General features: G+C 59.6%; 303 protein-coding genes, 6 tRNA genes and 11 pseudogenes. 120 read left to right on the top strand and 200 right to left on the bottom strand.

Features of this window, described 5'->3' with window-relative positions:
- Nucleotides 1-408 precede the first annotated feature (408 nt).
- The 6 genes from AC6CIA_RS10385 to AC6CIA_RS10410 form a co-directional block, all read right to left on the bottom strand.
- A complete protein-coding gene (locus tag AC6CIA_RS10385; protein ID WP_339528442.1) occupies nucleotides 409-2,151 on the bottom strand; it encodes an ABC transporter substrate-binding protein in 1,743 nt (580 codons plus the stop codon).
- Between the two features lie 169 nt (nucleotides 2,152-2,320).
- Nucleotides 2,321-2,593 (bottom strand): DUF2160 domain-containing protein, encoded by a 273-nt coding sequence (locus tag AC6CIA_RS10390; RefSeq protein WP_339528441.1) that lies wholly within the window; start codon nucleotides 2,591-2,593, stop codon nucleotides 2,321-2,323.
- A gap of 10 nt (nucleotides 2,594-2,603) precedes the next feature.
- Nucleotides 2,604-3,404 (bottom strand): carbohydrate ABC transporter permease, encoded by an 801-nt coding sequence (locus AC6CIA_RS10395; RefSeq protein ID WP_084379124.1) that lies wholly within the window; start codon nucleotides 3,402-3,404, stop codon nucleotides 2,604-2,606.
- Nucleotides 3,405-3,414: 10 nt separating this feature from the next.
- Nucleotides 3,415-4,281: a carbohydrate ABC transporter permease gene (locus tag AC6CIA_RS10400; protein ID WP_084379125.1), complete on the bottom strand. Its 867-nt coding sequence runs from the start codon at nucleotides 4,279-4,281 to the stop codon at nucleotides 3,415-3,417.
- Nucleotides 4,278-5,375, bottom strand: coding sequence for an ABC transporter ATP-binding protein (locus AC6CIA_RS10405; RefSeq protein ID WP_498311788.1), 1,098 nt, complete (start codon nucleotides 5,373-5,375; stop codon nucleotides 4,278-4,280). Before AC6CIA_RS10405 ends, AC6CIA_RS10400 begins: the two co-directional genes overlap by 4 nt.
- Nucleotides 5,375-6,469: an ABC transporter ATP-binding protein gene (locus tag AC6CIA_RS10410; protein WP_498311789.1), complete on the bottom strand. Its 1,095-nt coding sequence runs from the start codon at nucleotides 6,467-6,469 to the stop codon at nucleotides 5,375-5,377. Before AC6CIA_RS10410 ends, AC6CIA_RS10405 begins: the two co-directional genes overlap by 1 nt.
- Nucleotides 6,470-6,695: 226 nt before the next feature.
- On the opposite strand from AC6CIA_RS10410, the gene AC6CIA_RS10415 reads away from it, so the two are divergent.
- Together AC6CIA_RS10415 and AC6CIA_RS10420 are read left to right on the top strand one after the other, a co-directional pair.
- Nucleotides 6,696-8,525 carry a sigma-54-dependent Fis family transcriptional regulator gene (locus AC6CIA_RS10415; protein ID WP_498311790.1) on the top strand — a complete coding sequence of 610 codons (1,830 nt, stop codon included), beginning with the start codon at nucleotides 6,696-6,698 and terminating at the stop codon, nucleotides 8,523-8,525.
- Nucleotides 8,526-8,698: 173 nt separating this feature from the next.
- On the top strand, nucleotides 8,699-10,012 hold the full coding sequence (locus AC6CIA_RS10420; RefSeq protein ID WP_498311791.1) for a DUF6531 domain-containing protein: 1,314 nt from the start codon (nucleotides 8,699-8,701) through the stop codon (nucleotides 10,010-10,012).
- A 214-nt stretch (nucleotides 10,013-10,226) separates the two neighbouring features.
- On the opposite strand, the gene cysS is transcribed toward AC6CIA_RS10420, so the two are convergent.
- The gene (gene cysS, locus AC6CIA_RS10425; RefSeq protein ID WP_339528437.1) at nucleotides 10,227-11,609 is read right to left on the bottom strand and encodes a cysteine--tRNA ligase; all 1,383 of its coding nucleotides are present in this window, start codon (nucleotides 11,607-11,609) and stop codon (nucleotides 10,227-10,229) included.
- Between the two features lie 39 nt (nucleotides 11,610-11,648).
- On the bottom strand, nucleotides 11,649-13,346 hold the full coding sequence (locus AC6CIA_RS10430; protein WP_339528436.1) for a glutamine--tRNA ligase/YqeY domain fusion protein: 1,698 nt from the start codon (nucleotides 13,344-13,346) through the stop codon (nucleotides 11,649-11,651).
- Between the two features lie 248 nt (nucleotides 13,347-13,594).
- Between AC6CIA_RS10430 and AC6CIA_RS10435 the strand changes: the two genes are divergently transcribed.
- A complete protein-coding gene (locus AC6CIA_RS10435; protein WP_339528435.1) occupies nucleotides 13,595-14,098 on the top strand; it encodes a peptidylprolyl isomerase in 504 nt (167 codons plus the stop codon).
- The gene (gene lpxH / locus AC6CIA_RS10440) at nucleotides 14,095-14,844 is read left to right on the top strand and encodes a UDP-2,3-diacylglucosamine diphosphatase (RefSeq protein ID WP_498311792.1); all 750 of its coding nucleotides are present in this window, start codon (nucleotides 14,095-14,097) and stop codon (nucleotides 14,842-14,844) included. Before AC6CIA_RS10435 ends, lpxH begins: the two co-directional genes overlap by 4 nt.
- A gap of 157 nt (nucleotides 14,845-15,001) precedes the next feature.
- Here the strand turns inward: lpxH and AC6CIA_RS10445 are convergent, their stop codons facing one another.
- The 7 genes from AC6CIA_RS10445 to AC6CIA_RS10475 all read right to left on the bottom strand — a co-directional run bounded on the left by AC6CIA_RS10445 (nucleotide 15,002) and on the right by AC6CIA_RS10475 (nucleotide 25,924).
- A complete protein-coding gene (locus AC6CIA_RS10445; RefSeq protein WP_498311793.1) occupies nucleotides 15,002-16,531 on the bottom strand; it encodes a DHA2 family efflux MFS transporter permease subunit in 1,530 nt (509 codons plus the stop codon).
- Nucleotides 16,531-17,730 (bottom strand): HlyD family secretion protein, encoded by a 1,200-nt coding sequence (locus AC6CIA_RS10450; RefSeq protein WP_498311794.1) that lies wholly within the window; start codon nucleotides 17,728-17,730, stop codon nucleotides 16,531-16,533. The genes AC6CIA_RS10445 and AC6CIA_RS10450 overlap by 1 nt, the downstream gene beginning before the upstream one ends.
- 15 nt (nucleotides 17,731-17,745) lie before the next feature.
- A complete protein-coding gene (locus AC6CIA_RS10455; protein ID WP_498311795.1) occupies nucleotides 17,746-19,203 on the bottom strand; it encodes an efflux transporter outer membrane subunit in 1,458 nt (485 codons plus the stop codon).
- The gene (locus AC6CIA_RS10460; protein ID WP_339528430.1) at nucleotides 19,200-19,673 is read right to left on the bottom strand and encodes a MarR family winged helix-turn-helix transcriptional regulator; all 474 of its coding nucleotides are present in this window, start codon (nucleotides 19,671-19,673) and stop codon (nucleotides 19,200-19,202) included. The genes AC6CIA_RS10455 and AC6CIA_RS10460 overlap by 4 nt, the downstream gene beginning before the upstream one ends.
- 138 nt (nucleotides 19,674-19,811) lie before the next feature.
- Entirely contained in the window at nucleotides 19,812-23,486 is a 3,675-nt protein-coding gene (locus AC6CIA_RS10465; RefSeq protein ID WP_498311796.1) for a translocation/assembly module TamB domain-containing protein, read from the bottom strand.
- Complete coding sequence (locus AC6CIA_RS10470; RefSeq protein ID WP_498311797.1) at nucleotides 23,483-25,210, bottom strand: autotransporter assembly complex protein TamA; 1,728 nt, start codon at nucleotides 25,208-25,210, stop codon at nucleotides 23,483-23,485. The genes AC6CIA_RS10465 and AC6CIA_RS10470 overlap by 4 nt, the downstream gene beginning before the upstream one ends.
- Before the next feature lie 63 nt (nucleotides 25,211-25,273).
- A complete protein-coding gene (locus tag AC6CIA_RS10475; RefSeq protein WP_084379141.1) occupies nucleotides 25,274-25,924 on the bottom strand; it encodes a GNAT family N-acetyltransferase in 651 nt (216 codons plus the stop codon).
- A 189-nt stretch (nucleotides 25,925-26,113) separates the two neighbouring features.
- Here AC6CIA_RS10475 and xthA point away from each other — a divergent pair, with 189 nt between their 5' ends.
- The 3 genes and pseudogenes from xthA to AC6CIA_RS10490 all read left to right on the top strand — a co-directional run.
- The gene (gene xthA / locus AC6CIA_RS10480; protein WP_498311798.1) at nucleotides 26,114-26,926 is read left to right on the top strand and encodes an exodeoxyribonuclease III; all 813 of its coding nucleotides are present in this window, start codon (nucleotides 26,114-26,116) and stop codon (nucleotides 26,924-26,926) included.
- Nucleotides 26,927-27,024: 98 nt separating this feature from the next.
- Nucleotides 27,025-28,368, top strand: a complete 1,344-nt coding sequence (locus tag AC6CIA_RS10485; RefSeq protein WP_498311799.1) for a substrate-binding domain-containing protein — start codon at nucleotides 27,025-27,027, stop codon at nucleotides 28,366-28,368.
- A 31-nt stretch (nucleotides 28,369-28,399) separates the two neighbouring features.
- Nucleotides 28,400-28,525 (top strand): annotated as a pseudogene (locus tag AC6CIA_RS10490) (outer membrane lipoprotein carrier protein LolA); the annotation flags it as partial.
- A 57-nt stretch (nucleotides 28,526-28,582) separates the two neighbouring features.
- Here the strand turns inward: AC6CIA_RS10490 and AC6CIA_RS10495 are convergent.
- The gene (locus AC6CIA_RS10495; protein WP_498311800.1) at nucleotides 28,583-29,812 is read right to left on the bottom strand and encodes an acyl-CoA dehydrogenase; all 1,230 of its coding nucleotides are present in this window, start codon (nucleotides 29,810-29,812) and stop codon (nucleotides 28,583-28,585) included.
- A 150-nt stretch (nucleotides 29,813-29,962) separates the two neighbouring features.
- On the opposite strand from AC6CIA_RS10495, the gene AC6CIA_RS10500 reads away from it, so the two are divergent.
- From AC6CIA_RS10500 to AC6CIA_RS10510, 3 genes are all read left to right on the top strand, one after another.
- Nucleotides 29,963-30,910 carry a LysR family transcriptional regulator gene (locus AC6CIA_RS10500; protein WP_339528423.1) on the top strand — a complete coding sequence of 316 codons (948 nt, stop codon included), beginning with the start codon at nucleotides 29,963-29,965 and terminating at the stop codon, nucleotides 30,908-30,910.
- 274 nt (nucleotides 30,911-31,184) lie between these two features.
- Complete coding sequence (locus AC6CIA_RS10505) at nucleotides 31,185-31,583, top strand: MerR family transcriptional regulator (RefSeq protein ID WP_498311801.1); 399 nt, start codon at nucleotides 31,185-31,187, stop codon at nucleotides 31,581-31,583.
- Between the two features lie 12 nt (nucleotides 31,584-31,595).
- A complete protein-coding gene (locus tag AC6CIA_RS10510) occupies nucleotides 31,596-32,495 on the top strand; it encodes a hydroxymethylglutaryl-CoA lyase (protein ID WP_498311802.1) in 900 nt (299 codons plus the stop codon).
- A 611-nt stretch (nucleotides 32,496-33,106) separates the two neighbouring features.
- On the opposite strand, the gene AC6CIA_RS10515 is transcribed toward AC6CIA_RS10510, so the two are convergent.
- Complete coding sequence (locus AC6CIA_RS10515; protein WP_498311803.1) at nucleotides 33,107-34,792, bottom strand: AMP-binding protein; 1,686 nt, start codon at nucleotides 34,790-34,792, stop codon at nucleotides 33,107-33,109.
- A gap of 162 nt (nucleotides 34,793-34,954) precedes the next feature.
- Here AC6CIA_RS10515 and AC6CIA_RS10520 point away from each other — a divergent pair, with 162 nt between their 5' ends.
- The 4 genes from AC6CIA_RS10520 to AC6CIA_RS10535 all read left to right on the top strand — a co-directional run bounded on the left by AC6CIA_RS10520 (nucleotide 34,955) and on the right by AC6CIA_RS10535 (nucleotide 40,584).
- Nucleotides 34,955-36,118: an isovaleryl-CoA dehydrogenase gene (locus tag AC6CIA_RS10520; protein WP_339528419.1), complete on the top strand. Its 1,164-nt coding sequence runs from the start codon at nucleotides 34,955-34,957 to the stop codon at nucleotides 36,116-36,118.
- A 90-nt stretch (nucleotides 36,119-36,208) separates the two neighbouring features.
- Nucleotides 36,209-37,813 (top strand): carboxyl transferase domain-containing protein, encoded by a 1,605-nt coding sequence (locus AC6CIA_RS10525; protein WP_498311804.1) that lies wholly within the window; start codon nucleotides 36,209-36,211, stop codon nucleotides 37,811-37,813.
- 15 nt (nucleotides 37,814-37,828) lie between these two features.
- Nucleotides 37,829-38,635 (top strand): gamma-carboxygeranoyl-CoA hydratase, encoded by an 807-nt coding sequence (locus AC6CIA_RS10530; RefSeq protein ID WP_498311805.1) that lies wholly within the window; start codon nucleotides 37,829-37,831, stop codon nucleotides 38,633-38,635.
- Nucleotides 38,632-40,584, top strand: coding sequence for an acetyl/propionyl/methylcrotonyl-CoA carboxylase subunit alpha (locus AC6CIA_RS10535; protein ID WP_498311806.1), 1,953 nt, complete (start codon nucleotides 38,632-38,634; stop codon nucleotides 40,582-40,584). Before AC6CIA_RS10530 ends, AC6CIA_RS10535 begins: the two co-directional genes overlap by 4 nt.
- Here AC6CIA_RS10535 and AC6CIA_RS10540 read toward each other — a convergent pair.
- A complete protein-coding gene (locus AC6CIA_RS10540) occupies nucleotides 40,581-41,225 on the bottom strand; it encodes a LexA family protein (RefSeq protein WP_498311807.1) in 645 nt (214 codons plus the stop codon). The genes AC6CIA_RS10535 and AC6CIA_RS10540 overlap by 4 nt on opposite strands.
- A gap of 130 nt (nucleotides 41,226-41,355) precedes the next feature.
- On the opposite strand from AC6CIA_RS10540, the gene AC6CIA_RS10545 reads away from it, so the two are divergent.
- Both AC6CIA_RS10545 and AC6CIA_RS10550 read left to right on the top strand, forming a co-directional pair.
- Complete coding sequence (locus AC6CIA_RS10545) at nucleotides 41,356-41,703, top strand: DUF6124 family protein (protein ID WP_498311808.1); 348 nt, start codon at nucleotides 41,356-41,358, stop codon at nucleotides 41,701-41,703.
- A 479-nt stretch (nucleotides 41,704-42,182) separates the two neighbouring features.
- Nucleotides 42,183-43,340 carry a M14 family metallopeptidase gene (locus AC6CIA_RS10550; RefSeq protein ID WP_498311809.1) on the top strand — a complete coding sequence of 386 codons (1,158 nt, stop codon included), beginning with the start codon at nucleotides 42,183-42,185 and terminating at the stop codon, nucleotides 43,338-43,340.
- Here the strand turns inward: AC6CIA_RS10550 and AC6CIA_RS10555 are convergent, their stop codons facing one another.
- A complete protein-coding gene (locus AC6CIA_RS10555; RefSeq protein WP_498311810.1) occupies nucleotides 43,341-43,796 on the bottom strand; it encodes a winged helix-turn-helix transcriptional regulator in 456 nt (151 codons plus the stop codon). It lies immediately after the preceding gene.
- Nucleotides 43,797-43,895: 99 nt separating this feature from the next.
- Here AC6CIA_RS10555 and AC6CIA_RS10560 point away from each other — a divergent pair, with 99 nt between their 5' ends.
- Entirely contained in the window at nucleotides 43,896-45,095 is a 1,200-nt protein-coding gene (locus tag AC6CIA_RS10560) for an MFS transporter (RefSeq protein ID WP_498311811.1), read from the top strand.
- Nucleotides 45,096-45,098: 3 nt separating this feature from the next.
- Here AC6CIA_RS10560 and AC6CIA_RS10565 read toward each other — a convergent pair whose 3' ends face one another.
- Nucleotides 45,099-45,638: a cytochrome b gene (locus AC6CIA_RS10565; RefSeq protein ID WP_498311812.1), complete on the bottom strand. Its 540-nt coding sequence runs from the start codon at nucleotides 45,636-45,638 to the stop codon at nucleotides 45,099-45,101.
- The gene (locus tag AC6CIA_RS10570; RefSeq protein WP_498311813.1) at nucleotides 45,635-46,717 is read right to left on the bottom strand and encodes a catalase family peroxidase; all 1,083 of its coding nucleotides are present in this window, start codon (nucleotides 46,715-46,717) and stop codon (nucleotides 45,635-45,637) included. Before AC6CIA_RS10570 ends, AC6CIA_RS10565 begins: the two co-directional genes overlap by 4 nt.
- A 150-nt stretch (nucleotides 46,718-46,867) precedes the next feature.
- On the opposite strand from AC6CIA_RS10570, the gene AC6CIA_RS10575 reads away from it, so the two are divergent.
- The 4 genes from AC6CIA_RS10575 (at nucleotide 46,868) to AC6CIA_RS10590 (ending at nucleotide 50,680) form a co-directional block, all read left to right on the top strand.
- Nucleotides 46,868-47,374: a sigma-70 family RNA polymerase sigma factor gene (locus AC6CIA_RS10575; protein WP_498311814.1), complete on the top strand. Its 507-nt coding sequence runs from the start codon at nucleotides 46,868-46,870 to the stop codon at nucleotides 47,372-47,374.
- Entirely contained in the window at nucleotides 47,371-48,123 is a 753-nt protein-coding gene (locus AC6CIA_RS10580; protein WP_339528407.1) for an anti-sigma factor family protein, read from the top strand. The genes AC6CIA_RS10575 and AC6CIA_RS10580 overlap by 4 nt, the downstream gene beginning before the upstream one ends.
- An 84-nt stretch (nucleotides 48,124-48,207) precedes the next feature.
- Nucleotides 48,208-49,323 (top strand): cell division protein ZapE, encoded by a 1,116-nt coding sequence (gene zapE / locus AC6CIA_RS10585; RefSeq protein WP_498311815.1) that lies wholly within the window; start codon nucleotides 48,208-48,210, stop codon nucleotides 49,321-49,323.
- A gap of 40 nt (nucleotides 49,324-49,363) precedes the next feature.
- Nucleotides 49,364-50,680, top strand: a complete 1,317-nt coding sequence (locus AC6CIA_RS10590; RefSeq protein WP_498311816.1) for a leucine-rich repeat-containing protein kinase family protein — start codon at nucleotides 49,364-49,366, stop codon at nucleotides 50,678-50,680.
- A 74-nt stretch (nucleotides 50,681-50,754) separates the two neighbouring features.
- Here AC6CIA_RS10590 and AC6CIA_RS10595 read toward each other — a convergent pair whose 3' ends face one another.
- Entirely contained in the window at nucleotides 50,755-51,459 is a 705-nt protein-coding gene (locus tag AC6CIA_RS10595) for a YebC/PmpR family DNA-binding transcriptional regulator (protein WP_498311817.1), read from the bottom strand.
- A gap of 150 nt (nucleotides 51,460-51,609) precedes the next feature.
- Nucleotides 51,610-52,470: a LysR substrate-binding domain-containing protein gene (locus AC6CIA_RS10600; protein WP_498311818.1), complete on the bottom strand. Its 861-nt coding sequence runs from the start codon at nucleotides 52,468-52,470 to the stop codon at nucleotides 51,610-51,612.
- A 181-nt stretch (nucleotides 52,471-52,651) separates the two neighbouring features.
- Here AC6CIA_RS10600 and phnX point away from each other — a divergent pair, with 181 nt between their 5' ends.
- Both phnX and AC6CIA_RS10610 read left to right on the top strand, forming a co-directional pair.
- On the top strand, nucleotides 52,652-53,479 hold the full coding sequence (gene phnX / locus AC6CIA_RS10605) for a phosphonoacetaldehyde hydrolase (RefSeq protein ID WP_498311819.1): 828 nt from the start codon (nucleotides 52,652-52,654) through the stop codon (nucleotides 53,477-53,479).
- 114 nt (nucleotides 53,480-53,593) lie between these two features.
- Complete coding sequence (locus tag AC6CIA_RS10610; RefSeq protein WP_498311820.1) at nucleotides 53,594-54,139, top strand: cytochrome b; 546 nt, start codon at nucleotides 53,594-53,596, stop codon at nucleotides 54,137-54,139.
- On the opposite strand, the gene AC6CIA_RS10615 is transcribed toward AC6CIA_RS10610, so the two are convergent.
- Both AC6CIA_RS10615 and AC6CIA_RS10620 read right to left on the bottom strand, forming a co-directional pair.
- Nucleotides 54,136-55,032 carry a 1-aminocyclopropane-1-carboxylate deaminase/D-cysteine desulfhydrase gene (locus AC6CIA_RS10615; RefSeq protein ID WP_498311821.1) on the bottom strand — a complete coding sequence of 299 codons (897 nt, stop codon included), beginning with the start codon at nucleotides 55,030-55,032 and terminating at the stop codon, nucleotides 54,136-54,138. The two genes, AC6CIA_RS10610 and AC6CIA_RS10615, sit on opposite strands and share 4 nt — an antisense overlap.
- Before the next feature lie 72 nt (nucleotides 55,033-55,104).
- On the bottom strand, nucleotides 55,105-57,144 hold the full coding sequence (locus tag AC6CIA_RS10620) for an oxidoreductase (protein ID WP_339528400.1): 2,040 nt from the start codon (nucleotides 57,142-57,144) through the stop codon (nucleotides 55,105-55,107).
- A gap of 210 nt (nucleotides 57,145-57,354) precedes the next feature.
- On the opposite strand from AC6CIA_RS10620, the gene AC6CIA_RS10625 reads away from it, so the two are divergent.
- Entirely contained in the window at nucleotides 57,355-58,485 is a 1,131-nt protein-coding gene (locus AC6CIA_RS10625; RefSeq protein WP_498311822.1) for a carbon-nitrogen hydrolase family protein, read from the top strand.
- Nucleotides 58,486-58,504: 19 nt separating this feature from the next.
- Nucleotides 58,505-59,530: an AraC family transcriptional regulator gene (locus AC6CIA_RS10630; protein WP_498312206.1), complete on the top strand. Its 1,026-nt coding sequence runs from the start codon at nucleotides 58,505-58,507 to the stop codon at nucleotides 59,528-59,530.
- A 278-nt stretch (nucleotides 59,531-59,808) separates the two neighbouring features.
- Here the strand turns inward: AC6CIA_RS10630 and AC6CIA_RS10635 are convergent, their stop codons facing one another.
- On the bottom strand, nucleotides 59,809-60,648 hold the full coding sequence (locus tag AC6CIA_RS10635; RefSeq protein ID WP_498311823.1) for a DUF2242 domain-containing protein: 840 nt from the start codon (nucleotides 60,646-60,648) through the stop codon (nucleotides 59,809-59,811).
- An 89-nt stretch (nucleotides 60,649-60,737) separates the two neighbouring features.
- Nucleotides 60,738-61,637, bottom strand: a complete 900-nt coding sequence (locus tag AC6CIA_RS10640; RefSeq protein ID WP_498311824.1) for a LysR family transcriptional regulator — start codon at nucleotides 61,635-61,637, stop codon at nucleotides 60,738-60,740.
- Between the two features lie 128 nt (nucleotides 61,638-61,765).
- On the opposite strand from AC6CIA_RS10640, the gene AC6CIA_RS10645 reads away from it, so the two are divergent.
- The gene (locus AC6CIA_RS10645) at nucleotides 61,766-62,950 is read left to right on the top strand and encodes an MFS transporter (protein WP_498311825.1); all 1,185 of its coding nucleotides are present in this window, start codon (nucleotides 61,766-61,768) and stop codon (nucleotides 62,948-62,950) included.
- 63 nt (nucleotides 62,951-63,013) lie between these two features.
- Here AC6CIA_RS10645 and AC6CIA_RS10650 read toward each other — a convergent pair whose 3' ends face one another.
- From AC6CIA_RS10650 to AC6CIA_RS10695, 10 genes are all read right to left on the bottom strand, one after another.
- The gene (locus tag AC6CIA_RS10650) at nucleotides 63,014-64,885 is read right to left on the bottom strand and encodes a SurA N-terminal domain-containing protein (protein ID WP_498311826.1); all 1,872 of its coding nucleotides are present in this window, start codon (nucleotides 64,883-64,885) and stop codon (nucleotides 63,014-63,016) included.
- A gap of 232 nt (nucleotides 64,886-65,117) precedes the next feature.
- A complete protein-coding gene (locus AC6CIA_RS10655) occupies nucleotides 65,118-65,390 on the bottom strand; it encodes an HU family DNA-binding protein (protein WP_003174819.1) in 273 nt (90 codons plus the stop codon).
- A 147-nt stretch (nucleotides 65,391-65,537) separates the two neighbouring features.
- Entirely contained in the window at nucleotides 65,538-67,934 is a 2,397-nt protein-coding gene (gene lon, locus AC6CIA_RS10660) for an endopeptidase La (RefSeq protein ID WP_339528394.1), read from the bottom strand.
- Between the two features lie 144 nt (nucleotides 67,935-68,078).
- A complete protein-coding gene (gene clpX, locus AC6CIA_RS10665; RefSeq protein ID WP_339528393.1) occupies nucleotides 68,079-69,362 on the bottom strand; it encodes an ATP-dependent Clp protease ATP-binding subunit ClpX in 1,284 nt (427 codons plus the stop codon).
- Nucleotides 69,363-69,474: 112 nt separating this feature from the next.
- Nucleotides 69,475-70,110, bottom strand: coding sequence for an ATP-dependent Clp endopeptidase proteolytic subunit ClpP (clpP, locus tag AC6CIA_RS10670; RefSeq protein ID WP_005789297.1), 636 nt, complete (start codon nucleotides 70,108-70,110; stop codon nucleotides 69,475-69,477).
- A 91-nt stretch (nucleotides 70,111-70,201) separates the two neighbouring features.
- Nucleotides 70,202-71,512 carry a trigger factor gene (gene tig / locus AC6CIA_RS10675; protein WP_498311827.1) on the bottom strand — a complete coding sequence of 437 codons (1,311 nt, stop codon included), beginning with the start codon at nucleotides 71,510-71,512 and terminating at the stop codon, nucleotides 70,202-70,204.
- Between the two features lie 400 nt (nucleotides 71,513-71,912).
- Nucleotides 71,913-71,988: transfer RNA gene (locus AC6CIA_RS10680), tRNA-His, on the bottom strand.
- 79 nt (nucleotides 71,989-72,067) lie between these two features.
- Nucleotides 72,068-72,152, bottom strand: a tRNA-Leu gene (locus AC6CIA_RS10685).
- 58 nt (nucleotides 72,153-72,210) lie between these two features.
- A tRNA-His gene (locus AC6CIA_RS10690) sits at nucleotides 72,211-72,286 on the bottom strand.
- 32 nt (nucleotides 72,287-72,318) lie between these two features.
- A tRNA-Arg gene (locus AC6CIA_RS10695) sits at nucleotides 72,319-72,395 on the bottom strand.
- A gap of 280 nt (nucleotides 72,396-72,675) precedes the next feature.
- Here AC6CIA_RS10695 and folD point away from each other — a divergent pair.
- Both folD and pbpG read left to right on the top strand, forming a co-directional pair.
- Nucleotides 72,676-73,530: a bifunctional methylenetetrahydrofolate dehydrogenase/methenyltetrahydrofolate cyclohydrolase FolD gene (gene folD / locus AC6CIA_RS10700; RefSeq protein ID WP_339528391.1), complete on the top strand. Its 855-nt coding sequence runs from the start codon at nucleotides 72,676-72,678 to the stop codon at nucleotides 73,528-73,530.
- Nucleotides 73,531-73,737: 207 nt separating this feature from the next.
- Nucleotides 73,738-74,670, top strand: coding sequence for a D-alanyl-D-alanine endopeptidase (pbpG, locus tag AC6CIA_RS10705; protein ID WP_498311828.1), 933 nt, complete (start codon nucleotides 73,738-73,740; stop codon nucleotides 74,668-74,670).
- Nucleotides 74,671-74,715: 45 nt separating this feature from the next.
- On the opposite strand, the gene AC6CIA_RS10710 is transcribed toward pbpG, so the two are convergent.
- Nucleotides 74,716-75,399, bottom strand: coding sequence for a peptidase C39 family protein (locus tag AC6CIA_RS10710; RefSeq protein ID WP_498311829.1), 684 nt, complete (start codon nucleotides 75,397-75,399; stop codon nucleotides 74,716-74,718).
- A gap of 210 nt (nucleotides 75,400-75,609) precedes the next feature.
- Between AC6CIA_RS10710 and AC6CIA_RS10715 the strand changes: the two genes are divergently transcribed.
- The gene (locus tag AC6CIA_RS10715; RefSeq protein ID WP_165447420.1) at nucleotides 75,610-75,771 is read left to right on the top strand and encodes a hypothetical protein; all 162 of its coding nucleotides are present in this window, start codon (nucleotides 75,610-75,612) and stop codon (nucleotides 75,769-75,771) included.
- 92 nt (nucleotides 75,772-75,863) lie between these two features.
- Here the strand turns inward: AC6CIA_RS10715 and AC6CIA_RS10720 are convergent, their stop codons facing one another.
- Together AC6CIA_RS10720 and AC6CIA_RS10725 are read right to left on the bottom strand one after the other, a co-directional pair.
- A complete protein-coding gene (locus tag AC6CIA_RS10720) occupies nucleotides 75,864-77,147 on the bottom strand; it encodes a Zn-dependent hydrolase (protein ID WP_498311830.1) in 1,284 nt (427 codons plus the stop codon).
- Nucleotides 77,148-77,176: 29 nt separating this feature from the next.
- Nucleotides 77,177-78,664 (bottom strand): NCS1 family nucleobase:cation symporter-1, encoded by a 1,488-nt coding sequence (locus AC6CIA_RS10725; protein ID WP_498311831.1) that lies wholly within the window; start codon nucleotides 78,662-78,664, stop codon nucleotides 77,177-77,179.
- A 600-nt stretch (nucleotides 78,665-79,264) separates the two neighbouring features.
- Between AC6CIA_RS10725 and hydA the strand changes: the two genes are divergently transcribed.
- From hydA to preA, 3 genes are all read left to right on the top strand, one after another.
- Nucleotides 79,265-80,704, top strand: coding sequence for a dihydropyrimidinase (hydA, locus tag AC6CIA_RS10730; RefSeq protein WP_498311832.1), 1,440 nt, complete (start codon nucleotides 79,265-79,267; stop codon nucleotides 80,702-80,704).
- A gap of 162 nt (nucleotides 80,705-80,866) precedes the next feature.
- The gene (locus AC6CIA_RS10735; RefSeq protein ID WP_498311833.1) at nucleotides 80,867-82,234 is read left to right on the top strand and encodes an NAD(P)-dependent oxidoreductase; all 1,368 of its coding nucleotides are present in this window, start codon (nucleotides 80,867-80,869) and stop codon (nucleotides 82,232-82,234) included.
- Nucleotides 82,235-83,509, top strand: coding sequence for an NAD-dependent dihydropyrimidine dehydrogenase subunit PreA (gene preA, locus AC6CIA_RS10740; RefSeq protein WP_498311834.1), 1,275 nt, complete (start codon nucleotides 82,235-82,237; stop codon nucleotides 83,507-83,509).
- A gap of 256 nt (nucleotides 83,510-83,765) precedes the next feature.
- On the opposite strand, the gene AC6CIA_RS10745 is transcribed toward preA, so the two are convergent.
- On the bottom strand, nucleotides 83,766-84,386 hold the full coding sequence (locus tag AC6CIA_RS10745) for a TetR/AcrR family transcriptional regulator (RefSeq protein ID WP_339528383.1): 621 nt from the start codon (nucleotides 84,384-84,386) through the stop codon (nucleotides 83,766-83,768).
- A gap of 116 nt (nucleotides 84,387-84,502) precedes the next feature.
- Between AC6CIA_RS10745 and copC the strand changes: the two genes are divergently transcribed.
- The 8 genes from copC to AC6CIA_RS10785 all read left to right on the top strand — a co-directional run bounded on the left by copC (nucleotide 84,503) and on the right by AC6CIA_RS10785 (nucleotide 92,028).
- A complete protein-coding gene (copC, locus tag AC6CIA_RS10750; RefSeq protein ID WP_498311835.1) occupies nucleotides 84,503-84,868 on the top strand; it encodes a copper homeostasis periplasmic binding protein CopC in 366 nt (121 codons plus the stop codon).
- A 3-nt stretch (nucleotides 84,869-84,871) separates the two neighbouring features.
- Nucleotides 84,872-85,729, top strand: a complete 858-nt coding sequence (copD, locus tag AC6CIA_RS10755; RefSeq protein WP_498311836.1) for a copper homeostasis membrane protein CopD — start codon at nucleotides 84,872-84,874, stop codon at nucleotides 85,727-85,729.
- A gap of 161 nt (nucleotides 85,730-85,890) precedes the next feature.
- Complete coding sequence (locus AC6CIA_RS10760) at nucleotides 85,891-87,174, top strand: OprD family porin (protein ID WP_498311837.1); 1,284 nt, start codon at nucleotides 85,891-85,893, stop codon at nucleotides 87,172-87,174.
- A 221-nt stretch (nucleotides 87,175-87,395) separates the two neighbouring features.
- A complete protein-coding gene (locus tag AC6CIA_RS10765) occupies nucleotides 87,396-88,217 on the top strand; it encodes an NAD-dependent epimerase/dehydratase family protein (protein ID WP_498311838.1) in 822 nt (273 codons plus the stop codon).
- 30 nt (nucleotides 88,218-88,247) lie between these two features.
- Nucleotides 88,248-89,123 carry an SMP-30/gluconolactonase/LRE family protein gene (locus AC6CIA_RS10770; protein WP_498311840.1) on the top strand — a complete coding sequence of 292 codons (876 nt, stop codon included), beginning with the start codon at nucleotides 88,248-88,250 and terminating at the stop codon, nucleotides 89,121-89,123.
- A 49-nt stretch (nucleotides 89,124-89,172) separates the two neighbouring features.
- A complete protein-coding gene (locus tag AC6CIA_RS10775) occupies nucleotides 89,173-90,144 on the top strand; it encodes a TRAP transporter substrate-binding protein (RefSeq protein ID WP_498311841.1) in 972 nt (323 codons plus the stop codon).
- A gap of 74 nt (nucleotides 90,145-90,218) precedes the next feature.
- Nucleotides 90,219-90,746, top strand: a complete 528-nt coding sequence (locus AC6CIA_RS10780; protein ID WP_498311843.1) for a TRAP transporter small permease — start codon at nucleotides 90,219-90,221, stop codon at nucleotides 90,744-90,746.
- Between the two features lies 1 nt (nucleotide 90,747).
- Entirely contained in the window at nucleotides 90,748-92,028 is a 1,281-nt protein-coding gene (locus tag AC6CIA_RS10785; protein ID WP_498311845.1) for a TRAP transporter large permease, read from the top strand.
- Nucleotides 92,029-92,193: 165 nt separating this feature from the next.
- Here AC6CIA_RS10785 and AC6CIA_RS10790 read toward each other — a convergent pair whose 3' ends face one another.
- The 10 genes from AC6CIA_RS10790 to pedF all read right to left on the bottom strand — a co-directional run bounded on the left by AC6CIA_RS10790 (nucleotide 92,194) and on the right by pedF (nucleotide 103,543).
- A complete protein-coding gene (locus tag AC6CIA_RS10790) occupies nucleotides 92,194-93,339 on the bottom strand; it encodes an HlyD family secretion protein (protein ID WP_498311847.1) in 1,146 nt (381 codons plus the stop codon).
- A complete protein-coding gene (locus AC6CIA_RS10795; protein WP_498311848.1) occupies nucleotides 93,336-94,997 on the bottom strand; it encodes an MFS transporter in 1,662 nt (553 codons plus the stop codon). The genes AC6CIA_RS10790 and AC6CIA_RS10795 overlap by 4 nt, the downstream gene beginning before the upstream one ends.
- 267 nt (nucleotides 94,998-95,264) lie before the next feature.
- Nucleotides 95,265-96,743 carry a DASS family sodium-coupled anion symporter gene (locus AC6CIA_RS10800; RefSeq protein ID WP_498311850.1) on the bottom strand — a complete coding sequence of 493 codons (1,479 nt, stop codon included), beginning with the start codon at nucleotides 96,741-96,743 and terminating at the stop codon, nucleotides 95,265-95,267.
- Between the two features lie 87 nt (nucleotides 96,744-96,830).
- Complete coding sequence (locus tag AC6CIA_RS10805) at nucleotides 96,831-98,201, bottom strand: ATP-binding response regulator (protein WP_498311852.1); 1,371 nt, start codon at nucleotides 98,199-98,201, stop codon at nucleotides 96,831-96,833.
- On the bottom strand, nucleotides 98,185-99,348 hold the full coding sequence (ercA, locus tag AC6CIA_RS10810) for an alcohol dehydrogenase-like regulatory protein ErcA (RefSeq protein ID WP_498311854.1): 1,164 nt from the start codon (nucleotides 99,346-99,348) through the stop codon (nucleotides 98,185-98,187). Before ercA ends, AC6CIA_RS10805 begins: the two co-directional genes overlap by 17 nt.
- A gap of 198 nt (nucleotides 99,349-99,546) precedes the next feature.
- Nucleotides 99,547-99,618 (bottom strand): pyrroloquinoline quinone precursor peptide PqqA, encoded by a 72-nt coding sequence (gene pqqA, locus AC6CIA_RS10815; RefSeq protein WP_010209364.1) that lies wholly within the window; start codon nucleotides 99,616-99,618, stop codon nucleotides 99,547-99,549.
- A gap of 238 nt (nucleotides 99,619-99,856) precedes the next feature.
- Nucleotides 99,857-101,377 carry an acetaldehyde dehydrogenase ExaC gene (exaC, locus tag AC6CIA_RS10820; RefSeq protein ID WP_498311856.1) on the bottom strand — a complete coding sequence of 507 codons (1,521 nt, stop codon included), beginning with the start codon at nucleotides 101,375-101,377 and terminating at the stop codon, nucleotides 99,857-99,859.
- A 28-nt stretch (nucleotides 101,378-101,405) separates the two neighbouring features.
- The gene (locus tag AC6CIA_RS10825; protein WP_498312208.1) at nucleotides 101,406-102,332 is read right to left on the bottom strand and encodes a quinoprotein relay system zinc metallohydrolase 1; all 927 of its coding nucleotides are present in this window, start codon (nucleotides 102,330-102,332) and stop codon (nucleotides 101,406-101,408) included.
- 2 nt (nucleotides 102,333-102,334) lie between these two features.
- Nucleotides 102,335-103,078 (bottom strand): quinoprotein dehydrogenase-associated SoxYZ-like carrier, encoded by a 744-nt coding sequence (locus tag AC6CIA_RS10830; protein WP_498311857.1) that lies wholly within the window; start codon nucleotides 103,076-103,078, stop codon nucleotides 102,335-102,337.
- Nucleotides 103,079-103,081: 3 nt separating this feature from the next.
- Nucleotides 103,082-103,543: a cytochrome c-550 PedF gene (gene pedF / locus AC6CIA_RS10835; protein ID WP_498311859.1), complete on the bottom strand. Its 462-nt coding sequence runs from the start codon at nucleotides 103,541-103,543 to the stop codon at nucleotides 103,082-103,084.
- Nucleotides 103,544-103,797: 254 nt separating this feature from the next.
- Here pedF and exaA point away from each other — a divergent pair, with 254 nt between their 5' ends.
- Both exaA and AC6CIA_RS10845 read left to right on the top strand, forming a co-directional pair.
- Nucleotides 103,798-105,690 carry a quinoprotein ethanol dehydrogenase gene (gene exaA, locus AC6CIA_RS10840; protein ID WP_498311861.1) on the top strand — a complete coding sequence of 631 codons (1,893 nt, stop codon included), beginning with the start codon at nucleotides 103,798-103,800 and terminating at the stop codon, nucleotides 105,688-105,690.
- Nucleotides 105,691-105,776: 86 nt separating this feature from the next.
- Nucleotides 105,777-106,418 carry a pentapeptide repeat-containing protein gene (locus AC6CIA_RS10845; protein ID WP_339528365.1) on the top strand — a complete coding sequence of 214 codons (642 nt, stop codon included), beginning with the start codon at nucleotides 105,777-105,779 and terminating at the stop codon, nucleotides 106,416-106,418.
- Between the two features lie 104 nt (nucleotides 106,419-106,522).
- On the opposite strand, the gene AC6CIA_RS10850 is transcribed toward AC6CIA_RS10845, so the two are convergent.
- Nucleotides 106,523-107,152: a response regulator gene (locus AC6CIA_RS10850; protein WP_498311862.1), complete on the bottom strand. Its 630-nt coding sequence runs from the start codon at nucleotides 107,150-107,152 to the stop codon at nucleotides 106,523-106,525.
- 154 nt (nucleotides 107,153-107,306) lie between these two features.
- On the opposite strand from AC6CIA_RS10850, the gene AC6CIA_RS10855 reads away from it, so the two are divergent.
- Together AC6CIA_RS10855 and AC6CIA_RS10860 are read left to right on the top strand one after the other, a co-directional pair.
- Complete coding sequence (locus AC6CIA_RS10855) at nucleotides 107,307-107,846, top strand: PQQ-dependent catabolism-associated CXXCW motif protein (protein ID WP_498311864.1); 540 nt, start codon at nucleotides 107,307-107,309, stop codon at nucleotides 107,844-107,846.
- 27 nt (nucleotides 107,847-107,873) lie between these two features.
- Nucleotides 107,874-108,539, top strand: coding sequence for a response regulator transcription factor (locus AC6CIA_RS10860; RefSeq protein WP_084379206.1), 666 nt, complete (start codon nucleotides 107,874-107,876; stop codon nucleotides 108,537-108,539).
- Between the two features lie 1,213 nt (nucleotides 108,540-109,752).
- On the opposite strand, the gene nahK is transcribed toward AC6CIA_RS10860, so the two are convergent.
- From nahK to AC6CIA_RS10890, 6 genes are all read right to left on the bottom strand, one after another.
- On the bottom strand, nucleotides 109,753-112,371 hold the full coding sequence (gene nahK / locus AC6CIA_RS10865; RefSeq protein ID WP_498312210.1) for a hybrid sensor histidine kinase/response regulator NahK/ErcS': 2,619 nt from the start codon (nucleotides 112,369-112,371) through the stop codon (nucleotides 109,753-109,755).
- The gene (nosP, locus tag AC6CIA_RS10870) at nucleotides 112,340-113,503 is read right to left on the bottom strand and encodes a nitric oxide-sensing protein NosP (RefSeq protein ID WP_498311865.1); all 1,164 of its coding nucleotides are present in this window, start codon (nucleotides 113,501-113,503) and stop codon (nucleotides 112,340-112,342) included. The genes nahK and nosP overlap by 32 nt, the downstream gene beginning before the upstream one ends.
- Before the next feature lie 372 nt (nucleotides 113,504-113,875).
- Nucleotides 113,876-115,051 carry a porin gene (locus tag AC6CIA_RS10875; protein ID WP_498311867.1) on the bottom strand — a complete coding sequence of 392 codons (1,176 nt, stop codon included), beginning with the start codon at nucleotides 115,049-115,051 and terminating at the stop codon, nucleotides 113,876-113,878.
- Nucleotides 115,052-115,206: 155 nt separating this feature from the next.
- Nucleotides 115,207-116,019, bottom strand: a complete 813-nt coding sequence (locus AC6CIA_RS10880) for a sulfite exporter TauE/SafE family protein (RefSeq protein ID WP_498311869.1) — start codon at nucleotides 116,017-116,019, stop codon at nucleotides 115,207-115,209.
- Nucleotides 116,020-116,028: 9 nt separating this feature from the next.
- Entirely contained in the window at nucleotides 116,029-117,273 is a 1,245-nt protein-coding gene (locus AC6CIA_RS10885; protein WP_498311871.1) for an NAD(P)/FAD-dependent oxidoreductase, read from the bottom strand.
- A 65-nt stretch (nucleotides 117,274-117,338) separates the two neighbouring features.
- Nucleotides 117,339-117,674, bottom strand: coding sequence for an ArsR/SmtB family transcription factor (locus AC6CIA_RS10890; protein ID WP_339528358.1), 336 nt, complete (start codon nucleotides 117,672-117,674; stop codon nucleotides 117,339-117,341).
- A gap of 93 nt (nucleotides 117,675-117,767) precedes the next feature.
- Between AC6CIA_RS10890 and AC6CIA_RS10895 the strand changes: the two genes are divergently transcribed.
- On the top strand, nucleotides 117,768-118,631 hold the full coding sequence (locus tag AC6CIA_RS10895; RefSeq protein WP_498311873.1) for an MBL fold metallo-hydrolase: 864 nt from the start codon (nucleotides 117,768-117,770) through the stop codon (nucleotides 118,629-118,631).
- A 23-nt stretch (nucleotides 118,632-118,654) separates the two neighbouring features.
- Here the strand turns inward: AC6CIA_RS10895 and bkdR are convergent, their stop codons facing one another.
- A complete protein-coding gene (bkdR, locus tag AC6CIA_RS10900) occupies nucleotides 118,655-119,143 on the bottom strand; it encodes a Bkd operon transcriptional regulator BkdR (protein WP_339528356.1) in 489 nt (162 codons plus the stop codon).
- 196 nt (nucleotides 119,144-119,339) lie between these two features.
- Here bkdR and AC6CIA_RS10905 point away from each other — a divergent pair, with 196 nt between their 5' ends.
- The 5 genes from AC6CIA_RS10905 (at nucleotide 119,340) to AC6CIA_RS10925 (ending at nucleotide 125,520) form a co-directional block, all read left to right on the top strand.
- Nucleotides 119,340-120,575: a 3-methyl-2-oxobutanoate dehydrogenase (2-methylpropanoyl-transferring) subunit alpha gene (locus tag AC6CIA_RS10905; RefSeq protein ID WP_498311875.1), complete on the top strand. Its 1,236-nt coding sequence runs from the start codon at nucleotides 119,340-119,342 to the stop codon at nucleotides 120,573-120,575.
- A 1-nt stretch (nucleotide 120,576) separates the two neighbouring features.
- Entirely contained in the window at nucleotides 120,577-121,635 is a 1,059-nt protein-coding gene (locus tag AC6CIA_RS10910; protein ID WP_498311877.1) for an alpha-ketoacid dehydrogenase subunit beta, read from the top strand.
- A complete protein-coding gene (locus AC6CIA_RS10915) occupies nucleotides 121,636-122,904 on the top strand; it encodes a dihydrolipoamide acetyltransferase family protein (RefSeq protein ID WP_498311879.1) in 1,269 nt (422 codons plus the stop codon). It begins immediately after the preceding gene.
- A 3-nt stretch (nucleotides 122,905-122,907) separates the two neighbouring features.
- Nucleotides 122,908-124,287 carry a dihydrolipoyl dehydrogenase gene (lpdA, locus tag AC6CIA_RS10920; RefSeq protein WP_498311881.1) on the top strand — a complete coding sequence of 460 codons (1,380 nt, stop codon included), beginning with the start codon at nucleotides 122,908-122,910 and terminating at the stop codon, nucleotides 124,285-124,287.
- 213 nt (nucleotides 124,288-124,500) lie between these two features.
- A complete protein-coding gene (locus AC6CIA_RS10925; protein ID WP_498311883.1) occupies nucleotides 124,501-125,520 on the top strand; it encodes a branched-chain amino acid aminotransferase in 1,020 nt (339 codons plus the stop codon).
- A gap of 118 nt (nucleotides 125,521-125,638) precedes the next feature.
- Here AC6CIA_RS10925 and AC6CIA_RS10930 read toward each other — a convergent pair whose 3' ends face one another.
- The 4 genes from AC6CIA_RS10930 to AC6CIA_RS10945 all read right to left on the bottom strand — a co-directional run bounded on the left by AC6CIA_RS10930 (nucleotide 125,639) and on the right by AC6CIA_RS10945 (nucleotide 129,207).
- On the bottom strand, nucleotides 125,639-126,526 hold the full coding sequence (locus AC6CIA_RS10930) for a GNAT family acetyltransferase (protein WP_498311885.1): 888 nt from the start codon (nucleotides 126,524-126,526) through the stop codon (nucleotides 125,639-125,641).
- A gap of 127 nt (nucleotides 126,527-126,653) precedes the next feature.
- Nucleotides 126,654-127,499 (bottom strand): TIGR03915 family putative DNA repair protein, encoded by an 846-nt coding sequence (locus AC6CIA_RS10935; RefSeq protein ID WP_498311887.1) that lies wholly within the window; start codon nucleotides 127,497-127,499, stop codon nucleotides 126,654-126,656.
- Nucleotides 127,496-128,716, bottom strand: coding sequence for a putative DNA modification/repair radical SAM protein (locus tag AC6CIA_RS10940; protein ID WP_498311889.1), 1,221 nt, complete (start codon nucleotides 128,714-128,716; stop codon nucleotides 127,496-127,498). The genes AC6CIA_RS10935 and AC6CIA_RS10940 overlap by 4 nt, the downstream gene beginning before the upstream one ends.
- A 146-nt stretch (nucleotides 128,717-128,862) precedes the next feature.
- Entirely contained in the window at nucleotides 128,863-129,207 is a 345-nt protein-coding gene (locus AC6CIA_RS10945) for an FKBP-type peptidyl-prolyl cis-trans isomerase (protein ID WP_498311891.1), read from the bottom strand.
- A gap of 239 nt (nucleotides 129,208-129,446) precedes the next feature.
- On the opposite strand from AC6CIA_RS10945, the gene AC6CIA_RS10950 reads away from it, so the two are divergent.
- From AC6CIA_RS10950 to AC6CIA_RS10975, 6 genes are all read left to right on the top strand, one after another.
- A complete protein-coding gene (locus tag AC6CIA_RS10950) occupies nucleotides 129,447-131,393 on the top strand; it encodes a flavin monoamine oxidase family protein (RefSeq protein ID WP_498311893.1) in 1,947 nt (648 codons plus the stop codon).
- A gap of 142 nt (nucleotides 131,394-131,535) precedes the next feature.
- Nucleotides 131,536-132,423 carry a nitrilase family protein gene (locus tag AC6CIA_RS10955; RefSeq protein ID WP_498311895.1) on the top strand — a complete coding sequence of 296 codons (888 nt, stop codon included), beginning with the start codon at nucleotides 131,536-131,538 and terminating at the stop codon, nucleotides 132,421-132,423.
- 14 nt (nucleotides 132,424-132,437) lie between these two features.
- Entirely contained in the window at nucleotides 132,438-133,607 is a 1,170-nt protein-coding gene (locus AC6CIA_RS10960) for a hypothetical protein (RefSeq protein WP_498311897.1), read from the top strand.
- 177 nt (nucleotides 133,608-133,784) lie between these two features.
- Nucleotides 133,785-135,281, top strand: a complete 1,497-nt coding sequence (locus AC6CIA_RS10965; RefSeq protein ID WP_498311899.1) for a PAS domain S-box protein — start codon at nucleotides 133,785-133,787, stop codon at nucleotides 135,279-135,281.
- Between the two features lie 131 nt (nucleotides 135,282-135,412).
- Nucleotides 135,413-135,664 (top strand): CsbD family protein, encoded by a 252-nt coding sequence (locus AC6CIA_RS10970; RefSeq protein ID WP_498311901.1) that lies wholly within the window; start codon nucleotides 135,413-135,415, stop codon nucleotides 135,662-135,664.
- An 11-nt stretch (nucleotides 135,665-135,675) separates the two neighbouring features.
- Nucleotides 135,676-135,948: a DUF1652 domain-containing protein gene (locus AC6CIA_RS10975; RefSeq protein ID WP_498311903.1), complete on the top strand. Its 273-nt coding sequence runs from the start codon at nucleotides 135,676-135,678 to the stop codon at nucleotides 135,946-135,948.
- Here the strand turns inward: AC6CIA_RS10975 and AC6CIA_RS10980 are convergent.
- A complete protein-coding gene (locus AC6CIA_RS10980; RefSeq protein WP_498311905.1) occupies nucleotides 135,911-137,104 on the bottom strand; it encodes an MFS transporter in 1,194 nt (397 codons plus the stop codon). The two genes, AC6CIA_RS10975 and AC6CIA_RS10980, sit on opposite strands and share 38 nt — an antisense overlap.
- Nucleotides 137,105-137,281: 177 nt before the next feature.
- A complete protein-coding gene (locus AC6CIA_RS10985; RefSeq protein WP_498311907.1) occupies nucleotides 137,282-137,587 on the bottom strand; it encodes an RcnB family protein in 306 nt (101 codons plus the stop codon).
- 181 nt (nucleotides 137,588-137,768) lie between these two features.
- Here AC6CIA_RS10985 and AC6CIA_RS10990 point away from each other — a divergent pair, with 181 nt between their 5' ends.
- The 4 genes from AC6CIA_RS10990 to AC6CIA_RS11005 all read left to right on the top strand — a co-directional run bounded on the left by AC6CIA_RS10990 (nucleotide 137,769) and on the right by AC6CIA_RS11005 (nucleotide 142,848).
- Nucleotides 137,769-138,326 (top strand): helix-turn-helix domain-containing protein, encoded by a 558-nt coding sequence (locus AC6CIA_RS10990; protein WP_498311909.1) that lies wholly within the window; start codon nucleotides 137,769-137,771, stop codon nucleotides 138,324-138,326.
- 22 nt (nucleotides 138,327-138,348) lie between these two features.
- Nucleotides 138,349-139,695: a glutamine synthetase family protein gene (locus AC6CIA_RS10995; protein ID WP_498311911.1), complete on the top strand. Its 1,347-nt coding sequence runs from the start codon at nucleotides 138,349-138,351 to the stop codon at nucleotides 139,693-139,695.
- A gap of 44 nt (nucleotides 139,696-139,739) precedes the next feature.
- Nucleotides 139,740-140,837: a DNA alkylation repair protein gene (locus AC6CIA_RS11000; protein ID WP_498311913.1), complete on the top strand. Its 1,098-nt coding sequence runs from the start codon at nucleotides 139,740-139,742 to the stop codon at nucleotides 140,835-140,837.
- A 151-nt stretch (nucleotides 140,838-140,988) separates the two neighbouring features.
- Nucleotides 140,989-142,848: a DUF3857 domain-containing transglutaminase family protein gene (locus AC6CIA_RS11005; RefSeq protein ID WP_498311915.1), complete on the top strand. Its 1,860-nt coding sequence runs from the start codon at nucleotides 140,989-140,991 to the stop codon at nucleotides 142,846-142,848.
- Nucleotides 142,849-143,004: 156 nt separating this feature from the next.
- Here AC6CIA_RS11005 and AC6CIA_RS11010 read toward each other — a convergent pair.
- From AC6CIA_RS11010 to AC6CIA_RS11035, 6 genes and pseudogenes are all read right to left on the bottom strand, one after another.
- A pseudogene (locus AC6CIA_RS11010) lies at nucleotides 143,005-143,121 on the bottom strand (LysR family transcriptional regulator); the annotation flags it as partial.
- A gap of 206 nt (nucleotides 143,122-143,327) precedes the next feature.
- Nucleotides 143,328-143,444 (bottom strand): annotated as a pseudogene (locus AC6CIA_RS11015) (hypothetical protein); the annotation flags it as partial.
- Nucleotides 143,445-143,650: 206 nt separating this feature from the next.
- Nucleotides 143,651-143,767 (bottom strand): annotated as a pseudogene (locus AC6CIA_RS11020) (LysR family transcriptional regulator); the annotation flags it as partial.
- A gap of 204 nt (nucleotides 143,768-143,971) precedes the next feature.
- Nucleotides 143,972-144,088: pseudogene (locus AC6CIA_RS11025) on the bottom strand (hypothetical protein); the annotation flags it as partial.
- A gap of 207 nt (nucleotides 144,089-144,295) precedes the next feature.
- Nucleotides 144,296-144,406 (bottom strand): annotated as a pseudogene (locus tag AC6CIA_RS11030) (hypothetical protein); the annotation flags it as partial.
- 212 nt (nucleotides 144,407-144,618) lie between these two features.
- Nucleotides 144,619-145,524 carry a LysR family transcriptional regulator gene (locus tag AC6CIA_RS11035; RefSeq protein WP_498311917.1) on the bottom strand — a complete coding sequence of 302 codons (906 nt, stop codon included), beginning with the start codon at nucleotides 145,522-145,524 and terminating at the stop codon, nucleotides 144,619-144,621.
- 128 nt (nucleotides 145,525-145,652) lie between these two features.
- Between AC6CIA_RS11035 and AC6CIA_RS11040 the strand changes: the two genes are divergently transcribed.
- The 5 genes from AC6CIA_RS11040 (at nucleotide 145,653) to AC6CIA_RS11060 (ending at nucleotide 152,871) form a co-directional block, all read left to right on the top strand.
- On the top strand, nucleotides 145,653-147,299 hold the full coding sequence (locus tag AC6CIA_RS11040; protein WP_498311918.1) for a GMC family oxidoreductase: 1,647 nt from the start codon (nucleotides 145,653-145,655) through the stop codon (nucleotides 147,297-147,299).
- A gap of 94 nt (nucleotides 147,300-147,393) precedes the next feature.
- Nucleotides 147,394-149,019 carry an MFS transporter gene (locus AC6CIA_RS11045; RefSeq protein WP_498311920.1) on the top strand — a complete coding sequence of 542 codons (1,626 nt, stop codon included), beginning with the start codon at nucleotides 147,394-147,396 and terminating at the stop codon, nucleotides 149,017-149,019.
- A gap of 240 nt (nucleotides 149,020-149,259) precedes the next feature.
- Nucleotides 149,260-151,209 (top strand): DNA topoisomerase III, encoded by a 1,950-nt coding sequence (locus AC6CIA_RS11050; protein WP_498311922.1) that lies wholly within the window; start codon nucleotides 149,260-149,262, stop codon nucleotides 151,207-151,209.
- A gap of 107 nt (nucleotides 151,210-151,316) precedes the next feature.
- The gene (locus tag AC6CIA_RS11055; RefSeq protein ID WP_498311924.1) at nucleotides 151,317-151,757 is read left to right on the top strand and encodes a CBS domain-containing protein; all 441 of its coding nucleotides are present in this window, start codon (nucleotides 151,317-151,319) and stop codon (nucleotides 151,755-151,757) included.
- Between the two features lie 784 nt (nucleotides 151,758-152,541).
- Complete coding sequence (locus AC6CIA_RS11060; RefSeq protein WP_084377769.1) at nucleotides 152,542-152,871, top strand: hypothetical protein; 330 nt, start codon at nucleotides 152,542-152,544, stop codon at nucleotides 152,869-152,871.
- A gap of 69 nt (nucleotides 152,872-152,940) precedes the next feature.
- Here the strand turns inward: AC6CIA_RS11060 and AC6CIA_RS11065 are convergent, their stop codons facing one another.
- Nucleotides 152,941-153,846, bottom strand: coding sequence for a LysR family transcriptional regulator (locus AC6CIA_RS11065; protein ID WP_498311926.1), 906 nt, complete (start codon nucleotides 153,844-153,846; stop codon nucleotides 152,941-152,943).
- Nucleotides 153,847-153,979: 133 nt separating this feature from the next.
- On the opposite strand from AC6CIA_RS11065, the gene AC6CIA_RS11070 reads away from it, so the two are divergent.
- From AC6CIA_RS11070 to AC6CIA_RS11080, 3 genes are read left to right on the top strand one after another with little or no spacing between them, the layout of a single operon-like run.
- Entirely contained in the window at nucleotides 153,980-154,678 is a 699-nt protein-coding gene (locus AC6CIA_RS11070) for a CoA transferase subunit A (protein ID WP_084377765.1), read from the top strand.
- 31 nt (nucleotides 154,679-154,709) lie between these two features.
- Nucleotides 154,710-155,375 (top strand): CoA transferase subunit B, encoded by a 666-nt coding sequence (locus AC6CIA_RS11075; RefSeq protein ID WP_084377763.1) that lies wholly within the window; start codon nucleotides 154,710-154,712, stop codon nucleotides 155,373-155,375.
- A gap of 11 nt (nucleotides 155,376-155,386) precedes the next feature.
- Nucleotides 155,387-156,568, top strand: a complete 1,182-nt coding sequence (locus AC6CIA_RS11080; protein ID WP_498311928.1) for an acetyl-CoA C-acetyltransferase — start codon at nucleotides 155,387-155,389, stop codon at nucleotides 156,566-156,568.
- A gap of 101 nt (nucleotides 156,569-156,669) precedes the next feature.
- Here the strand turns inward: AC6CIA_RS11080 and AC6CIA_RS11085 are convergent, their stop codons facing one another.
- Entirely contained in the window at nucleotides 156,670-157,089 is a 420-nt protein-coding gene (locus tag AC6CIA_RS11085; protein WP_498311930.1) for a PaaI family thioesterase, read from the bottom strand.
- A 115-nt stretch (nucleotides 157,090-157,204) separates the two neighbouring features.
- Nucleotides 157,205-158,290, bottom strand: a complete 1,086-nt coding sequence (locus tag AC6CIA_RS11090) for a DUF1615 domain-containing protein (protein WP_498311932.1) — start codon at nucleotides 158,288-158,290, stop codon at nucleotides 157,205-157,207.
- Between the two features lie 137 nt (nucleotides 158,291-158,427).
- On the opposite strand from AC6CIA_RS11090, the gene AC6CIA_RS11095 reads away from it, so the two are divergent.
- Nucleotides 158,428-159,042, top strand: a complete 615-nt coding sequence (locus AC6CIA_RS11095; RefSeq protein ID WP_498311934.1) for a LysE family translocator — start codon at nucleotides 158,428-158,430, stop codon at nucleotides 159,040-159,042.
- 56 nt (nucleotides 159,043-159,098) lie between these two features.
- On the opposite strand, the gene hemB is transcribed toward AC6CIA_RS11095, so the two are convergent.
- Nucleotides 159,099-160,073 carry a porphobilinogen synthase gene (hemB, locus tag AC6CIA_RS11100; protein WP_498311935.1) on the bottom strand — a complete coding sequence of 325 codons (975 nt, stop codon included), beginning with the start codon at nucleotides 160,071-160,073 and terminating at the stop codon, nucleotides 159,099-159,101.
- A 158-nt stretch (nucleotides 160,074-160,231) separates the two neighbouring features.
- Nucleotides 160,232-161,074: a PhzF family phenazine biosynthesis protein gene (locus AC6CIA_RS11105; protein ID WP_498311937.1), complete on the bottom strand. Its 843-nt coding sequence runs from the start codon at nucleotides 161,072-161,074 to the stop codon at nucleotides 160,232-160,234.
- Between the two features lie 305 nt (nucleotides 161,075-161,379).
- Here AC6CIA_RS11105 and AC6CIA_RS11110 point away from each other — a divergent pair, with 305 nt between their 5' ends.
- Both AC6CIA_RS11110 and AC6CIA_RS11115 read left to right on the top strand, forming a co-directional pair.
- Nucleotides 161,380-162,081 carry a histidine phosphatase family protein gene (locus AC6CIA_RS11110; protein ID WP_339528321.1) on the top strand — a complete coding sequence of 234 codons (702 nt, stop codon included), beginning with the start codon at nucleotides 161,380-161,382 and terminating at the stop codon, nucleotides 162,079-162,081.
- A gap of 94 nt (nucleotides 162,082-162,175) precedes the next feature.
- Nucleotides 162,176-163,231 (top strand): permease, encoded by a 1,056-nt coding sequence (locus tag AC6CIA_RS11115; protein WP_498311940.1) that lies wholly within the window; start codon nucleotides 162,176-162,178, stop codon nucleotides 163,229-163,231.
- A gap of 61 nt (nucleotides 163,232-163,292) precedes the next feature.
- Here AC6CIA_RS11115 and mnmH read toward each other — a convergent pair whose 3' ends face one another.
- From mnmH to AC6CIA_RS11135, 4 genes are all read right to left on the bottom strand, one after another.
- Nucleotides 163,293-164,399, bottom strand: a complete 1,107-nt coding sequence (gene mnmH / locus AC6CIA_RS11120; protein ID WP_498311942.1) for a tRNA 2-selenouridine(34) synthase MnmH — start codon at nucleotides 164,397-164,399, stop codon at nucleotides 163,293-163,295.
- On the bottom strand, nucleotides 164,399-165,433 hold the full coding sequence (gene selD / locus AC6CIA_RS11125) for a selenide, water dikinase SelD (RefSeq protein ID WP_339528315.1): 1,035 nt from the start codon (nucleotides 165,431-165,433) through the stop codon (nucleotides 164,399-164,401). The genes mnmH and selD overlap by 1 nt, the downstream gene beginning before the upstream one ends.
- Nucleotides 165,434-165,525: 92 nt before the next feature.
- Complete coding sequence (locus tag AC6CIA_RS11130) at nucleotides 165,526-166,281, bottom strand: TerC family protein (protein WP_339528313.1); 756 nt, start codon at nucleotides 166,279-166,281, stop codon at nucleotides 165,526-165,528.
- A gap of 29 nt (nucleotides 166,282-166,310) precedes the next feature.
- A complete protein-coding gene (locus tag AC6CIA_RS11135; protein WP_498311945.1) occupies nucleotides 166,311-166,562 on the bottom strand; it encodes a hypothetical protein in 252 nt (83 codons plus the stop codon).
- Between the two features lie 148 nt (nucleotides 166,563-166,710).
- On the opposite strand from AC6CIA_RS11135, the gene nhaR reads away from it, so the two are divergent.
- On the top strand, nucleotides 166,711-167,616 hold the full coding sequence (gene nhaR / locus AC6CIA_RS11140; RefSeq protein ID WP_498311947.1) for a transcriptional activator NhaR: 906 nt from the start codon (nucleotides 166,711-166,713) through the stop codon (nucleotides 167,614-167,616).
- Nucleotides 167,617-167,619: 3 nt separating this feature from the next.
- On the opposite strand, the gene AC6CIA_RS11145 is transcribed toward nhaR, so the two are convergent.
- Nucleotides 167,620-168,774 carry an MFS transporter gene (locus tag AC6CIA_RS11145; protein ID WP_498311948.1) on the bottom strand — a complete coding sequence of 385 codons (1,155 nt, stop codon included), beginning with the start codon at nucleotides 168,772-168,774 and terminating at the stop codon, nucleotides 167,620-167,622.
- Nucleotides 168,775-168,987: 213 nt separating this feature from the next.
- Between AC6CIA_RS11145 and sstT the strand changes: the two genes are divergently transcribed.
- A complete protein-coding gene (sstT, locus tag AC6CIA_RS11150; RefSeq protein ID WP_498311950.1) occupies nucleotides 168,988-170,211 on the top strand; it encodes a serine/threonine transporter SstT in 1,224 nt (407 codons plus the stop codon).
- A 70-nt stretch (nucleotides 170,212-170,281) separates the two neighbouring features.
- Here the strand turns inward: sstT and AC6CIA_RS11155 are convergent, their stop codons facing one another.
- Nucleotides 170,282-170,791: a DUF1993 domain-containing protein gene (locus AC6CIA_RS11155; protein WP_498311951.1), complete on the bottom strand. Its 510-nt coding sequence runs from the start codon at nucleotides 170,789-170,791 to the stop codon at nucleotides 170,282-170,284.
- Nucleotides 170,792-170,916: 125 nt separating this feature from the next.
- Here AC6CIA_RS11155 and AC6CIA_RS11160 point away from each other — a divergent pair, with 125 nt between their 5' ends.
- Nucleotides 170,917-171,564, top strand: a complete 648-nt coding sequence (locus AC6CIA_RS11160; protein ID WP_498311953.1) for a YceH family protein — start codon at nucleotides 170,917-170,919, stop codon at nucleotides 171,562-171,564.
- A gap of 61 nt (nucleotides 171,565-171,625) precedes the next feature.
- Here AC6CIA_RS11160 and AC6CIA_RS11165 read toward each other — a convergent pair whose 3' ends face one another.
- On the bottom strand, nucleotides 171,626-172,444 hold the full coding sequence (locus tag AC6CIA_RS11165; RefSeq protein WP_498311955.1) for a shikimate 5-dehydrogenase: 819 nt from the start codon (nucleotides 172,442-172,444) through the stop codon (nucleotides 171,626-171,628).
- A 347-nt stretch (nucleotides 172,445-172,791) separates the two neighbouring features.
- Here AC6CIA_RS11165 and AC6CIA_RS11170 point away from each other — a divergent pair, with 347 nt between their 5' ends.
- Nucleotides 172,792-172,986 carry a hypothetical protein gene (locus tag AC6CIA_RS11170; RefSeq protein ID WP_498311957.1) on the top strand — a complete coding sequence of 65 codons (195 nt, stop codon included), beginning with the start codon at nucleotides 172,792-172,794 and terminating at the stop codon, nucleotides 172,984-172,986.
- 110 nt (nucleotides 172,987-173,096) lie between these two features.
- Entirely contained in the window at nucleotides 173,097-173,276 is a 180-nt protein-coding gene (locus AC6CIA_RS11175) for a hypothetical protein (protein WP_339528295.1), read from the top strand.
- Here the strand turns inward: AC6CIA_RS11175 and AC6CIA_RS11180 are convergent.
- A complete protein-coding gene (locus AC6CIA_RS11180; protein WP_498311959.1) occupies nucleotides 173,273-174,340 on the bottom strand; it encodes an AI-2E family transporter in 1,068 nt (355 codons plus the stop codon). The genes AC6CIA_RS11175 and AC6CIA_RS11180 overlap by 4 nt on opposite strands.
- A gap of 163 nt (nucleotides 174,341-174,503) precedes the next feature.
- Between AC6CIA_RS11180 and trhP the strand changes: the two genes are divergently transcribed.
- The gene (gene trhP / locus AC6CIA_RS11185) at nucleotides 174,504-175,823 is read left to right on the top strand and encodes a prephenate-dependent tRNA uridine(34) hydroxylase TrhP (protein ID WP_498311961.1); all 1,320 of its coding nucleotides are present in this window, start codon (nucleotides 174,504-174,506) and stop codon (nucleotides 175,821-175,823) included.
- Nucleotides 175,824-175,920: 97 nt separating this feature from the next.
- On the opposite strand, the gene ctpM is transcribed toward trhP, so the two are convergent.
- Together ctpM and AC6CIA_RS11195 are read right to left on the bottom strand one after the other, a co-directional pair.
- Nucleotides 175,921-177,600, bottom strand: coding sequence for a methyl-accepting chemotaxis protein CtpM (ctpM, locus tag AC6CIA_RS11190; RefSeq protein WP_498311962.1), 1,680 nt, complete (start codon nucleotides 177,598-177,600; stop codon nucleotides 175,921-175,923).
- A gap of 140 nt (nucleotides 177,601-177,740) precedes the next feature.
- Nucleotides 177,741-179,060 (bottom strand): Na+/H+ antiporter family protein, encoded by a 1,320-nt coding sequence (locus AC6CIA_RS11195; RefSeq protein ID WP_498312212.1) that lies wholly within the window; start codon nucleotides 179,058-179,060, stop codon nucleotides 177,741-177,743.
- Nucleotides 179,061-180,455: 1,395 nt separating this feature from the next.
- Here AC6CIA_RS11195 and AC6CIA_RS11200 point away from each other — a divergent pair.
- Nucleotides 180,456-180,602: pseudogene (locus AC6CIA_RS11200) on the top strand (HAMP domain-containing protein); the annotation flags it as partial.
- A 102-nt stretch (nucleotides 180,603-180,704) separates the two neighbouring features.
- Nucleotides 180,705-181,460, top strand: a complete 756-nt coding sequence (locus tag AC6CIA_RS11205) for a methyl-accepting chemotaxis protein (protein ID WP_498312214.1) — start codon at nucleotides 180,705-180,707, stop codon at nucleotides 181,458-181,460.
- A 48-nt stretch (nucleotides 181,461-181,508) separates the two neighbouring features.
- On the opposite strand, the gene AC6CIA_RS11210 is transcribed toward AC6CIA_RS11205, so the two are convergent.
- The 4 genes from AC6CIA_RS11210 to AC6CIA_RS11225 are packed head-to-tail and all read right to left on the bottom strand — an operon-like array spanning nucleotide 181,509 to nucleotide 184,115.
- Complete coding sequence (locus tag AC6CIA_RS11210; RefSeq protein WP_498311964.1) at nucleotides 181,509-182,828, bottom strand: sensor histidine kinase; 1,320 nt, start codon at nucleotides 182,826-182,828, stop codon at nucleotides 181,509-181,511.
- Complete coding sequence (locus AC6CIA_RS11215; RefSeq protein ID WP_498311966.1) at nucleotides 182,825-183,493, bottom strand: response regulator transcription factor; 669 nt, start codon at nucleotides 183,491-183,493, stop codon at nucleotides 182,825-182,827. Before AC6CIA_RS11215 ends, AC6CIA_RS11210 begins: the two co-directional genes overlap by 4 nt.
- Nucleotides 183,493-183,807, bottom strand: a complete 315-nt coding sequence (locus tag AC6CIA_RS11220; protein ID WP_084377712.1) for a PepSY domain-containing protein — start codon at nucleotides 183,805-183,807, stop codon at nucleotides 183,493-183,495. Before AC6CIA_RS11220 ends, AC6CIA_RS11215 begins: the two co-directional genes overlap by 1 nt.
- On the bottom strand, nucleotides 183,807-184,115 hold the full coding sequence (locus AC6CIA_RS11225; RefSeq protein ID WP_498311968.1) for a PepSY domain-containing protein: 309 nt from the start codon (nucleotides 184,113-184,115) through the stop codon (nucleotides 183,807-183,809). The genes AC6CIA_RS11220 and AC6CIA_RS11225 overlap by 1 nt, the downstream gene beginning before the upstream one ends.
- Nucleotides 184,116-184,273: 158 nt before the next feature.
- Here AC6CIA_RS11225 and AC6CIA_RS11230 point away from each other — a divergent pair, with 158 nt between their 5' ends.
- From AC6CIA_RS11230 to codA, 4 genes are all read left to right on the top strand, one after another.
- Complete coding sequence (locus AC6CIA_RS11230; RefSeq protein WP_498311970.1) at nucleotides 184,274-185,353, top strand: patatin-like phospholipase family protein; 1,080 nt, start codon at nucleotides 184,274-184,276, stop codon at nucleotides 185,351-185,353.
- Nucleotides 185,354-185,429: 76 nt separating this feature from the next.
- On the top strand, nucleotides 185,430-185,786 hold the full coding sequence (gene queD, locus AC6CIA_RS11235) for a 6-carboxytetrahydropterin synthase QueD (protein ID WP_003190259.1): 357 nt from the start codon (nucleotides 185,430-185,432) through the stop codon (nucleotides 185,784-185,786).
- A 386-nt stretch (nucleotides 185,787-186,172) separates the two neighbouring features.
- The gene (gene codB, locus AC6CIA_RS11240) at nucleotides 186,173-187,441 is read left to right on the top strand and encodes a cytosine permease (protein WP_498311972.1); all 1,269 of its coding nucleotides are present in this window, start codon (nucleotides 186,173-186,175) and stop codon (nucleotides 187,439-187,441) included.
- A gap of 175 nt (nucleotides 187,442-187,616) precedes the next feature.
- Entirely contained in the window at nucleotides 187,617-188,855 is a 1,239-nt protein-coding gene (gene codA, locus AC6CIA_RS11245; RefSeq protein ID WP_498311974.1) for a cytosine deaminase, read from the top strand.
- A 65-nt stretch (nucleotides 188,856-188,920) separates the two neighbouring features.
- Here the strand turns inward: codA and AC6CIA_RS11250 are convergent, their stop codons facing one another.
- The gene (locus tag AC6CIA_RS11250; protein WP_498311976.1) at nucleotides 188,921-189,961 is read right to left on the bottom strand and encodes a diaminopimelate epimerase; all 1,041 of its coding nucleotides are present in this window, start codon (nucleotides 189,959-189,961) and stop codon (nucleotides 188,921-188,923) included.
- A 174-nt stretch (nucleotides 189,962-190,135) separates the two neighbouring features.
- On the opposite strand from AC6CIA_RS11250, the gene AC6CIA_RS11255 reads away from it, so the two are divergent.
- Nucleotides 190,136-191,287 (top strand): MFS transporter, encoded by a 1,152-nt coding sequence (locus AC6CIA_RS11255; RefSeq protein WP_498311978.1) that lies wholly within the window; start codon nucleotides 190,136-190,138, stop codon nucleotides 191,285-191,287.
- Between the two features lie 151 nt (nucleotides 191,288-191,438).
- Here AC6CIA_RS11255 and AC6CIA_RS11260 read toward each other — a convergent pair whose 3' ends face one another.
- The 7 genes from AC6CIA_RS11260 to AC6CIA_RS11290 form a co-directional block, all read right to left on the bottom strand.
- The gene (locus AC6CIA_RS11260) at nucleotides 191,439-192,314 is read right to left on the bottom strand and encodes a hypothetical protein (RefSeq protein WP_498311980.1); all 876 of its coding nucleotides are present in this window, start codon (nucleotides 192,312-192,314) and stop codon (nucleotides 191,439-191,441) included.
- Between the two features lie 252 nt (nucleotides 192,315-192,566).
- Nucleotides 192,567-194,972 (bottom strand): TonB-dependent siderophore receptor, encoded by a 2,406-nt coding sequence (locus AC6CIA_RS11265; protein ID WP_498311981.1) that lies wholly within the window; start codon nucleotides 194,970-194,972, stop codon nucleotides 192,567-192,569.
- 96 nt (nucleotides 194,973-195,068) lie between these two features.
- Nucleotides 195,069-196,040 carry a FecR family protein gene (locus AC6CIA_RS11270; RefSeq protein ID WP_498312216.1) on the bottom strand — a complete coding sequence of 324 codons (972 nt, stop codon included), beginning with the start codon at nucleotides 196,038-196,040 and terminating at the stop codon, nucleotides 195,069-195,071.
- Between the two features lie 31 nt (nucleotides 196,041-196,071).
- Nucleotides 196,072-196,569: a sigma-70 family RNA polymerase sigma factor gene (locus AC6CIA_RS11275; RefSeq protein ID WP_498312218.1), complete on the bottom strand. Its 498-nt coding sequence runs from the start codon at nucleotides 196,567-196,569 to the stop codon at nucleotides 196,072-196,074.
- A 193-nt stretch (nucleotides 196,570-196,762) separates the two neighbouring features.
- Entirely contained in the window at nucleotides 196,763-198,058 is a 1,296-nt protein-coding gene (locus AC6CIA_RS11280) for an NAD(P)/FAD-dependent oxidoreductase (protein ID WP_498311983.1), read from the bottom strand.
- On the bottom strand, nucleotides 198,055-199,143 hold the full coding sequence (locus tag AC6CIA_RS11285; RefSeq protein ID WP_498311984.1) for a polyamine ABC transporter substrate-binding protein: 1,089 nt from the start codon (nucleotides 199,141-199,143) through the stop codon (nucleotides 198,055-198,057). The genes AC6CIA_RS11280 and AC6CIA_RS11285 overlap by 4 nt, the downstream gene beginning before the upstream one ends.
- A 34-nt stretch (nucleotides 199,144-199,177) precedes the next feature.
- A complete protein-coding gene (locus tag AC6CIA_RS11290; RefSeq protein WP_498311986.1) occupies nucleotides 199,178-200,536 on the bottom strand; it encodes a glutamine synthetase family protein in 1,359 nt (452 codons plus the stop codon).
- A 157-nt stretch (nucleotides 200,537-200,693) separates the two neighbouring features.
- Here AC6CIA_RS11290 and AC6CIA_RS11295 point away from each other — a divergent pair, with 157 nt between their 5' ends.
- Complete coding sequence (locus AC6CIA_RS11295) at nucleotides 200,694-201,581, top strand: helix-turn-helix domain-containing protein (RefSeq protein ID WP_498311988.1); 888 nt, start codon at nucleotides 200,694-200,696, stop codon at nucleotides 201,579-201,581.
- Between the two features lie 166 nt (nucleotides 201,582-201,747).
- Nucleotides 201,748-203,922, top strand: coding sequence for a TonB-dependent siderophore receptor (locus tag AC6CIA_RS11300; RefSeq protein ID WP_498311990.1), 2,175 nt, complete (start codon nucleotides 201,748-201,750; stop codon nucleotides 203,920-203,922).
- Here AC6CIA_RS11300 and AC6CIA_RS11305 read toward each other — a convergent pair.
- Nucleotides 203,912-205,051 (bottom strand): MFS transporter, encoded by a 1,140-nt coding sequence (locus AC6CIA_RS11305; RefSeq protein ID WP_498311992.1) that lies wholly within the window; start codon nucleotides 205,049-205,051, stop codon nucleotides 203,912-203,914. The two genes, AC6CIA_RS11300 and AC6CIA_RS11305, sit on opposite strands and share 11 nt — an antisense overlap.
- Before the next feature lie 328 nt (nucleotides 205,052-205,379).
- On the opposite strand from AC6CIA_RS11305, the gene AC6CIA_RS11310 reads away from it, so the two are divergent.
- Nucleotides 205,380-206,144 (top strand): AraC family transcriptional regulator, encoded by a 765-nt coding sequence (locus tag AC6CIA_RS11310; RefSeq protein ID WP_498311994.1) that lies wholly within the window; start codon nucleotides 205,380-205,382, stop codon nucleotides 206,142-206,144.
- 12 nt (nucleotides 206,145-206,156) lie between these two features.
- On the opposite strand, the gene AC6CIA_RS11315 is transcribed toward AC6CIA_RS11310, so the two are convergent.
- The 4 genes from AC6CIA_RS11315 to AC6CIA_RS11330 all read right to left on the bottom strand — a co-directional run bounded on the left by AC6CIA_RS11315 (nucleotide 206,157) and on the right by AC6CIA_RS11330 (nucleotide 209,879).
- Nucleotides 206,157-206,594, bottom strand: coding sequence for a carboxymuconolactone decarboxylase family protein (locus tag AC6CIA_RS11315; protein ID WP_498311996.1), 438 nt, complete (start codon nucleotides 206,592-206,594; stop codon nucleotides 206,157-206,159).
- Nucleotides 206,595-206,697: 103 nt separating this feature from the next.
- Nucleotides 206,698-208,140 carry a mechanosensitive ion channel domain-containing protein gene (locus tag AC6CIA_RS11320; RefSeq protein WP_498311998.1) on the bottom strand — a complete coding sequence of 481 codons (1,443 nt, stop codon included), beginning with the start codon at nucleotides 208,138-208,140 and terminating at the stop codon, nucleotides 206,698-206,700.
- Between the two features lie 63 nt (nucleotides 208,141-208,203).
- Nucleotides 208,204-209,076: a pirin family protein gene (locus AC6CIA_RS11325; protein ID WP_498312000.1), complete on the bottom strand. Its 873-nt coding sequence runs from the start codon at nucleotides 209,074-209,076 to the stop codon at nucleotides 208,204-208,206.
- Nucleotides 209,077-209,240: 164 nt separating this feature from the next.
- The gene (locus tag AC6CIA_RS11330; RefSeq protein WP_498312002.1) at nucleotides 209,241-209,879 is read right to left on the bottom strand and encodes a LysE family translocator; all 639 of its coding nucleotides are present in this window, start codon (nucleotides 209,877-209,879) and stop codon (nucleotides 209,241-209,243) included.
- A gap of 131 nt (nucleotides 209,880-210,010) precedes the next feature.
- Here AC6CIA_RS11330 and AC6CIA_RS11335 point away from each other — a divergent pair, with 131 nt between their 5' ends.
- From AC6CIA_RS11335 to AC6CIA_RS11350, 4 genes are all read left to right on the top strand, one after another.
- A complete protein-coding gene (locus AC6CIA_RS11335) occupies nucleotides 210,011-211,414 on the top strand; it encodes an aminotransferase-like domain-containing protein (protein WP_498312004.1) in 1,404 nt (467 codons plus the stop codon).
- 125 nt (nucleotides 211,415-211,539) lie between these two features.
- Nucleotides 211,540-212,316: an alpha/beta fold hydrolase gene (locus AC6CIA_RS11340; RefSeq protein WP_498312006.1), complete on the top strand. Its 777-nt coding sequence runs from the start codon at nucleotides 211,540-211,542 to the stop codon at nucleotides 212,314-212,316.
- Nucleotides 212,317-212,373: 57 nt separating this feature from the next.
- On the top strand, nucleotides 212,374-213,237 hold the full coding sequence (locus AC6CIA_RS11345; RefSeq protein WP_498312220.1) for a LysR family transcriptional regulator: 864 nt from the start codon (nucleotides 212,374-212,376) through the stop codon (nucleotides 213,235-213,237).
- Between the two features lie 50 nt (nucleotides 213,238-213,287).
- A complete protein-coding gene (locus AC6CIA_RS11350) occupies nucleotides 213,288-214,292 on the top strand; it encodes a LacI family DNA-binding transcriptional regulator (RefSeq protein ID WP_084377673.1) in 1,005 nt (334 codons plus the stop codon).
- Here the strand turns inward: AC6CIA_RS11350 and AC6CIA_RS11355 are convergent.
- The 6 genes from AC6CIA_RS11355 to AC6CIA_RS11380 form a co-directional block, all read right to left on the bottom strand.
- Nucleotides 214,289-215,017, bottom strand: coding sequence for an SDR family oxidoreductase (locus AC6CIA_RS11355; protein WP_498312008.1), 729 nt, complete (start codon nucleotides 215,015-215,017; stop codon nucleotides 214,289-214,291). The genes AC6CIA_RS11350 and AC6CIA_RS11355 overlap by 4 nt on opposite strands.
- Before the next feature lie 56 nt (nucleotides 215,018-215,073).
- Nucleotides 215,074-216,603, bottom strand: a complete 1,530-nt coding sequence (locus tag AC6CIA_RS11360; protein ID WP_498312010.1) for an FGGY-family carbohydrate kinase — start codon at nucleotides 216,601-216,603, stop codon at nucleotides 215,074-215,076.
- 4 nt (nucleotides 216,604-216,607) lie between these two features.
- Nucleotides 216,608-217,699 (bottom strand): alcohol dehydrogenase catalytic domain-containing protein, encoded by a 1,092-nt coding sequence (locus tag AC6CIA_RS11365; protein WP_498312012.1) that lies wholly within the window; start codon nucleotides 217,697-217,699, stop codon nucleotides 216,608-216,610.
- 69 nt (nucleotides 217,700-217,768) lie between these two features.
- Entirely contained in the window at nucleotides 217,769-218,761 is a 993-nt protein-coding gene (locus AC6CIA_RS11370) for an ABC transporter permease (RefSeq protein ID WP_339528227.1), read from the bottom strand.
- Nucleotides 218,727-220,235, bottom strand: a complete 1,509-nt coding sequence (locus tag AC6CIA_RS11375; RefSeq protein WP_498312015.1) for a sugar ABC transporter ATP-binding protein — start codon at nucleotides 220,233-220,235, stop codon at nucleotides 218,727-218,729. The genes AC6CIA_RS11370 and AC6CIA_RS11375 overlap by 35 nt, the downstream gene beginning before the upstream one ends.
- 63 nt (nucleotides 220,236-220,298) lie before the next feature.
- Nucleotides 220,299-221,225, bottom strand: coding sequence for a substrate-binding domain-containing protein (locus tag AC6CIA_RS11380; protein ID WP_498312017.1), 927 nt, complete (start codon nucleotides 221,223-221,225; stop codon nucleotides 220,299-220,301).
- Between the two features lie 252 nt (nucleotides 221,226-221,477).
- Here AC6CIA_RS11380 and AC6CIA_RS11385 point away from each other — a divergent pair, with 252 nt between their 5' ends.
- Both AC6CIA_RS11385 and AC6CIA_RS11390 read left to right on the top strand, forming a co-directional pair.
- Nucleotides 221,478-222,161, top strand: coding sequence for a sterol desaturase family protein (locus AC6CIA_RS11385; RefSeq protein ID WP_498312018.1), 684 nt, complete (start codon nucleotides 221,478-221,480; stop codon nucleotides 222,159-222,161).
- Nucleotides 222,158-223,246, top strand: a complete 1,089-nt coding sequence (locus tag AC6CIA_RS11390) for an SMP-30/gluconolactonase/LRE family protein (RefSeq protein ID WP_498312020.1) — start codon at nucleotides 222,158-222,160, stop codon at nucleotides 223,244-223,246. The genes AC6CIA_RS11385 and AC6CIA_RS11390 overlap by 4 nt, the downstream gene beginning before the upstream one ends.
- 51 nt (nucleotides 223,247-223,297) lie before the next feature.
- Here AC6CIA_RS11390 and AC6CIA_RS11395 read toward each other — a convergent pair whose 3' ends face one another.
- The gene (locus tag AC6CIA_RS11395) at nucleotides 223,298-224,761 is read right to left on the bottom strand and encodes a hypothetical protein (protein WP_498312022.1); all 1,464 of its coding nucleotides are present in this window, start codon (nucleotides 224,759-224,761) and stop codon (nucleotides 223,298-223,300) included.
- A gap of 397 nt (nucleotides 224,762-225,158) precedes the next feature.
- On the opposite strand from AC6CIA_RS11395, the gene pmrG reads away from it, so the two are divergent.
- Nucleotides 225,159-225,878 carry a lipopolysaccharide core heptose(II)-phosphate phosphatase PmrG gene (pmrG, locus tag AC6CIA_RS11400; protein WP_498312024.1) on the top strand — a complete coding sequence of 240 codons (720 nt, stop codon included), beginning with the start codon at nucleotides 225,159-225,161 and terminating at the stop codon, nucleotides 225,876-225,878.
- Here the strand turns inward: pmrG and AC6CIA_RS11405 are convergent.
- On the bottom strand, nucleotides 225,833-226,303 hold the full coding sequence (locus tag AC6CIA_RS11405; RefSeq protein WP_498312026.1) for an Lrp/AsnC family transcriptional regulator: 471 nt from the start codon (nucleotides 226,301-226,303) through the stop codon (nucleotides 225,833-225,835). The genes pmrG and AC6CIA_RS11405 overlap by 46 nt on opposite strands.
- 123 nt (nucleotides 226,304-226,426) lie before the next feature.
- Between AC6CIA_RS11405 and AC6CIA_RS11410 the strand changes: the two genes are divergently transcribed.
- A complete protein-coding gene (locus AC6CIA_RS11410) occupies nucleotides 226,427-227,671 on the top strand; it encodes a methionine gamma-lyase (protein ID WP_498312028.1) in 1,245 nt (414 codons plus the stop codon).
- A gap of 6 nt (nucleotides 227,672-227,677) precedes the next feature.
- On the opposite strand, the gene AC6CIA_RS11415 is transcribed toward AC6CIA_RS11410, so the two are convergent.
- The gene (locus tag AC6CIA_RS11415; protein WP_498312222.1) at nucleotides 227,678-228,661 is read right to left on the bottom strand and encodes a GlxA family transcriptional regulator; all 984 of its coding nucleotides are present in this window, start codon (nucleotides 228,659-228,661) and stop codon (nucleotides 227,678-227,680) included.
- A gap of 351 nt (nucleotides 228,662-229,012) precedes the next feature.
- Here AC6CIA_RS11415 and AC6CIA_RS11420 point away from each other — a divergent pair, with 351 nt between their 5' ends.
- The gene (locus AC6CIA_RS11420; protein ID WP_498312029.1) at nucleotides 229,013-230,248 is read left to right on the top strand and encodes a DUF1835 domain-containing protein; all 1,236 of its coding nucleotides are present in this window, start codon (nucleotides 229,013-229,015) and stop codon (nucleotides 230,246-230,248) included.
- 24 nt (nucleotides 230,249-230,272) lie between these two features.
- Here the strand turns inward: AC6CIA_RS11420 and AC6CIA_RS11425 are convergent, their stop codons facing one another.
- A complete protein-coding gene (locus tag AC6CIA_RS11425; RefSeq protein ID WP_498312030.1) occupies nucleotides 230,273-232,804 on the bottom strand; it encodes a heavy metal translocating P-type ATPase in 2,532 nt (843 codons plus the stop codon).
- Nucleotides 232,805-233,053: 249 nt separating this feature from the next.
- Here AC6CIA_RS11425 and AC6CIA_RS11430 point away from each other — a divergent pair.
- Nucleotides 233,054-234,136, top strand: a pseudogene (locus AC6CIA_RS11430) (HAMP domain-containing protein); the annotation flags it as partial.
- A gap of 351 nt (nucleotides 234,137-234,487) precedes the next feature.
- Nucleotides 234,488-234,997, top strand: a pseudogene (locus tag AC6CIA_RS11435) (methyl-accepting chemotaxis protein); the annotation flags it as partial.
- A gap of 674 nt (nucleotides 234,998-235,671) precedes the next feature.
- On the opposite strand, the gene AC6CIA_RS11440 reads toward AC6CIA_RS11435, so the two are convergent.
- The 12 genes from AC6CIA_RS11440 to AC6CIA_RS11495 form a co-directional block, all read right to left on the bottom strand.
- Nucleotides 235,672-236,682: a 3-hydroxybutyryl-CoA dehydrogenase gene (locus tag AC6CIA_RS11440; protein ID WP_498312031.1), complete on the bottom strand. Its 1,011-nt coding sequence runs from the start codon at nucleotides 236,680-236,682 to the stop codon at nucleotides 235,672-235,674.
- Nucleotides 236,679-237,785 (bottom strand): NAD/NADP-dependent octopine/nopaline dehydrogenase family protein, encoded by a 1,107-nt coding sequence (locus AC6CIA_RS11445; RefSeq protein WP_498312033.1) that lies wholly within the window; start codon nucleotides 237,783-237,785, stop codon nucleotides 236,679-236,681. Before AC6CIA_RS11445 ends, AC6CIA_RS11440 begins: the two co-directional genes overlap by 4 nt.
- 272 nt (nucleotides 237,786-238,057) lie before the next feature.
- Nucleotides 238,058-239,335 (bottom strand): OprD family porin, encoded by a 1,278-nt coding sequence (locus AC6CIA_RS11450; RefSeq protein ID WP_498312035.1) that lies wholly within the window; start codon nucleotides 239,333-239,335, stop codon nucleotides 238,058-238,060.
- Between the two features lie 225 nt (nucleotides 239,336-239,560).
- Entirely contained in the window at nucleotides 239,561-240,061 is a 501-nt protein-coding gene (locus tag AC6CIA_RS11455; protein WP_498312036.1) for a flavin reductase, read from the bottom strand.
- 19 nt (nucleotides 240,062-240,080) lie between these two features.
- On the bottom strand, nucleotides 240,081-241,040 hold the full coding sequence (locus AC6CIA_RS11460; protein WP_498312038.1) for a PDR/VanB family oxidoreductase: 960 nt from the start codon (nucleotides 241,038-241,040) through the stop codon (nucleotides 240,081-240,083).
- Nucleotides 241,041-241,118: 78 nt separating this feature from the next.
- A complete protein-coding gene (locus AC6CIA_RS11465; RefSeq protein ID WP_498312040.1) occupies nucleotides 241,119-241,859 on the bottom strand; it encodes an SDR family NAD(P)-dependent oxidoreductase in 741 nt (246 codons plus the stop codon).
- A 10-nt stretch (nucleotides 241,860-241,869) separates the two neighbouring features.
- Nucleotides 241,870-242,349: an aromatic-ring-hydroxylating dioxygenase subunit beta gene (locus tag AC6CIA_RS11470; RefSeq protein ID WP_498312042.1), complete on the bottom strand. Its 480-nt coding sequence runs from the start codon at nucleotides 242,347-242,349 to the stop codon at nucleotides 241,870-241,872.
- A 15-nt stretch (nucleotides 242,350-242,364) separates the two neighbouring features.
- On the bottom strand, nucleotides 242,365-243,639 hold the full coding sequence (locus tag AC6CIA_RS11475; protein WP_498312044.1) for an aromatic ring-hydroxylating oxygenase subunit alpha: 1,275 nt from the start codon (nucleotides 243,637-243,639) through the stop codon (nucleotides 242,365-242,367).
- Between the two features lie 53 nt (nucleotides 243,640-243,692).
- A complete protein-coding gene (locus AC6CIA_RS11480; protein ID WP_498312046.1) occupies nucleotides 243,693-244,226 on the bottom strand; it encodes a nuclear transport factor 2 family protein in 534 nt (177 codons plus the stop codon).
- A gap of 16 nt (nucleotides 244,227-244,242) precedes the next feature.
- Entirely contained in the window at nucleotides 244,243-244,602 is a 360-nt protein-coding gene (locus AC6CIA_RS11485; protein WP_084317862.1) for an IacB protein, read from the bottom strand.
- A 26-nt stretch (nucleotides 244,603-244,628) separates the two neighbouring features.
- Nucleotides 244,629-245,801 (bottom strand): acyl-CoA dehydrogenase family protein, encoded by a 1,173-nt coding sequence (locus AC6CIA_RS11490; protein ID WP_339532407.1) that lies wholly within the window; start codon nucleotides 245,799-245,801, stop codon nucleotides 244,629-244,631.
- Nucleotides 245,802-245,827: 26 nt separating this feature from the next.
- A complete protein-coding gene (locus AC6CIA_RS11495; RefSeq protein ID WP_498312049.1) occupies nucleotides 245,828-246,940 on the bottom strand; it encodes an amidase in 1,113 nt (370 codons plus the stop codon).
- A gap of 789 nt (nucleotides 246,941-247,729) precedes the next feature.
- On the opposite strand from AC6CIA_RS11495, the gene AC6CIA_RS11500 reads away from it, so the two are divergent.
- From AC6CIA_RS11500 to AC6CIA_RS11520, 5 genes are all read left to right on the top strand, one after another.
- Nucleotides 247,730-248,881, top strand: coding sequence for an ABC transporter substrate-binding protein (locus AC6CIA_RS11500; RefSeq protein WP_498312051.1), 1,152 nt, complete (start codon nucleotides 247,730-247,732; stop codon nucleotides 248,879-248,881).
- 108 nt (nucleotides 248,882-248,989) lie between these two features.
- Entirely contained in the window at nucleotides 248,990-250,027 is a 1,038-nt protein-coding gene (locus AC6CIA_RS11505; RefSeq protein WP_498312053.1) for a branched-chain amino acid ABC transporter permease, read from the top strand.
- Nucleotides 250,024-251,826 carry a branched-chain amino acid ABC transporter ATP-binding protein/permease gene (locus tag AC6CIA_RS11510; RefSeq protein WP_498312055.1) on the top strand — a complete coding sequence of 601 codons (1,803 nt, stop codon included), beginning with the start codon at nucleotides 250,024-250,026 and terminating at the stop codon, nucleotides 251,824-251,826. Before AC6CIA_RS11505 ends, AC6CIA_RS11510 begins: the two co-directional genes overlap by 4 nt.
- On the top strand, nucleotides 251,823-252,617 hold the full coding sequence (locus tag AC6CIA_RS11515; protein ID WP_422630802.1) for an ABC transporter ATP-binding protein: 795 nt from the start codon (nucleotides 251,823-251,825) through the stop codon (nucleotides 252,615-252,617). The genes AC6CIA_RS11510 and AC6CIA_RS11515 overlap by 4 nt, the downstream gene beginning before the upstream one ends.
- Before the next feature lie 105 nt (nucleotides 252,618-252,722).
- Nucleotides 252,723-253,487: a class II aldolase/adducin family protein gene (locus AC6CIA_RS11520; RefSeq protein WP_498312057.1), complete on the top strand. Its 765-nt coding sequence runs from the start codon at nucleotides 252,723-252,725 to the stop codon at nucleotides 253,485-253,487.
- 157 nt (nucleotides 253,488-253,644) lie between these two features.
- Here AC6CIA_RS11520 and AC6CIA_RS11525 read toward each other — a convergent pair whose 3' ends face one another.
- Nucleotides 253,645-254,625 (bottom strand): cupin domain-containing protein, encoded by a 981-nt coding sequence (locus tag AC6CIA_RS11525; RefSeq protein ID WP_498312059.1) that lies wholly within the window; start codon nucleotides 254,623-254,625, stop codon nucleotides 253,645-253,647.
- Between the two features lie 321 nt (nucleotides 254,626-254,946).
- Between AC6CIA_RS11525 and AC6CIA_RS11530 the strand changes: the two genes are divergently transcribed.
- Both AC6CIA_RS11530 and AC6CIA_RS11535 read left to right on the top strand, forming a co-directional pair.
- Nucleotides 254,947-256,290 (top strand): spinster family MFS transporter, encoded by a 1,344-nt coding sequence (locus AC6CIA_RS11530; RefSeq protein ID WP_498312061.1) that lies wholly within the window; start codon nucleotides 254,947-254,949, stop codon nucleotides 256,288-256,290.
- Nucleotides 256,291-256,388: 98 nt separating this feature from the next.
- Nucleotides 256,389-256,547 (top strand): annotated as a pseudogene (locus AC6CIA_RS11535) (MarR family transcriptional regulator); the annotation flags it as partial.
- 530 nt (nucleotides 256,548-257,077) lie between these two features.
- Here the strand turns inward: AC6CIA_RS11535 and AC6CIA_RS11540 are convergent.
- From AC6CIA_RS11540 to AC6CIA_RS11655, 24 genes are all read right to left on the bottom strand, one after another.
- The gene (locus AC6CIA_RS11540) at nucleotides 257,078-257,776 is read right to left on the bottom strand and encodes a YuaM family protein (RefSeq protein ID WP_498312063.1); all 699 of its coding nucleotides are present in this window, start codon (nucleotides 257,774-257,776) and stop codon (nucleotides 257,078-257,080) included.
- Nucleotides 257,777-257,869: 93 nt separating this feature from the next.
- Entirely contained in the window at nucleotides 257,870-259,003 is a 1,134-nt protein-coding gene (locus AC6CIA_RS11545) for an OmpA family protein (protein WP_498312065.1), read from the bottom strand.
- Nucleotides 259,004-259,025: 22 nt separating this feature from the next.
- Nucleotides 259,026-259,466: a type VI secretion system baseplate subunit TssE gene (gene tssE, locus AC6CIA_RS11550; RefSeq protein WP_498312067.1), complete on the bottom strand. Its 441-nt coding sequence runs from the start codon at nucleotides 259,464-259,466 to the stop codon at nucleotides 259,026-259,028.
- 3 nt (nucleotides 259,467-259,469) lie between these two features.
- Nucleotides 259,470-260,006, bottom strand: coding sequence for a type VI secretion system lipoprotein TssJ (tssJ, locus tag AC6CIA_RS11555; protein ID WP_498312069.1), 537 nt, complete (start codon nucleotides 260,004-260,006; stop codon nucleotides 259,470-259,472).
- A complete protein-coding gene (gene tssG / locus AC6CIA_RS11560; protein WP_498312071.1) occupies nucleotides 259,987-261,084 on the bottom strand; it encodes a type VI secretion system baseplate subunit TssG in 1,098 nt (365 codons plus the stop codon). The genes tssJ and tssG overlap by 20 nt, the downstream gene beginning before the upstream one ends.
- Nucleotides 261,048-262,817 carry a type VI secretion system baseplate subunit TssF gene (tssF, locus tag AC6CIA_RS11565; protein ID WP_498312073.1) on the bottom strand — a complete coding sequence of 590 codons (1,770 nt, stop codon included), beginning with the start codon at nucleotides 262,815-262,817 and terminating at the stop codon, nucleotides 261,048-261,050. The genes tssG and tssF overlap by 37 nt, the downstream gene beginning before the upstream one ends.
- A 24-nt stretch (nucleotides 262,818-262,841) precedes the next feature.
- Nucleotides 262,842-264,425: a type VI secretion system protein TssA gene (gene tssA, locus AC6CIA_RS11570; protein WP_498312075.1), complete on the bottom strand. Its 1,584-nt coding sequence runs from the start codon at nucleotides 264,423-264,425 to the stop codon at nucleotides 262,842-262,844.
- Nucleotides 264,422-267,520: an ImcF-related family protein gene (locus AC6CIA_RS11575; RefSeq protein WP_498312077.1), complete on the bottom strand. Its 3,099-nt coding sequence runs from the start codon at nucleotides 267,518-267,520 to the stop codon at nucleotides 264,422-264,424. The genes tssA and AC6CIA_RS11575 overlap by 4 nt, the downstream gene beginning before the upstream one ends.
- A 260-nt stretch (nucleotides 267,521-267,780) precedes the next feature.
- Nucleotides 267,781-268,941 carry a KPHS_23130 family T6SS system protein gene (locus AC6CIA_RS11580; protein WP_498312079.1) on the bottom strand — a complete coding sequence of 387 codons (1,161 nt, stop codon included), beginning with the start codon at nucleotides 268,939-268,941 and terminating at the stop codon, nucleotides 267,781-267,783.
- A gap of 2 nt (nucleotides 268,942-268,943) precedes the next feature.
- Nucleotides 268,944-269,210, bottom strand: a complete 267-nt coding sequence (locus tag AC6CIA_RS11585) for a PAAR domain-containing protein (protein WP_498312081.1) — start codon at nucleotides 269,208-269,210, stop codon at nucleotides 268,944-268,946.
- A gap of 198 nt (nucleotides 269,211-269,408) precedes the next feature.
- Entirely contained in the window at nucleotides 269,409-270,026 is a 618-nt protein-coding gene (locus tag AC6CIA_RS11590) for a hypothetical protein (RefSeq protein ID WP_498312083.1), read from the bottom strand.
- Between the two features lie 235 nt (nucleotides 270,027-270,261).
- Nucleotides 270,262-271,161, bottom strand: a complete 900-nt coding sequence (locus AC6CIA_RS11595) for a hypothetical protein (RefSeq protein WP_498312085.1) — start codon at nucleotides 271,159-271,161, stop codon at nucleotides 270,262-270,264.
- Nucleotides 271,158-273,302: a lipase family protein gene (locus tag AC6CIA_RS11600; protein ID WP_498312087.1), complete on the bottom strand. Its 2,145-nt coding sequence runs from the start codon at nucleotides 273,300-273,302 to the stop codon at nucleotides 271,158-271,160. The genes AC6CIA_RS11595 and AC6CIA_RS11600 overlap by 4 nt, the downstream gene beginning before the upstream one ends.
- Nucleotides 273,303-273,502: 200 nt before the next feature.
- Nucleotides 273,503-273,874 (bottom strand): DUF7079 family protein, encoded by a 372-nt coding sequence (locus tag AC6CIA_RS11605; RefSeq protein ID WP_498312089.1) that lies wholly within the window; start codon nucleotides 273,872-273,874, stop codon nucleotides 273,503-273,505.
- Between the two features lie 665 nt (nucleotides 273,875-274,539).
- Complete coding sequence (locus AC6CIA_RS11610; RefSeq protein ID WP_498312091.1) at nucleotides 274,540-275,193, bottom strand: hypothetical protein; 654 nt, start codon at nucleotides 275,191-275,193, stop codon at nucleotides 274,540-274,542.
- An 8-nt stretch (nucleotides 275,194-275,201) separates the two neighbouring features.
- On the bottom strand, nucleotides 275,202-278,555 hold the full coding sequence (locus tag AC6CIA_RS11615; protein WP_498312093.1) for a type VI secretion system Vgr family protein: 3,354 nt from the start codon (nucleotides 278,553-278,555) through the stop codon (nucleotides 275,202-275,204).
- Between the two features lie 2 nt (nucleotides 278,556-278,557).
- Complete coding sequence (gene tssH, locus AC6CIA_RS11620; protein ID WP_498312095.1) at nucleotides 278,558-281,215, bottom strand: type VI secretion system ATPase TssH; 2,658 nt, start codon at nucleotides 281,213-281,215, stop codon at nucleotides 278,558-278,560.
- 143 nt (nucleotides 281,216-281,358) lie between these two features.
- Nucleotides 281,359-281,850: an Hcp family type VI secretion system effector gene (locus AC6CIA_RS11625; RefSeq protein WP_124377347.1), complete on the bottom strand. Its 492-nt coding sequence runs from the start codon at nucleotides 281,848-281,850 to the stop codon at nucleotides 281,359-281,361.
- 15 nt (nucleotides 281,851-281,865) lie between these two features.
- Nucleotides 281,866-283,596: an OmpA family protein gene (locus AC6CIA_RS11630; RefSeq protein ID WP_498312097.1), complete on the bottom strand. Its 1,731-nt coding sequence runs from the start codon at nucleotides 283,594-283,596 to the stop codon at nucleotides 281,866-281,868.
- An 8-nt stretch (nucleotides 283,597-283,604) separates the two neighbouring features.
- On the bottom strand, nucleotides 283,605-284,285 hold the full coding sequence (gene tssL / locus AC6CIA_RS11635) for a type VI secretion system protein TssL, short form (RefSeq protein WP_498312099.1): 681 nt from the start codon (nucleotides 284,283-284,285) through the stop codon (nucleotides 283,605-283,607).
- Entirely contained in the window at nucleotides 284,282-285,637 is a 1,356-nt protein-coding gene (tssK, locus tag AC6CIA_RS11640; protein WP_498312101.1) for a type VI secretion system baseplate subunit TssK, read from the bottom strand. The genes tssL and tssK overlap by 4 nt, the downstream gene beginning before the upstream one ends.
- A gap of 24 nt (nucleotides 285,638-285,661) precedes the next feature.
- Nucleotides 285,662-287,203 carry a type VI secretion system contractile sheath large subunit gene (gene tssC / locus AC6CIA_RS11645; protein ID WP_498312103.1) on the bottom strand — a complete coding sequence of 514 codons (1,542 nt, stop codon included), beginning with the start codon at nucleotides 287,201-287,203 and terminating at the stop codon, nucleotides 285,662-285,664.
- A 44-nt stretch (nucleotides 287,204-287,247) separates the two neighbouring features.
- Nucleotides 287,248-287,751, bottom strand: coding sequence for a type VI secretion system contractile sheath small subunit (gene tssB / locus AC6CIA_RS11650; RefSeq protein ID WP_498312105.1), 504 nt, complete (start codon nucleotides 287,749-287,751; stop codon nucleotides 287,248-287,250).
- Nucleotides 287,752-288,742: 991 nt separating this feature from the next.
- On the bottom strand, nucleotides 288,743-289,168 hold the full coding sequence (locus AC6CIA_RS11655; protein ID WP_498312107.1) for a hypothetical protein: 426 nt from the start codon (nucleotides 289,166-289,168) through the stop codon (nucleotides 288,743-288,745).
- 236 nt (nucleotides 289,169-289,404) lie between these two features.
- Between AC6CIA_RS11655 and AC6CIA_RS11660 the strand changes: the two genes are divergently transcribed.
- Together AC6CIA_RS11660 and AC6CIA_RS11665 are read left to right on the top strand one after the other, a co-directional pair.
- Nucleotides 289,405-290,487 (top strand): type I restriction endonuclease, encoded by a 1,083-nt coding sequence (locus AC6CIA_RS11660; RefSeq protein ID WP_498312109.1) that lies wholly within the window; start codon nucleotides 289,405-289,407, stop codon nucleotides 290,485-290,487.
- A gap of 83 nt (nucleotides 290,488-290,570) precedes the next feature.
- On the top strand, nucleotides 290,571-290,783 hold the full coding sequence (locus AC6CIA_RS11665; protein WP_498312111.1) for a hypothetical protein: 213 nt from the start codon (nucleotides 290,571-290,573) through the stop codon (nucleotides 290,781-290,783).
- Nucleotides 290,784-292,746: 1,963 nt separating this feature from the next.
- On the opposite strand, the gene AC6CIA_RS11670 is transcribed toward AC6CIA_RS11665, so the two are convergent.
- The gene (locus AC6CIA_RS11670; RefSeq protein WP_498312113.1) at nucleotides 292,747-292,959 is read right to left on the bottom strand and encodes a hypothetical protein; all 213 of its coding nucleotides are present in this window, start codon (nucleotides 292,957-292,959) and stop codon (nucleotides 292,747-292,749) included.
- 183 nt (nucleotides 292,960-293,142) lie between these two features.
- Between AC6CIA_RS11670 and AC6CIA_RS11675 the strand changes: the two genes are divergently transcribed.
- From AC6CIA_RS11675 to AC6CIA_RS11685, 3 genes and pseudogenes are all read left to right on the top strand, one after another.
- The gene (locus AC6CIA_RS11675) at nucleotides 293,143-293,310 is read left to right on the top strand and encodes a hypothetical protein (RefSeq protein ID WP_498312115.1); all 168 of its coding nucleotides are present in this window, start codon (nucleotides 293,143-293,145) and stop codon (nucleotides 293,308-293,310) included.
- Nucleotides 293,303-293,635 carry a hypothetical protein gene (locus AC6CIA_RS11680; RefSeq protein WP_498312117.1) on the top strand — a complete coding sequence of 111 codons (333 nt, stop codon included), beginning with the start codon at nucleotides 293,303-293,305 and terminating at the stop codon, nucleotides 293,633-293,635. The genes AC6CIA_RS11675 and AC6CIA_RS11680 overlap by 8 nt, the downstream gene beginning before the upstream one ends.
- Before the next feature lie 4 nt (nucleotides 293,636-293,639).
- Nucleotides 293,640-294,080, top strand: a pseudogene (locus tag AC6CIA_RS11685) (tyrosine-type recombinase/integrase); the annotation flags it as partial.
- A gap of 69 nt (nucleotides 294,081-294,149) precedes the next feature.
- On the opposite strand, the gene AC6CIA_RS11690 reads toward AC6CIA_RS11685, so the two are convergent.
- From AC6CIA_RS11690 to thrS, 9 genes are all read right to left on the bottom strand, one after another.
- Nucleotides 294,150-294,226 (bottom strand) — tRNA-Pro (locus tag AC6CIA_RS11690).
- Between the two features lie 90 nt (nucleotides 294,227-294,316).
- Nucleotides 294,317-294,673: a MerR family transcriptional regulator gene (locus AC6CIA_RS11695; RefSeq protein WP_003174972.1), complete on the bottom strand. Its 357-nt coding sequence runs from the start codon at nucleotides 294,671-294,673 to the stop codon at nucleotides 294,317-294,319.
- Nucleotides 294,654-294,956 carry an integration host factor subunit alpha gene (gene ihfA / locus AC6CIA_RS11700; RefSeq protein WP_002553164.1) on the bottom strand — a complete coding sequence of 101 codons (303 nt, stop codon included), beginning with the start codon at nucleotides 294,954-294,956 and terminating at the stop codon, nucleotides 294,654-294,656. The genes AC6CIA_RS11695 and ihfA overlap by 20 nt, the downstream gene beginning before the upstream one ends.
- A gap of 3 nt (nucleotides 294,957-294,959) precedes the next feature.
- Nucleotides 294,960-297,338, bottom strand: coding sequence for a phenylalanine--tRNA ligase subunit beta (gene pheT / locus AC6CIA_RS11705; RefSeq protein WP_498312119.1), 2,379 nt, complete (start codon nucleotides 297,336-297,338; stop codon nucleotides 294,960-294,962).
- Nucleotides 297,339-297,364: 26 nt separating this feature from the next.
- Nucleotides 297,365-298,381 carry a phenylalanine--tRNA ligase subunit alpha gene (gene pheS / locus AC6CIA_RS11710; protein WP_003203624.1) on the bottom strand — a complete coding sequence of 339 codons (1,017 nt, stop codon included), beginning with the start codon at nucleotides 298,379-298,381 and terminating at the stop codon, nucleotides 297,365-297,367.
- A gap of 109 nt (nucleotides 298,382-298,490) precedes the next feature.
- Nucleotides 298,491-298,847, bottom strand: a complete 357-nt coding sequence (gene rplT / locus AC6CIA_RS11715) for a 50S ribosomal protein L20 (RefSeq protein WP_002553161.1) — start codon at nucleotides 298,845-298,847, stop codon at nucleotides 298,491-298,493.
- A gap of 30 nt (nucleotides 298,848-298,877) precedes the next feature.
- A complete protein-coding gene (rpmI, locus tag AC6CIA_RS11720) occupies nucleotides 298,878-299,072 on the bottom strand; it encodes a 50S ribosomal protein L35 (protein WP_002553160.1) in 195 nt (64 codons plus the stop codon).
- Between the two features lie 60 nt (nucleotides 299,073-299,132).
- Nucleotides 299,133-299,684, bottom strand: coding sequence for a translation initiation factor IF-3 (gene infC / locus AC6CIA_RS11725; RefSeq protein ID WP_169960276.1), 552 nt, complete (start codon nucleotides 299,682-299,684; stop codon nucleotides 299,133-299,135).
- A complete protein-coding gene (gene thrS, locus AC6CIA_RS11730) occupies nucleotides 299,684-301,606 on the bottom strand; it encodes a threonine--tRNA ligase (RefSeq protein WP_498312122.1) in 1,923 nt (640 codons plus the stop codon). Before thrS ends, infC begins: the two co-directional genes overlap by 1 nt.
- A gap of 367 nt (nucleotides 301,607-301,973) precedes the next feature.
- Here thrS and AC6CIA_RS11735 point away from each other — a divergent pair, with 367 nt between their 5' ends.
- Nucleotides 301,974-302,288 (top strand): hypothetical protein, encoded by a 315-nt coding sequence (locus AC6CIA_RS11735; protein ID WP_498312124.1) that lies wholly within the window; start codon nucleotides 301,974-301,976, stop codon nucleotides 302,286-302,288.
- 288 nt (nucleotides 302,289-302,576) lie between these two features.
- Nucleotides 302,577-302,789 (top strand): cold-shock protein, encoded by a 213-nt coding sequence (locus AC6CIA_RS11740; protein ID WP_003179963.1) that lies wholly within the window; start codon nucleotides 302,577-302,579, stop codon nucleotides 302,787-302,789.
- 72 nt (nucleotides 302,790-302,861) lie between these two features.
- Here AC6CIA_RS11740 and AC6CIA_RS11745 read toward each other — a convergent pair whose 3' ends face one another.
- Both AC6CIA_RS11745 and AC6CIA_RS11750 read right to left on the bottom strand, forming a co-directional pair.
- Entirely contained in the window at nucleotides 302,862-303,182 is a 321-nt protein-coding gene (locus tag AC6CIA_RS11745; protein ID WP_498312126.1) for an I78 family peptidase inhibitor, read from the bottom strand.
- A gap of 143 nt (nucleotides 303,183-303,325) precedes the next feature.
- Nucleotides 303,326-303,634, bottom strand: a complete 309-nt coding sequence (locus AC6CIA_RS11750) for a hypothetical protein (RefSeq protein ID WP_498312128.1) — start codon at nucleotides 303,632-303,634, stop codon at nucleotides 303,326-303,328.
- 156 nt (nucleotides 303,635-303,790) lie between these two features.
- Between AC6CIA_RS11750 and AC6CIA_RS11755 the strand changes: the two genes are divergently transcribed.
- Nucleotides 303,791-304,003: a hypothetical protein gene (locus AC6CIA_RS11755; protein WP_498312130.1), complete on the top strand. Its 213-nt coding sequence runs from the start codon at nucleotides 303,791-303,793 to the stop codon at nucleotides 304,001-304,003.
- A gap of 19 nt (nucleotides 304,004-304,022) precedes the next feature.
- Here the strand turns inward: AC6CIA_RS11755 and AC6CIA_RS11760 are convergent, their stop codons facing one another.
- The 7 genes from AC6CIA_RS11760 to AC6CIA_RS11790 are packed head-to-tail and all read right to left on the bottom strand — an operon-like array spanning nucleotide 304,023 to nucleotide 310,983.
- Nucleotides 304,023-305,051, bottom strand: a complete 1,029-nt coding sequence (locus tag AC6CIA_RS11760) for a nucleoside hydrolase (RefSeq protein WP_498312132.1) — start codon at nucleotides 305,049-305,051, stop codon at nucleotides 304,023-304,025.
- Nucleotides 305,052-305,077: 26 nt separating this feature from the next.
- Nucleotides 305,078-305,479: a D-ribose pyranase gene (gene rbsD / locus AC6CIA_RS11765; RefSeq protein ID WP_498312134.1), complete on the bottom strand. Its 402-nt coding sequence runs from the start codon at nucleotides 305,477-305,479 to the stop codon at nucleotides 305,078-305,080.
- Entirely contained in the window at nucleotides 305,476-306,393 is a 918-nt protein-coding gene (gene rbsK, locus AC6CIA_RS11770) for a ribokinase (protein ID WP_498312136.1), read from the bottom strand. The genes rbsD and rbsK overlap by 4 nt, the downstream gene beginning before the upstream one ends.
- A 22-nt stretch (nucleotides 306,394-306,415) precedes the next feature.
- Nucleotides 306,416-307,438 carry a LacI family DNA-binding transcriptional regulator gene (locus AC6CIA_RS11775; RefSeq protein WP_084377425.1) on the bottom strand — a complete coding sequence of 341 codons (1,023 nt, stop codon included), beginning with the start codon at nucleotides 307,436-307,438 and terminating at the stop codon, nucleotides 306,416-306,418.
- Between the two features lie 3 nt (nucleotides 307,439-307,441).
- Nucleotides 307,442-308,419 (bottom strand): ABC transporter permease, encoded by a 978-nt coding sequence (locus AC6CIA_RS11780; RefSeq protein WP_498312137.1) that lies wholly within the window; start codon nucleotides 308,417-308,419, stop codon nucleotides 307,442-307,444.
- Nucleotides 308,416-309,969 (bottom strand): sugar ABC transporter ATP-binding protein, encoded by a 1,554-nt coding sequence (locus tag AC6CIA_RS11785; protein ID WP_498312138.1) that lies wholly within the window; start codon nucleotides 309,967-309,969, stop codon nucleotides 308,416-308,418. Before AC6CIA_RS11785 ends, AC6CIA_RS11780 begins: the two co-directional genes overlap by 4 nt.
- A 57-nt stretch (nucleotides 309,970-310,026) precedes the next feature.
- Nucleotides 310,027-310,983, bottom strand: coding sequence for a sugar ABC transporter substrate-binding protein (locus tag AC6CIA_RS11790; protein ID WP_498312140.1), 957 nt, complete (start codon nucleotides 310,981-310,983; stop codon nucleotides 310,027-310,029).
- A 563-nt stretch (nucleotides 310,984-311,546) separates the two neighbouring features.
- On the opposite strand from AC6CIA_RS11790, the gene AC6CIA_RS11795 reads away from it, so the two are divergent.
- From AC6CIA_RS11795 to AC6CIA_RS11805, 3 genes are all read left to right on the top strand, one after another.
- Nucleotides 311,547-312,635, top strand: coding sequence for an asparaginase (locus AC6CIA_RS11795; RefSeq protein ID WP_339532388.1), 1,089 nt, complete (start codon nucleotides 311,547-311,549; stop codon nucleotides 312,633-312,635).
- A gap of 230 nt (nucleotides 312,636-312,865) precedes the next feature.
- A complete protein-coding gene (locus tag AC6CIA_RS11800) occupies nucleotides 312,866-313,117 on the top strand; it encodes a DUF1654 domain-containing protein (RefSeq protein ID WP_498312142.1) in 252 nt (83 codons plus the stop codon).
- Nucleotides 313,118-313,121: 4 nt separating this feature from the next.
- Nucleotides 313,122-313,811 carry an endonuclease gene (locus tag AC6CIA_RS11805; protein ID WP_498312144.1) on the top strand — a complete coding sequence of 230 codons (690 nt, stop codon included), beginning with the start codon at nucleotides 313,122-313,124 and terminating at the stop codon, nucleotides 313,809-313,811.
- A gap of 38 nt (nucleotides 313,812-313,849) precedes the next feature.
- On the opposite strand, the gene AC6CIA_RS11810 is transcribed toward AC6CIA_RS11805, so the two are convergent.
- Nucleotides 313,850-314,230: an SPOR domain-containing protein gene (locus AC6CIA_RS11810; protein ID WP_498312146.1), complete on the bottom strand. Its 381-nt coding sequence runs from the start codon at nucleotides 314,228-314,230 to the stop codon at nucleotides 313,850-313,852.
- A gap of 248 nt (nucleotides 314,231-314,478) precedes the next feature.
- Between AC6CIA_RS11810 and csrA the strand changes: the two genes are divergently transcribed.
- Nucleotides 314,479-314,673 (top strand): carbon storage regulator CsrA, encoded by a 195-nt coding sequence (gene csrA / locus AC6CIA_RS11815; protein ID WP_060838422.1) that lies wholly within the window; start codon nucleotides 314,479-314,481, stop codon nucleotides 314,671-314,673.
- Between the two features lie 98 nt (nucleotides 314,674-314,771).
- Here the strand turns inward: csrA and AC6CIA_RS11820 are convergent, their stop codons facing one another.
- Nucleotides 314,772-315,230 carry a DUF2214 family protein gene (locus tag AC6CIA_RS11820; protein WP_498312224.1) on the bottom strand — a complete coding sequence of 153 codons (459 nt, stop codon included), beginning with the start codon at nucleotides 315,228-315,230 and terminating at the stop codon, nucleotides 314,772-314,774.
- Between the two features lie 165 nt (nucleotides 315,231-315,395).
- Between AC6CIA_RS11820 and AC6CIA_RS11825 the strand changes: the two genes are divergently transcribed.
- Nucleotides 315,396-315,659: a hypothetical protein gene (locus AC6CIA_RS11825; RefSeq protein ID WP_498312148.1), complete on the top strand. Its 264-nt coding sequence runs from the start codon at nucleotides 315,396-315,398 to the stop codon at nucleotides 315,657-315,659.
- Nucleotides 315,660-315,738: 79 nt separating this feature from the next.
- On the opposite strand, the gene AC6CIA_RS11830 is transcribed toward AC6CIA_RS11825, so the two are convergent.
- From AC6CIA_RS11830 to AC6CIA_RS11850, 5 genes are all read right to left on the bottom strand, one after another.
- The gene (locus tag AC6CIA_RS11830) at nucleotides 315,739-316,410 is read right to left on the bottom strand and encodes an HAD family hydrolase (RefSeq protein WP_498312150.1); all 672 of its coding nucleotides are present in this window, start codon (nucleotides 316,408-316,410) and stop codon (nucleotides 315,739-315,741) included.
- 110 nt (nucleotides 316,411-316,520) lie between these two features.
- Nucleotides 316,521-317,168 (bottom strand): pyroglutamyl-peptidase I, encoded by a 648-nt coding sequence (gene pcp / locus AC6CIA_RS11835; RefSeq protein WP_498312152.1) that lies wholly within the window; start codon nucleotides 317,166-317,168, stop codon nucleotides 316,521-316,523.
- Nucleotides 317,169-317,175: 7 nt separating this feature from the next.
- Entirely contained in the window at nucleotides 317,176-318,126 is a 951-nt protein-coding gene (locus AC6CIA_RS11840) for a DUF979 domain-containing protein (RefSeq protein WP_498312154.1), read from the bottom strand.
- On the bottom strand, nucleotides 318,123-318,851 hold the full coding sequence (locus AC6CIA_RS11845; protein ID WP_339532379.1) for a DUF969 domain-containing protein: 729 nt from the start codon (nucleotides 318,849-318,851) through the stop codon (nucleotides 318,123-318,125). The genes AC6CIA_RS11840 and AC6CIA_RS11845 overlap by 4 nt, the downstream gene beginning before the upstream one ends.
- Nucleotides 318,852-319,158: 307 nt before the next feature.
- Nucleotides 319,159-319,266: transfer RNA gene (locus AC6CIA_RS11850), tRNA-Val, on the bottom strand.
- Between the two features lie 147 nt (nucleotides 319,267-319,413).
- On the opposite strand from AC6CIA_RS11850, the gene AC6CIA_RS11855 reads away from it, so the two are divergent.
- Nucleotides 319,414-319,623 carry a hypothetical protein gene (locus AC6CIA_RS11855; RefSeq protein WP_498312156.1) on the top strand — a complete coding sequence of 70 codons (210 nt, stop codon included), beginning with the start codon at nucleotides 319,414-319,416 and terminating at the stop codon, nucleotides 319,621-319,623.
- 16 nt (nucleotides 319,624-319,639) lie between these two features.
- Here AC6CIA_RS11855 and umuC read toward each other — a convergent pair whose 3' ends face one another.
- Nucleotides 319,640-320,917 (bottom strand): translesion error-prone DNA polymerase V subunit UmuC, encoded by a 1,278-nt coding sequence (umuC, locus tag AC6CIA_RS11860; RefSeq protein ID WP_498312158.1) that lies wholly within the window; start codon nucleotides 320,915-320,917, stop codon nucleotides 319,640-319,642.
- On the bottom strand, nucleotides 320,910-321,335 hold the full coding sequence (locus tag AC6CIA_RS11865; RefSeq protein ID WP_498312160.1) for a LexA family protein: 426 nt from the start codon (nucleotides 321,333-321,335) through the stop codon (nucleotides 320,910-320,912). Before AC6CIA_RS11865 ends, umuC begins: the two co-directional genes overlap by 8 nt.
- A 101-nt stretch (nucleotides 321,336-321,436) precedes the next feature.
- On the opposite strand from AC6CIA_RS11865, the gene AC6CIA_RS11870 reads away from it, so the two are divergent.
- Nucleotides 321,437-322,117, top strand: coding sequence for an SOS response-associated peptidase (locus AC6CIA_RS11870; protein ID WP_498312162.1), 681 nt, complete (start codon nucleotides 321,437-321,439; stop codon nucleotides 322,115-322,117).
- On the opposite strand, the gene AC6CIA_RS11875 is transcribed toward AC6CIA_RS11870, so the two are convergent.
- From AC6CIA_RS11875 to AC6CIA_RS11980, 22 genes are all read right to left on the bottom strand, one after another.
- On the bottom strand, nucleotides 322,114-322,908 hold the full coding sequence (locus tag AC6CIA_RS11875; RefSeq protein ID WP_498312164.1) for a DNA adenine methylase: 795 nt from the start codon (nucleotides 322,906-322,908) through the stop codon (nucleotides 322,114-322,116). The two genes, AC6CIA_RS11870 and AC6CIA_RS11875, sit on opposite strands and share 4 nt — an antisense overlap.
- Before the next feature lie 62 nt (nucleotides 322,909-322,970).
- Nucleotides 322,971-323,486, bottom strand: a complete 516-nt coding sequence (locus AC6CIA_RS11880; protein WP_498312166.1) for a lysis system spanin subunit — start codon at nucleotides 323,484-323,486, stop codon at nucleotides 322,971-322,973.
- Nucleotides 323,486-323,911 carry a cell wall hydrolase gene (locus tag AC6CIA_RS11885; RefSeq protein ID WP_498312168.1) on the bottom strand — a complete coding sequence of 142 codons (426 nt, stop codon included), beginning with the start codon at nucleotides 323,909-323,911 and terminating at the stop codon, nucleotides 323,486-323,488. The genes AC6CIA_RS11880 and AC6CIA_RS11885 overlap by 1 nt, the downstream gene beginning before the upstream one ends.
- Before the next feature lie 59 nt (nucleotides 323,912-323,970).
- Nucleotides 323,971-324,219, bottom strand: coding sequence for a hypothetical protein (locus AC6CIA_RS11890; RefSeq protein ID WP_498312170.1), 249 nt, complete (start codon nucleotides 324,217-324,219; stop codon nucleotides 323,971-323,973).
- The gene (locus AC6CIA_RS11895) at nucleotides 324,216-324,506 is read right to left on the bottom strand and encodes a hypothetical protein (protein ID WP_498312172.1); all 291 of its coding nucleotides are present in this window, start codon (nucleotides 324,504-324,506) and stop codon (nucleotides 324,216-324,218) included. Before AC6CIA_RS11895 ends, AC6CIA_RS11890 begins: the two co-directional genes overlap by 4 nt.
- On the bottom strand, nucleotides 324,506-325,273 hold the full coding sequence (locus AC6CIA_RS11900; protein ID WP_498312174.1) for a phage tail protein: 768 nt from the start codon (nucleotides 325,271-325,273) through the stop codon (nucleotides 324,506-324,508). The genes AC6CIA_RS11895 and AC6CIA_RS11900 overlap by 1 nt, the downstream gene beginning before the upstream one ends.
- Before the next feature lie 56 nt (nucleotides 325,274-325,329).
- Nucleotides 325,330-326,010 carry a hypothetical protein gene (locus AC6CIA_RS11905; RefSeq protein ID WP_498312176.1) on the bottom strand — a complete coding sequence of 227 codons (681 nt, stop codon included), beginning with the start codon at nucleotides 326,008-326,010 and terminating at the stop codon, nucleotides 325,330-325,332.
- Nucleotides 326,011-326,337: 327 nt separating this feature from the next.
- On the bottom strand, nucleotides 326,338-330,297 hold the full coding sequence (gpJ, locus tag AC6CIA_RS11910) for a TipJ family phage tail tip protein (protein ID WP_498312177.1): 3,960 nt from the start codon (nucleotides 330,295-330,297) through the stop codon (nucleotides 326,338-326,340).
- Between the two features lie 9 nt (nucleotides 330,298-330,306).
- Nucleotides 330,307-330,903, bottom strand: a complete 597-nt coding sequence (locus tag AC6CIA_RS11915) for a tail assembly protein (RefSeq protein WP_498312179.1) — start codon at nucleotides 330,901-330,903, stop codon at nucleotides 330,307-330,309.
- Nucleotides 330,903-331,655, bottom strand: coding sequence for a C40 family peptidase (locus tag AC6CIA_RS11920; protein ID WP_498312181.1), 753 nt, complete (start codon nucleotides 331,653-331,655; stop codon nucleotides 330,903-330,905). Before AC6CIA_RS11920 ends, AC6CIA_RS11915 begins: the two co-directional genes overlap by 1 nt.
- A gap of 7 nt (nucleotides 331,656-331,662) precedes the next feature.
- Nucleotides 331,663-332,349, bottom strand: coding sequence for a phage minor tail protein L (locus AC6CIA_RS11925; RefSeq protein ID WP_498312183.1), 687 nt, complete (start codon nucleotides 332,347-332,349; stop codon nucleotides 331,663-331,665).
- Nucleotides 332,346-332,684 carry a phage tail protein gene (locus AC6CIA_RS11930; RefSeq protein WP_498312185.1) on the bottom strand — a complete coding sequence of 113 codons (339 nt, stop codon included), beginning with the start codon at nucleotides 332,682-332,684 and terminating at the stop codon, nucleotides 332,346-332,348. The genes AC6CIA_RS11925 and AC6CIA_RS11930 overlap by 4 nt, the downstream gene beginning before the upstream one ends.
- A complete protein-coding gene (locus AC6CIA_RS11935; RefSeq protein WP_498312187.1) occupies nucleotides 332,684-336,061 on the bottom strand; it encodes a tape measure protein in 3,378 nt (1,125 codons plus the stop codon). Before AC6CIA_RS11935 ends, AC6CIA_RS11930 begins: the two co-directional genes overlap by 1 nt.
- Before the next feature lie 37 nt (nucleotides 336,062-336,098).
- Nucleotides 336,099-336,455 (bottom strand): hypothetical protein, encoded by a 357-nt coding sequence (locus AC6CIA_RS11940; RefSeq protein ID WP_498312189.1) that lies wholly within the window; start codon nucleotides 336,453-336,455, stop codon nucleotides 336,099-336,101.
- 67 nt (nucleotides 336,456-336,522) lie between these two features.
- On the bottom strand, nucleotides 336,523-336,825 hold the full coding sequence (locus AC6CIA_RS11945) for a phage tail assembly protein T (RefSeq protein ID WP_498312191.1): 303 nt from the start codon (nucleotides 336,823-336,825) through the stop codon (nucleotides 336,523-336,525).
- A gap of 23 nt (nucleotides 336,826-336,848) precedes the next feature.
- Nucleotides 336,849-337,319, bottom strand: a complete 471-nt coding sequence (locus AC6CIA_RS11950) for a phage tail assembly chaperone (RefSeq protein ID WP_498312193.1) — start codon at nucleotides 337,317-337,319, stop codon at nucleotides 336,849-336,851.
- Nucleotides 337,319-337,789 (bottom strand): phage tail tube protein, encoded by a 471-nt coding sequence (locus AC6CIA_RS11955; RefSeq protein WP_498312195.1) that lies wholly within the window; start codon nucleotides 337,787-337,789, stop codon nucleotides 337,319-337,321. Before AC6CIA_RS11955 ends, AC6CIA_RS11950 begins: the two co-directional genes overlap by 1 nt.
- 8 nt (nucleotides 337,790-337,797) lie before the next feature.
- Entirely contained in the window at nucleotides 337,798-338,145 is a 348-nt protein-coding gene (gene gp17 / locus AC6CIA_RS11960) for a tail completion protein gp17 (RefSeq protein WP_498312197.1), read from the bottom strand.
- A gap of 5 nt (nucleotides 338,146-338,150) precedes the next feature.
- Nucleotides 338,151-338,621 carry an HK97-gp10 family putative phage morphogenesis protein gene (locus tag AC6CIA_RS11965; protein ID WP_498312198.1) on the bottom strand — a complete coding sequence of 157 codons (471 nt, stop codon included), beginning with the start codon at nucleotides 338,619-338,621 and terminating at the stop codon, nucleotides 338,151-338,153.
- Nucleotides 338,618-338,938, bottom strand: coding sequence for a phage head closure protein (locus tag AC6CIA_RS11970; protein WP_498312200.1), 321 nt, complete (start codon nucleotides 338,936-338,938; stop codon nucleotides 338,618-338,620). Before AC6CIA_RS11970 ends, AC6CIA_RS11965 begins: the two co-directional genes overlap by 4 nt.
- Nucleotides 338,938-339,279 (bottom strand): head-tail connector protein, encoded by a 342-nt coding sequence (locus tag AC6CIA_RS11975; RefSeq protein ID WP_498312202.1) that lies wholly within the window; start codon nucleotides 339,277-339,279, stop codon nucleotides 338,938-338,940. Before AC6CIA_RS11975 ends, AC6CIA_RS11970 begins: the two co-directional genes overlap by 1 nt.
- A gap of 1 nt (nucleotide 339,280) precedes the next feature.
- Nucleotides 339,281-339,489: hypothetical protein (locus AC6CIA_RS11980; protein ID WP_498312204.1), on the bottom strand; the 209-nt coding region annotated here is incomplete at its 5' end.

A 339,489-nucleotide genomic window follows, 5' to 3' on the forward strand; every position in this document is an offset into this window, starting at 1 on the left:
GCGATAGCGGTAGCCGAAACACCACAAAAAACGGCACCTCACGGTGCCGTTCTACTCACCACCCTCACCTCACTTACGCGCCGCCTCCCACGACTTGAGCAAGTCGGCATAGTTCAACCCGCAACCCTTGCTCAGCCTGGTGCAGCATGCGGTGATGGCGGGTTGATCGCTTAGCGGCAAGCAGTAAGCAGAACGGCACCTTCGGGTGCCGTTTTGCGTTTTCAGGGGTTGATCCAAGAGGCGTGGCGCAGCGTCTACTGCTATCGCGAGCAAGCCCGCTCCCACATTGGATCGCATTCCAAAGGATGAACTCAGTCAAATGTGGGAGCGGGCTTGCTCGCGATAGCGGTAGCCGAAACACCACAAAAAACGGCACCTCACGGTGCCGTTCTACTCACCACCCTCACCTCACTTACGCGCCGCCTCCCACGACTTGAGCAAGTCGGCATAGTTCACGGTTTCACCCTTGGGCTTCTCGTTCGCCAGCTTCGGCTTCGGTGCGCCAGGCTGGTCGAACCAGTATTGCGCGTCGCGCTCGGGGTTCATCTTCGGCCCGCACACCGGTTGCACCTTGGCACGTTCCAGGCGCGTCATGATTGCGTCCTGCTCCTTGGCCAGATTGTCGAGTGCCTGTTGCGGGGTTTTCTCGCCGCTGGCAGCAGCCGCGATGTTGCTCCACCACAGTTGCGCCAGACGTGGGTAATCCGGCACGTTGGTACCGGTCGGCGTCCACTGCACCCGCGCCGGGCTGCGGTAGAACTCCACCAGGCCGCCCAGCTTCGGTGCCATCTCAGTCATGGCCTGGGAGTTGATGTCCGACTCACGAATCGGCGTCAGGCCGACAATGGTTTTCTTCAGCGATACGGTTTTCGAGGTCACGAACTGCGCATAGAGCCAGGCCGCGAGTTTTTGTTTTTCCGGGGTGGATTTGAGGAAGGTCCAGGCACCCACGTCCTGATAACCGAGCTTCATCCCCTCCTCCCAATACGGTCCGCGTGGCGATGGGGCCATGCGCCATTTCGGCGTGCCGTCGGCATTTACCACCGGCAGACCTGGTTTGGTCATGTCGGCGGTAAAGGCGGTGTACCAGAAGATCTGCTGGGCGATATTGCCCTGCGACGGCACGGGCCCGGATTCGGAGAACGTCATGCCCGCCGCTTCCGGTGGCGCGTAGGCTTTCATCCAATCCACGTATTTTTGCGTGGCAAACACCGCCGCCGGGCCGTTGGTGTCGCCACCACGGGTGACGCTGGAACCCACCGGATGGCAATCCTCGACACGAATCCCCCACTCGTCCACCGGCAAGCCGTTAGGCAAGCCCTTGTCGCCGCCACCGGCCATGGAGAACCAGGCATCGGTGAAGCGCCAGCCCAGGGACGGGTCTTTTTTGCCGTAGTCCATGTGCCCGTAGACGCGGTTGCCGTCGATTTCCTTGACGTCCTCGCTGAAGAATTTGGCGATGTCCTCGTAGGCCGACCAGTTCACCGGCACACCCAATTCGTAACCGTATTTTTCCTTGAACTTGGCTTTCAGGTCGGCACGCTCGAACCAGTCGGCACGGAACCAGTACAGGTTGGCGAACTGCTGGTCGGGCAACTGATAAATCTTGCCGTCCGGCGCGGTGGTGAAGGAAATGCCGATGAAATCCTTCAGGTCCAGGGTCGGCGAGGTGAAGTTTTTGCCTTCGTTGGCCATCATGTCGGTGATGGATTCGGTCTTGCCATAGCGAAAGTGCGTGCCGATCAAATCCGAGTCATTGACCCAGCCGTCATAGATATTCTTGTCGGATTGCATTTGAGTTTGCAGCTTCTCCACCACGTCGCCTTCCTGCAACAGGTCGTGGGTCAGCTTGATCCCGGTGATTTCGCTGAAGGCCTTGGCCAGCACCTTGGATTCGTACTCGTGGGTGGTGAGGGTTTCCGACACCACGTTGATACTCATCCCACGAAACGGCTCGGCGGCCTTGATAAACCATTTCAACTCTTCAAGCTGCTGGGCTTCGTCAAGGGTGGACGGCTTGAACTCACTGCCGATCCACTTTTTCGCGGCATCTTCGTATGCATCGGCCCACGCCGCGGCGCTCAGGCCGCTGAGCGCCAAGACGGCGGCCAATGAAATGCTATGTCGCAGCTTATTGTTTTTATCGAACATAGAGACCTCCTGGTTGATTTCAAACGGGACCTGCGAGACGCCAACCAATCCTGTAGGAGCGAGCGTGTTCGCGAAGGTCACGAACGATGACGCGGGAAACCTGACACCCCGAGGCGAACCCAGGTTTTTCGCGAGCAAGCTCGCGCCTACAAGGATCTGGGCGACCTCACTAGCCCCAGCGCATCACAGACAACAGCCACACCAGAGACAGCGCGGACGCCACCCAGATGCTCCAGCCGGTCACGCCGATTACCAGCAGATGCAGGTAAGCGCTTCCGAGAAGACCGATAAACAAGCGATCACCACGGGTGGTGCTGATCGGCAGAAAACCACGCCGAGGGATACTCGGCGAACGCAACTCCCAAGTGGTCATGCCCGCCAACAACAGAGCAATAGCCACGAAAAACAGCGCAGTCGGGGTGGTCCAGGCCATCCATTCCATCATCGACTCCTCAGACCCGGCCCAGGGCAAAGCCCTTGGCCACATGGTTGCGAACAAACCAGATCACCAGCATGCCCGGCAAAATGGTCAACACCCCGGCCGCCGCGAGCACGCCCCAGTCAATACCGGAAGCCGAAACCGTGCGGGTCATCACCGCCGCAATCGGCTTGGCGTTGACCGAGGTCAGCGTGCGCGCCAGCAGTAACTCCACCCAGGAAAACATAAAGCAGAAAAACGCCGTGACGCCGATCCCCGAACCAATCAACGGGACGAAAATCTTCGCGAAAAACTTCGGAAAGCTATAGCCGTCGATGTAGGCAGTCTCGTCGATTTCCTTGGGCACCCCGGACATGAAACCTTCAAGGATCCACACCGCCAATGGCACATTGAACAAGCAATGGGCCAAGGCCACGGCAATATGCGTGTCGAACAGGCCAATCGACGAATACAGCTGGAAAAACGGCAGCAGAAACACCGCCGGCGGGGCCATGCGATTGGTCAGCAGCCAGAAGAACAGGTGCTTGTCCCCGAGGAACCGATAGCGCGAAAACGCGTAGGCCGCCGGCAATGCCACCGCCAGGGAAATCAGCGTATTCAGGCTCACGTAATACAACGAGTTGAGGTAACCGGTGTACCAACTGGGGTCGGTGAAAATCACCTTATAGTTGGCCAAGGTGAAATCCTGGGGAAACAGCGTCAGGCTGCCGAGGATTTCGGTGTTGCTTTTGAAGGACATGTTCAGCAGCCAGTAGATCGGCACCAGCAGGAACAGGATATAGATCAGCAGGGGCACCAGTTTGCGTTTGCTCATGAAGGCGGCCTCAGCGATTGGCGTCGGAGTGGGTCATGGCGGTGTAGAACAGCCAGGACACCAACAGGATGATCAGGAAATACACCAGGGAAAACGCCGCGGCCGGGCCAAGGTCGAATTGCCCTACAGCCATCTGGGTCAAGGTCTGACTCAAGAAAGTGGTGGCATTACCCGGTCCACCGCCCGTCAGCACGAACGGCTCGGTATAAATCATGAAACTGTCCATGAAGCGCAGCATCACCGCGATCAGCAGCACGCTCTTCATCTTCGGCAACTGGATATGTCGGAACACCGCCCAACTGGACGCACGATCAATCCGCGCCGCCTGGTAGTACACATCCGGTATTGCCCGCAGCCCCGAGTAACACAGCAACGCCACCAGCGAGGTCCAGTGCCACACATCCATCACCAGCACCGTGACCCAGGCGTCCATGGTATTGGCAGCGTAGTTGTAGTTGATCCCCATCGCATTGAGGGTTGAACCCAGCAGGCCGATATCGGCGCGGCCGAATATCTGCCAGATGGTGCCAACCACGTTCCACGGAATCAGCAGCGGAATGGCCAAGACAATCAATACAAGCGAAGCCCAGCGGCCCTTGGTCGGCATGGTCAGGGCGATGGCGATACCCAGCGGAATCTCGATCAACAGCACACAGGCGGAATAAATGAACTGGCGCAGCAACGAGTCATGCAGACGCGAATCCAGCAGCACCTGTTTGTACCAATCGACCCCGACGAAATAGCGGCTGGACTGGTCGAAAATGTCCTGCACCGAATAATTGACCACGGTCATCATCGGGATCACCGCGCTGAAGGCCACCAGCAGGAATACCGGCAAGACCAGCCACCACGCCTTGTTGTTCTGCACCTTGTTCATGGCCGTGCCTCCAGCAGGTAATCATCGGCATAGACCATCAGCCATTGCGCCGGGAAGCTGATGGACGCCCTGCCCTCGGGCACCGGTTTGTCTTCTGCCAGGCGCACCTTCAGCGTCGCGCCATCAAGGTCCAAGGTCATGATCTTGTAGGTGCCGAGGTCTTCGACATGGATGACATCGGCTTGCAGCACGTCGGGGTTAGGCTCATCCCAGACATGAATAAATTCCGGGCGGATGCCGACCTCAAGCTTCTTGTAATCCATCTCTGAAATTTGCCGTTGCAGCGTCTCGGACAATGCCAGGTGCGTGCCGGCAAACCTCACGCCACCGGCCTCTGCCTGCACTTCGATCAGATTCATCCCCGGGCTGCCGATGAAATACCCGACGAAGGTATGGCTGGGCCGCTCGAACAATTCCCGGGGTGTGCCGAATTGCACGATCTGTCCGCCATACATCACCGCGATCTTGTCGGCAAAGGTCGAGGCTTCCAGTTGATCGTGGGTCACGTAGACCATGGTGATGTTGAACTGCTCGTGGATCTGCTTGAGCTTGCGCCGCAGCTTCCACTTCAAGTGCGGGTCGATGACCGTCAGCGGCTCGTCGAAGAGGATCGCCGACACATCATCACGCACCAGCCCCCGCCCCATGGAAACCTTCTGTTTTTCATCGGCGGTGAGGTTGCGGGCTTTTTTGTCCAACAGCGCCTGGAGGTCAAGCACCTCGGCAATTTCCTGCACCTTGCTGTGAATCTTCGCCTCGGCCATGCCTTGATTGCGCAGCGGAAAAGCCAGGTTGTCGAACACCGTCATGGTGTCGTAGACCACCGGGAACTGGAACACCTGGGCAATATTGCGTTTTTCCGGGGTCAGGTCATTCACCACCTTGCTGTCAAACAGCACCTGCCCCTCCGAAGGACTGAGCAGGCCGGAGATGATGTTGAGCAACGTCGACTTGCCGCACCCCGAAGGGCCGAGCAAGGCATAGGCACCGCCCTGCTCCCAAACGTGGTTCATTTCCCGGATGGCGTAGTCCGAAGGATCGAGCGGCGTAGGGCTGTAACTATGAGCCAGGTTCTGCAAATGGATCTCGGCCATCAGGCAACCCTCGCGATACGCCGTCCGGGGGCCTGGAGCAAACGTCCCTGGCCATCGAACACAAACAGTTTATGGGTGGGGATATAGATGCGGATGGGCGCGTCCACATCGTATTCATGGACCCCCGGCAGGTGCAGGACCAGCAGGAAATGTTCGCTGCGTACATGCAGGAAGGTTTCCGAACCGCTGATCTCCGCGACTTCGACCGTCACCGCCAATTCCAGATCGTCGTCGTTGCTAGGCACCAGGCTGATATGGCTGGGGCGCACGCCAAAACGGAACTCGCCTTCACCGATGGGCCGCAGGTCAACATTCAAGGGGAAGTGAACATCGTTGACGAAACTCACTTCATTGCCGCTGATGCGCCCCGGCATCAGGTTGATTGGCGGTTCGGAAAACAGCTCGGCCGCCAGCACCGTTTGCGGTTGGTGATAGACCTCGGCGGCCTTGCCGCTCTGGATCACTCGGCCTTCGTGAAGAATCGTGGTGGTCCCACCCAGCGCCAGGGCTTCGTTGGGCTCGGTGGTGGCATAGATGGCGATGGTGTGGCGCGCCTTGAACAGCTCACGCATTTCCTGACGCAGTTCTTCCCGCAGCTTGTAGTCCAGGTTCACCAACGGTTCGTCGAACAGAATCAGTTCGGCATCCTTGACCAGCGCGCGCGCCATGGCCGTACGCTGTTGCTGACCGCCGGACAGTTCCAAGGGATGGCGTTGCAGGAATTTCTCGATGCGCAGCATCTTCGCGGTTTCCAGCACCTTGTGCTGGATCTGCTCGGCGGACACGCCCGCCTGGCGCAAGGGCGAGGCAATGTTCTCGAACACGGTCATGGTCGGATAGTTGATGAACTGCTGGTAAACCATCGACACGTTGCGCAGGCGCACCGGCTTGTGGGTGACGTCGACACCGTTCATCAGGATGCGCCCGCTGTCGGGCTTGTCCAGGCCAGCCATCAAACGCATCAGGCTGGTCTTGCCGGACAGTGTGCGCCCCAGCAAAACGTTGAAGGATCCGGCTTCAAAGCTCAGATTGGCGTCATCGATCCAGGTCTGGCCTTCGACGACGCGGGAGACATGTTCCAGGGTCAATGACATGACACGCCCTTTTATTATTGGAATGGTTCTGTCCTGAGTTCAGAGCGAGTTTCGTGCCAGAAACAACAAATCCTTACTTATCAATGGATTGTTAAAAATCCACGTTCACCTGTGAACAGAAATGAACATTCGCAACTGAACAATTGAACAGCCAGGGGCTTGACAATGAACAGTTTTTAACAACACTGAATGAGCCATAAAAACAACAATAAAGAAGGTCCCTGCCATGGCCGCACCCGCTCCGCTGCTGGCGCACGACACCATCATCCAGGACTCCTGGCGCCGCTGCCGCGCCTTCGGCCTGGATCACCAGAGCACGCCCAGCTTCGATCAACTGCCCGCCGACGGCATCAGCCAACTGCTGGAACGCCAGCATTCCCTGGTGCAGACCACTCACCAGGAAGTCCTGCCCTATTACGAGAACATCCTCAGCAACTCCAATTGCCTGATCATGTTGGCCGATCATCAGGGCCAGGTCCTGACCTCCTGGGGCACCCAGCGGTTTATCGAGCCAAAGCTGGCCCGGGGTTTCAGCGCCGGGGCCAGTTGGCTGGAGCGCTCGACCGGCACCAACGCCATCGGCACCGCCCTGGCCTGCGCGCAGGCGGTGCATATCGAACACGATGAACACTTCCTCAAGGCCAACCGCTTCATGACCGGGTCGGCGGCACCGATCTTTGATGCCCACCGCGAAATCATCGCCGTGCTGGACGTGTCCAGCGACAGCTATCTGCCCCCCTCCCACACCTTGGGCATGGTCAAGATGATGAGCCAGACCGTGGAAAACCGGCTGATTCTCAACCTGTTTGGCGGCGAGCATTTCCAACTGACCTTCAATACCGGGCTGAACAACCTAGACAGCCAATGGGCTGGCCTGCTGATCTTCGATGAAAGCGGCCAGGTGCTGTCGGCCAACCGCCGCGCCGATAATTTGCTGGGCATCAGCCTGTCACGGGTGATGATCGACAGCTTGTTCAAAGTGTCGTTGCTGGAACTGCTCAATCAACCCGAAGGCTTGCCGTTCGCCCTGCAAGCCGCCGGGCGCAATCGCTTTCAATGTTTGCTGAAGCGGCCTAAACAAACGCCGATCCAGGCGCGGGTCTTTGCACAACCAACACCTGCCGCACCCGCAGCCATCAACCTCAATACCCTGCACTTTGGCGACGGCCGCGTGGAAAAGGCCGTGCGCCAGGCCGAGCGGCTGTTGGAAAAAGACATCCCGCTGCTGATCCACGGTGAAACCGGAGTGGGCAAGGAAGTTTTCGTCAAAGCCCTGCACCAGGCCAGTTCCCGCAGCCAACAAGCATTTATCGCCGTCAACTGCGCGGCCATTCCCGCCGAACTGGTGGAGTCGGAGTTGTTTGGCTACGAAAAAGGCGCCTTCACCGGCGCCAATCAGAAAGGCAGCATCGGCCTGATCCGCAAGGCCGACAAGGGCACGCTGTTTCTTGACGAAATCGGCGACATGCCTTTGCCCACCCAGGCTCGACTGTTGCGCGTATTGCAGGAGCGTTGCGTGCAACCGGTGGGCAGCAGCGAGTTGTTTGCAGTGGACCTGCGCATTATCTCGGCCACCAACCGTTCGTTGCGCGAACAGGTGCAGATCGGACGCTTCCGCGAGGATTTGTACTACCGCATCGGCGGCTTGACCCTGGAGCTGCCACCTTTGCGCGAGCGCAGCGATAAGCAGGCATTGTTCAAGCAACTCTGGCAACAGCATCGCGACCCTACGCAATGGGCCGGACTCAGCGCCGAAGTGCTGGCGTTATTTGAGCAGCATCCGTGGCCGGGCAACTTGCGGCAGGTCAGCAGCGTGATGCAAGTCGCCCTGGCCATGGCCGAAGAGCAGCCGATTCGTCCGGAGCATTTGCCGGATGATTTTTTCATCGACCTTGGACAACGCCCACCGCAACCCCGCGTGTACCGCGAGACGCCGCAAGCGCTGCAAGACCTGAATCAAAGACTGGAGGCGGTCGGCGGTAACATCTCGCATTTGGCGCGGGAGTTGGGCGTGAGTCGCAACACCCTGTACAAGCGATTACGCGCGACTACATAGCTGAACTAGGCGTTTTTTCCTTAGGCTTGATCGCCGTTCCATGTAGTTATGCACGGCGCTGCCGAACAAAAAAGCCCCCGTTCGCCGTAAGCTGCTTCTGATTTTCCGGCACACGGCTGCGGCCGGTCTTTTAGCGGTGCAGACTGCAATGCCCGTTTCTTGCAGAGAACGTCATGGATGACTTTGCGTTTATCGATTCGATTGATGATTCGCCGTGCGTGTCGAAAAACCCGAATGGCCAGGCCATTACCAGCGCCGAGCAGACCGTCACCGACGGTTGCCGGGTGTCGATGGTGACCGGCGAGGCACTGTTGATACTTACCGAGGGTGAGTTGCCCGGGGTCCTGCCGTTTGCCTGGAAACGGGTGTATCGCAGCAGTGCGGTTGATCTGGATTGCGGCGTGGGTTTCGGTTGGAGCCACGCCCTGGCCCATCGGCTGGCGGTGGTGGGGGATTCGGTGGTGTGGACCGATCACGAAAACCGCAGCAGCACCTTCGCGCTGCCCAGCGTTGCGCGGCCGACCATCAGTAACAGCCTGGCCGAAGCGGCGATCTGCCTGGGCGCTTCGCCGGATGAACTGATCGTGACTCAGGCTGCGCGCCGCTACCACTTTCGCGACACGCTACTGACATCGATCAGCGATGCGTATGACAACCGGCTGCATATCAGCCGCGATGCTTCGGGACGTATCCAGCGCCTGTCTAACCAGGCGGGTCGGGCCTTGCTGTTGCGCTACGAGCAAGCACACATCGTCGCCGTCGACTATCAGACATTCGACGCGCAAAGCCTGCTGAGCGACGCCTGGATTACTCGACAAACCCTCGTTTCCTACCGTTACGACACACACCAACGGCTGGTTGAAGCGACCAATGCCGCAGGCCAAAGCGAGCGCTATCGCTACGATGCGCAGCAGGTGATGCTGCAACGCTCGTCAGCCGCTGGCGCGAGTTTCTTCTGGGCGTGGCAACACTCGGGCAAGGCTGCGCGGTGTGTCCGCCATTGGGCGAACTGTTCGCGGATGGACACGCACTACGCCTGGGATGATTACGGCGGTGTCACGCTGTCCCGCGCCGATGGCAGTCGGCAAGTCTATGTGCATGACCCGCGGGCGCGGCTGGTACAACGGATCGATGCGCACGGTGCGCAGTATTTCATGTCATACGACAAACAGGGTCGGTTGACGGTCGAGCAAGATCCGCTGGGCGCGGTGACGGCCTATCAGTATGACCAGGCCGGGCGGCTGATATGGCTGTTTCCTGGCGAAGACAAGCCTATTTCCTACGAGTACGCCAACGGGTTCCTGCATCTCGTGCGTCGCGGCCACGCGGTCTGGACCTTCCAGCGCAACAAGCAGGGCGATATCACACGCAAGACCGATCCTGACGGCAACGTTACCGTTTACCGTTATGACACACGCGGCTTGCTGACCGAAGTCAGGTATCCCGACGGCCACCTCACCCGCCTCGACCTGGCCGACGGCGAATAAAAAACGCCCCGAACCAGCCGTAATGCCGTTCAGTTAAGCAAATGCCTGATACCGCTTGTGTGGCGAGGGGGCTGGTCCCCCGTTGGGCTGCGCAGCAGCCCCCAAACCTGTCACCCCAGTTTGGACTGAAGGACGGAGGAGGCTTTTTTTGGGGCTGCTGCGCAGCCCAACGGGGGACAAGCCCCCTCGCCACAGCCTTAGCAGCCATCAGCCGTCAGTCAGCCAACCGCCACGTCGTCCCGCCCTTGCCGTCTTCCAACACCACGCCCATGGCGGTGAGTTGGTCGCGGATGCGGTCGGATTCTGCCCAGTCCTTGTTGGCACGGGCATTCAGGCGGGCCTGGATCAGTGTATCGACCTCGGCTGCATCCACACGTCCTTCGGCGCCTGCTTGCAGGAAGTCATCGGCTTCCATTTGCAGGACGCCCAACACGCTTGCCAGCTCCTTGAGACGCGCAGCCAAACCCGCCGCCGCGTCGAGATCGCTCTCACGCAGGCGGTTGATCTCGCGCACCATTTCGAACAGGACCGCGCACGCTTCCGGGGTACCGAAGTCGTCGTTCATGACGTCGGTAAACCGTGCCACGAACCCTTCGCCACCGGCAGGCGCCACGGCAGGCAAGCCTTTCAACGCATGGTAGAAACGCTCCAGGGCGCCCTTGGCGTCCTTGAGGTTGTCTTCCGAGTAGTTGATGGCGCTGCGGTAATGGCTCGACACCAGCAAGTAACGCACGACTTCGGGGTGGTACTTTTCCAGCACGTCGCGGATGGTGAAGAAGTTGTTCAAGGACTTGGACATCTTCTCGCCATTGATGCGAATCATGCCGCAATGCATCCACGCGTTGGCGTAGGTCTTGCCGGTGGCGGCTTCGCTTTGCGCGATTTCGTTCTCGTGGTGCGGAAACTCAAGGTCGCTGCCGCCGCCATGAATGTCGAAGGTCTCGCCCAGGCAGCAGGTGGACATCACCGAGCATTCGATGTGCCAGCCCGGACGACCGGCGCCCCATGGCGATTCCCAGCTCGGTTCGCCAGGCTTGGTGCCTTTCCACAGCACGAAGTCCAGCGGATCCTGCTTGGCTTCGTCAACTTCAATGCGTGCGCCGATCCGCAGGTCTTCGATTTTCTTGCGCGACAATTTGCCGTAGCCCATGAACTTGGCGACGCGGTAGTACACGTCGCCATTGCCCGGGGCGTAGGCGTAACCCTTGTCGATCAGGGTCTGGATCATCGCATGCATGCCAGGGATATGATCCGTGGCCCGCGGTTCCATATCCGGCTTGAGGATGTTGAGGCGGGCCTCGTCCTCGTGCATCGCGGCGATCATGCGTTCGGTCAAAGCATCGAACGACTCGCCATTTTCATTGGCGCGGTTGATGATCTTGTCGTCGATGTCGGTGATGTTGCGCACATAGGTCAAGTCATAACCGCTGAAACGCAGCCAGCGGGTCACCAGGTCAAAGGCAACCATGCTGCGGCCGTGGCCGATGTGGCAGTAGTCGTACACGGTCATGCCGCACACGTACATGCGCACCTTGTTGCCATCCAGCGGCGTGAAGACTTCTTTGCTCTTGGTGAGCGTGTTGTAAATCGTTAACACGACGATTCCTTCTCTCTATGCGAGCCGGTCAGGCCTGCATCACTGGCCCCACGAATCACGCAAGGTCACGGTACGGTTGAATACCGGAGCGCCCGGTTTCGAGTCCTTGATATCCGCGCAGAAGTAGCCTTCGCGCTCGAACTGGAAACGGTCTTCCGGCTGTGCGTTGCCCAAAGATGGCTCGGCACGACAACCCGTGAGTACTTGCAGGGAGTCAGGGTTGATGTTGTCGAGGAAACTCGCACTGTCTTCGGCCTTCTCAGGGTTCGGCGAGCGGAACAGACGATCGTACAGACGCACTTCACACTCGACGCTGGCCGCGGCCGGCACCCAGTGGATCACGCCCTTGACCTTACGGCCTTCAGGGTTCTTGCCCAGGGTGTCCGGATCGTACGAGCAACGCAGTTCGACGATGTTGCCATCGGCGTCCTTGATCGCTTCGTCGGCGCGGATCACGTAGCTGCCGCGCAGGCGCACTTCGCCGGCGGGTTCCAGGCGCTTGTAGCCTTTTGGCGGCTCTTCCATGAAGTCTTCACGGTCGATATAGAGTTCACGGGCAAACGGCAGTACACGCACGCCCATGTCTTCTTTCGGGTGACGTGGCAGTTCGAGGTTCTCGACCTGGCCTTCCGGGTAGTTGGTGATCACGACTTTCAGCGGACGCAGCACGCACATGGCACGCGGGGCGCTGTGATCGAGGTCGTCACGGATGCTGAACTCGAGCATGCCGAAGTCAACCACGCCGTCGGAACGGTTGGTGCCGACCATTTCGCAGAAGTTGCGGATGGATTTCGGCGTGTAGCCACGACGACGGAAGCCCGACAGCGTCGACATGCGTGGGTCGTCCCAGCCGTTGACGTGCTTTTCATCGACCAGTTGCTTGAGTTTGCGCTTGCTGGTGATGGTGTAGTTCAGGTTCAGGCGGCTGAATTCATACTGGCGCGGCTGGGCCGGCACCGGCAGGTTGCTCAGGAACCATTCGTACAGCGGACGGTGGCTTTCGAACTCCAGGGTGCAGATGGAGTGGGTGATGCCTTCGATGGCGTCCGACTGACCGTGGGTGAAATCGTAGTTGGGGTAGATGCACCACTTGTCGCCGGTCTGGTGGTGATGGGCATGACGGATGCGGTACATGATCGGGTCGCGCAGGTTCATGTTCGGCGAGGCCATGTCGATCTTGGCCCGCAGTACCCGCTCGCCGTCCTTGAATTCGCCGGCTTTCATGCGGGCGAACCAGTCCAGGTTCTCTTCCACGGAGCGATCACGGAACGGGCTGTTCTTGCCGGGTTCGGTCAGGCTGCCACGGTATTCCTTGGCTTGCTCGGGGGTCAGGTCGTCGACGTAGGCTTTGCCGGCCTTGATCAACTCAACGGCCCAATCGTGCAACTGGTCGAAATACTGCGACGCATAGCGCACTTCACCGGACCATTCGAAGCCCAGCCACTTGACGTCGCTTTCGATCGCGTCGATGTATTCCTGGTCTTCCTTGGCCGGGTTGGTGTCGTCGAAACGCAGGTGGGTGACGCCACCGAACTCCTGGGCCAGACCGAAGTTCACACAGATCGACTTGGCGTGGCCGATGTGCAGATAGCCGTTGGGCTCTGGCGGGAAACGGGTGACGATCTGCGTGTGCTTGCCCGAATCCAGGTCCGCCTGGATGATCGGGCGCAGGAAATTGACCGGGACCGCAGGTCCGGTCTTGGAATTCGAGGTAGGGTCGACAGTGGGCTTGCTCATAGGATCCTTGAACAGACAGGTTCGTGGCCGGGTCAGGCCAGATAAAACAAAGGCGTTATCATAGCTGATGCTGTCAAGCCGCTGACAGAGCATGGCTAAAAACAGGTGCATTTAACGCACCGGCGGTGAAAAACCACCTCGAAATTCCTGCCGGGCACGCTAAACTGCGCGCCTTGGCTGCCGTTTTGCCAAATCGGTAAGGCGCCACGGCGCCCGAACCCACGAATTCCCTGAAAAGAGTAGTGAACATGACTCAAGTCAAACTGACCACCAACCACGGTGACATCGTCATCGAGCTGAACGCCGAGAAAGCGCCGATCACCGTCGCCAACTTCATCGAGTATGTGAAGGCCGGCCACTACGAAAACACCGTTTTTCACCGTGTCATCGGCAACTTCATGATCCAGGGCGGCGGTTTCGAGCCAGGCATGAAGGAAAAGAAAGACAAGCGCCCAAGCATCCAGAACGAAGCGGACAACGGTCTCTCCAACGACAAGTACACCGTCGCCATGGCCCGTACCATGGAGCCGCACTCGGCCTCCGCGCAGTTCTTCATCAACGTCGCCGACAACGCTTTCCTCAACCACAGTGGCAAGAACGTGCAGGGTTGGGGCTACGCCGTGTTCGGTAAAGTCACCGAAGGCACCGACGTCGTCGACAAGATCAAAGCGGTTTCCACCACCATGAAGTCCGGGCACCAAGACGTACCCGCTGACGACGTGATCATCGAGAAAGCCGAGATCGTTGGGTGATACTGCTGATTTCAGATTTGCATCTGGAAGAGGAGCGCCCGGATATCACCCGGGCGTTTCTGGATTTGCTCAACGGTCGTGCCCGTTGCGCCCAGGCGTTGTACATTCTCGGGGACTTCTTTGAAGCCTGGATTGGCGACGACGGGATGACGCCCTTCCAGCGTGACATTTGCACGGCGCTGCGTGCGCTGAGCGACAGTGGCACGCAGATTTTCATCATGCATGGCAACCGGGACTTCCTGATCGGCAAGGCGTTCTGCAAGGCGGCGGGCGCCACCTTGCTCAAGGACCCGAGTGTCGTGCAGTTTTATGGCGAGCCGGTGCTGTTGATGCACGGCGACAGCCTGTGTACCCGCGACCTCGGCTATATGAAGCTGCGGCGCATCCTGCGTAACCCGCTCGTGCTGTTTATCCTGCGTCACCTGCCCTTGCGCAGCCGCCACAAGCTGGCGCGCAAGCTGCGCAGCGAAAGCCGTGCGCAAACGCGGATGAAGGCCAACGATATTGTTGATGTCACGCCCGAGGAAGTACCGCGCGTGATGCAAGCGTTCGGCGTGCGTACGTTGGTCCATGGCCACACCCACCGCCCGGCGATCCATAAATTGCAGATTGGCGACCAGGCGGCCAAGCGGATTGTGCTGGGGGATTGGGACAAACAGGGCTGGGCGTTGCAGGTGGATGAGCACGGATTCCAGTTGGCGGCGTTTGACTTCGTCAATCCACAGTTGGCGTTGCCGGGGGCTTAACCCCCAAACACCCCCGTTCCCTTGTAAATTGATATCCAAATGTGGGAGCGGGCTTGCTCGCGATGACAGTGTGCCAGTCAACTCCTGTATCGACTGAACCAACGTCTTCGCGAGCAAGCCCGCTCCCACACTTTTTATTGCGTCCGGCTCTGGATATTTAGTGGCCGGAGGCCGCTGGCCCGGCCTTCGCGGCAAACGGCGGCTTGGCCAGCCACACCAGCAGGATCAAGCCGACGAACATCCACCCCAGCAACGTGAAGTAATCCACGGTGGACATCATGTACGCCTGGCTGGTGAGGATCTGATCCAACTGCATATAAGCCTTGTCCCCTGCCCCGCCCAGCGTATTCAGCGCATCGCGAGTGGCCGAGTCGTACACGCTCATGTTCTCGCTCATATAGGCATGATGCTGGTCCGCCCGGCGAATCCAGATCCAAGTGGTCAACGACGCCGCAAAGCTGCCACCCAAGGTGCGCAGGAACGTCGCCAGACCCGCACCGTCGGCAATCTGCTGCGGCGGCAGGTCCGACATCAGGATGCTCAAGGTCGGCATGAAGAACAGCGCCACGCCGATGCCCATGAACAGTTGCACCAGGGCGATGTGCTGGAAGCCCACCTCGTTGGTGAATCCGGCACGCATGAAGCAACTCAGGCCAATCGCCAGGAACGCCAGCCCGGCCAGCAGACGCAGGTCGAACTTGTGGGCGTACTTGCCGACAAACGGCGACATCAACACCGGCAGGATGCCGATCGGCGCCACGGCCAGCCCCGCCCAGGTAGCGGTGTAGCCCATCTGGGTCTGCAGCCATTGCGGCAGGATCAGGTTGATACCGAAGAAGCCCGCATAACCGAGGACCAACACGAGGGTGCCGATGCGAAAGTTGCGATAGGCAAACAGCCGCAGATTGACCACCGGATGCTTGTCGGTCATCTCCCAGATCACGAACACCGCCAGCGCAATCACCGAAATCAGCGCGCCGATGATGATGAAGTTCGACTCGAACCAATCCAGGTCATTGCCCTTGTCGAGAATGATCTGCAAGGCCCCCACGCCGACGATCAGGCTCAGCAGGCCGACGTAATCCATGGGTTGGTGACTGGTGACCACTGGGCGTTTTTTCAGTTGCGAGCGCACCACCATCACCGCAAAGATGCCGATGGGCACGTTGATGAAAAATATCCACGGCCAGCTGTAACTGTCGGTGATCCATCCCCCGAGAATCGGCCCGGCAATCGGCGCGACCACCGTGACCATCGCCAGCAACGCCAGGGCCATACCGCGTTTCGCCGGCGGATAAACCGCAATCAGCAAGGTTTGCGTCATCGGGTACAGCGGGCCGGCCACCAGGCCTTGCAGCACCCGAAAGCCGATCAGCTCGGGCATCGAAGTGGAGATACCACACAGAAACGACGCCAGCACAAACAGGATGGTGGCCCACAGAAACAGCTTCACCTCGCCAAAACGCCGACTCAGCCAGCCGGTCAGGGGTAAGGCAATCGCGTTGCTCACCGCAAACGAAGTGATGACCCAGGTGCCCTGCTCCGAGCTCACCCCGAGGTTGCCGGAAATGGTCGGCAAAGCCACGTTGGCGATGGTGGTGTCGAGCACCTGCATGAACGTCGCCAAAGACAGCCCGATAGTGGCCATCAGTAAGCTGGGTGGCGTGAAAGAGGCTTGGTTGCTCATCAGCGTTGCGCAGCCTTGGCGGTCGCGGCGCTATTGTCATGAATCAATTGGTCGATCATCGCGTCCGCCTCGGCCAATTGGCGATCGTAGACGTTGGTGGTAAACGAAGCCTGCTGCGGCGCCTGCTGGGCCAGGATCGGTCCGCTTTGATCGTGCAGGTCGACATCGACCAGGGTCGACAAGCCCACCCGCAGCGGATGTTCGGCCAACTGCTCGGCGTTGATGTGAATGCGCACCGGCACCCGTTGCACGATCTTGATCCAGTTACCGGTGGCATTCTGTGCCGGCAACAAGGCAAAGGCGCTGCCGGTACCAGCCCCCAGGCTGTCGACGGTGCCGTTGAATTTCACATCGCTGCCGTAGAGGTCAGATTCGATCTCTACCGACTGGCCAATGCGCATGTTACGCAGCTGGGTTTCCTTGAAGTTGGCGTCGATCCACAGTTGGTCCAAAGGAATCACCGCCATCAGCGCCGTGCCTGGCTGGACGCGCTGTCCCAGTTGCACGGTCCGCTTGGCCACATAACCGCTGACCGGAGCGATCAGGGTGCTGCGTGCGCGGGTCAGGTACGCTTGTCGCAATTGGGCGGCAGCGGCCTGCACGTCCGGATGGGACGAGATGACGGTGTCATCCACCAGCGCATTGGTGCTCTTCAATTGCTGCTGAAGGTTGGTCAGGGTGTTGTTGGCGGCGGTCAGGCTGTCCCGCGCATGGGACAGTTCTTCCAGGGAAATCGCCCCGCCCCGGGCCAGGTTCTTACGCCGGTTGTAGTTGTCCTGGGCCGTTTGCACTTCAGCTTTCTGTGCGTTGATCTGGGCTTTCATGCCATCGACATTGCTGTACAAACCCCGCACCTGGCGTACCGTGCGGGCCAGATTGGCCTGGGCACTTTGCAGGCCGACCGCAGCGTCGCTGGGGTCGAAGTTGATCAGCACCTGGCCGGCATGCACCAGGTCGCCATCGTCGGCGCCGATGCTCACCACGGTGCCGGTGACCAGCGGAGTGATTTCCACCACGTTGCCGTTCACATAGGCGTCATCGGTGCTTTCGCTCCAGCGGCCATACAGCTCGTACCAACCCCAGACGCCCACGGCGCCGAGGATGACGATCAGTGCCAGGCCCAGCAGCAATACTTTGCGTTTGCGCGGATTGTTGTCCTGGGGTTGCTCAGCGGTGTTGCTGGTTTCGGCAGTGGCCATGGCAAGTACCTCGAATTATTTCGTGCGGATGGCTGGAGGCGGTGTGACGCTCGCCACGTTGTCGGCGTTGAAACCGCCCCCCAGGGCCTGCATCAGTTGAATCGAAAGATCGATCTGCTCGGCATTCAGACTGGCCAATTGGCGCTGGGCCTGCAGCAGTTGCTGCTCGATGCTGAGCACATCCAGATAATTGCCGATGCCTGAGCCGTAGCGCTGGACGGCGGTGTCGTAGGACGCCTGGGCAATCTCGGTCGCATGTTGCTGGGCCTCGATCTGCCGACCGGTATCGCGCAGTTGCGAGAGGGTGTTGCCCACGTCGCCCAAGGCTTGCACCAGGATTTTGTTGTATTGGGCCACTGCGAGGTCGTAGTCGGCATCCCGCGCATCAAGGTCGGCCCGCAGGCGCCCGCCATCAAAGATCGGCAGGGAAATCGTCGGCGCGATGTTGAAGAAGCGGCTGGCGGAACCGAACATTGCGTCGCCCAGCAATGACTCGGCACCGGCACTCGCGCTCAAATTGAGATTGGGATAGAAGTTGGCCTTGCCAGCGAGAATATTCTTGCTGGCGGCCTCGACACGCCAACGGGCGGCGATCAAATCCGGGCGACGGCCAAGCAGCTCGGCGGGCAGCACCGACGGTACGGCGACCGCGCCGGGCTTGAGCACGTTCGGCCGGGCCAGTTGATTGCCACGATCCGGGCCTTTGCCCAGCAACACGGCCAAGGCAATTTTAGCGCTCTGCAGTTTTTTCTCGGCGTCGATCAACTGCGATTCGGCGCTGGCTTCCAGGCTTTCGGTCTGCTGGTACTGGTAGTGACTATCGATCCCGGAACTCAGGCGGCGCTGGCTCAACTCGAGCATTTGCCGGGTGCGCTTCAGGTCTTCATTGGCCAGGTCACGAATGATATGGGCCTGGCCCAGGTCGCTGTAGGCCTTGGCCACATCCGCGGCCAGGGTCAGGTGCGCGGCCTGCCGATCGACTTCGGCGGCACGCGCCTGGCCCAAGGCGGCTTCCCAGGCGGCGCGCTGACCGCCCCACAGGTCAAAGTTGTAGTTGAAGCCGGCACTGATGTTGCGCACGGTGGAGTAGGCATCGCCTTCGCCGCGTGGGTCCTGATCCTTGGCCAGGCGCGAACGGCTGACGCCGGCGCTGGCATCCAGGGTCGGCCTGCGAGCGGCGTTGGCCGCGTAGGCCACTGCCTCGGCCTGATGCGCGCGCGCGCTGGCGACTTGCATGTCGGGGCTGTTCTGCAGGGCTTCCTGGATCAGGCCGTCGAGTTGCGGGTCAGCGAGGTTTTTCCACCAGTCGGCTGTTGGCCAGGCCGCCGGTGACAGGGTCACACCACTCAGCGACTTACCGACCTGCAGGTTGTTCGCGTCGAGGCGCTGGCCTTGGGTGTCGAGGCCACTGTAGTTGGCGCAACCGGCCATGCTCATGGCCACCAGCACCAGGCAAAGAGCGCGTGTGTTCATTGAGTACCTACTCGCTGAATAGTGATGGGATCACCGGCAGCTATGAGCATTTTCTTGAGGATTTTTTCCAGGGTCTGCAACTCTCCCGGCTCCAGCGCACCGGCCAACTGGTTCAGGGCCTGGGCGCCGATGTGCGGCAGCATGTCCGCCAGGCGCTGGCCGTCGGTCGTGAGCACAAGCTGCACTTGCCGCCGATCCTGTTCGGAACGCTTGCGCGCCAACAGTGCTTTTTGCTCCAGGCGATCGAGCATGCGGGTCATCGAGCCACTGTCCAGGGACAGGTGCCGACACAGCTCCGCCGGGGTATCGACGCCGAACTGGGCCATGATGATCAACACCTTGAACTGCGCGGCGGTGACGCCGTGGGGCTCCATGTGGGTGTCGATGATGCGGTCCTTGAGAATCGCGGCGCGACCGAGCAAAAGCCCAAGGTGACAGGTGTGAAAGTTTTCCGGGGTGAAGTGGGTCATCTGCAAGTCACCTTATTACTGCCTAGGCAGCGAATGTGTGACGAGATATTACTGCCTAGGCAGCAAATGTCAAACAAATCGTTAGGTGACTCGGTAATACAGGAGCGAGCTGGCTCGCTCCTGCAAAAGGTCGGACGGTCAGAAATCCCGTTTGTAGAAAATATCCAGCGAACTGGCGACGCCGCTGGCCACCTCCAGGTACACCCGCTTGCTCAACAGGTAACGCAAGGCGATGGTGTTGGCCGGCTCAAACACGCCAACGCCGTAACGCAGGCTGAGTTTTTCAGTGATTTTGCCACTGGCCACCACCGCGGTTGCATTGCCGCTGCCCTGGGTGTCGAGCTCGAAGTCCTGGATCCCCAGGTTCCTGGCGATGTCCGAGGTGACGCCGGCGCTGCCCATCAACCCCAGGCCAAGCGCCGCTTGCGCGAGCATGTTGTTGTCCTCGCCGGTGGTACTCAACGGACGGCCCAGCACCAGATAGGACAGCGCCTGTTCCTGGCTCATCGCCGGTTCCGAGAAGATTTGCGTGGTGGGCTGCTCGGCACTCCCGCTCAAGCGAATGCCGGCGATCACGTCGTCGGTCTGGCGAATGGCCTCGATGTCCAGGTACGGCTGATCGAGGGGCCCGGCGAACAGTAACCGTGCGCGGCGTACGTTGAGACGCTGGCCGTAGGCGCGATAGCGTCCATCGTTGAGCCACAGTTCGCCACGCGTGTCCATATTGTCGCCAATATGCACACGGCCCTGGACCTTGGCGGTCAGGCCAAAACCGGCAAAGCTCAGTTTGTCTTCACCCACCACCACGTTGATATCCATGGCCATCGCCATTGGCGGCTGGCCTTCCTCGGTCTGGCTGCCGACGATCACCGTGTCATCGGAGACCTTGACCGTCGATGGCGGCAGCTCACGCACGGTGATTTCACCACGAGGAATATGCACGTCGCCGGCAATCGCCAGCTTGTCGTTTTTGAGCGTGATCTTCAGTTCCGGCGCCACTTCCAGCACCGCGTAGGGCTCCACCGTAACCGGCAGTTGCGTGCCTTGCAGGCTGATATCCACCGCCAGCGCCGGCCCCCACTCGATCAGTCCTTTTACACTGCCCTGCCCGGCCTTGCCGCTACGCCAGCCACCGTTGAGCCGTACGCTTTCGCCGGCGATCAGCGCCTGGACGTTCAGGCCTTCGAAGCTGACGGGCAGTTCCGGCCCGGAAATCTCGCCGCCCACCAGATTCACGCTGCCGTTGATCTGCGGCACCAACAGGCTGCCGGACAAACGACCGCTGCCGTTGAGCTTGCCGGTGAGTTTTTCGACCATCGGCACAAACGGTCGCGCCACGGCCAGATCAAGCCCGGTCAGGCTGAAATTACCGGACAACGGCTTGTTCTTCGCCAGTGGATCGATCTGTGCCTGCAACAACAGCTCACCGAGCTTGCCACCGCGGAAATTCAGTTGGGTATCGATGCGCTTCGGGTTCAGCGTGGTCTCCAGTTTCAATGTGTCGTAGGGAAAATCCAGCCACTGATCCTTGTCCTTGACCCGCAGCGTACCGCGACTCGCATCCACCGACACCAACCCCTTCGGACCGCTGGCCGGCAGGTCGAGTTGCACGTCGGCGTTGAGCTTGCCCTGCCAGGCAAAGTCCTTCGGCAGCCATTGCGCCAGGCTGTCGATGGGGAATTGTTTGAGGTGGTAACGCAACTTCGGTTCGGGCATCAGGCGCTGATCTTCACCGCACAGGCTGGCGGCACCGGACACCCAGCAATGGGCGGCAAAGGTCAGCTTGCCATCGGCCAAGCGCTCGATTTTCGCCGGGGCTTGCAGTTTCCAGTCCTGGCCCCCGGCGTGTACATCACCGCTGGCCAGGCGTCCGCGCCAGTTGCCCTGGTCGAGTTGGCCATCCAGGGCCAGGGCCAGTTTGACCAAAGGCCCCGTCAGGTCCACCTGGACCTTCTGTTTTTTGATATCGCCCTGGGCGCTGGCGGTGAGCGTGCCGACCTGAGTGTCGCCAGCCTGGATGCCGCTGCCCTTCAGATCGATTTTCGCCCGTTGATCAGCGTCGAGGTTGGCGTCCAGCGTCAGCCTGTGCAGGCGCTTGTCTTCAAACACCAACTGCTGGCCCAGCAGGTTGAGCTTGCCCTGGGGCGCCTGCAACGAACCGGCGACGTCCAGGCGACCGTTGACCTGCCCACGCAACTGCGGCCACAGCTGTGCCAGGCGCGCCAGCTTGATGTCGATCTGCCCGGCCAAACGCTGCTGCAAGCTGCCACTGCCGCTGATGCGGTTGTCGCCCAGGCGGATATCCAGAGTGCCCAGGGTCCATTGCTCGCCGCCGCCTTCGGCTTTCGCGACGAATGCCGCGGGCTGGCCGCGCAAGCGTCCCTTGAGGTCAAGGTCGGCGTTCAACTCCAGCTGTTGGTTTTTCATCTGGCCCTTGCTGCGCAACGGTCCCGCGAGCGTGCCCGGCAACTCTGCAACCCAATACGCCGGGTTGATCGCTGAAAGATCCAGCGCGGTGTCCCAGGCGATGCCATCGGCAAACTGCAGGTTCAAGTGGCCTTCGGCCTTGCCCTGGCCGGCGACCAGTTGCAGTTCCGGCAGGAAGACTTGAGTGAGGTCGCCACTGAACGGCGTCACCAGGCTGAACGTGCCGGCGGGGCCATCAAGCTCGGCCTTGAGATTGCCCAGGTAGTTGCCGTCCTTATAGGAAATTTCACCCTTGAAGCGGTGCATCACCACTTGGGGATCGTCGATCAACGGGTAGAGACGATGCCAGGGAAAGTCCAGCCAATCGATCTTCGCCTCGGCACTGAACCCTTGCTGCCAATCCAGTCCAGCACTGAGTCTGAGGCTTTGCTGGTCCCCGGCATTCAAGTCCAGGCCGGCAATCTGTGCGCCCTTGGCGTCGACCTTGCCTTTGAGCAGCAAGTCCACCGGGCCTTTTTCCGCCGGCAATTGCGCCTTGCCCAACAGCTGATAACCGTTGTGCAGGTCACCGCTGGCGGTGAGGTCCAGTTGATTGAGTTGCAACGTGTCGGGCAGATCGGCGCTGGCCTTGAAGCCATCGGCGGTAAGGTGCAATTGCGCGGGCAGGTTTTCCATCAGCGGTTGCAGTTCGCCGCGCAGTTTGGCCGGTAGATAGCCGCTGCTGTCCGCCTCAAGGTTGAGGGTCTTGAGCAAGTCGCCGTCGATCTTGAGGGCTACATTCCAGGGCGTGCCACCGGGCGCATACGGCAAACTGAGATTGCCCGACACGCTCAACGGCCAGTCACCGCCAGGTTGCAGCACGCCGGCCAGGTCCAGGACCAGACCCTCCCGCTGCAGATGCACCGCATCGATCTTCATCCCCTCAGCCGTCCAGCGCGCCGCCAGTTGCAAGCCCTTGAGTTCTTCGCTGCCGTTGAACAGCAAACTGCCGACGCGAACATCACCCAGTTCAATCGCCACCGGCAACTGCAAGTCCGGCAAGGTAATGGGGCCGCTGCTGTCCTCGGTGCTCGGCGCAAATTGCAGGCTGACCTGGTCCACATCCAGTTGATTGATGCACAAGGTCATGCGCAGCAGGCACCCGGGCGACCACTCGAACGTCGGCGCATTCAGCTCGACGCGGCTGTTGTCCTGCTGCCAAAGCAGATGCCCGGCGCTCCAGCGCCCGCCGAGCCGCCCCTGGAAATTCTCCACCGTCAGACCCGGCACCTGGCCCAGCGCCCATCGGCTGCCGGCCTGCGTGCCCAGCACAGTCCACAGCGCCAACACTACCAGCGCCAGCACCGCCACCAACGTCAGGCCGGCTATTTTCAAACCACGTCTCACAGCTCTGGCCCCATGGAAAAGTGCAAACGGATACCACCCGGATCGTCGAGGGCATGGGCCAGGTCGAGACGAATGGGGCCGACGGGCGACACCCAGCGCACGCCCACCCCGACGCCGCTTTTCAAGCTCGGAAATTCCAGGTCGTTAAAGGAGTTACCCTGATCGATAAAGGTCGCGATGCGCCATTTTTCGGCGATGGAATATTGATACTCGGCGCTCAAGGCCACCATGTAGCGCCCGCCAATGCGGTCACCCTGGGAGTTTTCCGGGGACAAGGTCTGGTACTCGTAGCCGCGCACGCTCTGATCGCCGCCAGCGAAAAAGCGCAGGGACGGCGGCACCGACTTGTAGCCGTTGGTGGCGCTGCCGCCGAACTGCGCACGACCGAGGAAGCGGTGCTTGTCCCACACGGTGGTCAAGCCCTTGATCATTGCCGTGCCATACAGCAGATTAGTGTCCGAACCCAATCCTTCCTTGGCGACCTTGGCATCAAATTGCAGTCGATAGCCGTTTTTCGGATCGATGCGGTTATCGCTGCGCAGGTACGAATAGCTGACGCCGGGCATCAGCAGATTGCTCAAGCCTGAATCGTCGCCCAAGCGATATTCTTCGCGTTGCCACTTGAGGGAAATCACTCGCGTCCAGCCGCTGGGCAATTTGCTGTGCCATTCAGGGCCGAGGGTGAGCAATTTACTCAAGGTGTCGGTGTTGGCCAGCTCTTCGTTCTGGTAACCGCCGGCAAAACGCAGCTTGTCGGTGAGCGGCGGATCCAGGGGAATGTCATACCACAGGCCGACGTTCTGCCGGGGCGCAGACAACTCGGCTTCCCAGCCGTAGCTGTGCCCCTGGGGATTGACCCAGTGGCGCGTCCAGTTGGCTTTACCTCGGGGGCCAACGTCGGTCGAGTAGCCCAGGCCCAGCCCCATGGTGCGCGGTTTGCGGGTTTCCAGCTGGACGGCAACCGGGATCACATCGCCGGTGGCCGCAGCCGGAGCGGCGTCCACCCGCACGCCCTCGAAAAAGCCGCTGGCTTGCAGGGCCTGGTTCAGTTCGGCAATTAATTCGGAATCGTAAGGGGTGCCGCTCTTGAACGGCACCATGCGTTGCAGCAGTTCTGCATCGAACGGCGTGTCGCCGGCGAAGTTGACCTGGCCAAGGGTGTAGCGCGGGCCGCTGTCGTAGACCAGATCGATATCAGCCACGCCCGCCTGGGGGTCGACGGACAAGGTCTGGCGCGTGAAGCGGCCACTGAAAAAGCCGAAGCGCGATGCCTGATTCTGGATCAGGCGCTTGGCGTCTTCGTAATGACCATGATTGAGCACGGCACCGGGCTTGAGGTCCTTGCTGTCAGGGACTCGAAACGACTTGAGTTGCGCCGCCTGGCCGTCGACGCGAATGGTCACGTCACGCAAATGCACGGGCTCGCCGGGGTCAATAGTGAGGATCAGCCGCGGGTTCTCGCCGCCTCGCACCTCACTGGCGATCCGCGGCTGATAAAAGCCCAACGCCTGCGCCGCTTTGCGAGCCTGCTCTTCGGCGCCACGACTGAAGCGCAACAAGGCTTCCTCATCACGCTCGCCAACCCCGCCGATATAGCCTTCGATGTTGGCCTTCAGCGCGTCGTTTGAAGGTTTGATGCGCACGTCCAGTTCGCTTTGCGCCAATGCGCCGCAGCTTGTGAACAGCAGAATCAAGCCGCTGGTAAATCTTCCTGGAAACTTCATAGGCGCGGATGCTACACGAGCGAAGGAGCATCTTAGAACCGGGATTTTTCTGAATAATTCTATTTAAGCCGTTGCAGTTTGTAACGCCTGGGGATTTGGGTGAAAAAATACGTGTTCAAGGATCGGGCCTACAGCAACCTCTCCTACTTCTTCATAACCTTGGCGCTTATAGAACTCCAGGTAGAGCGGATTGCCGGTGTCCAGTACCACGCCTTGGGAATGGGGATCCTCGGCGCACCAGTTATGCACGGCCTCAAGCAGTTGCTCGCCGTAATGCTTGCCCTGGAATTGCGGGTGAATCCCCAGCAACGGCAATACATGAACCGATTCGGACGGCAGGCACGCCAGCACCGCCTGTTGGTATTCCAGATAACGTCGGGTCGCCTTGACCCCAGCGCCCAACCACATACGCAACTGCCAGGCCCAGCTTTCGGTGATCCCCAGGCGCCGTTGTGGCGGCGCGATCAAGGCGATCCCGATCAAGCGGTCGTTGACCAACAGGCCAATGGCCGGCAACTCCTGGAAAAAGTGTTGCTTGACCAATTCTCGCACCGTCGTCCGTACTCTGTGTTCGTAACCGGCGCGTTCCGCCTCGAACAAGTAAGCGAACGTCGGTTCATGGCGATACGCCTGATACAACAGGGAGCGGGCTTCGCGGGAATAACCACGGTCGAGCAGGTGAATCTGGGCGATGGCGGTCGAGGTGTCCGGCATATCAGTGATATCTCCTGGGCGCGACTCAAAAAGGTTGCGCTCTTATAGGTACGAGCCCGGGGCGGCTGACGGGTTCCCCGCCGTTGGCTGTCAGAAGGACATTAGCAGCGCATCTGTCTTACCGCCACGCTGGCCCCCGCCCGACTTGTCGGCTAGCATCGGCCTTTTGCCAAGTCTGGACTGCCGACCATGAAAATCGTCTCTTTCAACATCAACGGGCTACGCGCGCGCCCTCATCAGCTGGCGGCACTGATCGAGAAACATCAGCCGGACGTGATCGGCCTGCAGGAAACCAAGGTTCACGACGACCAGTTTCCGCTCGCCGAAGTCCAGGCCCTGGGTTATCACGTGTATTATCACGGCCAGAAAGGCCACTACGGTGTCGCCCTTCTCTCTCGCCAGGAGCCGCTCGAGGTATACAAAGGCTTTGACGCGGACGACGAAGACGCCCAGCGGCGTTTTATCTGGGGCACCTTCGCCGATGCGAATGGCAATCCGATCACCATCATGAATGGCTATTTCCCCCAGGGCGAAAGCCGCGACCACCCCACCAAGTTCCCGGCCAAGCAACGCTTTTACGAAGACCTGCAACAACTGCTGGAAACCCGATTCAGCAATGACCAGGCCGTGGTGGTGATGGGTGACGTAAACATCTCCCCGCAAGATTGCGATATCGGCATCGGTGCCGACAATGCCAAGCGCTGGCTGAAAACCGGCAAGTGCAGCTTCCTGCCGGAAGAGCGTGAATGGATGGAGCGTCTGAAAAACTGGGGGCTGACGGACAGTTTCCGCCATCTGCATCCTGATGTGACAGACCGTTTCAGTTGGTTCGACTACCGCAGCCGGGGTTTTGAAGACGAGCCCAAGCGTGGCCTGCGCATTGATTTGATCATGGCGTCCAATGGCTTGTTGCCGCGGGTCAAGGATGCCGGCGTGGACTATGAACTGCGCGGCCTGGAAAAGCCCTCTGATCATGCGCCGATCTGGCTTGAGTTGAGCTGATCGAGCGTCGGCGGCGAAACGCCGCCACTGTCACATTTGTGCAATACCTCTGACTTAATCTGCCGGCACTCCCTTTGTCTAAAGAAGGTGCCGGCACGATGCCGCGTGTTCTCTCCCTGCTGATCCTGCTCGGCACACTTCCCTTTACCGCCTCCGCCACCCCGCTGCCGTTGCCGTTGCCCGATCACGGTCCGGCCTTGCGTATTCAGGGTTCCAACACGATTGGCGCGGCGCTGGGCCCGGCGCTCGTCAAAGGACTGATGGAGCAACAGGGATTGAAGACGATTCACAGCGCGGCGTCCGAGCATGCCAATGAACAGCTCATCATCGGCAAGACCCACCAAGGCCGAACGGTCAGCGTGGAGGTCGCCGCCCACGGTTCCAGCACCGGCTTTGCGGCGCTGGAAACCGCCAGCACCGATCTGGTCGCCTCGTCCCGCCCCATCAAGGACAGCGAACTGGTAGCACTGGAAAGTCTCGGCGACCTGAAAGCGCCTGAGGCGGAACAGGTGATCGCGATTGATGGCTTGGCGATCATTGTCCATCCGCGCAACCCGCTGGACACCTTGGACACCGAGCAGTTGGCGCGGATTTTCAGCGGTGAGGTGGACAGTTGGGAGCAACTGGGCGGTGCGGGTGGACGCATCAATCTGTACGCCAGGGATGATCAGTCCGGCACCTATGACACCTTTAAAGAACTGGTACTCAGCCAGCGTGGCAAAGTGCTGGTGCGTGGGGCCCAACGTTTCGAATCCAGCGAACAACTATCCGATGCGGTCAGCCGCGATCCTCGGGGCATCGGCTTTATCGGTTTGCCTTACGTACGCCAGGCCAAGGCCGTGGCGATCAGCGATGGCGACTCACAGCCCATGTTGCCCTTGAACAGCCTGATCGCTACCGAGGACTACCCGTTATCGCGCCGGTTGTTTTTCTACCTGCCGCCCATTGGCGAGAACCCGTGGGCCAAGGCGCTGGTGAATTTCGCCCAGAGCGACAAGGGGCAGGCGATCGTCGCCGCCAACGGCTTTATCGCGCAACAGGTGCAAGCCATTGCGGTAGAACCCCGGGCGCCGATGCCCGATGACTACCAGGCGATCGCCCGCGAAGCCCAGCGGCTAACCGTGAACTTTCGTTTCGAGGAAGGCAGCGCGAGCCTGGACAACAAGGCGCGCCAGGACTTGCTGCGAGTGGTGGCCTATATAAGGCGCCACGGCAAACAGGACAAACGGGTGACCCTCGTGGGTTTTGGCGATGCCAAGAGTGATTCCGAGCGTGCGGCCCTGCTGTCGAAGCTGCGCGCGATGGCGGTTCGCCGGGAACTGGTGAAAAATGGCGTGGTGATGCGTGACATACGCGGATTCGGTGCGCAGATGCCGGTGGCGGCGAATACCGCGGATGGCGGCCGGATCAAGAACCGGCGGGTGGAGGTTTGGGTATATTGAGGGGGCCCGTCGCGACTGCCTGATACCTGACCTGATTTTTTGTAACCATACCCCGTCTGTAGGAGCAAGCTTGCTCGCGAAGGTCGTTAACGATGACGCGGGAAATCTGGCACCCCGAGGCGATCTCAGGTTTTTCGCGAGCAAGCTCGCTCCTACAGAAGGCGGCTCTGTTGCACCCCGGCCATGGATGGCCGAGGTGCGCTTTACCTCAAGACTACTGCCCGCTACGCATCATCTCGCGAGGCACATATTTGCCGATCTCGAATTTGCCGATCGCCGCCCGGTGTACTTCGTCGGGGCCGTCGGCCAGGCGCAGGGTACGCTGCATCGCATACATGTAGGCCAACGGGAAGTCGTTGGAAACTCCGGCACCGCCATGGATCTGGATGGCCCGATCAATGACTTTCAACGCGATGTTCGGCGCCACCACCTTGATCTGGGCGATTTCGCTTTTCGCCACTTTGTTGCCCACGGTGTCCATCATGTACGCCGCTTTCAACGTCAGCAGGCGCGCCATGTCGATCTCCATCCGTGAATCGGCAATCTTGTCGATATTGCCCCCCAGCCGCGCCAATGGCTTGCCGAACGCCGTACGGCTGACCGACCGCTTGCACATCAACTCCAGCGCCCGCTCGGCCATCCCGATGGAGCGCATGCAATGGTGAATCCGCCCCGGACCCAGGCGGCCTTGGGCAATTTCGAAACCACGGCCCTCGCCTAACAGCACGTTTTCATAAGGCACCCGAACGTTCTCGAACAGTACCTCGGCGTGGCCATGGGGAGCATCGTCGTAACCGAAGACCGGCAGCGGACGCACGATCTTCACGCCTGGCGTATCCACTGGCACCAGGATCATCGAATGTTGTTGATGGCGCGGCGCGTCGGGGTTGCTCAAGCCCATGAAGATCAGGATCTTGCAGCGCGGATCACAGGCACCGGAGGTCCACCATTTTTTACCGTTGATCACCCACTCGTCGCCATTGCGTTCCGCCCGGGCCGCCATATTGGTAGCGTCGGAAGAAGCGACGTCCGGCTCGGTCATGGCGAACGCCGAGCGGATCTCGCCGCGCAGCAAAGGTTCGAGCCAGCGCTGTTTCTGCTCTTCGTTGGCGTAGCGCACCAGTACTTCCATATTGCCGGTGTCGGGCGCCGAACAGTTGAACGGTTCCGGCCCCAACAAAGAGCGGCCCATGATTTCCGCCAAGGGGGCGTATTCGAGGTTGGTCAGGCCGGCACCCAACTCGGATTCCGGCAGGAACAGGTTCCACAAACCCTCGGCTTTGGCCTTGGCTTTAAGCTCTTCCATGATGGCAGTGGGTTGCCAGCGGTTGCCTTCGCTGACCTGGCGTTCAAACACTGGCTCGGCAGGGTAAACGTAAGCATCCATGAATGCGGTGACGCGCTCACGCAGTTCCTGAACCTTGGGCGAATAAGCGAAATCCATGATCGGCTACCTTCTTGGCAGGTTGTTTAGGTCATGCAATCGATGCTAGAACAGCTACGAAAATTAACCTAGCCTATTCTCGGCGTGTATTAACATTCATCACCGATATATGATCGGCCTATGGCTACCCAACAATAAGAGCGCAGTGAAATGAATCTGAGCAAGGTCGACCTCAACCTCTTCATCGTCTTTGACGCGATCTATACCGAAGCCAACCTGACCCGCGCCGGGCAAATCGTCGGGATCACCCAACCCGCGGTGTCGAACGCTCTGGCACGCCTGCGCGAGACGTTCAACGACCCGTTGTTCGTGCGCACCGCCCAGGGCATGGTGCCTACGCCGATGGCGCAGAACATCATCGGTCCAGTGCGCAATGCCTTGTCATTGCTGCGGGTATCGGTGCAGGAAAGCCGCATTTTCAACCCGCAGCAGGCGGCCAAGACCTATCGCATCAGCATGACCGACCTCACCGAGGCGGTGATCCTGCCCCCGTTGTTCCAGCGCCTGCGCCGTCTGGCGCCCACCGTGGTGATCGAGAGTTTCCTGTCCAAGCGGCGGGAAACCACCAAGGAATTGGCCGCCGGCCGCCTGGACTTCGCCGTGGATGCGCCGCTTAACACCGACCCGCAGGTACGCCACGTCAAGCTGATGGAAGACCGCTACGTGTGTGCGATGCGCAAGGGGCATCCCATGGCGAGCAAGGAAAAGCTGAGCCTGGATGATTACCTCTCCCTGACCCACATTCATATCTCCAGCCGCCGCAATGGCCTCGGGCATGTCGATCTGGCCCTGGGAAAAATGGGCATTCAGCGCAAGATCGCCCTGCGTTCACAGCATTATTTGATGGCCTCGCAAGTGTTGCAGCAAACCGACATGGTGATGACCGTACCCGAGCGTTTTGCCCGACGTAACGAACTGCAATCGTTCAACCTGCCGGTCAATGACGTTCCGCCGGTGGAGACACACTTGTACTGGCACGAAAGCACCGACCAGGACCCGGCCAACCGCTGGATGCGTGAGCAAATGATTGAGTTGTGCCAGCAGGTCACCGCCCATGAGAAGAAGCTGGACAAACAACAGGCTGACACGCGACCGTAGCGAGGTTGCTTGTCCTGTGGCGAGAGGGCTTGTCCTGTGGCGAGAAGGCTTGTCCTGTGGCGAGGGGGCTTGTCCCCCGTTGGGCTGCGCAGCAGCCCTCAAACCAAAGGCCAAGCCCCCTCGCCACACAAGCGATATCAAGCGCTTCACTGGCTTAACTGAACGGCATTAGGGTTTGCCACAGGTAAACCATCGCGCTTCAAGACAGGTGATGCGCTTGACGTATACGTCAAGCAGCCATTAGCTTAGCGCCAGGACTTTCTTGAGCGCCCCCATGAGCACGACCTACAGCATTTCCGACCTCGCCCGCGAGCTCGATATCACCACCCGCGCCATTCGCTTCTATGAAGAACAAGGTCTCCTGGCCCCGGAACGACGGGGCCAGGAGCGCGTTTATTCGCCACGCGACAAGGTCAGCCTGAAGCTGATCCTGCGCGGCAAGCGCATCGGTTTTTCCCTGGCCGAATGCCGCGAGCTGATCGAACTCTACGACCCTTCCAGCGGCAATCAGAAACAGTTGCACAGCATGCTGGCAAAAATCACCGAGCGTCGCGAGCAACTGGAGCAACAACTGCTGGACATCGAACAGATGAAACTGGAACTGGACACCGCCGAAGAGCGTTGCACCCAGGCGCTGCAACAAACTCTGCAAAACCAGATCGACCACTCATAAGAGGTAGCTGACATGTCCCTCCCTTCACACGTGCGGCTGGTGGAGGTCGGTCCTCGCGACGGCCTGCAAAATGAAGCACAGCCCATCAGCGTCGCGGACAAGGTTAACCTGGTGGACGCGTTGACCGCCGCTGGCCTGAGCTATATCGAAGTGGGCAGTTTCGTGTCGCCCAAGTGGGTGCCGCAAATGGCCGGCTCCGCCGAGGTGTTCGCAAGGATTCAACGCAAGGCCGGGGTCAAGTACGGTGCACTGGCGCCGAACCTGCGGGGCTTCGAGGACGCAATGGTCGCAGGAGTCAAGGAAGTCGCGGTGTTTGCGGCCGCGTCCGAAGCCTTCTCCCAACGCAATATCAACTGCTCCATCAACGACAGCCTGGAGCGTTTCGCGCCGATCATGGCGGCGGCCAAACAGCATGGCGTGACCGTGCGCGGGTATGTGTCCTGCGTACTGGGCTGCCCGTACGAAGGCACGGTGGCACCGGAACAAGTCGCCGCCGTCGCTCGCGAATTGTATGCCATGGGCTGCTATGAAGTGTCCCTGGGCGACACCATCGGCACCGGCACGGCGGGCGCGACCCGGCGCCTGTTCGAGGAGGTCGGTAAAGACGTACCCCGGGACAAACTGGCCGGGCACTTCCATGACACCTACGGTCAGGCCATCGCCAATATCTACGCCAGTCTTCTGGAAGGTATCCAGGTATTCGACAGTTCCATCGCCGGACTCGGCGGCTGTCCGTATGCCAAGGGCGCCAGCGGTAACGTCGCCACCGAAGACGTGCTGTACCTGCTCGAAGGCCTGGGGATCGACACCGGGGTCGACCTGGAGCAATTGATCCTGGCTGGCCAACAGATCAGTGGCGTATTGGGCCGCCCTACCGGCTCGCGTGTGGTCAAGGCGCGTACCGCCCGATGAGTAACCTGCATGTGACAATGTGTTACCGCGCATAGACGCAACGGGTAACGCGGGAACATACCTTGTCGCATTCACGGAAATAAATTTCGATCAAAAATAACAAGTCATTGATTTAAAAGGATTTAAAAAAGTTGGCACGGCTTCTGCTATCTCTTTGGCATAACAAGAATAAAAAGCGCCAAACCTAATAAAAATAAGACGTACCGACTCTGACATAACAAAAACAACACGACAGAGACGCAGCTAACAGATTTTTTTGGAGAAGATAGGCTTTTCAGGGTACGGCGGATGTCGTTACTCGCAACCGGGAAGAGAACAATAAAACTACCCCAAGGTAGCTACCCACTGGTTGGATCGCGTGCGAAAAAGCAGATCAGCGTTCAAAAAAATACGTTTGCTCTTGATCCCGGATGGGGATCGCCAAAACAGCGGTAAGGGCCACGGTTGACAAAAACAACAACAGACCGCCCCTCAATAATAAAAAAGAGCACGGCAACGACAAATTAAAGGGGACCTTCGGGTCCCCTTTGTGCTGTCTGGATGAATGCACCGGAGGGGTCAAACCACACCCCATGTGAGCGCGAGCCCGCTCTCACATCTGATAGACCACCTTACAGACCCTTTGCACGCAACTCGTCAATCATGATCTCGCGCATCCGAAACTTCTGGATCTTGCCCGTCACCGTCATCGGAAATTCGTCCACGAACTTGAAATACCGGGGTGTCTTGAAGTGCGCGATCCGCCCCTTGCACCAGGTTTGCAATTCCAGTTCGCTGGCCACATGCCCCGCATGGAACTTGATCCAGGCCACGATTTCTTCGCCGTAACGTGCGTCCGGGATGCCGATGATCTGCACATCCGCGACTGCCGGATGGGTGAAAAAGAACTCCTCCAGTTCTCGCGGATATACGTTCTCGCCGCCCCGGATGATCATGTCCTTGTTACGCCCAGCGATGCATACGTAGCCCTGCTCGTCCATGCTCGCCAGGTCACCGGTGTGCATCCAGCCAGCGTCGTCGATAGCTTCGCGGGTGCCGACGGGGTTGTTCCAATAACCGAGCATCACGCTGTAGCCACGGGTGCACAACTCACCGACTTGACCACGAGGCAAAATGTTACCGGCCGCATCGATGATCTTGCTTTCCAGTTGCGGCTGGGTGCGCCCCACGGTGGTGACACGACGTTCCAGGTCATCATCCGCCCCGGTCTGCAGCGACACCGGGCTGGTTTCGGTCATGCCGTAGGCAATCTGCACCTCACCCATGTGCATCTCGCTGATCACCCGACGCATCACCTCGATCGGGCAAGTGGCGCCAGCCATGATCCCGGTGCGCAGGCTCGACACGTCGAACTCGCCGCGGCGTGGATGATCGAGCATCGCGATAAACATCGTCGGCACGCCGTAGAGCCCGGTGGCCTGTTCTTCGGCGACGGTGGTCAATGTCAACAAAGGATCGAACCCGTCATTGGGATAAATCATCGTGGTGCCATGGGTGATACACCCCAGGTTACCCATCACCATGCCGAAGCAGTGATAAAGCGGTACGGGAATCACCAGGCGGTCTTGTGCCGTCAGCCCCAGGCTTTCGCCGACCATGTAGCCGTTATTCAGAATGTTGTGATGACTGAGGGTCGCGCCCTTCGGAAAACCGGTGGTGCCGGAGGTGTACTGGATGTTGACGGCTTGAGCGAAGTGCAGGCTGGCCTGACGGGCATGCAACTGGGTCATCGGGACGTCCGCGCCGAGGGTCGAGAGGTGCGACCAGGGCAGGAATCCCGAAGGCGGTCGCGGATCAAGACTGATCACCCCCCGCAGGTCGGGAAGTGTCTCGCACTGCACCTGGCCGATGGGTTGCTCACCCAGTTCAGGCACCAGTTCCTGCAGCATGGCGTGGTAATCCGAGGATTTGAAAGACCCGGCACTGATCAGCCACTGGCAACCGGACTGCTTGAGCACGTATTCCAGTTCGCTGCTGCGATAGGCCGGATTGATGTTGACCAGAATCACCCCGAGCTTGGCGCTGGCCACCTGACTGATGCACCACTCGGCACAGTTCGGGGCCCAGATACCCAACCGATCACCCGCCTGCAAGCCCAACGCCAGCAACGCCCGGGCATGCAGGTCGACCGCCTCGCCCAGTTGCCGCCAGGTGTAATGCAGGTGCTGGTGGCGAACCACCAGGGCGTCGCCCTCCGCGTATCGCGCGACCGTCTGGTCGAACGCCTGGCCAATGGTCATGGCCAGCAAGGCCTGGTCCTGGGAGCCACGGCTGTAGCTCTGATTCGGTTGATCCATAACGGTCCCCATTGTCTTTTTTGTCGGTGGACGACGGCTTGCTTGACGTTAACGTAAACTACGATTGACAGCCCTGCAACGCAAGTTTACGTTAACGTAAAGGTGAGTGCGCCGAGGGCACGCTTCCACCCCACCACCACAACGCTTAAAAAGGTGCCTGTCATGAGTTACCCCTCCCTGAATTTCGCCCTCGGTGAAACCATCGACATGCTGCGTGACCAGGTGCAGTCATTCGTGGCCAAGGAGCTGGCGCCGCGCGCCGCGCAGATCGACATCGACAATCTGTTCCCCGCCGACATGTGGCGCAAGTTCGGCGACATGGGCCTGCTCGGCATCACTGTGCCGGAAGAATACGGCGGCGCCGGCCTGGGCTACCTGGCCCACGTGGTGGCCATGGAGGAGATCAGTCGCGGCTCGGCGTCAGTTGCCTTGTCCTACGGCGCGCACTCCAACCTCTGCGTCAACCAGATCAACCGCAACGGCACCCACGAACAGAAACTCAAGTATTTGCCCAAGCTGATCAGCGGCGAACACATCGGCGCCCTGGCCATGAGCGAACCGAACGCCGGATCCGACGTGGTCTCGATGAAACTGCGCGCCGACAAGCGCGGCGAGCACTATGTGCTCAACGGCAGCAAGACCTGGATTACCAACGGTCCTGACGCCAATACCTACGTAATCTACGCCAAGACCGACCTTGAGAAAGGCGCCCACGGCATCACCGCGTTTATCGTCGAACGTGACTGGAAAGGTTTCAGCCGCAGCAACAAGTTCGACAAGCTGGGCATGCGGGGCTCCAATACCTGCGAACTGTTCTTCGACGACGTTGAAGTGCCCGAGGAAAATATCCTCGGTGCACTCAATGGCGGTGTGAAAGTGCTGATGAGTGGCCTGGACTACGAACGCGTGGTGCTGTCCGGTGGCCCCACCGGGATCATGCAGGCCTGCATGGACCTGATCGTGCCCTACATCCACGACCGCAAGCAGTTCGGCCAGAGCATCGGCGAGTTCCAACTGATCCAGGGCAAAGTCGCCGACATGTACACCCAACTCAATGCCAGCCGCGCGTACCTGTATGCCGTGGCGCAGGCCTGCGAACGCGGCGAAACCACGCGCAAGGACGCCGCCGGGGTGATCCTCTACAGCGCCGAACGCGCCACCCAGATGGCGCTGGACGCGATCCAGATTCTCGGCGGTAACGGCTACATCAACGAATTCCCCGCCGGACGCCTGCTGCGTGACGCCAAGCTGTATGAAATCGGTGCGGGCACCAGTGAGATTCGGCGCATGTTGATTGGTCGCGAATTGTTTAACGAAACGAAATGAATTTCGTCAGCTTCAAGCGACAAGCGGCAAGAGACTGCGCCCTGGCTTGTAGCTTGCCGCTCGAAACTTGAAGCTGCTACGGAGTAGCCTATGATTTTGCACACCCAGCTCAACCCACGTTCGGCGGAGTTTGCCGCCAACAGCGCGGCGATGCTCAAACAGGTCGATGCCTTGCACTCCCTGCTTGCCAAAATCCAACAAGGCGGCGGCAGCAAAGCCCAGGAACGACATACTTCGCGTGGCAAGCTATTGCCTCGCGAACGCATCAACCGCTTGCTCGACCCTGGCTCGGCGTTTCTCGAACTCAGCCAATTGGCGGCCTATCAGGTCTACGGCGAGGACGTTCCCGCTGCGGGCGTAATTGCCGGGATCGGGCGAGTGGAAGGTGTCGAATGCATGATCGTCGCCAACGATGCGACGGTGAAAGGCGGTTCCTATTACCCGCTGACCGTTAAAAAACACCTGCGCGCGCAAACCATCGCCGAGCAGAACCGCCTGCCGTGCATCTATCTGGTGGACTCCGGCGGCGCCAACCTGCCGCGCCAGGATGAAGTGTTTCCCGACCGCGAGCATTTCGGGCGGATCTTCTTCAACCAGGCCAATATGAGCGCCCAGGGTATCCCGCAGATCGCCGTGGTCATGGGGTCCTGCACCGCCGGCGGCGCCTATGTACCGGCGATGGCCGACGAAGCGATCATGGTGCGCCAGCAAGCCACCATCTTCCTCGCCGGCCCGCCGCTGGTAAAAGCCGCGACCGGTGAGGTGGTCAGCGCCGAAGACCTGGGCGGCGCCGACGTGCACTGCAAGATCTCCGGGGTGGCCGACCACTATGCCGACAGTGACGAACATGCCCTGGCCCTGGCCCGGCGCAGCGTGGCCAATCTCAACTGGCGCAAACAGGGCCAATGGGTCCAGCGCACGCCAGCAGCACCGTTATATGCCGCCGACGAGCTGTACGGTGTGATCCCGGCCGATGCCAAGCAACCATTCGATGTGCGCGAAGTCATCGCGCGGCTGGTGGACGGTTCGGTCTTCGATGAATTCAAAGCGCTGTTCGGTACCACCCTGGTGTGCGGTTTCGCCCACTTGCACGGCTACCCGATCGCGCTCCTCGCCAACAACGGCATCCTCTTCGCAGAGGCCGCGCAGAAAGGCGCGCACTTTATCGAACTGGCCTGCCAGCGGGGGATTCCCCTGCTGTTTTTGCAGAACATCACCGGCTTTATGGTCGGGCAGAAATACGAGGCAGGCGGCATTGCCAAGCACGGCGCGAAGCTGGTGACGGCGGTGGCCTGTGCCAAGGTGCCGAAATTCACCGTGATCATCGGTGGCAGCTTCGGGGCCGGCAATTATGGAATGTGCGGTCGCGCCTATGACCCGCGCTTCCTGTGGATGTGGCCCAACGCGCGGATCGGCGTGATGGGTGCCGAACAGGCGGCCGGGGTGCTGGTGCAGGTCAAGCGCGAACAGGCCGAACGCGCTGGCCAGGCGTTCAGCACTCAGGAAGAGGCGGCCATCAAACAGCCGATCCTCGACCAGTACGAAACCCAGGGCCACCCTTATTACTCCAGCGCCCGCCTGTGGGATGACGGTGTCATCGACCCGCTGCAAACCCGTGACGTGCTGGCCCTGGCCTTGTCCGCGTCGCTGAACGCGCCTATCGAGCCGAGCCGCTTCGGCGTGTTCCGCATGTAAATGGAGCTGTATCCCATGAGCGACTTCAACACCCTCGAGCTGGTCACCGACCCGCGTGGTTTTGCCACCCTCTGGCTGAGCCGCGAAGAGAAGAACAACGCCTTCAATGCCGAAATGATCCGTGAACTGATCCTCGCCCTGGATCGGGTCCAGGGCGATTCGTCCCTGCGTTTCCTGGTGCTGCGGGGACGCGGCAAACACTTCAGTGCCGGCGCGGACCTGGCCTGGATGCAGCAATCGGCCGAGCTGGACTACCACACCAACCTGGACGATGCGCGAGAGCTGGCAGAGTTGATGTACAACCTGGCCAAGCTGAAGATCCCGACGCTGGCGGTGGTTCAGGGCGCGGCCTACGGCGGCGCGCTGGGCTTGATCAGTTGTTGCGACATGGCCATTGGTGCCGATGACGCGCAGTTCTGCCTGTCGGAGGTGCGCATCGGCCTCGCGCCAGCGGTTATCAGCCCGTTTGTCGTGCAGGCCATTGGCGAACGGGCGGCACGCCGCTACGCCCTGACGGCAGACCGCTTCGGCGGCCAGCGGGCGCGGGAGATCGGCCTGTTGGCCGAGAGTTATCCGCGCGACGAACTGGACCTGCAGGTAGAGCAATGGATCGCCAACCTGCTGCTCAACAGCCCAGCGGCCATGCGCGCCAGCAAGGACTTACTGCGCGAGGTCGGTAACGGCGCGCTCACGCCCGCCCTGCGGCGTTACTGCGAAAACGCAATCTCGCGCATCCGCGTCAGCGCCGAAGGCCAGGAAGGCTTGCGGGCTTTTCTGCAGAAACGTCCGCCGACCTGGCAATCGCAGGAGTCGCGTTCATGAGTGCTCCTGCTATCACCTGCGTCCTGGTGGCCAACCGTGGCGAAATCGCCTGCCGGGTCATGCGCACAGCCAAGGCATTGGGACTGACCACCGTGGCGGTCCACAGCGCCACCGACCGTGATGCTCGCCACAGCCGCGAGGCGGATATCCGCGTCGACCTGGGTGGCAGCAAAGCCGCCGACAGCTACCTGCAAATCGACAAACTGATCGCCGCCGCCAAGGCCAGTGGCGCCCAGGCGATTCATCCAGGGTATGGCTTTCTCTCGGAAAACCCGGGCTTTGCTCGCGCCATTGAAGCCGCCGGACTGATTTTTCTCGGACCGCCCGCCTCGGCCATTGATGCCATGGGCAGCAAGTCCGCCGCCAAGGCTCTGATGGAAACCGCCGGCGTGCCGCTGGTGCCGGGCTATCACGGCGTGGCCCAGGACCTGCAGACCTTCCGCCAGGCCGCCGAGCGCATCGGCTATCCGGTGCTGCTCAAGGCCACCGCCGGGGGGGGCGGCAAGGGTATGAAAGTGGTCGAGGATGTCAGCCAACTGGCCGAAGCCCTGGCCTCGGCGCAGCGCGAAGCCCTGTCGTCGTTCGGCAACGCACAGATGCTGGTGGAGAAATACCTGATCAAGCCGCGCCACGTCGAAATCCAGGTGTTTGCCGATCAACATGGCCATTGCCTCTACCTCAATGAACGCGACTGCTCGATTCAACGCCGCCACCAGAAAGTCGTCGAAGAGGCGCCAGCACCCGGCCTCAGCCCCGCGTTGCGCAAAGCCATGGGGGAAGCGGCGGTCCGCGCGGCGCAGGCCATCGGCTATGTCGGCGCCGGCACCGTGGAGTTCCTGTTGGACGCCCGGGGCGAGTTTTTCTTCATGGAAATGAACACACGGCTGCAAGTGGAACACCCGGTAACCGAAGCCATCACCGGCCTGGACCTGGTGGCCTGGCAGATTCGCGTGGCTCGGGGTGAACCGCTGCCGATGACCCAGGCGCAAGTGCCGCTGCTTGGACACGCGATTGAAGTACGCCTGTATGCCGAGGACCCAGCCAATGATTTCCTGCCGTCCACCGGGCAACTGGCGCTTTACCGCGAATCCACCCCAGGCCCGGGCCGGCGGGTCGACAGCGGTGTCGAACAGGGCGACAGCGTATCGCCTTTCTATGACCCGATGCTCGGCAAGCTGATTGCCTGGGGAGAGGACCGCGAACAGGCGCGCCTGCGGCTGTTGAGCATGCTTGATGAGTTTGCCGTCGGTGGCGTGAAGACCAACCTGGGCTTTTTACGCCGCATCATCGGCCATCCGGCGTTTGCCGCAGCCGAACTGGATACCGGATTTATCCCGCGTTATCAGGAACAATTGCTGCCCGCCGCCGGCGAATTGAGCGACGCGTTCTGGCAGGCCGCGGGCCACGCTTTCATGCAAAGCCAAGCGGCGAAGGTCCGAGCGGATGATCCATGTTCACCCTGGGCCACAACGCGGGGTTTTCGCGCCGGCCTGGACGCCGAGACCTCGCTGCATTTGAGCTGCGATGGCCAGGATCGACTGGTGACACTGCAGACCCTCGATGGCCCACGCCTGTTGGGCGAGCAATTATTGGTCGAAGAGCAAGGCGTACGCCGTTCGCACTTGGCGGTACGCAGCGAACAGGCGCTTTTCCTGCGCTGGGACGGTGAACTGCACCGCGTAACGCTGTTTGATCCGATTGCGGCGGTCGACGCCGATCAATCCCATCAAGGCGGCCTGATCGCCCCCATGAATGGCAGCATCGTGCGCGTGCTGGTGGAGGTCGGGCAGGCTGTGGAAGCCGGCGCCCAACTGGTGGTGCTCGAAGCCATGAAGATGGAACACAGCATCCGCGCGCCCCATGCCGGCGTGGTCAAGGCGCTGTATTGCCAGGAAGGTGAAATGGTTGGCGAGGGCAGCGCACTGGTGGAGCTGGATACGCAGGTTTAAAACTTCATCGTTGCCTGCACCACCACGCCGATGATCCGACACTCATCGTTGAACAGGGCTTTCGGGTAAGTCGGGTTGAGCGGCACCAGATAACGCTGGCCGCTCTCCTCCGACAGCTTGCGAAACGTCGCCTGCGGGCTATTGGTCCACTGGGCGACCACCAGGTTGCCGGGCTCGGCATCGATGGCCGGATCCACCAGAATCATCATGCCTTCGCTGATGCTCAGCCCGGTGGGAGCGGTCATGGCATCGCCCGTCACCTGCAGCCAGAAGGCTTCGCCACGCGCGTGATAGTCGGTCGACTCGTAACGCCTCGTGCCATACGCAAGACGCGCCTCGCGAACCTCGCACGCACCTTTCCAGTCGCTCACCGGGTAACGAAAATACGGGTTGGGGCGGGCGTACGAAGCCGCGTCGTCGTCAGCCGACTCCGGCTTTTCACGAATCACCAAGGCGACCTCAAGCTGCGCCAATCCCAACTCCGCAATAACCCGATTCATGTCGGCGAGACTCGGTACGCGGCGCTTGGTCAGCCAGTGACCGACGCCGCCCTGGGACATGCCCAGACGTTCGGCGAGCTGGTCCTGCGTGACCTTGCGCTCCTTCATGGTGCTTTTGACCAACGCTATCCATTTATCCATGGGCCGCGACAATACCCTGTGTATTTAAGTCGACAATAAACAGTTTGTATTAATCAATCAAATGACATGACTACACTTCGTATTATTATCAAGCCAGGACATACGAACCCTTCTTCAGAGCACCGACCTCATGACCACAGCCCCGGATCATCTACCTGAGACACCCGATGACGATGAAATGATGTTTTTGCGAGGCAGCACGGCCGCCCGGCGCGCGCTGGATTACTATTTGAAAGAAGATGTTAACGACCCGTCACCGAACGAAAGCCTGTTCGCGTTAAAACCTGGGATCAGCAGCGAAGATGCGCTGGTGCATGCATCAGACCTGCTACGCAGCGCCGCTGCCATCGCTTATGAACTGGCGAACGGCAAGCTCGGCGAGCCCCGGGACCTGGCGTTTTCAGTGGTGTACTTGATTGATATGGCCAAGGCCATGCTGGATTGCCCCCGGCGCCTACCCGACACGCAGACACGCTAATCCAGGAAGGATGCAGGAGCAGAAGAAAAAATATTTCTATCCGACAGATAAAAACATTTGACTTGCAAATGATAATGATTATTATTGCATGCAGCTGGTCGCGAGATCAGTCGATAGACCAAGAGACCTTAGGTCGGACTCTTGGAATATCTCCTCATCAGGCTAATCACGGTTTTTGACCCGGCTCTTTGGCCGGGTCTTTTTTTTGCCAGTTATTCTGGCGTTGCTTCAGGCTAATGAAGTCTGTGTGTTGCTGGATGGCCCCCATGGTAGCAAAAGACTATCGTCGAAAGAAGTCGATCGAGCGCTCTAGCCCGGATCTTTCCGAAATAGCACTTGAGAATCAATCTCATAGATTCTAAGCTGCTGCTGCGTCATGGATGACGCCCCCCTCCTCTATCGCAACAATTTGCGTCCGGATTTTGCTTCCTGCCTGTGTAAACTGCCCGCCACACCTTCACAATCAGGCAGACCAGACCATGAGCGCGGCCTTGACCTCCATCAAAATCAGCAGCGATTTCGACAGCGGCAATATTCAGGTACTCGATGCCAGCGATGCCCGAAAAGTACTGCTTGCCATCAAGCCGGACACTCGCAGCCAGCACTTCCAATGGTTCCACTTCAAGGCCGAAGGCATGCACATTGGCCACACGCATGGCTTCAGACTGAGCAATGCCGGTCAATCGTCCTACAAGCACGCCTGGAGTGGCTACAACGCGGTGGCGTCCTACGACCATATCAACTGGTTCCGAGTGCCCACGCGCTTTGATGGCGAAACCTTGCACATCAGCCTCGAGGCGCGAGAAAAACACGCCTGGATCGCTTACTTCGAACCCTACAGCCGCAAGCGCCACGACTGGCTGATCGACCAGGCGCTCAGTCGCGCCGGAACCCAGTTGTTGGCCATCGGCAAAAGTGTCGAAGGTCGTGATATTCCCTTGCTGCGTCGTGGGCAAGGCAACGCGGGACAACGCAAGGTCTGGATCATTGCCCAGCAGCATCCTGGCGAACACATGGCCGAATGGTTCATGGAAGGCATCATCGAACGCCTGCAGCAGGACGGTGACGATGAACTGAAAAGACTCCTCGCCGCTGCCGACCTGTATCTGGTGCCAAACATGAACCCGGACGGCGCGTTCCACGGTCACCTGCGCACCAACGCCAGGGGCCAGGATCTCAATCGCGCTTGGCAAAGTGCGAGCCAGGAGAACAGTCCCGAGGTGTGGTTCGTCCAGCAGCAAATGGAAAAATACGGCGTCGACCTGTTCCTGGACATCCATGGTGACGAGGAAATCCCCTACGTATTTACCGCCGGCTGTGAAGGCAATCCTGGCTACACGCCGCGCATCGAGCAGTTGGAAAAACATTTTCGCAGTCACTTGAGCGCCCTGACCCGCGACTTCCAGACCACTCACGGCTACACCCGCGACCTGCCCGGTGAAGCGAACATGACGTTGGCCTGCAACAGCGTGGGCGAGCAGTTCGATTGCCTGTCCTTGACCTTGGAAATGCCCTTCAAGGACAACGACGACGCACCTGATCACCGCACCGGCTGGTCCGGCAAACGCTCCATGCAACTGGGCAAGGATGTCCTGAGCACCGTGGCCGACATGGTTGGCATCTTGCGCCAGCCCTGATCAGCCAGCGGTTTGCGCCGCCACCCGCCGACAATCCTCGGGACCCAACAAGCGGCCATCTGCCGAGCGCACCTGCAACGCTCGCAATGGCTGCCCCTGATCACGATCCACTATCACCGAATGGGCCTCGCCCTCGGTATAGAAAAACGCCTCGCCCCATTGCCGTAATCCAATGATCACGGCAAACAAGCCCCTGCCCTTTTCCGTCAATACGTACTCCTGATAGGCGCTGCCGTCGGACGCCGGGGCGATCTCAAGAATCCCGTGAGTCACCAAACTGCGCAGCCGCGTGGCGAGAATGTTCTTGGCCATCCCCAAACTGCGCTGGAATTCGCCAAAGCGGCGAATGCCGTCGAACGCATCACGGATAATCAACAGCGCCCAGCCATCGCCGATGGCATCGAGCGAGCGCGCCACCGGGCATTCGGCACTTTCAAAACGGCTGAGTTTGACCATGCTCGACTCCTGCTTCCCGGAAAAATGTAGTTGCAATATAAAACCAGAATACCTACCGTACAACTGGTTTTAAATTGAAACCAACTCAGGAACCCCATCATGTCCCAATCCCCATTGAGCGGCGCCGTAATCCTGCTGTTCGCGATCGCCTGTGGCTTGTCGGTGGCAAATGTGTATTACGCCCAGCCCTTGCTGGACGCCATGGCGAAGACCTTCGGCATGGAACACGCCAGCGTTGGCATCATCATTACCCTGACCCAGGTCGGCTACGGCATTGGCCTGTTACTGTTGGTGCCGCTGGGGGATTTGCTGAACCGCCGACGCTTGATCGTCAGTCAATTGTTGCTGTCGACGTTCGCCGTCTTATGGGTGGCCTTTTCTACCAATGGCGCATGGTTGCTGGCCGGGATGCTGTTGACCGGCTTGCTGGCAGTGGTGACGCAAGTACTGGTGGCCTACGCCGCCCACCTCGCACCCCCGCGGCAACGGGGGCATGTGGTGGGCCTCGTCACCAGCGGCATTGTCGTCGGCCTGCTGTTGGCGCGCACGGTGTCCGGTCTAATGGCAGACCTGGCCGGGTGGCGCTCGGTGTACCTGCTCTCGGCCGGCTTGACGCTGCTGATGGCGCTGTTGCTGTGGCGGGTCCTGCCTAGCAACGAGGAACCCCGGGCTTCGACGGCGTACCGCCACTTGATTTATTCGGTGTTCAGCCTGTTTCGCCAGGAGAAGGTATTACGGGATCGCGCGGTATTGGCGCTGTTGATTTTCGCCGCCGGGACCGTGTTATGGACACCGCTGGTACTGCCCTTGAGTGCACCACCGCTGTCGCTGTCCCACACGCAAATAGGTTTGTTCGGACTTGCTGGCGCGGCCGGCGCCCTGGGTGCGGCGCGTGCCGGCCACTGGGCAGATCGAGGTCTGGCGCAATGGGTGAGTGGCGCCGCACTGAGCCTGATGCTGCTGTCCTGGCTGGCCATCGCCTTCATCCACTCTTCGCTGTGGGCATTGCTGCTCGGCGTGATTGCCTTCGACCTTGGCCTGCAAGCCGTGCACGTCACCAGCCAGAGCCTGATCTACAGCGTTCGGCCCGAAGCCCAGAGCCGTCTGGCCGCCGCTTACATGCTGTGCTATTCGGTGGGCAGCGCACTCGGCTCGGTGGGTGCCACGATGATGTATGCCTGGGGCGGCTGGATAGCCGTGTGCAGCCTGGGCGCCGCCATCAACCTGCTGGCGCTGCTCTACTGGGTGGGCACCCTGGGGCCGGCGACGGCGGTACAACCGCAGCCGTCCCGGGGTTAAGCGTCAGTTTTTGCTGCCGGTCATGCTTTGCAACACCCCGTCGCGGCGCACCCATGCATGAAACAGCGCCGCCGCCAGGTGCAGCAATACCGTCAAAAACAGTAGATAGGCGAGAAAACCGTGCGCCTTGCGCAACAGCGCAAACAGCGACGCGTTGGCCGGCAACAACGCCGGCAACTGCACGGAACTGCTGAGCATTACCGGATCACCCGCGGCAGAGATCATCGCCCACCCCAGCATCGGCAATATCAGCATCAACCCATACAGCAACACATGGGACGCCTTGGCCGCCAGCACTTGCCACCTCGGCAAGTCGGCTGGCAAGGGTGGTTGTCGGGTAGAAAAGCGCACCAGCAAACGTACGATCACCAGCGCCAGGATCGCAATGCCCAACGGTTTATGCAGGTTCAACAACCACTCGTGACGCTGGGAAACCGAGGCCGCCATGCCCGCACCGATAAACAGCATGGCGATGACCATCAGCGCCATCAACCAATGCAGCAAGCGCGCCAATGGCGCAAAAAACCGGGGTTGTGCATTCATGGCTTGGACTCCTGAGGGGCGCTGTGCAACTGGCTGACTTCACTGGTGCGACGCAGATAGGAACTGGCATACGCCGCCGAGCGTGCGGCCAGCAACGGGTCGTTGGACGCCTCGATACCGCTCGGCAGGATCAGCGGATCAAAGTTGATATCGCGGCAAGCGCCGTCGATCTGCGGCTGGCTGCTTTGCAGCACCAGTGTCCCGGCGTTCAAGACTGTATGCTCACCGCCCCAGACCTTGCTCGCGTCATCCACCGGATCCTCGGGATTGGCCAGGGTGATCATCAAGTGCCAGCGCACAGGCCCGGCCGCCAGGCGTTGCACCAGATCCTCCTGCAGAAAATCAGCGCCATTCGCCGGCGTGGCCGCGATTGCACCCTGACTCACCGGCACCACGCCCCAGCGCACGGCCTGGCGCTGCCCATTGGCATTCACCAAGTAAAAGGCGTTGATACCGTTGTAGGTCTCGGTGGCATAACTGGCCGAGGGCTTGGCGGTCTTGACCCAAGCCAGGAACGGCGCCGTCTCTGGATGAGCCGCAAAGAACGCGGGCATATTGGCCGGGTTCGGCTTACCGGTCGCAGGATCCGGCGCACCGGCCTTGAGCAGTTGATAAAACGCTTCGGGCGTGCCCACCGGAAACACTGGCATGCTGTTCATTCCGGTGCGCCATTGCTGGCCGTTGGCCTGGCTGAACTGCAGCGCCAGGCTGCGAATCGGCACGCTGCTGTCCGGGGCATACGGGTTGCCACTCGGCAAGGCAAAACGACCGATCACCGGCGTACGCGCCTCGCTGAAAACCTCGGCACTGGAGTACGCGCGCACGGAGGGATCGCTCTGGAAATAACCCGCCACACACACGCCCTTGGAATGGTTACGCCGGTAGCCAGGATGTACGCCGTTGTTGGTTTCCAGCGCGTTGACCAGGTTTTGGGGGCGCAAGCGTTGCGGGTCGAGCGTGCCATTGACGTAGGCGAAAGCCCCCGCCACAACAGCCACGATCCCACCGATACCGGCCAGCCGCGCGATCAGGCCAGCAGTGCTCAGCGGTGGGCGCGGCGGTGATACGTGATCTACCATGAAGTGCTCCAGGCCTGTGGCCACAGATGTGAAAGAAGCAGGACGACTGGCAACGAACTCTATTCCCGCGCCTAGGATTTATTTTTCACCCTCTGGAATATCCTTTGATCCCAGGCGTCTTCCTGTTCCCTGCACAACGACAACGAACCCATGCACGAACTCGACGAACAGTTGCGTGAACTCATTCCCAGGCTGCGACGCTTTGCCGTGTCCCTGACGCGCAATGCCGCCAGCGCCGATGACCTGGTGCAAGCCTGTCTTGAACGCGCACTGGTCAGTTGGGGCGATAAGCAGGCCGAAGGAGATCTTCGCGCCTGGTTGTTCTCGATCCTCTACCGGCAGTTTCTCGACGCCCACCGGCGCTCCCGGCGCTATGCGCGCATGCTGGATTTTTTCACCGGCCGCGACGATGTCCAGCCCTCGGTCGAACGCACCGTACTCGCCCAATCGACCCTGCAAGCCTTCGATCGCTTGAACACCGAGCAACGCGCCCTGCTGCTGTGGGTTTCGGTGGAGGGCTTGAGCTACAAGGAAGTCGCTCATATCCTCGATGTGCCCATCGGCACCGTGATGTCCCGCCTGTCGCGCGCACGGCAGGCCTTGCGCCAACTCAGCGACGGCGAAATCACCAGCCCTTCCCTGCGGATACTCAAATGATCAGCCTGCCTCCCAGCGAACGTGATTTACATGCGTATGTCGACCACCAACTCCCGGCGTCGGATCGACGTCAACTCGACCTATGGCTCGCCACCCACCCCGAGGTCGCGGCTCAGGTCCACGCCTGGCAAAAGGATGCCCAACAGTTGCGTGCGGCCTTGGGTGATGGGCTGCAACAGCCGGCCAATCCCGGACTGGACCCGGCGTTGCTGCGCCAGCGGCTCAAGCACCAGTCCCGGCGCCACCTCGCCACCGCCGCGGTGTTGCTGCTCGCCGTCAGCATCGGTGGTTTCGGTGGCTGGCAGGCGCGGCAAGCGACGATGGCCAGCACCCAGCTACCGATGGCTGACGCCCTGCAGGCTTACCGTCTGTTCGCGCAGAATCAGTTCATGCCCGCCGACTACCACGTGCAAGACAGCGGCGACATGCAAACCTGGCTCGACCGTTACTTCACCCGCGCGCATCGTCTGCCGGACCTGAGCCCGGCCGGTTTCAACCCGGTCAGCGCGCGCCTGCTCAGCACCGACCAGGGCGCAGCGGCCATGGTGCTCTACGAGAATCAACAAGGCCGGCGCATCAGCTTCTATATTCGTCCGCCCGGCCCGCGGAATTATCTGCTCCCCCATGGCAGCCGCAGCGCCGACGGGCTCCGGGCCGAATACTGGTCGAGTCCCGGCTACAACTATGCGATGGTCAGCCCGGTGGATGCGTCGACGACACAAATGCTCAAGCAGACGATGCGGTTCTAGACGCTCGAACCCGGCGGCAGATTATGGTCAAACCCGGTCGAGCGCTCTAAAGTGAGCGATCGCCAAACACCAGGGTAATTGCCATTGGCCGCCTTACCACCAGACCGTTCACAGCGCCGGCCCCTGCTCAACCGGTTATTGAGGAAGAAGCCCGGCGTTGATAACGCTCAGGTCATTCATTCGTTCTTCGACGACAAAGCCCGACAGCAGGGCTACACCCTCAGCCCCAGCCAAGTGCAGGCGATTCAGGCCATGTCCCGACAGGCCGCGCTGCTGTTGGCTGGACGGCCGACCCGGGGCGTGTATTTGCACGGGGCCGTTGGTCGCGGCAAAAGCTGGCTGCTGGACGGTTTTTTCCAGGCGCTGCCCGTGCCCGAGAAGCAGCGGTTGCACTTCCATGATTTTTTTGCCCGCTTGCATCAGGGCATGTTCGCCCATCGCCAACAGCCCGACGCGCTCGCCAGCACCCTCGATCAATTACTGGAGCGTTGTCGGGTCCTGTGTTTCGACGAATTCCATGTGCATGACATCGGCGATGCAATGCTCATTACGCGCCTGTTCAAGGCGCTGTTCCAGCGCGGGATCCTGGTGCTGGCAACCTCCAATCATGCACCCGAAGGCCTGCTGCCCAACCCGCTCTACCACCAGCGTTTCAAGCCGGTCATCGACCTGATCGGCACGCGAATGGACGTTCTCGAAGTCAGTGCGCCCCAGGACTACCGTGGCCTGGCGCAAAACCATCAGCAGCAGCGCTTTGCCCAAGGCCGGTTTGTCTGGCCCGGCACCGCCGCACAACGTGCCGCAATGGGCTTGCCCAATACCGATTGCCCGCCGCTGACGCTGAACGTCGGCTCGCGCAGACTGATCGCCCGCTGGCAACAGGCGCGCACCCTGGCGTTCACCTTCAATGACCTGTGCGAACAACCCACGGCGGTGATGGACTACCTGCAACTGTGCCAGGACTTCGACCGCTGGATCATCGACGATCTGCCCGCTCTGGGAGAATGTCCGATTGCCGTGCAACAACGCTTTATCAACCTGATCGACGTGCTGTATGACCAGGACAAACACTTGATCCTGATTGGTCGACAGCCGCTGGATGCGGCCCTCGGTGGCCAGGCTATCGACCTTGCCCGCACCCGCAGCCGCCTGGGACAATTGCAACAGCGAGAGCCACCGCCCGATACCTCGTTATCATGAAGCCTTTGCCCTTTACCCTTGCCGAGTGACGCTGCTGTCCATGGATACCCTTGCTCAACTCAAGACCGGCCAATTGGCTGGCACCAAGCGTCTGGATCTGTCTTGCGGACTCACGCAATTCCCCCGGGAAATCTTCGATCTGGCCGAGTCCCTGGAAATCCTCAACCTGAGCGGTAACGCGCTGCGCAGCCTGCCGGAAGACCTGCATCGGTTGAAGCATCTGCGCGTGTTGTTCTGCTCGGACAATGCGTTTACCGCGCTGCCGGAGTGCCTGGGCCAATGCGCGCAATTGAGCATGATCGGCTTCAAGGCCAACCAGATCGAACACCTGCCGGCGGCCGCGCTGCCGCCCCTGCTGCGCTGGTTGATCCTCACCGATAACCGCATCGGCCAGTTACCCGCTGAACTGGGTGAACGGCCACATTTGCAGAAACTCATGCTCGCCGGCAATCGCCTGGAGCAATTGCCGGCGAGCATGGCCCAGTGCGCCAACCTGGAACTGCTGCGCATCGCCTCCAACCGTTTGACCCACCTGCCGCCGTGGCTGTTACGCCTGCCGAAGCTGACGTGGCTGGCGTATGCCGGCAACCCGCTGGAAAGCGCCGCGGCAGTCGTCGGCGAGGACACCACGCCCGAGATTGCCTGGTCGCAACTGACCTTGGGCGACGTGCTCGGTGAAGGGGCGTCGGGCATCATTCGCCAGGCGCAACTGAGCGCCGCGGACGGCACCACCAAAGCCGTCGCGGTCAAGCTCTATAAGGGCAGCATCACCAGTGACGGCTCACCGCTGCACGAGATGCAGGCTTGCATTGCCGCTGGGCGGCATACGCAGTTGATCAGGGTCGAAGGGCGCATCGTCGACCATCCTGAGCAACAGGCCGCGCTAGTGATGCAACTGATTGACCCGAGTTATCGCAACCTCGCCGGCTTACCGAGCCTGGCTTCATGTACCCGTGACGTTTACCCAGCCGACATGCGCTTGAGCGCCACGGCAGCGCTGCGCATGGCGCGTGGCATTGCGTCGGTGGCCGCGCATCTGCACCGCCACGGGATCACCCACGGCGACCTGTACGCTCACAATATTCTGTGGAACGAGAGCGGTGATTGCCTGTTGGGGGACTTTGGGGCTGCATCCTTCCATGCCACCGCAGACACCCCCGAAACCCAGGCATTGCAACGCATCGAAGTACGGGCGTTCGGAATATTGCTGGGGGAGTTACTGGAGCGCACGGACAGCGGCTTGAGCGATGAACGTCACCGGCAACTGGCGGCATTGCGCGACCGTTGCTGTCAGCCGCAGGTGCTGGCGCGACCGGGTTTCGAGGCAATCATCCAGGCGCTGAGCGATATCCCGTAGAAACCGTCTTGACGCGCGCCGGACAGGCGCGGGATTCAAGACGGAATCGCGGGATCTGAGGTGAAGCTGGCGGATCAGCCCGCCAGGCCGACAAACATATCCTGCACATCATCATGGTTGTCCAGGCCTTCGAGGAAAGCTTCGACTTCAGCCATCTGCTCCTCGCTCAAACCGCTGACCGGGTTCTTCGCGATATAGCCCAACTTGGCTGACAACACGGTGAAACCCTGTTCCGGCAAGGCTTTCTGCACGGCGTCCAGATCAGTGGTTTCGGTGATGAACAGGGTCGCGCCCTCTTCGCCGGCTTCAAAATCCTGAGCGCCGGCTTCAATGGCGGCCATTTCCGGGTCGGCGTCCGGCGCGTCAGGCGCTGCTTCGATCAGGCCCACGTGGTTGAAGTCCCAGGCCACAGAGCCCGAGGCACCCAATTGGCCCTTGCGGAACGCCACGCGGATTTCCGCCACGGTACGGTTGATGTTGTCGGTCACGCACTCAACGATCAATGGCACCTGGTGCGGGGCAAAACCTTCGTAGGTCACACGATGGTATTGCACGGTCTCGCCCAACAGACCAGCGCCTTTCTTGATCGCGCGTTCCAGGGTTTCCTTGGGCATCGAGGCTTTCTTGGCCTGCTCCACCACCAGACGCAGGTGGGCGTTGGTCGCGGTGTCCGCGCCATTACGGGCAGCGATGGTGATTTCTTTGACCAGCTTGCCGAAGATCTTGCCCTTGGCATTCGATGCCGCTTCTTTATGTTTGACTTTCCACTGTGCGCCCATGACTCACTCTCTTATATCCATGGCGCCGAGACGTCTACTGGCCGGCGCTTTGGCGGCAGAGTTTATAGCGCAAGAACACTCTGTTCCACCAAAAACCGGCCAGCGTTGTTGGCGCCCCAGGTACGCAGGGTTTCAATGCCTGGGCGCGGGTCAGCCCGACGCCAGCTCGAAAAAGGCCTGAATCAGGCGCAACTCCCGGCGCCGCTCCATGCAACCAATCATGTGCTGGTTCAACAAGCCGTCGCCATGAAGGGGAATCGCATGCACCCGTGGATCACGGCTGACTTCCACCGATGACACCACGCCGACCCCCAACTCCGCCGCCACCGCTTCGGTCACCGCCTCGCGACTGTCCAGTTCCAACAACACCTTGGGTTGCACGCCGGCCAAAGCGCAGGCGTCGTCGAACGTGCGGCGCGTGATGGAACCGGGTTCGCGCAGCACCATGATCACCTGGTCCAGTTGCTCCAGGCGGATCCCCGCCGGTTCTGCCAGCCACGGATGGCCACTCGGCACCAGCGCGCAAATGCGCGACGCGCTCAAGGGTTGCAGGTGCAGGCCCTTGCGCGGTTCAACCTCGGTCAGCACCGCCACGTCGGCATGTTCCGACAACAGCGCGGCCAGGGTTTCCTGGGCATTGCCCAAACGCAGGTTGACGGTGATCCCCGGATAACGGGCGCGCAGGCTCGCCAGCATCGGCATGACCCTGTGCGGACCGTCGGCCGCCACTTCCAGGCGCCCGGTCAACAGTTGGCGGTTGGCCTCCAGCAAGGTCTGCGCCTCATCGACCAAGCCGAAAATAGTCCGGGTGATCGCCGCCAGCTTGGCGCCCTCCTCGGTCAGCGTCACCCGCCGTGCGGTACGCCGTAACAAGGTGACCTGATAATGCTCCTCCAGCGCCTTGATATGCCCGGTAACCGCCGGCTGGCTGATAAACAGGCGCGCTGCGGCGCGGGTAAAACTGCCATCACGGGCCACGGCGTCAAATGCACGGAGTTGAAAGAGATTCATAGTTATCGGCCTCACTGATGACTGGCATAACAACAAACAATTTGATTGATAACAAGGCAAACCGCAATTTATCTCCCGCGCCTGAGAGGCACGCGGCAGTGGCGGCCAGCGTCCGGACACTGCAAGAAATGAAAGTCCTCGATACCTGAGTGCCTCGCCTCTTACCCACAGGATCTGAACCATGAATTACCAGAATCCCACCACGCTTCAGGCCGCCATCCTCGATTGGGCCGGCACCGTTGTCGACTTCGGTTCCTTCGCGCCGACCCAGATTTTTGTCGAGGCCTTCGCCGAATTCGACGTTCAGGTCTCCATCGATGAAGCTCGAGGCCCAATGGGCATGGGCAAGTGGGACCACATTCGCACCTTGTGCGACCAACCCCAGGTGGCCGAGCGTTATCGCAAAACGTTTGGACGCACCCCTACCGACGCGGATGTGACGGCGATCTATCAGCGTTTCATGCCGCTGCAGATCGAGAAAATCGCCGAGCATTCGGCTTTGATTCCCGGTGCCCTGGAAACCATCGCCCGCTTGCGCGAGCAAGGCATCAAGATCGGTTCGTGCTCGGGCTATCCCAAGCAGGTCATGGACAAGGTTGTGGAACTGGCCGCTGCCAACGGCTATGTCGCCGACCATGTGGTGGCCACCGATGAAGTCCCGAATGGCCGCCCATGGCCGGCACAAGCGCTGGCCAACGTGATTGCGCTGGGCATTGATGATGTGGCGGCGTGCGTGAAGATCGACGACACCGTGCCGGGAATCCTCGAAGGGCGTCGCGCCGGCATGTGGACCGTGGCGCTGACCTGCTCCGGAAACGCCCTGGGCTTGAGCTACGAGCAGTTCAAGGCGCTGCACAGCGACACCCTGAACGCCGCGCGCCAGCGCATCCACGGGTTGTTCGAAAGCTCGCGTCCACATTACCTGATCGACACCATCACCGACCTGCCGGAGGTTATCGCAGACATCAACCGGCGCCTGGCACGTGGTGAAATGCCGCAAACCAGCTGATCGAGATCAATACATCCGTCCTCACTCGGGCAAACCTTCTAGAACAGAGTTAAATTGGCAGGACTCCGTCGCCAAAGAACGGAGGTTCGCCCCTGATGAGTGAGGAAATACCCAATGCCGTGGAAAAACAGCGAGTCCCGTTACAGTACGGTCTCCATCGCCCTGCACTGGCTGATGCTGGTATTGCTGGTCGTGGTCTACGCCACCATTGAATTTCGCGGGATTTTCCCTAAAGACAGTGACGGCCGCACGTTGATCAAGCAATTGCACTTCATGTTGGGCCTGACGGTGTTCGTACTGGTCTGGCTACGCCTGTTTGCACGTACCCGAGGCGCGGCGCCGAAGATTGTGCCGGCACCGCCGCAATGGCAGACCTTGCTCGCGACGCTGATGCATGTCGCGCTGTATGTGTTCATGATCGCAATGCCTATCCTGGGCTGGTTGATCGTCAGCGCAGGGGGGCATTCGGTATCGTTCTACGGAATCGAACTGGCGCCACTGATCGGCGAAAACAAGGAACTGGCCAAGCAGATCAAAGGCTGGCATGTATTGGGCGGCACCTTCGGATACTGGCTGGTGGGTTTGCATGCGCTGGCGGGGCTGTATCACCACTACTTCATGCGTGATAACACCGTCGTGCGGATGATGCCCAAGCGCTAGAGACTGAAGCCCCGGCGGCCCTGCAAGCCGCCGGTATGGACGAAAACCAGTCGTGTGCCAGGCGCAAAGCGTCCCGCCTCGACCTCGGTCTGCAGGGCGAGCAACGCCTTGCCGGTATAAAGCGGCTCCAACGGTAGGCCGCAGGCATGTTCGGTGGTTTCGATAAACGCCAGCAATACCGGATCGACCTTGGCGAAGCCACCGCGACTGGCATCGAGCAGCTCAAAGCCATCTTGCACCAGGGCCCCGATCTGCTGCGCCACCCCGTGATCATCCGGCACCGCCAGGGCGCCATACACCTGATGAGCACCCGCCTCCGCCAGCACCAGCCCCGCCAAGGTGGTGCCGGTACCGACCGCCAGCCACCACGCGTGGTAATCGGCCCAGCCCAACGCATTCAACTGTGCCCGTACCTGATGCACCAGCGTCATGCAGCCTCGCGCTCCAGCCAATCCACCACCTCCCTCGGGCACCGGATGCAACCCTGGATAGCGTTCGCGCCAGGGCTGCCAAAAACCCGCCGCATGCCGCGCCCGATAGCCGCCATAGCCCAGCCAGTGCAACTGCATACCGAAGGCCTGCAGATCCCGTACTGTCGGGGTGTCTTGAGGGTGACCGCGCAACAAGCCGACGGTAGGGAAATCGAAGCGCTTGCCGGCCGCCGCCAAGGCATGCAGATGATTGGAGTAAGCACCACCCAGGCTGATAATACCCACGGCGCCGGCTGCCCGGCCTTGGGCCAGATGCTCGCTGAGCTTGAACCATTTGTTGCCACTGATCAGCCGATCAATGCGGTCCAGGCGCAGCACCGCCACCTCGATCCCGGCAGCGGCAAGCCAACCCAGGCGCAGGGGTTCAAGGGGAGCGTGCGGGAGCCAGTCAAAAGGACCCATGACAACGGATCTGCATGAAAAAAGGGGCAGTAGTCTAACACTGCCCCTTCGAACACATCCCCCGCCTGCTACCTACAGCTCGGCCGCCAGGCGCGAACCTTGGTTGATGGCGCGCTTGGCGTCGAGTTCGGCGGCCACATCGGCGCCGCCAATCAAATGCACGCTCTGGCCGGCGGCGACCAGGCCATCCTGCAGTTCGCGCAACGGGTCCTGGCCGGCACAGATGATGATGTTATCCACCGCCAGCACCTGGGGTTCACCTTCGGCACCGATGCGCAGGTGCAGGCCTTCATCATCAATCTTCAGGTACTCGACGCTGTTAAGCATCTGCACATGCTTGTTCTTCAACCCGGTACGGTGGATCCAGCCGGTGGTCTTGCCCAGGCCATCACCGACCTTGGAGGTTTTGCGTTGCAACAGGAACACCTCGCGGGCCGGCGCATGGGGCTGCGCCTTGATCCCGGCCACGCCGCCGCGCGCCTGCAGCTGGGTGTCGATGCCCCACTCTTTCCAGAACGCGTCGCGATCCAGGCTGGTGGACACGCCTTGATGCACCAGGAATTCCGAGACGTCGAAACCGATACCGCCGGCACCGATCACCGCCACGCGGCGGCCCACCGGCTTGCGCTCGAGGATCACGTCCAGGTAGCTGAGTACCTTGGGGTTTTCGACACCCGGTAGCGCCGGGGTGCGCGGCGCAATACCGGTGGCGAGGATGATCTCGTCGTAACCGCCGGCCACCAGTTGGGGGACGTCAACGCGGGTGTTGAGGCACAGCTCGACATGGGTGGTCTGCAACTTGTGCTTGAAGTAACGCAGGGTTTCGAAAAACTCTTCCTTGCCCGGCACGCGCTTGGCGACATTGAACTGGCCACCGATCTCGCTGGCCGAATCGAACAGTGTCACTTGATGCCCGCGTTCGGCTGCGACGGTGGCCGCAGCCAGGCCCGCAGGCCCGGCGCCAACCACGGCAATTTTCTTGACCTGCCTGACCGGGAGATAGTTGAGTTCAGTCTCATGACAGGCACGCGGGTTGACCAGGCACGTGGTCAATTTGCCGCCGAACGTGTGATCCAGGCACGCCTGGTTACAACCGATGCAGGTGTTGATTTCGTCGGCGCGGCCAGCAGCAGCCTTGTTGACGAAGTCCGGGTCGGCCAGGAACGGGCGGGCCATCGACACCATGTCGGCATCGCCTTCAGCGAGGATCTGCTCGGCCACTTGCGGGGTATTGATGCGGTTGGTGGTGATCAACGGGATCTGCACCGCGCCACGCAGCTTCGCGGTGACCTTACTGAACGCACCACGCGGCACCTTGGTGGCGATGGTCGGGATCCGCGCTTCGTGCCAGCCGATACCGGTGTTGATGAGCGTCGCGCCGGCCTGCTCGATGGCTTTGGCCAACTGGACGATTTCTTCCCAGGTGCTGCCGCCTTCCACCAGGTCAAGCATGGACAGGCGGAAAATAATGATGAAGTTCGGGCCAACGGCTTCGCGTACCCGGCGCACGATTTCCACCGGCAGACGCATGCGGTTCTCGTAGGTACCGCCCCAGCGATCGGTGCGATGGTTGGTGTGGGCGGCGAGAAACTGGTTAATGAAATAACCTTCGGAACCCATGATTTCCACGCCGTCGTACTCGGCAACCTGGGCCAGTACCGAGCAGGTGACAAAATCACTGATCTGCTTTTCGATGCCCGCCTCGTCCAACTCCTTGGGCTTGAACGGGTTGATCGGCGCCTGGATCGCGCTCGGCGCTACTTGCTTGGGGCTGTAGGCATAACGACCGGCGTGGAGGATCTGCATGCAGATCTTGCCACCGGCCTCGTGGACGGCCTGGGTGACGATCTTGTGCTTGAGCGCTTCTTCCTCGGTGGTCAACTTGGCCGCACCGGCATACACCCCGCCTTCATCGTTCGGGCCGATGCCACCGGTCACCATCAGGCCGACACCGCCGCGCGCGCGTTCGGCAAAGTAAGCCGCCATGCGCTCGAAGCCGCCGGGCTTTTCCTCAAGGCCGGTGTGCATCGAACCCATCAGGGTGCGATTGCGCAAGGTGGTGAAACCCAGGTCCAACGGGGCCAACAGGTGCGGGTAGGCAACAGCGGTCATGGTACAGCTCCACACGGATCATCACGGGACGTGGGACGCTCGAACGGCGCCCCATCGGTTTATGTCCCCCAGACTAAGAGCCCACTCCTTGCCGCTCAATGACCGAAACTGACAACTTATTGATCCAAATGCGCAGTCCCTCTTGGCAAGCCGATCCATGGGCCCTACCCTAGGTGCGAACCCCGCACACGGTCCATTGTCTGTTCCCCCATGCGTAAACTTCTTGCTTTGACCCTCTCCATGGCCCTGGTCGCCGCCATTTCCGCCTATCTGGTCTGGACCCAGGAACGCCCCGTGGGGCATTACCTGTCGGACCTGCGGATCAACCTCGCCGTCGATCAAGGGCTGCCCGCCGATCGCGGCAATCTGCTGGGTATCCAGCCGGAGCTGTTCCCTGCCGACTACCAGAGCCTGGAACGCCTGCACCTGAAACTGGCGGCCTATCTGAGCAAAGCCCGGGATCAGGGCCTGATCAACGAAAAAACCATCGTCGTGCTGCCGGAACATGTGGGTACCTGGTTGATGATCAGCGGCGAGAAAAACCAGCTGTACCAGGCCGCAAGTCTTAAAGAAGCGATGAACTGGCTGTCGGCAAGCAATCCGCTGCTGTTCCTGCGAGCACTGATCAGCGCCCAAGGCGAGAACCGCATGGATGACGCCCACTTGCGCATGAAAGCGTCGAGCATGGCGCGCGATTACCAGGTGCTGTTTGGCGGCCTGGCCAAGGAGTTCGGTGTCACCCTGGTGGCGGGCTCCATCACCCTGCCCAACCCCAGCGTCAGCCAAGGCCAATTGCAGGTCGGACATGGCGCTCTGTACAACGCCAGCCTGGTGTTCGACCGCGATGGCCTGCCTCTGGGCCAGCCCCAACGCCAGCTCTACCCGATCTTCAACGAGCAAACGTTTATCGAGCCCGGCAAAGAGAGCGCGATCAACGTGGTCGACACCCCTGCCGGTCGCCTGGGCGTCCTGATCGGCAGCGACAGCTGGTACCCGGACAACTACCGCAAGCTCAACGAGCAAGGTGCCCAGTTGGTCGCGGTGCCGGCGTTCGTGGTGGGCCGTGAAGCCTGGGACAAACCGTGGCGTGGTTTCAAAAGCGCTTCCACGCCCTCGGAAGTCAGCCTCAAGCCTGAAGAGCTCAGCGAAGGCGAAGCCTGGCATCGCCTGAGCCTGATCAGCCGAGCCCCCATCAGCCAGGCCAGCGCCGGCATCAGCGTCTTCCTGCGAGGGCAATTCTGGGATCAAGGCACCAGCGGCCAGAGCTTCCTCAGCGCCAACGGCCAGGTATTTGCCAACGGCAACGCACGCGGCGCGCACCTGCTGAACCTGTGGTTGTAACCCCGTGAAACCTGCACCGATGCGCCTCGGGGACCTGTCGGTGGGCATTGTGCATACCCTCGCAGATGCGCTACTCAGCCATGGCCTGGACCCACAGCCGCTGCTGTTGCAATACGGTCTGGACCCGGCTCGCCTGAGCGAGCCCGGGGCGCGTCTGTCGATCCCGCGCTACATGCGCCTCGGGCATGCCGCCATCCAACTGAGCGCTGATCCGGGCCTGGGTCTGCGCATGGGCCAATTAAGCCGCATGAATCAGCTCGGGCTGGCCGGGGTGACCGCCGCCCAGGCGCCCAACGTGCGGGAAGCCGCACGCACCTTGACGCGCTTCGAGGCACTCTACGGCTCCAATTACCGTGGCCAGTCCAGTTTTGAAGAAGATACCCAGGGCGCGTGGCTGCGTTTCTATTCCATCAGCCCGTATAACGCCTACAACCGTTTCGTGGTGGACTCGATCCTCGCCGGCTGGCTGCATCAACTCTCCACCCTGTGCCAGCAACCGCTGCAGGCCGAGCGGGTCGAAATCGAATTCGCCGCGCCCGACTACAGCCCTCGCTACAACGTGCTGGGGGACTGCCCGATCCAGTTTGCGGCCTCGTCCAATCAGTTGCGCTTGAGCCTGACCACCCTGGCCTTGCGTAATCCCGAGCATTGCCCGAGTACCTGGCACCTGCTGCTCAAGATGTGTGAAAGAGAATTGGAACAATTGACCCGTACGCGCAGCCTGCGCGAACGCATTACCCGTTTGCTCGGGCCGATGCTCAATGGCGGGCGGGAACCCGACCTGGAAGAGGTGGCGGCACGCCTGAAGCTGCCGACCTGGACTTTGCGGCGCAAACTGGCCGAAGAGGGCACGCAGTTTCGCGCCATTCTCAACGATACCCGTCGCGATCTGGCCATGACTTACATTCGCGACACGGAACTGGCCTTCGGGGAAATCGCCTACTTGCTCGGTTTTGCCTCAGCGGAAGCCTTTCAACGGGCCTTCAAACGCTGGAACAGCCAGACCCCAGGGGAATTTCGCCGCAGTCAGCGGCATTCCGCCTGATGCCTGCCTACAGCTCGGTGGCATCGTCTATCGGATCCTGGGGATCGAATTCGAATGCCTGGTACTCCAGCAGTTCTTCCTGATAATCGTCCATTTTTCGACTCCTTGTGGTGATGACAGCGGTACTTGAATAAGGACCCGCATCACCAGCCTAAAGTGCCGTCATGACAGAAAAATGTTTAATGCATGGAGTTGCTGCCCTTTCAGATTAAACGTAGCAGCACGCTGTGGATTTAACCGGATGTTGAATGCCTGAGGGGTTGAGGCTGCCCACGCCCCTACGGCGTCGGCAGCGGCGCAATCGGCTCAGTGGGCGCCGGCAAGGTGGGCGCGGTTTCCACTGGCTCGGCTGGGAGCACGGATGGCTCCGGAGCAATCGGTGCCGCCTCCGGAGGCGGCGCCAACGGTTGCGAGCCATCCGGCGCTGTCGGCGCCAACGGCGCGGGCTCAGCGACCGGCTCGGCCGGCGTCGGAACCGGAACCGGAGCAACCTCCGCCGGTGTCGGGGTCGGTTCAACAGCCGCCGCCTTCGGTTCCGGAATGCCCAGTTCCGCCTTGGGTGCCTCAGGGGCAGGCTCCGCCGGTTTCACCTCGCGCGGCAGGAACACATCTACCAACGCAAAGTAACGATCATAGAATTTTGGCGAGGTAACCGTTTCGCTGGCCACCTTGACCATCGAGTCGTCGGTGGAGCCAATCGGCATCGAGACCGAGCCCAGCACGCCCACCCCGAGACTGGCCGAATTGTTGACCTTCTTCAGCGCGTAACGATCCTGCAAGGCGTTGGCAAATATGGTCGCTTGATGGTCGTTGCCGCCATCTTCGGCGCACACCACATTGAAGCTGATCTGCAGATGGCTTTCACCCGTCTGCTGGAAACTCTTGTTGCCACTTACCAGCTTCGGATCGCTGCTGGTGATGATGTAACCCTGGCTGAGCAACGCCCGCCGGGCCGCTTCGCAGGCCGCGATATCACTGACCGGATAGTTACGTGAAAACGTACCGGAGTCGTCGAAATTTTCATGCTCATAGATAGCGGTCTTGGGTGACGAGCAGCCCGTGGCGCCCGCCAGCACCAGCGCCAGCCCGAGGCCACGCAAGTGAAATGATGTCGACATTGAAATTCCTGGGAAAAACGCTCAGGGCGGTATTGTGCAACAGATCGTGACGCCTGCGCGCGGATTCCTGTCGGTAAAACGTCACCGATTTATCGGACGGGTTCTGCGGGAAAAAGCCTCACGCTCATATGATCAATAAACACCCGCAATTTGGCCGAAGCATGGCGACTGGACGGCCACAGCAACCAGAAGCTTGCGCTGTGCTCCAGGTATTCATCCAGTACCCGCTGCAACCTCCCCCGCTCAACCGCCTCGCGCACCATGAAGTCCGGCAGACAGGCAATCCCGAGGCCCTCATGGACCACATGGTTGAGAGACTCAATGGTGGTCGAAACCAGCGGCGCACGCAGCACCGGCGCAGGCTCCTCCGGCAAATGACGTAAAGGCCAGGCTTCCAGCTTGCCGGTGGTGCAGAACCTATGGCGCAGGCAAGCATGGTGACTCAGATCGGCGGGCCGCTGCGGCGTGCCACATCGGGCAAAGTAATCGGTAGAACCCACCAACACCAGCCGGTAATTCCCCAGCAGACGGGCCATCAGTCGTGAATCCTCGGGTTTGCCAGTGCGCACCACCGCGTCGAAGCCTTCATCAATCACGTCCACCATGCGATCGGAAAAGTCCACGTCCAATTCAATGTCCGGATAGGTCCGCATAAACTCGGTCAGCACCGGCATCAACAGCCCTCTCACCTGCGGCAAACTGATGCGTAACTTACCCCTGGGCGTGGTCGCCGCATCTGTCAGTTCCTGCTCCGCCGCTTCGACCTCGGCCAGGATGCGCCGGCATCGCTCCAAAAACAGCGCCCCCTCAGCGGTCAACGTGATACTGCGGGTACTGCGGTGGAACAATCTGACGCCCAAGCGCTCTTCGATACGCGCGATACTTTTGCCGATGGCCGAGGACGACACTCCCTGCAACCTGCCGGCCTGAGTAAAACTGCGGGTGTCCGCAACCTGCACAAACACCGAAATACTGCCCAGGCTGTCCATTCTCACTTCCCGATCATTGCGGACAAAAACGTCCGATAAGTTCGGAACCTTAGCCTGTTTTTCTGTGCTGTCCAGCTCCCTATTCTTGGCCTTTACCTTGAGGCATTGAAAAAATGGAGCCGATACCCATGACCCCCAGCAGCCCACTCGCCGACTCATCCGCCCACCTCACGACTCATCGTGAACGCCTTCCCCTCGGGGGGCTGATGGCGCTGGCCACTGCCGGGTTTATCACTATCCTCACTGAAGCATTGCCCGCGGGCCTGCTACCCCAGATGAGCGTCGGCCTGCAGGTGTCCGAGGCGCTGGTCGGCCAACTCGTCACCTTGTATGCCCTCGGCTCGTTGCTGGCGGCCATTCCGTTGACCTACGCCACTCGCGGTTGGCGTAGACGACCATTGCTGATGATTGCCATCGGCGGCTTTGCGCTGGTCAACAGTGTCACGGCGCTGTCGAACGACTATTGGCTGACCCTGACCGCGCGTTTATTGGCCGGGGTATTCGCCGGCCTGCTTTGGGCATTACTGGCGGGCTATGCCAGTCGTATGGTGGCACCGCATCTGCAGGGTCGGGCGATTGCCGTGGCCATGCTCGGTGCGCCCCTGGCGTTGTCTCTCGGCGTACCGGCCGGCACGCTGCTCGGCACTGCGGTCGGCTGGCGCTGGAGTTTCGCGATCATGACCGGGCTTACGATCGCGTTACTGGCATGGGTGCGCTGGCAGGTACCGGACTTCGCCGGGCAAAGTGCTGAAAAACGCCTTGGCCTGCGCCAGGTCCTGAGGTTGTGCGGGGTACGGTCGGTGCTGTTCGTGACCTTCACCTATGTGCTGGCTCACAACATTCTCTACACCTATATTGCCCCTCTGCTTGCGCCCGCCGGACTCACCACCGACATCGATCAGGTGCTGCTGGTATTTGGTCTGGCGGCCCTGTTGAGTATCTGGCTTGTCGGAGCACTGATTGACCAGCGCCTGCGCCTGTTGCTGATCATCAGTTGCGCACTGTTCGCGTCGTCGGCCCTGGCGCTGGGACTCTGGATCGACTCACCCAGCGTGGTCTACGTAACGGTGGCATTGTGGGGAATTGCCTTTGGCGGTCTGCCAGCCTTGCTGCAAACAGCACTGGCCAAGTCTGCCGGCGACTCGGCTGATCCCGCGCAGTCCATGCTGGTAACCGTCTGGAACCTGGGAATTGCTGGCGGTGGCTTGGCCGGAGGGATGTTACTGCAGGGCTTGGGCGTTACCTTCTTTCCCTGGATCGTTGTTGCGTTGGCGACACTTGCGCTGGCAGCAACCCTGCGAAGCGGACACTGATCACACCAGGTCAAAAAAAACCCCGGCTGGCAGGCCGGGGTCTTTTTCGTCACAGTTACATCATCAGAAGCGTTCGATATCCGCTTCGGCTTCCAACTGCTTGCGATAAGCCGCGAAGTCCTGCTGACCCACACGCGAAGCGAGGGAGCGACGATACTGCTCCTTCTCTTCATCGGTCGGGGCCACCGCTTCATTGACAGCGTCCAGGCGCACAATCACCAGGCTACCGTCAGGCAGGGTCACGTCGGTAAACGTCGGCTTGTCCTTCGCCACCGGCTTGGCCATGCGGAACAGCGCTTGCAGCACGGCGGGTTCAACCCCTTCCTCGCCACGGCCGGCGGCTTCGGTGGTTTTCCATTCCTGACCATCCACAGGCTGATCCAACGGCAGCTTGCCGTCACGCAGGTTAGCGATCAGCTCGTCGGCATGGGTCTTCGCCGCCGCGCTTGCACGCTCTTTGGTCAACTGCGCGCGGATAGCCGACGCGACGCTTTCCAACGGCAGTTGTTCTGGCTTGCGGTGCTCTTTGGCACGCAGCACCACGATGGTTTCCGGGTCCAGCTCGATGGCGGTGCTGTTGGCGCCTTCATTCAGCACTTCAGGACTGAAGGCCGCCTGGATCACTGCACGGTTGGCGGTAATACCCTCGCCACCCTCACGACCGAACGGAGCGGAAGTGTGCACGGTCAGTTTCAGGTCCGAAGCGGGTTGAGCCAGGTCGGAGGCCTCGAATGCCGCGTCTTCCAGTTGCTTGGTCGCTTCCACGAAGCGTTGTTCAACCTGCTGGGTTTTCAGTTCGCGTGTCAGCTTGTCTTTCAGGCTGGCAAACGATGGCACCTCAGGTGCTTCAACGCCCAACAGCTTGATCAAGTGCCAGCCGAAGGTCGTACGGACCGGAGCCGAAACCTCATCCTTCTTCAAGGCATACAGCGCCGTCTCGAAGTCTGGGTCGTAGACACCCTGGCCGGCATACCCCAGGTCACCGCCAGTGCTGGCCGAACCTGGATCCTGGGAGAACTCCTTGGCCAGCGCCTCAAAGCTCTCACCCTTGGCCAGACGTGCCTGAATGTCTTCGATCTTGGCCTTGGCCTGCGCCTCGTTCACCTTATCGTTGACTTCAATCAGGATGTGCGCGGCACGACGTTGCTCGGCAAGGTTGGCGATTTCCTTCTCGTACAGCGCCTGCAGTTCAGCGTCGTTGACGGTGACCTGATCGAAGAAGGAAGCCTTCTTCAATTCCAGGTAATCAATGACTACCTGATCCGGGGTCATGAACTCTTTGGCGTGCAGGTCGTAGTAAGCCTTGACCTCTTCGTCGGTGAGTTTCACCGCGCCAGGGTCAGCCTTGATGTTGACGGTGGCGAAATCCCGCGTCTGCTTTTCCAGCTTCGCGAAAGCCAGGACTTCCTGATCGGTCACAAAACCGCTGCCGGCAATGCCCGCACGCAGTTGGCCAATGAGCATTTCCTGAGTCAGCATCTGACGAAATTGCATACGGCTGTAGCCCAGCTGACGAATCACCTGGTCGAAACGTTCCGCATTGAACTTGCCGTCCACCTGGAATTCCGGCGTTTGCAGGATCACCTGGTCCAGGGCAGCTTCCGAGAAGGAAAACTTCGAGTCGGCCGCGCCTTGCAGCACCAGCTTGCGATCGATCAGGCCCTTGAGGGCCGCCTCGCGCAGCATTTTTTCATCCAGCAAGGACGCGTCGAAGTCCTTGCCCAACTGTTGCATCAACTGTCGACGTTGCATGTCGACCGCTTGGCTCAGTTCGTTCTGACTGATTGCTTCACCATTGACCTTGGCCGCGTCCTGGCTGTTGGTCGTGGCCTGGAAAATGGCCTCGATACCGGTGAAGGCCATCAATACAACGATGATCCCGATGATGGTCTTGGCAATCCAGCCTTGTGAATTGTCCCTGATATTCTGCAGCATGCGTCCCCCAGAAACGGTTGAACTTCAAAGTTTAGGCAACCGTGGAGCGTGGGTAGAGTCCGGATAGAAGAAAGGCGCATCCGAGGATGCGCCTTCTCGTAACTGGCAGAGCGGACGAGGGTTTGAACCTACACCCCCGGCGTGGCGACCCGATGACTCAATGGGTCTGCTGCCGCTCCGCTATCAGGCCAGACTTGCGTGTGACCTGGGCAGGCAAAGGCTTGAACGAAGCTTAGTTCACAGCTTCTTTCAGGGCTTTACCGGCTTTGAAACCTGGTTTTTTGGCTGCGGCGATTTGCAGCGCCTTGCCGGTCTGCGGGTTACGGCCAGTGCGAGCTGGGCGGTCGGTCACAGAGAAAGTACCGAAACCAACCAGTACCACGGAGTCGCCGGCCTTGAGAGCGCCAGTGACGGATTCGATTACTGCGTCCAGCGCACGGCCAGCAGCAGCTTTCGGGATATCAGCAGATGCAGCGATAGCATCAATCAGTTCCGACTTGTTCACTCTAAGTCCCCTTATATCTATTTGAGTATGATTCTAAGTTTTTTGGTGAAAGCAAAAATCAGTGCTGAATGGCCTACAGGCACTTAAGAGCCGCTTTATAACAAGGGCTCTAAAAATCTGTCAAGGAAGCCACCCGGCTTAAACGTATTAATGCGTGCTAATTCTTTCCTTAGAGTCAGTCTCGCGCTTTTCATCCTTTGCAACTATCTCGGGAACCACATCCGGCAAGGGCTCCGGCGCGTATTGCAGCGCAATTTGCAGGACCTCGTCAATCCATTTAACCGGTTTAATCTGCAGATCCTGCTTGATGTTGTCAGGAATTTCCTTCAGATCGCGCACATTCTCTTCAGGAATGATCACCGTCTTGATACCACCACGGTGTGCCGCGAGCAATTTCTCTTTCAGGCCACCAATGGCCAGCACCTGTCCACGCAGGGTAATTTCCCCAGTCATGGCGACATCGGCGCGCACCGGAATGCCGGTCAACGCTGATACCAGTGCCGTGCACATGCCTACGCCAGCGCTAGGGCCATCTTTCGGGGTCGCCCCTTCTGGCATGTGGATATGCGTGTCGTGCTTCTCGTGGAAGTCCAGGGGAATCCCCAGGCTCCTGGCGCGACTGCGCACCACGGTCTGCGCGGCAGTAATCGACTCGACCATCACATCACCCAGCGAACCGGTCTTGATCAACTGGCCCTTGCCCGGAATCACCACCGCTTCGATGGTCAGCAACTCGCCACCCACCTGGGTCCACGCAAGCCCCGTGACCTGGCCAACCTGATCTTGCGCCTCAGCCAGGCCGTAACGGAATTTACGCACGCCCAGGAAATGCTCGAGGGAGTCTGCGGCGACCTTCACGCAGAAGCGTTTTTCCAGCGAATGCTCCTTCACCACTTTGCGGCAAATCTTCGCCAATTGACGCTCAAGGCCCCGTACACCGGCCTCGCGGGTGTAATAACGAATGATGTCGCGGATGGCCTCGACCTCGAATTCGATCTCGCCCTTCTTCAGGCCATTGGCCGAAATCTGCTTGGGCGCGAGGTATTTGACGGCGATGTTGATCTTCTCGTCTTCGGTGTAGCCCGGCAGACGAATCACCTCCATCCGGTCCAGCAGGGCTGGCGGAATATTCATGGAGTTGGAGGTGCACAGGAACATTACGTCGGACAGGTCGTAGTCGACTTCCAGGTAATGATCGTTGAAGTTGTGGTTCTGTTCCGGATCGAGCACTTCCAGCAATGCAGAAGCCGGATCGCCACGCATGTCGCTGCCCATTTTGTCGATTTCATCGAGCAGGAACAGCGGGTTGCGTACCCCCACCTTCGTCATCTTTTGAATCAATCTTCCTGGCATCGAACCGATGTACGTCCGGCGATGACCACGAATTTCCGCTTCATCACGCACGCCACCGAGGGCCATGCGCACGAATTTACGGTTCGTGGCGTTGGCAATGGACTCCGCCAGCGAGGTTTTACCCACACCAGGCGGCCCGACCAGGCACAACACCGGGCCACGAATCTTCTTCACGCGCTTTTGCACGGCGAGGTATTCGAGGATGCGATCCTTGACCTCTTCAAGGCCGTAGTGATCGGCGTCGAGAATGTCTTCTGCCCGGGCGAGGTCCAGGCGCACTTTAGTCTGAGCCTTCCACGGCACCTGCACCAGCCAGTCGATGTAGGAACGAACCACGGTGGCTTCAGCCGACATCGGGGACATTTGCTTGAGTTTGTTCAGCTCAGCGGTGGCCTTGGCCAGCGCGTCTTTCGGCAGGCCGGCGGCATCGATGCGCTTTTTCAGCTCTTCGATTTCGTTATGACCTTCCTCGCTGTCGCCCAACTCTTTCTGAATGGCCTTCATCTGCTCATTCAGGTAGTACTCGCGCTGGCTGCGCTCCATCTGCTTTTTAACGCGACCACGAATACGCTTTTCAACCTGCAACAGGTCGATTTCAGCATCCAGCAACGCCAGGACGTGCTCGACCCGGGCAGACAAATCGATAATCTCGAGAATGTCCTGTTTCTGCTCGATTTTCAGCGCCATGTGCGCGGCCATGGTATCGACCAGGCGGCTTGGCTCATCAATGCTGTTGAGGGAGGACAGGACTTCAGCCGGGACTTTTTTGCCCAGTTGTACGTATTGCTCGAACTGCGAAAGCAGGCTGCGAACAAAAACTTCCGATTCGCGTTCAGGCGCGTCGACTTCGTCGATCAAGGCCACTTCCGCGCGCAGGTGACCGTCCACTTCCATGAAGCGCTCTACGGCGCCACGCTGCTCACCCTCGACCAGCACCTTGACGGTGCCATCCGGCAGCTTGAGCAGTTGCAGAACAGTGGCAATGGTGCCGACACGATACAGGGCGTCTTCGCCGGGATCATCATCAGCAGGATTTCTCTGGGCCAACAGCAGGATCTGCTTGTCGCCCGTCATCGCGGCCTCGAGGGCTTCGATAGACTTCTCGCGCCCCACGAACAGCGGGATAACCATGTGCGGATACACAACGACATCACGCAATGGCAGGAGAGGCAATTCAATGGTTGTCTTCATGATTTCGCCTCGATGACAGATGAAAGTACGCTTGAAACCAAGATGGGGGCTGTGCGCAAAAAAAACAAGCGTGATGCGAACAGTAAACACGAGTAAAAACAAAGGGGCCCTGAGGCCCCTTGGTTTATTTCGGCAGCAAAACGCTTACGCGTCTGGCGCAGCCTTGGCTGTCGGCTCACTGTTTTCGTAGATGTACAGTGGCTTGGACTTGCCTTCTATGACGCTTTCGTCGATCACCACTTTACTCACGTCGGACTGCGACGGGATCTCGTACATGGTGTCGAGCAGCACGCCTTCGAGAATCGAACGCAAGCCACGTGCGCCAGTCTTGCGCTCCAGCGCACGCTTGGCCACCGACTTGAGCGCGTCGGCACGGAACTCGAGGTCCACGCCTTCCATCTCGAACAACTTGGCATATTGCTTGGTCAGGGCGTTTTTCGGCTCGGTAAGGATCTGCATCAACGCAGCCTCATCCAGCTCGTCCAACGTCGCCAGGACCGGCAGGCGGCCGACAAACTCAGGGATCAGACCGAACTTGACCAAATCGTCAGGTTCGACTTCACGCAAGGAGTCACCAACTTTCTTGCCTTCTTCCTTGCTGCGCACTTCTGCACTGAAACCGATGCCGCCACGGGTGGAACGGTTTTGAATAACCTTTTCCAGGCCGGAGAACGCACCGCCACAGATAAACAGGATGTTGCGCGTATCAACCTGAAGGAATTCCTGCTGCGGATGCTTGCGGCCGCCTTGTGGCGGTACAGACGCAACCGTGCCTTCGATCAGCTTCAACAGGGCTTGCTGCACGCCCTCACCGGAAACGTCCCGGGTAATCGACGGGTTATCCGATTTGCGCGAAATCTTGTCGATTTCATCGATGTAGACGATACCCATCTGGGCCTTCTCTACGTCGTAATCGCATTTTTGCAGCAGCTTCTGGATGATGTTCTCAACGTCCTCACCTACATAACCCGCCTCGGTGAGGGTGGTTGCGTCGGCGATGGTGAAGGGAACGTTCAACAGGCGAGCGAGGGTTTCTGCAAGCAGGGTCTTACCCGAGCCTGTAGGACCGATCAGCAGGATGTTACTTTTGCCGAGCTCGACGTCGTCATTCTTTTTGTCACGCTGGTTCAAGCGCTTGTAGTGGTTGTACACCGCTACGGCCAGAACCTTTTTCGCACGCTCTTGACCAATCACATACTGATCAAGGATGCCGCTGATTTCTTTAGGCGAAGGCAATTTATGCGCGCTGCTTTCGGCCTGGGCTTCCTGCACCTCCTCACGGATGATGTCATTGCACAGGTCGACGCACTCGTCGCAGATAAAGACCGAGGGGCCGGCAATCAATTTGCGTACTTCATGCTGGCTTTTGCCACAGAAGGAGCAATAGAGCAGCTTGCCGTTGTCCTCGCCGTTGCGGGTGTCAGTCATTCGTTCGATCCAAATCCGATAGGCTTGCAACACAAGATGAAGGCTTATGCGGGCTTTTTCAAGCCCGCAGGTGATCGGACCCGCCGACCCGCCCTATTTTGAGCTGCTTATATTAAGCAGGACGCTTTTCGATTACAGCGTCGATCAACCCGTACTCACGCGCGGCTTCTGCACTCATGAAATTGTCACGGTTGGTATCGCGCTCGATTTCTTCCAGGGTGTGTCCACTGTGCTTGGCCATCAGCGTGTTGAGACGCTCGCGAATAAAGAGGATTTCCTTGGCGTGGATTTCGATATCCGACGCCTGGCCCTGGAAACCGCCCAGTGGCTGGTGAATCATCACTCGCGAGTTAGGCAGGCAGAAACGCTTGCCCTCGGCGCCGGCGGTCAGCAGGAACGCGCCCATGCTGCACGCCTGACCGATACAGGTCGTCGACACGTTTGGCTTGATGAACTGCATGGTGTCGTAGATCGACATGCCCGCTGTCACCGAACCGCCCGGGGAGTTGATATAGAGATGGATGTCCTTGTCCGGGTTTTCCGCCTCAAGGAACAGCAGTTGCGCACAGATCAGATTGGCCATGTAGTCCTCTACAGGGCCGACCAGAAAGATGACTCGCTCCTTGAGAAGGCGCGAGTAGATGTCATAGGCGCGTTCGCCACGAGCAGATTGCTCGACAACCATCGGGACCAGGCCGCCTGCGGCCTGGATATCAGAGTTCTGCTGAATATAGGAATTACGGAACATGCTCTGCAGTTACTCCCAAATAGTCATGTCTTGAAAACGCATAAGCCAGCGCGAGGCTGGCTTATGGTTGTATTTCCAACGAGTTGGACAATCAGTCGGCTTGTGCTGCTTCCGCCGGCTTGACTGCTTCTTCGTAAGAGACCGCTTTATCGGTCACCTTAGCCTTCTGCAGAACAGTATCCACAACTTGTTCTTCCAGCACAACCGAACGCACTTCGTTCAGTTGCTGGTCATTCTTGTAGTACCAAGCCACGACCTGCTCAGGCTCCTGGTAGGCCGAAGCCATTTCCTGAATCATTTCGCGAACGCGATCTTCGTCAGGCTTGAGGTCGAACTGCTTGACCACTTCAGCCACGATCAGGCCCAGCACGACACGGCGCTTGGCTTGCTCTTCGAACAGCTCGGCCGGCAGTTGGTCAGGCTTGATGTTGCCACCGAACTGCTGAACAGCTTGTACGCGCAGGCGATCCACTTCGTTGGACAGCAGCGCCTTCGGCACTTCGATCGGGTTGGCGGCCAGCAGACCGTCCATGACCTGGTTCTTGACCTTGGACTTGATCGCCTGGCGCAGCTCACGCTCCATGTTCTTGCGAACTTCGGTGCGGAAGCCTTCGATACCGCTTTCCTTGATACCGAACTGGGTGAAGAACTCTTCGTTCAGCTCAGGCAGCTTAGGCTCGGAAACAGTGTTGACGGTGACGGTGAACTCGGCGGCCTTGCCGGCCAGGTCCAGGTTCTGATAGTCAGCCGGGAACGTCAGGTTCAGAACGCGCTCTTCGCCGGCCTTGGCGCCAACCAGGCCGTCTTCGAAACCCGGGATCATGCGGTTGGAACCCAGCACCAGCTGAGTACCCTTGGCCGAGCCGCCAGCGAAGACTTCGCCGTCAACCTTGCCCACGAAATCGATGTTCAGCTGGTCTTCGTTCTGAGCAGCGCGCTCAGTCACTTCAAAGCGGGTGTTCTGCTTGCGCAGGATTTCCAGCATGTTGTCCAGGTCGGCATCAGCGACATCGGCGCTCAGGCGCTCGATAGCGATACCTTCGAAACCGGCAACTTCGAACTCAGGGAACACTTCAAATACGGCGACGTACTCCAGGTCCTTGCCGGCTTCCAGGGATTTAGGCTCGATCGAAGGAGAACCCGCCGGGTTCAGCTTCTGCTCGACAACAGCTTCGTAGAAAGAAGCCTGGATGACGTCGCCTACAGCTTCCTGACGTGCGTCAGCACCAAAGCGGCGCTTGATTTCGCTCATCGGCACTTTGCCTGGACGGAAACCAGCGATCTTGGCCTTTTGGGCAGTCTGCTGCAGACGCTTGTTGACCTGAGTCTCGATGCGCTCCGCCGGCACGGTGATGCTCATGCGGCGCTCAAGAGCAGAAGTATTTTCAACAGAAACTTGCATGGATATTCCTCGTTGCACAGACGTTAGCCGGCCGTTTCCGACCCCAGAATCAAGGGCATGCATTCTAGTGGGTCAAACTCAAGAAGTCACCCTACTGAAAACGGGTAAACAAACAGCAGGCAATTTATAGGGGCAAATGCACGAATACCCTTCGCCCCGGTGGCAAATACAGCCAATCACGCCAGGGCCCTGCGCCGACCCTTCTATATATAGAAGAGGTCACCAATCATCGCCCCGGCAGCCGACCTCGTAACAAGCTCGACGGGCAGCGCGGCATCATCGAGAAACATATATACGACGAAACGCCCTGCCCCGCGACCCAAAACCTGCAGCCGCCGAATACTCAAACCGCTAAAACAAAAAAGGCGCCAGACTGTTAAATCTGGCGCCTTTCGAAATATGGGGTGGACGAAGGGGATCGAACCCTCGACAACGGGAGTCACAATCCCGTGCTCTACCAACTGAGCTACGCCCACCATATTGCGTAACAAAGAAGCCAAACAAGCTCTTTGTCGAGCCCCAATCCTGCCAACAGGCAATGAGTGACGCTTTAATTGGTGCGGATGAAGAGACTCGAACTCTTACGCCTCGCGGCGCTGGAACCTAAATCCAGTGTGTCTACCAATTCCACCACATCCGCGGCTTGAAGCTGTTAAAGCAAAGGCGCCAGACCGTTAAATCTGGCGCCTTTTGAAATATGGGGTGGACGAAGGGGATCGAACCCTCGACAACGGGAGTCACAATCCCGTGCTCTACCAACTGAGCTACGCCCACCATCTTGCGCTACTTGTGCCAAAGCTGCCTAATGGCGCACCCGGCAGGACTCGAACCTGCGACCATCCGCTTAGAAGGCGGATGCTCTATCCAGCTGAGCTACGGGCGCCTTATTAATCTGTACCCTTGAAGGACTACAAACTAAATGCTTCCAGCCTTGCACAACAAGACAACTATTGCGCTCGACCTTCTTAACCAGTGCTAGGCTGTGCCCGACAAGTGCGACGAATAGTATAGACGCCCCCAAAGGCCGTCAAATCTTTTTTGAAAAAAATTCATTTTATTTAAGGGGTTAGGGGAATTTGCAGACCAAGCGCCTTTGCCCTCACGTCCTGGCGTGCGAGAATGCGCGCACTTTTCTTCCCCCTCTCGATGGTTAATCACGCGTAATGACTGCACAACTTATCGACGGCAAATCAATCGCCGCCAGCCTGCGCCAGCAGATCGCCAAACGTGTCGCCGAGCGTCGCCAGCAAGGCCTGCGCACGCCGGGGCTCGCGGTGATCCTGGTCGGCAGCGATCCTGCCTCTCAGGTTTATGTCTCGCACAAGCGTAAAGACTGCGAAGAGGTCGGCTTTATTTCCAAGGCCTACGACTTGCCTTCCGATACCTCGCAACAGGCCCTCGCCGATCTGATCGACAACCTCAATGACGACCCGAAGATCGACGGCATACTCCTGCAGTTGCCGCTGCCGGAGCACCTGGACGCATCCAGGCTGCTCGAGCGCATTCGTCCGGACAAAGACGTCGACGGCTTCCACCCTTATAACGTCGGTCGCCTGGCACAGCGTATTCCGCTGCTGCGCCCCTGCACCCCGAAGGGCATCATGACCCTGCTGGAGAGCACCGGCGTCGATCTTTACGGCCTGGATGCGGTGGTCGTTGGCGCGTCCAACATCGTCGGTCGCCCGATGGCCATGGAATTGCTGCTGGCCGGCTGCACCGTGACGGTCACGCACCGCTTCACCAAGGATCTGGCCGGGCATGTTGGTCGCGCCGACCTGGTGGTGGTGGCTGCCGGCAAACCCGGCCTGGTCAAAGGTGAGTGGATCAAGGAAGGCGCGATCGTCATCGACGTGGGCATCAACCGTCAGCACGACGGCAAGCTGGTGGGCGACGTCGTCTACGAAACCGCCCTGCCCCGCGCCGGCTGGATCACACCGGTGCCAGGTGGCGTAGGCCCGATGACGCGTGCCTGCCTGCTGGAAAACACTTTGTACGCGGCAGAAACCCTGCACGGCTGATAACCCACCGGACGAAAAGAGCCCTGCCTTATGGCGGGGCTTTTTATTGCCCGAAGAAAACGGTTTTTTCTTTGTTTTTAAGGGCTTTCGTCTGGTTCTGGAAGCACATTCGATAATTTTTGATCCATACTGATAATACGTAACATAATTTTTCATCAAGCCCGTTGCAAAACGGTACATCTTTACTTTTTTAGCGAGTTCATCCGCGTGAAAATTCGTCTTTCTCTCGTCAGCCTGTTTCTTGTCGTCACCGGCAGCTTCGCCAACGCCAGCGAAACCACCCTCGCCCCGCGCGATCCCTCGCAACTGCACATCGCCTCCGGCAGTGCGATGCTGGTGGATCTGCAAACCAACAAGGTTATTTATTCCAGTAATCCGGACGTGGTCGTGCCCATCGCCTCGGTGACCAAGCTGATGACCGGCATGGTGGTGCTGGACGCCAAACAGAACATGGACGAATACATCTCGATCAACATCAGTGACACGCCGGAAATGAAAGGAGTGTTTTCACGGGTACGGCTCAACAGTGAGATGCCGCGCAAAGAAATGCTGCTGATTACCTTGATGTCCTCGGAAAACCGCGCGGCCGCGAGCCTGGCCCACCACTATCCGGGCGGCTATGCCGCCTTCATCGCGGCGATGAACGCCAAGGCCAAGGCCCTGGGCATGACCAGCACCCGCTACGTCGAGCCCACCGGGCTGTCGATCCATAACGTGTCGACCGCGCGGGATCTGAGCAAGTTGGTCCAGGCCGCACGCAAATACCCGATGCTGACGCAGTTGAGCACCACCAAGGAGAAAACCGTGGCTTTCCGCAAACCCAACTACACCTTGGGGTTCTCCAACACCGATCACCTGGTCAATCGCGCCAACTGGGACATCAAACTGACCAAAACCGGCTTCACCAACCAGGCCGGCCATTGCCTGGTTCTGGTCACCCAAATGGGCAACCGTCCAGTATCGCTGGTCATCCTGGATGCGTTTGGCAAATATACCCACTTCGCCGACGCCAGCCGCATTCGCAAGTGGATCGAGACCGGCAAGAGCGGTGCGGTTCCGGACGTGGCGTTGCAATACAAGGCCGACAAAAACCTCAAGGGCCGCCAGAAAGGCGTGGTCCAGGCTTCCGAGTCGCGTTGATTCATCGCGGCCCGGGCCCGGCGCCAGCCCTTGAGCGCCGTTGCTTCAGGGCTTGGCCGTTTTATCGGCCATCACCTTGAGCGCCTGGGCCGCAGCCCGTTCCTGGCCCGCGCGGGCCGTAGCGTCAGCGGCCTGTTGCCATTTCTGCGGATTGACATCAGCGGGTAACTGGTTCGGACGCTGAACCAGTACCGCCCACTGCCCGGCGTCTTTCCATGCGGACTCGAAGTCACCGAACGCCATCAAGCGCCGCCGCTCCCTTCCCACCCGCAACAGCAGGGTATTTTTCCGCTGATTGAAGCCAACCAACACCGCATAGCGCGGTTCGGCCCAGAGCGTCGAGCCTTCGGTAATACGCACCATCACCGGGTACCCCGCCGCCACTTGCGCCAACAACGCGGGCAATTTGGCCTCCAGCGGATACACCAGCATTCCGTACTCCCGCGCCAACCCCTGCATATTGCGTTCAAGATCGGCTTGCGCCTCCGGCAGGTGCAGGGGCTTTTCCAGCAAGCCCGGGGTAATCACGATGCCTTGCTGGGACAACATGCTGGCCAACGTCGCGGGACCACCCTGGTAGGTGTCGCCGCGAAACGCCGGCACACCGGTGAGTTCGACGCGCTCGGGCAAGCTGCGGATATTCGTGGCCTGCGGCCCGGCACAGGCTGCCAGTCCGAGGGCACAGGCGACTACCAACAAGGATGTTCTAACGTTCGGCCGTAAGCGCAATTCTTCACTCTCTTGATCATCTGCCGTCTGGGGTTCCGATCATAGGGCGCTGCGGGGCGCGGGTATAGCCTTGACCCCCAGTAAAAGGCCCGCATTAGAGCAAACAAGTTGCACCTTTCGACCATTGGTCCATAGCACGCAACCACCCGGGAGCTAGACTGTCCATTGAGAAGACTGTGTGTGCCCGGTACAGGGCGAAAGGAGGCACTTATGAGCCTGACGACAACGATTTTTCTCTTGATCTGTGGCTGGCTGTCCGTTGCCGGCGCCATGTTGTGGGGAGTGCTGCGCATCACCCGCCGACATTATCATCCCCAGGCCAGGCCCGCGGAACCCGCCAAGTCGCATAAAGCAGCCGTACACCATGCCTAGCAATCGTCTCGGCAAACCGTTGATCTCACGCCCTCCTGTCGGCCAATAAACTGACTGGATGCCACGAGTGTTCTCGCGGCATCCCGTGAACCTCAGGCAGCCAGTTTGCCACTGGCAATCGCGGCCGACGCGGCCACCATCGCCCGCAACAACACCGCACACCCCGCCGCCAGGTCATCCGGCGCGGCATTCTCGATTTCGTTATGGCTGATACCGCCCTCGCACGGTACAAAGATCATGCCGGCCGGGCCCAATTCGGCGACGAAAATTGCGTCGTGCCCCGCTCCGCTGACAATGTCCATATTCGATAAACCCAGTCCATTGGCCGCATCGCGTACCGCGTCGACACAACCCGTGTCGAAATACAGCGGCGGAAAATCGGCGGTGGGCAACATTTCAAAGGTCAGGCCATGACGGGTGCAGGTGTCTTCGATCACCTTGCGCACCTGGGCAATCATCGAATCCAGCCGCGCCGGTTCCAGATGGCGAAAATCCAGGGTCATGCGCACCTCGCCCGGGATGACGTTTCGCGAGCCGGGATAGGCTTGCAGGCACCCCACGGTGCCGCACGCATGGGGCTGATGCCCGAGGGCTGCGGCGTTGACCGCCGCGACCACCGCAGCGGCGCCCACCAAGGCATCCCTGCGCAAGTGCATAGGCGTCGGGCCGGCGTGCGCTTCCACACCGCGCAACGTCAGGTCGAACCACTTCTGGCCAAGCGCGCCAAGCACCACGCCAATGGTTTTTTTCTCATCCTCCAGAATCGGACCTTGTTCAATATGCGCTTCGAAATAAGCGCCAACCTTATGCCCGCTCACGGGCCGCGTCCCGGCATAGCCAATGGCATTGAGCGCATCGCCGACCGTCACGCCATCGGCGTCGGTCTTGGCCAGGGTATCTTCCAGGGTGAACTTTTCGGCAAAGACGCCGGAGCCCATCATGCACGGCGGGAAGCGCGAGCCTTCTTCGTTGGTCCACACCACCACTTCCAGCGGCGCCTCGGTTTGAATCCCGAGATCGTTCAGGGTACGCAGCACTTCAACGCCCGCCAGAACACCAAAGCAACCATCGAATTTGCCACCCGTGGGTTGAGTGTCAATGTGGCTGCCCGTCATCACCGGCGGCAGTTCTGGATGACGCCCGGGGCGCCGGGCGAAGATATTGCCGACGCCGTCGACGGTCACGGTGCAGCCAGCCTCCTCGCACCATTTCACAAACACGTCGCGGGCCTGGCGGTCGAGATCAGTCAGGGCCAGGCGGCAGACACCGCCCTTGGGTGTGGCGCCGAGCCTGGCCAAGTCCATCAGCGACTGCCACAAGCGGTCACGGTTGATGTGCTGATGAGTGGATTGCAGGACGTCTGTGACAGCGTTCATGGGTAATCTCCTCAGGCTGTTTTTATAGATTATTGCGGCGCTTTGACCACCAGTGCACGGGTCCCGCGCTTCATGCTCAGGCCGTAGTACAAGACGCCGCCCAGCGCCGAACCGGTGAACCAGCCGTAGCTGTAGAACCAGCTGAATGCGTCACTGCCCAGGGACAGCAACGTCAACACCACCGGCACGCCGAAGGCAATAAAACCCGCGACGTTCCACGCCGGATAGATGTCATCGCGGTACAGGCCGGCAAGGTCCAGTTGCTGGCGGCGGACCAGGAAGTAATCCACCACCATGATCCCGGCAATCGGCCCCAGCAGGCTCGAATAACCCAGCAACCAGTTCGAATAGACGGACTCCAGGCTGACCTCGGAGACAATCAGGCCGAGCTTTTTCAGCAACTCGTGGGCCATCAGCGCCAACCCCACCAAGCCAGTGAGCATCACCGCCGTGGTGCGGTTGATCAGCTTGGGCGCGATGTTCTGGAAGTCGTTGGTGGGCGAGACGATATTCGCGGCCGTGTTGGTGGACAAGGTCGCGATGATGATCAACGCCATCGCTACCGCCACCCAGGTCGGGCTCTGGATATGCCCGATCAGGGTCACCGGATCGGAGACGCTGACGCCAACCAGTTTCACCGAAGCGGCGGTCATGATCACGCCAAGTGCGGCGAACAGGAACATCGTCAGCGGCAGGCCGAAAATCTGCCCGAGTATCTGGTCCTTCTGGCTTTTGGCGTAGCGGCTGAAGTCGGGAATATTCAATGACAAGGTGGCCCAGAACCCCACCATCGCGGTGAGGCCGGCCATGAAGTAACCGGTGAGGCTCGCCCCTTCAGGACGGTTTGCCGGGATCGCCATCAACTCGCTGATCGACACGTTGGGCATCGCCCACACCAGCAGCCCGACGCCCACCGCCACCAGCAATGGTGCCGACAGGGTTTCCAGCCATTTGATCGACTCGGCACCTCGCAGTACCACCCACAGGTTGAGCACCCAGAAGATCATGAAACCGATCACTTCACCGGTCCCACCCAGCACCTTCCAACCTTCGAAAATCGAGCCGAGAAACAGGTGGATCGCCAGGCCGCCGAACATCGTCTGGATACCGAACCAGCCACACGCCACCAGCGCGCGAATCAGGCACGGCACGTTGGAGCCAAGGATGCCAAAGGACGAACGCAGCAACACCGGGAACGGAATTCCGTACTTGGTACCGGGAAAGGCATTAAGCGTCAGGGGAATCAACACCACGATGTTGGCCAACAGGATCGCCATCAGCGCCTCGCCTACCGACAGCCCGAAGTAAGCCGTCAGCACGCCACCCAAGGTGTAGGTCGGCACGCAGATCGACATGCCGACCCACAACGCCGTGATATGCCACTTGTTCCAGGTTCGTTCATGCACCTTGCTCGGCGCGATGTCGTGGTTGTAGCGGGGGCTGTCGAGGACGTCGGCGCCGGCGTCAAGTTCATACAGGCCGTCGCGTTCTAGGACTTGCGATCTGTTCTGTTGCATGGCCGCTCCACGGTTCTTTTTCGAATTATTGTGCTCATCCCGCGTTGAACGCAGGATGGCCGGAGTACCGCATTGACAACATGACATCACGGACCCGACCCGCCGCCACTGCACTCAATAACCGTGCCGCAAACAGCCACCGCGCCCCTACCGCACATATAACTTGCTGATGTTAATCAGCTTTATTAGCTCAACCAAAAAGCCCTTGGGTACTTGCAGCGTTACTCAGGCCAAATAACGCGAAAGTTATCCGAACCCTCAGGACTCAATCTGGTGCAACACAATTATTTTTATTTACCGTTCCCGTCAAGAGGCAGGTCTCAAGCGTCTGATTTGCAATAAGAAATGTTGCTCATATTGAGAACCTGTCAAGTGCGTCAAAAGGGTGAGCGCGCGCTGCATTTTGGTGATTTTTGTTTTTTATCATTAAAAATCAAATAGATAAAACATAAACAAGCTTATAAAAAATATTCTTGCTCATTCTAAAAACTCGGGCTAGTTTCTATTCCTGTCACCACTGACAGGAATTAATTCACCTGCGGTGAGCGGCACTACAACTTAGAACCGGCATAAGCCGGTCAAGCCTGCGAGGAACTCAGCATGTCGTTGTTGATCCGTGGCGCCACCGTTATCACCCATGATGAAACTTATCGAGCCGATGTGCTGTGCGCGGGCGGTCTGATTCGCGCGATTGGCATTGACCTGGAGATTCCCGCCGGCACCGAGGTGCTCGATGGCAGCGGTCAATATTTGATGCCGGGCGGCATCGATCCCCACACGCATATGCAACTGCCCTTCATGGGCACCGTGGCCAGCGAAGACTTCTTCAGCGGCACGGCGGCCGGACTGGCCGGGGGCACCACCTCGATCATTGATTTCGTGATCCCCAACCCGCAGCAATCCTTGCTGGAGGCCTTTCATCAGTGGCGCGGCTGGGCTGAAAAGTCCGCCGCCGATTACGGCTTTCATGTGGCAATCACCTGGTGGAGCGAACAGGTACGCGAGGAAATGGCCGAACTGGTGAGCCATCACGGCATCAACAGCTTCAAGCATTTCATGGCGTACAAGAACGCGATCATGGCGGCCGATGACACGCTGGTCGCCAGTTTCGAGCGCTGCCTGGAACTGGGCGCGGTGCCCACCGTGCATGCCGAAAACGGCGAGCTGGTCTATCACCTGCAACGCAAGCTGATGGCCCAGGGCATCACCGGCCCCGAGGCGCACCCGCTGTCGCGCCCGTCACAGGTGGAAGGCGAAGCGGCCAGCCGAGCGATCCGGATTGCCGAAACCATTGGCACGCCGCTGTATCTGGTCCACGTTTCCACCCGGGAGGCGCTCGACGAAATCACCTACGCCCGAAGCAAGGGTCAGCACGTTTACGGCGAAGTATTGGCGGGACATTTGTTGCTGGACGACAGCGTCTATCAGCACCCCGATTGGCAAACCGCCGCAGGCTACGTGATGAGCCCGCCGTTCCGTCCACGGGGGCATCAGCAAGCGCTGTGGCATGGCCTGCAATCGGGCAACCTGCACACCACCGCCACCGACCACTGCTGTTTTTGCGCCGAGCAAAAAGCCGCCGGGCGCGAAGACTTCAGCAAGATTCCCAACGGCACCGCCGGCATCGAGGACCGTATGGCGCTGCTGTGGGACGAAGGGGTCAATACCGGCCGCTTGTCGATGCAGGCATTTGTCGCACTGACATCCACCAACACCGCGAAGATCTTCAACCTTTACCCGCGCAAGGGAGCGATCCGTGTAGGCGCGGATGCCGACTTGGTGCTGTGGGATCCCCAGGGCACACGAACCATCTCGGCCAACACCCATCATCAGCAGGTGGACTTCAACATCTTCGAAGGCAAGACCGTGCGCGGCGTGCCCAGCCATACCATCAGCCAGGGCAAGCTGGTCTGGGTCGATGGCGATCTGCGGGCCGAGCGTGGTGCCGGACGCTATGTGGAGCGCCCTGCGTATCCATCGGTGTTCGAGCAGTTGAGCAAGCAGGCGGAGCTTTCCAGGCCGGTTGCAGTGAAACGCTGATACTGCTCTTCGCGAGCAAGCCCACCCCACATTCGAGCGCATTCATGCGGTTGAACTGGGTTTGAATGTGGGAGCGGGCTTGCTCGCAAAGCGGCCAGTCCAAGCAACAAAAAAACCAATGCCCAGCAGAGGCAGCACCTCAATAACCGTGAGGCTATTACCGTGATCCAGACCCTGACCCACCTTCCTCATCCCGCTGAGGATGCGGCGACACTCGCCAGTCATTTCACCGACCTGGCGCCGCCGCTCAACGCCCGGCAAGCGCAACTGGAAGCCTCGCGCTGCCTGTATTGCTACGACGCGCCTTGCGTGAATGCCTGTCCCAGCGAGATTGATATCCCCTCGTTCATCCGCAATATCCACACCGAAAACGTCCAGGGCGCGGCGCAGAAAATTCTTTCGGCGAATATCCTCGGCGGCAGTTGCGCCCGGGTCTGCCCGACCGAGATTCTCTGCCAGCACGCCTGCGTGCGAAACAATGCGCAAGAATGCGCCCCGGTGCTGATCGGCCTGTTGCAACGCTATGCGCTAGACAATGCCCATTTCACCGAGCATCCCTTCCAGCGTGCCGCGCCCACCGGCAAACGCATTGCCGTGGTCGGGGCCGGGCCTGCCGGCCTGTCCTGCGCCCATCGCAGCGCCCTGCATGGGCACGATGTGGTGATTTTCGAGGCACGGGAAAAAGCCGGTGGCCTGAATGAATACGGGATTGCCAAATACAAGCTGGTGGATGACTTCGCGCAGCACGAGCTGGATTTCCTGCTGCAAGTCGGCGGGATCGAAATTCGCCATGGACAGCGCCTGGGTGACAACCTGACCTTGAGCGACCTGCACCAGCAATTCGATGCGGTGTTTCTCGGTCTTGGCCTCGCCGCCAGCAAACAATTGGGGCTGCCTCAAGAAGACGCTCCCGGACTGCTCGCCGCCACCGATTATATCCGTGAACTGCGCCAGGCCGACGACCTCAGCCAATTGCCGCTGGCCGATCGTTGCATCGTGCTTGGCGCCGGTAACACGGCTATCGACATGGCCGTGCAAATGGCTCGCCTGGGAGGCCGTGACGTCAACCTGGTGTATCGCCGTGGCCTTGCCGAGATGGGCGCCACCGGCCATGAGCAAGACATCGCCAAAGCCAATCAAGTGCGTCTGCTGACCTGGGCTCAACCCGAGGCGGTGCTGCTGGATGACCAGGGCCGTGTGCGCGGGATGCGCTTTGCCCGCACGCGCATGGAAAACGCCCGCCTACGCACCACCGGCGAAACCTTTGAGCTGGTCGCCGATGCAATCTTCAAGGCTATCGGCCAAGGCTTCGACAGCCATGCGCTGCGCGATCCGCTGGCCCATCAGTTACAGCGCCAGGGCGAACGTATCTTTGTCGACGAGCAACTGCGCACCAGCATTCCCGGCGTGTATGCCGGCGGGGATTGCGTCAGCCTGGGCCAGGACCTCACCGTGCAAGCGGTCCAGCACGGCAAACTGGCCGCCGAGGCCATGCACGCCCAACTCATGCTCACTGTGGAGGCTGCGTAAATGGCCGATCTGTCGATTGTCTTCGCCGGCATCAAAGCTCCCAATCCTTTCTGGCTGGCCTCGGCGCCGCCCACCGACAAGGCCTACAACGTGGTCCGCGCGTTTGAAGCCGGCTGGGGCGGCGTCGTCTGGAAAACCCTGGGGGAAGACCCGGCGGCGGTCAACGTCTCGTCACGTTATTCGGCGCACTATGGCGCCAACCGGGAAGTGCTGGGCATCAACAACATCGAACTGATTACCGACCGTTCGCTGGAGATCAACCTGCGGGAAATCACCCAGGTCAAAAAGGACTGGCCGGACCGCGCCCTGATCGTGTCGCTGATGGTGCCTTGTGTCGAGGAGTCGTGGAAAAACATCCTGCCCCTGGTCGAGGCCACTGGCTGCGACGGCATCGAGCTGAACTTCGGCTGCCCCCACGGCATGCCCGAACGCGGGATGGGCGCGGCAGTAGGCCAGGTGCCCGAGTACGTGGAACAGGTGACACGCTGGTGCAAGACCTATTGCTCGCTGCCGGTGATCGTCAAGCTTACGCCCAACATCACCGACATCCGCGTTGCAGCGCGTGCCGCCTACCGCGGCGGCGCCGATGCGGTGTCGCTGATCAACACCATCAACTCGATCACCAGCGTCGACCTGGAACGCATGGTCGCGCTACCGATGGTGGGCACCCAGAGTACCCACGGCGGCTATTGCGGTTCGGCAGTCAAACCGATCGCCCTGAACATGGTCGCGGAAATCGCCCGTGATCCCCAGACTCAAAGGCTGCCGATCTGCGGCATTGGCGGGATCGGCAACTGGCGTGACGCCGCGGAATTCGTCGCCCTGGGTTGCGGCGCGGTGCAGGTGTGCACGGCGGCGATGTTGCATGGATTCCGGATTGTCGAGGAAATGAAAGATGGCCTGTCGCGCTGGATGGACAGTCACGGCTACAGCAGCTTGCAGGAATTTTCCGGACGCGCGGTGGGCAACACCACGGATTGGAAGTACCTGGACATCAACTACCAGGTCATCGCCAAGATTGATCAAGCGGCGTGCATCGGCTGTGGACGTTGCCACATTGCCTGTGAAGACACTTCGCACCAGGCGATTGCCAGCCTGAAACTGGCGGACGGAACCCATAGATATGAAGTGATTGATGATGAATGCGTGGGCTGCAACCTGTGCCAGATCACCTGCCCGGTGGCGGATTGTATTGAGATGGTGCCGATAGAGACGGGTAAGCCGTTTCTGAATTGGACGCAGGATCCACGTAATCCGTACCGGGAGGCCGGGTGAGCAAGCGTGCATTGTTCCCGTAGCAGCTTTTGAAGAAAACAGTCGGGTGGGGTTGGGGTACATATCCGTTGCTGCGGTAACGGCTTCTTATGGTTTCGCTCTTACAGCGACTCACTTTTGAACAGCGCAAAAGTGACTCGCCGTAAGGGCGAAACCCTAGGAGGCCATGACCGCAGCAACGGATATGTACCCCGCCCCCAACCCCAACCCAATGCAACCGACCTCCCAAGACCTTGAAAGACCTTGAGCTTACCCCTCAAGGCTCCAACCCAATCCCGCGCAATATCACACTCGTCACCGTCTGCACCGCCCGCTCGAACTGCAGATCCGAGAGTGCCTGGTGGTCATTCAAAATCATCACCTGATGATCGAAGTCGGCATAGTGCTGGGTCGATGCCCAGATCATGTACAACAGACTCGACGGCTCCACCGCCAGGATGCGCTTGTCTTCCACCCACTGGCGTATTTTCGCTTCCTTCATCTTGGCCCAGTCATACAGGCTGGCGTCCAGCGCCTCACCCAGGGTCGGGGCGCCGTGGATAATTTCGTTGGCCCAGACTTTCGAGCCGTACGGCCGGCTGCGCGAATGCTGCATCTTTGCGCGGATGTAGCTGCTGAGCACAACCCGTGGGTCGTCGAACATCTCAAAGCACAACGCGTCCTGCTTCCAGACTTCAAGCAGGTCGAACAGCACAGCGCTGTACAACTCGCTCTTAGTGCTGAAGTAGTAATGCAGGTTGGAACGCGGCAATTGCACTTCTTCGGCAATGTCAGCCATGGCGGTGCCGCCATAGCCCTTCTCGGCGAAGACTTTTTCAGCCGCCAGCAGAATCTTCTCGACGTTGACCCGACGAATACCGATCTTGTGATTGCCCATGAGGGCTCCCTGAAAACATCATCTGCCGAAGACTACCATCCGCTCTAGATCGGGGCGACAGCCTGAGTCAAAACTTCGTACACTGCGCCCTCGTTCCTCCTTGCTGGGTATTGCACATGTTGATCAAGAAAACCCTGACCACCATTTCCTTGTTGGTCTCCTTGATGGGCGCCTCGGCAGCCTTCGCCCACGCTCACCTGGAAAGCAGCGTGCCCGCTGCCGACAGCACCGTCTCGGCCCCCAGCGCTTTGCGCCTGACGTTCAGCGAAGGCGTCGAGGCCACTTTCACCAAGGTTTCCCTGAGCAAGGACGGCACCGAACTGGCGGTCAAGGGACTGGAGACCCCGGACACCGACAAGAAAACCCTGGTAGTGACACCCGCCGCACCGCTGGCGGCCGGTACCTACAAGGTTGAATGGCACGCGGTCTCGGTCGACACCCACAAAAGCGCAGGCAGCTACAGTTTCAAGGTCGGCCAATAAACCATGGCAACCCTGCTGGTGCTGTGCCGTTTCCTGCACTTCACGGTGGTATTGCTGATATTTGGGGTCTGTGTGTTCAGACCCTGGCTGCTGGGTAAATCCCCGCAACCCGCACTCGACCGGCCATTGGCGCGCATCACCCGGCTGCTGGCGTGGCTGGCGCTGATATCAGGGATCGCCTGGCTGCTGCTGATCAGCGCCAGCATGGCGGGCACCGAACTGGCAGCGCTGGAACCGGCAACGGTGCAACAGGTGCTGTCCAAGACCTTTTTCGGCCAAGTCTGGAGCCTGCACCTGGCGCTGAGCATACTGCTGGTGCTGACGCTGTTTACCTCCTGGACGAGCGCGCGCCTGTTGCTCAGTGCGGCGTTGCTCGCCACCTTGGCCCCGGTCGGCCATGGCGCCATGCTCAACGGCATCAATGGGCAGTTGCTGATCCTCAACCAAGTCGTGCATCTGCTGTGCGTCGGCGCCTGGCTCGGCGGTTTGCTGGTGCTGGGATTAATCCTCCGACAAGCGACACGCCATCCGCTGGAGGCGCTGCTGCGGCGCTTCAGCGGTATCGGCTACGTGCTGGTGGCGGGATTGCTGGGCACCGGGCTGATCAACATTCGCGTGCTCACCGGACAATTCTGGCCAACGCCCCTGCTCAGCGGATTTGCCTTGGTCTTATTGATCAAGGTGCTGCTGGTCGCCGGCATGCTGGGACTGGCTTTATTGAACAGATTGCAGAGCCGAAACTGCCAGCAGCGACTGGGTCCGCTGCAAGTCAGCGTGGGCCTCGAATGGCTGCTGGGTGTATCGGCGGTGGCGGCCGTTTCATTGCTGGGCACCTTGCCGCCGATGCTGAGCGCAGTCTGACACAGGCTAACCGGCCCCAGGTTTTCAAACCCACCTTGCGTCAGGCAGTCATCGCACAACTTCCTGTTGACATTCCCCGGAAACCCCGCAAATATCCTTCGCGAAGTTGTACGACGACGTATGACAAAAATAAAAACAACAAATGCAAAGGGAGTGTCACTGTGAGTCAACTCGCCCGCAATTCCTGGATCCGTACCGCTCGTCATCGCCACACCCTCAGCCTGATCGGCTGCGGCAGCCTGGCCCTCGCCATGCCCATGGCGCTACACGCCGAAGGTTTTGTCGATGACAGCAAGGTCACGCTCAATCTGCGTAACGCCTACTTCAATCGCAACTTCACCAATCCCGCCAACGCCCAGGGCCGCGCAGAAGAGTGGACCCAGAGCTTTATTCTCGATGCCAAATCCGGATTCACCCAAGGCACCGTCGGCTTCGGCCTCGATGTGCTGGGCTTGTATTCGCAGAAGCTCGACGGCGGCCGAGGCACGGCGGGCACGCAGTTGCTGCCGATCCACGACGATGGCCGCCCCGCGGATAATTTCGGGCGCATGGGCGTGGCCTTGAAGACCCGGCTGTCGAAGACCGAGCTGAAGGTTGGCGAATGGATGCCGGTGTTGCCGATTCTGCGCTCCGACGATGGCCGTTCCCTGCCGCAAACCTTCCAGGGTGGGCAAATCACCTCCAACGAGTTCAGCGGGCTGACCCTGTATGGCGGGCAGTTTCGCGGCAACAGTCCGCGCAACGATGCGAGCATGGAAGACATGTTCATGAATGGCCGGGCCGCGGTCGCCTCGGACCGTTTCAATTTCGGGGGCGGTGAATACACCTTCAACGACAAGCGCACGCAGGTCGGACTGTGGTACGCCGAACTGAGCGATATCTATCAGCAACAGTATGTGAACCTGAATCACAGCCAGCCCTTGGGGGATTGGACCCTGGGCGCCAATCTCGGTTTTTTCAACGGCAAGGAAGATGGCAGCGCTCTGGCGGGCGATCTGGATAACAAGACCGTGTTCGCCCTGCTGTCGGCCAAGTACGGCGGCCATACCTTTTATGTCGGCTTGCAGAAACTCAGCGGTGACAGCGCCTGGATGCGGGTCAATGGCACCAGCGGCGGGACCCTGGCCAACGACAGCTACAACGCCAGCTACGACAACGCCAAGGAAAAGTCCTGGCAGGTGCGGCATGACTTCAACTTCGTGGCGCTCGGAGTCCCCGGCCTGACCCTGATGAACCGCTACATCAGCGGCGATAACGTGCACACCGGGACCATCACCGATGGCAAAGAGTGGGGACGTGAATCGGAGCTTGCCTACACCGTACAGAGCGGCGCGTTGAAGAATCTCAACGTGAAATGGCGCAACGCGACAATTCGTCGGGATTTCTCCACCAACGAGTTTGATGAAAACCGGATTTTCATCAGCTACCCGCTCTCGCTGTTGTAACCCTGTGGGGCGGTCGAACCCCGGCGCGGCCGCGATGGCGGCCCATTGAATAATGATCCGGCGCCATCGCAGTTGCGCCGGGGTTCGACAGTTCCTGAGGAAAATCAGACACACATACCCTCGGTCAATTTCCACTAACGTCGCGTTGACAAGCAGTGGAAACCACAACAATACTTCAGAAAAGTCGTACGACAACCTACAACAATAAGCCAGGGATTTTCATGACGACCACCTCAACCGCCCCCATTGCCTTCAATCGCCTGCTGCTGACCGGTGCCGCCGGTGGTCTGGGCAAGGTTCTGCGCGAGCGCCTGCGCCCCTACGCCCATATCCTGCGCCTCTCCGACATCGCCGAGATGGCCCCCGCCGCCGACCACGAAGAGGTGCAACCTTGCGACCTGGGCGACAAGCAAGCCGTGCATCAGTTGGTCGAAGGCGTCGATGCCATCCTGCACTTCGGTGGCGTGTCGGTTGAGCGACCCTTCGAAGAAATACTCGGCCCCAACATCTGCGGCGTCTTCCACATTTACGAAGCCGCTCGCCGTCACGGGGTCAAACGTGTGGTGTTCGCCAGCTCCAACCATGTCATTGGCTTCCATCCCCAGGACCAGACCCTGGACGCCCGCTCTCTGCGACGTCCCGATGGCTATTACGGCCTGTCCAAATCCTACGGCGAAGACATGGCCAGCTTTTACTTCGACCGCTATGGCATCGAGACCGTCAGTATTCGCATCGGCTCCTCGTTCCCCGAGCCGCACAACCGCCGGATGATGCACACCTGGCTGAGCTTCGATGACCTCACCCAACTGCTGGAGCGTGCGCTGTACACCCCGAACGTTGGCCACACCGTGGTTTACGGCATGTCCGATAACTTGAATGTGTGGTGGGACAACCGCTACGCCGCCCATCTGGGTTTCGTGGCGCGTGACAGTTCCGAAGTGTTTCGCAAACAGGTCGAAGCACAACCGATGCCGGCTGCTGACGATCCGGCACGACTGTATCAGGGCGGTGCCTTCTGCGCCGCCGGCCCGTTCGGTGATTGAGCGTCTAGACCCCAAGGGAATTGAGTTGCCATGCTAGCTGAATTAATTGTTGACGCGCGCAACGCGGTGGGTGAAAGCCCGGTCTGGGTACCTGAAGAAAACGCCCTGTACTGGGTGGACATCCCTAACGGGGTGTTACAGCGCTGGAACGCCACGAGCAACCAGGTCAAAAGCTGGAAAGGCCCGCAGATGCTCGCGTGTATCGCTCGAGATGATCAGGGTGGCTGGGTGGCGGGCATGGAGACGGGGTTTTTCCAACTGTCGCCTCGCGACGACGCCCGTCTCGACGCCACCTCCTTGGCCGGCGTCGAACACACCCGCACCGACATGCGCCTGAACGATGGACGCTGTGATCGCCAGGGTCGTTTCTGGGCAGGCAGCATGGTGCTGAACATGGGCGCCAATGCAGCTGAAGGCGTGCTTTATCGCTACGCCAGCGGTCAGGCGCCGCACGCTGTACTCAAGGGTTTTATCACGCCCAACGGCCTGGGCTTCAGCCCCGACGGGCGCACGATGTACCTATCGGACTCGCACCCGAACGTCCAGCGGATCTGGGCCTTTGACTACGATACCGACACCGGTGCGCCGTCCAACCGCCGCGAGTTCGTCGACATGAATCAGCACCTCGGGCGTCCCGACGGCGCTGCGATCGACGCCGAGGGCTGCTACTGGATCTGCGCCAATGACGCCGGCCTGATTCACCGTTTCACCCCCGATGGCCGGCTCGACCGTTCCCTGGCCGTGCCGGTGAAAAAACCCACCATGTGTGCCTTCGGCGGCAGCCAACTGGACACGCTTTTCGTCACCTCGATCCGCGACGACCACAGTGAACACTCCCCCGCTGGCGGCGTGTTCGCGCTGAACCCCGGCGTAAAGGGCTTGCCGGAGCCTACCTTCACCCTCTGACTGCACCGCTGAGCCTTGAATACAACAATAAAAACTGGAGACACACCCCATGAACTTCAAACGCACCTTGCTGGCCGCTGCACTCCCTCTGACTTTTGTGTTCGCCAATGTCGCCCACGCCCTGGAAATAAAATTCGCCGACATCCACCCCGACGGTTACCCCACCGTGGTTGCCGAAAAAAACATGGGCGCGGCCCTGACCAAGGAGAGCAACGGCGAACTGACCTTCAAGTATTTCCCGGGTGGCGTCCTCGGCTCGGAGAAAGAGGTGGTCGAACAGGCGCAGGTTGGCGCGATCCAGATGACTCGGGTCAGCCTCGGTATCGTCGGGCCAGTCGTGTCGGACGTAAACGTGTTCAACATGCCGTTCGTGTTCCGTGACCAGGCACATATGCGCAAAATCATCGACGGCGAAATCGGCGACGAAATCCTCGACAAAATCTCCAACTCCGAGTTCGGCCTGGTGGCCCTGGCATGGATGGACGGCGGCACGCGCAACCTCTACACCAAGAAACCAGTGCGCAAGATCGAAGACCTCAAAGGCATGAAGATTCGTGTGCAAGGCAACCCGATATTCATCGATACCATCAATGAAATGGGGGGCAACGGCATTGCCATGGACACCGGCGAGATCTTCAGTGCGCTGCAGACGGGTGTGATCGACGGCGCCGAAAACAACCCGCCGACGCTGCTGGAACACAATCATTACCAGAACGCCAAGTACTACACCCTGACCGAACACCTGATCCTGCCCGAGCCCATCGTGATGTCGAAAATCACCTGGGAAAAACTCACCCCCGAGCAGCAGACAATGGTGAAGAAAGCCGCCAAGGCCGCCCAGGCCGAAGAGCGCGTGTTATGGGATAAAAAATCCGCCAGCAGCGAAGAAAAACTCAAGGCCGCGGGCGTCGAGTTCATCGCCGTCGACAAAAAACCCTTCTATGACGCCACGGCTGGGGTACGTGCCAAGTACGGCGCGCAGTTCGCCGACATGATCAAACGCATCGACGCCGTTCAATAACTCCCCGCCCCTCGCAAAAGGCCCGGCGCGGCAGGCTGCTGATGCAGCCATCGCGCCCGGTTACGGTGAACGCCATGAAGAATTTACTGCTGCGCATCAACGACCGCATTTACATGACGTGTATCTGGGTCGCAGGCCTCTCGGTCCTCGGGGTCGCGTTGATTATTCCCTGGGGCATCTTCGCCCGCTACATCCTCGGTACTGGCTCCAGTTGGCCAGAACCTGTGGCTATTTTGCTGATGCTGGTCTTCACCTTCATCGGCGCCGCCGCCAGCTACCGTGCGGGCGCGCACATGTCCGTGGTCATGGTCACAGACCGTCTCCCCCCTGCTACACGCCGCATTGTCAGCATTGCCACGCAACTGTTGATGGCGACCATTTGCCTGTTCATGACCATTTGGGGCAGCAAGCTGTGCCTGTCGACCTGGAATCAGTTCATGAGTGCGATCCCCACCCTGCGCGTCGGCGTGACCTACATGCCGATTCCGCTCGGTGGGCTGCTGACCCTGGTGTTTGTCCTGGAAAAACTCCTGCTCGGCGACCAGAGCAACCGGCGGGTCGTGCGTTTTGACCTGGTAGAAGAAAGCGAAGGGGCTGTCTGAAATGGATGCATTGATTCTGCTGGGCAGCTTTATCGCCTTGATCCTCATCGGCATGCCGGTGGCTTACGCGCTGGGCCTCTCGGCCTTGATCGGGGCGTGGTGGATCGACATTCCATTCCAGGCCCTGATGATTCAGGTGGCCGGCGGGGTGAACAAGTTTTCGCTGATGGCGATCCCGTTTTTCGTGCTGGCCGGCGCAATCATGGCCGAGGGCGGCATGTCCCGCCGACTGGTGGCGTTTGCCGGGGTGCTGGTGGGTTTCGTACGCGGCGGCCTGTCCTTGGTCAACATCATGGCCTCGACCTTTTTTGGTGCGATTTCCGGCTCGTCAGTGGCCGACACCGCGTCGGTCGGCTCGGTGCTGATCCCCGAAATGGAACGTCGCGGCTACCCACGGGAGTTTGCCACCGCGGTGACGGTGAGCGGCTCGGTACAGGCGCTGCTGACCCCACCCAGCCATAACTCGGTGCTCTACTCCCTGGCCGCGGGCGGCACCGTATCGATTGCTTCGCTGTTCATGGCCGGCGTGGTCCCGGGCCTGTTGATGAGCGCCTGCCTGATGGTGCTGTGCCTGATCTTCGCGAAAAAGCGCAATTACCCCAAGGGTGAAGTGATCCCGCTGAAACAGGCGCTGAAAATCTGCGCTGATGCGCTGTGGGGCCTGATGGCCATGGTGATTATCCTCGGCGGCATCCTGTCGGGCATCTTCACCGCCACCGAATCAGCGGCGATTGCCGTGCTGTGGGCGTTTTTCGTGACGATGTTCATCTACCGCGACTACAAGTGGAACGAACTGCCGAAATTGATGCACCGCACGGTACGCACCATTTCCATCGTGATGATCCTGATCGCCTTCGCCGCCAGCTTTGGCTACATCATGACCCTGATGCAGATTCCGGCGAAAATCACCACGATGTTCCTGACCCTGTCGGACAATCGTTACGTGATCCTGATGTGCATCAACGTGATGCTGCTGATGCTGGGCACGGTGATGGACATGGCGCCGCTGATCCTGATCCTCACGCCAATCCTGATGCCAGTGATTCTCGACATCGGCGTGGACCCGGTACAGTTCGGCATGATCATGCTGGTCAACCTGGGCATCGGCCTGATTACCCCGCCGGTCGGCGCGGTGCTGTTCGTCGGCTCCGCGGTGGGCAAGGTCAGTATCGAAAGCACAGTCAAATCCCTGCTGCCGTTCTATGGTGTGTTGTTCCTGATCCTGTTGGCCGTCACCTACATACCGGCCTTGTCGCTGTGGCTGCCGGCGCTGGTGTTGTAACGCCGCTGAGCGCAACCCTGCCTCCGCGCGCGCGGCTTTTTTTGTAGGCGCGAGCGTGCTCGCGGAAAACCTGAAGACGCCTCTGGGTATCAGGTTTTCCGCGTCATCGTTAACGTTCTTCGCGAACGAGCTCGCGCCTACAATGTTCGCAAAAAACCGGCCGGCTCAGGGCGGCGTTCCCTTCAACCGCCCCGCCGTATCGATACTCACCACCACCGACAACCCCGGTCGCAACCGCTCACTCTGCGCCTGTCCCGGATCCACCAGGATCCGCACCGGCACCCGCTGGGCAATCTTGACGAAATTCCCCGTGGCATTGTCCGCCTGCAACAAGCTGAACTCAGACCCGGTGGCCGGCGAGATACGCTGCACCGTGCCATGAAACGTGCGGTGGTTCAGCGCATCGACCGTAAAAGTCACCGGCTGCCCGACCTGCACATTGTTCATCTGGGTTTCTTTCATATTGGCGATCACCCACAACTGATTCGGCACCAGCGCCATCAACTGCGCCCCGGAGTTGACGTAGGCCCCCAGACGCACGCCGATCTGCCCCAACTGGCCGTCTCGCGGCGCCAATATGCGCGTGTTGGACAGGTCGATACGCGCCAGTTCCACCGCCGCATCGGCGCTGGCAACCGCGGCTTCCAATGAGCCGCGATTGACAATCACCGTCTGCAAGTCCTGCCGGGCAATTTCCAGGCTGGCCTGGGCCTGGGACACGGCGGCGAGGGTCTGGGCGTGAGCGGCACGGGTCACGTCCAGTTCGCGCCGGGACACCGAACCATCGCTGATCAAGGCTTCGTTACGGCGCAGGTCAGCGCTGCTCTTGCGGGCCTGGGCCTGGCTGTCGGCCAAGGTCGCCTGACGCAATTTGATGCTCGCCTCGGCACTCTTGCGCTGCTGCACCACATTCGCCAGGGACGCCTGTTGCACCGCCAGTTGCGCCAGGGCCTGATCCAGGCGCTGCTTGTAGATCCGATCATCGAGGCGCACCAGCAAATCACCGGCCTTGACGTACTGGAAGTCCTGGACCGGGACCTCGTACACGTAACCGCTGAGCTGTGGCCCGATGATTGTCACCTGCCCCCGCACCAGGGCGTTTTCCGTGGTTTCAACGGCGCTGCTGAACGGCGGCAGTTGCCAGGCGTACAACACGATCAACACGCCCAGAATGGCAATCGCGGCAAAGCCCAATGACGAGATAATCCGCACCCGCAAGGAGCGTGGTTCAGTGGCGGTAGCGCCCGCTGGTGAGGTGCCTTCGGGCGTTGCGGCAATCGCGTTGGTGGTCGTGGTCGTCGGTTCGGTCATGAAGGAAGTGCGCCGCTAGGTTGAACAGGAGGCGCTGCACGGGCGGCAGCTTTCTTGGTAGTACTCATCAGCCACAGGCTACGAGTGAAGATCCAGAGCATGGTCAATATCGCGATCACCGCGATCAGCATGAACACATCGTTATAGGCCATGACATTGGCTTCTCGGGTCGCCGCCGTGGCCAGGCTGCGGATGCCCATCAGGTGGCGCAGTTCCGGGTCGGCGATCACCGGACCGTAAGCCGCGCCGCCGCTCTGCACACGGGCCGCGACACGCGGGTCGAGCAGGGTCAGGTGTTCGACAATCATGCTGGAATGAAACTTCTCGCGCACCACCTGGAAGGTGCCGAGCAACGCCGCGCCGATCAGCCCGCCAAGGTTCTGGCAGATGCCGAACAACACCGAGAAACTCACCAGGTTGCGCGGGTTACTCAGTACATTACGCATGCCCAGCACCATGGTCGGCCCAAGGAAAAACGTGCCCCCGAAGCCTAGCAGGAACTGACTGACGTACATGTTCTGCGGGCGTGTCAGGTTGCTGGAGAAACTGTCCATCACCGAGCCGGTGGCCATCAACGCCAGGGAAATCACCAGAGGCATCAGCAGATGCGCCGGGTTGATCGTCAGTGCGCTGGTCACCAACCCGCTGATCGCCCCCAACAGCATCACCAGGTACAAGGTACGCATCTGCTCGCTGCTCATGTTCAGCGCCTGCAAAAAACCCACCGCGCCGGTGGATTGCTCGGAGAGCACCATACGGATGAGGATCACCGCCAGCGCCAGGCGAATCATCACCCCGCCGCCCAGCCAACGGGTCATCAGCAACGGATTGGCGCGATTATGTTCGATCGCCAGCCCGGCCATGATCAGCACCAGCGACGCCGCCGAGGCGATGCCGATCCACGGCGCTTCGAGCCACCAGTCAATCCGCCCCAGGGACAGCACCGCGCAAAGCAGCGCCACGCCCGAAGCGAGCAAGGCGAAGGTCAGGAAGTCGAGCTTCTCGAAGGTCTTGAAACGGTCGCCCGGCGGTAACTTGAGCAAAAACACGCAGCCCAGGCAGATCAGCGCCATGCCCAGTTCAAACAGGTAAAGGCCGCGCCATTCAGCGATTTGCAGCAAATCTTCGGAAAACAATCGTGCCATCGGTAAGGCCAACTGCGCAGTGCCCAGGCCAAGCACCAGCGCCTTGAGCCGCCACTTCGCCGGAAATGCCTGCACCATGTAGTACAAACCCAGGGAACTGAGCGCCGCCCCCACCATGCCGTGGGCTGCTCGCACGGCAATCGCGGAGCTGAGGTCGTTGACGAACAAATGGCCAAACGTGACCAGGGCGTAGAGCACCAGGAACACTTCGGTAAACGCGCGCAAGCCGAATTGCTGGCGAAACTTCACCAGCAACAGGTTCATCGAGACATTGGTCATGACGTAGGCGGCAGGCAACCAGGCCATTTGCGCAGTGGTCGCGCCCAAGGCGCCTTGCAGATAAGGCAGATTGGCGATCACCAGCGCGTTGCCCAGGCCGCCGGTGATGGCGACCAGCACACCGACCAACGCGTAGGCCCAGCGTTTATGGGTGGGGTGCAACGGCGTCGACGGCGAGCCCGGCAAGCTCGGACGCTCATGGGGCTGCCAGGTGCGTGGGGTGTATTTATCCATTGCGTGACCTTGCTGACCGACGCACAAGGCCGGTAAAACCTTTACTCAGAGAACAGTAAACCTGAGTCGAGTTCACCTTGTCATCTCTCAGCCAGTCAAAACCCCTGTAGCAAGGGGACTTACCCTGAGCTGTAGGAGCGAGCTTGCTCGCGAAGAACTCAAAGACACCGCGATTATCCAGTACGCCCGCGTTATTGTTGACGATTTTCGCGAGCAAGCTCGCTCCTACAGTTCAGGTAAGTCCATTCGCCACGGGTGGAGCCCCCGTCAAATCCAGCCCAACCAGCTCCAGTAGGTCGTCGCAAACACCAGCATCAACCCATAACCGATCAGCGTCACCAGGATCCCGACCTTGGCAAACTGCCGAGCGGTGAAGGTTCCCGTCCCCAGGCACACCATGTTCTGCGGTGCGTTGATCGGCAGGATAAAGCCATAACTGACCACAAACCCCAACAACATGGTCATGCCCAAGCGGCTGAAATCCCCGGGCAGGGTTTGCAGCACGGCGATCAGGATCGGCAACAGCGCCGAGGTGAGTGCCGTGGCACTGGCGAATCCGAGGTGGATCACAATCAGGAACGCCGCAAGGATCGCAAACACCCCCAGCGGTCCCAGTTGATCCAGTCCGGTATGCGCCACCACCTGTGTCCCCAGCCATTGCCCGGCCTGGGTGGTGAGCAGCGCGGTGCCGAGGCTGATCCCTACGCCGAACACAATCACCGTGCCCCACGGAATACGCGACTGCACATCTTTCCAGGTCATCACGCCAAGCCCCGGCATCAACAGCAACACCAGGCCCGCGTAGGTGGTGGACGTGGTGTCGAAGCGGTGCAGACGTCCTTCAGTGGCCCAGGCCAGCAGCAACAGGATCGATACCGTCAGCAAACGCTTCTGCGGACCAGTCATCGGACCGATATCCACCAGCGACTGCGCCACCGCCTCCTTGCCACCGGGAATACTGTCGCTTTCCGGTGGCAGCAATTTGCGCACCAGGAACAGCAACACCGCCGACATGATCAACGCCCACGGCGCCCCGGCGACCAGCCAGTCGATCCACGAGACACGCTGGCCGAGCATCTTGTCCATGAAGCCGGCCGTCAGCAGGTTCTGCGCGGCGGCGGTCTGAATGCCGACGTTCCAGATGCTGGTGCCTTGGGCAACGACGATCATGATCCCGGCGGCGATGTTCGAACGCTTGTCCACGCCAAAGGCAGCGATCACTCCCATCATGATCGGCACCACACACGCGCTGCGGGCGGTAGCGCTGGGCACCACCAGGCTGAGCAGAATAGTCACCGCAATCGCCCCCAGCAGAATCCCGCGGGTACTGGTCCCCACCCGAGTCAGCGTGACCAGTGCGATACGCCGGTCCAGTCCGGTGTGGGTCATGGCCGCGGCGATAAACAGCGCGCCGGCCACCAGGGCCAGGGCCGGATTGGAAAAACCGGTCAGCGCCATGCTGATGGCCGGGCTGGAACCAATCAACTGCGTCGGATCCTGCAATGACGGCGCGGTGCCCAACAAAAACGCCATCAGCGAAGTGATCATGATCGCACTGGCTTCGTAGGACACCGCTTCGGTGATCCACACCACTACGGCAAAGGCGAGAATCGCCAACATCCGGTGGCCCGCCACTGGCAAGTCGGCGGGTATCGGCAACAGCAGCACCCCGACCATCACCAGCACGGCGAAAACCAGGCCCATGGGCAACTTGAAGGAAACAACAGGTGTTGCGGCGGCGCTCATGCAGATCTCCGGCAGCCAGAATAATCAGGCGTACAGGATGAGGCCAAACGTCGCGGAAGGTGTTGACAGGCATCAACGCCCGGCCGCTTACCCCAGCAACTGGCTCAACACTGCGCGCAACTTGCCGGGCTTGACCGGTTTGTTCAACAGCGGGGCCTGCAGGCGCTGCAACGAGCGACGGCATTGATCAGTGCGATCGGCGGTGATGATCACCGCCGGAATCATCAACGCGAAATGCTCGCGCAGGTGCCGGACCACCTCACAGCCCACCACCCCGTGATCGAGGTGATAATCCGCCAGAATCAGCTCCGGCGCCCTGCCCTGCAATGCAGCCAGCGCACCCGCCTGATCCGTCGCGACCACCACCTCGCAGCCCCATTGCCCGAGTAGCGCACGCATACTTTCCAGGATCGTGATTTCGTTATCCAGCACCAACAGCCGGCGTCCCGGTAACGGGTTACCGGCGCCGGCCTGAGGGGGTGCCTGACAAATGGGCAACGGCACTTGCGCGGACAGCGGCACCTCGATGCTGAACATCGAACCGCGGCCAGGCCACGAACGAACCATCACCTGGCAAGCGAGAATTTTCGCGATACGCTCGACAATCGCCAGCCCCAATCCCACGCCCTTGCGATCCGCCGCACGGCCGACATTCAACTGGTTGAACTCGAGGAAGATCGACTCCAGGCTGTCGGCCGCGATGCCGCGCCCGGTGTCCCACACTTCCAGCCGCAGACACCCGCCCCGCCGCCGCGCCCCCAGCAGGATGCAGCCCTCGTCGGTGTAACGGCAGGCATTGCTCAGGAAGTTGCGCAGGATGCGTGTCAGCAAACGCAGATCAGTGTTGATGGCGTAATGGCTCATGTGGACCCGCAAATTGAGCCCTGCCGCGGCCGCCACCGATTGAAACTCCGACACCAGCGGCGCGAGCAATTCGTCGAGTCGGTATGAGGCAATATCCGGCTTGACCGCGGCCTGGTCGAGGCGGGAGATGTCGAGCAAATCGGCGAGCAAGTCTTCTGCACCTTCCAGGGCCTGGTGAGTGCGTTCCACCAGCACCTGTTCGGCACTCGGCAGACTGCGTTCGCGCAGGGTGGAAATCAACAGCCGGGCGGCATTGAGTGGCTGCAACAGATCATGACTGGCGGCCGCCAGGTATTTGTCCTTGCTGCGATTGGCGGCCTGGGCGGCGTCACGCGCATCACGCAGGTCCTGCTCGATCCGTTCACGCCGGGCGATCTGCTGTTGCAGATTGCGGTTGGCCTCCAGCAACTCATCGGTGCGTGCGGCGACCCGTTGTTCCAGTTCGTCGTTCAGCCCTTTGTAACGATTGCGCTCGGCCTCCAGCTCATCCAGGCGCGCCGTCAGTTCCGGGTAGTGACTTTTGCGCGCCGAGTGATCGCCCAGCCCCAGCAGCCCGGCCAACGCACGTTGCTGATCGTCAGAGAGCTTCGCCATAGACGACCTCGACGTCACGCTGGCTGGACTCACGCGGGTTGGTGAGGATGCACGGATCATGCATCGCGTGCTGCGACAAGAAGGGAATATCCGCCACCCTTACCCCGTGCAGACCGAGGGTTTCATGGAAGCCGATCGCGTGTTTCAAGGCAATCAGATGATCCACCAGCCGAGCGCTGATCTGTCGCTGATTGAGGCCACGGCAATCGATGCCGAACGTCTCGGCAATGACCTTGAAACGGTCCGGTGCCGAGTTGTAGTTGAACGCCACCACGTGCTCCACCAACACCGCGTTGCACAGACCGTGAGGCAGATCGAGAAAGCCTCCCAGGCTGTGAGACATGGCGTGCACCGCGCCGAGGATCGCATTGGAAAACGCCAGCCCGGCCTGCATGCTGCCCAGCATGATCTTCTCGCGCAGGGCGATATCGTGCGGGTTGGCGATCATCTGCACCAGATTGCCGTTGATCAAACGCATGGCTTCCAGCGCGTGGGGATCGGTCAGCGGGCCGTGACCGGTGGACACAAAGGCTTCGATGGCATGCACCAAGGCGTCGATGCCGGTACAGGCCGCGAGGAACGGGTCCATGCTCGCGGTGGTTTCCGGGTCGATCAGCGATACATCCGGCACCACCGCCTTGCTGACGATGGAGAACTTCATGCGCTCCTGCTGGTTGGAAATGATCACGAATTGCGAGACATCGGCCGAGGTACCGGCGGTGGTCGGGATCAGGATCAGCGGCGGGCTGGGCACGCGAAGGGTGTCCACGCCTTCGAACTCGAGGATGCTGCGCCCGTGGGCGACCACAATCCCGATGGCCTTGCCGCAATCCATCGGGCTACCGCCACCGACGGCGACGATTACATCGCAATGGTGCTCGCGGTAGACCTCGGCGCCGAGCATCACTTCCTCGACACGCGGGTTGGGCGATACGGCGGTGTACAGGCAGTAATCGATGCCCAGCGCCTGCAGGCTGGCCTCGACATCAGTGACCCAGCCGGCGGCCACGACGCCGGGATCGCTGACTACCAGCACCTTGCGCGCCCCGAAGGTCTTGGCGTAGTTGCCGACATTGTGCCGGCAGCCGGCACCGAAGATGATTTCAGGGGAGACGAATTTACGCAGCTGGCTGAGGTTATGGCTCATTGGAAAGCCTGTTTTTATTGTTTTTGGAAGATGCACGCCACACTAAACCATCCGCAGGCGAATGCAATCAGACCAAAGAGTAGCCCACTGCCGGTGACGAACAGGAACGCCGGTAGCTGCGGCAAGCGCAAGCTGTGCACCCTGCGTAGCAACTGTCGAGCCCCGGCGAGGCTCGACAGTTGCTACGCAGGGTGCGTCTCAGCGGCTGGCGAAGTACATGGTCACTTCAAAGCCGATACGCAGGTCGGTAAACGCGGGTTTGGTCCACATGGGGCGATCCTCTTGTTGTGCCGGAAGATTCCGGTGGGAGTATTAATGCATGGGTGAGACGCAGGGCGAATGCTACTTTCGAGGGAGGTCGGGGGGACGTTGGTATCAGCCCTCGCCCGAAGCCTCTGCCGAGGAATGACGCGGGGAATCTGGCACCCCGAGGCGATCTCAGGTTTTTCGCGAGCAAGCTCGTTCCTGCAGGGTGCCGAGTAGCACGAGCCGTGCACAAAACCTTGGATCAAAAGAACCCCAACGGATTCACGTCATAGCTGACCAACAGATTCTTGGTCTGTTGATAATGATCCAGCATCATCTTGTGATTTTCCCGCCCGACTCCGGACTTCTTGTACCCGCCAAACGCCGCATGCGCCGGGTACAGGTGATAACAATTGGTCCACACTCGCCCGGCCTTGATCGCCCGGCCCATGCGGTAGGCGCGGTTGATATCGCGGGTCCAAAGCCCGGCACCGAGGCCGAACTCGCTGTCGTTGGCAATCGCCAGCGCTTCGGCTTCGTCCTTGAAGGTGGTGACGCCGACCACCGGACCGAAGATCTCCTCCTGGAACACGCGCATCTTGTTGTGCCCCTTGAGCAAGGTCGGCTGAATGTAATAGCCGCTGGACAGGTCACCCTCCAGACGTTCGGCCGCGCCGCCGGTGAGTAGCACGGCGCCCTCTTCCTCGGCGATTTTCAGGTAGGAGAGGATCTTCTCGTATTGCTGCGCGGACGCCTGGGCGCCGACCATGGTCTCGGTGTCCAGCGGGTTGCCGCGTTTGATCTTGACGATCTTCTTCATCACCTCGGCCATGAACGACTCGTAGATCGATTCTTGCACCAGCGCCCGCGACGGGCAGGTACAGACTTCGCCCTGGTTGAAGAAAGCCAGCACCAGACCTTCGGCGGCCTTTTCGATAAAGGCCGGTTCCGCGTTCATGATGTCTTCGAAAAAGATGTTCGGCGACTTGCCGCCCAGTTCCACGGTCGACGGGATGATGTTCTCGGCCGCTGCATGCATGATGTGCGCGCCAATCGGGGTGGAACCGGTGAAGGCGATCTTGGCGATACGCTTGCTGGTGGCCAGCGCTTCACCGGCCTCGCGACCGAAGCCCTGGACGATATTGAGCACGCCAGGCGGCAGCAAATCGCCGATCAACTCGGCCAACACCATGATCGACAGCGGCGTCTGCTCGGCCGGCTTGAGCACGATGCAATTGCCGGCGGCCAGCGCCGGGGCAAGTTTCCAGGCGGCCATCAACAGCGGGAAGTTCCACGGGATGATCTGCCCGACCACGCCCAGCGGCTCGTGGAAATGATAGGCGGCAGTCAGTTCGTTGATCTCGGCCGCGCCGCCTTCCTGGGCGCGGATGCAGCCGGCGAAATAGCGGAAGTGGTCGGCGGCCAGCGGCACGTCGGCATTCAGGGTTTCACGTATAGCCTTGCCGTTGTCCCAGGTTTCGCTGACGGCCAGCACTTCCAGATGCTGCTCGATACGGTCGGCGATTTTCAGCAACACCCGCGAGCGATCCTGGGCCGAGGTCTTGCCCCAGGCATCGGCGGCGGCATGGGCGGCGTCGAGAGCCTTGTCGATATCGGCGGCGCTGGAGCGCGGGAATTCGGCGATCACCGCGCCGGTGACGGGCGAGGTGTTGGTAAAGTATTCGCCATTGACCGGCGCCACGAACTCACCGCCGATGAAATTGCCGTAGCGCGCTTTGAAGGTAACGATAGCGCCAGGGGTTCCGGGTTGTGCGTAGATCATGCTGAAGCCTCTGTTTGTTGTGAGATTGTCAGGGGTTTAGGTGCTGCATCTGCTCACGCTCATACTGCGGGTACAAGTGGCTGACGCTGCGGATCAGTTCGTAGCGACTGAGGTTGATGGCGGCAAACCGCTCAGGGATCGGGCTACGGATCAGCGCTGGCATACCGCTGCCGTGACTGGCACCCTCGCGCAGCAGATGATCGAGCCAACCCAGGTAGTCGCGCATCTGCTCGAAAGGCTTGGCGTCCACCGCCACCGGGCCATGGCCGGGCACAATCAGGGTCCAGGGCAAACCTTGCAGGGTGGCGATATCCGCCAGCCAGATCGCCAGCCCCGGCGTATTGGGAGTGGTCAGGGCGCGCTGGTAAAACACCAGGTCACCGGCAAACAGCACGCCGGTTTTCTGGTCCAGAATCGCCAGGTCGGCGCCGCTGTGCCCGCGGAGTTCAAGCAGGCGCAAAGGATGGCTACCGAAGGTCGTCACGCCGGGTGACAGGACTTGAGTGGGCAATACCACTTCGGTGCCGCGCATCCAGTCGCCGACCATGCGGTACAGGTTCTCGGCCATGCCGTCGCCCTGCTCATGCAGCAGTTGCGTGGTGCCCGCCAGGGCGCCGATGGGCACGTCCTTGAAGGCTTGGTTACCCAGCGCATGGTCTGGGTGGTGATGGGTCAGCAGCACCTGGATCACCGGTTTATCGGTGACGCTGGCGATGGCCTGACGCAGCGCCTCGCCGTAGCGTTTCGACGGCCCGGTGTCGATCACCACCACGCCGGGCTCAGTGACGATAAAGCCGACGTTGACGATATTGCCGCCGTTGTCCCGGCCGAAGTTATCGGTGCTGCCTTCCAGCAGCCAGGTGTTTTCAGCGATCTGTCGGGGCTTGAGGTGGTAGTTCAGGTCGGCCAGTACCGGCAGGCTCAGGGTGATCAGCCACAGTAGGATCCAGCGCAGGTTCACGGGATGGCCGCCTCGAATTGCGTGCCGCTGGTGTCGCGCAGCATCAGGCGGGTTTGCCCCGAACCTTCGATATCAAACGCCAGGTTGGGGTTTTCGCTGACAGCCGGGAACAGTTCCAGGCGCGCCAGCAGCTCGCCGTCGGCAGCGCGCAACTCGGCCTGGTTGATGAAAAACTCGGGAATGCCGCTGACCAAGCCGTTATCCATGGGATGTGAAACCTGCAGCTTGACGCGGCTGAACCCGGCGCGTGGGTATCGCCCGCCGAACACTTCGCCCAGGTGCTCCTCCCAGCCCGGCTGGGTACGCACCACGCTGGGCGCGGTGCAGCCACCGCCTGCGGCGTCGATCAGGGTAGCACCGACATGCCACAGGCCATCCTTGGTCAACACGGCTGCGCGCAATGGCGTGGCCTGTTCGATGCGGATACGCATCGACAGCCACGGCAGCACGCGCTCCCGGGGATGGAAGTCGACGATTTCGGGCAGTGGATTAAGCTCGGCCCAGGCGAGGATTCTCACCACCTCGCCCTTGAACGCCCGGGCGTCGATTTCCAAGGGTACCTGACGCGCATCTTCGGCAAACGGCGGCGCCAGCAGCTTGACGCGCGGGTCAAACACGAACGCAGCGTTGTCGAGGAGGCGCTGGTGGTAATAGGCCCACATCACGGATGGCACCGGATCGACAGGCGTGCCCCAGGCGAGCATCGGCAGACACAAGGCCCACAACCCGTTCAGGCGCATGGGTCACTCCTCGACGTGTACGCTGTCGAGGTAAGTGCGCACCGCCCACAATGCCTCCTGGCTCAAGTAGTCGGCCATCTTCGGCATGTACACCCGGCCATCGCGCACGGCACCATTACGTACCCGTTCGACGAACCACTCATCCCCGACGTCGCCTTCATCAAGCATCCGCAGATCCGGAGCGATGCCGCCGGACTTGGCTTCCAGTCCGTGGCACGCGGCGCAGTTCTGGTTGTACGCCGAGGCGCCGACTTCGATAGCCTTGCCCTGCTCCGGCGATTTGCGGTACGGGTTGACCGCCGCCCAGCCATCGGCGTCGAGCGGTACGCCAGCCTCCTTGATCGGCGTCAGTCCCTGGGTTTCCACCGCGGTGGGCGTCACGTTGCCATGCGCCCAGACGAAGCCTGTACTGATAGCGCCGGCCAGCAGGCCGACAAAGAACAAGGCGTTGCGTTTTGTTGTCATTGTTTTTCCCTCGGGAGTGCACGCAAAACCTCTTTAGAGAGGCTATGGCAACCATCTTAGGAAGCTCTCGCCAAGCGCCGTATGCTGCTTTGGTGGCCGGCCGTTACTCCCTTGGTAGTAGGGCTTGTGGGGCACTTCCAAATCAGATGCGGCTCGGGAAATTATCCCGGCGACACCGGGATATTTTCCGTAGGCGCCAACCCCTTCCAGACAGCAACCTGTGCAGGCCAAAACCTCCACTGGGAACTGCAACCATGACAATAAGATCGCTCCCCGCCCTTTCGCCGCTGTGCCTTGCCGTGCAGGCTTTTCTGCTGGTCGGCAGCCTGTCCTTGAGTGCGACAGGCTTCGCCGCCGCCCCTGCCAAAAAACCGACCCATAACGTCACGTGGGAAGACATTGCCAACGATCACCTGAGCACCAAGGACGTCCTGCAATACGGCATGGGCACCAATGCCCAGCGCTGGAGCCCGCTGGCTCAAGTCAACGACAAGAACGTGTTCAAGCTGACACCCGCCTGGTCCTACTCGTTCGGTGACGAAAAGCAGCGCGGCCAGGAATCCCAGGCCATCGTCAGCGACGGCGTGGTGTACGTCACCGGCTCGTATTCGCGGGTCTTCGCCCTCGACGCCAAGACCGGCAAGCGCCTGTGGACCTACAGCCACCGCCTGCCCGACAACATTCGTCCCTGCTGTGACGTGGTCAACCGCGGGGCGGCGATCTTCGGTGACAAGATCTACTTCGGCACCCTCGATGCGCGCCTGGTCGCCCTCGACAAAAACACCGGCAAAGTGGTGTGGAACAAAAAGTTCGGCGACCACGCCGCCGGCTACACCATGACCGGGGCCCCGGTGCTGATCAAAGACAAAGTCAGCGGCAAAGTGCTGCTGATCCACGGCAGCTCGGGTGATGAGTTCGGCGTGGTCGGCCAGCTGTATGCACGTGACCCGGACACGGGTGAAGAAGTGTGGATGCGGCCGTTTGTCGAAGGTCATATGGGCCGTCTCAACGGCAAGGACAGCACTCCGACCGGGGATGTCAAGGCGCCGTCCTGGCCCGATGATCCGACCACCGAAACCGGCAAGGTCGAAGCCTGGAGCCATGGCGGCGGCGCGCCTTGGCAGAGCGCCAGCTTCGATCCCGAAACCAACACCATCATCGTCGGCGCCGGCAATCCTGGCCCATGGAACACCTGGGCGCGAACCTCCAAGGACGGCAACCCTCACGATTTCGACAGCCTCTACACCTCCGGCCAAGTCGGTGTCGATCCGAGCACCGGCGAAGTGAAGTGGTTCTACCAGCACACGCCAAACGATGCCTGGGACTTCTCCGGCAACAACGAGCTGGTGCTGTTCGACTACAAGGACAAGGACGGCAAAGTGGTCAAGGCCACCGGCCATGCCGACCGCAACGGTTTCTTCTATGTGGTGGACCGCAACAACGGCAAACTGCAGAACGCTTTCCCGTTCGTCGACAACATCACCTGGGCCAGCCACATCGACCTGAAAACCGGACGGCCCGTGGAGAACGAAGGCCAGCGTCCGGCCAAGCCCTTGCCGGGGGAAACCAAGGGCAAGCCGGTGGAGGTCTCGCCACCGTTCCTCGGCGGCAAGAACTGGAACCCCATGGCCTACAGCCAGGACACCGGGCTGTTCTACATCCCGGGCAACCAATGGAAAGAGGAATATTGGACCGAAGAGGTCAACTACAAGAAAGGCTCGGCCTACCTCGGCATGGGGTTCCGCATCAAGCGCATGTATGACGACCATGTCGGCACATTGCGGGCGATGAACCCGACCACCGGCAAGGTGGTGTGGGAGCACAAGGAATCACTGCCGTTGTGGGCCGGCGTGTTGGCTACCAAGGGCAACCTGGTGTTCACCGGCACTGGAGATGGTTTCTTCAAGGCGTTCGACGCGAAAACCGGCAAGGAGCTGTGGAAGTTCCAGACCGGCAGCGGCATCGTCTCCCCGCCGATCACCTGGGAACAGGATGGCGAGCAGTACATCGGCGTCACCGTCGGTTATGGCGGCGCGGTCCCGCTGTGGGGTGGCGACATGGCTGAGCTGACCAAGCCGGTGGCGCAAGGTGGGTCGTTCTGGGTGTTCAAGATCCCGAGTTGGGACATGCAGGCCGCCAAAAACTAGATAGAGACCGCCGCAGATACCGTCTTGAGCCTTGCGCTTGCAGACGGTATCTACGCAATGCGTTCCTCCGCCGACGAGGTGTTGTGATGAAATACCTGCCTTTGCTACTGCTCCTGAGCCTGCCCCTCGCCCATGCCGACGAGGGTGACCCGCTGATCATCAATGGCTGCGCCATCGCCGAGCACAGCCAATGTCCCGGCGCCCACCTCAGAGGCGCCAACTTGCGTAACCAGAACTTGAGCAAGATGAACCTGGCTGGCGCTGATTTGCGTGACGCCGACCTGCGCCATGCCAACCTCGACTTGGCCAATCTGGAAAAAGCTCAGTTGCAAGGCGCCAACCTGACCCGCGCCAGCCTGCAACAAAGCAACCTGCGTCTGGCCGACTTCAGCGGTGCAACCCTGGTTGCCGTGCAGGGTTGGGGTATGTTTGCCCAGGGCGCACAGTTCGAAAACGCCAACCTCAGCGCGGCCTATCTGCAATTCGCCCGCCTGTCCGGGGCCAAACTACACAAGGCCAACCTGCGGGCCGCCGACCTGGAAATGAGCTGGCTGAGCAAGGCCGATCTGCAAGGCGCCGATCTCAGTGATGCCAACCTGCAGGAAGCCAAACTCGCTGAAAGCAACCTCGAACAGGCGACCCTCAGCGGAACCCGCCAGCACTATGCGAATTTCCAGGATGCGAATATGGAAGGCTGCACCGACTGCCCGACCACCTGGGACCGCTAACCCCGGACCGCAGGAACGAGCTTGCTCGCGGAAAACCTGAACGATGACGCAGCGGTTGCAAATAGCCCGCGGCGCCCGTGCATTTTTCGCGAGCGAGCTCGCGCCTACAGTGAAAAGGTGTGCACCACCCCCATGTCGATACCCACATGCACCAACTCGGCATGGGACGTAACCTGCAATTTGCTCTTGAGCAAGGTCAGGTAGTTGGACACGGTTTTGCTGCTCAGGCTCAGTTGCGCGGCGATGGAGCGCGTCGGCGTGCCTTTGGCGAGCATCAGGAATATCTCCAGCTCACGCGCAGTCATGCCCTGCAAGCGATGATCGCCGGGATGATAGGCAAGCTCAGTGGCCAACGCCTGTTCGATGTAGGTATGACCGTCGAGAATGCGTTGCACCGCTTCGCTCATCACCGCAGGCGTCGCACGCTTGGTGATATAGCCTGAAGCACCGGCCTCCAGCGCCTGGCGCACCAACGACAACTCGGTATGTTGGCTGAAAAACAGCACGCGCAATTGCGGCAGGCGCTGGCGCAGGCGACGGGTGGTTTCCAGACCGCTGATGCCCGGTAAGCCGAAGCCGATGATTACCAGGTTCGGCACCGCTTCCTGCACCCGCTGCAGCGCCTCTTCGCCGTTGACCGCTTCGCGCACGTGCAGACTTGGCAACAGATTGCGCAACAGGCTGGCGTAGCCCAGGCGCACGACGGCGTGATCATCCACCAGCAGAATATTCATGGTGCCTCCAAGGGCTGAATCTGCCGTCCATGCTAGAACCCCGCGACTCGGCGCGGGCTACTACTTTGGTACTGGTTTTCCTGTCTATCGTCGCATTCCCAATGCACCGGGACTGGCGTGTAATGGGCGCATAACGATAAGGACTGGACCTGCCATGCTGCCCGCTCGATTGCCACTTCTGGCGCTGTTGTGCCTGCTCATCAGCCACGCACAGGCCGGCCCTGCGCTGTTTTCCGCCGACGGCTATCGCATCGGCCTGTACCGCAGCCCGACGCCCGGGCACCTGCCGGGGGCAACGATTGTCGACACGCCGGCCCTGCAAACCCTGCTCAGCCAAACGCCCAAGCCGATACTGATCGACGTCTACCGCCGCCAATGGCTGCAAGGTCGCTTCATCGAAGACCAGCCCCATGCCAACCTGCCCGGCAGTCACTGGCTGGCGAATACCGGCGATGGCGACCTCTCGCCCGAATGGCGCGAGTATTTCGTGCGTCATCTGTACAAACTCACCGAAGGCGACCTGTCGCATCCATTGGTCTTCTACTGTCGCTCCGATTGCTGGCTGAGTTGGAACGCGGTAAAACGAGCCGCCAATCTGGGCTATACCTCTGTGTATTGGTATCGCGATGGCTTGGATGCGTGGGAAGCGGCAAAACTGCCAGTGATGGCTGCGACACCCGAGCCCTTTGAATAAATACCCACAACAAGAAGGTGAACGGCCATGTACAAGATTCTGATTGCCGACGATCACCCGCTGTTTCGCGAAGCAATCCATAACGTCATCAGCGATGGTTTCGCCGGCAGTGACGTGATGGAAACCGCCGACCTGGACAGCGCCCTGGCCCTGACCCGGGAGCACGACGACCTTGACCTGATCCTGCTGGACCTGAACATGCCGGGCATGCACGGTCTCAATGGCTTGATCAACTTGCGTAACGAAGCGCCAACGATCCCGGTGGTGATCGTGTCCGCCGAGCAGGACAAGCAGATCGTGCTGCAAGCCATCACCTACGGCGCGGTCGGCTTTATCACCAAGTCCTCGCCTCGGGCGCAGATGACCGAGGCGATCCAGCAGATCCTCAATGGCAACGTCTATCTGCCGCCGGACATCATCCGCACCCAGAAAACCAGCAACACCCGGCGCATGCATGACAATCCGGCCTTCGCCCCGGAACTGCTCCAGGCCCTGACACGCAAGCAGTTGCTGGTGCTGGAACGGATGACCAAGGGTGAATCGAACAAACAGATTGCGTATACGCTGGAGATTGCCGAGACGACGGTGAAGGCGCACGTGTCGGCGATCTTGCGCAAGTTGAATGTGCATAATCGGGTGCAGGCGATCTTGAGCGCGGGGGATATTGACTTCGGGTCTTATCTGAGGCGATGAGGGGTGTGAGTGGTTTTTTTGTCTGGCTTGAGAACCACCCCTCACCCTAGCCCTCTCCCCAGAGGGGAGAGGGGACTGAATGGGGGATATTCCAGACATTTCTCGACCTGAAAGAACCGCTTTGAATCCACAATCAAAACGGTTTTTCAGGTCGCACACTTTCTCGGCGCACTTCGGTCAGTCCCCTCTGGGGAGAGGGGATTGAATGGGGGATATTCCAGACATTTCTCGACCTGAAAGAACGGCTTTGAATCCACAATCAAAACGGTTTTTCAGGTCGCACACTTTCTCGGCGCACTTCGGTCAGTCCCCTCTGGGGAGAGGGGACTGAATGGGGGATATTCCAGACATTTTTCGACCTGAAAGAACCGCTTTGAATCCACAATCAAAACGGTTTTCCAGGTCGCACACTTTCTCGGCGCACTTCGGTCAGTCCCTTCTGGGGAGAGGGGATTGAATGGGGGATATTCCAGACATTTCTCGACCTGAAAGAACGGCTTTGAATCCACAATCAAAACGGTTTTCCAGGTCGCACACTTTCTCGGCACACTTCGGTCAGTCCCCTCTGGGGAGAGGGGATTGAATGGGGGATATTCCAGACATTTTTCGACCTGAAAGAACGGCTTTGAATCCACAATCAAAACGGTTTTCCAGGTCGCACACTTTCTCGGCGCACTTCGGTCAGTCCCCTCTGGGGAGAGGGGACTGAATGGGGGATATTCCAGACATTTCTCGACCTGAAAGAACGGCCTTGAATCCACAATCAAAACGGTTTTCCAGGTCGCACATTTTCTCAGCGCACTTCGGTCAGTCCCCTCTGGGAAAGGGGACTGAATGGGGGATATTCCAGACATTTTTCGACCTGAAAGAACGGCTTTGAATCCACAATCAAAACGGTTTTCCAGGTCGCACACTTTCTCGGCGCACTTCGGTCAGTCCCCTCTGGGGAGAGGGGATTGAATGGGGGATATTCCAGACATTTCTCGACCTGAAAGAACGGCTTTGAATCCACAATCAAAACGGTTTTCCAGGTCGCACATTTTCTCAGCACACTTCGGTCAGTCCCCTCTGGGGAGAGGGGATTGAATGGGGGATATTCCAGACATTTCTCGACCTGAAGGAACGGCTTTGAATCCACAATCAAAACGGTTTTCCAGGTCGCACATTTTCTCAGCACACTTCGGTCAGTCCCCTCTCCCCTCTGGGGAGAGGGCTAGGGTGAGGGGTGGCTCTTGGCCCCATGCCCACCGAGCAGATACCCCATCGCCATCTTCAACTTCATTGGCCGCACCGGCTTGTGCATCAACGTATGCCCCAGCTCCCGAATCTGCTGCTTGAGTTCATTGCTGTAATTGGCCGTAATCATCATCGCCGGTATGGCGCTGGCCCGCCGTGCGTTGATCCTGGCTACCGCGTCCAGGCCATTTTGCTCATCGTCCAAGTGATAATCGGCGATCAGCAAATCGGCGTCGGCATGATAGTTGTCCACCTGCCGCGCCAGGTCCTGTTCCGACAAGGCGGTAATCACCTCACAGCCCCAGCCTTCCAGCAGCGTGCGCATGCCGGCGCAAATCGCCGCATCATTGTCCAACACCCAGACCCGCGCGCCTTGCAGTCGCTCAAGCAACGGCTCGCCCATGGCGGGCGTCGGCAAGGACTTGGGCGCGGTGGCGCTCAGTGGAACCTCGACACAGAACATCGAGCCCTTGCCCGGCCATGACCGCACGCTGATCCGGTGCCCGAGGATCCCGGCGATTTTCTCCACGATTGCCAGACCCAGGCCCAAACCACGGTCCTGGTCCGGGCGCTGCACGTCGCCGCGCTTGAACTCCTGGAAAATCTCCTCCATACGGTTCTCGGCGATACCCATGCCGCTGTCCCAGACCTGGATCAACAAGCGTTGTTGATGGCGGCGACAACCGAGCACCACACGGCCCTGGCGGGTATAACGAATGGCGTTGCTCAACAGGTTGCGCAAAATCCTTGCGAGCAACTGGATGTCACTGCGTACCAACGCCGAACAGCGGATGAAATGCAACGCCAGTCCTTCACTGCGGGCCACTTGAGTGTATTCGGCGGCCAGGTTGTCCAGCAGTTCGTCGAGGACAAACGGTGCGATATCGGCTTTGATCACCCCGGCATCGAGTTTGGAAATATCCACCAGGGTGCCCAGCAGATTCTCCACATCTTCCAGGGAGTTGCTGACGTTGCGTACCAGCGTCGCGTTGGCCATGGGCTCCCGGCGTTCAAGCAAGGCGCCGGTAAACAAGCGTGCGGCGTTGAGCGGTTGCAGCAGATCATGACTGACCGCTGCGAGAAATTTGGTTTTCGACAGGTTCGCCTGCTCGGCGTCCAGCTTGGCCTCTCGCAGGCGCGACTCGACTCGGCGGCGCTCATCGATTTCACGCAGCAGTTGGTCGTTGAGGGAAGTCAACTCGGCGGTCCGTTCGCGCACGCGTAACTCAAGGTTCTGGTACGCCTGATGCAGCGCCTCGGCGGTACGACGGCGCTCGGTGATGTCGCGGATCAGTACAAAAATGCCCACCACCTCGCCACTGGGCAGGCGGTTGGGCACGTAGGAGCGCAGCATGTAGCGCTCCTGGTTGTTGATATTGGTTTCGGCAAACTCGAAGGTCACGCTCTCCCCCGCCAGCGCCCGGGCGACGTAGGCTTCCAGCCGCTGGTAATGCTGTTCGCTGTGGGCTTCGCGCAGGCTCTGGCCGAGCATCACGCCGCGCGGCCAGCAGTACCATTGCTCATAGACTTTATTGGTGAACTCGTAGACCAGATCCGCGTTGAGGTAAGCAATCAACGCGGGGACATGGTCGGTGATCAGGCGGATCCAGCGCTCGCTTTCGCTCAGGGTTTCGGCATGCCGGTAGCGTTCGGTGATGTCGGTGAAGGTATTGACGAAACCGCCGGTGGGCAGCGGATGCGTGCGAATTTCCAGGACCCGGCCGTCCATCAGCCGTTGCTCGCACTCTTGCACCAGTCGACCCTTGGCATCGCGGCTGGCCGGGGTCAGCAGGTTTAATTCACTGTCGGCGATCACCTCGGCAAACAGCCGGTGGGCGGCTACCGGCGCCAGGCCGCTGAGTTCCAGGAAACGCCGGTTCCACAACTCCAGCACGCCTTCGGCACTGACCATCGCCACGCCTTGGGACAGGTTATCCACCGCTCGCTGCAACAGGTGAGACTTCTGCGCCACCGCGTGTTCGCGGCGCGCGGTTTCGCTGCGCTTGACGTCGGTGATATCGGTAAACAGAAACACACGGCCGCCGTCCTGGGTCGGTCGCTCACTGACTTGCAACCAACGACCGTTGTGCAGGCGGTAGAACAGGTTGCCCTGGTCCTGCCCACGGCTTTCTTCGGCAAACAATCCGGTCGTGGACATCAGCCGCTTGACCTCATCCAGCCGCATGCCCGCGATAAGCCGAACCTGACTGTTGCGCCAGAAGGCCTTGAAACGGCTGTTGCACAACACGATTCGCTGCTGCTGATCGAACAACACAAAGGCATCGGAAATGCTCTCGATGGCGTCGATCAAATGCTGATGCGCGGTTTCCGCGCGCAACCGCGCGTCGCTGAGCAACTGGTTGCTGGCCTTGAGTTCGGCCATGGCCTGGTTCAACGCATCGGTGCGTTCGCGGACCTGCTCGGCCAGCACCACCGAGTGCTGGAACACCGCATACGGATCATTGCCACGGGCCACGCCCGATTCGACGCGTTCGATCAGTGCAGCGTTGATGCGGCGTAGCTTGTGATTTTCCTGCTGCAACGCGCTGATGTGGGCGTTGAGCTCAGCGTTGTCCAAGGGCGCGCCCACGGGCAATGGCGACCCCGGTGAAGGTCTGGTTGATATGCATGCCATTGAACTGTTCTCCGTAGGTGTTGAACCCCAGCACCCGCTGCTCGCGTAAAAACTCGCCGATGTGCTCCAGAGTGCCGTGATCCTCCAGCTCCAGACGGCGCAGGAAACAGTCGCAGCCAATGGTCAGCAACAAATCGCCAAGCCGTGTCTGCAAGCCGTCGAACAGGGTTTGCAGATTGGGCAGGATCGGCCCCGGCGTCATCGCGGTGAGCACGATGCCGTTTTCCACGGCGCAGTAGAAACTCAGGCTCAAGTCCTCGTGGACCTGCTGGATCGCACGCACGTAGTGCTGATCATTGATCCGAACCGCCAGTGGATGGGCCGCGAATAGGCGGTGATCCAATTGCGCCACCGACACCCCGATGTGCCGCGCGTATTCCTCGGCGGCCGGCTCGGCGTTGAGTTCGAAGACCCGGCGCGACGTACTGTCGGCACCGGTCACCACCAGTTTTTGCGCCTGGGGCAGAATGTGATGGGTGGTGAACACTTCAAAATCCAGCCAGGTGTTGACCAGCACCACCACCGCCGCGCCGCTGCGGAAAGCGCCGTCGAAATACACGTGGGTATGGGTCAGGTGGTTGTCATCACCAGCCGAGCCACCGAAATGCGGGATATCCCCCAGGGCCGCGCTCAAGGCAGCAAGGACCATTTCTTCGCGGCTGGACAGGCCATCCAGCAGCGTCAGGGCGAAGCTGTTGCCCTTGATCGGCGCCAGGGTATTGCTGCGACATCCGCCCACCAGGCGCTCGACCATTTGTTGGGCGTCAATCAGACTGAAGCGCGCCACCTGGTCGATCAGCTCGGTGGCAATGGAAAAATGCCGATGATCAAAGCCCACCGCCGTCACGCAATTGCGCCCATAGCCCTGGGGCGTGATCTCGCCGGCGCTGGTGCAGCCCACCAGGCGAATGCCGCCAAAACTATGCTGCAAGGCCTGGCCGAGGGCCTTGAGGTCGTAAGTCGCGGAGCAAAAGAACAGCACGAAGCCAAGGTAAGGATGCAGCAACTGGCGCGCCAGTTCCTCGGCCACCTGCCGGGCGTCGCAGGCCTGGGACATGGCGGTGACGACGCCTTCGTTCTGGACCTGATGCATGCTCGCCCCTCCCCGTTGAAACTCAAGTGTACGAAGCCGGAGAGTGGCGACCTATGCTACTTGGGTAGCGGGTTGGGGGTCCCAAGGGAGGAGATACGCCGCCCCTTCCGTGGCGAGGGGCGGCACGCGGGAGAGGCTCGTCTGTGGCGAGGGGGCTTGCACCCCCGTTGGGCTGCGCAGCAGCCCCAGTCAGGAAAAACGCGGTGTATCAGACAATTCTCGGCGCCCGGTTTTGGGGCTGCTGCGCAGCCCAACGGGGGACAAGCCCCCTCACCACAGACAAACCTTTCACCACAGACAAGTCACATGACCAGAGGCAAGTCACATGACCACAGGATTGGCAGACACTTCGGGACGTGCTGCTCCACATCCTCACCAGGTCAGCACGGCTCCCACCGCAAAGGTGTCGGTGTCCTCGTTCTGCGCATCACTGTCATGCCCCTCGATCTGGAACTGGTTGTACTCGGCCACCCATTTCAAGTTGTCGTTGATCTCATGAAACAAGGCAATGCCACGGGTTTCATAATCCGCGCCGCTGCCGACCACGCCGTTGCCGTCATCCTGGGTCTTGCCGTACGACAACGCCAGGCGGTTCTTGCCCAGCGTGTATGAGCCCTGCAACAGGTAGCCATTACTGTCGACATTGCGCAATGTCGCCTCGCCGGCGTTGTTGGTGAAAAACGGATTGATTCCCTTGGCCTGGAACCCTGAGCCTGTGAGCGACAAACCACCGATTTTCGCCTGTACGCCGTAGCCCAGCCCCTTGGAGGTGACTGACTGCACCGTCGAGTCAGTGTTGTCGGAGGTCTGGTAGCTGCCGTTGAGCCAGCTGTAGATCTTTGCTCCACCGACGTCGAACTGGTAGGTAACCTCGCTCTCGGTGCGCGGGTTTTTCTGGTAGGCCTTGCCCAGCGGACTGCTGTCGTTGGTGTCCACCGGGTCCAGGATGCCCACCGCGACCCGCAGCCCGTCCATCAACGGGGTGCGGTAGGTAATTTGCGACGTGGGGAACGGATAGGGATAACCGCTGCCGATATTGCCAAACGACACCCCGCCGCCATCCACCAAACCGAGGCTGTCGCTGACTTGGCCATATCCGGCCAATAACTCGTCCAACAGGATGTTGGAACGGGCAAACAGGCCGAAATCCTTGCCGATCAGCACTTCGCCCCACGCTGGATTGGCCACGGTGCCATAGAACTGGCGCACGTCGATGGCGGTGTCGGTGCCGTTGGTTTCACTGTCGTTGATGGTGACCCAGAACGAAGCACGCGCGCCGAGCTTGAGATCGTCGACCTGCTTGCCCATGTTGAAGCCCAGGTAGTTGGGCAGAAACCCCATCTTCACCCGGGCCTGACGGCGATCGTACTGTTCGCCGGCACGGTCGACGTCGCTGTTGACGTAAAAAGCGTTGATGTAGCCATCGGTGGAGAACGTGGTTTCGTCCTTGTCGTACAGCACGATCTCGGCTTCGGCCACCGAACTCAGACCGAGGCTGACGATAAACACAGGCAACAGACGACGTGGGGCATTCTTATTGTTATGCATGGCGCGCTCCGCAACAGGGACTTGATGTCGGAGGCGATTATCAAAAGAGCGCCGGCGGCGTCATACGCTGCCTTGGAGGCGAATGCCGGATCCTTTGGACGGTCGGACGCTACCTCGCCAAAGGCGCGCCACTTAGGGATTAAGCCGGATAACGCTCATGCAGGAGCGAAGGCGTTGAACAGCATGCCCACTGCAACCACTCCACACAGGCTGGCGAAACCGACCTGCAACACTCCCGCCTTGATCAATGAGCCCAGGCGCCGTCCGACGAGCATGCCGACTATGCTCGCGCCGATGAATACCCAGCCCATCGCGTCGATGCTCACCCCGGCATGGAACGCACCGACCACGCCGATCAGGGAAATCAGGCTGATCACCATCAGCGACGTGGCGACAATGCCGCGCATCTGCACATCGGTCAGTTGCTTGAACGCCGGCACGATCAGAAAACCGCCGCCCACGCCCAGCAACCCCGAGACCGCGCCCGTCACCGCGCCCAAGGCCGCCAGGGTCGCGGTGCATTTGGTGGTCCAGGCGAAACGTCCGGTCTGTTGATCGAGCATGCAGTTTTTTTGGCCCCAGGAGGCCGCCCCGTGGTCGCTTGGGCCAGCCTCGACCTGCTCGCGCCGCAGCATGCGCCACGCCACCAGCACCATCAGCGCACTGAACAAAACCATCAGTACCTTCTCCGGCAGTTGATGGGCGAAAAACACCCCCAGCGGCGAAAACAACGCCCCGAGCAAGGCGATCAACAGCGCCGCGCGGTAACGCACCAAGCCATGGCGCAAACCGTCAATCGCCCCGACGGCGGCTGCCGCGCCGACCGCGAACAATGACACCGGGGCCGCCGCGGTCATGCTCAAGCCAAGCCCGAGGACCAACGCCGGTACCCCGAGAATACCGCCACCGGCCCCGGTCAATCCCATGATCAGCCCCATCAACAGGCCAAAAAAACTTGCCAGCAGCATAGGTTGTTCTCAATCCACCTTGGACAAACGGGTCAGCCACTCGCGGCCCTTGAGCATGCCGTTCCAATAAAACCACGGCAGCAACGTCGCCTTGAGAAACCATGCCGAGCGCCGGGCCACGGTCGGATCGAGGGGAAACGTCGGCAGCAGTTTGCCGCCATAGCCGAACTCGGCCAGCACCACCTTGCCCTTCTCCACGGTCAGCGGACAGGAGCCATAACCGTCGTACTTGAGCGGCAGCGGTGCCTGTTTGCGCAGGGCCAGCAGGTTCTCCGCGACCACGACGATTTGCTTGCGCACCGCCGCGGCCGTCTTGGCATTCGTGGTGGAACACACGTCGCCGAGGCCAAACACCTGCGGGTAACGCAGGTGTTGCAGGCTGTGGGGATCGACTTCGCACCAGCCGGCGGAATCTGCCAGAGGGCTGTGGCGGATAAAATCGGGGGCTACCTGCGGCGGCACCACGTGCAGCATGTCGAAGGATTTTTCCTCGATACCGAGGTTGCCCTGGGCGTCCTTGATCTCGAACCAGGCTTTGCGCGCGGGGCCGTCGACCTTGATCAGGTTGGCGTTGAAGGCCAGCCGCGCACCATACTTTTCGACGTAGTTCATCAGTGGCGGGACAAAGGTCGCCACGCCAAACAGCGCAGCGCCCGCCAGATTGAATTCCACGTCGATGTTTTTCAGATCACCTTGCCCGCGCCAGTGGTCACAGGACAGGTACATGGCCTTTTGCGGCGCGCCGGCGCATTTGATGGGCATGCCTGGCTGAGTGAAAATTGCCTTGCCGGCCTTCAACTGCTGCACCAATTGCCAGGTATAAGCGGCGTGCCGGTAACTGTAATTGGAGGTCACGCCGTTCTGGCCGAGCGTTTGCTCCAGGCCCTCGATTTTCTCCCAGGCCAGGCGCAGGCCAGGGCAGACGATCAGGTTGTTCCACGTCACCCGCTGGCCGTCGTCGAGCACCAGGGTCTGTTCGTCAGGCAGCAATTGGGTGACCGCCGCCTGTACCCAGGTCACGCCATCGGGCACTACCTGGGCCATCGGCCGGGCAGTTTTGCGGATGCCATGGGCGCCAGCGCCCACCAGGGTCCAGGCAGGCTGGTAATAGTGTTCGTCGTTGGGTTCGATCAGGGTGATGTTGAGGTTGGGATCGCGCTTGAGCAGACTGGCCAGCAGGCCGATGCCTGCCGAGCCGCCGCCGATGACCACGATGTCGCCACTGATGGTCGGTCCACAGTGTTGGTCGTTCATAGTCCTGGCCTTTCTTATGAGCATTGCACGCTGTTAACGCAAAAAAGGGTCGTTGCCGTACGGCGTCACGCCCAGCTTTTCATCACCGCCCCGCAGTACAGTCCGGAGAGGGTTTTCATCACTTGGATCACTTCGTGGCTGGCCAGCCCGTAGAAAATGTATTTGCCTTCCCGACGGGTGGCGACCAACCCTTCGTCGCGCAGGATGCCCAACTGTTGTGACAGCGTCGGCTGGCGCACGCCGGTCATGGTTTCCAGCTCGCCGACGTTGCGCTCGCCCTGGGTCAACTGGCAGAGAATCAATAGCCGGTCTTCATTGGCCAGGGCCTTGAGCAAGGCGCAGGCCTTGGACGCAGACGCGCGTAACTGGGCAACTTCACTTTCACTCAGACTGGATTCCATTTGCCTCGGTCCTTTCGCTCACTTAAGCTCAAAACATTATGTTTAAACATAAAATGAATATCACGCTTTTTTTAGCCGCCAGGGACTACCGTCATGCCCGCGCTGATTCAATCCTTTCTGGACGAGACCTCGTCGACCTGGACCTATGTGGTCTATGAAGAAGACGGCGGCCCATGCGCCATCGTCGACTCGGTACTCAACTACGACCCCGCCGCCGGGCGCACCGACACCACCCAGGCCGACCGGGTGATTGCCTTTGTGCGCGAACACCGCCTGCAGGTGCAATGGCTGCTGGAAACCCACGCCCACGCCGACCACCTGTCCGCCGCGCCCTACCTGCGCCGGGAATTGGGCGGCAGGATCGCCATCGGCCAGTTCATCAGCCAGGTACAGCACGTGTTCAAGCGGCTGTTCAACCTGGAGCCGGCGTTCCGCGTCGATGGCTCGCAATTCGATCATCTGTTCGCCCCGGACGAGGTGTTCCACATCGGCAACCTCAAGGTCCAGGCGCTGCATGTGCCCGGCCACACGCCAGCGGACATGGCCTACCTGATCGACGACCAGTTGATCCTGGTGGGTGACACGCTGTTCATGCCCGACGTCGGCACCGCCCGCTGCGACTTTCCCGGTGGCGATGCGCGCCAGCTGTATGCATCGATGCGCAAGCTATTGGCATTCCCGCCACAGACGCAACTGTACGTGTGCCACGACTACCCGCCCGAAGGTCGCAGCGCCAAGTGCCTGACCAGCGTCGCCGAACAGCGCGCCGGTAATATTCATGTGCATGACGGGGTGGATGAGGCGCAGTTCGTGGCGATGCGTACCCAGCGCGACGCTGGCCTGGGCATGCCGACCCTGTTGTTGCCGGCGATCCAGGTGAATGTACGCGCGGGGCATATGCCGCCGGCGGAAGATAATGGCGTGGTGTATCTGAAGATCCCCCTCAACCAGCTTTGAAATACACAACCCGCTCCCACATTTCATGTGCCCAGGTTGATGCCATTGGCCGGCAATGGCAGCGCGGTCTTGTAGCGCACCTGCTTGAGGGCAAAGCTGGAACGGATATTCGCCACCCCCGGGACCTTGGTCAGAAAATCCATCATGAAGCGCTCCAGTGACTGGATGGTCGGCAGCAGTACCCGAATCAAATAATCGGGATCGCCGGCCATCAGATAGCACTCCATCACTTCGGGCCGATCGGCAATTGCATGCTCGAACTGCTGCAGCGCCAACTCGTTCTGTTTTTCCAGGCTGACATGGATAAACACATTAACGTGCAGCCCCAGCAAGTCGGCGTCCAGCAACGTGACCTGTTCACGAATCAACCCCAACTCTTCCATTGCCTTGACCCGGTTGAAACACGGCGTGGGCGACAGGTTGACCGAGCGCGCGAGGTCAGCGTTGGTGATGCGGGCATTCTCCTGAAGGCTGTTGAGAATCCCGATATCGATACGATCCAGTTTGCGCATGAGATAAAACCACCTGTTTATTATGTTTATGCAGATTTTTTATCCTCAAATGATCCCGGGCGCAATAAAACACAGATAAATATTCTTCTACGCCGGGCCTATGATTGTTGTAGGACAGGATTTCCCCTACCCGGGGACTGACTGCCAGCTAAGCGCGCCCACTACAAGAAATTCACAAGATCGAGCGTAGAAAGCCATGACCCAGCAATACGAACCGCTGCGCCTGCACGTTCCCGAGCCTTCCGGCCGTCCAGGCTGCAAGACCGACTTTGCCTACCTGCGTCTGACCGACGCCGGTACGGTGCGCAAACCCGCCATCGACGTAGAACCGGCCGACACCGCCGACCTGGCCAAAGGCCTGATTCGGGTGCTCGATGACCAGGGCCAGGCCCTGGGCCCGTGGGCCGAAGGCGTGCCCGTGGAGATCCTGCGCAAAGGGATGCGCGCCATGCTCAAGACGCGAATCTTCGACAACCGCATGGTGGTCGCCCAGCGTCAGAAGAAAATGTCGTTCTACATGCAGAGCCTCGGCGAAGAAGCCATCGGCAGCGCCCAGGCCCTGGCGTTGAACATCGACGACATGTGCTTCCCCACCTATCGCCAGCAAAGCATCCTGATGGCCCGTGAAGTGCCGCTGGTGGACCTGATCTGCCAACTGCTGTCCAACGAGCGTGATCCGCTCAAGGGCCGTCAATTGCCGATCATGTACTCGGTCAAGGACGCTGGTTTCTTCACCATTTCCGGCAACCTTGCGACCCAGTTCGTACAAGGTGTGGGCTGGGGCATGGCCTCGGCGATCAAGGGTGATACCAAGATCGCCTCGGCGTGGATCGGCGACGGCGCCACCGCCGAATCCGACTTCCACACCGCCCTCACCTTCGCCCACGTCTATCGGGCGCCGGTGATCCTCAACGTGGTCAACAACCAGTGGGCAATCTCCACCTTCCAGGCCATCGCTGGCGGTGAGGCCACCACCTTCGCCGGACGCGGCGTGGGTTGCGGCATCGCTTCGCTGCGGGTCGACGGCAACGACTTCATTGCCGTGTATGCCGCGTCTGCCTGGGCCGCCGAGCGCGCGCGCCGGAATCTCGGCCCGACGCTGATCGAGTGGGTCACCTACCGCGCCGGCCCGCACTCGACCTCCGACGATCCCTCCAAGTACCGTCCCGCCGACGACTGGAGCCACTTCCCGCTGGGCGATCCGATCGCCCGCCTCAAGCAGCATCTGATTCGCATCGGCCAATGGTCCGAAGAGGAACACGCCACGGTCAGCGCAGAACTGGAAGCCCAAGTGCTGACCGCGCAGAAAGAAGCCGAGCAGTACGGCACCCTCGCCGGCGGCCAGATTCCAAGCGCCGCGACCATGTTCGAAGACGTCTACAAAGAGATGCCGGAGCACTTGAAGCGCCAGCGTCAGGAGTTGGGGATCTGACATGAACGATCACAACACTCACATCGAGCTGGAAACCGCCATGACTACCACGACCATGACCATGATCCAGGCCCTGCGCTCGGCCATGGATGTGATGCTTGAGCGCGACGACAATGTCGTGGTGTTCGGCCAGGACGTCGGCTACTTCGGCGGCGTGTTCCGTTGCACCGAAGGTTTGCAGAACAAGTACGGCACCTCGCGGGTGTTCGACGCGCCGATCTCCGAAAGCGGGATCGTCGGCGTGGCGGTAGGCATGGGCGCGTATGGCTTGCGCCCGGTGGCCGAAATCCAGTTCGCCGACTACGTGTACCCGGCCACCGACCAGATCATTTCCGAAGCGGCGCGCCTGCGTTATCGCTCGGCCGGGCAGTTCACCGCGCCGTTGACCATGCGCATGCCGTGCGGTGGCGGCATCTACGGCGGCCAGACCCACAGCCAGAGTATCGAAGCGGTATTCACCCAGGTCTGCGGCCTGCGCACGGTGATGCCGTCCAACCCCTACGACGCCAAGGGTCTGCTGATTGCGTCCATCGAAAACGATGATCCGGTGATCTTCCTGGAGCCTAAACGCCTGTACAACGGTCCGTTCGACGGCCACCACGACCGCCCGGTAACCCCGTGGTCGAAACATCCGCAAGCGCAGGTGCCGGAGGGTTATTACACGGTGCCGCTGGATGTCGCCGCGATTGTCCGCCCAGGCTCGGCGGTGACCGTGCTGACCTACGGTACCACCGTGTATGTGTCGCAAGTCGCCGCCGAGGAAACCGGCATCGATGCCGAGGTCATCGACCTGCGCAGCCTGTGGCCGCTGGATCTGGAAACCATCGTCAAGTCAGTGAAAAAGACCGGTCGATGCGTGGTGGTGCACGAAGCTACTCGCACCTGTGGTTTTGGCGCCGAACTGGTGTCGCTGGTGCAGGAACACTGCTTCCACTACCTGGAAGCGCCTATTGAACGCGTAACCGGTTGGGACACCCCTTACCCGCACGCGCAAGAGTGGGCGTATTTCCCTGGCCCGTCCCGTGTGGGCGCGGCTTTGCAACGGGTCATGGAGGTCTGAATGGGCACGCACGTTATCAAGATGCCGGACATCGGCGAAGGCATCGCAGAAGTCGAGTTGTCGGTGTGGCACGTCAAGGTCGGTGACATGGTGGTGGAAGACCAGGTGCTGGCGGACGTCATGACCGATAAGGCGATGGTGGATATCCCCTCGCCGGTCCACGGCAAGGTGATTGCCCTCGGCGGCGAGCCGGGCGAAGTCATGGCCGTCGGCAGCATCCTGATCAGCATTGAAGTGGAAGGCGCGGGCAATACCCAGGAGTCGGCGTTGTCGGCCATGGTTGAGGAAACCGCCCCGGAACCGGCGCAGAAGCCAGAAGCCCCGGCACCTGTTGCCGAAAGCAAGCCGATGGCAAAACCGCTGGCGGCGCAAGCGCCCGTGGCTCGCGAGGCCGCTGAGCGACCGCTGGCCTCCCCGGCGGTGCGCAAGCATGCGCTGGATGCCGGTATCCCGCTGCGCCTGGTGCACGGCTCCGGCCCCGCCGGGCGGATCCTGCATGAAGACCTCGACGCCTACTTGCAACAAGGCGCAGCGAATCCCACGGCAACGGCCAACCCGTACGCCGAAAGCAGCGACGAACAGCAAATTCCGGTGATCGGTATGCGCCGCAAGATTGCCCAGCGCATGCAGGACGCCACGCGACGTGCCGCACATTTCAGCTATGTGGAAGAAATTGACGTCACCGCCCTCGACGAGTTGCGCGTACACCTCAATGCGAAACACGCTGCCACACGCGGCAAGCTGACCTTGCTGCCGTTCATCGTGCGCGCCATGGTCGTGGCATTGCGCGATTTCCCGCAGATCAACGCACGGTATGACGACGAGGCCCAGGTCATCACCCGCCTCGGCGCGGTGCATGTCGGGGTCGCCACCCAGAGCGATGTGGGCCTGATGGTGCCGGTGGTGCGTCACGCCGAAGCGCGCAACCTGTGGGGAACCGCCGAGGAAATCAACCGCCTGGCCCAGGCCGCACGCAATGGCAAGGCCAGCCGTGAGGAACTCTCGGGCTCGAGCATTACCCTGACCAGCCTTGGCGCATTGGGCGGGATCGTCAGCACGCCGGTGCTGAACCTGCCGGAAGTGGCGATTGTCGGCGTCAACCGCATCGTTGAACGCCCCATGGTGATCAAGGGCCAGATCGTGATCCGCAAGATGATGAACCTCTCCAGTTCCTTCGATCACCGGGTGGTCGATGGGATGGACGCGGCGCAATTCATCCAGGCCATTCGCGGCCTGCTCGAACAACCTGCCAGCCTGTTCCTGGAGTAAGTCATGGCGCAGACATTGAATACCACACTGCTGATTATCGGCGGTGGCCCGGGCGGTTATGTGGCGGCGATTCGTGCCGGCCAACTGGGCATCCCGACCATTCTGGTGGAAGGTCAGGCGCTGGGCGGCACCTGCCTGAATATCGGCTGCATTCCGTCCAAGGCACTGATTCATGTGGCCGAGCAGTTCCAGCAAACCGTGCATCACAGCCAGGGCTCGGCACTGGGGATTGAAGTCGACGTCCCCACCCTGGACATCCGCAAAAGCGTGGAATGGAAGGATGGCATCGTTGATCGCCTGACCACCGGCGTCGCCGCGTTGTTGAAAAAACACAACGTGCAAGTGATTCACGGCTGGGCCAAGGTCATCGACGGCAAGACCGTGGCGGTGGGCGATCAGCGCATCCAGTGCGAGCACTTGCTGCTCGCCACTGGCTCGAAAAGCGTCGATCTGCCGATGCTACCGATTGGCGGAGCAGTTATTTCCTCTACCGAGGCGCTGGCGCCGACACGCGTGCCCAAACGGCTGATCGTGGTCGGCGGCGGTTATATCGGGCTGGAGCTGGGGATCGCCTATCGCAAGCTCGGTGCCGAAGTCAGCGTGGTGGAAGCGCAAGACCGCATCCTGCCGGCCTACGACGCCGAACTGACGCAACCGGTGGCGCAATCCCTCAAGCAGTTGGGGCTCACGCTGTACCTCAAGCACAGCGTCAGCGGCTTCCAAGACAATCGCCTGCAGGTCCGCGACCCCAACGGCGATACCCTGGCGCTGGACGCCGATCAGGTGCTGGTGGCTGTCGGACGCAAACCCAACACCCAAGGCTGGAATCTTGAAGCCTTGAACCTGGAAATGAACGGTGCGGCGATCAAGATCGACAATCGCTGCCAGACCAGCATGCGCAATGTCTGGGCGATTGGCGACCTGAGCGGCGAACCGATGCTCGCGCATCGGGCGATGGCCCAGGGCGAGATGGTTGCGGAGCTGATCAGCGGCAAGCACCGGGAATTCAACCCGGCGGCGATCCCGGCGGTGTGCTTTACCGATCCGGAACTGGTGGTGGTCGGCAAGACCCCGGACGAGGCCAAGGCCGCGGGGCTGGACTGTATCGTGGCGAGTTTCCCATTCGCCGCGAATGGCCGGGCCATGACGCTGGAATCGAAAAGCGGCTTTGTGCGGGTGGTGGCGCGGCGTGACAATCACCTGATTCTCGGCTGGCAGGCGGTAGGCGTGGGCGTCTCGGAGCTGTCCACGGCGTTTGGCCTGAGCCTGGAAATGGGCTCGCGGCTGGAAGACGTGGCGGGCACCATTCATGCGCATCCCACCCTGGGTGAAGCCGTCCAGGAAGCCGCCCTGCGCGCATTGGGCCACGCTCTGCATCTGTAATGCCGGCCCCGGCAGGCGCGAGCTGGTTCGCGAAAATCGTCAGCGATAACGCGTGAAACCAGAATAAACCCGGCGTCCTCGGGTTTTTCGCGAGCAAGCTCGCGCCTACAGGGGGATGCGGGCGCACGGGGTTATGCAGTATTGTTGCGCCCATCCGGAAATAAATCACACGCCAGCCTTCGACCAGGCGGTGGAAAAGAGATAGAGGGTGTCATGGGTAACGAAAGCATCAATTGGGACAACCTGGGTTTTGACTACATCAAGACCGACAAACGTTTTCTCCAGACCTGGAAAGACGGCGCCTGGCAAGAAGGCACCCTGACCGACGACAACGTGCTGCACATCAGCGAGGGCTCGACCGCCCTGCACTACGGCCAGCAGTGCTTTGAGGGCTTGAAGGCCTACCGCTGCAAGGACGGTTCGATCAACCTGTTCCGTCCGGACCAGAACGCCGCGCGCATGCAACGCAGCTGCGGCCGACTGCTGATGCCACAAGTACCGACCGAGGCGTTCATCGAGGCGTGCAAACAAGTGGTCCGCGCCAACGAGCGCTTCATCCCGCCCTACGGCACCGGCGGCGCGCTGTACCTGCGTCCGTTCGTGATCGGCACCGGTGACAACATCGGCGTGCGCACCGCTCCCGAATTCATCTTCTCGGTCTTCTGCATCCCGGTCGGTGCCTACTTCAAGGGCGGCCTGACCCCGCACAACTTCCTGATCTCCGGCTACGATCGCGCGGCGCCCAACGGCACCGGCGCGGCCAAGGTCGGTGGCAACTACGCCGCAAGCCTGATGCCAGGTTCCCTGGCGAAAAAGGCCAGCTTCGCCGATTGCATCTATCTGGACCCGGCTACCCACTCGAAAATCGAAGAGGTCGGTTCGGCCAACTTCTTCGGGATCACCCACGACAACAAGTTCGTCACCCCGAACTCGCCGTCGGTGCTGCCGGGTATCACTCGCCTGTCGCTGATCGAGCTGGCTAAAACACGTCTGGGCCTGGAAGTGGTCGAAGGCGATGTGCTGATCGACAAGCTGTCGGACTTCAAGGAAGCCGGCGCCTGTGGCACGGCGGCGGTAATCACGCCCATCGGCGGGATCGAGTACAAGGATAAGCTGCACGTGTTCTTCAGCGAAAAAGACGTCGGCCCGGTGACCCAGAAGCTCTACAAAGAGCTGACCGGTGTGCAGGCAGGTGATGTGGAAGCGCCAGAAGGTTGGATCGTCAAGGTCTGAGCCAACAGCTGTTTTGCAAATAGCCCGCATGCCGGACGTAAGCCTGTTCGGTCAAGAAAGCCGCATGCCGCCCCCCCTCTGTGGTCCCCTCGCCACAGAGGGGTTCGGGCTTTTTGGTTTATTCGGGGATGTTCTGCGTGAGCGTCTTGCCCATGCTGATCCTCGGTTCCACGCCGTAGCCCAACGTCTCGTAGAACGCCGCCACCGCATCATTGCCCCCGGATATCTGCAGGTTGATCTTCATGCAACCCAGAGCACTCAACGCCTGTTCACCGTGGCGCACCAGCGAAGTGCCCAGGCCCTGCCGACGGTAGTCGGGATGCACGGCCACTGCATACAACCAGCCGCGATGCCCGTCGTAACCCGCCATCAAGGTACCGATGACGGTCTTTTTATCCGTGGCGACAAAAAACAACCCATCGTTGACCGCCAGCTTCCGCTCGATCGCCAGCGCAGGCCGGTTATGCGGTGTTTCATACGCAAACGCCGCCTGCCACAACGCCACCACCTGGGCGCGGTGCTGCCGGTCACGATAGGGGCCGATGGGGTGACGTGACAACAGCCCCTTCTCCATCACCAGGGTGCGCTCATTTCCGTGATAGACATCCCGCACCGTGTGAAAACCCAAGGTGCTGTAAAACGGTTCGGCCGTCAGGGAAGCAGGCACACTCAACACCGTTACCCCGGCTTCCCGTGCGTGCAGTTCGATTTCAGTCATCAGCAAGCGACCTATGCCCTGCCCTTGCAGCAGCGGATTGACGAATACCGAACGCACCACATTAGCGTCGAGGGCGGCGGTGGCGACGATCACTTGCGCTTGCGTGGCCACCAGCACGGTCCGGCGCTTGAGCAGTTCAAGCACGGCTTCGGGGGTAAAGTTGCTCGCCACTCGCGCAATGACATCCGCCGGGTAATCCTGCGCATTGCTGCTGTGCAAGGCCGCCAGGATAACCTGGCTGATGCCCTCGGCATCGGAGGGTTGGGCGAGACGAACGTCGGTGGGCATGGTTTCTCCTTGCTGGCACAAATATCTCAAACAGCACCATACCAAGGTAGGAACAGGCTTGCTCGAACTACCCGCCCCTCGTCAGACGCACTTCGGTGATGGACGCCGCCTCGCTGGCGCCCTATAGCTACGCGGGGTCCAGCCCGACGGGGGTAGAAATCCGTTTACCCGGACGCGCGGCGACGAGTTTCGCCTGCCCATCCCGTTGCTTGCCGGTACGCGCTTCGCTGATCAGTCCCGGGATCAACTTGCCTTCCGGCAAGTTCTTCCAGAACCGGCTCGGCAGATGCCCTTCCATGACTTTGGGATTCAAGCGCGCCGGATTGAACGTGTGGCTGTAATAGGTCAGCCACATAGCACCATGGGGGTCCTCGACATTTTGCGCCAGTTGCTGCCACGCCGGCGGACAGTGCCGCTGATGGATCAACTGCTCGCCGTCGTAATACACCCCGTCCAGTGGCGTGGCGATCATCCAGCGATGCCGGCCCATGCGCCCGATAAAGTGCTGGCTGGCACTGTGCAGAATATCGTGGGCCGGCTCATGCCAGGCCACGTATTCGGGCCACTCGGGCCCCGCTGCCGCGGGCACGGCAATAAAGCGTACAAATGCATGCAAGTGGTGGGCTTCACGTTGGACCTGCTTGATCCGGCGCTGCAATTCGCTGCCCAACTGGTCACCCGCCATCATCGCGGTGCGATCGCCATGACTGACGCGCCACAACACCTCGTACAACAGGCTCCAGCGCTGTTCGCCTCGATAACAGGCGGCACTTTCCAATAACGCCAGCAAAGCCTTGGGAATGCGCGCCTGGAAGGGACCGTTGTGCGGCGGATATTGCTCGTCGGTGGCGAACAGGTCCGCCACTTCCGCCTTGCCCCAACTGACGTGGCTGGGATCAACCTGATGACTGAGCAGCCAACGGGTCTGCTCCCGCCAGGTACTGAAAAGGTTGTCGCATTCCAGGCTGATCATCCCCAAAGTCCCATCTGTTGTGGTTGCGGACGATCACGCAACTGTTCACGCAGCAGCACACTGGTGCTTTCCGCCTGTTGGGGATGGTAATCACTGGTGATGAAAAACGGTTTGGCCTTGGCCAGCACGCAACGCATCCGCGCCAGGTCGTCAAAGCGAATCCTGCGCTGGCGGCGCAGCTCCACCAAACGTTCGGTGGTACGCAGGCCGATACCGGGAATCCGCGCGATCAAGGTGGCGTCGGCGCGGTTCAGGTCCAACGGGAATACCTCACGGTGCTCCAACGCCCACGCCAGCTTGGGGTCGATATCCAGCGCCAGGTGGCCCGGCCCCTGGAACAGCTCATTGGCGCGGAAACCATAACTGCGCAACAGGAAGTCCGCCTGGTACAAACGATGCTCGCGCATCAATGGCGGCGCGGCCAGGGGCACGCTTTTCGGGCTGTTGGGGATCGGGCTGAACGCCGAGTAATAGACCCGGCGCAACTTGAAATTGCCGTACAGCGTTTCTGCCCCATGAAGAATCGTGCTGTCGTCAGTCTCGTCAGCGCCGACAATCATCTGCGTGCTTTGCCCTGCGGGTGCAAAACGTGGCGCACGCGGCTCGTTAAGTACTGCCTGCTCACCCGTGAAGATGGTCTTCATGGCCTGTTTGATCGAGCCGATCTGCTTTTCAGGTGCCAGGGTTTGCAGGCTTTGATCGGTGGGCAGCTCGATATTCACGCTCAGGCGATCGGCATAACGCCCAGCCTCGGCAATCAACGCCGGGTCGGCTTCCGGAATGGTCTTGAGGTGGATATAGCCCCGGAAGTCATGCTCCTCGCGCAATAGCTTGGCCACCCGCACCAATTGTTCCATGGTGTAGTCGGCCGAACGGATAATCCCTGAGCTGAGAAACAACCCACTGACACAATTGCGCCGGTAGAAATCCAGGGTCAGCGTCACCACCTCCTCCGGACTGAACCGCGCACGCGGCACGTCACTGGAGCGACGATTGACGCAGTACTGGCAGTCATAGAGGCAGAAATTGGTCAGCAACACCTTGAGCAACGACACGCAGCGGCCATCAGGCGTATAGCTATGACAGATCCCCATGCCGTCGGTCGAGCCCAACCCCGACTTGCCCTCGGAACTGCGCTTGGGCGCGCCGCTGCTGGCACAGGACGCGTCATATTTGGCGGCGTCGGCGAGAATGCTGAGCTTTTCGATCAACTGCATGGAGGGCTACCGAATACTGGTTTTTTGTACAGTATCAGCAGCAGCGAGGACGGTTCAAGTGAATCGGGTTGAACGGTCAGTCCGTTTTCAGGTTACATCCAACAGATCCCAACCCAAGGGCACTGTCGACGCTCGAACCCAAGCCTTCAATCATCCCGCGTCAGCACTTCCAGCAGCTCAATCTCAAAGCGCAGGTTGCTATGGGGTTTGATATGCGCGCCCATCGTCCGCTCGCCATAGGCCAAGTGAGCCGGTACAAACAGGGTCCGGACACCGCCGACCTTCATTCCGATTAATCCCTGATCCCAGCCCTTGATCACCCGGCCCGTCCCAATCACGCACTGAAACGGCTTGCCCCGGTCCCAGGAGGAATCAAACACCGTGCCATCTTCCAGGGTGCCGGTGTATTGCGTGGTGATCAGGGCTCCCTTCACCACGGCCTTGCCGTCGCCCAAGCGGATATCGGTGATTTGAAGTGCTTCGTGGGTCATTGCTTGCTCTCGTCAAGGCGGCTCTGGTTTCGCTCAGGGCAACGTTCTCTCAAAGATTGGCAGGATTGGCAAGCACAATTAAACGCGTAAAAATGCTCTCCCAAAACCGCATGCCGTCCTCCTACAAATAATCACGAATAACCTCGTTGAAAATAACTGGATGACCGATATTATTCCTCCCAGAGAATAATGATCCTTAACGGTGAAACAACCGAAACCACTTGTTAAGGACTCTCAATATGACGATTGGATCTGACTTCAATTATCCCGCCGATATTGCAGCGAAGCGATCACGTTCAAAAAGGTCGCCAGAGCGCAAATGGCGTGGCCGTTTCCCCAACCCTCCTGATTTATGCTTCGATTATCGGGCGCTGGTAGAGTTAGAAAACGGTATTGCCACAGCAGTTAAAACCGATCATAAAATATGTATTATCGGTGCAGGTATAACTGGACTCACCACGGCAAGAGAACTTTACCGCTGTGGTTTTACTCACATCACCTTATTGGAAAAATCTAAACGAATAGGTGGTAGACACCTCACCACTCTTGGAAACCACAACTCCAACACTTTAGGTCGCCCGCCATTTGAAATGGGCGCTATGCGCATGCCGTTTTTTAACAGATCGGACGAGCCACCCCACGAAGGGCGATCGTTAATGGCTTACTACGCCAACGAATTCGAACTGTTTTCGACAAACTTTCCCAACCCTGGAAGCCCATGGGTGAAATCAACGGGTATTTACCTACGCGAAGGAAGCATTGACGGCGCCCCACAGCCCACCATGCTGATTTGGAAAAACGAGGACGCTGCGACACCTCCCCCTGGAAAGGAACTCGGCGCCGTTTATGCAAAATGGAAAATCTTCGCCGAGCGCATGACGCAAAAAATAGAGCAGTTCTACGCTGGTGAACAATGGGAAGTCTTTTGGAGCGCGATCGTTGAAAAATACGAAAGCATTTCGTTTCGCGACTTGGTAAAGATGCCAGCAATTACAACCTGGAACGTAGAAAATCCGGGAGACTTTGGTGGAATGGGAATGACCGCGCAAGAGTCTGCCATATTCTATGCCATCGGGATTGGTGACGGTAGTTGGGGCGCTTTCTACGACATATGTTCACTGTACCCCCTACGTACCGCGATCTTCGGTTTCAGCAGCCATCTGCAATTGATACACGGGCGCGTCAAGCCAGACGGCGGTGTTTTAGAGTCGCCTTACTTGCACCACTCGGCCATTTTCGACTCACGCGGCCTGCAGTTCAACGCACCCAATTATATCGGGCTTGCCGCACTTGCGGATTGCCTGTTGTATCTAAGACACTCAAAAACCAAAAAATCATTATATGAGCACCTGAAAGAAACAACAAACGGCTTGCTTACCGACTCCGCAGTGACCAAACTCACCAAGCTACCCAACGGCAAAATACGCGTTCACTATGACTGGCATTCAAGTTCGGCAACGTCTATGGAAAAATGCAACGAAGACTTCGACTCGGTAATCATGACATTACCTTCATGGCTGATCGAAACCCAGATAACGCTTGAAAACTTCGACCAGGACATGCTTCCGTTCACTGTAATAAACGCCTACAAAACGGCCCACTGGGAAACCAGCTGCAAAGTATTTGCGCCCTTGAAGAAGACTTTACTTTCCAAAACGACAAACATTCCTCAAATTATAATCACCGACAGCTTCATTCATGATGTCTATATGTATCGCTACAGTGAGCACTTCACTTACGACTGCATCCTGCTGAGTTACACCTGGGAGGACGACGCTACAAAACTATCCCTTTTCAATGACAGAGAACTGGTCACTCGGTGCATTGAGGAACTGGATAGAATACTGATGAACTCAGTCAATATAGGAGAAAAAATATCTCCTTATATCGGCCACGAACAAGCCGTCGTCCAACGCTGGATCAGTGACAAAAATTCACTTGGTTGCGCCAAGCTGTATAGACCTGGAACGTACTATGAGGCAGTGAACCTGATGAAATACAACAGAGACTTCTCGCATAAATCCGGGCTGTATCTTTGTGGTGAGTCATTTTCAGTCGACGCTGGCTGGACGGAACCGTGCTTCAGAGGCGCCGTGGACACCGTGATAAACATCTGCAATAAAACCAACGCCCTCTTCAACGGAGGCTTTTCGATGCACGATTACCCGGAGTACATAACCGTTTAATTAGTTCAGATCTTTTGCAAGAATAGATTATCAGAACAGAACTACATTCCAGCAGGAATGCTCCGACTTTTATTTAAACACTTTGTCGACTCTTATAAACATCAACCATCCCCGGTTGCATAACAATAAGAGGTCACCCGCAATGAGCGAACCAACAAGCCCCGTGCGCGTCGCTGTCGTGCAGTTCGATCCACAGGTCGGTCTGGAGCACCGCGAACGCAATCTGCAACAAAGCCTGGCGCTGGCCGCCGAGGCGGTAAACGGTGGGGCCAACCTGATCGTGCTGCCTGAGCTTTCGAGCTGCGGCTACTTCTTCAGTAGTCGCCAGGATGCATTCGATCATGCCGAGACCATTCCCGAGGGAGCCAGTGTGCGGGCCTGGATCACATTCGCCGCCACGCATCAGGTGTACCTGGTGGCCGGGCTGAACGAAATCGAGGGTCGGCAGTTGTTCAATACGGCGGTATTGCTCGGGCCGGATGGATTTGTCGGCAAATACCGCAAGGCTCATTTGTGGAATCTGGAAAAACTCTGGTTCACCCCCGGCAACCTGGGTTTCCCGGTATTTGAAACGCCGATAGGACGTATCGGCCTGTTGATCTGCTGGGACATCTGGTTCCCGGAGGTGCCGCGCATTCTCAGTCAGCAAGGCGCCGATATCATTTGCAGCCTCAACAACTGGGTGTGGACGCCGCCGCCCCTGTTCGACGAAGCCGGCAAATGCATGGCGTCTTACCTGACCATGACCGCCGCTCACGTCAACAATGTGTTTATCGCAGCCGCCAGCCGAATCGGTGAGGAGCGCGACGCCCGTTACCTGGGTTGCTCGCTGATAGCCGGGACCAATGGCTGGCCAATCGGCAAGGTGGCCTCCGCCAACCGCCAGGAAATCCTGTTCGCCGATATCGACCTCACCAGCGCCCGCAGCGCTCCGATCTGGAACAGCCTCAACGACCTGCAACGGGATCGACGCAATGATCTTTACGATCAGATGCTTGGCTACGCCCAACATCCCGCCCTGCCGCGCTGACCGGAGGGTGAACCATGGGAATCCTACTCACCAGACCCGCCACCGTCCGGTCGCGGGCCGACAATATCGTGATTGTGCTGGGGATCATCAGTGCGCTGCTGATCCTCGGTTTTTCATTCAGCCAACAGGGCTCCTGGCCAAGCTACACCGATATGCTGAACAGCTTTCCCGATCCCGGCGCCTGGCTGCGCTGGGTATTGGGAGATATCAGCGAATTCGCTTTTTACAAACATGAACTCGCCTCCCTGGGTTTGCTGGCCGGCGCCTATCTGGCGTGGGCGGCCAGTCGAACCGGAAAGACCTGGCAAGGGTTTACCATCAGCTACGGCAGTGGACTGTGGCCGTGGCTGGTGACCAGCTCGCTGCTGGGTCTGCTGCTGAGCAATCTGTTGTGGGGCTGGACGGTCACTGCCGACGCCTGGCAACCGACTTTCGCGGCGTTTGTTTCATTGCCCGCGGCGATGGTGCTGATGTTTGGCGGGGGCTGGAAAGTAACGCTCAATGGCGCGTTGCTGGGGGCATTGCTGGTCACGCCGATGTGCCTGCTGATCGTCAATTTTGTCTGCGTACCGCTGGGGTTGCCGGTGGTAATCGGCAATGTGCTGGGCATGGCCGTTGGCAGCGTGATTGCCTTCGTGGTCTGTCGCCACGTGCCGATACTGGTCCGCTCTGACTATATTGCGCCATCCAGGCCGATGCTCATCAAGCCACCCAGCTATGGGGTGGCATGGAGCCTGCGAAGGGTCCTCGCGGACTTTTCCGAAGCGCCGTTCTTCGGCAATGAACTGGCGAGCCTGGGTTTGCTGGCGGGCGTGTGGCTGGCGTATGCCTTGAATCCGGCCAGCGCGGCCTACGGCTCGGGATGGGTCCCGCACCTGATAGGCGCGCAGGCGCTGACCTCGGCGCTGGGCGTAGTGATTTGGCGCAGTCAGTGGATCAAGCGCGGCTGGTATCCAACGTACGTGCCGCTGGTTTCAGTCGTGCCTGCCGCGGTGCTGACCCACGGCACCAGCGCGATGGTCATTGGCTCAAGCGCAGTGCTTGGGGCGCTGATTGCACCGCCATTGGCGTGTGCGATCGCGGGCAGGTTACCGGCGTACTTTCATCCGTATATCGGCAATGTGATCTCGATGGCATTGAGTAGCTTGCTGATTGTGCCCGTCGTCGGATGGCTGATCGCGTAAAACATGCAGGAGCCAGGCAGGCTCGGCTCCTGCACTTTTCGGCCTGCGGCCTGCTCCGGTCCCGGGACAATTGCACGAGCGTTCCGGGTGCATCGGCCCCATCGAGCCTGCACATGCCCTGCACTATCGTAAGGGCCGGGTGTCGTACTGTTCATGTGACCTTTTTCCGGAGAAACCATGAGCCAGGCCGTCCTCGCCTCAGAAACCAATCGCCGCCAATTGCAGCAGATCATTTCCGGACTGTCCGATGGGGTGATTCTCGCCGAGCTGGATCAAACCATTCTCTGGGCCAACGAGGCCGCGCTGACCATGCACGGCCTGGACGACATTAGCGCGCTGGGAGCCAATACTGGCGAATATGCCGAGCGATTTGCCTTGCGCTATCGCAACAATCATTCGCTGCCGCTGGATAGCTACCCGTTGAGCCGAGTCGCTAACGGTGAGGAGTTCAGCGATGTCGTGGTGGAAGTCACGCCGGCCGCCGACCCCGAGCGGACGTGGGTACACCGCCTGCGCAGCCTGGTGCTCACCAACAGCGCCGGCAAGCCCGAACTGTTGGTGTTGATCTTGAGTGACGCCACCGAATGGGCCAGCGCCGAACAGCGCTTTGAAAAGACCTTCAACGCCAATCCGGCGCCGGCCGTGATCTGCCGCTTGAGTGACCTGCGCTACATCAAGGTCAACCAGGGCTTTCTGGAGATGACCGGCTACAACCGCGATCAAGTGATCGGCCGCTCGGTCTATGAACTCGACGTCTTGGAGCAGGCCGAACGCAAGGCGTTGGCGATCCAGCGCCTGGGCGAAGGTTCGACCATCCCGCAAATGCAGGCCGAACTGAAATTGCCTGACGGTAGCAGCAAACTGGTGATTGTCGCCGGTCAGCCATTGGACATGAGCGATGAGGACTGCATGCTGTTTTCCTTCACGGATCTGGAACCTCGGCGCAAGGCCGAAATTGCCCTGCGCCAAAGTGAAGAGCGTTTTGCCAAGTCGTTCCGACTGACGCCGGTACCGACCCTGGTGTGCGATGCGGGCAATCAGCAAGTGGTCGACGTCAACGAAGCCTTTATGAACATTACCGGCTATACCAGTGAAGAGTTGATTGGTAAATCCATCGCGGACATTGACTTTATTGACAACAGCGACGCCTGCGCGCAGTTGTTCGCCCTCCTGGAGAAAGTCGGCAGTCTCGACAGTGAGGACCTCCAGATCCGTAAAAAAGGCAACGAACTGATTGATTGTGTGGTGTCTGCCGACACCGTCACTCTTCAGGACACCACCTGTTACTTGCTGGTGATGATGGACATCACCGAGCGCAAGCGCTCAGAGCTGGAGTTGGTGACCGCCATCGAAGAAGTGATGCAGGACGCCTCGTGGTTCAGCCAGACCCTGATTGAAAAGCTGGCCAATGCCAAAAGCGTCAACAGGCCCAATCTGTCGAACGTCTCTTTCACCGATCTCACCGCCCGTGAACGCGACGTTCTCGGGTTGATCTGCGAAGGTCTGGCCGACAAGGAGATTGCTTCGCGCCTGAAACTCGCCCCCAACACCGTGCGCAACCATGTCGCCACGGTGTACTCCAAACTTGGCGTACACAGCCGCAGCGCCGCCATCGTCTGGGCACGCGAGCGGGGTCTGTTTGCCGGCGAACGCCGAACGAAGGCGGCAAAATAAGGTGCAAATGCACTAGAGCAATCAGTGCAAATTCGCCTTATTGCACGCCGGCGGACGCCTTAACCTTCAAGGGTAGGCACAGGTCTTGTGATCCTGTGCCGTGGCTTTTCATACCCTAGAAGGAGAACACCATGAAAGCTGAACAGGTTAAAGGCGGCGCGGAAAAATTGCTGGGCAAGGCCCAGGATTTTCTCGGCGAACTGACCCATGACGAACAACTACAGACCGAGGGAGTCGCTCGTCAGGCAGCCGGCCAACTGCAGCAGACCTATGGCAACGCACTCGACGAGGTCAGTGATTTTGCCAGGCGCAAACCCCTCGCCAGCATCGCGATCGTGGCTGGCGTGGGTATGTTGCTGGGTCTGTTGTTGCGTCGCCGTTGAGGGGAGCCTGCATGTTTACCCTCGCCCAACTGCGTAACTGCATTGAAGAAGGTTTGTCACCGCTGACCTGCGAATTCACGCTGTGCCGCGACGCCTCACTGACCTTGAAAGTGTTCGACGCCGACAGTGGGCGCGTGGACCTGGTGGTCACCGGAATCAGCGTCAACAAGCTCAAGACCCCGCAAGACGTGGCGAACATGGTCGATGAGTTGCGGTACGAGCTGCAAAGCAACACCGTGGGCATGCTCAATCTGGCTGGCGACTCTGCAACGACGAACCAATGAAGTAGAACATCCCTCCCCCGACAATAAACATCGCCAGCATGTAGAACATGTAGTGGGCCGGCAGGCTGGCCAGCACCAGCCCACATAACACCGGCCCCAGCGCCGCCCCCAGGTTGGAGAGGTTTTGCGCGCCGTAGTACATGCCCCTCAGGGAATCCGGGGCGATCCGGTCGATAAACATGTACTCGGCGGGAAACACGATAATTTCGCCCACGGTGAACACCGCCATGGACACCACCCACCACCACACACTGGTGGACAGCGCAAAACCAATCACCCCCAGCATGAACATGCCCAGTCCCAGGATCAGCCACCGGCTCAAGTGGCGGTGAGATATCTGCCGACCAATCACATATTGCAGCGCAATCACCAGCACAGCGTTGGTGGTCAAGATGGCGCTGATGACGGTGTAGGTATATTCCGCACTGGAAGTGGTCACCAGATACTGGGACAGGTAAGCCGTGAATTGACCGAATACCACCGCACTGAGCAAGCCGCCGAGGGTGAAACACACCAGGCGATGGTCGCGCAGCAACACCCGGCCGACGGCGAGGAACGACACCGGCTTTTGCGTGGTATCAACGGTGGCAAGCGTCCGGTCCCCCCAGCGCCAATACAGCAGGAAAAACCCCACGCCCAGTACCGCCGACAACACAAACGGCAGGCTCATATCGGCCTTGGCAATCATCGCCCCAAAAAAAGGCCCTACGGCGTAACCGATATTGGTCAGGGTGTACTTGATGGAAAACACTTCGCTGCGCGCTTCGAGGGGCAACAGGCTGGCGAAACCGGCCTTGACCGCGATGTCGATCACCGCATAGGCCAGGTTGATCAGGATCAGGCAACTGTAGAAAAGCCAAAGGTCGCGAGCCAGTAGCGTGCCGACAAACCCCAGCACAAACAGCAGGCTCAGGCCCAGCAGCAGCCGATAACTGCTGACCCGGTCCACCAGAAAGCCGCCGTACACACTCAATAAAGAGCCGACAATCAGCGAACTGCCAATCACCAGCCCGACTTCACTGATGTCCAGGGCAAAGTGGCTGGACAGGTAAATCACCATATAGGGAAAGGTAATTGCCTTGGCCAGGGTCAGCATCAGCGTGGCCGACAGCAGCAGCTTCACGGTGCGTGGGTAGTTTCTTATGGTGGTCAGCATCCTGCACTCTGTCTCCGAAGGCACTCATTCCACAGCCCATTGCGGGTGGGAATGCGCAGCTACCTTACCTCAGGAAGAGCGGGAAAAAATGCGCTTTTATGCATTCATGCATGTAATTTTTCAATACCTCGTTCAAGCGGGATGAACGGCCACCGACCGCCACCCCGCTCGGTAACATTATTTGGCCGAGGTGATATCGAGGATGGTGCCATTGGTGATCTTCACCAACACATAGCGGTCGTTGACCCGCGCCCACTGACTGTCCTCGACGGGTTGCTTCAGGCCGCGCTTTTTCCAGTCGCCAATCGCCGATTCCTTGCGTACCAGAATATCCGGCGCACGGTCACCGACTTTCAGATCCCGGTTATTGATGTTCGAGGGCTCCACGGTTTTTTGCGGGCTGTCCTCGGCCTGCACGGTAAGGCTGGCAGCGGACAAGCTCGCGGCGACCAGCAAGCTGGCAATCAGGGACGTTGCTTTCATGGGGACTCCTCAATGAACAATGCGTACCCAACTTCCGACCGCGGGTGCCTGCAAACATTCACCTGAATGTCTGCAGGCTTGCCCCCGGGACGCTGGTCTTCTTTACTCGGCGATTGCACCCATGAAATTAATCCTGTAATTTTTCATGAAATTTCATGAATAGATTTTCATCAGCTTTCCCATGGACAAACAAGCCGAACTCGACGCGCTGGCAATCCTGATCCACGACCTGCGCAAGCACAAGAAGCTCACCCTGGCCCAACTGGCGCAACAGATCGAGCGTTCCGTGGGTTTCCTGTCACAGGTCGAACGCGGCCTGTCGCGCCCGACGGTGGCCGACCTGACCGCCATCAGCCACGCGCTGGACGTACCCACCACCTATTTCTACAGCCTGCCCAAACCCAAGGCGGTGAATTGGGTGACTCGTCCGAACGAGCGGCGCACGGTGTACTACGCCAATGGCATCACCGACATTCTGGTCTCGCCGAGCATGCAGGGCGCGTTTTCGATCCTCGACAGCCTGCTGGAGCCCGGTGCCAACAGCGGCGAGCAAACCATGAGCGACCGCGCCGAACAGGCCGGTTATGTGCTGGAAGGTCAATTGACGCTTTGGGTCGAAGGCGAGGCCGAAGCGGTCACTCTCGGTCCCGGCGACGGCTTCCATCTGGCCAGTTTCGCCCATTGCCGCTACGCCAATCTGACCGACCTGCCGACCCGCGTACTGTGGGTCTATAACTGAGGCACACCCAGGAGCACCACCCGTGAAAAGCCCATCCTCCACGCTGCTGGCCGAAGTGCGGACGTTTCGCCAGAATCACCCGGACGTGCGTTATGTGGACCTGATTTCCCTGGATATTCCGGGACATTTCTATGGCAAGCGCTACCCGGTGGAGATGCTCGAAAAGGTCGCCACCGGCAGTCCTCTGAAGCTGCCGCAGAACGCTGTGTTGCTGGGAGCCCAGGGCGGCTTGTTCAAGATCGGCGACTATTGCTTCCACGACGGCGACCCGGACGCCAACCGGCGCCTGGTGCCCGGCACACTCAAGCCGGTGAGCTGGGAAGCACAACCGTTGGGGCAGATGCTGATCACCTCCGACGGCACCGCGGCGCCCATCGAATTCGAACCCCGCGAAGTACTGGCCAAGGTCCTTGAGCGGCTGCACGGCAAGGGCATTCATCCGGTGGTCGCGTTCGAGCTGGAGTTCTACCTGTTCGATAGACAGCTCGTCGACGGACTGCCGCAATTCGCCCGCGACCCATTGAGCGATGACCCTGACGACCAGCCCACGCTGCACATCGAACGGCTCTCGCGCTTCGCCCCGGTGCTCGACGACATGGTGCAGACCGCCCAGGCCCAGGGGATCGACACCACGGTGATCACCGCCGAACTGGGCCCTGGCCAGTTTGAAATCAACTTCGGCCACCTGGACGACGGTCTGCGCGCCGCCGACTGGGCTGCCCTGTTCTGCCGCAGCACACGCGGCGTGGCCCTCAAGCACGGTTATCGCGCCAGTTTCATGGGCAAGCCGTACCTGCAACATCCGGGCAGCGGCATGCATGTGCACGTCAGCCTCTACGATGCCGCAGGCAACAACCTGCTGGCGGCACACCAGCAGCAACCGTTGCGCCATGCCGTGGCGGGTTGCCTGGAACTGCTGCCACACTGCATGCCGATTTTCTCACCCAATCACAACGCCTTCCGCCGCCTCGGCGGTACGGTCAACGCGGCCACCAAGGCCTGCTGGGGTTATGAGGACCGTGACGCTTGCGTGCGTATTCCGGAGTCCGATCCGCGCAACCTGCGCATCGAGCACCGACTCGCCAGCGCCGATGCCAATCCTTACCTGGTGCTGGCGGCGATCCTGGTGGGCCTCGAACATGGCCTGCAAGCTGGCCGCGAACCCATCGCTCCGTTGAACGAAAACCGTGACAGCGGCCACGCTTTCCCCCTGGAAATGCTGGAAGCGGTACGCACCATGCAGTCGCAACCGATCCTGCGTGACGGCTTGGGCGCGGAGTTTGTCGACGTGTATTGTGAAAACAAGCGCCAGGATCATCTGGCTTTCCAGCAAGAGATCCATGCACGGGAATACCGCTGGTATCTATAGTAAATAACGTTTGATCAGTACCCACTCAACCCTGCGGATTGTCCATGACCGAGCAAAGCGCCCCCGCCCTCAAGGAAATGTTCAACCTCGAGCGCCTGCAACACATCGCCACGCAAATGAGTGCGGTGTACCCGGCGTTCGACGCCAATGGATTTCTCGAGCACGCCAAACGGGATTTGGCCGCGTTGTCAGTGATGCAGCGCATGGCCCGCGTCAGTCAAAGCCTGCACGCGGTGATCCCACTGGACTACCCGCAAACGCTCAGGCACCTGTATGCGTTGGCGCCACGCCTGAACAGCGGTTTCGTCAGCCTGTTCCTGCCGCATTACGTGGCGCATTACGGTCTTGATGACTTCGAGCGCTCCATGGCAGCACTCAAATACTTCACCACCTTCGGCTCTGCCGAGTTCGCCATTCGGCATTTTCTGCTCAAGGATTTCGACCGCACCCTGGCGGTGATGCAACAGTGGTCGCAAGATGACAACGAGCACGTCCGCCGACTCGCCAGTGAAGGCTCGCGGCCTCGCCTGCCCTGGTCGTTTCGCCTGGCCCGGGTGCAAACCGATCCGGGCCTGTGTGCGTCGATTCTCGATAACCTCAAGGCAGACAGCAGCCTGTATGTGCGCAAGTCCGTGGCCAATCACCTGAATGACATCACTAAAGACCATCCCGACTGGGTTCTGGATCTGCTTGAGGGCTGGTCGCTGGACAACCCCCACACGGCGTGGATTGTCCGCCATGCCTTACGCAGCCTGATCAAGCAAGGTAATACTCGGGCGCTGACAATCATCGGTGCCGGTGCCAGGGCCGAGGTCAGGATTCACCAATTCCGCGTCGAACCGAGGGTGATTCGCCTGGGTGAACGCATCAACCTGTCATTTACCCTGGAATCCGTCGCCGCCACGCCACAGAAGCTGGTGGTGGATTACGCCATCGATTACGTCAAAAGCGCCGGCCACAGCGCCGCCAAAGTGTTCAAGCTCAAAGCCTTTACCCTGGAGGCAGGTGCACAGCACCCGATACGACGCACTCAACACATTCGCGACATGACCACCCGCAAGCACTATCCCGGCACACACACGGTGCATGTGCTGGTGAACGGCGAACGCATCGGCAGTGCCGACTTCGAGCTGTCAAACTGACCCTTCCCACAACAAAAAAGGCTCTATCTCGGGCCTTTCAGCCCTATTCCTTGTCCGACAATACTGGCCTTCGGTGTTGAGATCGATTATCATCCAGCGCCTTCCGGATACCCGTCGGGGTGTCTGTTTCACTGTTCCAACCGAGGCGCCCATGCACCGTTTTTCGTTTTACCGCCCTTTGATTTGCGCCAGCCTGGGGCTTGTCAGCCACGCCGTGTGCGCCGCACTGCAACCCATGACCGAAGCGCCGCTGGCCAGCGACACCGAGCTGCACTGCCACTTCAATCGCGACGCCAGCACCGATTGCACCACCACGTATCGCTACACCATCCTCAAGCCAAGCGGGCGAGAAATGCTGTCGCGGATCGACTTCAACTACGCCGAAGCCGATACTTTCGAAGTGCTCCACGCCGAGTTCACCCAGCCAGGCGGCAAGCCCCAGCCACTGGGTGAAACGCAGATCGATACGCGCACCGCGCCGAATCCCGATCAGGGTTTCTCCCGTGAAAAACAGACCTCCCTGGCCTTTCCCAACCTGCGGGTCGGCACCCGGATACGCTACACGGTGCGCGAACACTACGCCGCCAAACCGTTAATGACCGAGTTCCACCATGCCCTGCAATTCGGTCCAAGCGCCGCACGCCGTGATCGCTTCAAGGCAGTTTTCAGCGCAGAACGGCCGATCCAGTGGCGCAGCGAATTGATGGACGATTTCAGCGTGACGCTGGCGGCCAATCGCAAGACCCTGGACATCGAGCAAAAAGCCCCGATCTATCTCAACTACATCAACGAATCGAGCAAAGCCTATATCCGCCTGGTTCCGCGTATCGAAGTGGGCAGCACCCTGGACGTGCAGCAGTACTTCGGCGGTTTTGCCCAGCGCTATAACCAGATTCTGGCGGCCAGCCTGCCGCCCGAAAGCGCCGCCGCCGTCACCGCCGTCAAAGGCCTGCCAGCCGCACAGCAGGTCGCGGGGCTGATGCAGCATATCAACGATCACTACCGCTACCTGGGTGACTGGCGCGCTTCGGATCGCGGTTATGTGCCCTTCAACCTGGAAGAGATCGAACAGCACGGTTACGGCGATTGCAAAGACCTGGCGATCCTTTTGACCGCGATGCTCAAGGCCAGCGGGATCAAGGCCGAGACCGCATGGGTCAGTCGCGGGGATGTGGTGGAGACGCTGCTGATTCCGGGCACCAACGCGCCGAACCATGCGATCGTGCGCGCTGAGGTCGCCGGCCAGGTGTGGTGGCTCGACCCGACCAATCCGGTATTCGCGCCCGGCCAGACCCTGCCCGACATCCAGGACCGCTGGGTGCTGGTAAACAATGCCAAGGGTGAGGTGCGCGAAGAGCACATTCCACTGCAGCGCCCTGCAACCAGCATTCGCCTGGACAAACAGGTGCACTACGATAAGCACGGCAACGCCGCGACCCGCGCCACGGTGACGTTCAGTCATCTGCCCCTGATGCAACTGAGCGTCGCCGACCGTGGGCAAGGCGCCACCGCCACTGACCAGGACATCTGCGATAACTTCGGCAGGGAAATCAGCGACTGTCAGGTTTCCCGCCCGACCACCGCTTTTGTGCTGCCCGACGCCTACACCGTCAAAGCCAGCATGACCGACTTGCGCGCCCTGGAAAAACTGACCAACGGTTACGTCTATACCGACCAGTCGTTGAAAGAAAAATGGGATGAGGTGATCAACTACCGCCGCAACGGGCAACTGGCCGATCTGTATCTGGGCAACCCGGAAACCCTCGACTACAGCTTCACCCTGACGGGCGGAAAGATGCACAAGCCTGTCCAGGGTTGTCGAGTCCAGTCGCCCTGGTACGATCTGGAACTCGATGGCGAACCGCTCGACGATGGCTTGCGCTACCACTATCGCCTGACCCAGAAAGTCCGCTGGCTGAGCCACGACGACATTGTCAGCGCGCCATTTGAAAAGATGATCAACGACGCCCGCGCATGTGGAGAGCAGGTGCATCAGGTGGTGCAACTCTGAAGCAGATAACGCTGTTGTGGCGAGCGGGCTTGCCCCGCGTTGGGCTGCGATAGCAGCCCCAAAACCAACCGCTACGGAGTATCTGATGCAGCGCATTCGGCTTACTGGGACTGCTTCGCAGTCCAACGCGGGGCAAGCCCGCTCGCCACAACAGCGCTATCTGCTTGGATTTGTGTGGTGGCCCAACAGCAGTCGCTGTTCCTTCGCACATAATTCCACCAGGTAATCCCACAGCACCCGCAACCGCACCGACTTGTGCAGCTCACGCACACTCCAGTCAGTCCCCTCTCTCTCCGGGCATAGGTATCTACACAACTTTCAGAAACTGACGAATTCCTCTGTGGCGAGCGGGCTTGCCCCGCGTTGGGCTGCGAAGCAGTCCCAAAACCAACCGCGACGGAGTATCTGATACAGCGCATTCGGCTTACTGGGACTGCTTCGCAGTCCAACGCGGGGCAAGCCCGCTCGCCACAACAGCGCTATCTGCTTGGATGTGTGTGGTGGCCCAACAGCAGTCGCTGTTCCTTCGCACACAATTCCATCAGGTAATCCCACAGCACCCGCAACCGCACCGACTTGTGCAGCTCACGCACACTCCAGTCAGTCCCCTCTCTCTCCGGGCATAGGTATCTACACAACTTTCAGAAACTGACGAATCCCTCTGTGGCGAGCGGGCTTGCCCCGCGCTGGGCTGCGAAGCAGTCCCAAAACCAACCGCTACGGAGTATCTGATGCAGCGCATTCGGCTTACTGGGACTGCTTCGCAGTCCAACGCGGGGCAAGCCCGCTCGCCACAACAGCTCTATCTGCTTGGGTTTGTGTGGTGGCCCAACAGCAGTCGCTGTTCCTTCGCACATAATTCCACCAAGTAATCCCACAGCACCCGTAACCGCACCGACTTGTGCAGCTCACGCACACTCCAGTCAGTCCCCTCTCTCTGGGCATAGATATCTACACACTTTCAGAAACTGACGAATTCCTCTGTGGCGAGCGGGCTTGCCCCGCGCTGGGCTGCGATAGCAGCCCCAAAACCAACCGCGACGGAGTATCTGATACAGCGCATTCGGCCTACTGGGACTGCTTCGCAGTCCAACGCGGGGCAAGCCCGCTCGCCACAACAGCGCTATCTGCTTGGATGTGTGTGGTGGCCCAACAGCAGTCGCTGTTCCTTCGCACATAATTCCACCAGGTAATCCCACAGCACCCGTAACCGCACCGACTTGTGCAGCTCACGCACACTCCAGTCAGTCCCCTCTCTCTCCGGGCATAGGTATCTACACAACTTTCAGAAACTGACGAATTCCTCTGTGGCGAGCGGGCTTGCCCCGCGTTGGGCTGCGATAGCAGCCCCAAAACCAACCGCTACGGAGTATCTGATGCAGCGCATTCGGCTTACTGGGACTGCTTCGCAGTCCAACGCGGGGCAAGCCCGCTCGCCACAACAGCTCTATCTGCTTGGATGTGTGTGGTGGCCCAACAGCAGTCGCTGTTCCTTCGCACACAATTCCATCAGGTAATCCCACAGCACCCGCAACCGCACCGACTTGTGCAGCTCACGCACACGCCAGTCAGTCCCCTCTCCCTCCGGGCATAGGTATCTACACAACTTTCAGAAACTGACGAATTCCTCTGTGGCGAGCGGGCTTGCCCCGCGCTGGGCTGCGAAGCAGTCCCAAAACCAGTCGCGACGGAGTATCTGATGCAGCGCATTCGGCTTACTGGGACTGCTTCGCAGTCCAACGCGGGGCAAGCTCGCTCGCCACAACAGCGCTATCTGCTTGGATGTGTGTGGTGGCCCAACAGCAGTCGCTGTTCCTTCGCACATAATTCCACCAGGTAATCCCACAGCACCCGTAACCGCACCGACTTGTGCAGCTCACGCCGGGAACTGATCCAATAGCTGCGCTGGATACTTTCCTCCGGCAACAGGGGCACCAGGTCCGGATCCGCGGCGGCCATGAAGCAGGGCAACACGGCAATCCCCAGCCCCGAACGTGCTGCCTGGTGCTGAGCGATGACACTGGTGCTGTGGAACACCACCCTGGGCTTGCGGCAAAAACTGCTGAGGAATTTCAGCTCCTGGCTGAACAGCAGGTCGTCGACGTAATCGATCCAGGCATGCGCGGCCAGGTCTTCACGTTTCTCGATCGCCGGGGTACGCGCCAGGTAGCTGCGGCTGGCGTAGAGCGCCAGGCGATAGTCAGTGAGTTTGCGCGTGACCAGTTGGTCTACGCACGGACGCTCCAGGTGGATGCTTATTTCCGCCTCGCGATTGAGGATGCTGACAAAACGCGGCACCGCCACCAGCTCCACTTCCAGCCCCGGATAGCGTTCGAACAGACCGCCCATGCGGCCGGCCAGGAACATCACCCCCAACCCTTCGGCGACGCCAAGCCGAATCTTGCCCAAGGGCGCGGCCGAATGCGTCAGCTCTTCTTCAGCCAACAGGGCGACGTTCTCCATGGCTTCGGCGTGCTTGAGCAGCGCTTCGCCCGCCGGTGTCAGTTCATACCCTTGGGCGTGCTGCACGAACAGCGCGGTGCCGAGACTCTTCTCGATGGCCTCGATATGCCGGGCCACTGTTGCATGCGTGGTTTTCAAACGCCGGGCAGCGGTGAGTAGACGCCCGCTGCGCTGTAACTCAAGAAAGAACCGCAGATCATTCCAGTCGAACATGTCGCCCCTCTCAGCCTTGAGCACGGCACTGTTTGAAAACGCACAGCGGCTGGGTAAAAACTAACATTTTTAAGACGAAAGCTAACAACTAGGATGGAACCAATAAGAAAAACAAGCGAGCTCCCCAGATGACTATTGCACCTGCGCAATACGATTACGTGGTAGTAGGCGCCGGCCCTGCGGGTTGCCTGCTGGCAAATCGACTGTCCGCCAATCCCGCCCATCGCGTACTGCTGCTGGAAGCCGGTGGGCGCGACAATTATCCCTGGATTCATATCCCCGTCGGCTACCTGTTTTGCATCGGCAACCCACGCACCGACTGGTGCTTCAAGACCGAAGCCCAGGAAGGCCTGCAGGGCCGTGCGCTGAGCTATCCACGCGGCAAGGTGCTGGGCGGCTGTTCATCGATCAACGGCATGATCTACATGCGCGGCCAGGCCAACGACTATGACGGCTGGGCCGCCGCGGGCAATCCCGGCTGGGCCTGGAACGATGTGCTGCCGCTGTTCAAACACAGCGAAAATCATTTTGCTGGCGCCTCGCCACTCCACGGCGGCCAGGGTGAATGGCGCGTCGAGCAACAGCGCTTGCATTGGCCGATCCTTGATGCCTTCCGCGAGGCCGCCCAGCAAAATGGCATCGCCAGCATCGATGACTTCAACCAGGGTGACAACGAAGGCTGTGGTTACTTCCAGGTCAATCAGAAAGCCGGTGTGCGCTGGAATGCGGCCAAGGCCTTTCTCAAACCTATTCGCCAACGCCCCAACCTCACGGTGCTGACCGAAGTGGAAGTCGATCGGGTGCTGCTGGAAAACGGCCGCGCCAGCGCGGTGCTGGGCCGGCAGCACGGACAGCAGATCCGCTGGCAGGCCCGCCAGGAAATCATCCTGTGTGCGGGGGCCGTGGGCTCGCCCGGCATCCTGCAACGTTCCGGTATCGGTCCTGCGCGGGTGCTCAAGCCTTTGGGTATCGATGTGTTGCATGAACTGCCCGGTGTCGGCGGCAACCTGCAGGACCACCTGCAACTGCGGCTGATCTACAAGCTGGAAAACGCCCGGACCCTGAACCAGATCGCGGGCTCCATGTGGGGCAAGATGGGCATGGGGTTGCAATATCTTTATGACCGCAGCGGCCCGCTGTCCATGGCGCCCAGCCAGCTCGGCGCCTTCGCTCGCTCGGGCCCGGAACAGACCTCGGCCAACCTCGAATACCATGTGCAACCACTCTCGCTCGAACGCTTTGGCGAACCCTTGCACGCATTCCCGGCCTTTACCGCGTCGGTCTGCGACTTGCGCCCGCAAAGTCGCGGGCGCATCGATATTCGTTCGACCGAGCCTTCGGCGGCGCCGCTGATCCAGCCCAATTACCTGAGCCACCCGGAAGACTTGCGAGTGGCCGCCGACGCCATTCGCCTGACCCGGCGCATCGTCAGCGCCCAGGCTCTGCGCCCGTTCAACCCGGTGGAATACCTGCCCGGTGAAGCCTTGCAAAGCGAGGAGCAACTGCAAGAAGCCGCCGCACGGATTGGCACCACGATTTTCCATCCGGTGGGCACCTGCCGCATGGGTAACGACAAGGACGCGGTGGTCGACGCCCAGTTGCGAGTCCACGGCATTCCCGGCCTGCGCATTGCCGATGCGTCGATCATGCCGCGTATCACCTCCGGCAACACCTGTTCGCCCACGCTGATGATCGCGGAAAAAGCCGCGCAATTGATCCTGTCCCCGCCAACAAGGAGCCCCAACTCGGAAAAACAACTGGTTACGGCAATCTGAATACCACAAGTCTCTTGCAGGAGACGTGGTAAAGCGACGCCGTCACGGCGTCGACAGTGGAACAACAATAAATAATCACTGTGAGGGATACCCGATGTCAGAACATGCTCAACCCCTGAACGCCACACCTGGCGCCACGACCACCAGCAAAGAGTCGCAAAAGGTCATCTTCGCCTCGTCCCTGGGGACGGTGTTCGAGTGGTATGACTTTTTCCTCTACGGCGCCCTGGCGGCGGTCATCAGTAAACAGTTTTTTGCCGGGGTCAACGACACCACGGCGTTCATTTTCGCGCTGATGGCGTTTGCCGCCGGCTTTGTGGTCCGCCCTTTCGGCGCATTGGTGTTCGGCCGCCTGGGCGACATGATCGGACGCAAATACACGTTCCTCGTGACGATCATCCTGATGGGCGTGGCAACCTTCTGCGTGGGGCTGCTGCCCACCTATTCAAGCATCGGGATTGCCGCGCCGATCATTCTGGTAGTGCTGCGCATGCTCCAGGGCCTGGCGCTGGGCGGTGAATACGGCGGCGCCGCAACTTATGTCGCCGAGCACGCGCCGGCTGGTAAACGTGGGTTCCACACCAGCTGGATTCAATCCACCGCGACCATCGGCCTGTTGCTGTCGTTGCTTGTAGTGTTGGCATGCCGTTATTTCACCGGCGATCAATTTGAAGTCTGGGGCTGGCGCTTGCCGTTTCTGCTATCGATCGTGCTGCTGGGGATTTCCACCTGGATCCGCATGAGTCTGCACGAGTCGCCCGCGTTCCTGAAAATGAAAGAGCAAGGCAAAACCTGCAAGGCGCCGATCCGCGAGTCGTTCGGCAAGTGGGAAAATCTCAAGGTGGTGCTGATTGCATTGTTCAGCATCAACGCCGGCCAGGCCGTGACCTTCTACGCGGCGCAGTTTTATGTGCTGTTCTTCCTCACGCAGTTCCTGAAGATGGATCCAGCCCTGGCCAACATGCTGTTGATCATCAGTGTCGTGATCGGCGCGCCGTTCTTTATCTTCTTCGGCTGGCTGTCGGACAAAATGGGCCGCAAACCGGTCCTGATGGTCGGCCTGCTGCTCGCCACCGCACTGTACTTCCCGATCTTCAAGGGGCTGGCCCATTACACCAACCCGGCGATGGACCAGGCCAGCCGCCAGGCGCCGATCACCGTGCTGGCAGATCCGGCCACCTGCACCTTCCAGTTCGACCCGGTGGGCAAGGCGCGTTTTGACAGCCCGTGCGACAAGGTCAAGACCTTCCTGGTCAAACAAGGCCTGCCCTACAGCAGCGAAGCCGCGCCCGCCGGCAGCGCCGTACAAGTCAGCATCGGTGATATTCGCATCGACGGCTACGACGAAGACGCCCTGCGCGGCGCCGTGACGCTGGCCGGTTACCCGAAAGCGGCGGACGTAGCCCAGGTCAACAAGAGCATGGTGGTGGTACTGATCGTCGCCCTGATCCTGATCGCCGCGATGTGCTACGGCCCGCTGGCGGCACTGATGGTGGAACTGTTCCCGACGCGCATCCGCTACACCTCCATGTCCCTGCCCTACCACATCGGCAACGGCTGGTTTGGCGGGTTCCTGCCGACGGTGTCGTTTGCCTTGGTGGTGTACACCGGCGATATCTTCTATGGGCTGTGGTACCCGGTGGTGATTACCGGAGTGAGCCTGATCGTCGGTTTGTTGTGCCTGAAGGAAACCCGGCACGTCGATATCGATAACAATTGATATCCCGCAAACACTGTAGATCTCTTGTGCGGGCTTGTGTGGGAGCGGGCTTGCTCGCGAACGCGGAGTGTCAGTCACCGAATGCATCGACTGATTCGTCGCTATCGCGAGCAAGCCCGCTCCCACATTTGTTTCTCGTCCCTACACAAATAGCTGTATATCCATCCAGATAAAGCTTGCTCAACGCCCTTCTCTTGCGCATCCTGCTTACATTCAACCAATGCAATGAATGTGGTGACCATGCGGCTGTTCCTCTGTGAAAAACCCTCCCAGGCCAAGGATATCGCCGCCGTGCTCGGCGCGCGCCGAAGGGGCGACGGGTGCTGGGTGGGGTCGGGGGTGACGGTCACCTGGTGCATTGGCCACCTGCTGGAAACCGCGCCGCCCGACGCGTACGACGCCAAGTACAAGCGCTGGGTACTGGCCGACCTGCCCATCGTCCCGGAAAAATGGAAGATGAAGGTCAAGCCCAAGACTGCCAGCCAGTTCAAGGCGGTCAAGCGCCTGCTGGGCGAAGCCCAGGAACTGGTGATCGCCACCGATGCCGACCGCGAGGGCGAGATGATTGCGCGGGAACTGGTGGAGCATTGTCGTTATCGCGGGCCGATCCAACGGCTGTGGCTGTCGGCACTCGACGATGCCTCGATCCGCAAGGCCCTGGCCGCCCTCAAGCCCGGTGCCGAAACCTTCAGCCTTTACCATTCGGCCCTGGGCCGCTCCCGCGCCGACTGGCTGATCGGGATGAACATGAGCCGACTGTTTACCCTGCTGGGCCGCCAGTCCGGCTATCAGGGCGTATTACCGGTCGGCCGGGTGCAAACCCCGACCCTGCGCCTGGTGGTGGACCGCGACCGCAGCATTGCGCACTTCGTCCCGGTGGCCTACTGGGCCATTGACGTCGACCTGGAGCACGACCACCTCACCTTTACCGCGCAATGGCGTGCCGCCGAAGACCTGTGTGACGACCAGGGCCGCTGCCTGAATCCCCAGCGAGCGCAAGAAGCTGCCACGGCAATCAGCCACGCGGCCAGCGCCCGGCTGGTGAAGCTGCGCACCGAACGCATGCGCGAAGTGGCCCCGCTGCCCTTCGACCTGGGGACCTTGCAGGAAATCTGCTCCAAGAAGCTCGGTCTTGGCGCCCAGGAAACCCTGGATATCGCCCAGTCCCTCTACGAAACCCACAAGGTCATTACCTACCCTCGCAGTGATTGTGGCTACCTGCCCCTCAGCCAGCACGGCGACGCATCGGCTATTCTCGCGGCGCTGGGCCGAGACGACCCGGCGGTCAACGCACTGATGCCACATATCGACCCTCAACGCCGCTCCCGCGCCTGGAACGACGCCAAGGTCAGCGCTCACCACGGCATCATTCCTACCGGGGCCGGCAAAGACCTGTCGCAATTGACCGGTAAACACCGCGCGGTCTTCACCTTGATCCGCGCCCGTTATCTGGCGCAGTTCCTGCCCAATCATGAGTACGACCGCACCCAGGCCGACTTCGACTGTGCGGGCCAAGCGCTGCGGGCGGTGGGCAAGGTGGTGATGGAGCCAGGCTGGAAGCGCGCCTTGCCCGAAGCCCTGGCACCGAGCAAGGCAGCGCCTGCGCAACCGCTGCCGCCGTTGGTGCAAGGCCAGGCTTACACGGTGGCCAAGGTGAACCTGAAAGACCTGTGGACCCAACCGCCAAAACCCTTCACCGAAGGCGATCTGATCAAGGCGATGAAAAACGTCGCCAAATTGGTGGAAGACCCGCTGCTCAAGCAAAAACTCAAGGACACCACGGGCATCGGCACCGAAGCGACGCGGGCCGGCATCATCCAGGGCTTGTTGGACCGCGGCTATCTGCAGAAGAACGGCAAGGCGCTGTCGGCCACCCCGGCGGCGTTCAGTCTGATCGACGCAGTGCCACGGGCGATTGCCGACCCTGGCACCACGGCCATTTGGGAGCAGGCCCTGGACATGGTGCAGAGCGGTGAAATGACCCTGGAAGCGTTCGTCGCCAAGCAGGCCGCGTGGATGAGCAAGCAGGTCACCCGCTGTACCGACCTGCGTTTGAGCATCAGTGGAGCGGCCAGCCCGGCGGGACGCGGCGCCACGCCGTGGAAGAACAAACGCAAGGCGGGGACCCAGCCAACTCGGGCGAAAAAGCCGACAAATGAACGATCAAAGGTGAAAAAAACCGGCGAATGACGTTTTTCGACCAGATATACGCCGCTTTAGACCTTGCCTCGACGCGGACCGTCTAGGATTCTGTAGGGGGTCTGCTGTCTTCCTACAACAACACCAGAGTGGTCACCATGAAAACCGTCGCACAGTTGCTCAAAGCCAAGGACCAGAAAAACCAGGACGTCCACACCATCGAATGGGATCACACCGTGTTTGAAGCGCTGGTGGTAATGTCGGCGAAAAACGTCGGCGCCTTGCCGGTCATAAAGCAGGGGGCGGTGGTTGGCATCATCAGCGAACGTGATTACGCCCGCAAACTCATACTCAAAGGTCTTTCCTCCGTGACCACCCGGGTCGATGACGTGATGAGTTCTCCGGTGATCAGCGTCGACACCCATAAAACCGTCGAGCAGTGCATGAACATCATGACCGACAGCCACCTGCGCCACCTGCCCGTGGTCGAAAATGGCCAACTGCTGGGCCTGCTGTCGATTGGTGACCTGGTCAAGGAAGCCATCGCCGAACAAGCGGACTTGATCAAACAGCTGGAGCAATACATTCGCGGCGAATAGGGAAACGCCTGCTCGAGACGATGGCACATCAAGCGGATCAGCTGGATATACTTGTGGCGAGGGGGCTTGTCCCCCGTTGGGTTGCGCAGCAGCCCCAAAAAGGCCTACCCCGTTTGTCCAGTCAAACCAGGATGTCAGGTTTGAGGGCTGCTGCGCAGCCCAACGGGGGACAAGCCCCCTCGCCACAGGACAAGCCCCCTCGCCACAGGACAAGCCCCTTCGTCACAGGACAAGCCCCTCGCCAGGGCGGTCTCCGAATGTCGACACCCTGCACGATCAGACGGAGAGTCAAGACGCGCTGAAGCTGCAGCGGCTTTGTTCGGCTTGACCTACCGCCCCGAAAGTGACGCCCGAGTCACTTTTTTGCGCATCTTCCTCGCCCCGTTAGAATTTATGTAGTGATAAAAAATAATCACTACATAATCGTTGACGTAATCATTTTGCCCTTGCATGATTCAAACGTCTCCCGGATCGGGAGCGTTGGCAACAAGCGTTTTGAACAAGCTCGTCTGACCGCCGAGCTGTTTTTCCGGATGTGCACTGCCCACAAGGCAGATTGATGAAGCTGATCGGCCCGAAAGGATCGGTACAAGAAGCTCAAATGCTCCTTGTCTTCGTTATGAAAGCATTGCGTAGCAGTTCATCAGCAACACTACATGCATCAGGTTCAAGACCCTGCCCGTATTCGGCAGACCGTTGCTGACGCCCGGTTTTCGGAACCGGAGACAACTAAGTTGTTTTAACGAATCAATTGAAGATCGCCAACTGGTCAAGGGGCTTACACATGAATCTGAACAACCAACCAACTATCGATGAATTGGCTGAGATGTTCGCAGCGCAGAAAGACACACTCGACGACCATATCCTGTGGATTGGCAAATCGGGCGAAGTCCAGATTGACTGCCTGGCGCCCCATACTGAAGAAGCCGAGTTTGACAAAAACAACCGTGAACTGGCGGCGCGCCTGAAGATGTACCGTCGTGGCCAGGGTTATGTCGGCAAGAAAGCGGCTGCCGATCGCAACTTTATCGAGCAGGTCTTCCATACACTTAATACCGAGTGGCAGTCCCTCAAGGACAACTCGCACGTTAAAGTGATCGACAGATACTGCTGATATAATCTACCCCATTGCTTGAGCCTGCTCGTTTAATCGAGCAGGCTTTTTTATTGTTCTAACTTTTATTCAAGGCTCTGCCGGAAATCGGCCTTTGCCTGCCTCATCGCAAAAAATATCAAACAAGGCCTGGGCCGCTGCCGACAACTCATGACCAGGCTTGGTCAGCACACCAATAGGTCGCTCGATCACCGGATCCGTCAAGGTGATGCAACGGCCACCCGCCTCCTCCATCTGCCGCGCGCACAACGCCGGTACAGCACTGACACCCAACCCACTGGCGACCATTTTGCCCACCGTTGCCAGTTGATGGCTTTCCAGGGCTACCGGCAGCTTCATGCCCAAGGCGCCCAGGTGCTCCTCCAGCATCACCCGTACGGTGGAGGGTCGCTGCAAAGTGATGAAGGGCTGCGCCAGCAAGGTCTTCCAGTCGATTTCAGCCATCTGCGCCAAGGGTGAATCACCCGGCACTACGGCGATAAAGCGATCCAGGTATAAGGGGGTGAACTGCAAGGACGAGCCAGGGGCGGGTTCGAACGCGACACCCAGTTCCACATGTCGATCCCGGACCATTTCCAACACGTGTTCGTTGATCAGGTCATGCACAGTCACGTTGACCTGGGGAAAACGCGCACGAAACACCTTCAGGATCGGTGGTAACACATTACCGGCAAACGAGGGCATTGCCGCCACCGTCACGCGTCCGCGTTGCAGGGTGAAGCGCTGGCGCAGTTCATCCTCGGCGTTGTCCCAATCGGCAATCAGGCGTCTGGCCAGGGGCAACAGCGATTCGCCCTCGGGCGTCAGCGCCACGTTGCGGGTATTGCGGCTGAACAAACGTCCACCCAGCCCTTCTTCCAGGCCTTTGATGGTCAGGCTCAGGGCTGACTGTGACAAATGCAGGCGCTCACACGCGGCAGCAAAACTCAGGCTCTGGGCCACGGCAAGGAAGGCGCGTATCTGTTTTACAGTCATCGCACTGCTCCAGAAAATCAAAAATTATGCTGTTTTTTAAATCAATCAACCTTAAAAAACAACTTAACAAATCAATCCGACAGCGCAACACTCTGGAGCAATGGCTGGCCCACAAACAATAAAAGAGGTGCGTATGGCAGGTTTCGATAAACGCGTGGCGTCCTATGCAGAAGCGCTGGCAGGTCTTGAGGACGGCATGACCGTACTCGCCGGGGGTTTCGGTCTGTGTGGCATTCCGGAAAACCTGATCGCCGAGATCAAGCGCAAAGGCACCCGCAACCTGACCGTGGTCTCCAACAACTGCGGGGTCGACGGTTTCGGCCTGGGCGTATTGCTGGAACAAAAGCAGATCAGCAAAGTGATCGCCTCCTATGTCGGTGAAAACGCCCTCTTCGAGAAGCAACTGCTCAGTGGCGAAATCGAAGTGATCCTGACCCCACAAGGCACTCTGGCCGAAAAAATGCGCGCGGGCGGTGCCGGCATCCCGGCCTTCTTCACCGCCACCGGCGTCGGCACCCCGGTGGCCGAAGGCAAGGAAACCCGTGACTTCAACGGTCGTCCATACCTGATGGAAGAGTCCATCACCGGCGACTTTGCCATTGTCAAAGGCTGGAAAGCCGACCATTTCGGCAACGTCATCTACCGCCACACTGCGCAGAACTTCAACCCGCTGGCCGCCACCGCCGGCAAGATCACCGTGGTCGAGGTCGAGGAAATCGTCGAACCGGGCGCGCTGGACCCGGCGCAGATCCATACCCCAGGCATCTACGTCGACCGGATTATCTGCGGCACCTTCGAGAAGCGCATTGAACAGCGCACCGTACGCAAATAATCCTCCAGCCCCGAGAATAAGGAGACAACACATGGCTCTCACCCGCGAACAAATGGCGCAACGCGTGGCCCGTGAAATGCAGGATGGTTTCTACGTCAACCTGGGCATCGGTATCCCGACCCTGGTCGCCAACTATATTCCCGAAGGCATGGAAGTGATGCTGCAGTCGGAAAACGGCCTGCTGGGCATGGGTCCGTTTCCCACCGAAGAAACCATCGATGCCGACATGATCAACGCCGGCAAGCAAACCGTCACCGCGCGTATCGGCGCTTCGATCTTTTCCTCCGCCGAGTCCTTCGCGATGATTCGCGGCGGGCATGTCGACCTCACCGTGCTCGGCGCATTTGAAGTGGATGTCCAGGGCAACATTGCCTCGTGGATGATCCCCGGCAAACTGGTCAAGGGCATGGGCGGCGCCATGGACCTGGTGGCTGGCGCGGAAAACATCATCGTGATCATGACCCACGCCTCCAAGGATGGTGAGTCCAAACTGCTCAGCCAATGCAGCCTGCCGCTGACCGGCGCCAACTGCATCAAGCGCGTGTTGACGGACCTGGCCTATCTGGAAATCGAAAATGGCGCTTTTGTCCTCAAGGAACGCGCACCTGGCGTCAGCGTGGAAGAGATTGTCAGCAAGACCGCCGGTAAACTGATCGTCCCGGACCATGTTCCAGAAATGCAGTTCGCTGCCCAGTGAGGAAAGATTCCATGCAAGACGTCGTCATTGTTGCTGCCACACGCACCGCCGTGGGCAGTTTCCAGGGTTCCCTGGCGAGCATCCCGGCGCCGGAGCTGGGGGCTGCGGTGATCCGCCGCCTGCTGGAGCAGACCGGCCTCGACCCTGCGCAGGTCGATGAAGTGATCCTCGGCCAGGTACTGACCGCAGGCAGCGGCCAGAATCCGGCACGCCAGGCCTCGATCCTCGCCGGCCTGCCTCACGCGGTGCCGAGCCTGACCTTGAACAAGGTTTGCGGTTCCGGTCTCAAGGCCTTGCACCTAGGGGCGCAAGCCATCCGCTGCGGTGACGCCGAGGTGATCATCGCCGGTGGCATGGAGAACATGAGCCTGGCGCCCTATGTGTTGCCCGCCGCCCGTACCGGCCTGCGCATGGGCCACGCGAAGATGATCGACAGCATGATCACCGACGGCTTGTGGGACGCGTTCAACGACTATCACATGGGCATCACCGCCGAGAACCTGGTGGACAAGTACGGCATCAGCCGCGAAGCCCAGGACGCGTTCGCCGCCGCCTCCCAACAGAAAGCCGCCGCGGCCATCGAGGCCGGACGCTTTGCCGACGAAATCACGCCGATCCTGATTCCCCAGCGCAAGGGCGACCCGGTGGCCTTCGCCGTGGACGAACAACCCCGCGCCGGCACCACCGCCGAATCCCTGGGCAAGCTCAAGCCGGCCTTCAAGAAAGACGGCAGTGTCACCGCCGGCAATGCGTCCAGCCTGAATGACGGCGCGGCTGCGGTGTTACTGATGAGTGCCGACAAGGCCAAGGCCCTCGGCCTGCCGGTCCTGGCGCGTATCGCCAGCTATGCCAACGCGGGTGTCGATCCGGCGATCATGGGGATTGGCCCGGTGTCGGCCACCCGCCGTTGCCTGGACAAGGCCGGCTGGACCCTGGGCGAACTGGATCTGATCGAAGCCAACGAAGCCTTCGCCGCGCAAGCACTGGCGGTGGGCAAGGCGTTGGAGTGGGATGCCGACAAGGTCAACGTCAACGGCGGAGCCATTGCCATCGGCCACCCGATTGGCGCGTCAGGCTGCCGGGTGCTGGTCACCCTGCTTCACGAAATGATCAAGCGCGATGCCAAGAAAGGTCTGGCGACCTTGTGCATCGGTGGCGGCCAGGGCGTGGCGCTGGCCCTCGAACGCAACTGACTCAACGAGCAACATGAGAAAGGCCCGACTCCACGAAAAGTCGGGCCTTTTTTTATGGGGCGGAAATGGCTAATGCCGAGCGCTCCCACAGGAGGTTGGCCTCATTGCCCGGTAGAGGGCGTCGGCACTGCGAACACCGCACTGGCCCGCACCACCACCTTCTCTGCAACGTGCAGGCTGACCGTGGCAAACGCCATCTGCCGCCCGCGCTTGTGATGTTCCAGGTGTACCTCGATCCAGTCTCCCACCTGCACCGCGCCCAAGTAGTCCAGGGTCATGCTGGCTGTGATCAAAGGCAGCGGGGGATCACTGGAAAACGCCATCGCGTAACCCATGCCGACATCCGCCAGGGTCGCCAACACACCGCCATGAACCGTGCCACGTCCGTTGGCATGACGGCTGTCGGCACGCAGGCCAAGGCGCAATCGCAAGCCTTCGCCCCGGCAATACACCGGCCCCAGCAGATCCAGGAGCGGGCTGCTGCGCGGCAACAGGATGAAACCTTCAGGCATGGCAGTCATGGCGAACTCGTCCTTTGGGAGGATGAGGTTTAACCCGGCTCCAGCCCCACGACCACCAACATCCACCACACAAATCCCTGCCAATAGCGCCCGTCGATTGCTATCGACAGGCACATCAGCGCTTCATGCAACGCTGATAACGGTCATTCACGCGATTGGCGAACCAGGCCGTGGTCAGCTTGCGGGTGATCTTCGGGCTTTTCAGCACGATGCCCGGCAGGACCGCCCGTGGCAGCGGCTTGCCTTCGGCTTTCTCGGCCAAGGCAAATACCCGCTGGTACAGGGTCGTCTCTTCAAAATCCAGGCTATCGCCCTGTTCCAGCTGGCTGCGGATACTCGGATTACGCATACCCAGCGCCTTGCCCAACGAGCGCACCGCGAGTTCGGTGTTGCCGGGCATGATCGAGCCATGACGGATCAAATCCCCGTCCAGCGCCAGCGTCTTGCCCGACGCGCGACTGACAGCCGCCTGGAACGCCGCGTTGCGGCTGGCGTACCAGCCAGCGTTGAAATCAGCGAAGCGGTACAACGGCTGGTCGTAATTCACCGGGTAGCCCAGCAGATGCGCGATGCCGAAATACATGCCGCCACGTCGAGTGAACACTTCGCGGCGAATACTGCCGTCCACCGCGTAGGGATAACCCCGCGCCTGTTGCTCGGCAAAGGCAATGCTGACCTGCATCGGGCCTGCGGTGTGGACCGGATTGAAACTGCCAAACAGCGTGCGCCCCAAAGGCACGACACTGATGAAGTCATCAAAAATTGCGCTCAAGTCTTTTTCGGTACGGGCGGCCTTCAAGCGCTCGGCGTAGGACTTGCCGGTGGGTGAGCGCAATTGCAGCGCCGTGCGCACCAGCACGCCGGGGACATGGAGCCTGGCCGCGCGCCGGAGGATTTCATCCTGGGCAATCTTGCCCATGTTCGGGACCGGTGGATCGACCTGATAGGTGGACTCTTGCTCGGTCACGGCCAGCACTGCACAGATATTCTCGGTGCCGGGGTAGATTTCCTGGGTGTTGAATGCCGTGTAAATGTCCTGGGCCCAGCCGGCGCGGTCGGGAACCTTGGCCGGTATCAAGCGCACGATCTGCGCCTTGACTTCGGCCTCACTGCGCTCGGGTGGCTGCTGACTGCGTGGGGTCGAGCAGCCGGCCAGCACCAACAAAGTGGTCAGGCAGAAGATCAGGCGGGATGAGTACATGAAGTGTCCTTGAGCGGTGAAGGTCCAGTCTTGGCAGATATCGACCGGCAAGTCCAACGTCGGTTCGCTGCGCTCGCAAACGCCTGCGGAATATGGAACGATCGATCCCCGTGGTTCCAACAAGGAGTTTGAACACTATGCTCAGCCTGAACTTCCTCATTACCTGCCTGATCGTCGTACTGATCCCCGGAACCGGTGTGATTTTCACCGTTTCCACAGGCCTGACGGCCGGCAAACGCGCGAGTATCTTCGCCGCGCTGGGCTGTACCGCGGGCATCGTCCCGCATCTGCTGGCGTCAGCCTTGGGCTTGTCTGCCCTGCTGCACACCAGCGCCCTGGCGTTCGAAGCGCTGAAGTATGCCGGGGCGGCTTACTTGCTGTATCTGGCGTATATCACCTGGCGTGATCGTTCTGCCTTCGCGGTGAGTGACACGCCACCCCCGTCCAGCGCCCGCAGCCTGATGTTACGGGGCTTTTTGCTGAACATCCTCAACCCGAAGCTGACCATTTTTTTCCTGGCCTTTCTGCCTCAGTTCGTGACGCCGGGCGCTGGCGCGCCTGTCCTGCAAATGGCGATACTGAGCAGTGTGTTCATGGCGATGACGTTCACGGTGTTTGTGATCTATGGCCTGTTGGCCAATGTCTTTCGTCGCGCCGTGATCGAGTCGCCACGGGTACAGCACTGGTTGCGCCGCAGTTTTTCCGCAGCCTTTGCAGGCCTGGGACTGAACCTGGCATTTGCCCAACGCTAAAGCCTCGCCACGCTGCAGGAGCGCGGTAGACGCGCTCCTGCAGACAATCACCCCGTTCAGATCCCGGCCAGCGCCAGGTCCATCGCAAAGTAGGTGAAGATCAGGTCCGCGCCCGCCCGCTTGATCGAGCCCAGGCTTTCCCGCACCACCCGGGCTTCATCAATCGCCCCGGCCTGGGCACCGAACTTGATCATCGCGTACTCGCCGCTGACCTGATACGCCGCCACCGGCAGACGCGAGGCTTCGCGGATATCGCGGATGATGTCCAGGTACGCCCCGGCAGGCTTGACCATCAATGAGTCGGCGCCTTCCTGCTCGTCCAACAAGGACTCACGCACGGCTTCGCGGCGGTTCATCGGGTTCATCTGGTAGCTTTTACGATCGCCCTTCAACGCACTGCCGCCGGCCTCGCGGAACGGACCGTAGAGGGCCGAGGCGAATTTGGTGGAATACGCCATGATCGGGATATGCGTGAAGCCCGCCTCATCCAGCGCCCGGCGAATGGCCTGGACCTGTCCGTCCATTGCCGCCGACGGCGCAATCACGTCAGCACCGGCACGCGCGGCGGCCACGGCTTGCTTGCCGAGGTTGACCAGCGTGCGGTCGTTATCGACTTCAGTGCCGTGCATCACGCCGCAATGGCCATGATCGGTGTATTCGCAGAAGCAGGTGTCGGACATGACGATCATTTCCGGCACCGCATCCTTGCAGATGGCGGACATGCGCGATACCAGGCCACGTTCGTTCCAGGTGTCACTGCCGCTGGCGTCCAGGTGGTGCGACACGCCAAAGGTCATCACCGACTTGATCCCGGCGCGGGCGTAGCGCTCGATTTCACCGGCCAGTTTCGACTCGGGGATCCGCATCACACCCGGCATGCTGGTAATGGGCACGAACGCATCGATTTCTTCTTCGACAAAGATCGGCAATACCAGATCATTCAGGGTGAATTCGCTTTCCTGGAACAGGCTGCGCAACTCCGGAGAACGGCGCAGACGGCGAGAACGGGCTTCGGGGAACTGACTGGACATGAATTTTCCTACAATTTCCTACAAGAAAGGCCAGCGCATCTGGCAAGGTCGCTAGTGTAAGGGCGAAAGCTTATGCCCGGATTGATCGAGAGCACAAACCCCGCGTCCATAACGCTGTTTTTCCATTCACGTAACAATGGCGTTTGCGACAATCTCCGTTAAAGCGTCAAGCGCCCTTCGATACACAACGTAACGGCGCCACCGATCCAGATTTCATCGCCCTGCTGCACCACCCGGATTCGCCCGACACGGCCCATGGCCGTGCCCTGGCTGACCACATAACGGCTTGGCGCCAGGTCTTCAGTCAACAGCCATTGAGCGATTCCCGCATTCAGGCTGCCGGTCGCCGGGTCTTCCGGCGCACCATCGCCGGCAATAAAGGCGCGCACTTCGAATTGCGCTTCGTCACCGTCCCGAGACGGGTTCCACGGCGCAATCACACCCACCGCCAAGCCCGACAGCTGCGAATAGTCCGGTTGCAGACCCAGCACTGTGTCCCGATCCGCCAACATCAGCGCCAGCCAGCCCGCGCCGTTGTCGACCCACTGGCTGCGGAGAATGGCGTGCGGTTCAAGATCCAGCGCCAAGCGCACACGCTCCAGCAAATCCGCCTCCAGCGGGCCTGAGCGCAACAGCGGCGGCGCGATAAAAGCCAGTTCGTCACCCTCGCGGCGAATACGCACCAGGCCGATCTCGCACTCCTGAATGATCTCTTCACCCTGGGGCACACCGCCAGCCTGCAGCCAGGCATGGCAACTGCCCAGGGTGGGATGACCGGCGAAAGGCAGCTCGTACAAGGTGGTGAAAATACGCACCCGGTAATCGGCACGCGGATCACGGGGCTTGAGCAAAAACGTGGTTTCGCTGAGGTTTGTCCATTTGGCGAAGTCGGCCATTTGCTGGTCGCTGAGGCTGTCGGCGCCCAGCACCACGGCCAGCGGATTGCCTTTGAGGGCGTGGTGACTGAAGACATCCAGTTGTTTGAAATCAAAAGAAGGCATGAAATCCCTATCAAAAATTCAGTGGTATTCAGCGTCAGCCAGGAAGGTAAAAATCCACGCGCCCCGAGGCAGGCCACCCAACCCGACTCATCTGGCGCGCGACCTGCAGCGTTCTTCAATTCGCAACATCCGCTGGTTAATCTCCTGTACAAGAGAACCAAAAGACGAAGTTGTACTCTTAAAAGCGCTTGAGCGGTTGAATGGAGGCGTACCGCCATATTGTCACGGAATGTCATGCGATGCTGGAAGCAACGCTGTGGCCGGGCTTGTTAGCCTCAATCCGATGCACTGAAGACCTGATCCTAATGAAATTACAGCCTCTGTGCCTGGCCAAACGCCTTAAACGATATTCATACATTATGTTGCCGTTTCTGGTGGTGGGCGGCGCGTTGATGGTGACCCTGGAAGTCCGGGAAAGCCGCGCACAACAGGTTGATGGCGTACAGACACTGGTGTTTCTGCGCCACGGCGAGAAACCTGCCGGCGGTCTGGGCCAGCTCAACTGCCAGGGCCTCAATCGCGCGATGAACCTGGCCACGGTGTTGCCGGAAAAATTCGGCGCCGCCGATTTTGTGTTTGCGGCCAATCCGACCCGGAATGTCGAGGAAGGCGAACTGGACAATTCCTACAGTTATATTCGCCCATTGATGACCATCAGCCCTAGCGCCATCAAACTCGGGCTGCCGGTAAACATCGAGTTTTCGGCCAATGACACCAGTGATCTGGCGGATGAGTTGGTGGATAGCAAATACCGCAACTCGACCATCTACACCGCCTGGTCCCACGGTTATCTGCCGGAACTGATCAACAAGGTGGCAAGCGAAGCGCTGGGTGAGAAACGCACCATTACCGATGACTGGTCCGGGACTGACTTCGACACGCTCTACGTGCTGACCCTGACATGGCACAACGGCAAGGCCAGCCTGCTCAGCCGCAACTACAAGCAGGGCCTGGATAACGGCCTGCACACGTGCCCGGATGCAACACATGCCGGCGCCGATACCTGATCGGACCGTCTGAGGGAGCAGCCGAGCTTCCCAGGCGAATCGTCTTGCCTGCGCGTATGATGTGCCGCTATCGACTTACCTGCGGATCATCCCTATGTCCAACCTCACCTCCGCCAGCCCCGCACGCGGCTGGTCTTTCTGGTGGAAACCGGCGCTGTTTCTCCTGGTGGCCTGTGTCGGCCTCTATTACGTGAAATGGTCACCCTACTACCTCAAGTCCTTCGTGGCGGCGGACAGCCACAGTATCGGCGCCTCCATTCTCGACGACCAGCACACGGCGCCGCTGGCGGCTGCCCTGGCCTATTCCAAGGTGTATTTCCTGGCGATCTGGAAAGCTGCCGTATTGGCGGTGATTCTCGGCTCGCTGCTGCAAGTGCTGATCCCGCGGGACTGGCTGTTGCGTCTGTTCGGACGCGCCGGGCTCGGCTCCACCTTGCGCGGCAGCCTGTTCGCCCTGCCGGGCATGATGTGCAGTTGTTGCGCCGCGCCAGTGGCCGCGGGCATGCGACGCCAGCAAGTGTCGGTGGGAGCGGCGTTGGCGTTCTGGATGGCCAACCCGGTGCTCAACCCGGCCACCCTGGTATTCATGGGCTTTGTCCTGGGGTGGGATTTTGCCGCGCTGCGGCTGGTGGCCGGGCTGGTGTTGGTGGTCGGTGTCGCGTTGATCGCCCAACGCATCGCCCGACCGGAACAGGTGCCGCAGGTAGCACTGGAGGCCGTGGCCGATGTCAGCACCACCGAAACCCAGCCGTTCCTGAGTCGTTGGCTGCACACCTTGTGGCAATTGTTCTGGAGCACCATCCCGGTCTACATCCTGGCGGTGCTGCTACTGGGCGCGGCGCGGGTGTGGTTGTTTCCCCATGTGGACGGGGCGATGGCCGACAGCCTGGTGTGGCTGGTGCCGCTGGCGGTGGTCGGCACGCTGTTTGTGATTCCCACGGCGGCGGAAATTCCTATCGTGCAAACCATGATGACGCTCGGTCTTGGCACCGGGCCGGCCGTGGCGCTGTTGATGACCCTGCCCAGCGTGAGCCTGCCGTCGCTGTTGATGCTGCGCAGGGATTTCGACGCACGGGTGCTGGTGACCGTGGCCGGGCTGACCATGCTGATGGGTGTGGTGTGTGGATTGGTGGCGGTGGTGATTCTCTAGTTATCCGATGCTGTTGAGATGTGCCGCGAGGGTGGGGTTGGAGGCATCGGCGACGATGCCATCAACCTGCGCCCCGCCGCACACCTCGTTCACGCAAGTACTCCAATACCGCGCCCTGTTCCCCGGCGAACTCGATCCGTGCGCCTTTCTTCTCGCGCTGGAAGGCGTACATCGGGTCGTAATATTCGCGCAGCAAGCCTTCTATCCAACTTCGGTGCAGGTCCACTGAACCGGTGCGGGCCTGCTCTTGCAGGGCCTCCTGCAAGAGGATCTGCAAGCGCTGGAAACGCTCGCCGCCCAGGCGTTTATGGATATTGCCCAGGCTTTGGGTCAGGCGCTCGGCAAACAACCCTTGGCCCTCGCCACCAAACACCTCGACGAATTCCGCGCACAGGTCGACCACATAATCGCGCAGGATGCGCTCGACCCGACCGGCGATGCTGTCTTCCAGCCACACCATCGGCATCGTCTGCATAGCTTTGTGCAACGCCAGCGGCAAGGCACAACTGCCGATCATGCGGCTCTCGTCCTCCAGCACAAACTGCTGAATATCGACCGTGCGCTTTTTCAGCACGTCGACTGCCAGGCGATTCTCAAAATCGATATTCGACGGTTGCCCGGTGGCCCGCTTGCCGAAACTGGAACCCCGGTGATTCGCGTGCCCTTCAAGGTCCAGGGCATTGCGCAATTGGCCGAGCACTTCGGTCTTGCCGGTGCCGGTCATGCCGCCCAGCAAGACAAAGTCACATTCGGCCGTGGCCTGCTCAAGGGTGTCGAGCAAAAAACTCCGCATGGCTTTGTAACCACCGCCTACCCGCGGGTAGTCGACGCCTGCCTCGCGCAACCACTGCTGGACGATCTGCGAACGCAGGCCGCCGCGAAAGCAGTACAGGTAACCGTCCGGGTTGGCGCGGGCAAACCGCGCCCATTGCTCGACGCGCTCGGCCTTGACCGCCCCGGACACCAACTCATGCCCCAGCACAATCGCCGCCTGCTGCCCTTGCTGTTTGTAGCACGTGCCGACTCGTTGGCGTTCGTCATCAGTCATCAAGGGCAAGTTGACCACGCCCGGGAACGCGCCCTTGACGAACTCCACTGGCGCGCGGGTATCCATCATTGGCCGGTCGTTGAGAAAGATATCGCGGTAATCGGTGATATCGACAGCCATCAAGACACCTCTACCGCGTTGCTCTGTCGCGCCACCAGTTGGCCGATGGGCGTCAGGTTCAGCCCCAGTTCGGCCGCCACGCCGAGGAATTCGGCTTCACCCTCCGGCGTGACCGCCACCAACAGGCCGCCGCTGGTTTGCGGATCACACAGCACACGTTTGTGCAGTTCGTTGATACGCCCCAGACGATTGGCATAGCTGTCGAAGTTGCGCAGCGTGCCGCCGGGCACGCAGCCTTGATCCAGGTAATACTCGACGCCTGGCAAGCGCGGGACCTTGTCGTATTCGATGTGTGCGGTCAAACCGCTGCCGTCAGCCATCTCCACCAGATGCCCCAGCAAACCGAAGCCGGTCACATCGGTCATTGCGGTGACGCCGGCCAGCTTGCCAAAACGGCTACCCGGTGTGTTGAGGGTACACATCCAGTCCCGCGCTAATCCGATATCGGTGTCACGCAACTTACCCCGTTTTTCCGCGGTGGTCAGGATGCCGATGCCCAAGGGCTTGGTCAGGTATAAACGGCAGCCGGCGCTGGCCGTGTCGTTGCGCTTCATATGACGCTTGTCCACCAGCCCGGTAACGGCCAGGCCAAAGATCGGTTCCGGGGCGTCGATGGAATGGCCACCGGCCAGGGGAATGCCAGCGGCGTCGCACACTGAACGGCCGCCGCGAATCACTTCGCGGGCAACTTCCGGGGCCAGCACATTGACTGGCCAGCCGAGAATGGCGATGGCCATCAACGGGACGCCACCCATGGCGTAGATGTCACTGATGGCATTGGTCGCGGCAATACGGCCGAAGTCGAAAGGGTCATCGACGATCGGCATGAAAAAGTCGGTGGTGGAGACCACGCCACGCTCTTCGTCGATGGCATACACCGCCGCATCATCTCGCGAAGCATTGCCGACCCAGAGCTTGGGGTCCAGGTTCTGGGCACCGCTGCCGGCGAGAATCACCTCCAGCACCTGCGGCGAAATTTTACAGCCACATCCAGCACCGTGGCTGTATTGGGTCAGGCGAATCGGCTCGTTCATGGAGATACCTCAAGACATCAAGGCGATCGATTCTATCAGACAGCAAAAAGCCGGCTGCGCCCTGATGGACGCAGCCGGCTTTTTTTCAGCGCTTAGTGGCTCTGATTAGCTTCAGCCACTCGTCGGTGCCGGGCACGACGTGCGATGTTCAAGCATTCGATCGCTGCCGAGAACGCCATGGCCGCATACACATAGCCTTTTGGCACATGGGCACCGAAACCTTCGGCGATCAGCGTCATGCCGATCATGATCAGGAAGCCCAGGGCCAGCATTACCACCGTCGGGTTATCGTTGATGAACTTGGCCAACGGCTCGGCTGCCACCAGCATCACGATGACCGAGACCACCACGGCAATGATCATGATCGGCAAGTGCTCGGTCATGCCCACGGCGGTGATGATGCTGTCGATGGAGAACACCAGGTCCAACAGCAGGATCTGGCCGATGGCCGAGGCAAAGCCCAGGGACACGCTTGGGGTGTGGCTCTCTACCTTTTCGGTCTCCGGGTCCATGCTGTGGTGGATTTCGGTGGTCGCCTTCCACAACAGGAACAGGCCACCGGCAATCAGGATCATGTCTTTCCAGGAAAACGCATGCCCGAGGATTTCAATGACCGGCGCGGTCAACTGGACGATAAAGGCGATGGTACTCAACAGCCCCAGGCGCAGAACCAGCGCCATGCTGATACCAATGCGGCGCGCCTTGGCTCGGTCCTTCTGCGGCAGTTTGTTGGTGAGAATCGAGATGAAGATCAGGTTGTCGATCCCCAGCACGACTTCCATCACGATCAAAGTTGCCAGAGCCACCCAGGCGGTAGGGCTCGCGGCCAGCTGTACAAGGTAATCCATAGGTCAGTCCTGACTCGGTGTACGGGAAATTAGGTTTCTTGCGAGGTGGATTCAGGTGTGGTGCGCTGCTCCTCCTCATCTTCCTTGGGCGCGATCAAACCCTGGGTGGCTTCGCTCAGCGCCTGCTCGGCGGCCTGGTGCGTCTCGTCGATCGCTTGCTTGGCCGATTCGCTGGCTTTGCCCAGCAACTGCTGTGCGCTTTTTTCGGCCTGGTCACAGCCGCTGATCAACACTAATGAAAGCGCAAGCAACGAGGTTGTGCCCAAAAAATTGAGTTTCATGATGCTTTCCTCTTTAGAACCAGTGGACCCAAGCAGTGAGTCCGCGATAGCGAGGCATTCTAAGGAAGCAGACACTTCAGGAAAATTCGTATTTTTTTCGCTTATACTTCGATTTATACGAAGTAATACTTTCTTCCCGAGGCCTCCGATGCTCAATTACCGCCAGTTGCACTATTTCTGGGTCGTCGCCAAGACCGGCAGTATCGTGCGCGCCTGTGAACAACTGAACCTCACGCCCCAAACCATCAGCGGGCAGATCAGCTTGCTGGAGCAGACCTTCGGCGTGGGGCTGTTTCAACGGGTCGGACGCCAGCTGGAATTGACCGAGGCCGGGCGTCAGGCGTTGCCTTATGCCGAGCAAATGTTCCAATTGGGCAATGAGTTGGAGGGTATGCTGCGGGCTCAGCCCAACGAACAACAGATTCCATTCCGTGTCGGGGTCGCTGATGTGGTGCCCAAGTCCATCGTCTACCGACTGATCGCGCCGACCATGGAGTTGAGCGAGCCGATCCGGATTACCTGTCGCGAGGACAAGCTCGAACGGCTATTGGCTGACCTGGCGATCCAGCGCCTGGACCTGGTGATTTCCGACAGCCCAATGCCCGGCCACCTGGATATCAAGGGCTACAGCCAGAAGCTGGGCGAGTGCGGCATCAGCTTTTTCGCCACTCGGGCGCTGGGCGAGCAGCATGGCGGCGAATTTCCAAAGCGCTTGCACGGCGCGCCATTGCTGATTCCAGGCGCGGAAACCGTGGTCCACAGCCGCCTTCTGCGCTGGTTTGCCGAACAGCAGATCCAGCCGCGGATTGTCGGTGAGTTCGACGACAGTGCATTGATGCAGGCTTTCGGCCAGTCGGGCAGCGGGATTTTTATTGCGCCCAGCGTGATTGCCGATGAGGTAGAGCGTCAGTATGGCGTCACCCTGATCGGCCAGACAGACGCGGTGACTGAATCGTTCTACGCCATCTCGGTGGAGCGCAAGGTCAAGCACCCCGGCATCGTGGCGATTACCGAAGGTGCCCGGCGGGAACTGTTTACCGCCCTGCCCGGCTGAAATTCAAGCGCACGCTTCGCGGGTCTTGGCGCTCATCAGCCACAGCGCCAGGAGAATCGACAGCAGGATGAAACCGGAGGCGGCAAACCCCAGGCTGCCCAGCCCCAGCGTATCGATCACCCGCCCACCGACCATTGCCCCCAGGCCAATGCCCAGGTTGGCGCCGGCGATGTTCAGCGATGCGGCGAATGCCGGTGCATGCGGAGCGGCTTTCATCAGCCGCACATGACTGACCAGGAACAGTGCCGCCTGGGTCACGCCCCAGATCCCCATGGCGGCCGCGAGGCCGAGGGTGGAGTGGATCGCCGGGACCAACGCCAGCATCCCGGTGATCATCAAACCGCAGAACACCATGGAGGCGATCAGCGGGTGACGATCCACCGCACGCCCGCCCAGCGAGTTGCCGATCAGACCGACCGCGCCGAAGCCCATCAGGCACCAGCCCACCAGCGTGCCATCGAAACCGGCCAAGCGCTCCAGGATATCCGCCAGGTAGGTATACGCCGTGAACATGCCGCTGAACACCAGGATCGACAGCAGCACATGCCCCTGCATCACCGGGTTGCGCAGGATCTTGAACTGCGAGCGTAGCGTCACTTCGTCCTTCTTCACCTTTGTCGACGGCAGATAAACCAACAGCAACAACGCCTTGAGCACCGCCACCACGGCCAAAATGCCAAAAGCCGTGCGCCAGCCGAACATGTCGGAGATCAAGGTGCCGACCGGGATGCCGAATACCGTGGCACAGACAATCCCGAAACCGATCTTGGCAATCGCCCGGCCGGCGTATTCCGGCCCGACAATGTCCACCGCCGTTTCACTGGCCAGCGCCCAGAACACCGGCAAGCCCAGGGCCGGGATCAAACGGGCCAGGGACATGACCCAGATGTTCGGCGCCAGGGCCGCCAGGGTATTGGCCACCCCGAACATCAGCAAAATACTGATAAACAGCCGCTTGCGCTCAAAACGCGCGAAGTACGCGGTGAGGAACGGGCCGAACGCGGCTACGGTGAAGGCGAACAAGGTCACCAGCAGACCGGCCTGGGACACGCTGACGTCAAGGTCGCGGGCGATAGAGGGCAATAGGCCGACAATCACGAACTCGGTGGTCAATACGGTAAAACCGGCTGCCGACAGCAGCAGGATGGGCAACAACATGAACAACTCCAGAAACGGCGACGCCAGCGTCAGCCCGAAGGCCCGCTGGCAGAGAAATAGAAGAAAGGATGAGCCATCTTAACAGAAGGCACCTGCGCCGCGCACCGCTCGGGCGACTGAATGACGCAGTCAACATGGATGTCCGCCGCGGCATGTTAGACTCCGCGCCCTGTATTACGCCGCGCACATTAAAAAAACTAGAGACAACTCTTTATGACTGCTGCCCCTTCGCTCCTTCAACGCCTCATGCGCGTCAGCCTGGTGAGCCAAATCATCATCGGCCTGATTGCTGGCATCGTGTTGGCCCTGCTGCTGCCCAGTGCTGCCCAATCGGTAGCGTTCATCGGCAAGTTATTCGTCTCGGCGCTCAAGGCCGTGGCACCGATCCTGGTGTTCGTACTGGTGATGGCCTCGATTGCCAACCACAAGCACGGCCAGGAAACCCATATCCGACCGATCCTGTTTCTGTACTTGCTGGGGACTTTTTCGGCCTCAGTGGTGGCTGTGGTCGCCAGCATGTTGTTCCCCTCCACGCTGGTATTGGCGACCCACGATGTCGCGGTAAGCGCCCCGGGCGGCATCACCGAAGTGCTGAAAAGCCTGTTGTTCAGCGTCGTGGACAACCCGATCAGCGCCCTGATGAACGCCAACTTCATCGGCATCCTGGCCTGGGCCATCGGCATGGGTATCGCTATCCGTCATGCCGGTGAAACCACGCGTACGGTGTTGGGCGACCTGTCCACGGGTGTCACGTTGATTGTGCGCGTGGTGATTCGCTTCGCCCCGCTGGGGATCTTTGGCCTGGTGGCCTCGACCCTGGCCACTTCCGGTTTCGACGCACTGCTGGGCTATGCGCACCTGTTGCTGGTACTGATTGGCTGCATGCTGTTCGTGGCGCTGGTGATCAACCCGGCCATCGTGTTCTGGAAATTGCGCCGCAACCCCTATCCACTGGTACTGATGTGCCTGCGCGAAAGTGGCATCACGGCCTTTTTCACCCGCAGTTCGGCGGCCAACATTCCGGTCAACCTGGCCTTGAGTGAGCGCCTGGGCTTGCATGAAGACACCTATTCGGTGTCAATCCCGCTGGGCGCGACCATCAACATGGCCGGCGCCGCCATCACCATCACCGTGCTGAGCCTGGCCGCGGTGCATACCTTGGGTATCGCCGTCGACCTGCCAACTGCCGTGTTACTCAGCCTGGTAGCCGCGATCTGTGCCTGCGGTGCCTCCGGCGTGGCCGGCGGCTCACTGCTGTTGATTCCGCTGGCGTGCAGCCTGTTCGGTATTCCGAGTGAAATCGCCATGCAAGTGGTCGCCGTGGGCTTCATCATCGGCGTGTTGCAGGACTCCGCGGAAACCGCGCTGAACTCCTCCACCGACGTCTTGTTCACCGCTGCTGCGTGCCTGGGTCAGGAAAACAAAAACCCGGCGTGATGCCCGCGTGAATAAAAAAGCCCGGTCGGTTCCGCGAAGAACCGACCGGGCTTTTTTTGTGTCTGCGGGGTTAGAACGCGCCCATGTAGTCGCGTTTGCCCACTTCCACACCGTTGTGACGCAGCAGCGCATAGGTGGTGGTAACGTGGAAGAAGAACTGCGGCAGGCCGTAAGTCAGCAGATAAGACTGGCCGGTAAAGCGTTTTTCTTTCGGCGTGCCAGGACGGGTGACGATTTCGATGCCTTCCTTGCCGTCGATCTGCGCCGGGGTGATCGTGTCGATAAACGCCAGGACCTTGGCGATCAGCGCTTGCAGGTCGGCAAAGCTGACTTGGTCGTCATCGTATTTCGGCACGTCGATCTCGGCCAGGCGCGCAGACACGCCCTTGGCGAAGTCCACGGCGATCTGGACCTGGCGCACCAGCGGGAACATGTCCGGGAACAGGCGCGCTTGCAACAAGGCGTTGGGCTCGATGTTCTTGGCGGTGGCGTGGGCTTCGGCTTTGTTCAGCACATCGCTCAGGGCGTTGAGCATTTGCTTGAAGACCGGGAGAGAAGCGGCGTACAGGGAAATAGTCATGACAGTCTCGACAGTTGTGGCAGGGTTTGAATCAGGCGCGATTATAGGCATGCCAGCCACCCGTGCTGCTTGTCTTTTATTTTTTCAGGATTAGGCTAGTGGGCTCACTGCATAGGGAAAACGCGATGACCACCGAGCACGACACCACCTCCTCCGAGCCACGCCTTAACAGCACGGAAATTCGCGTTTTGGGGTGCCTGATCGAAAAACAGGCCACCCACCCGGAAACCTACCCGCTGACCCTCAACGCCCTGGTGCTGGCCTGTAACCAGAAAACCAGCCGGGAACCGGTGATGAACCTCAGCCAGGGCCAGGTCGGCCAGAGCTTGCGGGTCCTGGAAGGTCGCGGGTTTACCAGGCTGGTGATGGGCAGCCGGGCTGACCGCTGGGAGCACCGGGTCGACAAGGCCCTGGAACTGGTACCCGCCCAAGTGATTCTCAGCGGGCTGCTGTTTCTGCGCGGTCCACAGACCGTCAACGAACTGCTGACCCGCAGCGGCCGCATGCATGACTTTGAAGACGCCGAGCAGGTCGTGCATCAACTGGAACGCCTTATCGCCCGCGACCTGGCGGTGCTGGTGCCCAAGCAGGCGGGTCAGCGTGAAGACCGCTACACCCATGCCCTGGGCGATCCGGCGGATATCGAAGCGATCCTCGCCGCCCGTGGCAATCCGCCGGAGCGCAGTGCTGGCAGCGCGGTTTCACTGGAGCGCATCGAAGAGCTGGAAGCGCGGATTGCGGCGCTGGAAGAACGCCTTTCGCGTCTCGAATAAGACTCAGCCCGTATTGAGCCGCGCCGGACAAGCGCAAATTTCGTCCCGTAGATACCGTCTTTTATTCTCGTGCAAACGACACGGCTGCCTGGAACTGCTCAGCCGTGGGCCTTACCCCGGTATACAGCACAAATTGCTCCAGGGCCTGGATTGCAATCACTTCAAGACCGGTAATCACACGTTTGCCCGTGGCGCGACCGCGCACGATCAATGGCGTTTCGGCGGGGATCGCCACCACATCAAACAGCGTATCCGCCGCGTCGATCGCTTCAGCCTCAAACGCCAACTCGTCAGCTTCCGCGCCACCGGTCATTCCGATAGGCGTCACATTGATCAGCATCTGTGGCCGTGCAGCGCCCAGCTCGGCTTGCCATTCGTACCCAAGGCTCTGCGCCAAGGCCCTGCCGGTCGCTTCGTTGCGGGCGACAATCAGGCCATTGGCGTAGCCACCGTCGCGCAAGGCACTGGCCACGGCCTTGGCCATGCCGCCGCTGCCACGCAGGGCGAACGTAGAATCCTGGGGCACCGCATGCTTTTTCAGCAGTTGCTCGACGGCAATGTAATCGGTGTTGTACGCCTTGAGATGCCCGTCGGTATTGACGATGGTGTTGATTGAAGCGATGGCGCGGGCCGAATCGTCCAGCTCATCCACCAGTTCAATGCAGGCTTCCTTGAACGGCATCGACACACCACAGCCGCGAATACCCAACGCGCGGATACCGCCCACGGCCCCCGGCAAATCCCGACTGCTGAACGCTTTGTAGTAAAAATTAAGCCCCAATTGCTCATACAGGTGATTGTGAAAACGCAGGCCAAAATTCCCGGGACGCGCCGACAGCGACATGCACAGTTGGGTGTCCCGGTTGGGGTTCATCAGCATGGGTGACTCCTTGAAGTAAGCAACTCGAAACAGACCTTACACAACCTTTACCCCGAGGGCGGGCGATTTTCCGGATATACGTTGTCTTAAAAGCAGCCCCGCGACAATCCTTGAGCCTGTTGCGACCGGCGCGGCAGGTAACCCGGCGCAGCTTTTTTGGCCTCGATAGTCTGAATAAATCTCGCCGAGGTCGTTATGGGAATAACGGCGGCGATTAAATCCGCCACTCTTTGAATCACTGTGTACTTGCCGAATGCGGGGGTGCGCTGTCATGTTTGTGTCACATCACACTCTCACTATCAAAACTGTCCACCCCTAACAGGCCATAACAATAAGGACGCCCCAGCATGCCCACGCAGAATCCACACCGTACCGCCGGCCTTTGCACCTCCAGCAAGGTCTACAGCGCCTTGACCGAACTCAAGCACCTGGAAGGCCATCGCAGCGCCAAGTTCCTCTCATTGCTGGCGGAAAACCTGGTCCGCAAGGGCCTGCTCAATGAACAGGAAGTGCTGGGCATGCTCGATCAGGTGGTTGACTGATCGCGGGCCAGCGTTGTCTCGATAACAATGATGTCGACTATCGAGCAGGTTGATTTTTCCTGATCGCGCGCAAATCGTAAGGTGACCTCCAGAACGCACTGGAGGTAGATATGCCCACTATTCAAATCATGTCCGTCATCGGCAGCGCGGTCCCCGCCTCACTTCGGGAACTGGGTCTGCTCGCCTGCTGGTATCTGGTGGAGGACGGCGAGCCCATCAGCGGCCCCCTCACCTCGCTCCCTGACGCCCAGGCCCTGTCACGCCAGATGGCGCATCGTTTCGACGCCTAGGGCAACGGCAGCCGTGCGCGGGGTTTGGTTTCGACAAACAGCCCCCAACTGGAGATAAATAGCGCGGCAATCAGCGGCCCGATCACAAAACCGTTGAGGCCAAAGATCGACAGGCCGCCCAGTGTCGAGATCAGAATCAGGTAATCGGGCATCTTGGTGTCCTTGCCCACCAGGATCGGACGCAGCACGTTGTCCACCAGGCCGATCACCAATACTCCGAACGAGACCAGCACCACGCCTTGCCAGATCGAGCCGCTGAGCAGGAAATACACCGCCACAGGTCCCCAGACAATCCCCGCACCCACTGCTGGCAGCAACGACAAAAAGGCCATCAGCACCGCCCAGAGCAACGCGCTGGGGATATCCAGAAACCAGAAAATCAAGCCTCCCAGCGCACCCTGGGTCACGGCCACCAGCACGTTGCCCTTGACCGTGGCGCGCACCACCCGATTGAACTTGAGCTGCAGGCGACGCTTCTGCGGCTCGGCCAGCGGTACTGCGGTGCGCACCTTGCGCACCAGCTCGGGGCCGTCGCGCAGAAGGAAGAACAGCAGATACAGCATGATGAAAAAGCTCACCAGAAACTCAAAGGTGCCCTGGCCAAAACTGAACGCCTGAGTGGCGAAGAACTGGCTGCCCTGCATGGCGCCCTTGACGATTTTGTCCCTCAGCCCTTCCAGGTCGCCCATGCCGAAGCGGTCGAGCAGTTGCTGGAAATACGGCGGCAGGATGCTCTTGAACTGATCGATATAGCTCGCAATGTCCAGTTTGCCGCTTTCGATGTTCTTGTACAGCGTCGCCCCTTCCTGAACCAGCAGGGCGCTGGTGATGATCACCGGCAAAATGGCGATCACCAGGCATACCGTCAAGGTACAGAGCGACGTCAGGTTGCGGTTCCAGCCAAACTTGAGCTGCAAGCGCCGTTGCATGGGCGCAAAGATGATTCCCAGGATAACCGCCCAGAACACCGCACCGTAGAACGGCAACATAATCCAGATAAAGGCGATGGTCACCAAGGCCAGAAGCAACAGCAGGGTTTTGAATTGCAGATTCGTTTGGTTCATGTCCGATCCATGCCGTAAAAACGCAGGACGCCCAATCGCGTCCTGTTGCTTAGTCCACCGCAAATCCCGGGAGTGCCGTCTTTTTTCATACAGCGTAGACCCAGATCAATAACGCCCGCGCAGGCCTCTATTACGCTGCCGCCCTTTTGCGATCGAAGCCCCCATGTTGCCTGTCCTCGCCCCTGAACTGCTCGCCCCCGCCGGCACCCTGAAAAACATGCGCTACGCCTTCGCCTACGGCGCCGATGCGGTCTACGCCGGCCAGCCGCGCTACAGCTTGCGCGTGCGCAACAACGCGTTTGACCACGCCAACCTGGCCTTGGGCATCGACGCAGCCCACGCCCAAGGCAAACGCTTCTATGTGGTGGTCAATATCGCGCCGCACAACGCCAAGCTGAAAACCTTCCTCAAAGACCTGGAGCCCGTCATCGCGATGGGCCCCGACGCGCTGATCATGTCCGACCCGGGCTTGATCATGCTGGTGCGCCGGCACTTCCCGCAGATGCCCATTCACCTGTCGGTGCAGGCCAACACGGTGAACTGGGCCAGCGTCGAATTCTGGCAGCAGCAAGGCGTCTGCCGGATCATCCTGTCCCGGGAGCTGTCCCTCGAAGAAATCGCCGAGATCCGTCAACACGTGCCCGCCATGGAACTGGAAGTGTTTGTCCACGGTGCCTTGTGCATGGCCTACTCTGGCCGCTGCCTGCTCTCGGGCTACATGAACAAACGCGATGCCAATCAAGGCAGCTGTACCAATGCCTGCCGCTGGAAGTACCAGGCCACGCCTGCCGTGGAAAACGCCGCAGGCGATATCGTCCAGCGCTACCCGGCCGAACCGACGCTGGGCCTGGGCGCTCCCACCGAGCAGGTGTTTCTGCTGCGCGAGGCCAACCGCCCGGACGAACACATGCCTGCCTTCGAGGACGAACACGGCACCTACATCATGAACGCCAAGGACCTGCGAGCGGTGCAGCATGTCGAGCGCCTGACTCGCATGGGCGTGCATTCGCTGAAGATTGAAGGCCGCACCAAATCGCACTTCTATGTCGCACGGACCATTCAGGTGTACCGCCGGGCGATTGATGATGCCGTCGCGGGTCGCGCATTCGACCGCAGCCTGATGACTGATCTGGAATCCCTGGCCCAGCGTGGCTACACCGAAGGTTTCCTGCGCCGTCATGTACACGACGAGTACCAGAATTATCAGCACGGCAGCTCAGTCTCGGAGCGTCAGCAGTTTGTCGGTGAGTTGACCGGCGAACGGCGCGGCGAATTGGCCGAGGTCAAGGTGAAGAACCGCTTTGCCGTGGGCAATCACCTGGAGTTGATGACGCCGGCGGGAAATTTTCATTTTGATCTGGGAAGGATGTGCAACGCCAAGGGCGCAGCCATCGACGTGGCACCCGGGGACGGGCACACGGTCTATGTGCCGGTGCCACTGGAGAGGGAGCTGCAGTTCGGGTTGTTGATGCGCGATGTTTAGCGGGTTATCGGCGACGTCGGGGGTTGGATCGGGTTCATATCCGCCGTGACCGCAGCAACGGATAAGGGCCCCAACCCAGCCTCCTGTCTTTAAACGATCAGATCTTGAACTGCCCCACCAACTGCCCCAACCGCTGCCCCAGATCCGCCAGGCTGCGAGACGTCTGCGCACCCTGCTGGGTCTCGTCCGCCACGCTGTCCACCGCGACGGCAATCTGGTGCACGCTGCGGTTGATCTCTTCGGCCACCGCAGTTTGTTCCTCGGCGGCGCTGGCAATCTGCGCGTTCATCGAGTTGATGGTGCCGATCAACTGCGCCATGGTGTCGAGGGACGCCCCGGCTTCGTTGGCTTTGGCTGAGGTGCCGTCACCGGCATCGCTGGAACGGCGCATGGACTCCACCGCCGCCTCGGTGCCTTTTTGCAGGCGGTCGATCATGCCCTGGATTTCCTGGGTGCTTTGCTGGGTACGACTGGCCAGCGCGCGCACTTCATCGGCCACCACCGCAAAACCACGACCGGCCTCACCCGCACGCGCCGCTTCAATGGCTGCGTTGAGGGCCAGCAGATTGGTTTGCTCGGCAATCGAGCGAATCACCCCAAGTACGCTGACAATCGAGGAAACGTCCTGCTGCAGGCTGTCCAGCGACACACCGCTGCTGCGAATGTCGTTCACCAGCGCGTGAATCTGCGCAATGCTGCCATCCACCACGCGCTTGGCGGCCTGGCCCTCGGCATCGGTCTGCTGCGCCGCCACCGCCGCGCCCTGGGCACTGCGGGCGACTTCATGGGCCGCGGAAGACATTTCGTTGATGGCCGTCGCCACTTGATCGGTCTCGTGACGCTGGCGCTCCATGGCTTGTTCCGAGCGCTGGGCCTGTTCGGAAACCTGGCCCACCAGCCCCGTGAGTTGCGAGGTCATTTCGGTAATCTGCCGCACCAGGCCGTGAATCTTGTCGACAAAACGGTTGAACGAGCCCGCCAGCTCGCCCAGCTCGTCCTGGCTGGTGATCGCCAGGCGGCGGGTCAAGTCGCCTTCGCCGGCGGCGATGTCGTCGAGATTGGTTTTCATCAAGTGCAGCGGCCGCAAAATGGCATTGGCCAGCACCATGCCGACAGCGGCGATCACCACCAACAGCACCAGCGCGATGCCGACGATGCTCAGCAGCACCCCTTCCATGCGGTCATTGACTTTGGCTTGCACCTCGGCGACCAGCGCTTCGATGCCGTCCAGGTTGACCGACGTACCGATCACCATGTCCCACTTGGGCAGGTATTCGGTATAGCCGAGCTTGGGCACCAGTTCCGTTTGCCCTGGCTGCGTCGAACTGTATTGCAAGTAGTGAGTACCGTCCTTGGCAACTTTCACCAGGCCCACGTTGACGTAGACGCCGTTGGGATCACGGTTGTCCTTGAAGCTTTTGCCTACGCCGTCCGGGCTGTTGCCCTTGAACAGGCGAATGGCCTCGGAGTCGTAGCCGAAGAAATAACCGTCCTTGCCGTAGGAAGTGTTCGACAGCAACTTGACCACCTGTGCGCGTGCGGCCGTATCACCTGGCGCGGCGGCGTCGTAAAGCGGCTTGATCGTAGTCATGGCCACTTCTACATAGCTTTGCAGGGTGGCCTTGGCATCGTTGAGCAGGCGCTCACGGGTTTCCTCGACCTCGGTCCTGGCCTGCTCCTTGAGCATCCACACCGTGGTCAGGCTGATGACCACGGCAAACAACAGCACAGGCAGCACGGCGAGGGACAGTACTTTGGCCTTCAGACTAAGACGCATGGATTCTCTCTCTTATAAGACGGCGTTAAGAGGTTAACGGCCAGGGGAGAGAAAACTGTAGGCGCCCGGGGGTTGCCGGCGGTCGTCGCTGACGATGACGCGCCAGGCCTGTCCCGCCTTTGCACGGGACAGCGAGCAGATTACAGAACCATCGCGGCAAACCAGCCGAACACCAGCAACGGCAGGTTGTAATGCAGGAACGTCGGGACCACGGTGTCCCAGATATGGTGATGTTGACCGTCGATATTCAAACCCGAGGTCGGGCCCAGCGTGGAGTCCGACGCTGGAGAACCGGCATCCCCCAAGGCGCCCGCGGTGCCGACGATACACACGATGGCCAGCGGGCTGAAACCGAGCTGCAGGCACAAGGGTACGAAAATCGCGGCAAGGATCGGCACCGTGGAGAACGACGAACCAATGCCCATGGTTACCAACAGGCCCACCAGCAGCATCAGCAGCGCACCCACGCCACGGCTATGGCCGATCAGGGCGGCAGAGGCTTGCACCAGCGTCTGTACCTGGCCGGTAGCCTTGAGCACTTCGGCAAACCCCGCGGCGGCAATCATGATGAAACCGATCATCGCCATCATCTTCATGCCTTCGGTGAACAGATCGTCAGTCTCACGCCAGCGCACGATGCCCGACACCGAGAAGATCAGGAAGCCAACCAGGGCGCCGATGATCATCGAGTCCAACCACAACTGGATGATGAACGCCGCAGCAATCGCCACCCCGGCGACCAGCAGCGTCAGCGGGTTGTAGCGCACCGCAACCTGTTCGACCCGTGCGATTTTCTTCAGGTCATAGACGCGCTTTTTGCGGTAGCTGAAAAACACCGCCACCAACAAGCCAAAGACCATGCCCAATGCCGGAATGCCCATGGCGTGGGTCACGTTGACCTGGCTGATGTCTACGCCACCTTTGGCGACGTTGGCCAGCAGGATCTGATTGAGGAAGATATTGCCGAACCCGACCGGCAGGAACATGTAGGGCGTGATCAGGCCGAACGTCATCACGCAGGCAATCAGGCGGCGGTCCAGCTGCAACTTGGTGAGTACATATAACAGTGGCGGCACCAGCAGCGGGATAAAGGCGATATGGATCGGCAGGATGTTCTGCGAGGCAATCGCCACCGTTCCCAGCAGGCCGATCAATAGCCATTTGATATGGCTGCCGCCCGCCGACTCCTGGCGATCCACCAGCAGCAAGGCCTTGTCGGCCAACGCATGCGCCAACCCGGACTTGGCGATCGCCACAGCGAAAGCTCCCAGCAATGCGTAAGACAGCGCCACTGTGGCCCCACCCCCCAAGCCGCTGTTAAACGCCTTGAGCGTCGCGTCAATGCCAAGGCCACCGGTCAAGCCCCCCACCAGGGCGCCGACGATGATCGCGATGACCACATGCACGCGGGACAGGCTGAGCACCAGCATGGTACCGACCGCGGCGATTACTGCATTAATCATGGTTACCTCAGGCAAAAACGTGAAAACGACAAAAAACGCGCATGCCGGCGCCATGCCCGTCGAGGGAACGACGGCTGGACGCCAGCCAAAAAGGAGCTTTCTTAGAGGGCGCGCACTTTGCAGCAGGTCGCGCGTGATGTCAAAAAACGACGTCGCGCAACGTATTCAATTGAACGTATGAATAAAGAAAAAATCTGTCCGGCCGATGCAGTAGGACACTTCTGCCGTATCGAAAGGTTAAGGATCTGCATGTCGCTCAGACAGTTGTCCATTCAATGGAAAATCACCCTCCTGGCAGGACTTTGCCTGCTGGGGATCGTGACCCTGCTGGTGGGTCTTTCGCTGTATCGCATGGACCAGAGCTCGCAACGGGTCCAGGCATCCAGCATGCAGATGCTCGACGTCGCGGCCCAAGCCCGCATCGAAGCCCAGGGTGAAGTCCAGGCTTTGGCCATCCGCCAGCAATTCATGGACGCCTATCAGTACGGTCACGGTTTCTCTCGCCAAGTCCTGTTCCTGCGCGAACAAGCCGAGAAACGCTTCCTCGACGCCTTCGACTTGCGCGAAGACCTGACCCGCCAGGTCAAGGCCGCTCTGCAAGCCAACCCGGACCTGCTGGGCCTGTCCCTGGTGTTCGAGAGCAATGCGCTGGATGGCAAGGACGAACTGTTCGCCGGCCAGAACGAGCTGGGCAGTAACGAAACGGGGCGCTTCGCCCTCTACTGGTCGCAGCCGACCGCCGGCACGTTGACCTCGATGGCGCTGCCCGAAAGTGACATGTCCGACACCAGCATCGGCCCCAGCGGCGAGCAAGCCAACACCTGGTTCACCTGCCCGCGCACCACACTCAAGCCCTGTGTGATCGAGCCGTATTTCTATGTGATCGACGGGAAAAATGTGCTGTTGACCAGCATCGTCTTTCCGTTGACGGTCGACGGCAAAGTCATCGCGTCGCTGTCGGTAGACATTAACCTCAACAGCCTGCAGGCCGTCAGCCAGACTGTCAGCCAGAAGCTGTATGACGGGCAGACCAGTGTCAGCATCATCAGTCCGGTGGGTTTGCTGGCGGGCTATAGCCCGGATGCCAGCAAGCTCAGCCAGCGTCTGGACAGCGTCGACACCCGCAGCGGCGCGCAGTTGATCAGCGCCTTGGCCGACGGCACGCAGACCCGCAGCTTGCGCATTGACCAGCAACTCAAAGTGTTGGCGCCGTTCCAGCCGATTCCCGACGGCAAGCCATGGGGCGTGTTGCTCGATGTACCGGAAAAAGTCCTGATCGGCCCGGCCGAGGCCCTCAAGGCCGAACTGGACGCCGACAATACCAAAGGCACCCTGCTGGAACTGGGCCTGGGTTTGCTCGCGGCCATTGTTGGCTTGCTGCTGGTGTGGCTGATGGCTCGCAGTGTGACCCGGCCTATCCTCGGCGTGGCGCGCATGCTTGAAGACATTGCCAGCGGCGAAGGCGACCTGACCCGTCGCCTGGCCTACGACAAGCGCGACGAACTCGGCGAATTGGCCAGTTGGTTCAACCGCTTCCTCGACAAATTGCAGCCGACCATCGCCCAGGTCAAACGCTCGGTCCAGGACGCGCGCAGCACTGCCGATCAATCGGCGGCCATCGCCAGCGAAACCAGCGCCGGCATGGAGCAGCAATACCGCCAGGTGGATCAAGTGGCCACCGCTTCCCACGAGATGAGCGCCACCGCCCAGGATGTGGCCCGCAGTGCAGCCCAAGCGGCCCAGGCGGCCCGCGATGCCGATCAGGCGACCCGCGAGGGACTCACGGTGATCGACCGCACCACCTCCAGCATCGGTCACTTGGCGTCTGACATGAGCACGGCAATGGCTCAGGTCGAAGGCCTGGCGGCCAACAGCGAGAAGATCGGCTCAGTCCTGGAAGTGATTCGCGCGATTGCCGAACAGACCAACTTACTCGCCCTCAATGCCGCGATTGAAGCGGCCCGCGCCGGTGAGGCCGGTCGTGGTTTTGCGGTGGTGGCTGACGAAGTGCGCAACCTGGCACGTCGCACCCAGGAGTCGGTGGAAGAAACCCGTCAGGTCATCGAACAGTTGCAAGTCGGCACCCAGGAAGTCGTGGGTGCCATGAGCAACAGCCATCGCCAGGCACAGGGCAGTGTCGAGCAGGTGGGCCAGGCCGTGACCGCGCTACGCCAGATCGGTGCAGCGGTGACGGTGATCAGCGACATGAACCTGCAGATCGCCAGCGCTGCCGAGGAACAAAGCGCCGTGGCTGAAGAAATCAACAATAATGTGGCGACCATCCGTGACGTCACCGAGTCGCTGTCTGGCCAAGCCAATGAGTCGGCGCGGGTCAGCCAGTCACTCAATAGCCTGGCCAACCAGCAGCAAGGGTTGATGGATCAGTTCAGGGTTTGAGGCGCTGGCTAAGCGCGGGTCACGCTCGGTAAGCGTGACCCATGCATTTCAGGCTTGGCGTCGTGGCAACTCGATCAGCACCTTGAGCCCGCCCAGCGCGCTTTCGCGCAATTGCAACGTCCCGCCCCACACGTCGACAATATCTCGCACGATCCCCAGCCCCAGGCCATGGCCGTCGGTCTGTTCATCCAGCCGGGTGCCGCGACTGAATACCTGATCGCGCTGGGCCTCGGGGATTCCCGGCCCGTCGTCCTCCACGACCAGTTGAAAGTGCTGCGGCGTTGGCTGAATGCTCACGCTCACTTCGGCATCCGCCCATTTGCAGGCGTTGTCCAGCAGATTGCCGAGCAGTTCCAGCAGATCCTCGCGGTCCCAGGGCAATTGCAGGCCCGGGCTCACGTGGTAACTCAAATCCAGATGCTCGCCGTGAATCATGTTCAGGGTCGCCAGCAAACTTGGCAATTCAGCATCACAGTCGAACAAGGCGCCCGGCAAGGTCTCGCCGGCCAGGCGGGCGCGATTGAGTTCACGGTTGAGGCGCTGCTGCACCTGCGCCAACTGCTCACGCAACAACCTGACCAATTGTGGATGTTCCTTGAGCTGCTCGCTGGACGCCACGCTCAACAGCACCGCCAGCGGCGTTTTCAAGGCGTGGCCAAGATTGCCCAGCGCGTTGCGCGAGCGCTTGAGGCTGTCTTCGGTATGGGCCAGCAAGTGGTTGATTTGCGCCACCAGCGGTTCCAGTTCCACCGGCACCTGGTTATCCAGTTGCGAGCGCTGGCCTTGTTGCAGTTGCGCGATCTGTTCGCGGGCGGTTTCCAGTGGGCGCAGGGCCCGGCGCACGGTGATTCGTTGCAGGATCAGGATCAGCAGCAAGGCGGACAGGCCAAGGACCAGGCCGATTTGTCGCATCAAGCGAAAGCTCTCCCTGACGGGTGTGTAGTCCTGGGCCACGCTGATGGAAATCGACTGGCCAAAACGCTTGTAGTCCGAACGTAATACCAGCAGTTGCTGGCCTTCAGGCCCCAATTGCAGGTTCCCCTTCAGGCCCGCGTGGGGCAGGCGTGGCAGTTCCTGATCCCACAACGAACGGGAGCGCCAGTGCGTGTCGCTGAAGTCGATCCGAAAATAATGCCCGGAGAACGGCCGCTGATAGGCCGAGGACAAGCGCTGTTCGTCCAACTGCAAACCGTTGGGGCCACGCACCAGCGCGACCAGCAGGTTCTCGCTGTCGTTGCGCAAGCCGGACTCCAGATAGCGTTGCAGGCCCATTTCGAACAACCAGAGACTGGTCTGCGCCAGCACCAGGCCAACGATCAGCATGACGCTGATCAAGCCCAGGCTCAGCCGCCGCTGGATGGACCTCACGTCGGATTGGCGCCGAAGCGGTAACCCTGGCCACGCCGGGTTTCAATCACGTTGCGCCCGAGCTTGCGCCGCAGATGGTTGACGTGGACCTCCAATACGTTGGAATCGCGCTCGGTCTCGCCATCGTACAAATGTTCGGCCAGGTGGCTTTTCGAAAGGATCTGTTCGGGGTGCAGCATGAAATAGCGCAGCAGTCGAAACTCGGCAGCCGTCAGTTGAACCTCTTCCCCCTCGCGCATGACGCACTGCCGGCCTTCATCCAGATGCAAACCGGCGGCCTGCAAGGTCGGCTGGTTGGCCTGACCATGGGCGCGGCGCAACAAGGCCTGGATACGCAGGTGTAATTCTTCAGGGTGAAACGGTTTGCTCAGGTAATCATCTGCCCCGGCCTTGAGCCCTTCAATGCGCTCGGCCCAGGAGTCGCGGGCCGTCAGGATCAGGACCGGGGTGGCCAGCGCGGCGGCACGCCACTGGCTCAACACTTCAAGCCCCGGCAAACCGGGCAGCCCCAGGTCGAGGATGATCAGGTCATACGGTTCGCTGCGGCCCTGATAGACCGCATCACGTCCATCCGCCAGCCAGTCGACGGCGTACCCTTGACGATTCAGCCCGGCCATCAATTCATCGGCCAGTGGGACGTGGTCTTCCACCAGAAGCAGGCGCATCAGTCATCTTCCTCATCTTTAAGCAGCGCCCCGGTGGTCGCATCCAGTTTGATTTCCCGCACGACACCCTCGGTGGTCACCAACTCCACTTCATACACGTAACGCCCGTGTTTGGTTTCCAGTTCCGCCTCCAGCAACCTGGACCCGGGGTGACGCGACATGGCCTGCTGCAACAGTTGCTCCAGGGCCAGGATCACGCCTTGTTGACGCAGCGCCAAGGCTTCATCCTGATTCAGGTCCCGGGCGGCCACCATCGAGCAAAATGCCAGGAGCACCAGCGCCAATCGACTGCTGGTGCGTAGATTTACCTTCATTACGTATCCTGATGGTCCTTGAGGACTTGACCGCTGACAGCGTCCAATTCCAGATCCCACTCAATGCCTTGGGCATCGCGCATTTCAACCTGGTAAAGGTACTTGCCGTATTCCTCTTCAAGTTCGGTTTCCGTCACCGTGGCGCTGGGGTGCTTGGCCAGGGCGGTGGCATTGAGCTTCTCGAATGACTGAATAGTACCAGCGTCACGCAGTTTCAGCGCTTCGTCCGGCCCCAGGTCGCGGGCTTGGGCTACACCGCTGGAGAGGGCGATAATACTGGTGGTGATGAATGCTGTGAGGATTTTCATGAGGTGTCTCCAATTCAGGATGTTTTTCCTACGGTCTCCACAGTACCGGCTGCAACTTAACTGAAACTGAATTGCCACCATGGCAATTATCAGCCACACCTTGCCATCAACCGGGGTGGTTTTCCTATACTGCCCCGCTCGCTCCCACAGAGACCGGTATGACTGCCATCCACATCAAGTTCCCAGCGCTGACACTCAAGGCTGGCCAACGCGCTTTTTCACGTATTCGCGAACAGGCTTTGCAACCCGCGGATGTGGGCATTCTGCCGGGGGCCGCCGGCGGCCCGAAAGCCTTGGGTATCCAGGGCCTGGACCTGGCGCTGTTCGGCGACTGGCTGCTGCGCGAGCCCCGCGAACGCGCGCTGATCGGTGCGTCCATTGGCTCCTGGCGGTTTGCCAGCGCCTGCCTGCCCGATCCGGTGCAAGGCCTGCTTGACCTGGGCCGGCTGTACAACGAACAGCGTTTTGCCAAAGGCGTGAGCATGGCCGAGGTCAGCCAGAGCTGCCAGCGCATGCTGGATGACCTGCTGGCCGGACGCGATGCCGTGCTGCTGGATAATCCTCACTATCGATTGCACATCATGGTTGTCAAAAGCCACGGTCTGCTGGCCGACGATCACCGTGGACGCCTGGGCCTGGGCTTGTCATCGGTGATTGCCGACAATCTGCGCGGCCGTGCGCGGCTGTCCCGGCATTTTGAACGACTGATCATCCACGATCCGCGGCAGGCACCTCCCCTGCACCCGCTGCAGGATTTTCCATCGCGCTTCCTCGACCTGCAGGTGGGCAATCTGCGCCAAGCGTTGTTGGCGTCTGGCTCGATCCCGATGGTCATGCAAGGTGTCCGCGACTTGCCGGGCGCCGGGGTCGGCACGTTCCGCGACGGTGGCCTGCTGGATTATCACCTCGACCTGCCCTACCACGGCGAAGACATCGTGCTGTACCCGCACTTCACTGACCGGGTGATCCCCGGCTGGTTCGACAAGAGCCTGCCGTGGCGACGTGGCAGCCAGCAAGGCTTGCAGAATGTCTTGCTGCTGGCACCCTCGCGGGATTACCTCGCTCGCCTGCCTTACGGCAAACTGCCGGACCGCAGTGACTTCAAGCGCTTCATCGGCGATGACGCGCGCCGCAATACGTACTGGCGAACGGCAATGAGCGAAAGCCAGCGCCTGGGCGATGAGTTCCTCGAACTGGCCGATAGCGGCCGTCTCGGCGAGCGCCTGGTTCCCCTCTGATCAGCCACTCTGCGCAGCGGCGAATCAAGCTGTTAAACTCGCCGCCTGCCAGACACTGACCGAGCTGAAAAACACCGTGGAAATTTTCAAAGAGTTCACTTTCGAGTCCGCCCACCGCCTGCCACACGTGCCCGAAGGCCACAAATGCGGGCGCCTGCATGGTCACTCATTCAAGGTGGCTATTCACCTGAGTGGCGACCTCGACCCGCATACCGGCTGGATCCGTGACTTCTCGGAGATCAAGGCGATCTTCAAACCGCTGTATGAACGCCTGGACCACAATTACCTCAACGACATCCCCGGCCTGGAAAATCCCACCAGCGAAGTGCTGGCCAAATGGATCTGGAATGAGTTGAAACCATTGTTGCCGGAACTCAGTGCGATCCGCATTCATGAAACCTGCACCAGCGGCTGTATCTATCGCGGTGAATGAGCCGGTGCCGGACTCAATCAAACCACCCTTGCGGTGGTTTTTTTGTCTGCGCGCAAGCCCTCCCATGTACCCACTTGCATCAGCGACGCACCGTTCTGTGGCGATAGGCTTGTCCTGTGGCGAGGGGGCTTGTCCCCCGTTGGGCTGCGCAGCAGCCCTCAAACCTGACATCCCGGTTTGATTGGACGAACGGGAAAGCCTTTTTGGGGCTGCTGCGCAGCCCAACGGAGGCGATACGGTGTTCCGGCAAGCCCCCTCGCCACAGAACGGTATTCGGCACGCGACTTTCTAACTGAACGGCATTAGGCCTTGCCACCTGTTCAGCGATAAACGCAGTTGGCACGCACGCTGCAAAGACCTGCGTCACTCATTCCAGGGGCAGGCACATGACGCAGAACGAACCGGGCAACGACTACCCTCTCAGCGAAGTGCCCATGCACGCGCGCAAGAGCCTTGGCTCCACCGCCATGGTGCTGCTGGGCTTCACTTTTTTTACCGCGACCATGTTCGCCGGAGGCAAGTTGGGAGTGGCCTTCAGCTTTACCCAGATGCTCGGTGTCGTGGCCCTGGGTAACCTGCTGTTGGGTATCTACGCCGCAGCCTTGGGTTACATCGCCTTCAAGAGCGGTTTGAACTCGGTGTTGATGGGGCGCTTCTGCTTTGGCGAAATCGGCAGCAAGTTGAGCGACCTGATCCTCGGCTTCACCCAGATCGGCTGGTACGCCTGGGGCACGGCCACCGCCGCCGTGGTGCTGGGCAAATATTTTGCGTTGAGCCAAGGCAGCGTGCTGGCATTGATGGTGCTGTTCGGCCTGGCGTTTTGCGCCACCGCCTACGTCGGCTACCGCGGTTTGGAAATCCTTTCATACATCGCAGTGCCGGCCATGGGCCTGTTGCTGTTGCTGTCGATGTGGGTTGCCACGGTGAAAATCGGCGGGCTGGATGGGTTGCTGGCGATCGTGCCAACGGCCCAGTTGGATCTGTCCACGGCGATTACCCTGGTGTTTGGCACCTTTGTCAGCGGCGCGACCCAGGCCACCAACTGGACGCGATTCTCCCGCTCGGCCAAGGTGGCGATACTGGCCAGCCTGATCGGCTTTTTTATCGGTAACGGCTTGATGGTGCTGATCGGTGCCTATGGCGCCATCGTCTATCAGCAGCCGGATGTGGTGGAAGTGTTGCTGCTGCAAGGGTTTGCCATGGCCGCAATGGCCATGTTGTTGCTCAACATCTGGAGCACCCAGGACAACACCATCTATAACTTCGCCGTCGCCGGCTGCAACCTGCTGCGCACCAAACGCCGCAAAACCGTGACCCTGGTCGGCGCCGTGATCGGCACCCTGCTGGCGTTGCTGGGCATGTACGACATGCTGGTGCCCTACCTGATCCTGCTCGGCACAGTGATTCCGCCGATTGGCGGGGTGATCATGGCCGACTTCTTTTACCGCTATCGCGGTCACTATCCACGGCTGGCCGATGTACGCTTGCCAGCGTTCAACTGGCCGGGGCTGATCGCGTATGCCGTCGGTACGGTACTGGCCTTCAGTTCGCCGTGGGTCGCACCGCTGGTGGGAATCGCCGCGGCGTCGCTCAGCTACATCGTGCTGAGCGCGGTCCTGCGCGTGCGCACGCCGCTGGCCGACGTCCAGGCATGAGCCTGACGGCCACGCAAGTACTGATCCCATGTGCCTGCGGGCTGGCGGCGCTGGCCCGGTTTCCGGACAATGATAACCTGCTGGCTACAGCCCAATGACCGTCTGGACATCGGCATCGCATCGATGATCTGGCGGCTGTCTGCCTGATTGCTATTTGCCAAAGAGGAACTTGCCCATGCACATCATCAACGCCCGCCTGCGCAACCGTGAAGGCCTGCATGATCTGCACCTGGAACATGGCCGGATCGCCAGCATTGCTCGACAAACCAGCGCTCCAACACTGGGGCCAGAGGATCTGGACGCTGCCGGCAACCTGGTAGTACCGCCCTTTGTCGAGCCGCACATTCACCTCGACGCCACCCTCACCGCCGGCGAACCGCGCTGGAACATGAGTGGAACCTTGTTCGAAGGCATCGAGTGCTGGGGCGAACGCAAGGCCACCATCACCCACGAAGACACCAAAAACCGCGCCAAAAAGACCATCCAGGCCCTGGCCGCCCACGGTATCCAGCACGTGCGCACCCACGTCGACGTGACTGATCCGGACCTGACCGCGCTCAAGGCCATGCTCGAAGTGCGCCAGGAAAGCCGCCACCTGATCGACCTGCAAATCGTCGCTTTCCCTCAGGAAGGCATCGAGTCTTATCGCAACGGCCGGGAACTGATGGAGGAAGCCATCCGCCTCGGCGCGGATGTGATCGGTGGCATACCTCACTTCGAGTACACCCGCGACCAAGGTGTCAGTTCGGTAAAGTTCTTGATGGACCTGGCCGAACGCAGCGGTTGCCTGGTGGATGTGCATTGCGATGAAACCGATGACCCGCACTCGCGCTTTCTTGAAGTACTGGCCGAAGAAGCGCGCAGCCGCGACATGGGCAGTCGGGTCACCGCCAGCCACACCACGGCCATGGGTTCTTACGACAATGCCTACTGCGCCAAGTTGTTTCGCCTGCTGGGGCACTCGGGCATCAGCTTTGTCTCCTGCCCCACCGAAAGCATTCACTTGCAGGGTCGCTTCGACAATTTCCCGAAACGCCGTGGCGTGACCCGTGTCAACGAACTGCTGGAAGCTGGCATGAATGTCTGTTTCGGCCAGGATTCCATCGTCGATCCCTGGTACCCGCTGGGTAACGGCAACATCCTGCGGGTGCTGGAAGCCGGGCTGCATATCTGCCACATGCTCGGCTACCGCACGCTGCAGAATGCCCTGGACCTGGTCACCGACAACAGCGCCAAGGCGATGGCGTTGGGCGATCGCTACGGACTCGAGCCGGGGCGTCCGGCCAACCTGCTGATCCTGTCAGCCGAGAGTGACTATGAAGTGATTCGTAGCCAAGGCTTGCCGCTGTATTCAATTCGCGAGGGCAAGGTATTGATGACCCGGCGCCCGGCCCAGGTGAGATTCTCGGAGTAATCGAGCAGTTTCAGGAAATACCCGCTGCGCAGGAACGACTGATCGCTCCTGCCAGCGCCCGATACCTATTCCGTCATTTGGCGTTGCGCCGCGCCAAACAGGCTGACACCCCTCAACTCGCCATTCTGCTCCTCGAGTAACACAGGCACGCTCCCGCCGGGCATGATCACCGTCACCGGTCCCGCCGCCACCCACCCGACACGCCAGGCCGCACAGGCCACCGCGCTGGCACTGGTACCAGAAGACGCCGTGGGCCCTTCGCCGCGTTCAAACACGCGGGCGATCAAGCAGTTGGCGGACGCGCGGGCCGCCCATTGCAGGTTGACGCCCTCGGGACAAGGTTGCCCAACGCCTGCGGGCGGCGCGAAGGCGATATGTTTCAACGGTTCAAACAGCGCCGGTTGTTGCATCCGCGGGTTGTCCGGCAACGCTGAAACCTCAGTCACCAGCGTCACACAATGGGGATTGCCCACTCGCACAAACTGGCTGTGGTTCCAGCGCTCATCAAGCGACACAAGCCCGCTGACCAGGCTCAACTCCCGATCATGGAGCGACGCCGTATCCACCTGCCTTGCGCCCACCGCCAAAGGGCCGAACGTGGGCCGCCCCAACGTCAGCCAGAAGCCCCGGACCTGTTCGAATATTGCGGGGTCGGTAACGGTAATCACCGGCGATGGCGCGTCCGGCTTGTCATGATGCACACGCAACTCACACCGTCCGGTCATCAACCCCTGCTCACTCAAGGCCTGAGCAAATATGCTCAGGCCGTTTCCGCTGCGCTCGGCCAGGCTGCCGTCGGTGTTGACGATCAGCAGGTCAAAGGGCGCCTCGGCCTGAAACGGCCCGATCAACAGACCGTCACAGCGATGAGGCTTGGCGTTGGCCGGGCGCGGTAACGCTCCCCAACCGCACTCGGCGGCGACTGCAGACGCGCTCCAGCACGCTCGGCGGCTCGCCGCCAACGCAGCGCTCGCTGGCAGGTCGATACCCTGCTCACGCAGCACAGCCGGGCTGACCACGCCATAGATATTGCCACGGGCGTCATAAAACCGGGTCGTGGTCACAGGTGCGCAGTACGCTTCGCTGTTGTCGGAACAACTGGACATGGCATGTCTCTCGAATCACCGGGAACCCGCAGTGTAGCCACATACTCACAAGACGTGGGTAACCCGCCGCGCGCCGAGTAAAAAACACTCCGGGAACCTCGGCTCGCGCGTGATGGCCTGATATGCAAGGATATCGCGCCGCACCTCATCAACGCCTGCAAACCAAGGATTTTCATGACCGCCATCAGCAGCCCGGCTCCCGTCATTCCGGGGCGTCTGGAACAAATGTCGACCCGCATCGCGTTTTTTATCGCAGGTTTCGGGATTGCCGCCTGGGCGCCATTGGTGCCTTACGCCAAGGCACGCGCGCAGTTGGACGAAGGCACGCTCGGCCTGCTGCTGTTATGCCTGGGGGTGGGCTCGATCATTGCGATGCCGGCCGCCGGGGCGCTGGCCTCACGTTTTGGCTGCCGGAAGGTCTTGAGCGGCGGCACCCTGCTGATCTGCCTGGCGTTGCCGCTGCTCGCCACCGTCAGCTCGGTTCCAGCGCTGGCGGCCTCGTTGTTCCTGTTTGGCGCCGGTCTCGGTACGGTGGACTCCACGGTCAACCTGCAAGCGGTGATCGTCGAGCGGGCCAGCGGCAAGACCATGATGTCAGGCTTCCACGGGCTGTTCAGCCTGGGTGGCATTGTTGGCGCCGCGGGTGTCAGCGGCCTGTTGGCACTCGGGCTGTCACCCTTGCAGGCAACCCTGGTGGTGATCGTGATTACATTGGCAGCGCTGTTCAAGGCCGCGCCGCACTTATTGCCCTACGGCAGCAAAAGCTCAGGCCCCGCTTTCGCCATCCCCCACGGCGTGGTGCTGTTTATCGGTTGCCTGTGTTTTATCGTGTTTCTCGCCGAGGGCGCGGTGCTGGATTGGAGCGCGGTGTTCCTCAGTGCCGAACGCGGCCTGGATGAAGCGTACGCGGGGCTCGGCTACGCCGCCTTCGCCCTGACCATGACCGCCGGACGCCTGACCGGGGACATGATCGTGCATCGCCTGGGCGCCACCAAGGTCATCATCCTTGGCGGCGCACTGGCCACGGCGGGCATGTTGCTTGCGACGCTCTCTCCGGCCTGGGAAGCGGCGCTGCTGGGTTATGCGCTGGTGGGCGCCGGATGTTCCAATATCGTGCCGGTGCTATACACCGCGGTGGGCAAGCAAACAGTCATGCCTGAACACATTGCCGTACCGGCGATCACCACCCTGGGGTACGCAGGCATTCTTGCAGGCCCTGCAGTGATCGGGTTTGTGGCCCACGCCAGCAGTCTGAGCGCCGCGTTCCTGTTGATTGCCGTGTTGCTGGTCGGCGTGGCGATCAGTGGAAAGGTGCTGCGAGTGTAAACCCCGTGTCGAGAACACGTCGATCCTGACAGAAGCGACGTGTACAGGATCGAAACAACTCAAGTCGGCATGGCCTGTTGGCTATCACGCGTTAATGCCACGACGGCCCATCTGGTTTCTTGTCGGGTGTTTACGCTGCTGGCTTCCCTGCCTAGGTTCTATCTCCATAGTAAGGATTGCTATTGCCCTGGGCGACTCCAGCGGCGATCTGCAGATTTTTCCGGTCAATCAAGCCGTCATACTGTCCAGTAGATGCATGTTTGTCCGACAGGCCGAGAAGCGCGGGACGCATCAAGTATTCTCGCGCCAGCAACGTATCTCGATCCTTTGAAAAGTCTCCGGACGGATACGCACGATCCGCCACGGCCTTGAGGGACTTCTCGGAAATGTAACCGGGCTTGCGAGGGTCCTCGAACGTGCCAAAACTGTTCTGCAGCGCCTGCGCCAGCGACGCGTCGGATTGCCCCGAGAATTCATTGCGCGGCGGCCGACCATGCCCGGGCGCAGGATGATGATGACCTGGCGGAAAACTACCTGCCTGACCGTGGCCTGGGTGCCACGGATGCGTCGGCTGAGGATGGGTATGCCCAGGGCATGGCTGGGTTACCTGACCCTGCTCCGGACCGGCGCCGAACAGTTGGCTTTTGAGCATGCTCAACAGGCTGATCAGCGAATTGAACATCTGCATTATTGGGTTGGAAGGCGATGTCGCCTGCGCCTGGGACTGCATGCCGTTCAGGAAGTCGTGGGTACTCGGTGCCTGAAATGCCCCCGGCCCGGTGAAATTGCGCATTTGCGGCACTTGCGGCAGTTGATAGTCAAATCCGCCTGATGCGCTGTGCGCGCCCGAAAAGTGAGAGCCTTGCGGCCTGGCGTCGGTTGCCTGCAAATACCGCCCCGCGCCACGGGCGTCCTGCTGCCCGTGCTGGTAGCCCTCACCGTATGCTTTATCGGCAACGTTTTCTAATGACGACGAACTGAAGGAATCGGGATATCGGTTGCGCGAATCAATCGAAGTTGAATGCATGGTTAAGCCCTGGTTCGGTGTATGAGAGACCTCACCAGTTCCATCGAACGAACTGGTATGCCCTGTGTGGCAAACCAGAGGAAAGAGTTCCTGAACTGTCTAGACTTGGCATTTTTATCGGTAAGAGAAGAGCACCTTGGGTTGCTTCTCCTTGGAGCGAGGGCGTCGGCCCGATGCGCTTAACGCTCACCCCACGGGATCAGTCTGACTCCTACCCGGAAATGCCCCGATAGGAGTCGCCTGATGTATCGGTCAGAAACCTACGCTTGCCTGTACAAAGAACGTACGCGGCTCTCCCAGGTAAATCCCCGAATTGTTATCGCTGGAACGCGTGTAGTGCTGCTGGTCGAAAACGTTCTTCACGCCGGCCCCCAGCTTGAGGTTGGACAGTTGCTCACCGAAGTCATAGCCGCTGCGCAGATTCACCGAAACGTAGCCCGGAATATCACCGTACTGACCGTCTGCGGTCGGTTGAGTGATATAGGTGTCGGTAGTGCCTGGAGCTCGCTGGCCGGACTGGGCGTAGACATCCAGATTATGCGTCCACTGGTTGACCGCATAGCGCAGGCCCAGGGTCGCCACTTGACGGGAATACAGCGGCAGGTCGCGGCCCTTGAAGGCGACGTCACCTACCGAGGTAGCCTTGGTGTAGGTGAAGCCGGCGTTGGCGGTCAGGCCGTCCAGGCGCGGGTCGAGGTTTGCCAGGTCGTAATGGGCCGAGGCCTCGATACCGCTGTGCTGGGTGGCGCCCAGGTTGGTCCAGCCCACATCATTGCTGAGGTACTGCAGTTCATCGGAGAAGTCGATGTAGAACAGCGTGACCTCACCGCCCCAGACACTGTCGTTATAACGAGTCCCGACCTCATAGGTCTTGGCTTTTTCCGGCTGCAGGCCGTTCGCCGTCTGGTCGCCGCTGCCGCCCTGGCCGAGCTGGAAATACTGCAGGCTGCCGAACGAGGTCTCGTAGTTGGCGAACAGCTTCCAGGCATCCGAAACGTGGTACATCACGCTCAAGGCGGGCAACGGCTCATGACTCTTGATCTGGCGAAGTTTCTCCTGGACCCGCGTGCCATTCAACGCCACCACCGGGTGGTCGTGCCATTCGGTCCGAATGCTCTCGAAACGGATCCCGGGAGTGAGGGTCCACTTGCCCACATCGATCTTGTCGTCGATATAAAACGCATTGGCCTCGGTGCCGCCAGTGCGGTCCTGATACACATGACCGTCGTTCTGGCCGGACGGCGTGGGCTGGTTGTCGACCAGCGCCAGGCTGGTCGCCTGCTCGTGCATGCTTTCTTTCAGGTAACGGTAGCCAATGCTGGCTTCCTGGGTGGTCGGCCCCAGGTCGAATACGTGGGACACCCGTGGCTCGATGCCGAAAGTAGTGTAGGTACGCGGGTAGGAATTGATCGCCCGCAAATTCCGGTTGGCGATATTGCTGCCGCGAAAACTGTCGGAGTAATAAGTCAGCACCTCGGCCTGGGTGCGGTCATTGATCTGACGGATGTATTTGAACGACACATCCTTGCGCCGGCCGCTGAAACTGTCCCAGTCACGCACCGATTGATAGGGATTGGCGTCGAACTGTGCCTGGGTCAAGCCGCCCGGCATGTCGGCACTGGCGTCGTAATAGTGGAAATTCAGCGAGAAATCGTCTTGATCGGTCGGCGCCCAGTGAGTCTTGAAAATCACGTCGTCGATGTCATTGGAATTGTTACTGTTGCGGTATCCATTGCCATTGACCCCGGAATACAACAACGCGGCGCCAATACCGTTGTCGGCGGTCCCGCCGATAAACGCATTGTCGATATGTTTCCAGCCGCCGTGGGCGGACGTTTGCAGGGTGGTGCCGACTTCACCGGAGAACGTCTCGGGAATCGCGCGGGTCACGAAGTTGATCACGCCACCAACGTTCTGCGGTCCGTAACGCACGGAACCGGCACCGCGTACCACATCAATGCTCTCCAGGTTGCCGGCGGAAATCGGCGCCATCGACAGTTGCGGCTGGCCGTAGGGTGCGAAAGCAGCCGGTACACCGTCAATCAACACCGTGGAACGTGGCGATAGCCGCGACGTCAGGCCACGCACTCCTACATTGAGGGAAATATCGCTGCCGCCGGTGCCGTTGGCTTCTTGCACTTGCACACCGGGTACACGTCGCAGTACGTCACCGACGTTCATTGCGCCCTGCTCCACCATGGCTTCACGACGGATCACCGTCCGCGCGCCGGGATGGTTCTGCACCACTTCGGCATTGGCATCACCCAGCCAGTCGCCAACCACCTTGATATCCGTGGCCCCCAACTCCAGCGGTGAACCGGCTTCACCCGTGCCGCTGGACAGCGGACGCAGGATCACCGAGCCCGCATCGATCTGATAATCCAGGCCGCTGCCTTGCAACAGCTGACGCAGGGCTTGCTCCGGCGACAGATTGCCGTCGACGGCCGGGGCTTGCTTGCCGGCCACCATGTCGGGGCTGAAAAACACTTGCAGCGACGTTTGCTGGCCCAATTGGCTCAACGCCGAGCCCAAAGGTTGTGCCTGAATATGAATGGCCTCCTCGGCGGAGGCCACAGGCATCGCGGCACTGACGGCCAAGGCGAGGGCCAGTGGGGCCCAGCGGGATGATTTAGGGTTTTTCACGGCGAGTTTTTTCACGTCGAGCCTAGTCCTGTGATCGCAAGAAAGTACGGCTGTTAATGCAAACCAGTTGCAGTTGGACAAGAAGACGAAGAACTCGGAAAAAACCTGAACCTAGCGTGAAATTATTTCCTGGCCGCCGTCGGGCAGTTCCCGCACGGACACCGGAAGAATGTGCGGCAGGGCCTTGAGCAAGGCATCGGTATCGTTGGCATTGAACACGCTGGTCAGGCGCAGCTTGCTGGCCGCCGTGCTGACCCGCAGCGGTTGTTCGCGATAGCGCGAAACCTCCCGCGCCACCTCGCCAAGAGGGGCGTCATTGAACACCAGTTTACCGTTGCGCCAGGCGGTGAGTGCTTGCGGGTTGACTGGATACGCCGGCGCTACCGAGCCTTGGCGATCGATCGAGGTACCACGACCCGCCGTCAGCGTGACCACCTGCCCAGCGGCCCGACCTTGCACCTTGACCGTTCCCGCCTCGACCACCACCCGGGTCTGCTCGTCATCACGCCGCACATCGAACCGGGTCCCGGTGACCGTCACCTGCCCGGCCCCGGCCTTGACCACGAACGGTCGGCTGGGGTCATGCTCGACACTGAACATCGCCTCGCCCTGCTTGAGTTCAACGCCACGCCGGGCTTTCTCATACCGCACCGCGACCACGCTGCGATCGTTAAGCTCGATCAGCGAACCATCCGGCAGGTCGACCTGACGACGCTCGCCTAACGCAGTGCTGAATTCGGCGGTGTAGGTCACCGGTCGCTTCAAGCCACTGAACAGCCCCAGTCCCAGCGCAACCGCCACCACACCGGCCGCCAGCGCATAGCGCACCAGCGACCGCCGCCGGGGCGCCACCACGGGCGCCTCGCACAACGCTTGCAAGCGTTCCCTGGGCAACAGATCGGTGGCGCGCCATAGCCCTTGCAATACATCGAACTCATATCGATGTTCGGGATGCTCTGCACACCAGGCTTCAAAACGGCGGCGTTCTTCGACGCTCAATGGGCTGTCCTGCAAACGCACAAACCACCGCGCGGCCTCGTCTCGCACCGTTGCGCGTGTGCAGGCACACTCACGGGTATCCATCATGGAAGGTCCTGTTCAAAGCGGGCATCGGTCATGGGGCCATCGCGTCCAGGCGCTCGCGCAGATGCCGCAGGGTGCGGATCATATACTTTTCCACCATGTTTTTAGAAAGCCCCAGGCGCTCGGCGATTTCCTGCTGGGTCAAGCCTTCGATCTTTTGCCAGATGAAAATCCTGCGGCAATTGAGCGGCAATTCGGCCAAGGCCCGTTCGATGGAGTCCGCCAGCTGGATCGCGTGCATGAAATGCTCCGGGTCGCCGCTGGGGGGCGAGCCCTGATCAAAAGCCTCCAGCGTCATCGCGTCACGGCGGTCCTCGCGGCGATAAGCATCCACCGCAATATTACGCGCGGTCTGATGCAAATAGGCGCGGGGCTGTTCGACTTGCGCCGACTTGCACTCAAGCACCCGCACAAACGTGTCATGGGCCAGGTCCTCGGCCTGGTGCCGATTTCGCAAACGGCGCGTCCAGGTCCCGATCAATTCTTCGTAATGCTCGAAAAAGCCTGGTTTGCGAGGCGGCGGAAGCATCATTGAAAAGCACTGGATAGGCGGGGCGTGAATAGTAATGCGTCCTATTAAGCAGGGCAATTGCTGCCCGTCGCCGCTTACTCGGCAGTTGTGCTGCCTTGACTCAAGAAAGTGGCCTGGCAAACACGCTGCTGCGTGGAACGGCGATACCCGTGGCCCCACCGGAGCCGACGGTATCGCCGTAAACCGGCACTTAATGCAGCCTTTCCCGCAACCGATACCACAACATCCCCAATGCCAGCAGCGGCGAACGCAAGGCCTTGCCGCCGGGAAACCTCATATGCGGCACCTGGCTGAAGATATCCAGGCCCTGGCTGTGCCCGGCATGAATGCCTTCGGCCAACAACCGCGCGCACCAATGGGTGACGTTCAGGCCATGCCCGGAATAACCCTGGGCATAGAACACGTTGCGGTACTGGTTGAGTCGCCCGACCTGGGGAAAGCGATTGGCGGTGATGCCAATCTTGCCGCCCCACTGGAACTCGATGGCGGTATTGGCCAGTTGCGGGAAGACCTTGAGCATCTTCGGGCGCATATAGGCCGCAATGTCCCGCGGGTCACGCCCCGAGTAGTGGCAGGCGCCGCCGAACAATAAACGCCGGTCCGCCGAAAGCCGGTAGTAATCCAGCCCGACTTTTTGATCACACAACGCCAGGTTCTGCGGGATCAACTGGTGGGCCACCTGGGCCGACAGCGGTTCGGTCGCGATGATGTAACTGCCGGCCGGCAGCACCTTGCCGCTCAAGCGCGGCTCGAGTTCCTCAAGGTGCGCGTTGCAGGCCAATACCAGGCTGGCGGCACGCACGCTGCCGGACGCGCAGCGCACCTGGACGCTGTCGCCATGGGTCAGCTCCAGCACCGGGCTGTGCTCGAAGATCCGCACGCCGAGGGATTCGGCGAGACGCGCCTCGCCCAAGACCAGATTCAGCGGATGCAGATGCCCGGAGCCCATGTCCATCAAGCCACCAGCATACGCGTCGCTGCCCACCACTTGCGTCATGTCCTGCGGCGCAACCAAGCGGGTTTGCGCGGCATAGCCCAACGCCGCCAAGCCTTCCAGCTCGCCCTTGAACGCCGCGAATTGCGCCGGGGTATTGGCCAGCTCGCAAAAACCCCAGCGCAGATCGCAGTCGATGCCATGCTCACGAACACGCTCGCCCACCACGGCTACCGACTCGATCCCGGCGCGCTGCAAGTAGCGCACGCCCTCCTCGCCCACATAGCGCGCAAAGCCCGATACATCGTGACCGATCCCCCGGATCAGTTGTCCGCCATTGCGCCCGCTGGCACCCCAGCCAATGCGTCGGGCTTCCAGCAGGATCACCGAAAGACCACGCTGGGCCAGCTCGATGGCCGTGTTGACCCCGGTGAAACCACCGCCGACCACACACACATCGGCGCTCAGTTCGGCCTGCAAGGCCGGCCGTTGTGGCATGGCGTTGGCCGAAGCCAGGTAATAGGAGCGAGCATGGTCTGCCGACTGATTCATTGATTGGACTTCACTTTGCTCCAGGCCCGAGTCATCACCCGCATGATGGCCGGACTTGGCGTGGTGGATATATAGAGTTTGTCGAGCACTTCCTGCGACGGGTAAACCTCGGGATTGTTCACCAGTTCCGGCTCCATGAAGGCCTTTGACGCCGGGTTCGGATTGGCGTAGCCCACGTAGGCACTGATCTTGGCGATCACCTCGGGCTCCAGCAGGTAATTGATGAACGCGTGGGCGTGTTGCGGGTTGGACGCGTCCGCCGGGATCGCCAGCAGATCGAACCACAGATTGCTGCCTTCCTTGGGAATCGAGTAAGCGAGCTTGATCCCGTTACCGGCTTCCCGGGCGCGGCTGGCGGCCTGGAACACATCACCGGAATAACCGAAGGCCACGCAGATATTGCCGTTGGCCAGGTCCGAAATGTACTTGGAGGAATGGAAGTAGGTGATGTATGGACGCAGCGTCAACAGCTTGGCTTCAGCCTTTTTGTAATCGGCCGCCGTCTCGCTGCGCGGGTCCATGCCCATGTAGTTGAGGATCGCCGGAAAAGCTTCGTCCGCCGAATCGAGAAATGCGACGCCACACGCGTGAAGCTTCTTCAGGTTCTGCGGTTCAAACAGCATTGCCCACGAATCGATATGGTCCACGCCCAGCACTTGCTTGACCTTGTCGACGTTGTAGCCGATGCCGTTGGTGCCCCAGAGGTAGGGCACCGAATACAGGTTGCCGGGGTCGTTTTGCTCCAGCAGCTTGAGCAGTTTCGGATCGAGGTTGGCGTAATTGGGTAACTGCGCGCGGTCCAGCTTCATAAATGCGCCAGCCTGCACCTGGCGCCCGAGGAAATGGTTGGACGGCACCACCACGTCATACCCGGTGCGGCCCGCCAGTAATTTGCCTTCCAGGGTTTCGTTGGAGTCGAACACGTCGTACACCACTTTGATCCCGGTCTTGGCCTGGAAATCGGCCAGCGTGGACTCACCGATGTAGTCGGTCCAGTTATACACGCTGACCGTCGGCGCGGCCTGGCCGGCGCCGGTGAACATCGCGGCCAGGGCCAGCGGGAGAAGTTGTTTGGCTAGACGCATATCGACACCTCTTGTGTTTTTTTAGTGTGAACGCTCAGACACTCAGCAACAGGAACTCCCGTTCCCAGGAGCTGATCACCCGCTTGAAGTTTTCGTGTTCGGCCCGCTTGACCGCGACGTAGCCGCGTACAAATTTGTCCCCCAGGTAATGCTTGATCGTCACACACGCCTCCATCCGCGCCAGCGCGTCCTCGATGGTGATCGGCAGACGCAGGTTGCGGCGCTCGTAGGCCCGGCCTTCCACCGGGGCGCTCGGCTCGATGCGTTCGATCATCCCCAGATAGCCGCACAACAGACTCGCGGCGATGGCCAGGTACGGGTTGGCGTCGGCGCCCGGCAGGCGGTTTTCCACGCGCATGGCGTCGGGGCTGGAGGTCGGCACGCGCAGGCCGACGGTGCGGTTCTCTTCACCCCATTCGACGTTGACCGGGGCCGAGGTGTCCGGCAAGAAACGGCGGAACGAATTGACGTTAGCCGCGAACATCGGCAGCAGCGTGGGGATGTACTTTTGCAAGCCGCCGATGTGATGCAAAAACAACTCGCTCATCTTGCCGTCATCATCGACAAACACCGGTTTGCCGGTGGCCATATCCACTACGCTCTGATGCAAATGCATGGCGCTGCCGGGTTCGTCGGCCACCGGCTTGGCCATGAAGGTCGCCGCCACATTGTGCTTGAGCGCCGCCTCACGCAGGGTGCGCTTGAACACCGTGATCTGGTCCGCCAGATCGAGCGCGTCGCCGTGACGGAAGTTGATTTCCATCTGGGCCGGGCCGTCTTCGTGGATCAGCGTATCGAGGTCCAGGCCCTGGGCTTCGCACCAGTCGTAGACGTCCTCGAAGAGTGGATCGAATTCGTTGGCGGCGTCGATGGAGAACGATTGGCGACCACTTTCAGCGCGACCCGAACGCCCCAGCGGGGTCTTCAGCGGCAGGTCCGGGTCTTCGCAGCGCTGGGTCAGGTAGAACTCCATTTCCGGTGCGACAATCGGCTGCCAGCCCTGATCACGGTAAAGCTGCAGAACCTTCTTCAGCACATTGCGCGGCGACAGCTCGACGGGATTGCCCTGCTTGTCGAAAGTGTCGTGAATCACAATCGCAGTGGGCTCGATGGCCCATGGCACGACATAAGTGGCATTGGCCGCGGGGCGACAGAGCATGTCGATGTCAGCCGGATCCAGCAGGTCGTAGTAGATATCGTCGTCGACAAAATCCCCGGTTACCGTTTGCAGCAAGACACTTTCCGGCAGGCGCATGCCTCGCTCATGCAGGAACTTGTTGGTGGGCGCAATCTTGCCGCGTGCGATGCCCGTCAGGTCACTGATCACGCATTCGACTTCGGTAATCTTGTGTTCTTTCAGCCAGGCGGACAGCTGATCGAAAGGGGCGTTCATAAGGACCTCGTCATGGCTTGAGTGATGCCGGCAGACTTCCCTAGCGGCACATTGAGGTCTATCTTGGCCGAGCCGTCCGCCGGCATCTATCCACTTTGCACGGAGCATAACGCACCAATAGAGTGCGCCCGGGTTACCCATGACATAGTCAGCCACCTTGCATGTTCAGGCCTTTACCACCGGTGATGTGAGCGCCCAATGCAGCGCTACACCCGGCTGGGTACAGCACTACCAGCAAATGTCTCCAGGGCATTTTGCCGGGCTGGTCCGCTACCTTGATCTGCAGGGTGTGGAGGTTTACGAAGAGCGCATGAACACGCGTATCGAACAGCATTTCAATGCTCCCGAGGGCTCCCTGGCGTTCTGCTTCGATGGCAGCGACAACGCGCTGTACCTGCTCAATGGCGAAAGCCGCAACACCTGGATCACCCCGGAAAACTACCGTGAAGTGGCGGTGGTGTTCGGCCCGGAGTTTGTCCAGCGCCAGGGTTTGGAACTGGCCCGGCTGGAAGGCTTGTTCATGGCGCCGCTCAGCTCGTTGCAAAACTCATTGTTCAGTCGCTGGCTCAGCGGCACCTTGACCCGACTGTCCGAAGAAACCGATCCACCCGGTCGCGAAGCCCTGGCCCAGCAACTGCTGGACGACTGTTTGTTCATTCTGGACAACGCCTGCGTAGGCCTGGATCAGGGTTCGCTACGCCGGCGCACCGAAGAACGCAGCCTGATGGCACGGATGGGTGAGTGGGCGGCAGATGTGCCAGACGAAACCGTCAACCTGCTGGAGCTGGCGCGGATTGCCGGGGTGTCGCTGCGCCAGCTGCAACAAGGATTCAGGACCTACACCGGAATGAGCCCGGCACAGTGGTTGCGCCTGCGGCGGTTGAATGGTGCACGACGGGAGTTGCTGAGTTCACCTGAGACCACGGTGGCGCAGGTCGCGATGAACTGGTCGTTCTGGCATTTGGGGCGGTTTTCCAACAGCTATCGGGCGCTGTTCCAGGAGCTGCCCAGCGAAACCCTGAAACACGCGCAAAAAATAAGTTGAACGGCAAACGCCTGTAGGCGCGAGGCACGCCAGTCGAAGGCTTTGACGATTGAGGCCGGTGGTCTCAGCGCAGGAGCGCAAACGGATGTGCTTTCGGGAACTTGTAAAAAAAACCCATTCTGCCTAGTTTAGGCGCCCTTCGCTCTGTGCTCTCAGGCCTTCCCCCATGGTTTTAAGTCCCCGCCCTGTGGTTACCACGCGTTTTACCCTCGACCTGCTCACCTTAGGCTTGCTGTTGGGCGCAGGCATGAACAGCAGTCTGGCCGCCGACCTGGAGTTGCCAACCCTGAAAATCCAGGGACAGGACATTGCCGGCTACCAGAACGACAGCGCCTCGGTGGGAGGATTCAATGAAGCGCCGTTGCTGGATACACCGGCCTCGATCACAGTGATCAACGAGGCGCTGATCAAGGATCAACAGGCCCGCCTGCTCAGCGAAGTGCTGCGCAACGACGCCTCGGTGGGCGAAAGCTATGCGCCGATCGGGTATTACGAAAACTTCGTGGTGCGCGGGTTCTCCCTGAATGCCGCGAGCAGTTACAAGATCAACGGGCGTACCCTCACCGGCGAGCAGAACGTTGCCCTGGAAAACAAACAGCGGGTGGAGTTGCTCAAGGGCCTGGCAGGCCTGCAGAGTGGCATTTCCGAACCCAGCGGCGTGATCAATTACGTGACCAAGCGCCCGGAAGACGTGCGTTCGGTGACGGTGTCCAGCGATGACCGCGGCAGCGCCTATATCGCCACCGATGTCGGCGGCTGGTTCGGCAGCGAACAGCAATTCGGCCTGCGCGCCAACGTCGCCCATGAAGACCTCAATGCGTATGTCGAGCACGCCAATGGCCAGCGCGATTTCCTGTCCCTGGCCTTCGACTGGAACATCAGCCCCGACGCGGTGCTGCGACTGGATGCCGAGTATCAGAACAAGGCACAGCGTTCGGTGCCGGGGTACCAGTTACTCGGCGGCACCGAGGTGCCCCACGACGCATCCCCGAAAAAGCTGCTCGGTCACCAGACGGGATCGAAACAAGTGGATATCGACTCGCTGAACCTCAACGGTACGTTTGACTACCGTTTCAGTGATCAATGGAAAGGCAGCGTCAGCGCAGCCCGCAGCCAGGTGGTGATTGATGACTACAGTTCATTTGCCTGGGGTTGCTACGGTTCCTCCGGTTGCACATCGAAAGTGCCGAACTACTTCAGCCCGGAAGGCGACTACGACATCTACGACTACCGCAGCCCCGATGACACCCGGCGCACCGATGAAATCCAGGCCGCGATGACCGGGTTGTTCAGCACGGCCGGCCTGCGCCACGAACTGACGTTTGGCGGCAGCGCGTTTCGCCGGGTGGTCGACAAGCGCGACCCCGTCAACGAGTGGATCGGCAGCGGCAATATCGATCAGGACCCGGCCAGTTTCCCGCCAACCGACAAACCGTTGAACGAGCGTCACCGTCGTCTCGACAGCCGCCAATACGGACTCTTCGTCACCGACCGCATCAGCTTCAACGAGCAGTGGCAAACCGTGGTCGGCGGCCGCGAAGTGCGCCTTGATGAACACGCTTTCGACGGGACTGGCAGCCAGTCACGCCACACCCAGCGGTACATGTTCTTGCCCAATGCCGCGTTGATCTACAAGCCGCTGGCAAACCTCTCGCTGTACACCCGCTATAGCAAAGGCCTGTCCCTGGGTGGCGAAGCACCATGGTTTGCGCGCAATGCCCAGGAAATTCTCGCCCCCACGGTCTCCCGCCAGATCGAAGCCGGGGTGAAATACGAGTGGCGCCGTATCAGCTTTGCCGCGGCAGTATTCCAGACGCGCCAGGCTTACCAGTACGCCAAGCCGGACAGCGCCGGTGACTTCACCTACGTGCAGCAGGGTGAGCAGAAAAACACCGGCCTGGAGTTGTCCGCCAACGGCTGGGCCACTTCCCGCTTGCAGGTAGCGGCCAGCGTCGCGGCGATTCGTGCGCGGGTCAGCGGCAGCGGCACCGCCGAATACGAAGGCCACCAGACAATCAACGTGCCCAAACTGCGGGCCAGCCTTTACGCCGATTACGCCCTGCCCTGGGTCGAGGGCCTCGCGTTGCTGGGCGGCGTGCAATACAGCGCCAGCAAAAACGCCAATCGCAGCGGACACGTCGAGGTGGCGGATTACGCCGTGGTCAACGTCGGCAGCCGCTACAGCACGCGGATTGACGGCTATGAAACAGTCTTTCGCCTGAGCGTCGACAACCTGTTCGACAAGCGCTACTGGCGCGATGTCGGCGAGTACATGGGCGATGACTACCTGTTCCAGGGTGCGCCGTTGACAGCGCGCTTGAGTGCTTCAGTCAACTTCTGAGAGGCGCCGCGGGGCGAACGTAACCGAGCCAAAGCGCCGCCAGCGCGCAGACCAACAGGGTCCATTCCAGGGACTGGACCCAGGCGACCAGCATCAACCCGGCGCCGATCGCCAGGTAGTACATCAGCCCGAACAGCGCTCCCGCCGTGCCCAGTCGGTCGCGATAGGCCAGCAGCGCCGAGCCCAGCACATTGGGAATCGCCATGCCGAAGGCCGACACCACCAGCAACATCGGCAGCACAAACCATCCGCTGTCGCGCAGCAGCATCACCAGGCAGCCGCCCAGCAGCGCCACCGCCGCCGCCGTCAGCACCAATGTCTCACTGCCGATACCGCGCTTGAGCAAGCATTTGTTGAACCAGGCGCCCAACCCTGAACCCAATGCCAGTCCTGCGCCGCTGTAGCCGAACTGTTCGGCGGACAGCCCCAGGCGCTGGAAAATAAACGGCCCCAGGCTGTAGTAACTGAACAGCGCGATATTGAACGCCGCCACCAGGCCGACCGCGCGCCACAGCGCCAGATCCTTGAGCATCAAGCCCAGCGTGCCAAACAGCGGCGCAGCGCACGCCGCCGCCGGACGCGTTTCCGGCAAGGCCCGCCAGCACCAGGCCCAAAGCGTCAACGACAGCAGCAGCAGGCAACCGAGCATGCCTCGATAACCGAAGTGCTGCACCAGGCTCGCGCCGGTAAACAGAGCCATCGCGGGACTGGCGGCCAGGGCAATGCCTATCACGGAAAACACCTGCGCCAGCTGCGCGCCGCTGAAACAATCGCGCACTACGGTTTGCGTCACCACCGACCCCACCGCCGCGCCAAACGCGGCCAAAGCCTGGGCGATAAGCAGTCCGTTGAAGGTCTGAACGCTCAGGGCCAGGCAGGTGGCGACGGCGTAAAGCATGAGCCCGGTCAGCATCACCGGACGCCGTCCCCAGCGGTCACTCACCCGGCCCCAGACAACCACCCCCAGGGCAAAGGCCAGAAAGTACACCGACAGGGTTTGTGCCGCCGCTTGCGGCCTCACGGCAAAAGCCTCGCTGATATCCGAGAGCGCCGGGCTGTAGAGGGTTTGCGCGATTTGCGCAAACATCAGTAGCGCCACCGCCAGGACTAAGAGGTTCTTCCGGTTCATCAAAAAGCCCTTCCCAATAAGACCGGATAGGTATCTCCACACCTTTCACAAACTGACGAATTTCCCTGTGGCGAGCGGGCTTGCCCCGCGTTGGGCTGCGAAGCAGCCCCAAAACCAGCAGCTACGGAGTAGCTGATACACCGCATTCGGCTTACTGGGGCTGCTTCGCAGCCCAACGCGGGGCAAGCCCGCTCGCCACAAGGAAATTCGTCAGTTTGTGAACGTTGTGTAGATACCGATGCAATAAGACAGGGAGGGGATTTTAAACAGCAGCCACTGGCGTATTATCCAGACTTCGACATTTTATCCATGAAATCGGACAACCCTTATGGCCTGGCTTGCGGCTGATGCGCGTTTTGACCCGGATATTTTCGACGCACCGGTCATTGGCATCGCTGCCTTGCTTGGCGCCCATGACTCCGGGTTGCACCAGCACCGACGCGGCCAATTGCTGTTTACCCAACAGGGGTGCACGCGTATCACCCTGGCCCATCAAGTGTGCCTGTTGCCACCCACGCGCGCGGCGTGGATCCCTGGCGGCATCCGCCATCGGGCAGTCATGCAGCACGCCGTGGAGTATCGTTCGGTGTATGTCAGCCCGGCATTGGCCGAGCATTGGCCGAGCCAGGTGCGGGTGATCGAGGTCAGTGCGTTGTTACGCGCGGTACTCGAGCCGATGGCGCTGGCCGCCTTCGAGACCGATTGGGAACAAGGCCACTACGCGCATTTGCTGGCGTTGTGCCTGAACGAAGTTCGCCAGGCCGTCGAACAGCCGCTGCTGCTGCCGTTGCCACACGACAAGCGCCTGGCGCCGTTGCTGCAAAACCTTGAGCATTTGCCTCCGCCGTTGCAGGAGCTGCAACAGCAGGTGGGTGCCAGCAGCAAAACCATCGGACGCATTTTCCTGCGTGAAACCGGCATGGGTTATCAACAATGGCGCCAGCAGTGGCGCCTGATGCGTGCCATCGAGTTGCTCGCCACCGGGCGCAACATCGGCTACTGCGCTTTCGAGTTGGGCTTTGCCAGCGACAGCGCACTGATCGCCTTCTTCAAAAGCATGACCGGCACCACGCCACGGGGTTATTTCAAATAGGCCAAGTGCGCCCTACTCGGGCATCTTGCGAAAGCCCACCGCCAGACGGTTCCAGCTGTTGATGGTGGCAATCGCCAGACTCAGGTCGACCTGTTCGGACGGGCTGAATTGCTCACTGAGCAAGGCGTAATCTTCATCGCACGCGTGAGTCTGGCTGATCAACGTCAGGCTTTCCGCCCAGGCCAGCGCGGCGCGTTCACGCGGGGTGAAAAACGGCGTCTCACGCCACGCCGAGAGGGTGTACAGACGACGCTCGGTTTCACCGCCTTTGAGCGCGTCGGCGCTGTGCATATCCAGGCAGAACGCACAGCCATTGATCTGCGATACCCGCAGGCGCACCAGCTCCAGCAGCGGTAGCTCGATGGAGAGTTTGCCGACGGCCGCTTCCAGGCCAAGCATGGCTTTCATCGCGTTGGGGGAAGCGTTGTAGAAATCAATACGGGCTTGCATGGTGTTGCTCCAGGACAGGGGGATTGGTGACCAGCTTAGTCACCCCGCTGCCCTGGACAAATAGCCAATTACGGCGAAGAACAGGTAGCCAATGCAACGCGCTTCATCTGCGCCTGCGCAGCCACTGCATAAAGCTCTTCCTCACCGGTACTGCCGGTGCGTCCTGGATCAGGTTTTGCGCGGCGTGCAGGCGGAAATCCAGGAGATTCTTCATCGCTTCGGCAATGTCGTGCCGCGCATCCAGGCACGGCTTGAGGTATTCCCGCTCGATGCGATAAAGGGTGCAGTAGGTCTTGGCGACAAAGTCTGCCGGCACGCCCTGTTCCTGAAGGATCCCGGCTTCGCCGATCACCTCCCCAGGTCCCATGCGCCCGGCTTCGACGGTGTGCCCGGGCGTGGTCAGCAGTACCGAAACAACCCCGGATTCGATGATGAACAGGTGATCGCTGACTTCGCCGGCGCGCAGGATCATGTCGCCGCCACGGAAAGTGTGCAGGGTCATGTTCTGGCTGAAGGTGTCCTTCTCTTCCTGGCGCAAGGTAGAAAATAGCGTCGAACTGTCCAACAGCGCGCGTGCCGGCGACGTGGTCGTCGACACAGCACTTTCGGCACTCGACAGCAGGTTCACGCCCGCGGCTTGCAAGTGCCGGTAAGCCAGGTCATAAAGCTGATTGCGCGCCTCGCGCTTGAGGCTCATCGCCGGCACGAAACCACTGATTTCATATTCCACGCCGGCGCTGGCGGACGTCTTGAAGGCGACACTCGGCGCCGGCTTGGCCAGCAGTGATCGACAGCCCTGCATCGCGCGTTCCAGGGCTTCCACCACCGTTTGCGGCCGTGCATGGGGGCTGACTTGCAAGCTCACGGCCAAGCCGAACATGTCGGCCGGGCGCGAGAAGTTGATGATCTTGGCCTTGGCCGCCAGCGAGTTGGGAATCACCGCCATGCTGCCTTGGGAGGTTTGCAGGCGCGTGGCCCGCCAGTCGATATCCGTAACCCGGCCCTCGATACCGTCGATGGCGATCCAGTCATCCAGTTGATAAGGCTTGGTGGTGTTGAGCACAATCCCGGAAAACACGTCGCTCAAGGTGCTTTGCAAGGCCAGGCCGACAATGATCGCCATCGCACCGGACGTCGCCAACACGCCCTTGACCGGCAGCTCCAGGACGTAAGCCATGGCAGCGATGATGGCGATCAGGAAGATCACCGCGCCCAACAGGTCTTGCAGCAGCCGCCCGGTATGGCCGACCCGCTGCATCATCAGCGCGCCCAGCAGCACCGTGAGGGTGCGCGCGGCAAACAACCACCAGCCGATCTGCAGCGCCGTCGCCGCCAGGTGCAACGGCACGTCCTCGGGCCAGGGCGCGGCCTGCATCGGGCTCATGCCGTCACTGAACAGAGCAACGCTGAATAACGCGAAAATCAACAGCCGCGCCGCCAATTTCCAGTTGCTGTATTCAGCGGATATCAGGCGCCAGACGGCAATATCCAGCAGGATCAACGCCAACGCGCAGACCATCGGGTGATCGGAGATAAATGAGGGCATCCAGGCGACTCCAGGGCGATGCGTGCGAAGATCGCACGAAACGCCGCTGGAAGGTATAGCGTCTCACGCTTGCGGTTGCATCTGCCCGAACCGGCCAGATTGGAAGTCGGCGAACGCCTGGTGAATTTCCTGCTCGGTATTCATCACGAACGGGCCGTGGCCGACGATCGGTTCGTCGATCGGCTCGCCGCTGAGCAGCAACAATGTAGCGTCGCCATTCGACTCCAGGCTGATCTGCTCGCCAGCGCGGTCAAACACCACCAACTGCCCTTCACGCGCCAGCTCGATGCCATTGACCTGCACGGTGCCTTTCAATACCACCAGCACAGTGTTACGACCGGCCTGCAGATCCAGGGTCACCGCCTTGTCGCCATTGAGCCGTAGATCCCACACATCAATCGGCGTAAACGTGCGCGCCGGGCCCGTGTGGCCAGCGAACTCACCGGCAATCAGGCGCAGGCTGCCGGCCCCCTCAGCCAACGGCAATGACGGAATGTCGCCGTCCAGGACGGTCTGGTAACCCGGTTCAGCCATTTTGTCCTTGGCCGGCAGGTTGACCCACAACTGAACCATTTCCATGGGGCCGCCGCTACGCGCGAAGGCTTCGGAATGAAACTCCTCATGCAGGATGCCCTTGGCGGCAGTCATCCACTGCACGTCGCCGGGGCCAATCTTGCCGCCTGCGCCGGTTGAGTCCCGGTGCTCGACTTCACCCGCGTAGACAATGGTCACGGTTTCAAAACCGCGATGCGGGTGTTGCCCCACGCCGCGTCGTTGCTCGGTGGGCGTGAAAGCGTAGGGCCCGGCATGGTCGAGCAACAGGAACGGGCTGATGTACTCGCCCAAAGTGTCGTAGGAAAACAGCGTACGAACCGGAAAGCCGTCGCCGACCCAATGGCCGCGTGGGCTGGTGTAGATGCCGATGATGTTTTTCATGATGTACCTCCAAAGTGGATACACCTTAAATCCAATACCAATACGGCGCTAGATAGCGATAGCAACCCTAATCGTTCCATGAGTAGGACAATCCCTGCGACACTCCCGACTCCCTCCAGCGCGCCGTGCGCCATCAGCAGGATCTTCGCCCGGCCGGTCGCCCCTTACTGGTGGGAAAAACCACGCGCCAGCAAGATTGCCACCGCCAACAACAATAGCGCCGTGACCCTTTGCAGCAACACACGCTTGCGCGGCGATTCGAGTACAGGCTTGATCCGCTGGCCGAAGTAGCCATACAGACAGCCACTGGCGAACTGCACTATCAGGAAGGTCAGGCCGAGGATGGCGTTGTCGGCTGCGGCGCTGTCCTGGTCCACGCCGGCAAATTGCGGGAACACCGCGCTGAACAGGATGATGGCCTTGGGGTTGGACAACCCGGTCAGCAGGCCTTTACCGAACAGGCTGCGGGAACTTTCCCGCCCTTGGACAGTGGCGCTGAGGTTGACCGCGCTGCCGGTCCATTGTTTGTAGGCGAGGTAAAGGATGTAGGCCACGCCGACCAGTTGGATGGCCTGGGTAATCAGCGGGTAGCCCTTGATCAGTTCGGAAAAGCCCACGGCAAAAATCATGATCGAGATCAGGTACGACACACTGGCGCCGAACTGCGCCGGCAGGGAATGACGCAGGCCATCTTTCAAGCCGAGGCTGAGCAGCAGCAACGTCATGGGGCCGGGGCTGAACGCCAGGGTGGTGCACAGCAACAGGAAATACAGGAAGGATGAAAACGTCAGGGCGCTGGCCATGCTAGGAAGATTCGCTGCAGGAAGGAATGCAGTGAAGTCTAGGGCGCAGAACCTGCGACAGGCAGGTAAACTCTGCGCTTATTCACGCAGACTTTACCGGTAAAGATACCGGTAAACTTCAGGACATCACGATGCTCATTCCTCGGATCCACTTTCATGACCACGGGCCCAAGGTCCAGCAGATTGTCGATGCATTCACCCGCGCCATCGAGCATGGCGAACTGGCCGCGGGCAGCAAACTGCCGTCGGTACGTGAGCTGGGGGCACAATTGGGGGTCGGCAAATTCACCATCAACGAAGCCCTCGATCGCCTGCGCGGCCAGCATCTGCTGACGTCCCATCAGGGCCGCGGCCATTTCGTCGCCCATCGCCAAGCGCAACCGTCATCCAGTACCTGGGTGGATCTACTGCCCCAGGATTTGCTCAGTGTGCTGCGGCGGCCGCTGGTCAGCGGCCAGGGCGACCTGCGTCCCGGCGGCGGCCATCTGCCGGAAGACTGGCTCGACTCCGACGCCCTGCGCCAGGCCATGCGCAGCGTGGTGCGCGCGCCATCCCTGCGGATTGCCGGCATGGGCACGCCGGCAGGCTTGCTGTCGTTGCGCCAGGCGTTGCAACACAAACTCCAGGGCGACGGCCTGACGGCGCCGGTGGAACAAATCATCACCACTCCCAACACCCTGCAAGGCCTGGACATGTTGATGCGCCTGCTGGCCCGTCCCGGTGACACGGTCCTGCTGGATGCGCCGTGCTACTTCAACTTCCACGCCAACCTGGCGCTGCACGGGGTCAAAGTGGTGACCCTGCAACGCCGGCCGGATGGCTTCGACTTCAGCGCGCTGGAACACCTGCTGGCGGAACAACGGCCCTGTCTGTACCTGACCACCAGCGTGTTGCATAACCCCACCGGCCACTCCTTCAGCGCGGCCCAGGCCTTCCGTTTGTTACAACTGACCCGTCAGTATCACTGCCATATTATCGAGGACGATCTCTACGGCGACTTGCACCCCAACCCACCGCCGCGCCTGGCAGCACTCGCGGGGCTGGAACAGGTGACCTATTTGTCGGGGTTCTCAAAAACCCTCAGCGCCAATGCCCGCGTCAGTTATGTGGTGGCCGCGCCCCAACTGGCCGCCAACCTGACCAATATGAAGCTGATGAGCGGCGGCGTGACCTCAGAACTGTTTGAGCAGATTGTCTATCGGCTGCTCAGCGAAGGGAGCTATGCCCGGCACCGTAAGCGCATGGTCCAACGGCTGCTGGAAGCCGGCGGACGGGTTGAACAGTGGTTGCGTCGGTGCGGGTGTGAGCTGCCCATGGGTCATGAGGGCGGGATGTTTATCTGGGCGCGCTTGCCGGCTGGCGTCAATGGCGAGCGGCTGGCCCAGATCGGCCTCAAGCGCGGCCTGTTGCTCGCACCGGGGGCGTTGTTTGGGTACGACGCCGGCATGCGGGATTTCATGCGGTTCAACGTGGCACACAGCGACGACCCGCAGGTGTGGGAGGCGGTTGAGGGGATGCTGGAGCACGCCCGTTAGCAGTAAGAAAAATCTGAGAGTAAATATCCGCCTTCCCACACTCTGCGTGGTGCTATCCCTGCATTGGCGCCGGGCCGCCCTTGGTAAAAAGCCTGTCCCTAACGAGCGACTACCCGGACATGCAGATGACATCTTTAAGAGCAATCACCCTAGGTGGCCTCAGTTGGTTAGCCCTGCTGCCAAGTCCGCCCGGGCATGCCACCGAGCCCGGTATCGAATGGCTGGTGGACTGCCCGAAGCTGCCCGGTCGCGGCCTGGACCAGGAAGTGATTGCCCGCACCCAATGCGGCATCGTCACGGTGCCGCTGGACCATCAAGGCAGCGCACCCGGTCGGGTGCGCCTGAGCATCACCCGAGTCGGCGCGCGTCTGCCGCTAGCGCGCAAGGGTGTAGTGTTTACTCAATCCGGGACACCGCACACGAACGCCCATGGGATATTTGCCGTGCACTTGGCGACGGTCTGGAAGTACGCCAACACCGAAGCATATCGTTCGCTGACGAACCTGTATGACGTGATTGAACTGAGCCCCCGCAAGCAGCCTGCAACCGCACAGTCAGCCTGGGATATGGAATTCGTGCGCCTGCAATTGGGCGAGGAAAAGATCAATTATCTGGGCACCGCCCAGGGCACCGGGCCCGGTCTCGGTTACGGCGCGCTGTTTTCCCATCGCGTGGGACGCATGGTGCTGATCGAACCGGCGCTCGACGAATTGTCCGACGACCTCGTACACATGGCCTTTGCGCAACTGCCCGCGGAGCGCCGCCTTGTCCTCAAGGGCCCGTATTTGCGGGGGGCGTCGTCCAAAACGGCCGGCCAGTGCACGAACCGCTGGGCCGGCGACTATCTGGCCAACGGCACGCAACCACCGCGCGCCTCCGAGTGCCTCGTCAAAGACCAATAACCCCCATCGTCAGTCATCCGCTCTACAATGTCGGCCCTATTCACCCTCGGGGCCGACATGGACATCGAACTGGCACGCACTTTCCTGGAAATCACCCGCTGCGGCAGCCTGGCCGCTGCGGCCGAAAAGCTCCACGTCACTCAGACCGCCATCACCGCGCGGGTGCAAAAGCTCGAAAGCCAGCTCGACAGCACGCTGTTCGTGCGCAACCGTGCCGGGGCGCGATTGACCGCCGATGGCGAGGCGTTCGTGGTGTACGCCAATCAACTGGTGCAAACCTGGGAAGCCGCACGCCGTGACCTGCCCTTGCCCGAAGGGTATCGCAACGTGTTGTATATCGGCGGCGAAGTCAGCCTGTGCAACCCACTGATGCTCGGTTGGGCCAAGGCGCTGCGTGAACACATCCCCAGCCATGCCCTGCGTACCGAAGTGGGCGAAGGTGAATACCTGTTGCGCCAGTTGGAACTGGGGGTGCTGGACGCTGCGCTGGTGTTCCAGCCGCAGTACTGGCCGGGGTTGCAGGTGGAGCAAGTGCTGGAAGAAAAACTGATCCAGGTACGGTTGGCGACCCGGCCCGATCCTTATGTGTATATCGACTGGGGCCCGGGCTTTCGCCAGCAACACGACGCCGCCCTGCCGGATAAGGCACGGGCAGCGGTGAGCTTCAATCTCGGGCCGTTGGCGCTGCAGTACATCCTGGAGAACGGCGGCGCCGGGTATTTCCGCACGCGGGTGGTGCAGAGCTACCTCGACAGCGGGGTGATGGAGCGAGTGCCCAAGGCGCCGGAGTTCAGCTTTCCGACTTATCTGGTGTATTCCCGTGAGCGCGATTCGACGGTGTTGCAACAGGCGTTGGAGCTACTGCGCGGCGTGGTCAAGGCCGAAAGCGACTGGTCGCAGCGCTGGGATCCGGTGCTTTGAACCGGTGTGCATGGTAGCCTCCTCGTGTTTTCTCCTGGTCCCCTTTGCCGATGAACAAGAAAAAATCCGTCACCATCAGCGACATCGCCAAACGGGTCGGCATGACCACCATCACGGTCTCGCGGGCGCTGAGCAAACCTGACCTGGTCAAGCCCGCCACACTGGCGCGGATCCTTGAAGTGGCGCGGGAGCTGGACTATGTGCCGAATGCCTTTGCCCGTGGGCTCAAGCGCAGTGAAAGCCTGATCATCGGGGTGATTACCGCCTCGGTGGACAACCCGTTCTACAGCGAGATGATCAAGGCGATTTCCCGGGAAGCGAAAAAGCACGGCTACACCATCATGCTGGTGGACACCGACGAGCTGGAGGAGCTGGAAAGCAAGGCCGTCGACACGCTGCTGGGTTATCGGGTAGCGGGGATTATCCTGTCGCCGGTCTCCGACGAACCCGACTACCAGCCCGACTACCTGGAGCGCCTGGGCAACGGCAAGACCCCGGTGGTGCTGCTCGACCGCACGCTCCACGACAGCCCGTTCAGCCGCGTGGTGCTGGACAACTATCACAGCGGCATCCAGGCGGCGCACTACCTCTTGCGCCAGAACCCCGCGCTCAAGCGCTTGCTGGTGCTGACCGGACCGGCGCATTCACGCATCACCGTGGAACGTCTCAAAGGCCTGCGTGAAGTGCTGGCCGAGCATCCCCAGGTGCAGGTTCAAGTGTGTGCCGGCGACTACACCCTGGCACCGTCCTATCTGCACACCCTCGACTACCTGGCCGAACACAGCGCGCCGGACGCGATCATGGGGTTTAACCAGTTGATCACCCTTGGTGCCTTGCGCGCCTTGCGCATGCACAACATTCCCCACGACAGCCTGACCATTTGCGGGATCGACCGCCTGCCCTTCGCCGACATCTTCGGCGTGCCCATCGCGTGCGTCGCCCACGATGCCTCGCTGGCTGGCAGCAGCGCTGTCGGCCTGCTGCTGGACCACCTGGAAAACCCGTATAAGCCGAGGGACAAGGTGGTAATCCCGGGCAAGCTGGAGAACGGCTAGCGGCTGGTGTAGCCACCGTCGACGGGAAGGCTGACGCCACTGATCATGCTTGCCGCCTGGCTCAGCAGAAACAACACCGGCAATGCCACTTCGCTGGTCTGCGCGAAACGCCCCAGCGGAATCGCCGCCAACGCCGGGTCGCGCTTGGCTGGATCGGACCAGGCCTGTTGCGCCATGGGCGTCAGGGTCACGGTGGGATTGACGCTGTTGACGCGAATCCCGAAGCGTCCCCATTCAGCACATTGCACACGGGTGATCGCATCCAGGGCGGCTTTGGACGCGCAATATCCCAAGTGATCGTCGAGCGCCACGAGCGACGCCTGGCTGGAAACATTGACGATGCTGCCGGCAATCTTCGCCTCGATCATCTTCGCCGCTACGCGGCTGGCGACCTGGGCGGCGGCGCGGGCATTGAGGTTCATCACCTGGTCGAAGGCTTCGCTGCTGATCGCGGCGGCCGGTTCCAGGCGCGAAATACCCGCGCAATTGACCAGGCCATGCATCGGTGGCAGCGCCTTGAGGGCGAGGTCCAGCGCAACACTGTCAGCGATGTCCAGGCACAGGGTTTTGCAGCCCAGTTCAGACAGCGCGTTGGCGTCACGGCCGACAGCGAATACTTCGGCGCCGCTGGCGATCAGTTGTTGGGCAATCTCGCGACCAATACCGCTGGTGGCGCCGGTGACGAGGATGCGCTGGTGGGTGAAGTCGAAGGTTGGGCTGTTCATGTTTTTCCGGGTCCTGGGGCATCAGTCGTGGATGTATCGGGTTGAAGGGTCGGCCCTCACGCCTGCAAGCCATGCATCAGCGGTTTCAACGCCGGATACAGCTGCAAATAGCTGGCAAAGGCGCGGTCATACGCCTGCACATTTTCCGCCTTGGGCTCAGCCCGCAACGCCAACCGCACCCAGCCTTTCTCCATCTGCGCGTGATCCACCAACCCCACCGTATGCGCCGCCAACAAGGCCGCTCCGAGCGCCGCTTCCACCTCCTGGACAAGGGTGTACACCGGGTAATGGGTGACATCGGCAATGATCTGCATCCACAGATCCGAATGGCTCGCCCCGCCCACCACAATCAGCCGTGGGTCAAGGGAATGCGCGCCCTGCGTGCCTGCCTCGATGTTGTGCCGCAGGGCAAAACTCACACCTTCCAACACCGCTCGATACAAGTGGATGCGGCTGTGATACAGGTTCAGGCCAACAAAACTGCCACTGGCGCGGTCATCCCACACCGGGCTCCGCTCGCCCATCAAATACGGCAGGAACAACAGCCCTTCACTGCCCGCCGGGATCTTCGCCGCGCTCTGCTCCAGCAGCCACAGGCTGTCCTCGCCGGTCTGCCGGGCTTGTTGCTCCTCGGCCTGGCAGAACTGTTCGCGAAACCAACTGACCGAGGCGCCGGCGGTAATCGCGCCGCCGAAGATGTACAGGTCCTGATGACCGTTGTAGACATGGGGCATGCTCACCAGACCATGCCGCGCATCCACCTGCTGGTTGAGATAGCCCCAGCACATGCTGGTGCCGATCATCGCCACATGGTTGCCCGGCTGCGTGACCCCGGCCGCCAGGGTCGCCATGGCCGCATCGACGCCACCGGCGAGGACCGGCATTCCAGCCGCCAAGCCCAGGCGCTGCGCCCATTCCGGCAGCAGACCGCCGACCACTTCGCCCGAATACAGCAGACGCTCGGGCATCATCGTCAACGGGATCTGCAGCGCTTCCAGCATCTCGCTCGACCAACCACGCGCAGCCACGTCATAGACCCCGCCGATATTGCCGGCGCTGCTGTGATCCACTGCAAGCTCGCCGGTCAGGCAATAATTGAGGTAGCTGTTGGGCGGTAGCAGATAGCGCGTGTTGGCCCAGATGTCGGGCCGGTGCTGCTTGAGCCAGAGCATTTTGGTGAACCCGTAATAACTGTCCACCGAGTTGCCGGTGACCTGAAACAGACGCTCCAGGTCCAGCTGTTCACGCACCCACTCGACCTGCTCGCCCGCGCGCCGGTCCATCCAGATCAGGCATGGGTGCAGCGGTGTGATCGCGGCGTCGACGGCAATCCCCGAACCGCCATACAGACTGCTGATGCACAGCGCCTTCACCGTGTCCCTGGCGACACCGGCCTTGGCCATGCAATGGACGACGCAGCTTTCGACCGCCTCCAGCCACACCTGCGGCCATTGCTCGGCCCAGCGCACTTTCGGCGTATCCACGCGATAGCCTTGGCTGTGCTGGGCGATGATCCGCCCTGCGCCATCCACCAGCAGCGCCTTGGTGCTTTGCGTGCCGATGTCCACGCCCATGACGTATTCCATACGGCTACTCCTGGGCGGGTTGCAGCGGTTTCAACAGCACCTTGATCGACTTCGTCGAATTGGCCAGTTCGAATGCTTCGGCCCAGTTATCCAGCGGGAAGTCATGGGTGACAATGCCTTTGGACGTGACCAGGCCGCGCTCGAACAGGTCGATGGCCACCGGGTAGCAATACGGCCCCAGGTGAGCACCGCGCACGTCGAGTTCCTTGCGGTCGCCGATGATCGACCAGTCGGCGCTGGTCTCGGCGCCAAACACACTGAACTCGACAAAGCGCCCCAGTTTGCGGATCAGCTCCAGGCCTTGCGTCACGCCGACGGGCACGCCGGTGGTCTCGATGTAGACGTCGCAGCCGTAGTTATCGGTGAGGCCATTGATGATCTCGCGGGCATTGTCGCGGGAAGGGTTGATCACCACGTCGGCGCCAAATTTTTTCGCCAGCTCCAGGCGCTCGTCGACCATGTCGATGACCACCAGTTTCTTCGGGGTTTTCAGCGCCGCGACCTGAACCATGCACAGACCCAACGTACCGGCGCCGGCAATCACCAGCACGTCGTCGAGCTGGATATCGCCCCGGTTGACGGTGTGGATCGCGCAGGACATTGGCTCGATCAGCGCCGAGTCCTCGAGGGACACCGACTCTGGAATCTTGTGCACGATGGCGGTCCTGGGGATGCGCATGTACTGGGCCATCCCGCCTTCGGCCACTTCGCGCTGAAAGCCGAAGATGTTGTGGACTTCGCACATCCAATACTTGCCGGACTTGCAGAAACGGCACTTGCCACAGGGCACGATCTGTTCGGCGATCACCTTGTCGCCGACCTTGACCTCGAAGTGCTCCTCGGCGCCCTCGCCCGCTTCCACCACATAACCGAAGAATTCATGCCCCGGCACCACCGGCGCCTTGACCCACGGGTTGTCGCCGCCCCAGAACATCGCCGCGCCCGAATGACATTTGCAGTCACTGGCGCAGATCCCGCACGCGGCAATGCGGATCACCAGTTCATTGGGCCGGGCCTGGGGTTTGCCGATGCGCTCCAGGCGATAGTCTTTCGGACCGTGGCAGACGACGGCTTGCATGTGTGTAGGCTTTTGCATGGTGTGCTGACCTTTTTTGAGCATGAGAGAACCCGGCACGACCCGTATGGTCGCGTGGAAATAACCGATTTACTTGTGGCGCTGACGGCTGATAAAGATCGCCAGCAAAATAATCCCGCCCTTGATCACACTCTGGACGTAGGGCGAGACCCCGAGCATGTTCAAACCGTTGTTCAACACTCCCAGCAGCATCGCGCCGAGCAAGGTGCCGACAATTACCCCGCGCCCACCGGCAATCGAGGCTCCACCCAGGACCACGGCGGCAATTGCATCCAGCTCGAAACCGATCCCGGCGTTGGGCTGACCGCTCATCAGTCGCGAGGTCAGCACCAGGCCGGCAATCGCCGCGGTCAAGCCACTGATGCCATACACCAGCAACTTGAAGCGCGCCGCCCGCACGCCGGACAAACGCACCGCTTCTTCGTTACCGCCAATGGCATAGATGTAGCGGCCGATACGGGTGTGCTGCAGCAGCACATAGGCCACGAGGTAGGTCACCAGCATGATCAGGATCGGCACCTGGAGGCCGAACAGGCTTTCGCGACCAAAGAAGCCGAACCACTCGGGCAACCCGGAGATCGGATAACCGTCGGTGTACATCAGGCCGAAGCCACGGGCGATGCCCATGGTCGCCAGGGTGACGATAATCGGCGGCATATGCAGGTAGGCAACGAAAAAACCATTGCCAATACCAAAAGCCACGCCAATCAGCATCCCCGCGCCAATGGCCAGGCCCGGCGGCAGCCCGGCGACCATCAAGCCGGCGGTCAAGGTGCCGGACAGCGCCATCACCGGGCCGACGGACAGATCGATGCCGCCTGTCAGGATCACGCAGGTCATGCCCACCGCAATGATCGCGTTGATCGAGACTTGGCGGGCAATGTTCGACAGGTTGCTGGCGGTGAGGAAATTGTCACTGGCAAAGATCATCACCAGGGTGACGACCAGCAAGCCGACAAATGGATAGAACGCCGGCGAGCGAACCAGTCGCGCCAGGCTCAGGCGCAGTCGATGGGTGTCGACGGCATTAATGGACGGATTCACTGGAGCCCCCTGTTGCATGGCGCATGACCTCTTGTGGGTTGACGTCGGACGCTTCCAGTACCTTGACAATGGCGCCCTTGTGGAACACCGCGACGCGGTCGCACATGCCGATGATTTCCGGCAGTTCCGAAGAAATCATGATGATCGCGTAGCCTTGCTCAGTGAGCTTGCGCATCAGCCCATAGATCTGTGCCTTGGCGCCGACGTCGATGCCTCGAGTGGGCTCGTCGAACACCAGCACATCGCAGTGGTGGTTGATCCAGCGCGCGATCACCACTTTTTGCTGATTGCCGCCGCTGAGGTTGAACACCCGGCTTTCGCCGCTGGGCGCCTTGATCGACAGCTGGCGCATCAGCGCTTCGACACTGGCGCACTCCTTGCCCTTGTCGATCAGCCCGCTGGCGCCCTGGTACTTGTGCAGGTTATTCAGCGAGATGTTTTCGCGAATGCTGAAATCGGTGATCAAGCCTTCGCTCTTGCGACTTTCCGGCAACAAACCGATGCCATGGGCCAAGGCCTGTGCCGGATCATCGAGGCTGACTTTTTCACCCCGCAGCCACACGTCCTTGGTCACCGACGGCAGCGCGCCCATCATGCCCAGCGCCAGCTCGGTGCGCCCGGAACCCACCAGCCCGGCAAAACCGAGGATCTCGCCCCTGTGCAGTTGGAACTGGTTATGCGGGCCGTTGCGTTGCAGCTGGATGTCCTTGACCTCCAGCAGCAGCGGTCCGCGCTCCTGGCTTGGCTTGGGCGGGAAGCTGCATTCCAGGCGCCGGCCCACCATCATTTCCACCAAACGCTCGATATCGCTGTCGGCCACATCGGTGACGCCCACGTTGCTGCCATCACGCAGCACGCTGATGCGATCGCAGACCTGGAAAATTTCCTCCAGGTGGTGCGAGATAAAAATCACCGCCACGCCCTGACGCTTGAGTTCGCGCATGATCTCGAACAGCAACTCGGCCTCGTTGGGTGTCAGGGTCGCGGTCGGCTCGTCGAGCACCAGCAAGCGCGCATCCAGGGCCAGGGCCTTGGCGATCTCGACAAACTGCTGCTCGGCCACACTCAGGTGCTTGATCGGACATTGCAGGTCGAGGGTGACGCCGAGACGCTGGAACAACGCGGCCGATGCCTCATGCATGTCGCGTTTGCGCAACAGGCCAAAGCGGTTGTGCAGTTCATGGCCGAGGAAGATATTTTCCACCGCCGTGAGGTAGGGAATCAGGCTGAATTCCTGGAACACAATGCCGATGCCCGCGGCAATCGCATCCCGATACGTCGCGAACTGTTGCGCCTGGCCATCGATAAGGATCCGCCCTTCGTCCTGATGCTCGACACCGCCGAGAATCTTCATCAGGGTCGATTTACCCGCGCCATTTTCCCCGAGCAACGCATGAATTTCGCCGCGCTCCACTTGCAGGTTGATGGACTTGAGGGCTTGTACCCCGGGGTAGCGCTTACAGATATTTTCCAGTTGCAGAAGACTGCTCATACCGCCGACCTCTCGTTCATAAGCGTGCCTTGTGCCCCGCGAATCACGCGGGGCGTGGACGGTTTACCAACTGAAGTCCTTGGCCTTGGCCTGATCGATCAGGGCAATATCCACTGGAATACTGGCCGGCACCTGCGCGCCCCATTTCTTGGCCAGGGCAATGCCCAGCGCCAGGCGGATCTGATCGCGAGGGTACTGCGCCGAGGTGGCGATGAATTTGCTGCCGGGCTTGAGGATTGCCTTGATCGCTTCCGGCGCACCGTCGACGCTCACCAGCTTGACGTCCATGCCGCTGGCCTCGATGGCCGACAGCGCGCCGAGGGAGCCGTTGTCGTTGACGCTGAAAATGCCTTTGAGGGTCGGTTGGGCCTGGAGCATGTTTTCGGTAACAGTCAGCGCCTGGTCACGCTCCTGCTTGCCGTTCTGGATACTGACGATCTTGATGTCGGGGTGCTTGGCCACGGCCTCTTTACAACCGCGCACGCGTTCCAGGATCGGCACCACGGCGATGCCATCGAGGATCGCGATATTGCCTTGGTTACCGATGTTCTTGGCCAGGTACTCACAGGCCTGGAAGCCTGCGTCAAAGTTCTTCGAACCCACGAAGGAATCCAGTGGGCCGTCGGCCTGGGCATCCACCGCGACCACCACGACACCGGCGTCATGGGCTGACTTGACGGCGGATTGCACGCCGACCGAATCGGTGGGGTTGATCAACAGGATATCGATGCCTTTTTGCAGCATGTCCTCGACGTCGCTGACCTGTTTGGACACATCGTGGCGGGCGTCGGTGATGATCAGTTTCGCACCGATGGTCGCGCCGGCGTCTTCCAGGGCGTTTTTCATGGTGACGAAATAAGGGTTGTTGATTTCCTGGAACGAGGCGCCGATACGGATGGGCGCGGTTTTGCTGTCGGCGCGGGCAATGCTGGCAGTGCCGATAGTGATGCTTAGAGCCAATAAACCCAGGGTTTTCGGAAGCATTTTCATGGCGGTGGTCTCTGTCTTGTTTTTGTTTTTAGAGCAAATGTTATCGTTAACATTTTATGTGAAGCTAGCAAAGAAATGTGGGGGTCGCAAGGGGGTTTGTGCTTTTTTGAGGGGTGAGTCCCTGTCCGTGGCCGCCGTGACCGCTGCCATGAATAGACGCCCCAACCCCGCGTCCACCACCTGATCGTCCCTGGCGCAATCGCCACAACCCACTAAGCTCATCCCATTCCAAAAAACCACAACGAGCCCGCCATGCCCCAGCCCACCGACACCTTTCGCGAACGCTATCGCGCCGGTATCCACCCGCGCTACAACCCCTGGCTGCATGCTGGTTTCGTGCTCGGCTACGGCCTGCTGTGCATCACGCTGTCCTGGCGCAGCACCGATCAGATCCAACCCTGGGAATGGCTGACCATTCCCGTGACACTGGTGTTCTTCAACCTGTGCATCTACCTCGTTCACCGTCACCTGGGCCATCACAAACACGGCTTCGCCAGGCTGTTCTACGCCCGCCACACGGGCGACCACCACAGCTTTTTCAGCCCCGGCCATATGACGTTCGACAGCCCCAGAGACTGGCGCGTGATCCTCTTTCCTGCGTGGTTGATCGTCCTGCACAGCCTGGCCATCACCCTCCCCGCATGGTGGTTGCTCAAGCAACTGAACCCCAACGTCGCCGGGCTCTTCGCAGGCTGCATGATCCTCGGCTACCTGCTCTATGAAATTTTTCATGCCTGCGAACATCTGCATGAAAATCATCCCCTGGCGCGCCTGCCCTGGATCAGGCAGATGCGTCACCTGCATGCACTGCATCACCGTCGCGAGCTGATGCAAGGGCGCAACTTCAATATCGTGCTGCCGCTGATGGACTACCTGTTCGGCACCCTGTATTGGGAACCCACCCAGCGCGCCAAAGACCCACAGGAATGGCCATGAGCAAGAGTATCCGACGCCTACTGCTGCTGGTCCTGATTGTGCTCGCGGCCTTTTTGCTGCTGATGCCGACCAAGGTCCAGCCGGTCAATTGGAGACCTCCCGAGGCACCGTCGATGAAAGACGGGCCCTATGCCGAAAACCAGCGTCTCAAGGACGTCCAACGCATCGGCGCGCAGCACATCGATGGGCCCGAGGCGTTGCTGGTGGATTCCCAGGGGTTCTTGATCACGGGCCTGCATGACGGCCGTGTCATCCGTACCTCGCCCGACAGCCAAACCCTGGAAGTGCTGATCAATACCGGCGGCCGTCCCTTGGGTCTGGCTCACCATCCAGACGGTCGCCTGATCATTGCCGACGCCGTCAAGGGGCTACTGGCGCTGGACACACAGCATGCACTCAGCACCTTGAGCACCAGCGCCAACGGCTTGGCCTTTGGCTTTACCGATGACGTGACGGTAGATACCGCCGGGCGCTATGCGTATTTCAGCGATGCGTCGAGCCGCTGGGGCTACGGCGAAGACGGTGAGGCGGTGATCGAACATGGGGGTGATGGCAGGTTATTGCGCTATGACTTCAGCAACGGTCAGACCGAGGTGTTGCTGGACCACCTGCAATTCGCCAATGGCGTGGCGCTGGGCCCCGATGAAGCGTATGTACTGGTCAACGAAACCGGCGCCTATCGCATCAGCCGCTATTGGCTCAAAGGCGCCAAGGCGGGTACGCATGACCTGTTTATCGACAATCTGCCTGGACTGCCAGACAACCTCAGCTTCAATGGTCGGGACCGATTCTGGATAGCACTGTATTCGCCACGCAACCCGCTGCTCGATGGTCTCGCGGGATATCCGCTGCTGCGCCAGATGGTCGTACGGGCGCTGCTGGTGGTGCCCAAGCCTATCGAACGTAAAGCCTTTGTGCTGGGACTGGATGTGCATGCTCAGGTGATCGCCAACCTGCAGGATGGCAGCGCGGATAACTACTCGCCCATCACCACGGCGCTCGAATACGGCGACTGGCTGTATCTGGGATCGCTGACAAACGACAGCATGGCGCGCTTGCCGCTGAAACAGGCGCTGGCGCGTTGACAAAAAAAGGGCAGTCCGGATGGACTGCCCCGCCTCACTCAGATGAATCGATCAAGGCACGATGCGCTGACTGCAGATGTGACCCAGACTGACGTACTGCGTGATGTTGCCACCGACGCCGACACCCGGGAACTCCTTGAGCTCGATACGCCAGCCGCCCATGTTGAACCAGGTATCCCAGTTATACGTCTGGCCAGACGAACTGTCTGGATAAACCACATGCAGGTCACCGGAGCAGGTGCCCAGGTTGACACTGCCGGACGCCGCGCCAGTCACGCCGGTCTTGGCTTCGTAATCGACCCATCGGTAGCCGGCGTCAACGAACTGCTTGTCGACCTTGAGCACTGGCGTGACGCCGCGCAGCGGTTCGCCGGTGCTGTCCGACCATTGGGTGCTCCAGCTCAGGCTACGCGCCGCCTGGGTGGCCAGTTGCATGATCGAACTGGGAATGCGCACCACGTTGTCGCCGTTCACGTTGCTCTGGTTCAGCCGTGGCGCCGAGCCCAGCGTCAGCTTGTATTGCGCCTGAGGATTGAGCGTCACCGCCGGATTCGCCCGTACCCGCACCTTGACGGTATAACCTGGGGTCAGGTTCGGGTAGGTGGACGTATTATCGGGCTGGATGACGACCCAGTTGTTGCCGTCGAACCGCTCGAAGATCCATTGGTTGCGGTTACCCTCCTCGTCCTCGTCGAGAAACATGCCAACGCCCTGCCCACGCAGCGAGGTGAACTCGAAATAATCGACATCGTTGACGCTGTCGAGGTTGCCAGTCACCTGATTCAGGGCGTCCGGCAAAGCGAACGCGGCTTGTGCCGTGTCGTTGGGTTCAAAGGCATCGATATTGCTGTCCACCGCCACGCCGAAACTGAACTGCGAGTTGCTGGCGGTATTGGCCACCATGTACCAATAGTAATCACCGGCCGGCAGCACGCCATCCAGGTATTCATCGGCATTGCCCGCTGCGTCGGCGGTGCCCAGGGGCGTCAGATTGCCTTGGCCGTCGTCGTGAAACAGGGTCAATGACATATCGGTGCCGACGCTCTGGTTCAGCAGTTGCACCTGGATACGCGAGTTTTTCGGCAGATTGAAGTGGTAGGCGATTTCCGCGCCGGTTTCGACCCCCGTGATGGTGTATAGCGTGTTGATATCCAGGGTCGGGAACAGCGGCGCAAACGCAGCAATCGCCGCACTTTGCAGTTGCTCCTGGCTTGGTTTTTTCAGCTCGCCGATCACCTTGTCCTGCGCTGCACCGTTGGCAGCGGCGGCTTTGCCAGTCAGCACCTTGGGCTTGGCGGTCTTGGCTGCTTTGAGTTTTTGCTTGAGTTCGGCCGACATAGCCGCAGCCTCGACCTTGCCGCCGGCCTTGAGGGCGCTATCGACGGCTTGCCTGACCGCCTCGGCAGACAGTTTTCCCGGTGCTTGCGAAGGGTATTGCTCGGCCAGGGCAAAGGTCGAAACGAAGCAGGTGGCCGCCATGGCCGCACCCAGCATAAAGGCTTTTTTCGATTTCATTTTTTATCCATCCATAGTTAAAAAATTGACTTCAGGCGCCCGGTGAAATCCGTTCACCTGGGATGGACTGTAGGACAATACTGTATGTATGTACAGTATATTTTCGAAGTATATGAAAGAAAACTCTTAATACAACCAAGCCCTGACACTGCGGTCATGCTGTTCAGCGTAAGCGCGGGAAGCCCCTGATACCGCCTTGGTGGCAAGACCAATTCTTCTTGCGTCACCTCATTGCGCTTCATAGGCCTTTTGCGGTGCATGAAAACCTCTGCCCGGGCATGCCCCACCCCTGACCAAGCGCAATTTTTTCACATCGATTTCACTGGCCGACCACGCACCCGACTCTAGAGTGCCCGCCAACGCATATGGCAAGGCCGGGCTCCCCAGGGTGAATAGTGTGATTGACGCGATCCAGACCTATCCCGGCTCATATCGGCGCCAGGCGGAAATGCTGAAACGGTTATCGCTGCGCTTCGTGGCAGTCTTCGCCCTGTGTCTTCTGGTGACGAGCGCAATGCTCTGGCCCAGTTCGCCGCAGAACCTGGCCGTGGAGCATCGCCTGCTCACATCCGGAGCGCTGGCCGCCTGGCGTAGTGGCCGCCTTATCGTGCTGGTGCGTCACGAAGAGCGTTGCGACCGCTCCGACAACCCCTGCCTCGGCCCTATCGATGGCCTGACCCGCCCTGGCGGCGCTTCGGCGGCGGCGGTCGGCCGTGCGTTCCATGCCCTGGGCATGTCCCACAGCGACGTGTTCAGCAGTCCCGCTACCCGTACCCTGCAAACCTCGCGATTGATGTTCGCCAAGGTACACGTGTTACCCGACCGACAGACCCTGTGTGGCAGAGCCATTGTGCACGATGTGTATACGCACAAACTCGTGGGGCGCAATCTGCTGCTGGTCACCCACAGCGGCTGCATCAGCGATCTCGAGCGGGCGCTGGGTTATCCCCACGCAGACAATGCGGAATACGGCAGTTCGCTGTTTGTCGAATTGACGGCACACGGCAAGCTCAAAGTGTTGGGTAGTGTGGCCAGTCAGGATTGGCGCCTTGCCTTTGAACAACTGCACGCTTACGCCGGTACCGGGATCACCCGCAACGGCCTGACCGATTTATAGGAAAAGCTCGAATAGATTTCCTTCACGCAGGGCAATGTCTGCAATACCTCACGGGCAAATTCGCCGAAGGATTCCAGGTCTCTTGCTACCACCTCCAGCAAAAAATCATAGCGCCCCGACACGTTGTGGCAGGCAACGATTTCGGGAATCTCCAGCAGACGCTGTTCAAACGCGCGGGCGATTTCCTTGGAGTGAGTGTCCATCATGATGCTGACAAACGCCGTCACCCCGTAACCCAGGGCCTTGGGCGAAAGGATCGCCTGGTAACCGCTGATCAGGCCGCTGTCCTCGAGGTTTTTCACACGGCGCCAGCAAGGTGACGTGGTGAGGGAGACACGTTCGGCCAGCTCGGCCACGGTCAGGCGCGCATTGCCTTGCAAGGCCTCCAGCAGCGCTTTGTCGGTACGATCCAGGCTCACAGGCATGTCTTGCCCCATATTGTTGTTTTCTTGGATTCTTATGCCAGCGTTGCGTTTTTTATCGGCAAAACAGGCAACGTTCGACCTCGGTTATGAGCATAGCATTGTAGGAAACAAGGAGAGTTCCGCATGAAAACCAAACACAGCAGCTTGGGCTTTTCCACCCGTGCCATCCACCACGGCTATGATCCACAAGACCACCATGGCGCCTTGGTACCGCCGATTTACCTGTCGGCGACGTTTGCGTTCCCCACCGCTGAATATGGTGCAGGTTGCTTTGCCGGCGAAGAAAGCGGGCACTTCTATACACGCATTTCCAACCCCACGCTGGCGCTGCTGGAATCGCGCATGGCGACCCTGGAAGGAGGTGAGGCGGCCGTGGCATTCAGTTCCGGCATGGGCGCGATTGCCGCGACGTTCTGGACCCTGCTGCGCCCTGGCGATGAGATCATCGTCAGCCAGACCCTGTACGGTTGCACCTTTGCCCTGCTGCACCATGGCATTGGCGAGTTCGGGGTCAAGGTGCGGCATGTCGACCTTTCGGACCTGGATGCCCTAAGCGAAGCGCTCTCCCCCGCCACCCGCATGATCTACTGCGAAACCCCGGCCAACCCCAACCTGCAACTGGTGGACATCGCCGCCGTGGCCGCGCTCGCCCATCAACGACCAGGCATCACCCTGGTGGTCGACAACACTTACTGCACCCCTTACCTGCAACGCCCGCTGGAACTGGGCGCCGATGTGGTGGTGCATTCCGCCACCAAATACCTCAGCGGCCACGGCGATATCACCGCCGGGATCGCCGTATGCCGCCACGACCTGGCGCGACGGATTCGCCTGCAAGGCTTGAAAGACCTGACCGGCGCCGTGTTGTCGCCGCAGGATGCCTTCCTGCTGATGCGCGGCCTCAAGACCCTGGCCTTGCGCATGGACCGTCATTGCAGCAACGCCCAGGCCGTGGCCGAAGCGTTGCAGGCCCACCCGGCCGTTGAGTCGGTGACCTATCCAGGACTGCGCTGTTTCCCACAATACGCCTTGGCTGAACGCCAAATGAAGCTGCCCGGCGGCATGCTCGCCTTTGAACTCAAGGGCGGCATCGCCACCGGCAAGCGGTTCATGAATGCGCTCAAGCTGTTCAGCCGCGCAGTCAGTCTGGGCGACGCCGAATCGCTGGCCCAACATCCGGCAAGCATGACTCATTCCACCTATACCCCCGAAGAACGCGTCCAACATGGCATTTCCGAGGGGCTGGTGCGTCTGTCGGTGGGCCTGGAAGATGTCGCGGACCTGCTGGCGGATGTGCATCAAGCCCTGAATAAATGCATCAGGACCGGCACTCCGCGCCCGACGGCGGCGTCGGCACCGGCGCATTGATTGCGGCTATTTGACCAGCCGGGTTTCCCTCGACGGTCGATAACCAAAATAGGCGCTGTAGCATTTACTGAAGTGGCTGGGGGAGACAAACCCGCACGCCACCAGCACCTCGACCTGGGACAGCTCGGTGTGCTGCAACAGGCGTCGGGCCTCGGTGATGCGCAGTTCCATGTAGTAACGCTGCGGCGTGGTTCCCAATTGTTCGCGAAACAGGCGCTCCAGCTGGCGCCGTGAGCGTCCGGCGTATGCCGCCAGTTGTTCCAGCTCCAGGGGCTCTTCAAGGTTGGCATCCATCAGCCGCACCACCTCACGCAACGGTGCGCTGACGCAGATGTTCTCCGCGGGTTTTATCCGCCGATAACGCGACTCTTCAAACGCCAGGATATCCTCGATGCCCTCCACCAGCGCCTTGTCGTGCAACACCTTGATCCAGTCCAGCGCCATGTGGAAAGCGCCGGAAGGACTCGACGCGGTAAGCCGGTCCCGATCGATCACATAAGGTTCGCTGCTGACCTCGGTGGCCTTGGCGATTTCCGTCAGCGCCGGACGGTGTTCCGGGTGAATCGCACAGCGATAGCCATCCAGCACCCCGGCCTTGCCCAGGAACCAGGCGCCATTCCATAACCCTGCGAGGACCACGCCTTGCTGCGCCGCTGCCTTGAGCAGCTGGATAAATTCTTCATCGGCCTTGAGCTGCGTGCGGTAGCCGCCACAAATCACCAGCAGGTCCAGCGTTTGAAGGGCCGACACGTCGATGCGTGCGTCCGGCCGGATCACCAACCCCAGGTCACTGATGACTTCGCCAGCGCCCAGGCCGAAGGTACGTGAGGCAAACAAGCCGGGACGCAGCAGATTGGCGGTGACAATAGTGTCCAGCGCCTGGGTAAAAGCCGGCAGCGAAAAGTGCTCGAGCAGCACAAAACCGGCGCGCATCAATCGCGGTGCCTGACCAGGCACTTCACTCAGATAGCGCAGGTTCTTGCCTTTCATGCCGCCGCTGAATTGCCGTCTTTCCATGGTTATTCGACCTGCTCGGAAACGTTGATGCAATTATCGATTGCCCGACGGGCAGAACGCCATGCTAACTCAAGCCAGGGATGACTCGTTATCGAATGCGCCTTTGATCAGTCGGGGATCAGATCCCGCTCGGCCATTCGGGCAACGAGCAGCCACTGACGACGATAGAAGCGCTTGCAATCCCTCACTCCCCTGCCTATATTCGCGCCAAGGCGCCATCCACGCCACCTTCCGCGGAAAGGGCTGCGCCCTGGATCTTGACTGAATATCACATCACTACGACTCCCGACCTTAAAGCGGACAAGGTTTATGCAAGGAGATCGTATGTCGCAACGTCCAGCAGCATCCTCCCATGACGGCCGTATCAACCTTGAGCAACAGCGCAAGCGTGCCAAGGCGCTTTTGCAGCGCATGAAAAATGCCCCGGCTGAGCCTGAGCAGGCCTTGATTCATAGACCGACGCCGAGCCTTGCGGATGCCCAATGGCTGATCGCCAAACAGTTGGGATTCAGCAGTTGGCCCAAGCTCAAGGCGCATGTCGACGCGATTGATTTCGCGGCCCGCCACCCCGGTTTCGAGGCCAGCGACGAAGCCCGCACCACCCATTGGCGCTGTGGTAATGACATCGCTCACACGCTGAACGTGGCGGGCTTCAAAGGGCATTTCCGGATGCTGACGGACCCGCTGTGCATGGGCCCCGTCCAGCCACTGTCTGCCGAAGATTATCGAGTGATCCGCGCTGATTTTATCAGCCAGTCCTTCGCCCTGGAGGCGTCCGAAGTGGCGCGGCGGCTCGATGACGAATATGAGCATCTTGAAGCACTGGGCAGCGCCGAGCACAGCGTGCTGTGGTGTGAAGCGGACGCGTATGACCAGTTATTTTTGATTCGTGCGCTGGCGGGCCTTGAACAGGTGCCAAGCAGACTTGAGCTGATTGAGGTGGACCGCATACCCGGCGTGCAACGTTTTATCGGCATCGGCCAACTGGCCCCGGAAGTGTTGGCTTGGTTATGGCCGCAGCGACGTCGGGTCGATGCGTCGATGCTGCTCTGCGCTCGACGGGCGTGGGCGGCCTATTGCGCGCCCTCGCCGGTCAAGCTCGCCGAACTGGCCCGTGAACCCGACGCTGGCCTGCCGTTACTGGCGCGCGCATTACGCCGGCAGTTGCAAGAGCTGCCGGGCACCGTCGATGGCTTGTCGCTGAGCGAGCGGCTGTCACTGCGCTACATCGCCGATGCCGGCCCGGTGGCGTTCGCCAAGGTGTTCGCCGAGCTGATGGGCAGGCTTGAGCCCCTGCCCTATCTGGGAGACATGATGTTCCACGGGTTGATTCGGCCGCTGATCGACGCTCCCAAGCCATTGCTGAGCGAGACTGACATTCACCTGCCATGGCCGCGCCGAATCCTGGCGTTGACCTCGCTGGGCCTTGAAGTCCTCGCGGGCACAGCCTATTGGCCAGACCATGCAAGCCAGGAGCGTTGGGTCGGTGGCGTGCGTATCGTGCCGGGCCAACCCCACTGGATGATCGACCAGGCTGGCTTGCCTGTCTGGCGAGCATGACCCGGGCCCGCCTGCCGGTGCCGATCAGTTTTTGCTCCGCGCCTGCGGGTCGACACTCAGCAGCGCCTGGAAGCGCTTGAGCCGCAATGCATTACCCAGCACGAAGATACTCGAGAGCGCCATCGCGGCCGCGGCGAAGATCGGCGACAGCAACGTGCCGGTCACCGGGTACAGCACACCCGCTGCGACCGGAATCAACACGGCGTTGTAGGCGAAGGCCCAGAACAGGTTCTGCTGGATGTTGCGGATCGTCGCTTGGCTAAGGGCGATAGCATTTGGCACGCCGCGCAAATCGCCAGACATCAGCACCACATCAGCGGCTTCGATTGCCACATCAGTTCCGGTGCCGATGGCGAGTCCAACGTCCGCTTCGGCGAGCGCCGGTGCGTCGTTGATACCGTCCCCCACGAAAGCGACGCGAGCACCGTGACTGCGCAACTGCTTCAACGCCGCGACCTTACCGTCGGGCAGCACCTCGGCGGCCACTTCATCGATGCCCAACTGCTTGGCGATGGCCGCAGCCGTGGCGGCATTGTCGCCGGTAATCATCACAACCTTGAGTCCCAGTGCGTGCAGAGCCTTGATCGCTTCGGGGGTGGTCGGCTTGATCGGGTCGGCAACCGCGATCACCGCCGCCAAGCGCCCATCAATCGCGGCATAGAGCGGGCTTTTGCCTTGCTCGCCGAGATGCTGGGCGGTTGACTGGAAGCGCATCACATCCAGTCCAAGCTGGGTCATGAAACGGTCCGCGCCCACCGCGACGGTGCGACCGCCGACCGTGGCCGACACGCCAAAGCCCGGGGTGGCCGCAAAGGCCTCGACAGGCGCAAACGTGAGGCCCTCGTTGCGTGCCGCGAGAACAATCGCTTCGGCGATCGGATGTTCAGAGCGAGTTTCCACCGCCGCCACCAGCCCCAGCACTTCGTCGTATTCAAAGCCTTCGGCGGGAACCAGGTCGGTCAACTCGGGACGACCTTTGGTCAGCGTGCCAGTCTTGTCGAGCGCGATAACCGTCACATCGCGCAGCGCCTGCAGTGCTTCGCCCTTGCGAAAGAGCACACCGAGTTCGGCGGCGCGCCCCGTGCCGACCATGATCGAGGTCGGCGTGGCCAGCCCCATGGCACACGGGCAGGCAATAATGAGCACCGCCACCGCATTGACCAGCGCAAAGGTCAAGGCCGGGGCCGGACCGACTATCAGCCAGACCAGGAAGGTCGCCAGCGCCGCCGCCATCACCGCCGGGACGAACCACAGTGTGATTTTGTCGACCAGCGTCTGGATCGGCAACTTGGAACCCTGCGCCTGCTCCACCAGCCGGATAATCTGCGCGAGGACGGTGTTGGCGCCCACTTGGGTGACGCGAAAACTGAAGGCGCCAGTCTTGTTCAGCGTGCCACCCACTACTTCGGCGCCCACCCCTTTCGACACGGGCACCGGCTCGCCGCTGATCATGCTTTCATCAACATAAGAAGCGCCTTCGATAAGCTCGCCGTCGAGCGGAACCTTCTCGCCCGGACGGACCAACACCACGTCACCGGTCGTCACCTGATCCAGCGCAATCTCCAGCGTTGCACCGTTGCGTTCGACGCGCGCGGTCTTGGCCTGAAGGCCGACCAGCCGCTTGATCGCCTGCGAGGTTCGCCCCTTGGCACGTGCCTCCAACGTGCGGCCGAGCAGGATCAAGGTGACGATCACCGCCGCGGCTTCGAAATAGACGTGGGCGGTGCCCTGGGGCAGCATGTCGGGAACGAAGGTCGCGACCAGCGAATAACCGTAAGCCGCCGCCGTGCCGACCGAGACCAGCGAGTTCATGTCGGGCGCCCCCCGCAGCAACGCCGGCACGCCCTTGCGGAAGAACCGCAGTCCCGGGCCGAACAGCACCAGGCTGGCCAGGGCGAACTGTACATACCAGTTCATCTGCTGCCCGATGATATCCATCACCCAATGATGCAGGGCGGGGATCAGGTGCGACCCCATCTCAAGGACGAAGACCGGCAAGGTGAGAATCGCTGCGATCAACATGGAGCGCTGCAGGGCCCGCGCTTCATGGTCACGGCGTGCAGCATCCTGATCGCCCACATTCGGCGCTTCGGCGGACAGGTGACGGGCGGTGTAACCGGCCTTTTTCACCGCGCCCTCCAGATCGGCCACGCAGACGACACCGGCCAGGTGGCGCACCCGCGCGCGCTCGGTGGCCAAGTTGACATTGGCCTCAAGCACGCCAGGAATCTTTGCCAGCGCCTTCTCGACACGCCCCACACACGATGCGCACGTCATGCCCTCTATCGCGAGATGGCGAGTCTCTTCACGCACGCTGTAGCCAGCGCGCGCTATTGCCTGCACCACCGCTTGCGGATCGGTCGCGCCGGTGAAGGTAACGTCAGCCCGCTCAGTGGCGAGGTTGACTGCGGCCTTGTACACGCCAGGAACCGCTTTCAACGCCCGTTCGACACGACCGACGCAAGATGCGCACGTCATGCCCTCGACCGGCAGGCTCAGACGCGTGCCCGACGCGCTGGAGGGATTGGAACGTTGCGGGTGGGAAACCGTAGCCATTGAATGCCCCTTGAATGTTGCTGATCAAGCAAGCCTGAAGCTTACCGGTGTGGGAAGGTCAAGGCCTTCGGGATATTGCTATCGAAGGGCGGGGGATCAGCCTGAAGACGGCGAACGGCCCTCAAGTACCCACGCTTTCAGTCGATATACTCAACCAAGCATGGACGAATTCCCCTCAAGAACTTTCATTGCTCACCGCTACCGTTTTTCTGCCGTTCCAACACTTATAAAATATCTGCGGGAGAAGTCATGAACATCAAACAGAAGCTGACATGGGCGTTCGCGACCATTGCCTGCCTCCCGGTCATCCTGGTGGCAGTGCTGGTTGTACTGAACCTGCGAGACGCGGCGCAGGCCAACTTCCTGGATAGCAGCGGCCGGGAAATCCGCCAGATCGATAACGGCATGAAACAGTTCTTCGATGGCATCAGCCAGAACGTCGAATTCTTCGCCAAGGACCCGCGGATCGTCACGGCCAAGGACCTGAAGAACTATTCCGGGGCCGACGCCGCGCAGATCCCGCTCCCCGAGAACAACAAGCAACTGCTGGAGATCTTCGACCGGTTCGCCAAGACGCACCCGACCACCGCGTATCTGTCCCTGGGGCTGGCCGACGGTGGTTATGCCAGCTGGCCTGACGATCCCAAGATCACTAACTACGACCCACGCGTGCGCCCGTGGTACAAGGCCGCCGTCGCCGCGCCGGGCACCACCGTGCGCACGGACGCCTATTACTGGGCGCCGGACGATGTTTCACTGATCGGCATCGTCCATACGGTTTCCGACGCCGCCGGGAAACTGGTAGGCGTGGTCGGCCTGGACGTTTCGCTCAAGCAACTGACCGAGCTGGTCAAGGAGATCAAGCTGGGTGACAGCGGTTACCTGATGCTGGTCGAAGCCAGCGGCAACGTGCTGGTCGACCCCAGCGACGCCAAGCACAACTTCAAACCATTGGCCGACATCGGCCCCAACTACGCCGAACTGGCCAAGCGCGGCGACGGCGTGACCGAGATTGAAATCGACGGCGTGCCCTACATGGCTAACCTGGTCACATCCAAAGGCCTGGGCTGGCGCTTCATCGGCTTGATCAAGCGCGACGAAGTCATGGCCGAGGCCTCCAGCCTGACCTGGTTGATCGCCGTCATCGCCGCCGCCCTGGCCGTGGTCTTCGCCATCGTCGGTGCAAGCTTCGCCAGCGTGATCGTGCGGCCGATCCGTGGCGTTGCCAATGGCCTGCAGGAAATTGCCGAAGGTGAAGGTGACCTGACCCGCAAGCTCACGGTGCAAGGTAAAGACGAAACCGCCACCCTGGCGAGCTGGTTCAACCAGTTCCTGGGCATGATCGCGCAACTGGTGCAGCGCATCGGCAGTGCGTCCACCGACCTGCAAAGCGCGGCGGCCGACACCAGCGAAGTGGCCCAGAACATGAACGAAGCCGCCGGACGCCAGCGCCAGGCGGTCGAGTTGGTGAGCACCGCGTTCAACGAGATGGTCGCCACCGCCAACGAAGTGGCCCGCTCCTGCAGCGAGGCCGCCACCAGCGCGGACGCGGGTTACCGCGATGTGCACGACGGACAGCACCACATCGGCGAAGCCACCGGCAGCGTGCTGAAACTGAGCGAGGACCTGCAAAAGTCGACGGTGACCATGCAGGCGCTCGAACAGGACAGCAAGAACATCAACACCATCCTCGACACCATTCGCTCGATTGCCGAACAAACCAACTTGCTGGCCCTCAACGCTGCCATCGAAGCGGCACGGGCCGGCGACCAGGGTCGCGGCTTTGCGGTGGTGGCCGACGAAGTACGCGCCCTCGCCCGCCGCACCGCCGACTCCACCGGCGAGATCGACAGCCTACTGGGCAACCTCGCACGCCGCACCCAGGAAGTGACCCAACAGATGCAAAGCAGCCTGCTGGTGTCGCAGACCAGCGTCGACCGCATCCAGCAGGCCCGGGACAGTTTCGACAAGATCCGCACCTCGGTGGATTCGATTCGCGACCAGAACACCCAGATCGCCACGGCGGCCGAAGAACAGCACCAAGTGGCGGAAGACATCAACCGGCACATCGCGCAGATTCATTCCGATGCACAACTGGTCGAGGAATTCGCCCACTCGGCGCAGACCGGCTCGGGACGCCTGACGGATATTTCCGGGCAGTTGAAGGGATTGGTGGGGCGATTCAAGTTCTAGGTTGCATTGCCTGGTAGCCAGGGACGGCTACAAGATCAAATTGCGTGGAGCTGGCGACCAACTTGTGTATCGCGTTGAGGATGAGCGAATTGGCATCTCGGCGTACGAACAGCCGATATGCTCAGTTAAGGCTTTTTGTAGGAGCGAGCTTACTCGCGAAGAACTCATAGGCGCCGCGTTTATCCAGGATAACACGCGTTACCGTTGACGCTTTTCGCGCGCAAGGGCTAGACGCGCCTCTCGCTCCTACGCTGGACGCTACTGGCTTGATTGAACAGCATTACGTCTGGCGGCGGGCTTGTTGCTCATGACACCTCCCACTACAAAACCCAAGGCGACTCATTCATCGTCAATTATCAGCCTGACCGCTCTAGTTCAGGCTTTTCACATTAAGAATTGTGAAAAAATAGTTAGTGATTGTTCATGAAAGAAGCTGCCCCAGCTCCTATCCTCGTGGTTCAAACATCGTGACATACAGGAGTCCCCCACCATGTTTTCACACGAAAGTATCCCGCTAATCGCGCTCTTCGTGGTGATGCTGCTATGCGTGCTTGCAGTTTTCACTCACCCTGTGCACGCCTTCTGGAGCTGGATCCAAAGGCGCAGAAGCAGAACCATTCTCAAGGGCAAGGAACAAGTGAGGTAGCTTTTAACGAGGAGACCCTGATTGCTAGTCAGGACCGCGCCCCGGACGTTGCCCCGCCACCATTGAACACCGGCAACAGCCCCATCAACTCGAGTTTGCGGGTGAACTCACCCAGCCTTTGCAGTTTGTAGGCGTCCAGATCAACGTCCTGGTAAGCATAGAAGCCCTGACCTTCGCGCAACCCGTTCCGCCCTTGCGCCATGTTCTCGGCAATGACCTTGGGCGGCAGGAAACGCGGATCGAGGGCTTCAGCCAGGTAATGCGAGGCATAGAACAGAATGTCGCCGCCACCCCAATCGATAAACTCAAGCATCCCCAGCACGGAGAAACGCAGACCGAAACCGACGCGAATCGCGGTGTCGATGTCTTCGACGCTGGCCACTCCCTCCTCGACCATTCGCGCCGCTTCATTCATCGCCAGTGCCTGGATCCTCGGCACGATGTAACCGGCTGCCGGGGAGCATTGCACGGGCACTTTGCCGATGCGCTTGAGCAACGCCATCAGGCGTTGCACCACCTGTGGGCAGGTGTCTTCGCTGCGGCTGACTTCGACCAGTGGCATCAGGAACGCCGGGTTCAGCCAATGGGCATTGACGAAGCGTTGCGGGTGCGTGACCAGCGCCGCCAACTGCGTCACCAGAAAGGTCGACGTCGTTGATGCAATCACTGTTTCATCGCCACACGCGGCACTCAGCCAAGCGAACGTCAGGGCCTTGAGTTCAAGCACTTCAGGCACTGCTTCGAACACGACAGCAGCATGGTGCAAATCGGCGCCACTGCCCTCGCGATCGCGCAAGCGTAAATGACTCATCGCTTGTTCGACTTGCGCCGGGTCAAGTGATCCCAGGCGTGCAAGCATTACCAGTTCGCCGCGCACGTGGCCCTCGATCTGTCGGAAGTAGCGGTCCTGCGCCACGGGCTCGCGTTGCTTGATATCGATCAGGGTCACCGGCAGTCCGGCGAACATGAACGCCAAGGCAATGCCCTCGCCCATGCGCCCCGCGCCGACGATGCAGATGCGTTGGGTATCGGCGCTCATGCCTGCAATCCCTGGCTCAGGCACTGCGCCATTTCGCTGCGACTCAGTTGATCCAGCCCGAGGTTTTCCAGGGTTCGACCCTCAGCGTAAAGGTCAATGCCACTGACCACCGTGGCCAGGCTCAACAGGCCCTGGGCGACCGGCGTCGGCACGCAGGCCCAACGCCCGACCGACACCAGGAACGACAAGCCAAGTCGCGTGTCTTCGAGCATGTAGCGGTGCTTTTGCAGGTCAATGTCCTCACGCCAGTCGCCGCTGTCGGTCAGTTTGCCGTGCGCGCCACGCCCGTACATCCACTCATCTCCGTCGCTGGCGTAATGATCGGCCAACGGGAAATGCGGCGCGTCATAGCCCAGTGCTTCACGAACGGCAATACGCTCGGCGTCGAGGGCATTGGTCACGCGACGAATCGAAGGCACGGTCCCTTCGTTGTGAATGTCCCAGGTTTCGAAATGCTCAAGTGGACCCGCGTTCATCAGGATCAACGGCGGATGAATGATCGGCCCGGCGTTCATCAGCGCGCCGCTGAGTGCATCCTCGATCGGCTCGACGCTGGGATAAGCCTCGCGCAATACGGCGAACGCCGACTCGCTCAATCGACTCGGAAAAACCCCGGTCGGCAAACGGCTCGCGTAGCCGCTGATCACCACTTGGTTATCGCCATGCTTGCGCGCCAGATAGGGCAAAGTGCCGGTCTCGGCAAACGCCACCTCGCTGTGATTGCCCACCTTCGCCATTGCCTGGGCGAACACCATGCTGCCGAACGTCCCCGGCGGCAGGAACACCACTTGCCCATCCTGCAACAAGGGCGCCAGTTCGCTGGCAAGGGCTTGGTGAGAGGTCGACGGCAAGGCAATGACCAACAACTGTGCATCGGCCACGGCCTGTGCCAGATCGGCAGCCAAGGTCAGGGCATCACCGGGCTGCCCCAGGCTCAACCGTCGTTCGCCACGAACGTCGCGCACGCGCAAATGACCGAGACCCTGCAGTTTTTCCAGCGCGGCACTGTCCCGGCGCCACAAACGCACAGAATGGCCTTTTTCCGCCAACTCTATCGCTGCCGCGTAGCAACCGTGACCACCGCCGATAACACTGATATTCATGAATGCACTCCTGTAGAAGAGCCTCGATCCTAGCAACGGCCCCGGCGCCCCACTGCCCGAAACGCGCAAGCGTCATTCCGATTCTGCAACGCAATAGACTGATCGCGCATGACCGCAAGACGCCTCAACGCCCAGGTCATCCTCGTAGGACGGATAAAAACCGCTGCGAAAAAAAGCCCGGATGGAGCGATCCGGGCGAAGGAAAACCAGTGTTGAAACCTGTGCCCGATGCGCGGGCAAACCCGGAGGCCGCGAACGACTCCCGGGGGATTTCAGAACTTCCAGGTGTAGGTGGTGATCAGGCGGTTCTCCTGATAGTCCGCACCCGACGCACTGCCATTGCCATAGCGCGTCTTGACGTCAATGTGGCGCCATTCGAAACCCACATCTTTGATCGGACCGCTTTGCACCACATAGCCGAGCACGATGTTACGTTCGCTTTCGACATTTTGGTCGAGGGCATTGTTGCCCCGATCGACACCCGTGCCGCGCATGTAACGCGTCATCAATTTCAGACCTGGTAAACCGATGCCCGCGAAGTTGTAGTCATAACGCAATTGCCAGGAACTTTCGTTCGGCTTGACGAACGCCACTGTCGACCAGTTCACCAGGTAAGGCTGCGGTGCATAGCCGTTGAGCGTCGGAAAAGTCGATTCGCCAAGCATGCGCTGATAGCCCACCCCGAAAGCGTGGGCCCCCTTCCTCAGAGTCGTCATGATCCCGTAGGACTTGTTGTCGATGGCGCCGTATAACGCCTTGCCGTCCTCGCTGTTATTGAAGTAACGGAGGTCGGTCTTCACGCCGTAACCGGCTCCCAGATCGTGGTTATAAGTCAAACCCAGGTAGTGTTGTTTGTAGATATCTTCCAACTGGCCGAAGAAGTAAGTACCGGACAAATTCGGCGTAAACGCATACGTGGCGCCCCCAAAGTTCAAGCCGTCACTGCGACGCTTAACGTTTGGTCCATTGAACAGGTACATCTTCTCGGTATTGGAGGACTCCCGGGAACTGATTTCGGTAAAACGGCCACCGGTCAGTGTCAGGTTGTCGAGTTCTTTCGATTCGAGCTGTACCCCGTGGTAGGTGGTAATTAATTGCCGCGAGTCGTCGATGTAAGCCACCGGCAACGTCGGGCGAAGTTCACCTATCTTGAGTTCGGTTTTGCTGTAACGAACCTTGCCGGTCAGCGCCGCACGGCCGTAGTCGCGGACTTGTTCGCCCCTGCTGGTGTCGTACGGAATGATGCTGTCCGGGCCACGGCCACCGCCGCCATCCAGGCGATAGGCGTACTGCGCCGAGAGGTCGAGGCCAAACTGCAGCGTGCCTTCGGTGTAACCCGAGATCGCGCGAAAATCGAAGCCTTGGGTCCAACTGCCGACCCGCGACTGCGGGGCATCATGCTGTTTGAAATCGCGGTCGATGTAGAAGTTGCGCATCCCCAGGCTGACATGCCTGTCGTCTACGAAATCGGCCTGCGCAACGATAGGCGTGAAGATCCCCATTACGGCCGCGGAGGTGATACCACGGTTTACCCAGCTCTTCTGGAACATCAAACTTTCCTTCTTTTTTACATGCACATAGGCACGACTAGTGGAAGCAGATCAACCCAGCAAAAGTGCAACTTTGGCAGTCAATCCGCAGTATTGTTTTTATAACCACTCACTGCAAAAAAGTCGTAACGCAGCCGTTCGCCAAAACAGCGAAAACCGCTTTATAGTTATTTTAAATACTCAACAATCAGGGAAAGTCGTATCGTTTTCTGGGGCACGCCAACGTCAGTAAGTTTCTTTAGAGGCATCTCCCAAACGGTGGTAGGCACGATTGAAATACACCAGGCCTTCCTGGCTGTCGCCATTACGAATACCCAACACCTCGCAATAGAAAATCGTATGCGTTCCCACTTCATGCGCCTGTGCAATACGGCAGTCGAAACTGACCAGCGCCTCATCAAGCAGCGGCGCACCGCTTTCCAGCGTGCTCCAGGATGCGCAGGAAAAACGCTGCTCGGTATCGAGGTTGCGGTTGGAGAACGCCCCCGATACCTCCTGGTGCCCCGGGGTCAGCACGTTCACGCTCAGCACACCGTTGCTCTTGAAATGCACGTTGGAAAACGAAGAGCGATTCATGCACACCAACAGCGTCGGTGGCTGGTCGGTCACGCTGCACACCGCCGAAGCGGTAAACCCGAAACGCCCCGCGGGACCATCGGTGGTGATGACCGAAACCGCGCCACCCAGCATTGCCATTGAGTTACGAAATCCAGTTGTATCGACCATGGTCTTACCCTCCGGTCTATCAGATATCCAGCACCAGTGTCTTGGACTTGGCTCGGGAACAGCACACCAGAATCTGGTCATTGGCGGACTTTTCGTCATCGGTGAGATAAACGTCGCGATGATCCGGCTCGCCTTCGATGACGTCGCACAAGCACGTGCCGCAAACGCCTTGCTCACACGACACTTCAATCTTGATGCCCACGGCAGTCAGCGCATCGACGATGCTCTGGCCTTCGGCAACCTGTACGGTCTTGCCGCTACGCTGGGCGACCACTGCAAAACCAGCGCCCGAAGCGTCGACTTCGACCTGGAAGTACTCGCGGTGCACATGATCGTCGGCGTACCCCGCTGCCAGCGCCTGGGCAATGACCCAGTCCATGAAACCGGCCGGTCCGCAGACATACAGGTGTACGCCGGCTTGTGGGGTGCCCAGCACTTGTGCCAGGTCGAGCTTCTGTTCGGCGGCTTCGTCGTCAAAATGGGTGTTCAACCGCGACGCAAACGCAGCGTTACCCAGCTCGTCGAGAAAGGCGCTGCGGCTGCGCGAACGAGCGCAATAATGCAGTTCGAAATCGCTGTCGCGAGCATTCAGCGCGTAGGCCATGGCCACCATCGGGGTGATGCCGATACCGCCGCCGATCAGGATCGAACGCCTGGCCTCGCTGGCCAGCGGAAAGTGATTGCGCGGCAGGCTGATCTCGATTTCACGACCTTCCTGCAGCAGTTCATGCACCGCCACCGAACCGCCACGCGAGGCGGGGTCCTTGAGGACGCCCAAGCGATAGGCGCCAGCGTTGGCCGGATCACCGCACAGCGAATACTGGCGAACCAGACCGGCCTTGAGGTGGATATCGACATGCGCGCCCGCCTCGAAGGCGGGCAAAGGCTGTCCCGTCGGATCACTCAGATCCAGCACGACAACACCTTCGCCCTGCTCTTCGCGCTTGCGCACGACGACTTTCAATAATTGATCGCTCATACAGGACCATCCCGATTTCGTTGTAAGGGGGCGCACCTGGACACCCCGACTGCTTTTCCAAATCGCGTAACCGTGGACTCAACGCATGAAGATCCCGCCGTTTACATCCCAGGTCGCCCCAGTGGTGAAGTAAGCGTCTTCGCTGGCCAGTTGCACGATCAGCTTGCCAATGAACGCAGCGTTGCCCAATTGCTTGACCGGGATCGCCTCTATCAGCTTTTCCAGGCGCTCGGGCGGCACGGCGGCGCGCACCGCCGGCGACTCGATAGGGCCCGGGGCGATAGCGTTGACCGTCACACCGGACGCCGCCAGCTCCTTGGCGAAGATCTTGGTCAAGGTAATGATGGCGCCCTTGGACGCGGCGTAATGCGCGCCGGTCGCGGTACCGCCGTTCTGCCCGGCCAGCGAGGCCATGTTGATGATCCGCCCGTAACCACGGGCCGCCAGATAGCTGCCGAACACCTGGCAGCCGACAAAAGTGCCGCGCTGATTGACGCTCACAACACGCTCGAACTCTTCCGGGCTGATCTGCATCACCGGTGTGGTCATGGTCATCGCGGCGTTGTTCACCACCACCTGCAATTCACCCCAATGCGCCACGACGGCCGCCAGGGCGTCCTCGAAATCAGCCTTGCTCGATACATCGAGCTTGAGCGCCAGGACCCGTTCGCCCGTGGCATCGAGTTCAGTGGCGGTGGCCTGTGCCGACTCCAGTGAACGGTCGCTGATCACGACCCGATAGCCGGCGTTCAGCAGTTGCTCGGCAATGCTCTTGCCCAGCCCCTGGGCCGCGCCGGTGACCAATGCAACCTGTGTCATGGCAACGTCCTCAAAGGATGTAGCCGATACCGGCGAGGGTATCGGTGGAGTTGATCAGCTGAATCAGCTTGCGCTGAATCTTGAAACTGTCCCCGCTGCGCACCAGTTCAAACGTGACATCGGCGGTGTACTGCTTGAGTACATCCTTGCGGAACTCGCGCAAGTTCTGCGAACAGCGCACGGTGACAATCCCGTCTTCATCCGACAGCACGCGAAAACGCGACTGACTGCGCACGGTGCGCGCCCGCGGGGTGGTCGAAATCGATTCGCCGCTGGTCAAGCGGGTGACACGCAACTGACGCATGTGGTGGTCGTCGTAGGCGTAGTTCAGGGTGTTCTCGAAGTCGGTTTCCAGCGGATCGATCGGGATGATATAGGTCGCGTTCTCGGTCCAGAGATCGAGCCATTCGACGAAATCGCCGTGATCGAGCATGTCCGCTTCCTGCCAGATGAAAGCGCTGACTTGGTTGAGCAATTGCAGATTGTTCATAGGGTTCTCCGTGACTCAGGCCGACATCATCTTTTTCCACTGCTGGTAGCCAGCGCGCATGCCGGTCTCGGCACTCACATCGCTCACCAGCCCGTCTTCGGAGGCTTTTTCACCCGGCAAGCCGCGGTTGAGCATGATCCACAGATCGGTACCGGCACTGGCGCCGCGCTGTACGCGCTCCCAGGCTTCGGAATCGTCCGGAGTGCCAAAACCCATCGGCCCCTGGAAGTGCTCATGCAGGCGCAGGCGATAACGGTTGGCCACGGCCGGGCCACCGTCCATGGTGATGACGGCGTGATGGATTTCGGTTTCGTTCACCGCGATCGGTTGCAGCACCCGGAAGAACGCCATGGAACAGGCGATGTTCGGGAACAGGTTGAGGTTGAAGCCCGAACCGCCGACCGCACGCACAATGCGACGGACCGACTCTTCGTCCTGGCCTTCGGCGCGCAACTGCGCGGCCAGGTCCTCGAAACGCTCGGGGATCGGCAAGTCGAGGTTGGCTTCCAGGTCGACCAGGTCAGGGATCATCACCATCACGCTGTGGCCGTTGCCGAGGTCTTCGACATAGCCCGGACCTTCGACGAAGTCGAACAGCTCCAGAGTCTGCTCATCCACGGACGACAGGAACGACTTGTGCACCAGCGGGAAGTGATAGGCGTCGGTGGTATTTTCCAGCTGGATCTTCCAGTTGCCGGGGAAGCGGAAGCGGTGCTCGCCCCCTACTTTGACCGGGTAGCCGGCGCCCTGCTTCATGAACAGATCGATCCACTTTTTGGCCGGCCCGAGGAAATCGGCGAGGGGCTCGATGTCATCCTTGAAGGTGGCGAAGATCATGCCGTTGTATTGCTCGACACGCAGGCTGACCAACGGCAGTTCACCCTTGTCCAGGCAATCGGCGTAGCTTTCCGGGTGCGGCACACCCCGCAGGCTGCCATCCAGGGCGTAGCTCCAGCCGTGATAAGGGCAGACAAAACTGTTGGTCTTGCCTTTCTTGTGTTCGCACACCGTTGCGCCACGATGGCGGCAGCGGTTGAGCAACACATGCAGGTCTTTCTTGCGGTCGCGCACCACAATCACCGGCTGCTTGCCGATATAGGTGCTCTTGTAGCTGCCGGATTCCGGGATCTCGCTGGCGTGGGCGACCCAGACCCAGGTGCTGTAGAAAATCTTCTCCAGCTCCTGATCGAAGATCTTGCCGTCGGTGTACAGCGACGTGTGAACGCGATCATGCAGGACCAGGTCGGAAGGACTGGCGTCGAGCGTTACGGTGTTTATCAGGTTACTCACGATCACTCCTCGTCGGCATTGTTCGCCGACTCTAAGAATTCCGGGTGTTACGTTCAGGACTGGCCGGACTTGCCGGGTACAGGCAGGTGCGCAGCGCTGTTCCAGGTGTCTACCGGTCGGCTGAACAGGTTCTCGGTCTGAAAATGCGCCATGCGCCATTGCCCTTGTTCCTGGGCGAACCGCACGGTCAGGCGGGCGCTATTGAGGTGCGAGGCACCCGAGGCAAAGGTCGAGGTCTGCAACATCACCCAACTGGCATCCGCGGTCTCAGCGCTGACCCGGATCAGTTCCGAGGTCAGGAAGTGCACGTTCAGCGAAAAGTGCGCCGGTTCGACCGTGTAAGTTGCGAACATCGCTTTGATCGCCTCACGCCCGTGGTAACCGCCGAAGCTGTTCTGGTACTTGGCACCCTTGCCTTCCCAGACCGCCTGTTCGGTGAACAACCCGGCCAGTTCCTCGAGCGGAGAACCTACGCCCAGCTCGTCGCACAAAAACATGTAGCGATTCATGCAGGCGCGGATCGCGTTCTCGCTTTCCAACTGTTCGAGCCGCTGTTCCAGTGCGCGCAAATGCTCTTGTGATGACATGGCGATTGCTCTCGACTCAGCGCTGGATGATCAGTTCGCGACCGGTACGGGCCTCGACCTTGCAATACTTCCAGAGTTTGTAAGGGCCATTGCCGACATCCGTGGTGCGAAACAGGTTGCAGGCGGCGTGGACGGTCTCGATGTCGGGTACATCGGCCAGCAGGTAAGTCGTCCAGGGCCAGCCAGCGGAGGGGCCGACCATGCTCTGGTCGTCGTCCATGTTGCCCAGCACGGTGACGCCTGGCAGGTCGGCGATGCCGTTCCACATGGCGCCGAACGCGGCCCAGACTTCCAGGGCCTCAGGACGCGGAGCATCGAAAAAGTTCTGGTTGATGCCGATGCAGAACAAAACACGCAGGGCTTTTTTATCGGTCACGGGGTTCACCAATCATTAAGAAAAAATTACAGGTAGCCTGGCAGCGGCTTATTGCCGAAGAAGATCGCGCCAGCGTTCTGGTAGGTCATATCGCCCATGAAGGCGTGCTGTGTAATGACTTGGGTGTCATTGACGAAACGCGACAGAGGACTGGTGCGGTACACCCCGCTCATGCCCGAGAGCATTTGCGCAGTGCGCGCGACATCCGCCGCGACGCGGGTGGCGTGGGTCGAGGACAAGCGCAGCATATTGGTCTGCTCGACGCTCACCGGGGCGCCGGCCAGAACGCTGGTCCAGGCATCGTCGATGGACTGGTAGAACCACGAACGCGCGGCGCGCAGCGACGCCTCGGCCTTGGCCATCTCGACCTGGGCCAGCGGCCGGTCGGACAACGATGGCGCACCGGTCACGGAGATCCGGCCGCTGGCCATGCCACTCAACTCATCGAGTGCCGCGCGAGCAACGCCCAGGCCGACCACCGACAACACCTGCGTGGCGAACGACAGTGACGGATAACGGAAGAACGGCTCGTCAAGATTCGACGGCCCGCCGCGTACGAAGGTCCATTCCTCCGGCACCACCACGCCTTCGACGACCACATCATGGCTGCCGGTGCCGACCAGGCCGACGACGTTCCAGGTTTCCTCGATTTTGACCTTTTCCCGAGGCATCACCGCCAGTCGTGGCAGGCCGAGCATCTCGCCGTTTTTCGGGCTGATGCCCACGCCGATGAGCGACGCGCCCAGGCAACCGCTGGAAAATTTCCAGCGCCCGTTGACCTCCAGGCCACCTTCAACAAAGGACGCAGGCTGCGGCGGGAAGATCCCACCGGCGAATACCACGTCCGGCGAGTCGGCATAGATTTTCTTGATGGTTTCCAGAGGCAGCGACGCCAGGTAAACCGGGCTCATGCCAAAGCTGGCAACCCAACCGGCGGAACCATCGGCGATCGAGATATCTTCCACCATTTGGCAAAACTCGGCCGGCGAACGCTCGTCACCGCCAAAACGCCTGGGCACCAGAGCCCGATAGACACCGAGCTTGCGGAACTGCTCGATAACGTCCTGCGAGATGAATTTTTGTTGGTCGAATTCTTCGTTTCGAGCACGCGCACGAATCTCGACCAGCAGTTTCTGAAACGCTTCATTCGCCGTGATCGGCACACGGCGCTGGTGATTCAGCTCGCTTGGCGCAGTCATGGGTTTCTCCATAGTAAGCATGACGATTACTCCTCCAGGCGCCGGACCAGGTCCCGGGCGACTGCACACAGCAGTTCGTCCGCGCCACGGGCGGCAATGAGTTGAAGGCCGACCGGAAGTCCCGAAGCGCTTTCCAGGGGAATGCTCAGAGCCGGATGACCGGAAAGGTTGAAAGCGCGCACCAGGGAGGTCATGCCCAGGGCGGCGCGAGTGTCGGCCGCATCGGCGACCAGCAGCGGGAAGTCGGGCATGGTCGGCATGGCCAGAATCGGGGTGATGGCCAGGGCTGCGTCGACTTCTGCGATAAACCCGCGACGGATGGTTTCAGCTTCATCAACGGCCTCGGCGGAGGTCAGGCTGGCGGCGCGCAGACGCTCGGCGACATCGCTGCCAACCCGACCGGTTTGCAGAAGATGACCACACGCAGCCCAGGTTTCGGCGTTAATGATCACCATGCCGGCGTCATACGCGGCGGCCATGCCGGGCAGCGTCTGCTCAAGCAATTTGAAACGCGAACCGGCCAACGCCTGGCTCACCACCGCGTGCACCTGTGCATTGGCTTCTACCGCGACTACGCCGATAGCCAGGTGCTCAGGCACCGAGATGGCGGTGAACGTGGGGTCAATGATGTACATCGCTTCAATCAAGCGATCCATATCCAGCGCCAGGGGGCCTACACAGTCGAGGGTGCTGTGCGCAGGCATTGCACCCTGGCGGCTGACTCGGCCGAAGGTTGGCTTGAGGCCGAATACACCACAGCACGCCGCTGGAATCCGTACCGAACCGCCGGTATCGGTGCCCAGCGCGAAGTCGCAAAGGCCTGCCGCCACTGCAGCGGCCGAACCACTGGAAGAGCCGCCCGGGATATAGCCCGGATAGCGCGGATTGGACGCCGTGCCGGTCCATGCGTTGAGGCCGGTGGTGCCGAACGCCAGTTCATGCAGGTTGGTTTTACCGGTGATCCGGCAGCCCGCATCCAGGACCGACTGAACCACGTGTGCATGTTCGCCAGCTGCCGGCGCATCGGCCAGCGCGCTGCTTGAAGCGCGGGTCGGATAACCGGCGATATCGAGGGTGTCTTTCACCATGACCGAAAGGCCATTTCCTCCCAGGGCTAAATGCTCAACAACGATCGACATGCTCTTTACCTGCTCGTTATGTGTCGCCAGAACGGATGACCTCGGCATGAGGGCCGGGGAAAACGCTTAAATCTAAAATCGTAATATTTACATGAATTGTCAATTGAATTTTACCAAATAAAATAGTGTGTATTTTCGGTGCAACCTCCCCCCTTCTCGCACCAGCGACGTGCAGTTTGGTAACACTGCCGCAAACACGTGAAATTCTGGAAATTTTATATATTTACCTTATATATCAATTAGATAATCAATATTTGTGAACAAGGCACAGCGAAACATCTAGAAAAATCCTAAGCAGAAATCTCTCTGAAAAGGCAGACAAGGAAAATAAATCAGCCCAAAAATAGCAGCCAAAAACAGAGTAAAAAATCACTATTTTTTGAGTTTTTTATCGACTGTTTTTTGCTCATTTGAGGCTTTCCTTGATCCAGATCAAAGCCTTGTCTGATATGGCGTGCTGCAGGTTTTTCCCGCCCTTCACACCCCCCCTCTGCCGCCCCTTCGGATCACCTTGGTCGGCCCGCCTCGAAACGTGTGCATCAGGCATCGCAGTAACGGCTGGCTGCCATGCAGCAACAAATTTCTGGCATGCAATCTGCTTTTGCCCTCTTCGCCTTCGACCGATCACTCATGGTCGACCGGCACCTGATGACTCGGTAACCGAGCATGGGTGTCGCCGCAGTTCGATAACTAAAACCGGGCCGTACCTTGGGCCGAACTCGCACCACGTGGTGGTCGAGGCGGTTGGCCATTAGCCTTTTGCAGCGTTGCAACTCTTCGGAGAAAGTCATGCTTTTCAGAAAAGCCGTGTCCACGTTGTTGTTGAGTGCCGCCTGCGCCGCCGCTGCGCAGGCGGATGTGAAAATCGGTGTGATTACCTCCTCCACCGGACCCATCGCACTGGTCGGGATCCCCCAGAAAAACACCGTGCCGTTGCTGCCGCCCCAAGCCGGCGACCAGGTGGTGAAGTACATTTCTCTGGATGATGCGAGCGACCCGACCGCCACGGTGAAGGCGCTGAAGAAGCTGATCGACGAAGAAAATGTCGACGCCATCATCGGCCCGAGCGGTTCGCCCAACGCCATGGGCGTGATCCAGTTCGTCGCCGAGGCAGGCGTGCCACTGCTGGCACCGGTCGGCACCGCCGCCGTGGTGTTACCGATGACCGAGCAGAAGAAATGGGTATTCAAGACCACACAGAACGATGACCTGATCGCCAAAGCGCTGTTCGAACACATGGCCAAAAAAGGTGTGAAGACCCTCGGTTTCATCGGCACCAGCGACCCTTATGGTGAAAACTGGGCCAAGGTCATGGCCGGCCTGGCAGCGCAGCAGAACATCAAGGTCGTGGCCAACGAGCGCTTCCAGCGCCAGGACACGTCGGTCACCGGGCAGAGCCTGAAAGTTCTCGCCACGCGCCCCGATGCGGTACTGATCGCAGCGCCGGGCAGCTCGGCCGTGATGCCGCAGACCACGCTGTTCGATCAGGGCTATCGCGGCCAGGTCTACCAGACTCACGGCGCGGCACTGCAAGATTTCCTCAAGCTGGGCGGCAAAAAGGTCGAGGGCACCATTCTGGCGGCCAGCCTGATGCTGGTACTCGATGAAATCCCGGATAGCCATCCTTCGAAGAAAATCGCCAGCGACTACACCACGGCCTACGAAAAGCTCAACGGCAGCAAGCCGGCGACCTTCGGCGGGAACACCTTCGATGCCGGCCTGCTGCTCCAGCAGGCAATCCCGATTGCAGCCAAAAAGGCGCCACCGGGCACCCCCGAATTTCGTGCAGCCCTGCGTGATGCGCTTGAGCAAAGCCATGAACTGGCCGGTACCCAAGGCGTTTACAACATGACGCCGCAGGACCACAGCGGCTTCGACGAACGCGGTCGTGAGCTGATCGTGGTGAAGAATGGCAACTGGATGTTGTTGCACGACAACTGATCGGAACCCGGGCGCACGGTCTACTGCGCGCCCTGCCCGATTGCCGACGAGTCGACCTGCGCCGGCAAGCGGGCCGGTTATTCAATCTGTAGAAAAAGAGCGCTCATTATGAATTTCCAGATAGCCATGCTGCTGGGCCAGGACGGCATGACCAACGGCGCAATCTATGCGCTGCTGGCCCTGTCGATCCTCCTGGTGTTCACCGTGACCCGGATCCTATTGATCCCCCAGGGTGAATTCGTGACCTACGGTGCCTTGACCATGGCCACGTTGCAAAGTGGTCACCCGACCGCACTGGTCTGGCTGCTGCTCGGCCTGACGCTGATCGATTGTGTGCTCGATATAGGGGGCGCGGCGCGTTCAAGCCAGGCCTTTCGGTTCCCCGTGCGCATTCTCTTCAAACTCGGCTATGCAGGCCTGCTGGCGGTGTTGATCAACACCTTGCCGTTGGCCGAGTTGCCGATGGCGGTCCAGGCGTTGCTGACGCTGGCGCTGGTGGTGCCGCTGGGTCCGCAAATCTATCGCCTGGTGTTCCAGCCGATCGCCTCGGCCAGCTCATTGGTCTTGCTGATTGTGTCAATTGCCGTACACGTCAGCATGGTCGGTATCGCACTGTTGCTGTTCGGCCCCGAAGGCGCCCGCACCCGACCGTTCTCCGAAGCCGGCCTGGAGCTGGGCCCGGTCACCTTCAACAGCCAGACGCTCTGGGTGCTGGCGGTGTCCCTGGGGCTGATCGTCGGACTGTATCTGTTCTTCGAGCGCACGCTCTATGGCAAAGCCCTGCGTGCCACCGCGGTTAACCGCATGGGTGCCAGGCTGATGGGGATTTCACCGACCCTCGCGGGCAAGTCGACCTTCCTGCTCGCGGCGCTGATCGGCACGCTGTCGGGGATCCTGATCGCCCCGATCACCACGTTGTATTTCGACTCGGGTTTTGTCATCAGCCTCAAAGGCTTTGTCGGCGCGATCATCGGCGGACTGGTGAGCTATCCGGTCGCCGCACTCGGCGCCCTGGCGGTGGGCTTGATCGAAGCCTTCTCGATGTTCTGGGCCAGTACCTACAAAGAAATCATCGTGTTCACGCTGATTATTCCGTTCCTGCTTTGGCGTTCGCTCACCAGTCGTCATGTGGAGGAAGAAGAATGAATTCGCGCTACCTGTTGCTTACCCTATTGCTGGTGGTGGGCGTTGCGCCGCTGCTGTTGCCGCCGTACTACGTCACCCTGCTCAATTACATCGGCATGTACGCCATGGTTGTCCTGGGGCTGGTGCTGCTTACCGGTGTCGGCGGCATGACCAGTTTCGGCCAGGCCGCGTTCGTCGGGCTGGGCGCCTACACCTCTGCCTACCTGACCACTACCGAGCAATTGCCGGCCTGGCTGGCGTGGGCCGGCACATCACCGTGGCTGACGCTGCTGGTGGGCGTGGTGCTCACCGCCTCAGTGGCACTGATTCTCGGCGCCTTGACACTCAAGCTGTCGGGGCATTACCTGCCGCTGGGAACGATTGCCTGGGGCCTTTCGCTGTACTACCTGTTCGGCACACTGGAACCCCTCGGCGGCCATACCGGCGTCGGCGGCCTGCCATCGATTTCCTTGTTCGGCCTGAAACTGGATAAGGGCGAAAACATTTTCTACCTGATCTGGGCCCTGCTGCTGCTGGCGGTCGTCATCACGCAGAACCTCCTGGACTCTCGCGAAGGCCGCGCCATTCGCGCACTCAAGGGCGGCCAGGTAATGGCCGAGTCGATGGGGGTCAACACCTTCCGCTCGAAGATGGTGATCTTCGTCATCTCTGCAGTGTTCGCAGGCATTTCCGGCTGGCTTTATGCGCATACCCAACGCTTCGTCAACCCGACACCCTTCGGCCTGAACATGGGCATTGATTACCTGTTCATGGCCTTGATCGGTGGGGTCGGCAGCGTCTGGGGCGCCCTGCTCGGCGCGGGTATCCTGACCCTGCTCAAGCAATGGTTGCAGGACTGGTTGCCGCACCTGCTGGGTAACACCGGCAACTACGAAATCATCGTATTCGGCATCTTGATCGTGGTGCTTATGCAGCGTGCACCGGGTGGCCTGTGGCCCTTGCTGATGCGTCTGATACCGGCCCGGCTCAGGGTCCGCGCCAAGGTCCGGAATGTCGACGTCAAGGCTGCATTACTGCCCCGCCGGCAGTTGCCCAAACATGGCGAACTGATCCTTGAAGCGCGAAATGTGACCAAACGCTTCGGCGGCTTGGTGGCCAACAACGACATGAGCCTGGAAATCCATTCGGGTGAAATCCTCGCGCTGATCGGCCCCAACGGCGCAGGCAAAAGCACGATGTTCAACCAGCTCTCCGGCGTCGATACACCGAGCAGCGGCGATGTGCTGTTCATGGGTCAAAAGATCAACGGCCTGAACTCGCGGCAAGTGGCGCGAATGGGTATGAGCCGCACCTTTCAACACGTGAAACTGCTGGGCAACATGAGCGTGCTGGAGAATGTCGCCATAGGCGCGCATTTGCGTGGCCAGCAAGGCGTGCTGTCGGCGGCCCTGCAGCTGGATCGTCGCGAGGAAGCCGAACTGCTCGGCGAAGCCAGGCGTCAGCTGGAGCGCGTCGGCCTGGGCGATTACGTGTATGAAGAGGCCGGGAGCCTGGCACTCGGCCAGCAGCGGATTCTGGAAATCGCCCGCGCCTTGTGCGCCGATCCGTGCCTGCTGCTGCTCGACGAACCCGCCGCCGGTTTGCGCCTGAAAGAAAAGGAAGCCCTTGGCATCCTGCTTAGCCGCCTGCGCAGCGAAGGCATGGCGATTCTGCTGGTCGAGCACGACATGGACTTCGTCATGGGCCTGGTCGATCGCGTGGTGGTCATGGAGTTCGGTCAGCGGATCGCCCAGGGCCTGCCCGAAGACGTACAGAAGGATCCGGCCGTGCTGGAAGCCTACCTGGGAGGAGTCGAATGATGAACATGCAAGTGGAACCGCACCGTGCACCGTGTAACCAGGTCGACGACGCCGTGCTGCAGATCAAGGGCCTGAGCGTGGCCTACGGCAAGGTCGAAGCGCTGAGCGACGCCAGCCTGACCGTCGGCAAGGGCCAGATCGTGACAGTGATCGGCCCCAACGGCGCCGGCAAGACCACCCTGCTTTCGGCCATCATGGGCGTGCTTGGCTCCCGGGGTCAGGTGCATTTCGACGGCAGCCTGGAAACCTTGCCGGAAGTGGAAGTGATGGTCGCGCGGGGCCTGGGCCTGGTGCCGGAAAGACGCGAATTGTTCACCAGCATGAGCGTGGCCGACAACTTGCTGCTCGGCGCTTTTCAACGCCATCGCCGGGGCGACCGTCGCTACAGCGAAACGCTTGGCGAAATCTACGAACTGTTCCCGCGCCTGTGGGAACGCCGCGAGCAATTGGCGGCGACGTTGTCTGGCGGTGAACGGCAGATGCTCGCCGTCGGCCGGGCGCTGATGGCCAAGCCGAAGCTGCTGATGCTCGACGAGCCCAGCCTGGGCCTGGCGCCGCTGATTACCCGGGAGATCTTTCGCATCATCACCGCGCTGCGTGAGCAAGGCGTATCGATTCTGCTGGTCGAGCAGAACGCGCGTGCCGCCCTGCGGGTGGCCGATTACGCCTATGTGCTGGAAACCGGTCAGATCGCCATGCAGGGCCCGGCGCAGCAACTGGCGGATGACCCGCGCGTGATCGAAGCCTATCTCGGCCTGGCCAGCAAGCACCAGGAAATGCTCGCCAACTGACCGGCGTCCGGCCCAGGCCTTATCCGGAGTCACGATGAACGCTTCCCCTTTGCGCATCGGCATCGTCGGTGCCGGTGCCATCGGCAATACGACAAGGAGCCCGACATGGACTACACCCCAATGGCAAAACCGCACGCTTACAGCGACGAAGAATGGGCACTGCGCGTGCAACTTGCGCACTGCTACCACCTGGTGGATTTTTTCGGCTGGACCGAGACCCTCTTCAACCATATTTCCGCACGCCTTCCCGGCCCGGCGCACCATTATCTGGTCAACCCGTTCGGCCTCAACTACACCGAAGTAACGCCGCAAAACCTGCTCAAGGTCGACCTGCACGGCAAGAAGCTCGAGGACTCGCCCTACGACGGCAACCCCGCCGGCTTCGCCCTGCACAGCGCGGTGCACGGTGCCCGTTCGGACATTCAGTGCCTGATCCATACGCACACCACGCCGATTTCGGCCATCGCCATGAAGAAGGCCGGCTTTGCCCATGACGACTTTTACGGGGCACAACTCTACGGACGGATCGGCTACCACACCTTCGAAGGCATCACGCTGTTCGATGACGAAAAAGCGCGAATGATCGACAGCCTTGGCGACAAGCACATCCTGGTGCTGCGCAATCACGGCATCGCCGTTGGCGAAAGCAGCATTGCCAAGGCGTTCTTCCTGCTGTGGACAGTGCAACGCGCCGCCGAAATCCAGTGCCAGGCCGGCGCCCTGGGCGGTGAGGACAATCCGCTGCCTGAAGCGACCAGCCAGAAGTGTGCCGAACTCACGGCCATGCTTATTCGGGACAGCGGCTTCGCTGTAAAATTTTTCGACGCAATGGTTCGCAAAATGCACGCCGAACGCGGCCAGTGCAGGTAATCGCGGGAGCGTTCAGTGGCTGAGTAAAAGGGATACACGTCGCCGCTCGTCGTTGCGGCGCAGTACCCCGATCGGCGAGGAGCGGCATCAACCGGGCAACTCCCACCTCGACCTGGCCCGGCGTTTTCTACAGGGCTGAGCGATTCATCCTCATGCATCAGGCCTGACGTCGCAGTGTCTCGGATGGCAGGCAGCCGTACTGCTTGCGGTACTGCATGGCGAAATGACCGAAGCTGGCGACCCCATGCCGCAACAGGATATCCGTCACGCTGTCGCTCGGCTCGGCCTGCTGCAGGGCTCCGTGAACCAAAGCCAGCCGACGGGTGCGGACATAATCGCTGGGGGTTTGCTGAAGAAAGCGCGTGAAGCCATTTTGCAAGGTGCGGATCGACACATCACAGAACTGCGCCAGGCTCGCCAGCGCAATCGGTTCGGCCAGGTGCTGTTCGATGTAGTCGCGGGCCTTCTTGACGTGGTGAGGCATTGGTTGGCGCTGGTCTTGTAGCAGATCGAGCGAATAATTGTGCGGCAGCTGGGTCAGCAGCACCGACAGCAGATAGTCCGACAGGCTCCCGCCCATGGTCGAGGTCAGCAGCGCCTGGCTGGCGTCGCCATAGAGCTGGCAGATGTAATCCAGGGTGGTCCTTACCGTCGCCATGCCCTGATGCTCGGCGTCGACCTGTATGTCGAACACCAACGGCTGACGCAAACGCCGGTTGAGCAAGACTTGCAGTTGACGCTCGAGGGCCTGGCGATCGACGCGCAAAATCAGGTTGCGGCAGTCCTTGTCGATGCGGATAAAACTGCGCTCGGAAGGCGAAGAAGTCGTCAGCCCGCCCTTACGCAAAATCGCGCTCTGCTTGCCCAGGCTGACCATGCCACTGCCTTCCAGGGTGACCCGAATCAAGTAGTAGTCACTGATATCGCCGGCGTCGATTTCCACCGGTGCACCGTAGTGCAGATCGAACAACGCCGAGCTGCCGAAAAACACGCCGTACAGCTGCGATTGAAGGGTGCCGCCCTGCTGCATTTTCATCTGATGGGGCCACAGGTAATGACTGACCCGATCCTTGACCTCGCCAAACCCGCCGGAACTCAGAAGGCAATGATGACGGAGCGAAGAGTGTTGATCGAACATGCTGAAGCACCTCCAGAAAATGACACCGTTGCCCGCAGGCACATCGACAATTTAGTGGAAATGGAAAGCAATTTTCACGCCACGCAAACGCTTTCTGCGCGCCCGGAACAGCCTCTGCGCCTGGTGCATAGAGTCAGGGCAAACAAGGGCTTAAAAAGGTCCTGCAGCACACACATGCCAAGCCATTGGCAACCTGGAACCGCACAACAAAACCAATAAACGCACCAGGGCAAGGCGCTCGGGTAACGACAGCGTCACCCATACACCCAACTGCGAACCGCTGCCGCCGACTGACTGCCAACCCTGAAGGGGCCAAACAGCATGACCAGCAAAACACCGACCGAGGTCACCCGTAAAAGCTATGCCTACGAATGGTATGTCGTTGCCGTTTGCATGCTCGCCTATATTTTTTCGTTCATCGACCGTCAAATCCTGGCGTTGATGATTGAACCGATCAAACACGACATGCAGTTATCCGACACCCAGTTCAGCCTGCTGCACGGCCTGGCTTTCTCCCTGTTCTATGCCTTCATGGGCATGCCCATCGCGCTGCTGGCGGACAAATTTTCCCGACCGAACATCATCGCCATCGGCATCGCGTTCTGGAGCCTGGCGACAGCCCTGTGCGGAGTGAGCAAGAACTTCCTGCAGATGTTTATGGCGCGCATCGGTGTCGGGATTGGTGAAGCGGCGCTGTCGCCGGCCACCTACTCAATGCTCAGCGATATGTTCCCCCGGGAAAAACTCGGGCGCGCCGTGGCGATCTATTCGATCGGCTCGTTCATCGGCGGCGGCGTGGCCTTTCTGATTGGCGGCTACGTCATCGACTTATTGAAGAATCTCGAGAGTGTCGCCGTACCGGTACTGGGCGAAATGCGGCCATGGCAGGTGACGTTTTTTCTGGTGGGGCTGCCGGGTGTTCTCGTTGCCCTGCTGATTGCCCTGACCATTCGCGACCCGGCTCGCAAGGGCTTGAAACTGGACGCCGAGGGCAAGGTCCATGCGCCCAGCATGAAACACGCGTTCAAGTTCCTGGCAGTGCACCGCAAGACCTTTTTCTGCCACTACCTGGGGTTTTCGTTCTACGCGATGACGCTGTTCTGCATGCTTAGCTGGACCCCGGCCTTTTATATGCGCGCATTCGGTCTTGCCCCCAGCGACACCGGCTACCTGCTCGGGATCGTGGTGCTACTGGCCAATACCAGTGGCGTGTTTTGTGGCGGTTGGCTGATCGACTGGCTGGCCACAAAAGGGTACAGCGATGCGCCGATCCGTGCGGGAGTCATCGGCGCAATCGGCATGGCCGTGCCCGCCATCGCGTTCACCCAGGTCAGCGAACTGTGGATGTCCGTGGCGTTGCTGGCAACGGCGATGTTCTTCGCTTCGTTCCCAATGCCGGCATCAACCGCAGCCATGCAGATCCTGCCACCCAATCAGATGCGAGCGCAGATCAGCGCACTGTTCCTGCTGATTTCCAATCTGATCGGCCTGGGTCTGGGTACCACACTGGTCGCGCTGCTCACCGACCGGCTATTCCAAAATCCGGCCATGGTCGGCTCCTCGATTTCCCTGCTCAATACCCTCGCCGTAGCACTCACCCTGCTCTTGCTGATCAAGGGTTGCCGACACTTCCGTGAAAGCCTCAAACACGAAGGCCTGGCCTGACGGCACGCTACGGCGTGCCTGCTGGTTTTTTACCGCGGGCGGCGCGACAATGACGCCCGCGATCAAACCCGCTCACCTGAAAGACTACGCCAACCTTTATGACCACCCCGAAAAAGCGCCTGAGCCGATACAACCCAGCCAGCGAAGACTTCAAGAAGGAAGAGTTTCCCTTCTACTGGCTGGCTCGCCTGCACGGTCGCTACTCCATGGCCATGGAGAAAGCGCTGAAAAAAATCGATATGGACATACCGCGCTGGCCCAGTGCCGTGGGCGGTGCATTACGTAATGTAGAGAGATGTAGGTGAAATAGCCCAGCACCAACCCGGCGAAAGCCGAAGTCAGTCCAGCGAACGAAGAAAATAGCAGGAGGCCGCCATATACCGAGCTAATCTTCCAACTGGAAACGCCGATGTACGCAAGCACGTCGACATGGTGGGTCCAGTGCTCCCGACGGTATAGTGAGTGGAATAAGAATCGGTGTAGCGAGTACTCGAGCAGTGACCAGACCAACAGGCCAGCGAGCATCTGGCCTAGATGGAATGGGGCCATAAACAGGGCCAAAATAACGAACAGCGGTGCAGTAAAAAAATCAAGATAATAGGCAATCGATGAAGTCATCCATTTATTCGACACCGCCATATTGCAATCTCCTCAGAGTCAGAATTAACGCTGTAAAAACGAGAAGGGAAACAACCTTCTTAAAACGCATAAGCGTCACAAAAAACCAAGACCGCCATTTTTCTCCGTGCCATAATTTTTCTTTAATCGGAAAATATGGCACACCTATCTACTCTCTGCCAACCAGTTCAATTATCTCAATCTGATACCGGTAACGAGCAGCAATATGCCCCAGTGCGATTGAGCCGATAGACATACCGAGTAATAGCGCACCAACCCCCAACAGCACAGTATTCCCTAAGTTATCTACCCGAAAACCGGCGGCCATTGTCTTCGAAATCCATTCCACACCGCCAAACTCAGCCGTAAAGGAATACGCTGTGGCCAAAAGACCGACTACAGCCGTCTTCTCTCCGAAAAAACGTCCTGTACGCTCACTGATACGCCTGATTTTTCGACTTAACCAAAAATGGGCATCTTTCAAGGCAACAGTCTCAAATTTGGCGAAACGATCAGCCATCGTTTGTTCATGCCGAATATCGTCACACAATCCTTCCAACGATAACTTCTTCCAACGAAAAGCCAACAAAAGCGACGCCACCATCGGCGCAATCAAAGTGGATATGGCCAGTAGCATGGAAAGGACGCTCATCGTCAGCACAAATATTTGGGCATATATAGAGGGTGGCCTAGCTTCATAGAAAAAAACGAAACATGCCATGATGATAAGGAATAGCCCAGATAAGCCCAGGCACCAATTAGCGATGACCCGTGCCTTATTTTCCACCCCAGTGCACCGCACTTGACGCGGTTCACAGCGGCTTAACTCTTCCAGTACCTGAATTGTTTTATCAATTGACGGGATCATAGTTCTCCTATTTTTCAATTTGGGTCCGGTGGACCCTACTCATGCATTCATCACAGTACATTTTTGATACGTTCAACCATCGACGTCGCCTTCTCAACGTGCAGCATTCATGCAGGCCTCCACATGCGGCACCAGGCGAATATCCACCCGGCGATTGATCGCTCGCCCCGAGACGGTGTCGTTGCTAACAATCGGTTGACTGCCTGCCGCACCCTGGACAGCAAAACAGTTGTCAGGGATGTCGCCCATGCGCTGCATCCAGTCGCGCACCGCCTGGGCGCGAGCGTATGAGAGTTGAAGGTTCTGCTCCGCGTTACCCGTGGTGTCGGTATGCCCGACGATCACAATCAGCCAGCCAGATTGAGCCTTGATGTTGACCAGAGCGTTGATCAGCACTTTGGCCGAGCCAGACTTAAGTTCGCTGCTGCCTGCATCGAATAGCGACAGGCTGTCCAGACGCACCGGGGCGGGCACGGCCTGGTGCGGTTGGACGTTTTGACCTGCCATCTGACTCCACCACCAGAACCCACACGCCAGAGCGATGACGGCGATCAGCGCAAACAGCCACCCGACGATACGGCGCCGCTTAGCTTTCGGGGATGCGGTCGGCACCTCCGGCATCGGCTGGGCTGGCAAAATCACCACGGGGGTCACAAACGCAGGTGCCGGAACCCTACTCAGTTGCGGCACCATTTCACCGGCGTGGAGATTTCGCTCCAGGCGTTGCATCAGTCCGCTGACCTGATGACGCAGCGCCTGCAACGTGACCAAGGGCACCTGTCCCTGACGATTCAGTTGCGTGGCTAATCGAGCCAGCTCACTGTCCAGATATTCAAGGGCAGGCAATGTTTGCGTCGTGATCTGTTGACTGCGCAGCAACGGCTGCAATTGGGCAAACAGCCAGGCCAAAATATCCAGGCGTACGGAGGCCATGGGTGGCCACACGCTGGGCCATTCGTTGCACAGCGCCTCGATCAATGTCACCCCGTGCGCCATGCCCTCCAGACCGTGGCGTTGGCTGCGGGCCAGCGCAAAAGCAGCGGCGGTTTGCAGCTCTGCGCCGTTGTTGTGGAACAACGTCAGGCTCAACTGCTCGACCTTGGCCCAGTCGACGTCCGGGCACGCCGGATGGCTCAGCTTGGCCAGCTCGTCACGCAACGCGGTAAATTCGCCGAAGCCACGCGGGTCACCGCCGATTCGGATACGCATTTCAAATAACGCCGTCATCCAGCTTCCTTTCCTTACAGGTTTACGGCTTGGGCAGATAGTGCTGCCGCTTCAGGTGACGCACCAACACTTTCCCCTCGGGCGCCAGGGTCGTGCCGAAGGTCACCCGCTCGCCCCCTTTCAGTTGCGCGTCGAGGGCATATTCCAGATGGCCCGGTTGGGTCTGCGGCAGCAGTTCGATGTTCACCGCCGCTAACCGCGGCTCGTACTTGAGCAAGGTGTTGACCAGGGTACCCATCAGCCCATGCGCTGAGGCGGGCAGTCCTTGCAGGATCAGGCCCATGTCCGGCAGGCCGTAGTCCGGTAGGTGACTAATCGATCCCGCCCGGCTGTTGAGGATGCGTTGCAGGTTGTCCAGCACCGACAGGGTGTGCTGGTCCTCTTCCCGAACGCGATACAGGTCCAGCTCACCGTCAAAATTCTGCAAAAGCATTTCGTAGAGTGAAGGATTCAGCTCGCTCACGGCTTACTTCTCCGCCAACGGTTGCAGGGTCAGCCGGTTGTTGCCCAGTTCGATCACCCGCGCCCGGTCCGGGTCCAGGTCATCGCGGGTCAGCGTCAGACGCCAGGTGTTTTTCTGCGTGTCGGGCGTGCGGAACAACGCCACCACGGTCACGAACTGAGCGTCTTTATTCAGGGGCACGTTCAGTTGTGCGCCCTCTCCGGGTTTAACCACCAGCGCTTGCTGATCCAGCAGATCGGCGCGCAGCAAGTTATCCGCATCGCTCAGCATGCTGTCATAGGTGGCTTTGTCCACGGCCTTGCTATCGCGCAGTTGATACACCCGCACCACGGTGGGCACCGATAGGCCAGTCATGTCCGTCACGTCGGTGTTCATCGCCGCCCGGCCGGTAAAGTCCAAGTGCAGGACTTTTACCTGTTTGTAGAAGATGGCCTTGGCCATGGACACGGTGCCGTCGGCCACAGTCTGGGTCAGCCCGCACCCACTCAATAACGCACCGAGCAGCGCCACCTTCAATAGATTAAAAACGGTACGCAACATGCTGTGCCTCTCTGTACTGGGGGTTGCTGTGTAGGCCTTGATATCGGCCCAGGTTGATGGTGATGGTGTCGTGCTCCCCGACCTGCCAGGCCTCGCTGCCCAGGCCCAGAACACCGGTCATACCCAAGAGCACCGGCGCACCGCCGAGCACCGGTTTGGGCAGGCTGTGTATCGGCAATGACAGCTGCAATTTTGCAGTGCAACGCCAGCCCAGATACACCCGCAGCAACACCAGTAAGTCGTTGTGCAGTTGGCTGCCCGGCAACCAGCCACGCGCCTCAATCAGGTCCTCGGTGAACAGCGCCAGGTGCAACTGACTGTTGGCATCAAAGCCGACGCTGCCCAACGGCGTGCCCTGGGACAAGCTCACTGGGTGAGTGGTGGACAAACTGGCCGGCTGCGCCAAGGGCACTTTCTGTGGCCAATGCGGCGTCACCCGGGTTTTGGTATTGGGTGCCAGTAACTTGACCAGTGCACTGATGCCTTCGGCGTTGCGCGTCGGTAGGCGCATCACACTGAGCAGCGCCAGGAAGCGCGAGATCGGCGTGGCGATTTGCTGGGCGGTGCCGGGAATCCCCAAACCGATCAGACCCAGCAGGCATTGCGACGTCGCATCGCTGCCGCCCGCCTCGAACGTCGCCGGGTAGGAGTACTTGCGCCAGATGCGATAGAACTGGGTGAATATCCGGTGGTTGAAAATATCAAGGAACGCCTCCAGCGCTTCATGGCCTTCGCGACGCTGGGCGATGTCGTCCAGAAACGTCGTCGGCATCGGTGAGTCGACGCCGTACAGGCCCAACAGACGCGTGCGTACCGTCGCCGGACGCTCCGGATAGTCCTCGTCGGTTTCGATGGCCTTCAGTTCACCCGCAGGAAACCCCATACCGGGATCGGGCCGAAAGCGCACCGCATCATCCGCCGGGTGCGCGGTGCTCCCCAACGGTGGGTGATCGGGCAATGCCTGTTCCAGTAACTGGCAGAAACGGTAGAGGTTGGCCTCGGCAACCCGCCCGTCCAGCGCTTGGAGTAAACCAGCGGCTTTCAGCCGGGAATACGCTGACTGTGGTTTTCGTTCCATCGCAGGCACTTTCCAGTAGGTTGCAGGATCAGCGTGAGCTGGTTGAACAAATGAATGTCGGCATACAGGCCAAAGAAGCGATGGAGCAACTCGCCGAACAGGCTGATGTCGCCCTCGCCAGAAAAACCATTGGCATCCAGGGTGACTTCGATATCCACCCCGCGCAGCAGAAAGCCTTTTTCGAAACGCTGAACCAGATGATGGCGAACCTCGACAATCGCCTCCAGGCGACGGCGGTTCAGCTCGCTGCAGGTCCAGTCATACAGCGCCAGGGTGCCGCGCAGCACCTCGGCGCTGTCGAGCATCGGCAAGAAGTTCGAACCCAAATGGCTGAGCACCCGCCAGTGAAAACGATCACGGTTAGGCGGGTAGCACGGCAAGCTGGGTGCACACAGGTTGCGTACCCGCAGGCCGGTCTGGGTGGATTGCACCACGGTGTCGAGCAAGGTGCTTTGCAGGGCCTTACGCGGTAATAGCCCATTGGTGCCGGTCAATCGCAGGGACAGGCTTTCGCTGCCCTGCAATCGATCCTTATCGAAACCGTCACCGCCCAGGATCAGCCAAGTGTCATGCAAACCCTTGGCGGAGCGCTTCAGACGGGTATGGAAATAACGCTCAGGGGCCTCATCGCGCAGCATGCCGCCCTTGTGGCGAAAGCTGGTGAACGGCACATAGTCCTGACGCACCGCGTTTTTTGACGAGGTAACCTGGTCGACCGAATAGATTTCGGTGTGACCGTCCTGCAAGCGCATAGGCCGCAGCAGGTAGTCGGTTTGCAACGGCGCCAGAGTCATCGGATCGGCCTCCAGCGGGAACAGGTTGATCACCGGCACGGTGTGCAGGCGAATGTGTTCGCTGCTCACACTAAATTCGTGCGGCCATGCCTCGCGCAGCACCACGTCCAGTTCAAACCACGGCGTACCCGGGGTGAGGTTCAGTTGTTCCAGACCACAAAGGGTCACGAACATGAATTTTTCGCGGAAACTGAAGTACTCCAGCAGCAATTGGTAACCGCTGAAAGCGCTGTCGCCCTTGGGCCACAGGCGATCTTCATCGGCGAACCCCTTAGGCGCAAAGTGGCCCTCCAGCCGATGGCGCTCCTGCTGCCCCGACAAGCGTACGTACAACGCTTGGGTGTTCAGGGTCAGTGCCTGATGCAAGGCACTGGCCAGCGGTGCGTCGGCATTCAGGTACAGCGGCAGGTGGCTCAGGTCGATCTGACTCCAGTCTGTCAACGCACCGCAGGCAAAGCGCAGGCGCAGCAGTGAGCGACCGTCTGGCTCGTAGGCCAGTCGTACCGACTCCAGGGCCAACGGTTGCAACATCAGGTCCTGGGTGGTGGTGTAACGGCAGCGCGTGCGTTGCGGGCCGACGGGTTGGGACAGTACCTCAAAGCCCGTAGCGATGGCCTCGCTGCGCTTCATCTGCGCCAGTTCAGGCACCAACTCGACGACCGACAATGAAGGAATGGTGCGCAAGTAATGCGGCCACAGCAGGCTGACCAGACCCTCGGTCAGCTCCGGCAAGTCATCGTCGAGCTTCTCGCGCAGGCGCCCCATCAAGAAGGCAAAGCCCTCGAACAGACGTTCCACATACGGGTCTTGCGCGCCCGGTTTGTCCAGATTGAGTTGGGCTGCCCGATCCGGAAACGCTTCTGCGAATTCCTTGCCGGCTTCACGCAAGTAACGCATCTCGGCATCGAAGTAGCGCAGTGTTAAATTTTCCGTGCTCACAGATAGACTCCAGATGAATAAGGGTTAACCGCAAAGCACTGCAGCGCGTACCGGGTCAATCGCAACCAGTCCTGCCAATAGCGCCTCGGTGCGCCGGGCCAGGGTGGGTTTGTCCGCATCGTTGCGCTGCGCTTTCAAGCGCAATAGCTTGAGCAGGCGTGCCTTGACCTCAAAATTCAGCTCCGGCTCCCACACCGCCAGCGCGTGATGCTGCGCGGTAGCGTCCAACTCCCCCAGTAGGTGCAGGGCCAGATCGCTTTTGCCATATTGCTCGGCTACCCGCGCCATCAGCAGGCGCAGCAGCCAGCGCTGACGCCCGGTTTGTATTCCAGGCCGGGCCGCCAACCAGGCGAGCGCCACCTCTACGCCGTCGCTGTCGGCCTGGACCAGGGCTTCACCCTCCAGCGACAGGATTTCAGCGTCTCCTGTGGTCAGTATCGCCTTCGGTGCCGGCAGCCATTGCTGGGCGCGGTTGCCACTGACGTGTTGGGTGATCCAGTCGCGGGTAGTCTCATCGGCGAAGGGCGTACCGTCGTTCCAGTGCAACAGTTCCAAGCCCGGCAGTCGTTCGAGAAACATCCCCAGATCACGCTTGACGATATCGGCCCAGCTGTCCTGTGGTGCGGATTGTTTGCTCAACGCCTGGTACAGATACCACTGCAGATCCAGCCAAAAATGGTTCACCCCTTCGGCGTACACCCGCTCGACCTGATCGAGCAACTCAGCCCAACTCTGTTGCAGGTACAGGCGCTTAAGTTGAGCGCGATAATCGCCACGAGGTGACGCCAGACGCGTATTACCGCTGGCTTCCTCAGGCGGCGTCTGGTGCACCGTGTCCCAACGCAAGCTCTTCATCAGTCGATGGGCCGCCAGCCAACCTTGGGGTTGCTCGCGCAAATAACCCGCCAGCGCCCGGCCGTTGTCCAGCAGGTCACGCCCGGACTTGATGGCCGTGGCGGTTGGCGCCGACTGCACGTTCGACTCATGACTGGCACTGTGCTGCGGCACCAGTGCATCCACCCCGCCGGACTGGGTCAACCGGGCGGACAATGCGCCATACAACGCCCCTAACGCTGGACGTTGGTCTTGCGGCCACGCCTCAAGCCCGCGCTCCAGCCAGGCCAACGCCGCTACTGTACGTTCGGACTCGCTGCGCACCACCTCGGGGTACAACGACAGGCTGTCCAGCACCTTGCCGCTGGACAGCCATTCCAAAGCCATCTTGCGACTGTTGGGCCGCGCCGGCAGTACCTCTGCGGCATAACGCTCCACCAACGCAGCCAACAACGTCAGCCCGTCCGCCAGTCCGACTTCACCGTCCTTCTGCAAACGCGCCCACAGGTAGTAGGTGGCCACCCGCAGGTCCTTGCAGGTGTGGGTAAGCAGCTTCTCGGCCAGTTGAACCACCCGCTCGGCATCCGCCCCGGACAGTTTGTTGACCTCTTCACGCATGCGCTGGAAGTCATCGTCATAGCCTGGATCTTCGCCTACGGGTGAGTCCGCACTGATGGGCAGAAGCCACGGTTGCCAGCGTTCGGCCTGGTCGCGGGCGAGGGCCAAGGCATCGCGCTCACCCAGGCAGTGAGTGATCAGGGTGCGCAGGCTCATTCAAAACTCCCGTTTTGCGCATAGGGCACTTCTGCGGCACCTTCGTTGAGAAAGATCTGCGACGGCAGCGTGAAGTTGCGCAAGTTGAGCAGGGCCAAAGGACCTGCACCCAGTTCGGTGCGCAGGTTCCAGGTGAGATTCGCGCCATCAGGGGCTTTGAGGACCATGCGGTAGCGGCTGTCACCATCGTCCAAAGGGATGATTCGAGCTTTTTCCAACAAGCGAATCAGGCCCCAAGTGCCCTGGTAGTCACCGAACAAACGCTCGCCGGTATGAATGCTGGTCCAGCTCAGGCTGGCGCCCGGATGGTCACCACGTCCCGGCCAACTGAAACGCTGCCAGAGCTCTTTCTGGTTGAAGTACTGATGTTGCACACCATTGAGGATGAAGGTGGTTTGCACCACATCGCGCACCGGCTTGCCTTGCAGCTCGAAGCTCAGGCCCATGCCGCCGTCGGTGTAGATTACGTCAGCCAAGTGGCTGAGCTGGTTGATTGCCGACAGGAACTGCGGATTGAAGCGCAAGCCTTGACTATGACGAGGGTCGGCGACCCAGCGGCTGCCTTCCTTGCGCAGCACACCGCTCAGTTGGCGCTGCAAAAACTGCTCGATGCGCCCAGAGTCGGCGCGGATCATCTGCCCCAGCATCGGCAACGAGGAGTCACTGGCGGTGTCAGCAAACGGGTAGCGACCGGCGAAAGCGCCTTGCCAGTCCGTGACAATCGCCCGCTGCCACTGATTGTTGAGCCCAGCCGCAGAGGGTTGCAAAACCCGCTGCCAGGCTTGATCCAGCGGCTGCACAAACAGCGTATGGCCGACTCCACTCCACTCCGCACCCAGGCTGGCGGCAATCAGGTTGCCGTAGGACTGGGTGTCCGTCAGGTCGATGCTCTTGCCCTGAAAAACCGTCTGCGCCAAGGCCTGGGTCATTTCCTGCGGATCAGGCGCATTGCTCACTTGCTGCAATTTCAAACGCACACGTGTTACTCGAGTGAGAAACGCCTGCAGGCTCAATCGATCGTTATCGGTCTTGCCCTCGGGGTCTTTGCCCAACAGGGTCAGCAGCGGACCAAAGGTAGCATCCAGCGGACTGCGTGGCGCCTGGGTTTGTTGGTCGATCACCGGCACCTTGTCCTGATCGATCAGCTTTTGTGCGGACTTGATCAGCGAGTCAGCTAGGGCCTGGCTGCGAGTACCGGCCTGTCCCTGGTAGGCCAAGGTGTTCATCAGGGCAATCAGTGGCGACTGGCGGACATCGGTCATCAGGGTCAACTGATCGATCACATCGGGCAGGCTGACGGTCTGATGCCAGCGCAGGCTGTTGAGAAAATCCAGCCAGGCGTCGGCGTAGTCCTGAAAGTAGCGTTCAGTGAGGCGTTCCTTGAGCACACTAGGGGTCAGCTCGGCGGCAATATCGGTCTGGTTGTCACTGAGTACCCAGTCGATTTCCTCGCGGCGCGCCTCGGCGATATCGTCAATGGCCTGACGTACCTGGCCTTCCCAGGCCTGGCGAGTGAACACCCCCGGCACGCTGGATTCGGTGTAGAACAACGCCAGGGCGTCGGTTTCACCAACCATGCCTTGCACACCCAACTCAGGATATTGGTTAGCTGCCAGGTCGAGGACCTGCTGGTACAGGGTGGTTTCGGCATTGCGCTGGCCCAACTGACCGAGCAGCACTTGTCGGGTCAGCGCCACCAGCGTCGGGTCAGCCTTGATGGCCCAGTCCGGGTGCGTCGCCAAGTGCTCGCCATAGAACTGCCACAGGTTCGGTGACAGGCCTTGCCAGAGTCCCGGCGATACGCCGGTGCGTGACGGCTCGGCGTTGGTCAAGGCTTTGGTCAGGAAGGTCGCATCAGCTTTTTGCGGGCGCGCCATCATCAGGTACGCCTTCAATTGCTCGTAGGCGCTTTGTGCCCGTTCAGCCCGTTGCTCGCTGCCCGGGGGCAGACTGATCAAGGCGTTAAGCTGTCGCTGCAAATTGGCCGCTGCCGGGTCACGTATCAAGCGGTTGTTGGCTTCGACATAACGTGGCCACAGGGCATCGAGCAGGGCTTGATTTTGGTTCAAGCCGAAACGCTGGTACCAGGGCATGCCGTGTTTGGCGCGGTAATCCAGACGTGCCAGCTCGCGTACCAGATCGTTGAACGCGCTCAGTTGCTCGTCGCTATTGCCCGGTTGCTGCAATGCCGCCAACGAAGTTTGCACGTGGGCAATCTGTACACGGTTACTGACAAACGACAGCAATAACCCGGCTCCCCACAGCACTGCCAACCCTAGCACCAGCGCATAACCGACGCGCGGAACGCTCCAGCCCAGTCGACGGCCGCTGGTGGCGTTATCGTTGAGTACGCCGTGCCATGCCGGGGCGACGAGCCAAACATGTTGAGCATCACGCTGATCACCCTGCACCGGCAGGCTGAACCACAGCCCACGCAACGGCACGCCACGGGCGAACTCGCCGGCCAACGGAGCGAGCGTGTGACGCCAACGAGCAATTCCCTCGGCCTGCAAATCGCGGGACAGGCGCAGCAGGAAGTCATGGCCCATTACATTATTGATCTGCGCCAGGCCTTCGCGACGCAAAGGCTCCAGCAAACTATTCAAACGACCTTGCAACGTCTGCGCATCAAAGCGCGCCGGCAACAGGCAGCTCACTGGCTGCGCCTTGCGGGTGTCCTGCGACCAGGCGCTGTCGCAGACCTGCCACAGGTACAACGGCAACTGCCAGTTCAGGCCACGGGCCAGGCGCTGCATCTGGCGCACGCCCGCACCCATCGCGGCATCATCGGCGGCCTGGGTTTTGTTCAGTGCCCAGACCACGCCGTCGAGCGCACGCCAGCGGCTCAGGCCGGCCCATTGCTGAGGGAATGACTGGTCCAATGTCGACTGGGCACTGCCGCCCCACAATAGGACGGTGCTTTGGCCTTCCAGCCATAATTGATCGGCCAGGGTCGGGGCGATGGCTTCGATTTGAGCCGGTTCGCCAACGACCAGCAGCAGACGGACTTTACGGCGCCAGAAGAGGCCGTAGCGCTCTCGCAGGTGGTCACGCAGCGCTGAGAAATCAACAGCTGGTTGGCGAGGCAAAACCATCTGTGCGTCTGTCGGGGCATAGACCTTATCCGTGCGACCCTGCTCTTGGTGGTTTTGGCGTTTGAGATGCGCCAACAGCCGTGGTACCAAGCTGCCCACCATTGCGATAGTAATGATTAGTAAAAAAGCGAACAGCTTGTGGTGATTCTCGACTAACCCTATCCGAGCACCGTACTTCCAGATCACCCAGCCCAGCGCAGTTACAAGCGTAATGACCCACACTGCTGCCCCCGCGCGACGCCATGAATTACTCCAAGCTTTCATGCCAACTCTCCCGTGGTAACAGTGCTAATCCAGTGCCGCGATTCTTCTTGGGCCAATACCAACAAAGGCTTGCGCTGATGCCGAACCATTTCCACTCCAAGCGCAGTCACCAGCCAGTGCCCGAGCGGGCCCGACAATCCACACAGGTTCTCCTGAATCCACTGCGACTCCACCTTGAGCGACGCGCCATGAGCACCTGCGACAGCAAACATTTTGCCGGTCAGAGGCTGCCAATCCGCGTCGTCGGCCAACAAGCCAGTCGCCTGGCAAGCACTTGTCTGGGTTTGCAGGAACAGCGGAAATTCGCTATCCAGCGCGTCATTGTCCAACGGCATTGGCCGTAACAAGCCAGCCGTTACCGGTAGCTCCAAGGCGAGTGCCAGGCTGTCCGGGCATAAAAGCAAGGCTGCAAGCCCGTCGGAGTACGCTTCTTCGCCGTGTACCTGTAACACCAGAATCAACTCGATGGCTGCGCTCGCAGTCTTCAATGTTTCATCGATCCACCGGTACGACAATTCGCCAGCCAGAGTGACCGTAGCGGGTAGCGGCCGACTTTTTGTGGTGGTCCAAGTCTGCTGCAAGGCATCGCGCAAGGCTTCGTATTGCCCAGGATCGACATCGCTCAGGAGGGTGATCCGCAGCTCCTGGGCCGTCGGCAAGGCTTGCAGTGCCGGCGCCAGTCCCTGGACCAACATCTGCAATCCGGTCTGCACGCGTTCCGCCTGTACAGGTAGGGCCGTAATACGCCGTGCCTGCCCTGTACGGGGAGGCAAACCAGAGGGACCTTGAATCAGTACGCTGGCAGACACCTGATCCGGCAACAGCACACAACTGGCAGACACTGCCAGGTAGCGCTGCGACCAGCCCTGCCAGGACTGCTGTGCACCTTGTGCCTCCTCCTCAAGAAACTGGTAATGACTCAGCGCTTTCCCGTAAGCATGGGCACGAGCACCAAACGCCAGTATCCAGACCAGCAACGGCGAGCTGGAAAATACCCAGATATTGAACGTATGCAGTAGCGGCATACGTTCGGAGGCATACAGCAAAAACAGCAGCACGCAGGCGAGCACCGCCACGACTGCCGCCAATACCCAACGGCCCAGCACAGGGGGCTCTGGAGCTTCCACCACTTCGGGCGGCTGACGATCCCAGCCCATGACTAGCCCACCCCACAATCGGGAGCGCTGGAAATCACCTGACAACCGCACTCAGAGCGGCAACCGTTGATCACCATGGCCCGGCCATCCTCAGACCAGTCCGGACAGCCTTCCACAATCCGGTTGACGCCATGCCCTGGCAGCGGACAGCGAACTTCGTCACCGACCAATGCCACTCGCTTGCCATGCACGATCATCGTGGATGAGGCCGAGATGACTTCTCCACCGTGGGTGGTTTTATCACCTAACAAAACGAAACCTTGGGACATATTGATTAAGTCTCCTAATCTAAAGACAATGCATCTTCCAAGTATTGCAATTATTGAAAAGCCCAGGCAGTCAACAAAAAAGTAAAGTATTTATGACAATGCATACAACAACCTCAACCAATCACTGAACACAAGTTAAAAAGCAGAGCGCTCTTACTTAAAAAGTAAAAGCTCAATCTACCAACCCACAGCAAATTTCTATTTTTTATTTTTATCGGTACTCAACAAAAAAATATTAAACTTTTGCCGCTCTACATTCCGCTGCATAAAAGGCGTGTTGATATTCAGAATTATTGTAGCCTCCATACATTTTCCAGAGGAAAGTCGGGCCTTCATGAAAGAAGAGGGCCAACCATCAAAAATCGCCTCACTCGATGAAGTACTAACAAACTCTTCAGCCGTATCATTACACAATTCGATCAATGCACCGTTAACCAAGAAAGTCCTGGGAAACCGATCAGCCCACTCATTATTTATCTCCCAGCCGATCCCTGAACCCGACACCCCCCTATCATTATAAATAGAAATTACCTTGGCGTTTTCACCATCGTACCCGAACGTTATTGGAATCCAAAAAGTCATATAGTCCACATCGTCAGATTGGACATATTTCACATCTTTAACACTCTCGATCATTTTGACTTTTTGGACAACACTACTCAAGCCGCTCTCATAATCATCCTCAGCACGCACCTGAACATAAATCACTTGAGGCTGATCACTCAGTATCTGACTGACCGGAACCTTCGTATAACTAAATCCTCGAGCACAACCAGATATAAATAGAAAAAGCACAATCAGCAGCATTTTATTCATTTATCACCCCCCCTCTTTTCAGTTTTATTCTTCATTGCAACTTCTTGAAATTTTGGGCACGTCCATCGGCCAGCCATGCTGGCATTGGGATATGTGATACTGGCCTGTTCTCCACAGGGTTTGGTTCTGGGCGCAACCGCTAAGGTTGAACAGCAGCACACCTCCCATTGCATCGCGGATTAGTGTGTTCATGCATCACCCCAAGTGACGGGGAGTGGACATAGAAGCTTGATAGTCATTGCGGTTGTCCCAAGCGAATGGCTTGCAGCTTCCTGAAATTCGGTTTGTTGCCATCCGCCGTAACGCTGCCATCGGGGTAAGTATTCTGGGGATAACTACCTACTTTCTGCACCTTCGACTCAACGGAGTAAACAACGTAGTCGGCATGCAGCACTGGCTCAAACGTTACCTTTCTGGCATTTGGCGCTCGGTAATATGAATAAATTTCGCCCTCTCCAACTATCCAGACAACCTTTTCATGCTTGCCAATTAACTGTTCATTAATCCAAGGGTAGTAGTCCTTCCTAATCAGCAGGTCCCCACTGACCGTTCTTGTGGGCTCAAAAGCAGAGCGCTGTTGGGGTAGGTGCTGATCAAACATTACAATAATCCCGCCCCCAGGTCCGGCCCTGACGTTATCCCCGAAGTGTGTCGTGTTGGCATAGGTGACGCCAAAGGTGACGTTACTCAGTTGCCACTGGCATCGGCTACCGCCGTTGATGGCTAGCTTCGCCTCGTACACATCGCTCTGCCCCTGCTGCTGTGGCTGCACCGTTGTAGATAGATAACCATCCTCCTCATAACTGGACCAATCCGTCCCGGAACGTTTGATGGGGCATTTCTCGGAGCGGTACATCACCCGCATGGGTTCCGCTGCGAGATTCGGGGGAACCTTTACCGTAATGCTGACCTGCTCTCCTCCCTGTGGTGGCGCCAAGGTCTGGTTCTGGGCACAACCGCTAACGCTGAACAGCAACAACAGAACACCGCTCATGCGGCATAGGCGTGCATTTATACGCTGAGTTCCTCGGTGACAGTTGGTGCCGTCGATGCTCATTTTTTGCTCCTGCGGCGCAATGTGGTGGTCGACGAAGTCGCACACGGTTCGGTTTTTTTCAGTAGTCGAAATGTTCATGAGTTAAGCGTTTCCTCTGCGATTGAAGCGCTTGGTTCGCTGTGACGTCCCGAAGGGTTACTTCGGGCTTGGGTGATCTCGATCATTACGCCGAACTCCCGTTTGCGGGCAAACCGCTTCAGGGCTTCGGGCCCACCTTCCAGCTCTTCAGTCGCGCGCAACGCCATGGGCAATAATGTTTGCAAAGCAAGGAATTGTTGGTTGCGATGGCTTTCCGTCTCGGGAACACCCAGCGTGTGCATTTGCTCCTTGAACTTCACTCGGTCCTCCTTGCGCTTCAGCGGCAGTTCGGGGTCGATCAGTTCCAACAATTGGTTATGCAAGAACGGCAGATAGGCAGCGTTCATCAGGTGGTCCATCGGATTGGTGCGACTGGTACTGCGCTCGGGGTTGGTGTGCGATGGAAACAGATCCGCCAGGTTTTCCCGGTTCAATGAACGGATCAGGATTTTCTGATCTTCATGGGCGAAGCGACTGAACTCATCGCTCAGGCTCGGTACCAGATAAATGCGTGTGCGATGCGGTAGCCGCTTAAGAACGGTGGTGTGGTAGGGCGCGCCGAGCCCTTCTTTGTTGCGTGCGGCAGGGTAGTTGGAACCCCGTGTTTCCACATGCTGGTCGGCTCGGTAGAACATGGCGATCTTCCCGTGATGCCAGTAAGGGTCTCCAAAGCTGACAATTTTCCCGGCCACCAACTGGCCCACGGACCAGGTATAACCCAGGGTGGAGCCCAGCGGGCCCAGGACGCCGTACAGCCAGTTATCTAACGCAGCCTCGGGCGGCAGACTGGTGATGGTGTCCGCATCATTGACATGGCGGAAATGCGTCACCGCTTTCAAGCGCTCCAGAGCCTTGGCGGTGAAGGTGCGGGGCATGCCGTAGGTGTAGAGCACCGGATTGCGATCTTTCAGCTCCGCAGAGTGGATCAGAGCCAGAGCTCCGCCCAAACTATGACCGCAAATGAATAACTCACGCCCCCTTAACGCTGCCTGAATGTCATCGAAACGCTGAGGAAACAGCTTCTTAGCCACCTCAAACGAATGCAAAAATCCATAATGAACACTGCCAGCATCTGTCAGAGGCGTACACGCTGACTTCACGTCGCAACCACTGCCATCGGCCGGCATTGGGCGGTACAGCGCATCAGTCACCCAGTCCATGGGCTCCTGGGTCCCACGCCAAGCCACAACTACTTGTGTCGAGTTGACGCAATAGAACAACTGGGTGTTTTTAATAATGTGCCACGGGATTCCCGCCTCACCCGGCGGTACTTCGGCCGCTGAAGAGTCAAGCATGACTGCCGTGGTGTAGCGCTGGTCGAAGGGTACGTCCACCACCAGTGCCGGCACGTCGATTATCACCGGCGAGCGCGACAGATCCAGGCACTGGCGATAAAAGAACTCCTCTACCGAACCAGAGACGGTACTGGGATCGGTACCCGGTCGTTTTTTCAACATCTCCTGGGCGACGACGCTGTAGGTCAGGGTGGACATCAACCCAAGGTTGTAGGCGTTGGCCATGCTGTATTCAGGCTGATGATGGAGTACCAGCGACCATGCACGATACGGGCAAACTTCCAGTACGTGACGGCGATTCAGTGCCTCATAAGCAACCGTAAAACCACTGAAGTTCTTATCCGGAAAGTGGAAAGCCGGAAGTTGGTCCGGGTCCGCCAACGGCGGGTCGAAAACAGGCTTCTCGTCGCACAGTTGGCCAATACGCAGGTAGTGATAGACATGGCCTGCTGCGAGCGCCTTCTCCTCTTCGGGGGAGAAGGCCGAGCGCTGTGGGCCATACAGCGGGGTGCGGTCACCGATGACAGGCCGGGGCGGCTCGGGTCGTTCGGCACGCAAACGACGGGTTTTCAATTGCTCGGCCAGGGGGGCGACCGTCATCAGCAACGTGATGGGGATCGGATGCAGACCGTCGAGGCGGATGACCCCTTGGGCATCACTTTGGCCCGCGTACTCTGTAGCACACCCTGAGCGCGTAGCGTCGTTCACTGCGCGATAGGGCATGTTCGCCAAAGGATCGCCCTGCTCGTCCAGCAGTTGGAATTCGACCCAATGCTGTTTCTGCTTCCCCCCGATCACGTCTTTACGCGGGTTGAGGGTGTCCGTACGGTGCAGGGTGTCGTTCATGACGGTCCTTAATAAATAGTGATATTGGCTGAGCAACTGTCCGACCGAATGGGTTGACCCGCTGATTCGGCTAAACCTTTCGTAACAAAGCACTGCTGTTTAAAAACTTACTAAAAAAATAAACATCGCCAGGATGTAAAAATTAAAAACCAATACCGCACCCAGCGACTACCCGAAGCATAAGCTCGGGCGACATTTCATTAACCTTCCTTCTTGGCCCGCTCTATTTCAGCTTTCAGCTTGGCCCACACACTCGAACTAATGAGTCGTCTCAAGCGCCCAGCCACAATGGATCGACATTTACCCACTACCCCTTGTTTGGCCCTTTTTTTGATCAACGCCTCAATATCCTTAACCAGCTGATCTTCGTCGAAGTACCACCAAACAGGTGGCACCGGAGACAGCATGTTACTGATGCACACAGGCGCTACTCGCTCAAACAAAGCGAACTCAACCTCCTCAATCGAGTAATTTTTTGCCACTTCCGCGATTTGTTTGTAGTCAACCTCGGTATCCACATACAAATCAGAGAGCGCCGACCAGAGTCTCCGTTGAGCTAACTGATTTCCCACTTGCCAAATCTCTCTATTTCATCATCCCACGAGCCCGCCAGCTTCGAGGTTCTCCAATCAAATACAACCCCAGAAGCCAACATAAAACCGACGGTAAAAACGGTCTGCCAGAGCGTTCTTCCATCATTATTTTAGGCCCGAACAAGCTTCCCCCTGAAATAAATCGAGCATAACTTTATTATTTCCGAAAGTAGCAGAAGAGCGAACAATAACGTAACTGACGTAGTGCCGATTGTTTTCGAAAACCATAGGAAAACCGATATAGAAGGCACTGTAAATAACAACCTAAGAGGAGTTTGGGCATAAACTAAATATGGCACCCTACTAGACTTGAAAAAAAACAACAGCATTGAAAAAACAATCGAAACATTCAAAGCAAGAGAAAGCCAAAAAAGCAAAATCGAAACGGAACCGTGCTCTGCACTCAACAAAAAAAAGGACTGTATATCACTGTAAAAAGGAGTTCTTCCCTGAGAAAACCCCAGATAGCAGAATCGTCCAACATAAAGAAGATCCATCCCACCCCAGAATAGATAAAGCCATTTGATATTCATTCAGTTTTCCACCTTTTTTTCATACACGTCATCGGCAACGCCTGGTTGCCAATACGAAGAACGCCCGCCAGCCGCCCAAGCATCGTCACCCTCCAAATATGTTTGAGGTATTCACCTATTTTCCCCGTATTTACGAATTGCAGACTGCGCTTTAATATTTTCATCGGCATCGTCAGGCAACGGCTTCCACTTCTGAACTTTGTCACGTTTAGTGTTCAGGTAGTCCTTACCTTCTGACCCAAAAAGCCTACCCTCATTTCTGTTGAGATTGGCATCGCAAGATGGAATGACTTCACCTCCCTCTGCCAGTCGCGTGTATTGAAGATACTCCAAAGAACCCTGCGCATTCTTACTGATACAAAAAACAGCGGTATATGTATCTCTTGCCTGATAGGCGTCACTTAAGCGAAACACATAGGTTCGATTGACCTTCAACGCCAGCGGATGACTTTTAATTTTATAGTCGTCTAACTCGTAACCCTCAGGTACAACATCAAACCCAATACAAGCCCCTGGCTTCAGCTCCAGGGGCTTGTAACCAGATTTAAGGGACACTCCCCAGGAGCCTGCATTTCGAACATAGCTTTCTGACAAAGATATCCAACCGACTGAAAACGGCTCCTTTGCATCACGAGGCAAGCAAATAGCTGGTTTATTATCAATCATTGCAATATCAGCAGTTTCCATACGCCCAAATGAATTGCCATAGGTGCTCCCCGAAACCAACCAACACAACCCTAGTAACCAAAGCACTGTATGTTTCATATTTTTCGTCAACCTGGAAGATTTGCTTTGTCGGTAGGATTGCGTAAGACACCGCTCAGCGTCGATGCAAGGAGATCAGGGCTCTTGTCATAATTATTCGGGTTCCACACCCCACGAGGGTTACCAAGAATACAAATCAGATAGTAGTCAGAGACAATCTCTCCCTGCTGCTCCATATTGTAATCAGAGAAGTCTCCGCTAGCCGTCAAGGTATATTCGTATGCCTTCGCGCCACGACTGGTCACCGTCAAACCTGCCCTTTTGACCGGATAACCAAGTTGGTACTGCCACACATGGGTCATTTCGTGCATAAACAGTGCCTTATCCCTATCATCTGCGGTATTAGAAAAATCATCCCTGTAGTATTTAGTACTTGCCGGATAGTACATCTCGCCATTAGGTGTTACTGCCGTATTCTGCATGCCAGCGAACACCCACCAACCACCGTGATGCACCTTCACCTTGCTGTAATCCACAGCATCCATAAATACGGTTCCAGCCATCGCAATCTCTCCCGGCGTTAGGGAGCGTTTTTTTCCTTTGGGCAGAGGAACACTTTTTGTGGAGCTGTCCACATCTGTATCGTTAGTGGAGATGTTGCTGGACGTGAGTTCAATCACCATCGGAGCTTGAGAGCTCTGCGCCGCGCAGCAAAAGGGTGCAGCACTCTCTGGCGGAAACAGCGTCAATTGAGTGACTTGGGTCGGCTTCTGAGTCACGAAACGTTGTGTATAACCTTGCGCATCAGTCACGCCATCAAGAATGCTGCCGTCAGCCAGGGTGGCCGAGTACTTCAGATTACTTGCCAATTCACCATTCGGACCCTCCAAGTGAAGCTGCTCGTCATAGATTGCTGTCTCCGGCAGCTCAATCTTCAAGCCACCTGGCACCAAGGTGTGGACGCTCATGGTCAGACCGTCCTTGTCAGTCACCCCGCTGAATACCTCGCCTTGTTGGGTGGTTACCCGGTAGCGAGCAAATGGCATAGGTGCTTGGGCTTCGTCTTTCAAGGTGTAGCTGCCGGCGTACCCAGACGGCAACGGTGACGCCGGGGTATTAAGGCTGGCGCTGCCAAGCTTTTGCACATTGGCAGTCTTGAGATAGATGTTGCCGGGCGCACCCAACTCTATATCGCCGCCCTTGAGGCGGATGTAGGCGCCACCGCAGTTAAGTACCAGCTCTTGCGGGGCGCTGATTTCTATACGGCCTTCGACGCTTTCGATCTTGACATCAGTCTTTGCCAGAGCGTGCAGGTTGCTGCCCTGAGCGTGCAGTTCGACTTTGCCTTGAGCGGCCTTGAGTTGCAGGTCGGCACGTTGCGCGAGCACGCTTACGCCGCCCTCAGCGGCTGCGGTGATGTCCTTCCCGGCGCTGATGTCAGTGTTGTGGGCGGCCATGATGCCCACGCTTTCCCCACCGGACGACAGGCATACGGCTTTAGGACTGAGCACGCCGATACCCGCTGGTGCATGCAGCAGAACACCCGGTTGTACCAACCCCTTGAGTGCCTCAACCAAAGCTAGTTGGCTCTCGGTATCGTTGGACTTCACTTCTGCGCTACGGGCAGCTTGAGCCATGGAGCGAGCCAGTGATAAGGCGCTTTCCAGTTGCTCAATGGCGGCCTCCATATCGAGTTGCTCACCCCGAGCCTTACCCTGTTCATCAGCAGTGATAAACAACCCTTTCCCACCCCGAATTGCGCCCCAGCCGTCGGTGCGCAGTTCAAAGCCTTCACCGCGCTTCTGCTTCTGCGCATCGACCAGGTGCCCGAGGTTGAGTTGGCTCTTGCCGCTGTGCTCGGTACTGAGCTTGATGTGCTCCTGCCCGCGCAGGTCTTCCATGCGCAGCTTATTGTTGGCTGGCGTGCGCAGCACGTTGCGCGTGTAGTCGCGTTTACCCAGCGTCACGTGGTCGGGATGCTGGCTGTCGTGCAGGGCGTGGGCAATGTACGGCCGATCCGGGTCGCCCTGTTCGAAGGCGATGGCTACTTCGGTGCCAGGGATCAGTGGTAGGTGCAGGCCGTGGGTGTCGCCCGCATAGGGACGGGCCAGGCGCAGCCAGAGGCTTTCTTCACCGGGTTTCCAACTGTCGCGGTCAAACAGAAAATTGACCTTGTAACGTCCTTCAATGTCGATGTGGCCGTAGGGGTCGTGTTCCTGCGGGCTGGTGACACGGGCAGGGACAGTGCCGGCAATTTGCGGTTTGTCTTGCAGCGCTGGGCGAAAGCACACGGTTTCCGAGTAGGGTATGGCCTCAAAGCTGACTTCAAAACTGCGATCCCGAGCGGCACGGGTGGTCAGTTGGGTGATCACTGCGCCAGGGGCAAAGGCCTGTGGCGCACCACCGGATATTTTAAGCACCTGACCAGGCGCCAAGGTGGCGCTGCTGCTGATACCGCTAAGTTGAGTCTGGCCGTTGAGGTACCGCTCGTGACGCAGACGGGCATAAAAATAACCGCTCTCGCTTTGCAGGTCTTCGTCATGGGCATAAGGATCGCCCAGTACGGTGTACGGTTCAGCGTAGTGATAGGCCTCGCCGTAGGTGGTACTCGCACCACGGGTTTGGTCGACGTTGCCATTCAGATAGGCGCTGGCGGTACGGTGGTGGTAAGCACGAATGTTAACGTGCTGCTCCACCACTTGATGGCTCGATTGCAGGCTCCACGCCCCGTCTTGCCCGCTGCTGCTCAGCCCTGATTGCGGGCGATACGCCAGTGCGACGTCGAATTGGTAGTGACGCTGGTCATCGTGGAACTCCACCACATCGATTTTCAGGCGTTCGTCGCAGGTAAAGCAGTACCAGATGCCGACGTCGGCCAGCAGGCGGGAGATGAAGGCTAGGTCGCTTTCGCCATACTGCATGACCTGTTCGCGCTTGGGGTATTCACGCACTAGGTTGAAGAGAAAGTCCTGGCCTTCGAAGTCGTGGCGGGTACGCAGAATACTTTCAACGATCTGCGGCACCGATTGGTGCTGGTAGATCCGAAATTGCCTGCCTTGGCCAAGCAAGGCCAGGTGCGGTTCCAGGGTAATTTCGTAGCGGGCTTCATCGACGGAGCCAGACAGGCGTTTAAATCCGGTGACCACGCCGTGCAGCGTGCGCAGTGGCTTCACCTTGGGCGCACTCAGGCCCAAAAACGGCAGGTTGTGCGGTGCACCATGCAGGCTGAAACTGGCGTTCTGACCGAGCATTTTTTCGGCACCGATGTCGCTGTCGAAGCAGGTGAATTCCACGCGGTAGTTGAACGGTTGGCTCAGGCCCTCTTTACCCTCGAAAGCCAGGACATCGAGCCGTGCGTCAACGTCGCGAACACTCAGTGTGTGACGGCTGTGGTCGAAAAAAGTGCGCAATTCGTTGAGCATATTCAGGCCTCCATGGCGACGGGTGCCGCGGTGTCTTGGGCGTCGCTAAAGTGCAGAACAATGCCTTCTTCATCGCTGTAGCCCAGGGTCACGCCGAGGGTTTTCTGCTGGGCGGCCTGGCGTTGCAGCAGTTGCTGGCTGAGCACCGGCAGGATCTGCTGGTTGAGCAGGCTGTCGATGTTGCGTGCGCCGGTGTCTGGCAGCAGGCAAGCGGCCACCAGGGCTTCGTTGAGGGCTGCGTCGATCTGGCAATCCAGTCCGTAGTGGCGCTGCAAGCGCTTGGCGACCTGGCCGAGCTTGATCCCAACGATGGTTTTGAGGGCGTCGGCCTGCAGCGGGCGGTAGATCAGGGTCTGGAAACGTGCCAACAAGGCCGGCTGGAAATGTTCGCGCAGGATCGGGCGCAGCAACTCGTGCAGAGTGCTGTCCGGCGCGCCGGGGAATTCTTGCAAGCAGGCTTGCAGTTCATCGCTACCCAGGTTGGAGGTCATCAGAATGACCGTATTACGAAAGTCGATTTCCCGCCCTTCACCATCGCGCATGCAGCCACGGTCGAAGACTTGATAAAACAGGTTGAGGACGTCGCGGTGCGCTTTTTCTACCTCATCGAGTAGAACCACGCTGTAAGGACGTTGGCGCACCGCTTCGGTGAGCACACCGCCCTGGCCGTAACCGACGTAGCCGGGCGGTGAGCCTTTGAGTTGGCTGACCGTGTGGGCTTCCTGGTATTCCGAGAGGTTGATGGTGATGAGGGACTTTTCACCGCCAAACAGCTTGTCGGCCAGAGCCAGAGCGGTTTCGGTCTTGCCGACGCCGCTGGTGCCTACCAGCAGGAACACGCCCAGTGGCGCCTTCTCGTCCGTGAGTCCGGTCTTGGCCGCACGCAGGCGTTGGGCCAAGGCGCCGAGGGCGTGGTCCTGGCCGATCACCTGTTCACCCAGTTGCTGTTCCAGCTCCAGCAGGTTGGCTTGTTCGTCCTTGAGCAAGCTGCCCAGGGGCACGCCGGTCCAGTCGGCGATGACTTCGGCCACGCTGCGCGCGTCGACGTCGAGGGACAGCAGTGGCTGGTTGCCCTGGACGTCGCTCAGCTGTTGTTGCAGGTGCCGGCAGGCGTCCATCCGTGGAGATTCGGCCTGACGGGCATCGAGCAGTTGTTGGGTGAGGTCGAGTTCGCGGCGGTATTGCTCCTCAAGCTCTAATTGCTGGTGGTACAAGTCGGCGTGTTGCGCGGCAATGATCGCCAGACGCTCGCCTGCGGAGCTGCCGCTCAGTTGTTGATCTTCTTCTAGGGCTTGGCGCTCCAGCTCCAGGGCCGTCTGCCGGGCCTTGAGGCGGACCAGTGGCTGGGGCTCGCAGTCCAGACTCATGCGTACCCGTGCACTGGCGGTGTCAAGCAGGTCGACGGCCTTGTCCGGCAGTTGGCGACCGGTCAGGTAGCGCCGCGAGAGGTTGACCGCCGCCTGTACCGCCGCGTCCTGAATATGCACGCCATGGTGGCTGGCATAACGCGCCTTGAGGCCGCGCAGCATCAAACTGGCGTTGGCGTCATCCGGCTCGTCGACCTTGACCATCTGGAAACGTCGTTCCAGGGCGGCGTCACGTTCAAAATACTGTTTGTATTCGCTCCAGGTCGTGGCTGCGATGGTACGCAACTCGCCGCGCGCCAAGGCGGGCTTGAGCAGATTGGCGGCATCAGCACCGCCAGCCTGGTTGCCGGCGCCGATCAGGGTGTGGGCTTCGTCGATAAACAGCAGTACCGGGTGAGGCGATTGCTGCACGGCATCAATGACGTTTTTCAGGCGTTGTTCGAACTCGCCTTTGACCCCGGCGCCGGCCTGCAGCAGGCCCAGATCCAGCGTGCGAACACTGACAGGCTTGAGGCTGTCGGGGACATTGCCTTCAACGATACGCAATGCAAGACCTTCAACCAGCGCGGTTTTACCCACCCCGGGTTCACCCACCAAGATCGGGTTGTTCTTGCGCCGGCGACTGAGAATGTCGATGACCTGCCTAATCTCATCGTCACGGCCGAACACCGGGTCGATCTGTCCCGCCCAGGCCTTAGCGGTAACGTCGTGGGTGAATTTGTCCAAGATGACTTTCAGGGCATCTGACTTGTCCGCACTGGATGAAGCCTGCGTTACAGAGGTTTCGGTTTGGTTCAGCACGGCCTCTTGTTGCACCTGTGGCCGCTCTTCGGAATGCTGGTCGAGCATGTCGAATAACCGCTGTAACTGGGTGTCGCTGATACTGAGCAGCGGCCAGCCGGCATCACAGGTGAGCAGGCTGGGCGTCTCCAGTAGTGCGCCGAGCAGGTGGGCCGAGCGCAACGTGTCGTTGTTGCCATCCAGGGATGCCTGCAACCAGGCGTTCTTGATCAGTTGTTGCAGTTTGCCACACAGCTGCGGCTTGGCCTGCACACTGCGCGGCAGAGTGTCGAGGTGATCGAGCAGGCCGCGCCAGAGTGCATCCATGTCCCATTCGTAGCGACGGGCGATGAGGGTCAGGTCGCCTTCGCCCTGCTCCAGCAACTTAAGCAGCCAGTGCTCAATGCTGATCAGCCCATGGGCGCGACTCTGGCACAAGGATGCCGCCGCACTCAGTGCCTGGGCGCAATAGGGGTTGAGGCGGCGAAGCAAACGGGCGGAATTCTGGACCATGGGATACATCCCTGTTGTGGAAAGTCGGTGTGCCGTCTACGACACAGGCAGCTCGATGTGTTTGGCTCAGCGCCCGCGAACGGACGCTCAACCCTGCACACCGCGAACCAGCAGACGGAAACCCGCCTGCTGGCCTTCTCGCATCAGGCGCTCTGGCGTTCGTTCCAGGAATCGGAGTGAATGATGTTGCCGTCTTTGTAGGTCCAGGTGACCTTCTCGTAGCGCAGCTCAATCTGCTCCAGGTGGTTGTGCTTTTCTTTGCTCGGGTCTTTGACGTCGTGCATTTTCGGCGCAACTTTTACGACTTTGACGTTTTCCAGCTTGGTGATGAAGTACTCGACTTCTTGCCCTGCGTCATCGATGCGGTACCACTTGAACTCGGCGCTCTTGAGGGTCTGGCCGGTGGTCACCGCCTTGTACAGGTAAGGGCTGGAGGCATCGATTTCCTTGGAGAACAGGAACGGAGTGTGAACCCGGGTGCCGGTCAGCTTGCCGGTGTTGTTGTCGGTAGGGATGTACAGGCTGTGGTCCTGGGCGATGACCTCGATGCTGCCTTCGCGCTTTTGTACGTCCACGGACCCTTTGATTTCAGCGCCGCCGTCATCTTGCAGCCAGAGGTAAACGGGAATAGCCATGTGAAGCTCCTTTTCTCAAAATTTGAATGCCGCTGGATGCGACAGAGGGTGTCTGTCCAGCGCCGCAGTGGGCAGCGCGCAGGCCCCCACTTCCGGCACCAGACGGATATCGACGCGACGGTTGGCAGCACGCCCAACCTCGGTGTCATTGCTGGCCACTGGCTGGTTGGCACCAAAGCCCTGGACCGCAAAACAACTGTCGGGGATGTCGCCCATGCGCTGCATCCAGTCGCGCACCGAGGCGGCTCGGGCGCGGGACAGCTCAAGGTTCTGCTCAGGGCTGCCTGTGACATCGGTATGCCCGGCGATGACGATTAACCAGCCCGGCTGGGCCTTGATGTTGACTAGAGCGTTGATCAGCACCTTGGTCGAACCAGCCTTTAGTTCGGCGCTGCCCGTACCGAACAGTGACAGGCTGTCCAGGCGCACCGGTTCGGGAATCTTCGCGAGCGTGGGGGCTTCTGATGGCTGTCGATGACTGGCGATGGTCTCCAGCAGAGGCATCCGCAACAGTTCGCCGCGATACAGGCCCAGGCCCAGTGCCAGCGGTTCGCCCTGCCGGTAGTAATCGTCCAGACGCGTGGCATCCTGGCGCAGCACGGCCACGGCGTTTTCACGCAAGGCGAATTGGGGCTGGTCACGACGTTCGGCCAGGGGAATAGAGGCATAGCGCCGCAGATCATCACTGACCTGACGCAGCAGCAGGTTGTTCTGCCAGGATGAGCTGGCCAGGGCCACGACACCAGCCACCGCAAACAACCAGCACGCCACAACACTCGCCCACAGGACCGGGGAGCGCCGGGTGTGGAGCGGCAGCAAGTTCAGCAAGGGATCAGGAAACGGCAGGGCCGAACTTACCTCCACCAAAGGTTGCCCGGCATCACTCAACAAGCCCACCTTGTCACGCAACCATTGTTGCCACAGATTGCCGACGACCCGCTGGGGTAGAACCGGTACCAGGGTGATGGCGCAGGCCAGTGGGTGGTGGGCATCACGGGTCTCGAAGTGCGGGAGTAGTGCTTCCTTCAACCACGTCGCCACGCTGCTGACCTGTACGCTGGTGCATAAACGTGCCGCGTAGGTTGCGCCGTCGGCGACCTGCCGCTGCCAGTCGATCAGGCTGATGCAGGCACCTGCCTCGCGCACCTGGGGGTTGGGTTGAGCGGCCTCCCAACTGAACCAGACGCCTTCGCCTTTTGCGGCTTGCAGGTAGCTCACCAGCATTAGCGGCAGCGCCAGGCCGCGCTTGCGCACCAGCGCGAGCTGATGGCAAAAGACGCGCACCTGACCCGACAGCTCTGCGGCGTCGGTGTGCTCGCCTGGGTTGACAACAAACATTACGCTGAGTTGCCCACCCCAGTCCGGGCGCAAGGCCTGGATGCCCGTGGTGATCGGTAATAATTGCTCAAGGCTGGGGACGCGCACATAACACCCCTGCGAGGTGGTGCGCAGGGCCAATTGCCCAGCAGGCTCCGCGCCGAACAGACCACTCAGACCATCGCCACAGACCAACACCACAGGCTGACGGTAGGCAGTCGGTGGCAGGGAGGTATCGCCGACCAACACCAACTGCTGGCCCAGCCGTGCAAAACGGCGCCCCACCCGGACCCAGGCCCAGGCGACCACAATCACAACGACCAATGCCGCCACGGCACTTATCCAGCCGGCGAACGGTATGACCATCAGCAGCACTAAGGTAAGCGTGCCGGCCCACAGCCAGAGGTTTTGTGTCAGTTTGAGCGTCATACCACCACTCACGCTTGGCCAGGTACAAGCGTGGCGATCAGACTGCCCAGCCAGTGATCCAACCCCCACCAGGCGCCGACCAGCAACAGGCCCGCCGCCAGGATATGAACCAGTGGAGACCGCAACCCGCGCAGGGGATTCATTCGGCGGCCGATGCCCTGGGTCATGACCGTCTGGTTGAGCGCCAGGGGGGCGACCCGAGCATTCAAGGCGTCCAGCAGTTGCTCACGCTCGGGATCGCCCACGTTACGGTACCGGCCCTGAAAACCGAGCATCAGGACCCGCTGAAAGGCTGTCAGTACCAGTACGTCAGGCGAGGGCTGGCAAAGTGATTCGCGCATGTCTTCGTACAAAAACTCACCGGCCTGGTGGCGATTGAAGAACTTGGCCTGCAAGGGCTCACCGGCCCATTGGGCATGGGCATCACCCTTGGCGCAGCTGAGCGCAGTCTCATCCAGCAAGGCACACTGGGCGTGGCTGATCAGCTCAATGCTGCGTTTGTTCACTCCAGCGTCCTTGAGACCCTGCTGGACCTGCTCGACCTGCTTCTCGCAGCGTTTCCACAGCTCCGGACCGTCTTGCACCGAGGCGCCCTGGCGCAGCTCGACGACCAACAGGTAGCTGTCTTGCAACAGCGCATCGAGCTCCTGCGCGGTGACGGCATGTTTTTTCGAGGGAGTCAGATTCATGCGCGCAGTACCGCAAACAATTCGAGTTTGATGTCAGCCAGCGTGTTGGGCACATAGAACGCACAGGTCCCTTCGGCCAGCATCGCTTGCCCTTTGGCATGGCCCAGATCAAGGGCGAAGTACTGGTTTTCCAGGCGCAATGGAATGGCTGCTGGCACATGGCTGAGCGGCTGCAACGGCACACCGTCGAGGGCTGCGTTGACCAGGTAATCGACATCGTCCGGCGTCCCCACCTTGCACAGGCGCGGGAACTGGCTCTGCAACTGTGCGGCCGGCATGCGGCAGCGAACCGACAGGTAGAAGTCAGCACCGTCCCTCTCACGCAGGCGTGCATCGTTGAGTGTGACTTGCCAGCGATTGGCTCCCACTTCCTCCAACTCCAGAGCAATAACCCGCGACGGCAGGCTGGCTTCCAGCAAGGTGGAGATGGTGCGCATCAGGGGCGGAAATACACTTTCCAGCTGTTCGTGTCGGTAAGCAGGAATACAGTCCAGATCCTGTTCCAGCGAAAAAGTCAGCAGACTGCCGGCCAGCTTGATCAACTCCAGGTATACCTGCTCGGGGTGCCGCGCAGGATGCGCCTTGAGGTCGGCCAGTACCGGTTGATAGGTGTTCAAGGCGTTGAGCAACCAGAACAACGACACATCGGCCACAGCAAAGTCAGCCATGCGCTGGTTGCTTTCCCGGCGCATGCCCATCAGCCGTTGCCGCTTGGCGGACAGCTGGGTCAACAGGTTATCCAGTTGAGTCAGCAGCCCTGGATGGGCCGCAAAGCTGAGCAACGGCGGTACATATTCGAGATCAAGATGCCAGGCGCCCTGCCCGTCGCGCATCAGGCGTGCGACCGGGCAGGTCAGGTAATCAGCGTTCTCGTCGTCAGCCAGGCGCAGAGTCAGGGCGTACTCCAGCACCCCCATCGACTGCACCTCGTCGGCATAGATATCCTGCACTTGCCGCCAATCCTGACGATAACGCGTCGGCCGCTCGACCTTCGCGCCGTCGAATACACAGTTATTGCCGTTGGCTTGCTCCAGCGGCAACGCCAAGAGCAAGATCACCTGCTGGGCGTCATCGGGTAGCAGGCGAGCCAACTCCAGGGCAGGAGGCAACCGATCCACATGGTCGGAGTCGACCAACGTGCCATCAGGCATGCGCACCTGCATGTGAGTGGCTTTGAGCTTGCCCAGACGTAAGGCTTGCAGGTCGAACGCTACCCCTTGGACACCCCAAGGGTGTACCAGCGACAGATGGGCCACACTTTCGTTAGCCCAGGCCTCCCAGCGTGCTTGCTGCTGGAATTGTTGCGGGGACAGCAAAGCCCCCGCAGCCCATAGGGGGCGGTCAATCTTCATGACATCGTTTCCCTGCGAAGTGGCTTAGGCTTTTGCTTTGGGCATCTGCGAAACCAGCGACAAGTTGACGTCCATGCCTTCGACTTGGAAGTGCGGTACGGCATAGAGCTTGACGCGGAAGAGGCCGGGGTTGTCCTCGATGTCTTCTACCGTCACCTTGGCATCGCGCAACGGGTGGGAGGCTTGCAGATCGTCGCCCGGATCAGTCATTTCAGTGACCAGGCCACCAATCCACTTGTTCAGCTCCAACTCCAACAAACGACGGTCCTTGGTGGTCCCGATGTTTTCGCGCTGAATCAGCTTCAGGTAATGGGCGATACGTGAGAGCAAGAAGATGTATGGCAAGCGTGCGTTGATACGGCTGTTGGCCGTGGCATCGGCGGTGTCATACAGCGCTGGCTTCTGGGCCGAGTTGGCCGAGAAGAAACACGCATAGTCGCGGTTCTTGTAGTACGACAGCGGGATGAAACCGAGATTGGCGAATTCAAATTCGCGGGTCTCCGGAATCATCACTTCGGAAGGGATCTTCACCTGATTGCCGGTGCCCAGGTCGTACAGGTGAATGGGCAGATCGGTGACCGCCCCACCCGATTGCGGCCCGCGAATCTGTACGCACCAACCGTTGGTGATAAAGCTCTTGACCATGTTGGCCGCGAAGGCGAACGAAGCGTTGGTCCACAGGTATTTCTCGTGATCCGGGCCCTTGACGCTTTCGATGTAGTTGAAGCTGCGCACCGGAACAGTGTCCGGCCCATACGGTAGGCGACCCAGCACGCGAGGCATGAGCAGGCCGATGTAACGGGAGTCGTCGCTGTCGCGGAACGCCTTCCACTTAATGTATTCGGCCCGATCAAAGTAGTTGCCAATGTCTTTGATGGCAGCTACTTCTTCCATCGAGTCCTTGCCAAAGAACGCTGGACCGACAGAGCCAATGAACGGCATGTGGGCCGCTGCTGCCACTTTGGAGATATTACGTAAAAGAGCAATATCCTGCGGGCCGCGATTGAACTCGTAATTGGAAATGGCCGCCGCAATCGGCTCACCACCTGGGGTGTCGTATTCTTGGGTGTAGGTGTGCAGATACAAGCCGCTTTGGGCAATCTCAGGTGCATCTTCGAAGTCTTGGACCAGGTGATCCTTGCTGATATCCAACAGTTCGATCCGCACGTTCTGGCGGAAATCGGTCTGGTCGATCAAGGACTTCACGCCACGCCAGGTCGACTCGACACGTTGAAAATCAGGGTGGTGCATGACCGCGTCGAGTTGACGGCTGATCTGTGCATCCAAGGACGCGATGTGTTCATCCAGCAGGGTTTTGTCCAAGCGTTCGACTTTATTCGACGACTGTTTGAGCAGGTTCAGGAAGACACTGACGGCCGCAGTGACCCGCTCATCCGCAGACGCTTCGGACAGGGCCTCGGAGTTTTGAAAAGCTTCGATGCCACTCAACTGCGCCACCGGGCTGAGGTTGATCTTGGCGAACAAGGCGCCATAGATACCTTGGCCACTGTCTGCGTCGTGGGTTTTAGTCAGTTGCGAGGGTGCGGATGATTGTTCTGCGGACATGATGAAAAACTTCCTTATTAACGAGCCTAGGCGATAAACGGCAATTAACGATCTTCTTGTGGAGCCAGCGCAGCCAGTTCGGCTCGCAGCTCGTCACTCAGCGCGTCGTCCTTGAGGATGCGTTCCAGTTCATGGCGAAAGGTGGCGTTATCCAACAGGTTGGATTTGAGGTCGCGCAGTAGATTGCGCATCGCCAGCAGCGCTCGCAGTTGCGGAATTTGCCGTGCTACCTGTTCAGGCTCAAAGTCTTTCAGGCTCTGGAAATTCAACGCGACAGCAGTGTCGGCATTGTCATTGATCAAGGTGTTTTCCACCGCCAGTTTCAGGCTCGGAGAAAATTCGGCCAGCACACTGTCAAAATTGTTTTTGTTAATGCCAACCTTGCTTCTTTCAGATAACGGGCGTTGCTCTGTACCATTACTGTAATCACCCATCACCATCAGCTTCAGCGGCAACTCAATCTTTTTCTGGGCCCCACCGGTGTGCAAATCGAGCTTGATATTAACCCGAGCTTTTGGCACTTCATTTTGAAAGCTGTTTGACGCCATAAATCCTCCAGACACAATTCTACGAGACGGAAAAACCCCATCACAAAAACCAAGCAGCTCAGAGAAAAAGTAATACTTGGCGTACCGCAGAGTATGAAATTGCAGAGGGGAATTCTAGGCAGCTCACACGCTTAAAAACAACTAATAAATAATCAAGCATTATGAATCCTTATGAATTTTGTTTTGTATATAGGATTTCTCCTAAAGTCTCTGAGATTTGTCTGATATTGATCAGCACGACAATAACATGCCGTATTCAATGCACTTTTAGGTCGAGATCCGAGCGCCTGTACATGCAGCGGCACTAGCTATCTCCCCCCCAAAAACCACCCAACGCTCAAACAGGCAATGACAGACAGCTCCTCCCAATTACATCTCTGCCGAACAAACACTGCCAGGTAGCACTCATTGAAATATGTGCGCTCCGGAGTAACTTCCGATTACAGAAAAATGCGTAAGCGTTGTGAGGTGATCGCCAATACTCTAGAGCGAGTACTGGCCTCCTCAGTATTCAATTGTACTCTCGGGGTGTTTTCTAGCTTTGATTGCTGCGAGTGCAATACACGCATACGCAGGAGGATGCCACGAGGTATCGACAGTGTCGAAATCGATTGTTTAAACTGCCCAGCTAGCTACACTCTCACGCGAACTTTAGATGGTAAAATCACTAGGGATCTCCACCAACACGAAATAACCTGTGCAAACGAAAATTGCAACCACGCGATAATTGTTCTACGCAACGAGATTGTTGAAGGTAAAAGTTGGAACTGCAAAAAATGCCGCGGGCGCAATGAGTTCCGCATCGGCCTGGTGCATTATGCGGCAGATTGACCAGAAATTTCGGGGCGATTCAGAACCCGTCGTTACGGCAGATAACCGCCGCTATCAAAATCCGCATGTCGTTCCCTCTTTGGTTTGGCGGGACTGTAGCATTTCCGGCATCGAAATCTCTCAGACCGCAACATTGTCCTATGCCTGGCCGTGACCAAAACTACCGTTTCAAAGCATCACATTCTGCACGCAGGTCCCTGTCGGATATCGAACCGCAGCTACCGTTGTTGGTCTTGGCATTACACAAATAGCGCTGATCACTGTCATCAATGCTATTGCAGCTCCCACCATTGGTTTCAGCATTGCAGGTATAGCGAAGATCGCGATCGGAGATCGAATTGCAGCTACCATGATTGGTCTTGGCATTGCAGTAATAACGCTGATCACTGTCGCTGACGCTATTGCAACTCCCCCCATTAGTTTCCGCGTTACAGGTATAACGCAGGTCGCTGTCGGAGATTGAGTTGCAATTACCACGGCCTTCCTTGGCTTTGCAGTAAGCGCGCTGGTCCGAATCGCCAATGCTGTCGCAGCCGGCAAAGGCATAGCCGCTAATCATCAGCAGCATCACAAAAATAAATCTCATCACTTTCTTCCTTGGTTTGCCGGGAATCCACCCGGCATCTTCGGCACCCTGGCGCTCTGCGCAGGTGCATGTCAAATTGATACTATCGTAGGAGAAAGCTCCCTCGCATCTTCAGCAGTCTACCCGCTGTCCAGGCATCCAGCGTGGATGGAAACCCAGTAGCAGGCTGAGAACCTGCCGTAGTAGCGTTACGCCTCTACGAGCCCAATCGGGTGAACGTGTAACGGAGCAAAAAAATGGATTTTGTAGAGCGCTTGAACGCAATGTCAGCGAAGGTAAATCAGCTGGCGTCATCGATCCAGACCGAGGAAGCAACCAAGACCGCTTTCGTGATGCCGTTCATCCACACAGTGCTCGGCTACGATGTCTTCGATCCGTCCGAAGTTGTGCCTGAGTACATATGTGATATCGGAACTAAAAAAGGCGAGAAAATTGACTACGCGATTCTGAAAGGCGGGCAGATCCAAATACTGATCGAAACAAAAAAGGTCGGCGAACCACTCAATATCAATCATGCAAGCCAGCTATTTCGCTACTTTCATGTGACCACTGCAAGAATTTCCATCCTAACAAACGGCAGGTTTTATCGGTTCTATACCGATCTGGACGCCCCAAACAAAATGGATGAGAAACCCTTTTTAGAGATCGACCTGCTCAACATCGATGAGCACATCATCCCAGAGCTCCAAAAGCTCACAAAGTCAGCTTTCGACGTTGAGTCGATCATCAACGCGGCCGGTGAGCTGAAGTACGTGGGGAACATAAAAAAAGAAATGGCTGCGCAGTTCGCTCAGCCTGATGATGATTTCGTTCGTTTTTTTGCGTCGCGCGTCTACGAGGGAGTAATCACACAAAAGGTCCGAGACCAATTTGCTCAACTCACCAGAAAAGCCACCTCCCAATTCCTTAGCGACCAGATCAACGACAGATTAAAGTCAGCAATGAGCAGAGCTACGTTTCCAACAGTCGCTGAATCGGTCGTCGCTGAAAATCAGGCTGAAACACCAGAGGCGCCTGAGGATCGCATTCTGACTACGATGGAAGAGCTTGAAGGCTTTCACATCATCAAGGCAATTGTTCGGACCGTAATAGACGCGAAACGCATAGCCAGCAGAGACACCCAGAGCTATTTCGGCATACTGCTAGATGACAATAATCGAAAACCTATCGCCAGACTTCACTTCAATCGCGGCCAAAAGTACCTTGGTATTTTCGATAAAGACAAAGTCGAAACGCGCCACCCCATCAACTCGCTTGATGATATCTATGAATTCTCAGCCTCACTGAAAGAAACAATCACTTTTTATCAAGAAGCCTGATTTAGGATCTCCCCAGTCCATGGACTGCAAGCCTAGGACTGGGATAGCGTAGATATCGGCGCGCTTATGACCTGGAGGTCAATGTGAGCAACGACGACTACGCGCAAAGCAAAAAGAACTGGATCTATACGTGGGGCGTAGTGCGCGACGAACCCAACATCATGGTAGGAGCTTTCCCAACCAAAGCTGCCGCAGAAGCCAGAGCGCAGACCATGGGAGAGGGTTACAAGGTCAGCTACATTTTCCATCTACCTGGCACTGATGAATTCATCAGAGAGGACGACCCGCACAGCTGATTTTCCAAGTCAGATCGCCGCAAATGTGATCTGACCAACCTCTGTCAGTAGCACAGCCTTCAACCCAGGCTTTCCCTCGGCGAGTGTCCTGCCAACGAAGCTTTCGGAAGCCCTTCAACCCGAGTGCCTGGATATAGGCGTCACACTGCTTCGAAAACACCAGCTTCGATAATTCCCCCTCACCTACGGGCGACCCTGTGAGCTTGCCGAGCCAATCCACAGTTTGAGCCAAGTGAACCCAATCCAGAAGGCGATAAATACGCTCCATTTCTACGCCCTCCTAGGGTTCATTTTTGAAATAAGTTGTCTGATTGAAAGGCGGAGGAACCACCTCTTATGCACTGGCTATCCAACCAGCGATGACACTCAGTCTAACGAGCCCGTTAGCAAAATGTAATAGCCTTGCTGCGCATCCGAGGAACACACCCAGAGAGCAGTATTGGCGTGAGCTCCAGCCGTGGGTTATCGTCAACCAACGTCGAACGTCCTTCATCAGGGATGAGGAAAATGGGCCTGCTCACAAATTGGAAGCTATCTCGTTACCTTCGCATTCAAGAAAGCGAAATTTCGTCGTTCACCGCTCAGTTGAGCCAGATGGATAGCGACGAAATAGGCCTTGTCGTGGCGCTCGCCACTGATACTCGGAATCGATTGGAGGACGCAGGGTTTCTCCTGAGCGATCCGATCGTGGCTTACACAGTTGATCCTGAGACCCCTTCAGCTCTCAACGAGATGATCAGAACGCTCCAGGCCGAAGGTCGCCTTCAAGAGGCAGCAGCAGTGATGGTCTGGCTCCATACGGCGAGAGTGGGTGCCCGGCTCGAGCTGAGACCCCTGGCGAGAGAGATGTGGCGACAGCTAGAACGAGGCTTTCCGCATGCTCAGGAGGCGTCCAGATCGTTAATGAGAGCACTCTTCCGATCAATTCGACTTGATGGTTACGACCAGTTCCCGAAAGGCCTTTCCCCAGATCCTCTTTGAATTCAAAGACGTTGCCATTAATCCAATACTCCACCGGCTTCGCGGTTGGCGCGATTCGTAGTCATGAGCTATGACTTGTTCGAGCTCACCGACCGGAGGCCGACATGAGACTGCAAAGCGACATAGGATGCACTTGCAGCGATCAAGGAGGACGCGCGACTGTGCTGGAGCGGACTGGCATCGCCGACGACAAAGCAGAAGCCTGAAATGGTCATCTGCCTGCGTCAGATCATAAATCTCACGATCTATGTGGCATCGGTTGGCCCATTCGTTGAGGTGCCAGGCGTTAGCTGATATCAGCTAATGCCTCACTCATCGCGCTAACAAACGTTGCGAAATTTTAGGTAGCACATTGACATCACTGAAATACGAGCTATTGATAAGAGGAGGAGCACATACAGCGCAACTGGGTGAATTAAAGATGAACGATAGGAACGTCAAATGGTGTTGCTTGGGTTTGGGATTTGCACTTCTATCGGGATGTTCTTTGTGGAGGTCCGAACCTGCGTGGCCATGGACACCCAAAGAGCTACCTTGCAGTTCAGTTTGTACTAATGATGACGCCGTAAAATCATTCACCGCAGCAATGACTTACTGCATTGCCCTGCAGAACTATCACGCAAAAAATGGGGGAGTTTTGAACTCAGGCCGGTTTGTCATGGCTGCAACCGGTACATTAGCTGGTGCCGTTTTCGCACCGCTAGCGAGTGGTTCGGCCTCCACCGCGTGGTCTGGCCTTTCCGGTTCGACGAACGCACTTCAATCATCGCTTGATGAGAATTTTTCTGCCGTCTTGGCCGTCAAGCGCAGATCCAGCGTCGCGAAAGCTGGGAAGGATGCATTGGAAACATTCCCGGGAAAAGCAGATCCAGATATTCGAGTTTATGCGTCCGTCGCAATGGCATTTAACTGCGCAGTTGCGGGTGCAGACGTAGATTCCGCGGCGATTCGTGCAATAACCGGTGCGGATATCAAGAATCCGTCAGTTAATCAAATTAATGGTCCAACTGCGCGGTAAAATGTTCATCGCCTGTATCGCCTCGCTCATTTCCCCAATGTCGTTCCAGGCCATCAACTCATCAAGCTTCTGCCGCGTGCCGAACCTGAGCCGGTGCCGGTGCCGCAATTCCTTCTCGTCGTACTCGATTCGCTTCTCGGCGGCCTTCGCTGATCGCTCTTTTCCACTCTTGGCCATGGCCTGCTCCTTTGATGCCGCTGGCCGGCAAGTCCAGCCAGGCCTGTCGTTTGCGTTGCTGGGTGCGAAAACGTCTCACGCTGCTACCTTGACCTGATGCCAGGCGCCGAACCGCCAAACCTTGCTGCTGGACGCGTTGGCAAGTGCCACCGCTCCGCTCCCACAAGTTGCGAGTACGGAGTTATGAGCCGCCGCAACGGACACTTGGGCGAGCGCCTGATCGAACTGTTCAACGCCCTGCAGCGTCGGGAAACCACCTTCGGCAAGATCTACGCCATGTCAGCATCGTGCGGGATCGACGCGCGCCGGGTGCTGGCAGACCACTTTCAAGGTGGTGCACCCCATGGCTAAGACAGTATTTCGGGTACGCCTTGATGGCGTGGCGTTCTACATGAACACCGAGACCTCATCGCCCGGTACCGGTCACCGAAACCGCTACCGCCTGTTCAAGACGGAGAACTATGGCCGCGATAAATCCGGTTGGATTCAGGTGGGCTCGACGGCCGGCCAAGAGCTGATGGCAATCCAGGACGAAAAGGCTCTTCTGAAAGCGTGTGAAAAGCTGTTCGCCAGCAAGAAGCCTCATCGTTACGACATTCACGGGGCGATACGCGGCAAACCAGGCAAGTGGGAAGGCGAAGCTTTTCCCGTCAGGAAGTCAGCGCAAACAACCTAACGCGACGTCGGGCGTAAAGAATGGCGAGGACCGCCTTGTGGTGCTCAATAGCGTTGCGAAGTCGGTAGTCGATCAGCAGCGCGGCCAAAGTAAGGAGTGGGTTTTCCCTTACGACGGCACAGCAATGCACCGAATGAACGACTCGGCCTGGAAGAAAGCACGGGTACGTGCAGGGAAGGTCTGGCAAGAGAGATATTTGAAACCGGCCTTGGCTGGCTTCGTATCGATCCGGGTTCACGACCTAAAGCACACCTTTGGCAGAAGGCTACGTGCAGCAGGCGTGACACTGGAAGATCGAAAGGCATTGCTTGGACACAAGAACGGCAGCATTACGAGCCACTATTCTACAGCAGAGCTTGGGCAACTGATCGAAGCGGCCAACAAAGCATCGACCACTGATTCACGGGGGCCGGCGCTGACCATACTCAGGAGGAAAACGGGATGATCCCCCGCAAAAGTCCCTACGCATGAAAAAGCCCAACTCGCTAAAGTTGGGCTAAGTCATTGAATAATATGGTCGGGACGGAGTGATTCGAACACTCGACCCCTAGCACCCCATGCTAGTGCGCTACCGGACTGCGCTACGCCCCGACTAGGCGTGAAACTGGGTTCGCTTCGCAAGGAAGCGATCAGGAATATACCGCAAGCTTTTGAAATGTGGAAGTATTTTAAAAGCCTGAATTACTTTTTCAGGACCACCAGCACATCTTCCAATTCGGAGATCATCTGGCGGATCAGTTGTTTGTACTGGGTGGTGTCGTCTTTGGCTTCATCACCCGACATACGTTGGCGCGCACCACTGATGGTGAACCCCTGGTCATAGAGCAACGCGCGGATCTGTCGGATCATCAGCACATCCTGGCGCTGATAATACCGACGGTTCCCGGTGCGTTTTACGGGGTTGAGTTGAGGAAACTCCTGCTCCCAATAGCGCAGCACGTGCGGTTTTACCGCACACAGCTCGCTGACTTCACCGATAGTGAAGTAGCGCTTGCCTGGGATGACGGGTAGCTCGTCGTTATGACTTGGTTCCAGCATAAGCCTCAACTCGGGCCTTCAACTTCTGCCCTGGACGAAAGGTGACCACACGGCGAGCCGTGATCGGGATTTCTTCTCCCGTTTTCGGATTGCGGCCCGGCCGCTGACGTTTGTCCCGCAGGTCAAAATTACCGAAACCGGACAATTTGACCTGTTCGTTGTCTTCAAGAGCGTGCCTGATTTCTTCAAAAAACAGCTCGACCAATTCCTTGGCCTCGCGCTTGTTCAGGCCCAACTCTTCATACAGACGTTCCGCCATCTCAGCTTTCGTCAAAGCCCCCATACGTCACTTCCTTAACGTGGCGTTTAACCTTTGTTCAAGCGAGGTGAGGATGTTTTGTGTCGTGGTATTCACCTCATCGTCATTAAGAGTGCGCGATGGATGCTGCCAGGTCAAGCCAACTGCAAGGCTTTTTCTATGCGGATCAATGCCTTTACCCTGATAGACGTCAAATAGCCTGAGGTCCGTCAGCCATTCCCCTGCATTTTCACGGATTACGTCCAGCACAGCACTGGCCGCCACTTCGCGATCGGCGATCAACGCCAGGTCGCGTCGTACTTCAGGAAAACGCGACAACTCGCTGAATTTCGGCATTTTGCCCGACGCCACTTCCGCCAGTACCAGCTCGAAAACGAAGACCGGACGATCGAGACCGAGGGTTTTCGACAATTCAGGGTGAATGGCACCGACAAAACCGACCAGGCGCCCTTCGCGCTCGATGCGCGCCGTCTGGCCTGGATGCAACGCCGGGTGGCTGCCTGGAACAAAGCTGAATGCGTCCAGCGCACCTGCAAAGCCCAGCACCGCTTCCACGTCAGCCTTGACGTCGAAGAAGTCCACCGTATCGCGTCCTTGTGCCCAGCCTTCCGGCAGACGGCTGCCACAGACCACGCCGGCCAGCATCGGCTCCTGCTTCAGGCCTTCCAATTGTCCGACAAAGCGCAGTCCACTTTCGAACATGCGTACGCGATCCTGCTGACGGTTCAGGTTGTGGCTGAGCGCCTTGACCAGGCCCGGCCACAACGACGAACGCATGGCCGCCATGTCATTGGAAATCGGGTTAGCCAGCAGCAAGGGCTCGACACCCGGATTGAACAGCTCGAACTGTTTCGGATCGATGAAGCTGTACGTCACCGCTTCCTGATAACCGCGAGCGACCAGCAGCCGACGCAGTTCCGGCAGATGGGCACGGGCCTCGGCCTTGGCCTGCGGCGCCAAGCGGGCTTGCGGATAACGAACCGGCAAGCGATTGTAGCCGTATAGACGCGCCAGCTCTTCGATCAGATCGACTTCAAGGCTGATATCGAAGCGATGGCTTGGCACTTCCACACGCCACTGCCCTGCTCCATCTGCCGCGACCCCAAGGCCCAAGGCCGACAGCAGACGCTCGATCTCAGCATTCTCGATCACCAGGCCGAGCATCTGCTCAACCCGCTGGGCACGCAAAGTGATCGGTGCGATCGACGGCAGGTGCTGCTCGCTGACGGTTTCAATGATCGGACCAGCTTCGCCGCCAGTGATTTCCAGCAGCAGGCCAGTGGCGCGCTCCATGGCTTCACGGGCCAACTGCCAGTCCACGCCACGCTCGTAGCGATGCGAGGCATCGGTGTGCAGACCGTAAGAACGGGCCTTGCCAGCCACGGCGATCTGGTCGAAGAAAGCACTTTCGAGGAATACATCGCGTGTCACCGAGGAGACACCGCTGTGCTCGCCGCCCATTACGCCGGCAATCGCCAGGGCGCGGGAATGGTCGGCAATCACCAACGTGTCGCTACGCAGGGCGACTTCCTGGCCGTCGAGCAACACCAGTTTCTCGCCTTCCTCGGCCATACGCACACGGATGCCGCCGTTGATTTCAGCGAGATCGAAGGCATGCAGCGGCTGACCCAACTCCAACATCACATAGTTAGTGATGTCGACAGCCGCATCGATGCTACGCACGTCAGCACGGCGCAGACGCTCAACCATCCACAACGGCGTGGGCTTGGACAAGTCGACATTCCGGATGACCCGGCCCAGGTAACGCGGGCAGGCAGTTGGCGCCAAGACTTCAACCGAGCGCACTTCGTCGTGGGCCGCAGGCACCGCAGCAACCGCAGGACGGGTAACAGGCGCAGCGTACAACGCGCCCACTTCACGAGCCATGCCGGCCAGGGACAGGCAGTCGCCGCGGTTCGGGGTCAGGTCGACCTCAATGCTGACGTCCTCCAGGTCCAGGTAAACACGGATGTCCTGGCCCACTGGCGCATCGGCCGGCAGCTCCATCAAGCCGTCATTACCTTCGCCAATCTGCAGCTCTGCCTGAGAGCAGAGCATGCCGTTGGACTCGACGCCGCGCAGCTTGGCTTTCTTGATCTTGAAGTCGCCCGGCAACTCGGCTCCGATCATGGCAAACGGAATTTTCAGGCCCGGGCGCACGTTTGGCGCTCCGCACACGACCTGGAACGTCTCCGCGCCATTGCTCACCTGGCATACCCGCAACTTGTCGGCGTCAGCGTGCTGCTCGGTGCTCAGCACCTCGCCCACCACCACGCCGCTGAAAACACCGGCGGCCGGCGTAACGCTATCGACCTCAAGACCGGCCATCGACAGACGCGCAACCAGCTCGTCGCGATTTACCTGCGGGCTTACCCAGCCACGCAGCCATTGTTCACTGAATTTCATCCTGCTCTCCTAAAGATCCGTTACGACTAGCGAAATTGCGCGAGGAACCGCAAGTCGTTGTCGAAGAACAGACGCAAGTCGTTCACGCCGTAACGCAACATGGCCAGACGCTCAACGCCCATGCCAAAGGCAAAGCCGGAAAACTCTTCCGGATCGATCCCGGACATCCGAAGCACATTGGGGTGAACCATGCCGCAGCCCATGACTTCCAGCCAGCCGGTCTGTTTGCAGACGCGGCAGCCTTTACCGCTGCACATCACGCATTCCATATCGACTTCAGCGGACGGCTCGGTGAACGGGAAGTACGACGGACGGAAACGCACCGCCAGTTCTTTCTCGAAGAACACCCGCAGGAACTCTTCGATGGTGCCTTTGAGGTCGGCAAAATTGATGTCGCGATCAACCAGCAGGCCTTCGACCTGGTGGAACATCGGCGAGTGAGTGATATCGGAGTCGCTACGGTACACACGGCCAGGGCAGACGATGCGGATCGGCGGCTGCTGCGATTCCATGGTGCGGACCTGTACCGGCGAGGTATGGGTGCGCAACAGCATGTTCGCATTGAAATAGAAGGTGTCATGCATCGAACGGGCCGGGTGATGGCCTGGGATGTTGAGCGCTTCAAAGTTGTGATAGTCGTCTTCGACCTCGGGACCTTCGGCGATGCCGTAGCCAATATGGGTGAAGAACTGCTCGATACGTTCCAGAGTCCGGGTAACCGGATGCAGACCGCCTGAGGTCTGGCCGCGGCCAGGCAGGGTCACGTCAATGGATTCGGCGGCGAGCTTGGCCGCAAGATCGGCCTCCTCGAACAACGCCTTGCGCGCATTGAGAACCTCTGTGACACGCTCCTTGGCAACGTTGATCAGCGCGCCGACTTGCGGACGCTCTTCTGCCGGCAAATTCCCCAGGGTCTTCATCACCTGAGTCAATTCACCCTTTTTGCCAAGGTAGTGAACCCGGATTTGCTCCAGGGCATTGATATCTTCAGCGCTTTGCACAGCCTCAAGAGCTTGAGCGACCAGCGCATCCAGGTTTTCCATGTACAGACTCCAGATACAAAATAGGGGAAGAGCTTGAAGGCTCTTCCCCTATTTATGACGTTTAACACCTTGGGCCACGGAAGTGACCCAGGGTGACTGTCGGGGGTACTTAAGCCAAGGTGGCTTTAGCTTTCTCGACAATCGCAGCAAACGCCGCTTTTTCGTTCACTGCCAGATCAGCCAGAACCTTACGGTCGATCTCGATGGACGCTTTTTTCAGGCCAGCGATGAAACGGCTGTAGGACAGGCCGTTAACACGCGCACCAGCATTGATACGAGCGATCCACAGAGCGCGGAACTGACGTTTTTTCTGACGACGGTCACGGTAGGCGTATTGGCCTGCCTTGATTACCGCTTGCTTGGCAACACGGAATACGCGTGAACGCGCGCCGTAGTAGCCTTTAGCAAGTTTCAGAATTTTTTTGTGACGCTTACGGGCAATGACGCCACGCTTTACACGAGCCATGAGTTACTTCCTCTATTCTTGATCCAAAAATTAACGAAGGCGCAGCATGCGCTCGACTTTTGCCACGTCAGACGGATGCAGCAAGCTGCTACCGCGCAGTTGACGCTTACGCTTGGTCGACATTTTGGTCAGGATGTGGCTCTTGAAAGCGTGCTTGTGCTTGATACCGTTAGCAGTTTTCAGAAACCGCTTAGCAGCACCACTTTTAGTCTTCATCTTTGGCATGTTCGGATACTCCGCATTCAGTTGATAAACATAATCAGAAGGCCTGCCGTGCCCAATTGATTACTTCTTCTTTTTCGGGGCGATGACCATGATCAGCTGGCGTCCTTCCATCTTAGGATGCTGTTCGACCGAACCGTACTCGAGCAGGTCAGCTTCAACCCGCTTGAGGAGTTCCATCCCCAGCTCCTGGTGGGCCATCTCACGGCCGCGGAATCGCAAGGATACCTTGGCCCTGTCCCCATCACTCAGGAAACGTACCAGGTTGCGCAGTTTTACCTGGTAATCCCCTTCCTCCGTCCCTGGACGAAACTTGATTTCTTTAACCTGGATCTGCTTCTGGTTTTTCTTGGCTGCGGCAATCTGCTTCTTCTTCTCGAAGATCGATTTGCCGTAGTCCATCAGCTTGCAGACAGGAGGTACAGCATCGGCGGAAATTTCCACCAAATCGAGCTTGGCTTCTTCAGCCTTAAGAAGCGCGTCTTCAATTGACACAATCCCAAGCTGCTCGCCTTCAGCCCCAATTAACCGAACCTCACGTGCCGAGATATTCTCGTTGATCGGGGCTTTCGGTGCAGCTCGTTTATCTTGTCTCATTTCACGCTTAATAGTAATTACTCCGAATCTGGGCGACCACGCCGGGAAACCGCTTGCGCGAGAAACTCAGCGAACTGGGCGACGGGCATCGAGCCCAGGTCAGCACCTTCACGAGTACGCACAGCGACAGTCTGCATCTCGACTTCCCGATCTCCGATAACCAAGAGATAGGGAACCTTGAGCAAAGTATGCTCACGGATTTTAAAGCCGATCTTTTCATTTCTCAAGTCAGACTTGGCACGAAATCCGCTTTCATTGAGAGTTTTTTCAACTTCAGTGGCAAAATCCGCCTGTTTATCAGTGATGTTCATGATCACTGCCTGGGTCGGAGCCAGCCACGCAGGGAACGCGCCCTCGTAGTGCTCGATCAGGATTCCGACAAACCGTTCGAACGAACCGAGGATCGCCCGATGCAACATGACCGGGTGTTTACGGCTGTTGTCTTCGGAGACGTATTCGGCTCCCAAACGGATCGGCAGGTTAAAATCGAGCTGCAAAGTACCACATTGCCAGACTCGACCAAGACAATCTTTCAGCGAGAACTCGATTTTCGGACCGTAGAACGCACCCTCACCCGGCTGCAAATCGTACGCAAGGCCCGCGCTGTCTAGCGCTGCGGCCAATGCCGCTTCGGCGCGATCCCACAATTCGTCGGAGCCAACGCGTTTTTCCGGACGAGTGGACAGCTTCATTTCGACTTCGGTGAAGCCGAAATCGCGGTAAACGTCCATGGTCAACTTGATGAAGGCAGCGGATTCGGCCTGCATCTGCTCTTCGGTGCAGAAAATATGAGCGTCGTCCTGGGTGAAACCACGTACACGCATGATGCCGTGGAGAGCACCCGATGGCTCGTTACGGTGGCAGGCACCGAACTCGGCCAGGCGCATCGGCAGTTCGCGGTAGCTCTTCAGGCCCTGATTGAACACCTGCACGTGGCAAGGGCAGTTCATCGGCTTGATGGCGTAGTCACGGTTTTCCGATTGCGTGGTGAACATGTTGTCCGCGTAGTTGGCCCAGTGCCCGGATTTCTCCCACAGGCTACGGTCAACCACCTGCGGCGTCTTGATCTCCAGGTAACCGTTCTCGCGCTGCACCTTGCGCATGTACTGCTCGAGCACCTGGTACAAGGTCCAGCCGTTCGGGTGCCAGAACACCATGCCCGGCGCTTCTTCCTGGAGATGGAACAGGTTCAGGCGCTTGCCGATTTTGCGGTGATCACGCTTCTCGGCTTCTTCGATACGCTGGATATAGGCGGCCAACTGCTTCTTGTCAGCCCAGGCAGTACCGTAGATCCGCTGCAACTGCTCGTTCTTGGCATCACCGCGCCAGTAGGCACCGGACAGCTTGGTCAGCTTGAACGACTTGAGGAAGCGTGTATTCGGCACGTGCGGGCCACGGCACATGTCGACGTATTCTTCGTGGTAGTACAACCCCATGGCCTGCTCATCCGGCATGTCTTCCACCAGGCGCAGCTTGTAGTCTTCGCCACGGGCGCTAAACACGTCGATCACTTCGGCGCGCGGAGTGACTTTCTTGATGACGTCGTAATCTTTCTCGATCAGCGCATGCATGCGCGCTTCGATCGCCGCCAGGTCGTCCGGGGTGAAAGGACGCTCGTAGGCGATGTCGTAATAAAAACCTTCTTCGATGACCGGTCCGATGACCATCTTCGCCGTCGGGTACAACTGTTTGACGGCGTGACCAATCAGGTGCGCGCAAGAGTGGCGAATGATCTCCAGCCCCTCTTGATCCTTGGGCGTAATGATTTGCAGGCTGGCATCGCCGGTGATCAGGTCGCTGGCATCTACCAGCTTGCCGTCGACCTTGCCGGCCACGGTGGCCTTGGCCAGGCCGGCACCAATGGATGCGGCGACCTCGGCTACGGAAACCGCATGATCGAATGAACGTTGACTGCCGTCGGGAAGAGTAATAGTTGGCATGGCGCCTCCTCTCCTAGTGGTGACCCCTACCAAAGGTCACGTGGGTTGGGATGAGCCAGTACAAGATCCAACACCAGGCCGTTCATGATGAACGCCTGCCTTACAGCGGCAGGGACCTTTCGGCCAACCGATAATCGAACCAGAGTGACTGGAGTTAAACAAAAAGGAAAACATGGCGAGGTGGCAAACGGCACACCTGAAAAGAGCCAAGCGGGAGATGCTAGCACAGATGAACGGTCATCGCGCCGCCACGCTCGCCTGCAACCACAAAATCCACTCTTTATAGGGGCAAAAGTGAACTTGAGCTGTACGCGAACCCTCAAACCCACTGAGAATCGCCGTTCGCCCTCGACTTAAAGGAGCACCCATGATGCGTTTTACCTCGACCCTCGCTCTCGCCGCCTCCCTCGCCTTCCTGTCCCTCGGCGCCCAGGCCGCGGCCCCTTCGAACTGGCCCGCCGGCGCCCGTGACAGCTTTGTCAGCGATTGCAGCGCCGCCGCCAGCCAGAACGTGGACGCCAAAACGGCCAAAGCCCATTGTGAATGCGGCGCGGACAAAATCAATGCCGAATTGAGCTCTGCGGAAATCACTGAACTCATGACCAACAAGGACGCCAGCGCGGAGCTTAAAAACAAAGCAGTGGCGGCTATTTCATCCTGCAAGGTCGTGAAGAAAAAGTAAGATCGGCCACCGTTCGGAGCCGCGTTTTGACGGAAAAACAGCCTGAAAACTGCTATTTCTCACAAATTACGTAGCTTTTACGGCTTTTTTTATCAACGGATATTTCGCACGGAAGCCCCGTAAACCGGGGCTTTCAGCAAAAAAAGGCTTTCAACGCAACGCGATTGATTAGCAAACAGTGCCTTGGGGGGGCTCCCAAGCCGAACATTTCGACTATGATAGCCCAGTGTGCCCAGTTGGCCTGAGCAGCACAGTACACTGAAAATATATGTTTCTTGGAGATACACCATGTCTAATCGCCAAACCGGCACCGTTAAATGGTTCAACGATGAAAAAGGCTTCGGCTTCATCACTCCTCAAGGTGGCGGTGACGACCTGTTCGTACACTTCAAAGCTATCGAAAGCGACGGTTTCAAAAGCCTGAAAGAAGGCCAGACCGTTTCCTTCGTGGCTGAGAAAGGCCAAAAGGGTATGCAAGCTGCACAGGTTCGCCCAGAGTAATTTCTGCGCCGATCAAAAAAACCCCGTCCATGCGACGGGGTTTTTTATGGGAGAAACAAAAGCGCCGAGCAATCAGCCGCAGTTAACGCGCGTGATGACCAGATTGGTATCGGTGTTGAGGTTCAGGCGATCAGAACGGTATTCCAGGGTAATCATGTCATTGGGCTTGAGAATCCGTGCATTCTGCGCCCCTGCCCGAGTACGGGCCTGTTCCAGCAATTGAGGCGAGGCTTTCTGGCCGACTGCGAACTGCGCAGCCGACGACTCACAACGGGTATAAGCAGCTTCAGCCGCAGCCGCGTCTTTGGCGGGCTCAGAGGTACTCGGGGTGCTGCAGCCAGTCAAAAGAGCTGCTGCCAACAACGTACCGAATGATGCGAGCTTCCAAGGCATGAAGCCTCCTTTGAGAAAAAATAGTCAGAGATCGTGCGACAGCCGTTTCCCGGATTGGTTTCAGGGTTGTCGCTGTTCATCGTAGGCAGTCTGCCTGACTCAACGACTGATCCCTGGGAATCAATCGTCACCAGATATGAATCTCAGTAGATGTCGATGTAGTCAAACGGGGGATTCGGCCAGTTCTGCTTCAGTGCATTGAAAATCTGCGTGACCCAGACTTCATCGCTGGCCGCGACATTGCCGACATAACCGGAGCCCTTGGCCCAGGTCTCCAGGCGAAACAGCAGCCCGTCGATATCCACACCCGCTACCTGACGCCCGGATGAGATGTAGGCGATACCGGCCTTGGTCACGCGCAACTGAGTGTGCTCGTCATCGCTGGCACTGGCGATCAATTGGCGCACGGCCGCCAACGTCAGGCTCTCAGGGTTGTTCAAATCGATCTGCACCTGGTGTTCCCCGCAACTAAACAGGTGGACAGTGTCGCACAGCCCTCTCCTCATGCCTAAGTAGCAGTGCCAAATGCCGCGCGAAATGGTTAACTGACTCGGCAAGAATCGCGTTTTAGCGCATCACCCCGTTTTTTTTAGCCCCGTGAGACACCCATGACCACCGTGACCCTCCAAGCCGACATCAAAGCCAAGTGGCCCCAAGGACAGAGCTCCTACAGTCCCGGAAGCCCGGAGGAGTTGGCGATCATCGGTATCGACCTGCTCGTGAAAGAACTGGGCACCCAGTCGGCGCAAGCGTTCATCGGCCAGATATTTGAAAAATACCCGGCCGATTATACGGGGGTACATAACCCCGAACGCGATTAGAAGTCGGGCGCCAAACGCTTTACTTCAAGCGAGCAAGGCGCTCGGTGAGCAGGTCGAAGAAGCCTTGGGCGTCGCCGTTTTCAACCCAGAACACGTTCTTTTCCTGCTTGAGGCCGTCATACCAGTCAACGATGGTCTGGCCAAAGGTCGGGCCTTCGCGACTGTCCACCACCATGTTGGCCTGTCGCCCGCTGAACAGCGCCGGCTTGAGCAGGTAGGCAATGACGGTAGCGTCATGCACCGGACCGCCCGGGATGCCGTAGTGCTCCATATCGCCCTTGACGTATTCATTCAGAATATTGCCGACCACCTTGCTGGCATTGTTTTTCAGGTCTGCGATCTTCTGCAGGCGCGCCTCGCTGGTGAGAACCTTATGGGTCACGTCCAGGGGCAGGTAGGTCAGCTTGACCCCACTTTTCAGCACAATTTCAGCGGCAATCGGGTCGGCGAACAGGTTGAACTCGGCCACCGGCGTAATGTTGCCGCCGTTGAAATGCGCGCCGCCCATCACCACCACTTCCTTGATGCCCTGGGTGATTTCAGGCGCCTGGGTCAATGCCAGCGCCAGGTTGGTCTGCGGGCCGAGCATGGCGATCGTGATGCTGTGGGGCTTGGCAGTGCTGAGCGTCTTGATGAGGTAGTCGACCGCATTCCCCTCGGCCAGGCCTTTTTTCGGTTCATGCACGGTAACGCCGGAAATACCCTCTTTGCCGTGGATGTTCTCGGCATAGATCGGCGTGCGCAGCAATGGCTTCGGCGCACCGGCATACACCGGAATTTCCTCGCGCCCCGCCCACTCGCGCGCCAGTCGCGCATTGCGCGAAGTCTTGTCCAGGCGCACGTTGCCCGCCACGGTAGTCAGCGCGCGAATATTCAGCTCTTCGGGAGAGGCCATGGCAAACAGCAACGCGACCACATCGTCGGCACCGGGATCGGTATCAATGATCAGGTCGATTTTTTCCGCCGCCTGGGCGCTCGCAGCTGTTAATACGGACAAAAGCAGCACACTCCGGAACAGATGTCGCAGGGTTTGGGCACTACGTTGCATGACACTCTCCTTGTCATTGGGAAATACTAGAAAGTCACGCCGGAAACCAGCGCGATATTGCAGTAAGGCTGACACTCGCCAGTACGCACCACCGCTCGCGCCTTGCGACTGAGCAGCTTGAACTCGTCATGACTCAACAGCCTCCGCTCGCCAAGATCAGCCGCCGCGAACGCATTCAGATGCGCCAGCGCCGGCGGTTGCTTGAGCAGGATTTCTTCGGCCAACACGTGGCTTTCGACCTGCATCTCGCTGAGTACGATGCGCAAGGTGCTGATGAAGTCCGGGATGCCCTGGGTCAACGCCAGATCAATCAACTCGACACCCGGTGGCACCGGCAAGCCGGCATCTGCGATCACCAGGATGTCACCATGGCCAAGGGATGCGATCACCCGCGACAAGGCGATATTGAGTAACGGAGTCTTTTTCATGCTGGAACAAAACCTTGTACGTCGTGCAACGTGGGAATGGAGGGCTGTGCACCGGCGCGGGTGACCGACAACGCCGCCGCGACCTGGCCAAAACGGATGGCCTCGGCTTCGCTTTTGCCGCTGGCCAGCGCGGCGGCAAAGCCACCGACGAACGTGTCGCCGGCTGCCGTGGTGTCAATCGCCTTGACCTTGGGCGCCAGCAAATGCTCGAAATCCCGGCCATTGGCGAACAACGCGCCTTGTGCGCCGAGGGTCACTATCACCTTGCCCGCTCCCGCCTTGATCAGGCGCGTAGCGGCCACTTTGGCGGTCTCCAGCGAGTCGACCACCACGCCGCTCAAGGCCGATGCCTCGCTTTCGTTGGGGATCAGGTAATCGATCGAAGCGTACCAGTCATCAGGCAGCGGGCCGCTGGCCGGGGCGGGATTGAGGATCACCGTCTTGCCCAGTTCACGACCGCGCTTGAGGGTATGGGCCACCGTCGCCATCGGCACCTCAAGTTGGCAGACAATCACATCGGCGGACTGCAACACAGCGTCGAACGACTGCACCACGGCAGGCATCAACTGACCGTTGCTGCCAGCCACGATGACAATCGCGTTCTGGCTGCTGTCATCCACCACGATCAACGCGACACCGCTGGAGCCATCGACCTGGCTGACGGCCTGGCAATCGATACCTTCCACCAACAGTGCGTCGCGCAGCTCGGTGCCATACGCATCGGCGCCCACGCAACCAATCATCGCAACGTTGCCCCCCAGACGCGCCGAGGCTACTGCCTGATTGGCCCCCTTCCCGCCCGGAACCGTGGAAAACGATTGGCCAATCAAGGTTTCACCGGCGCGGGGCAGCCGACCGGCCCGGGTGACCAGGTCCATGTTCAAGCTGCCGACTACCACTACTTTTGCTGGCATACATCAATACTCATCAATTCGTTCAGCGGGTTGAGGCGAATACAGCGGCCAACGGTGCCGTTGACTCACGCAACACAATGCTCGGCGTCACGATACGTTGATCAACCGGCAACTGGGGTGTGGAAATCCGTCGCAGTAAAAGCTCCGCCGCCATCTCCCCCAACTGCAGGATCGACTGGCCGACCGTGGTCAGCGCCGGATAGACATAGCGGCTCATTTGAATATCATCGAAACCGATGACCGACAGTTCGGCAGGCACCCGCAGGTTGCGTTCGGCGGCTGCCCGGAGTACGCCAAAACCGATCATGTCGTTGCCGGCGAATATCGCCGTGGGTGGATCGCTCGCCAGTAACTGTGCCGCGGCGGCATAACCGCCGGTGCTGGTGAAATCACTTTCCAGCATGCGGCTTGCCGGGACCTCGATCCCCGCCTCATGCAGCGCACGGCAATAGCCGGCCAGGCGCATTTGCGCCACCCGGGTGTGAGCCGGCCCGCCGATGCACGCGATATCCCGATGCCCCAGCTCCAACAGGTGCCGGGTCGCCAGATACGCACCTTGTTCGTGATCGATGCGCACCAGATCCACGTCAATGCCATCCAGGCCCCGGTCGACGATGACCATCGGCGTGCGCACCGCTTTCAAGCCGGTGGCCAGGCCACTGTCATCGCCTCCGACCGACGTGACAATCAAGCCGTCGATACGCTTTTCCAGCAGCACCCTTAGATAACTGCGCTGTTTCTCGGCGTTGTCGTCGGAGTTGCACAGGATCACGCAGTAACCATTGCGTTCGCAGTAATCCTCGATGCCCCTGGCCAACTCCGCGAAATACGGGTTGAGGCTATTGGGCACCAGCAGGCCGATAGTGGCGGTGGTCTTGGCCTTCAAGGACCGGGCAACCGCGCTGGGCACGTAGTCCAGTTGCTTGATCGCCGCTTCGACCTTGATCCGCACGGGCTCGCTGACCGGGCGCGTCTTGTTCACCACATGGGATACCGTGGTGTAGGAAATGCCCGCAAGTGCCGCCACATCCTTGATCGTTGCCATGACTCAGGCCCGCCGGCTGGCGCGTTGACTGCGGTAGGTGTCGAGGACCACGGCGATCACGATCACGGCGCCAGTAATGATGCGCTTGGTAGGCTCGCTCGCACCAATCTGTGCCAGGCCGGCGGCCAGTACGGAAATGATCAGCACACCGAAGAAGGTACTGATGACCGAGCCACGCCCGCCCATCAGACTGGTGCCGCCAATCACTACCGCGGCGATCACTTGCAACTCCAGCCCGGAACCGGCATTCGGGTCCGCCGCTTCCAGACGGGAAATCTGGAACAACGCCGCCAGCCCCGCCAACAACCCCATCAGGCTGAAGACCAGGACTTTGTAGGGCTTGGGATTGATCCCCGCCAGGCGTACCGCTTCTTCGTTGGTGCCAATGCCGATCAGGTAACGACCGAACACGGTGCGGGTCAGTACCGCTTGGGCAACGATAATCACCAGCAAGGCAATGATGAACGACGGCGAGATGCCAAAGGCAATCGGGTTGGACAACCAGGCGAAAGAGTCACCGATGTATGCCGTGCGCGAGCCGGTCAACTGATACGCCACGCCACGCGCCATTTCCAGCACGCCCAGGGACACAATGAACGACGGAATACGCCAGGCCACGGTAATCGAGCCGGTCAACGTGCCCGCCAGCGCGGCACACCCCATGCCCAGCAACGCCGCAGGCACCACGCTCCAGCCCCAGCTCAGGATTGCCACGCTGACTGCCGACGCCGCCAGCGCCAGCACCGAGCCCACCGACAGGTCGATGCCGCCGATGATCAGGATAAAGGTCATGCCCACCGCCAGGACCATCAAATCGGGGATCTGGTTGGCGATGGTACTGAAGGTGTCATAGGACCAGAAGTGATCGCTCAGGGTCGAGAACAGCGCAATCATCGCCAGCAAGGCGCCGGCCAGGCCCAGGTATGTACCCAGTCCATAAAAGTTGCCGCCTGGCTTGGCGGTGGAAGACGTTGTTTTCATGGGGCAGTCCTAGGCGCCGCTTCGTTGAGCAGCGCATCACGTTTTTGATAGCCGGCAAACGCGGCGGCGAGCAATTCGTCCTGAGTCCAGCTGTCGCGCTCGAAGGTCTCGATCAGGCGTCCGGCCGACAGCACGCCGATGCGGTCGCAGATCAGCATCAACTCGCGCAGGTCGCTGGACACCACCACCAGCGCCTTGCCCTGACGGGTCAATTCGCCGAGCAGCCCATAGATATCAAACTTGGCCCCCACATCAATGCCGCGGGTTGGCTCATCAAACAACAGCACCGAACAGTCGCGCTCGAGCCAACGCCCGATCACCACCTTCTGTTGATTGCCACCCGACAGTTCGGACACCAGTTGCTCCGGCCCGGAGCTGCGAATGTGCATGGCATCGATCTGGCGCTGGGCCAGGGTCGTTTCGTCATGCCGATTGACGACACCGGCGCTGGAGATTTCCGGCATGTTGCCCAAGGCGATATTGGCGCTGATGGACTGGGTCAGCAGCAAGCCTTCGCCCTTGCGGTCCTCGGTAATCAGAGCGATGCCGTGGGCAACCGCATCGACCGGCGAGCGGATGCTCACCACCTGGGCCGGAGAACCGAGGGCCACCGTGCCGCTGTCGGCCGTATCCGCACCAAAGATCAGGCGCAGCAACTCGGTGCGGCCCGCGCCGATCAACCCGGAAATCCCGTAGATTTCACCGGCGCGCACCTCAAAGGAAACATCGAGGACCTTGTCCCCACGGGTCAGGCCCTTGACCGTCAATGCCGGGGCACCAAGGGTCCGCGCGCCCAGATCGATGTGCTCGCCCAACTCGCGACCTACCATCAACGTCACCAGTTGCTCGCTGTTGTAATTGGCCATGGGTTCGACACAGACCAACTGACCATCACGCAATACGGCGATGCGCTGGGCCACGCGCGCCAGTTCCTCCAGGCGATGGGAAATGTAGATGATTGCCACACCGCGGGCTTGCAGACGCGTGATTTGCTCAAACAGCATCTCGACTTCACGGGCAGTCAGCATCGCTGTCGGTTCGTCGAGGATCAGCACGTGGCAATCACCGATCAGGTTGCGTGCGATCTCGACCATTTGTTGATGACCGATACCCAGGCTACCTACCAGCGTGTCGGGGTCGATGGCATCCAGCCCCACGTGGGCCATGGCCTCGATCGCCGCCTTGCGCAGTTGCTTGCGGCTGATCCAGCCACCGTGGCTGGGCAGATTATCCAGAAACAGGTTCTCCGCCACCGTCAGGGTGGGCAGCAGATTGAGCTCCTGCATGACCATGCGGATGCCCAGTTTCTCTGCCTGAGTCCGGCTGCCGGGAGCGTAGTCCTGGCCATTGAACTGCATCTGGCCGGCGGTCGGTGTGACCAGCCCGCCGATAATCTTCGATAAGGTACTTTTACCCGCACCGTTCTCACCGGTCAGCGCCAACACTTCCCCGCGATTGAGCGTCAGGGTGATGTCAGCCAGAACCGGCTGGGCGTAGGTCTTGCCTATACCGCTGACCGAGAGGACAGCAGTCGGGGCGCAAGATGACATAGGAAAATCTCCAGGCGTCCGCTCGGGATGAGCGGACGCTGTGTTGCACAGCGGGGATTACTTCTTGAGAACGAGTTCGACCGGGGTTTCGATCACACCGTCAACAGATTCGACTTTTTCACCCTTGATCAGCTTCAGCGCATTCTGGATACCGAAGACTGCCTGCTGGGCGGCAGCCTGGTCGGCGGTCGCCAGCACACGACCGTCTTGCAGCATCGGCTTGATGGCGTCGATGTTGTCGTAGCCAACCACTTGAACCTTGCCTGCCTTGCCGGCGGCGCGAATCGCGGAAACGGCGCCTACCGCCATGTTGTCGTTGCCGGCCAGCAATGCCTTGAGATCCGGGTATTCGCTCAACATCGCGGAAGCGACCTTGTTGCCACCGTCGATTTCCCAGTTACCGGACTGGATGGAAACGATCTTCATGCCTGCCGCCTCCATCGCATCCTTGAAGCCGGCGGTACGTTGCTGGGCATTGGTGGTGGTGGACACGCCTTCAATGATGCCGACCTTGTCACCGGCGCTCAGTTGCTTGGCCAGGTACTCACCCACCAGGCGGGCGCCCTTGCGGTTATCCGGTCCGACAAAAGGAATATCCAGGGATTTGCTTTTCAACACTTGCGGATCAAGGCGGTTGTCGATGTTGACGATCTTGATCCCCTTTTTGCTGGCTTTATCCAGGGCTGATGCCAATGCCTTGGAGTCGGCGGGCGCGATGACCAGCGCATCCACCTTGGCCAGGACCATCTGGTTGACGATATCAATCTGGGCCGCGGTATCGGTTTCGTTCTTGATACCGTTGGTAATCATGTCGAAATCAGCGGCGTGGGCTTTTTGATAGTCCTTGGCACCGTCTTGCATGGTGACGAAAAACTCATTGGCGAGGGACTTCATCACCAGACCGATCTTCGGTTTGGCGGCGTCTTCGGCAAATACAGGGGAGAGAGGCAACGCAGCGGATGCGGCAACCAGCACAGCGGTAGCAAGAAGACGTCCAGCAAATGGCAGCTTCATGGGTTCACTCCGATCTTATGATTATTCTGAGCAACGCTTGCGCCGATACCTGTCTCGGCAGGCATCCCGCCGAAGCGGATGATACGCGCCTTCACGATAGCCGTTCAGCACAGGTGAAACATCTCGCAAACGTTTGCGTTAAGCAAACTATGCGAAGCTCGTCGACATTTGTCAACGAAAGAAAAGGCCTTTTTCCTCACCCGCTCTACGCCCTGCCCTACGGGCTGCTCGCCATGCCTCTAAACATCCGCTACGGATATTCGTTCTCTGCACAGACAGATCGCAGTAGGTATTTGGGAACGCGGATTCGAGAATTTTCCGTCATCGTTTTCGGACAACCGAACACCGCATGCCTCCCTGTTCGGAAACTCGGACACGCGTCGAGAAAGGCGAGATGAACCATCAATAAAAATTGTTCTAAATCAATAAGTTAAATTCATCTGACAGATAAAATCGGGCTGGTACAAATCCTGCTCTTAATCCGCACCTCGTGGCGCTCAGCGCAGCCCCAGGTGTTCTGGATGAACCTGCATAAGCATTCATCAAAACTAGAGAGAAAAATAATGAAATCCGCACTCAAGAACTTTGTCCCGGGCGCTTTAGCCCTGCTGCTGCTCTTCCCTGTCGCTGCCCAGGCAAAGGAAGTTGAATCCAAGACCAAGCTGTCCAATGTGGTTGTCCTCGCCACGGGCGGCACCATTGCCGGCGCCGGCGCCAGCGCTGCCAACAGTGCGACGTATCAGGCGGCCAAGGTCGGTATCGAGCAATTGATCGCCGGCATTCCCGAGCTCAGCCAGATCGCCAACGTGCGCGGCGAGCAAGTGATGCAAATCGCCTCCGAGAGCATCAACAACGAAAACCTGCTGCAACTGGGCCGACGTGTCGCCGAGCTGGCGGATAGCAAGGACGTCGACGGCATCGTGATCACCCACGGTACCGATACCCTGGAAGAGACCGCTTACTTCCTCAACCTGGTGGAGAAAACCGACAAGCCAATCATCGTGGTCGGCTCCATGCGTCCAGGCACCGCCATGTCGGCTGACGGCATGCTCAATCTGTACAACGCGGTTGCCGTTGCCGGTAGCAAAGAAGCTCGCGGTAAAGGCGTGTTGGTGACCATGAACGACGAAATCCAATCGGGTCGCGACGTCAGCAAGATGATCAACATCAAGACCGAAGCCTTCAAAAGCGCCTGGGGCCCACTGGGCATGGTGGTTGAAGGCAAGTCCTACTGGTTCCGCTTGCCAGCCAAGCGCCACACCATGGACTCCGAGTTCGACATCAAGACCATCAAGAGCCTGCCGGACGTGGAAATTGCCTACGGCTACGGCAACGTAAGCGATACCGCTTACAAAGCCCTGGCCAAGGCCGGCGCAAAAGCCATCATCCATGCCGGTACCGGCAATGGCTCGGTGTCTTCCAAGGTCGTGCCTGCTTTGCAGGAGCTGCGTAAGGAAGGCGTACAGATCATCCGCTCCTCCCATGTCAATGCCGGTGGTTTCGTTCTGCGTAACGCCGAACAGCCTGACGACAAATATGACTGGGTTGTCGCCCATGACCTGAACCCACAGAAAGCCCGCATCCTGGCCATGGTCGCCCTGACCAAGACCCAAGACAGCAAAGAACTGCAACGGATGTTCTGGGAGTATTGATCCCGGCCCGACCTGGTTTTTATAGCCAGGCCATCCCGCTCGCGACCTACCGCGAGCGGGTCAACATTTCCCCGCCTCGCCTCCCCTCGTAAAAAATCCTTAAAAAACAGTGCATAGCTGCATAAAATCAGATATTTCACTGTCATAGGGTGCTTCTTCAGTTTTAAGCAGTTGCGAATTTTCCCACAGTTAAATACTGTATGTTCGTACAGCTTAATAAGGAACACTCCGTGGCAAAGCCGTCCCCCGCAGCAGCGACACCTCCTGATGCCTACGAACGCCTGGCGATCCGTGTGCAAAAAATCATCAACTCGACCAACGCTCAAAAAGCCAAGGCGGCGCTGATCTTTCGTTTGCCGGACGAACCGGTGGATGAGTGGGAGCGACTGCTGGAAGAAATTGCAGAAAACGACAACGTCACCCTCGCCTATCGCGATGACGGCGGCGTGCAAATTTTCTGGGTTGTGCCGAAGGAAGATTGATTCAATGAGTGTCCGTTTTACTGCGCTGTTCTGTGTGTTTTTTGCTGTCACCGCCCAAGCCCAAGCCCCCCGCACTTTCAGTGAAGCCAAGAAAATTGCCTGGAAGCTCTACGCCCCTCAGTCCACGGAGTTCTATTGCGGCTGTAAATACACGGGCAACCGAGTCAACCTGAAAGCCTGCGGCTACATTCCGCGCAAGAATGCCAAAAGAGCGGCCCGCATCGAATGGGAGCACATCGTTCCTGCCTGGCATATCGGCCATCAACGCCAATGCTGGCAAACCGGCGGACGCAAGAATTGCACCCGTACCGATAGCGTCTACAAGCGCGCCGAGGCTGACCTGCACAATCTGGTACCGAGCATCGGCGAGGTCAATGGTGACCGTAGCAATTTCAGTTTTGGCTGGTTGCCGACGCAGACCGGACAATACGGTTCCTGCCTGACGCAAGTGGATTTCAAGGCCAGGAAAGTCATGCCCAGGCCCTCGATTCGCGGCATGATTGCCCGGACGTACTTCTACATGAGCAAACAGTACGGGTTGCGCTTATCGAAACAGGATCGCCGACTCTATGACGCCTGGAACAAGACCTACCCGGTCCAACCCTGGGAACGCCAGCGTAATCAAACCGTGGCGTGTGTGATGGGCCGCGGCAACGACTTCGTCGGCCCGGTGAACCTGAACGCCTGCGGTTAAACATGAGCGGGGGCTAACAGATCCCGCTCGCCATCGCCTTATCGAATGGTCTTGTGTTCAATCACCAGCGATTCGGCATCGGTTTTCTTCTTTTTCGCCAGTCTTTCGGTCAATTGCGCCTGCCGGGCCTCGGCCTCGGCCTTGCTGGCGAAGGGCCCCAATAACACCAGGTCCTTGCCATCCTCCTTGGCCAGATAGAAATTGAAGCCGTTTTCCAGCAGCCACGCGGTCAGGTCCGTGAACGCCTGCAACTTGTTGTCGGGCGAGCGTACCAGGACATCCCACTGCGGGGCGGCAGTCGCTGATTCCTGGGCCTGAACCCTGGCTGCTTCAGCCTTGTCCCTGGGGGTATCGAGATTGGGCCCCTCGCCACAACCGGCCAATGCCAACACTGCAATCGCCATCGCTACTTTACGCACTGCCCTGCCCCTTTAGGATCAAAGAGGCAACTTTATCATTCACTGTCTATTCTGGCCGTCATAAACCTTGGCTTAAACATTGCGAAGGATGTTTGCCAGACCTGTATGATGGCGCCATGGGAATTAATGCGGCCTCTACGCGTCCTAGAAAGAGGCAGCCACAGGGAAGCGCTTCACAGTAAGCTGTACATAACCGACGTCCGCCCTGTCTGAAACATGCGTCCTTTAAAGCAATCAAGGAGAAGTCCATGCTGATACTCACCCGCAAAGTCGGTGAAAGCATAAATATCGGTGATGACATTACGATCACCATTCTGGGCGTTAGCGGCCAGCAAGTAAGAATCGGCATCAATGCACCCAAGAACGTTGCCGTGCATCGGGAAGAGATCTACCAGCGTATTCAAGCCGGCCTGACTGCACCGGACAAACGCGAAACACCTTGATGCCTCTCAGTAGCCAGCCCTTTCGTTTACTGTAACGGCTGGCGAAAGCCCCCTTGGCCCGTGCGCTGCGCCCCCCTCTTCTGTCCACGCCCGGCCCGCTACCCCAGCACCACACCTCGTGCCATGCCGCTCGCCGCAATGACCATCAGCAGCACCAGCAACGCCTGCACATGACTGATCACGGCAAAACGCCCCACCCCCGCCATATCCACATTGATGCCCCGTCCCAATGCAATCCGCCATTTGATCAGCCGAATCATGGGCGCGACTTCCAGCAGCAGGATAAGGATTAACACCCCCATCTTCAGATGGAACAGCGGCTGGTGCAGATAGTAGTCGGTGCCTTTCTCATAGCCCGCAAACGCTCGTATGCCCCCTGTCAGCAACAGTCCCAGCGCGCTGAGCGCCCAGATATTGTCGGCCATCAATACCCGTCGCACCTGCGTCGGATCAGCCTTATCGAGCCCTCGAAACGCCTTGCCGCGCGCCAATACCGCAGTAAAAGCCATGGCGAAAGCCAGCAAATGAACAGCCGCAAGAAACCAGTGCATCACCATGACGCGCATCCCCTGACAGTGATAACAGGCTGGACAGCCCCAAATGCTCTCAGTATTGACCCGAAGTTGCCACAGCGCCTGCACCCAGACGGAACTTGCTGGGCGTTTGACGGCCGAATGTCGTGAAAATGTAATAAAACCTTACGGTGCATGGGGAATGCGTTGATGGGGCGGCCCAGTAAACAGCCTTACTTCTCCAAAGCGTGGATGATCGCCTTGGTGATCGGTCTCGTCTTCGTGGCGATCGGGTATGGCGTCAGATTCGTAATGGACGACAGCAGCAAAACGGACGTCCAGTCGTGGCTGGATCTAGCGCTGTTTCTCTGCGGCTACCTGCTTTTTTTCTGTCTCAAGCCCATTCAAGCGGCGATCCATCGAAAATTGCGTCGACGCGCGTTTCGCAATGCTCGCCAGAAGACCTCATCCTGATGAATACCGCCGAAACGCCATCTTCATCATGGAAGGCGGGTCGACCGAATGCCAGGGCGGCCTCGGCCGCCCATGACAGCTAGCGGCGCAGCAAACGCAAGTAACCCGCATCGTCAGCCTGCGCGTGCACGCCCTCATAGCTATCAATCATTGAGTGTTCTGTGCGCATCGGCACCAGATGCGCCGATGTCACCACTATCACATCAGCGCCCGACGCAACACCTGCGCGGATCCCCACCGGCGCATCCTCGAATACCAGGCACTCTTCCATCGACACCCCCAATCGCTGCGCACCCAGCAAGTAACACGCCGGGTCCGGCTTGCCCCTGGCGACATCTTCGGCCGTTACCATTACCGCTGGCGGGGCGATACCCGCCGCCAGCAAACGGCGTTGGGCCAGAGCGCTGGGAGCGGAGGTGACCACCGCCCAGCGGTTGGCGGGCAAGCTGTTCAGAAATGCGACCGCTCCCGGGATCGCAACCACGCCTTCGACATCAGCGATCTCGGCCTCGGTAATGCCACGCGCCTCGGCCTGCGCATCGACCCCAGGCAACGCCTGGCGAGTGATGGTATCAATGGCCCGGGCGCCATGAATCGTGGTCAGGAATGCCTCGACGTCCAGCCCGTGCCGTTCGGCCCAGGCGGCCCAGACACGCTCCGCGGCGGCGATGGAGTTGAGAATGGTGCCGTCCATGTCGAACAAAAAGGCACGGTATCGATGATCGAATACGCTTGAATCGTTGGCGGACACTGCTGGATTTCCCCTTGCTATCGTCACCCGGTCTTGGGTCCTGACGAACACACACCCTTGCAATCTACGGATCGATCCGAGGCTTGTAAACGCACACGGGCAATCCGCGTCTAGCTGACCTGCCCACCCGTTTCCACGACATCCACCTGCGTACGCCAGGCCGCCATCACCGCGACTCGCAACCCTTCAACCAGCGTCGCCAATGCCATTGACGGCAGCTCCGGCGCACCCTGCTCGACTTGCTCGGGCAGCCAGGGAACATGAATAAATCCACTGCGCACTCCGGTTCCGGCAAGTGCGTGCTGCAAACTGTAAAACACCTGATTGCACACGAAGGTCCCCGCCGTTTGCGAGACTGACGCTGCAATCCCCGCCTCGCGCAGCGCCTTGACCATGGCCTTGACCGGCAAGGTGCTGAAGTACGCCGCAGGGCCACCTGGCACCACCGGTGTGTCGATAGGTCGCTCACCGAGGTTGTCCGCAATTCGCGCATCATTGAGATTGATCGCGACCCGCTCGATGGAAATATCACGGCGCCCCGGCCCCAGCCCGGTGGCAATCACCAGCTGTGGGGCATGCTCGACCAGCAATTGGTTCAGGCAAGCGCCAGCAGTTGCGAAGGCACAGGGCAATTGGCGAGCGACGATGCGTATCCCGCCGTCCAGTTGCACACCGTCAAGCAGGCGCACCGCCTCCCAGGACGGGTTGACCCGGTCTTGGTCAAACGGTTCGAAACCGGTCAGCAGCACAGTACGCATCACGACCTCACATCAACAGGTAAAGAAGGACGATATTGACCAGCAACATCATCAACGCCGTCGGCATCTGCGCCTTGATCACCGCGTTCTTGTCGGGCAACTCGAGCAACGCGGCGGGCACGATATTGAAGTTTGCCGCCATCGGCGTCATCAGCGTACCGCAGTATCCCGAGAACATACCGATCGCCGCCATCACCGCCGGATTGCCACCGTAGACCCCCACCAGCACCGGCACCCCGACACCGCCGGTCATGACCGGAAACGCGGCAAAGCCGTTGCCCATGATCACCGTGAACAGTGCCATGCCCAAGACGTACACCATTACCGCCATCAATTTGAAATCCAGATTGATGTAGGTGGTGGTGACGTGGGCCACGGCAGTACCGACCCCCGCTTCGTTGAACAGCAACCCGAGCATCGCCAGCATCTGCGGCAGCACCATCGCCCAGCCAAGCGCTTCCGTCAGCCGCCGGGATTCGCGTAACGCCTGTACCGGCGTGTCACGGGTCAGCCAGCAAGCCAGCGCCAAGGCGATCAGACAGCCCAGGCCCAGCGATACAAACGTGGTGTTCTTCGGATCCAGCAGCGGCACGCCTCCAATCTCGGTGTGCTTGAGCAGCACCGAACCAATCACCGTGGTCAGCGGGATGGCCAGCGCCGGAATGAACAGCTTGTGCCCCAGCCGACCGACGCTGGCCCGGGACGCCTTGTCGTGCAGCTCGGTGTGAGAGCCACGCCCCACGCCGCCGAGGCCGGCAATCACGGCCATCAGCACCACGCCCACGCCGATGACGACCGAAGGCAAACGCTCTCCCACCAGGAACGGCATGGCGAACAGCAGCCAGAACACTGCGCTGGACCACCGTTTGGGATGCGTGCGATCCGCCAGGATCATACCGGCGGTGATCAGCAACAGCACACCGGCCAGCCAATACAAGTATTGAATGGAAATGATCATTGCGCGACCTCCACCTTCTGCAGGGCAACCGGCTCGGCATCCATCAGCTCGCGCGTCAGCCTTCGATCAAAGCGGTGCAGACGTATGGCGTGGACGATAAAGGCGCATATCGCCGTAGGAATGCCCCAGACGGCAATATGCAACGGCTCGACATCAATCCCCGAACCCAGCAGGAACGTATGCATCAACGCAATCGCGCCAAAGGCAACAAAGATATCCTCACCAAAAAACAGACCGACGTTATCGGTGGCTGCGCACATGGCCAGAACCTTGTGCCGCACCTTGTCCGGCAGCTTTCCGAAACGTTTCTCCGCGGCGCCTTCGGCCATCGGTGCCAGCAGCGGACGCACCATCTGCGGATGCCCGCCAAGACTGGTCAACCCCATCGCCGCCGTGGATTCGCGAACAAACAGATAGATGATCAACAGGCGTCCAACCGTGGCCCGCTCGAAACGGGCAATCCAGTTCTGCGCATGCAATCGCAGGCCATGACGCTCCAGCAGCCCGATGACCGCAAGCGGCAACAACAGGATCAGTTGCAAAGCGCGGGTCTGCAGAAAACCGTCGCCCATGCTGGCGAGAATTTTTTCCAGGGGGAAGCTGGCGGCCAACCCGGTGGCAATCGCCGCCGCAGTCACTACCAGTAACGGATTGAAGCGCAACACAAAGCCGACCACGATGACGAGCACGCCCATCAGCGGCCAAAGGTTCACAACAGTTTGCATGGCGTTGAGTCCTTGATTGCGTGCCGCAAAGCCAGAATGCGCAGGGCGATTGGCGTGCAGGCCGACACGGATTTTTATTATTGACCTGGAAGGTCCGGAGTCAGTGGCGGGCATCTTTGCTGCTGGAAGCGGGAGGTGTCCAACAAGAAAAATTGTTGCTGCAAACCAATAAAGTTTGTCGGGGGAAAGACCATTGCGTGCAGGTCTTTTGAGGCAGACAGGGCAGGATTCGACAAAACGCGCGCAACAAAAAAGGGCTCACCTTTCGGTGAGCCCTTCCAGACCGCCCAGCAGAGCGGATTTTGTTTGGTAGGCGCGATTGGACTCGAACCAACGACCCCCACCATGTCAAGGTGACACTTTGTGAGCGTCAAGCTTTTGATTCATAAGGAAAAACCACCGATACCGCCACCCCCAGAACAACTCATTACCACCTATAAGAATCAATAACTTAGCGTTGTATATTCCTACAGTAGTCTTCCTCTCCCGGCGTCCTGCCGACCGAACACAATCCCTTCAAACAGACAGAGTGCTACGTTGTTTACTCCACGGAGGAACACCGATGCCCCACTCAGATCTACTCCCTTCCCTGTTATCCAAGATCAACGAAAACCAACTCGCCCTTGAAGCCGCCATCATGGAGCTGACCAACTGGGTCGAGCAGCATGGTGGTGCCGAGATCGGCGGCAATGTGCGTGGAGCCCTGAACACCCTAGACAATAACGAAGAGTTCATCAAACTGGCACTGGCCGTCCTTATGGCGCCGGAATGACAAACGAAGGCAGCTGCTACTTACACGCCACAGACCACAGCTGATCCAGTTTGGTGGTATAGCTCTGGCTCATCATTTCCCGCCGCATACCCCAGTCCGGATTGGTAGGCACGCTCGCCGATCGGAGCGTTCCCCTTCCCCATCGCCCGTTGATCTGATCCAGCACCGTCATCACCCTGGTTGCTTCCGCAGGTTGGGACACGGCGAACAAGTCGTCGGTGTATTCGCCTGGCTGACAAAGGCTTAGCAGCATTACCTCTGCCTTGCTGTATTTGAAGCCTGGCCGGTAGATATGGTCGACCGCATCAACCGCAGCCTTTGTCAGTAGGCGCACGTCGTCAGTCGGAAACGGCAGATCGACCACCACCCCGTTCGCATACTTGGCCTCTTCCGGGTTAAACATGCCGGTACGGATACAGACACGGACCTTCTTGCACAGCGAACCCTGGGCTCGGAGCTTTTCAGAAGCCCGCATCATGTAGGTGGCCAACGCTTCCTTGATCGGCGGCAGCTCGGTCAGGCGTTTACCAAACATCCGGCTGCAGCAGATCTCCTGCTTCGGCGGGTCGGGTTCATCCAGCTCCAGGCATGAGGTCCCGGCCAGCTCGCGGGCCGTCTTCTCGATCACGACGCTGAACTTCTTGCGCAGCGTCCAAGGATCGGCCTTCGCCAGGTCCATGGCGGACTTGATGCCCAGAGCCTCGAGGTGAAGCTTCATCTTTCGACCGACGCCCCATACTTCCGACACATCGGTGTTTCGCAATACCCAGTCGCGCTTCACCGGGTCGGTGATGTTCACTACCCCGCCGGTCTGAGCCTGCAGGCGCTTCGCGGTATGGTTGGCCAACTTGGCCAGAGTCTTTGTGGTGGCAATGCCCACGCCAACAGGAATGCCCGTACCGCGCAGCACCTGGGCGCGCATCTGCCGCCCCAGAGCATCCAAACCATCAATGCCAGTCAGGTCCGCGAACGCCTCATCAATGCTATAGATCTCGACCTTGGGGACCATAGACTCGATCAACGTCATCACGCGCTCGCTCATATCGCCATATAGCGCATAGTTCGACGAGAACGGCACGATGCCGTGCTGCTTGAGCTTGTGCTTGATCTGAAAATACGGCTCGCCCATTTTGATAAAGGGCTTGGCATCGTAGCTACGGGCAATGACACAGCCGTCATTGTTGCTCAGCACCACGATAGGCACCTTGGCCAGGTCCGGCCGGAATACACGCTCGCAGCTTGCGTAGAAGCTGTTGCAATCGATCAGAGCAAACACTGGGTCTGTCTTAGACATGGCTGCGCACGGTGCTGGTGATGACGCCCCAGATCGACAGCTCATCGCCCTCCAGGATGTACCTTGCCGGGTACTTCGGGTTTTCCGACAAGAGGATTACTTCTTTTCCGCGCTTACACAGCCGCTTGCATATGGGATCGTTGTTCAGCAAAGCCACCACGACGTGCCCGTGAGCCGGCTCAATCGACCGATCCACCACCGCCAGGTCACCTTCAAAAATGCCCGCCCCCTGCATGCTCTCGCCCGTTATGGCGATCAGATAGACGTGCGGAGCCCTGATATTCAAGACTTCATCCAATGAGATGTGCTGCTCGATGTGGTCAGCGGCAGGAGATGGAAACCCAGCCGGCACCCGGAACGAGCAGAAAGGCAGCTTCGTGCCGCCTTCGGATATCAGACCTAAAATGGTAAAGCTCATGGCGCAGCCTTTTACAGATACTGTACGAATGTACAGTTAACTTTGCAGCCGGCTTGCGGTCAATTTTTCTGTAGGGGATTTCGACAGACGGAGAGGTGCCTATGTGCGGGAGGATTTCGCAGTACAGCGATATTCGAGAGTATGTTGCCACGATTGGCATGATCGGCACGCTGGTGAACTCCGTGGGCGAGGAACCGCTTGAACGCTATAACGTGGCACCGACCACGCAGGTCGCCCTGCTCCACCTCCAAGATGACACGCTGCACGCCGACCTCGTGCGGTGGGGCTGGCGACCGCACTGGGCCAAGGACAGAGCGGCGCCGATCAACGCTCGCGTGGAGAAAGTGGCCCACGGCCCATTCTTCCGGGCAATCTGGCCGCACCGGGCAATCATCCCCGCGAACAACTGGTTTGAGTGGGTGGATGAAGGTGGGCCGAAGAAACAACCCTATCTGATCCGACGTCGTGATGGTGCGCCGGCACTGTGCGCGGCTATAGGTCAACTACCAAACGCTGATGAAGGCTCGGGAGAGCATGACGGCTTCGTAATCATCACCGCCAACAGCGCCGGCGGCATGGTAGATATTCACGACAGACGGCCCGTGGTGCTGACGCCAGAACTTGCCCGCGAGTGGCTGGACCCCGCCACCCCCAAAGAGCGTGCAGAGCAAATGGTGTTGCACCAGGGCGAGCCGAGCGAAACCTTTGAGTGGTTCAGGGTCGACACCGCCGTGGGCAATGTGAGAAACAAAGACGCTAGTTTGATTCTGCCCGCGCCCTAGAATAGTCCGCCCAGTGCTGCCGGCTCCCAATTCATAATCACCAGTTCCCCGCTAACCTCGGCTTTACCCTGGCGCTGATTCGTTGTGCTGTATCGGATGTCGACGGTTTCAAAGTGGAACCCATCAAACACACGCCGAATGTCGGGATGATCATTGATGCTGACCATCACCTTGCCTTTACAACGTCGCATGAAATCGGCCATTCGTTCGTAGTTTTCAAACGCGAAGTCCACGCCATAACCGGCCGTCTGCCAGTAAGGCGGATCCATGTAATGAAATGTATGAGCCCGATCGTAGCGCTCAGCGCAATCCAACCAGGACAAATTTTCCACATAGGTGCCAGACAACCGCTGCCATGCTGCTGATAGGTTTTCCTCGATCCGCAGCAGATTGATGGCCGGGCCAGTGGTGGCGGTGCCAAACGTCTGTCCGGTGACCTTGCCTGCAAAGGCATGGTGCTGCAGGTAAAAGAACCGAGCAGCGCGCTGGATGTCGGTCAGCGCTTCAGGGCGAGTCATCTTCTGCCATTCGAACACCTGACGAGAGCTGAGGGCCCATTTGAACTGGCGCACGAACTCTTCCAGGTGGTTCTGCACCACACGATACAACGTCACCAGGTCGCCATTGATATCGTTTAGGACTTCAACCGGCGCTGCCTGTGGCCGCATGAAATACAGAGCCGCTCCGCCAGCAAAGACTTCAACATAGCATTCATGGGGCGGGAATAGCGGGATGAGCCGGTCGGCCAGACGACGTTTGCCGCCCATCCATGGAACGATTGGGTTTGTCATTTTTGCAATCCTTTGCAAGGTAAGTGTGGGGTGGTGTTAATTTTCTCGACCGCGAATGTAGGTCAGCGCGCGATAGCTCTGACGTACGCCTGGCACGCCCGCAGCGCGATCAGTCCCCGGTCACCGGCATCGGTGATGGCGATAATTCTTTGAGCATGCGCTGGGTCAAGTTGGGCTCTTGTTCTTCCATGAACCACGCTGCCGCTGCCGGAGGTGGCAGGCACTGTGCTGCAACCGGCTGAATCCTCGGCAAGGAGGACTGACAGCCGGACATCAGCAGTGGCAAGGCGATCGCGCAGGCGAGCTTGATTGCGTTGGGCATCGGAGAGTTCTCGGTGGTGTTGTTGGTCCTGGCCGGCGAGCTGCTGCTCCAGGGTTAGACGCTTGTCCTGCTCGTTGCGGACCTGGGCGGCGGCGGCTTTGCTGATCGCGGCCAGGTCGTCCTTGTACAGTCCGGCCTGCTCGGCGAGCTTCTTGCCCATGCGCCAGTCCTGAACCTGCCAGGTGATGCCGGCGGCGCTGACCACCAACATCGCGACCAGCAGCACCAGGCCGGCCAGCTTCTGCACAGGGGTCATCACGGCACATCCTTGAAGAAGACGTGGTGCCCGAGGCGCAGCGTCTGCTTGGCTTTCGCCGCCCAGGCCGGCGGCTTGGGCATGGTGGTCGCGTAATAGTGGGTCGCCCCACCGGTTGGATCCGGTACCGCCCCCGACATCACCTGGTCAGCTGCACGCTGGGCCCGGGCAAACTGCGCGGCCGGGATCGGCTTGGCGCCGCTGAGGTACGCATAGTTCGGGTCGTTCTGGTTCCAGCAGCTGAACTGCCAGGCCTTGAGGCACACGCCGGCGTAGCCCTCCCCCCACCAAGATTTGGCCTTGCCATCGAACACACGATTGCGGATCGTCCAGGCGACGGCGATCTGGCCTTCAAAACCCTCGCCCCTGCTTTCTCCCCACAGCGTGCGCGCGAGAATGTCCCGGTCTTTTTCGGTAGCGGTCATGCTTTTCTCCAGGAAAAAATAAACCCGCTCGATGGCGGGTGTCCTTACTCAGTCGCAGATCAGTCGCCGGATGGCTCGACCACCGGCAGCGGGAAGCGCTCTTTGATGGCTGCAACCGATGCGAGCCACGCCGTGTAGTCAGGCTCCCGGCCTTGACTCAGGGCGTCGTAGTCAGCTTCCAGGCGAAGCGGGTCAGACTCGGACAGGTAAGCCGCCCGCCGCGAAGCTAAAACAGCATCAAGGGCCGCTTTGCCCTGCTCTGCTTGCAACTGAACTGCCGTTTTCATCTTGGTGAAATCAATGTTCATTGAGGAAGACTCACGTTGCCGTCAGGCGGACTGACGATATCAAAAGGAAAGTTGGCCGCTTCAGAAGCATCCGGACCGCAAGGCAACCACAAGGTGATGATCAGCTCACCATTGACCCGCATAACGTCACCAGTAACAAATTCACAATCCACCGCAGATGCGGGCAGCACGGCACCTTCTGGTAGTTCTCGGAAGTCAAAGCGCTCCCCGTTAATGGTGAGCACGTCGCTACGCTTGCTGATCACGAGCGCATCATCCCTGCGCTGCGGAGACAACTTGATAATCATTAGAACCACCTCCCGATGCATGTCACCTGGCACTGTGTAATCGTCTGTGCCGTCGGACCATTTTTATAAGTTGCGAAGGCTTGGCCATTCTGACCGTACGTTGTAGAAAACCCGAATGTGTCGAAGGATGTAGATGGCACCCCCGAGGCGTAGACGGTATAACTTCCAACAAAAGTTGCTGGCAGGTTGACGGAGTTTGGCAGCACTTGGTTGGCCGCTAGAGTAATGGTGCCTATCAGCGAGCGTGTGAACATCTGTCCACCAGCATACTTATAGAAGTCACCATTAGCGTTTGAGCCCGACTCCATAAGAGCGCCTGTCGGCACGCCAGATGACTGGGAAACCGTACCCAAAATGGCAGCAACTGCCGCAGCCCCGAGTCCAAGACCTTGGCGGGCCGTTGCCTGGCTTGTGCCACCGGTACCGCCCTTGCTGACTGGGACAATGTTCTCCGTTGATACCGTACCGAGCCCGGCGAGCGTCGCCCCCCACTGCTGAATGATCCCGCCCGCCGTAATAGCCAGATCGCGCTGGTAGCCCTGCACTGGCATCAACGCATAGTTCGCGTTCGATACAGTGGCACTGCGATACGCCGGACTGATCGAAAGCGTCGAAGCGCTGGGGACGTTGGTCACCTCGTACCATTGACCGTCCGGGCCGATGAACGCATCACCCACCAGAGAGTTCGCGGCGAAGTCGGTACCGACTCCTGTGACGCTGGTCTGTCCGGCAACAACGTTTACTTTTCCTGTTTTGTACCAGGGCATATTTATCTCCAGGCAAAAAAATACCCGCACTCGGCGGGTTCGATGATTGGTAAAGGCTATGCTTGGATCTTGGCGAAGACGGCAGGCAGGTATATCGTTGTTTGATTCGTGATGCCAATGGTGATGGCCCACAGTCGATTGCCGGGGAAGTCCCACCAGCAATACAAGCCAACTTCTCGATTTGAACCGCCGGCCATATCCATACCAAAGTTGTTTATCAGCATGTAATCCCCGGACGAGAAGTCGAACGGCACACTGAAATAGACCATCGTCTGACCTTGGGAATCGCTTCCTGATGTTACGTAGGACCACGTTTGAAAAGCTTTAGTAAAAACGGCGCAAGGCGTACCAGTGTCATATATCACCTTCTCCGTCTCATCGAATAACCTTGCGCCCCATTCCGCGACCTCGCTAGCCTGGAAGGCTGCAGCGAAATATGAACCTCTTGGTTGAGCAGACAGTGCGTCGTACGCTCTCACATAAAACCCGGTCCAATTTCCAGGCGATCCCAGCACTCGCATCAAACACAAGCCAGCAACAGCGCTCACTGTGTCGGGCTTTACGAACACTAAAGGTGGCTCCTGCGACGTAATCGCACGTTCAAAAGTGGTCGTTGATCCAAGCCCTGACTCTTGAGTCGGGATGAAGCGACCGCGAGATAACATTGAAAGCCGTGCAAACTCAGAGTCCACCGTCACAACATCATCATTATTTATGAACTCAAACCCCCAAGTCATTAACGATACCTCATCACGATTAAACGCTGCGTCCCGTAGCCGAACAATCCGTTGTAAGCAGTTCTGTGCCCGCGCCACACCCTCACGCTTCCATTCAATATTTCGGGCTCAAATTGAATGTCCCGACCAGTGCCATTTGTGTAAGCCGCTACCGGCACTACAACTGCGATGCAGTTGCTCGGGTCGCAGCCAGGAACTGCGAAACTTTTTGAGGGCCCGGGCTCTGTCGATCCGAAAGTAACGAGAACAGAGAGCACGGTCCTCATCGTGAACGACGATGGACCGATTTCCTGCACGCTGTTTTCATCCCATGTGCCAAACCCGAACTCATCCATCTTTATTTAAGTTCCCGAATTTGCCTCGACGTTTTTCATTACCATCGAACGTCGCTAGGCCTGTGCTGTTGAGCAAGATAGATCCGTCTTCATCTTCGCCTCGGAATACAAGCTTCCCTTGAGGAACGTTGATTTCCAGCAACGGACGCCCCTTAGAGTCAACCGCCGGGGAACGCAGAACCATGCCTAGAATAATTTCCTGAATAAACGCCTTGCTGATGATTGCCTGATTGAGGACAACCTGATTGCCTTGCACCACAAACATCGGGACAAGCTGGCCGCTGACCTCGTCCACGACGGCAAAGCGCTGAGCAAAGATCAAGAACTCCGCCTGCTCGCCGTCAGAGCCAAAGGCAAAGCCAGAAGTAACTCTTTTACCTCCAACAATGGTTTGAGCCTTTAGTGTCACCATCGAAGAAACGCGGCCGTCTACGTTTACAAGGGTTTCGCTCACCTGTTGAATCGATGCGCTGTTCTTACCGATGCTCGACTGCAGTGTTTCCGTAGTTTTAGCCTGAGCCTCGAATGCTGTAGCGGTAGCCCTTCGCTCTAGGACAATTGTCGCGGTGCTTTCCCATGCTTTGATGACCCCGGCCAGATCGCCAGCGCCGTCATCGCTACGCACCGATGCACGCAACGACTCATTACTTGAGGCCTGTGCGGTGACCTTGCCATCCAGATCGCTCACCTTTGTGTCGAGCTGAGTAAGCGCCTGCCCCTGCCCTGTGATGCTTTCGCCCTGGCCCTGAATCGTGTCCCCCTGCGCATCGACCTTGTCAGAAACTGCTGTGAGTTGGCTTTTGAGCTGGTTTGCCTGAGTAGCGGCCGTCTCCCGATTGGTGGCGACCACTTGCTCAAGGACGGTGAGGCCTGACTTATTCGCGCCGACCTGCGCGTTCATCGTCAGTAACTGCTGCGCCATGGATTCGTTTTCTGTAGCCCTGGTGCGCCTCTCAAGTGCCAAGTCAGCAGTCGACTGCCAGCCTTTAAGGGCGGTAGCCAGATCGCCGGAGCCGTCATCTTCACGCGCAGCGGAGCGCAACGCTTCAATCGATGATGCCGTAGCCACCACCCTGCCGTTGATTTCCTCAATCTTGGTTTCGATCAATTGAACCTGAGAAGCCAGCGCGTTCGCAGTTTCCAGAATGGTGCCGATATCGGCCCAGTAGGTGGCGTTTGGCGGGCTAGAATTCACCGGGACCGGACCTTTGGCCTGATACAGGTTCTGGTCCACGCGAACGATATTGCCCTTCACGTAGGTCTTGGTCGGCTCATAAACCAGCGCATCAGTGACCTGATCAATCAGATCTTCCAGCTCCTGCTTGGCTTGCTCCAGGCGTTCGTTTACGGACCCAGGGCCATCGCCAGTGATCAGCTCGATCTCTTCTCGCAGGCTCTGGTACAGCGCGCCCTTGCCAATTTTGTCGGCGAAGTATTTGTCGTACTGCGTCTGGTCCGAGCTGGCCCGGCCATTCACAGCGCCCGTTACCGGGAAGAACGGCCCGACGTTGCCGGTGCGATCCACCAGGCGCGCCCAGAAATACAGGCTCGCCCCCGCCAGCAGGCTGTGCATCTCGTGCTTGGCTTGCGGATAGCTAAAGTCACTCAGCTTCACCGCGGTACTCAGCACCGCCGATTGGCTGTACCAAATCTCCGTGCGTTGCGTGTCAGCAGCACCTGGTGGGAATCCCCACTGAATGCCGATGCCGTAGACCAAGCTGGTGGTGGTCAGGAACGACACCGCCGGCGGAAGGCCGACTTTGCCGGCGAGCACAACCTCCGGACTGGCGCCCCAGATCGACGCCACGTCCATGGCATTAACCGAACTCACGCGAGCAACGTATCGACCGCTGTAAATACCCTCCACTTCCGCACCGAGACTTCCGGTGCGCGGCAGGCGGATCCAGTTGCCACTATCCTTGCGCCACTCCACGTTGTAAGCCACGGCCCCGGGCACCGCGTCCCAGGTGATACGCATACTGGTAACCGCGATCCCTTGCGATACCACGCTGCGTGTAGTCAGGCCGATATTTGCCGGAGGCGACATTACGCCCGGCGGAATTACGCTGGTAGGCTGTGGATCAATCCGCGCGCCTGTGTCGATTGCCTGATACTTCAAGGGCTCATGCTGGGTCGCGGCAATTTTGAACTGGTGCAGGCCCAGGGGTTCGATGGTCTGCACGCGGAAGCGCATTACAGCAAGATCCGCGCTTTCCACGGACCAGCTGCACTCCGCCTCTGGCAACTCCGAATAGTCCGCCATCACGGTGATCAGGCGGCCCGATACCGACTTAACGATACGGCCCTCTGATTTGCCGCTTGGCAGGTTCAGGATCAGACGGTCCTCTTCATGCACCTCGGCGTCGATATCGAGAGTGATCACCCGCTTGGTGGCCGCACTGATACGCCCGCCGTTCGGACGGCCTGAAAACATTTCGTCAGCCACACAGATGATCTGGCCAGGCTCCACGTTCTGGCCTTCCATGCCCGCGGTAAAACTGACCGACCACTCTTCGTACTGTTCGGACTTGAGCGCCCAGATACCGTGCCGGATCGCCTCGCCCTCGACGGTGCACCCGAAGCGCGAGATATCAAGCATTCGGTGGCCGAGCGCGCCAATCAGCTCATCGTTGGTTACAGGTGCCGGCTGGGTCTTGAATTCATTCTCCGGGTTGTCCCAGGCCACCTTGGCGCGCGTATGGCGATCAGGGTATGCCGCCGCGACATACTCAAACTCACCGATGATGTTGGAGCGCGTGAAGACGTAACCGTCCTCATTGCCCGGGATGTCGGCCACCATAGTGACCTTCGATCCGTTCCAGCAGCTGCTGCCGCGGAACACGCTGGCCAAGTCAGAAAGGAGCGCGTAGCCCTCAATCGAGTCTTGGATATAGACGTTGGTGGTCATGCGTGGCTGCATGCCGCCTTTGCCGTCAGGCACCATCACATCGCAATAGCGACCGATCTCGTAGAGTGTCCAGTGGTCGACCATGTCGGCCGTGATGCGGCGCCCCAGACCATAGCGGCGATGCAGCAGCAGGTCGCGCCATACCCACACCGGGTTGTTGGTGTAGGCCAGCTTGAACGTACCATTCCAGTCGCCGGTGTAAGTGCGTGATGCAGCGTCGTAGTTGGTGGGAACCTGAACGATCCGCCCGCGCATCAGGAAGCTCGCCTTTGGCGTGTCCTGGAATTGCTTCGCGTCGAACTGAAGGCCGCCCAGCGCCAAGTTCGGATAGCGCAGCTTCTTGTCGATGACCTCGGTCAGCCCCTTGATCCGCATCAGGTCCGCGAAGTTGGAGTCGTTGCGGTTCGGGGTGAGCCGACGAACGCGTACAAGCGCACTGGTGAAACCTTCCGGCAGGTCGATCCGGTGAGTTCGCTCGTATTCCGTTGTGCCCTTGTCATTCAGCGTCGCCGAAACAACGGTCTGATAACTGCCGCCGTCGACCGAAAGATCGATGGCGTAGTCAATGCGATAACCGATCTGGTCGCCATTGGTCTTGACCTGCCAGATCTGCGGCCATGACAGTCGGATCCGCACGGCCGACAGTTGTTGGTCGGTAATCGCGCGCGTCCAGGCATTGTCCGACTTCAACTCAACCGGCAGCCCCTGCGAGGCCTCATTCTCGATCGCCGGAAAACCCGCGATATGTTCCTGGTCCACGGTGCCAGGGCGAAAGTCCCAAATAGTACCCGGAAAGTTCTCGCTACCATCCGGCGAAATCAGCGGTGTCCCGTTGAGCTTTACCGACTTTTTGTCGTTCACCAGACCAACGATCGGCCCCTCGCTCAGCGCGTAAAGTAGCTTGACCGTAGCGACAGAAAGCGCGGTGTCCGGCGCTTTGTATGGGGTGTACGGCTTTTGCTCCCCACCCTTGGCTCCTGAAACGCGGGTAGCAGGAGGCCGGCGCCGGCGCTTTGCAGCGCGCGCTGTTGCGGTCTTCGACATGGTTTTTCCTTACTGCTGGTCTTCCGAGAAGATGCCGGCGGAGATGAGGGCGCCGCCGATCTCGCGTTCGCCGTAGAGCAATGGTTTGCAGCGGCCCTGCGCCATAGTTGTGACGGCGCCGCCGAAGGCATATGAAGGCCGGTTGCCGTCGCCCTCCTTGTCCAGCACGCCCATCGGCGAGGGTGACATGCTCATGGCGATACCACCGATCATCAGGCCAGCACCTGCGGCCACCAGGTAGTACTGCTGGGTGACCGCGCCGATTACTACAAGGGCCAGGCCTGCAATCGTGGCGAACAATCCGCCCCCCTTGCTACCGATCACAATCGGGGCAATGCGGATGGGATCGACGCTGTCCTGGCGCATTTCAATTTCGCTTTCGCCGAGGTTCTGTTTGCCGCGAAACACCGCATATTCCAGGCCGCGCTCCTCCGAGAATCTGAGAAACCGCTTGAAGCCGGGGATTTTCACGCACAAGGCGTGGACAGCCTCAGCACAGGAGGCAACCGCCAGGTGATGCACCCGCCCGAATCTGGCACCCAGTACGCCGTAAAGCATCACCAGCACCACCAAAGGCTGCGGGCGAACTGTTGTTTTCATGGCCATCAGTCAACCTCCGGCACTCGTTGGTGCCGAAGAATCAGCACGGTGTAATCAGCCCACATGCCTCCGTAGACATCGCGGGTGGATTTCTTGTTGTAGCGGTGATGCAGGAAGGTGCCCGGGGCTGGGTGCAGATCCGGCGCGCTGGTCAGCAGGCCATCATCCAGATAGATGCCAGCGTGATTCGGGGCATCGGCATTGATTTGCATGACAATCATGTCGCCCTTGCGTGGCACGGACACCGGATAGAAACCGGCCTCTTCGTAATATTTCTCGTACAGGCTTTCACCCTCGTTCCACCAGCCATCCCGGCGCGGGTAGTTCGGCAACTCGATGCCATGCTCGCGCTCGTAGTAGTCGCGACACAGGGCGTAGCAGTCCAGTAGGCCATGCCCAAACTCACGCCCAACCAACGGCGCCTGGTAGCCGCAAGGTTTGAATTCGAAGTACTCGCCCGACGGCCAGCTGACAATGCCCCAGGGCTTTTCGTGAAGCTCGCAACTGACCCGATCTGCCATGCTCGGCACGGGCGGTGCGTCCGGATGGCTGTGAATGATCATTGTCACGTCGCCACGATCCTCGGCATCGCACTTGTCGCCGGGGTTGATGATGAAGTGCTCGCTTGGGGTTTTGGCGTCGTTGCGGCAAGGGATGTACTTCAAGCGCCCCGCCTCGCGAATCACCACGCCACAGCTTTCCTTAGGAAACTCGGCGGCAGCATGGGCTTGAATCTGTTTCAGCATCGTCTTGTTCATGGGTTACCTATCCAATAAGCGAGGCGCCCGGAGCACCGCCAAACGGCAGCGGATTGCCGCGACCATGGCGTATCTCGCAATCGCTCACGCGCCCGCCGCAGCGGTCCAGGGCCGGGTCGTCCACGGGGTTGCCGTCGAGGTCGAACATCTTGATGCCGGTGTAATTGCAGTCGGGGCCGCGATACTCGCCCCACAGGCACCACTCGCACCGGTTCATGATCAGGCCGCCCGGCAGCCGCTGCCCCTTCACTGCCGTCGGAGGAGCCAGTGAGAACACAACCTCCTGGCGCAAAAGGCTGGTCACCTGGTTGATGTACGAGATGTCGAGCTTTTCCATGGCGCTGGCAGTGGGGTTGCCCTCTGGGAAGTTAGCGGCGTCTAGGTACTTGGCGTAGGTCTGCCGAACCGTCAGCTTGACCCCGCTCATACCCTGAAACTGACGGCACAACGCCGTTATCGTGCCGTCGATGTTGCTGATCTTGAGCATGGGCGTTGAGTTGTTACCCTCGACGCTGCGCCCGAAGCCGCCGGTTTCGTACGGTCTGGGTAAGTAGGTCTCACCCTTCCAGATGATCGGGGTCGACTGCTGGTGAGCGTGAAAGCGCAAAACCCCCATGCCACGCGCTTCACCGTCCAGTTCGATCAGTTGGATAATCGCGCCCGGCTCGAGCTTCTGGTTGTCCAAAGTGATCATGGGTTGAATACCTGCTGAAAGGTAGTGCTCAGGGTGTACTTCTTTTTTCCGTGGGTTTGCAGTTGCCAGCCACCAGTGGTGATGTATGCGCCCTGCTCTTCCATCGGCGGCGTCCACAGAAAGTGGTTTGCGCCCTTGTGGCGCTTGAAAAACTTCCTGATTTCCGCGATGTAGGCCTCGCTTCCTGTGAACGACACCGCATAAGCGCCGCTCACATTGTTGATGCCGACCGAGAGGCGCTGGCTGTAGCCGTTGCCAAACTTCGACTCGAGGGTGTCTGTTTGATCATCCCCGGACGAGCCGACCCGTGGCGACCAGGTGAATACCTCTGCCATCAGCTGTTTCTCCGATTGTTAGGGTCAAGGAGACCGTTCTGACCCTTCTCCTGCTGAATCACCTGCCGGGCGATCTTCGGCATCTCTGATCGGGCAGTGGCCAACAGCGCCAGCCCCATCTGCTCATAGCCCTCCGGCGCGTTGACGGCCCCGCCAGAGCCATCGCCATTGATGTGCAGGTGGATTTCCGGCGCAGCGCCAGACCCAGCGCCTGCAGCAACAGTCGGAGCGGTGAATGCAGGTGAAACTCCAGGGATGCCAACAAAACCGCCTGCCGAATAACCGGGCTTTCCCGTCTGGTTAAGTCCGATCAGGTAATCCTTCATTCCTGGCTGGTTCACCACCTCCTTGCGGATCACTACCTCATCGCCGTGAACGATTCCTTTCGGCTCAAGCTTGCCGCCTGGCCCCGTCCAGCCGCCACCGGAGTACCCGGCCAGAGCCATGCCGGCGACCATGCCGGCGTTGGCATAGCCGGCGGCCAGCAGCGCGGCACCGACTGGGATACCGCCAAGAATTGTCAGTTCGGCCGGCGCTTTGGCTGCAGCGATCTGGGCGTTCATGATGATCGATGCAACCGCGAACGCTTTCTGAGCAACGAATAGCGCCTTGTAAGCCCCGGACTGCTCGCCCGCGATCTTGCCCACCATGTCTGCGGCCTGGCCGGAAAGCTCGCTGAAGGTGCCAATAACAGCCACCTTGTATGCGCCCTGTATGTCCGAGAGCCGCGCCTGATTGGACTGGTTGATCTCGACGACGCGGTCGAGATACTGCTGTTCAGCTGCAAGCTTCTGCTCATTGGTGCTTTGCTGGTCGGCAAGGATCTGGTCGCGCAGTTCCGACTGCATGGACAGTTGTTTGTCGTGCCACTTTTTCAGAGCAGCTTCGGCCTCGGCGATCTTGACCAGTTCGCCAGATGGGCCGCCCACCGAAGAATCAATACCTCCAAACTCGGGGGCCTCGGTGACGGTCGCCTTCGAAATCGCATCAGCGCCGACGCGGTAATCGTCCGAGCTGAGCTTTCCGGCGCGATTTGCTGTTTCCAGCACCTGCATCCTTTCCTTGGTGGTGGCCAGCAGTGCCTGCTCTTTGGTTTGCAGGCCGGACATCAAGCCGTCGTATGCCTTTCGGGCATTCAACGCGTCCAGCTCAATGGCCTTGCCTTCGAGCATGACTTTGTTCTTTTCGGTCAGCTTGGACAGTTCGCCGGTAGTAAGGTCGTACCGGAGACGCCCCAGCTCCGTGGTCTCTCCGTACAGGGCAACCTGCTGGGTGAGATTTGCCAGGGTTTGTTTGTATGCATTGGTCAATTGTTCTGTTTGGCGCTGGGCCTCTTCGCCAGCTTTTTTCGCCTTCTGCTGGGCCTCCTCTGTAGCCTTTGCTGCATCCTTAGCAGCCTGCTCAGCGGTCACCAGAATGCGCCAGCCTTGAGCCACCCCTGGGTCTACACCTTCCCGCTGTATTTTCCGATTGAGCTCACCCATCGGGTCGCCGCCGTCGCGAGCAGCATTCAGTCTTTCAACGAGCGTTTTGGTGTAGCCGTCCCAGCCCGCAATTGTTTTCGGGTCCGGGCCTTCAATCTTCTTGAGACCTGCACCAGCCTGACCAGCTGCAACCGCCACATCATTCAGGCGCGCCGTGAGCATGTTGGCAACGTCGCCATAATCACCCGACGCTTTAATTGCCTCCCCGTACGCCGAGGCCGATGCATTGATGGCTTTGGTCATCTCCTGGTTGGGACCAATCGCCGCGACGAGTTGCTGGCTAGCTGAATCAATGTCCTGACCGCCAGCGATGCGACGATTAAAGTCTGTGACCGCCCGATCACGCTGGAATGGGTTCGCCGAGTAAGTGTCGCCCCACTTGTCGTTGCCCTGGGCGGCGGCTCGGATCTCGCGCAGCGCCTTCTGTGCGGCTACCTGTGCATCGGCCTGCTGCTGGATAACGCCATCCAGCTTGTACCGGGCTTGTTCTTTACCCAGCTCTGCAAACTCCTTGCGCAACTCTTCGACCGGTCGCTTGAGGTCAACGGTGGCCTGTCGGGCCTTATCGCTGTTGTCGCGAAACAACAGGTAGCTGGCAGCTACAGCGCCGGCGGTAACAGCCAGCCCGACCGGACCGCCCATCACCCCAAGAAGCGCTGATCCGGCACGACCAGCCAGCGATGTCGCGGCTGTTTGAGCTGCTTGTGCGGAGGTCTGCGCGGCTGTCGCCTGTGTATCCGCCAGTCTGGCTAGCCGCAGACGGCTAAGCGCGGCGGTGTGAGCATCGGTGAACCTGGTCGCGGCAACCTGAGATTCTGCGGCAACCACCTCGGCAGCAGTGCGGCGCGCGGCGGCAGTTGCCGCGTCAAGCTGAGCCGTAGTCCTGCCGATTTCTGCAGAGCGCGCTTCCCGCAAAGCGCTGACCTGGTCGCGCAGCCCCTTAACAACCTCGCCGACCTTCAAGCCCCCATATGCCGCGCCCGCAGTAAGCGCAGAGGCCGCCAGAACATCCATATTTTCGGCAACGAATGTGATGGCGCCGGAAAGAAGCTTTGTGCTTCCGGTCGCCCCATCGATTCCACCCACCCAAGCCTGGAACGAATTTGTCACCGTGGTGGTGGCACGACTCACAGATCCAGGCAGATCCTTAAACTCGCCTTGGAGCGCACCCAGCTGGCTGATGAGTGCAGGCACAACCTTGTCGATGGTGAGCAAGCCCTGGTCTGCCATGGCCTTGAGGTCTTTACGAGCGACCCCCATACCAGCAGCTAGAGCTCGAATCACTCGGTCACCGTTTTCATTGACTGAGTTGAACTCCTCGCCACGTAGAACGCCCTGACCTAGAGCCTGGGAGAACTGGGTAATCACGGAGGACGCTTCCGCTGCGCCGGCGCCCGAGAGCTGAAGGCCCAACGCCAAAGCCTCGGTTACGCCCAGTACATCACTCGACGAGTAACCGAACTCGCGCATTGAAGCAGACGACCGGCTGAAAAGATTTGCGTTGTCGGCAAATGCAGTCCCTGTACGCTGGCTCACCTCAAAGAGGGATTTTTGGCTTACAGCAAAATCTTCGGTGCTCGTGGAGGCCTGCTTAAGCCGCGCGTTTACCTGATTCCAGCTGTCAGCTTGGTGGATGACGTTGCCTACTGCGAGCGCGCCGGCCATGGCCTTTGCATAGCCGCCCACTGTTGAGGTGAGCGCCTGCATTGCTGAGCCTTGAGCTCGAACTGCCGCCTCTTGGGATCTCCACGAACTGGTCGCGTCACGGTTTCCGGACGTGATGGTTCGGAGATAGCTTTGCCCCATACGGCCAGCTCTTGCCATCTCGCGCTGATAGGCGCTCGTCTCGGCTGAAACGCTGACGATCAAGGAGCGGAGGGTTTGCCCTGCCATGCTTTTCTCCAGGCATTAAAAAACCCGCCTTGGCGGGTTATTTGGTTCTCTCACTACTGAGAATTTCAGAATTTTGATCGATATAGAAACGCCATCGATTCAGGCAGTCGGCATACACAACTATTTTCGAAGGTGGATTACTCATCTGCTCAGAGAGCCCAACGTATTCCACTTTATCGCACTTCAATTGCTTTGCTGCCTTTTGGAACGCAGCACGCTCTGCGACTTTTATTCGCTCCACACCGCCATCACCCCACTGCTGATAAGTCTTTGGGTAATGCTCTTTTGAATAAACTGAAAGAGCGGACTCATCGATCACAACTTCTGAGTCCTGCCTTTCCGAATCCCCACAACCAGCGATAACAGCAGCAACTAAAACCGCACATTTCCTCATAGCTATCTTCCTTGCGAAACAGAGAATCTAGCATGAGGATAGGACCTGCGCGGCAGGCACACCCTCGTCACTCGGAAGACTTGACCATCAAGAACGCCTTGAACAGCTGCTCTCCCTCCTCGGCCAGTGCCACTTCATCAACCACCACCGCCGACTCATCTTTCCATTTAGGCATGAGGTCAACAGCAGAAACCTTCGCGCCTTGAGCTTGGAACACTGACGCCGCAATGATCGATGCTTGAATATCACCACGGGCATCACTCAGCGGAGACTCTTGGTTGTACGCCATCCAGAGGAACAGCTCCTCCGCGCTCATCCTTGAACGCAGATCCTGGAGGGTCATTCCGAGCCGGAGTGCCAGAGTCAGCATAAACGCCAACTCCGGCTCCTCCGTCAGTCGTTTCCCGCTGCATCCACCGGATCTTCGGCGCCAGCTCCTGCAGCCACGCCGCTCAACTCGAAGACTTTCCCGACAAGCCGGTCATGCACAGGGCTGAACGCCTCGGCCACTGCGGGCACGTCATCATCAGTGAAGACTCGGACGTTGTTCTCGTCGAGCAGTGCGCGCACCAGGACAAACGCATACAACGGCGAAGAGTGGATTTCTACAGGCGACTCCGGTGGCGGCTCATCGTCATTTTCGGGGGCGACGGATTGGGCGGGAAGCCCTGCGTCCTGCCGGGCCTCCGCAACCGCCAGCGCCGCGCGGCGTCGATACTCAACCCAATCACCAGCGCTCAACGCTCGGACCACAACCTGGGCGCCCTCCCACTCTCCAATGGTCAGGTGCTCATGCTTGAAGTTGCGCATCGGGTCCAGTGCCATAGACCGAAGATCAGGAAGGGACGTAGCTTTGCGGGCCATTATGGAGTCACCACAGGCAAGTCGAATGATACGGCGCCGGTGATTCGCACGTTGAACGTTCCGTTGACGGTACCGTTCGGCGCGGCATCCCAAGTGAACTGGGTGACCAGGCCCAAGAAGCTCGAGGACGAACCATCCTTGAACAGCGATTTGAATGCGCGCGGCTCACCGTCGTCTCGCGCGGTGCGCAGCACGGTCTGGGCCTCGTCGTCGGCCTTCCAGTTGCCAGACATGCTGAAGGTGCCATTGTCGGCCAGGCCCACGGTAAATTCTTTGGCCTCGCTGGCCAGCACCGTAACCTCGATCTCGTCCGACTGGCCGCCCTGGAACTGCGGCTGCTTGATGGTTACAGACAGATCAGCCCAGAGCAGAGCCTCGTCTTTTGGGTCAATAGTGGTGGTTTTGGAAACGCTGAGAGCCGTGCCCTGCGTTTTGACGAACTTCGCTTTCGTTGGAGTTTGAACGGCCATATGGCCTCCTATGGTTGCAGGGTGTATTCCCAGCTCACGCTGAAAAGTTGGGTGTCGCTTTCAAATGCATCCGGAAGACGATCAGCGCTTCCGGTGGTGAAGTCGTCGCCATCCGTGGTCATGGCGGTGAACGCCTCGCCGGCGAGGGTCAGCGCCTGGAGAAAGCTTTCCCCCCATGCGTCGAGCTGGATTGTCAGGTCGCTGGATCCGTCCCAGCCCGCAAGCGTGAAGCCCGCGATGCTGCTGACCGTTTGAATGACCAGGCGCGGCTGGGCGGCATCCTCAGGCGCAACGCCGAAGTACACTCGCCCCTCGACCAAAGGCGAAAGCCTGTCGATAAGGGATTTCTCGATCATTGGGTTTACCGGGTGATGGCGTTATCGATGCCTTCGGCCAGCTTGTCAGCGACGGCCTTCTCGATCTGCGGCAAGCTGCCGTCCCAAGCCGGGCGGATGAACGGGTGAGCGCGCATCTTCGAGGTGCCGAGCTCTAGAAATTTCCAGTAAAACGGGGCGTCCCACTCGGTTTTGCTGGTGCGGCCTTTCTTGCCAGGGCGCTTAAGTGCCTTGGATTGTTTGCCTGCAGGCTTCTTCACACGGATACCGGCGGTCGCACCGCCTGGCGTATCAGCCTGTTTGAGACGTACCGCCGCGATATTCTTCTTCAGTTTACCGGTGCGGACAGGAGCTGTATCCCGGACCTTATCCCTGGCTACACGGGCTCCAGCCATCACAGCATCGCGAACGACCTTGTTGCCGACGGACTTCGCCAGCTTTTCAAAGTCGAGCTGCAACTCACCAAGGCCCAGCACAGTCAGCGAACCGTTGCTCATTTTGGCTTCACCGTTTTGCACATGAGTTTCAGCATGTCCCGCTGGTTGGTGGGCAGTGCCGCGATGATTTCGTAAGAGGTACCGTCGTGCACAAGGTGCTGGCCAGCCACCACGTCCTTGCGGTACCGGATGTTTATCTCAGCGGTAACGGTGGCTTGCATCTGTGACGCGGCCTCGTACATACGCCCGGAGGGGATGTTGATTTCTGCCCAGAGCTTGCCAAGGTCCCCCCAAGTCTTTGAGGGCTGCCCCAAGGCATCCTCGCCTTCAATGTAGCCGCGGCGCATGCAAGAGTGACGCAAAGGCCCTGCGCGCATTAAACCCCCCAGCCAATACGATATGGCGTAAGCAGTGATCGGGATCCGCCAGGCAGTTCGGAAGAGATTGTGCCTACTACAACATCTTCGCGATTTCCGTAAAGGTTGCCGGCGATGAGCAGGCAGGCGGAGTGGATTGATGGGTTAATCAGGATCGGGCGATCACCTGCAGTCCCATCCGCAATCGCCGCGTCCAAGGAAACTTGATCAGCGTAGAAACGACGATTCATGAACTGCGACGCACTGTCCTCGGCAGCGGATAGGTACAACTCAACATCCGCACGGTCATCCTCTTCGGCCCGCAGATGTCGCATCGCTTCATCGGTCGGAATGACGTTCATTTCAGGCCTTCGGATTGATTCTTGTGGCTAACCCCTTGGCGATGAGAAGGTTCGCTTCATGCTTTGGTGACTTATATCCCTCACCCCCGGCGCTGCGAATCTCCTTGCCGTCCAGGTAGCTTCTCAGTGGGTAGATGGTGATCAAGCTGTCAGCAGCGTCAGCAGCGTCAGCAGCGTCAGCAGCGTCAGCAGCGTCAGCAGCGTCAGCAG

It is taken from the genome of Pseudomonas sp. GQ91 (assembly GCF_059758795.1).

Coding starts and splice junctions, on each gene's coding strand:
- AC6CIA_RS11115 (WP_498311940.1), top strand. CDS start 162,176: ATGTCCAACCTCACCTCCGCCAGCCCCGCACGCGGCTGGTCTTTCTGG.
- AC6CIA_RS11255 (WP_498311978.1), top strand. CDS start 190,136: ATGACCGCCATCAGCAGCCCGGCTCCCGTCATTCCGGGGCGTCTGGAA.
- AC6CIA_RS10500 (WP_339528423.1), top strand. CDS start 29,963: ATGAATCTGAGCAAGGTCGACCTCAACCTCTTCATCGTCTTTGACGCG.
- AC6CIA_RS10555 (WP_498311810.1), bottom strand. CDS start 43,796: ATGGTCAAACTCAGCCGTTTTGAAAGTGCCGAATGCCCGGTGGCGCGC.
- AC6CIA_RS11390 (WP_498312020.1), top strand. CDS start 222,158: ATGAGCAAGAGTATCCGACGCCTACTGCTGCTGGTCCTGATTGTGCTC.
- AC6CIA_RS11900 (WP_498312174.1), bottom strand. CDS start 325,273: ATGCCCTGGTACAAAACAGGAAAAGTAAACGTTGTTGCCGGACAGACC.
- AC6CIA_RS11305 (WP_498311992.1), bottom strand. CDS start 205,051: ATGAACCGGAAGAACCTCTTAGTCCTGGCGGTGGCGCTACTGATGTTT.
- AC6CIA_RS11580 (WP_498312079.1), bottom strand. CDS start 268,941: ATGGGCTGGGATCGTCAGCCGCCCGAAGTGGTGGAAGCTCCAGAGCCC.
- AC6CIA_RS10540 (WP_498311807.1), bottom strand. CDS start 41,225: ATGGATAAATGGATAGCGTTGGTCAAAAGCACCATGAAGGAGCGCAAG.
- AC6CIA_RS11375 (WP_498312015.1), bottom strand. CDS start 220,235: ATGAGCAGTCTTCTGCAACTGGAAAATATCTGTAAGCGCTACCCCGGG.
- AC6CIA_RS10645 (WP_498311825.1), top strand. CDS start 61,766: ATGACCCCCAGCAGCCCACTCGCCGACTCATCCGCCCACCTCACGACT.
- hydA (WP_498311832.1), top strand. CDS start 79,265: ATGTCGTTGTTGATCCGTGGCGCCACCGTTATCACCCATGATGAAACT.
- AC6CIA_RS11940 (WP_498312189.1), bottom strand. CDS start 336,455: ATGAGGAAATGTGCGGTTTTAGTTGCTGCTGTTATCGCTGGTTGTGGG.
- tssB (WP_498312105.1), bottom strand. CDS start 287,751: ATGGCGTCAAACAGCTTTCAAAATGAAGTGCCAAAAGCTCGGGTTAAT.
- AC6CIA_RS11500 (WP_498312051.1), top strand. CDS start 247,730: ATGCTTTTCAGAAAAGCCGTGTCCACGTTGTTGTTGAGTGCCGCCTGC.
- AC6CIA_RS11090 (WP_498311932.1), bottom strand. CDS start 158,290: ATGTACTCATCCCGCCTGATCTTCTGCCTGACCACTTTGTTGGTGCTG.
- AC6CIA_RS10850 (WP_498311862.1), bottom strand. CDS start 107,152: ATGAATATTCTGCTGGTGGATGATCACGCCGTCGTGCGCCTGGGCTAC.
- rpmI (WP_002553160.1), bottom strand. CDS start 299,072: ATGCCAAAGATGAAGACTAAAAGTGGTGCTGCTAAGCGGTTTCTGAAA.
- AC6CIA_RS11290 (WP_498311986.1), bottom strand. CDS start 200,536: ATGAACGCCCCTTTCGATCAGCTGTCCGCCTGGCTGAAAGAACACAAG.
- AC6CIA_RS10935 (WP_498311887.1), bottom strand. CDS start 127,499: ATGATCAGCCTGGAATGCGACAACCTTTTCAGTACCTGGCGGGAGCAG.
- AC6CIA_RS11050 (WP_498311922.1), top strand. CDS start 149,260: ATGCGGCTGTTCCTCTGTGAAAAACCCTCCCAGGCCAAGGATATCGCC.
- AC6CIA_RS10945 (WP_498311891.1), bottom strand. CDS start 129,207: ATGACCCACGAAGCACTTCAAATCACCGATATCCGCTTGGGCGACGGC.
- AC6CIA_RS11280 (WP_498311983.1), bottom strand. CDS start 198,058: ATGAATCAGTCGGCAGACCATGCTCGCTCCTATTACCTGGCTTCGGCC.
- AC6CIA_RS11895 (WP_498312172.1), bottom strand. CDS start 324,506: ATGATTATCAAGTTGTCTCCGCAGCGCAGGGATGATGCGCTCGTGATC.
- AC6CIA_RS11460 (WP_498312038.1), bottom strand. CDS start 241,040: ATGAGCGATCAATTATTGAAAGTCGTCGTGCGCAAGCGCGAAGAGCAG.
- AC6CIA_RS10720 (WP_498311830.1), bottom strand. CDS start 77,147: ATGAACGCTGTCACAGACGTCCTGCAATCCACTCATCAGCACATCAAC.
- codA (WP_498311974.1), top strand. CDS start 187,617: ATGCACATCATCAACGCCCGCCTGCGCAACCGTGAAGGCCTGCATGAT.
- AC6CIA_RS11655 (WP_498312107.1), bottom strand. CDS start 289,168: ATGAGATTTATTTTTGTGATGCTGCTGATGATTAGCGGCTATGCCTTT.
- AC6CIA_RS10965 (WP_498311899.1), top strand. CDS start 133,785: ATGAGCCAGGCCGTCCTCGCCTCAGAAACCAATCGCCGCCAATTGCAG.
- AC6CIA_RS10930 (WP_498311885.1), bottom strand. CDS start 126,526: ATGCCCACCGACGTTCGTCTCGCCCAACCCTCCGATGCCGAGGGCATC.
- AC6CIA_RS11345 (WP_498312220.1), top strand. CDS start 212,374: ATGGACATCGAACTGGCACGCACTTTCCTGGAAATCACCCGCTGCGGC.
- AC6CIA_RS11070 (WP_084377765.1), top strand. CDS start 153,980: ATGGCAGGTTTCGATAAACGCGTGGCGTCCTATGCAGAAGCGCTGGCA.
- trhP (WP_498311961.1), top strand. CDS start 174,504: ATGTTGCCTGTCCTCGCCCCTGAACTGCTCGCCCCCGCCGGCACCCTG.
- AC6CIA_RS10925 (WP_498311883.1), top strand. CDS start 124,501: ATGGGTAACGAAAGCATCAATTGGGACAACCTGGGTTTTGACTACATC.
- AC6CIA_RS11935 (WP_498312187.1), bottom strand. CDS start 336,061: ATGGCAGGGCAAACCCTCCGCTCCTTGATCGTCAGCGTTTCAGCCGAG.
- AC6CIA_RS11510 (WP_498312055.1), top strand. CDS start 250,024: ATGAATTCGCGCTACCTGTTGCTTACCCTATTGCTGGTGGTGGGCGTT.
- AC6CIA_RS11695 (WP_003174972.1), bottom strand. CDS start 294,673: ATGCTGGAACCAAGTCATAACGACGAGCTACCCGTCATCCCAGGCAAG.
- AC6CIA_RS10565 (WP_498311812.1), bottom strand. CDS start 45,638: ATGAATGCACAACCCCGGTTTTTTGCGCCATTGGCGCGCTTGCTGCAT.
- AC6CIA_RS11060 (WP_084377769.1), top strand. CDS start 152,542: ATGAATCTGAACAACCAACCAACTATCGATGAATTGGCTGAGATGTTC.
- preA (WP_498311834.1), top strand. CDS start 82,235: ATGGCCGATCTGTCGATTGTCTTCGCCGGCATCAAAGCTCCCAATCCT.
- AC6CIA_RS10485 (WP_498311799.1), top strand. CDS start 27,025: ATGCCGCGTGTTCTCTCCCTGCTGATCCTGCTCGGCACACTTCCCTTT.
- AC6CIA_RS11095 (WP_498311934.1), top strand. CDS start 158,428: ATGCTCAGCCTGAACTTCCTCATTACCTGCCTGATCGTCGTACTGATC.
- AC6CIA_RS11225 (WP_498311968.1), bottom strand. CDS start 184,115: ATGAAAATCCTCACAGCATTCATCACCACCAGTATTATCGCCCTCTCC.
- pedF (WP_498311859.1), bottom strand. CDS start 103,543: ATGACAACAAAACGCAACGCCTTGTTCTTTGTCGGCCTGCTGGCCGGC.
- AC6CIA_RS10790 (WP_498311847.1), bottom strand. CDS start 93,339: ATGACCGAACCGACGACCACGACCACCAACGCGATTGCCGCAACGCCC.
- AC6CIA_RS11415 (WP_498312222.1), bottom strand. CDS start 228,661: ATGAAAGGCAAGAACCTGCGCTATCTGAGTGAAGTGCCTGGTCAGGCA.
- AC6CIA_RS11170 (WP_498311957.1), top strand. CDS start 172,792: ATGCCCACGCAGAATCCACACCGTACCGCCGGCCTTTGCACCTCCAGC.
- tssA (WP_498312075.1), bottom strand. CDS start 264,425: ATGAGCCTGCGCACCCTGATCACTCACTGCCTGGGTGAGCGCGATGCC.
- AC6CIA_RS10640 (WP_498311824.1), bottom strand. CDS start 61,637: ATGGACAGCCTGGGCAGTATTTCGGTGTTTGTGCAGGTTGCGGACACC.
- xthA (WP_498311798.1), top strand. CDS start 26,114: ATGAAAATCGTCTCTTTCAACATCAACGGGCTACGCGCGCGCCCTCAT.
- AC6CIA_RS11840 (WP_498312154.1), bottom strand. CDS start 318,126: ATGATCATTTCCATTCAATACTTGTATTGGCTGGCCGGTGTGCTGTTG.
- AC6CIA_RS10415 (WP_498311790.1), top strand. CDS start 6,696: ATGGCCGCACCCGCTCCGCTGCTGGCGCACGACACCATCATCCAGGAC.
- AC6CIA_RS10530 (WP_498311805.1), top strand. CDS start 37,829: ATGAGCGACTTCAACACCCTCGAGCTGGTCACCGACCCGCGTGGTTTT.
- AC6CIA_RS11395 (WP_498312022.1), bottom strand. CDS start 224,761: ATGAAATCGAAAAAAGCCTTTATGCTGGGTGCGGCCATGGCGGCCACC.
- AC6CIA_RS11425 (WP_498312030.1), bottom strand. CDS start 232,804: ATGGCTACGGTTTCCCACCCGCAACGTTCCAATCCCTCCAGCGCGTCG.
- AC6CIA_RS11110 (WP_339528321.1), top strand. CDS start 161,380: ATGAAATTACAGCCTCTGTGCCTGGCCAAACGCCTTAAACGATATTCA.
- tssC (WP_498312103.1), bottom strand. CDS start 287,203: ATGTCCGCAGAACAATCATCCGCACCCTCGCAACTGACTAAAACCCAC.
- AC6CIA_RS11780 (WP_498312137.1), bottom strand. CDS start 308,419: ATGAAAACAACGTCTTCCACCGCCAAGCCAGGCGGCAACTTTTATGGA.
- AC6CIA_RS10575 (WP_498311814.1), top strand. CDS start 46,868: ATGCACGAACTCGACGAACAGTTGCGTGAACTCATTCCCAGGCTGCGA.
- AC6CIA_RS10405 (WP_498311788.1), bottom strand. CDS start 5,375: ATGGCCGAGATCCATTTGCAGAACCTGGCTCATAGTTACAGCCCTACG.
- AC6CIA_RS11130 (WP_339528313.1), bottom strand. CDS start 166,281: ATGGATTACCTTGTACAGCTGGCCGCGAGCCCTACCGCCTGGGTGGCT.
- AC6CIA_RS11575 (WP_498312077.1), bottom strand. CDS start 267,520: ATGGTTTTGCCTCGCCAACCAGCTGTTGATTTCTCAGCGCTGCGTGAC.
- exaA (WP_498311861.1), top strand. CDS start 103,798: ATGACAATAAGATCGCTCCCCGCCCTTTCGCCGCTGTGCCTTGCCGTG.
- AC6CIA_RS11040 (WP_498311918.1), top strand. CDS start 145,653: ATGACTATTGCACCTGCGCAATACGATTACGTGGTAGTAGGCGCCGGC.
- AC6CIA_RS10985 (WP_498311907.1), bottom strand. CDS start 137,587: ATGAAAGCAACGTCCCTGATTGCCAGCTTGCTGGTCGCCGCGAGCTTG.
- AC6CIA_RS10430 (WP_339528436.1), bottom strand. CDS start 13,346: ATGAGCAAGCCCACTGTCGACCCTACCTCGAATTCCAAGACCGGACCT.
- AC6CIA_RS11670 (WP_498312113.1), bottom strand. CDS start 292,959: ATGGCCAAGAGTGGAAAAGAGCGATCAGCGAAGGCCGCCGAGAAGCGA.
- AC6CIA_RS11065 (WP_498311926.1), bottom strand. CDS start 153,846: ATGACTGTAAAACAGATACGCGCCTTCCTTGCCGTGGCCCAGAGCCTG.
- AC6CIA_RS11055 (WP_498311924.1), top strand. CDS start 151,317: ATGAAAACCGTCGCACAGTTGCTCAAAGCCAAGGACCAGAAAAACCAG.
- AC6CIA_RS10915 (WP_498311879.1), top strand. CDS start 121,636: ATGGGCACGCACGTTATCAAGATGCCGGACATCGGCGAAGGCATCGCA.
- AC6CIA_RS11505 (WP_498312053.1), top strand. CDS start 248,990: ATGAATTTCCAGATAGCCATGCTGCTGGGCCAGGACGGCATGACCAAC.
- AC6CIA_RS10550 (WP_498311809.1), top strand. CDS start 42,183: ATGAGCGCGGCCTTGACCTCCATCAAAATCAGCAGCGATTTCGACAGC.
- AC6CIA_RS10745 (WP_339528383.1), bottom strand. CDS start 84,386: ATGGGCAATCACAAGATCGGTATTCGTCGGGTCAACGTCGAGAAGATT.
- AC6CIA_RS11885 (WP_498312168.1), bottom strand. CDS start 323,911: ATGACCGCTACCGAAAAAGACCGGGACATTCTCGCGCGCACGCTGTGG.
- ercA (WP_498311854.1), bottom strand. CDS start 99,348: ATGAGCCATAACCTCAGCCAGCTGCGTAAATTCGTCTCCCCTGAAATC.
- AC6CIA_RS10475 (WP_084379141.1), bottom strand. CDS start 25,924: ATGCCGGACACCTCGACCGCCATCGCCCAGATTCACCTGCTCGACCGT.
- ctpM (WP_498311962.1), bottom strand. CDS start 177,600: ATGCGTCTTAGTCTGAAGGCCAAAGTACTGTCCCTCGCCGTGCTGCCT.
- AC6CIA_RS11520 (WP_498312057.1), top strand. CDS start 252,723: ATGGACTACACCCCAATGGCAAAACCGCACGCTTACAGCGACGAAGAA.
- clpX (WP_339528393.1), bottom strand. CDS start 69,362: ATGACTGACACCCGCAACGGCGAGGACAACGGCAAGCTGCTCTATTGC.
- AC6CIA_RS11260 (WP_498311980.1), bottom strand. CDS start 192,314: ATGCATTCAACTTCGATTGATTCGCGCAACCGATATCCCGATTCCTTC.
- AC6CIA_RS11080 (WP_498311928.1), top strand. CDS start 155,387: ATGCAAGACGTCGTCATTGTTGCTGCCACACGCACCGCCGTGGGCAGT.
- AC6CIA_RS11480 (WP_498312046.1), bottom strand. CDS start 244,226: ATGTCATCACAAGAGCATTTGCGCGCACTGGAACAGCGGCTCGAACAG.
- AC6CIA_RS10620 (WP_339528400.1), bottom strand. CDS start 57,144: ATGACCGCTGTTGCCTACCCGCACCTGTTGGCCCCGTTGGACCTGGGT.
- mnmH (WP_498311942.1), bottom strand. CDS start 164,399: ATGGCTGTCGATATCACCGATTACCGCGATATCTTTCTCAACGACCGG.
- thrS (WP_498312122.1), bottom strand. CDS start 301,606: ATGCCAACTATTACTCTTCCCGACGGCAGTCAACGTTCATTCGATCAT.
- AC6CIA_RS10855 (WP_498311864.1), top strand. CDS start 107,307: ATGCTGCCCGCTCGATTGCCACTTCTGGCGCTGTTGTGCCTGCTCATC.
- csrA (WP_060838422.1), top strand. CDS start 314,479: ATGCTGATACTCACCCGCAAAGTCGGTGAAAGCATAAATATCGGTGAT.
- AC6CIA_RS11270 (WP_498312216.1), bottom strand. CDS start 196,040: ATGGATACCCGTGAGTGTGCCTGCACACGCGCAACGGTGCGAGACGAG.
- pcp (WP_498312152.1), bottom strand. CDS start 317,168: ATGCGTACTGTGCTGCTGACCGGTTTCGAACCGTTTGACCAAGACCGG.
- AC6CIA_RS11320 (WP_498311998.1), bottom strand. CDS start 208,140: ATGCCCTCATTTATCTCCGATCACCCGATGGTCTGCGCGTTGGCGTTG.
- AC6CIA_RS10910 (WP_498311877.1), top strand. CDS start 120,577: ATGAACGATCACAACACTCACATCGAGCTGGAAACCGCCATGACTACC.
- AC6CIA_RS11250 (WP_498311976.1), bottom strand. CDS start 189,961: ATGTCCAGTTGTTCCGACAACAGCGAAGCGTACTGCGCACCTGTGACC.
- AC6CIA_RS11360 (WP_498312010.1), bottom strand. CDS start 216,603: ATGGAATACGTCATGGGCGTGGACATCGGCACGCAAAGCACCAAGGCG.
- AC6CIA_RS11820 (WP_498312224.1), bottom strand. CDS start 315,230: ATGGTGATGCACTGGTTTCTTGCGGCTGTTCATTTGCTGGCTTTCGCC.
- AC6CIA_RS11215 (WP_498311966.1), bottom strand. CDS start 183,493: ATGCGCCTGCTTCTGGTGGAAGACCACGTCCCACTGGCCGATGAATTG.
- AC6CIA_RS11905 (WP_498312176.1), bottom strand. CDS start 326,010: ATGACTTGGGGGTTTGAGTTCATAAATAATGATGATGTTGTGACGGTG.
- AC6CIA_RS11330 (WP_498312002.1), bottom strand. CDS start 209,879: ATGGCCAGCGCCCTGACGTTTTCATCCTTCCTGTATTTCCTGTTGCTG.
- AC6CIA_RS10780 (WP_498311843.1), top strand. CDS start 90,219: ATGAAGAATTTACTGCTGCGCATCAACGACCGCATTTACATGACGTGT.
- AC6CIA_RS11955 (WP_498312195.1), bottom strand. CDS start 337,789: ATGGCCGTTCAAACTCCAACGAAAGCGAAGTTCGTCAAAACGCAGGGC.
- rplT (WP_002553161.1), bottom strand. CDS start 298,847: ATGGCTCGTGTAAAGCGTGGCGTCATTGCCCGTAAGCGTCACAAAAAA.
- AC6CIA_RS10505 (WP_498311801.1), top strand. CDS start 31,185: ATGAGCACGACCTACAGCATTTCCGACCTCGCCCGCGAGCTCGATATC.
- AC6CIA_RS11525 (WP_498312059.1), bottom strand. CDS start 254,625: ATGTTCGATCAACACTCTTCGCTCCGTCATCATTGCCTTCTGAGTTCC.
- AC6CIA_RS11310 (WP_498311994.1), top strand. CDS start 205,380: ATGGCCTGGCTTGCGGCTGATGCGCGTTTTGACCCGGATATTTTCGAC.
- AC6CIA_RS11145 (WP_498311948.1), bottom strand. CDS start 168,774: ATGTTGTTGCCCATCCTGCTGCTGTCGGCAGCCGGTTTTACCGTATTG.
- AC6CIA_RS11745 (WP_498312126.1), bottom strand. CDS start 303,182: ATGCCTTGGAAGCTCGCATCATTCGGTACGTTGTTGGCAGCAGCTCTT.
- AC6CIA_RS10520 (WP_339528419.1), top strand. CDS start 34,955: ATGAGTTACCCCTCCCTGAATTTCGCCCTCGGTGAAACCATCGACATG.
- AC6CIA_RS11455 (WP_498312036.1), bottom strand. CDS start 240,061: ATGGTCGATACAACTGGATTTCGTAACTCAATGGCAATGCTGGGTGGC.
- AC6CIA_RS11300 (WP_498311990.1), top strand. CDS start 201,748: ATGGTTTTAAGTCCCCGCCCTGTGGTTACCACGCGTTTTACCCTCGAC.
- AC6CIA_RS10455 (WP_498311795.1), bottom strand. CDS start 19,203: ATGAACACACGCGCTCTTTGCCTGGTGCTGGTGGCCATGAGCATGGCC.
- AC6CIA_RS11680 (WP_498312117.1), top strand. CDS start 293,303: ATGGCTAAGACAGTATTTCGGGTACGCCTTGATGGCGTGGCGTTCTAC.
- AC6CIA_RS11325 (WP_498312000.1), bottom strand. CDS start 209,076: ATGAAAAACATCATCGGCATCTACACCAGCCCACGCGGCCATTGGGTC.
- AC6CIA_RS11165 (WP_498311955.1), bottom strand. CDS start 172,444: ATGCTGATGAACCCCAACCGGGACACCCAACTGTGCATGTCGCTGTCG.
- AC6CIA_RS10400 (WP_084379125.1), bottom strand. CDS start 4,281: ATGAACAAGGTGCAGAACAACAAGGCGTGGTGGCTGGTCTTGCCGGTA.
- tssJ (WP_498312069.1), bottom strand. CDS start 260,006: ATGTTGCGTACCGTTTTTAATCTATTGAAGGTGGCGCTGCTCGGTGCG.
- AC6CIA_RS11610 (WP_498312091.1), bottom strand. CDS start 275,193: ATGAAACATACAGTGCTTTGGTTACTAGGGTTGTGTTGGTTGGTTTCG.
- AC6CIA_RS11975 (WP_498312202.1), bottom strand. CDS start 339,279: ATGAACGTCATTCCGACCGATGAAGCGATGCGACATCTGCGGGCCGAA.
- AC6CIA_RS11585 (WP_498312081.1), bottom strand. CDS start 269,210: ATGTCCCAAGGTTTCGTTTTGTTAGGTGATAAAACCACCCACGGTGGA.
- AC6CIA_RS10800 (WP_498311850.1), bottom strand. CDS start 96,743: ATGAGCGCCGCCGCAACACCTGTTGTTTCCTTCAAGTTGCCCATGGGC.
- AC6CIA_RS11675 (WP_498312115.1), top strand. CDS start 293,143: ATGAGCCGCCGCAACGGACACTTGGGCGAGCGCCTGATCGAACTGTTC.
- sstT (WP_498311950.1), top strand. CDS start 168,988: ATGACTGCTGCCCCTTCGCTCCTTCAACGCCTCATGCGCGTCAGCCTG.
- phnX (WP_498311819.1), top strand. CDS start 52,652: ATGAATTACCAGAATCCCACCACGCTTCAGGCCGCCATCCTCGATTGG.
- AC6CIA_RS10950 (WP_498311893.1), top strand. CDS start 129,447: ATGACGATTGGATCTGACTTCAATTATCCCGCCGATATTGCAGCGAAG.
- AC6CIA_RS11465 (WP_498312040.1), bottom strand. CDS start 241,859: ATGACACAGGTTGCATTGGTCACCGGCGCGGCCCAGGGGCTGGGCAAG.
- AC6CIA_RS11625 (WP_124377347.1), bottom strand. CDS start 281,850: ATGGCTATTCCCGTTTACCTCTGGCTGCAAGATGACGGCGGCGCTGAA.
- AC6CIA_RS10970 (WP_498311901.1), top strand. CDS start 135,413: ATGAAAGCTGAACAGGTTAAAGGCGGCGCGGAAAAATTGCTGGGCAAG.
- AC6CIA_RS10940 (WP_498311889.1), bottom strand. CDS start 128,716: ATGCAGTTGATCGAAAAGCTCAGCATTCTCGCCGACGCCGCCAAATAT.
- AC6CIA_RS11540 (WP_498312063.1), bottom strand. CDS start 257,776: ATGATCCCGTCAATTGATAAAACAATTCAGGTACTGGAAGAGTTAAGC.
- AC6CIA_RS10450 (WP_498311794.1), bottom strand. CDS start 17,730: ATGGCCACTGCCGAAACCAGCAACACCGCTGAGCAACCCCAGGACAAC.
- AC6CIA_RS11450 (WP_498312035.1), bottom strand. CDS start 239,335: ATGTTCCAGAAGAGCTGGGTAAACCGTGGTATCACCTCCGCGGCCGTA.
- folD (WP_339528391.1), top strand. CDS start 72,676: ATGACTGCACAACTTATCGACGGCAAATCAATCGCCGCCAGCCTGCGC.
- AC6CIA_RS10980 (WP_498311905.1), bottom strand. CDS start 137,104: ATGCTGACCACCATAAGAAACTACCCACGCACCGTGAAGCTGCTGCTG.
- lon (WP_339528394.1), bottom strand. CDS start 67,934: ATGAAGACAACCATTGAATTGCCTCTCCTGCCATTGCGTGATGTCGTT.
- AC6CIA_RS11595 (WP_498312085.1), bottom strand. CDS start 271,161: ATGAACATTTCGACTACTGAAAAAAACCGAACCGTGTGCGACTTCGTC.
- tssL (WP_498312099.1), bottom strand. CDS start 284,285: ATGAATCTGACTCCCTCGAAAAAACATGCCGTCACCGCGCAGGAGCTC.
- AC6CIA_RS10470 (WP_498311797.1), bottom strand. CDS start 25,210: ATGAAGTTTCCAGGAAGATTTACCAGCGGCTTGATTCTGCTGTTCACA.
- AC6CIA_RS11470 (WP_498312042.1), bottom strand. CDS start 242,349: ATGAACAATCTGCAATTGCTCAACCAAGTCAGCGCTTTCATCTGGCAG.
- AC6CIA_RS11085 (WP_498311930.1), bottom strand. CDS start 157,089: ATGACTGCCATGCCTGAAGGTTTCATCCTGTTGCCGCGCAGCAGCCCG.
- AC6CIA_RS11340 (WP_498312006.1), top strand. CDS start 211,540: ATGACATCTTTAAGAGCAATCACCCTAGGTGGCCTCAGTTGGTTAGCC.
- AC6CIA_RS11545 (WP_498312065.1), bottom strand. CDS start 259,003: ATGACGGCGTTATTTGAAATGCGTATCCGAATCGGCGGTGACCCGCGT.
- AC6CIA_RS10795 (WP_498311848.1), bottom strand. CDS start 94,997: ATGGATAAATACACCCCACGCACCTGGCAGCCCCATGAGCGTCCGAGC.
- AC6CIA_RS10460 (WP_339528430.1), bottom strand. CDS start 19,673: ATGACCCACTTCACCCCGGAAAACTTTCACACCTGTCACCTTGGGCTT.
- AC6CIA_RS11755 (WP_498312130.1), top strand. CDS start 303,791: ATGACCACCGTGACCCTCCAAGCCGACATCAAAGCCAAGTGGCCCCAA.
- AC6CIA_RS11160 (WP_498311953.1), top strand. CDS start 170,917: ATGACCACCGAGCACGACACCACCTCCTCCGAGCCACGCCTTAACAGC.
- AC6CIA_RS11175 (WP_339528295.1), top strand. CDS start 173,097: ATGCCCACTATTCAAATCATGTCCGTCATCGGCAGCGCGGTCCCCGCC.
- AC6CIA_RS11845 (WP_339532379.1), bottom strand. CDS start 318,851: ATGCAAACTGTTGTGAACCTTTGGCCGCTGATGGGCGTGCTCGTCATC.
- codB (WP_498311972.1), top strand. CDS start 186,173: ATGACGCAGAACGAACCGGGCAACGACTACCCTCTCAGCGAAGTGCCC.
- AC6CIA_RS10715 (WP_165447420.1), top strand. CDS start 75,610: ATGAGCCTGACGACAACGATTTTTCTCTTGATCTGTGGCTGGCTGTCC.
- AC6CIA_RS11785 (WP_498312138.1), bottom strand. CDS start 309,969: ATGTCATCTTGCGCCCCGACTGCTGTCCTCTCGGTCAGCGGTATAGGC.
- AC6CIA_RS11790 (WP_498312140.1), bottom strand. CDS start 310,983: ATGAAGCTGCCATTTGCTGGACGTCTTCTTGCTACCGCTGTGCTGGTT.
- AC6CIA_RS11000 (WP_498311913.1), top strand. CDS start 139,740: ATGACCGAGCAAAGCGCCCCCGCCCTCAAGGAAATGTTCAACCTCGAG.
- AC6CIA_RS11760 (WP_498312132.1), bottom strand. CDS start 305,051: ATGCAACGTAGTGCCCAAACCCTGCGACATCTGTTCCGGAGTGTGCTG.
- clpP (WP_005789297.1), bottom strand. CDS start 70,110: ATGTTCCGTAATTCCTATATTCAGCAGAACTCTGATATCCAGGCCGCA.
- rbsD (WP_498312134.1), bottom strand. CDS start 305,479: ATGAAAAAGACTCCGTTACTCAATATCGCCTTGTCGCGGGTGATCGCA.
- exaC (WP_498311856.1), bottom strand. CDS start 101,377: ATGATCTACGCACAACCCGGAACCCCTGGCGCTATCGTTACCTTCAAA.
- AC6CIA_RS11920 (WP_498312181.1), bottom strand. CDS start 331,655: ATGAACAAGACGATGCTGAAACAGATTCAAGCCCATGCTGCCGCCGAG.
- AC6CIA_RS11795 (WP_339532388.1), top strand. CDS start 311,547: ATGAAATCCGCACTCAAGAACTTTGTCCCGGGCGCTTTAGCCCTGCTG.
- AC6CIA_RS11380 (WP_498312017.1), bottom strand. CDS start 221,225: ATGAAAATGCTTCCGAAAACCCTGGGTTTATTGGCTCTAAGCATCACT.
- AC6CIA_RS11355 (WP_498312008.1), bottom strand. CDS start 215,017: ATGAACAGCCCAACCTTCGACTTCACCCACCAGCGCATCCTCGTCACC.
- AC6CIA_RS10960 (WP_498311897.1), top strand. CDS start 132,438: ATGGGAATCCTACTCACCAGACCCGCCACCGTCCGGTCGCGGGCCGAC.
- AC6CIA_RS11385 (WP_498312018.1), top strand. CDS start 221,478: ATGCCCCAGCCCACCGACACCTTTCGCGAACGCTATCGCGCCGGTATC.
- AC6CIA_RS11875 (WP_498312164.1), bottom strand. CDS start 322,908: ATGACAAACCCAATCGTTCCATGGATGGGCGGCAAACGTCGTCTGGCC.
- AC6CIA_RS11735 (WP_498312124.1), top strand. CDS start 301,974: ATGATGCGTTTTACCTCGACCCTCGCTCTCGCCGCCTCCCTCGCCTTC.
- AC6CIA_RS10905 (WP_498311875.1), top strand. CDS start 119,340: ATGACCCAGCAATACGAACCGCTGCGCCTGCACGTTCCCGAGCCTTCC.
- pheT (WP_498312119.1), bottom strand. CDS start 297,338: ATGAAATTCAGTGAACAATGGCTGCGTGGCTGGGTAAGCCCGCAGGTA.
- AC6CIA_RS10785 (WP_498311845.1), top strand. CDS start 90,748: ATGGATGCATTGATTCTGCTGGGCAGCTTTATCGCCTTGATCCTCATC.
- AC6CIA_RS11335 (WP_498312004.1), top strand. CDS start 210,011: ATGCTCATTCCTCGGATCCACTTTCATGACCACGGGCCCAAGGTCCAG.
- AC6CIA_RS10545 (WP_498311808.1), top strand. CDS start 41,356: ATGACCACAGCCCCGGATCATCTACCTGAGACACCCGATGACGATGAA.
- AC6CIA_RS10770 (WP_498311840.1), top strand. CDS start 88,248: ATGCTAGCTGAATTAATTGTTGACGCGCGCAACGCGGTGGGTGAAAGC.
- AC6CIA_RS10595 (WP_498311817.1), bottom strand. CDS start 51,459: ATGGGCGCACAGTGGAAAGTCAAACATAAAGAAGCGGCATCGAATGCC.
- AC6CIA_RS11855 (WP_498312156.1), top strand. CDS start 319,414: ATGCCCCACTCAGATCTACTCCCTTCCCTGTTATCCAAGATCAACGAA.
- tssH (WP_498312095.1), bottom strand. CDS start 281,215: ATGGTCCAGAATTCCGCCCGTTTGCTTCGCCGCCTCAACCCCTATTGC.
- AC6CIA_RS10895 (WP_498311873.1), top strand. CDS start 117,768: ATGCCCGCGCTGATTCAATCCTTTCTGGACGAGACCTCGTCGACCTGG.
- AC6CIA_RS11740 (WP_003179963.1), top strand. CDS start 302,577: ATGTCTAATCGCCAAACCGGCACCGTTAAATGGTTCAACGATGAAAAA.
- AC6CIA_RS10990 (WP_498311909.1), top strand. CDS start 137,769: ATGGACAAACAAGCCGAACTCGACGCGCTGGCAATCCTGATCCACGAC.
- AC6CIA_RS10955 (WP_498311895.1), top strand. CDS start 131,536: ATGAGCGAACCAACAAGCCCCGTGCGCGTCGCTGTCGTGCAGTTCGAT.
- AC6CIA_RS11275 (WP_498312218.1), bottom strand. CDS start 196,569: ATGCTTCCGCCGCCTCGCAAACCAGGCTTTTTCGAGCATTACGAAGAA.
- AC6CIA_RS10410 (WP_498311789.1), bottom strand. CDS start 6,469: ATGTCATTGACCCTGGAACATGTCTCCCGCGTCGTCGAAGGCCAGACC.
- AC6CIA_RS10885 (WP_498311871.1), bottom strand. CDS start 117,273: ATGAACGACCAACACTGTGGACCGACCATCAGTGGCGACATCGTGGTC.
- tssK (WP_498312101.1), bottom strand. CDS start 285,637: ATGAAGATTGACCGCCCCCTATGGGCTGCGGGGGCTTTGCTGTCCCCG.
- AC6CIA_RS10890 (WP_339528358.1), bottom strand. CDS start 117,674: ATGGAATCCAGTCTGAGTGAAAGTGAAGTTGCCCAGTTACGCGCGTCT.
- nosP (WP_498311865.1), bottom strand. CDS start 113,503: ATGCATCAGGTCCAGAACGAAGGCGTCGTCACCGCCATGTCCCAGGCC.
- AC6CIA_RS10775 (WP_498311841.1), top strand. CDS start 89,173: ATGAACTTCAAACGCACCTTGCTGGCCGCTGCACTCCCTCTGACTTTT.
- AC6CIA_RS11965 (WP_498312198.1), bottom strand. CDS start 338,621: ATGAGCAACGGTTCGCTGACTGTGCTGGGCCTTGGTGAGTTGCAGCTC.
- AC6CIA_RS11600 (WP_498312087.1), bottom strand. CDS start 273,302: ATGAACGACACCCTGCACCGTACGGACACCCTCAACCCGCGTAAAGAC.
- AC6CIA_RS11930 (WP_498312185.1), bottom strand. CDS start 332,684: ATGGCAGAGGTATTCACCTGGTCGCCACGGGTCGGCTCGTCCGGGGAT.
- AC6CIA_RS10510 (WP_498311802.1), top strand. CDS start 31,596: ATGTCCCTCCCTTCACACGTGCGGCTGGTGGAGGTCGGTCCTCGCGAC.
- nhaR (WP_498311947.1), top strand. CDS start 166,711: ATGCTCAATTACCGCCAGTTGCACTATTTCTGGGTCGTCGCCAAGACC.
- AC6CIA_RS11135 (WP_498311945.1), bottom strand. CDS start 166,562: ATGAAACTCAATTTTTTGGGCACAACCTCGTTGCTTGCGCTTTCATTA.
- AC6CIA_RS11515 (WP_422630802.1), top strand. CDS start 251,823: ATGATGAACATGCAAGTGGAACCGCACCGTGCACCGTGTAACCAGGTC.
- AC6CIA_RS11045 (WP_498311920.1), top strand. CDS start 147,394: ATGTCAGAACATGCTCAACCCCTGAACGCCACACCTGGCGCCACGACC.
- AC6CIA_RS11915 (WP_498312179.1), bottom strand. CDS start 330,903: ATGGCCATGAAAACAACAGTTCGCCCGCAGCCTTTGGTGGTGCTGGTG.
- AC6CIA_RS10845 (WP_339528365.1), top strand. CDS start 105,777: ATGAAATACCTGCCTTTGCTACTGCTCCTGAGCCTGCCCCTCGCCCAT.
- AC6CIA_RS11105 (WP_498311937.1), bottom strand. CDS start 161,074: ATGCCTTCTTTTGATTTCAAACAACTGGATGTCTTCAGTCACCACGCC.
- AC6CIA_RS11230 (WP_498311970.1), top strand. CDS start 184,274: ATGACTGCCATCCACATCAAGTTCCCAGCGCTGACACTCAAGGCTGGC.
- AC6CIA_RS10420 (WP_498311791.1), top strand. CDS start 8,699: ATGGATGACTTTGCGTTTATCGATTCGATTGATGATTCGCCGTGCGTG.
- AC6CIA_RS10535 (WP_498311806.1), top strand. CDS start 38,632: ATGAGTGCTCCTGCTATCACCTGCGTCCTGGTGGCCAACCGTGGCGAA.
- gp17 (WP_498312197.1), bottom strand. CDS start 338,145: ATGATCGAGAAATCCCTTATCGACAGGCTTTCGCCTTTGGTCGAGGGG.
- AC6CIA_RS11530 (WP_498312061.1), top strand. CDS start 254,947: ATGACCAGCAAAACACCGACCGAGGTCACCCGTAAAAGCTATGCCTAC.
- AC6CIA_RS11180 (WP_498311959.1), bottom strand. CDS start 174,340: ATGAACCAAACGAATCTGCAATTCAAAACCCTGCTGTTGCTTCTGGCC.
- AC6CIA_RS11075 (WP_084377763.1), top strand. CDS start 154,710: ATGGCTCTCACCCGCGAACAAATGGCGCAACGCGTGGCCCGTGAAATG.
- AC6CIA_RS11825 (WP_498312148.1), top strand. CDS start 315,396: ATGGGGCGGCCCAGTAAACAGCCTTACTTCTCCAAAGCGTGGATGATC.
- AC6CIA_RS10495 (WP_498311800.1), bottom strand. CDS start 29,812: ATGGATTTCGCTTATTCGCCCAAGGTTCAGGAACTGCGTGAGCGCGTC.
- AC6CIA_RS10560 (WP_498311811.1), top strand. CDS start 43,896: ATGTCCCAATCCCCATTGAGCGGCGCCGTAATCCTGCTGTTCGCGATC.
- pheS (WP_003203624.1), bottom strand. CDS start 298,381: ATGGAAAACCTGGATGCGCTGGTCGCTCAAGCTCTTGAGGCTGTGCAA.
- AC6CIA_RS11660 (WP_498312109.1), top strand. CDS start 289,405: ATGGATTTTGTAGAGCGCTTGAACGCAATGTCAGCGAAGGTAAATCAG.
- AC6CIA_RS11005 (WP_498311915.1), top strand. CDS start 140,989: ATGCACCGTTTTTCGTTTTACCGCCCTTTGATTTGCGCCAGCCTGGGG.
- AC6CIA_RS11220 (WP_084377712.1), bottom strand. CDS start 183,807: ATGAAGGTAAATCTACGCACCAGCAGTCGATTGGCGCTGGTGCTCCTG.
- AC6CIA_RS11925 (WP_498312183.1), bottom strand. CDS start 332,349: ATGATCACTTTGGACAACCAGAAGCTCGAGCCGGGCGCGATTATCCAA.
- bkdR (WP_339528356.1), bottom strand. CDS start 119,143: ATGCGCAAACTGGATCGTATCGATATCGGGATTCTCAACAGCCTTCAG.
- AC6CIA_RS11405 (WP_498312026.1), bottom strand. CDS start 226,303: ATGCCTGTGAGCCTGGATCGTACCGACAAAGCGCTGCTGGAGGCCTTG.
- AC6CIA_RS11285 (WP_498311984.1), bottom strand. CDS start 199,143: ATGCGTCTAGCCAAACAACTTCTCCCGCTGGCCCTGGCCGCGATGTTC.
- AC6CIA_RS11890 (WP_498312170.1), bottom strand. CDS start 324,219: ATGAACATTGATTTCACCAAGATGAAAACGGCAGTTCAGTTGCAAGCA.
- AC6CIA_RS10880 (WP_498311869.1), bottom strand. CDS start 116,019: ATGCTGCTGGCAAGTTTTTTTGGCCTGTTGATGGGGCTGATCATGGGA.
- AC6CIA_RS10395 (WP_084379124.1), bottom strand. CDS start 3,404: ATGAGCAAACGCAAACTGGTGCCCCTGCTGATCTATATCCTGTTCCTG.
- AC6CIA_RS10860 (WP_084379206.1), top strand. CDS start 107,874: ATGTACAAGATTCTGATTGCCGACGATCACCCGCTGTTTCGCGAAGCA.
- AC6CIA_RS10525 (WP_498311804.1), top strand. CDS start 36,209: ATGATTTTGCACACCCAGCTCAACCCACGTTCGGCGGAGTTTGCCGCC.
- AC6CIA_RS10385 (WP_339528442.1), bottom strand. CDS start 2,151: ATGTTCGATAAAAACAATAAGCTGCGACATAGCATTTCATTGGCCGCC.
- AC6CIA_RS11350 (WP_084377673.1), top strand. CDS start 213,288: ATGAACAAGAAAAAATCCGTCACCATCAGCGACATCGCCAAACGGGTC.
- AC6CIA_RS11440 (WP_498312031.1), bottom strand. CDS start 236,682: ATGAGCGCCGATACCCAACGCATCTGCATCGTCGGCGCGGGGCGCATG.
- gpJ (WP_498312177.1), bottom strand. CDS start 330,297: ATGTCGAAGACCGCAACAGCGCGCGCTGCAAAGCGCCGGCGCCGGCCT.
- AC6CIA_RS11035 (WP_498311917.1), bottom strand. CDS start 145,524: ATGTTCGACTGGAATGATCTGCGGTTCTTTCTTGAGTTACAGCGCAGC.
- copC (WP_498311835.1), top strand. CDS start 84,503: ATGTTGATCAAGAAAACCCTGACCACCATTTCCTTGTTGGTCTCCTTG.
- AC6CIA_RS11370 (WP_339528227.1), bottom strand. CDS start 218,761: ATGCAACAGGGGGCTCCAGTGAATCCGTCCATTAATGCCGTCGACACC.
- AC6CIA_RS11870 (WP_498312162.1), top strand. CDS start 321,437: ATGTGCGGGAGGATTTCGCAGTACAGCGATATTCGAGAGTATGTTGCC.
- AC6CIA_RS10765 (WP_498311838.1), top strand. CDS start 87,396: ATGACGACCACCTCAACCGCCCCCATTGCCTTCAATCGCCTGCTGCTG.
- AC6CIA_RS10630 (WP_498312206.1), top strand. CDS start 58,505: ATGCGCCTCGGGGACCTGTCGGTGGGCATTGTGCATACCCTCGCAGAT.
- AC6CIA_RS10805 (WP_498311852.1), bottom strand. CDS start 98,201: ATGGCGAAGCTCTCTGACGATCAGCAACGTGCGTTGGCCGGGCTGCTG.
- AC6CIA_RS10570 (WP_498311813.1), bottom strand. CDS start 46,717: ATGGTAGATCACGTATCACCGCCGCGCCCACCGCTGAGCACTGCTGGC.
- AC6CIA_RS11775 (WP_084377425.1), bottom strand. CDS start 307,438: ATGGCAACGATCAAGGATGTGGCGGCACTTGCGGGCATTTCCTACACC.
- AC6CIA_RS10590 (WP_498311816.1), top strand. CDS start 49,364: ATGGATACCCTTGCTCAACTCAAGACCGGCCAATTGGCTGGCACCAAG.
- AC6CIA_RS10875 (WP_498311867.1), bottom strand. CDS start 115,051: ATGCATAACAATAAGAATGCCCCACGTCGTCTGTTGCCTGTGTTTATC.
- AC6CIA_RS11445 (WP_498312033.1), bottom strand. CDS start 237,785: ATGAATATCAGTGTTATCGGCGGTGGTCACGGTTGCTACGCGGCAGCG.
- AC6CIA_RS10600 (WP_498311818.1), bottom strand. CDS start 52,470: ATGAATCTCTTTCAACTCCGTGCATTTGACGCCGTGGCCCGTGATGGC.
- AC6CIA_RS10830 (WP_498311857.1), bottom strand. CDS start 103,078: ATGCGCCTGAACGGGTTGTGGGCCTTGTGTCTGCCGATGCTCGCCTGG.
- AC6CIA_RS10975 (WP_498311903.1), top strand. CDS start 135,676: ATGTTTACCCTCGCCCAACTGCGTAACTGCATTGAAGAAGGTTTGTCA.
- tig (WP_498311827.1), bottom strand. CDS start 71,512: ATGCAAGTTTCTGTTGAAAATACTTCTGCTCTTGAGCGCCGCATGAGC.
- AC6CIA_RS10445 (WP_498311793.1), bottom strand. CDS start 16,531: ATGAGCAACCAAGCCTCTTTCACGCCACCCAGCTTACTGATGGCCACT.
- AC6CIA_RS10615 (WP_498311821.1), bottom strand. CDS start 55,032: ATGGGTCCTTTTGACTGGCTCCCGCACGCTCCCCTTGAACCCCTGCGC.
- AC6CIA_RS11315 (WP_498311996.1), bottom strand. CDS start 206,594: ATGCAAGCCCGTATTGATTTCTACAACGCTTCCCCCAACGCGATGAAA.
- AC6CIA_RS11615 (WP_498312093.1), bottom strand. CDS start 278,555: ATGCTCAACGAATTGCGCACTTTTTTCGACCACAGCCGTCACACACTG.
- lpdA (WP_498311881.1), top strand. CDS start 122,908: ATGGCGCAGACATTGAATACCACACTGCTGATTATCGGCGGTGGCCCG.
- AC6CIA_RS10610 (WP_498311820.1), top strand. CDS start 53,594: ATGCCGTGGAAAAACAGCGAGTCCCGTTACAGTACGGTCTCCATCGCC.
- AC6CIA_RS10435 (WP_339528435.1), top strand. CDS start 13,595: ATGACTCAAGTCAAACTGACCACCAACCACGGTGACATCGTCATCGAG.
- AC6CIA_RS11365 (WP_498312012.1), bottom strand. CDS start 217,699: ATGCAAAAGCCTACACACATGCAAGCCGTCGTCTGCCACGGTCCGAAA.
- rbsK (WP_498312136.1), bottom strand. CDS start 306,393: ATGCCAGCAAAAGTAGTGGTAGTCGGCAGCTTGAACATGGACCTGGTC.
- AC6CIA_RS10635 (WP_498311823.1), bottom strand. CDS start 60,648: ATGTCGACATCATTTCACTTGCGTGGCCTCGGGCTGGCGCTGGTGCTG.
- AC6CIA_RS11805 (WP_498312144.1), top strand. CDS start 313,122: ATGAGTGTCCGTTTTACTGCGCTGTTCTGTGTGTTTTTTGCTGTCACC.
- AC6CIA_RS11420 (WP_498312029.1), top strand. CDS start 229,013: ATGTCGCAACGTCCAGCAGCATCCTCCCATGACGGCCGTATCAACCTT.
- AC6CIA_RS11945 (WP_498312191.1), bottom strand. CDS start 336,825: ATGCTGACTCTGGCACTCCGGCTCGGAATGACCCTCCAGGATCTGCGT.
- ihfA (WP_002553164.1), bottom strand. CDS start 294,956: ATGGGGGCTTTGACGAAAGCTGAGATGGCGGAACGTCTGTATGAAGAG.
- selD (WP_339528315.1), bottom strand. CDS start 165,433: ATGAACGAGCCGATTCGCCTGACCCAATACAGCCACGGTGCTGGATGT.
- AC6CIA_RS11410 (WP_498312028.1), top strand. CDS start 226,427: ATGAAAACCAAACACAGCAGCTTGGGCTTTTCCACCCGTGCCATCCAC.
- AC6CIA_RS11950 (WP_498312193.1), bottom strand. CDS start 337,319: ATGGCCCGCAAAGCTACGTCCCTTCCTGATCTTCGGTCTATGGCACTG.
- AC6CIA_RS10725 (WP_498311831.1), bottom strand. CDS start 78,664: ATGCAACAGAACAGATCGCAAGTCCTAGAACGCGACGGCCTGTATGAA.
- AC6CIA_RS10580 (WP_339528407.1), top strand. CDS start 47,371: ATGATCAGCCTGCCTCCCAGCGAACGTGATTTACATGCGTATGTCGAC.
- AC6CIA_RS11590 (WP_498312083.1), bottom strand. CDS start 270,026: ATGAATAAAATGCTGCTGATTGTGCTTTTTCTATTTATATCTGGTTGT.
- AC6CIA_RS11155 (WP_498311951.1), bottom strand. CDS start 170,791: ATGACTATTTCCCTGTACGCCGCTTCTCTCCCGGTCTTCAAGCAAATG.
- AC6CIA_RS11970 (WP_498312200.1), bottom strand. CDS start 338,938: ATGCGCGCAGGGCCTTTGCGTCACTCTTGCATGCGCCGCGGCTACATT.
- AC6CIA_RS11880 (WP_498312166.1), bottom strand. CDS start 323,486: ATGACCCCTGTGCAGAAGCTGGCCGGCCTGGTGCTGCTGGTCGCGATG.
- tssG (WP_498312071.1), bottom strand. CDS start 261,084: ATGGAACGAAAACCACAGTCAGCGTATTCCCGGCTGAAAGCCGCTGGT.
- AC6CIA_RS10515 (WP_498311803.1), bottom strand. CDS start 34,792: ATGGATCAACCGAATCAGAGCTACAGCCGTGGCTCCCAGGACCAGGCC.
- AC6CIA_RS10625 (WP_498311822.1), top strand. CDS start 57,355: ATGCGTAAACTTCTTGCTTTGACCCTCTCCATGGCCCTGGTCGCCGCC.
- AC6CIA_RS11630 (WP_498312097.1), bottom strand. CDS start 283,596: ATGACGCTCAAACTGACACAAAACCTCTGGCTGTGGGCCGGCACGCTT.
- AC6CIA_RS10390 (WP_339528441.1), bottom strand. CDS start 2,593: ATGGAATGGATGGCCTGGACCACCCCGACTGCGCTGTTTTTCGTGGCT.
- copD (WP_498311836.1), top strand. CDS start 84,872: ATGGCAACCCTGCTGGTGCTGTGCCGTTTCCTGCACTTCACGGTGGTA.
- AC6CIA_RS11490 (WP_339532407.1), bottom strand. CDS start 245,801: ATGACTGCGCCAAGCGAGCTGAATCACCAGCGCCGTGTGCCGATCACG.
- AC6CIA_RS11865 (WP_498312160.1), bottom strand. CDS start 321,335: ATGAGCTTTACCATTTTAGGTCTGATATCCGAAGGCGGCACGAAGCTG.
- AC6CIA_RS11495 (WP_498312049.1), bottom strand. CDS start 246,940: ATGTCGATCGTTGTTGAGCATTTAGCCCTGGGAGGAAATGGCCTTTCG.
- umuC (WP_498312158.1), bottom strand. CDS start 320,917: ATGTCTAAGACAGACCCAGTGTTTGCTCTGATCGATTGCAACAGCTTC.
- hemB (WP_498311935.1), bottom strand. CDS start 160,073: ATGTCCAGTCAGTTCCCCGAAGCCCGTTCTCGCCGTCTGCGCCGTTCT.
- AC6CIA_RS10650 (WP_498311826.1), bottom strand. CDS start 64,885: ATGCTGCAGAATATCAGGGACAATTCACAAGGCTGGATTGCCAAGACC.
- AC6CIA_RS11205 (WP_498312214.1), top strand. CDS start 180,705: ATGGAGCAGCAATACCGCCAGGTGGATCAAGTGGCCACCGCTTCCCAC.